General features: G+C 72.8%; 360 protein-coding genes, 1 tRNA gene, 3 rRNA genes, 12 pseudogenes and 1 riboswitch (2 of these 377 cut by a window edge). Of the genes and pseudogenes, 126 read left to right on the top strand and 250 right to left on the bottom strand.

Annotated elements, in window-relative coordinates:
- Positions 1 to 171 carry the 5' portion of a protoporphyrinogen oxidase gene (gene hemG / locus ACSLIC_RS22305; RefSeq protein WP_436739480.1) on the bottom strand. The gene continues 1,302 nt to the left of window position 1, outside the view, so the window shows 171 of its 1,473 coding nt (coding positions 1-171); its start codon is at positions 169 to 171; its stop codon lies off the left edge, out of view.
- A gap of 160 nt (positions 172 to 331) precedes the next feature.
- Here hemG and ACSLIC_RS22300 point away from each other — a divergent pair, with 160 nt between their 5' ends.
- Positions 332 to 1,342, top strand: a complete 1,011-nt coding sequence (locus tag ACSLIC_RS22300) for a DUF4349 domain-containing protein (RefSeq protein WP_436739479.1) — start codon at positions 332 to 334, stop codon at positions 1,340 to 1,342.
- Between the two features lie 65 nt (positions 1,343 to 1,407).
- On the top strand, positions 1,408 to 2,787 hold the full coding sequence (locus ACSLIC_RS22295) for an FAD-dependent oxidoreductase (protein WP_436739478.1): 1,380 nt from the start codon (positions 1,408 to 1,410) through the stop codon (positions 2,785 to 2,787).
- A gap of 51 nt (positions 2,788 to 2,838) precedes the next feature.
- On the opposite strand, the gene hemE is transcribed toward ACSLIC_RS22295, so the two are convergent.
- Positions 2,839 to 3,903: a uroporphyrinogen decarboxylase gene (hemE, locus tag ACSLIC_RS22290; RefSeq protein WP_436739477.1), complete on the bottom strand. Its 1,065-nt coding sequence runs from the start codon at positions 3,901 to 3,903 to the stop codon at positions 2,839 to 2,841.
- 123 nt (positions 3,904 to 4,026) lie between these two features.
- Between hemE and ACSLIC_RS22285 the strand changes: the two genes are divergently transcribed.
- The 5 genes from ACSLIC_RS22285 (at position 4,027) to ACSLIC_RS22265 (ending at position 10,505) form a co-directional block, all read left to right on the top strand.
- Positions 4,027 to 4,704: a DUF3000 domain-containing protein gene (locus ACSLIC_RS22285; protein ID WP_436739476.1), complete on the top strand. Its 678-nt coding sequence runs from the start codon at positions 4,027 to 4,029 to the stop codon at positions 4,702 to 4,704.
- A gap of 230 nt (positions 4,705 to 4,934) precedes the next feature.
- Complete coding sequence (locus ACSLIC_RS22280) at positions 4,935 to 5,597, top strand: response regulator transcription factor (RefSeq protein ID WP_003951582.1); 663 nt, start codon at positions 4,935 to 4,937, stop codon at positions 5,595 to 5,597.
- A gap of 77 nt (positions 5,598 to 5,674) precedes the next feature.
- A complete protein-coding gene (locus tag ACSLIC_RS22275; protein WP_436739475.1) occupies positions 5,675 to 6,973 on the top strand; it encodes an HRDC domain-containing protein in 1,299 nt (432 codons plus the stop codon).
- A gap of 182 nt (positions 6,974 to 7,155) precedes the next feature.
- Positions 7,156 to 8,376, top strand: a complete 1,221-nt coding sequence (locus tag ACSLIC_RS22270; RefSeq protein ID WP_436739474.1) for a thiolase family protein — start codon at positions 7,156 to 7,158, stop codon at positions 8,374 to 8,376.
- Positions 8,373 to 10,505: a 3-hydroxyacyl-CoA dehydrogenase NAD-binding domain-containing protein gene (locus ACSLIC_RS22265; RefSeq protein ID WP_436739473.1), complete on the top strand. Its 2,133-nt coding sequence runs from the start codon at positions 8,373 to 8,375 to the stop codon at positions 10,503 to 10,505. The genes ACSLIC_RS22270 and ACSLIC_RS22265 overlap by 4 nt, the downstream gene beginning before the upstream one ends.
- 100 nt (positions 10,506 to 10,605) lie before the next feature.
- Here the strand turns inward: ACSLIC_RS22265 and ACSLIC_RS22260 are convergent, their stop codons facing one another.
- The 5 genes from ACSLIC_RS22260 to ACSLIC_RS22240 form a co-directional block, all read right to left on the bottom strand.
- Complete coding sequence (locus tag ACSLIC_RS22260; RefSeq protein WP_436739472.1) at positions 10,606 to 11,676, bottom strand: C40 family peptidase; 1,071 nt, start codon at positions 11,674 to 11,676, stop codon at positions 10,606 to 10,608.
- A 25-nt stretch (positions 11,677 to 11,701) separates the two neighbouring features.
- The gene (locus ACSLIC_RS22255; protein ID WP_436739471.1) at positions 11,702 to 12,184 is read right to left on the bottom strand and encodes a poly-gamma-glutamate biosynthesis protein PgsC/CapC; all 483 of its coding nucleotides are present in this window, start codon (positions 12,182 to 12,184) and stop codon (positions 11,702 to 11,704) included.
- Entirely contained in the window at positions 12,181 to 13,902 is a 1,722-nt protein-coding gene (pgsB, locus tag ACSLIC_RS22250) for a poly-gamma-glutamate synthase PgsB (RefSeq protein ID WP_436739470.1), read from the bottom strand. Before pgsB ends, ACSLIC_RS22255 begins: the two co-directional genes overlap by 4 nt.
- 7 nt (positions 13,903 to 13,909) lie before the next feature.
- On the bottom strand, positions 13,910 to 16,144 hold the full coding sequence (locus ACSLIC_RS22245; RefSeq protein WP_436740446.1) for a HAMP domain-containing protein: 2,235 nt from the start codon (positions 16,142 to 16,144) through the stop codon (positions 13,910 to 13,912).
- Between the two features lie 350 nt (positions 16,145 to 16,494).
- Entirely contained in the window at positions 16,495 to 17,649 is a 1,155-nt protein-coding gene (locus ACSLIC_RS22240) for a CapA family protein (protein WP_436739469.1), read from the bottom strand.
- Between the two features lie 110 nt (positions 17,650 to 17,759).
- Here ACSLIC_RS22240 and ACSLIC_RS22235 point away from each other — a divergent pair, with 110 nt between their 5' ends.
- Entirely contained in the window at positions 17,760 to 18,698 is a 939-nt protein-coding gene (locus ACSLIC_RS22235; RefSeq protein WP_436739468.1) for a hypothetical protein, read from the top strand.
- A 65-nt stretch (positions 18,699 to 18,763) separates the two neighbouring features.
- On the top strand, positions 18,764 to 19,171 hold the full coding sequence (locus ACSLIC_RS22230) for an NTP pyrophosphohydrolase (protein ID WP_436739467.1): 408 nt from the start codon (positions 18,764 to 18,766) through the stop codon (positions 19,169 to 19,171).
- Between the two features lie 111 nt (positions 19,172 to 19,282).
- On the opposite strand, the gene ACSLIC_RS22225 is transcribed toward ACSLIC_RS22230, so the two are convergent.
- The 12 genes and pseudogenes from ACSLIC_RS22225 to ACSLIC_RS22170 all read right to left on the bottom strand — a co-directional run bounded on the left by ACSLIC_RS22225 (position 19,283) and on the right by ACSLIC_RS22170 (position 38,121).
- Positions 19,283 to 20,842, bottom strand: coding sequence for a glycosyltransferase family 39 protein (locus ACSLIC_RS22225; protein WP_436739466.1), 1,560 nt, complete (start codon positions 20,840 to 20,842; stop codon positions 19,283 to 19,285).
- A 117-nt stretch (positions 20,843 to 20,959) separates the two neighbouring features.
- Complete coding sequence (locus ACSLIC_RS22220) at positions 20,960 to 22,477, bottom strand: amino acid permease (protein WP_436740445.1); 1,518 nt, start codon at positions 22,475 to 22,477, stop codon at positions 20,960 to 20,962.
- 60 nt (positions 22,478 to 22,537) lie between these two features.
- A pseudogene (gene dxs / locus ACSLIC_RS22215) lies at positions 22,538 to 24,430 on the bottom strand (1-deoxy-D-xylulose-5-phosphate synthase); the annotation flags it as partial.
- A 327-nt stretch (positions 24,431 to 24,757) separates the two neighbouring features.
- Positions 24,758 to 26,122, bottom strand: coding sequence for a sugar ABC transporter permease (locus tag ACSLIC_RS22210; RefSeq protein WP_436739465.1), 1,365 nt, complete (start codon positions 26,120 to 26,122; stop codon positions 24,758 to 24,760).
- Entirely contained in the window at positions 26,119 to 26,898 is a 780-nt protein-coding gene (locus ACSLIC_RS22205) for an ATP-binding cassette domain-containing protein (RefSeq protein WP_436739464.1), read from the bottom strand. Before ACSLIC_RS22205 ends, ACSLIC_RS22210 begins: the two co-directional genes overlap by 4 nt.
- A 367-nt stretch (positions 26,899 to 27,265) precedes the next feature.
- A complete protein-coding gene (locus ACSLIC_RS22200) occupies positions 27,266 to 28,351 on the bottom strand; it encodes a substrate-binding domain-containing protein (RefSeq protein WP_436739463.1) in 1,086 nt (361 codons plus the stop codon).
- A 121-nt stretch (positions 28,352 to 28,472) separates the two neighbouring features.
- Positions 28,473 to 29,672, bottom strand: coding sequence for an ROK family transcriptional regulator (locus tag ACSLIC_RS22195; RefSeq protein ID WP_436739462.1), 1,200 nt, complete (start codon positions 29,670 to 29,672; stop codon positions 28,473 to 28,475).
- 255 nt (positions 29,673 to 29,927) lie between these two features.
- Positions 29,928 to 30,869, bottom strand: a complete 942-nt coding sequence (locus tag ACSLIC_RS22190; RefSeq protein WP_436739461.1) for a carbohydrate ABC transporter permease — start codon at positions 30,867 to 30,869, stop codon at positions 29,928 to 29,930.
- 1 nt (position 30,870) lies between these two features.
- Positions 30,871 to 31,794 carry a carbohydrate ABC transporter permease gene (locus tag ACSLIC_RS22185; RefSeq protein WP_436739460.1) on the bottom strand — a complete coding sequence of 308 codons (924 nt, stop codon included), beginning with the start codon at positions 31,792 to 31,794 and terminating at the stop codon, positions 30,871 to 30,873.
- 84 nt (positions 31,795 to 31,878) lie between these two features.
- Entirely contained in the window at positions 31,879 to 33,306 is a 1,428-nt protein-coding gene (gene ngcE, locus ACSLIC_RS22180; protein ID WP_436739459.1) for an N-acetylglucosamine/diacetylchitobiose ABC transporter substrate-binding protein, read from the bottom strand.
- Between the two features lie 472 nt (positions 33,307 to 33,778).
- Positions 33,779 to 36,508 (bottom strand): aconitate hydratase AcnA, encoded by a 2,730-nt coding sequence (acnA, locus tag ACSLIC_RS22175; protein ID WP_436739458.1) that lies wholly within the window; start codon positions 36,506 to 36,508, stop codon positions 33,779 to 33,781.
- Positions 36,509 to 36,891: 383 nt separating this feature from the next.
- A complete protein-coding gene (locus tag ACSLIC_RS22170; protein ID WP_436739457.1) occupies positions 36,892 to 38,121 on the bottom strand; it encodes an MFS transporter in 1,230 nt (409 codons plus the stop codon).
- A 56-nt stretch (positions 38,122 to 38,177) separates the two neighbouring features.
- Here ACSLIC_RS22170 and ACSLIC_RS22165 point away from each other — a divergent pair, with 56 nt between their 5' ends.
- Together ACSLIC_RS22165 and ACSLIC_RS22160 are read left to right on the top strand one after the other, a co-directional pair.
- Positions 38,178 to 38,741 (top strand): CGNR zinc finger domain-containing protein, encoded by a 564-nt coding sequence (locus ACSLIC_RS22165; RefSeq protein ID WP_436739456.1) that lies wholly within the window; start codon positions 38,178 to 38,180, stop codon positions 38,739 to 38,741.
- A 98-nt stretch (positions 38,742 to 38,839) separates the two neighbouring features.
- The gene (locus tag ACSLIC_RS22160; RefSeq protein WP_436739455.1) at positions 38,840 to 39,535 is read left to right on the top strand and encodes a DUF5701 family protein; all 696 of its coding nucleotides are present in this window, start codon (positions 38,840 to 38,842) and stop codon (positions 39,533 to 39,535) included.
- 27 nt (positions 39,536 to 39,562) lie between these two features.
- Here the strand turns inward: ACSLIC_RS22160 and ACSLIC_RS22155 are convergent, their stop codons facing one another.
- Positions 39,563 to 39,769: a hypothetical protein gene (locus tag ACSLIC_RS22155; RefSeq protein WP_436739454.1), complete on the bottom strand. Its 207-nt coding sequence runs from the start codon at positions 39,767 to 39,769 to the stop codon at positions 39,563 to 39,565.
- Complete coding sequence (locus ACSLIC_RS22150; protein WP_436739453.1) at positions 39,766 to 40,326, bottom strand: HXXEE domain-containing protein; 561 nt, start codon at positions 40,324 to 40,326, stop codon at positions 39,766 to 39,768. The genes ACSLIC_RS22155 and ACSLIC_RS22150 overlap by 4 nt, the downstream gene beginning before the upstream one ends.
- A 141-nt stretch (positions 40,327 to 40,467) precedes the next feature.
- Between ACSLIC_RS22150 and ACSLIC_RS22145 the strand changes: the two genes are divergently transcribed.
- From ACSLIC_RS22145 to ACSLIC_RS22115, 7 genes and pseudogenes are all read left to right on the top strand, one after another.
- On the top strand, positions 40,468 to 41,997 hold the full coding sequence (locus tag ACSLIC_RS22145; protein WP_436739452.1) for a helix-turn-helix domain-containing protein: 1,530 nt from the start codon (positions 40,468 to 40,470) through the stop codon (positions 41,995 to 41,997).
- A pseudogene (locus ACSLIC_RS22140) lies at positions 41,994 to 42,571 on the top strand (LuxR C-terminal-related transcriptional regulator). Before ACSLIC_RS22145 ends, ACSLIC_RS22140 begins: the two are co-directional and overlap by 4 nt.
- Positions 42,572 to 42,702: 131 nt before the next feature.
- Positions 42,703 to 43,247 (top strand): annotated as a pseudogene (locus ACSLIC_RS22135) (ATP-binding cassette domain-containing protein); the annotation flags it as partial.
- A 177-nt stretch (positions 43,248 to 43,424) separates the two neighbouring features.
- Positions 43,425 to 44,822: an MFS transporter gene (locus ACSLIC_RS22130; RefSeq protein ID WP_436739451.1), complete on the top strand. Its 1,398-nt coding sequence runs from the start codon at positions 43,425 to 43,427 to the stop codon at positions 44,820 to 44,822.
- On the top strand, positions 44,819 to 46,036 hold the full coding sequence (locus tag ACSLIC_RS22125; protein ID WP_436739450.1) for an FAD-dependent monooxygenase: 1,218 nt from the start codon (positions 44,819 to 44,821) through the stop codon (positions 46,034 to 46,036). The genes ACSLIC_RS22130 and ACSLIC_RS22125 overlap by 4 nt, the downstream gene beginning before the upstream one ends.
- Positions 46,037 to 47,052: 1,016 nt before the next feature.
- Complete coding sequence (locus ACSLIC_RS22120; RefSeq protein ID WP_436739449.1) at positions 47,053 to 48,435, top strand: SWIM zinc finger family protein; 1,383 nt, start codon at positions 47,053 to 47,055, stop codon at positions 48,433 to 48,435.
- Positions 48,432 to 51,104 (top strand): DUF7824 domain-containing protein, encoded by a 2,673-nt coding sequence (locus ACSLIC_RS22115; RefSeq protein ID WP_436739448.1) that lies wholly within the window; start codon positions 48,432 to 48,434, stop codon positions 51,102 to 51,104. Before ACSLIC_RS22120 ends, ACSLIC_RS22115 begins: the two co-directional genes overlap by 4 nt.
- 300 nt (positions 51,105 to 51,404) lie before the next feature.
- Here the strand turns inward: ACSLIC_RS22115 and ACSLIC_RS22110 are convergent, their stop codons facing one another.
- The 12 genes from ACSLIC_RS22110 to ACSLIC_RS22055 all read right to left on the bottom strand — a co-directional run bounded on the left by ACSLIC_RS22110 (position 51,405) and on the right by ACSLIC_RS22055 (position 65,574).
- Positions 51,405 to 53,669: a glycosyl hydrolase gene (locus ACSLIC_RS22110; protein ID WP_436739447.1), complete on the bottom strand. Its 2,265-nt coding sequence runs from the start codon at positions 53,667 to 53,669 to the stop codon at positions 51,405 to 51,407.
- Between the two features lie 207 nt (positions 53,670 to 53,876).
- Positions 53,877 to 54,521 carry a hypothetical protein gene (locus ACSLIC_RS22105; RefSeq protein WP_436739446.1) on the bottom strand — a complete coding sequence of 215 codons (645 nt, stop codon included), beginning with the start codon at positions 54,519 to 54,521 and terminating at the stop codon, positions 53,877 to 53,879.
- Complete coding sequence (locus ACSLIC_RS22100) at positions 54,521 to 55,174, bottom strand: hypothetical protein (RefSeq protein ID WP_436739445.1); 654 nt, start codon at positions 55,172 to 55,174, stop codon at positions 54,521 to 54,523. Before ACSLIC_RS22100 ends, ACSLIC_RS22105 begins: the two co-directional genes overlap by 1 nt.
- The gene (locus tag ACSLIC_RS22095; RefSeq protein ID WP_436739444.1) at positions 55,171 to 56,004 is read right to left on the bottom strand and encodes an ABC transporter ATP-binding protein; all 834 of its coding nucleotides are present in this window, start codon (positions 56,002 to 56,004) and stop codon (positions 55,171 to 55,173) included. The genes ACSLIC_RS22100 and ACSLIC_RS22095 overlap by 4 nt, the downstream gene beginning before the upstream one ends.
- The gene (locus tag ACSLIC_RS22090) at positions 56,001 to 57,080 is read right to left on the bottom strand and encodes a FecCD family ABC transporter permease (protein ID WP_436739443.1); all 1,080 of its coding nucleotides are present in this window, start codon (positions 57,078 to 57,080) and stop codon (positions 56,001 to 56,003) included. The genes ACSLIC_RS22095 and ACSLIC_RS22090 overlap by 4 nt, the downstream gene beginning before the upstream one ends.
- Positions 57,061 to 58,209 (bottom strand): ABC transporter substrate-binding protein, encoded by a 1,149-nt coding sequence (locus ACSLIC_RS22085; protein WP_436739442.1) that lies wholly within the window; start codon positions 58,207 to 58,209, stop codon positions 57,061 to 57,063. Before ACSLIC_RS22085 ends, ACSLIC_RS22090 begins: the two co-directional genes overlap by 20 nt.
- Before the next feature lie 215 nt (positions 58,210 to 58,424).
- Positions 58,425 to 58,868 (bottom strand): monovalent cation/H(+) antiporter subunit G, encoded by a 444-nt coding sequence (gene mnhG, locus ACSLIC_RS22080; RefSeq protein ID WP_436739441.1) that lies wholly within the window; start codon positions 58,866 to 58,868, stop codon positions 58,425 to 58,427.
- The gene (locus ACSLIC_RS22075; protein ID WP_436739440.1) at positions 58,865 to 59,197 is read right to left on the bottom strand and encodes a monovalent cation/H+ antiporter complex subunit F; all 333 of its coding nucleotides are present in this window, start codon (positions 59,195 to 59,197) and stop codon (positions 58,865 to 58,867) included. The genes mnhG and ACSLIC_RS22075 overlap by 4 nt, the downstream gene beginning before the upstream one ends.
- Positions 59,194 to 59,805: a Na+/H+ antiporter subunit E gene (locus ACSLIC_RS22070; protein ID WP_436739439.1), complete on the bottom strand. Its 612-nt coding sequence runs from the start codon at positions 59,803 to 59,805 to the stop codon at positions 59,194 to 59,196. The genes ACSLIC_RS22075 and ACSLIC_RS22070 overlap by 4 nt, the downstream gene beginning before the upstream one ends.
- The gene (locus ACSLIC_RS22065; protein WP_436739438.1) at positions 59,802 to 61,454 is read right to left on the bottom strand and encodes a Na+/H+ antiporter subunit D; all 1,653 of its coding nucleotides are present in this window, start codon (positions 61,452 to 61,454) and stop codon (positions 59,802 to 59,804) included. Before ACSLIC_RS22065 ends, ACSLIC_RS22070 begins: the two co-directional genes overlap by 4 nt.
- Entirely contained in the window at positions 61,451 to 62,635 is a 1,185-nt protein-coding gene (locus tag ACSLIC_RS22060) for a Na(+)/H(+) antiporter subunit C (protein ID WP_436739437.1), read from the bottom strand. The genes ACSLIC_RS22065 and ACSLIC_RS22060 overlap by 4 nt, the downstream gene beginning before the upstream one ends.
- Positions 62,632 to 65,574, bottom strand: coding sequence for a Na+/H+ antiporter subunit A (locus ACSLIC_RS22055; protein ID WP_436739436.1), 2,943 nt, complete (start codon positions 65,572 to 65,574; stop codon positions 62,632 to 62,634). The genes ACSLIC_RS22060 and ACSLIC_RS22055 overlap by 4 nt, the downstream gene beginning before the upstream one ends.
- A gap of 704 nt (positions 65,575 to 66,278) precedes the next feature.
- Between ACSLIC_RS22055 and ACSLIC_RS22050 the strand changes: the two genes are divergently transcribed.
- Positions 66,279 to 66,728: an ATP-binding protein gene (locus ACSLIC_RS22050; RefSeq protein ID WP_436739435.1), complete on the top strand. Its 450-nt coding sequence runs from the start codon at positions 66,279 to 66,281 to the stop codon at positions 66,726 to 66,728.
- Here the strand turns inward: ACSLIC_RS22050 and ACSLIC_RS22045 are convergent.
- The 4 genes from ACSLIC_RS22045 to ACSLIC_RS22030 form a co-directional block, all read right to left on the bottom strand.
- Entirely contained in the window at positions 66,676 to 68,133 is a 1,458-nt protein-coding gene (locus ACSLIC_RS22045; protein WP_436739434.1) for an amino acid permease, read from the bottom strand. The two genes, ACSLIC_RS22050 and ACSLIC_RS22045, sit on opposite strands and share 53 nt — an antisense overlap.
- Positions 68,134 to 68,298: 165 nt before the next feature.
- The gene (gene argF / locus ACSLIC_RS22040) at positions 68,299 to 69,327 is read right to left on the bottom strand and encodes an ornithine carbamoyltransferase (RefSeq protein WP_436739433.1); all 1,029 of its coding nucleotides are present in this window, start codon (positions 69,325 to 69,327) and stop codon (positions 68,299 to 68,301) included.
- Between the two features lie 115 nt (positions 69,328 to 69,442).
- Positions 69,443 to 70,681, bottom strand: a complete 1,239-nt coding sequence (locus ACSLIC_RS22035; RefSeq protein ID WP_436739432.1) for an arginine deiminase — start codon at positions 70,679 to 70,681, stop codon at positions 69,443 to 69,445.
- A gap of 458 nt (positions 70,682 to 71,139) precedes the next feature.
- Positions 71,140 to 71,649, bottom strand: a complete 510-nt coding sequence (locus ACSLIC_RS22030; protein WP_436739431.1) for an NUDIX domain-containing protein — start codon at positions 71,647 to 71,649, stop codon at positions 71,140 to 71,142.
- A 133-nt stretch (positions 71,650 to 71,782) separates the two neighbouring features.
- Here ACSLIC_RS22030 and ACSLIC_RS22025 point away from each other — a divergent pair, with 133 nt between their 5' ends.
- A complete protein-coding gene (locus ACSLIC_RS22025) occupies positions 71,783 to 72,706 on the top strand; it encodes an LLM class F420-dependent oxidoreductase (protein ID WP_436739430.1) in 924 nt (307 codons plus the stop codon).
- A 74-nt stretch (positions 72,707 to 72,780) separates the two neighbouring features.
- On the opposite strand, the gene ACSLIC_RS22020 is transcribed toward ACSLIC_RS22025, so the two are convergent.
- The 4 genes from ACSLIC_RS22020 to ACSLIC_RS22005 form a co-directional block, all read right to left on the bottom strand.
- Entirely contained in the window at positions 72,781 to 73,260 is a 480-nt protein-coding gene (locus tag ACSLIC_RS22020; RefSeq protein ID WP_436739429.1) for a DUF6099 family protein, read from the bottom strand.
- Between the two features lie 267 nt (positions 73,261 to 73,527).
- The gene (locus tag ACSLIC_RS22015; RefSeq protein ID WP_436739428.1) at positions 73,528 to 73,938 is read right to left on the bottom strand and encodes a nucleotide pyrophosphohydrolase; all 411 of its coding nucleotides are present in this window, start codon (positions 73,936 to 73,938) and stop codon (positions 73,528 to 73,530) included.
- Between the two features lie 17 nt (positions 73,939 to 73,955).
- Entirely contained in the window at positions 73,956 to 75,263 is a 1,308-nt protein-coding gene (locus ACSLIC_RS22010) for an ATP-binding protein (RefSeq protein ID WP_436739427.1), read from the bottom strand.
- A 345-nt stretch (positions 75,264 to 75,608) separates the two neighbouring features.
- Positions 75,609 to 75,995: a cell division protein SepF gene (locus ACSLIC_RS22005; protein ID WP_383173862.1), complete on the bottom strand. Its 387-nt coding sequence runs from the start codon at positions 75,993 to 75,995 to the stop codon at positions 75,609 to 75,611.
- Between the two features lie 185 nt (positions 75,996 to 76,180).
- On the opposite strand from ACSLIC_RS22005, the gene ACSLIC_RS22000 reads away from it, so the two are divergent.
- A complete protein-coding gene (locus tag ACSLIC_RS22000; protein ID WP_436739426.1) occupies positions 76,181 to 76,504 on the top strand; it encodes a plasmid stabilization protein in 324 nt (107 codons plus the stop codon).
- A 51-nt stretch (positions 76,505 to 76,555) separates the two neighbouring features.
- Here ACSLIC_RS22000 and ACSLIC_RS21995 read toward each other — a convergent pair whose 3' ends face one another.
- The 6 genes from ACSLIC_RS21995 to ACSLIC_RS21970 all read right to left on the bottom strand — a co-directional run bounded on the left by ACSLIC_RS21995 (position 76,556) and on the right by ACSLIC_RS21970 (position 83,557).
- Positions 76,556 to 78,937: a phosphoketolase family protein gene (locus tag ACSLIC_RS21995; RefSeq protein WP_436739425.1), complete on the bottom strand. Its 2,382-nt coding sequence runs from the start codon at positions 78,935 to 78,937 to the stop codon at positions 76,556 to 76,558.
- 70 nt (positions 78,938 to 79,007) lie between these two features.
- The gene (locus tag ACSLIC_RS21990; protein WP_436739424.1) at positions 79,008 to 79,772 is read right to left on the bottom strand and encodes an ATP-binding protein; all 765 of its coding nucleotides are present in this window, start codon (positions 79,770 to 79,772) and stop codon (positions 79,008 to 79,010) included.
- Positions 79,773 to 79,912: 140 nt separating this feature from the next.
- Positions 79,913 to 80,386: a DUF6328 family protein gene (locus ACSLIC_RS21985; protein ID WP_436740444.1), complete on the bottom strand. Its 474-nt coding sequence runs from the start codon at positions 80,384 to 80,386 to the stop codon at positions 79,913 to 79,915.
- A 212-nt stretch (positions 80,387 to 80,598) separates the two neighbouring features.
- Positions 80,599 to 81,228, bottom strand: coding sequence for a LutC/YkgG family protein (locus ACSLIC_RS21980; RefSeq protein ID WP_436739423.1), 630 nt, complete (start codon positions 81,226 to 81,228; stop codon positions 80,599 to 80,601).
- Positions 81,225 to 82,793: a LutB/LldF family L-lactate oxidation iron-sulfur protein gene (locus ACSLIC_RS21975; protein WP_436739422.1), complete on the bottom strand. Its 1,569-nt coding sequence runs from the start codon at positions 82,791 to 82,793 to the stop codon at positions 81,225 to 81,227. The genes ACSLIC_RS21980 and ACSLIC_RS21975 overlap by 4 nt, the downstream gene beginning before the upstream one ends.
- Positions 82,790 to 83,557 carry a (Fe-S)-binding protein gene (locus tag ACSLIC_RS21970; protein WP_436739421.1) on the bottom strand — a complete coding sequence of 256 codons (768 nt, stop codon included), beginning with the start codon at positions 83,555 to 83,557 and terminating at the stop codon, positions 82,790 to 82,792. The genes ACSLIC_RS21975 and ACSLIC_RS21970 overlap by 4 nt, the downstream gene beginning before the upstream one ends.
- A gap of 211 nt (positions 83,558 to 83,768) precedes the next feature.
- Between ACSLIC_RS21970 and ACSLIC_RS21965 the strand changes: the two genes are divergently transcribed.
- Entirely contained in the window at positions 83,769 to 85,442 is a 1,674-nt protein-coding gene (locus tag ACSLIC_RS21965) for an L-lactate permease (RefSeq protein ID WP_436739420.1), read from the top strand.
- Positions 85,443 to 85,606: 164 nt separating this feature from the next.
- Here ACSLIC_RS21965 and ACSLIC_RS21960 read toward each other — a convergent pair whose 3' ends face one another.
- Complete coding sequence (locus ACSLIC_RS21960) at positions 85,607 to 86,335, bottom strand: FadR/GntR family transcriptional regulator (RefSeq protein WP_436739419.1); 729 nt, start codon at positions 86,333 to 86,335, stop codon at positions 85,607 to 85,609.
- Between the two features lie 135 nt (positions 86,336 to 86,470).
- Complete coding sequence (locus tag ACSLIC_RS21955) at positions 86,471 to 88,810, bottom strand: transketolase-like TK C-terminal-containing protein (protein ID WP_436739418.1); 2,340 nt, start codon at positions 88,808 to 88,810, stop codon at positions 86,471 to 86,473.
- A gap of 179 nt (positions 88,811 to 88,989) precedes the next feature.
- On the opposite strand from ACSLIC_RS21955, the gene ACSLIC_RS21950 reads away from it, so the two are divergent.
- Positions 88,990 to 89,487 (top strand): Lrp/AsnC family transcriptional regulator, encoded by a 498-nt coding sequence (locus ACSLIC_RS21950; protein ID WP_436740443.1) that lies wholly within the window; start codon positions 88,990 to 88,992, stop codon positions 89,485 to 89,487.
- A complete protein-coding gene (locus tag ACSLIC_RS21945) occupies positions 89,484 to 90,308 on the top strand; it encodes an endo alpha-1,4 polygalactosaminidase (RefSeq protein WP_436739417.1) in 825 nt (274 codons plus the stop codon). Before ACSLIC_RS21950 ends, ACSLIC_RS21945 begins: the two co-directional genes overlap by 4 nt.
- A gap of 384 nt (positions 90,309 to 90,692) precedes the next feature.
- Here ACSLIC_RS21945 and ACSLIC_RS21940 read toward each other — a convergent pair whose 3' ends face one another.
- On the bottom strand, positions 90,693 to 91,145 hold the full coding sequence (locus tag ACSLIC_RS21940) for a pyridoxamine 5'-phosphate oxidase family protein (RefSeq protein WP_436739416.1): 453 nt from the start codon (positions 91,143 to 91,145) through the stop codon (positions 90,693 to 90,695).
- A 276-nt stretch (positions 91,146 to 91,421) separates the two neighbouring features.
- On the opposite strand from ACSLIC_RS21940, the gene ACSLIC_RS21935 reads away from it, so the two are divergent.
- A complete protein-coding gene (locus tag ACSLIC_RS21935) occupies positions 91,422 to 91,943 on the top strand; it encodes a hypothetical protein (protein ID WP_436739415.1) in 522 nt (173 codons plus the stop codon).
- Between the two features lie 184 nt (positions 91,944 to 92,127).
- Positions 92,128 to 92,838: a response regulator gene (locus tag ACSLIC_RS21930; RefSeq protein ID WP_436739414.1), complete on the top strand. Its 711-nt coding sequence runs from the start codon at positions 92,128 to 92,130 to the stop codon at positions 92,836 to 92,838.
- Between the two features lie 66 nt (positions 92,839 to 92,904).
- Here ACSLIC_RS21930 and ACSLIC_RS21925 read toward each other — a convergent pair whose 3' ends face one another.
- Positions 92,905 to 94,806 (bottom strand): GAF domain-containing protein, encoded by a 1,902-nt coding sequence (locus ACSLIC_RS21925; RefSeq protein WP_436740442.1) that lies wholly within the window; start codon positions 94,804 to 94,806, stop codon positions 92,905 to 92,907.
- Positions 94,807 to 95,292: 486 nt separating this feature from the next.
- On the opposite strand from ACSLIC_RS21925, the gene ctaD reads away from it, so the two are divergent.
- The 5 genes from ctaD to ACSLIC_RS21900 all read left to right on the top strand — a co-directional run bounded on the left by ctaD (position 95,293) and on the right by ACSLIC_RS21900 (position 100,492).
- The gene (ctaD, locus tag ACSLIC_RS21920) at positions 95,293 to 96,993 is read left to right on the top strand and encodes an aa3-type cytochrome oxidase subunit I (RefSeq protein ID WP_436739413.1); all 1,701 of its coding nucleotides are present in this window, start codon (positions 95,293 to 95,295) and stop codon (positions 96,991 to 96,993) included.
- 56 nt (positions 96,994 to 97,049) lie between these two features.
- Complete coding sequence (locus ACSLIC_RS21915; RefSeq protein ID WP_436739412.1) at positions 97,050 to 97,604, top strand: hypothetical protein; 555 nt, start codon at positions 97,050 to 97,052, stop codon at positions 97,602 to 97,604.
- 25 nt (positions 97,605 to 97,629) lie between these two features.
- Positions 97,630 to 97,794, top strand: a complete 165-nt coding sequence (gene rpmG, locus ACSLIC_RS21910) for a 50S ribosomal protein L33 (protein ID WP_436739411.1) — start codon at positions 97,630 to 97,632, stop codon at positions 97,792 to 97,794.
- A gap of 139 nt (positions 97,795 to 97,933) precedes the next feature.
- A complete protein-coding gene (locus tag ACSLIC_RS21905) occupies positions 97,934 to 98,590 on the top strand; it encodes a TetR/AcrR family transcriptional regulator (RefSeq protein ID WP_436740441.1) in 657 nt (218 codons plus the stop codon).
- 282 nt (positions 98,591 to 98,872) lie between these two features.
- Complete coding sequence (locus tag ACSLIC_RS21900) at positions 98,873 to 100,492, top strand: MDR family MFS transporter (protein WP_436740440.1); 1,620 nt, start codon at positions 98,873 to 98,875, stop codon at positions 100,490 to 100,492.
- Between the two features lie 262 nt (positions 100,493 to 100,754).
- On the opposite strand, the gene ACSLIC_RS21895 is transcribed toward ACSLIC_RS21900, so the two are convergent.
- The 5 genes from ACSLIC_RS21895 to ACSLIC_RS21875 form a co-directional block, all read right to left on the bottom strand.
- Positions 100,755 to 101,639, bottom strand: a complete 885-nt coding sequence (locus tag ACSLIC_RS21895; RefSeq protein ID WP_436739410.1) for an ABC transporter ATP-binding protein — start codon at positions 101,637 to 101,639, stop codon at positions 100,755 to 100,757.
- Positions 101,636 to 102,718 (bottom strand): FecCD family ABC transporter permease, encoded by a 1,083-nt coding sequence (locus ACSLIC_RS21890; RefSeq protein ID WP_436739409.1) that lies wholly within the window; start codon positions 102,716 to 102,718, stop codon positions 101,636 to 101,638. Before ACSLIC_RS21890 ends, ACSLIC_RS21895 begins: the two co-directional genes overlap by 4 nt.
- Positions 102,715 to 103,755 carry a FecCD family ABC transporter permease gene (locus tag ACSLIC_RS21885; RefSeq protein WP_436739408.1) on the bottom strand — a complete coding sequence of 347 codons (1,041 nt, stop codon included), beginning with the start codon at positions 103,753 to 103,755 and terminating at the stop codon, positions 102,715 to 102,717. Before ACSLIC_RS21885 ends, ACSLIC_RS21890 begins: the two co-directional genes overlap by 4 nt.
- A gap of 16 nt (positions 103,756 to 103,771) precedes the next feature.
- Positions 103,772 to 104,815, bottom strand: a complete 1,044-nt coding sequence (locus tag ACSLIC_RS21880) for an iron-siderophore ABC transporter substrate-binding protein (protein WP_436739407.1) — start codon at positions 104,813 to 104,815, stop codon at positions 103,772 to 103,774.
- A 734-nt stretch (positions 104,816 to 105,549) separates the two neighbouring features.
- Positions 105,550 to 106,332: an ATP-dependent Lon protease gene (locus tag ACSLIC_RS21875; RefSeq protein WP_436739406.1), complete on the bottom strand. Its 783-nt coding sequence runs from the start codon at positions 106,330 to 106,332 to the stop codon at positions 105,550 to 105,552.
- Between the two features lie 462 nt (positions 106,333 to 106,794).
- Here ACSLIC_RS21875 and ACSLIC_RS21870 point away from each other — a divergent pair, with 462 nt between their 5' ends.
- The 5 genes and pseudogenes from ACSLIC_RS21870 to ACSLIC_RS21850 all read left to right on the top strand — a co-directional run bounded on the left by ACSLIC_RS21870 (position 106,795) and on the right by ACSLIC_RS21850 (position 108,967).
- Positions 106,795 to 107,310: a hypothetical protein gene (locus tag ACSLIC_RS21870; RefSeq protein ID WP_436739405.1), complete on the top strand. Its 516-nt coding sequence runs from the start codon at positions 106,795 to 106,797 to the stop codon at positions 107,308 to 107,310.
- A gap of 130 nt (positions 107,311 to 107,440) precedes the next feature.
- Positions 107,441 to 107,533 (top strand): annotated as a pseudogene (locus ACSLIC_RS21865) (MerR family transcriptional regulator); the annotation flags it as partial.
- Between the two features lie 36 nt (positions 107,534 to 107,569).
- Complete coding sequence (locus tag ACSLIC_RS21860) at positions 107,570 to 107,707, top strand: hypothetical protein (RefSeq protein ID WP_436739404.1); 138 nt, start codon at positions 107,570 to 107,572, stop codon at positions 107,705 to 107,707.
- A gap of 89 nt (positions 107,708 to 107,796) precedes the next feature.
- Positions 107,797 to 108,570 (top strand): SDR family NAD(P)-dependent oxidoreductase, encoded by a 774-nt coding sequence (locus ACSLIC_RS21855; RefSeq protein ID WP_436739403.1) that lies wholly within the window; start codon positions 107,797 to 107,799, stop codon positions 108,568 to 108,570.
- Positions 108,571 to 108,595: 25 nt separating this feature from the next.
- A complete protein-coding gene (locus ACSLIC_RS21850; RefSeq protein WP_436739402.1) occupies positions 108,596 to 108,967 on the top strand; it encodes a MerR family transcriptional regulator in 372 nt (123 codons plus the stop codon).
- Positions 108,968 to 108,981: 14 nt separating this feature from the next.
- Here ACSLIC_RS21850 and ACSLIC_RS21845 read toward each other — a convergent pair.
- From ACSLIC_RS21845 to ACSLIC_RS21830, 4 genes and pseudogenes are all read right to left on the bottom strand, one after another.
- Positions 108,982 to 109,708 (bottom strand): annotated as a pseudogene (locus ACSLIC_RS21845) (ArsR/SmtB family transcription factor).
- Between the two features lie 80 nt (positions 109,709 to 109,788).
- Entirely contained in the window at positions 109,789 to 110,343 is a 555-nt protein-coding gene (locus ACSLIC_RS21840; RefSeq protein WP_436739401.1) for a hypothetical protein, read from the bottom strand.
- A gap of 320 nt (positions 110,344 to 110,663) precedes the next feature.
- On the bottom strand, positions 110,664 to 111,644 hold the full coding sequence (locus ACSLIC_RS21835) for a PRC and DUF2382 domain-containing protein (protein ID WP_436739400.1): 981 nt from the start codon (positions 111,642 to 111,644) through the stop codon (positions 110,664 to 110,666).
- Positions 111,645 to 112,097: 453 nt separating this feature from the next.
- Entirely contained in the window at positions 112,098 to 114,353 is a 2,256-nt protein-coding gene (locus ACSLIC_RS21830; RefSeq protein ID WP_436740439.1) for a heavy metal translocating P-type ATPase, read from the bottom strand.
- Between the two features lie 178 nt (positions 114,354 to 114,531).
- On the opposite strand from ACSLIC_RS21830, the gene ACSLIC_RS21825 reads away from it, so the two are divergent.
- Entirely contained in the window at positions 114,532 to 114,705 is a 174-nt protein-coding gene (locus tag ACSLIC_RS21825) for a hypothetical protein (RefSeq protein WP_436739399.1), read from the top strand.
- Positions 114,665 to 115,896: pseudogene (locus tag ACSLIC_RS21820) on the top strand (stealth conserved region 3 domain-containing protein). Before ACSLIC_RS21825 ends, ACSLIC_RS21820 begins: the two are co-directional and overlap by 41 nt.
- On the opposite strand, the gene ACSLIC_RS21815 reads toward ACSLIC_RS21820, so the two are convergent.
- Positions 115,872 to 116,465, bottom strand: coding sequence for a TetR/AcrR family transcriptional regulator (locus tag ACSLIC_RS21815; protein WP_436739398.1), 594 nt, complete (start codon positions 116,463 to 116,465; stop codon positions 115,872 to 115,874). The pseudogene ACSLIC_RS21820 and the gene ACSLIC_RS21815 sit on opposite strands and share 25 nt — an antisense overlap.
- 108 nt (positions 116,466 to 116,573) lie before the next feature.
- On the opposite strand from ACSLIC_RS21815, the gene ACSLIC_RS21810 reads away from it, so the two are divergent.
- Positions 116,574 to 117,827 carry an MFS transporter gene (locus tag ACSLIC_RS21810; RefSeq protein ID WP_436739397.1) on the top strand — a complete coding sequence of 418 codons (1,254 nt, stop codon included), beginning with the start codon at positions 116,574 to 116,576 and terminating at the stop codon, positions 117,825 to 117,827.
- Positions 117,828 to 118,025: 198 nt separating this feature from the next.
- On the top strand, positions 118,026 to 118,265 hold the full coding sequence (locus tag ACSLIC_RS21805) for a hypothetical protein (protein ID WP_436739396.1): 240 nt from the start codon (positions 118,026 to 118,028) through the stop codon (positions 118,263 to 118,265).
- Positions 118,266 to 118,380: 115 nt separating this feature from the next.
- On the opposite strand, the gene ACSLIC_RS21800 is transcribed toward ACSLIC_RS21805, so the two are convergent.
- A complete protein-coding gene (locus ACSLIC_RS21800) occupies positions 118,381 to 119,136 on the bottom strand; it encodes an ATP nucleotide 3'-pyrophosphokinase (RefSeq protein WP_436739395.1) in 756 nt (251 codons plus the stop codon).
- 473 nt (positions 119,137 to 119,609) lie between these two features.
- On the opposite strand from ACSLIC_RS21800, the gene ACSLIC_RS21795 reads away from it, so the two are divergent.
- A complete protein-coding gene (locus tag ACSLIC_RS21795; RefSeq protein WP_436739394.1) occupies positions 119,610 to 119,759 on the top strand; it encodes a hypothetical protein in 150 nt (49 codons plus the stop codon).
- Between the two features lie 415 nt (positions 119,760 to 120,174).
- Entirely contained in the window at positions 120,175 to 120,555 is a 381-nt protein-coding gene (locus tag ACSLIC_RS21790; RefSeq protein ID WP_436739393.1) for a hypothetical protein, read from the top strand.
- A gap of 80 nt (positions 120,556 to 120,635) precedes the next feature.
- On the opposite strand, the gene ACSLIC_RS21785 is transcribed toward ACSLIC_RS21790, so the two are convergent.
- Complete coding sequence (locus tag ACSLIC_RS21785; protein ID WP_436739392.1) at positions 120,636 to 121,205, bottom strand: EF-hand domain-containing protein; 570 nt, start codon at positions 121,203 to 121,205, stop codon at positions 120,636 to 120,638.
- A 222-nt stretch (positions 121,206 to 121,427) separates the two neighbouring features.
- Between ACSLIC_RS21785 and ACSLIC_RS21780 the strand changes: the two genes are divergently transcribed.
- Complete coding sequence (locus ACSLIC_RS21780; RefSeq protein ID WP_436739391.1) at positions 121,428 to 122,645, top strand: MFS transporter; 1,218 nt, start codon at positions 121,428 to 121,430, stop codon at positions 122,643 to 122,645.
- A gap of 205 nt (positions 122,646 to 122,850) precedes the next feature.
- Here ACSLIC_RS21780 and ACSLIC_RS21775 read toward each other — a convergent pair whose 3' ends face one another.
- The 14 genes from ACSLIC_RS21775 to ACSLIC_RS21710 are packed head-to-tail and all read right to left on the bottom strand — an operon-like array spanning position 122,851 to position 136,203.
- Positions 122,851 to 124,080 carry a lytic transglycosylase domain-containing protein gene (locus tag ACSLIC_RS21775; RefSeq protein WP_436739390.1) on the bottom strand — a complete coding sequence of 410 codons (1,230 nt, stop codon included), beginning with the start codon at positions 124,078 to 124,080 and terminating at the stop codon, positions 122,851 to 122,853.
- Positions 124,081 to 124,120: 40 nt separating this feature from the next.
- The gene (locus ACSLIC_RS21770; RefSeq protein WP_436739389.1) at positions 124,121 to 124,912 is read right to left on the bottom strand and encodes a hypothetical protein; all 792 of its coding nucleotides are present in this window, start codon (positions 124,910 to 124,912) and stop codon (positions 124,121 to 124,123) included.
- Positions 124,913 to 124,957: 45 nt separating this feature from the next.
- Positions 124,958 to 125,503, bottom strand: a complete 546-nt coding sequence (locus ACSLIC_RS21765) for a nuclear transport factor 2 family protein (protein ID WP_436739388.1) — start codon at positions 125,501 to 125,503, stop codon at positions 124,958 to 124,960.
- Between the two features lie 26 nt (positions 125,504 to 125,529).
- Positions 125,530 to 126,177, bottom strand: coding sequence for a hypothetical protein (locus ACSLIC_RS21760; RefSeq protein WP_436739387.1), 648 nt, complete (start codon positions 126,175 to 126,177; stop codon positions 125,530 to 125,532).
- On the bottom strand, positions 126,177 to 126,713 hold the full coding sequence (locus ACSLIC_RS21755; RefSeq protein ID WP_436739386.1) for a hypothetical protein: 537 nt from the start codon (positions 126,711 to 126,713) through the stop codon (positions 126,177 to 126,179). The genes ACSLIC_RS21760 and ACSLIC_RS21755 overlap by 1 nt, the downstream gene beginning before the upstream one ends.
- Positions 126,710 to 127,984, bottom strand: coding sequence for an MlaD family protein (locus ACSLIC_RS21750; RefSeq protein ID WP_436739385.1), 1,275 nt, complete (start codon positions 127,982 to 127,984; stop codon positions 126,710 to 126,712). Before ACSLIC_RS21750 ends, ACSLIC_RS21755 begins: the two co-directional genes overlap by 4 nt.
- Entirely contained in the window at positions 127,981 to 129,252 is a 1,272-nt protein-coding gene (locus ACSLIC_RS21745; protein ID WP_436739384.1) for an MCE family protein, read from the bottom strand. The genes ACSLIC_RS21750 and ACSLIC_RS21745 overlap by 4 nt, the downstream gene beginning before the upstream one ends.
- Positions 129,249 to 130,274: an MCE family protein gene (locus ACSLIC_RS21740; protein WP_436739383.1), complete on the bottom strand. Its 1,026-nt coding sequence runs from the start codon at positions 130,272 to 130,274 to the stop codon at positions 129,249 to 129,251. Before ACSLIC_RS21740 ends, ACSLIC_RS21745 begins: the two co-directional genes overlap by 4 nt.
- Positions 130,271 to 131,314 carry an MCE family protein gene (locus tag ACSLIC_RS21735; protein WP_436739382.1) on the bottom strand — a complete coding sequence of 348 codons (1,044 nt, stop codon included), beginning with the start codon at positions 131,312 to 131,314 and terminating at the stop codon, positions 130,271 to 130,273. The genes ACSLIC_RS21740 and ACSLIC_RS21735 overlap by 4 nt, the downstream gene beginning before the upstream one ends.
- Positions 131,311 to 132,366 (bottom strand): MCE family protein, encoded by a 1,056-nt coding sequence (locus ACSLIC_RS21730; RefSeq protein ID WP_436739381.1) that lies wholly within the window; start codon positions 132,364 to 132,366, stop codon positions 131,311 to 131,313. Before ACSLIC_RS21730 ends, ACSLIC_RS21735 begins: the two co-directional genes overlap by 4 nt.
- The gene (locus ACSLIC_RS21725; protein WP_436739380.1) at positions 132,363 to 133,616 is read right to left on the bottom strand and encodes an MCE family protein; all 1,254 of its coding nucleotides are present in this window, start codon (positions 133,614 to 133,616) and stop codon (positions 132,363 to 132,365) included. The genes ACSLIC_RS21730 and ACSLIC_RS21725 overlap by 4 nt, the downstream gene beginning before the upstream one ends.
- A gap of 1 nt (position 133,617) precedes the next feature.
- Complete coding sequence (locus ACSLIC_RS21720; protein ID WP_436739379.1) at positions 133,618 to 134,424, bottom strand: MlaE family ABC transporter permease; 807 nt, start codon at positions 134,422 to 134,424, stop codon at positions 133,618 to 133,620.
- Positions 134,425 to 134,431: 7 nt separating this feature from the next.
- Positions 134,432 to 135,196: an MlaE family ABC transporter permease gene (locus ACSLIC_RS21715; RefSeq protein ID WP_436739378.1), complete on the bottom strand. Its 765-nt coding sequence runs from the start codon at positions 135,194 to 135,196 to the stop codon at positions 134,432 to 134,434.
- Complete coding sequence (locus tag ACSLIC_RS21710) at positions 135,193 to 136,203, bottom strand: ABC transporter ATP-binding protein (RefSeq protein WP_436739377.1); 1,011 nt, start codon at positions 136,201 to 136,203, stop codon at positions 135,193 to 135,195. The genes ACSLIC_RS21715 and ACSLIC_RS21710 overlap by 4 nt, the downstream gene beginning before the upstream one ends.
- A 758-nt stretch (positions 136,204 to 136,961) precedes the next feature.
- Between ACSLIC_RS21710 and ACSLIC_RS21705 the strand changes: the two genes are divergently transcribed.
- From ACSLIC_RS21705 to ACSLIC_RS21690, 4 genes are all read left to right on the top strand, one after another.
- Positions 136,962 to 137,597: a hypothetical protein gene (locus ACSLIC_RS21705; protein WP_436739376.1), complete on the top strand. Its 636-nt coding sequence runs from the start codon at positions 136,962 to 136,964 to the stop codon at positions 137,595 to 137,597.
- Positions 137,598 to 137,691: 94 nt separating this feature from the next.
- Positions 137,692 to 139,242 (top strand): DUF6801 domain-containing protein, encoded by a 1,551-nt coding sequence (locus tag ACSLIC_RS21700; RefSeq protein WP_436739375.1) that lies wholly within the window; start codon positions 137,692 to 137,694, stop codon positions 139,240 to 139,242.
- Between the two features lie 40 nt (positions 139,243 to 139,282).
- Positions 139,283 to 140,230: a hypothetical protein gene (locus tag ACSLIC_RS21695; protein WP_436739374.1), complete on the top strand. Its 948-nt coding sequence runs from the start codon at positions 139,283 to 139,285 to the stop codon at positions 140,228 to 140,230.
- 227 nt (positions 140,231 to 140,457) lie between these two features.
- Positions 140,458 to 141,669: a helix-turn-helix domain-containing protein gene (locus ACSLIC_RS21690; RefSeq protein ID WP_436739373.1), complete on the top strand. Its 1,212-nt coding sequence runs from the start codon at positions 140,458 to 140,460 to the stop codon at positions 141,667 to 141,669.
- A gap of 232 nt (positions 141,670 to 141,901) precedes the next feature.
- Here ACSLIC_RS21690 and ACSLIC_RS21685 read toward each other — a convergent pair whose 3' ends face one another.
- The 3 genes from ACSLIC_RS21685 to ACSLIC_RS21675 form a co-directional block, all read right to left on the bottom strand.
- Positions 141,902 to 142,486, bottom strand: coding sequence for a TerD family protein (locus ACSLIC_RS21685; protein WP_436739372.1), 585 nt, complete (start codon positions 142,484 to 142,486; stop codon positions 141,902 to 141,904).
- Between the two features lie 646 nt (positions 142,487 to 143,132).
- Positions 143,133 to 143,918 (bottom strand): SAM-dependent methyltransferase, encoded by a 786-nt coding sequence (locus ACSLIC_RS21680; RefSeq protein WP_436739371.1) that lies wholly within the window; start codon positions 143,916 to 143,918, stop codon positions 143,133 to 143,135.
- 167 nt (positions 143,919 to 144,085) lie between these two features.
- Positions 144,086 to 145,537, bottom strand: coding sequence for a WGR domain-containing protein (locus ACSLIC_RS21675; RefSeq protein WP_436739370.1), 1,452 nt, complete (start codon positions 145,535 to 145,537; stop codon positions 144,086 to 144,088).
- Positions 145,538 to 145,675: 138 nt separating this feature from the next.
- On the opposite strand from ACSLIC_RS21675, the gene ACSLIC_RS21670 reads away from it, so the two are divergent.
- The 3 genes from ACSLIC_RS21670 (at position 145,676) to ACSLIC_RS21660 (ending at position 149,368) form a co-directional block, all read left to right on the top strand.
- Complete coding sequence (locus ACSLIC_RS21670; RefSeq protein WP_436739369.1) at positions 145,676 to 146,182, top strand: nucleoside deaminase; 507 nt, start codon at positions 145,676 to 145,678, stop codon at positions 146,180 to 146,182.
- Between the two features lie 627 nt (positions 146,183 to 146,809).
- On the top strand, positions 146,810 to 147,784 hold the full coding sequence (locus ACSLIC_RS21665; RefSeq protein ID WP_436739368.1) for a M28 family metallopeptidase: 975 nt from the start codon (positions 146,810 to 146,812) through the stop codon (positions 147,782 to 147,784).
- A gap of 135 nt (positions 147,785 to 147,919) precedes the next feature.
- On the top strand, positions 147,920 to 149,368 hold the full coding sequence (locus ACSLIC_RS21660) for a glyceraldehyde-3-phosphate dehydrogenase (protein ID WP_436739367.1): 1,449 nt from the start codon (positions 147,920 to 147,922) through the stop codon (positions 149,366 to 149,368).
- A 356-nt stretch (positions 149,369 to 149,724) separates the two neighbouring features.
- On the opposite strand, the gene ACSLIC_RS21655 is transcribed toward ACSLIC_RS21660, so the two are convergent.
- Together ACSLIC_RS21655 and ACSLIC_RS21650 are read right to left on the bottom strand one after the other, a co-directional pair.
- The gene (locus ACSLIC_RS21655) at positions 149,725 to 156,042 is read right to left on the bottom strand and encodes a hypothetical protein (protein ID WP_436739366.1); all 6,318 of its coding nucleotides are present in this window, start codon (positions 156,040 to 156,042) and stop codon (positions 149,725 to 149,727) included.
- A 53-nt stretch (positions 156,043 to 156,095) separates the two neighbouring features.
- Positions 156,096 to 158,261 (bottom strand): hypothetical protein, encoded by a 2,166-nt coding sequence (locus tag ACSLIC_RS21650; protein ID WP_436739365.1) that lies wholly within the window; start codon positions 158,259 to 158,261, stop codon positions 156,096 to 156,098.
- Positions 158,262 to 158,986: 725 nt separating this feature from the next.
- On the opposite strand from ACSLIC_RS21650, the gene ACSLIC_RS21645 reads away from it, so the two are divergent.
- From ACSLIC_RS21645 to ACSLIC_RS21625, 5 genes are all read left to right on the top strand, one after another.
- A complete protein-coding gene (locus tag ACSLIC_RS21645) occupies positions 158,987 to 159,748 on the top strand; it encodes a DeoR/GlpR family DNA-binding transcription regulator (protein WP_436739364.1) in 762 nt (253 codons plus the stop codon).
- 110 nt (positions 159,749 to 159,858) lie between these two features.
- Positions 159,859 to 161,223 (top strand): ABC transporter substrate-binding protein, encoded by a 1,365-nt coding sequence (locus ACSLIC_RS21640; RefSeq protein WP_436739363.1) that lies wholly within the window; start codon positions 159,859 to 159,861, stop codon positions 161,221 to 161,223.
- On the top strand, positions 161,220 to 162,188 hold the full coding sequence (locus tag ACSLIC_RS21635; RefSeq protein WP_436739362.1) for a carbohydrate ABC transporter permease: 969 nt from the start codon (positions 161,220 to 161,222) through the stop codon (positions 162,186 to 162,188). The genes ACSLIC_RS21640 and ACSLIC_RS21635 overlap by 4 nt, the downstream gene beginning before the upstream one ends.
- On the top strand, positions 162,185 to 163,039 hold the full coding sequence (locus ACSLIC_RS21630; protein WP_436739361.1) for a carbohydrate ABC transporter permease: 855 nt from the start codon (positions 162,185 to 162,187) through the stop codon (positions 163,037 to 163,039). Before ACSLIC_RS21635 ends, ACSLIC_RS21630 begins: the two co-directional genes overlap by 4 nt.
- Positions 163,036 to 164,031: a zinc-dependent alcohol dehydrogenase family protein gene (locus ACSLIC_RS21625; protein ID WP_436739360.1), complete on the top strand. Its 996-nt coding sequence runs from the start codon at positions 163,036 to 163,038 to the stop codon at positions 164,029 to 164,031. Before ACSLIC_RS21630 ends, ACSLIC_RS21625 begins: the two co-directional genes overlap by 4 nt.
- A gap of 58 nt (positions 164,032 to 164,089) precedes the next feature.
- Here the strand turns inward: ACSLIC_RS21625 and ACSLIC_RS21620 are convergent, their stop codons facing one another.
- Complete coding sequence (locus ACSLIC_RS21620; RefSeq protein ID WP_436739359.1) at positions 164,090 to 164,971, bottom strand: alpha/beta fold hydrolase; 882 nt, start codon at positions 164,969 to 164,971, stop codon at positions 164,090 to 164,092.
- A gap of 81 nt (positions 164,972 to 165,052) precedes the next feature.
- Here ACSLIC_RS21620 and ACSLIC_RS21615 point away from each other — a divergent pair, with 81 nt between their 5' ends.
- Entirely contained in the window at positions 165,053 to 165,559 is a 507-nt protein-coding gene (locus ACSLIC_RS21615) for a CGNR zinc finger domain-containing protein (RefSeq protein WP_436739358.1), read from the top strand.
- Between the two features lie 886 nt (positions 165,560 to 166,445).
- Here ACSLIC_RS21615 and ACSLIC_RS21610 read toward each other — a convergent pair.
- The 7 genes and pseudogenes from ACSLIC_RS21610 to ACSLIC_RS21580 form a co-directional block, all read right to left on the bottom strand.
- Positions 166,446 to 169,022 (bottom strand): FtsX-like permease family protein, encoded by a 2,577-nt coding sequence (locus ACSLIC_RS21610; protein WP_436739357.1) that lies wholly within the window; start codon positions 169,020 to 169,022, stop codon positions 166,446 to 166,448.
- Complete coding sequence (locus tag ACSLIC_RS21605) at positions 169,019 to 169,786, bottom strand: ABC transporter ATP-binding protein (protein ID WP_436739356.1); 768 nt, start codon at positions 169,784 to 169,786, stop codon at positions 169,019 to 169,021. The genes ACSLIC_RS21610 and ACSLIC_RS21605 overlap by 4 nt, the downstream gene beginning before the upstream one ends.
- A gap of 22 nt (positions 169,787 to 169,808) precedes the next feature.
- Positions 169,809 to 170,267 carry a hypothetical protein gene (locus ACSLIC_RS21600; protein WP_436739355.1) on the bottom strand — a complete coding sequence of 153 codons (459 nt, stop codon included), beginning with the start codon at positions 170,265 to 170,267 and terminating at the stop codon, positions 169,809 to 169,811.
- 190 nt (positions 170,268 to 170,457) lie between these two features.
- Positions 170,458 to 171,132: a response regulator gene (locus tag ACSLIC_RS21595; protein WP_436739354.1), complete on the bottom strand. Its 675-nt coding sequence runs from the start codon at positions 171,130 to 171,132 to the stop codon at positions 170,458 to 170,460.
- Entirely contained in the window at positions 171,132 to 172,325 is a 1,194-nt protein-coding gene (locus tag ACSLIC_RS21590; protein ID WP_436739353.1) for a sensor histidine kinase, read from the bottom strand. The genes ACSLIC_RS21595 and ACSLIC_RS21590 overlap by 1 nt, the downstream gene beginning before the upstream one ends.
- A 657-nt stretch (positions 172,326 to 172,982) precedes the next feature.
- Positions 172,983 to 173,309, bottom strand: a complete 327-nt coding sequence (locus ACSLIC_RS21585; protein ID WP_436740438.1) for a DUF7737 domain-containing protein — start codon at positions 173,307 to 173,309, stop codon at positions 172,983 to 172,985.
- A 135-nt stretch (positions 173,310 to 173,444) separates the two neighbouring features.
- Positions 173,445 to 174,252 (bottom strand): annotated as a pseudogene (locus ACSLIC_RS21580) (transposase family protein).
- A gap of 226 nt (positions 174,253 to 174,478) precedes the next feature.
- Between ACSLIC_RS21580 and ACSLIC_RS21575 the strand changes: the two are divergent.
- The 6 genes from ACSLIC_RS21575 (at position 174,479) to ACSLIC_RS21550 (ending at position 180,504) form a co-directional block, all read left to right on the top strand.
- Complete coding sequence (locus tag ACSLIC_RS21575) at positions 174,479 to 174,970, top strand: hypothetical protein (protein WP_436739352.1); 492 nt, start codon at positions 174,479 to 174,481, stop codon at positions 174,968 to 174,970.
- Positions 174,971 to 175,013: 43 nt separating this feature from the next.
- Positions 175,014 to 175,673: a Crp/Fnr family transcriptional regulator gene (locus ACSLIC_RS21570; RefSeq protein WP_436739351.1), complete on the top strand. Its 660-nt coding sequence runs from the start codon at positions 175,014 to 175,016 to the stop codon at positions 175,671 to 175,673.
- 102 nt (positions 175,674 to 175,775) lie between these two features.
- Positions 175,776 to 176,591 (top strand): hypothetical protein, encoded by an 816-nt coding sequence (locus tag ACSLIC_RS21565; RefSeq protein ID WP_385699791.1) that lies wholly within the window; start codon positions 175,776 to 175,778, stop codon positions 176,589 to 176,591.
- A 54-nt stretch (positions 176,592 to 176,645) separates the two neighbouring features.
- A complete protein-coding gene (locus tag ACSLIC_RS21560) occupies positions 176,646 to 178,898 on the top strand; it encodes a hypothetical protein (RefSeq protein ID WP_436739350.1) in 2,253 nt (750 codons plus the stop codon).
- 89 nt (positions 178,899 to 178,987) lie between these two features.
- Positions 178,988 to 179,599: a hypothetical protein gene (locus tag ACSLIC_RS21555; RefSeq protein WP_436739349.1), complete on the top strand. Its 612-nt coding sequence runs from the start codon at positions 178,988 to 178,990 to the stop codon at positions 179,597 to 179,599.
- A gap of 449 nt (positions 179,600 to 180,048) precedes the next feature.
- Positions 180,049 to 180,504, top strand: a complete 456-nt coding sequence (locus ACSLIC_RS21550) for a hypothetical protein (protein ID WP_436739348.1) — start codon at positions 180,049 to 180,051, stop codon at positions 180,502 to 180,504.
- 571 nt (positions 180,505 to 181,075) lie between these two features.
- Here the strand turns inward: ACSLIC_RS21550 and ACSLIC_RS21545 are convergent.
- Together ACSLIC_RS21545 and ACSLIC_RS21540 are read right to left on the bottom strand one after the other, a co-directional pair.
- Positions 181,076 to 182,197, bottom strand: a complete 1,122-nt coding sequence (locus tag ACSLIC_RS21545) for a Gfo/Idh/MocA family protein (protein ID WP_436739347.1) — start codon at positions 182,195 to 182,197, stop codon at positions 181,076 to 181,078.
- Positions 182,198 to 182,505: 308 nt separating this feature from the next.
- A complete protein-coding gene (locus ACSLIC_RS21540; RefSeq protein ID WP_436739346.1) occupies positions 182,506 to 183,537 on the bottom strand; it encodes an aldo/keto reductase in 1,032 nt (343 codons plus the stop codon).
- Positions 183,538 to 183,642: 105 nt separating this feature from the next.
- Here ACSLIC_RS21540 and ACSLIC_RS21535 point away from each other — a divergent pair, with 105 nt between their 5' ends.
- From ACSLIC_RS21535 to ACSLIC_RS21520, 4 genes are all read left to right on the top strand, one after another.
- The gene (locus tag ACSLIC_RS21535) at positions 183,643 to 184,098 is read left to right on the top strand and encodes a MarR family winged helix-turn-helix transcriptional regulator (RefSeq protein WP_436739345.1); all 456 of its coding nucleotides are present in this window, start codon (positions 183,643 to 183,645) and stop codon (positions 184,096 to 184,098) included.
- Positions 184,099 to 184,356: 258 nt separating this feature from the next.
- Positions 184,357 to 184,968, top strand: coding sequence for a hypothetical protein (locus ACSLIC_RS21530; protein WP_436739344.1), 612 nt, complete (start codon positions 184,357 to 184,359; stop codon positions 184,966 to 184,968).
- Positions 184,902 to 185,198, top strand: a complete 297-nt coding sequence (locus tag ACSLIC_RS21525) for a hypothetical protein (protein ID WP_436739343.1) — start codon at positions 184,902 to 184,904, stop codon at positions 185,196 to 185,198. The genes ACSLIC_RS21530 and ACSLIC_RS21525 overlap by 67 nt, the downstream gene beginning before the upstream one ends.
- Entirely contained in the window at positions 185,199 to 185,411 is a 213-nt protein-coding gene (locus ACSLIC_RS21520) for a hypothetical protein (protein ID WP_436739342.1), read from the top strand.
- A 519-nt stretch (positions 185,412 to 185,930) separates the two neighbouring features.
- Here the strand turns inward: ACSLIC_RS21520 and ACSLIC_RS21515 are convergent.
- The gene (locus ACSLIC_RS21515) at positions 185,931 to 187,268 is read right to left on the bottom strand and encodes a class I SAM-dependent RNA methyltransferase (protein WP_436739341.1); all 1,338 of its coding nucleotides are present in this window, start codon (positions 187,266 to 187,268) and stop codon (positions 185,931 to 185,933) included.
- 102 nt (positions 187,269 to 187,370) lie between these two features.
- Positions 187,371 to 189,434, bottom strand: coding sequence for an APC family permease (locus tag ACSLIC_RS21510; RefSeq protein ID WP_436739340.1), 2,064 nt, complete (start codon positions 189,432 to 189,434; stop codon positions 187,371 to 187,373).
- A gap of 475 nt (positions 189,435 to 189,909) precedes the next feature.
- Between ACSLIC_RS21510 and ACSLIC_RS21505 the strand changes: the two genes are divergently transcribed.
- Positions 189,910 to 190,581, top strand: a complete 672-nt coding sequence (locus ACSLIC_RS21505; RefSeq protein ID WP_436739339.1) for an NAD-binding protein — start codon at positions 189,910 to 189,912, stop codon at positions 190,579 to 190,581.
- Positions 190,578 to 191,291 (top strand): potassium channel family protein, encoded by a 714-nt coding sequence (locus ACSLIC_RS21500; RefSeq protein WP_436739338.1) that lies wholly within the window; start codon positions 190,578 to 190,580, stop codon positions 191,289 to 191,291. The genes ACSLIC_RS21505 and ACSLIC_RS21500 overlap by 4 nt, the downstream gene beginning before the upstream one ends.
- A gap of 85 nt (positions 191,292 to 191,376) precedes the next feature.
- Here ACSLIC_RS21500 and ACSLIC_RS21495 read toward each other — a convergent pair whose 3' ends face one another.
- From ACSLIC_RS21495 to ACSLIC_RS21455, 9 genes are all read right to left on the bottom strand, one after another.
- Positions 191,377 to 192,186 carry a DUF3159 domain-containing protein gene (locus ACSLIC_RS21495; RefSeq protein ID WP_436739337.1) on the bottom strand — a complete coding sequence of 270 codons (810 nt, stop codon included), beginning with the start codon at positions 192,184 to 192,186 and terminating at the stop codon, positions 191,377 to 191,379.
- Between the two features lie 3 nt (positions 192,187 to 192,189).
- The gene (locus ACSLIC_RS21490) at positions 192,190 to 192,597 is read right to left on the bottom strand and encodes an OB-fold nucleic acid binding domain-containing protein (protein WP_436739336.1); all 408 of its coding nucleotides are present in this window, start codon (positions 192,595 to 192,597) and stop codon (positions 192,190 to 192,192) included.
- A 48-nt stretch (positions 192,598 to 192,645) separates the two neighbouring features.
- Positions 192,646 to 193,341, bottom strand: coding sequence for a response regulator (locus tag ACSLIC_RS21485; protein WP_003951347.1), 696 nt, complete (start codon positions 193,339 to 193,341; stop codon positions 192,646 to 192,648).
- A gap of 29 nt (positions 193,342 to 193,370) precedes the next feature.
- Entirely contained in the window at positions 193,371 to 195,926 is a 2,556-nt protein-coding gene (locus tag ACSLIC_RS21480) for an ATP-binding protein (RefSeq protein ID WP_436739335.1), read from the bottom strand.
- A gap of 67 nt (positions 195,927 to 195,993) precedes the next feature.
- Positions 195,994 to 196,734, bottom strand: coding sequence for an ABC transporter ATP-binding protein (locus ACSLIC_RS21475; RefSeq protein WP_436739334.1), 741 nt, complete (start codon positions 196,732 to 196,734; stop codon positions 195,994 to 195,996).
- A gap of 315 nt (positions 196,735 to 197,049) precedes the next feature.
- Complete coding sequence (locus ACSLIC_RS21470; RefSeq protein WP_436739333.1) at positions 197,050 to 197,694, bottom strand: TetR/AcrR family transcriptional regulator; 645 nt, start codon at positions 197,692 to 197,694, stop codon at positions 197,050 to 197,052.
- A gap of 193 nt (positions 197,695 to 197,887) precedes the next feature.
- Positions 197,888 to 198,643, bottom strand: coding sequence for a DUF3710 domain-containing protein (locus ACSLIC_RS21465; protein WP_436739332.1), 756 nt, complete (start codon positions 198,641 to 198,643; stop codon positions 197,888 to 197,890).
- Between the two features lies 1 nt (position 198,644).
- Complete coding sequence (dut, locus tag ACSLIC_RS21460) at positions 198,645 to 199,160, bottom strand: dUTP diphosphatase (RefSeq protein ID WP_436739331.1); 516 nt, start codon at positions 199,158 to 199,160, stop codon at positions 198,645 to 198,647.
- A complete protein-coding gene (locus ACSLIC_RS21455) occupies positions 199,157 to 199,741 on the bottom strand; it encodes a PaaI family thioesterase (RefSeq protein ID WP_436739330.1) in 585 nt (194 codons plus the stop codon). The genes dut and ACSLIC_RS21455 overlap by 4 nt, the downstream gene beginning before the upstream one ends.
- Positions 199,742 to 199,799: 58 nt before the next feature.
- Here ACSLIC_RS21455 and ACSLIC_RS21450 point away from each other — a divergent pair, with 58 nt between their 5' ends.
- Positions 199,800 to 200,258, top strand: a complete 459-nt coding sequence (locus ACSLIC_RS21450) for a DUF3093 domain-containing protein (protein WP_436739329.1) — start codon at positions 199,800 to 199,802, stop codon at positions 200,256 to 200,258.
- A gap of 224 nt (positions 200,259 to 200,482) precedes the next feature.
- On the opposite strand, the gene ACSLIC_RS21445 is transcribed toward ACSLIC_RS21450, so the two are convergent.
- From ACSLIC_RS21445 to ACSLIC_RS21430, 4 genes are all read right to left on the bottom strand, one after another.
- Positions 200,483 to 201,424 (bottom strand): hypothetical protein, encoded by a 942-nt coding sequence (locus ACSLIC_RS21445; protein WP_436739328.1) that lies wholly within the window; start codon positions 201,422 to 201,424, stop codon positions 200,483 to 200,485.
- A 12-nt stretch (positions 201,425 to 201,436) separates the two neighbouring features.
- Complete coding sequence (locus tag ACSLIC_RS21440) at positions 201,437 to 201,733, bottom strand: DUF4193 domain-containing protein (protein WP_003951337.1); 297 nt, start codon at positions 201,731 to 201,733, stop codon at positions 201,437 to 201,439.
- Between the two features lie 393 nt (positions 201,734 to 202,126).
- Entirely contained in the window at positions 202,127 to 203,398 is a 1,272-nt protein-coding gene (locus ACSLIC_RS21435; protein WP_436739327.1) for a sensor histidine kinase, read from the bottom strand.
- A 5-nt stretch (positions 203,399 to 203,403) separates the two neighbouring features.
- Positions 203,404 to 204,057: a response regulator transcription factor gene (locus tag ACSLIC_RS21430; protein WP_436739326.1), complete on the bottom strand. Its 654-nt coding sequence runs from the start codon at positions 204,055 to 204,057 to the stop codon at positions 203,404 to 203,406.
- 320 nt (positions 204,058 to 204,377) lie between these two features.
- On the opposite strand from ACSLIC_RS21430, the gene ACSLIC_RS21425 reads away from it, so the two are divergent.
- Positions 204,378 to 204,554: a hypothetical protein gene (locus ACSLIC_RS21425; RefSeq protein WP_436739325.1), complete on the top strand. Its 177-nt coding sequence runs from the start codon at positions 204,378 to 204,380 to the stop codon at positions 204,552 to 204,554.
- Positions 204,555 to 204,721: 167 nt separating this feature from the next.
- Here the strand turns inward: ACSLIC_RS21425 and ACSLIC_RS21420 are convergent, their stop codons facing one another.
- Together ACSLIC_RS21420 and ACSLIC_RS21415 are read right to left on the bottom strand one after the other, a co-directional pair.
- Positions 204,722 to 205,531, bottom strand: a complete 810-nt coding sequence (locus tag ACSLIC_RS21420) for an inositol monophosphatase family protein (protein WP_436739324.1) — start codon at positions 205,529 to 205,531, stop codon at positions 204,722 to 204,724.
- 37 nt (positions 205,532 to 205,568) lie between these two features.
- Positions 205,569 to 206,684, bottom strand: coding sequence for a ferrochelatase (locus ACSLIC_RS21415; RefSeq protein ID WP_436739323.1), 1,116 nt, complete (start codon positions 206,682 to 206,684; stop codon positions 205,569 to 205,571).
- A 119-nt stretch (positions 206,685 to 206,803) separates the two neighbouring features.
- Here ACSLIC_RS21415 and ACSLIC_RS21410 point away from each other — a divergent pair, with 119 nt between their 5' ends.
- Together ACSLIC_RS21410 and ACSLIC_RS21405 are read left to right on the top strand one after the other, a co-directional pair.
- Positions 206,804 to 208,078, top strand: a complete 1,275-nt coding sequence (locus ACSLIC_RS21410; protein WP_436739322.1) for an MFS transporter — start codon at positions 206,804 to 206,806, stop codon at positions 208,076 to 208,078.
- Complete coding sequence (locus ACSLIC_RS21405; RefSeq protein ID WP_436739321.1) at positions 208,005 to 209,354, top strand: D-arabinono-1,4-lactone oxidase; 1,350 nt, start codon at positions 208,005 to 208,007, stop codon at positions 209,352 to 209,354. Before ACSLIC_RS21410 ends, ACSLIC_RS21405 begins: the two co-directional genes overlap by 74 nt.
- A gap of 19 nt (positions 209,355 to 209,373) precedes the next feature.
- Here the strand turns inward: ACSLIC_RS21405 and ACSLIC_RS21400 are convergent, their stop codons facing one another.
- Entirely contained in the window at positions 209,374 to 210,411 is a 1,038-nt protein-coding gene (locus tag ACSLIC_RS21400; protein WP_436739320.1) for a hypothetical protein, read from the bottom strand.
- Positions 210,412 to 210,888: 477 nt separating this feature from the next.
- Here ACSLIC_RS21400 and sepH point away from each other — a divergent pair, with 477 nt between their 5' ends.
- Positions 210,889 to 211,914: a septation protein SepH gene (gene sepH / locus ACSLIC_RS21395; RefSeq protein ID WP_436739319.1), complete on the top strand. Its 1,026-nt coding sequence runs from the start codon at positions 210,889 to 210,891 to the stop codon at positions 211,912 to 211,914.
- A 73-nt stretch (positions 211,915 to 211,987) separates the two neighbouring features.
- On the opposite strand, the gene ACSLIC_RS21390 is transcribed toward sepH, so the two are convergent.
- Positions 211,988 to 212,815 (bottom strand): sulfurtransferase, encoded by an 828-nt coding sequence (locus ACSLIC_RS21390; RefSeq protein WP_436739318.1) that lies wholly within the window; start codon positions 212,813 to 212,815, stop codon positions 211,988 to 211,990.
- 272 nt (positions 212,816 to 213,087) lie between these two features.
- On the opposite strand from ACSLIC_RS21390, the gene ACSLIC_RS21385 reads away from it, so the two are divergent.
- A complete protein-coding gene (locus ACSLIC_RS21385) occupies positions 213,088 to 213,921 on the top strand; it encodes a VOC family protein (protein ID WP_436739317.1) in 834 nt (277 codons plus the stop codon).
- A gap of 42 nt (positions 213,922 to 213,963) precedes the next feature.
- On the opposite strand, the gene ACSLIC_RS21380 is transcribed toward ACSLIC_RS21385, so the two are convergent.
- Genes ACSLIC_RS21380 through ACSLIC_RS21370 form a run of 3 tightly spaced genes read right to left on the bottom strand, consistent with a single transcriptional unit; the run spans position 213,964 to position 218,663 of the window.
- Positions 213,964 to 215,145 (bottom strand): alkaline phosphatase family protein, encoded by a 1,182-nt coding sequence (locus tag ACSLIC_RS21380; RefSeq protein WP_436739316.1) that lies wholly within the window; start codon positions 215,143 to 215,145, stop codon positions 213,964 to 213,966.
- Positions 215,145 to 215,744 carry a DUF5998 family protein gene (locus tag ACSLIC_RS21375; RefSeq protein ID WP_436739315.1) on the bottom strand — a complete coding sequence of 200 codons (600 nt, stop codon included), beginning with the start codon at positions 215,742 to 215,744 and terminating at the stop codon, positions 215,145 to 215,147. Before ACSLIC_RS21375 ends, ACSLIC_RS21380 begins: the two co-directional genes overlap by 1 nt.
- 54 nt (positions 215,745 to 215,798) lie before the next feature.
- Positions 215,799 to 218,663: a bifunctional acetate--CoA ligase family protein/GNAT family N-acetyltransferase gene (locus tag ACSLIC_RS21370; protein ID WP_436739314.1), complete on the bottom strand. Its 2,865-nt coding sequence runs from the start codon at positions 218,661 to 218,663 to the stop codon at positions 215,799 to 215,801.
- 172 nt (positions 218,664 to 218,835) lie between these two features.
- Between ACSLIC_RS21370 and ACSLIC_RS21365 the strand changes: the two genes are divergently transcribed.
- The gene (locus tag ACSLIC_RS21365; RefSeq protein ID WP_436739313.1) at positions 218,836 to 219,117 is read left to right on the top strand and encodes an HPr family phosphocarrier protein; all 282 of its coding nucleotides are present in this window, start codon (positions 218,836 to 218,838) and stop codon (positions 219,115 to 219,117) included.
- A gap of 540 nt (positions 219,118 to 219,657) precedes the next feature.
- On the opposite strand, the gene ACSLIC_RS21360 is transcribed toward ACSLIC_RS21365, so the two are convergent.
- The 4 genes from ACSLIC_RS21360 to ACSLIC_RS21345 all read right to left on the bottom strand — a co-directional run bounded on the left by ACSLIC_RS21360 (position 219,658) and on the right by ACSLIC_RS21345 (position 224,470).
- Complete coding sequence (locus ACSLIC_RS21360; RefSeq protein WP_436739312.1) at positions 219,658 to 220,332, bottom strand: GntR family transcriptional regulator; 675 nt, start codon at positions 220,330 to 220,332, stop codon at positions 219,658 to 219,660.
- A gap of 219 nt (positions 220,333 to 220,551) precedes the next feature.
- Entirely contained in the window at positions 220,552 to 221,310 is a 759-nt protein-coding gene (locus tag ACSLIC_RS21355; RefSeq protein WP_436739311.1) for a M23 family metallopeptidase, read from the bottom strand.
- Between the two features lie 13 nt (positions 221,311 to 221,323).
- Positions 221,324 to 221,478: riboswitch (cyclic di-AMP (ydaO/yuaA leader) on the bottom strand.
- 243 nt (positions 221,479 to 221,721) lie between these two features.
- A complete protein-coding gene (locus tag ACSLIC_RS21350) occupies positions 221,722 to 223,089 on the bottom strand; it encodes a M16 family metallopeptidase (protein ID WP_436740437.1) in 1,368 nt (455 codons plus the stop codon).
- Positions 223,090 to 223,105: 16 nt separating this feature from the next.
- On the bottom strand, positions 223,106 to 224,470 hold the full coding sequence (locus ACSLIC_RS21345; protein ID WP_436739310.1) for a M16 family metallopeptidase: 1,365 nt from the start codon (positions 224,468 to 224,470) through the stop codon (positions 223,106 to 223,108).
- Positions 224,471 to 224,667: 197 nt separating this feature from the next.
- Between ACSLIC_RS21345 and ACSLIC_RS21340 the strand changes: the two genes are divergently transcribed.
- Complete coding sequence (locus ACSLIC_RS21340; protein ID WP_436739309.1) at positions 224,668 to 227,115, top strand: DNA gyrase/topoisomerase IV subunit A; 2,448 nt, start codon at positions 224,668 to 224,670, stop codon at positions 227,113 to 227,115.
- Positions 227,116 to 227,219: 104 nt separating this feature from the next.
- Here the strand turns inward: ACSLIC_RS21340 and ACSLIC_RS21335 are convergent, their stop codons facing one another.
- The gene (locus ACSLIC_RS21335; RefSeq protein WP_436739308.1) at positions 227,220 to 228,350 is read right to left on the bottom strand and encodes a CobW family GTP-binding protein; all 1,131 of its coding nucleotides are present in this window, start codon (positions 228,348 to 228,350) and stop codon (positions 227,220 to 227,222) included.
- Between the two features lie 198 nt (positions 228,351 to 228,548).
- Here ACSLIC_RS21335 and ACSLIC_RS21330 point away from each other — a divergent pair, with 198 nt between their 5' ends.
- Entirely contained in the window at positions 228,549 to 229,478 is a 930-nt protein-coding gene (locus ACSLIC_RS21330; protein ID WP_436739307.1) for a sucrase ferredoxin, read from the top strand.
- 7 nt (positions 229,479 to 229,485) lie between these two features.
- Here ACSLIC_RS21330 and ACSLIC_RS21325 read toward each other — a convergent pair whose 3' ends face one another.
- The 3 genes from ACSLIC_RS21325 to ACSLIC_RS21315 form a co-directional block, all read right to left on the bottom strand.
- Positions 229,486 to 231,078: a solute symporter family protein gene (locus ACSLIC_RS21325; RefSeq protein WP_436739306.1), complete on the bottom strand. Its 1,593-nt coding sequence runs from the start codon at positions 231,076 to 231,078 to the stop codon at positions 229,486 to 229,488.
- Positions 231,075 to 231,545 (bottom strand): DUF485 domain-containing protein, encoded by a 471-nt coding sequence (locus ACSLIC_RS21320; RefSeq protein WP_436739305.1) that lies wholly within the window; start codon positions 231,543 to 231,545, stop codon positions 231,075 to 231,077. The genes ACSLIC_RS21325 and ACSLIC_RS21320 overlap by 4 nt, the downstream gene beginning before the upstream one ends.
- 722 nt (positions 231,546 to 232,267) lie before the next feature.
- A complete protein-coding gene (locus ACSLIC_RS21315; RefSeq protein ID WP_436739304.1) occupies positions 232,268 to 234,391 on the bottom strand; it encodes a DNA gyrase/topoisomerase IV subunit B in 2,124 nt (707 codons plus the stop codon).
- Between the two features lie 432 nt (positions 234,392 to 234,823).
- Between ACSLIC_RS21315 and ACSLIC_RS21310 the strand changes: the two genes are divergently transcribed.
- Positions 234,824 to 235,051, top strand: coding sequence for a DUF7455 domain-containing protein (locus tag ACSLIC_RS21310; RefSeq protein ID WP_003951302.1), 228 nt, complete (start codon positions 234,824 to 234,826; stop codon positions 235,049 to 235,051).
- Between the two features lie 244 nt (positions 235,052 to 235,295).
- Here ACSLIC_RS21310 and ACSLIC_RS21305 read toward each other — a convergent pair whose 3' ends face one another.
- The 5 genes from ACSLIC_RS21305 to ACSLIC_RS21285 form a co-directional block, all read right to left on the bottom strand.
- Positions 235,296 to 236,111, bottom strand: a complete 816-nt coding sequence (locus ACSLIC_RS21305) for a S1 family serine peptidase (RefSeq protein WP_436739303.1) — start codon at positions 236,109 to 236,111, stop codon at positions 235,296 to 235,298.
- 225 nt (positions 236,112 to 236,336) lie between these two features.
- On the bottom strand, positions 236,337 to 237,875 hold the full coding sequence (locus ACSLIC_RS21300) for an RNA polymerase sigma factor (protein ID WP_436739302.1): 1,539 nt from the start codon (positions 237,873 to 237,875) through the stop codon (positions 236,337 to 236,339).
- Positions 237,876 to 238,535: 660 nt separating this feature from the next.
- A complete protein-coding gene (locus ACSLIC_RS21295; protein ID WP_436739301.1) occupies positions 238,536 to 239,480 on the bottom strand; it encodes a FadR/GntR family transcriptional regulator in 945 nt (314 codons plus the stop codon).
- Positions 239,481 to 239,883: 403 nt separating this feature from the next.
- Positions 239,884 to 240,648, bottom strand: coding sequence for an NUDIX hydrolase (locus ACSLIC_RS21290; protein ID WP_436739300.1), 765 nt, complete (start codon positions 240,646 to 240,648; stop codon positions 239,884 to 239,886).
- 307 nt (positions 240,649 to 240,955) lie between these two features.
- Positions 240,956 to 242,467 carry a DUF4192 domain-containing protein gene (locus tag ACSLIC_RS21285; protein ID WP_436739299.1) on the bottom strand — a complete coding sequence of 504 codons (1,512 nt, stop codon included), beginning with the start codon at positions 242,465 to 242,467 and terminating at the stop codon, positions 240,956 to 240,958.
- A gap of 163 nt (positions 242,468 to 242,630) precedes the next feature.
- Here ACSLIC_RS21285 and ACSLIC_RS21280 point away from each other — a divergent pair, with 163 nt between their 5' ends.
- Together ACSLIC_RS21280 and ACSLIC_RS21275 are read left to right on the top strand one after the other, a co-directional pair.
- Positions 242,631 to 244,793, top strand: a complete 2,163-nt coding sequence (locus ACSLIC_RS21280) for a RecQ family ATP-dependent DNA helicase (RefSeq protein WP_436739298.1) — start codon at positions 242,631 to 242,633, stop codon at positions 244,791 to 244,793.
- 220 nt (positions 244,794 to 245,013) lie between these two features.
- The gene (locus tag ACSLIC_RS21275; RefSeq protein WP_436739297.1) at positions 245,014 to 245,619 is read left to right on the top strand and encodes a hypothetical protein; all 606 of its coding nucleotides are present in this window, start codon (positions 245,014 to 245,016) and stop codon (positions 245,617 to 245,619) included.
- 106 nt (positions 245,620 to 245,725) lie between these two features.
- Here the strand turns inward: ACSLIC_RS21275 and ACSLIC_RS21270 are convergent, their stop codons facing one another.
- The 6 genes from ACSLIC_RS21270 to ACSLIC_RS21245 form a co-directional block, all read right to left on the bottom strand.
- Positions 245,726 to 246,346, bottom strand: a complete 621-nt coding sequence (locus ACSLIC_RS21270) for a hypothetical protein (protein WP_436739296.1) — start codon at positions 246,344 to 246,346, stop codon at positions 245,726 to 245,728.
- A gap of 66 nt (positions 246,347 to 246,412) precedes the next feature.
- Positions 246,413 to 247,114 (bottom strand): ribonuclease HII, encoded by a 702-nt coding sequence (locus ACSLIC_RS21265; RefSeq protein WP_436739295.1) that lies wholly within the window; start codon positions 247,112 to 247,114, stop codon positions 246,413 to 246,415.
- Positions 247,115 to 247,505: 391 nt separating this feature from the next.
- Positions 247,506 to 249,287, bottom strand: coding sequence for a DUF4153 domain-containing protein (locus tag ACSLIC_RS21260; RefSeq protein WP_436739294.1), 1,782 nt, complete (start codon positions 249,285 to 249,287; stop codon positions 247,506 to 247,508).
- Between the two features lie 231 nt (positions 249,288 to 249,518).
- Entirely contained in the window at positions 249,519 to 250,475 is a 957-nt protein-coding gene (locus ACSLIC_RS21255) for an ADP-ribosylglycohydrolase family protein (protein WP_436739293.1), read from the bottom strand.
- Between the two features lie 13 nt (positions 250,476 to 250,488).
- Positions 250,489 to 251,148 carry a histidine phosphatase family protein gene (locus tag ACSLIC_RS21250; RefSeq protein ID WP_436739292.1) on the bottom strand — a complete coding sequence of 220 codons (660 nt, stop codon included), beginning with the start codon at positions 251,146 to 251,148 and terminating at the stop codon, positions 250,489 to 250,491.
- Between the two features lie 67 nt (positions 251,149 to 251,215).
- Positions 251,216 to 251,821, bottom strand: coding sequence for a YdbC family protein (locus tag ACSLIC_RS21245; protein WP_436739291.1), 606 nt, complete (start codon positions 251,819 to 251,821; stop codon positions 251,216 to 251,218).
- A gap of 218 nt (positions 251,822 to 252,039) precedes the next feature.
- Between ACSLIC_RS21245 and ACSLIC_RS21240 the strand changes: the two are divergent.
- Positions 252,040 to 252,576 (top strand): annotated as a pseudogene (locus tag ACSLIC_RS21240) (TerD family protein); the annotation flags it as partial.
- Positions 252,577 to 252,890: 314 nt separating this feature from the next.
- On the opposite strand, the gene ACSLIC_RS21235 reads toward ACSLIC_RS21240, so the two are convergent.
- The 3 genes from ACSLIC_RS21235 to nrdR form a co-directional block, all read right to left on the bottom strand.
- Complete coding sequence (locus ACSLIC_RS21235) at positions 252,891 to 253,586, bottom strand: formylglycine-generating enzyme family protein (RefSeq protein WP_436739290.1); 696 nt, start codon at positions 253,584 to 253,586, stop codon at positions 252,891 to 252,893.
- A gap of 176 nt (positions 253,587 to 253,762) precedes the next feature.
- A complete protein-coding gene (locus ACSLIC_RS21230) occupies positions 253,763 to 256,633 on the bottom strand; it encodes a vitamin B12-dependent ribonucleotide reductase (RefSeq protein WP_436739289.1) in 2,871 nt (956 codons plus the stop codon).
- A gap of 137 nt (positions 256,634 to 256,770) precedes the next feature.
- On the bottom strand, positions 256,771 to 257,283 hold the full coding sequence (gene nrdR, locus ACSLIC_RS21225) for a transcriptional regulator NrdR (protein WP_436739288.1): 513 nt from the start codon (positions 257,281 to 257,283) through the stop codon (positions 256,771 to 256,773).
- Between the two features lie 690 nt (positions 257,284 to 257,973).
- Here nrdR and lexA point away from each other — a divergent pair.
- On the top strand, positions 257,974 to 258,759 hold the full coding sequence (lexA, locus tag ACSLIC_RS21220) for a transcriptional repressor LexA (RefSeq protein WP_100457877.1): 786 nt from the start codon (positions 257,974 to 257,976) through the stop codon (positions 258,757 to 258,759).
- Between the two features lie 77 nt (positions 258,760 to 258,836).
- Here the strand turns inward: lexA and ACSLIC_RS21215 are convergent, their stop codons facing one another.
- From ACSLIC_RS21215 to ACSLIC_RS21195, 5 genes are all read right to left on the bottom strand, one after another.
- Complete coding sequence (locus ACSLIC_RS21215; protein WP_436739287.1) at positions 258,837 to 260,825, bottom strand: ATP-dependent DNA helicase; 1,989 nt, start codon at positions 260,823 to 260,825, stop codon at positions 258,837 to 258,839.
- An 86-nt stretch (positions 260,826 to 260,911) separates the two neighbouring features.
- Positions 260,912 to 262,774: an IucA/IucC family protein gene (locus ACSLIC_RS21210; protein WP_436739286.1), complete on the bottom strand. Its 1,863-nt coding sequence runs from the start codon at positions 262,772 to 262,774 to the stop codon at positions 260,912 to 260,914.
- A 978-nt stretch (positions 262,775 to 263,752) separates the two neighbouring features.
- Positions 263,753 to 264,541 (bottom strand): GNAT family N-acetyltransferase, encoded by a 789-nt coding sequence (locus ACSLIC_RS21205; protein ID WP_436739285.1) that lies wholly within the window; start codon positions 264,539 to 264,541, stop codon positions 263,753 to 263,755.
- 28 nt (positions 264,542 to 264,569) lie between these two features.
- Positions 264,570 to 266,465, bottom strand: coding sequence for an IucA/IucC family protein (locus ACSLIC_RS21200; protein WP_436739284.1), 1,896 nt, complete (start codon positions 266,463 to 266,465; stop codon positions 264,570 to 264,572).
- Between the two features lie 70 nt (positions 266,466 to 266,535).
- Positions 266,536 to 267,894 (bottom strand): diaminobutyrate--2-oxoglutarate transaminase family protein, encoded by a 1,359-nt coding sequence (locus tag ACSLIC_RS21195; protein ID WP_436739283.1) that lies wholly within the window; start codon positions 267,892 to 267,894, stop codon positions 266,536 to 266,538.
- Positions 267,895 to 268,153: 259 nt separating this feature from the next.
- Here ACSLIC_RS21195 and ACSLIC_RS21190 point away from each other — a divergent pair, with 259 nt between their 5' ends.
- Together ACSLIC_RS21190 and ACSLIC_RS21185 are read left to right on the top strand one after the other, a co-directional pair.
- On the top strand, positions 268,154 to 269,371 hold the full coding sequence (locus tag ACSLIC_RS21190) for a trypsin-like serine peptidase (protein WP_436739282.1): 1,218 nt from the start codon (positions 268,154 to 268,156) through the stop codon (positions 269,369 to 269,371).
- A 146-nt stretch (positions 269,372 to 269,517) separates the two neighbouring features.
- Positions 269,518 to 270,723 (top strand): trypsin-like serine peptidase, encoded by a 1,206-nt coding sequence (locus ACSLIC_RS21185; protein ID WP_436739281.1) that lies wholly within the window; start codon positions 269,518 to 269,520, stop codon positions 270,721 to 270,723.
- A 79-nt stretch (positions 270,724 to 270,802) separates the two neighbouring features.
- Here ACSLIC_RS21185 and hflX read toward each other — a convergent pair whose 3' ends face one another.
- The 6 genes from hflX to miaA all read right to left on the bottom strand — a co-directional run bounded on the left by hflX (position 270,803) and on the right by miaA (position 279,008).
- Positions 270,803 to 272,332, bottom strand: coding sequence for a GTPase HflX (gene hflX, locus ACSLIC_RS21180; protein WP_436739280.1), 1,530 nt, complete (start codon positions 272,330 to 272,332; stop codon positions 270,803 to 270,805).
- A 205-nt stretch (positions 272,333 to 272,537) separates the two neighbouring features.
- Entirely contained in the window at positions 272,538 to 273,980 is a 1,443-nt protein-coding gene (locus ACSLIC_RS21175; protein ID WP_436739279.1) for a M1 family metallopeptidase, read from the bottom strand.
- An 86-nt stretch (positions 273,981 to 274,066) separates the two neighbouring features.
- Positions 274,067 to 276,238, bottom strand: a complete 2,172-nt coding sequence (locus ACSLIC_RS21170) for a RelA/SpoT family protein (protein WP_436739278.1) — start codon at positions 276,236 to 276,238, stop codon at positions 274,067 to 274,069.
- 344 nt (positions 276,239 to 276,582) lie between these two features.
- Positions 276,583 to 277,473, bottom strand: coding sequence for a diaminopimelate epimerase (gene dapF, locus ACSLIC_RS21165; protein ID WP_436739277.1), 891 nt, complete (start codon positions 277,471 to 277,473; stop codon positions 276,583 to 276,585).
- A gap of 42 nt (positions 277,474 to 277,515) precedes the next feature.
- Positions 277,516 to 277,962 carry a hypothetical protein gene (locus ACSLIC_RS21160; RefSeq protein ID WP_436740436.1) on the bottom strand — a complete coding sequence of 149 codons (447 nt, stop codon included), beginning with the start codon at positions 277,960 to 277,962 and terminating at the stop codon, positions 277,516 to 277,518.
- 107 nt (positions 277,963 to 278,069) lie between these two features.
- On the bottom strand, positions 278,070 to 279,008 hold the full coding sequence (gene miaA / locus ACSLIC_RS21155; RefSeq protein WP_436739276.1) for a tRNA (adenosine(37)-N6)-dimethylallyltransferase MiaA: 939 nt from the start codon (positions 279,006 to 279,008) through the stop codon (positions 278,070 to 278,072).
- Positions 279,009 to 279,131: 123 nt separating this feature from the next.
- Here miaA and ACSLIC_RS21150 point away from each other — a divergent pair, with 123 nt between their 5' ends.
- Complete coding sequence (locus tag ACSLIC_RS21150) at positions 279,132 to 279,464, top strand: antitoxin (RefSeq protein WP_436739275.1); 333 nt, start codon at positions 279,132 to 279,134, stop codon at positions 279,462 to 279,464.
- A 209-nt stretch (positions 279,465 to 279,673) separates the two neighbouring features.
- Here ACSLIC_RS21150 and ACSLIC_RS21145 read toward each other — a convergent pair whose 3' ends face one another.
- Both ACSLIC_RS21145 and miaB read right to left on the bottom strand, forming a co-directional pair.
- The gene (locus ACSLIC_RS21145) at positions 279,674 to 280,387 is read right to left on the bottom strand and encodes a class III extradiol dioxygenase subunit B-like domain-containing protein (protein WP_436739274.1); all 714 of its coding nucleotides are present in this window, start codon (positions 280,385 to 280,387) and stop codon (positions 279,674 to 279,676) included.
- Positions 280,388 to 280,469: 82 nt separating this feature from the next.
- The gene (gene miaB / locus ACSLIC_RS21140; RefSeq protein WP_436739273.1) at positions 280,470 to 282,011 is read right to left on the bottom strand and encodes a tRNA (N6-isopentenyl adenosine(37)-C2)-methylthiotransferase MiaB; all 1,542 of its coding nucleotides are present in this window, start codon (positions 282,009 to 282,011) and stop codon (positions 280,470 to 280,472) included.
- Positions 282,012 to 282,097: 86 nt separating this feature from the next.
- On the opposite strand from miaB, the gene ACSLIC_RS21135 reads away from it, so the two are divergent.
- Positions 282,098 to 283,090 carry a TAXI family TRAP transporter solute-binding subunit gene (locus ACSLIC_RS21135; protein ID WP_436739272.1) on the top strand — a complete coding sequence of 331 codons (993 nt, stop codon included), beginning with the start codon at positions 282,098 to 282,100 and terminating at the stop codon, positions 283,088 to 283,090.
- Here ACSLIC_RS21135 and ACSLIC_RS21130 read toward each other — a convergent pair.
- Together ACSLIC_RS21130 and ACSLIC_RS21125 are read right to left on the bottom strand one after the other, a co-directional pair.
- On the bottom strand, positions 283,066 to 284,529 hold the full coding sequence (locus tag ACSLIC_RS21130) for an ATP-binding protein (RefSeq protein ID WP_436739271.1): 1,464 nt from the start codon (positions 284,527 to 284,529) through the stop codon (positions 283,066 to 283,068). The genes ACSLIC_RS21135 and ACSLIC_RS21130 overlap by 25 nt on opposite strands.
- Positions 284,530 to 284,535: 6 nt before the next feature.
- Positions 284,536 to 285,234 (bottom strand): response regulator transcription factor, encoded by a 699-nt coding sequence (locus ACSLIC_RS21125; RefSeq protein WP_436739270.1) that lies wholly within the window; start codon positions 285,232 to 285,234, stop codon positions 284,536 to 284,538.
- A gap of 276 nt (positions 285,235 to 285,510) precedes the next feature.
- Here ACSLIC_RS21125 and ACSLIC_RS21120 point away from each other — a divergent pair, with 276 nt between their 5' ends.
- The 7 genes and pseudogenes from ACSLIC_RS21120 (at position 285,511) to ACSLIC_RS21090 (ending at position 291,807) form a co-directional block, all read left to right on the top strand.
- Complete coding sequence (locus ACSLIC_RS21120) at positions 285,511 to 286,293, top strand: amino acid ABC transporter ATP-binding protein (RefSeq protein WP_023416661.1); 783 nt, start codon at positions 285,511 to 285,513, stop codon at positions 286,291 to 286,293.
- A 155-nt stretch (positions 286,294 to 286,448) separates the two neighbouring features.
- Positions 286,449 to 287,282: a glutamate ABC transporter substrate-binding protein gene (locus tag ACSLIC_RS21115; protein WP_436739269.1), complete on the top strand. Its 834-nt coding sequence runs from the start codon at positions 286,449 to 286,451 to the stop codon at positions 287,280 to 287,282.
- Between the two features lie 96 nt (positions 287,283 to 287,378).
- Positions 287,379 to 288,044, top strand: coding sequence for an amino acid ABC transporter permease (locus ACSLIC_RS21110; protein WP_436739268.1), 666 nt, complete (start codon positions 287,379 to 287,381; stop codon positions 288,042 to 288,044).
- A complete protein-coding gene (locus ACSLIC_RS21105; protein WP_436739267.1) occupies positions 288,041 to 288,934 on the top strand; it encodes an amino acid ABC transporter permease in 894 nt (297 codons plus the stop codon). The genes ACSLIC_RS21110 and ACSLIC_RS21105 overlap by 4 nt, the downstream gene beginning before the upstream one ends.
- A 249-nt stretch (positions 288,935 to 289,183) precedes the next feature.
- Complete coding sequence (locus ACSLIC_RS21100; RefSeq protein ID WP_436739266.1) at positions 289,184 to 290,803, top strand: FAD-dependent monooxygenase; 1,620 nt, start codon at positions 289,184 to 289,186, stop codon at positions 290,801 to 290,803.
- Between the two features lie 103 nt (positions 290,804 to 290,906).
- Positions 290,907 to 291,531: pseudogene (locus ACSLIC_RS21095) on the top strand (nitroreductase family protein).
- A gap of 138 nt (positions 291,532 to 291,669) precedes the next feature.
- A complete protein-coding gene (locus tag ACSLIC_RS21090; protein ID WP_436739265.1) occupies positions 291,670 to 291,807 on the top strand; it encodes a hypothetical protein in 138 nt (45 codons plus the stop codon).
- Positions 291,808 to 291,839: 32 nt separating this feature from the next.
- Here ACSLIC_RS21090 and recX read toward each other — a convergent pair whose 3' ends face one another.
- From recX to ACSLIC_RS21065, 5 genes are all read right to left on the bottom strand, one after another.
- Positions 291,840 to 292,562, bottom strand: coding sequence for a recombination regulator RecX (gene recX / locus ACSLIC_RS21085; protein ID WP_436739264.1), 723 nt, complete (start codon positions 292,560 to 292,562; stop codon positions 291,840 to 291,842).
- Between the two features lie 6 nt (positions 292,563 to 292,568).
- Positions 292,569 to 293,684: a recombinase RecA gene (gene recA, locus ACSLIC_RS21080; RefSeq protein WP_436739263.1), complete on the bottom strand. Its 1,116-nt coding sequence runs from the start codon at positions 293,682 to 293,684 to the stop codon at positions 292,569 to 292,571.
- Positions 293,685 to 294,039: 355 nt separating this feature from the next.
- Positions 294,040 to 294,297 (bottom strand): hypothetical protein, encoded by a 258-nt coding sequence (locus ACSLIC_RS21075; protein ID WP_436739262.1) that lies wholly within the window; start codon positions 294,295 to 294,297, stop codon positions 294,040 to 294,042.
- 22 nt (positions 294,298 to 294,319) lie between these two features.
- Entirely contained in the window at positions 294,320 to 295,537 is a 1,218-nt protein-coding gene (locus ACSLIC_RS21070) for an AI-2E family transporter (protein ID WP_436740435.1), read from the bottom strand.
- A gap of 181 nt (positions 295,538 to 295,718) precedes the next feature.
- Positions 295,719 to 295,913 carry a DUF3046 domain-containing protein gene (locus tag ACSLIC_RS21065; protein WP_436739261.1) on the bottom strand — a complete coding sequence of 65 codons (195 nt, stop codon included), beginning with the start codon at positions 295,911 to 295,913 and terminating at the stop codon, positions 295,719 to 295,721.
- Positions 295,914 to 296,121: 208 nt separating this feature from the next.
- Here ACSLIC_RS21065 and ACSLIC_RS21060 point away from each other — a divergent pair, with 208 nt between their 5' ends.
- The 4 genes from ACSLIC_RS21060 to ACSLIC_RS21045 all read left to right on the top strand — a co-directional run bounded on the left by ACSLIC_RS21060 (position 296,122) and on the right by ACSLIC_RS21045 (position 304,542).
- Complete coding sequence (locus ACSLIC_RS21060; protein WP_436739260.1) at positions 296,122 to 300,762, top strand: ATP-dependent helicase; 4,641 nt, start codon at positions 296,122 to 296,124, stop codon at positions 300,760 to 300,762.
- 1,036 nt (positions 300,763 to 301,798) lie between these two features.
- Positions 301,799 to 302,371 carry a TetR/AcrR family transcriptional regulator gene (locus ACSLIC_RS21055; RefSeq protein ID WP_436739259.1) on the top strand — a complete coding sequence of 191 codons (573 nt, stop codon included), beginning with the start codon at positions 301,799 to 301,801 and terminating at the stop codon, positions 302,369 to 302,371.
- A 143-nt stretch (positions 302,372 to 302,514) separates the two neighbouring features.
- A complete protein-coding gene (locus tag ACSLIC_RS21050; RefSeq protein WP_436739258.1) occupies positions 302,515 to 303,720 on the top strand; it encodes a GDSL-type esterase/lipase family protein in 1,206 nt (401 codons plus the stop codon).
- 27 nt (positions 303,721 to 303,747) lie between these two features.
- Positions 303,748 to 304,542: an Fpg/Nei family DNA glycosylase gene (locus tag ACSLIC_RS21045; protein ID WP_436739257.1), complete on the top strand. Its 795-nt coding sequence runs from the start codon at positions 303,748 to 303,750 to the stop codon at positions 304,540 to 304,542.
- Positions 304,543 to 304,557: 15 nt separating this feature from the next.
- On the opposite strand, the gene ACSLIC_RS21040 is transcribed toward ACSLIC_RS21045, so the two are convergent.
- The 10 genes from ACSLIC_RS21040 to ACSLIC_RS20995 all read right to left on the bottom strand — a co-directional run bounded on the left by ACSLIC_RS21040 (position 304,558) and on the right by ACSLIC_RS20995 (position 319,622).
- Entirely contained in the window at positions 304,558 to 304,821 is a 264-nt protein-coding gene (locus ACSLIC_RS21040; RefSeq protein WP_436739256.1) for a hypothetical protein, read from the bottom strand.
- 124 nt (positions 304,822 to 304,945) lie between these two features.
- A complete protein-coding gene (locus ACSLIC_RS21035; protein ID WP_436739255.1) occupies positions 304,946 to 305,416 on the bottom strand; it encodes a Dps family protein in 471 nt (156 codons plus the stop codon).
- A gap of 317 nt (positions 305,417 to 305,733) precedes the next feature.
- The gene (locus tag ACSLIC_RS21030) at positions 305,734 to 306,105 is read right to left on the bottom strand and encodes a helix-turn-helix domain-containing protein (protein WP_003951232.1); all 372 of its coding nucleotides are present in this window, start codon (positions 306,103 to 306,105) and stop codon (positions 305,734 to 305,736) included.
- Positions 306,106 to 306,214: 109 nt separating this feature from the next.
- Positions 306,215 to 306,724 carry a CinA family protein gene (locus ACSLIC_RS21025; protein ID WP_436739254.1) on the bottom strand — a complete coding sequence of 170 codons (510 nt, stop codon included), beginning with the start codon at positions 306,722 to 306,724 and terminating at the stop codon, positions 306,215 to 306,217.
- Positions 306,721 to 307,572, bottom strand: a complete 852-nt coding sequence (gene pgsA, locus ACSLIC_RS21020) for a CDP-diacylglycerol--glycerol-3-phosphate 3-phosphatidyltransferase (protein WP_436739253.1) — start codon at positions 307,570 to 307,572, stop codon at positions 306,721 to 306,723. The genes ACSLIC_RS21025 and pgsA overlap by 4 nt, the downstream gene beginning before the upstream one ends.
- Positions 307,569 to 309,035, bottom strand: a complete 1,467-nt coding sequence (gene rimO / locus ACSLIC_RS21015) for a 30S ribosomal protein S12 methylthiotransferase RimO (protein WP_436739252.1) — start codon at positions 309,033 to 309,035, stop codon at positions 307,569 to 307,571. Before rimO ends, pgsA begins: the two co-directional genes overlap by 4 nt.
- Positions 309,036 to 309,103: 68 nt before the next feature.
- Positions 309,104 to 309,973 carry a helix-turn-helix domain-containing protein gene (locus tag ACSLIC_RS21010; RefSeq protein WP_436739251.1) on the bottom strand — a complete coding sequence of 290 codons (870 nt, stop codon included), beginning with the start codon at positions 309,971 to 309,973 and terminating at the stop codon, positions 309,104 to 309,106.
- Between the two features lie 349 nt (positions 309,974 to 310,322).
- Complete coding sequence (locus ACSLIC_RS21005) at positions 310,323 to 313,082, bottom strand: DNA translocase FtsK (protein ID WP_436739250.1); 2,760 nt, start codon at positions 313,080 to 313,082, stop codon at positions 310,323 to 310,325.
- 83 nt (positions 313,083 to 313,165) lie between these two features.
- Entirely contained in the window at positions 313,166 to 313,831 is a 666-nt protein-coding gene (locus tag ACSLIC_RS21000; RefSeq protein WP_436740434.1) for a response regulator, read from the bottom strand.
- A 307-nt stretch (positions 313,832 to 314,138) separates the two neighbouring features.
- Entirely contained in the window at positions 314,139 to 319,622 is a 5,484-nt protein-coding gene (locus tag ACSLIC_RS20995) for a HAMP domain-containing protein (protein ID WP_436739249.1), read from the bottom strand.
- 273 nt (positions 319,623 to 319,895) lie between these two features.
- On the opposite strand from ACSLIC_RS20995, the gene ACSLIC_RS20990 reads away from it, so the two are divergent.
- Positions 319,896 to 322,613 carry a SpoIIE family protein phosphatase gene (locus ACSLIC_RS20990; protein WP_436739248.1) on the top strand — a complete coding sequence of 906 codons (2,718 nt, stop codon included), beginning with the start codon at positions 319,896 to 319,898 and terminating at the stop codon, positions 322,611 to 322,613.
- An 83-nt stretch (positions 322,614 to 322,696) separates the two neighbouring features.
- On the opposite strand, the gene ACSLIC_RS20985 is transcribed toward ACSLIC_RS20990, so the two are convergent.
- From ACSLIC_RS20985 to thyX, 8 genes are all read right to left on the bottom strand, one after another.
- A tRNA-Thr gene (locus tag ACSLIC_RS20985) sits at positions 322,697 to 322,769 on the bottom strand.
- 92 nt (positions 322,770 to 322,861) lie between these two features.
- A complete protein-coding gene (locus ACSLIC_RS20980; protein WP_436740433.1) occupies positions 322,862 to 323,521 on the bottom strand; it encodes a DegT/DnrJ/EryC1/StrS family aminotransferase in 660 nt (219 codons plus the stop codon).
- A gap of 114 nt (positions 323,522 to 323,635) precedes the next feature.
- Positions 323,636 to 323,752: ribosomal RNA gene (gene rrf, locus ACSLIC_RS20975) — 5S ribosomal RNA — on the bottom strand.
- A 96-nt stretch (positions 323,753 to 323,848) separates the two neighbouring features.
- Positions 323,849 to 326,970: ribosomal RNA gene (locus tag ACSLIC_RS20970) — 23S ribosomal RNA — on the bottom strand.
- Between the two features lie 309 nt (positions 326,971 to 327,279).
- Positions 327,280 to 328,804, bottom strand: a 16S ribosomal RNA gene (locus ACSLIC_RS20965).
- Together the 16S, 23S and 5S rRNA genes form the textbook arrangement of a ribosomal RNA operon.
- Before the next feature lie 547 nt (positions 328,805 to 329,351).
- The gene (locus ACSLIC_RS20960; protein ID WP_436739247.1) at positions 329,352 to 331,037 is read right to left on the bottom strand and encodes a ribonuclease J; all 1,686 of its coding nucleotides are present in this window, start codon (positions 331,035 to 331,037) and stop codon (positions 329,352 to 329,354) included.
- Between the two features lie 101 nt (positions 331,038 to 331,138).
- Positions 331,139 to 332,062: a 4-hydroxy-tetrahydrodipicolinate synthase gene (gene dapA, locus ACSLIC_RS20955; RefSeq protein WP_436739246.1), complete on the bottom strand. Its 924-nt coding sequence runs from the start codon at positions 332,060 to 332,062 to the stop codon at positions 331,139 to 331,141.
- Positions 332,063 to 332,292: 230 nt separating this feature from the next.
- Positions 332,293 to 333,033: an FAD-dependent thymidylate synthase gene (gene thyX / locus ACSLIC_RS20950; RefSeq protein ID WP_436739245.1), complete on the bottom strand. Its 741-nt coding sequence runs from the start codon at positions 333,031 to 333,033 to the stop codon at positions 332,293 to 332,295.
- A gap of 216 nt (positions 333,034 to 333,249) precedes the next feature.
- Between thyX and ACSLIC_RS20945 the strand changes: the two genes are divergently transcribed.
- Together ACSLIC_RS20945 and ACSLIC_RS20940 are read left to right on the top strand one after the other, a co-directional pair.
- The gene (locus ACSLIC_RS20945; RefSeq protein ID WP_436739244.1) at positions 333,250 to 333,486 is read left to right on the top strand and encodes a hypothetical protein; all 237 of its coding nucleotides are present in this window, start codon (positions 333,250 to 333,252) and stop codon (positions 333,484 to 333,486) included.
- A 92-nt stretch (positions 333,487 to 333,578) separates the two neighbouring features.
- Entirely contained in the window at positions 333,579 to 334,142 is a 564-nt protein-coding gene (locus tag ACSLIC_RS20940; protein WP_436739243.1) for a hypothetical protein, read from the top strand.
- A gap of 62 nt (positions 334,143 to 334,204) precedes the next feature.
- On the opposite strand, the gene ACSLIC_RS20935 is transcribed toward ACSLIC_RS20940, so the two are convergent.
- From ACSLIC_RS20935 to rpsO, 5 genes are all read right to left on the bottom strand, one after another.
- On the bottom strand, positions 334,205 to 334,663 hold the full coding sequence (locus ACSLIC_RS20935) for a hypothetical protein (RefSeq protein ID WP_436739242.1): 459 nt from the start codon (positions 334,661 to 334,663) through the stop codon (positions 334,205 to 334,207).
- A gap of 13 nt (positions 334,664 to 334,676) precedes the next feature.
- On the bottom strand, positions 334,677 to 335,432 hold the full coding sequence (dapB, locus tag ACSLIC_RS20930) for a 4-hydroxy-tetrahydrodipicolinate reductase (protein WP_436739241.1): 756 nt from the start codon (positions 335,430 to 335,432) through the stop codon (positions 334,677 to 334,679).
- A 23-nt stretch (positions 335,433 to 335,455) separates the two neighbouring features.
- The gene (locus ACSLIC_RS20925; RefSeq protein WP_436739240.1) at positions 335,456 to 336,832 is read right to left on the bottom strand and encodes a M16 family metallopeptidase; all 1,377 of its coding nucleotides are present in this window, start codon (positions 336,830 to 336,832) and stop codon (positions 335,456 to 335,458) included.
- Positions 336,829 to 339,036: a polyribonucleotide nucleotidyltransferase gene (locus ACSLIC_RS20920; protein ID WP_436739239.1), complete on the bottom strand. Its 2,208-nt coding sequence runs from the start codon at positions 339,034 to 339,036 to the stop codon at positions 336,829 to 336,831. Before ACSLIC_RS20920 ends, ACSLIC_RS20925 begins: the two co-directional genes overlap by 4 nt.
- A gap of 372 nt (positions 339,037 to 339,408) precedes the next feature.
- Complete coding sequence (gene rpsO / locus ACSLIC_RS20915) at positions 339,409 to 339,696, bottom strand: 30S ribosomal protein S15 (protein ID WP_003951205.1); 288 nt, start codon at positions 339,694 to 339,696, stop codon at positions 339,409 to 339,411.
- Positions 339,697 to 340,099: 403 nt separating this feature from the next.
- On the opposite strand from rpsO, the gene ACSLIC_RS20910 reads away from it, so the two are divergent.
- The 8 genes from ACSLIC_RS20910 to ACSLIC_RS20875 all read left to right on the top strand — a co-directional run bounded on the left by ACSLIC_RS20910 (position 340,100) and on the right by ACSLIC_RS20875 (position 352,740).
- The gene (locus ACSLIC_RS20910) at positions 340,100 to 340,333 is read left to right on the top strand and encodes a DUF397 domain-containing protein (RefSeq protein ID WP_008410190.1); all 234 of its coding nucleotides are present in this window, start codon (positions 340,100 to 340,102) and stop codon (positions 340,331 to 340,333) included.
- Between the two features lie 436 nt (positions 340,334 to 340,769).
- Positions 340,770 to 345,071, top strand: coding sequence for an SCO5717 family growth-regulating ATPase (locus ACSLIC_RS20905; protein ID WP_436739238.1), 4,302 nt, complete (start codon positions 340,770 to 340,772; stop codon positions 345,069 to 345,071).
- 321 nt (positions 345,072 to 345,392) lie between these two features.
- Positions 345,393 to 347,300, top strand: coding sequence for an ABC transporter substrate-binding protein (locus ACSLIC_RS20900; RefSeq protein ID WP_436739237.1), 1,908 nt, complete (start codon positions 345,393 to 345,395; stop codon positions 347,298 to 347,300).
- A 3-nt stretch (positions 347,301 to 347,303) separates the two neighbouring features.
- The gene (locus tag ACSLIC_RS20895) at positions 347,304 to 348,383 is read left to right on the top strand and encodes an ABC transporter permease (RefSeq protein ID WP_436739236.1); all 1,080 of its coding nucleotides are present in this window, start codon (positions 347,304 to 347,306) and stop codon (positions 348,381 to 348,383) included.
- The gene (locus ACSLIC_RS20890; RefSeq protein ID WP_436739235.1) at positions 348,380 to 349,324 is read left to right on the top strand and encodes an ABC transporter permease; all 945 of its coding nucleotides are present in this window, start codon (positions 348,380 to 348,382) and stop codon (positions 349,322 to 349,324) included. Before ACSLIC_RS20895 ends, ACSLIC_RS20890 begins: the two co-directional genes overlap by 4 nt.
- Positions 349,270 to 350,436, top strand: a complete 1,167-nt coding sequence (locus ACSLIC_RS20885; RefSeq protein ID WP_436739234.1) for an ABC transporter ATP-binding protein — start codon at positions 349,270 to 349,272, stop codon at positions 350,434 to 350,436. The genes ACSLIC_RS20890 and ACSLIC_RS20885 overlap by 55 nt, the downstream gene beginning before the upstream one ends.
- Positions 350,433 to 351,539, top strand: coding sequence for an oligopeptide/dipeptide ABC transporter ATP-binding protein (locus tag ACSLIC_RS20880; protein WP_436739233.1), 1,107 nt, complete (start codon positions 350,433 to 350,435; stop codon positions 351,537 to 351,539). Before ACSLIC_RS20885 ends, ACSLIC_RS20880 begins: the two co-directional genes overlap by 4 nt.
- A gap of 409 nt (positions 351,540 to 351,948) precedes the next feature.
- Complete coding sequence (locus ACSLIC_RS20875) at positions 351,949 to 352,740, top strand: pentapeptide repeat-containing protein (protein WP_436739232.1); 792 nt, start codon at positions 351,949 to 351,951, stop codon at positions 352,738 to 352,740.
- 12 nt (positions 352,741 to 352,752) lie between these two features.
- Here the strand turns inward: ACSLIC_RS20875 and ACSLIC_RS20870 are convergent, their stop codons facing one another.
- The 9 genes from ACSLIC_RS20870 to rimP all read right to left on the bottom strand — a co-directional run bounded on the left by ACSLIC_RS20870 (position 352,753) and on the right by rimP (position 365,912).
- Positions 352,753 to 353,718, bottom strand: a complete 966-nt coding sequence (locus tag ACSLIC_RS20870; RefSeq protein ID WP_436739231.1) for a bifunctional riboflavin kinase/FAD synthetase — start codon at positions 353,716 to 353,718, stop codon at positions 352,753 to 352,755.
- A 51-nt stretch (positions 353,719 to 353,769) separates the two neighbouring features.
- The gene (locus ACSLIC_RS20865; protein ID WP_436739230.1) at positions 353,770 to 358,578 is read right to left on the bottom strand and encodes a trypsin-like peptidase domain-containing protein; all 4,809 of its coding nucleotides are present in this window, start codon (positions 358,576 to 358,578) and stop codon (positions 353,770 to 353,772) included.
- A gap of 224 nt (positions 358,579 to 358,802) precedes the next feature.
- Positions 358,803 to 359,708: a tRNA pseudouridine(55) synthase TruB gene (truB, locus tag ACSLIC_RS20860; protein ID WP_436739229.1), complete on the bottom strand. Its 906-nt coding sequence runs from the start codon at positions 359,706 to 359,708 to the stop codon at positions 358,803 to 358,805.
- A complete protein-coding gene (gene rbfA, locus ACSLIC_RS20855; protein WP_436739228.1) occupies positions 359,705 to 360,166 on the bottom strand; it encodes a 30S ribosome-binding factor RbfA in 462 nt (153 codons plus the stop codon). Before rbfA ends, truB begins: the two co-directional genes overlap by 4 nt.
- A 53-nt stretch (positions 360,167 to 360,219) precedes the next feature.
- Complete coding sequence (locus tag ACSLIC_RS20850; protein ID WP_436739227.1) at positions 360,220 to 360,513, bottom strand: DUF503 domain-containing protein; 294 nt, start codon at positions 360,511 to 360,513, stop codon at positions 360,220 to 360,222.
- Positions 360,514 to 360,694: 181 nt separating this feature from the next.
- Positions 360,695 to 363,709: a translation initiation factor IF-2 gene (gene infB, locus ACSLIC_RS20845; RefSeq protein WP_436739226.1), complete on the bottom strand. Its 3,015-nt coding sequence runs from the start codon at positions 363,707 to 363,709 to the stop codon at positions 360,695 to 360,697.
- 146 nt (positions 363,710 to 363,855) lie between these two features.
- A complete protein-coding gene (locus ACSLIC_RS20840) occupies positions 363,856 to 364,146 on the bottom strand; it encodes a YlxR family protein (RefSeq protein ID WP_436740432.1) in 291 nt (96 codons plus the stop codon).
- 177 nt (positions 364,147 to 364,323) lie between these two features.
- Complete coding sequence (nusA, locus tag ACSLIC_RS20835; RefSeq protein ID WP_436739225.1) at positions 364,324 to 365,385, bottom strand: transcription termination factor NusA; 1,062 nt, start codon at positions 365,383 to 365,385, stop codon at positions 364,324 to 364,326.
- A gap of 2 nt (positions 365,386 to 365,387) precedes the next feature.
- The gene (gene rimP, locus ACSLIC_RS20830) at positions 365,388 to 365,912 is read right to left on the bottom strand and encodes a ribosome maturation factor RimP (protein WP_436739224.1); all 525 of its coding nucleotides are present in this window, start codon (positions 365,910 to 365,912) and stop codon (positions 365,388 to 365,390) included.
- Between the two features lie 279 nt (positions 365,913 to 366,191).
- On the opposite strand from rimP, the gene ACSLIC_RS20825 reads away from it, so the two are divergent.
- The 3 genes from ACSLIC_RS20825 to ACSLIC_RS20815 are packed head-to-tail and all read left to right on the top strand — an operon-like array spanning position 366,192 to position 368,170.
- Positions 366,192 to 366,740 (top strand): hypothetical protein, encoded by a 549-nt coding sequence (locus ACSLIC_RS20825; RefSeq protein ID WP_436739223.1) that lies wholly within the window; start codon positions 366,192 to 366,194, stop codon positions 366,738 to 366,740.
- The gene (locus ACSLIC_RS20820) at positions 366,737 to 367,255 is read left to right on the top strand and encodes a ferritin-like domain-containing protein (RefSeq protein WP_436739222.1); all 519 of its coding nucleotides are present in this window, start codon (positions 366,737 to 366,739) and stop codon (positions 367,253 to 367,255) included. The genes ACSLIC_RS20825 and ACSLIC_RS20820 overlap by 4 nt, the downstream gene beginning before the upstream one ends.
- Before the next feature lie 24 nt (positions 367,256 to 367,279).
- The gene (locus ACSLIC_RS20815; protein WP_436739221.1) at positions 367,280 to 368,170 is read left to right on the top strand and encodes an aminoglycoside phosphotransferase family protein; all 891 of its coding nucleotides are present in this window, start codon (positions 367,280 to 367,282) and stop codon (positions 368,168 to 368,170) included.
- An 815-nt stretch (positions 368,171 to 368,985) separates the two neighbouring features.
- Here ACSLIC_RS20815 and ACSLIC_RS20810 read toward each other — a convergent pair.
- The 10 genes from ACSLIC_RS20810 to ACSLIC_RS20765 form a co-directional block, all read right to left on the bottom strand.
- Positions 368,986 to 370,680 (bottom strand): proline--tRNA ligase, encoded by a 1,695-nt coding sequence (locus ACSLIC_RS20810; protein ID WP_436739220.1) that lies wholly within the window; start codon positions 370,678 to 370,680, stop codon positions 368,986 to 368,988.
- Positions 370,681 to 370,765: 85 nt separating this feature from the next.
- On the bottom strand, positions 370,766 to 371,335 hold the full coding sequence (locus tag ACSLIC_RS20805; protein WP_436739219.1) for a GNAT family N-acetyltransferase: 570 nt from the start codon (positions 371,333 to 371,335) through the stop codon (positions 370,766 to 370,768).
- Between the two features lie 381 nt (positions 371,336 to 371,716).
- The gene (locus ACSLIC_RS20800) at positions 371,717 to 372,562 is read right to left on the bottom strand and encodes a GNAT family N-acetyltransferase (RefSeq protein ID WP_436739218.1); all 846 of its coding nucleotides are present in this window, start codon (positions 372,560 to 372,562) and stop codon (positions 371,717 to 371,719) included.
- Positions 372,563 to 372,842: 280 nt separating this feature from the next.
- On the bottom strand, positions 372,843 to 373,997 hold the full coding sequence (ispG, locus tag ACSLIC_RS20795; RefSeq protein WP_003951175.1) for a flavodoxin-dependent (E)-4-hydroxy-3-methylbut-2-enyl-diphosphate synthase: 1,155 nt from the start codon (positions 373,995 to 373,997) through the stop codon (positions 372,843 to 372,845).
- A 358-nt stretch (positions 373,998 to 374,355) separates the two neighbouring features.
- Complete coding sequence (locus ACSLIC_RS20790) at positions 374,356 to 375,657, bottom strand: M50 family metallopeptidase (RefSeq protein ID WP_436739217.1); 1,302 nt, start codon at positions 375,655 to 375,657, stop codon at positions 374,356 to 374,358.
- Entirely contained in the window at positions 375,654 to 376,913 is a 1,260-nt protein-coding gene (dxr, locus tag ACSLIC_RS20785) for a 1-deoxy-D-xylulose-5-phosphate reductoisomerase (RefSeq protein ID WP_436739216.1), read from the bottom strand. The genes ACSLIC_RS20790 and dxr overlap by 4 nt, the downstream gene beginning before the upstream one ends.
- A gap of 535 nt (positions 376,914 to 377,448) precedes the next feature.
- Positions 377,449 to 378,750 carry an ROK family transcriptional regulator gene (locus tag ACSLIC_RS20780; protein ID WP_436739215.1) on the bottom strand — a complete coding sequence of 434 codons (1,302 nt, stop codon included), beginning with the start codon at positions 378,748 to 378,750 and terminating at the stop codon, positions 377,449 to 377,451.
- 143 nt (positions 378,751 to 378,893) lie between these two features.
- On the bottom strand, positions 378,894 to 380,339 hold the full coding sequence (locus tag ACSLIC_RS20775) for an aldehyde dehydrogenase family protein (RefSeq protein ID WP_436739214.1): 1,446 nt from the start codon (positions 380,337 to 380,339) through the stop codon (positions 378,894 to 378,896).
- Between the two features lie 301 nt (positions 380,340 to 380,640).
- Positions 380,641 to 382,371: a PucR family transcriptional regulator gene (locus tag ACSLIC_RS20770; protein WP_436739213.1), complete on the bottom strand. Its 1,731-nt coding sequence runs from the start codon at positions 382,369 to 382,371 to the stop codon at positions 380,641 to 380,643.
- Between the two features lie 159 nt (positions 382,372 to 382,530).
- A complete protein-coding gene (locus ACSLIC_RS20765) occupies positions 382,531 to 384,786 on the bottom strand; it encodes an ATP-binding protein (RefSeq protein WP_436739212.1) in 2,256 nt (751 codons plus the stop codon).
- Positions 384,787 to 385,171: 385 nt separating this feature from the next.
- Between ACSLIC_RS20765 and gabT the strand changes: the two genes are divergently transcribed.
- Entirely contained in the window at positions 385,172 to 386,503 is a 1,332-nt protein-coding gene (gabT, locus tag ACSLIC_RS20760; RefSeq protein WP_436739211.1) for a 4-aminobutyrate--2-oxoglutarate transaminase, read from the top strand.
- A gap of 440 nt (positions 386,504 to 386,943) precedes the next feature.
- Entirely contained in the window at positions 386,944 to 387,570 is a 627-nt protein-coding gene (locus ACSLIC_RS20755; protein WP_436739210.1) for a phosphatase PAP2 family protein, read from the top strand.
- A 157-nt stretch (positions 387,571 to 387,727) separates the two neighbouring features.
- Here the strand turns inward: ACSLIC_RS20755 and ACSLIC_RS20750 are convergent.
- The 8 genes and pseudogenes from ACSLIC_RS20750 to ACSLIC_RS20715 all read right to left on the bottom strand — a co-directional run.
- Positions 387,728 to 388,157, bottom strand: a pseudogene (locus tag ACSLIC_RS20750) (chitinase); the annotation flags it as partial.
- A 343-nt stretch (positions 388,158 to 388,500) separates the two neighbouring features.
- The gene (locus ACSLIC_RS20745) at positions 388,501 to 388,959 is read right to left on the bottom strand and encodes a hypothetical protein (protein ID WP_436739209.1); all 459 of its coding nucleotides are present in this window, start codon (positions 388,957 to 388,959) and stop codon (positions 388,501 to 388,503) included.
- Between the two features lie 353 nt (positions 388,960 to 389,312).
- On the bottom strand, positions 389,313 to 390,734 hold the full coding sequence (locus tag ACSLIC_RS20740; RefSeq protein WP_436739208.1) for an NAD(P)/FAD-dependent oxidoreductase: 1,422 nt from the start codon (positions 390,732 to 390,734) through the stop codon (positions 389,313 to 389,315).
- Positions 390,735 to 390,833: 99 nt separating this feature from the next.
- Positions 390,834 to 391,625: an ABC transporter permease gene (locus ACSLIC_RS20735; RefSeq protein WP_436739207.1), complete on the bottom strand. Its 792-nt coding sequence runs from the start codon at positions 391,623 to 391,625 to the stop codon at positions 390,834 to 390,836.
- Positions 391,625 to 392,560 carry an ABC transporter permease gene (locus ACSLIC_RS20730; RefSeq protein WP_436739206.1) on the bottom strand — a complete coding sequence of 312 codons (936 nt, stop codon included), beginning with the start codon at positions 392,558 to 392,560 and terminating at the stop codon, positions 391,625 to 391,627. Before ACSLIC_RS20730 ends, ACSLIC_RS20735 begins: the two co-directional genes overlap by 1 nt.
- A complete protein-coding gene (locus tag ACSLIC_RS20725; RefSeq protein WP_436739205.1) occupies positions 392,557 to 393,708 on the bottom strand; it encodes an ABC transporter ATP-binding protein in 1,152 nt (383 codons plus the stop codon). The genes ACSLIC_RS20730 and ACSLIC_RS20725 overlap by 4 nt, the downstream gene beginning before the upstream one ends.
- A gap of 244 nt (positions 393,709 to 393,952) precedes the next feature.
- On the bottom strand, positions 393,953 to 395,209 hold the full coding sequence (locus tag ACSLIC_RS20720) for a polyamine ABC transporter substrate-binding protein (RefSeq protein ID WP_436739204.1): 1,257 nt from the start codon (positions 395,207 to 395,209) through the stop codon (positions 393,953 to 393,955).
- Between the two features lie 220 nt (positions 395,210 to 395,429).
- Entirely contained in the window at positions 395,430 to 396,947 is a 1,518-nt protein-coding gene (locus ACSLIC_RS20715; RefSeq protein WP_436739203.1) for a gamma-aminobutyraldehyde dehydrogenase, read from the bottom strand.
- Positions 396,948 to 397,175: 228 nt separating this feature from the next.
- Between ACSLIC_RS20715 and ACSLIC_RS20710 the strand changes: the two genes are divergently transcribed.
- A complete protein-coding gene (locus ACSLIC_RS20710) occupies positions 397,176 to 397,727 on the top strand; it encodes an NADAR family protein (protein ID WP_436739202.1) in 552 nt (183 codons plus the stop codon).
- A gap of 334 nt (positions 397,728 to 398,061) precedes the next feature.
- On the opposite strand, the gene ACSLIC_RS20705 is transcribed toward ACSLIC_RS20710, so the two are convergent.
- Positions 398,062 to 398,478, bottom strand: coding sequence for a DUF4190 domain-containing protein (locus ACSLIC_RS20705; protein ID WP_436739201.1), 417 nt, complete (start codon positions 398,476 to 398,478; stop codon positions 398,062 to 398,064).
- Between the two features lie 687 nt (positions 398,479 to 399,165).
- Between ACSLIC_RS20705 and ACSLIC_RS20700 the strand changes: the two genes are divergently transcribed.
- The 3 genes and pseudogenes from ACSLIC_RS20700 (at position 399,166) to ACSLIC_RS20690 (ending at position 402,932) form a co-directional block, all read left to right on the top strand.
- Positions 399,166 to 400,260, top strand: coding sequence for an adenosine deaminase (locus ACSLIC_RS20700; RefSeq protein ID WP_436739200.1), 1,095 nt, complete (start codon positions 399,166 to 399,168; stop codon positions 400,258 to 400,260).
- A 43-nt stretch (positions 400,261 to 400,303) separates the two neighbouring features.
- Entirely contained in the window at positions 400,304 to 401,059 is a 756-nt protein-coding gene (locus ACSLIC_RS20695; protein ID WP_436739199.1) for a glycerophosphodiester phosphodiesterase, read from the top strand.
- A 619-nt stretch (positions 401,060 to 401,678) separates the two neighbouring features.
- Positions 401,679 to 402,932: pseudogene (locus ACSLIC_RS20690) on the top strand (serine hydrolase domain-containing protein).
- A 195-nt stretch (positions 402,933 to 403,127) separates the two neighbouring features.
- On the opposite strand, the gene ACSLIC_RS20685 reads toward ACSLIC_RS20690, so the two are convergent.
- Positions 403,128 to 404,573: a gamma-aminobutyraldehyde dehydrogenase gene (locus ACSLIC_RS20685; RefSeq protein ID WP_436739198.1), complete on the bottom strand. Its 1,446-nt coding sequence runs from the start codon at positions 404,571 to 404,573 to the stop codon at positions 403,128 to 403,130.
- A gap of 176 nt (positions 404,574 to 404,749) precedes the next feature.
- Here ACSLIC_RS20685 and ACSLIC_RS20680 point away from each other — a divergent pair, with 176 nt between their 5' ends.
- The 5 genes from ACSLIC_RS20680 (at position 404,750) to ACSLIC_RS20660 (ending at position 409,796) form a co-directional block, all read left to right on the top strand.
- Complete coding sequence (locus ACSLIC_RS20680) at positions 404,750 to 405,238, top strand: Lrp/AsnC family transcriptional regulator (protein WP_436739197.1); 489 nt, start codon at positions 404,750 to 404,752, stop codon at positions 405,236 to 405,238.
- Positions 405,223 to 406,602, top strand: coding sequence for an aspartate aminotransferase family protein (locus tag ACSLIC_RS20675; RefSeq protein ID WP_436739196.1), 1,380 nt, complete (start codon positions 405,223 to 405,225; stop codon positions 406,600 to 406,602). The genes ACSLIC_RS20680 and ACSLIC_RS20675 overlap by 16 nt, the downstream gene beginning before the upstream one ends.
- A gap of 696 nt (positions 406,603 to 407,298) precedes the next feature.
- On the top strand, positions 407,299 to 408,030 hold the full coding sequence (locus tag ACSLIC_RS20670; protein WP_436739195.1) for an ABC transporter ATP-binding protein: 732 nt from the start codon (positions 407,299 to 407,301) through the stop codon (positions 408,028 to 408,030).
- Complete coding sequence (locus tag ACSLIC_RS20665; protein ID WP_436739194.1) at positions 408,012 to 409,187, top strand: hypothetical protein; 1,176 nt, start codon at positions 408,012 to 408,014, stop codon at positions 409,185 to 409,187. The genes ACSLIC_RS20670 and ACSLIC_RS20665 overlap by 19 nt, the downstream gene beginning before the upstream one ends.
- A 198-nt stretch (positions 409,188 to 409,385) precedes the next feature.
- Positions 409,386 to 409,796, top strand: coding sequence for a VOC family protein (locus ACSLIC_RS20660; protein ID WP_436739193.1), 411 nt, complete (start codon positions 409,386 to 409,388; stop codon positions 409,794 to 409,796).
- Between the two features lie 149 nt (positions 409,797 to 409,945).
- On the opposite strand, the gene ACSLIC_RS20655 is transcribed toward ACSLIC_RS20660, so the two are convergent.
- The 10 genes from ACSLIC_RS20655 to rpsB all read right to left on the bottom strand — a co-directional run bounded on the left by ACSLIC_RS20655 (position 409,946) and on the right by rpsB (position 421,365).
- A complete protein-coding gene (locus ACSLIC_RS20655) occupies positions 409,946 to 410,749 on the bottom strand; it encodes a maleylpyruvate isomerase family mycothiol-dependent enzyme (RefSeq protein ID WP_436739192.1) in 804 nt (267 codons plus the stop codon).
- Between the two features lie 132 nt (positions 410,750 to 410,881).
- Positions 410,882 to 411,994, bottom strand: a complete 1,113-nt coding sequence (locus ACSLIC_RS20650; RefSeq protein ID WP_436739191.1) for an ABC transporter ATP-binding protein — start codon at positions 411,992 to 411,994, stop codon at positions 410,882 to 410,884.
- The gene (locus ACSLIC_RS20645; protein ID WP_436739190.1) at positions 411,994 to 413,634 is read right to left on the bottom strand and encodes an ABC transporter permease; all 1,641 of its coding nucleotides are present in this window, start codon (positions 413,632 to 413,634) and stop codon (positions 411,994 to 411,996) included. Before ACSLIC_RS20645 ends, ACSLIC_RS20650 begins: the two co-directional genes overlap by 1 nt.
- Positions 413,635 to 413,810: 176 nt before the next feature.
- Positions 413,811 to 414,890, bottom strand: coding sequence for a thiamine ABC transporter substrate-binding protein (locus ACSLIC_RS20640; RefSeq protein ID WP_436739189.1), 1,080 nt, complete (start codon positions 414,888 to 414,890; stop codon positions 413,811 to 413,813).
- A 308-nt stretch (positions 414,891 to 415,198) separates the two neighbouring features.
- On the bottom strand, positions 415,199 to 416,311 hold the full coding sequence (gene rlmN / locus ACSLIC_RS20635) for a 23S rRNA (adenine(2503)-C(2))-methyltransferase RlmN (RefSeq protein WP_436739188.1): 1,113 nt from the start codon (positions 416,309 to 416,311) through the stop codon (positions 415,199 to 415,201).
- A 433-nt stretch (positions 416,312 to 416,744) separates the two neighbouring features.
- Positions 416,745 to 417,851: a phosphatidate cytidylyltransferase gene (locus ACSLIC_RS20630; RefSeq protein ID WP_436739187.1), complete on the bottom strand. Its 1,107-nt coding sequence runs from the start codon at positions 417,849 to 417,851 to the stop codon at positions 416,745 to 416,747.
- Positions 417,851 to 418,408: a ribosome recycling factor gene (gene frr / locus ACSLIC_RS20625; protein ID WP_436739186.1), complete on the bottom strand. Its 558-nt coding sequence runs from the start codon at positions 418,406 to 418,408 to the stop codon at positions 417,851 to 417,853. Before frr ends, ACSLIC_RS20630 begins: the two co-directional genes overlap by 1 nt.
- A gap of 153 nt (positions 418,409 to 418,561) precedes the next feature.
- Positions 418,562 to 419,326, bottom strand: coding sequence for a UMP kinase (gene pyrH / locus ACSLIC_RS20620; RefSeq protein ID WP_436739185.1), 765 nt, complete (start codon positions 419,324 to 419,326; stop codon positions 418,562 to 418,564).
- A gap of 171 nt (positions 419,327 to 419,497) precedes the next feature.
- On the bottom strand, positions 419,498 to 420,334 hold the full coding sequence (gene tsf / locus ACSLIC_RS20615; protein WP_436739184.1) for a translation elongation factor Ts: 837 nt from the start codon (positions 420,332 to 420,334) through the stop codon (positions 419,498 to 419,500).
- A gap of 92 nt (positions 420,335 to 420,426) precedes the next feature.
- Positions 420,427 to 421,365, bottom strand: a complete 939-nt coding sequence (gene rpsB, locus ACSLIC_RS20610) for a 30S ribosomal protein S2 (RefSeq protein ID WP_436739183.1) — start codon at positions 421,363 to 421,365, stop codon at positions 420,427 to 420,429.
- 272 nt (positions 421,366 to 421,637) lie between these two features.
- Between rpsB and ACSLIC_RS20605 the strand changes: the two genes are divergently transcribed.
- Positions 421,638 to 422,924, top strand: a complete 1,287-nt coding sequence (locus ACSLIC_RS20605; RefSeq protein ID WP_436739182.1) for a murein hydrolase activator EnvC family protein — start codon at positions 421,638 to 421,640, stop codon at positions 422,922 to 422,924.
- On the opposite strand, the gene ACSLIC_RS20600 is transcribed toward ACSLIC_RS20605, so the two are convergent.
- The 5 genes from ACSLIC_RS20600 to ACSLIC_RS20580 form a co-directional block, all read right to left on the bottom strand.
- Complete coding sequence (locus ACSLIC_RS20600) at positions 422,878 to 423,435, bottom strand: TetR/AcrR family transcriptional regulator (protein ID WP_436740431.1); 558 nt, start codon at positions 423,433 to 423,435, stop codon at positions 422,878 to 422,880. The two genes, ACSLIC_RS20605 and ACSLIC_RS20600, sit on opposite strands and share 47 nt — an antisense overlap.
- Before the next feature lie 186 nt (positions 423,436 to 423,621).
- Positions 423,622 to 424,461 carry an RNA polymerase sigma factor WhiG gene (gene whiG / locus ACSLIC_RS20595; protein ID WP_436739181.1) on the bottom strand — a complete coding sequence of 280 codons (840 nt, stop codon included), beginning with the start codon at positions 424,459 to 424,461 and terminating at the stop codon, positions 423,622 to 423,624.
- 220 nt (positions 424,462 to 424,681) lie between these two features.
- Entirely contained in the window at positions 424,682 to 425,935 is a 1,254-nt protein-coding gene (dprA, locus tag ACSLIC_RS20590; protein ID WP_436739180.1) for a DNA-processing protein DprA, read from the bottom strand.
- The gene (locus ACSLIC_RS20585; protein WP_436739179.1) at positions 425,932 to 427,545 is read right to left on the bottom strand and encodes a YifB family Mg chelatase-like AAA ATPase; all 1,614 of its coding nucleotides are present in this window, start codon (positions 427,543 to 427,545) and stop codon (positions 425,932 to 425,934) included. The genes dprA and ACSLIC_RS20585 overlap by 4 nt, the downstream gene beginning before the upstream one ends.
- The gene (locus ACSLIC_RS20580; RefSeq protein ID WP_436739178.1) at positions 427,545 to 427,907 is read right to left on the bottom strand and encodes a YraN family protein; all 363 of its coding nucleotides are present in this window, start codon (positions 427,905 to 427,907) and stop codon (positions 427,545 to 427,547) included. Before ACSLIC_RS20580 ends, ACSLIC_RS20585 begins: the two co-directional genes overlap by 1 nt.
- A gap of 460 nt (positions 427,908 to 428,367) precedes the next feature.
- Between ACSLIC_RS20580 and ACSLIC_RS20575 the strand changes: the two are divergent.
- Positions 428,368 to 428,547 (top strand): annotated as a pseudogene (locus tag ACSLIC_RS20575) (IS110 family transposase); the annotation flags it as partial.
- Positions 428,548 to 428,796: 249 nt separating this feature from the next.
- On the opposite strand, the gene ACSLIC_RS20570 reads toward ACSLIC_RS20575, so the two are convergent.
- The 18 genes from ACSLIC_RS20570 to nsdA form a co-directional block, all read right to left on the bottom strand.
- On the bottom strand, positions 428,797 to 429,105 hold the full coding sequence (locus tag ACSLIC_RS20570; RefSeq protein ID WP_003951129.1) for a DUF2469 domain-containing protein: 309 nt from the start codon (positions 429,103 to 429,105) through the stop codon (positions 428,797 to 428,799).
- 63 nt (positions 429,106 to 429,168) lie between these two features.
- Positions 429,169 to 429,687, bottom strand: a complete 519-nt coding sequence (locus ACSLIC_RS20565) for an NUDIX hydrolase (RefSeq protein WP_436739177.1) — start codon at positions 429,685 to 429,687, stop codon at positions 429,169 to 429,171.
- Positions 429,677 to 430,453, bottom strand: coding sequence for a signal peptidase I (gene lepB / locus ACSLIC_RS20560; RefSeq protein WP_436739176.1), 777 nt, complete (start codon positions 430,451 to 430,453; stop codon positions 429,677 to 429,679). The genes ACSLIC_RS20565 and lepB (ACSLIC_RS20560) overlap by 11 nt, the downstream gene beginning before the upstream one ends.
- Before the next feature lie 86 nt (positions 430,454 to 430,539).
- Positions 430,540 to 431,445 carry a signal peptidase I gene (gene lepB / locus ACSLIC_RS20555; RefSeq protein ID WP_436739175.1) on the bottom strand — a complete coding sequence of 302 codons (906 nt, stop codon included), beginning with the start codon at positions 431,443 to 431,445 and terminating at the stop codon, positions 430,540 to 430,542.
- A complete protein-coding gene (gene lepB, locus ACSLIC_RS20550; RefSeq protein ID WP_436739174.1) occupies positions 431,330 to 432,409 on the bottom strand; it encodes a signal peptidase I in 1,080 nt (359 codons plus the stop codon). The genes lepB (ACSLIC_RS20555) and lepB (ACSLIC_RS20550) overlap by 116 nt, the downstream gene beginning before the upstream one ends.
- Positions 432,402 to 433,097 (bottom strand): signal peptidase I, encoded by a 696-nt coding sequence (lepB, locus tag ACSLIC_RS20545; protein ID WP_436739173.1) that lies wholly within the window; start codon positions 433,095 to 433,097, stop codon positions 432,402 to 432,404. The genes lepB (ACSLIC_RS20550) and lepB (ACSLIC_RS20545) overlap by 8 nt, the downstream gene beginning before the upstream one ends.
- Positions 433,098 to 433,212: 115 nt before the next feature.
- Complete coding sequence (gene rplS, locus ACSLIC_RS20540; protein WP_436740430.1) at positions 433,213 to 433,563, bottom strand: 50S ribosomal protein L19; 351 nt, start codon at positions 433,561 to 433,563, stop codon at positions 433,213 to 433,215.
- A gap of 132 nt (positions 433,564 to 433,695) precedes the next feature.
- Complete coding sequence (gene trmD / locus ACSLIC_RS20535; RefSeq protein ID WP_436739172.1) at positions 433,696 to 434,517, bottom strand: tRNA (guanosine(37)-N1)-methyltransferase TrmD; 822 nt, start codon at positions 434,515 to 434,517, stop codon at positions 433,696 to 433,698.
- On the bottom strand, positions 434,517 to 435,116 hold the full coding sequence (gene rimM, locus ACSLIC_RS20530) for a ribosome maturation factor RimM (RefSeq protein ID WP_436739171.1): 600 nt from the start codon (positions 435,114 to 435,116) through the stop codon (positions 434,517 to 434,519). Before rimM ends, trmD begins: the two co-directional genes overlap by 1 nt.
- A gap of 163 nt (positions 435,117 to 435,279) precedes the next feature.
- Positions 435,280 to 435,516 carry an RNA-binding protein gene (locus ACSLIC_RS20525; RefSeq protein ID WP_436739170.1) on the bottom strand — a complete coding sequence of 79 codons (237 nt, stop codon included), beginning with the start codon at positions 435,514 to 435,516 and terminating at the stop codon, positions 435,280 to 435,282.
- A 2-nt stretch (positions 435,517 to 435,518) separates the two neighbouring features.
- Complete coding sequence (gene rpsP / locus ACSLIC_RS20520; protein WP_436739169.1) at positions 435,519 to 435,953, bottom strand: 30S ribosomal protein S16; 435 nt, start codon at positions 435,951 to 435,953, stop codon at positions 435,519 to 435,521.
- 242 nt (positions 435,954 to 436,195) lie between these two features.
- The gene (locus ACSLIC_RS20515; protein ID WP_436739168.1) at positions 436,196 to 436,837 is read right to left on the bottom strand and encodes a hypothetical protein; all 642 of its coding nucleotides are present in this window, start codon (positions 436,835 to 436,837) and stop codon (positions 436,196 to 436,198) included.
- A gap of 899 nt (positions 436,838 to 437,736) precedes the next feature.
- Positions 437,737 to 439,680, bottom strand: a complete 1,944-nt coding sequence (ftsH, locus tag ACSLIC_RS20510; protein WP_436739167.1) for an ATP-dependent zinc metalloprotease FtsH — start codon at positions 439,678 to 439,680, stop codon at positions 437,737 to 437,739.
- Between the two features lie 488 nt (positions 439,681 to 440,168).
- On the bottom strand, positions 440,169 to 441,719 hold the full coding sequence (ffh, locus tag ACSLIC_RS20505; RefSeq protein WP_436739166.1) for a signal recognition particle protein: 1,551 nt from the start codon (positions 441,717 to 441,719) through the stop codon (positions 440,169 to 440,171).
- A 467-nt stretch (positions 441,720 to 442,186) separates the two neighbouring features.
- Positions 442,187 to 444,706: a [protein-PII] uridylyltransferase gene (locus tag ACSLIC_RS20500; RefSeq protein ID WP_436739165.1), complete on the bottom strand. Its 2,520-nt coding sequence runs from the start codon at positions 444,704 to 444,706 to the stop codon at positions 442,187 to 442,189.
- Between the two features lie 26 nt (positions 444,707 to 444,732).
- Positions 444,733 to 445,071 (bottom strand): P-II family nitrogen regulator, encoded by a 339-nt coding sequence (locus tag ACSLIC_RS20495; RefSeq protein ID WP_436739164.1) that lies wholly within the window; start codon positions 445,069 to 445,071, stop codon positions 444,733 to 444,735.
- Positions 445,068 to 446,345, bottom strand: a complete 1,278-nt coding sequence (locus tag ACSLIC_RS20490; RefSeq protein WP_436739163.1) for an ammonium transporter — start codon at positions 446,343 to 446,345, stop codon at positions 445,068 to 445,070. Before ACSLIC_RS20490 ends, ACSLIC_RS20495 begins: the two co-directional genes overlap by 4 nt.
- 190 nt (positions 446,346 to 446,535) lie before the next feature.
- Positions 446,536 to 448,020, bottom strand: coding sequence for a transcriptional repressor NsdA (gene nsdA / locus ACSLIC_RS20485; protein WP_436739162.1), 1,485 nt, complete (start codon positions 448,018 to 448,020; stop codon positions 446,536 to 446,538).
- A gap of 439 nt (positions 448,021 to 448,459) precedes the next feature.
- Here nsdA and ACSLIC_RS20480 point away from each other — a divergent pair, with 439 nt between their 5' ends.
- Positions 448,460 to 449,125 carry a bifunctional DNA primase/polymerase gene (locus ACSLIC_RS20480; protein WP_436739161.1) on the top strand — a complete coding sequence of 222 codons (666 nt, stop codon included), beginning with the start codon at positions 448,460 to 448,462 and terminating at the stop codon, positions 449,123 to 449,125.
- Positions 449,126 to 449,255: 130 nt separating this feature from the next.
- Here the strand turns inward: ACSLIC_RS20480 and ftsY are convergent, their stop codons facing one another.
- From ftsY to ACSLIC_RS20455, 5 genes are all read right to left on the bottom strand, one after another.
- Positions 449,256 to 450,470 (bottom strand): signal recognition particle-docking protein FtsY, encoded by a 1,215-nt coding sequence (gene ftsY / locus ACSLIC_RS20475; protein WP_436739160.1) that lies wholly within the window; start codon positions 450,468 to 450,470, stop codon positions 449,256 to 449,258.
- Between the two features lie 854 nt (positions 450,471 to 451,324).
- A complete protein-coding gene (locus ACSLIC_RS20470; protein ID WP_436739159.1) occupies positions 451,325 to 452,743 on the bottom strand; it encodes a sugar porter family MFS transporter in 1,419 nt (472 codons plus the stop codon).
- Between the two features lie 154 nt (positions 452,744 to 452,897).
- On the bottom strand, positions 452,898 to 456,797 hold the full coding sequence (locus ACSLIC_RS20465) for an AAA family ATPase (RefSeq protein ID WP_436739158.1): 3,900 nt from the start codon (positions 456,795 to 456,797) through the stop codon (positions 452,898 to 452,900).
- 507 nt (positions 456,798 to 457,304) lie between these two features.
- Positions 457,305 to 457,514: a hypothetical protein gene (locus tag ACSLIC_RS20460; protein WP_003951107.1), complete on the bottom strand. Its 210-nt coding sequence runs from the start codon at positions 457,512 to 457,514 to the stop codon at positions 457,305 to 457,307.
- Between the two features lie 390 nt (positions 457,515 to 457,904).
- Positions 457,905 to 458,186: an acylphosphatase gene (locus ACSLIC_RS20455; protein ID WP_436739157.1), complete on the bottom strand. Its 282-nt coding sequence runs from the start codon at positions 458,184 to 458,186 to the stop codon at positions 457,905 to 457,907.
- Positions 458,187 to 458,328: 142 nt separating this feature from the next.
- On the opposite strand from ACSLIC_RS20455, the gene ACSLIC_RS20450 reads away from it, so the two are divergent.
- Positions 458,329 to 459,288: a CAP domain-containing protein gene (locus ACSLIC_RS20450; protein WP_436739156.1), complete on the top strand. Its 960-nt coding sequence runs from the start codon at positions 458,329 to 458,331 to the stop codon at positions 459,286 to 459,288.
- A 23-nt stretch (positions 459,289 to 459,311) separates the two neighbouring features.
- Here ACSLIC_RS20450 and mutM read toward each other — a convergent pair whose 3' ends face one another.
- The 4 genes from mutM to ACSLIC_RS20430 form a co-directional block, all read right to left on the bottom strand.
- The gene (gene mutM / locus ACSLIC_RS20445) at positions 459,312 to 460,172 is read right to left on the bottom strand and encodes a bifunctional DNA-formamidopyrimidine glycosylase/DNA-(apurinic or apyrimidinic site) lyase (protein WP_436739155.1); all 861 of its coding nucleotides are present in this window, start codon (positions 460,170 to 460,172) and stop codon (positions 459,312 to 459,314) included.
- A gap of 101 nt (positions 460,173 to 460,273) precedes the next feature.
- Entirely contained in the window at positions 460,274 to 461,056 is a 783-nt protein-coding gene (gene rnc / locus ACSLIC_RS20440) for a ribonuclease III (RefSeq protein WP_436739154.1), read from the bottom strand.
- A gap of 19 nt (positions 461,057 to 461,075) precedes the next feature.
- A complete protein-coding gene (gene rpmF, locus ACSLIC_RS20435; RefSeq protein WP_003951102.1) occupies positions 461,076 to 461,249 on the bottom strand; it encodes a 50S ribosomal protein L32 in 174 nt (57 codons plus the stop codon).
- 2 nt (positions 461,250 to 461,251) lie between these two features.
- Positions 461,252 to 461,373: the 3' portion of a YceD family protein gene (locus tag ACSLIC_RS20430; RefSeq protein WP_436739153.1), read on the bottom strand. Its footprint extends 448 nt past the window's final position; the window shows 122 of its 570 coding nt (coding positions 449-570); its start codon lies beyond the right edge, outside the window; its stop codon occupies positions 461,252 to 461,254.

Raw genomic sequence — 461,373 nt, 5'->3', positions numbered from 1 at the left:
GGTGCGGAGCTTGCCACCGAGCCGGTCGGAGCCTTCCAGGAGGGTGACGTCGGCTCCGGCGTCGAGCAGACGCAGCGCGGCCGTGAGGCCCGCGATGCCGCCTCCGACGACCACCACGCGGGGGCTCGCGCCGCCCGCTCCCGTCGGGTTTCCGTCTGTTTCCGCGCGCATGGGGCCACTCTCTCAAACCGGGTGGGGCCCCAGGCCGCCGGGTCGGCGCGGTGGTGTTACCCGTTCGCGACCCGGGAGGCGAAACCCACCAGTGCACGGCGGCGTCGTAGCGGCACAGGCGCCTGCGAAGGGCGGCGCGGGAACGACGAGGGGGCGGCGGATGAGCCGGATGCGGGGAGCGAGTGGCCACCGGGTGGCCGGGCGGCGGGCAGCGGTGCTGCTGGCCGGGGCGGTCCTGGGTCTCGCGGGGTGCTCGGCCGGGTCGGACTCGGCGTCGTCCTCGCCGGATCGGGCAGCCGCGCCCACGGCGGCGGACGGGGCGGGCGGCGGCCAGGCCGAGGAGCAGCGGGACGGCGCGAGGCGGGGCCCGGGGGACGAGGCGACGGGCGGGGCGCCCTCACTGAAGGGCGTCCACCTGATCCGGACGGCCGAACTCCACCTGCGGGTGAAGGACGTGCCCTCCGCCCTGGCCTCGGCCCGGTCGGTGGTCGAGGGCGCGGGCGGCTACGTCGGCGACGAGTCGACCCGGCGCGACTCCCAGGACCATGAGCGGTCCACGGTGGTGGTGCGGGTGCCGCAGGAGAGGTACGACGCGGTGCTGGACTCGCTCGGCGAGGGCGGCGAGGTGGTCTCCCGGCGGACCAGCGCCCAGGACGTCACCGAGGAGGTGGTGGACGTCGAGAGCCGCCTGAAGTCGCAGCGGGCCAGCGTGGCGCGGGTCCGGGAGCTGATGGAGCGGGCGGAGAAGCTGAGCGACGTCGTGTCGCTGGAGGGCGAGCTGAGCAGCCGCCAGACGGAGCTGGAGGCGCTGCTGGCCCGGCAGTCCTCGCTGAAGGACCGCACCTCGATGGCGACGGTCACCCTCCAGCTGACCTCGCACGCGGCGCAGACGGAGTCGGACGAGGACGACGGCCCGACCTTCACCGACGCGCTCTCGGGCGGCTGGTCGGCGTTGGTGGCGACGCTGCGCTGGCTGACCGTGGTGGCCGGGGCGGCGCTGCCCTTCGTCCTGGTGCTCGGCCTGGTCCTGCTCGCCTGGCGGCTGACGCGCCGCCTGCGGCGTACGGCCGCCACGCCGGTGGCGCGGGGAGCCGACGGGGGCGCGGACGGCGGGCCGGAGGGCTCCGGCACGGAAGCGGCCGTAGCGGCGGCGCGGCCCGAGCGGGACTGAGCCGGCGTGCCGTCCCGGCCGGTGGCCACCGGCCGGGACGGCGTCCGCCCGCGTAGCGTGGCGGCATGAGAGAGCGACTGGTGGTCATCGGTGGGGACGCGGCCGGGATGTCCGCCGCGTCACAGGCGCGCAGGCTCAAGGACCCGAAGGCGCTGGAGATCGTCGCCTTCGAACGCGGGCACCACGCCTCGTACTCGGCGTGCGGCATCCCGTACTGGGTGGGCGGCGAGGTGGACGGTCCCGCCCAGCTGGTGGCACGGACGCCGGAGGAGCACCGGGCGCGCCAGATCGATCTGCGGATGCGGACCGAGGTCACCGGGATCGACGTGGCCGGCGGCCGGGTCAGGTCACGGCGGCTGCCGGACGGGCAGGAGGTGTGGACCGGCTTCGACCAGCTGGTCATCGCCACCGGCGCCCGCCCGGTCCGCCCGCCGCTGCCGGGCATCGACGCGCCCGGCGTGCACGGCGTGCAGACCCTCGACGACGGGCAGGCCCTGCTGGACACCCTCCGGGAGGCGAAGGGGCGGCGCGCGGTGGTGGTCGGCGCCGGGTACATCGGCGTGGAGATGGCGGAGGCGCTGCTGCGGCGCGACTACGAGGTGACGCTGCTCAACCGGGCCCCGCAGCCGATGGCGACGCTCGACCCCGACATGGGCGAGCTGGTGCGCGAGGCGGTCACCGGGCTCGGCATCGAGCTGGTCGACGAGGCCGAGGTGACCGGGGTCCGCACCGACGAGGCGGGTCGCGCCTGCGCCGTGGTCACCTCGGACGCCGAGTACCCGGCGGACGTGGTGGTGCTGGGCATCGGCGTGCGCCCGGAGACGGAGCTGGCCGAGGCGGCGGGACTGCCGCTGGGCGACTTCGGGGGCCTTCTCACCGACCAGGGGATGCGGGTACGCGGCCACACCGGCATCTGGGCGGGCGGCGACTGCGTGGAGGTGCTGGACCTGGTGGCCGGCCGCCAGCGGCACCTCCCGCTCGGCACCCACGCCAACAAGCAGGGCCAGGTCATCGGCACCAACGTGGGCGGGGGCTACGCGACCTTCCCCGGTGTCGTCGGCACGGCCGTCAGCAAGGTCTGCGACCTGGAGATCGCCCGGACCGGGCTGCTGGAGGCGGAGGCGCGCGAGGCCGGCTTCCAGTTCGTCACGGCGACCGTGGAGTCGACCAGCCGGGCCGGGTACTTCCCCGGGGCCGCGCCGATGACGGTGAAGATGCTGGCCGAGCGGCGCACCGGGCGGCTGCTGGGCACCCAGATCGTGGGCCGCGAGGGCGCCGGCAAGCGGGTGGACGTGGCGGCGGTGGCGCTGACGGCCCGGATGACGGTCGAGCAGATGACGGCGCTCGACCTGGGTTACGCCCCGCCGTTCTCCCCCGTGTGGGACCCGGTCCTGGTCGCGGCCCGCAAGGCGACGCAGGCGGTACGGGCGGACGGCGCGGGCTGAACTCCCGGTCCCGGCCGGCCCCGTGGCGGGCCGGACGGCACCGGTCGGAGGTCAGCGCGCTGTGCGGGTGTGGACGTCCTCGACCAGGCGGGTCAGGGCGTCGGGGTCGGTGTCGGGCAAGACGCCGTGGCCGAGGTTGAAGATGTGGCCCTCCAGCCCTTCGGCGGCCTGGAGCACCTCGCCGGTCTTGGCGCGGACGGCCTCGGTGGGCGCGAAGAGCACGGCCGGGTCGAGGTTGCCCTGGACGGCCTTGCCCGGACCGATGCGGCGGGACGCCTCGTCCAGCGAGATCCGCCAGTCGGCGCCGACCACGTCGGCCCCGGCCTCGCCCATCAGGCCGAGGAGCTCACCGGTGCCGACGCCGAAGTGGATGCGCGGCACGCCGTACCCGGCGACGGCGTCGAAGACCTTGCGGGAGGCGGGCATGACCGAGCGGCGGTAGTCGGCCGGGGCCAGCGCGCCGACCCAGGAGTCGAAGAGCTGGACGGCGGAGGCGCCGGCCTCTATCTGCACCTTGAGGAACTCCGTGGTGATGTCGGCGAGGCGGTCGAGGAGGTCGGCCCAGAGCTCCGGGTCGCCGTACATGAGCGCCTTGGTGTGCTCGTGGTTGCGGCTGGGGCCGCCCTCGACCAGGTAGCTCGCGAGGGTGAACGGCGCGCCGGCGAAGCCGATGAGAGGGGTGGCGCCCAGCTCGGCGGTGAGCAGCCCCATGGCCTCGGTGACGTACCAGACGTCCTCGGGCGTCAGGTCGCGCAGCCGGGCCAGGTCGGCGCGGGTGCGGATGGGCTGCTCGACGACGGGGCCGATGCCCGGCTTGATGTCGAGGTCGATGCCGATGGCCTTGAGCGGGACCACGATGTCGCTGAAGTAGATGGCGGCGTCGACGCGGTGGCGGCGGACCGGCTGCATCGTGATCTCGGCGACCAGCTCGGGACGCATGCACGAGTCGAGCATCGCGATGCCCTCGCGGACCTTTCGGTACTCGGGCAGTGAGCGTCCCGCCTGGCGCATGAACCACACCGGGGTGTGCGGCACCGGCTCACGCCGGCACGCCTTGAGGAAGGCGGAGTCGTGGGTTGCGGTCGGCTGGCCCGTCGGGCGGTCGTTGGCGCTCACCCCTGAAGTCTCGCACGAGCGGGCGGCGACCTCGCCGGGAGGCTCCGGACGCCGCGGCGCGCGAGCGCACCCGGCCGGGTGTCCTCCCTGCGCACGGGCTCCGTTCCCCTTAACCTTCCCGGCATGGCTGCGGCTCAGGGACACCTATCGGACGGCACGGACGGCACGGACGGCACGGGGGGCGCGCGAGGGCCCGGGGCCGGCGCGGACGAGGCGCCACCGGGCTTCCGCGCGGCGGTACGCGCGCTGGAGGAGGCCCGGCTCCGCCCGGAGATCGAGGTGGAGGCGACGCCCCCGCCCCGGCGGCTGGCGCCGTTCGCGTACGCGCTGGAGGCCGCGGTGGTCCAGGACGGCGAGGACCTCTCCGACGGGCGCCTGGTGCTGCTCCACGACCCGGCCGGGCACGACGCCTGGAAGGGCACATTCCGCCTGGTGACGCTGGTGCGGGCGGAGCTGGAGCCGGAGATGGCGGCCGACCCGCTGCTGCCGGAGGTCTGCTGGTCCTGGCTGACCGGCGCCTTCCAGGCCCGGGGCCTGGTCCACGGGGAGCCGAGCGGCACGGTGACCCGCGCCTCCTCGCACCACTTCGGCGGCCTCTCCGCCCGTCGCCCCGCCTCCCAGATCGAGATCCGCGCCTCCTGGACGCCCCAGGAGGGCCCCGCCGGCGCGCCCGACACCGCCGGTCACCTGGCGGCCTGGTCCGACCTGCTGGCCCGCATCGGGGGGCTGCCGCCGGTGGCGGCGACGGACGCGTCGGTGGTCTCCCTGCCCCAGCGGCGGGGCCCGCGGCCTCAGGGGTGAGAGGGCCGGGCGGAGCCGACGTGACTCGTACGCGTGGCCGAGGACCCGGGCTCGTCCGCCGGAAGGGCGCACGGGCGTTCGCCTGCGGGCACCCGCGGGTCACCAGATCGTGATCATTCCCTAAAGGACGTGTCCAATGCTGCCGAAGACCTCATTGACCTAGTCAGCACGGATCGCCCCGGCTTCTTCCCCGAGCCGGCCCCGTCCCGCCATCCCCTTCAGGAGGCCTGGTGTCCGTTCTTCTCGAGCAGCCCGCAAGCCTGGTCGCCTACCGCCCGAACAAGCCGACGGCCATGGTCGTCGTCGCCGACCAGCGTGTCCGTTCCACGGTCACCCGCCACCTGTGGGCGCTCGGCGTTCGCGATGTCATCGAGGCATCGTCCATTGCGGAGGCCCGCCCCCGCGTCGGCAACCCGCGCGACATCTGCGTCGCCGACGTCCACCTTCCCGACGGTTCGGGACTGACCCTGCTCTCCGAGACCCGCGCGGCGGGCTGGCCCAACGGCCTCGCCCTCTCCGCCGCCGACGACATCGGCGCGGTGCGCAACGCCCTCGCCGGCGGCGTCAAGGGGTACGTCGTCACCGGTACGCGTACCAACATCGGGCTCCCCACCCGCCCCGGCGCCGCCCCGATCGGCTCCGCCGCCGCCCGTATGCACCGCCGCCCCCCGGGTGCCCCGAGCCACCCGGGCGGCTACCGCGAACTGTCCGGCCGCGAGGTCGAAGTGCTGCGGCTGGTGGCGGAGGGCCAGTCCAACAAGGCCATCGGCGTCTCGATGGGCCTGTCCGCGCTCACCGTCAAGAGCCACCTCGCCCGGATCGCCCGCAAGCTGGGCACCGGGGACCGCGCCGGGATGGTCGCGGTGGCCCTGCGTACCGGCATCATCCACTGATCCGCCTCGTACGCACGCGTCCGCCGGGGGGAACGTTCCGTCGGCGGACGCGGCGTGTACACCGATACCCTTGACCGGTGACCGACGCCCAAGAGACCGCAGCCGACCCCTCGCCGCTCGACCCGTCCCAGCCGCCGAGCCCGTCCGACGCGGACAGGCCACCGGTCGCCCTCCCGGCTCCGGTCCCGCTGCTGGCGCCGCGCGAGGGGGTGCCCGAAGTGGTCGCCTCCGAGGAGGCGCTCGCGCAGACGGTGGCACGGTACGCGGCCGGCAGCGGTCCGCTGGCGGTCGACGCCGAGCGTGCCTCGGGCTACCGCTACGGGCAGCGTGCCTATCTCGTGCAGCTGCGCCGCGAGGGCGCGGGGACGGCGCTGATCGACCCGGTGGCCTGTCCCGACCTCTCCGGCCTCGGGCAGGTCGTCGAGGACACCGAGTGGCTGCTGCACGCCGCCACCCAGGACCTGCCGTGTCTGCGCGACATAGGCATGGTCCCGCGGCGCCTCTTCGACACCGAGCTGGCCGGGCGCCTCGCCGGGTTCGCCCGGGTGGGGCTCGGCGCGATGGTGGAGAACGTCCTCGGCTACTCGCTGGAGAAGGGCCACTCCGCGGTCGACTGGTCGACCCGCCCGCTGCCCGAGCCGTGGCTGCGGTACGCGGCACTCGACGTGGAGCTCCTGGCCGACCTGCGCGACGCGCTGGAGGAGGAGCTGGCCGGGCAGGGCAAGCTCGACTGGGCGCACCAGGAGTTCGACGCCATCGCCGCCGCTCCCCCCGCGCCGCCCCGCAAGGACCCGTGGCGGCGGACCTCCGGCATGCACAAGGTGCGCCGCCGCCGGCAGCTCGCGGTGGTGCGGGAGCTGTGGAACACCCGGGACAGGATCGCCCAGCGGCGCGACATCTCCCCGGGCAAGGTGCTGCCCGACGCGGCCATCGTGGAGGCCGCGCTCGCCCTGCCCGTGGACGTGCAGGCGCTCGGGCGGCTGCGCGGCTTCAGCGGGCGGGCCGGCCGGCGCCAGCTCGACCAGTGGCAGAGCGCCGTGGACCGGGCGCGGGCGCTGCCCGAGACGGAGCTGCCGCAGCCCGGCGCCGCCCCGTCGGGGCCGCCGCCGCCGCGCGCCTGGGCCGACCGGGACCCGGCGGCCGCCGCGCGGCTGTCGAAGGCCCGCGCGGACATCTCGGCGCGCGCCGAGGAGCTGCGGCTGCCGCAGGAGAACCTGATCACCCCCGACACGGTGCGGCGGCTGTGCTGGGAGCCTCCGGCGCACCACGGGCCGGAAGCGGTCTCGGCCGCGCTCGCCGGGTACGGGGCCCGGCCCTGGCAGATCGAGCAGGTGACCCCGCTGCTGGTCGAGGCGCTGGACGCGCCCGCCGCGTAGCCCGACGCGACGGCCTGACGGTCCTCTGACGCCCTGCGTCGGGGGACCGTTCGCGTGTGAGCTTCGCCGCTGTGGCCAGGGGGGCTGGGCAGCTTGGTTACCCGCAAGTAGCATGGCGGTATCGCCGCGCGTTCCGGCGCGCCGCGCAGCAGTGCCACCCCGCACCCTGGAGGAGAGCCATCGTGCCTCGTACCATCCGGGACGTCGTCTTCGTCGACGGCGTCCGCACCCCGTTCGGCAAGGCGGGCCCCAAGGGCATCTACCACGAGACCCGTGCCGACGATCTGATCGTGAAGGCGATCCGGGAGCTGCTGCGCCGCAACCCGGACCTGGACCCCAAGAAGATCGACGAGGTGGCCATCGCCGCCACCACGCAGATCGGCGACCAGGGCCTCACGCTGGGCCGCACGGCGGGCATCCTCGCCGGGCTGCCGCAGTCGGTGCCGGGCTACTCGATCGACCGGATGTGCGCCGGTGCCATGACGGCCGTCACCACGACGGCCGGTTCGATCGCCTTCGGCGCCTACGACGTGGTCGTGGCCGGCGGTGTCGAGCACATGGGCCGCCACCCGATGGGGGAGGGCGTCGACCCCAACCCGCGGTTCGTCTCCGAGAAGCTCGTCGACGAGTCGGCCCTGTTCATGGGCATGACCGCGGAGAACCTCCACGACCGCTACCCCACCATCACCAAGCAGCGCGCCGACGCGTACGCGGTCCGCTCGCAGGAGAAGGCCGCGAAGGCGTACGCCAACGGCAAGATCCAGCAGGACCTGGTGCCGGTGTCGGTCCGCCGTACCAACGCCGAGGCCGGCGAGACCGGCTGGGGCCTGGCCACCGCCGACGAGCCGATGCGCCCGGGCACCACCCTGGAGTCGCTGGCCGCGCTGAAGACCCCCTTCCGTACCCACGGCCGGGTCACCGCGGGCAACGCCGCCGGTCTCAACGACGGTGCCACCGCCTCGCTGCTCGCCGCCGAGGACGTGGCGAACGAGCTGGGCCTGCCGGTCAAGATGCGTCTCGTCTCGTACTCCTTCGCGGGTGTCGAGCCGGAGGTCATGGGTTACGGCCCGATCCCGGCCACCGACAAGGCGCTGAAGCAGGCCGGTCTGACCATCGACGACATCGGTCTCTTCGAGATCAACGAGGCGTTCGCCGTGCAGGTGCTCGCCTTCCTGGAGCACTACGGCATCGCCGACGACGACGCCCGCGTCAACCAGTACGGCGGCGCCATCGCGTACGGCCACCCGCTGGCCTCCTCGGGCGTCCGCCTGATGACGCAGCTGGCCCGGCAGTTCGAGGAGCAGCCGGAGGTCCGCTACGGCCTGACCACGATGTGCGTCGGCTTCGGCATGGGCGCCACGGTCATCTGGGAGAACCCGCACTTCACCGGAGGCAACAAGTGAGCACCTCTACCGCCGAACTCCTGAAGGGCGCGGCCGAGCTGTTCCCGGACGAGGTCGTCACCCAGGCGCACGTACGCCACCTGGACCTGCCGGCGGGCGCCGGGCGCTTCGCGCTCATCACGCTCGACAACGGCCTGGACCACACCAAGCCGACCACCTTCGGCCCGCAGTCGCTCGCCAACCTCGACAAGGCGATCGACCAGGTCGAGAAGGAGGCCGCCGAGGGCTCCGTCGTGGGCGTCGGTGTCACCGGCAAGCCGTTCATCTTCGCCGTCGGCGCCGACCTCAAGGGCGTCGAGCTGCTGAAGGAGCACGCGCACGGCGTGGCCATCGCCAAGGGCGGCCACGACGTCTTCAAGCGGCTCGCGGCGCTGGCCGTGCCGACCTTCGCCTACTACAACGGCGCGGCGATGGGCGGTGGCGTCGAGGTCGGTCTGCACTGCTCGTACCGCACCGTCTCCAAGGCGGTCCCGGCGTTCTCGCTGCCCGAGGTCTTCCTCGGCCTGGTGCCCGGCTGGGGCGGCTGCACGCTGCTGCCGAACCTGATCGGCGCCGACCGCGCCGTCTCGGTCATCATCGAGAACTCGCTCAACCAGAACCGCCAGCTCAAGGCCAAGCAGGTCTTCGAACTGGGCATCGCCGACGCCCTGTTCGAGGGTGCCGACTTCCTGGAGCAGTCGCTGGCCTGGACGGCCTCCGTCCTCAACGGCGACACCGAGGTCTCCCGTCCCGAGGTCGACCGGGGTGCCGCCTGGGACGAGGCCGTCGCCCGCGGGCGCGCGATCGCCGACTCCAAGGTGCACGGCGCGGCCCCGGCCGCCTACCGCGCGCTGGACATCATCGCCGCCGCCAAGGACGGTGACCTCCAGGCCGGTTACGACGCCGAGGACGAGGCGCTCGCCGACCTGATCATGAGCGGTGAGCTGCGTTCGGGCCTGTACGCCTTCAACCTGGTGAACAAGCGCGCCAAGCGTCCCGCCGGCGCCCCCGACAAGAGTCTGGCCCGCCCGGTCTCCAAGGTCGGTGTGGTCGGCGCGGGCCTGATGGCCTCGCAGCTGGCGCTGCTCTTCCTGCGCCGCCTGGAGGTGCCGGTGGTCCTCACCGACATCGACCAGGCGCGGATCGACAAGGGTGTGGGCTACGTCCACGCCGAGATCGACAAGCTGCTCGGCAAGGGCCGCATCAGCCAGGACAAGGCCAACCGCCTCAAGGGCCTGGTCTCCGGTGTGCTCGACAAGGCCGAGGGCTTCGCGGACGCGGACTTCGTCATCGAGGCCGTCTTCGAGGAGATGGGCGTCAAGCAGCAGGTGTTCGCCGAGGTCGAGGCGGTCGCCCCGGCCCACGCGATCCTCGCGACCAACACCTCCTCGCTCTCGGTGAGCGAGATGGCCTCGAAGCTGAAGCACCCCGAGCGGGTCGTCGGCTTCCACTTCTTCAACCCGGTCGCCGTGCTGCCGCTGCTGGAGATCGTCCGCGGCGAACAGACCGACGACGCCTCGCTCGCCACCGCCTTCGGTGTGGCGAAGAAGCTGAAGAAGACCGCGGTCCTGGTCAAGGACGCCCCGGCGTTCGTGGTCAACCGCATCCTCACCCGCTTCATGGGCGAGATCCAGAACATCATCGACGAGGGCACCCCGGTGGCCACCGCCGAGAAGGCCGTCGAGCCGCTCGGCCTGCCGATGTCGCCGCTGGTCCTCCTGGAGCTGGTCGGCCCGGCGATCGGCCTGCACGTCTCCGAGACGCTGCACGGCGCCTTCCCGGAGCGCTTCACCGTCTCGCCGAACCTCAAGGCGGTAGTCGAGGCCGGCAAGCGCGGCTTCTACGTCTACGACTCGGGCAAGCCCGAGCTGGACCCGGAGGTCGCCGCGCTGCTGAAGCAGGGCGACACCGTCCTCACCGAGGAGCAGGTCCTGGAGCGGGTCACCGGCGCGATCGCCGAGGAGATCGGCCTCATGCTGGACGAGGGCGTCGTCGCCGAGGCGCAGGACATCGACCTGTGCCTGATCACCGGCGCCGGCTGGCCCTTCCACCTGGGCGGCATCACGCCGTACCTGGACCGGGCCGGCGTCGCCGAGCGCGTCAACGGCAAGCCGTTCCTGGCACCGGGCGTGGCGAGCGTGCCCGCGTAAGGCACGGGAACCGACGCGCGCCCCGGTGACGGGGTGAGCGGAAGGGGCCGTGACCGGGGAGGATTCCCCGGTCACGGCCCCTTCGGTGTGTGCGGCGCGCTCAGAGCCGCTTGGCGCTGCGCAGGGTCTTGGCGTAGTAGCCGTTGCCGTCGAGGCGGGAGGTGCCGCCCTTGTCGCCGATGGTGGGGCCGTTGACCTCCTCGCGGCTGGAGATGAAGATGCGGTGGCCCTCGGAGTCGTTGCCCAGGTACATGCCGACGTGGTCGAGGCGCTCCTTGGTGCGGGCGTCCAGCTTGAAGAAGACGAGGTCGCCGGGTTGGAGCACGTCGATGTTCTGCGGCCGGGCCTCGGCGCCGACGCCGGTCAGCTTGATGACGTCGGCGCCGATGTCCGCGCGGGCCATGCCGTTGGCGGTGCGGGGCAGGCCGTCGCCGGAGCCGTCGGAGGACATCAGGGGGTAGCGGGCGCGGTAACCCCAGAGCAGGCGCATGTAGCCGGAGCAGTCCACGGCGCGGGCCCGCTTGGCCTCGGGCTGGATGGTGGAGTTGTCGCGGAAGGTGTAGGGGATGCCGAGGTAGTCGTAGAAGTCCGACAGTTCCTCGCGCAGGTCGTTGCCCTCGCTGCCGTCGGGGTTGAGGGGGCCGAAGGCGGCGTCGCCCATGTAGGCGATGCCTTCGTCGTCCTTCTTGACCGGTGCGCCCTGGACGTACTGGAAGGCCATCGCGAAGACGTCGTCCTCCTCGCTGCCGAAGTACTGCTTGAACCAGTCCTTGAACCACTTCTCCTTCTCGGCGCCCTGCCGCCACGGTTCGGGCATGAGCCGCACCCAGTCCTCGGTGACCACGCGCGACGTGGTGTTGGCCGGCTCGGTGAAGGTACGGCTGGGGCCCTTGAGGGTGGCGGTGCGCGCGGCGTCGGTGAAGGTGGCGACGACCTCGCCGCCCTCACCGCGCAGCACCGAGCGGGCTGGGTTCTTCAGCCGCTCCCAGCTCTGCCGGCCGGTCTCCTTGCCGGTGCTGGACTGGAGCAGCGGGGTGTCGGTGACGGCCTGCACCGCGGGTGCCTTCGCCTGTTCCTCGGCGCGGAGTTCGTAGGTGAGGTAGGCGCTGCCCGCGATCAGGGAGAGGACGGTCGCGGTGTGCAGGACGGGGCGTTTCTTCTTCTTGGGCACGGTTGGGCTCCTGGGGCGCGGGCGGTCAGGCGGCGGGCATGACGCCGAGGAGAATCCCGGCGGTGAGGACGACGTAGGCCATCAGCGTCACCGAGCCGGTCGCCATGAGGGTGGCGCCCTTGGGCTGGCGCACCAGCTGGTACGCGATGAGGCCGGGGACGATGAACCCGAGGGTCTGGTTGGCGTACATGAGCGGGAACTCGATGGAGAGCACGATCATGACGGTGGCCTGGAGGAAGACACCGGTGAGCACGACGGCGGCGAACAGGCGCTTGCCGTAGAGGATGACGAAGCGCTGCACGAGCAGGGTGCAGGCGTAGGTCAGGGCGGTGACGCCGACGACCATGGCGGCCCGCTGGAGGTCCTCCACCAGGGTCAGGGCCAGCCAGCCGGGGGTGATCATGCCGCCCGGGGAGAGGTTGGTGGTGAGGTAGCAGACCAGGGAGAACAGCAGCCCGATCGCGATGCCGACGGCGGCGATCTCGGGGGTGAGGACGGCGGGGATCAACGGTTCTCTCCTGGGCGGTACCCCGAGGTGTTGTCGTCTCGGGGGGCTGGCGGGGGTGTCTGGGCGGGGCGGTCCTGCCCGCGGTGGCCGGGGGCCGCGGCGCGGCGGCCCTGGCCGAACGGCGTGCTGGGCGGCGGGCCTTGCGGGGAGCCGCCCGGCTCGGGCGGGCGCACCGGCTCGAAGAGTCCCCGGGGGCGGGCGGGCTGCTGGGCCTGGCGCGGTCCGGGGTGCCGGTCCTGGCCGGGCGCCTGCTGGTGGTGCTGGTCCGCGGGCGGGTTGCCGGGGCCGCCTGGGCCGGACTGCCCGCCGGGACCTTCGTGGCCGGGCCACTGCGGGGATGCGCCGAGGCCGGGGGGCGGGGGCTGCTGGGGGCCGTACCGGGCCTCGTAGGACTCCGGGTAGCTCTGGTACGGGTCGATGCGCGGGACGTACAGCTCGCCGGTGCGGCTCGCCGGGGGTTCCTGGTCCTGCTCGGGGGCGTCGGCGGTGTCCCGGCTCGGCGCGCCGGGGCCGGCCTGGTCCTCGTCGGGGTCGGAGTCGTCCGGCGGGAGTTCGGCGAGGTGCTCCAGGAGGTGCTCGCCTTGGCCGTGGATGTTGCCGATGGCGACCAGCGAGGAGTCGGGCCCCAGCCGGCCGAGGAGTTCGGCCATGAACTCCTCGGGGTCGCGGCGGTCGCCGCCGAGGTCGACGGCGCGGGAGCGCCAGGCGGCGGGGATCGCGTCGATGGCGCTCTTGGCCGGGTGGCCGATGACGAAGACCTGCTCGGGTTCGAGTTCGGGGATGATCTCGCCCATCTGGCCGTTGCGCTCGACCCGGTCGGGGCGGCAGTTGATGACCACGCTGAGCGGGCGGTGGACGGCGCCGAGGTCGAGGAGCTGGTTGATGTTCATCAGCGTCGACTCGGGGTCGTTGGCGGCGAAGACGTTGGCGAACCGGAGCTTCTTGCCGTCGTGGGTCGTGTAGCGCTCCACCGAGAGGACGCCGGGGTCCGGCGGGGCCTCGTACATGCCCTGGAGGGCGGTCTCGCGTTCCACGCCGAGGAGTTCGGCGACGGTGAGCGCGATGGCCACGTTCTCCTTGAAGGTGAACCAGCTGAAGCCGCGCAGTTCCTCGTCGGTGACGGTCTCGGGATCGGCGTAGACCAGCTTGCAGTCCCGGGCGTCCGCCTCCTCCTGGAGGATGTGGAAGCGGTCCTGTTCGGCGGTGACGCAGATGCCGCCCTCGGGCATGGAGCGGGAGAGCGAGCGGGCGACGTCGTCGAGAGTCGGGCCCATCTCGGCGAGGTGGTCCTCGCGGACGTTGCACAGGACGCCGATGGTGGAGCGGATCAGCTTGGACTGGTTGATCTCCTGGAGCGCCGGCATGACGGCCATGCACTCGATGACCAGGGCGTCCGGGTGGTAGGTGGCGGCGCGGCGGACGATGCCGATCTGCTCGACGACGTTGGCGATGCCGAATTTGCGGTAGACCGGCTCCTCGGTGGCGTCGGGGTGGATGAAGCGGGCGGCTGTGCCGGTGGTCTTGGCGACGGTGGTGAGGCCGCCGCCGCGCAGCGCTCCGGCGCAGAGCCGGGTGATGGAGCTCTTGCCGCGGATGCCGTTGACCAGCACCCGCGACGGGATGTGTTCGAGGTTGGTGAAGTGGCGGCGCTGCTCGATGACGCCTGCGGTCAGCAGCACGCCCCCGCACACCACGAGCACGCAGTAGAGGAAGAGCACGGTCGGTTCAGTTCCTTCCGGCGAGGGTCTTCTCGCCGTCACGCTTGCGGGGCTGGGCCTGGAGGGACTGCCTCAGCAGTTCCAGGCTGCGGGTGACGGCGCCGACCTCGTCGTGGTGGCGCGGGTAGAGCACGGTCCTGCGGTCGCCGTCGGCGAGGGCCTCCGCCTGTCCGGTGAGGTGGCGCAGCGGGCGGACGACGACGATGTACAGCCAGCCCAGGCACGCCGCCGCGCCGGTCACACCGAGCAGGCCGGCGAGCACCGTGCGGTTCTGCATGGAGTACTCGGGGATGGCGAGCCCGGCGGCCGGCCGCCAGCTGACGACGGACCAGCCGAGTTCGCCCGCCGCGCCGCCGCCGGTGAAGGGCGCGGAGGCGGCGATCTGGATGTCGCCGCCGTCGCGGTAGAGGATGCCGCTGGGACGCGGGCTCATGCCGACCTTCTGGCCGCTGCCGCGCACCAGGGTCTTGAGCCGGTCGGCAGGGAGGTCCTGGAACGCCCGGTAGCCGGTGTTGCCGCCGATGACACGGCCCTCGTCGTCCACGAGCCGGACGTCCCCGAGACCGGGCCGTTTGAGCAGCGAGTTGAGGAAGTCGATGCGGAACTCGCCGACCACGGCCGTACCGTCGCGCCCGGGGATCTCGGCGGTGCCGACGACGACGGGGGTGGTGTCCTCGGTGGACCGCAGCCGGACGGGTTCCCCGGAGGGGCCCGCACCGGCGGTGCGGGGCTTCTCCCCGGTCCGGGCGACGACGCGGCCGTCGGTGCCGAGGACGTAGAGCGAGGAGTAGCGATTGTGCTCGGCCGTGGTGCGCTGGAGGACCTTGGTCATCTCCTCGGGCCGGGTGCGGTCGCCGATCAGGGAGGCGACGGAGACGAGGTCGGCGTGGCCCTCGTTGAGCGCGCGGCGGACCCGGTCGGAGAGGGTGTCGGTGCGCTCGCGCTGGTCGTTGACGATCTGCTGGGGGACGACGACCGATTCCCCGGCCCGGTTCAGGAGCAGCACCAGCGGCGCCGACCAGGCGAGGAGCAGTACGGCGCAGAGGGCGATCAGGGTGCGGCTGCCGATGCGGGTGCGCCGGGAGCGCCTGGCCCCGGCCTGCTCGTCCGCGGGTTCGCCGAGGAGCTGGCGGCGCAGCCGTTCCAGGGCGGTGCCGATGCGGGCCGCCTCACCGTAGCGGGGGACGGTGACGGGGCGGGCGAGGTCGCCGCGGCTGAGCCGGCGGCCCTCCAGGAAGAGGCGGAGCAGCGGACGCTGCACGGTGCCCAGGAGGAGGGCGACGGCGACGCCCCCGACGACCAGGAGGGCGGCGGCCGCCGCCAGGCCGAAGGCGGGGGTTCCGACGATGCTGGGGGTCTCGGCGACCTTGACCAGGGAGACGACGGTCAGTCCCAGTGAGGTGGCGGGGGTGGAGCCGCCCGCCTGCGGGGCGGCGAGGGTGGCGTAGCCGCCGACCGAGCGGTCGCCGCGGTAGCTGTCCCCGACGAGGCTGCCGCTGACTCCGAGGAAGCCGCCGGAGCCGGGCTCCTTGGAGGTGACGGGGTGCTGGCGGGACTTCTCGAGGGCCTGGGCGGCGAACTCCCCCAGCTGCTTCTGCGTCTGCTCGGCCTCCTCCCGCTGGGCGTCCGTGAGGAGCTGCTCCGGTTCGGCGACGCCGTCCTGGCTGAGGATCTCGCCCGACTGGTCGATGACCGCGATGGCGCGGAAGTCGCCGAGGCTGACGCCGGGGAACTTCAGGGCGCTGGAGGCGACGAGGAGTTGCTGCGGGCGTCCGTCCCAGTCCAGGACGGCGAAGGTCAGCAGCCGGGTCTCGCCGCTCTTGAGGCGGACCATGCGCGGGGCGAGCCCGTCCTCCTCGGAGAGCTTGGCCCGGTCGATCACGGTCAGCGGCAGACTCTCGCCGCGGGCGGCGAGCAGCGTGCCGGACTTGATCTCGATGACCGCCGTGCCGAGCCACTTCTGGTAGACGTTGCCCAGCTTGTCCAGGGCGGCGTCGGCGGGAACGGGGTCGGCGGCGTTGAGGAGTCCGGCGGCACGGGTGAGGTCGGTGACCGATTCGTCGAGGGAGGCGCGCATCGCGATGGCGCCGTCCTCCGAGACGTGCTGCTGGGAGGTGAGCACCGCCTTCGGCTGCCCCTCGTCCTGCATCCTTCCGAGGAAGAACGCCGAGAGGGCCGCGAGGGCGAGCAGGAGGACCGACAGCACGGCGATCGGCGGCCGGATGCCGCCCAGCAGGGACATGTCGGCCCGTCGGCGGACTCTGTGCCGCCGCTTCGCGGTCGAAGCGGCCACGAGGGCTCCTCTCCAAGAAGAACTCAGGAGCGCACGGATGTGCGATCCGAAGGTCCATGACCCGCGGGTGCGGAAAAGGGTTGTATGCAGTGAAGGAAATGTGACCTACGTCGATCCACGCAGGTCAGAGCGGGCGCCGAACGCCCGCGAAGATCACTGGCAGGAGTCGCCGGGTGACGGTTGGCCACCGTCGCGCACGGCCCGGAACACACCACGCGAGCGGCTCGTACGGACGTACGGACCGCTCGCGTGGTGCGTTCCGGCCGGCGCGGGCGGGGCTCGGCAGCCCGCCCGCGGGCTCACCCCTCGGGTGCCGGCTCCAGCGGCTCCACGCCGTCCTTGGCGGCGCCGCGGTTCAGGACGGTGCCCTGGGTGCGTTCGTAGGCGAGGCGGTAGCGGGCGCGCTGCTCCTCGGTGAGGTCGTCGCCGTCGCGCAGGGCGGCGGCGACATCGACCAGCCGGTGCGCGGCGACCGCGCCCTTGGCCGGCTTGTCGCCCTCCTCCACGTAGGGCGGGATGTCCACGAGGGTGGGGACGTACTTCGCGGCCACGTCCCAGCCGTCGCCGCTCTCGCGGAACTCGAACCAGCCGATGATGCCCTCCTCGGTCAGTCCGGTGGGGACGTCGTGCCGGGCGAGCTGGTTGCCGAGGCCGTACGCGATCCAGGTGCCGTCGACCTTCTCCATCGGCTGCACCACGTGGGCGTGGTGGCCGATCACCAGGTCGACGCCGGTCTCCCCGGCGATCCGACGGGCGAGGCTCAGCTGCGACTTGCTCGGATTGGGGTGGTGCTCACGGCCCCAGTGGATGCTGAGGACGACCGCTTCCGCCCCCGCGTCGCGCGCCTCGCGTTCGGCGTCACGGATGGCCTTGAAGGAGGTCTTGTTGACGATCCAGGGGGTGTCGGCGGGGACCTCGCGCCCGTTGAAGCCGAAGGCGAAGGAGAGCTGGGCCACCTTGACACCCTGCACCTCGGTGATCAGCGGCTTGCCCGCCTCCTTCGCCGTGCGCGCGGAGCCGGTGTGCCGCACGCCCGCGGCGTCCAGGGCGTCCAGGGTCCGCCGCACCCCGGCCGGCCCGTGGTCGAGGGTGTGGTTGGAGGCGGTCGAGCAGGTGTCGTAGCCCGTCTCCTTCACCGCGGTGGTGATCTGCGGGGGCACCAGGAAGTCGGGATAGGAGGCGAACGGCCCCTCCGGTTCGCCGACGACCGGCTCGAAGTGGCAGATGGCGAGGTCGGCCTTGCTGACGACCGGGCGGATGCCCGCCATGACCGGCCCGAAGTCGATGCCCGCCTCACCCCTGCCGGTCGTGGCGGCGTCCAGCCTGGCCTGGTCGGTCAGCTGGGGGTGGATCAGGATGTCGCCCGCCGCCGCCACCGTGAAGGAACGTCCGCCGCCACGCGCGTCGGCCTGCTCCTCGGAGCCCGGTCCACAGCCGGCGACGGTGGACACCATCGCCAGAAAGGCGGACCCGGCGATCAATATGCGACAAGGGCGTTTCAGCACCCGGATATCTTCATACAGCTATGAGTGGTGAACGTACCTGGAAGATAACGATTGCGCGCATGTTGATCATCGGCACCCTGGTGACCTGTGTGGGCGCTCTCGTGTCCGTCGCCGCCGGGACCCCCTCCGGGCCGCTGGATTCCGGGGTGCGGCGGGGCGCGGCCGGTTCCGTGGCGACGGTCGACCTGGACGCGCGTGTGAAGGAGTTCACGTCGCGGCTGAGCGAACGCGGCGGGTACCGTCCGCCCTCCGCCGAGGACCGGGCGAGCTTCGCCGACGGCCTGGACGCCCTGCTCGACGGTGACCTCACGCGCGCCACGGCGCTGCTGGACGCCACCGGGTACCGGGTGCGCGAACTGCGCGACGCCCCGAGCGGCCGGCGCTTCACCGAACTCGCCGACGCCTCCCCCTCCCGCGAACGGGCCCGGGGCTGGGGCCGGTACTACCTGCCGGCCGACACCCCGCTCCGCTGGTCCGTCCAGGTCCCCCACCCCGTCGCCGACCGGCACACCGAACGGCTCGGGGTCGTCGGCGTACGCGGCTCACAAGGCGGAGCGCTGCTGCTGGCCGGGGCGCACCGGCGCTCCGGCGAGGGGAACACGGCCGATGTCGCCCACCGGACGGACACGCTCTTCCACGCCGCCGCCGAGCGCCTGGTGGCCCGCGAGGTGCCCGCCGTCCAGTTGCACGGCTTCGCCCCCGGCTCGGCGCCGGGCCGCGACGCGGTCGTCTCCACCGGGCGGGGCGACCACGGCCGCGCCGAGGCCCGGGCGCTCGCCACCGCCCTCGAACGCCGCGGCCTGTCGGTCTGCCGGGCCTGGACACACCGGTGCCCGCTGGCCGGGCGTACCAATGTGCAGGGCCGGGCGGCCGACGACGCGGGCCTCCCCTTCCTCCATCTGGAACTCGCGCCGGGGCCACGCGAGCCCGGAAGCGAGGCCGCGCGGCGCACGGCGCGGGTCCTCGCGGAGGTGACGGACCGGTGGGCCCGGGGCTGACCCGGACGGCCCGTGCGCGTCGGACACGGCTGGGCACCGCCGCCCGCGCCCGGCAGGATGACCCCATGGAGACCGACCCCGCCGAAGCAGCCGGCCCCCGCCCCCTCCTCGTCGTGGACGGCGCCAACGTCGTCGGGTCCGTGCCCGACGGGTGGTGGCGGGACCGGCGGGGTGCGGCCGAGCGGCTGCGGGACCGGCTGGTGCGGGTGGCCGAGGAGGGCGTGCCCGGGGTCGCGGGGCCGGTCGAGGTGGTGCTGGTGGTGGAGGGGGCCGCGCGCGGGGTGGAGCCTGTGCCGGGGGTGCGGGTGGAGTCGGCGCCGGGCGGCGGGGACGACCACATCGTGGCGGTGGCCGCCTCGGCCGCCCCCCGCCAGGAGTGCGTGGTGGTGACCGCCGACCGCGAACTGCGCGAGCGGGTCGCGGCGCACGGGGCGCGGTCGGTGGGGCCGAGGGCGGTACGCGGGGCGGGATGAGCGGGGCCGGCTCCTTGGTGGGGGAGGTGCGCGGGGAGCCCCCGCGCCCGTCTCCGCCGTACCCGGGAGGTCTGCCCCCGCCCCCGGGGTCGCGGCACGGGATATACGCCGTCAGCGGTCCCGCAGGACGTACAGCCGGGCACCGTCGACGGTGCCCGCCGGGCGGTAGCGCTCGCTGAGCAGGGTGCGCAGGGTGGGCAGGTGGCGCGGGGACCAGTCGCCGCCGCGCGAGTCGTCGACGAGCAGGTGCGGCGGGTCGGCGGCGGTCTCGGCGCGGAAGACGTGCCAGGCACCCGGGACCGCGTACGGCTCGCCGGTGCGGGCGCCGGAGCGGCCCCCGCTGTGGTTGGTCAGCAGACCGGCCGTCAGGTAGCGGCTGGCGGGCGGGCGGGCGGCGAGCCAGTACGTCTCGGGGTGCATGCTCCACACCAGGACGCGTTCGCCCGGTGCGGTGAGGGCGCGTACGGCGTGGGCCAGCCGCACGGCGTGGTCGGTGTCGGGACGGGGTGCCAGCAGGCCCCAGAGGACGAAGAGGGCCGCGAGTCCCGCGGTGGCCCGCAGCGCGCCTGCCCGCGCGGCGGCGGGGCGCCGGTGCAGGGCGCGGGCGGCCAACAGGGCGAGCGGCGGCACCAGTTGCAGGTAGTAGTGGCCGAAGAAGTGCAGCCCGGTCACGACGGCGAGGGCGGAGCAGCCGAGCCAGAGCCGCAGTTCGGCGGGGGCGCGCCCGGCGCGGGCCAGCGGCAGCAGCAGCGCGGCGGAGGCGGCGGCCAGCAGCGCGGCGTTGACCAGCGCGCGGGCCAGCACGTGCGGCACCGAGCCGGAGAAGGAGGCGTACGCGCCGGAGCCGGTCACCGTCCAGAAGAGGAAGCCGGCCGGGTCGGTGGAGAGGGCCGTGGCGAGCACCGGCAGGGCGGCGCCGAGGGCGAGGCGGAGCAGGTCGCGCCCGCCGCCCGCGCGCCACCAGAGCAGCAGGACGGGCAGCAGGACGACGGCGCCGGTCTGCTTGACGAGGAAGGCGGCTGCGACGGCGGCCCCCGCCAGGCCCCAGTGGCGGCGGTCGGCGCACCAGAGGGCGGCGGCGGTGGCGGGCAGCAGGAAGACGGCGAAGGCGGCGGCCTGGGTGTCCTCGGGGTTGAGGCCGACGGAGAGCAGCAGGTGCAGCAGCCCGGCGGTGCGCCCGGCCGCGCTCCCCCAGCGGCGGCGGGCCAGGGAGGCGACCAGCAGGGCGGTGACGAGCTGGGCGAGGACGGCGGCGACGCGGACCGGGGCGAGGGAGGTGTCGCCCCAAAGGGTGAACGCCCCTTCGTAGAGCCAGGGCATGAGCGGGGGTTTGCGGTCGACGACGTCCAGGTAGAGCGTGCCGCCGTCGGCGAGGAGCCGGGCCTGTGTCGCGAGGAACCCCTCGTCCGGGTTCCACAGCGGCAGCCGGAAGGAGGGCAGCCGGGTGGCGCAGGCGACGAGGGCGAGGCCGGGGAGGAGGTGCAGCCAGGGGGCGAGGGTGCGGGCGCGGGACGCGGGCCTGCCCGGTACGGGCCGTCGGGGGCCGGGTGCGGTGCGCGGCGGGGGCAGCAGGGCCGGGCCGGCGGCGGGCGGGCCGAGGCGGGAAGGGCGTTCGGGGATGAGCGTGGGGGCGGCCGGGGCGTCGGCCGCCGGGGGGTGCTGATCGCGCATGCCTGCCTTCGGGCCCGGGTGTCGCGGGGAGCGTCCGCCCCCCCGTGGCGGCACCCTAGTGGCCCTGTATGTCGGGATGAGGCGGGACATACGGGGCCGGGAGGAAGGGGAAGGCGGTCAGCGCTCCTTGGCCTGGGTACCGCGGCCGAGGCGGCTGTGGGTGCGGCCGTAGAGGAAGTAGACGACGACGCCGACGAGCATCCAGACGGCGAAGCGCAGCCAGGTCTCGGCGGGCAGGTTGAGCATCAGCCAGAACGAGGCCGCCACGGAGAGGACCGGCACCAGCGGGACCAGCGGCGTGCGGAAGGCGCGCGGCAGGTCGGGGCGGCTGCGGCGGAGCAGGATCACCCCGAGGGCGACCACGACGAAGGCGAAGAGCGTGCCGATGTTGACCAGTTCGGCGAGTTCGTCGATGGAGGTGAACCCGGCGAGCAGCGCGACGACGCCGCCCAGGAGCAGCGTGGAGCGGTAGGGGGTGCCGAAGCGCGGGTGGACGCGGGAGAAGGCGCGCGGCAGCAGGCCGTCGCGGCTCATCGCGAAGAAGACCCGCGTCTGGCCGAGCAGCAGGATCATCGAGACCGAGGTGAGGCCGATGGCGGCGCCGAAGCTGATCAGGCCGGCCCAGAACGGGTGGCCGACCGCCTTGAACGCGTCCGCGAGCGGGGCGTCCGTGGACAGCTCGGTGTACTTCTGCATGCCGGTGACGACGATGGAGACGGCGACGTACAGCAGGGTGCAGATGAAGAGCGAGCCGAGGATGCCGCGCGGCACGTCCCGCTGCGGGTTGCGGGTCTCCTCGGCGGCGGTCGCGACGATGTCGAAGCCGATGAAGGCGAAGAAGACCACCGCCGCCGCCGTGAAGATGCCCATCACACCGAAGTCGGCCGGGGTGAAACCGGTCATGAGCTGGATGAGGGGGGCGTGGACGCCGCCGCCGCCCTCGGCCTCCCTGCTGGGCGGCACGAAGGGGTCGTAGTTGCTGCCGGTGATGAAGAAGGCGCCGACGATGACGACGATCAGCACGACGGTCACCTTCACGGCGACGACGATCCCGGTGACGCGGGAGGAGAGCTTCATCCCGGCCACCAGGATCAGGGTGAGCGCCGCCACCAGCAGGGAGGCGAGCAGGTCGAAGCCGAACTCCCCGTTGTGGGTGCCGGAGAGCCACTGCGGCAGGTGGAGCCCCGCGGTGTCCAGCAGGGAGCGCATGTAGCCCGACCAGCCGACGGCGACCACCGCGCAGCCGAGCGCCAGCTCCAGGATGAGGTCCCAGCCGATGATCCACGCCGGGAACTCCCCCAGCGAGGCGTACGAGAAGGTGTAGGCCGAGCCGGCCACCGGCACCGTGGAGGCGAACTCGGCGTAGCAGAGGGCCGCGAGGGCGCAGACCAGGCCGGCCACGACGAAGGCGATGGCGACGCTGGGCCCCGCGGTCTCCTTGGCGATCTTCCCGGTGAGGACGAAGATGCCGGTTCCGATGATGACGCCGACGCCGAAGACGGTGAGGTCGAGGGCGGACAGCGACTTCTTGAGGGCCGTCTCCGGCTCCTCCGTGTCCCGGATCGACTGCTCGACGCTCTTCGTCCTGAAGAGGCTGGTCACGGGTGTACCTCCCACGCTGGTCGTCCCCGCCATGATCGGAGGGGAGCGCACGGCGCATGCCCCGACGCGGCCCGCTTCACGCGAATGGGCCGGGGTGCCGTGCTCGTACCGTCCGTCGAGCTTGGCGACCAGGCCGGTGACCTGCCGGGCGATGTCCGGGGCGGTCAGGCCGATCTCGGCGAGCACCTCCTTGCGGGTGGCGTGGTCGAGGAAGCGCGGCGGGATGCCGAAGTCGCGCAGCGGTACGTCCACACCGGCGTCGCGCAGCGCCTGGGCGACGGCCGAGCCGACGCCGCCGACGCGGCTGTTGTCCTCGACGGTGACGACGACGCGGTGCTGCTCGGCCAGGGGCGCGAGCGCCTCGTCGACCGGCTTGACCCAGCGCGGGTCGACCACGGTGGTGGAGATGCCCTGCTTGTCGAGGAGAGCGGCGATCTCCAGGCACATCGGGGCGAGCGCGCCGACCGAGACGAGCAGCACGTCCGGGCGGGGGGTGCCCGGCTCGCGCAGCACGTCCATGCCACCGACGGTGCCGAGGGCCGGCACGGCGGGGCCGACGGCGCCCTTGGAGTAGCGGACGACGGTCGGGGCATCCTCGACGGCGACGGCCTCGCGCAGTTGGGCGCGGAGCTGGTCGGCGTCGCGCGGCGCGGCGATCCTGAGGCCCGGGACGACCTGGAGGATGGACATGTCCCACATGCCGTTGTGCGAGGCGCCGTCGGTACCGGTGACCCCGGCCCGGTCCAGGACGAAGGTGACACCGCAGCGGTGCAGGGCCACGTCCATCAGGAGCTGGTCGAAGGCGCGGTTGAGGAAGGTGGCGTAGACGGCGAAGACGGGGTGGACGCCGCCGCTGGCCAGGCCCGCCGCGGAGACCGCGCCGTGCTGCTCGGCGATGCCGACGTCGTAGACCCGCTCGGGGAAGGCGTCGGCGAACCTCTGGAGGCCGACGGGCTGGAGCATGGCGGCGGTGATCGCCACGATGTCCTCGCGCTCCTTGCCGAGCCGCACCATCTCCTCGCCGAAGACCGAGGTCCAGTCGGCGCCGGAGGCGGAGACGGGCAGGCCGGTGTCGGGGTGGATGACGCCCACCGCGTGGAAGCGGTCGGCCTCGTCCTGGACGGCCGGCTGGTAGCCGCGGCCCTTCTCGGTGAGGCAGTGCACGATGACCGGGCCGCCGAACCGCTTGGCGCGGGCCAGCGCCGACTCCAGGGCCTCGATGTCGTGGCCGTCGATCGGGCCGACGTACTTCAGGCCGAGGTCCTCGAACATGCCCTGCGGGGCGATGAAGTCCTTGAGGCCCTTCTTGGCGCCGTGCAGCGTCTCGTAGAGCGGGCGGCCGACGACCGGGGTGCGCTCCAGGAAGTCCTTGCCGCGGGCGAGGAAGCGCTCGTAGCCGTCGGTGGTGCGCAGGGTCGCCAGGTGGTTGGCGAGGCCGCCGATGGTGGGCGCGTAGGAGCGCTCGTTGTCGTTGACGACGATGACCAGCGGACGGTCCTTGGCGGCGGCGATGTTGTTGAGCGCCTCCCAGGCCATGCCGCCGGTGAGGGCGCCGTCGCCGATGACGGCGACGACGTGGTCGTCCTTGCCACGCACCTGGTTGGCCTTGGCGAAGCCGTCGGCCCAGCCGAGCACCGTGGAGGCGTGGCTGTTCTCGATGACGTCGTGCTCGGACTCGGCGCGCGAGGGGTAGCCGGAGAGGCCGCCCTTGGTGCGCAGGCCGGAGAAGTCCTGGCGGCCGGTGAGCAGCTTGTGGACGTACGACTGGTGACCGGTGTCGAAGAGGACCTTGTCCTTCGGCGAGTCGAACACCCGGTGCAGGGCGATCGTCAGCTCCACGACGCCGAGGTTCGGGCCGAGGTGGCCGCCGGTCTTGGAGACGGCGTCGACGAGGAAGGTCCGGATCTCTGCGGCCAGCTCGTCAAGCTGCTCCGGGCTGAGACGGTCCAGATCGCGCGGTCCCGTGATGCGGGTCAGCAGCGGCACCCGTGCCTCCTTGCAGTAGAGCGTTTTCGAGCCTTGCCGGGTCTGTCGAGTCTAGTGTTCCGCTTCCCTGGCCCCGCACCGGGCGCCCGGGAGCCGCGTCACACGGACTCGCGGCGATGCTAGTCCTGTCCGGGGCCGGACGGGTATGCCCGGGGGGCCGGACGGGTGTGCGGAGCTCCGTGGGCGCCCCTCGGCCGACCGGGGGCGCACCACGGCGCCCGGCCTCTGCGGGAGAGAGGCCGGGCGCATGGCCGGTACGGTGCGGCGCGGCCGGGACGGGGCCTCTGGGGGTGGCCCCGGTCCGACCCGCGCCGGTGGTGGAGCCGGTCAGGCGCGGCCGGCGGTCTTCTGGGTGCGGCGGGAGACCGAGTCGATGACGACGGCGGCCAGCAGGACCACACCGGTGATCATGGACTGGACGGCGTCGCTGGAGCTGCCGGACATGTAGAGGCCGGTCATGATCGACTGGATGACGAGGATGCCGATCAGCGCCGACCACGGCGTGCCACGGCCGCCGAAGAGGCTGGTGCCGCCGATCACGGCCGCCGCGATGGCCAGCATCAGGGTGTCGCCGCCGCCGAGGTTGGAGTCGGCGACCCCGGCCTGGGAGGCGATGAAGAGGCCGCCGAGGCCGCCGAGGAACCCGGAGACGGTGAAGACCGAGATCCGGACCCGGACGACGTTGACGCCGGCCCGGCGGGCCGCCTCGACGCCGCCGCCGACCGCGAAGACCTGGCGGCCGTAGGTGGTGCGCTTCAGGACGAAGGAGGCCAGCACGACGACGCCGACGAAGACGGTCAGGCCGAGCGGCAGGCCGCTCTCCTGGTTGAGCATCCAGGCGGTGGCGAGGGCGAGGACCGCGACCACGCCGGAGCGCAGCAGCACCTCGCTGAGCGGCCGGTGCGGCAGGCCGACCGCGCGGCGCCGGCGGCGGTCCAGGAGCTGGCTGCCGAGGTGGGCGGCGACCGCGACCAGGGCCAGGCCGTAGGCGGCGGCGATGTCGCTGAAGTAGGTGTTGTTCAGCCCCTGGACGACGCCGCCGGAGATGTTGTTGATGCTGAGCGTGTTGCCCATGACGTAGAGCTGGAGGCCGCTCCAGCCGAGGAATCCGGCGAGGGTGACCACGAAGGCCGGTACGCCGATCCGGGCGAAGAAGAAGCCGTGCAGAGCGCCGATCGCGCCGGCCGCCAGCAGGCCCAGGAGGACGGCGAGGCCCTCGTTCAGGTCCTGCTTGACCGCGAGGACGCTGGTCAGCGCGGCCGTCAGGCCCGCCACCGAGCCGACCGAGAGGTCGATCTCGCCGAGCAGCAGGACGAAGACGATGCCGGTGGCGATGAGGCCGGGGCCGACGATGTACTGCGCGATGTTGGTGAGGTTGGACGGGTCGAGGAACCGGCCGGTGGTGGTCTCGAAGATCGCCCAGATGACGACGAGGCCGACGAGGACCGGGATCGAACCCAGCTCGCCGCCCTTGACGCGCCGCTTGACGTCGGTGAGGTATCCGGCGAAGCCCTGTTCGCGGACGAGCAGGCGCGGGTCGGCGGGGGTCAGTGCAGCGGCGGCGGGCTCGCCCGCGCCGAGGGGCCCGGCGGGGGCGGGCACGGTGGTCTTCGGTGCTCCCCCGGCCCCGGCGGGCGCCGGGGCGGCCTCGGTGCTCTCCTCGGGGCTCTTGCCCGGCTGGGTGTCGCTCACTGTGCTGCCTCCGTGGTGCGGGCCTTGCGCCGGGTCACGGCGTTCTCGGTGGCGCCGGTGATCGCGGAGATGATCTCCTCGTGGCTGGTGTCGGCCACGTCGAAGACGCCGTTGTTGCGGCCGAGCCGCAGGACGGCCACCTGGTCGGCGACGGCGAGGACGTCGGCCATGTTGTGGCTGATGAGGATGACGGCGAGGCCGCGCTCGCGCAGCCGCTCCACCAGGTCGAGGACCTGCGCGGTCTGCTCCACGCCGAGTGCCGCCGTGGGCTCGTCGAGGATGACCAGCTTCGGATCGCCGACCAGGGCGCGGGCGATGGCCACCACCTGGCGCTGGCCGCCGGAGAGCGAGGCGATCGGGATGCGGACGCTGGGGATGCGGATGGAGAGGGAGTCCAGGAGTTCCTGGGCGCGCCGCTCCATCGCGACCTCGTCCAGGACCTTGCCGCGGCTCTCCTCGCGGCCGAGGAAGAGGTTGGCGACGACGTCGAGGTTGTCGCAGAGCGCGAGGTCCTGGTAGACGGTGGCGATGCCGAGGAGCTGGGCGTCCTGGGGGCGGGCCACGGTGGCGGGGCTGCCCTCCCATTCGAGGACGCCGTCGTCGATGGGGTGCACCCCGGCGATCGTCTTGACGAGGGTGGACTTGCCGGCGCCGTTGTCGCCGACGAGGGCGAGGACGGAACCCGCGCGGACTTCAAGGTCGACCTCGGTGAGTGCCTGTACGGCACCGAAGCGCTTGGAGACTCCGCGCAGCGCCAGCACGGGCGCAGCGGACATGAGGACCATCTCCTTCGCCGCCCCGGACCCCTCGGCGCCGGGGCGCGGGCGGGGACGGGCGGGGGGTGGGGGCCGGGCTCGGCGCCCGGTGGGCAGGTCGGGTCGGGGGCCCGGGCCGCTCGGCGGGCGGCGGGCGGCCGGGCGGTGCGGCCCCGGGCGGGGCCGGGCCGTCCGGCGGGGTGGTGCGTACGGCGCCCCGTGCTCCGGGCTGCGGGGCCTGGACATGGGAGCGGCGGGGCGCCGTACGGGTCCGGGGACCGGGGCGGCGGCCCGAGGAGGGTGGGCCGCCGTCCCGGCGTGAGGGGGCGGTGCGCCGTCCGCGCCCCGGCCCGACGGGCGGTCGGGGGCGGGCAGCCGCCGGGGGCCGCTACTCGATTCCGGCGTCCGCGCAGGGCTTCTTGAACTCGCCCTTGCAGATCTCGCTCACCTTGTACAGCTCGTCCTTGACGACCGTGTCCTTGATGTTGTCCTCGGTCACCACGAAGGCCTCGATCAGGGCGGCCGGGATGCCCTTGGTCGAGGGGCTGTCGATCTTGCTGGTGGCGAGGTCGTCGATGGACTTGCCCTGGAGCAGCCGGACGGCGATCTCGGCGGTGGGCTCGGCCTCCGGCTTGTACGGCTTGTAGATGGTGAAGCTCTGGGTGCCCTTCAGGATGCGCTGGACACCCGCGAGTTCGGCGTCCTGGCCACCCACCGGGATGTCCTTGACCTTGGCGGAATCCAGGGCGGCGATGATGCCGCCGGCCATGCTGTCGTTGGCGGAGTAGACCGCGTCGAAGCCGTCCTTGCCGAGCGCGGTGATGGCGGTGCCCATCTTCTGGCCCGCGATCTGGGCGCTCCACTCACCGGTCTGCTCGTAGACGACCTCCTCGACCTGCTTGTCCAGGACGGAGTGGGCGCCCTTCTTGAACAGCGCGGCGTTGGGGTCCGACTCCTTGCCGTTGATCATCACGACCCGGGCGTCGGCGGCCTTGTCGCCCAGGGCCTGGACGATGCCCTCGCCCTGGAGCTTGCCGATCTTCTCGTTGTCGAACGAGACGTAGGCGGCGACGTTGCCCTCGGCGAGGCGGTCGTACGCGACGACCCGCACGCCCTTCTTCTCGGCGGCGTCGACCCAGGACTTGGTGGCCCCGGAGTCGACGGCGTCCAGGATGATCACCTTGACACCGGACGAGACCAGGTCGTCGAACTGCTGCTTCTGCGTCGAGACGTTCTCGGCGGCGTTCTTGTAGTTGATCTCGCAGTCGTCGCAGAGTTCCTTGACCTTCGCCTTGATCAGCGGGTAGTCGAAGGACTCGTAGCGGGTGGTGCGGCTCTCGGGCAGGAGCAGGCCGATGGTCTTCTTGTCGGCCTGCTCCTCCTTTCCGCTGCCCGCCTCGCCGCAAGCGGCGAGGGACAGTGCCATGGTGAGAGCGGTAGCAGCGGTCGCGGCTCTGCGCAGCTGGGTGTTCATCGGTCCAACCTCCCTGACATGGCCGCGCCGATGCGACCGAGGTGGCTGGCAGTCAACTCGGCCCACACAGCAGCGTCAAGGAGTAAATCCTTAACGAGATGACAACGGTGCCATGCGTTCTCTAAATGAAGGCAGGAGCGGGCTGTGCGGTGGCCCCGTCCAGAAGGGTCGAATCACCCATCTCACGCAGCGCCAGGGCGAGCGCGCCCAGCACCTCGGCCCGTCCCCCCAGCGAGCCCGGGACCAGCTCCACCTGGCGGGCGGCGCTCGGGATGGCGTAGCGGCCCACCGAGGTACGGATCGGGCCCAGCACGAGTTCGCCGGCCTCGGCCAGGTCGCCGCCGAGGACCACCCGGCTCGGGTTGAGCAGGTTGCACAGGCTCGCCACCCCGCTGCCGACGTGCCGGCCGACGTCGGCGACGACCCGGCGGCAGCCCGGGTCGCCCTCCTTGGCCAGCCCGACGACCTTCTCCATGGTCAGCCCGGCGCCGTGGGTCGGCTCCAGCAGCGGCAGCACGTACCGGGCGGCGGTGAAGGTCTCCAGGCAGCCGCGGTTGCCGCAGCGGCAGACCGGGCCGGACTCGTCGAGGGTGATGTGGCCGATCTCGCCTGCCGTGCCGCCGGGGCCGCGGTAGATCTGCCCGTCGATGACGAGGCCGGCGCCCACTCCCCCGGCCACCTTGATGTACGCCAGGTCGCGCACACCGCGTCCGCTCCCCCAGACCAGCTCGCCGAGGGCGCCGAGGTTGGCGTCGTTGTCCACGGCGACGGGCACGCCGAGCCGCTCGCCGAGGGCGAGGGCGGGCTGGGTGCCGGACCAGCCGGGCAGTATCGAGGTGGAGCCGAGCATGCCGGAGGCGACGTCGATGGGGCCCGGCACGCCGAGGCCGACCCCGGCGACCTTGGCGCGGTCCACGCCGGTGGCGTCGAGGAGGCGGCCGACCAGCAGTTCGGCGCGGTCGAAGCCCTGCTCGGCGGAGGCGTCGACGTCGAGCGGCTCGGCCTCCTCGGCGAGGATCTGGTGGGCGAGGTTGCCGACGGCGACCCTGAGGTGGGTGTGGCCGAAGTCGACGCCGATGACGATGCCGGCGTCCCCGCTCAGCGAGACGCTGCGGGCACGGCGGCCACCGGCCGAAGTGGGGGTCACTTCGACGGTGCCGCCCTCTTTCAACTCCCGGACGATGTTGGAGACGGTGGCGGCGGAGAGGCCGGTGGTCCGGGCGATCTCCGCCTGCGTGAGCGACCCGGAGAGCCGCACGGCCCGCACCACCCGCTCCAGATTGGCCCTGTGCAGCGACGACTGCGACCCCGGTGTCTCCATCGGCCCATCCACTCCTGCCCGGTCCCGGGCGGCCCCGCGGCCGCCCGCCGGTCGACCAGCCCCGGCGGAGCGGTCCGCACTGTGTACAAGTCCTGAAACTCAAGCACAGCTTGCGACGCGGAATCCGTCAAGGGCTCGACACGGACGGGGAAGCGCCCGCCACAGCCGCGCTCCCGGCCGCCCCCGGCACGGGTACGGGCCCGCCCCGGGAGTTCCGGAGACGGGCCCGTGGGCCGCCTGGGGCCCGCCGTGCCGCTACTTCAGCGCGCCGGCGGTGAGCCCGGCGACCACCTGCCGCTGGAAGATGATGTACGCGCCGAGCACCGGCAGCATCGCCATCACCAGCCCGGCGAAGAGGCCGGACCAGTCGCCCTTGTACCCCTGGCTGACGGCGAGCTGGACCAGGCCCTGGGAGAGCACCTTGCGGTCCGGGTCGGTGTTGAGCACCGTCGGCAGCAGGTACTGGTTCCACTGGCCGAGGAAGTTGAAGATGCCCACGCTGACCAGTCCGGGCTTGGCCATCGGCAGCATGACCTGGAAGAACGTCCGGCTGTGCGAGGCCCCGTCGATGAGCGCGGCCTCCGCCACCGAGGTCGGCAGGGTGCGGAAGAAGGCGGTCAGGAAGAACACCGTGAACGGCAGTGAGTAGGCGATGTAGACCAGGATCAGGCCGTGCGTGGTGTTGAGCAGACCCAGGTTGTTCATCACGAAGAAGAGCGGGACCAGCGCCAGGATCACCGGGAAGCTGAGGCCGCCGATGAACAGGAAGTAGACGAACCGGTTGCCGGGGAAGTCGAACCGCGCCAGCACGTAGGCGGCCATCGACCCCAGCAGCAGGGTGCCGATCAGGGAGCCGGCCACCACGATCACGGTGGTGAGGAAGTACTCGCTCATGTGCGCCTGGGTCCAGGCGCGCGACCAGTTCTCGAAGTGCAGTCTGTCCGGCAGCGACCACGGCGAGTCGAAGATCGACTTGTCGTCCTTGAAGGAGGTCATGACCGCCCACAGCAGCGGCATCGCCACCAGGAACGCCCAGATCACCAGCACGCCGTGGGAGAAGACGTTGAGGGTGCCGCCGGTCCTGGAGGGCCCGCCGGAGGCCGGGGGCGGGGTGCCGGGCGCCGGGCGCCGGGCGGGCAGACCGGGGCCGCCCGGCCCGTCGGCCTTGCGCACGAGGTCGGGATCGGTGGTCTTCATCTCAGAACTCCAGCCGTTCACGCCGGCCGACCCGCGACACCAGGGCCGCGAAGGCCAGGGTGACGATCAGCAGGGCGACGCCGATGGTGGTCGCGTAGGCCGCCTGGCCGCCCACGAACGCCTTCTGGTAGACGAGCAGCGGCAGGACGGTGGTCGAATCGGCCGGTCCGCCGGGGCCCACGGTCATGATGTGGACGATGGCGAAGGACTCCGCGCCGAGGGCGAGGATGCCCATGTAGATCCAGCCGGACTGCACGGTGTCCCAGAGCAGCGGCAGGGTGATGCGGAAGAAGGTGGTGAAGCGCCCGGCCCCGTCGAGCAGGGCGGCCTCGTAGTAGTCCTTGGGGATGGAGGCCATCCCGGCGGAGAAGAGGACCACGAAGAAGCCGGTGGTGGACCAGACGATGACCGCCATGACGCACCAGAGCGCGAATCTCGGATCGCCGAGCCAGTTGCTCTGGAGGCCGTCGAGCCCCAGGATGCCGAGCGCCGAGTTGAGGGCGCCGCTGTTGGGGTTGTAGGCGAAGCGGAAGAGCAGGGCGACGATGGCGATCGACAGCACCTGCGGGAAGAAGTAGACGATCTTGTAGAAGGACGAGCCGCGGACGCCGGCGATGGCCGCGCCCTTCCGGCGCCGCCCGCCGACGTTGATCATGAAGGCGAAGAAGAGCGCGAGCCCGAGCGTCACCAAGGGCAGCAGCAGCACGAAGGTGACGCTGTGCTGGAGCGCCTTCCAGAAGGTGCCGTCGCCGAACATCCGCGCGTAGTTGTCGAACCCGACCAGTGAGAACTCCGGGCTGAGCCCGGTCCAGTCCGTGAACGAGTAGAAGATGGACTGGACGAACGGCCAGATCACGAAGAGTGCGTAGATCGCCAGAGGGACGATCAGAAAGCCCGCGATGAAGCGGTATTTACCGTGCTGCATTGGTGTCGACCCCGAATCCCCGGCGGGTGCCGCCGCGCTGCCGCGGTCGCGGACCCGCACCCGGCGGGCCCGCGACCGCCTGTCTCACTTGTGCCGGTAGTGCTTGATGGACTCGTCCTTGGCCGCCGCGTCGGCGAACTCCTGACACTTCTTCATCGCCTCGGCGGGGGTCATGCGGCCCGCCATCATCTCGCCGATCGCGCCGGCGCCGATCTTCTGCTTCTGCAGCTCGACGTACCAGTCCTGCAGGCGCGGGTTGAGGATGTTCTCGCCGGCCTTCTCCAGGGCGGCGACGGCCGACTTGAGGGCGGAGGTCAGCTTCAGGCCGTCGGTGCCGCCGTCGAGGGCGGTCAGCGACTTCACCTTGCCGGTGAAGTTCTTCGAGGAGCTCTCGCTGAGCATGATGCGCAGCTGCTCCATGCCGCCGTCGGGGTTCTTCGCCTTCTTCGGGACGATGAACGGCTCGCCGCCCGAGGCCCACAGGGCGCCGAACGGCAGCTTGTCGGAGCTGTCCAGGCTGGAGGGGGCGGCGACCGTCATCTGGAAGTCGTCCGGCGTGGTGCCCGCCGTCTCGTTCTCCACCCAGGAGCCGTTGGGCAGGAACAGGGCCTTGCCCTGGGTCCACGCGGTCTGCGACTCGACGTGGTCGATGCCGGGGGTGCCCTTGAGGACGTACCCCTTCTTGTACAGCTCGTAGTACGCCTCGAAGCCGGCCTTGACCGCCGGGTGCTTCCAGGCGTTGGGCTCCAGGTTGTCGATGGCGTCCAGGACCTCGCGGCCGCCGATCTTCCCGATGAAAGGGTAGAGCGAGAAGGGGATGTAGTACGGGTACTTGCCCGCGTACGTCCAGCCGGCGATGCCCTTCTTCTTCGCCTTGGCGCAGAGCGCCAGCATGGCGTCCCAGTCCTCGGGGTACTCCGCGTCGAGCTTGTCGAGCGCGGTCTGCGAGTACCAGACTCCGTAGACCGTGTAGGCGTAGTTGAGGATGTAGCAGGCGTCGCCGTCGTACTGGCCCATCTCGATGATGCCGGGCCGCAGGATGTCGCGGACCTTCTTCGACGGGTCGTCGATCGAGGGGGCGTCGAGCAGCGGGGTGAGGTCGGTCAGCTGGTCCTTGCCGACCAGGACGCCCATGTCCATCTGTTCGGCACCGGAGTTGTCGATGAGGTCCGGCGGGGTGCCGCCGTTGAACCGCGGCTGGAGCTCCGACTGGATCTTCTGGGTGGAGCCGAACTTGACCTTGGCCTTCGGGTACGTCTTCTCGTACGCCTTGACCGCGTCCTCGGCGTACTCGACGCCGAAACCGCCGTCGAACAGGACGAAGTCGAGGGGGGCCGAGGCGTTGACGCCGAGCGGGTTGCCCTCGCTCTTCTCGCCCTTCTCGACCTTGTTGTCGGCCGAGTCGCCGCTGGCGCAGGCCGACAGGAAGCTCATCGTGGGGACGGAGATCAGCCCGATGGCCGCCGACCGCTTGATGAGGGAGCGCCGGTCGATTCCTGAGGTGGAACCCATGCTCAAGTCCTCGCTTTCTCCAGGACTCAGGCGGTGAACCGGAACCTCCCCGGCACCGCTGGTGATGTGAAGCTGGGGTCGTGCTGGATGTGCGACGGTGCTGGGTTCACGGGACGCCAGGGGGAGTTGGGGGAGACGCTGTGCTCCCCGGGTCCCCCGGGGCTCCCCCTGACCCGTCCTGTCCGGGGCCGAAACTCCGGCGGACGCCGACAGGTATAGTCCACTCCTCGCGCGGGCTGCAAGATCGAACACAGTATTGACCGGCACTCTTTCCCGAGTTGAGACCTCCGGCCGGTCATCGGCTCAACGCGCCCCAGGCGTAACGGAATCGGCGATTCTGGACGGCGCGCCGACCGGGCGGCACGTGGCGGCAGCGGTCCGCCCCGGGACGCGAAGAGGGCCGCACCCCCGCCGGAGCGGGGGTGCGGCCCTCTGCCGCCGCGGGACGCGCCCCGGACGGGGCGCGGCGCCGCTACTTGCGGATCAGGTTGCGCAGCACGTACTGCATGATGCCGCCGTTGCGGTAGTAGTCGGCCTCGCCGGGGGTGTCGATGCGGACGACCGCGTCGAACTCCACACCGGTGTCGGTGGTGACCTTGACCGTGGCCGGGGTGGTGCCGTTGTTCAGCTCGCTGACACCGCTGAAGGAGAAGGTCTCCTCACCGGTCAGGCCGAGGGTCTCGGCGGAGTGGCCCTCGGGGTACTGGAGCGGGAGGACTCCCATGCCGATGAGGTTGGAGCGGTGGATGCGCTCGTAGGACTCGGCGATGACGGCCTTGACGCCGAGGAGCGCGGTGCCCTTGGCGGCCCAGTCACGGGACGAGCCGGAGCCGTACTCCTTGCCCGCCAGGACGACCAGCGGGATGCCCTGGTCGATGTAGTTGCGCGAGGCGTCGTAGATGAACGCCACCGGCGCGTCGCCGGCCTTCTCGGCCTGGGTGAAGTCGCGGGTGAAGCCGCCCTCGGTGCCCGGCGCGATCTGGTTGCGCAGGCGGATGTTGGCGAAGGTGCCGCGGATCATGACCTCGTGGTTACCCCGGCGCGAGCCGTAGGAGTTGAAGTCGCGGCGCTCGACGCCGTGCTCCGTGAGGTACTTGCCGGCCGGGGTGTCGGCCTTGATGGCACCGGCCGGGGAGATGTGGTCGGTGGTGACCGAGTCGCCGAGCTTGGCGAGGACGCGGGCGCCGGAGATGTCCTCGACCGGGGCCGGGTCCATCTGCATGCCCTCGAAGTACGGGGGCTTGCGCACGTAGGTGGACTCGGTGTCCCACTCGAAGGTGTTGCCGGTCGGGATCGGCAGCGCCTGCCACTGGGCGTCGCCCGCGAAGACGTCCTGGTAGGACTTGTTGAACATGTCCTCGCCGATGGCGTTGGCGACGACGTCGTTGACCTCGGCCTCGGTCGGCCAGATGTCGGAGAGGTGGACGGCGTTGCCGTCCTGGTCCACGCCGAGCGCGTCCTTGGTGATGTCCACCTTCATGGAGCCCGCGAGGGCGTACGCGACGACCAGCGGCGGGGAGGCCAGGTAGTTCATCTTGACGTCGGGGTTGATCCGGCCCTCGAAGTTGCGGTTGCCGGAGAGCACCGAGGTGACGGCCAGGTCGTTGTCGTTGACGGCCTTGGAGACCTCGTCCGGCAGCGGGCCGGAGTTGCCGATGCAGGTGGTGCAGCCGTAGCCGACGAGGTTGAAGCCGACCTTGTCGAGGTACGGCGTCAGGCCCGCCTTGTCGAAGTAGTCGGTGACGACCTTCGAGCCCGGGGCGAGGGTGGTCTTGACCCACGGCTTGCGGGTCAGGCCCTTCTCCACGGCCTTCTTGGCGACGAGGGCGGCGGCGACCATCACGTACGGGTTGGACGTGTTGGTGCAGGAGGTGATGGCGGCGACGGTGACGGCGCCGTGGTCCAGCTCGTAGGTCGAGCCGTCGGGGGCGGTCACCTGGACCGGGTTGGACGGGCCGCCGTCGGCGGGCACGGCCGGGGAGTCGGAGGCCGGGAAGGACTCCTTGCCCGCCTCCATGTCGTCCGGGACGTAGTTGCGCACGTCCTGGCCGAACTGGGTGGCGGCCTCGGCGAGGACGATGCGGTCCTGCGGGCGCTTGGGGCCGGCGATGGAGGGGACGACCGTGGAGAGGTCGAGCTCCAGCTTCTCGGAGAAGTCCGGCTCGGCGGCCGGGTCCAGCCACATGCCCTGCTCCTTGGCGTACGCCTCGACCAGGGCGACCTGCTGCTCGTCGCGGCCGGTCAGACGCAGGTACTTCAGCGTCTCGCCGTCCACGGGGAAGATCGCGGCCGTCGAGCCGAACTCCGGCGACATGTTGCCGATGGTGGCGCGGTTGGCGAGCGAGGTGGCGGCGACGCCCTCGCCGTAGAACTCGACGAACTTGCCGACGACGCCGTGCTTGCGCAGCATCTCGGTGATCGTGAGGACCAGGTCGGTGGCGGTCGTGCCGGCGTTGAGCTCACCGGTCAGCTTGAAGCCGACGACGCGCGGGATGAGCATGGAGACCGGCTGGCCGAGCATGGCGGCCTCGGCCTCGATGCCGCCGACGCCCCAGCCCAGCACACCGAGGCCGTTGACCATGGTGGTGTGCGAGTCGGTGCCGACCAGCGTGTCGGGGTACGCCTGGCCGCCCCGGACCATGACGGTGCGGGCCAGGTGCTCGATGTTGACCTGGTGGACGATGCCGGTGCCCGGGGGGACCACCTTGAACTCGTCGAACGCGGTCTGGCCCCAGCGCAGGAACTGGTAGCGCTCGCGGTTGCGGCCGTACTCCAGCTCGACGTTCTGCGCGAACGCCTGGTCGGTGCCGAACTTGTCGGCGATGACCGAGTGGTCGATGACCAGCTCGGCGGGGGCCAGCGGGTTGATCTTCGCCGGGTCGCCGCCGAGTTCCTTGACGGCCTCACGCATGGTGGCGAGGTCGACCACACACGGCACACCGGTGAAGTCCTGCATGATCACGCGGGCGGGGGTGAACTGGATCTCCTGGCTGGGCTGGGCCTGCGAGTCCCAGCCGCCGACCGCCCGGATGTGGTCGGCGGTGATGTTCGCGCCGTCCTCCGTGCGGAGCAGGTTCTCCAGCAGCACCTTCAGGCTGTAAGGGAGGCGCGCGGAGCCCTCGACCTTGTCCAGCCGGAAGATCTCGTACGACTCGTCGCCCACGCGCAGCGTGCTGCGGGCGTCGAAGCTGTTCGCCGACACGACAGTCTCCTTCATCAATGTGCGCGTTCTACCGCGATTCTGCCGCCCCGCACTCGCACCAGTCAGCTGAGGTAGGGCTAACTTAGGTAAGCCTTACCGACGGCGGTCACGGTCACGCCCTGGGTAGATATCTCGATGTCGAGATAACTCTAGTACATGACCGCGCACGTGGCATGCCTCGGGGTTGGCGATACGGCACGCCGGGGCGCTGCGCGCCGCCGCCGCAGGGTGCGGGGAGAACTGCGGGCACCGGGGCGCCCCAGCACCCAGCTCCCCGGTCCATGAAACGACGGAGGCCCCCGCGCCGCACCCGCTCGGGCACCGCCTCACCGCGCACAGCCCACCCGGTCCGGACCGGACGGATCGCCACCGCGGGCCCGTCGTCACCCACGGCGCGGCGGATACGTCCGCACCTCCCTCGCGCCCGGCGGACACGTCCGGCGCTCACCCCGCCCCCCGGGGACGGCTCCGGCCAGCAGGTGCAGGGCGGCAGCCGCCAGCAGCGCGACCGGGAGCGCGGCATCGGCCAGCTGGCCCGCGAGGGCGGCCCCGGCGGCGAAGCCGGTCGACTTCAGGCTCGCGCCGGTGGTGAAGAGCTGGGCCCGCAGCCGCGCGGGAGCCTCCCGGTGGCGCACCGCGAACAGGGCGGAGAGCTGCGGGCCTTCCCCGACGCCCGCGAACAGGGCGGCCACGACGACGAGGGCAGGGTGGCAGGTCGCCGCCAGCGGCAGGGTCGCGCCCTGGAGGAGCGCGGTCCACCGCAGGAGCACCTCCGGGCGGCACGGAAGGGGATACCTGGCGAGCGCGGCGTTGGCGGCCAGGGCGGCGAGTGAGACGACGGCCAGCAGGGCGACTCCTCGGGCGGCGCCGCCGAGCGCCCGCTCCCCCAGCGGCGCGGCGCAGGCCGCCAGCATCCCCTGAGCCGTACAGGAGAGCACCGAAGTCACGGTGGCCCCCCGCAGCGCCGGGTTCCGGACCGTCAGGCGCAGCCCTGCCCGGAGCGCGGCCGTGGGCGCGCTCCGGGCAGGCGGCGAGGGGAGCACGCGGGCCCGCCCGACAGGCCCGGGGAGGCGCCAGGCGAGGGGGGCGGCGAGCAGGAGCAGGGCGGCGGCGAGCGCGACGGGGACGGAGGGCAGCGTGAAGGCGGCGAGGAGCGCGACGAGAGCGGGGCCGGCCAGACTCGCGAAGTGGAAGGTGGCCGCGTCGCGAGCGGTCGCCGCCGGCAGGCCGGACGGTGCCACGTACGGGAGTTGGGCGCTCCAGCCGCCGGCCGGCGCGGACGCGAGGAGCCCGGCGGCGGCCACGCAGGCGAGGGTGACCACCGTCGGCGCCCGGCCCGCGCTCGCGGCGGCCAGGGCGAGGCAGGCGGCGTAGAGGACCAGCGCGGCCGCGAGCAGGCGGCCCGGGTACGACGCGCGGTCCAGCAGGACGCCGAGGAGCGGGCCGCCCAGGACAGCCGGGAGGGTGAGCGCGGACAGCAGCAGGGCGGCGGTGGCGAGCGAGCCGGTCAACGCGAACCCGGCGAGGAGCAGCGCGGGGCCCGCCATCTCGTCGCCGGTGCGGGCCACAGCGCCCCCGGTCAGGAACCAGCCCGTCGTGTAACGCTTTGTCATCCACGGGACGTTACCGAGGTAACGGAAAACCACGCAAGTGGCGTTACACTCCCCCGATGGCAGACCTCTCCGGAACTCCCGACGACTGGTCCACTCGGCACTCGGTGCGGGCGGTGGCGGCACGCACCGTGGCCTTCGTCAACGCACTGGCCCCCGAGCGCCCCGACCCGTCCGCCCTCGCCGAGCTGCTGCTCCGCCACGGGGAGCGCGGCCCGCTCACCCTCACCGAGGCCGACGTCGCCGGGATGCGGGCTGCGGCACTCCGGGTCCGCGAGGTCCTCGCCGCCCCGGACACGGACACCGCCGCCCACGCCCTCAATCACCTGCTGGCCTCGGGCGCCGGCCCCCTGCGCCTCACCTCCCACGCCGGGACCACGCCCTGGCACCCGCACCTCGACAGCGACGACGACGCGGCGTGGGGCGAGTGGCTGCTGGCCTCCTCCTGCATGGCGCTGGCGGTGCTGATCTGGGACCGCCAGCTGCCGCCGGGCGCCGTCTGCGCCTCGTCGAGTTGCCAGGACGTGTTCCTCACCCAGGGCGCGGGCCCCGCCCGCCGGTACTGCTCGCGGCGGTGCGCCACGCGGGAGCGGGTGGCCGCACACCGGCGGGCGCACGGCTGACCGCTTCGTACGTCGGGGCGGCGGGGAATTTTCCGGCCGGATGGAGCGCTTGGCCAGGGAATGCACTCAACTAGCTTGACTACGAAGGGAGTTCACCGGTGGTCGAGGCCGAGACGGAAGAGGTGGCGGGGTTCGACGCGGGCGGGGAGTTCGACCGGCAGGTGGCGAGGCTGCTGGAGGCGGGGTACCCGGCTCTGGCAGGGGTGCCGGAGGAGGAGTTCGCGGAGCGGGTGACACCGCTGCGGAAGGTGGTGGCGGACCGGGCCGCGACGCTCCGCGCGCCGGAGCCGGAGAACGGACGGGTTCCGTTCCTGCTCGTCATCTCCCGGGAGCTGGTGCCCGTCGAGGCGGCGGTGGCGCGGACCTCGCTCGCCGGGAAGAGCAGGCCGGGCCTGGTCGACCGGAACTACGGACCGGGCGCGTTGGAGCGGTTCACCACGCTGGAGGAACTGCGCCTGCCCGGCCGGCCTGTCGCCCACCTGCTGTTCGGCGTGGAGCGCGGCGAGGAGTTCTGCGGGACCGTGCCCGCCGAGGCCATGGCGGAGATCGCCGGACGCGGACGGACCACGCTGACGGTGGAGGAGGGCATCGCGCTGGTCACGCAGTACCCGGCGGCGCTCGCCACGAACAAATGCTTCTCCCTCGGCGCCACCCGCTGCGGCGACCGCCGGGTCCCGGCCCTCTGGATCAGTCAGGGCGCGCCGAAGCTCGGCTGGTGCTGGGAGGGCAATCCGCACACCTGGCTCGGCATGGCCTCGGCCGACGGCGGGCAGGGGGCGCGCGTCGGCCTGTAGGGCCGGGCCGCGACCGCCGCCCGGCCCTCAGCCGTCCGCCCCCTTCCGGGCGGTGAGCTGGAAGAGCCGGGCGGTGTGCGGGTACGGGTGGCGGGCGGTCAGGGCCAGTTCGAGGCGTTCGAGGTCGGCGTAGTACGCGGGCTCGTACGTGCGGGCATCGTCGGTGAGGTGGTCGCAGACGGTACGGATGCCGTAGTGGCGCACGTCGCGGGCCCGGCGCCGCACCCCCGTCACCCGGCCAACCGCCGGGCCGCCGGGTGCGCGCCGGCCGTCACCGCTCCGGCGAGGCCGAGGGCGAGCGCGGCGTCGCCGGAGCGGGTGGGGCGCGGAACGCCGGCGTGGCGCAGGCGTGCGCGGGCCGCCAGGGTGTCGGGGATGCCCAGGAGCGGGGTGGTGGCGACGCCGGGCGTGCAGCCGCGGACGAGGGCGGCTTGGGCCAGATGGACCAGTCCGTGCAGGCCGAAGCCGTCCCGTACGGACTGGTAGGCCGCCGGACGCCCGCCGGTACGCCGCCCCTCGGCGGCTGCCGCCGCCACGACCAGGCCGACCCCTGCCACGGCGAGGGCGAACCGGCGCGTGTCCATGCCGGCCATCTCCCGCCACACCCGCTCCGGCACCTGCGGGAACCGCTGGCGCAGCTCCGGCACCCGGGCCGGAATCCAGTACCGCGCCGCCAGCACTTCCTCCGCGTGGTGCAGCGCCCAGGCCCCGAGCAGGCCGAGCGTCACCCAGGCCGGCACCTCCTCGCCCCCGCCGCAGGACCCTTCCGCCACTTCCCCCGGTGTCGTCATGGGGCGGAGTCTGCCGGTGGCGGCCGGTGCGGCGGAAGGCCGACCGCCCGTCAGGCCCCTTTCCCCCAAGCCTCGTACAGCCCACCGCCCGAATGGACCCCCCAACGAGACGACATCTCATATCTGAGATAGCCTGCGGGCATGGCAGACGACTACCTGGTACGCATCGGCAAGCTCATCCGTGACGCGCGTCAGCATCGCGGCTGGACACAGGCACAGCTCGCCGAGGCGCTCGGCACCAGCCAGAGCGCGGTCAACCGCATCGAACGCGGCAACCAAAACATCAGCCTTGAGATGATCGCTCGAATTGGTGAAGCCCTGGACAGTGAGATCGTCTCTCTGGGCTACGCCGGGCCGATGCATCTGCGAGTGGTCGGCGGGCGGCGCCTGTCCGGTGCGATCGACGTCAAGACGAGCAAGAACGCCTGTGTCGCGCTGCTCTGCGCCTCGCTGCTGAACCGGGGGCGCACCACCCTGCGCCGGGTCGCCCGCATCGAGGAGGTCTACCGCCTGCTGGAGGTCCTCAACTCCATCGGCGTGCGCGCCCGCTGGATCAACGACGGGCACGACCTGGAGATCATCCCGCCCGCCGACCTGGACATGGCGGGCATGGACCAGACGGCGGCCCGCCGCACCCGGTCGATCATCATGTTCCTCGGCCCGCTGCTGCACCGCATGGACCGCTTCAAGCTGCCGTACGCCGGCGGCTGCGACCTCGGCACGCGCACCATCGAGCCGCACATGATCGCGCTGCGCCGGTTCGGCCTCGCCATCACCGCCACCGAGGGTCTGTACCACGCCGAGGTGGAGACGCCCGAGCCCTCGGAGAAGCCGATCGTGCTGACCGAGCGCGGCGACACCGTGACCGAGAACGCGCTGCTGGCCGCCGCCCGGAAGGACGGCGTCACCGTCATCCGCAACGCCTCCTCCAACTACATGGTCCAGGACCTCTGCTTCTTCCTGGAGGCGCTGGGCGTACGCGTGGAGGGCATCGGCACCACCACCCTCACCGTGCACGGCGTCCCCGTCATCGACGTCGACGTCGACTACTCCCCCTCGGAGGACCCGGTCGAGGCGATGAGCCTGCTGGCCGCCGCCGTGGTCACCGAGTCGGAACTGACGGTACGACGGGTGCCGATCGAGTTCCTGGAGATCGAGCTGGCGGTCCTGGAGGAGATGGGCCTGGACCACGACCGCACCCCGGAGTACGCCGCCGACAACGGCCGCACCCGGCTGGTCGACCTGACCGTGCGCCCCTCCAAGCTGGAGGCGCCGATCGACAAGATCCACCCCATGCCGTTCCCCGGCCTGAACATCGACAACGTCCCGTTCTTCGCGGCCATCACCGCCGCCGCCTCGGGCCAGACCCTCATCCACGACTGGGTCTACGACAACCGCGCCATCTACCTCACCGACCTCAACCGCCTCGGCGGCCGCCTCCAGCTCCTCGACCCGCACCGCGTTCTGGTGGAGGGCCCGACCCGCTGGCGCGCCGCCGAGATGATGTGCCCGCCCGCCCTGCGCCCCGCCGTCGTCGTCCTCCTCGCCATGATGGCCGCCGAGGGCACCTCGGTCCTGCGCAACGTGTACGTCATCAACCGGGGTTACGAGGACCTGGCCGAACGCCTCAACTCGGTGGGGGCGCAGATCGAGACGTTCCGGGACATTTGATATGCGAGTGCCGCCGCACCCCGTCTGACCTGCTACTTAGCGGGACAGGGAGGGGCGCGGCGGCATCTCTGGGACTTTCCGGCCACTGGACGATCAGCCACCGCAGCGCGGTGACACCGTCCGGGGCGGGTTCCGGGCGGCGGCCGGCGCTGATGCTCACCGCCTTCGACGTCGACGACTACGTGTACGAGGCGCTACGGGCTGGCGTCAGCGGCTTCCTGCCGAAGGACGCGCCGTCGGCCGACCTCATCGCGGCGGTGCGCGTGGTGGCCTCGGGCGACACGCTGCTCGCCCCCTCCGTACGCGCCGCCTCCTCGCCGACTTCGCCCAGCAGCGACCCGCCTGACGGGACAAGCCCGCGCTGCGGCCCAAGAGCCTGAGGGAACGCGAGGCCGAGGTACTCACCCTGGTCGCCCGCGGCCGGTCCAACACGCAGATCGCCCCATTCTGGTGCTGGCCGAGCAGACGGTGAAGACGCACGTGGGCCGCGTCCCTGACCAAACTCGACCTGCGCGACCGCACCCAGGCGGTGGTCTTCGCGTACGGGTCGGGGCTCGTGGCCCCAGGGCAGTAGCCCTTCTCCTCCCGCCCCTACCGCGGTAGGGGGCCCACATTGGCTCCCGGGTATGACGCCAGGCGCCGAGCCGTCGCCGCACTCTTCACCCGTCCCAGAGACACGGACGAGACGGACGAGGGAGACGGCACATGAGGCTATGCATGGGCAAGCGGCGGCACACGGACGACTGGACGAGGGCGGAACACCGCCCCGAGGCCACAGCCGCCCCGCCCAGGCTCCCCGTCGAACTGCGTGAGGTCCGGTGGCAGTGCGGCTGTGGCGCGGGCACCGTGCATGCGCTCGCGGGCGTCGGCCTCGGCCTCCGACACAGCACCTTCACCGCTGCCATGGGTCCGTCCGGGTCCGGCGAATCGACCTTCCTGCAGTGTGCCGCCGGGCTCGACCGGCCGTCGGCGGGGTCCGTACTCCTCGGCGACATGGAGTTCACCGACAGGAAGGAGAACGGGCTGGCCGAGTCGCGCCGCGGCCACCTCGGCTTCGTCTTCCAGGCGTTCGACCTGCTGCCGTCGCTGACCGTGGAACAAAACGTGCTGCCGCCCGTGCGCCTGGCCGGGCAGCCTCAGGACGTAGCCGGGCCGCGGCGATGCTCACGCAGGTCAAACTCGCCGACGAAGCGCGGCGCCGCGCTGCACCGGGTGCACGCGGGTCTCTCGGCGGCGGCCGCAGCGCTCGCCGTGAGTGACCCCGGCCATGCGCCCGCCCACTTCGCCGACCGAGCGCCGGCAGGCCGACCGGCCACATCACTTCCGAAGTGCGGTTCCCCCACGAAGCCGTCAACGGCCGAGGCGGGTGGAAGCGCCACGCGGGCGGCCGGACCCCTACTCGCCCGGCACCAACGGAAGGGACGCTCATGACCACAACTCCGGCCTCACCGGTCCGTATGCGGAAGTCCGCTGTCGCAGCCCTCGGCATGCTGGCGGTTTCCACCGGTGCCCTGGAGTCGGTCGTCGCACCGACGCTCCCCCTCCTGCAACGCGAGCTGCACATGCGGCCGTCCGAAGGGGCCCTCCTCAACATCGTGCTCGCCGTCACCGGCACGCTCATCACCCCGCTCGCGGGCAAACTCGGCGACCGCTACGGCGGAAAGCGAGTCCTCATCCGGCTGATGGCCGTGGTGTCGGTCGGCGGCCTGGTGTCCGCCCTGGCGCCCAACCTACCGGTGCTGCTGGTCGGCCAGATCCTTCAGGGGGCGATGGTGGGGGCGCTGCCCCTGTCGTTCATCGTGGTGCGCAAACACCTCCCCCCGGGAGCGTCGAAGGCCGCCATCGGGCTGGTCAGCGGGATGTTCGTTGGCGGCTCGATGGTGGGTTTGCTGTCTGCCGGGCCCGTGGCGGAAGCGTTCTCCCGGCACTGGATGTTCGCGGTGCCGACCTTCGCGGTCATGGGGGCCAGCCTGCTGGTGTACAGGCTGATGCCATCCGATCCACCCGGCCGGTCGGACGGCGCAGGGATCGACTGGCCCGGCCTGCTTCTCCTGAGCGGGATCCTGGTCACCCTCCTGTTCGTGTTCGCACTGGCCCCCGAGGCAGGCTCGCAGCCACTCGTGTTCGTCACCCTCATCGCGGTGCTGGCCGCCCTCGTGACCGGGTGGACAGCCGTCGAGCGCCGCGCCGCCGCGCCGATGGTCGATCTGCGCATGCTGGCACGGCCGGTGATCTGGAAGTCGTGTGTGGTGACGTTCGTGATATGCCTCGGTACCGCGATGGGGGTCTACCTCGTTCCCCAGCTGCTCGACGTGTCCGGTGGCGGATACGGTTTCGCACTCAGCGCCACCGAGATCGGCTTCGTCCTCCTGCCGGGAGCCGTCGCCGCGACGCTGGCCGGGCCGCTCGGGGCAATCGGGGAGCGGCGCTTCGGCTCGCGTGCCGTGGTCGCCACCGCGACCGTCCTTATGGCCGTCGCCCTGCTCGCGCTGTCGGCCGTCCACTCCGAGGTCTGGCACATCGCCGTCGGCAAGGCGCTGATCGCGCTCGCCAGCGGCCTGTGCGTCACGGCCATGGTGACCAGCATCGCCTCCTCCGTCGATGAAGGCGACACCGGCATCGCCACCAGTCTGGTCCTGGTGACGCGTGTGCTGGGCTCCGCCGTGGGCGGCCTGCTCGGCGGCACGTTCCTCACCTCGGGAACCCCCTCCGGGTCCGGGGTCCCAGCCGAATCGGCCTTCACCACCGGCTTCCTCTCCGCCGGCGTCGTCGCGGTGCTGTCCCTGTTCGTCGTCCGAACCATGAGCAAAGGAGTCAAGGAATGACCTTGAGCAACCATTTGACGGGTACTCGTACCAGGCGGAAGCCCACGGCCCTGATATCCGGGGCCAGCATCGCCGGTCCGGTCCTCGCGTTCTGGCTGAACCGCTGCGGATACGAGGTCACGGTGGTGGAGAAGGCGGGCGCGCTGCGCAGCGGCGGCTACCCCATCGACGTGCGCGGCACCGCGCTGGAAGTCGTCCGAAGGATGGGGATCCTGCCGCGGCTGCGAGAGGCACACATCGACCTTCGCCGTATCACCTTCCTCGAAGGCGACGGCAGCGAGGTGGCCTCACTCCACCCGCACAGTGTCACCGGCGGCGTCGCGGAGCGGGACCTGGAGGTGCGGCGCGGGGACCTCACCGAGGCTCTCTACACAGTGGTCCGTGACGACGTGGAGTTCGTGTTCAATGATCTCGTCGACACCCTCGACCAGTCCGGACACGGTGTGGACGTCACCTTCCGCGGGGGTGGCAGGCGTACCTTCGACCTCGTCTTCGGTGCGGACGGGATGCACTCGCGTACCCGCGAGATGCTGTTCGGCCCCGAAGAGCAGTTCCACCACTACCTCGGCTATTGCTTCGCCGTGTTCACCATGCGCAACACCCTCGGCCTCTCCCACGAGACCGTGATGTGGAACTCTCCGGGCAGAGCCGCGGCCCTCTACGCGGTGGGTGGCGACGAAGTGCACGCCTTCCTGAACTTCGCCCAGCAGCAACCGCCGTTCGACGCGTTCCCAGATCCACGGGCCCAACGTGACCTCGTCGCCACGGTCTTCGCCGACGCTGGGTGGCAGGTCCCGGGCATGTTGGCCGCCCTGCGTGACGCGGACGACGTGTTCTTCGACGCCGTCGGCCAGATCCGTATGCCCCGCTGGTCCCACGGCAGGGTCGCTCTGGTGGGCGACGCCGCATGGGCGCCGTCGTTCCTCACGGGACAGGGCACCAGCCTCGCCCTCGTCGGCGCGTACATGCTCGCCGCTTCCCTGGCCGACGGGGGCCACGCCGCGAGTTTCGCCGCCTACGAACACTCCACCCGTGGCTTCGTGACCATGAACCAGGATCTGGTCGGCAAGGGCGGTGCCACCCTCTTCCCGCTCACGCCCCAGGCCCTGGCAGAACGCAACGACAGGCTGCGCAACCTCGGTGCCATCCCCACCGGGGCAGGACGACCGGCCCATTCAGCCCTCGTCCTGCCCGAGTTCACGCCCATGGCGTGAACTCGGAGCCCTGCTCGGTTCCACAAGCGCCGTCGCCCCAGCGGGGGCGTCCCGGTCATCCCACAGGGGTGGCCGGGGCCAGCAGCCCTCCGTTGTGTTCTCGCGGTCCTGCAAGGGGCCGCTGGCCTCCGGCCCCGGTATGGCTGTGTCCCCCTGTCGAACGGATGACCTGGGGGTGGTGTCGCCGGGCCCGGTAGGTGCCCTCGGAGACGCTGATGAGAGGTCCGGCCACCGTCCGGTCCGGCGCGATGCCGGGCAGATCGCCGGCGGCAGGTCTGCATAACGTGGATGCGCATGGTGCGCCGTGCGGCGCTTTGTTGCATCCCCGACGAACCTGACCCCGCTCCTTCAGTCACTCGGCCTCCAGGAAGTCGCCGCCCGGGCCCCGGCCGACGGACTCCGCACCCGGATCGGTGCCCTGCAGGACCAGCTTCGCGAGGCCGGAGTGCGTCGGGAGCACCTCGCCATCACCCGCACGACCGTCACCGGCAGCGCCGACCGCATCCCGACCCAGACGACGGTCCGAACAGGAAGTCTGGAGCTGCCCGAGCACCCCGACTACCCGCGCATCCTCGCGGTCTTCAGCAACGCCGCCGGGCCGCTGAAGGCCCGGGGCATCTGGGCGACACCGGTGGTGTGCCCCTTGACCGCAAAGGCACACCACCGAGAAACCGCGCCGACTCGCGGGTTCTCCACTCGACCATCCGCCAGTGCGGTCGACGGTTTCGGCTGAGCGTGCGGGGTGGGGCCGCAGACTGTCGGTGCGGGCCGACGTCAGGGGCTGCGCGGGCATCGTGGACGGTACCGGGCGACGCCGGCCAGGCCCGCCGCAGTCACCCGAAGGGAGCTGCGATGACCCGCACGTTCACCCCGTTCTTCTGTGCCTTCCGGAGGGGTACGGGCGGCCCGCGGCAATCGCGCCGATCGGCAGGAGCGCGCCGTCCGGGACCAAAGTCCCCTCCAAGCAGCCCACTTCAGGGAGACGCGAGGTCAGTGCCTGGCCTTAGCCTGCGGGCGTGAGTACAGCACTGACCCAGTCCTACGCCTACGTCCACGCGTCCGCGGTGCGGGAATCCGCCTCCGGTCGCAGCCTCGCCCTGGAAACCTCGGGCGGTGCCACACCCGGCGGTGAGCAGGCCAACCCCCGCTTCTTCGACGGGTTCCTGACCGCCCCGATCGCCGCGGCCACGGCACTGCTCGCGGTCGCGGACGTCGCGGCCACCCGCTACCACCGGCCCAGCTCCGCCGCCTCGCTCGACCCGGTGGTCACCGCCGGCGGTGACCGCCTGCGGATGGAGTCCTTCTCCGGCTGCTGCGGGGTCTACGCGCGTCTGGACGTCCTCGCACCCGGCCTCGACGGCGGCGACATCGGACACGGCACCACGAACGTCGACATCAACGTCCCGCTGCGTCAGGCTCTCGCCAGACTCGGCGGCCTCGACCCGCTTCGCCTGCGGGTGGGCCCGGAAGAGGTGGAGGCCATCACCTTCGACGGCCATTTCGTGGAGAAGAAGGTCCCCCTCCCGCAGCGCTGGCTGCGCGGCTTCGCCGAGGCCCAGGTGCTCGGGGCCGGCTTCGCGCTGCGCGCCGAGGTTCCGCCTGCGCAGGCGGCCTCTGTCCTGCGCTCTCTGCCACGCCTCACTCTCGGCTCCGGAGCCCGCACCACGCGCTGGGTCGTACCTACCGGGCGCACCCTGCGACCCGTCAGCAGACCCGCCCCCGGCGCCGTTTGCCTGCCCGGCGCCGAGCGGCTGACCGGCCTGATACCCGTGCTGCGGCACGCGACCGGTGTGCGGCTCTACGCCCCTGAGTCCGCCAAGGCCGAAGGCACGGCAGTCGCCTGGGAGGTCGGGCTGCCCGGCATGCGGCTGACGCTGCTGCTCTCGCCGAGCGCCTCGCGCGGGTTCTCCGGAGAGGGCGGCGTCCTCGACGACCTCGCCACCGGGCCCGCGGCGCGCGACGCCGAGCAGGTGGCGGAACTCCTCGCCTGGGAGTCGACGTTGGACATCGCCATGCTGGCCTCCCAAGCCGGCCTCGCGCCCGAACGGGTCCGCGCGGCACTGACGGTGCTCGGGACCTCGGGGCAGATCGGCTACGACCTCGCCGAACAGGCGTACTTCCACCGTCACCTGCCCCATTCGGCCGGTGACGCGGAGGCCCGCAACCCCCGGCTGCGAGGTGCGCGGACCCTGGTCGCCCAGGGCGCCGTCAGGCTCGACGGCACGCTCGCCTGGGTCGGGAAGGACGACCACACCCACATGGTCCGCGTGGACGATGCCGGGCGGTCGAGCTGTACCTGCATGTGGTGGGCGAAGTACCAGGGCGGACGCGGACCGTGCAAGCACGTGCTCGCGGCCCGGATGATCCGCTTCGACACGACGAAGGAGTCGGCACGATGAATCTGACCGAACTCGTGGAATCCGGTGACATCCAGAGAGTGCTCGCGGCACTCCGTGAACTCACCGCGGAGCAGCGAGCCGCCCAGGCCGCCCCACTCGACGAGCCGGAACTCGACGCCAAGTGGGACACCTACAGCCCGCAGGGGGAGTCCCTGGCCGCCGCCCGCATGGGGAGCAGACCCAGCCCCCGGGACACAGCGGACTGGTTGGTCAACGCCCACTACGGGAGTTCCGCTTGTGGCTGGATGGTGGATATCACGGACCTCTACTCCACCGAGTGGCGCGTGGAGCTGGTCGCCTGCATCGCCGCGCAGTCGCGGTGGAACTCCTTCCGCAACGGCCAGATGTTCGAGTTGGCCGAGCACCTCGTCCTGGACACCGGCTGTCCGCTGCCGACCTCCGACGAGTTCATCAGGCAGTGGCTGTCGCACCGGGCCGACCGCCGTTGGCGGCCCGCACTCCCCGACCACGTGCGCGGCGCCCCGCGTGACGGCAACCTCCTGACACGGCTGCGCAACGACCCCTTCACCCCGACGCTCCTCCCGCTCGCCGTGGCAAACCCGAAGGTCGAAGTCCGCGTCCATCGCAAGGAACTCCTCGCCTTCGCCGCCAGGGGCGTCATCGACCGGGACATGCTGAGCCGGCGCACCTTCCTGGATCTCACCCACCGCACCCCCGCGGCCCAGGTGGCGGAGAAGCTGCTGGCCAAGGAGCCCCTCAGCCCCGGCGAACAGGACCTCGTGGCACGCACCCGTGCGGAACTCACCGGATCCCTGCTGTCGGACGTGCTCCGGGACAGTCCGCTTCCCCTCCCCGACCTGCAAGCCCTCGCCCTCACCTCGGCCGAGAAGGCGCCCTGGCTCCGCGACCATGTCGCCATGCTCGACCTGTCGTCCGTGGTCGCCGCCTACGGTCAGGAGGTCCTCGTCGATCTCGACGTGGCGGGGTTGCTGGAGGCCGACGTCCTCACCGAGATCTGCGAACGCGTCCTGCTCCGCCCGGAGAAGAAACTGGTGCGCGCCCAGCTCGCCTGGCTGAACCAGGTGGCCAAGCGGGACGCCACCCGCACCAGCGGGGTCCTGACCGACGCGGCGCTCACCTTCCAGCACTCCGACGTGGGTCTCCAGGAACGCGCTCTCCACCTGGTCGCCCGCCACCTGCCCGCGATGGTGGACGACCAGGTACTGTCCGGCCTTCGCGAGGCCGCCGCATCCCTCAACCCGGGTCTCACCGCGCGCGCCGCCGAACTGCTCGTCCCGCCAGGCGCCACCGCACCGTCTGCCGGCCCGTCGGACGAGTTGCCGCCCGGCATCCTGCCGGAGGTGCCCGAGCCGGCACCGGTCCACCCCGTCGACACGGCCGCCGAGGTCGCCCTCGAGGTCTCGGTGCTGCTCGCCGACCGCGAGAACGTGGTGGCCTTCGAGCGTGCTCTGGACGGCCTCGTCCGCCACGCACGTCTCGACCGCAGCACGCTGTCCACAGCGCTCGAACCGCTCATGCGCCGGAAACTGAACCTGCCGCACTGGACCTGGTCGCCACTCGACGCACAACTCGACGTGTACGACGTCGCGGCCGCGGTACGCGGCGACGAGCCGAGGGCATGGCACATCCACCTGCGCCGCGAGGACTCCGCCTCCCGTGGCCACTGGACCCACGGGGTGACCATCCCGGCGCACGAGATGCTCAGGTCACGGCTCACCGAGGCCATCGAACTGATCGAGTCCGACGCGCAGCCCTACCTGCTGGCCCTGCCGACCCACACCAACGGGGCGGTGGACGCCCGAACCCTGATCGAGCGGATCGCCGAGTTCGAAAGCCTGGGCATCACCCCCGCACCCATCGACCTGGCGCAGGCCCTGTTGCGGGTCACCCCCACCGACGACGAACAGGTACGGCACACGGCGGGCGCACTCCGCTCGGACGCGGGCCGCCGCCTGGCACGGTGGCTGGACCACGGCGGCGCACCCCACTGGGACACGACGCCCGAGAAGTGGCCGGCCGACAACCCGACCGGCGCGGAGCCGGGACAGTGGGCTCCCCCGGCCCCCCGCGCCGACCACGATCTGCCGCTCCCACCGGTCGCCGCGGCCCTCCTCGGCCCCTCCAGCCGGATGCTCGGCGGTGTGGGCGCGTTCTGGCTCGCGCAGCTGCCGCACCACCGCGACGAGATGGCCGCACGCCTCGCGAACACACATTCCGAGGTCCCGGATTCCCACCTGCTCCCGCGACTGATGGAGATGCACGGCACCGCGGGCTACGCGACGCACTGGCAGATCGCACGGCGGCTCGACGGGAACCCCAAGCATGCGGACACGGTGGTGGACGCCCTGCTGGTCCTGGCCGCACAGGGGCAGCTGGACGCCCGGTTGTTCGCCGGACAGTTGCAGGCGATGCTGAGAATTCCCGCCCGGGCCACCGCCGTACTGCGCGCGGCGGCCGAGACCGGCGCCTGGGCGGCCGTCTGGTCGATACTGGAGGCCGCCCTGCCCGCCCTGCTGCGCGGCAAGGCGGTCAACGGAGCGGGAGCGATCCTGGCACTGGCCGTCGAGTGCGCCGCCCACTGCGCGGCCAAGGGGTCCATCCCCGAGGTCGACGAGGTGGCCGCGCGCAAGGGATCGAGCCAGACCATGAAGAACGCCAGACTCCTGCGCGACGTGCTGCGGCGCTGAGACGGCGACGCCCGAGCCGGGCGACCTCCAGCGTGAGCGACACCACGGTGCGCGACTGCCCGAGGTCGCCAGGCGGGTGAAGGGCGGGGAACCCGTCGGCTAAGGGGCCACGGGCGCGGCACGTCCGGCTCCGGCCTCAGGAGCGCGCAGGACAACCGCCGGTACTGGTCGCGGCTCGCGGACGACGGAGCCACCCTCGGCTGCTTCCGGGCCCGTTCCTGAGCGGCGCGCGGACGACGCCGCCCGCGGCCCTTCCCTCCCGGGCCGCGGGCGGCGACGCGCCAGGTCGTAGCCGGCCGCTCAGCCGCTCCCGGTCGCCGTCGAGCGGGCCGGGACGGTGAGGGTGCGGCCGTCCGAGAAGGTGACCGTCACCGGTTCGGGCCCGTGGTTGTGGGCGGCGTACGTGCGGACGCCGCCCTTGCTGAACACCGCGGAGGTGGGCAGGTCGCCGGTGACCGAGGGGTCGGGGGCGCCGAGCGCGTCCAGGGTGGCGAGCCAGTGGTAGGTGTGCGCCTTGGACTCGCCGCCCTCCGGGGTGTATCCGGCGTTGCCGTCGTCCCACTTCGCCTTCGCGGCGGCCGGGTCCGCCAGCGACTCGAACTCCCAGAGGATGTCGCGCCATTCCTCGGCGGGCCCGCCGTTCTCGCGCTCCATCTCGGCGAGGTTGCGCCGGATCGCGTCCTGGTGCCCGCCCAGGTGCAGGGAGCCGCCCGCGGTCACGGGCAGGGCGTTGATGCCGTGGATCTCCTCCGGGTTGGCGGTCCACCAGGTGGAGTACGCACCGCCGCTGCCCCACACCATGCCGACCGTGTCGTGGCCGAAGGAGCCGGGGAAGACCTCCTCGTCGGCGTCGAACCAGTACTGGGCGATCGTCTCGCCCTCGGTGGCGAGCAGGTAGCTGCCGAGGTCGCGCAGGTCGGTGTCGCCGGTGGCCGATCCCCAGAGCACCAGCGCCGCGCTGAGGTTGGTGGACTCCGAGGAGGACTCCTGGTTGTTGCCGGCGGCGAAGCCCTGGTGGCCGGAGGCCCAGCTGTGCCCGGCGTAGACGTCGAAGCCGCGCAGGAAGGGGAAGGCGTCGTCGCTGCGGCTCGGGTTGGCGGTGTCCCGGATCAGGGCCTTGACCATGCCGCCCCAGGCGGAGTCGGCGGCCCAGGAGGCGTCGTACTGGGCGACGATCGCGGCGGCGTACACGTAGTAGCCGTAGTGGAAGTGGTGGTCGTTGAGTTCGCTGTCGCTGCCGTAGGAGGCGGGGTAGCCGGTGAGGGTCTTCCAGTCGGCGTCGTAGGAGAACTCGCTCGCCCCGCCCGCGGTGAACCACTCCTCCAGGCGGTCCTGGAGCAGGCCGACGAGCTTGTCGCGGGTGGCGGTCTCACCGATCTGGTCGGCGAGCGGCACCAGTTGGGCGAGCTTGCCGAGCGCCTTGCCGGTCCAGTAGGTGTCCGTGGCCCCGGAGAACGGGTCGGAGGAGTCGGCGACCTCGGAGAGGTACCCGCGGAGCCGGTCCGCGTCGACCGCGTCGCTCTCCGGCAGCCCTGGCAGGACGGGGGCGGCCTTCTGGCTGGTGGTGAACGAGGCGCCCTCCCGGACCTTCATGGTGCCGCGGGGGGAGACGTAGGTGTGCGGCGTGAGCGGGTCGGTGGTGTTCAGCCACTGGTGCCGGTAGAGGGCCTGGAGGGTGCCGCGTTCGGTGCCCTCCTTGGCCTCGGTGGTGAGCGCGTACGTGGCCCCGACCGTGCCGCCGGAGGAGTTCCACTCCACCTGCGATCCGGTGACGAAGCTGAACGCGTACTTCTCGAAGGTCTCGAGCGCGTCGGTGGAGGGCAGTACGGCGAGGGAGAAGTAGTCCTTGTCGCCGAGGCCGGCGGTGATCTCGGTGCCGGAGACTTCCCAGTCGCTGCCGGTGGGCGCGAAGAGGGCGTAGTGGTGTCCGTCGACCGTGATGCCGAGGACGTTGCCCTCGTCGGAGAAGACGGCCGGCGCGGCCTCGGCGGTGATCCTTGCGTCGCCGCCGGACCCCTCGGCGTAGACGAAGGGCATGCCGTGGCCGATGGTGGTCCGCAGGGTGCGGTCGCCGTCGGACCAGTAGGGGGTGACGGTCCAGTCGGACCAGTCGTCGGCCTTGGTGTCGGGCGAGTTGAGCCCGCTCAGGCCGAGGGTCAGGTCGGCCTTGTGCGCGTACTCGTACTGGCGGCCGTCGCCCACGATGGCGGGGCTGGTCGGGTAGCCGACCTCCAGTCCGCCGGAGACGGCCTGGTAGGTGAGGGGGTGGCCGTACATGGGGGTGGAGTACGGGTTGTCGTCGTACCGCTGGAAGGCGAGGGAGGACCACCAGTCGTTGGTGGGCACCGGCCTGTCCTTGGCGGCCTCGGTGACCTTCGGGGTGACCGGTGCGCCGGTGTTGGTCGTGGGGCCGGTCGTGCCGGGCGGCCGGGTGTCGGAGTAACTCCCGGCGCCCACGGGGACGGTGGCGGCCGACGCCGGAGTCGCGGCCGGGCCGAGGCTCACGGCGGCCAGCGCGGCGGCCAGGACCACCGCGGCGGCCGGCCGTGATCGGGGGGTTGGCATGGGGCACCTCGTGTCGTCGTGGGGACGGGCTCGTCGGAGGCAGCCGCGACAGCAGTGGGGGAAAGGGTGGGGGGCGCGCCGCGGAACCGTGACTGAGAGGGTGCAAGAGCCCAGCCTGAGAGCGCTCTCAGGTGACGGAAAAGTAGAACCTCCGAAATCTGTTGTCAATACATCGCGCGCGGAGGCGCGTTCGGCCCCGGCGTCCGTTCAACTCTTGACGCCGGTCCAGTGCAGGAGGCCCAGCAGGAGCTGGGTCGCGCCCGGCATGAAGCGGGAGCCGTGGTGGTGGACCGGGTCCATCGTGGTGACGATCAGCCGGCCGGGGGTGGAGACGCGGTCCTCGTAGAGCAGGACCTGCTCGGTGGCGGGGTGGCCCTCGCTCTCCCGGTCGGTGTACGCGAGGACGGTGGCGCCCGGCGGCGGGGTGAGCAGCCCGTGGTAGTGCCAGCGGACGGCGCGGGGGGTGAGGTGGCGCCACGCCTCGTGGTCCTCGGCCGCCCGGCGGACGCCGTTGTCGCCGTCGGGCAGGCGCCACCACCAGAAGTTCACCTCGGCGGGGGTCAGGCCGCGCAGGCCCGGCAGCCAGGAGCAGTCGCCGTTCTCGCCGAGGACCACGACGGTGCCGCCGCGTTCGGCGACGCCGGTGATCCACGCGGTGGCCCGGGGCAGCAGCCCGAGGTGGAGGCGGTCGGAGACGATCAGGGTGGTGAGGTCGGCGAAGTCCGCCCCGGTGGCGTCGGGGAGGTAGATCTCGCGGGGGCGCCAGAGGCGTACGGCCGGGTCGGCGAGGGTGGTGAGCTGGCTGAAGGAGCCGCCGTGGAGGAAGCCGAGGACGGGCGCGGGGGCGGGCATCAGAGGGTCCCTTCGAGCCAGGCGAGCAGGCGCGGGCCGAGGTGGCGGGTGGAGCGCTCGGGGTCGCAGAAGGAGAGCAGGTCGTTGCCGGCGTGGACCATGACCTGACCCGCGCCGAGCGGGTAGACGAGGTCGACGGGCAGGGCGTGCGGGCCGATGCCGTTGAGGACGGTGGCGCCCTCGGGCAGATGGGTCTGGTAGCCGCGCCCGTAGAAGCCGGCCACGCCGACGCGGGTCAGCTCCTCGCCGGTGGGGGCGCCCGGAACGCCCGTGCGGTACAGGAGTTCGCCCGGGTCGATCCCCTCGAAGACGGGGTGCGGGGTGACGGGGGTGATGACGAGGTCGGCCGGGCCTCGGTGGTCGAGCGCCCGCCACGGGGTGAGGCCGGGGAGGAAGGGGCGGACGATATGGCCGTTGACCAGGACGCGGCCGCCGCCCCGCACGAACTCCTCCAGCAGAGGGGCCTGGCGCTGGAGGTGGATCTGGTCGGCGTTGCCGGTGATCGTCAGGCCCTTGACCGTACCGCCGAGGAGGAGTTCCCCGGTGAGGTCGTAGACGTCGACGGGGGCGGGGTGCGGGTGGGCGCTCATGCGGGGGCGGCCCGGCGGGGCGGCCGGGGCGGGGCCCATGGTGACGGCGCGGACGGCGCTCATGCGGCGGCCTCCTGGAAGGGGGTGGGGCGGATCAGGTCGGTGCGGGTGGGGCCCAGGTCCGGGACGACGGTGGTGCGCGGGCCGCGCGGGCCGGCCACCTCGGCGGTGGTGACCGGCAGGCCGTACAGCTCGCCGAGGGCGTCGGCATCGAGCAGGTCGGCCGCGAGTCCGGTGCGGACGTCGTCGGGGCCGAGGACGAGCACGGCGTCGTCGGCGAGGTGGAGGGCGTGGTCGGGGTGGTGGGTGGTGAGGACGATGCCGAGGCCGTCGGCCGCGAGTTCCTGGAGGAGCGTCAGGACGCGGGCCTGGTTGCGCAGGTCGAGCGCGGAGACCGGCTCGTCCAGGACCATCAGCCGGCATTCGGCCGCCAGGGCGCGGGCGATGAGGGTCATCTGCTGCTCACCGCCGGAGAGTTCGGCGTACGACCGGTGGGCCATGTGCGCGATGCCCACCCGGCTCAGCGCCGCCTCGGCCAGTTCCCGGTCGCGGCGGCCGGGGGTGGCGTACGCCTTGAGGTGGCGCGAGCGGCCCATGAGGACCATGTCGGTGACCGAGTAGGCGAACGGTGAGGCGTGCGACTGCGGTACGTACGCGACGGGGGCGTGTGCCGTGACGCTTCCCTCCACCGGGCGGGTGAGCCCCGCGAGCAGGCGCAGCAGGGTCGACTTGCCGCGCCCGTTGGGGCCCAGCACGCCGAGGACCCGGCCCGGCCCGGCCTCGACGTCCACGCCGCGGAAGATCCAGCGGTCCTTGGTGTAGCGGTGGCCCAGGCCTCGGGCCTCGACGAGGGGGGCGCCGTCCGCCGCCGGGATACGGGAGCCGGGGTTCACGTGGACCACATCCGGTTGCGCGACCTGGCGAGCAGGACGACGAAGAAGGGGGCGCCGATGATCGCGGTGAGGATGCCCAGCGGCATCTCGGAGGCGGTCAGCGTGCGGGAGAGGGTGTCGATGGCGGTGAGGTAGGCACCGCCGATGAGGAAGGAGGCGGGGAGCTGCGTGCGGTGGTCGCTGCCGGTGAGTAGCCGGGCCAGGTGCGGGACGACCAGGCCGACCCAGCCGACCAGGCCGGCGACGGCCACCGACCCGGCGGTCATCAGGGCGACCGCGCAGAGCAGGACGGTCCGGGTCGGCCGGGGCCGGACGCCCAGGGCGGTGGCGTCCTCGTCGCCGAGGGAGAGGATGTTCAGCCGCCAGCGCAGGGCGAGGACGACGGCCGCACCGAGCAGGACGGGCACTGCGGCGGTGACCGCCTTGGCGTAGGTGGCGGTGGCGAGCGAGCCGAGCAACCAGAAGACGATGGACGGGAGTTCGGACTCGGGGTCGGCGACGTACTTGCCGAAGGAGACCAGGGCGGAGAAGAAGGCCGCCGTGACGGTGCCACCCAGCACGATCATCAGGATCGGACTGCCGCTGCCGAGCCGCCCGATGGACATGACGATCACCAGGGCCAGCAGCCCGAAGCCGAAGGCGCCGGTGACCACGCCGAGGGACCCGATGCCCAGCAGCATGGCGAGGACCCCGCCGAAGGAGGCGCCGGAGGCGACCCCGATGACGTCCGGGCTGACCAGCGGGTTGCGGAAGACGCCCTGGAGGGCGGCGCCCGCCAGGGCGAGGCCGCCGCCGACCAGCAGCGAGAGCAGGACGCGGGGGAGGCGGACGTTGAGGACGACGGTCTGTTCGTTGGCGGTCCAGGTGCGGTCGACAGGGAGGAACTGTCCGGCGAGGAGGCGGACGATCTCGTTGGGCGGGACGACGTAGCGGCCCAGCGCGAGCGCGGCGAGGGCGACCAGCAGGGTGAGGAGGGCGAGGAGGGGCAGGCGCAGACGGGCCCGGCCGGGCCCCGCCCGCTCCGGCTCCTCGGCGGGCCCGGCCGGCGCCGGGGCCTCAGGCGCGGAAGCCGTCATAGCCGCTGCTCCCGGCGTTGAGGTCGAGGTGGAGGATGCCGTCGGTCTCGGCCCGGGTGAGGCGGTGGCCGTACAGGTTCTGGAAGGTCTCGGCGAGCTTGGCGCGCAGGCCGACGCGGGAGGCGAGGGCCGGGTGGAGGATCTGGGCGGTCCACCACCACATCAGGGGTGACTCGCAGCAGGGCGGGTCCCAGCGGTAGCCGCCGAGCGGGATCTTGTACACGCGGCGCTCGCGGACGGCTCGGAGTCCGGCCAGGCGCTTGTCGGCGTAGAACGCGGCCGGGGTGGCGGGGTCGAAGCCGGAGAGGAGGACGACCCCGGGGTCCCAGGCGAGCATCTGCTCCACGGAGACCTGCGGGGTGGCGGTGGCCTCGTCGCGGGCGACGTTGACGCCTCCGGCCAGCTCGGTCCAGTGGTTCACGTACTGGGTCTTGTCGGCGCTGGTCCAGCCGTCGGCGGCGGTGCGCAGGTAGAGGACGGGGACGGGGTCCTCGCGGTCCTGGGAGGCGACGAGCCCGCGTACCGCCGCCGCCTCCTCGTGCATCCAGTCGACGAGTCCGCGTCCGCGCTCCTCCTTGCCGAGGAGCGTGCCGAAGACGCCGATCCAGGTCTCCATCTCCTCCTGGGTGCCGTAGGTGAGGCCGATGACCTTGAAGCCGGCGTTCTCCAGGGGCGCGATGACCTCCTCGCCCAGGTCGCCCCACTGGATCACCACGTCCGGGTCGAGGTCGACGACGGTCTCGACGTTGGGGAGGAAGTCGGCGCCGGCGACGGTGGCGGTCTTCTTCGACTCCGGGAAGAGGGTGCCGAAGATGCCCTCCCTGTTGGCCTGGAGGGTGGACTCGTTGATGCCGACGATGCGGGCGTGCGAGCCGTCGACGGCGGCGATCATCGACGGCGAGGGGATGATCGCGGTGGCGATCCGCTCGACCGGCCCGTCGAACCGGATCTTCTTGCCGCGCTGGTCGGTGACGGTGAACCCGGCCCCTCCCGCCTTCGCCTCCTCCTGCGTCTCGCGGGAGGAACAGGCGCCGAGGACGCCGGCCCCGGCCAGGGCGGCGGCGCCGGCGCCGAATCCGCGCAGCACGGTGCGGCGCGGAGTGGGTGCGGTGAGGAAGGCAGGGGACATGACCCGTTCCGGAGGTTGGGCGGTTAGGTATGCCTAACCTAACCCAATCGGATTTGATCATTCCATCGGGTGGTGTTCCACGGGCCGGGGTCCCCCAGGGGGGGGTGCGCGTGTGGCGGCGGACGGCTCCTCCCGGCCCGCGCGGACCGTGCCGGAGGGAGCGGAGCGCTCCCGCGTCCGGCGCGGCGCCTGGGCTCCCCTGCGGCAGGGGCCGCTCAGCCCCCGGGCCGGGGCCCGCCCTCCGGCCCCTTGGGGGCGGAGTCCTCGGGGGCGGCGTTCGGGCGAGGGCGGGAGCCGGGCATCCCGGGTTCCTCGCTGAGCTGGTCGTCGAGGTCGTCGAAGAGGAGGTCGGCGTGGACACCGCCGATGCGGTACGCCGAGCGGGCCACCAGGTGCGAGGCGACGGGCCCGGTCATCAGCTGGAAGAAGATGATCAGGGCGAGGGTGCCGGCGTCGTTCCCGGTCCGCAGCCGCAGCTCCACCCCGACCAGGACCAGCAGGATGCCGAGGGCCTGCGGCTTGGTGGAGGCGTGGCTGCGGGAGAGGACCTCGGGGAGCTTGACCATGCCGATGGAGCCGAGCAGGCAGATGGCTGCGCCGAGGAACACGAGGAGGGCGCCGGCGGTGTCCGCCGCCTGGGCCCAGGGGGTGGGGTTCATGCGCCGCGTTCCTCCTCCGCGGTGACCTCCCGGCCGCTGACGGCGGCGGGCCGGTCGCGTACCGCGATGAACCGCGCGATGGCCACCGAACCGGTGAAACCGAGGAAGGCCAGCACCAGCATGACCGGGAAGTAGAACGGGTCGCGGCTGAAGGCGGCCTGGGCGCCGAGGCCGGCGATGATCAGGGCGGCGGTGACGTCCAGGCAGATGGCGCGGTCGAGCATGGACGGGCCCCGCCACAGGCGGACCAGCAGGAAGGCTCCCGCGAGCAGGACCATCACCACCGCGGCGGTCAGCAGGACGCGGTCGATCCACTCGAAGACGGTCATGTCGCATCCTCCTGCGGCTGTCGGGGGTCGGCTGAGACGCGCGCGATCTCCTCGCGACTGCCGAACGCCCGGACGGTCAGTTCCTCGGTCCGCCAGACGGACCGGCGGGCGGTCTCCAGCGCTTCGGGGCGGTCGGCGTCCAGGACGTGGACGAAGAGGGTGGCGGTGGCGCGGCGCAGTTCGATGACCGAGCCGCCGGGGATGTTGGAGTTGGCCACGGCGGTGGCGGTGAGCATCAGCTCGGACCGGCAGCGCAGCGGGATGGCGAGGACGGCGGCCCGGTGCGGGTGGTCGCCGAAGATCTGCCTGGTGACCCGGACCCCGGAGACCCACATGTCCCAGAGCAGGTACACCACCAGCTTGAGCATGCCCCAGGGGTGCAGCCGGAGCCCGAGGTCGGCCGGGGGCAGCGGGAAGGCCAGGCAGAGCAGGACGGCGACGACCAGGCCGCTGACGGCGTTGGCCCAGGAGAAGGTGCTCCAGAGCAGCAGCCAGATGACGGTGAGCCAGGCGACGAGCGGCAGGTCGAGCACCCTGCGGCGCCTTCCCTGTCCGAACGCCACGCTGTAGGGCGGGAGTTCGGGTGCGCGGGACGACCAGGTGATCACGGCCTGAGCACCTCCTCCAGGTAGGGCGTGCGGGTCAGCAGTTCCTGCGCCGAGCGGTCGGTGTAGGCGGCGAGCGGTCCGGCCAGCACGGTGTAGGAGAGGCCGAGCGCGACGGTGGCGGCGGTCGCGGCGATCATGGTGCGCGGGGGCCGCTTGGTGGTGGTGACGGCCTTGCCGGTGATGCTGGTGGCGACGACCTGGCCGCCGCCGGGACGCACCGGGACGCCCCGGCCGTCCTGCGGGGTGACGACAAGTCCGCCTTCGTCCTCCTCGTCGTCGTCGGTGTCCTCCTCCTCGGACTCCATCACGGTGCCCTCCGCCGCCTGCCCGGGCGGTTCGCTGCGCCAGAAGGCGAGGTTCCAGACCTTGGCGACGACGTAGAGCGTCAGGAGGCTGGTCAGGGTGGAGCCGGCGACCAGGACCCAGGCGAGGGCCGAGCCGTTGTCGACGCCGGCCCGCATGAGGGCGAGTTTGCCGATGAATCCGGAGAACGGCGGGATGCCCGCGATGTTCATGGCGGGGACGAAGAAGAGCAGGGAGAGCAGGGGAGCACTGCGGGCCATGCCGCCGAGCCGGGTCAGTTCGGTGGTGCCGCCCCGGCGTTCGATGAGTCCGGCGACCAGGAACAACGTGGTCTGCACGGTGATGTGGTGGACGACGTAGACGATGGCTCCGCCGATGCCCGCGCGATCGGCGAGGCCGATGCCGAAGACCATGTAGCCGATGTGGCTGATCAGGGTGAAGGAGAGCAGCCGCTTCAGGTCGGTCTGGGCGACGGCGCCGAGGATGCCGATGATCATCGAGGCCAGGGCGACCACCAGCAGGAGGTCGCCGAGCCGGTTGCCGGGGAAGAGGAGGGTCTCGGCGCGGAGCATGCAGTAGACGCCGACCTTGGTCAGCAGGCCGGCGAAGACGGCGGTGACGGGCGCGGGCGCCGTCGGATAGGAGTCGGGCACCCAGGCCGCGACCGGGAAGACGGCGGCCTTGATGCCGAAGACGGTCAGCAGCATCGCCTGGATGAGGGTGGTGACGCCGAGGGGGAGGCCGTCCAGCCGCTCGGCGAGCTGGGCGAAGTTGACGGTGCCGGTGGCCGCGTAGGTGATGGCGATGGCCACCAGGAAGATCATCGAGGAGAGCAGCGAGATGATCACGTAGGTCGAACCGGCCCTCATCCGGGGGCCGGTGCCGCCGAGGGTCAGCAGGACGAAGCTGGAGACCAGCATGATCTCGAAGCCGACGAAGAGGTTCATGAGGTCGCCGGCGAGAAAAGTGCAGGCGATACCGGCGACCAGGATCAGATAGGCCGGGTGGAAGACGGCGAGGGGTGTCTCGTCGTCCTTGTCGGCCATGCCCTGGCCCAGCGAGTAGACCAGCACGCAGAGGGTGACCAGCGAGGAGACGGTGAGCATCAGCCCGCTCAGCCGGTCGGCGACCAGGGTGATGCCGAGCGGCGGGGCGAAGTCGCCGAGGTGGACGGCGAGCGGACCCTCGTCGGCGGCGATCATCAGCACGACCGAGATCACCACCACGGCGGTGAGTACGGCGACACTGATGAACCGCTGGGACCGCTTGAGCCGGATGCCCGCCGCGAGGCTGAGGCCGGTGGCGAAGAGCGGCAGCAGCACCGGCAGGGGGACGAGTGCGTTCACCGGAGGTCTCCTGGAGGCTGCGGGCGGCCGTCCCGGCCCGGACGGGGGTACGGCTTGCGGGCGCTCCCGGGACCGGGCGGGGTCACGGGGTACGGGGCGGGGCCCGGGTGCGGGTCGGGGGCTGGGTGGTCGTCCGGCCGGGGTCGGCGGCGGACCGCCTCCGGGGGGCCGTCGGGGACCGGGTCCTCCGGGGGGTGCTGGGCGTCGGAGGGCGGCACGACGCGGTGCGGCCGGGTCGCGGTGGCCCCGCTGCCGTCGTCGGCTCCGCTCCGGCCGGGGCGGGCCGAGGTCGCGCCGTGCGGCTCGGGAGCCGGTGCGCCGGGACGCGCGTCCTCGGCGTCCGGTCCCTCCGGACGGCGGGTACCGGCAGCCCCGCCACCCTTGCCCTGGTCCGGGCCCCGCCTTCGGGGGGCCTGCCGGCCGGTGGCGCCGGGTTCGTCGGGGGCGGCCACCGGTTCGCCGGAGGGGCCGGGGCCGGACGGACCGGAGGAGCCGGAGGGGCCGGACGGACCGGAGGAGCCGGAGGGGCCGGACGGGCCGGACGGGCCGGAGGGGCCGGAAGGGCCGGTGCCGCCGGAGCCCGGGGTGTCCGGTCCGCGGTCCTCGCCGTTGCCCTGGTCCTGCGGGTAGTCGGCGGGGTCGGCGCCGAGGATGTCGTTCCACCGGTCGCCGGAGGCGTCACGGCCCCGCGCCTGAAGGGCCCGGTCGGCGCGGAGGCGGGCGCTCAGCTGGCGGCGCTCGGCGCGGTAGCGGCGGCGCGCCTCGGGGTCGCGGTCGGCCTCGCGGTACCGGCTGCGCAGCTGGCTCCGCTCGTCGTAGACCTCGGAGCGGAGCGCGACGCGGCGGTCCTCGATGTCGTCGTGGACCTCGTCGGTGCCGGTGAGCTGATAGGAGCGGTAGGCCATGGCGAGGATGAACGCCGTGGTGGCGAGCGTGATGACGATGGCGGTCAGCGTGATGGCCTGCGGCAGCGGGTCGGTGACGGAGGCCGGGTCGACACCCGGGTAGAGCAGGGGCGCCGGCCCGGAGAGGCCGGTGACGGCGAGCAGCAGCAGGTTGATGCCGTTGGAGGTGACGACCGCGCCGAGCAGGATGCGGGTCAGCGGCCGGGTGAGCAGCAGGACACCGCCGACCGCGACCAGCACGGCGGCGGTGGCGAGCAGGGCGAGGCTGATGGTCATCGGCCCTCTCCTCCTGCGGTTGCCGGGTCGGGGGGCTCCCCGCCGCTCCGGGTGACGAGGATGCCCTTGGCGCCGGTGATCCCCTCCGCCGCGGCCCGTTCGATCTGCCGGTCGACCTTGGCGCCGAGGGCGCGGACGATGTCGAGGACGACGCCGAGGACCAGCAGGTAGACGCCGAAGTCGAAGAGGACGGGCGTGGCGAGGTGGTACTCGCCGAAGAACGGCAGGCGGCCGTGGTACTCGAATGCGTGCAGGACCGTTCCGTCGAAGAGGCCGAACAGGGCGGTGGCCGTCATGACGAAGAGACCGAGGCCGGTGAAGAGCCCCGGCTGGCGGGGCGCGGCCTCGGCCAGTTCGAAGCGGCCGCCGGCGAGGTAACGGACGATCAGGGCGACGCCCGCGACCAGGCCGCCGATGAAGCCGCCGCCCGGCAGGTTCTCGGCGCAGAACAGCAGGTAGACGGAGAGCACCAGGATCGGGTGGAAGATCAGCCGGGCCAGGACCTCGAAGACGACCGAGCGGTGCTCGGGGGCGAGCGAGCGCCCGGCCGCCAGCCAGGTCCGCTCGCGGGTGCTGTCCGGACCGGGTCCGGGACGGGCCACACCGCGCGAGGGGAGCGACCAGACGGTCCGGTCGTACGGGATCTCCTGGCCCTCGCTGTCGGTGCGGCGGTGCAGGAAGATGAGGCTGGTGACGCCGACGGCGGCGGCCGCGAGGACAGCCGACTCGCCCATGGTGTCCCAGGAACGCAGGTCGACGAGGATGGTGGCCACCACGTTCTTCAGCCCCTGGCGGGCGACCTCGGTCACGATCGGCTCGCCGTCCGGGCGCGCGGTCCGCGCGGAGGCGGCGACCCAGACGGCGACGGCGACCACCAGCGAGCTGGCGAGGGCGACCGGGATGCGGGCCCAGCGGCGCCAGGGGCTGAAGGACTCCTCGAAGTGGACCGGCATCCGACGCAGCACCAGGATGAAGACGATCATCGAGACGGTCTCGACGCCGAACTGGGTGAGGGCCAGGTCGGGGGCGCCCTGGAGGACGAAGAGCAGCGCGGCCCCGTACCCGGTGAGCCCGGCCAGGACGACGCCCTTCATTCGGCGGCTGACGGTGAGGCACATCAGGGCGGCGGCGCAGGTGAGGACGGCGATCGCGCCCTGGAGCGGGGAGTCCCAGGCGGCGGGGGCGCGCGCTCCGGTCCACGGCCGGTCGGTGACGAGGACCGCGAGCTGTCCGGCGAGCATCACCAGCAGGGTGATGGCGAGGTAGACGGAGAGCGAGCCGCGCTGGACGAAGCCGGTGGCCTGGAGACAGACGCGTTCCAGGCCGAGCAGCACCTGTCCGTAGACGGCGTCGGCGGTCGGCCAGGCGATGCGCCGGGAGAGGGCGCGGACCTCCTTGCGGGCGAGGAAGAGCAGGACACCGGCGGCCCAGGCGACGGCCGACAGGCCGAGCGCGGCGCCGAAGCCGTGCCAGAGCGCGAGGTGGTAGGGCTCGGCCGGGGCGGTGTACTGCGAGGCGTAGGTGGCGAACAGTTCGCCGGCCGAGCCGACGCCGGGCCCCAGGAGCAGTCCGCAGACGGCGAGCACGGCGGCCGGGCCGAGGAAGAGCGGGCCGACCTTCTGCGCGGGGGTGTCGGGAACACCGGTCTTGCGCGCGAAGGCGCCCCACACGAAGCGAAGACTGTACGCGGTGGTGAGCGCGGAGCCGACGACGATGACGCCCAGCGCCCACAGGTCGGGGGTGTCGCCCTCCAGCAGCGCCTCGAAGGCTGCCTCCTTGGCCGCGAAGCCGAGCATCGGGGGCAGGGCGGCCATGGAGAGGGCGGCGACCACGGCGGTGCCGGCCACCCAGGGCAGGGCGCGGCCCACCCCCGAGAGGCGGCGCAGGTCGCGGGTGCCGGTGGCGTGGTCGACGATCCCGGTGACGAGGAAGAGGGGGGCCTTGAAGACGGCGTGGGCCAGGATCATGGTGACGGCGGCGAGCCCGGCGTCGTAGGAGCCGTCGCCGGCGAGGACCGTCAGGAAGCCGAGCTGGCTGACGGTGCCGTAGGCGAGGACCAGTTTCAGGTCGTGCAGACGCAGCGAGCGCCAGCCGCCGAGGAGCATGGTGGCGCAGCCGAGGACCAGGATGGGCGGTCGCCACAGGGAGAGGTCGTCGAAGGCCGGGGTGAGGCGGGCGACGAGGTAGACGCCGGCCTTGACCATGGCGGCGGCGTGCAGGTAGGCGCTGACGGGGGTGGGGGCGGCCATGGCGTTCGGCAGCCACATGCTGAAGGGCCAGATGGCCGACTTGGAGAAGGCACCGCAGAGGATGAGCAGGGCCGCGACCTCCAGCAGGGGGGAGGAGAGCGGCGGGGAGGCGAGGATCTCGGAGATCCGGTAAGTGCCGGCGACCTGGCCGAGGATCAGGAACCCGACCAGCATGACCAGTCCGCCCAGCGTGGTGACGGTGAGTGCCTGGAGGGCGGAGCGCCGGTTCTGCTTGTACTCGCTGCCGTGGCCGATGAGCAGGAACGACAGGACGCTGGTGATCTCCCAGAAGACGTACAGCAGGATCAGGTCGTCGGCGAGGACCAGGCCGAGCATGGCGCCGGCGAAGGCGAGGAGGGTTCCGGCGAAGCGGCCCAGGCCCCGGGTGCCGTCGTGGAAGTAGCGGACGCAGTAGACGAGGACCAGTGTGCCGATGCCCGCGGCGAGCAGGACCATCAGCTCGGAGAGCGCGTCCAGCCGCAGCGCGAGGGAGACCTCGTAGGCGGGGATCCACTCCCAGCTCTCGTCCGTGGCGGCGCCGTCGGCGGTCTCCCCCAGCTGGGCGACGGCCCACACGGTGGCCGCGAGCGGGGGAAGCGCGAGGACCAGGAACGCCCTGGTGCCGAGCCACCGGACCAGCGGCCCGGCGCACAGGGCGAGGACGAAGTGGGCGGCGACGAGCGCGATCATAGGGCGCCGGGTCGCTCGGGTCGCCTACAGGTCACAGAAGGAACGTCATGCACCCAATAGTGATATATCGCGCCCTTCGGGTTCGGCGCCCGGCGCGCCGGGCGCCCCTCCCCTGCCGGCGGCGGGCCGGTTGACGCTCAGGCATCACGGGCGAGCCGGGCGGGGAGGGCGGCAGGCGCGGACAGGGGGGCCACTCCGGCCCGGTTCGGCACCTCTGCGCGCACCTGCGGCAACCTCCTCGGCCTACGGGACCCGACCGGGCCCGCATCACCGCGGCGAGGGGCCTCGAACCCGAGGGCGGCCGGTCCTCGATCGGCCCCGGGGGAGGGCTGCGCCACCCCCGCCCACCGGGCACCGACCGGGGAACGGTATACGCACAGGAGGCAACAGAGAGGGACAGAGGGGAACCATCGGGGCGTATGGTGAGGATTGGGGAACGTGAGGCGCGTCACACGCGCCGGAAGCGCGTGGGGACGGGGAGGTGCCCGCGGAATCCGCAAAACCCCCGGTGGGAGTGGCCGTGAGCCCTCCGCCGCACCCCGGTGGCCCCGGCCGGGCCCCGGCGGGAGACTTTCCAGGGACCGGCCACCTCTTCGTACTGTGGAGCAAGCCCGTGACGGAAGACCGCACAACGCCACCACGGGCGGCGCACCCCCCGAAGAGCCACGGCCTGGGAGCCGTACCCCGCCGAACGGATTACGCCCGTGTCCGAAGCCCCCGCCACCACGTCATGGCGCGTCTCACTGCCACACTCGACGGCGGCCGTACCGATCGCGCGCGCGCTGGTCCGGACGGCGCTCGCGGAGATCCAGCCGTCGGCGGACAGCGACACGGCCGAACTGCTCACCGCCGAACTGGTCGCCAACGCGGTGGAGCACACCGAGGGCGACGACCCCATTCAGCTGGTGGTCGACCTGCTGGAGCAGCGGTGCCAGGTGGAGGTGCACGACCGCAGCCGAGCCACCCCGCCGAGCCTGACGGGCGAGCTGCCCCCCGAGCCGCCCGACCTGTGGGCGGAGGGCGGCCGGGGGCTACTGCTGATCCGCACGCTCAGCCTGTCGTGCGGGCACCGGCCCACCGAGACCGGCAAGGCGATCTGGTTCACCCTGCCGACGGCGGACCGTCCTGACGGGGCCCTGCCGCGGCCGCACTGAGCTGCCGCGCGGCGAGCGTGGAGTGTCGGCGCCCGTAGAGCGCGTAGACGACCATCCCGACGGCGAGGAAGACCGCGAACTGGAGCCAGATCAGCGGGCCGGTGCCGTAGATCAGGTAGGCGCAGAAGACGATGCCCGCGAGCGGGGTCAGCGGGAAGAGCGGGGCCCGGAAGCTGCGGCGCAGGTCGGGACGGTTGCGGCGGAGGACGATCACGGCGACGTTGACGATCGTCATGGCGGCCAGGGTGCCGATGGTCGTCAGGTTGATGACCACGTCGAGCGGGACCACGGCGGCCGGGACCGCGAAGACGGCGGTGACGATCCAGGTGTTGGCGACGGGGGTCGAGGTCTTCGGCGAGATGCGCTCGAAGACGCGCGGGATCAGCCCGTCCCGGGACATCGACATCAGGATGCGGGTCTGGCCGTACATCGTGGCCAGCACCACCGAGGCGATGGCCACCACCGCGCCGAAGGCGATGACGCCGCCGCCGATGGTGGAGTCGGTGACCTGGTTGACGACGAGTGACAGCGCGGCCGACTGGCCGGCCACGTCGTCGGCGGAGAGCGCGCCGATGGCGGCGACCGCGACCAGGCAGTACAGGACGGTGACGACGCCGATGCAGATCAGCACGGCCGCCGGGATGTTCTTGCGGGGGTTCTTGACCTCCTCGCCGGCGGTGGTGATGGCGTCGAACCCGATGTACGAGAAGAAGGCGAGCGAGGCGCCGGACGTGATGCCCGCGGCCCCGGCCGGGGCGAAGTCGGCGAGGTGGTCCTGCTGGAAGGCGCTGAAGGCGATGACGCAGAAGAGCAGCAGGATGCCGATCTTCAGCACCGCCATGACGGCGGTGGCACGGGCGCTCTCCCGCACCCCGCGCACCAGCAGCAGGGCGGCCAGCAGCATCACGACGACGGCCGGGAGGTTGACCACACCGCCCTCGCCGGGCGGGCTGGAGAGCGCCTCGGGCAGCCGCAGGCCGACCAGGCTGTGCAGCAGCTCGTTGAGGTACTGGCCCCAGCCGACCGCCACCGCCGAGATGGAAACGCCGTACTCCAGCAGCAGGCACCAGCCGGTCAGGAAGGCGGCGCGCTCGCCGAGGCTGGCGTAGGCGAAGGAGTACGAGCTGCCGGAGACCGGCATGGCGCCGCCCAGCTCCGCGAAGGAGAAGGCGGTGAAGACGCAGGTGACGGCGGCCAGCACGAAGGAGATCACGACGGCGGGTCCGGCCTCGGCGACGGTGTCGGAGAGGCCGACGAAGATGCCGGTGCCCACGACGGCGCCGATGCCGAAGCAGACCAGCTGGAACAGGCCCATGGTCCGCTTGAGGCCGTGGCCCTCAAGGTCGGCACCGGATTCCGCGACGAGCAGTTCCGGCGGCTTGACGCGCGCTCCGGTGGGACGCATGGGGTGGTGCTCGCTTTCGGTGATGCGTGGGGGCACGGCCCGGCCTCGGAGTGGGGCGGGGGCCCGGAGGCAACGAACGGGGCCCGGACGGTCGGTCCGGGCCCCCCTCAGTCGCATGACCAGCCTAACGGAACGGTATGCGTAAATTTACCGCCAAGCGTATGACTATCCACTCACCGTATCGCCGGCCGCCGGGCCCGCGAGGGTGGCGACGAGGACGGCCTTGATGGTGTGGAGCCGGTTCTCCGCCTGGTCGAAGACGGCGGAGTGCGACGACTCGAAGACCTCGTCGGTGACCTCCAGCGAGGTCAGGCCGTGGCTCTCGTGGACCTGCCGCCCGACCTCGGTGCCGAGGTCGTGGAAGGCGGGCAGGCAGTGCAGGAAGACGACGTCGGGGTTGCCGGTGGCCGCCAGCACCTCACCGGTGACCGCGTACGGCGCGAGGGCGGCGATCCGCTCGTCCCAGACGCTCTTGGGCTCACCCATCGAGACCCAGACGTCGGTGGCGACGAAGTCGGCGCCGCCCACTCCGGCGCACACCTCCTCGGTCAGCGTGATCCGGGCACCGCTGCCCTCGGCGAGGCGGCGGGCCTCGTCGACGACATGCCCGGCGGGCCAGTAGGCGCGCGGAGCGACGATCCTGATGTCCATGCCGAGCAGCGCGCCGGTGATCAGGTAGGAGTTGCCCATGTTGAAACGGGCGTCGCCGAGGTAGGCGAAGGCGACCTGCTCCAGCGGCTTGGCGGTGCGCTCGGTGACGGTGAGGACGTCGGCCAGCATCTGGGTGGGGTGCCAGTCGTCGGTCAGCCCGTTGAAGACCGGCACCCCCGCATGGGCGGCCAGCTCCTCGACGGTGGACTGCCTGTCGCCCCGGTACTCGATGCCGTCGAACATCCGGCCCAGCACGCGCGCGGTGTCCTTGGCGGACTCCTTGTGCCCCATCTGCGAGCCCGACGGGTCGAGGTAGGTGGTGGAGGCGCCCTGGTCGGCGGCGGCGACCTCGAAGGCGCAACGGGTGCGGGTGGAGGTCTTCTCGAAGATCAGCGCGATGTTGCGCCCGCGGAGCCGCTGGACCTCGGCCCCGGCCTTCTTGGCGGCCTTGAGCTCGGCGGCCAGCGCGACGAGTGAGCGGAACTCCTCGGCGGTGAAGTCCAGTTCTCGGAGGAAACTGCGGCCGGTGAGGTCTGTCGCCATGGGGCGCTCCTGAGGTGCGAATACGATGACCATGGAAGTCTATACGACCCCCCACATGAATATACGACCGATCCCGCATCGCCCGCGCCCCGCCGCCGCTTCCCCGGCCGCCCCCTCACCCGCCGACGGCCGCCCGCTCGACCGGACAGCTCATGCAGCGGGGACCACCCCGTCCGCGCCCCAGCTCGCTGCCCCGGATCTCGATGACCTCCAGCCCTTCGTCGCGCAGGTAGGTGTTGGTGGTGGCGTTCCGCTCATAGGCGACGACCACGCCGGGCTCGACCGCGAGGACGTTGCAGCCGTCGTCCCACTGCTCGCGTTCGGCCGCGTGCACGTCCTGGGTGGCGGTGAGCACCCGGATCGCGCCGAGCCCCAGCGCCGCCGCGATCGCCCGGTGCATGTGCTCCGGCGGGTGGTCGGTGACCTTCAGGTCGTGCGCGCCGACGCCCGGCTCGATGGTGTACGAGCGGAGCATGCCGAGCCCCGCGTACTGGGTGAAGACGTCCGGGGCGGCCATCGTCATCACCGTGTCCAGGTGCATGAAGGCCCGGCGCTTGGGCAGGTCCACCGCGACGATGGTGCGCGCCGACCGGGCCGCGAAGAGCCGTCTGGCCAGCATCTCCACCGCCTGCGGGGTGGTCCGCTCGCTCATGCCGACCAGCACCGCGCCATTGCCCAGCACCAGCACGTCGCCGCCCTCGATCGTCGAGGGGTAGCACTCCTGCCCCTCGGACCAGGTGCGGAAGGGGCGGGCCTGCTCCGTGGCGAAGAGCGGATGGTGGCGGTAGACCGCCTCGAAGTGGACTGTCTCGCGCTGCCGCGCGGGCCAGCGCATGGCGTTGACCGCGACGCCGTCGTAGATCCAGGCGGAGGCGTCCCGGGTGAAGAGGTGGTTGGGCAGCGGGTCCAGGAGGAAGTCGTCCTGCTCCATCACGTGGAAGCGGACCGAGAGCGGCTCCGGGTGCAGGGCCAGGTACTCCCGCTTGGTCATCCCGCCGACCAGGACGGAGGCCAGCTCCGCGGAGTCCATGGTCTCGAAGGCGGCCCGCAGACGGCTGGTGGCGAGCGGGCCGAACTCCCGCTCGTCGAAGACCCTCCCGAGGATCAGCTCCCGCGCCTGTGACAGCTCCAGGCTCTCCCGCAGCAGGTCGCCGAAGAGGTGGACGTGCACCCCCCGGTCCCGCAGCACCTCGGCGAACCCGTCGTGCTCCTGCTGGGCCCGGCGCACCCAGAGCACGTCGTCGAAGAGGAGCGCGTCCTTGTTGGTGGGCGTCAGCCGCTTCAGCTCCAGCCCCGGCCGGTGCAGGATGACGCGACGCAGCTGCCCGACCTCGGAGTCGACATGGAATCCCATGCCCCTCATCCTCACCGGTCGGCGGGCGGTTCACTCGGCGAACGGGGAGCGAGTGCGCCCGGGCCCCGCCCCCGCCCCGCTCGTGGACGGGTGACCTGAGGGTCGGGGAACCATGAAGCTGCTCCCCGCCCCCGGCCCGGAGTTGGCCGGACTCACCCGCCGGTGTGGACCGCCTGCACGAACCGCCCGGTGCTCCGCCTGATCGCAACCGCCGCGGGTCCCCCTCAGCACGTGGACGACGACGTTCGCGCGGTACAGGCGGCCGACCGGGACATCCGTCGTCCCCTCACCCCCGCCGCCACACGTGGTGGGCCGTGCTCCGCCGGAGACGGCAGACGCCAGGGTCCGCCGGTCGCGATCACCCGGCACCTCGGCGAACAGGCCGTCGGGCACAGCGCCCGGCAGGGTGCGCGAGGCTCGCTTCGGTTCCTCCCCGTACACCGGCGACCACAGGCCGGTCAGGTCACCGGGTAGCCGTCGCGCAGGCAGAGCGGGCGGCCGGTGCGCAGGGCGTCGCGGACCGGGCGGAGCCGCCGGGCGCGGTGCGGGCCGAGGTGCCGGGTCCACTCCTCCACCGAGAGCAGGAGCCAGTCGTCGTGCTCCTCGGAGAGCCGGATGTCGTCCAGCCGCCCCGGCTCCAGGACGGGGGCTCGGAAGAAGTGCTGGACGGCCGGTTCGCAGTCGTCGAAGGTCACCCAGTCGTACCCCAGCAGCCGGGGCGGCCCCACCAGTTCGTAGCCGATCTCCTCGCGGGCCTCGCGGACGGCGGTGGTCCACGGGTCGTCCTGGGCGTCCCTGACCCCGCCGACGAACTGCCAGCTGTCCTCGTAGGTCGCGTGGACCAGGAGCAGCCGGTACTCCGCGTCGTGCAGGACCAGGGCCGAACAGGCCGTGTTGCGGGGCAGGGAGGCGAGCCAGTCGGCGCGGGAGAGGCGGGCCGGGGATGCGGCCAGGGTGGTGTCGGTCATGGCTCCCAGCCTGGACCGTGTGCCGGGCCGGGCACCGGGGGTTCGCCGCACGACCACCCGAAGGTGCGCATCCGCATCGGGCGGGACGGGCGGGATGTCCGCGTGGCGGAGCGGGCGGGGGCAAGATGGAGCCATGGATCTTCGCGTATTCACCGAACCCCAGCAGGGCGCCACCTACGACACGCTGCTCCGCGTCGCACGGGCGTCCGAGTCGCTGGGCTACTCCGCCTTCTTCCGCTCCGACCACTATCTGCACATGGGCTCCGTCTCCGGCCTGCCCGGGCCGACGGACGCCTGGATCACCCTCGCCGGCCTCGCCCGTGAGACCGAGACGATCCGGCTCGGCACCCTGATGACGGCCGGGACCTTCCGGCTGCCGGGGGTCCTCGCCATCGAGGTGGCCCAGGTCGACGCCATGTCCGGCGGCCGGGTGGAGCTCGGGCTCGGCTCCGGCTGGTACGAGGAGGAGCACAGCGCGTACGGCATCCCCTTCCCCAAGGAGAAGTTCGGGCGGCTGGAGGAGCAGCTGGCGATCGTCACCGGGCTGTGGAAGACGCCGGTCGGCGAGCGGTTCGACTTCGACGGGACCTTCTACCAGCTGAAGGACTCGCCGGCGCTGCCCAAGCCCGCCCAGGAGCGGGTGCCGGTGCTCATCGGCGGCCACGGCGCCAAGCGGACGCCGGCGCTGGCGGCGCGGTACGCCGACGAGTTCAACATCCCGTTCGCCTCGGTGGAGGACACCGCGACGCAGTTCGGCCGGGTACGGGCCGCCGCCGAGGAGCGGGGGCGCCCCGCCGACAGCCTGGTGTACTCCAACGCTCTCGTCGCCTGCGTCGGCCGGACGGACGCCGAGGTGAAGCGGCGCGCCGACGTGATCGGCCGTGACGTGGACGAGCTGAAGGCCAACGGCCTGGCAGGCTCCCCGGCCGAGGTGGTGGAGCGCATCGCGGCCTTCGAGGCGGTCGGCTCGCAGCGCATGTACCTCCAGATGCTCGACCTCGACGACCTGGACCAGCTGGAGCTGATCTCGGCCGAGGTCATGCCGCAGCTCTCCTGACCCCGGGCCCGGGCTCGCGCGCCACCGGGAGCCCGGGGGCCGCGGGGCCGTGCCGGCGCCCCGCGCAGCGCTCCTCATCGCAGCTCGGCGGCGGAGCCGCGCCCGGAGCGGCCCGGGCTCTCACCGAGGGTGCGGAGCATGTCGAGGACGCGGTCCCGGGCCTCGTCCGCCGCGTCGATCGCCTCGACCGAGGCCCAGTACAGCGCCTCCTGGTACACCCCGCAGGCGAGGCCCACCAGGGCGATCCCCACCTCGCCGAGGAGTTCGGCGAGGGCGAGCAGGGTCGCCTCGACGTCCCGGGCGCGGGTGAGCCGGACCGCTCGCGGGTCGCCGCGGCAGGGCACCGGCAGCTCCGTCGCCTCGGCGGTGCGGCCGCCGGGGCTGCTCAAGGCGAGGGCCGTCTCCCGCAGTTCGCGCGGGCCCTGCTCGGCGAGGAGCGCGCCGACGGCCCGGCTCAGGGCCTGCGCCTCCCACACCTCCGCCGTGAGGGTCTCCAGGCTGTGGCCACGCAGCAGGGCCTGCCGGTTCATGGTGATCAGTCGCAACGCGTCCATACCGCTCCCCCGTTCACTCACCGCGCCCCAAAGCCGTCCGCGCCCGGCGCTCGCCGACCTGCGCCGGCGGGCGGGCACGGTCGGTGCACCGGGCGCCCGGTGGACACCCCGGGCGCAACAGTCCACTACCCAGAGTGAGGTACCGCGCGCCGAAACACCAGAGGAAATCGGAAATCTGTGGACACAGGATCGATTGTGGACAACTGGATCACTCCGGAGAGTGAGATGGCGCGCGCGGGGGCGGGGATGCCCCCGTGCGGCGGGGGGTCAGCGGTCGAGCGGATGCGGGCCTGCGGGGAAACGGTGCTCGTTGCGCTCGATCTTCGCGGCCAGCGCCTCCAGCGCGTCGATCCCGAGCACCTCGCAGAGCTGGAGGGTGTAGGCCAGCACGTCCGCGACCTCGTCCCGGACCCGGAAGGCACTGCCCGGATCGTCCATGACCGCTGCCGCCTGCTCGGGCGTCAGCCACTGGAAGACCTCCAGGAGTTCGGACGCCTCGACGCTGAGCGCGGCCGCCAGGTTCTTGGGCGTGTGGTACTGCCCCCACTCCCGCGCGGCGGCGAACCGGGCCAGCCGCTTCTGGAGCACCTCCGCGGTGAGCCCGCCCGCCCCGGCCTCGGGTGCTCCGGTCCCGGGCGCGGCGCCCGGCCCCTGTCCCGCACGCTCCGCTGCGTCCACTGCCCGCTCCTCATCCGTCATCCCTGCCCGGCCCCGTCCGGCGTCAGGTCTACCACCGTCAGCTCCTCGACCGCCGCCCCGGCCGCCGCCGCGGGGTCACGGACCGCGCCGATCAGCCGGATGTGCCCGCGCGAGACCGCCCGCCCGGCCAGGTCGACCAGCCCCCGCAGCTGCCCGGCGTCCAGGTCGCGGTCGAGGGTGTCGGCGAGGACGGTGAGGCACTGATAGGCGTCGGGCACCTCGGTGGCCTGGTCGACCTCCAGCACGCCCGGCCCGGTCAGGAGGACCAGGGCGAGCGCCAGATGGCGCAGTTCGCCGTCGCCGAGCCGGCCCAGCGGGGTGCGGCGCCTGCCCTCGCCCCGGTCGAGGAGACCCTCGACCGTACCGTCGGGCCTCAGTTCGGCGAGGACGTCGCGGACCGGGCGGAGCGCGGCCTCGCGTACGGCGGAGACGAGCATCCCGTGGCGGATCGCGCACTCGGTGCGGGTGCGCAGGAGCACGTCCGCGAGGTTGTCGCAGCCGGACAGCAGCCGCCCGCTGGACACCGGCACGGGCGCGCGCATTGCGGCGGGCCGTGGGTCGCAGGCGAAGACGGAACGGAGGGCGACCACGACCTGTTCGGCGGCGGCGAGCACCCGCTGCTCCCCCACGGTCCGCCCCGAGACGCGCAGCGGCAGCAGGGCGGTGGTGAGCTGGGTGTCGGGCAGGGGTCCCCGGGTGACCGGTGCCGCCCCGGCGGTGTGCCAGGTCGCCTGGACGGTGCGCAGGCCGGGGTCGCGCTGGGCCGTCTCCAGCAGGGTGACGCCCTGCCAGGTGAGGCGTTCGCCGGCGATGCGCAGGCTGGGTTCGGCCTGCACGGCGAGGTCGAGGCGGACCGGGCCCACGGGCCCGTCGACGGTGCAGCCGATGCGGAAGCCGCGCCGCTGCTGGGCGTCGGGCCGAGCGGTCTCGGGGACGCAGGCGACCGGGTCGGGGAACACCTTGTCCAGGCTGGTCCCCGCGCCGAGGGCGGCCAGGGCGGCGTAGGCGTCGAGGACGGTGCTGCGGCCGCTGCCGCTGGGGCCTGCGAGGAGGGTGAGCGGACCGACCGGAATCCGGGTGCGGCGCAGGCCCGCGTAGGCGGACAGGCGCAGTTCGGTGACGGCGGGACGTGGTTTCGCCGGGGCCCCGTCCCCTTGCGGGGCGGGGGCCGGGAGGACGTCCGAGGGATGGCGGCGCGGTTCGGGGACGGTTTCGCCGGAACGGCGCACGGGGACGGGGCGGACGGGCAGGGCGGAGCTCCGGGGGCGGCGGCCGCCAGGGGTGAGCTGCGGGGGGACGGTCATGGAGCGGACCGTAGACAGCGATGTCGGAGCTGAACCGTTTTGCCCCGGAACCGTTCCTACGATCGAGGGACGGAGGCGGCCTCGCGGCCGGGACGCGGGGGTGCTCCGGCCCCTGGCGGAAAGCGTGCTGCCGGCAGGTCCAGGGCCGCCGTGTGACGGCGGCCCTCAAGCCCCCGGTCGCGGTCGTGAGGACCGCCGTCGCCGTACGGGGCGGGTGTCGGTGCCCAGGCCGCGCGAACACCTGGCGGGCCCCGGTCCGCGACGCCACCGGGGGCACCGGGCACCGCGCCCGCCGGTCGGGCAGGCGGGCGCGGTGTCCGGGCCCTGGAGCCGGTCAGCGGCGGGTCAGTTCTGCGGGGTCACGCTCTCCACCAGGCCCTGGACCTCCATGCCGGGTGGGGCGAGCAGGAAGACGTTCCGGTCGACGCGGTGCATGCCGCTGCCGAGCCCGAAGACGACTCCGCTGCTGAAATCCAGGACGCGCTTGGCGACGTCGGTCTCGGCGCCGCTCAGGTCCAGGAGGACGGGTACCCGGGTCATCAGCGTCTCGGCGACGTCGCGGGCGTCGGAAAAGACGTTGACCCGCATGACCACGAACCGGCGCCTGGGCTCGGTCCGGGCTTCGGGGGTGGCGCGGTGGCCCGGCCAGGACGGCCAGGCGTCGCGGCCCCGCAGGGGGACGACCTGGGCGAGGCCCTCCCACTGCTCATCGGTGACGTCGTGGCCGTTCACTGCCCCCACCCCGTCCGGGCTCGCTCGGTTGTCTGCATTCCGCAATTCTGACGCGCTTCACCCGATCGGCCCAACTGCGACACGGTCCGCACGCGGCGGGGGTGGCGCCGGCGCCGTCGTGCGGGTGCGCCTACCCCTTGCCAGACTGGTGAACCAGGGGGTCCGCCCGAAGGGAGAAGCCAGGAATGCCACGCGGATCGAACGCCAAGCGGGAGAGGCAGTACGAGGACATCAAGGAGAGCGAGGAGCGGCGCGGCACGAGTGAGAAGCGCGCCGAGGAGATCGCTGCGCGCACCGTGAACAAGGCGCGGGCCCGCGCCGGTGAGGCGAAGAGCGCGAGCCGCACCTCGACCGAGGACATCTCCTCGTACCGGCGCGGCGGGCTGCGCTCGCACGAGGGCGCGCAGGGCCCGACGCGCGACCAGTTGTACGAGGAGGCGCGGCGGAAGAACCTCAAGGGCCGCTCCACCATGAACAAGGACGAGCTGGCGAAGAAGCTCGGCTACTGACGGAGCGGGCGGGCCGGCGCCACGTCCGCCCGGGCCCGCCCGTCCTCCGCCTCAGCCCTCCCAGCTCCACCCGGCGACCTCCGGCAGGTCGCTGCCGTGCTCGCGGACCCACCGGTGGTGGCGGAAGCGGGCGTCGGCCATCGCCTGCCGCAGCCCGACCGCCCGCACGCCGAGCCCCGGGACCCGGTCGACGACGTCCATGACCAGCCGGTACCGGTCGAGGTCGTTGCGGACCACCATGTCGAAGGGGGTCGTGGTGGTCCCCTCCTCCTTGTAGCCCCGCACGTGCAGGTGGGCGTGGCCGTGCCGCCGGTAGGCCAGCCGGTGGATCAGCCAGGGATAGCCGTGGTACGCGAAGACGACCGGCTTGTCGCGGGTGAACAGCGCGTCGTACTCGGCGTCCGGCATGCCGTGCGGGTGTTCGCCCTGGGGCATCAGCCGCGCCACGTCCACGACGTTGACCACCCGCAGGGCCAGCTCGGGCAGGTGGCGGCGGAGGAGACCGGCGGCGGCCAGCACCTCCTGGGTGGGCACGTCGCCGGCGCAGGCGAGGACCACGTCCGGTTCGCGCGTGCCGTCCTCCGTCCCGGCCCACGCCCAGGTCCCCGCGCCGCGCGCGCAGTGGGCGCGGGCCTGTTCCAGGGTCAGCCAGTCGAAGGTGGGCTGCTTGCCGGCGACGATGACGTTGACGTAGTCGCGGCTGGCCAGGACGTGTTCGGCGGCGGCGAGCAGGGTGTTGGCGTCCGGTGGCAGGTAGACGCGGACGGCCTCGGGGCTCTTGTTGAGGATGTGGTCGACGAAGCCGGGGTCCTGGTGCGAGAAGCCGTTGTGGTCCTGGCGCCAGACGTGCGAGGTCAGCAGGTAGTTGAGGGAGGCGATGGGGCGCCGCCAGTCGAGCCGGCGGGAGGCGCGCAGCCATTTGACGTGCTGGTTGACCATGGAGTCGACGACGTGCGCGAACGCCTCGTAGCAGGAGAAGAGGCCGTGTCCGCCGGTGAGCAGGTAGCCCTCCAGCCAGCCCTGGCAGAGGTGTTCGGAGAGGACTTCCATGACGCGTCCGTCGCGGGCGAGGTGTTCGTCGGTGGGCAGGGTCCTCTCCTCCCAGGTCTTGCCGGTGGCTCCGTAGACGGCGTCGAGCCGGTTGGAGGCGGTCTCGTCGGGGCCGACCAGGCGGAAGTCGCGCCGCTCGGCGGTGGCTGCCAGCAGCGCCTCCAGCCATCCGCCGAGGACGTGGGTCGGCGAGCTGGTGCCCCGTCCCGGGGCCGGCACCTCCACGGCGTGGGCGGCGAGGTCCGGCAGGGGCAGGGCACGGGTGAGCCGGCCGCCGTTGGCGTACGGGGTGGCGCCGAGGCGGGCGTCGCCCCCGGGGACGTACCGCAGGACCTCGGGGCGGGGGCGGCCGTCCTCGTCGAAGAGTTCCCCGGGGCGGTAGGAGCGCATCCACTCCTCCAGCTGGTGCCGGTGGTCCGCGTTCTCGCGGACGCCGGGCAGCGGGACCTGGTGGGCGCGCCAGGTGTTCTCCACGGGAAGCCCGTCGACCTCGCGGGGGCCGGTCCAGCCCTTCGGGGTGCGCAGCACGATCATCGGCCAGGAGGGGCGTTCGGCGGCGCCCTGTGCGCGGGCGCGCTCCTGGATGACGGCGATCCGGTCCAGCGCGGTGTCCAGGGCGAGCGCCAGGTCGCGGTGGACGGCCTGGGGATCCTCGCCCTCGACGTACAGCGGGTCGTGGCCGTAGCCGCGCAGCAGGGCGTCGAGCTCGTCCTCAGGGAGCCGGGCGAGGACCGTCGGGTTGGCGATCTTGTACCCGTTGAGGTGGAGGATCGGCAGGACGGCGCCGTCGTGGACGGGGTCGAGGAACTTGTCGGAGTGCCAGGAGGCGGCGAGCGGGCCCGTCTCGGCCTCGCCGTCGCCGATCACGCAGGCGACGAGGAGGCCGGGGTGGTCGAAGGCGGCGCCGTAGGCGTGGGTGAGGGCGTAGCCCAGCTCGCCGCCCTCGTGGATCGAGCCGGGGACCTCGGGGGCGACGTGGCTGGGGACACCGCCGGGGAAGGAGAACTGTTCGAAGAGGCGGGCCATGCCGTCGGCGTCGCAGGGGACGTCCCGGTAGATCTCGCTCCAGCTGCCCTCCAGCCAGGAGTTGGCGATGACGGCCGGACCGCCGTGGCCGGGGCCCCAGACGGCGAGGGCGGTCAGCTCGCGGTCCTTGATCACCCGGTTGAGGTGGGTGTACACGAGGTTCAGCCCCGGAGAGGTCCCCCAGTGCCCGAGCAGCCGCGGCTTGATGTCGTCCGGGGTGAGCGGGCGGGTGAGCAGGGGGTTGTCCCTCAGGTAGATCTGCCCGACGGTCAGGTAGTTGGCGGCGCGCCAGTGGGCGTCGAGGGCGGCGATCTCCTCGGCGGACGGCCCGGCGGCACGGACGGGGGCCTGGCTCATACGGGGTCTCCTGGGGAACGGGAGCGGTCCCCGCGGGGCACGGGGCCGGGCAGGGGCCGCGCGGAGGCGCTCAGCCCACGCTGACGGCGGGCGGCGGGCCGGGGCGCGCCCCGGTCAGCGGAGGCTGCGGGGTGCCGGGCAGGCCGGCCGCGCCCTGCGGGAGGTCGACGCGCCGGGTGCACCAGACGACCTTTCCGCTCTCGGTGTGGCAACTGCCCCAGCTGTCGCAGAGCACACCGATCCGCGCGAGTCCGCCGCCGCGCGGCAGGCGGCGCGGCATCGCGGTGCAGGTGTCGGCGACGGAGACGGTCAGCCGCCGCCCGCTGAGCCGGAGTTCGACCGTGCAGGGGGCGTCCTCGCCCACGTGCCGGACGACGTTGCCGAGGAGTTCGGCGAGCGCCCTGCCGAGCGGGCCGGTCTGGCTCTCCAGGCCCCAGTGCCCGAGGTGGGCGGCGGCGATGCGGCGGACCCGGCCGATCCGGTCGGTGCCGATCCTCAGGTCCAGGCGGTAGATCCGGTCGGCGCGGGTGGTGTCGAAGGTGAGCGTCCCGCCGGGGGCCGGGGGCTGGGCCGGGCGTTCGGCGCGGACGGCGTGGCCGCCGTCCAGGACCGCCGGGGCCGCACCGGGGAGCGGGACGGTACGGGCCGCCTCCGGCGCGGTACGTCCGGCGGGCGGCGCGGCCCACGGACGCTCGGGCGCCACGGGCGGGGCGAGGGCCTCCGGGGCGGCGAGGGCGCCGGGGCCCGGGGCCGGCACCGGGGGCGCGGCCCCGGCGGCGGTGGTGATCACGGCCTCGGCGTCCGTGGGCTCGGTGCTGTCGAAGGACAGGGACATGGTCGCGGCTCCTGTACGAGGCTCACGCGCCCCCCTTCGCACCGGCACCCCCGACCACGCGGCGTGAGCTGTTGCCTCTTCTGGGTCACCCCCAGGGTCACCCGGCTCACGGGCCGGCGCAACCGGAACGGCGAGGGCCGTCATCCGGCCCTGGTGTCCCGTACCAGGGCGAGCACCGGGAAGACGAACCAGCACAGGACGAACCACACCGCCATCGCGGCGACCAGCCAGAACGCCAGCGCGTCGCCCAGGGTGACCCGCAGCACGAGCAGGAGGGCCGCACACATCGTGCAGAGCAGCAGGATCAGGCCGAGCACGGTCAGCCGGGAGGCCCAGACGACGGTCTGGGGTTTGAGACGGCGGCCGGTGAGGAGCCGGTGGTAGGAGACCGGCCCGATGAGGGCGGCGGCGGTGGCGGCCGCGAGGACCACGGTGACGACGTAGATGGTGCGGTCGGTGGAGGCCAGCTCCTCGAAGCGGGGCTGGAAGGCGACCGCCAGCAGGAAGGCGAAGAGCACCTGGACGCCCGTCTGGGCGACCCTCAGCTCCTGGAGGAGTTCGGACCACTGGCGGTCCGCGCGTTCCTCACGGGTCTCGCTGCGACCCGTCCCCACGGTCACGGGCCCGGGCCGGCCGGCTCCACTGGTCACCGGTCTCCTCTCCACCGCGGTACGGCCTCCGAAGCCCGCACCTTCGGCCCACCGTATGCCCGAGCACCGCCGGACCAGCGGTACGACAGCGCCGGGGGGCGGACGCGGAACAGCCCCCGGGGAGCACCTCCCGGGGGCTGTCGGTCCCGTTGGCCCCGCCGTGCGGCGGGTGCCGCTCAGGCGTCGGTACGGATGACCACGTCGAGGGTGCGGGGGCCGTGGACGCCCTCGACCCGCTCCAGCTCGATGTCGGAGGTGGCCGACGGGCCGCTGATCAGCGTGGTGGGCCGGTGCGGGGTGAGCCGGGCCAGCGCCTCGGGGACGCCGACCGCCACCGAGGAGAGGTCGACCACGCAGACGTGCAGGTCGGGGACGAGGGAGAGGGCGCGGCGGCCCTGGTCCGGCTCGCCGTCGAGGAAGATCGTGCCGGTCTCGGCGCAGCTCACCCGGGAGGCGGTGACCACGCCGTCGAGCTGTTCGAGGCTGGGCGCGGGGATGTCCGCCCGGTCCTCCTGGACACGTCCGTCGAACGCGGCCAGCCAGGTGCGGTCGAGCCCCGCCGGCACACCGATGCGCTGTGCGCCCCGGGCCGCGAGGACCCGGGCCACGGTGGCGGCGGTCTCCTCGGCGGTGCAGGTGTGCACCTCGGCCTTGTAGTCGACGAGGCGGTCGACGAAGAGGTCGAGCCGTTCGGCGTCGGGCAGGGTGCGGCCGGTGCGGTAGGCGCGCGGAACCTGGGCCTCCGGCTTGGGGGCCAGGGTCAGGGCGTCCCGGACACGGCCGAGGACGGTCTCTCGTGCGTTCACCGCTGCTCCTCGCTGTCGTCGGTGGCGGCGGTGGTACCCGCGGCCCGTCCCTCGGCGCCCTCACGGGCGGCGGCGCCCAGGGCGGCACGCCCCTCGTCGGAGGCGAACCAGTCACGGAAGGTCTGCTTCGGCGGGGCGGCGAGGTCGCGGCTCTCGCTCCAGCCGTCGAAGGGCGCGGGCAGCCAGGTGATCTTCTTGTCCCGCCCGGCGACGACCCGGCCGAGCCCGGCCGCCTTCTGCGCGGTGGTGTACAGCCCCGGCCGCGCCATCACGGTGGCCGCCGCCTTCATCGCCGCCTGCTCGACGGTCCGCCCGGACTGCTCGGTGTTCTGGTGGCGCAGCTCCACCAGGAGCGAGGGGATGTCGATCTTCACGGGGCAGGCGTCGAAGCAGGCCCCGCAGAGACTGGAGGCGTACGGCAGCGAGCTGTTCGGGTCGTCCTTGGCGGCGTGCATGCCGGCCAGCTGCGGGGTGAGGACGGCGCCGATCGGTCCGGGGTAGGTCGACCCGTAGGCGTGCCCGCCGGCGCGTTCGTAGACCGGGCAGACGTTGAGGCAGGCGGAGCAGCGGATGCAGTTGAGCGCCTCGCGGCCGACGGAGTCGGCGAGGGCGGCGGTGCGTCCGTTGTCGAGCAGGACGAGGTGGAACTCCTGCGGCCCGTCACCGGGGGTGACCCCGGTCCACAGCGAGGTGTACGGGTTCATCCGCTCGCCGGTCGAGGAGCGCGGCAGCAGCTGGAAGAAGACCTCCAGGTCCTCGTAGCGCGGCAGGACCTTCTCGATGCCCATGACGGTGATCAGGGTCTCGGGCAGGGTCAGGCACATCCGGCCGTTGCCCTCGGACTCCACCACCGAGAGGGTGCCGGTCTCGGCGATGCCGAAGTTGGCACCGGAGATGGCGACCTTGGTGGTCATGAACTTCTCGCGCAGGTACGCGCGGGCGGCGGCGGCGAGTTCGGCCGGGACCGCGTTCAGCTCCGGGTCGACGCCGGGGATCTCCTTGAGGAAGATCTCGCGGATCTCCTCGCGGTTGCGGTGGATCGCCGGGACCAGGATGTGGGACGGCTTGTCGTGGGCGAGCTGCACGATCAGCTCGGCCAGGTCGGTCTCGTGGGCGGTGACGCCCTGGCTCTCCAGGTGCTCGTTGAGGCCGATCTCCTGGGTGGCCATCGACTTGACCTTGATGACCTCCTGGCTGCCGGTGGCGGCGACGAGGCGGGTCACGATGGCGTTGGCCTCGTCGGCGTCCCGGGCCCAGTGGACCGTGCCACCGGCCTCGGTGACCTTCCGCTCCAGCTGCTCCAGCAGTTCGGGGAGGCGGTTCATGGTGTCGGTCTTGATGGCGGAGCCCGCGTCGCGCAGCGCCTCCCAGTCGGGCAGCTCGGCGGTGACGCCCAGCCGCTTGCCCCGGATGGTGTGGGTGGCCTTGCGGAGGTTCCCCCGGAGCTGGTCGTTGCGCAGCTCGTGCCGGGCGGCCTTGGGGAACTTCTCGTCGCCGCGGAGGTTCCCCGAGCCGTACGGGGAGCGGGGCGGGGCGGCGGGCATGCCGAGGAAGGTGCTGCTCATCGGGCGGCCTCCGTCAGGACGTGGGGCGCGGTGCGGGTGCTGGCGAGGATCTGCGCGAGGTGGAGCGTGCGGGTGCCGGCCTTGATGCGGGAGAGGCCGCCGCCGATGTGCATCAGGCAGGAGGAGTCTCCGGCGGTGCAGACGTCGGCGCCGGTGCCGGTGACGTTCGCGAGCTTGTCCTTCAGCATCGCCGAGGAGGTGTCGGCGTTCTTGAGCGCGAAGGTGCCGCCGAAGCCGCAGCAGGCGTCCGCCTCGGGCAGCTCCACCAGGTCGATGGCGTCGACGGCACGCAGCAGCTTGAGCGGCTTGTCGCCGACCCGCAGCATCCGCAGGGAGTGGCAGGTGGGGTGGTAGGTGACCCGGTGCGGGAAGTAGGCACCGACGTCGGTGACGTCCAGGACGTCGACGAGCAGTTCGGAGAGCTCGTACGTCTTCGCCTTCACGGTGGCGACGCCGGAGCGCAGTGCCGCGTCGCCGTAGCGTTCGGCGATGATCTCGTGCTGGTGGCGGACCGAACCGACGCAGGAGCCGGAGGGCATCACCACTGCCTCGATCGAGGCGTCCCCGAACTGCTCGGCGTAGTTGCGGACCAGCGGGACCGGCTCACGCTGGTACCCGGTGTTGACGTGCATCTGGCCGCAGCAGGTCTGACCCGGTGGGAAGACCACCTCGTGACCCAGGCGCGCGAGCAGGACTGCGGTCGACTTCACCGCGTCGGGGTAGAGCGTGTCCCCCAGGCACGTGGCGAAGAGTCCGATACGCATGGGACGACCTCCACGATCGATATTTTCGGTCCGACCATACTAGCGTCTGGCCATACTTAACCGAAGAGACGCATAATAGTTTGGTCCGACCTTATTGACATGGGACATCTCCGGTGCGGTACTGAGTTGGATCGTTAAGCCACACGCGCCCCAGCAGCTCCAGAGGCGGGACCTCGGACCCTGGGCGCGGAACTCGATGAGGAGCACTCTCGTGGCCCCAGCACCATTGGCCGCTCTCGCCGCCACCTTCACCCCGGATTCGACTGCTGTCGGGGGCAGTCTGGCGGGCACGGCTCTCCTGGGGCTCGTCCCCCTCGCCACCTTCTTCCTCCTGCTCATGTGGGCCAAGCGGTCCGCCCTGCAGTCGGCGCTCGGCGCGCTCGTCGTCGCCCTGCTGGTGGGCATCCTGGGCATGGGGATGCCGGTACAGCTCGGCCTCCTGTCCGCGAGCCAGGGGCTGGTCTTCGGACTCTTCCCCGTCATGCTGATCGTGGTCGCCGCGATCTGGTTCTACGAACTGACCGTCGTCAGCAACCGCTTCGAGGACCTGCGGCGCTCCTTCAGCGCGGTCGGTCGGGGAGACCTGCGCGTCCAGGCCATGCTGATCGCGTTCTGCTTCGGCGGTCTCCTGGAGGCGCTCGCCGGGTTCGGCGCGCCGGTCGCCATCACCGCCGCCATGCTGATGGCGCTCGGACTGCCGCCGCTGCGGGCCGCCGTGACCGTGCTGGTCGCCAACACCGCCCCCGTCGCCTTCGGCGCCATGGCGATCCCGATCACCACCGCGGGCAACCTCACCGGCATCCCGCCGGAGGAGATCGCCGCGGTCGTCGGCCGCCAGAGCCCCGTGCTCGCCGTCTTCGTCCCCCTGCTTCTGCTCTTCCTGGTGGACGGTACGCGCGGACTGCGCCAGCTGTGGCCCATCGCGCTGGTCACCGGCGGCGTCTTCGCCGTGGCCCAGTTCTGGTGCTCGGCACACTTCGCCTACGAGCTGACCGACGTGGTCGCCGCCCTGGCCGGCTTCGCCGCCGCCGTGCTGATGCTGCGCTTCTGGAAGCCGAAGACGCCCGAGGACCAGCGCTCCAAGGTCGAGGCCGAGCCGCTGACCGCGCGCCGCGTCAACCTCGCCGTCCTGCCGTACGTCCTGGTCATCGTCATCTTCGCGCTGGCCAAGCTCAACCTCGGCGGCCTGGACATGCCGAAGATCCTCGGCGTCTGGAACATCGAGCTCCAGTGGCCCGGGCTCTACGGCTCGCTGCTCGCCCCCGACGGGTCGCCCGCGGGCAGCGCCGTCTACAAGCTCGACGTGCTCGGCAACCCCGGCACGCTGCTCATCGTCTCCGGCCTCCTGGTCACGCTCGTCTACCGGTTCACCCGCGACGAGCGGTTCCCGATGACCGGGCGGATGGCGCTGGGCGCCGCCGGCCACGTGCTGAACAACATGAAGGTGTCGATCGCGACCGTCGCCACCGTGCTCTCCATCAGCTACGTGATGAACCAGTCCGGCCAGACCGTCGCCATCGGCACCTGGCTCGCCGCCGCCGGCGGGGTCTTCGCGCTGCTGTCGCCGAGCCTGGGCTGGCTGGGGACCGCCGTCACCGGGTCCGACACCTCGGCCAACGCGCTCTTCGCGACGCTTCAGCAGACCGCCGGGCAGAAGGCGGGGATCGACCCGACGCTGCTGGTCGCGGCGAACACCTCCGGTGGAGTGGTGGGGAAGCTGGTCAGTCCGCAGAACCTGACCATCGCCGCCACCGCCGTCGAGCAGCCCGGGAGCGAGCGGGTGCTGCTGCGCAAGGTCGCGGGGTACAGCCTCGCGATGCTGGTGGTGCTGTGCGGGCTGGTGTACCTGCAGTCGCTGCCGGTGCTGTCCTGGATGCTGCCCTAGCAGGGCCTGGCCCCCAGTTCGCCGGAGGTTCGTCCTCGGCGGGCTGGGGGCCTTCGCATGCGCGGGCCCGGCCGGAGGTTTCGGCCACCGGTCGGCGGTGGTGCCTCACGACCGGCCGGGCCGGTTCCGGGCTCACCCTGCGACCATGCCGGGACCGGCCGAGATCAGTCCGTCGTCTCCGGGACCAAGGTGCCGTGGAAGCCGCGGATGTGCTGTTCCACCAGGTCGGCCGCGCCGAGGCCGTCCCCTCGCTGGACGAGGGTGAGGAGGGAGGCGTGTTCGGCGTTGAGGGCGGCGGCGGTGGCGGGCCAGTCCTCGGCGGCCTCGAGGGCCTCAAGGATGAGGGGGCGTACCGACTCGCGGACCGCGGAGGTGAGGGTGGAGGTCAGCTGGTTGCCCGAGCTGCGAGCGATCTGGACATGGAAGCTGGTGTCCAGGTCGTTGAACTCGGGGACCGTGACGTCCGGTTCCTGCATGCGGCGCAGGGTCTCCTCGGCCTCGGCGAGGTCTTCCGGCGAGGCGTGGGTGGCGGCCGCCTCGAAGCTGGAGCGCTCCAGAACGACGCGGGCCTCCAGGACGTCCTGGAGGTTGTAGCTGCCGAGCGCCACGTGGAGGCGGAGGAGGCGGCCGAGCGCGTCGTCGGGGTTGCGGACTATGCGGGCGCCCGCGTCGGGGCCGCGCCCGGCGTGGGCGACGAGGACGCCGATGGTCTCCAGGACCCGCAGGGCCTCACGCAGGGCGGAGCGGCTGACGCCGAGGACAGGGGCGAGTTCACGCTCGGGGGGCAGCCGGTCACCGGCCTTGAGCTCGCCCGCGACCACCTGTTCCTCGACACTCTCCAGCACCAGTTCATGCGTACGTGACTGGCGTACGGGGCGCCATTCGGCGGCCATGGCACCTCCCTGGGGTCGCTGGGTCTGTCCGCATCGAAACTATGTCACATCTCGTTATGGTCCGACCACATGACAACGGCCCGCGCGACGGCCCGCGCGACGGGCTGCGCGCGGGCCGTCGCGCGGGGTGCGGGATCAGGGCCGGTGGGTCAGGTCCAGGGCCGCGCGGACCACGCTCTCGGTGTCGATGCCGTGGTGGCGGTAGACGTCGTCCAGGGCCCCGGACTGGCCGAAGTGGGTGACGCCGAGCGGGGTGACCGGGGTGTTGTGCACCGTGCCGAGGAAGGCCAGCGTGTGCGGGTGGCCGTCGAGGAGGGTGACGAGCGGGGCCGCCCGGTCGGCGGGGAACGCCTGGTCGAGGACCCACTGCGGGGCGTCGTCCAGGCCCCGGCGGGCCTGGGTGGCGCGGAAGAGGAGGCCGGGGCTGGTGACGCAGACGACGTCGGCGGCGACCCCGAGGGTGGCGAGGCGGTCGGCCGCGGCCAGCGCCTCGGGGACCATGGCACCCATCGCGGCGAGGGTGACGTCCGGGGTGCCCGGGGCGCGGCGCAGCCCGTAGGCGCCGGCCACCGCCTGGCGGCGGCGGCGTTCGCGGGCGGCCGGGTCGGCGGGGACGGCGGCCAGCGACTGGTCGACGGGGCGGGTGGAGAGCCTCAGGTAGGCGGAGCCGCCGTCGGGCCGGCCGAGGAGGGAGAGGGCGGCGAGCACGCACCACTCGGCGTCCTGGGCGAAGGCCGGCTCCCAGGTGGTGCAGCCGGGCTGCTCCAGACCGAGGGAGGGCGTGGTGATCGACTGGTGGGCGCCGCCCTCGGGAGCGAGGGTGACGCCGGAGGGGGTACCGACCAGGAGCGACTGGCCGCCGGCGTAGATGCCGAACTGCCAGGGCTCCAAGGCGCGGTTGACGAACGGGTCGTACATGATGCCGATGGGGAGCAGCGGCTGGCCCCAGCGGCTCCAGGTGGCGCCGAGTTCGCCGAGGAGGCCGACCAGGTTGGTCTCGGCGATGCCGAGTTCTACGTGCTGGCCGGTGGGGTTCTCGCGCCAGTGCAGGATCGTCTCGGCGTCGTCGGCGAACCAGTCGACGCGCTCGGTCGGGGACCAGACGCCGGCCTTGTTGAGCCAGCCGCCGAGGTTGGTGGAGGAGGAGACGTCGGGGCTGACGGTGACGACGCGGGCGGCGGCCTCCGGGGCGCTGCGGCTGAGGTCGAGCAGGGTGCGGCCGAACGCCTGCTGGGTGGTGCCGGTGCCGCCGGGGGTGCGGCCGAAGTCGGTGGGGACGGGCGGCGGGCTCACCCGCTCGACGGGCGGTCGGCGCAGTTCCCCGGCGCGCTCGGCGCAGAGCCGGGCGGCGGCGCCGTCGGCGGGCAGCGGGCGCCAGGGGTCGTCCAGGTCGGCGGCGGTACGGGCGGCCAGGTCGGCGAGCTGGTCGCGGGTGAGGAGCGAGGAGTGGTTCTGCGGGTGGCCCTCGCTGTGCAGCCCGCGGCCCTTGACGGTGTAGGCGAGGATCACGGTCGGCCGGGTGTCGTCGATCGCCGCGTAGGCGTCGAGGAGGGCACCGAGGTCATGGCCGCCGAGGTTGCGCACCGCGCTGTGCAGGGCGTCGTCGTCCAGCGTGGCGATGAGCCGTTCCAGGGGCTCGCGGGTGGAGCCGGTACCGGGCAGGCGCTCCCTGAGCTGGGCGGGGGTGCAGCGCAGGAGCCGCTGGTACTCCGGGTTGCCCATGGTGTCCAGGCGGGTGCGCAGGGCCTCGCCTCCGGGACGGGAGAAGAGTTCGGTGAGCTGCTCGCCGTACTTGAGGGTGAGGACCTGCCAGCCGGCCGCCTCGAACATGCCGGCGAGCCGTTCGGCGGCGAGGGCGGGGACGACGCGGTCCAGGGACTGGCGGTTGAGGTCGACGATCCAGACGACCTCGCCGAGCCCGGCGACCATCGGGTCCTGGACCGCCTCCCAGCAGGCGCCCTCGTCGAGTTCGGCGTCGCCGAGGAGGGCGTACTGCCGTCCGGTGCCGGCTCCGGGGAAGCGGCCCTCGACGTAGCGGCGGGCGAGGGCGCCCCAGATCGGGGCGGTGGCCCCGATGCCGACGGAGCCGGTGGAGTAGTCGACGGGGTCCGGGTCCTTGGTGCGGCTCGGGTAGCTCTGGAGGCCGCCGAAGGAGCGGAGGGTCGTCAGGGCCTCGGCGGGGAGTTCACCCAGGAGGTGGTTGACCGCGTGCAGGGCCGGGGAGGCGTGCGGTTTGACCGAGACCCGGTCGTCGGCGGTCAGCTCGTGGAACCAGAGCGTCGTCATGATCGACACCATCGAGGCGCAGGACGCCTGGTGGCCGCCGACCTTGAGTCCGGTGGGGTTCGGGCGGACGCGGTTGGCGTGGTCGATGGCGGCTGCGGAGAGCCACAGCACGCGCTGTTCGATCTCGCCGAGGGCGGCCAGCAGCTCCTGCCGGCCGGCGCGCGCAGACGTCGTCGTGTCCGGGACCATCACAGAACCTCCGGGGCGGGTGGCGCGGTCCGGGGTCCGGCGGCGGGCGGGCTGCGGGCGCCACATTGTCGTTGTGATCCGTCAGTAGACATTCCCCTTTCCGATTGCACAAGATACGACTCTCTGGTTGAGCAATCTGCTCAACCACAGGGTTCGGGGAGGTGAGTCGATTGAGCACCGTGAACCACGGCGGGGCGATCGACGCGACGGACGCGCGCATCCTGCTGGCGCTCAACGAGGAACCGCGGGCCACCGCGGTGGCGCTGACGGAGCGGCTGGGCCTGTCGCGCAACACGGTGCAGGCCCGCTGGAGCCGGCTGGAGCGGGAGGGCGCGCTCGGCCCGTTCGCCCGCCGGGTGGACCCGGCCGCACTGGGGTATCCGCTGACGGCGTTCGTGACGATGCGCGTCGACCAGTTGCGGCTGGCCGAGGTCGGGGAGGCGCTCGGCGGCATCCCCGAGGTGGTGGAGGTGTACGGGCTGAGCGGCGACATCGACCTGCTGGCCCGGGTGGTCGCGGCGGACGCGGACGACCTGTACCGGATCGCGGGTCTGCTGCACGCCGTGCCGGGGGTGGAGCGCAGCAGCACCTCGCTGGCCATGAACCAGCTGGTCCCGCACCGGCTGACCCCGCTCCTGGAGCAGGCCGCCGCGGGCACCGGAAGGCGGCGCGGATGAACCGCCGTACGCGTCTGGCGTGCGGCCTGGCGGCCCTGCCCCTGCTGCTGACCGGATGCGGGACCACGGGTTCCGCCGCGCAGCCGGCGCCGGAGCGGAGCACGCCGGCCCCCGCTCCGGCGCCGCCGCCGCCCGGCGCCGGCCTGGACTACCAGCTCGGCGGGGCGTACCGGCCGGACGACGACGTCGGGGTGGTGGTCCGCGACCACGGGGCGCGGCCGGCCCGGGGGCTCTACAACGTCTGCTACGTCAACGCCTTCCAGGCCCAGCCCGGCGCGCGCGGCTGGCCCGAGGCGCTGCTGCTGCGGGACGCGCGGGGGCGCGAGGTGATCGACGAGGACTGGGACGAGGTACTGCTCGACCTGTCGACCCAGGAGCTGCGGCGCGCCGCAGCCGACCGGGTGGGCCGGTGGATCGACGGCTGCGCGCAGCGGGGTTTCGACGCGGTCGAGCCGGACAACTACGACAGTTTCACGCGTTCGGACGGCCTGCTGGACGCCGACGACGCCCAGGCGTACCTGGCGCTGCTGGTCGAGCGGGCGCACTCCCGGGGCCTGGCGGTGGCGCAGAAGAACACCGCGGAGCTGGCGGGCGACCGCGAGCGGCTGGGGCTGGACTTCGCGGTGGCCGAGGAGTGCGGCCAGTACGAGGAGTGCGGGGTGTACGACGAGGCGTTCGGCGGGCACGTCCTGGTGGTGGAGTACACCGAGGACGGGCTGGAGCGGGCCTGCGAGGCGGCGGACGGGCGGCTGTCGGTGGTGCTGCGGGACCGTGACGTGCTGCCGGAGGGCGAGGAGGGGTACGTCCGGGGGGCCTGCTGAGGCGCCGGGGGCGGGGGCGGAAGCGGCGGTTCCCGCCGACGCGGTCCCAGCCCGGCCGACGGAGCGGACCGGTCGGCCCCGCCGCCGCACCGCCGCGTGCGGGCGGGCCGGCGCCTCGGGCCCGGCCTGCCGGACACCCCCGGCTCGTCGGGGAGGGCCCGGCCGTCGCCCGGCCGACCGCGCTCGGTACGGGAACACCCGGTCCGGCCCGGGCACCCTGACCGGGCGGCACGGCTGCGGGGAGAGCGTCCGCGGCCTCGGGCGGCGCCGGGTGCGACGGCGGCGACCCCGCCCGGGTGGAGCACCCGGTGGAGCTGTGCGGGGAGTCCGCCCGCGGCCCGCACACCCCGCGCGGCGGCGGCCTGACCTGCAGAACCGGGCGCGTCACCCGGCCTCGACCAGCCGCACCCCGCTGATCAGGTGCGGTGTGATGCGTACGGCGCTGTCCATGACCTGGCCGGGCAGGTGGGGCCAGGGCTGGAGCAGCCGCGCGTAGCGGGCCAGGTCGGCGGGGTCGGTGACGGGCCGGCAGTAGCCGGTGACGACGACGCTCCAGCCGAGGTGGGTGACGGGGTCGAGGGCGTCGGCCTGGTAGGCGACGACCGCGCCGTGCGGCCGGGCCTGGCCGAGCAGCGCGGAGCTGTCGTGGGTGCGGACCACGATGTCGTCGCCGTCGAGCAGGTGGTTGACCGGCCGCACGGCCGGCAGCGCCCGCTGGGTGAAGACGACCCGCCCGAGCGAGACCTCACCGAGCAGGGCGAGTGCCTCGGTGCGGGTCAGTTCGACGGTGTGCCTCTCCTGCCGGGTGGGCGGGGTGCGGTGATCGGTGCTGGTCATGGGGTGCCGTCCCTTCGTACACGGCCGGGCCGGCGCCCGCGGCGGGCCGGTCGCCCATGAGTCAAGCCCCGCACAAACGCCCCGCACCAGGGTCGAAAGGCCCTGGTGCGGGGCGGCCGGTCCCGGTTTCACTGCCTTCGCGTCCCCGCCGCCGCCTCCGGGACCACCGGACAGCACGGGTTCCGGCCCGGCGGCGGGGGACGCACCAGAGCGGGGCGGCACGTCGGGCCGCCCCGGTGGCGACGGCCTCTTCGGGCCTCGACGGGAGGACACGCGGTGATCGCGGTCGTGGGGCACACGGATCTGACCGAAGGCGCGCAGGAGGCCGTACGGGAGGCGCTTCGAACGCGGCTGGAGCGGGCGCCGGAGGGCGTGGGCGCCCTGGTGCGGGCGGGCCGGGGGCTGCCGCAGGCCTACGGCCGGGCGGCGCGGGAGGCGGGACGGCCGCTGACCGTGGTGCTGCCCGCCGACGGCGTGGTGCCGGGGCCGCTGCCGGCCGCCGACCGGGCCGCCGCCGGTGAACTGCTGCTCCTCGCCGAACAGGTGCGGCTGCTGCCCTACGATCCGGCCGACCGCGACACGGTGGTCGCCGCCGACGAGCGGCTGGTGGGGGCCGCGCGGACGCTCCTGGCCGTCTGGGACGGCTCCCCCAGCGACGGGACCGACGCCACCGCCCACCTGGTCGCCTACGCCCGCGCCCGCTCGGTCCCGGTCGAGGTGGTGTGGCCCGCCGGGGCGGCCCGTACCGGCCGCGCGCTCCGGCGGGCCCGACGGGGACGGCCGGCCGGCAGCCGCTGACCGGCGAACCGGGACGTGAGGCCCCCTCGGGCGGGACCTTCGGCCCTGCCGGGGGCACGGCGGGGCGGGGTGCACTGCCGGTGCACCCGGTCGGGGGCGTCCGCAGCGGACGTGGCCATACTGGGTGGTCCCGGGTGGCGGGGCGTGGGTTCCGCCACCGCCCTGCCGACCGAGCGAGCCCTTCGTGTCCGACATACCGTCCGCGGCCAGTGAGCCGATCCGCGTCTTCATCCTCGACGACCACGAGGTGGTCCGGCGGGGCGTCCGCGACCTGCTGGAGGCCGAGGGGGGCATCGTCGTCGTCGGCGAGGCGTCCGACGCCCGCCAGGCGCTGGCCCGCGTCCCGGCCACCCGTCCCCAGGTCGCCGTGCTGGACGTACGGCTGGGCGACGACGCGGGCGGCGACCACGCCGGCATCGAGGTCTGTCGCGAACTGCGGGCCCGTATGCCGGAGTTGGTCTGCCTGATGCTGACCTCGTTCGACGACGACGAGGCGCTGTTCGACGCGATCATGGCCGGCGCATCGGGATACGTCCTCAAGCAGATCAACGGCGCCGACCTGGTCTCCGCCGTCCGCACCGTCGCCTCGGGCACCTCGATGCTCGACCCGCGCACCACGGCCCGGGTGATGGCCCGCCTGCGGGGCGGCGGCCCGGACGAGGCCCGCGCCGCCGAGCCGGAGCAGCCCTCGGTCCTCGACCGGCTCTCCCCCCGCGAGCGGGAGATCCTCGAACTCATCGGCGAGGGCCTGACCAACCGCGAGATCGCCGAACGCCTCTACCTGGCCGAGAAGACGGTCAAGAACCGCATCTCGGCGATCCTCTCCAAGCTCGGCGTGGGCCGCCGCATCCAGGCCGCGATGATCGCGGGGCGGCTGCGCGAGCGGTCCTCGTAGAGGCTCGGAGCCGTACGAGCGGTCGCGCCCCGCGTCCCCCGAGGCGCGACCGCCCCGGCCGGGCGGTCAGGCCTTCAGCGGGACGCGCCAGCGGACCAGGGTGCCGCCCGAGGGGGACTCGGTGAGGGTGAAGGTGCCGCGGTGGCGTTCGGCGCGGTGGCGCATGTTGGCGAGGCCGCCGGTGTGGCGGGCGGGGCCGGCCGGGTCGACGCCCTTGCCGTCGTCGGTGACGGTGAGGGTCAGGGCGTCGTCGGTGGCGGTGACCGTGACGTCGATGCGGGTGGCGTCCGCGTGCCGGGCGGCGTTGGAGAGTGCCTCGGCGGCCACCGCGAGGAGCTGCTCGGCGAGGTCGTCGGGGACGGTGGTGTCGACCGGCCCGTCGATCCGCAGGGAGGGGCGGAAGCCGAGGGCGCGGGCGGCGGTCTGGGTGGTCTCGGCGAGGCGGCGGCGCAGCCCCGGGTGACCCGGTTCGTCGGCGGCGCGCAGGTCGAAGATGGTGGAGCGGATGATGCGGATGGTGGTGTCCAGGTCGTCCACGGCGCGGCTGACGCGTTCGGCCGCCGCGGGCCGGTCGGCGATGGCGCGGGTGGTCGACTGGAGGGTCATGCCGGTGGCGAAGAGCCGCTGAATGGCCAGGTCGTGCAGGTCGCGGGCGATGCGGTCGCGGTCGTGGAGAACCACCAGTTCCTCCGACTCGGCGCGCCTGCGGGCCAGTTCGAGGGCGATGGCGGCCTGGTCGGCGAAGCCGGAGACCAGTTCCACGTCGCTGTCGTCGAAGGAGGCGCGGCCCGCGATCCGCCCGAGCCGGAGCGCTCCCTGCCGTCCCGAGCCGACCTGGAGCGGGACGGCGACGACCGGTCCGATGGCCGGGGCCGGGCCGTCGGCCTCGGTGGTGGCCACCGCGTCGAAGGGGTGGGCGCGCGGGTCGGTTCGGATGTCCGAGGTGGAGACGGGGCTGCCGGTGACGGCGGCCAGGCCCGCGAGGGAGCCGCCGGTCGGCACGGTGAGGCCGAGGATGCGGGAGGCGCCGAACCCCTCGGCCACGTCCACCGTCAGGGACCCGGCGGCGGGGGAGGACCCCGGGCGCGGGGGCGCGGGGGCGGGGGCCGGCGTGCCGGCCCCTCCGTGGGCGACCGGGCAGACCCCGGCGGGGGCGGGCGGCGCGGCGACGCCTCCGTCCGGGCCGCCCGCCACGGGTGCGCCAGGAGCGGAGGCGGCACCGTGGGCGACCGGGCAGCCACCGGACGAGGGGGCGGCCGGGAGGGTGCCGTCCGGGCCCGGCACGTCCGCCGTCGGCACCTGGTCGGCACCGACCGGCGTCGTGTCCGCGCCGCCCGTCGGCAGGAGTACGGCGGCACTGTCGGCGCCGGCCACCTCCATGGCGCGCTCGGCGATGAGGTGGAGGACCTCGGTGGCACGGGTGCCCGAGAGAAGGGAGCGGGTGATGTCGCCGAGGGCCTCCAGGCGGCGTTCGCGGCGGCGGCTCTCGTCGTACATGCGGGCGTTGTCGATGGCGACGCCCGCCGCGATGGACAGGGTGGTGAGGACGGCCTCGTCGTCGGCGTCGAAGTCGCCGCCGCCCTGCTTCTCCGTCAGGTAGAGGTTGCCGAAGACCTTGTCGCGGACGCGTACGGGAGCGCCCAGGAAGGTCCGCATCGGCGGGTGGTGGGCGGGGAAGCCGTAGCTGCGCGGGTGCTGGGAGAGGTCGGTGAGGCGCAGCGGCTCCGGGTGCTGGATGAGTTCGCCGAGGATGCCGCGGCCGCACGGGTAGGTGCCGATCCGCGCGACGGTCTCCTCGTCCATGCCCACGGGCAGGAACTCGGAGAGGCTGCGCCCGTCGTCCACGATGCCGAGCGCGCCGTAGCGGGCGCCGGTCAGGGTGACGGCGGCGCGGACGATGCCGTACAGCACCTCGGGGAGTTCCAGTCCCCGGCCGAGTCCCATCACGGCGTCCAGGAGGCTGGTCATCCGGTCGGGGGTGCTGGGCTGCGGCCAGTCGGCCACCGTGCTCGGCGCTGCTTCGGTCACTGTCGTTCCACTACTCCTCGCGTCCCGTCCCGGGGTCCTCGCGCTGCCCGCGCGTGCCCCTGGCGGTGCGCCGTCCACGGCCCCCGCCCGCAGCAGAGCGTACGGCAGCACGGCCCGCGCCGGCGCGCCGGCCGGTGGGGGCCCGGGTGCGGTCCGGCCGGTGCCGGGGGTCCCGGGTGGCGGGCGCGGCCGGGGCCGGGCGGCCCGGGCGGCGGGGGCCGGGCGGCCCTCGGTGCGAGGGGCGCCGGAGCCGCAGCATGGTGCGGCCGGGAAGGCTCGGGGGTGACCACAGGCCCAGGAGTCGGCACGCATCCACCGCGCCCTTCCCGGACCAGAGACCGCGGCAGTGCCGTCCGGCCCCGCCGACGCGCGGGGCGGGCGCGCGGGCGCGGCGCACGTACAGGCACGGCTGGAGGACAGGGTCCGGTGGACACGGTAGGGACGCGGGAGCGCGGGACGGCGGCGGACGGGGCGTCAGCGCGAGGGGCGCTGCCGGGGCGGCGTGTGAGCGCCGGGCGGATCGTCGTCGACTGGCTGACGACCACCGACCACAAGAAGATCGGCACGCTCTACCTGGTGACGTCGTTCGTCTTCTTCCTGCTCGGCGGGGCGCTCGCCCTGGTGATGCGCGCGGAACTGGCGCGTCCTGGAACGCAGTTGATCTCCAACGAGCAGTTCAACCAGGCGTTCACCATGCATGGCTCGATCATGCTGCTGCTCTTCGCGATGCCGCTCTTCACCGGCTTCGCCAACTGGATCATGCCGCTCCAGATCGGCGCGCCCGACGTGGCGTTCCCCCGGCTGAACATGCTCGCCTACTGGCTCTTCCTGTTCGGCTCGCTGATCGCGGCGGCCGGTTTCCTCACCCCGCAGGGCGCGGCGAGCTTCGGCTGGTTCCTCTACGCGCCGCTCTCCGACGCGGTGCACTCGCCGAGCATCGGCTCGGACATGTGGATCATGGGCGTGGCGCTCTCCGGCTTCGGCTCGATCCTCGGCGCCGTCAACTTCATCACCACCATCATCTGCATGCGCGCCCCCGGCCTGACGATGTTCCGGATGCCGATCTTCACCTGGAACGTGCTGCTGACCGGTGTGCTGATCCTGCTCGTCTTCCCGGTGCTGGCGGCGGCACTGCTGGCGCTGGAGTGCGACCGGAAGTTCGGCTCGCACATCTTCGACTCGGCCAACGGCGGGGCGCTGCTGTGGCAGCACCTCTTCTGGTTCTTCGGCCATCCCGAGGTGTACGTACTGGCGTTGCCGTTCTTCGGGATCGTCTCGGAGGTCATCCCGGTCTTCTCCCGCAAGCCGCTCTTCGGCTACATGGGGCTGGTCGGGGCCACCATCGCCATCGCGGGCCTGTCGGTGACGGTCTGGGCGCACCACATGTACGTCACGGGCGGGGTGCTGCTGCCGTTCTTCTCCTTCATGACCTTCCTGATCGCGGTGCCGACGGGGGTGAAGTTCTTCAACTGGATCGGCACCATGTGGCGAGGCTCGCTGTCGTTCGAGACACCGATGCTGTGGACCGCGGGCTTCCTGATGACCTTCCTCTTCGGCGGCCTGACCGGCGTCATCCTGGCCTCGCCGCCGCTGGACTTCCACACCTCCGACTCGTACTTCGTGGTGGCCCACTTCCACTACACGCTCTTCGGCACCGTGGTGTACGCGATGTTCGCCGGGTTCCACTTCTGGTGGCCGAAGTTCACTGGCAAGATGCTCGACGAACGGCTCGGGAAGATCACCTTCTGGACGCTGACCGCCGGGTTCCACCTGACCTTCCTGGTCCAGCACTGGCTGGGCGCGGAGGGCATGCCGCGCCGGTACGCGGACTACCTGGCGGCCGACGGCTTCACCGCGCTCAACACGATCTCCACCATCGGCTCGTTCCTGCTCGGCCTCTCCTTCCTGCCCTTCCTCTACAACGTCTGGCGCACCGCCCACTACGGCGAGAAGGTCACCGACGACGACCCGTGGGGGTACGGGCGCTCGCTGGAGTGGGCCACCTCCTGCCCGCCGCCGCGTCACAACTTCCTCTCCCTGCCGCGCATCCGCAGCGAGTCCCCCGCCTTCGACCTGCACCACCCGGAGGTCGCCGAGCGCGAGAAGGCCGACGCGCTCTCAGCCTGACCGCTCTTCCGCTCCCCTCTTCCCAACTCCGCCCTCCCCCTGCGAGGTGACGTGCGATGTCCCACGGAGTGCTCGCCCTCGGCGGCGCCGCCCTGTGCCTGTCGGGTTCCGTCTGGTACGTACCCGCCTGGGCCGACCTGCGGGCCGGACCCGACCGGCCCGCCTCCCGGCGGCTGGCCGCGACGGCGGTCCTGCTGCTGTGGGCGGGGGCGCTGCTCGCCACCGCGCTGCTGGCCTGGGCGGGGGCCCGCCCGGCCCTGGGCTGCGCCGCCGCGGCCGGGCTCGGGGCGGGCGCCACGGCGCTCGCCTCCCGGGCGAGGGCGGGCCGGGAGCACCGGGAGGCGGCGGCCGACTGGCAGCTGCTGGGCGCCCCGGCCCCGGCGCCCGGTCCCGGCCCGGCCCGGCGCGTCCTGCTGGCCTGGCTGCTGCCGGGACTCTGCGCGGCCGTCGCGGTGGGGGCGGCGGCGCGCGGGGCGGGGGTGTGGCCGGCCGTCTCGGCGGCGGGGGCGGTGGTGCTCGCCGCCCTGGTGACGGGCGGGGTGCGGGTGGGGCTGCTGGTGCGGCGGGCGGAGCCGGGGCAGGCTCGGGACCGAGGTCCCTACCGTTGCTGAAAACGGTTGTCGCACCCTCTGGGGTATGGCACGCAGCGACGCACGCCCCGTGATCAAGCTCCGCCCCACGGCGGGGACCGGCTTCACCTACGCGACCACCAAGAGCCGCCGCAACGATCCCGGCCGGATCACCCCGCGCAAGTTCGACCCGGCCGCCGGCCGCCACGTGGATTTCTGCGAGGAGCGCTGAGCGACCCGGCCCTCCAGGCCCGTACGCCCCACCGGCGTGCGGGCCTTCGTCACGCACGGGCGCCCACACGCCCCGCGCACGGCGCATGCGCGGGGTGAATTTTGCAGGGTGTGCATTTTTGCGTAGAGTGCAGCGGGTGATGGAGTCAGGTGCCGCGCTCGGCCTCCGCGAGCGCAAGAAGAGGGCGACCCGTGCCGCTCTCGGCGAGGCGGCGGTCCGCCTCGCGGTCGAACACGGCGCCGAGAACGTCACCGTCGAGATGATCAGCGAAGCCGCCGGGGTCTCCCCGCGGACGTTCTTCAACTACTTCACCGCGCACGACGACGCTTTCGCGATGATCGACGCCGACCTGGGACCCCGGGTCACCCGCGCCGTTCTCGCCGCCCCCGTCACACTCTCCCCGCTGGAGGCGCTGCGCACCGCGCTCGCCGCCGAACTGGCGGACATCGAGAGCCAGTCGGAGGTGTGGACCCTCCTGCCGGTCGTACTGGACCGCTCCCCTCGGCTCCTGGCCCGGGTGATGGCGGCCCAGGCCGGCCAGGAACAGGAACTGGCACGCGCCATCGCGGTCCGGCAGGGCCGCGAGGTGCCCGACACCACCGACGTGTGCGGCGGGCGCGACACGGGGCTCTACGCCCAGTTGCTCGCGGGCGTGGCGGGCACGGCCGTACGGGTCTCGGTGGGGCACTGGTGCTCCCACCCCGAGAGGCCGTTCGCCGAGGTCTTCCACGAGGTCTTCGACCAGCTCGCGGCCGGCCTCACCGCCCCCCTCGCGCCAGCCGGGGGCGACCGATGAGGCCATCGCGCGCCCAGGCCCCGCCGTCCCGCCACGCCTGACTCCGGCCCCCGCCGCCGTACCCCGGCAGCACGGGGCACCAGCCCGTTCCCCTCGCACCCCGGCCGGCGACGTCGGCCGGAGCCCCAGGGCGGTCCGCCCGTCCCCGTCAGGACGCCGGCCCGCCAGCCGCCGGACGGCCCAGCCCGTCCGGCACCCGCCACTGCCCGTAGCATCCGCTGACCCGAGAAGGACACCGTGCAGAGTGCCAGCGAGACGGAGCCCGGCCACGCGCCGGGCCCGATGAACGACAAACAGATACTCCAGGCGATGTCCGGCCTGATGGCGGGCATGTTCGTCGCCATCCTCGCCGGAACGGTCGTCGCCAACGCCCTGCCGAGGATCATCGCCGACCTCGGCGCTTCGCAGTCCTCCTACACCTGGGTGGTCACCGCCGAGCTGCTCGCCATGACGGCCACGGTGCCGCTGTGGGGCAAGCTCTCCGACCTCTACAACCAGAAGATGCTGCTCCAGCTGTCGCTGAGCCTGTTCGTCGTCGGTTCGCTCGTCGCGGGCTTCTCCCACGACGTGGGGCTGCTCATCTTCAGCCGCGTCGTCCAGGGCATCGGCGCCGGCGGTCTGACCGCGCTGGCGCAGGTCGTGATGGCCGCGATCATCCCGCCGCGCCGCCTCGGCAAGTACGCGGGCATCTTCGGCGCGGTCTTCGCCGTCGGCACCGTGGCGGGCCCGCTCATCGGCGGTGTCCTGGTCGACACCTCCTGGCTCGGCTGGCGCTGGTGCTTCTTCGTCGGCGTGCCGTTCGCGCTGCTCGGCATCATCCTGCTGCAGCGCACCCTGAAGCTGCCGACGGTCCGCCGCGAGGTGACCATCGACTACCTGGGCGCCTTCCTCATCGTCGCCGGTGTCTGCGCCCTGCTGATCTGGACCTCGCTGGCGGGCAACTCCTTCGACTGGGCGTCCTGGCAGACCGCCGCGCTCACCCTGACCGGTGCCGTGCTGCTGCTGGCCGCCGTCTTCGTGGAGGCGCGTGCCAAGGACCCGGTCATCCCGCTGTCGATCTTCCGCAACCGCACCGTCACGCTCACCACGGTGGCGAGCCTGTTCGTCGGTGTGGCGATGTTCGCGGGCACCGTCTTCCTCTCTCAGTACTTCCAGATCGCGCTCGGCAAGTCGCCGACGGTGGCCGGTCTGATGAGCCTGCCGATGATCGGCGGTCTGCTGGTCTCCTCCACCGTCGCCGGGCAGCTGATCAGCCGCACCGGCCGGTGGAAGGGGTACCTGGTCGCGGGCGGCATCACCATGACCGCCGGCCTGGCGATGCTCTCCACCATCGGCGCCGACACCCACTTCGGGCTGCTCAGCCTCTACATGGCGATCCTCGGCATCGGCGTCGGCATGCTGATGCAGAACCTGGTGCTCGCCGCGCAGAACGACGTGCCCGCGCAGGACCTGGGCACCGCCACCTCGGTGCTGTCGTTCTTCCGCAGTCTCGGCGGCACCGTCGGCGTCAGCGTCCTCGGCGCGATCCTCGCCAACCGGGTCGCCGGCGAGATGGCCAAGGGCCTCGGCCAGGCGGGCATCGCCCCGGAGGGCGGCGGCGGCCACGCCGTGCCCGACATGACGCAGCTCCCCGACGCGCTGCGGCCGATCGTGGAGAACGCCTACGGCGTCGCCACGGGTGACCTCTTCCTGATCTCCACGCCGTTCGCGGTGCTCGCGCTGATCGTCGTCCTCTTCATCAAGGAGAAGCCGCTGAAGACCACCAGCGGCATGGAGCGGCGCCTGGCCGAGGCGGAGGCCGGGGACGGTTCCGGCGCCGGTGCGGAGCCGGCCGGGGACGGCTCCGGCGACGAGGGCACCGGCGGCGCCCCGCTCGCCGACAAGGAGTCGGCGGGCCGCTGACCCGGCGGGGCACGCCCCGTAGACGCACGGCACCCGGAGGCGGGGCCGCTCCGAAAAGGGGGCGGCCCCGCCTCCGGGGGTGAAGGGCGGGGCCGCCGAGGAGGGCTCGGCCGGGCCGCCCCTTTCGAGGGGGGTGTGGGGCGGCCGGGCCGGGCTGCTCGGGTCACTGTTCTGGTGCCCGCTGGGCGGCCACGTATGCGGAAGGGCCGGATTCGTGTCGCCGAATCCGGCCCTTCTCCGTGTTGCCGGGGAGGCGGGGCCGCTACGCCTGGGCGGGCTGCGGCTCGGCGGCGGCCGGGGCCTGGTGGCGTTCGTGCGGGACCACCATCGGGGTGCCGGTGCGCGGGTCGGGGGCGATGTCGCAGGCCAGCCCGAAGACCGCCTGGACCAGCTCGGCCGTCATGACCTCCCCGGGGGCGCCCTGGGCGTACACCTCGCCCTGGTCCATGACGACCAGGTGGGAGGCGAAGCGGGCGGCCTGGTTGAGGTCGTGGAGGACGGCGACGATGGTGCGGCCCTCCCGGTTCAGCTCGGCGCACAGCTCCAGCAGGTCGTACTGGTGGGCGATGTCCAGGAAGGTCGTCGGCTCGTCGAGGAGGAGCAGTTCCGTCTCCTGGGCCAGCACCATGGCGATCCAGGCGCGCTGGCGCTGGCCGCCGGAGAGCTGCCCGGCCCGCTCCTCGGCCAGCCCGGCCAGGCCGGTGCGGTCCAGGGCGAAGGCGATGGCCCGGTCGTCGTCGGGCGACCACTGGCGCAGCAGGGTGTGGTGCGGGTAGCGGCCGCGGCGGACCAGGTCGCGGACGGTGATGCCGTCGGGGGCCACCGGGCTCTGCGGCAGCAGGGCGACGTGCCGGGCCGCCTCCTTGCCCCGGTAGGCGTGCAGGTCCCGGCCGTGCAGGTGGAAGGTGCCGCTCTCCGGCTTGAGGATGCGGCCGTACCCCTTGAGCAGGGTGGACTTGCCGCAGCCGTTGGGGCCGATGATGACGGTCAGGCCGCCGTGCGGGAGGTCCAGGGTGACGTCGCGGACGATCGGGTCGCCGCCGTAGGAGAGGGTGACCCCGCGCGCGCCGAGCCCCTTCTCCGGCGGCGCCCCGGCCCCGGCGGGAGCCGGGGTGGGGGTCGCGGAGTTCTTCGCCGCTGTCTTCACAGGTTTCCCTTCCGCCATTCGCGGGTGAGCAGATAGCCGAGGTAGAGGCCGCCGATGGCCATGGTGTAGATCCCGACGGGCAGGTTGTCGAACCACGGCACCTGCTGGGCCGCGAGGTCGGCCAGGACCAGCAGCAGGGCGCCGGTGAGCGCGGAGAGGAACAGGTGCGGCCCGGTCCCCCGGGTCAGCCGCCGGGCGATCTGCGGCGCGGTCAGCGAGATGAAGGCGATCGGCCCGGCGACGCTGACCGCCCCGGCCGACAGGACGATGGAGAGCAGCACCGTCGAGGTCTTGGTGGAGCGGGGTTCGGCACCCAGTCCGGCGGCCAGCTCGTCGCCCATCTCGCCCATCTCCAGGCGCCGGGAGACCAGCGCGGTGAGCGGGGCGGCGACCAGCAGGACGAGCCCGATGGTGGCGGCGTGGTCCCAGGAGCGAGCGGCGAGGCTGCCGTTGATGAAGGCGGTCAGCGCGGTGGCGTTGTCCCGCTCGACGGCGTAGACGACGTACTGGGTGAAGGCGGTGGCCAGGGCGGCGACGCCGATGCCCGCGACGACCAGGCGGCCCGGATCGCGGAAGCCGGTGCCCGTGGAGACGTAGACCAAGGCCATGGCGAGGGCGGCGCCGAGCAGGGCGCCGAGCCAGATGGGGGCACCGGGCAGGAAGAGCGCGAAGAAGGCGGCGCCCGCTCCGGCGCCGGAGGCGAGGCCGATGACGTCGGGGCTGCCGAGCGGGTTGCGGGTGACCGACTGGAAGAGGGCGCCGGACAGGCCCAGTGCGGCTCCGGCGCCGATGCCGGTGACCAGGCGCGGGCCGCGCAGCCGGTTGAGGACGAAACGGTTCTTGCCCTCGGCCCCCCCGAGGAGCGCGCCGGGCAGTTCGTTCAGCGGCACGCCGAGGCGGCCCAGGCTCAGCGTGGCGACGGCGGCGAGGACGGTGAGGACCAGCAGGACCAGGGCGACGACCACGGAGATCCGGCGCACCGGAAGGGCGAGGGCGGAGCCGATCCGCAGGTGGCCGCCGGCGCGTGCGGGCGCGGCGGGGGCCGGGGCGGGGCGGTCCCGGAGCTGGGGGGTGGTCATGAGGTCCCCTTCATCCGGCGGACGGCGTAGAGCAGGGCGGGGGCGCCGAGGAAGGCGGTGACGATGCCGACCATGAGTTCCTGTGGGCGCAGCACCAGCCGTCCGACGACGTCGGCGATCAGGAGCAGGGCCGGGCCGAGCAGCGCGGAGAAGACCAGTTGCAGCCGGAAGTCGACGCCGACGACGGCGCGGACGACGTGCGGGACGGCGAGGCCGACGAAGGCGATCGGGCCGACGGCGGCGGTGGCGGCGGCCGCCAGGACGGTGGCGGAGAGCAGCCCCGCGGCGCGGACCGCGGCCGGGTTGGCCCCGAGCGAGGAGGCGGACTCGTCGCCGAGGGCGAGGGAGTTGAGGCCGGGGGCGAGCGGCAGGGCGACCAGCAGACCGGCGACGGCGAACGGCAGGACGGCCCAGAAGATCTCCATGTCCCGCCCGGCGAGCGCGCCGACCACCCAGTAGCGGTAGCTGTCGAAGACCTTCGGCAGGCTGAGGGTGACCGCCTGGATGTACGCGTTGAGGACGGCGGAGAGCACCGCTCCGGCGAGGACCAGCCGGACCAGGCCGCCGCTGCGGGAGCCGGCCGCACCGATGCCGTAGACCGCGACGCCCGCGAGGATCGCGCCGGGCAGCGCCCACCAGACGGTCTCGGTGCCGGAGGTGGCGCCGAGGAAGGCGGTGGCGGTGACGACGCCGGCGGAGGCTCCGGCGTTGATGCCGAGCATGCCGGGGTCGGCGAGCGGGTTGCGGCTGATGCCCTGCATGAGGGTGCCCGCGACGGCGAGGCAGACGCCGGCGAGCACGCCGAGGGCGGTGCGCGGGTAGCGGCTCTCGACGACGCTGGTGACGTACGGGTCGCCGTGGCCCGCCAGGACGTCGAGGACGTCGCCCAGCGAGGTGGTGCGGCTGCCGAACATGACGCTGGCCGCCATCGCGAGTGCGAGGACGGCGACGCCGGCGAGGAGGGCGGAAACCCGCCGAGCGGTGCCGGCACGGGAGGTGCCGGCGCCGCTCGCACGGGCGACGGTGGTCGTGGCCATGAAGGAGAGCGGTGCCTCAGTCGAGGGTCTTGACGGCGTCGTCGATCATCGGCAGGTAGCGCTCGACGACCCACGGCACGGTCAGCGGGTTGATGATCGAGGAGGCGGTGACGAAGGAGGTGTCCTCGCTGGTGACGAGCGAGCCGCGCTTGACGGCCGGCATGGCGGCGTACAGCGGCTGCTTCTCGATCTCGGCGCGGGTCTTCTTGTCGGTGTAGAAGGTGAAGAGCAGGTCGCTGTCCTTCAGCTTCTCGGCGTTCTCCAGGCCGATGATGGCCGAGTCGGTGCCCTCGACCTCCTTGAAGGTCTTCACCACCGGGTCGACGGTCAGGCCGAGGCCGGTCAGCATATCGACGCGCTGCTCCTCGGGGAGGAAGACGCCGAGCGTGCCGGGGCCGTCGGTGTAGATGTAGGAGAACGTGACGTCCTTGTACTGCGGACGGGTCGCGGCGGCGTCGGCCAGCTGCTTCTTGATGCCCTTGATCAGGCCCTCGCCCTCACCGCTCTTGCCGAGCGCCTTGGCGATGATCTCGATCTGCTCGTCCCAGTTGGTCGACCAGGGCAGCTCGGGGTAGGCGACGGTCGGCGCGATGTCCTTGAGGATGTCGTACTGCTCCTCGGTCACACCCGACCAGGGGGCGAGGATGACGTCGGGCTCCAGTTCGGTGATGGCCTCGAAGTCGATGTCCTCACCGCCGGCGAACTGCTTGGGGAGCTTGTCGCCCTTCTCCTTCACCGCCTCGTTGATCCACGGGAGGTAGCCGGACTCGTCGCTGCCCCACTCGTAGCTCTCGATGCCGACCGGGGTGGTGCCGAGCGCGATGGCCGTCTCGGCGGAGCCCTGGCCGAGGGTGACGACCTTCTTCGGCTCCTCGGGTATCTCGGCGGTGCCGAGCTTGCTCTTGATGGAGACGGGGAAGGCACCGTCGCTCTTGGCGGAGGCGCTCGGCTTGTCCTCGTCCGAGGAGGAGGAGCAGCCGCCGAGGACGACGACGAGCGCGGTGGCCGCGGCCGAGGCGGCGACCGCCTTGCGGCGCGCCCGGGAGAACAACGATGACATGGACGTTTCCTCAGGTCTGAAGAACTACGGAGCCGAGCCCACCGTCCAGGCCGGGAGCGGACCCTCGAACCGGGAAACGGAAAGCTGGTCGCAGCGGGAACCGTGCGACATTAGGCAAGCCTAAGCTTAGCCCCTGGCGGCTTTCAATCGCCCTCGGGTCCGGCACGGTCACGATCCCCACCCACCCCGCACTTCGCCCGGGTGTGCCCGGGGATGCCCCTTTCGACGAGGCCGGCGGCGTGCCACGCCGCGCCGTCAGCCTGCCACACCACCCGCCGGCGGTGCAGCCGTCGAGGACGCCGGGGCGAGGGAGAACCGGCGGTCGGCGCCGGCCTCCCGGAGAGGCACGCCGCCCCCTCGGGACATGCACGTCGGTTACGGCTTCGACGGCGACGGGACTTCGCCGACCACGGCTCACGCACGGTGGGCACCGAACCGGTCGCCACCTCCGTCGCCGCGGCAAGGACGGCACCGGTCGGCCCGCCAGCCGACAGACGTACCACGCGGCCAACCGCACCTGAAGTTCCGCAACGGCCCCCGCGACCACCTCGCGGCGCGCGCCGGCTTCCGCACCGCCTCCACCGTGACCGTGCCCGGCGAGCCGCTCACCACCGCCGGTTCGTACGCCACCGAGCGCCGCTCCCCCGGCCTGCGGCCCGCCCGATCCGCACACGGAGGGGAGCCGCGCCGCCGGTGCGGCACGACTCCCCTCCCGACGCCCAGGTGACCGCCGGTCAGCGCGTCCGGAGTGCGCTCGACGGGGCCCGGCCGACCACGAAGTCGCCGAGCACCGTGGTCCCGTCGGTGTCGTACACCGCGATGCGGCGGTCCTCACCGGCCAGCTCCCTCTGGAGGGCGACGGCCTCGCGCGGCGAGGAGGGGGCCGGCTCGTCCTCCAACTCCGCACGCTTCACGTACCCGACCTCGCCCTCGGTCGTGTACGCCCGGATCAGGTCGGGCCCGCCCTTCGGCGTCGTCGCCTCCAGGCCGGAGCCGTACGTCTCCCCCTTCGCGTTCTTCGGCCAGGCGGGCTTCGCCGTGCCCTGACCCGCTCCGGCCGCGATCGAACGGTGGCCGAGGCTCGGGGACTTGAGCGTGTAGACGGCGTTGTAGCCGTTGCCGTTGTACGCCTTCGTCACTCCGTAGCTGTGGTACGTGCCGGCCCCGCAGCCCTTCCCGAGCGTCGGCACGCTCAGGCTGTTGGCGGGGCCGGAGGTGTAGGAGTAGCCGTTGGAGGCGCACAGGGTGTTGCCCTTGTAGAGGCGGGCCAGCGCGCCGAGGTATCCAGCGGGGACGTTGCCGTTGCCGTCCTTGGCGGCCGTCGTCGACGCGTAGAGACGCGAACTGTTGGCGATGGTCGCGCGGTTCTTGTACTTGATCCCCTTGACCGGCCCGTAGTAGCCCCAGGGGCTGTGCGCGGTCGCGGCGGCGGCCTGCGGCGTGAAGGCGGCCAGCAGACCCACCGCCAGCAGACCCACGAGTCCGGCCCGGGTGTGCGCTCGTCGTGCGGAAGTCAAGATTCCCCCAAGGGTGCGTGATGGTGCCGCTCGGGAGGCCCCGAGGACTTAAGGGTGAATTGGTACGCAACAAGCGTCAACACCACCTTTCGGCCATTGACCCGCAAATCGGTCACACGCTCCAGAGGTGACAGGCCGTTCGGGCACATCAGGCGCGCGGCACGAGCACGGCCTGCGTCCAGGTGGTCCGGCCGAGCCGCCGCCCCTCGCCGTCGCAACAGGTCGGCCCGGCCGGCGCCGAGGCAGCGGCCCGCGTGCGGCGGGTGGCCGAGCGCACCTCCCGGGCGCCGAGTACTGGTGGTCCGGGCCTCGTGCGGGCCCACGTCGCCGATGTCTCCTTCTCGATGGGGGTGGCCATTTTTCGGCCCGCAGGACAGGATGGCGAGGCGAACTCCCGTCCGGCCTTTCGCCCGTAGTAGTGCTACGAACACCCGCTCGTGCCAGCCTCATCAGGGAGAATCCATGAGACGCGCCATCATCGCCCCGCTCGCCCTCGCCGCCGCCCTCCTCTGCGCGGCGCCCGCGTCGGCTCTGCCCGCCGGCACCGAGAACGGCTGGGAACCGGCCCCCTCCGCCCCGTGGGACGTCCCCGCCGGCGCCCGGTGCGACTTCCCCGTCCACGGCGAGCCCGTCGTCGACGAGGTGGTGCGGCGCGTGCTGGACACCCACCCCGACGGCTCCGCGAAGCGGGTCGCGTACCAGGGCGACCTGGTCGTGCGCGTCACCAACACCGGGACCGGCGCCTTCCACGATGCGGACGCGAGCGGCACAGCCGTCGTCGAATACCGCGCGGACGGCTCCCAGTTCTGGTCCGTGCTCGGCCCCGTACTGGTCGGTGTGGGGGAAGGCGGGGGCAATGTGCCACGCGGACTGCACATCGTCGACGGGGTGTACACCCTGGAGATCGACTCCTTGGGACACAAGACCGTGAACATGGCGTACGGGACGCGGGACGACCTCTGCGCGCGCATCGGCTGACCGCTCACTCCGCCGTGTCCGGCCGAACCGTGGAACGGGCCCTCGGCGACCTGGAGCCCGGACCGGCACCCGAGGGCCGCCGCCTGGTCGTCGGCCCTCGGCCCACCGGCTCGGCGTCCGCCCGGCGACCCTGCGCACGTGGGAACGGGCGGGCCCGGTCCACCCCCACCGGGACCCGCTGGCCGGATACCGCGCCGACGACCGGGCCGCCGTACGCGACACCCGCCTCACCCGCCGACTCCGGCGCGATGGCCACTTCTTGCACCAGATCACCCCGCTGATCGCCCAGGTGCGCGCGGCGGGCGGCGGGCGGCGGGCGGCGGGCGGCCTGAAACCCCTGGAGGCCACCCCGCATGCCGGGCACACCCGCCTCGCGGACCGGGGGCGGGCCTGCTGACCGGGGCGGCGGAGCTGGAGGCGTGCCTGCGGCTGCGGGCGGAGGTCGCCTGAGCCGCTTGACCTTGCCACTGGCGGCAGGGTTCCACGATGACCGGCATGAACAGCACCAGTACCGCATCACCCAGCAGCCGGGTCGTCGCCGTCACCGGAGCGGGCACCGGCATCGGCCGGGCCACCGCCCGCGCCTTCGCCGCCGAGGGCGCCCACGTCGTGGCCATCGGACGGCGGCCCGGACCGCTCGGGGAGACCGCCGCCGGGCACGGCCGGATCACCCCACTGGCCGCCGACATCACGGGCGAGGGCGAGCCCGGACGGATCGTCGAGGCCGTGCTCCGCACACACGGCCGGCTGGACGTCCTGGTCAACAACGCCGGCATCGTACGGAGCGGCGCCCTCGGCACGCTGACACCGGAGGCGATCGGGGATCAGCTCGCCACCAACCTGGTAGCCCCCGTCCTGCTCGCCCAGGCCGCGCTGGGGCCGCTGGAGAGGTCGAGCGGAGTGATCGTCAACGTCAGTACGTCGGTGGGGCAGCGGGCCTGGCCCGGCAGCTCGGTCTACGCGGCGACCAAGACCGCCCTGGAGCTGCTGACCCGCAGCTGGGCGGTGGAGCTGGCGCCGCGCGGGATACGGGTGGCGGCGGTCGCCCCCGGCGCCGTCGACACCCCGATCGGCGAGCACCAGGGCCTGACGCCGGAGCGGAGGGCCGCGGTGCGGGAGTGGCAGCTGGCGCACACCCCGCTCGGCCGGATCGGCCGGCCCGGGGAAGTGGCCTGGGCCATCACCCAACTCGCCGCCCCGGGCGCCTCCTTCGTCACCGGGGTGGTCCTTCCCGTCGACGGCGGGGCCGTCGTGGCGTGAGAGGGTGAGCCGGGAGGTGGGGCGGGTGAGGATCGGCGAACTGGCCGAGGCGACCGGAGTGTCCGCGCGTGCGCTGCGCCACTACGAGCAGGCCGGACTGCTCTCCTCGGAGCGGGCCGCCAACGGTTACCGCGTCTACGGCGAACGGGCACTGGTGCGGGTCCGCAACATCCGCCACCTGCTCGACGCCGGGCTCACCCTGGACGACGTACGCGTCTTCCTGCCCTGCCTGGACGGCGACGTGGCTGCCGCACCCCCCTCCGGCGAGGGCCTGCGGGTCGCGCGGGAACGGCTGGCGGTCCTCGACCGGCGGATCGCCGCCCAGACCGCGGCCCGGGACCGGCTGGAGGCCGCCCTTCGGGCGAGGACCGGCGACCGGCACCGCCCGGTGACCTGACACCTCACCCCGGCTCAGCCCGGCAGCCGCCAGGCTTCGGCCCCGGCGCCGAGCAGGGCGCCGAGCCGCCGCGCCCTCGGGGGTGATCTCGACGGCCCGGTCCGTGCCGACGCGACGGCACCAGCCGTGGTCGAGGGTGTGGCGGCACAGGAGGGCTCCGGCGTGGCCGGCGAGGTGCGGACGGCGTTCGGTCCAGTCGAGGCAGGCGCGGGTGACCGGCCGGCGGCCGGGCGGCGTGAGGTCAAGGCCCTGCGCGGCGAACCAGGCGCGGCCCTCGCCGGTGGGGGTCAGGTCGGCGTCGGCGGCGAGCAGGCCGCGCCGCACCATCGCGTCGGTGACGGCGACGCCGATCCGGCCCGCGAGATGGTCGTAGCAGGTACGGCCCCGGGCCAGGCGGCTTGTGGTGCGGACCGCGCTCAGGCCCACGGGCCACTCACCGCCGGGGGCCGCCCGGGCGGCGAGGGCCTCGACCAGGCCGGCCGCGCCCGGGTCGGCGAGCCGGACGTACCGGTGGCGGCCCTGCCGCTCCTCGGCGAGCAGGCCGCCCGCGACCAGCCGGTTCAGGTGCTCGCTCGCGGTGGAGGCGGCGACGCGGGCGCGGCGGGCGAGTTCCCCGGCGGTCCAGGCGCGGCCGTCGAGAAGGGCGAGGCACATGACGGCCCGGGTCTCGTCGGCGAGCAGGGCGGCCAGGGCGGCCACCCGCTCGGCGGCTGAACCGGAGGCCGCCGGTTCGGTTCCCATGGCTCCATGGATGCCGCGCCCGGGGTTCGGCGGCGGCCGAAGGGTCGCCGCCGGACCCGGGCGCGGGTGGCGCGGGGTTCCTACTCCTCGAAGTAGGCGTCCAGGACCGCGTCCAGGGCGGCCAGCCACTCCTTGGCCCGGCCCTTGTCGTCCGCCTCGACCTCGGCGGGGTAGCGCCAGGGGCCGGGGGTGTGGACGGCGACGAGGAGGCGGCGGCCGAAACGGGAGACGGAGGACTCCACGGCGGCCACCTCCTGCCAGGTGAACTCGGCCTCCTGGTCGTCGAGGCGCAGCCGTATGCCGTCCGCGTCGGCCGTCACCGAGGCGCGGCGATCGGCGGCCTCGAAGACGGGGCCGCCGGCGGGGTCGGCGGCCCCGTCCGACGCGCCGGCCTGCGCCGCCGCGTCCTCGGGTTCCGGCTCCCGCTGCCCGGCACCGTCGGCCCCGGGCTCCGCGGCGGCCTGTGCCTCGGGGGCCGCCTCCTCGGCCGGGACCGTGTCGTCGGGGGTGCCACCCGCGGCGTCGCCGTCCTTCCGCGCCGGGCCGGCCGAGGGGGCGGTGATGCCCGGAACGTGCGCCGGTGAGGTGGTGGCGACGTACACGGGCGGGGCCTTGGTCTCTATGCGCTCGTCCACGGTCCGCAGTATGGACGACGAAGCTGTGGACCCACCAGCCGCAGGCCGACCACCGGACACTCCGTCAGCCGCCCGGCCCCGCCCGCTCCCCCGCTCCGGCCGCCGCAGGCTGCCCGCCCGAGGTGAAGCCGCCCGCCCCTGGCTCCGCACACCACGCCCCGCCCCTGCGGAGGCCGGCGCCGCCACGGCGCCGGTACCGGGGCGGCGCACGGGTCGTGACGGCCTGCCGCGGACCGGACACGCGGACGGCCGGCCGGACACCGTCGAGGTGTCCGGCCGGCCGTCCGCCACCGGGTCGGCTCCCGGCGTCGGGGAGGCCGTCAACGGGTCGGGCCGCTGCGGCCGCCCTTCCAGTCGTCCTGCTCACCGGAGGCGCTGCCGGTGCCGTCGTCGTACTGGATCTCCTCCTTGCGGACGGTGTCGCTGACCTCGCGCTGCTCGGTGACCTTCTCCGTCTCCAGGCGCACGCGTTCGACGGGGACGGCCTCCTTGCGGACCACGGGGCGTTCAGCGTGGAGGGTGACCTCCGCCTCGGCCTCGCCGATCTCGGTGCCGCGCGTACGGTCGCCCTCGCCGATGGGCTCCCGCACGAGGTGCACCTCTTCGTGGCTGACGGGGACGGTCGTGGTGACGTTCTCCGTCACGACCACCTTGCGCAGGCGGGCCCGGCCCACCTCCTGTTCCTCGGTGCCGACGCGCAGCTGCTCCTCGGAGCGCACCATCTCGTCGGCGTACTTGGCACGTTCGTCGCCCGTGTCGGCGCCGGAACGGCTCATCGCGGGCGAGCCCGCGCCCGCCCCGGCCAGCGGCCGGTCCTCGGCGGGCCGGTCCGTGCCGGGCCGACCGCGGCCACCGGCACCGGCGGCACCCGCCGCGCCCGCCGCGCCGGCGGTACCCGCCGCCGCGGCCCTGGTTCCGGTGTCCGTGCCGGACGTGTCCGTACGCCCGCTCATCTCGTCACCGGTCTTGCCGCTGCCGCCCCGGGTGACCCCGTAGTGGGCGTACAGCTCCCGCTCCTCGGCGGCGTCGAGGTGCTCGTCGGCGTCGACGCGCGGGGCGTCCTTGATGGTGTCCTTGGCGTAGGCGAGGTGCAGTCCCTCGCCGTCGTGGCCCGCGCCGGCCAACGGCACGAAGGTCTCCTTCATGCCGAACATGCCGGTCTTGACCGTGACCCACTCGGGCTTTCCGGTGGCGTCGTCGAGGAAGACCTGTTCGACACTGCCGACCTTGGCGCCGTCGCGGTCGTAGGCGGTCAGCCCCACCAGCTGGTCGGTGGTGAGGAAGCTGTCACCTGCTGTCATGTCGTGATCACTCCTTGGACGGCGCGTGGCGGAGGATTCCGGGAGCACCCCCATGGGCCCACACACCCACGTCCCCATCGCGCACCCGGAACGCCGTCGCGGCAACCCGGGGCCGCCACCGCTCCGCCCGTGGTGCACCGCGCCACAGGCGGGGCCGGGCGCTCAAGGGGCTCCGGGGAAGGGCCGCGCACCGCCTCCGGGGGCCGCGCGGCGTTAGCCCATTCGAGTGAACGCCGCCCTGTGAGGCCGCTCTCCCCCTGCTCCCCGGGGTCATGAGCCGGCGAGCGCGGCGCGAAGAGTGCGGGCGGCGGCCACGCGGACAACCCGACGACCGTGCGGGACGTCTTCATCCGCATCGGCCGCGGCGTCGGCGTCGGCTGGCCGGGAGACCGACCGGAAGGGGAGCCGGCCCCCGCGACGGGGGCCGGCTCCCGGCGTCGTGCGAAGCGGCGGTCACGCCCCCTTGAACCGGCGCAGCCGCAGCGAGTTGCCGACGACGAAGACCGAGGAGAAGGCCATGGCGGCGCCGGCGATCATCGGGTTGAGGAGGCCGGCGGCGGCCAGCGGCAGGGCGGCGACGTTGTAGGCGAAGGCCCAGAAGAGGTTGGACTTGATGGTGGCGAGGGTGCGCCGGGCGAGGCGTACCGCGTCGGCGGCCACCCGGAGGTCACCGCGGACCAGGGTGAGGTCGCCGGCCTCGATGGCGGCGTCGGTGCCGGTGCCCATGGCGAGGCCGAGGTCGGCCTGGGCGAGGGCGGCGGCGTCGTTGACCCCGTCGCCGACCATGGCGACCGTACGCCCCTCGGCCTGGAGCCCCTTGACCACCTCGGCCTTGTCCTCGGGCATCACCTCGGCGATCACCTGCTCGATGCCGACCTCGCGGGCGACCGACTCGGCGGCGGCGCGGTTGTCGCCGGTGAGCAGGACCGGGGTCAGGCCCAGCGCGCGCAGCCGGCGGATCGCCTCGGGGCTGGTCTCCTTGACGGCGTCGGCCACCTCCAGGACCGCCCGGGCCTCGCCGTCCCAGGCGACGGCGACGGCGGTACGCCCGGCGGCCTCGGCCTCGGCGTGGGCGCGCTCCAGCTCGGCGGGCAGCCCGATGGCCCACTCGGCGAGCAGGCGGGGGCGGCCGACGAGGACGGCGTGTCCCTCGACGACACCCTGGACGCCGAGCCCGGCGACCGCGGCGAAGTCCTCCGGCACGGGGAGCGGGCCGGTGCGGTCGGCGGCGGCGCGGGCGACGGCCTGGGCGATGGGGTGCTCGGAGGCGTGTTCCAGGGCTCCGGCGAGCCTGAGCGCCTCGCCCTCGGTGGTGGAGGCGGCGGTGCGCACGCCGAGCAGGGTCATGCGGCCGGTGGTGACGGTGCCGGTCTTGTCGAGGACGACGGTGTCGACCTTGCGGGTGCTCTCCAGAACCTCCGGGCCCTTGATGAGGATGCCGAGTTGGGCGCCGCGCCCGGTGCCGACCATGAGCGCGGTCGGCGTGGCGAGCCCCAGCGCGCAGGGGCAGGCGATGATCAGTACGGCGACGGCCGCGGTGAAGGCGGCCGTCAGCCCCCAGCCGGTGCCGAGCCAGAAGCCGAAGGTGGCGACGGCCAGGGCGATGACGACCGGCACGAAGACGGCGGAGATGCGGTCGGCGAGCCGCTGGGCGGCGGCCTTGCCGTTCTGCGCCTCCTCGACCAGCCTGGCCATCCGGGCGAGCTGGGTGTCGGCGCCGACCCGGGTGGCTTCGACGACCAGGCGGCCGCCGGCGTTGAGGGTGGCACCGGTGACGGCGTCTCCCACGCCGACCTCGACGGGGACGGACTCGCCGGTGAGCAGGGCGGCGTCGATCGCGGAGGAGCCCTCGACCACGGTGCCGTCGGTGGCGACCTTCTCGCCGGGGCGGACCACGAAGCGGTCACCGGTGCGCAGCTCGCCCGCCGGTATCCGCTCCTCGCGGCCGCCGCGCAGGACGGTGACCTCCTTGGCGCCCAGCTCCAGCAGGGAGCGCAGCGCGGCTGAGGCGCGGCGCTTGGAGCGGGCCTCGAAGTAGCGTCCGGCCAGGATGAAGGCGGTGACGCCGGCGGCGGCCTCCAGGTAGATGTTGCCGGCGCCGTCGGTGCGGGCGACGGTGAACGCGAAGGGGTGGGTCATCCCCGGGGTTCCGGCGGTGCCGAAGAACAGGGCCCACAGGGACCAGAGGAAGGCGGCCGAGGTGCCGACCGAGATCAGGGTGTCCATCGTCGCGGCGCCGTGCTTCAGGTTGGTCCAGGCGGCCCGGTGGAACGGCCAGGCCGCGTAGACCACGACGGGGGCGGCCAGGGTGAGGGAGAGCCACTGCCAGTAGGTGAACTGGAGCGCCGGGATCATCGCCATGGCGATCACCGGGACGGCGAGCACGACGGCGGTGACGAGCCGCTGGCGCAGCGGGCGCAGCTCCTCCTCGGCCCGCGTGTCGGCGTCGTCGGGGACGGGGTCCGTGCGGGGCGGCTCGGGCTCACGGGCGGTGTAGCCGGTGGCCTCGACGGTGGCGATCAGGTCGCCGACCCCGACCGGCCCGGTGTAGGAGACCTTCGCCTTCTCGGTGGCGTAGTTGACGGTGGCCTCGACGCCCTCCATGCGGTTGAGCTTCTTCTCGATGCGCGCGGCGCAGGAGGCGCAGGTCATCCCGCCGATGGCGAGTTCGACCTCCGCGCTGCCCGCTGTCGTCGTCCGGCCGCTCATGCCCACTGCCTCTCCGTCGGTCACCGGTACCTCCAGGGGGTATCCGTTGACGTCAGGTATACCCCCCTCCGGTATCCGCCGCAAGAGGCGGCGGTCACTTGACTTGATACCCCCAGGGGGTACCTTTCAGGAAGGTCGCCGGCACAAGAAGGCGCCGGCGGAGACAAGGGAGCGAGTCATGAACACAGGGGTGCGGATCGGGTTGTACGCGGCCGGACTGGCCATCGCCTTCGGCGCGGCGTACGGAGTCGGGGACCGGTTCGGCCCCGAACCCTCCCGCCCGGTGCCGACCGGCCACGGATCGGACGCGCATGTCGACGCCCAAGCCGCTCCTCTCCCGCCTGCGCCGTGACACGCGGCGCGGCCCCGTGGCCGACGAGGCCGGGCAGGCGGCACGCAGGGCGGCGAAGCGGCGCGAAGCCCTGCTGGCGGGCGATCCCGACCTGGCCGAGGTCGAGGCCGACGGACGCACCTGGATAGGGCCCGGGTGCACAGCCTGGAGGAGGCCGAGGCGGCCGAGCGCAACCTCGACCTGGTCACAAGGCGCTGCGCCACGCCGGTGTCGACTACTTCATGGTGCCCGGCCGCTCCGTCCAGCGGTACGCCGTAGGCGTCCGCCTCTCGGACCCCACCGCCCTCTACGCGGCGGAGCCCGGCCAGACCCCCTGGCCCCGGGAGGCCGCGCTGTACGCCGAGGGCGCGCTGCCCACCGAGCTGAAACGCCGGGCCGTCATCCGGTTCGGGGAGATCCTCCTCGGCCCAGATACTCGCCGGGCTGGTCCGCGGCTGCGACGTGGAGTTCTGGAGGGACGGGCGGCAACTCCTGGACGAGGCGGAACAGGGCGGCGAACGCGCCGCGGACCTGCTGCGGGGCCTGCGGTACCAGGCACCGCCCGCGCTGCCGGCCGGGGCACTGGTGGGCCCCCGGCAGAACGCGGTCTCCGACGTGGTGCCCGCCGAGGCGCAGACGCCCGCCGTCCGCACCGTCGGCGGGACCGGCCATCCGACCTTCGCGGAGTTCACCGAGCCGGTCATCGACACCGTCGCCTTCCCGCTCGACGTCGTCTACACCTGGCCGGAGGAGCCCGCGCCGAACTCGGCGGGCAAGAACGTCCGGCGGCTGCTGCGCGAGGAGCACGGGCGGATGACCGTCAGCAAGTTCGCCCACACCCCGCACCCGCAGATCCGCTCGGTCATGCGGGAGATCGAGGAGCGCTTCGCCGAGGACGTCGAGCGCACCGCCCGCTCCCGGTTCCGCGCCCCGACGGACATCGCCATGGGCGCCTCCTTCCACCACCACCAGGCGTTCCTGACCGGTCGCGCCGTGCCGGGCACGTACAAGACCCGGTACGTCGACGCGGCCCGTCCGGACGCCGACGAGCGGCTGGAGGAGCTGGCGGCCAACCGGCGGTTCGACTTCTTCTGCCTCAACGACGTCAACAGCCCCGCAGAGGAGCAGGACGCCATCAACCGGAAGATCCACACCTTCCTGGAGACGTACTTCCCCTTCCCCAGCCGCTACGAGCGCGGCGGCCCCGTCTGACCGGCGCGCTCGCCGCGGCCTGAGGTCCCCCCGGCCGTGATCCGCTCCACCGCCTCCACCGTCACCGCCCGCTCGTGCGGCCGGGTGTCCAGGGCGCGGTGGAGGGAGAGACCCTCGATGAGGGCGTCGAGCTGGCGGGCCGTGTCGGGGTCGAAGTGCCGTTCGAGGATGCGGCGGCTGCGGGCCATCCAGGCGCGGGTCAGTTCGCGGTAGGCGGGGCGGCGGGCGGCGAGGGTGTAGAGCTCCTGGGTGAGGATCAGGTCGCGCTGGTTGCCGCTGGAGAGGTGGTGGACGAGGCCGACCACGGCGGCGCGGGCCTCCTCGGCGGTGGCGGCGGCGCCGAGGCGCTCCTCGAAGACGGCCACGACGGTCGAGGAGAAGCGGGTGAACGCCTCGCGGAGCAGTTCGTCCATCGAGGCGAAGTGGTAGGTCATCGACCCCAGGGGCACCCCGGCCCGCGCCGCCGCCTTGCGGTGCGAGAGGCCGGCCACGCCGTCCTCGGCGATGAGGTCCAGTACGGCGGCGAGGATGCGCTCCCGCCGGCCGGGGTCGGTCTTTCCGGTCGCCACTGGTCCTCCTGGTCGTACGGACAAGGGTGCGGACGCCGGGCGTACGGTCGTACACTTCGGGGGCGTACGGCCGTACGCTCCCTTCCCGCGTCTGCCGAGGATTCTGCCGTGCTGGATCTGGCCACCCGCCGCTGGCGTGCCGCCCTCTTCGTCTTCATGCTGACGGCCGGGGTCGGCATGGCCTCCTGGGTGGCGCGGACACCGGCGGTGCGTGACGCGCTCGGGGTGAGCACCGGCGGGATGGGTGTGGTGCTGTTCGGCCTGTCCACCGGGTCGATGGCCGGCGTGCTGCTCTCCGGTCCGCTGGTGCGGCGGTACGGCGGGCGGGCCGTGTTGTGGGGTGGCGCGGCCGTGGTGACCACCGGGCTCGCGGTGACCGCGGGCGGTGCCGAGTGGTCGCTGGCGGGCGGGGTGTTCGCGGGGCTCGCGCTGTTCGGCTCGGGGCTGGGCCTCGCCGAGGTGGCGGTGAACATCGAGGGCGCGGCCGTCGAGCGCCGCCTCGGCCGACCGGTGCTGCCGGTGCTGCACGGCTGCTCCAGCCTCGGCACGGTCCTCGGGGCGCTGCTCGGCCTGGCGCTGACGGCGGCGCGGTTCCCGGTGGGGGCGCATCTGCTGGCGGTGGCGGTGCTGACGGCCGCGGCCACGGTGTGGGCCGTGCGGTCGGTGCCCGCCGGGACGGGCCGGGAGGCGGCGCCGGAGGCGGCCGGGCCGAAGGACCGGCTGGCGGCGCTCAGGGTGTGGCGGGACGGGCGGCTGGTGCTGATCGGGATCATCGTGCTGGTGATGGCGTTCACCGAGGGCGCCGCCAACGACTGGCTGCCGCTGCTGATGGTCGACGGGCACGGCGTCAGTGCCACCGCCGGCTCGCTGACGTACACGGTGTTCGCCCTCGCCATGACGGCGGGCCGGTTCACCGGCGGGCCCTTCCTGGAGCGGTTCGGGCGGGCGGCCGTGGTGCGGGCCAGTGCCGTGCTGGCGGCGGCGGGGGTGGCGGTGGTGGTCTTCTCACCGAGTCCGCTGGCGGCGGGTGCGGCGGTGGTGCTGTGGGGGCTCGGCGCCTCGCTCGGCTTCCCGGTGAGCATCTCGGCGGCGGGCGACGACCCGCACGGCGCGGCGGCCCGGGTCAGCGCGGTGGCCACCGCCGGATACCTCGCCTTCCTCGTCGGCCCGCCCTCGCTCGGCTTCCTCGCCGACCACGTCGGGCTGCGGCCGACGATGGGCGTGGTGCTCGGCCTGCTGGTGGTGGCCGCCCTGCTCGCCCCGGCGCTGCGGCCACGCGGACCCCGGGCGGCCCCGGCGGGCGTACCGCCGCAGCCGGGCACGGCTCCACAGCGGGCGGACGACGGCGCCGGCCGTCCCTGAACAGGATGGGCCGCCCGTTCCTGGGGGGACGGACGGCCCATCCATCCGCCTCTCACCTGCGGGAGCCGCCGGGTCCAGGGGCAGGGCCCGCGCAGCTCTCCACCCGGGCGCCGACGAGACCCTGCTGCGGGCCGCCGCCGAGGCGGGGTCGGCGGGCCTGGTGCTGGCGCCCCCGGCACCGGCAACACCGCGCCCCGGGTGGCCCGCGAGGTGGCCCGGCTGACCGGTGCGGGCGTCCCGGTGCTGGTCTGCTCGCGGGTCCCGTGCGGCCCGGCCGTCCCGCTGTACGGCGGCGGGGGCGGCATCGACCTGGTGAGGGCCGGGGCCGTCTTCGCGGGCGACCTCAGCCCGTGGCAGGCGCGGCTGCTGCCCGCGGTGGCGCTGGCCGCCAGCCGGCTCGGGGCGGCCCGCGCCGTCTCCGGCTGGCTGGAGGGCTGAGGCCCGCGTCGCACGTCCGGGTCCGGCTGGAGTACGCCGTCTTCGCGCTCACCGGCGCTCCCCTCCCCGCCCGGGAAGCCCTCCCCTCGCGCGCGCCCCGCGCCCCGGCGGGCCGCTACACCCCGGCCGGTACGGGGCTGTGCCGGGGCTCCGGCGCGGTCAGCGACGCGGCGCCCGCCGGGACGGGGACGGCGGCGAAGATCGCGTCCTGCTCCCGCTGGAGCTGCTGCTTGCGCTCGGGGCTGGTGGAGGGCAGGCGCTGCTCCTCGTACAGCTTGTGGGTGGTCTCCTGGGCGTTCTTGCTGGCCTCGGTGTGGAACTGGACCTCGAACTGCTGGCCCGAACGGGGCGCGCGCCAGCCGGTGTTGAGGCCCTTGTAGCCGGAGGCGCGGCCCCAGGTGTTGGACCACTTGGTGGACTCGTTGCGCCAGCCGTCGAGCTCGTGGGCGACGGTGGAGACGCCGGAGGTGTAGGAGTCGTCGTCCCACAGGAGGGTGTAGCGCACGGCGTCGGTGATGCCGGCCAGCACGGTGTCGACGTTCCGTTCGGGCCGCTCGGCCAGCGCGGTCGCGACCTTCCGCTTGAGGGAGTCGGGGGACTTCAGGCGCTGGTCGAAGCCGGTGAGTTCCGCCTCCGACATGGCGGCGGCGGCCCGGACCTGCACGCTGATCGAGCGCTCCGCCTCGCGTGCCTCCTCCAGGTAGGCGTCGACCGTGCTGTTCTCCCCGCTGGTCAGGGTGAGGCCGCCCTCGCCCTTCCAGCCGCCGGGCTCGTCGGCGGCGGCGACGGCCGTGGGGCCGAGCGCCAGGACGGCGGCGAGGGCCCCGCACAGGGCGGTGCGGATCGGGGTGGGCCGGGTGGTGGTGGTCATGCGGCGCGTACCAGCTCTTTCTCACGCGGAAGCGGGGCCCGGGCGTGCGGATCGACGCCGGGCGCCTTGGAGAACGATCAAGTACCCCGGGGGATACGCCGCCCCGACGAGGATCACCACCGTGCTCGCCGCAGCCCCGGGCGATGCCACCGGCCTCCACGTCACCCACGGCCATGTGCCCGCCGCCGACAACGAGACCGGCACCCGCTTGTCCCCCAACCGACCTGGCCCGCCTGGCCGAAGGAGGTCCCTGACGCCCCGGCTCGACAGCCCGGCCCGCAGGGGGGCCGGCCGGCGGAGCGGGCCCGGGGACGCCGCAGGCGTCCACCCGTCGGCCCCGACAGGCGAGCGGGCCCGAACTGCGTCACGGTGGAGAAGTGGCACCGCCCCGGCCCGGGACGGCCACCGCGACCGCCGCGCCGCACGCCGCGCGGGCCCCGGGCCCAGCCCCGAGACGAAGAAGCGGTGAACCGATGAAGGCACTGGTCTGCCAGGGGCCCCGCGAGGCCACGGTCGAGCAGGTCCCGGACGCGCGGACCGGACGCTCCACGGACGTCCTGGTGCGGGTCCCCTCGGCCGAGGTCTGCGGCCCCGCACCCCACGCACCGAGAAGGCCGGAGTGATCCCCGTCGACGACACCGAGGGCGACCACGCCGGGCAGATCCCGGAGCGGACCGGCGGCGGCGCCGACAAGGGGTGCGAGTGCGTCGGCCGCCGGGCGCACGACTGCGGCGGCCACGAGAAGCCCGAGTCGCCCATGAACGACCTGGTCGCCTCGGTACGCGCGAGGGGCGGGCTCCCCTTCGGCTTCGGCGACTTCTCGTTGCAAGGGCCGGCGGATCGGCACCGGCAAGGCCGACGTCACGGCGCACAACCGGCGCCTGCGGAACCTCGTCCACCACGACAAGGCCAGGCCCTCGCTCATCGTGTCGCACGAACTGCCGCTGGACGGCGCCCCCGAGGGCGTACCGGAACTTCGACGACCGGCTCTCCGGCTGGACCAAGGCCATCCTCAAGCCCTGACCCAGGAGGCAACCGATGCAGGACAAGCCGAGTGACCCCCGCCCGTCCCGCGAGGAACTCCCCCTCCCCGACTACGACCACCTGCCGGTCTCCGGCCTGGAGCACCGCATGCGGACACTCCCGGCGGACGAGCTGCGGACGGTCCGGGCGTACGAGCGGGAGCACGCGGACCGGCCGCGGGTCAAGCAGATGATCGACCACCGGCTCGACCAGCTGGAGCGGGGCGCGCCGCCCTCGGGCGGCGACCCCGCCGCCCCCGCGGCCGAGCAGGCCCGCCCCACGAGGGGCCGCGCCCCCGTCTCCCCGCAGACGGCCGCACTCCCGCCCGACCCGCTGCCGCACGGCACGTACGACCGGTCGAGGCCGACCCAGCCGAACAACCCCCGCACCCGCTGAGAGCGGTGGGACCCAGGCCGGGGCCGCCCTCCGTGGCGGCCCCGGCCTGGCCGTGAAGAACCGGCGGCGACGGGCCCGGGTCAGGAAGTCGGCCGGGGCCCGGGGGCGCGGCCCGAGAAGGCGGCCCAGGCGTCCGCGCCGCCGGCGGGACGGCCGCCCGCCCCGCCCGGCGCGTAGCAGTCCTTGATCCCCCTGGCCCAGGCGGCGGCGTCGATCCGGTCGTCCGGTGTGGGGCCGAAGGCGTCGAAGAGGGCGCCGGTGGCGGCGCGGCCGAAGCCGGTCGCGGTCATCAGGGCGGCGAAGGCGGGGCGGGCCACCCGGCCCTCGCCGCCCGGGTCGCCGAGCGCGGCCAGGGCGCGGGCGAAGGCGTCCACCGCGGCGTCGAACCGCTCGGGGGCGAGCACGCAGGCGGTGTACTCCTCGAAGGTGATCCGGCCGTCGCCGTCGGCGTCCAGTTCGGCGGCGAGGGTGGTCCAGTACCGCAGGAGGGCCTCGCGCACCGCGTCGTGCGCCGCCGTGCCGGAGTCCGGGGCGGCCGAGACGACGCGGTGCGCCAGGAGGTCGAAGTCCTCGGCCTCCAGCACGCCGTCGCCGTCGGCGTCGAGCAGGGAGAAGACGAGCTGGACCCGGTGGGTCGCCTCGGTGCGCATGGCCGTCCCCTTTCGTCGCGGCCGAGGCCGCAGCCGCCCGGGCGGGCGGCCCTGCCACTATCGGTGGCCCAGCGCACCGGTGGGGCGCTGGGCCGGAGTGTTCACCTGATGAGGGGAAGGTCGCCGCGGTCGCGGGCGGCGGCGGGCCCGGAGGAGCGGGCCCGCCCCGCCGCGCCCCCGAAGGTCCCGCCGCGGGGGAACCGGAGTTCCTAGGGTGCGGCTGTGACCAACGATCAGCGGGACCCGGCGGGCCGTCTCCGTTCCTGGCCGTACGCGGCGGCCGCGTACGTCTTCGCCGTCGTCATGGTGGGGACGACGCTGCCCACCCCGCTCTACGGGCTGTACGAGGAGGAGATCGGTTTCTCCTCTCTGATGGTGACGGTGATCTTCGCGGTGTACGCCGCCGGGGTGATCGCGGTACTCGTGGCGGCCGGCGGGGTCTCGGACGTGCTGGGGCGGCGGCCGGTGCTGCTGGCCGGGCTCGGGTGCGCGGCCGCCAGCGCGCTCTGCTTCGTCTTCGAGGGCGGGCTGCCACTGCTGTTCACCGGGCGGGTGCTCTCCGGATTCTCCGCCGGGCTCTTCACCGGCACCGCGACCGTGGCCGTGATGGAGCTGGCGCCCCGGAACCACCGGGGCCGCGCCTCGTTCGCGGCGACCGCCGCCAACATGCTGGGGCTCGGCTGCGGGCCGCTGCTCGCCGGGCTCCTCGCCGAGTACGCGCCCTGGCCGCTGCGGCTGCCGTACCTGGTCCATCTGGGGCTGGTCGCGGTGGCGTTCGCCCTCACCCTGGTGCTGCCGGAGACCGTGCGGCACTCCGGGCCCCGCCCCGCGCCACGGCCACGGCGCCCGTCGGTGCCCGCCGAGGCGCGGTCGGTGTTCGTCCCGGCGGCGCTGGCGGCCTTCGCCGGGTTCGCCATGTTCGGGCTCTTCACCTCGGTCGCGCCCAGCTTCATGGCCCAGACGCTGGGCGTGCACAACCTGGCCGTCTCGGGCCTGGTCGTCTTCCTGACCTTCGCCGCGTCCACCGTGGGGCAGGCGTCCCTCGGCGGCGTCCCGGCCGAACGGGCGCTGCCGCTGGGGTGCTTCGTCCTGATGGCGGGGCTGGGGGCGATCGGCGGCTCGCTCCTCGCGGCCTCGCTGGCGCTGCTGGTGGCAGGCGCGGTGGTCTCCGGAGTGGGCCAGGGGCTGCTGTTCCGCGCGGGGCTGAACGCGGTCGGCGCCCGGGCCCCGGCCGACCGGCGCGGGGAGACGACCTCGGCGTTCTTCGTCGTCGCCTACCTCGGGATCTCGCTGCCCGTGGTCGGCGTGGGCGCGCTCTCGCTCGCCCTCGGACTGCGCGACGCGGGGCTGGTGTTCAGCGCCTCGGTGATGGTGCTGGCCGGGTCCATCGGGGTGTGGCTGCTGCGCGCGGCGCCCCGCCGCCCGCGCCGCGGCGCCTGACCGCGCCCCGGACCTCCGGTGCCGGGGAGATCCCCGCGCTGCGCCACGGGATCGACCTGGGCCTCACGCGACGCCGTCGAGGAGAACGCGGCGGCCCGCTCCGGCCCGCTCTCCGTCGGCGACCTGGCCGCGCACGACCGGGCCTTCCCGCCGCCGGAGCGGAAGGTGCCGCTGGAGGTGGTGCGAGGCGCGGGCCGCGCCCGGCTCACTCCTTCGCCGGGTCCTCGCACTGCGGGCCGGTCGGGGACGGGGACGGGGACGGGGACGGGCTGGGGCCGGCGGTCTCGTCCGGGTCGGGCGTGGGGCTCGGGCTCTCGCACTCCTCGGGGGGCGTGGGTGTGCCCGGGTCGGTCGGGGTGCCCGGGTCCGATGGGCCGGGTGAGGGGTCCGGGGTCTGGGCCGGCGGCTCGGAGGGGCCGGGTGAGGGGTCCGGGTCGGCCGGCGGTTCGGGGGCCGGGGAGGGCTTGTCGGGTTTGGTCGGGCCGGGCTTCGGCGGACCGGGCTTGTCGTCGCCGGGGTCGGGGCCCACGACGATGCCGCCGTCCCCGTCGTCGACGGGGCGGGTGGCGGGGGTCTTGCCGCCTGGGCCGGGACTGGTGGGGAGGGTGCCCCTGCCGTCGGGGACGGTGTGCACGCCACCCCGGTAGAACTCCATCCAGTGGCGGACCAGCCGGAGGTAGTCGCCCGAGTGGTTGTAGCTGAGGATGGCGCGGTCCAGGTCGGCGGAGCGGCCCAGATCGCGGGTACCGGCGCAGAGGTAGTGGCCGGCGGCGAGGGCCGCGTCGTGGACGTTGCCGGGGTCGCTGCGGCCGTCGCCGTTGCCGTCGGCGCCCCAGCGGGCCCAGGTGGAGGGGAGGAACTGCATCGGGCCGACCGCCCGGTCGTAGACGGTGTCGCCGTCGTGGGCGCCGCCGTCGGTGTCCCGGATCAGGGCGAAGCCGTTGCCGTCGAGCGCCGGGCCGGTGATGCGGCCCCGGGTGGTACCGGCGGCGTCGAGGGCACCGCCCCGGGCGTGGCCGGACTCCACCTTGCCGATGGCGGCGAGGAGTTCCCAGCGCAGGCGGCAGCCGGGGTCGCTGCCGGCCACCCGGCGCTCGGCGTTCCGGTAGGCCCGCAGCACGGTCGCGGGGATGCCGGACTGGGCGCGGACCAGCGTGGCGGGCGAGGCCCCGCCCGGGGTGCCCCGGCCGGCCCCTGCGCCCTTCAGCGGCGGGAGTTCGGTGTGGTACGCGTCGTCGCCCGGCGGGTCGGCGGTGAGCGGCGGGGCGCTGTGGGTGGCGCGTTCCTCGTCCGCCGGGGTGTCGCCCAGGGCCACGGGGATCAGGCCGGGGGCCTGGGAGGCGGTGAGCAGGGCCATGGCGGCGACGGCTACGGCGCCGCCGCGCAGCCCTTTGCGGGTGCGTGCGGGCAGGCGTCGCCCACGGGGTACGGGCATCGCGGTCACTCCTGTCGGTGGTGGTCCGGGCCGGGCGGGGTCAGCGGCCGAAGGTGTCGAGGGACGTGACGAGCCAGCGCCCGTCGCGGTGGACGACGTCGACGGCGAACATGGCGCCCGCGTAGACCCCTTCGTCGTCGGCCTCGTCCTTCTTCTTGGCGCCGCCTGCGGTGCTGACGCTGCTCTGGTCGGCGTAGACGAGGACCCGGGCGCGGTCGCCGTCGATCCGCTCGACGGCGCTGTCGGTGACGGTGGTGGTGATGACGGCCTTCTGTTCGTCGGCGCGTGCGGCGACCTCGCCGAGGAGCGCGGCGTGCTGGTCGACGGCCTTGCCGGTGAGCAGGGTCCTGGCCGCGCGGTCGAAGGCGTCCGGGTCGGCGTGGTCGTAGGAGAAGAGGGCGGCGACGGCCCGGCCGGTCTGGCCCTTGATCTCGCTGGTGCGGGCGAGGTCGGTGAGCGCGGTGTTCTGCCGGGCCGGGTCCCCGCTCAGCGCGGCGGCCCGCGCGTGCGCCCAGCCGGCGAAGCCGCCGAGGAGGAGGGTGAGGAGGCAGAGCACGGTGAGGGGGCGCGGGCGGCGGCGCCGGGGCGCGGCGGTGTCCTCGCCGCCCGGGCGGGTCCGGCGTACGGCGCGTGGTCCCGGGCGCCGCGCGGGGGCGGCCGGTTCCGGCCCGGGGTCCTGCGGCTCCGGGTCCGTGGCGGTCACCGGTACCGCCTCCTCGATGGTGTCCGGGGACAGGACGGCCAGGCCGGTGCGGGGTGTCGCGGGGCCCGGCTGCGTGTCACGGGCCTGGCGGCGGCGCCGGCTGTTGATGAGGTGGCGGGTGGTCGGCATGCGGGTCCTCTCCGGTGCGGGCGGCGGGCGCGGGTACGGGCCGGGTCAGCCCGCCGGGGTGCCGCCCACGGGGGCCTGTCCGAGGGCGCTGAGCTTCCACCGGCCCTCGGTGCGGCTGAGTTCGCCGAGCATGCGGCTGTCCTTGTCGGTCTTCTCGGCACCGGGGGCCTTGACGGTGACGCGGAGGGCGACGAGGACCCGGGCGCGTCCGGCACGGTCGTCCAGCTCGGTGACGGCGGCGGACAGCACCTTGGCGGTGGTGACCGTTCTGGCGGACTTCACCTGTTCGATGAAGTCCCCGCGCCCTTCGGTGAGTTGCTCGTGCAGCTCCCCGGTGGTGGAGGACTCCCACAGGTCCAGGCCCTGGTCGACGTCGCGGTGGTCGAGGGTGTTGAGGTTCTGCACGGCCTGCTCCCCCGCGGCGAGGGCGGCGTCGCGCTGCCCGGCGTAGGCGGCGGTGTCGTCGTGGGCGGCGGCGTACCAGGCCCAGCCGCCCCGCACCGCGAAGCCGCCCGCGATCAGGGTGAGGACGAGCGCCGCCACGAGGAGCGGGCGGGCCGTGCGGGGGGCGGCGCGGAGCTTGCTGGTCATGGGTGCTCCCGTTCTGGGGTGCGGGGTCAGCGCGTGGTGAGGTCGGTGATGCGCCAGCGGCCGTCGGTGAGGCGGGCGGTGACGGTCAACTGGGCGGCGGCGGTGGCGGGTTCGCCCTTGGCCCGGTGCGAGGTCTGGTCGAGGAAGACCAGCAGCCGCGCCCTGTCGCCGGTCAGCTCGACGACGCCGGTCCGCACGGCCTGGGTGGTGAGGGTGAGCCGTTGCTCGGCGAGGCTCTCGCGGACCTGGTCGAAGAGGTCCTCGTACTGCCGGGCGGCCTTCCCGGCGAGGAGGGCGCGGGCGGAGCGCTCGGTGGCCGCCGTACCGTCCGGGGTGTACGAGAAGATCCGCGCGAGTCCGCCCGAGACCTCGCCGCCGACCTGGGTGGTGGCCTCGGTGTCGGTGAGGGCGCGGTTCTCGGCCGAGGGAGTGGTCCGCAGCTGGTGGGCGCCGTAGAAGAAGCCGCCACCGGCGAGGACGAGGACGGCGGCGAGGGCGGTGGGGGCCCAGCGGCGCCAACGGGGGCGTACGGGGCCGGTGGTGTCCGCCTCGTCGGGGCCGTCGGAGGTCGCGGCCTGTTCCGCGGTGGTGTCCGGGGTCGCGTCGGGGGCCTGCTCCGGGGTCTCGTCCGGGCCGGCGGTCTGGGCGTCGGCCCTTCTCAGCAGTGGTCCCATCAGCGCTTCCCCTCGTCCTGGGCGTCCTCGGGCTCGTCCGCCTGGTCCGCGACCGGGACGGCGCTGAGGGCCCGGACCTTCCAGGTGCCGTCGTCGGTGCGGGAGAGCACGGCCTCCAGGCGTTTGCGGTCGGCGGTCATCGCCTCGGCACCCTCGGGGGTGACCTCGACGCGGACGGTGGCGATGAGCTTGGCGGTGCCCGCGCGGGTGTCCAGCGCGGTGACGGCGGCCTCGGTGACAGTGCCCCGCGCCGAGGGGCCCGCCTCGGGCTCGGTGCGGGCGAGTTCGGTGCGCAGCGGCCCGGTGGCGGTGTCCCGCCAGGCGCGGATGCTCTTCTCGGCGTGTTCGCGGGTGGAGGCGTCGAGGGTGGACAGGGTGGCGAGCGCGTGCCGTCCGGCGTCGAGGGCGGTGTCCCGTTCCCGGCTGTGGGCGAGCCCGTCGTCGCTCCGGGCGTCGGCGTACGTCCAGGCACCGGCCCCGCAGAACAGCGCGGCCACGGCGAGGGCCGCCCCGGTGAGCACCCGGCCCCGCCTCATCGCCCGCTCCGGTCGGCGGGGGCGAGCAGTGCGGACAGGCCGGTGGGGGCCTCGCCCCGCTGCCCCGGCAGGGCGAGGGCGCCGGGGAGCGCGGCCGGGGTGCCGGAGGCGGCGGCGCTGCCCGAGGGCAGGGAGCCGGGCTTGGCCGGGGTGGGGACGGGGCCGCCCTCGGGGGCGTTGCCGGAGCCGCGCACGTTCTTGCCGGAGGAGGCGGGGGCGGTGCAGGCGGCGCCGGTGTTGAGCGGCGGGGCGGTGCCGAGGTCGAGGCCGTTGCGGTAGCGGGTGCCGCCGTAGCCGGTGGTGCAGGGCAGGGGCTTGAAGAAGGTGACGGCCATGCCGAAGTTGACCTTTCCTCCGTCGACGGCGGTGGCTCCGGCGGCGACGGCGGCCGGGTACTTCACGAGCAGTTCCTCGGTGCCGCGCTGGCGGGTGAGCGCCACCTCGGAGGTGGTCAGCAGGTTGGCGAGGACCACGCCGAGGCTCGGGTCGAGGTCGCGCAGGACGCCGCTGACCTGGGCGGCGGCGGCGGGAGTGACGGTGATGAGGCGGCGCAGGTCGGCGTCGGAGCCCTTGAGTTCGCGGGCCAGTTCCTCGGCTCCGGTGGCGAAGTCGCGGATGGCCTCGCCCTCCTCGGCCTGGGTGCGCAGCACGGTCTCGCCGTCCTGGATGAGGCGGGTGGTGGCGGGCAGTTCGCCGTCGGCGGCCTCGACGAAGGCGCTGCCGTGGTCCAGGAGGGCCTGGAGGTCGTCACCGCGCCCCTCGAACGCCCGGCCGAACTCGTCGACCACGGTGCGCAGGGAGTCCAGCGGCACCGAGTGGGTGAGGTCGTTCATGCTGGTGAGGACGGAGGTGACGGGGGCGGGCACCTGGGTGTCGGCCTGGGCGATGCGGGCGCCGTCGGCGAGGTAGGGGCCGGTGTCGCTCGCCGGGCGCAGGTCGATGTACTGCTCGCCGACGGCGGAGAGCGAGGCGACGACCGCCTCGGTGTCGGCGGGGATGCGCGGCGCCGACTTCTTGATCCGCAGCTCGGCGCTGACCCCGTCCGCGGTGAGGCCGATGGGACCGACCCGGCCGACCGAGACTCCCCGGTAGGTGACGTCGGAGTGGGTGAACAGGCCGCCCGTGCGCTCCAGTTCGACGTGTACCGCGTAGTGGTCGGCGACGCCCACGTAGCGGCCGAGGTCGGCGTAGCGGATGCCGAGGAAGGCGAGGACGAGGACGGCGATGAGGAGGAACGCGAGGTTCTTCAGCCGTACGGCGAGGGTGATCACCGGGACCCACCTCCGGCGGTCGGGGTGCCGCTGCCGGGTGCGGAGCCGGTGGGGGTGGTGACGGAGGGCAGGGGCAGCGGGGTGCCGGAGGCCGGCCCGGTGGAAGGGGCGGACGGTGCGCCGGACTCGGGCGCGGCCTTCTTCCCGGGCGCCGCCTTCCGTGGCTCCACGCCGGGCTCGGGGGCGGACGGGGGCTCGGTGGGCGTGGGGTCACCCGGGATCAGCGGGGGGAGGACGGCGGTGCCGGGGGCGGCGGAGAGGTGCAGGTAGGTGTTGAGGTAGTCGCCCTTGACGCCGTGCAGCACCTCGTCGGTGAACGGGTACGTCAGCAGCACCTGGAGCGAGTCGGGCAGGTCGCTCCCGGCGTCGGCGAGGGCCTGGAGGGTGGGGGCGAGCGCCTTGAGGTCGGCGACCATGTCGTCCTTGCTCGCGTCGATGGTGGCGGTGGCGACGCCGGAGAGGGTGTCCAGCGAGCGGAGCATGGCCAGCAGTGAACCGCGCTGCTTCTCCAGGGTCTTCAGGCCCGGGGAGAGGTCGGTGAGGACGGTGCCCACGTCCTTCTTGCGGGTGGCGAGGGTGCTGGAGAGCCGGTTGACGCCGTCGAGGGCGTCGGTGATGGCGTCGCGGTTCTCGTCCAAGGTGGTGACCAGCGTGTTCACCCGTTTCAGCATCGAGCGGACCTCGGGTTCGCGGCCGCCGAGGGCGGCGTTGAGTTCCTGGGTGATGGTCTTGAGCTGGTTGACGCCGCCGCCGTTGAGGAGCAGTGAGAGGGCCCCGAAGACCTCCTCGACCTCGGTGTTGCGGCCGGTGCGGGCCACCGGGATGAGGCTGCCGTCGCCCAGGCGCCCGGCGGCGCTCTCCTTCGCGGGGGCGACGAGCTGGACGTACTTCTCGCCGAGGAGGCTGGACTGCTCCAGGCGGGCGCTCGCGTCGGCGGGCAGCCGCACCTTGCCGTTGACCTCCATGGTGACCCGGGCCGACCAGTCGTCACCGCCGAGTTCGATGCGGGTGACGCGGCCGACGGCGACGTCGTTGACCTTGACCGCGGACTGCGGGACGAGGCTGAGGACGTCGTCCAGTTCGGCGGTGACCGTGTACGGGTCGGAGCCGAGGTCGGCACCGCCGGGCAGCGGGAGGTTCTCGGTGCCCTCGAAGCCGGGCGCGGCCTCGGCGAAGGCGCCGAGTGCCAGGGCGAAGCCGAGGCCGAGGGCGAGGAGGCCGCCGAGTCCGGCGCCGGCCGCCTTGCCGAGGTGCGGGAGGCGCTTCATCGCTTCGCCTCCCCACGCTCGGCGGAGGAGCCGCCGGCGGCGGGCAGCGGGAGCAGGGGGCCGCCGCCGCTGATCTCGTTGAGGTTGGCGCGGCCGTCGAGGGTGCGGGTGTCGGGGTTGTAGGCGCTGACGACGTTCCCGGCGGCCAGCGGGGCGACGTCGAGGGCTTCGGCGAGGGAGGCGCGCTGGTCGACGAGGGCCTGGGTGAGGGGGGCCAGCCGGTCGACGTTCTTCTTCAGCTCGCCCCGGTTGTCCTTGACGAACTCCTTGACCTGGCCGAGGGCCTTGCCGAGTTCCCTCAGGGCGCCGGACAGGTCGTCCTTGTTGTCGGCGAAGAAGGTGGTGACGTCGTCCAGGCGCTCCTGGGCGGTGCGCACCTCGCCGTCCTTGTCCTTGAGCATGGTGACGAAGACCTGGAGCTGGGCGAGGGTGGTGAAGAGGTCCTCACTGCTCCCGTCGAGGGTCTTGGCGGCCTTGCCGAACTGCTCGATCGACTCGCCGATGGCCTTGCCGTTGCCGTCGAGGTTCCGGGCGCCGGTGTCGAGGAGGCCGGAGAGGGCGCCGGAGGAGTTGGCGCCGTCGGGGCCCAGTGCGGTGGCCAGTTCGGTGAGGGAGTCGTAGAGCTGGTCGATCTCGACGGGGGTGCGGTTGCGGCTCGCCGGGAGTTCGGCACCGTCGGCGAGGGCCGGGCCGGATGTGTAGGCGGGGGCGAGCTGGACGTAGCGGTCGGCGACGACGCTGGGGGCGACGACGACGGCGCGGGCGTCCGCGGGCAGCCGTACGCCCTCGTCCAGGGCGAGCAGGACGCGGACCTTGGTGCCCTGCGGCTCGACCGACTCGACCTCGCCGACGCGGACGCCGAGGACCCGCAGGTCGGAGCCGGCGTAGACGCCGACGGCGCGGTCGAAGTAGGCGGTGACGCGGGTGGTGCCCGCGTCCAGGAGGCGGACGGCGACGAGGCCGCCGGCGGCCAGCACCACCAGGGCGAGGGCCGCGCTGAGGATTCTTCCGCGCTGGGTCATCGGGCACCGCTCCCCTTCGCCGCCGCCTGCCGCGGCGGGAGGCATCCGGTCTTGGGCTGGGACTGCTCGGGCAGGTAGGCGCGGGGGACGACGCCGCACAGGTAGCTGTCGAGCCAGCGGCCGTTGCCGAGGGTGTTGCCGACGAGCCGGTAGTAGGGGCCGACCAGGGCGAGGGTCCTGTCCAACTGCGTCTTGTTCTTCTCCAGGACGCCGGTGACCCGGCTGAGGGCCTTCAGGGCCGGGCCGAGCTGCTTGCCGTTGTCGTCGACCAGGCCGCCGAGTTCGGTGGAGAGGTTCCGGCTGCCCTTGAGCAGGGCGCGGATGGCGTCGCGGCGCTCCTTGAGTTCGCCGAGGAGCGGCCCGCCGTCCTCGATGAGCGTCTCGAAGCTGGACTTCCTGTTCTTCAGCGTCCTGGTGAACGTGGCGCTGCCCTCCAGGAGTTCGGCGAGCTTCGCGTCCCGTTCGGAGATCGAGGCGGAGAGCGCGGAGAGGCCGGTGGCGGCCTTGCGCACGTGCGGCGGGGAGTCCTTGAAGGTGTCGGAGATGGTCTCGAAGCTCTCCGCGAGCTTGCCGGTGTCGATCTCGTCCACGGTGGAGCCGAGGTCCTGGAAGGCGGTGGTCACGTCGTACGGGGAGGTGGTGCGGGTCAGCGGGATACGGGCACCGGGGTCCTGGGCGCGGGAGCCCAGCGGGTCGAGGGCGAGGTACTTCTCGCCGAGCAGGGTCTTGATGGCGATGGCGGCGGTGGACCGGTCGCCGACCCAGGCGTCCTGGACCTCGAAGGTGACCTCGACCTTGGCGCCTTCCAGGGCGACGCCGGTGACCTGTCCGACCTTGACCCCGGCGACCCGCACCTCGTCGCCGTCGCCGAGCCCGGCCGCCTCGGAGAAGTCGGCGGTGTACGTGGTGCCGCCGGCCAGCGGCAGCCGCTCGACGTTGTACGCGAGGGCGGCGAGCAGGGCGAGGGCGAGCAGGCCGACGAGGGCGACGGCGACGGGGTTGCGGTCCTTGACGGGCTTGAGGCGGGGGCGGCGGCTCATCCCTGGCACCTCGCTTCGGTGAGGCCGATGCCGGTGGGCGGCTTCGAACCGTCGTCGGTCTCCACACCGCTCACACGCGCCTCGCAGAGGTAGAGGTTGAACCACGACCCGTACGAGGAGACCCGGGCCAGGGCGGTCATCTTGGCGGGCGTCTTCGCGAGGAACTCCTCTATCTGCGGGGCGTGTTCGCCGAGGGTGGTGGAGAGCCTGCCGAGTTCGGCGATGTCCTTCTTGAGGGGGGCCCGGCCCTCCTGGAGCAGATCGGCGGTGACGGTGGTGAGGTCGCCCATCGCCGCGACGGCCCTGCCCAGCGGCTTGCGGTCGCCGTTGAAGCCGGTGACGAGCTTCTGGAGGGTGGTGACGAGGTCGTCGAAGCCCGCCTCGCGCTCGTTGAGGGTGGCCAGGACGGTGTTGAGGTTGTCGATCACCTCGCCGATCACCTGGTCCTTGGCGGCGACCGTCGTCGTCAGCGAGCCGACATGGCGGATGAGGCCGTCGACGGTGGCGCCCTCGCCCTGGAGGACCTGCACGATGGAGCCGGCCAGCTCGTTGACGTCCCTGGGGGAGAGCCCTTCGAAGAGCGGCTTGAAACCGTTGAAGAGGAGGGTGAGGTCGAGGGCGGGGGTGGTGCGGCCGACGGGGATGGTGGCGCCGCCCTCCAGGGTCCCGGCGAGGTCGCCGCTGCCCCGGTCGAGGGAGACGTACCGCTGGCCGACCATGTTGAGGTACTTGACGGCGGCGGTCGCCGAGCGCGGCAGCGTCCGTTCCTTCCGCACGGTGAAGGTGACCTGGGCGAGCCGCCGGTCGACCACGCGGACGTCGGTGACCTCACCGACCTTCACCCCGGAGATGCGCACGCTGTCGCCGTCGAGGAGTCCGGTGACATCGGTGAACAGGGCCTTGTACGTGGTGGTGCCGGTGCGGACGCCGGTGTTGGCGATGCTGAGGCCGAGGACGGTGGTGGCCAGCACGGTGACCACGAGGAAGGCCAGGGACTTCAGCACCGGTCCGGTCAGGCCGCGGCGGCGGGTGTGCGGGTTCCGGTCGGTCATTCGAGGGTCACCTCCGCGCCCCGGAACGCCGGTCCCGCGAGCAGGCTGCTCCAGTCGGGCAGCTCGCCGGGGCTCTGCCCGGCACCGGGGGCCAGCAATTCGTTGACGAGGTCGTTCTCCTGCGGGGAGTTGGCCGGACCGAGTTCCCCTCCGGCGGTGGCCTCGGGCTGGGCGGCGGGTTTCACCGAGGTGCCGAGGTAGGGCACCGGGTAGCAGCGGGGGCCGCCCGAGGCGTCGTACGAGGGGGTGTCGCGGCCCGGCTGGTAGGCGCCACGGGAGGGGACGGCGGTGACCTCGACGGTCAGTCCCGGCCGGTCGGTGCCCTTGCCGAGCGCCTTGTCCATCGCGGGCACGAACTCGGCGAGGGTGCGCAGGGTGCAGGGGAAGGACGGGGAGTACTCGGCGAGCAGTTCCAGGGTCGGCCGGCTGGTGGCGCCGAGGCGGATGATGTTCGCCTGGTTCTGCCGCAGGAAGGCGGTCAGGTCCTCGGCGGTGCGGGTGGTGGCGCCGTAGGTCGCGGCGAGCCGCCCCTCCTGCTCGGCGAGGGTGGAGCTGGTGGTGGTGAAGTCGGTGAGCGCGGTGAGGATGCCGGGGGCCGCGTCGGCGTAGACGTGGCTGACCTCGACCAGGTGGCGCAGGTCGCGGTTGAGGGCCGGCAGGTGCGGGTTGAACTTCGCCAGGTGCGTGTCGAGCGTGGTGAGGGTCTCCCCCAGCTTCTCGCCGCGCCCCTCCAGGGCCTGGGAGACGGCGGAGAGGGTGGCGGAGAGTTTCTGCGGCTGGACGGCGGTGAGCATCGGCAGGACGTTGTCGAGGACCTGCTGGAGTTCGACGGCGCTGCTGGAGCGGTCCTGCGGGATGACGGCCCCGGCGGCGAGCGCCTGGCCGGTGGCCTGCTTCGGCGGGACGAGCGCCACGAACCGTTCACCGAACAGCGTGGTGGGCAGCATCTGCGCCCGTACGTCGGCGGGGACCCCGGCCAGCGCGCCCGGCTTCATGGCGAGGGTGAGGCGGGCCCCGCTGCCGGTGGCGTCGATGGCGCGGACCTCGCCGACGACGACCCCGCGCAGTTTCACCTCGGCGCCCAGGTGCATCTCGTTGCCGACGCTGCCGGTCTCCACCACCACCGGCTCGGAGCGGGTGAACCGCTTGTCGTAGACGGCGACGGCCAGCCAGATCAGCAGGGCCGGGACGAGCAGGAAGACGATGCCGGCACTTCTGCGGCGCAGCGTCGCGCCCGGGTCGGTACCCATCTCACCCCGCCACCTTCACGGTCGTGGTCGCGCCCCACAGGGCCAGCGACAGGAAGAAGTCGGTGACGCTGATCAGCACGATGGCGTTGCGCACCGAGCGGCCGACGGCCACGCCGACCCCGGCGGGTCCGCCCTGGGCGCGGAAGCCGTAGTAGCAGTGGGCGAGGATCACCAGCACGCTGAAGATCAGCACTTTCAGCACCGACAGCAGGACGTCCGTCGGTGAGAGGAAGAGGTTGAAGTAGTGGTCGTAGGTGCCCCGGGACTGGCCGTTGAAGAAGACGGTGATGTAGCGGGAGGCGACGTAACTGGAGAGCAGCCCGATCGCGTAGAGCGGGATGATGGCGACGACGCCGGCGATGATGCGGGTGGTGACGAGGTACGGCATGGAGCGGATGCCCATGCCTTCGAGGGCGTCGACCTCCTCGTTGATGCGCATCGCGCCGAGCTGGGCGGTGAAGCCGGCGCCGACGGTGGCGGAGAGGGCGAGGCCCGCGACGAGCGGGGCGATCTCGCGGGTGTTGAAGTAGGCGGAGACGAAGCCGGTGAAGGCGGCGGTGCCGATCTGGTCGAGGGCGGCGTAGCCCTGGAGGCCGACGACGGTGCCGGTGAAGAGCGTCATCGCGATCATCACGCCGACGGTGCCGCCGATGACGCCGAGTCCGCCGGAGCCGAAGGCGACCTCGGCGAGCAGCCGCTGCACCTCCTTGAGGTAGCGGCGCAGCGTGCGCGGGACCGCGGCCAGGGCCTTGGCGTAGAAGACGAGCTGGTCGCCGGAGCGGTCGAGCCAGGCGAGCGGGGAGGCCATCGGCGCCTCAGCCTCCCTTCGGCGGGACGATCTGGAGGTAGAGGCCCGTCATCACCATGTTGACGAAGAAGAGGAGCATGAAGGTGATGACGACCGACTGGTTGACGGCGTCGCCGACGCCCTTGGGGCCGCCGCGCGGGTTGAGGCCGCGGTAGGCGGCGACGATGCCGGCGATGAACCCGAAGATGAGCGCCTTGAGTTCGCTGATGTACAGGTCGGGCAGCTGGGCGAGGGCGGAGAAGCTGGAGAGGTAGGCGCCGGGGGTGCCGCCCTGGAGGATGATGTTGAAGAAGTAGCCGCCGAGGGTGCCGACCACCGAGACCATCCCGTTGAGCAGCACCGCGACCGACATGGTGGCGAGTACCCGGGGCACCACCAGGCGCTGTACGGGCGAGACGCCCATGACCTCCATGGCGTCCAGCTCCTCGCGGATCTTGCGGGAGCCGAGGTCGGCGCAGATCGCGGAGCCACCGGCGCCCGCGATGAGCAGGGCGACGATCAGCGGGCTGGCCTGCTGGATGACGGCGAGGACGCTGGCGCCGCCGGTGAAGGACTGGGCGCCGAGCTGCTGGGTGAGCGAGCCGACCTGGAGGGCGATGACGGCGCCGAACGGGATGGAGACCAGGGCGGCGGGCAGGATGGTGACGCCGGCGATGAACCAGAACTGCTCGATGAACTCCCGGAACTGGAAAGGCCGTCGGAAGATCGCCCGGGTCACCTCCGCGGCCAGCGCGAAGAGCCGGCCGGTCTGCCGCAGCGCCCCCGTGATCACGAGCCGCTCCCGGCGCGGGGGACGGTGCGGGTGGGCGCGGAGGCATCCCTCGCGTAGGTGTCGCGGATGGCTTCACGGGCGGCCGGGGGCAGGGTGCCCAGCAGGGAGAGGACGCGCTCGCGGCGGCGGGCGACGGCCTGGCGGGGCGGCAGGCCGTCGGTGGGCTGGAGCTGGGGGGCGATGACGCGCGGGGCGTCGGGGCGGCCTGTGGCGCTGGCCGCCTCGGCGGCGAGGGTGGCGGCGTCCTTCTCCTCGGACATGCCGATGGGGCCCTCGCGGCGGCCGCGGAGGAACTGGGCGACCACCGGTTCCTCGCTGGTGAGCAGGACCTCGCGGGGGCCGAAGGTGACCAGCTCGCGGCGGAAGAGCATGCCCATGTTGTCGGGGACGGTGGCGGCGATGTCGAGGTTGTGGGTGACGATGAGCATCGTCGCGTCGATCTGCGCGTTGAGGTCGATGAGGAGCTGGGAGAGGTAGGCGGTGCGGACCGGGTCGAGGCCGGAGTCGGGCTCGTCGCAGAGGATGATCTGCGGGTCCAGGACGAGGGCGCGGGCGAGGCCGGCGCGTTTGCGCATGCCGCCGCTGATCTCGCCGGGCAGCTTGCCCTCGGAGCCGAGGAGCCCGACGATCTCGATCCGCTCCATGACGGTCCGCCGGATCTCCGACTCCTTCCTGCGGGTGTGCTCGCGCAGCGGGAAGGCGATGTTGTCGAAGAGGGACATGGAGCCGAAGAGGGCGCCGTCCTGGAACATGAGACCGAAGAGCTTCCGGGTCTCGTAGATGTCCCGTTCGGGGCTGTTCACCATGTCGACGCCGTTGATGAGGACCCGGCCGCGCTCGGGTTTGAGCAGTCCGACGAGCGATTTCAGGAATACGGTCTTCCCGGTACCGGAAGGGCCGAGCATGACGCTGACCTCTCCGGCGGGAAGGGTGAGCGTCACGTCCTGCCAGATGTTCTGCTTGCCAAAGGACTTGGTCAGGCCGTCGACCACCACTTCGATTCCCATTTCACCTCCAGCAAGCCTTTTTCGGGTGGGCGCCGCGGACGTTCCTGGTGTGCACCGCGGGGCGCACGGTAAGTCGGCGCGAGGGGCGCGGACAATGGGTGGGGCACGACATTCCCGAGGTTTCCGCGTCTTTGTCACCGGGGTGACAAGACCGTTTCCCTCGTTTGTCTCCGGGCGACAGCCAGGGCCCCGTGCCACCGGGGGGCCGGATGGCCGGGGCCCTGCTGACGGACGCCCGCCCCGGAAGGAGGACCGAGGCCGGAAAGCGTCCCCCGGCACACCGGCCGGCGGACGCCGCCGGACCTGGAGCCGAGCGACGCACCGGAACGCTACGGCCCGGTAACCTCTGTCGGCAATACCAGGTCGCGAGATTGCGGAAAGAGGGACTTCGGCCACCGGGGTTTTGTCATCCCGATGACAGGAAAGGGCTCCCCTTTTGTCACCCGGGAGCACACAAGGAGCCGCCGTCCGGGAATCACCGCGTCCCATCCCTGACGGTGCCGCATGATCGATCAGAATTGTCGACAATGCGCACCGGGCCGCCAAGTGGGCCGCACCCACCACTCACCCCGGAAACAGGAATTCCCCTTCCGTAAAGAATCTTCGACCGCTCCATTGTTCCGGAAAGTTTCCCGCAAGTAACGTCTGGCCACGCGGTCGAGGACCACCGGGCCGCGGTCCGCCCGGCCGCCTCCCGGCTCCGGTGCGGCCCACCCCCACTCTCTGCCGGTCAATCCAACAAGGAGCGTCCCAGAGCCATGCGGAAATCCCTCAGGAAGATCGCCCTCGTCGCCGGTGCCGCCACGGCCGCCATCGGGCTCACCGCCGGTACCGCCTCGGCCGTGCCCTCGACCGTGTGGACGGTCAGCCCGTCCCCGGCCGACTTCACGGCCGCCAACAGCGGGAACATCGTGCTGAGCGTCAACGGCATCGCCATGACGTGTACGACGTCCGGCGCCTCCGGCACCATGCAGAGCGCCACCGGCAACCCCGCCACGGTGGCGAACATCAACGCCATCAACTTCGGCGCCGGCGGCTCGCCGTGCACCAGCGTCCTGGGCAACGTGACCACCGTCGCCACCGTGCCGTGGACGGTCGTGGCCGCGGACTACGACGCCGCGACCCAGGTCACCACGGGCCACGTCGGCAACATCGACGCCGACGTGACGGTCGGCGCCTGCAAGTTCCGCGTGACCGGCAAGGCGAGCAGCACCTACACCAACTCCACCGGCGCCCTGGCGGTCAGCAGCGCCTCCGGCGACCTCACCGTCGTCTCGTCCACCAACTGCGGTGCGGCCGTGCCGGTCGGCGCCAGCCCGACCTTCAAGGGCACCTACCTGGTCAAGCAGACCGGCACCAGCGTGATCCCGACGATCGTGGGGTCCAACCCGTAACAGGTCCCCTCTCCCCGGTCCGTCCGGCTCGGCCGGGCGGACCGGGGGCGTGTCCGCACGAGGTGACCGACCCAGCCAGCCCCGAGGAGCGCCCGTGAAAGGTCCCCGTACTTCCCCCCAGAGCCCCCGCCGTCCCGGTGCCCGGCGTGCGGTGATCGCCGCCTTCGTCGTGCTGGCCGCCATGGTTCCGGCGGCGGGGACGGCCCTGGGGGCGCAGGAGGTGGAGGCCGAACTGCCCTACGTGTGCGCCTTCCCCTCCGGGCCGCAGCCGGTGACGGTGCGGGTGGCCGCGCGCTTCCCCGACTCCGCCGCCCAGGGCGAGGAGATCGTGCCCGCCGATGTGAGGACCACCGTCGAACTGCCCGAGGCGGCCGTCGCGGAGCTGGACGCGGCGCCGGGTGCCGAGGTGCGTGGCTCGACGGAGCTGGCCATCGCGCTCTTTCAGGGCGAGGCGGAGGCACAGGCGTCCTGGCGCGGTACGGCCGAGCCGGTGGCCGTACCGGCCGAGGGGCCGCTCGTGCTGGAGTCGGCGGGGGACGTGCCCTCGGTCACGCCCGGCTCGGCCGGCGAACTCAGCTTGCGCGCGGGCACCTTGGAACTGGCCCTGGAGACCAGGAACGCCTCCGGCCCGGACGGCCCCCCACAGCAGCCTGGCGAACCCGTCTCCGTCTCCTGCGCGCTCGCCGGCGGCGCCCCGGGGGGCGGGCTGCTGGCCACCGTCCCCGTCTCCCCCGCCAAGGCGCCCGGTCCGGGCGAAGGCCCGTCACCCTCGGCCGGACCGGGCGGGTCCGCCGGGAAGGAGGCGGGGGAACCGGAGCGTTCCGCACCGCCCCGGGGGCGCCTCACCGTGGAGGCGGACGCTCCGCAGGACGCACCGCCCTGCCGGGCCGAGGAACCGACACCGGCCACCCTGACCGCCTACATCACCGGCTACTCGAACGTACGCAAGCTGGAGGGCTCCTCCCTCATCCCGCTCTCGTGCATGGTGATCGAGCAGGGGGAATCCGTGCCCCTGGACGAGAACTTCTCCGGCCTGCGCCAGCCGGCCGAGGTGAACCTCTCCTACGAGGGCCGCCGCCAGACGCCGCCGGCCAAGGCCACGTTCCTGACCTACGGCTTCGTTCCGACAACCGCCACGATGGTCCTCGAACAGGTGGGGCGGGTCCACCTGGAGGCGGATCTGCGGTTCGCGCCCTACCTCAACGTGATCTCCAGCATCCGCGCCTCACTGGTGCTCCGCCTCTCCGACGTGAAGGTCAACGGCGTCCCCCTGGACGTGGGCCCCGGCTGCCGCACCGAGACACCGCTCACCTCACCGGACCCGGAGCCGGAGCGGTTCCCCGAAGATCACATGGTGCTGCACGGGTACAGCTACCAGATCCCGCCGGACGACGCCGTCGGCTACATGGTGTCCTCCGGAGGCCCGCTCACCAGCGAGATCACCATCCCCGCCTTCACCGGCTGCGGCACCTCCGACGGCGAGGACCTCAACCGCCTGCTCACCGCGTCGATCTCCGGGCCCGGCAACTACGTGAAGCAGATCCAGGGCCAGACCTGCACGCCGGACCTGGCGGACACCGAGAACATGAAGGAGTACTGCACCCCCGACGGCCAGCCCCGCATCATCCCCACGCCCGAACGCTGACCCCGCGCCCCCTCCCGCCCCTCCGCCGAAAGGACCCGCCATGCGCCCCACCCGCGCCAGACTCACCCTCGCCGCCACCGCCGCCGCCACCGTGCTCGGCACCCTCGCCTCGACCGGCACCGCGACCGCCGCCACACAGCCGGCCGGCGCCTGGGCGCCGTTCACCCGGTGTCCGGTGGACGCCCCGGCGATGCTCGGCGCCGACGGCCTCGACCGCTCTCCGCAGTGCGTGGTGTCGTACGCGACCAGCGGCACCATCAAACTGGGCAACACCACCGTCGTCACCGGGAACAGCAACCTCCAGATCGGTGTCGTCCAGAACACGGACGGCACCAGCACCGTGGTGGCGCCCCCGGCGGGGTCGATCATCGCCGACTCCGCGACCGTCCCCGGGGGACTGCTCGGACTGATGTGCCCGAGCGACGTCCCGTTCGTCACCGACATCTGCAAGAAGCTCACCGACGGCAAGCTCAACAAGATCACCGCGACGCTCGAATCGGCGGGCGCGCCCTCGGAGTTCGACCAGATCGCCGGTGTCGTGACGGACATGCCGATCGTGCGGATACCGGTGCGGATCAAGCTGGAGAACCCCTTCCTCGGCGACGACTGCTACATCGGCACCGCGTCCGAGCCGGTCGTGCTGCGCCCGCACAACGCCGACGCCCCCGAGTTCACCGTCGACCGCTTCAACGGCGCCGGCGGCACCCCGAACGAGGAGGACGGCGACGCCAGCCGCATCAACCTGCTCGGCTCCACCCAGGTCGACGACACCTTCGCCGTTCCGGGCGCCAGCGGGTGCGGCCTCGGCCTGCTCGGCGTCATCGACGGCGCGGTCAACCTCAAGACCGGCCTGCCCTCGGCCGCCGGCAACAACAAGCTGACCCTGAACGACACCCAGACCCACCTCGGCGGCCTGTACGCCCCGGGCACCGTCGCCCCCGACGCCGGCAAGGTCCTCGCCGAGTACTGGCACGGCGCCGCCGGCTGACCGGCCCCGCGAGCCCGTACCGCCGGTTCCCGGCCGCACCGCGAGACGCCCCGCTGCACAGCGTGCCATTCTGTGTACGAACGGTGTACATCACAGGGGAGTTGAACTACCTTCACCTTTCCACGTCGTCATGCACCTGCCGGTTGCCTCCGGGCGCCCCTCCTCCATCCGGCGAGGGGCGCCCTCGGCCTCCCCCACCGGGCGCGCAGGAGAGCAAGGGATCACTCATGCCCTCGATCGCACAGCCAATGGACGTCGGTGAACCACTCGACCCACTGCCCCGCGAGTTCGCGGCCTTCATGCGGCCGGAACTCCCCGGCCTCATCAGGGAGATCCGCCTGGAGGTGACCCGGGCCTACCCGGAGTACGGCCGCCTCCTCAACGGCCCGCACGCCGACGCCGTCCGCCAGGGCGTCGCCCAGGCACTCTCCGCCTTCGTCGACCGGGTCGCCGACCCCGGCGCGGGGTGCGCCCTCCGCGACGAGCTGCTGCGCAAGTTCGGCCGCGTCGAGGCGTACGAGGGCCGGGAACTGGACAGCCTGCACGGCGCGTACCGGCTCGGCGCGCGGATCGCGTTGCGCCGCGCCAAGACCATCGGCCGCCAGTACAGCCTCTCCCCCAACGTGATCCTCACCTTCGCCGACACCGTCTTCGCCTACGTCGACGAGCTGGAGGCCCTCTCCCGCGAGGGGTACGCCGAGGTCCAGGCCCGCGCCGCCTCCGAAGTCTCCGCGGTACGAAGACAGCTGCTCCACCTCATCCTCGCCGCGCCGCCCCTCCCGCACGCCACCATCGCCTCCCTGTGCGAGGCCGCCGCCTGGGAACTGCCCGAGCGGTGCACACTGATCGCGCTGCGCGCCCCGGTCCCCGACCAGCTCCAGGCCCACCTGGACGAGGACGTCCTCGCCGACCCGGGCATCCCCCAGCCGCACCTGCTCGTCCCCGGTCCGCTCACCGCCGCCCGCCGCGCCATGCTCGACCGGGCGCTCGGCGCCACCCACGCGGTGGCCGGGGCGACGGTCCCCCCGGCGCAGGCCGCCGACTCGATCCGCTGGGCCCGCCGCGTCCTGGCGCTCATCGACGACGGGGTCATCCCGGACGCGCCCCTGGTCTTCTGCGAGGACCACCTGACGACCCTGTGGCTGCTGGCCGACCCCGCCCTCGTCGCCCGCCTCGCCGCCCGCGAACTGGCTCCGCTGGACGGCCTCTCCGCCAGCCGCCGCGACCGCCTCGTCGAGACCCTGCGGGTCCACATCTCCACCCGCGCCCCCGCCGAACAGGTCGGCGAGACCCTCGGCGTCCACGCCCAGACCGTCCGCTACCGCCTGCGCAACCTGGAGAGCCACCTCGGCGCCCGCCTCACCGACCCCGACCACCGCTTCGCCCTGGAGGCGGCGTTGCGGTCGCTGCACGTTCAGGGCCGGGGCGGACGGGGCTGACCGGCCCGGCGGCCGTTCCCGCACCCCACCGCGGCAACGGCGAAGGCCCGGCACCCGCACCGCCCCCCGCACCCGTGTCGGTGCGAAGGCCGGACGCGGGGGCCGGGCCCTGTGTCCCGTCCCGCCTCCTGCCGGCCGCCGCGTCAGCAGCCCAATACCCGCGCCCCTGCTCCGGTCTCGGCCGGAGCGGGGGCGCCCACCAGGTACGACGGCGACAGGAGGGGGAGGCGAGTCACTTGCTGACGGCGAAGCGCATCAGGGCACGCTCGTCGCCCTGCTTGATCTTCCCGGTCTCGTTGATCACCTGGAGCTTCCAGCCGGAGCCGACCCGCATCGCCTTCGCCACGGCGCAGCCGTTGTCGTCGGTGAGCAGGCTCGGCCAGATGTCGGCGACCTGCTGGGAGCTGCCGCCGGTGGCGTCGTAGACCTTGAAGCTGATGTTCCGGGCGTTCTGGAACGAGCTGCGCTTCTTGTAGGCGGCGGCGATGAAGACGATGCTGTTGATGTTGGTCGGCACCCGGGCGAGCTCCACGGTCACCGTCTCGTCGTCGCCGTCACCGTGACCGGTCTGGTTGTCCCCGCTGTGCACCAGCGAGCCGTTGCCCAGCGGGTCCAGCGAGTCCAGACCGGCGAGGCGGACGGGTTCGTCGTTCTGCATCGCGATGGCGATCAGGTCGAGGTCCGTACCGGCCTTCTGCCGCATCTTGCCGAGGATGCCGCCGCTGGCACCGACGGTGGGGTCCCAGGAGACTCCGATGGACAGATGGGTCACCCCGTCCAGGTCGGCCGGGCCGTCTTCCTTCTGCAACGTGATCATGCGTGATCCCCTTGGTGGTGAGACTGCTACAGATGCAGTGTGCCTGGTTGGTCCGGCGGCCGGGCGGGGAGGGGCCGCGCGCGGGCGTGGGGGCGCCGGGGATTCGGCTGCGCTCCTGGGCTCGTGCCTCGCCGTCAGGACCGCCCGCCCCGGTCCCCCGCGCGCCTACCGGGTGCGGTGAGGACAGGCGCCGGCCCCGTGGGCACCCGCGGTCGGACCGGCGAGGGGGCCGTGCCGTACAGGTGACGCGAAGCCGCCCCCGCCGTTGCGGCGGGGGCGGCTTCGCGGTGCTGTCCGGTCGGAACACTACTCCCGGACGCCGACGCCCCGGACCGGCGGGGTGCCCGGGAGCCGGCCGACGGGCAGCGCCGTGGCGACCGGAGCGAGGACGACGGGACCACCGACGATGGCGATCCGGCTGACGGCCGGGGCGTACGGCAGGTGCCGGCCGGGGGGTGCACGCCCGAGGTGAGGGTGACGGCGGCGACGACCTCGGCGCCCGCGCCGGGTCCCGCCGCTGCCGGGACAGCGGGGAGGGGGACGCCTCGACCCCAGGGCAGCCCGCCGGCCCGAAGCCCTTCCTCCCGCGCCCCGGCCCGGGTGGCGCGGGCACCACCGACAGCCCGGACCACGGCCCCTCAGCGCCCTACCGCTTGACGCCCACGAACCCCCACTGCTCCACCGGCTCACCGGCCGGCGGCGCGTCGGGACGCCACAGGCTGATCGAGCCGAACCCGGGGGAGAGCAGTTCGAGGCCGTCCGCGAAGGACGCCACGATCTCCTGAGGCCGGGAGACGTAGGGGACGGCGCCCCCGTCGGCGTACTCGTCCGAGCCCGCCCTGGTCAGCGGCGTCTCGATCGTGTCGCACAGGACCAGGTGGCTGCCGGACGGCAGTGCGCCGAGGTACGCGCGGACCAGCGCGCTCGCCTCGGCGTCGTCGGCGACGTGGCCGAGGGTGGACATCAGGAGCACGGCGACCGGCCGGCTGAGGTCCAGGGTGCGGCCCGCCTCACGGAGCACCGCCGGCGCGTCGGTGAGGTCCGCGTGGACGTAGTCCGTGGCGCCCTCGGGGCCGCTGGTCAGCAGGGCCCGGGCGTGCGCCAGGACGATCGGGTCGTGGTCGACGTAGACGACGCGGGAGGCCGGGGCGGCGGCCTGCGCCACCTCGTGGGTGGCCTCGGCGGTGGGCAGGCCGGTGCCGAGGTCGAGGAACTGGCGGACCCCCGCCTCCCCCGCGAGGTGGCGCACCGCGCGTGCCTGGAACTGCCGGGAGGCCCGGGCGATGTCGACGATCTGCGGGAACAGCTCCGCCATCCGCCGCCCCAGCTCGCGGTCGGCCTCGTAGTGGTCCTTGCCGCCCAGCCAGTAGTTCCAGATCCGTGCGGAGTGCGGCACTCCGGTGTTCAGCCCCTGCTCGGCCGGCGGCGTCATCTTCCGTCTCCCCTCACGCGGTTCGGCGGACCGCCCGCCGTGGGACGACCGCCCGGCGTGCCCGGTCGCCCTGGCACGGTCATGGTCGCGCACAGATCCCGCGCGCACCAGCCCCTCGCGCCCCACGGCTGCCCCGCCGTCACGGACCGGGCCGCGCCACGGCACGGTCAGAGCAGGCGGCGGATGTCCCCGCGGACGCGGTAGAAGCCACCGGACGCGGCGTGCACGGCGTCCACCACGTACCGTGCGCCGGGCTCGCGGATCGCGCGCGGGAACTGGACGTTCCACGACGGGTCGTACCCCTCGGTGGTGACCTGGACCCGCAGGCGGCCGGCCTCCTGGACGCACTCGACCACGACGGACCCGGCGGGGACCCGGCCGACCGAGGCCAGCGCGTCGGCCGCCGTGGCCGGGGCGCGGGCGGGCAGCGCGGCGGCGAGCTTCACGTCCCGGGCGAGGGGCACCGAGCCCTTCTGGGCGGCGGTGACCGCCGCCTCGCTCGCGTCGACGCAGACCAGCGAGCCGTCCGTGGTGACCAGGTAGAGCCGCTCGTCGCGGTACTGCATGGACAGGGCCGAGCCGCCGCCCGTGCCGAGCTTCCACAGCCGGGTGCCGTCGCGGTCGAAGCAGTAGACGGAGGAGGCCGAGTCGGCGGCGAAGACGAAGCGGCCCCCGGGAGAGGTCGCGCAGGAGTAGACGGCACCGTCGCAGGCGAAGGTGGCCTCGACCGCTCCGGTCGTCTTCGACAGCCGCTGCACCACGCGGCGGGCCGTGCCCGCGTAGACCGCGTCGTCCTCCTGCCAGCCGAAGAGGACGCCGCCCCTGGTCGGGGTGTGCCAGTACTGGCCGCCGCCGTCGGGGCGGTAGGCGGTGACGCCGCCGCTGTGGCCGTGGTAGACCGCGCGGTCGTCGGCGCGGATCATCCAGGCGTGCTCGCCCTGGCCGCGGCGGGCCCACTGGTGCTCGTCCTCGTGGTCGATGACGGTGAGGCCGCCGGAGCGGTCCGAGACGTTCAGTACGCCCTCGTGGATGTCGAGCCAGAAGATGTCGACGTCGGCGGCGATGTCGTAGGCGGCGAAGGGGAGCTTGGCGGAAAGGTCGTAGACCTTGCCGTCGTCGCACCCCGCGTAGATCCAGAAGTCGTCCGCCACCAGGCACTTGACGCCTTCGGGCAGGCCGAAGCGGGCGAGGACGGTGCCGTCGTGGTCCAGGGTGTAGACGTCGCCCGCCTGGTTGCCCACCCAGCAGCGGTCCTCGTCCACGTGGATGCCGAAGGCGGCGGAGCCGGTGCAGAACCGCCACAGCACGGGGGCGACGGCGCGCGCCGTGGAGGGGGTGGAGGAGACCTGGCGCCGCGTCACCGCACGCGGGGCGCGCTGTCCGGGGACGGCGGGGGCGTACCCCTTGCGGGACTTCTCGGCGACCTTCCTCGCGGCGGCGGCCACCGCCTTCTCCCGGGTGGGGAAGGTGGTGGTCTGGGTCTGCCCCGCCGCGCCGATCCGTCCGTACCGGACCGTCACCACGTGGTCGGCGACGGTCACCTCGTAGAACTTGTGGGCGGATCCGTCGTCCTGCGACAGCTCCAGATACGTCGTGGTCACCGTGGCTCCGGCGGACATGGCGGACCCCTCCCCGAGAACGGGCCCGCCGGCCGCTCCGGCGAGTCCCACTGACGGAACCGTAGGAGAGGGGACTGACAACAGGACGTACCCTGCCGCAAGGACGGATGGGGAGCACGGCGAAGGAGAGGAGCCACGATGAGCGACGTGAGCCGGGTGTCCGAGGCGGACCTGCGGTACCTGCTCCGTTGTGTGGAGCTGGCCGAGGAGGCGCTCGACGCGGGCGACGAGCCGTTCGGGTCGGTCCTGGTGGGCGGGGACGGCACCGTACTCGCCGAGGACCACAACCGGGTGGCCTCCGGGGACCGCACCCGCCACCCGGAGTTCGCGCTCGCCCGCTGGGCGGCGGAGCACCTGACGGTGGCCGAGCGGGCGGCGGCCACCGTCTACACCTCGGGCGAGCACTGCCCGATGTGCGCGGCGGCGCACGCCTGGGTGGGGCTGGGCCGGATCGTGTACGCCGCCTCCTCGGAACAGCTCACCGGCTGGCTGGCGGAGTGGGGCGTGCCGGCGGCCCCGGTCGCCGCCCTGCCCGTGGCGGCGGTCGCCCCCGAAGTCGCGGTGGCGGGTCCGGCGCCGGAGTTGACCGAGCAGGTCAGGGCGCTCCACGCCCGCCTGCACGGCGCCGGACGCGGCGAAGGCTGAGCCCGGAGCGGACCGCGCGCCACCCCGGCCCCGGCACCGCCCGCCGACGGGAACCGGACGCGGGGCGCGGGACGCGGGCGGCGCGATCCGCCCGCCCCTCCCCGCGCGGTGTCCGGTCACCGGACACGAGCGAGAAGGGGGGACGGGCTGCGGAGGGGACAGGGGAGTACCGCCGCGCCGGCGCTCCGGGGCCGGTGACGCCCGTCCGTGCCCGCTCGCCCTCCGGAACCGGCCGAGCGCACGTACATCGCTATCGACGGCCCGCTCCCCCGCCCGGCCGCCGGTCCGCCCCGGACCTCGTCGCGGCGCGCGCCCCGTCCGGGACCACGGCCGGCCCCGGTTCCCCCCTGCCCCCGAGGCCCGCGGAACGACCGGAACCGGTCACCCGGCCCAGCGCTCCCGCTGACCCGATCCCGCCTCTTGACGCCCGTCGCCGTCTTCTCCAGCATTCACCTCGTCCCACCACGGAGGCACTCCCCGCTCCCGGCCGACCCGGCGGGCCACCTCCGCCGGGCACCACGCTCATCGCTCACCGCGCCACCGCTCGCCGGTGTCCGGGCGAGGCCCCATCCGCCCGGCGCCCCGCACCTTCCGTCCTGTCCCCGTACGGAGATCCGGAGCCCCGCGATGATCCTTTCCGCCCGTAGTCGTGCCGCCGCCGTGCTGGCCGTGGCCGCCCTGCTCGGTCCGGCGGCCTCGCAGTCCGCCGCCCAGCCCGCCCCGGCCTCCGCGGAGGCACCGGCCGCGCCCGACATCCCGCTGGGGAACGTGAAGGCGCACCTCGCCCAGCTCCAGTCGATCGCCACCGCCAACGGCGGCAACCGGGCCCACGGCCGGCCCGGCTATCTGGCCTCGGTGGACTACCTCAAGGCCAAGCTGGACGCGGCCGGGTTCACCACCTCGCTCCAGACCTTCACGGCGAGCGGCACCACCGGCTACAACCTGATCGCCGACTGGCCCGGCGGCGACCCGGACCAGGTCCTGATGGCCGGCGCGCACCTGGACTCGACCGCCTCCGGCCCGGGCGTCAACGACAACGGCACCGGCTCGGCCGCCGTCCTGGAGACCGCGCTCGCCGTCTCCCGCGCCCAGCTCACGCCCACGAAGCACCTGCGGTTCGGCTGGTGGGGCGCGGAGGAACTCGGGCTGCTGGGCTCGCGGGCGTACGTCGGCAGCCTCTCGGCGGCCCAGCGCGCCACGTTCGCCGGCTACCTCAACTTCGACATGATCGGCTCGCCGAACCCGGGTTACTTCGTCTACGACGACGACCCGGCCATCGAGAAGACCTTCAAGGACCACTACGCCGGTCTCGGTATCCCCACCGAGCCCGACACCGAGGGCGACGGCCGCTCCGACCACGCCAGTTTCAAGAACGCCGGGATACCCGTCGGCGGCCTGTTCACCGGGGCCGGCAACCGCAAGACGGCCGCCCAGGCGCAGAAGTGGGGCGGCACCTCGGGGCAGCCCTTCGACCGCTGCTACCACTCGTCCTGCGACACCGCGGCCAACATCGACGACACCGCGTTGGACCGCAACAGCGACGCCGTCGCCCACGCCGTGTGGACGCTGGGCACCTCCGGCAGCCTCGGGCTCCCCTCCTGAGTAACCCACCGGAACCTCAAAAGCCCCAAAGCATTACGGAACGGTCACCTTCCCCCCTCTCCGAGGAGACCGGCGCGAGATCGAAAGAGCGGTCGGGTTAGCATATGAGCACCGCCTAGCTCGAAAGATAAACCTGTGACTGTCAACGAGGACTCGTTCACCAACTGGAAGAACCGCGAGGAGATCGCGGAGTCGATGATCCCGATCATCGGGAAGCTGCAGCGTGAGCGGGACGTCACCGTCCTCCTCCACAGCCGCTCCTTGGTGAACAAGTCGGTGGTCAGCATCCTGAAGACGCACCGGTTCGCGCGGCAGATCGCGGGCGCCGAGCTCTCGGTCACCGAGACGATGCCGTTCCTGGAGGCGCTGACCACACTCGACCTGGGGCCGTCGCAGATCGACATCGGCATGCTCGCCGCGACCTACAAGACCGACGACCGCGGCCTGTCCGTCGCCGAGTTCACCGCCGACGCGGTGGCCGGTGCCACCGGCGACCAGAAGATCGAACGCCGCCAGCCGCGCGACGTCGTCCTCTACGGCTTCGGCCGGATCGGCCGCCTCGTCGCCCGCCTGCTCATCGAGAAGGCCGGCTCCGGCAACGGGCTGCGGCTGCGCGCCATCGTGGTGCGCCGGGGCAAGGGGCAGGACATCGTCAAGCGCGCCTCGCTGCTGCGCCGCGACTCCATCCACGGCCAGTTCCAGGGCACCATCACCGTGGACGAGGCGAACGGCAAGATCATCGCCAACGGCCACGAGATCCAGGTGATCTACTCCGACGACCCGGCCAAGGTCGACTACACGGAGTACGGCATCAAGGACGCCATCCTCATCGACAACACCGGCCGCTGGCGCGACCGCGAGGGGCTCTCGAACCACCTGCGCCCCGGCATCGCCAAGGTCGTCCTGACCGCCCCGGGCAAGGGCGACGTCCCCAACATCGTGCACGGCGTCAACCACGAGGACCTCAAGCCCGACGAGCAGATCCTCTCCTGCGCCTCCTGCACCACCAACGCGATCGTCCCGCCGCTGAAGGCGATGGCGGACGAGTACGGCGTGCTGCGGGGCCACGTGGAGACCGTCCACTCGTTCACCAACGACCAGAACCTGCTGGACAACTACCACGCCTCCGACCGCCGGGGCCGCTCCGCGCCGCTCAACATGGTCATCACCGAGACCGGCGCCGCCTCCGCCGTCGCCAAGGCGCTGCCCGAACTGAAGGCGCCGATCACCGGCAGTTCGATCCGCGTCCCCGTGCCGGACGTCTCGATCGCCATCCTCAGCCTGCGGCTGGGTCGCGAGACCACCCGCGCGGAGGTCCTCGACCACCTCCGCGCGGTGTCGCTGACCTCGCCGCTGAAGCGCCAGATCGACTTCACCACCGCCCCCGACGCGGTCTCCAGCGACTTCATCGGCTCGCGCCACGCCTCGATCGTCGACGCCGGCGCCACCAAGGTCGACGGCGACAACGCCATCCTCTACCTCTGGTACGACAACGAGTTCGGCTACTCCTGCCAGGTCATCCGGGTCGTCCAGCACGTCTCCGGGGTCGAGTACCCGACCTTCCCGGCCCCCGAGTCCGCCTGACCCGGGCCTGCCCACACCCCGACGGGCGCCACCCGCTCCCCCTGCCGCACAGCGGGGAGACCGGGCGGCGCCCGTCGGCGGTTCCCGAGGCGTCCCACGCCCCACCCTGAGCCCGAAGGCCTGCCGGCGAACAGCCCTCCGACAGATCGGGCCCGCCGTCGGCGGCTTCGGCGTCTCACAGATGACCGGCAGTCCGGAGATGGGCGGGGTGCCACCCACCAAGCGCACCACCGTGCGGCCCCGCGGAAGTGCCCGGCGCCGTACGCGGAGTTCACCGCGACCGCGACGGAGAGGGCGGACCAAGCAGTCTGCGTGCCCCGCCCCGTTGAAAGGCGAGGCGGGGCACGGGCGGGTCGTCAGCCGCCGAGGGCTACACACTGGCGCAGCAGGGGCTCCAGGCGCCTGTCTTCGCCGTCACGGTCAAAGACCTGCAGAGCGTCCAGGCACCGAAGGACCCAGCGGGCCTCGTCCTCGTCGTCGAGCCGACAGGCGATGGCCGTGAGGGCAGTGGCCTCGTCCGTCCAGTCCCCGCCGAACTCGGCCGCGACCGCCTGGTATCCGGCGGCCAGTAGCCGATGTGCGTACAGGGCCGACGCGTCGACGAACTCGCGTGCCCCCACCGGGTCCTGGACCAGCTTCGCCTGACGTTGCAGCGCCTCCTCCGGGTCCGCGAGTTCCCGGTGCAGCCGGTGTACCCGGTCGACGAGGAAGGGCCACCCCCCGGTCACGGCGTAGAGTCGCTCCACGCGCTCGTCGCTGTCGAACACCTCGGCGTCCTCGACCCGCTGCGCCCACCCTCGCAAGCTGCGCCGATCGTGTCGACGCAGGATCACCGGGCTCGCTGACGTACGCTCCTCGCCCATGAGCAGGAGGCGCCAGAGGTCGAGTTGTCCGGTGTCCGTCACCAGCACCACCGCCCGGGTGACTCCCGGAGTGACGGGGAGCAGCGACTCCGCCAGGTCCACCGAGTCCCGGCAGGTGTCGGGCTTGGCCGGGTAGCGGGCGAAGTCGCTGATGATGACCCGGCGTTCGTGATGCCGGCCGCCCAACAGCTCCTGCTTGAACACGCTGGGCCTGCCGATAGGAGGAAGCGTCCAGTCGGCGATGCGGCCGGCAACGGCACGCAGAGTGTCCCCCACGTCCTTGATGCCGGTGGCGAGCGTTCCGAGGACGACTCTGGTCTGGTTGGCCCGCTCCCCGAGGAGGTCGTCGAGCTGAGTGATGGTGAGCGGAGCAAGACGCCCGTCAGACAGGTCGGGTCGGCCCTCCAGCACCGTGCTCTCGCCGAGCTCGCACTCCTGCTCGGCGCGGAGCAGACGGGCCTCCACTTCGTGAGAGCTTCCGATCATGCGCAGAGCGTTCGGCCCCCGGAGATGCCATCCCTGCCCGTCATGGTTGGGCGCCAGCACTCCGAGCCCGACCATCTCCGAGAGGTACGCACGGAACCCCTCGGTGTCGAGCTGCTCGAAGCCCCGCTTCCACCAGGTCTCGCACTCCTCGCGCAGTTCGGCGTCGCTGAGCCGTACCTCCAGCCCCAGTCGCCGCGCGTGGTAGGCGAGGACGTTGGCGATCACGTCGTAACGGTGGTCGAGACTGAGAGTGTCCTTGAAGGCCGCGGAAATACCTGCGCGCAGCCCCGCATCGGCCTCGACCACCTCGATGTCGCCGGCGTCCACGGTGTACGGCGGGCCCTCGGTCCCACGTCGCGCGCGCTTGCGGTGCATCACCTCGACAAGACGGTGGCCGAACATCTGCAGGAGGAACGGCTGGTACGAGCAGTAGCCGAGCACCCGGTTCACCATGTCCACGTCGGCGAACTCGAAGCCAAGTGCCCGCATGGGTTCGACGAGAAGGTCGGCGGCGAACTGCGGAGCCAGCGGGCCGATCACCTTCGGGGTCTGGGCGAGGTGGCTGAACGGCCCGTTGCTCGCCATCTTGGAGAACCTCTGCACGGAGTGCAGGCCCGCGAAGACGACCTTGACCCGGTCCTTGGTGTCGGAACCAAGCCCCTTGAGTCTCTTCGTCTGGTCGAACCGCGGGGCGTCCGCCTCGAAGAACTGGTCGCACTCGTCCAGCAGGATCAGCAGTCGACGCCGCGAGTCCTCCTGGACCCATTCGCGGATACCGGCCCGGACCCGGTCGGCGACGTCCTTCTTCTGCGCCTTACGCCCCGAGCAGCGCCCCAGCACCTCCGCCTCGGTGAGTTCCCGCTCCAGGACGCTCCAGAGTGCCTCTGGCCCGAACGAGCTGCCCTTGCCGATGTTCTCCTGATCGAGGTTGACGTACACCGACTCGTGATAGCCGGGACGCTGCTCGGTGAAGCGTTCACCGGCGTCGCTGAGCAGCGCCGACTTGCCGAGACCGCGTCCGCCGAAGATGACCTGGGTCCCCCGGGGATCGAGGATGCTCTTGCGTTCCGCGTCCCGCCCGTAGAACATCTCTCCGCCGATCCGGCCGCGCTTCTCGCGAATGTAGGGGTTCACGCCGGAGAACGGGAGCAGGATCTGCGTGGCGGTGCTGACCTGCCGGTTCCCGCGCGCTGCGAGGTACGCCAGGGCGGCGTCATCCACGACCAGCAACGGCTGGAGGCGGTCGGAGCCGGCCGCGAGTTCGGTGCGGGCCTCCTGGCCGAGCGTGCCGAAGTAGGCGATCAGGAGGCTGGTCTCGCTGGGGTCGCGTGAGGCGAGGCTCATGACGACCTCCGCGGGCGGCCTTCCCCAGAGCATCAGCACCCGGAGGTTGCCGCCCTGCTCCTTGATCTGCGAACCGAACGCGGGCACCTTCGCTCGGCCGTTCACCTCCACTCCGGTGACCTCGAAGAAGCGGTACTCACGACGCTGGGGCGACAGCTCCTCCAGGGGCCGTGCGCTCTTGGCGTCGTACCCCAGCAGTTTCAGCGCCGGGAGAAGCTTGAGCCTGGCATTGATGTTCGGCCGGTCCTTCGGCTCGGTCGCTCCCAACTCGCGCCACTCGTCGAGGGCGTCCGCCGCCAGTCCGGCCTCGTCGTCGGAGAGACTGCCGTAGTCGAGAACCGAGACGGTGGAGTGCCGCCCGCCGGAGCGCACCAGCCCGACCAGAGGGGAGTCGATGCCCCTGGGCAGCCGGTCGGGCACGATGGGGAAGAACTCCGTCAGATGGGACTCGCCCGCCTCGATCTCCGGGACGGGCTCCCCGATCTCCAGGAAGTAGACAAGGTCGGCCGCGGTCGCCAGGCCGCCCGTGTCCAGGTGGCGCAGGACCTGCGACCGCTCGTCCTCGGTGATGTCGAGGGCGGCGAGCCGCGCGCGGATTCGGTCGGTGGCCTCACGTCGGAACTTGGGCAGATCGGTACGGACCGCGTCGAGGGCTCGTCGTACATCGACCAGGTCCCGCCGCTCACCGTCGTCCAGAAGCGTGCGCGCGTCCGCCAGGAGCTCCTGAATCCTCAGGTCCTGGTCGTCGGTGGCGGCGCCATCCGCCTGGGCCCGGTGGAGTTCGGCCACAAGTTCGTCATGCTCCTGGCAGAGCTCGGCCCTCCGGGCGTTCTCTCGCTCCGCGATCCCGGCCAGCGTCTCCTCGTCGAACGACGTGGTCCCGATGGCGGGAAGAACGCCCAGGGCGGCGAGTTCCACGATGGTCCGTGCGGCCGTGAACGCGTCGCCCCCGAGCCGCTCCCGCAGTCCGTCCTGCCAGCTCCGGTCCACCGCGATGAGCAGCCGCTCCGGCGAGGGAGGCTCGTCGACCGCGTCGGAGACCTTGAGCAGCTCGGCGTCGAGGATGGTCTCAGGGGCCAGGAACGGTCCGGCGTGGTGGGCCGTGGCACCGCCGGTCAGGAGACCGAAGAGTTCCGCCATCGAGTCGTGAGCGGCGGCGGCCGCCGCCGCTGCCGAACCAGGTCGGCCGGCCAGCGCCTCCAGCTCCGCGAGCACCGTGTCACGTCGCGTCAGCATCAGGCGGCGCAGCGCCGAGATCTCCTTAGCGGCCCGGTTTTTGTCAGTCCGTTCACCTCGGCGGGCCCCTTCGGCGGTGAGACACCACTCCTTGGCCAGTCCCACCGAACGCTCGACGAGGTGTACCAGGTCCTGGCGTCCCGAACCCTGGAGCGGTTTGCCGCTGGACGGCCGGTGGTCGCGGTCCATGCGGTCGATCTCGTTGTTGAGCTCGGACTGCTTGGAAAGGCGTTCCACGGTCTCCCGCACGGCCGGAAGACGCTCGCGGTCGTCCTCGACGACCGCCGTCAGCAAGGTACCGAGCAGCCCGCCCTTGGGGGAGAGCCACCGCTTCGCGATATCCGTCGCCCGGGCGAACCGGAGGCGCTGCGGAGCGGCGAGGACGGCGCACTGCTCGCGCAGCTCACGCAGCCGTGCCTCCGTCTCGGACGCGTCCGCGATGACGACCAGCGGAGAGGCAATCATCAGGGCCCCGCTCAGCGCCCGGTCGGCGACGGTGGTGGCCACCTCCGCCAGCCCGTCCGGGAGTCGGTGCACCATGTTCTTCAACTGCGCACCAGCCACGTGATCACCAGTGACCAGTGCCGCCTTCAGCAGCGCCGGCAACAGGATCAGTTCGCTGCCCTCCGCCTCCTGGCCGGTGAAGCCGCTCTGCTGGCCGAGCAGGTCCGCGACGAGCCGCGCTCCCTGGCTGCTTCCGGACGTCAGCAGCGCCGCCGCACCGGCCAGCCGAAGGGCGACTACCTGGGACTCCGGCCGTCCCGCCACGCGTGCCAGATGATGGGCCAGGCCGAAGCGCCGCTCGGTCACGAGCCGGGCCAGAGCCCGGTCGGTCTCCCCCTGGACGTCTCCCAGGGAGGCGGCCTCCACCGTTGCACCCGGGACGGCACCTCCCTGCCCGCCCGCAGTTTCACGGACCGTGGCGGTGGTGTGTTCCGCAGGGTGGGTCTGCCCGCCGGGAGCCGGTGCCGGCGAGGTCGCAGCCGGCAGCCCCTCACCCGCGGCGGCGGCAGGGACCGACTCGGGTTCACCCTCCTCGGGGACCGCACGACCGGAGGACACCACAGGGGGCTCCGGAGCCGGCCCTCCCCCGTGTGGCCCAGGTGGCACGGAGGTCGTGGTCCCCGCCACCGGGCTGGGGGGCTCCGTGGCGGGCTGCTCGGCCACGGCCGGGTGCTCCACATCCTGTGACTCCCGTGCAGGTGCGGGCTCCTGTTGCTGCTGCGCCGGAATCACGGCGGGGCTCCCCGGCTCCGGCGGGACGCTCCGGGCACCGTCCGTCGGAGGTACCGGCCCGTCCGAAGGCAGGGTGACGGGCTGCTCCGGTCCGGTCGGCGCGGGCTCCTCCCCGGTGGGCACGGTGAGCAGCGGTGCCATCGCCACAGCCGCTGCGCAGGAGGGGACGGCTCGTACCACCTGCTCCTGGAGTGCAAGGATCTCCGCTGCGGCACCGTCGCGGTGCCCCAGGCTGATGAGCTGTGCGAGGCCGACGAGAGCGGCGCCCTCCTCACGGTCCGCCGCCTTCCACACGGGCAGGGCGAGCAGTCGCCGGGCGCACTGGCGCACGGTTTCGGCTGCGGGTTCCGCCGCCGAAACCGAACCGTCTGCCGCGCCGCGGATGGCGAGGAGTGCGTGGAGCCCGCGCCGTACCGCCTCGTCGCGCTCCTGCGCCTGTGCATGGGTCTTCGCGGCACGCGTCAGGTCCGCCAGTCGCGGCGACTCCGCCGCCACCCCGGCCCCGGCGAGGACGGCACGCGTCCGCTCGACCGCAGCGGGGACGCAGTCCAGCGCAGACAGGTGCGCGCACTCCGGTGCCCGCCCGTCGTCCAGGGCGGTGGCCACTTCCTGGACCGCACGAACGGCGTCCTCGAAGAGGAGGGCCAGCGTCCGGCAGGCATCCTCAGGGGTTTCGGTTCCGCCCTCGGTGCCCCCAGCAGCGGGCAGCACCCCGTTCACGGGGCTGGACGCGTCGTCCGAGGCGGTACTGGTCTTCGTCGACGCGTCCGGGAGTTCCTCCTCGCGGTCGTTCGCCTGACCGCGTGGCGGCCGCTCTCGGTAGTGGTCCGTGGGTGATCGGTGTTCACCCACACCGTCATACGGCGGCACGTACTCGGGATACGCCTTCACGACCAGCGAGGCGGCGGCGCGCAGGTCGTCCAGCAGCTTCGCCTCCGGCCCGTCCGAGGCGAGGGCGAAACAGCCGTGGGTCACGGCCCAGTCGATGAGGCGGGCATCGGCGACCGAAGCCTGGCACCACGCGAACACCGCGGCCCCGACCAGGGTTCCACCCCAGCGGGACAGCAAGGCCGAGCCCCCGGTGTCAGGGCCGGACACCGCCCTTTCCAGGTCGCTCAGCACAGTCCTGGTCAGCGTCATGAGTCCCCACCGGCAGGTACGCTGCCGGGCGTCACGACGCAGCCTGGTGAGGATGTCCTGGCACAGGGCGGTTCCGGCCCGACGCGGGGCAGCCATCCTGATGCCGAGGTGGCGAAGGAGTCCTTGACGGTCCTTGGGCCGCAAGGAGTTGAACGCCAGTTCCACCATTTCGACGGTCAGGTCGTCGAGGGCGGACGCGGCGGGGTGGTCGAAGGCGTTGAGCGACGCGGCCAGAACCTCCAGGCTCTCGGCCGCTACGTCACTCGGGGACAACGGCGGCCCCGGGACGACGCGATAGGGCTCCTGCATGAACTGGTTCTCCGTTCTGTGGTGGTCGTCGGTCCGGTCCGCCTCGCGCGCGGTAGACACGGGCGCGAGGCAGGCCGGGTGATGCGGCTCGGGGTGCCCGCGAACCTCTTCGGTCAGCCGCCCCGCGTGTGCTGGGTCACGAAGGTGTAGCCCTCGGGGAGTTCCCAGCCGTCAGCCTTGCCCAGCCGACGGCAGTACTCCGTGAAGGCTGCGCGCTGCGCCTGGCTGGGCGCGTATCCGGGGAGCAGGCGGCGGAGGTGTCCGGGGACGTACTGGACGCCGCGCACCCCCTCCTCCTGCGGGTCCGCTCCTCCCCACGGCTGAGGGACACGTGCCTCCACAGGGCGGTAGCCGATGAGCTCGATCTCCGGCTCGCCGGTCCGGCGAGGGAAGCGCGGCTGTCCCGTGCGGTCCCGGCTGCCTGTGGCTGGTTCGAGGAAGCGCTCTGCGAGAAGTTCCTCCACCGCTGTCTCCAGGACGACGGTCTGGGCCCGGGAGGGGCCGCGCCCATAGGCAGCGAACGGCAGCACCGAGCGGTCGAGCAGGGCATGACCGTCCGGGGTCAGCAGTCCGCAGCGGCGGACGGTCCGCAGCACCAGTTGCCTGGGGGGAAGCCCGACGGCGGTGTCGCTGTCGCGGTCACTGCCCGGCGCGTCCTCACGGGTGAGCACGCGAGGGTCGTAACAGTGTCCGACCGTGCGATCGCCGAACCGTACGGGCCGGTCGAGGCGGGTCGTCACGGCACGGAGCGTGCGGCTTGCCCGGCCCCAGTGGACCTGGAGCACCAACCCCGGCCAGAACTGCCGAGGCCAGGCCACGCCGGTCACCCGGTGCAGGGTGCCGTACCTCTCCGCTTCGGTGCTGTGGACCGAGACCTCGGCCCCCGCCTCGCCGTGGTAGGCCACCTCCAGCCGGACGGAAGCCGTTGAGCCTCGCGTACCCGTCAGCTCCTCGACGACCTGCGGGTCGAGCGGAAGCCAGCCACCGCGCAGGTGCGCGAGTCTCAGCGGCTGACGCCAGACGATCTCCGCGTCGTCGGAACGCAGCAGCTCGCTCAGCCCGAGGTCCGCCTCATCGGCGAGCTCGACGTCGACCGGTTCGGCGTCCCTCTCCGTGGTGGCGGCCCATCCGCGCCCGGCGGGGATGAGGGGATCGCCTGATTCCCCGGTGCCCGGGTAATGGGAGCGCCAGATGCCGCCCCCCTCGAAGGCGTCGTCCAGCCCGACGCTCACTCCGCCCGCGAACAGGCCCTGTCTGCTGTCCCGTCGGACGGCGTCGGCGACAGCGAGGTTCGCCCGGCAGACCGCGGCGGCGTACCCGGCGCCGCTCAGCAGCCGCCGGGCTCCGGGCACCTCTCGCAGCCGGGGCCCGATCGCCGTGTAGGCGGTCGTCGGCGCGTTGCGCCCCGACCGCCGCCGTGACGACGGGGCGGCGGCCCGCTCGACGGCCTTCACCAGCGATCTCATGTCGTCGCCGCCGAGCGGCCCAGGCTCGCGTCCCCACCTCGCCAGGGACTCCTTCGTGACCGCGTACGGCCCCCACATCCGGAGCCGGTCGCTGGTGGCGAGGGCACGTCTCACCGTCTCCAGAAGACGGCGGAGTCCTTCACGAAGTGGAGTCTCTCGGGCACTGCCGACGAGTTCGGCGAGGGAGACCGGGACGAGCGGGCTCAGCAGCTGCTCCCGTGCGGTGGTCAAGAGGTACTCGGCGTACGCCTCCAGGTCTCCCCGCCGGGCCGCCTCCTGCGACGGGTAGCGGGCGTCGACCACGACGTGGCCGTCTTCATTGATCCACCGCTGCTGGCTACGCCACCGGTGCAGCCGGGCGGGCGAGGGGCTCAGTCCGGACCCGAACGCGTCGACGTCGAGCACCAGCAGTTCACGCCTGTGCGGGCAGCGGCTGGTTTCCGGCCTGCCCGGACCTTCTGCCCCCGCGGGAGCGCCGGACACCCACGAGGGAACCTCACCGAAGTCCTGAAGTCCGGCGTGCGCCCCCTCCTTGTGCACCAGCTCGGCGAAGAGCGGCTGCGACTTCGTGGTGACCCCCACCATGGCCCCCACGGGGAGAGCCGGCGCTCCTTCCCCCAATGTGACGACCGGGAAGTCGTCGAGCCGGAGCGGGCTACGCCCGTATCCCTCGCCGTCCAGGGCATAGCCGAAGTAGACCGCGTTGAACGCGACGGACACGTGCACCGGAGACGGGCGAAGTCGTGTGACCGCCTCCAGATAGCACTGGAGCGGACTTCCCACCACCCCGGAGTCGGGGGCTCCCAGAGCCATGGCCGGCGAGAGCAGCCGTTGTTCGCCGTAGGGGTCGGGGGCCGCAGGCTGTTCTCGATCAGCCCGCGGCCCCGACCCGACAGAACCCTGCCACTCTTCCCGAAGCTCCGCCGTCACGTCCCTCAAAGGTCTTCAAACACCCCTCCGGTCAGGGTCCCGCGCCCCTCGTGGCCAGTCCGGCCCGCGTTGTCCCAGCAACAGCAACTTCGCCCAGTCGGCGCCGGTTTCGGGCCGAGCGTTGCCCTGTGAAGGCTATGCCCATCTTCGTCGCCAGGACCTGGTTTTCTTCACGTTCGCGGAAAGGACAGATCATGACGCCATAGGCCAGGCACACGAAATAGGCCAGGCACACGAACACCGGCCACGTGCCTGCGCGAAGCACAGCGGCTGCGAGCACGCGGCCCCTTCGCCACACTGTCCGGAGCAGCCCTGGCCGCAGCTGCCTCAGTGAGCGCCCCTCGATGCAGCGCACGGACGCCTCCTTCAGCAGATCCGGGCGGCTTTCGGGCGCCCTCGACGCCAAATCGGGCGTCCACAAGTCCGCGCCAAAGCCCACCACCCCCCTGACCAGCCCCGCCCACCCCGCCCGAACGGGCAAGAACGGGCAGTGGCCGTCCCGCGCAGGAGGTGGCCGGGACACCGGGTCTGCTTGTACAAACGACACGTGAGCCCGAACGGACTGGCGCGGGCCGCGCAGTGGACCCGAAGCAAACCGGAAGGGCGCCGTGGGCACCGAGGAACGCCGCAGAGGGATTCTCCACACGGCCCGCCGCGACGGCTCGGTGGAGGTGAACGCGCTCGCTGCCCTGTTCCGCGTCGCGAAGGAGACCATCCGCCGTGATCTGCACGTACTGGAGGAGCACGGTCTGGTCCGCCGCACCCACGGCGGGGCCTATCCCGTGGAGTCGGCGGGGTTCGAGACCACGCTCGCCGTCCGCACCACCCGCAACGTGCCGCAGAAGTCGCGGATCGCGGCGGCCGCGGCCGACCTGCTCGGCGACGCCGAGACCGTCTTCGTCGACGAGGGCTTCACCCCGCAGCTCGTCGCCGAGGCGCTGCCGAAGGACCGCGAACTGACCGTCGTCACCGCCTCTCTGGCCGTCGCGACCGCGCTCGCCGGAGCGGAGAGGACCGCCGTGCTGCTGCTCGGCGGGCGGGTGCGCGGCGCCACCCTGGCCACCGTCGGGCACTGGGCGGGGCGGATGCTCGGTGACTTCGTGGTCGACCTGGCGTTCATCGGCGCCAACGGCGTCTCCCGCTCGTACGGGCTGACCACCCCGGACCCGGCGGTCGCCGAGGTGAAGGCGCAGGCGGTGCGCTGCTCGCGACGGCGGGTCTTCGCCGGGCTGCACACCAAGTTCGGCGCGGTGAGCTTCTGCCGGTTCGCCGAGGTCACCGACTTCGAGGCCATCGTCACCGACACCGGCCTCACCTCCGCCGAGGCCCAGCGCTACTCCCTCCTCGGACCCCAGGTCATCCGCGTCTGAGCGGAACCGCCCCCACCCGCCTGCGCACGGCACCGCTCCCCGCGAGTGCCGGGGCGCGATCCGCCGTACCCGCCCCTCCCCCACCGAGCCGCGACCCCTCAGGAGTTCCCATGGCCCACCCGCGACCACGCCACGGCCCGCGCCGTCTCTCGCGCACCTCGGCGGCGGTGGCCGCGCTGGCGCTGCTCTCCGGATGCGCCGGGGCGGGCGGCACCTCGTTCGGCGGCGGCGACGCGCTCAACGTGCTGATGGTGAACAACCCGCAGATGGTCGAGTTGCAGAAGCTCACCGCGAAGCACTTCACGAAGGAGACCGGCATCAAGGTCCACTTCACGGTGCTGCCGGAGAACGACGTGCGCGACAAGGTCAGCCAGGACTTCTCCCACCAGGCCGGCCAGTACGACATCGCCACCATCAGCAACTTCGAGCTGCCCTTCTTCGCCAAGAACGGCTGGCTGCGCGAGCTGGACGGCTACGTCGCCGGCGATCCCGGCTTCGACCAGGACGACATCCTCGCCCCGCTGCGCGAGTCGCTGACCGCCGAGGACGGCAAGCTCTACGCCCAGCCGTTCTACGGCGAGTCCTCCTTCCTCATGTACCGCAAGGACGTCTTCGAGGAGGAGGGGCTGACCATGCCGGAGAAGCCCACCTGGAAGGAGGTGGCCGAGCTGGCCGGGCGCACCGACGGCTCCCGGCCCGGGATGAAGGGCATCTGCCTGCGCGGCCTGCCCGGCTGGGGCGAGGTCATCGCCCCGCTGACCACGGTGGTCAACACGATGGGCGGCACCTGGTTCACCGAGGACTGGGAACCGCAGCTGACCTCACCGGAGTTCAGGAAGGCCACCACGTTCTACGTCGACCTGGTCCGCTCCCACGGCGAGCGCGGTGCCCCGCAGTCCGGGTACGCCGAGTGCCTGAACAACATGACCCAGGGCAAGTCCGCCATGTGGTACGACGCCACCGCGGGCGCGGGCTCCCTGGAGGCGTCCGGCTCCCCGGTGAAGGGCAAGATCGGGTACGTACCGGCGCCCGTCGAGCGGACCAGGAGTTCGGGGTGGCTGTACACCTGGGCCTGGGGCCTGCAGAAGGCGTCCGTCAAGTCGGACGACGCCTGGGAGTTCATCTCCTGGGCCTCCGGCAAGGAGTACGAGGAGCTGGTCGGCGCCACCAGCGGGTGGTCCGACGTGCCCGCCGGCAAGCGCGCCTCGACCTACGCCAACCCGGAGTACCGCGCCGAGGCCGGCGCCTTCGCGGAGGTCACCGAGGAGGCCATCTCCTCCGCCGACCCGAAGAACCCGGGGACGCAGCCCCGTCCGACCGCCGGCATCCAGTTCGTCGGCGTACCGGAGTTCACCGATCTGGGCACCAGGGTCGCGCAGGAGGTCAGCGCCGCCATCGCGGGCCGCCAGTCGGTGGACGCCGCGCTCGCCACCTCCCAGAAGCTGGCCGAGAAGGTCGCGGAGGAGTACCGATGACCCCATCCACCGCCCCGGCGAAGGCACCGAGGCCGCCCGCGACGGCGCCCCCCGCTCCTTCGCGCGGCAGCCGGGCCAAGGCGTGGGCGACCCGGGCGCCGCTGCTGCCCGCGCTCGTCTTCCTCGTCGTCGTCACCCAGCTGCCCTTCGTGGCGACGCTGGTCCTCTCCCTCTTCGACTGGAACGCCCTCAACCCCCGGAAGCGCCACTTCACCGGCTTGTCCAACTACGCCTCGGTCTTCACCGACGCCGCCCTGCGCGACGCGGTGGTCACCACGGTGATCCTGACCGCCTCGGTGGTCCTGGTCAGCGTGGCGCTCGGCCTCGGCTTCGCCCTGCTCCTCAACCGCAGGTTCTTCGGCCGGGGCATGGTGCGCACCCTGCTCATCACGCCGTTCCTGCTGGTGCCGGTCTCCGCCGCGCTGCTGTGGAAGCACGCCCTGTACAACCCGGAGTACGGCCTGTTCAACGGCGCGCTCAACTGGTTCGGCTCGCTCTTCGGCATCGAGGAGGTGGTCCAGCCGGACTGGATGTCGTCGATGCCGCTGGCCGCCGTGGTCGCCGCGCTGGTGTGGCAGTGGACGCCGTTCATGATGCTGATCCTGCTGGCGGGACTCCAGAGCCGCCCGGACGACATGATGGAGGCGGCCCGCATCGACGGCGCCGGGCGCTGGCAGATGTTCGCCTACATGACCCTGCCCCACCTGCGCCGCTACCTCGAACTGGGCATCCTGCTCGGCTCGGTGCACATCGTGCAGAACTTCGACGCGGTCTTCACCCTCACCTCCGGCGGCCTCGGCACCGCCAACCTCCCCTACACCGTCTACGAGACCTTCTACCGGGCCCACGAGTACGGCCTGGCCTCCGCCGTCGGCGTCGTCGCGGTGATCGGTACGGTGCTCATCGCCACCGTGGCCCTGCGGGTGGTCTCGTCCCTCTTCCGCGAGGAGGCGAGCCGCGCATGAGCGCCTCGACCACAGCCCCGGTCACCCCACCGCGCCGCCGCGCCACCGGCGTCGCCGTCACCGCGTGGGTGCTCGCCCTGGTCTTCTGCTTCCCCGCCCTGTGGATGGTGCTGACCTCCTTCCACGCGGAGTCCGATGCGGCCACCAACCCGCCGTCCTTCGCCGCCTCCCTCACCCTGGACGGCTACCGCACCTTCTTCGGCGGCGGTGGCGGCCCGACCCCCTGGCCCCCGCTGGTCAACTCCCTGACCGCCTCCTTCTTCTCCACCGTGCTGGTCCTGCTCCTCGCCCTCCCGGCGGCGTACGCCCTCTCCATCCGGCGCGTGCGCAAGTGGACCGACGTGCTCTTCTTCTTCCTCTCCACCAAGATGCTGCCGGTGGTGGCCGGGCTGCTGCCCATCTACCTCTTCGCCCGCAACACCGGACTGCTCGACAACATCTGGCTGCTCGTCCTGCTCTACACCTCGATGAACCTGCCGATCGCGGTGTGGATGATGCAGTCCTTCCTCTCCGACGTGCCCGTCTCGATCATCGAGGCGGCCCAGGTCGACGGGGCGCGGCTGCCGACCGTGCTGAGCCGGGTGGTGGCACCGGTCGCCGCGCCCGGGATCGCGGCCACCGCGCTGATCTGCTTCATCTTCAGCTGGAACGAGCTGCTCTTCGCCCGGGTGCTGACCGGCGTCGTCGCCTCGACCGCCCCCGTCCACCTGACCACCTTCGTCACCAGCCAGGGCCTCTTCCTGGCCCAGCTCTGCGCCGCCTCGGTGGTCGTGTCCCTGCCGGTGCTCGCCGCCGGCTACGCCGCCCAGGACAAACTCGTCCAGGGCCTCTCTCTGGGAGCAGTCAAATGAAGGCAGCCATCGTCGAGTCCGTCGGCAAGGTGTCCCTCACCACCGTGCCCGACCCGGAGCCCGGGCCCCGCGACGTGGTCGTCAAGGTCGCCTCCTGCGGGCTGTGCGGCACCGATCTCCACATCCTCCAGGGCGAGTTCGCCCCGACGCTGCCGATCGTGCCGGGCCACGAGTTCGCCGGCGAGATCGTCGCCACCGGCGCCCGCGTCAGCGGACTCGCCGTCGGTGACAAGGTCGCCGTCGACCCGTCCCTGCACTGCCACGAGTGCCGGTACTGCCGCTCGGGCCGCGGCAACCTGTGCGACGACTGGGCCGCCATCGGCGTCACCACGGCCGGCGGCGCCGCCGAGTACGCCGTCGCCCCCGCCGCCAACTGCGTCCGCCTGCCCGAGCACGTGGACGTCCGCGACGCCGCCCTCATCGAGCCGCTCTCCTGCGCGGTCCGCGGCTACGACGTGCTGCGCGGCAACCTCGGCTCCGAGGTCCTCGTCTACGGCTCGGGCACCATGGGCCTGATGATGCTGGAACTGGCCAAGCGCACCGGCGCCGCCCGCGTCGACGTCCTCGACGTCAACCCGGACCGCCTGGCCACCGCCGACCTCCTCGGCTGCTCGGCCACCGCCGCCCGCGCCGAGGAGTTCGACCGCCCCGGCGGCTGGGACGTCGTCATCGACGCCACCGGCAACGCCCAGGCCATCCAGGACGGCCTGGGCCGCGTCGCCAAGGGCGGCACCTTCCTCCAGTTCGGCGTATCCGACTACGCCACCACCGCCGTCATCGAGCCGTACCGCATCTACAACCAGGAGATCACCATCACCGGCTCGATGGCCGTCCTGCACAGCTACGAACGCGCCGCCGCCCTCTTCGCCTCCGGCCTCCTCGACCCGTCGGTCTTCATCAGCGACCGGCTGCCGCTGGACCAGTACCCGGAGGCGATCGAGCGGTTCCGGGCGGGAGAGGGGAGGAAGATCGTGGTGGAGCCCTGGGGGTGAGGGGGGCGACCGGCCCCGTCCCGGGTGAGCGGGCGGGGCAGCCCTTGCCGCGCCGGCCTCACCCGCCACTGGTCGCGGCGAGCACGCGGGGCCGGAACCGCAGGACGGCGTCGGCCACGGCGTCGAGGTGACTCTCCAGCAGGAAGTGGCCGCCGTCGAGCAGCACCACCTCCGCGTCGGGGGCGTCGCGCCGGAACGCCTCCGCACCGGCCGGCCCGAAGATCTCGTCGTTCCGCCCCCACACGGCGAGGACGGGGACACGGCTGGACCGCAGCCACTCGTGCACCGCCGGATACCGGTCCCGGTTGCCGGGATAGTCGCCGAACAGGGCGAGCTGGGCCCGGGCGGCCCCCGGGCGGGCGAGCAGCGCCAGATCGTGCTCCCAGGCGTCGGGGTCGATCAGACTGGGGTCGGGGACGCCGTGCGTGTACTGCCACTCGACCGCCTTCCGGCTCAGGGCCGGCCGCAGTCGCTCCAGATTCTCGGCGGTGGGCTCGTCCCCGTAGGCCCAGACGGGCTCCCAGAACTCCGGTACGAAGCCCTCCTCGTAGGCGTTGCCGTTCTGGGAGATCACGGCGGTGACCGCCTGAGGGGCCGCCAGGGCGAGCCGCCAGCCGATCGGGGCACCGTAGTCCTGCACGTAGATCGCGTAACGGTGCACGCCGAGAGCGGTGAGGAAGCCGCGTGTCACCTCGGCCAGCGCGTCGAACGTGTAGGGGAACTCCGTCGCGTCGGGCGCCGACGAGCGGCCGAAGCCGATGTGATCGGGCGCGATCACCCGGTACGGGCCGGCCAGCGCCGGGATCAGGTGCCGGAACATGTGCGAGCTGGACGGGTAGCCGTGCAGCAGCAGGAGGACGGGCGCGTCGGACGGGCCCGCTTCGCGGTAGAAGACGGTCAGGCCCCCCACGTCCACGGTGCGGTGGTGAACAGCGACCACGGTAACCCCTTAACTCAATTTAACTGGTTAGGTTATGCTCATCATGCACAGAGCCGCTTGGGGCGTCAAGGAGAGTGAGCCGTGACCGGGACCGAGGACGAGGACCTGCTGCTCGCCGTGGTCAACAGCGCCCCGGTGATCGGCGGACGCCCGACGGACGGCCTGGACGCACCGAACGCCGCGGACTGGGCACGCTCCCTCGGAGGGTCGGGCACCGACGCGGAACGCGAGCGCCTCCGCGAGGTCCGCGACACCCTGCACCGACTCATCCGGGGCACCTGCGAGGACGTCACCCCCCTCACCTCCGCACTCGCCCGGGCCCGCCTGCGCCCCGCCGTCTCCCCGGCGGGCGTGGACTGGCGGCTGGAGGCACCCCCAGACGCCGCACTCGCGGCCCGGACCGTCCTCGCCTGGTCCCGCGTCACCACCGAACTCCCCCACCGCCTGCGCCCCTGCGCCAACCCCGAGTGCAACCTCTTCCTCATCGACCACAGCCGCCCCGGCACCGCCCGCTGGTGCTCCATGGCGACATGCGGAAACCGGATGAAGGCGCGGGCTCACGCCCGCAAGGGGCGAGGGGAGGGGTGACCGCCCCCCCCTGGCGTCGGCCACCGGCTCGCGGACCCCGGGCCCGCCCCCGGCCTGCCGGTCTCACATGCGGAGGATGAAGTGGGTGTCGCCCCGGCCGATCATCTCGGTGGGCTCAGCGGGCGGGGCGGTACTCCATCTGAGGATCTCCGCCGTGAGGTCACCGTCACCCGCTGGGCGAACTGACCCGGGCGACCGCGCCGAAGACCGCTCACCGGCGTAACTGGATCATGGCGACGAGGCCCAGGCCGGTGCCTGCGCCGGCCTCCCGGTCCGGTTCGCGTGCGCGTGGACGGTGACGTCCGCCCCGAGCAGGTCGAGGGGCCTGGCCGCCGCCGCGCCGCCGGTTCCCGCGTCGCCGATCGCTGTCTTCAGGCCCTACAGGTCCGAGGACCGCATGGGGGAACTCCCCTACTGATGGGCGATCAGGAGGCGGGCGCGGTCGCCGCGAAGACCGCCTGAATGGCGGTCTCGCCGAGGCCGACCGCACGTGGGTTCGGGATCAGGACGTCGAAGAGATGGTTGGCGATGCCGGCCCTTGACTCCGGGCCGGCCCGGCGGGGAGCAGTTGGCGTCCGCCGAGGGGAGGACCTGGCGGGCGGCGGCCGTCGTCGATGAACCGCAGGAAGGGTCCAGGCGCTCCTTGTGGAGGCGGGCCCAGAACGGCGGGCCGGGAAGCTGTGCCTCGTAGCCGAGTGGCCCGCCGCCCGGTCCGTGGACCCGGCGCCGCTTCGGGGCTGGTCTCCCCGTACCGCTGCCCGAGCCTCTTCCGCAGGCGTGCGGGTCTGCGCGCCGCCGGGCGAACCAGGGTGCCGCCCGTACGGAACCCCCGCCGCGGCACGCCCGCCGGGCCCCGGGCTGGTGTGCCCTGGGCCCGGAGCGCCGGCTACTCGGTCTGGGCGACGGCGACCGTGGGTGAGGTCCGGGAGGCGCGGAGGGCGGGCACCATCCCCGCGGCGGCGGTCACCAGGACGAGGGCGGTGAAGACCGCCGCGAGTTGCCCGGTCGGCACGGTGAACGGGGCGCTCGCCTCGGCGACACGGACCACCAGCCAGGAGTACGGCACGCCGAGGGCCAGCCCGAGGATTCCGCCCAGGGCTCCGTAGAGCGCGCATTCCACCGTGACCATGCGGTGCACGGCCGCCCCGCTGAGCCCCAGGGCCCGCAACAGCCCGAACTCCCGCTTGCGTTCGACGACGGTGAGACTCGCCGTGGTCGCGACTCCGGTGACCGCCACCAGGACGGTCAGGCCCAGGACCATGATCACTGTCGTGGCCATCGTCCGCAGGTCGTCCGACGCCCCGGCCTGTTCGGCGGTGTCCTCGGCGAGGACGCGGCCGTCGCCTCGCTCCGGGCCGGTCAGCGTGTCGGTGACGGCCCGCCGGCCGTCAGTCCGCCCCTGCGCACCGTCCTGCGAGGCGTTGGCGGTGACCCTGGTGGGCGCCGCGGCCATTCCCATCCGGGTGAGGTCCGCCGCGGGGACGAAGAAGTTCCCTCCGTAGGGGCCTGCTCCGGGCAGCGTCGCCGCCACGGTCAGGTGGACAGGCCGGCCCTCGAACGTCAGGGTCACACGGTCGCCCGCCCCGACGCCGAGCTCGTGGGCGTGGTCGGCGTCCACGACGACGTGGGCGGGTCCGAGGCCGTCGAGGGAGCCGGTACGGGCGGCCAGCCCCACACCGGAGCGGACGGCGGCGAGGTCGAGGTCGGAGATCGTCGCGCTGCGGGCACCGTTGACGACCTCCGCCGTGCGGAACGCGGTCACATCGGCGAGTTCGCGGCGGGAGGCCAGATCGGCGGCCAGCGACCGGTCCAGCGCACCGTCGTCTCTCGCGTACAGGGAGAAGTCGGCGGGCGCCTCCACCGCCTGCCGGTACCGCTCGTGGGCGTTCAGGGAGGCGAGGCAGGTCAGGGTCGCGCCGACCAGGCAGACGCCGAGGGCTACGACGACCGAGACCGAGGCCGCCCGTCCCGGCGCACCGCCGACTCCCGCCACCGCGAGCCGGCCGGCCGCACCGGTGCGGCGCAGGGGCACGGCGACGGCCGACAGCACCGGCCGGATCAGGCGCGGGCCGAGGGCGATCAGGGCCAGGAAGGCCAGCCCGCCCGAGAGCACCACGACGGTCAGTGCCTCGAACCGGTCGAACCCCGTGTCACCGGGCTCGGGCAGCGCGCCGTACTGCTGCCAGGCGAGGAAGGCGGCGCCCACCGCGCACAGCAGGCCGAGCGCGGTCCGGCCGACGCCGTGCGCCCCGCCCTCCCCGGACGCCGCGCTGCGCAGGGCCTGCAACGGGGAGACCCGCGAGGCGGTCAGCGACGGGGCCAGGACCGCCAGGACCGCCAGCAGGCCGGTGCCGGCGACGGTGAGGAGGGCTTCGCCGAGCGGGAGGCCGGAGGGGGCGAACAGATCGTTCCCGAACCGCCGGGCGGCCGGGGGGACGAGTTGCCCGCAGCCCCAGGCCGCCAGCACGCCGGTCGCGCCGGCCAGCAGGCCGACCGCCGCCCCTTCCGCGACGAGCGCGGCGGCGAGGCGTCGCGGGGACGCCCCGACGGCGCGCAGCAGTGCCAGTTGGCGTACGCGCCGGGCGAAGACGATGCGGAAGGTGGACGTCGCGACGAGAACGGCCGCGCCGACGGCGACGGCGAGGAAGACGGCGACCAGCTCCAGGGAGTCCTTCGCCTCCGCCACCGCCTCACGGGCCTCCTCGTCGCGGACCTCGTCCCCAGGCCGCACCCGTGCTTCGGGCACCGCCCGCCGGACCCGCTCCACCAGCTCCGTCAGCTCCGCCGCCGAACCGGACGCAACGGACGTGGTGCCGGTGCGGATGTCGACGCGGGAGTACCCCGGTACGCCGAGCAGATTCCCGAGGTGGGCGCCCGGGGCGTAGCCGGTGGGTTCCTCGTCGGCCGTGGTGGTGCCGCGGACGATGCCGCTGACCTCGACCGTGACCCGTCGGGTGCCGTCGCCGTCGGGTTCGGGCCGCAGGAGGGTGAGCGACGCTCCCGGAGCGAGCCCGTACTCCCGCGCCGCCCGCGTGTTGACGGCGAGCCGGCCAGGGCCGGACGGGTACGCGCCCTCGACCAGCCGGACGTGCGACAGGGCGCCGGTGCCCGGGTCCGCGGAGAGCGCGAGGTAGCGTTCGACGGCACTGCCGTCCAGCGGGGCGCCGTCCTCGATCCGGCCGACGGCCTCGGTGACTCCGGGGGTCCGGCGGATCTCCCGGAGGCCCGCCTCGCCGATGTCCGGCCCGTCGTCGCCGGGCGTGACCACCACCGACACGGCTTCGGGTGTCCCGCGGAACGTCTCGACGGCGGTCGCGGTGATGATCTGCTGGGCCACGACGGCGCCGAAGACGACGAACGCCGCGATGAACAGCGACAGTCCGGTCGCCGCGAACCGTCCGGGCCGCCTCAGGAGTTCCGCGACCTGGGAGCCCAGGACGGTCGCGCGCCACGGGTTCCTCATCGCCGCCTCCCCATCACGTCGGTGGCGAGTACGGCGGGCCGTGCGGGGGAGGTGGCGTACTCGTCCTTCACCACGCGTCCGTCCGCGAGGGTCAGGGTCCGGTCCGCGAACCGCGCGGCCGCGGGGTCGTGGGTGACCATCACGACCGACTGGCCGAGGTCGTCGACGGACTGCCGCAGCATGGCGAGGACCTCGCCGCCGGCCCGGGAGTCCAGGTTGCCGGTGGGTTCGTCGGCGAAGACCACGGCGGGCCGGGCCACCAGCGCCCGGGCCACGGCGACCCGCTGCTGCTGCCCCCCGGACAGCTCGGCGGGGCGGTGGGACATCCGGTGGGTGATGCCGAGGACCTCGCAGAGATGGTTCGCCAGGTCGCGGTCCGGGCGCCCGCCGGACATGGTGACGGGCAGCACGATGTTCTCGTAGGCCGTCAGCTGCGGCAGCAGGTTGAAGGACTGGAAGACGAACCCGATCCGCTCCCGGCGCACCCGGGTCAGCTGCCGGTCGGAGAGCCCGGTGAGTTCCGTGCCGTCCAGGACGACGCTGCCGGAGGTGACGGTGTCGAGTCCGGCGGCGCAGTGCATCAGCGTCGACTTGCCCGACCCGGAGGGGCCGACGACGGCGGTGAACCGGGCGCGTCCGATGCCGACGGACACGGCGTCGAGGGCCCGCACCTCGGTGGCGCCCTGACGGTAGGTCTTCACCAGGGCGGTGGCGGTGATGACGTCGTCCGATGTGTGGCCGCGGGCGGCGGCGCGGTCAGCCATGAGAGCAGTCCTCCCGACCCGGTCAGGAGCCGAGCGGCGGCATGGTCAAGGTGACGCCGGATTCCGAGCAGTGCCCCCTCGCCTTCTCCTGGAGGTTCTGCACGTCCTTCGCGGACGGTGCTTCCGGGGACTTCTGGGCGGTCGCGAGGGCCCAGCCCTCGTACTGGGCGACCTTGATTCCGAGGTAGCCGTCCTTCATCTGCGCGCGGCGCTCGGTGCCGGTCTCCCGCCACCACTCCTCCGCCTCCGGCGCGGGGCCGGTGGCGATCTCCCCGCCCTCGGTGACGATGCGCTGTGCCAGCCGGCAGTCCTCGGCGGACGCCTGGCTCAGCTCCTGGCGGTCCTGCCACCAGTAACCGGCCCCGACGGCCAGCGCCGCGACGATCACGGCCGTGGCCGCTCCGATGACAAGGCGCTTCCGCTTGCGGTCGGGCGTGGCGGGCACGGCGGGCGTGGCGGGCAGGGTGGGCGTGTTGTTCATCGGGTCCTCCGGTGTGTTCTCGGCCGCGTTCGGCGACAGTGAGAATTCTGGAGTTCGACGGCTTCCGGGACATCGGCCACGGACCCGAGATCACGGGCGGTGGAACTGGCACACCGGGCGGGGTGGTTCCTGCGACTGCGGGGGCAGAACCCGGCGGGACTTCTGCCCCCGCAGGGGGAGGGACGCACTCTCAGGAGGCGGGGCGGACCAGCCCGGACTCGTAGGCGAACGCGACGGCCTGGGCGCGGTCCCGCAGGTGCAGTTTGGCCATGAGGTTGCCCAGGTGCGTCTTCACCGTGGCCTGGGCGACGTACAGGTCCGCGGCGATCTCGGTGTTGGATTTCCCCCGGGCGACCAGGGCGAGGACGTCCCGCTCGCGCGCGGTCAGGGTGTCCAGCCGCTGGGACTGACCGCTCTGCGGTGCCAGCCGGTCCGAGACCCGGTCCAGGAGCAGCCGGGTGATGCGCGGTGCCACCACCGACTCCCCCGCGGCCAGGACCCGGATGGCGTTCACGATCTCCGCGGCGGGGGCGTTCTTCAGCAGGAAGCCGCCGGCCCCGGCGCGCAGCGCCGCGAACGCGTCCTCGTCGTTGTCGAAGGTGGTCAGCACCAGCACGCCGGGGGGATCGCCCCACCCCATCAGCTGCTCCGTGGCCTGGATACCGTCCATGACGGGCATCCGGATGTCCATGATGACGACGTCCGCCTCCACCTTTCGCAGCAGGTCGAGGGCGTCCGCTCCGTTCTCCGCCTCACCGACCACCTCGATGTCGTCCTGACCGGCCAGCACCATGGAGAAGCCGGCCCGGATCAGGGGCTGGTCGTCCACCACGGCCACCCGGATCGGTCTGCCCGTTCGCGTCATCACTTCGTCCTTGTCGGAATCGAGGCACGCACGTGCCATCCGCTGCCGAGCCGGGGGCCGGCCTCGAAACTGCCGCCGGCGAGCTCCGCCCGCTCCCGCATCCCCACGAGTCCGTTCCCTCCGGAACGCCCGCCGACGCCGCTTCCGGCGAGGGTGCCCGCTCCGTCGTCGGCCACGCTGATCCGCAGCGTGCCCTGCTCCTCGTGGAGCCGGATGCCGACCCCGGCTCCGGGTCCGGCGTGGCGGAGCACGTTCGTGAGGCACTCCTGCACGATGCGGAAGGCCGTCATCTCCTCCGCCGGCGACAGCACTCCCTCGCCGACCTCCACCGACACGTCCACGGTCAGCCCGGCGGCCCGCGCGCGTTCGGCGACGACCTCGATCTCGTCGAGGGTGACCAGGCGCCGCGGCGGTCCGCTGTCCGCGGAGTCCGGGGCTCCCTCGCGCAGCACCCGGACGATGCGGTGCATGTCGTCGATGGCGTCCCGGCCTGTGGCGGCGATCGTCTTGAGCGCGGACCGCGCCGTGTCCGGCGACTTCCGCAGCACCGACTCGGCGCCGTCGGCCTGAAGGATCATCACGGCCAGGCTGTGTGCCACCACGTCGTGCAGTTCACGGGCGATCTCGGCCCGTTCCCGGGCCGCTGCCAGCCGGACCCGCTGCTCCTGTTCCCGCTCGACGTGCCAGGCGCGGTCTGCCTGGCTCTCGGCGTACAGGCGCCGCGTGTGCAGGGCGAACGCCGTCAGCCAGACCGTCAGCGTCAGTCCCCAGAAGAGCAGGAGCGATTCGGCGTCGACGAACGGCTCGATGCCCAGCGGCGGCGCCCCCACCATCCCGGCCGCCGTGGCCAGCAGCACCACGGCGCCCGCGAAGTAGGGCATCCAGGTGGTCCGGGAATGGTGGACGACCGACATCATGGCGAACAGCACGGCCACGTCGTAGGCGGCGGGCGCGGACGTCAGTGGCGTGTCGGGCACGTCTTCCAGGATGAACTGGACGACGCCCAGCGCCAGGACGGCCGCCAGCACCCTGCCGGGGAACCGTCTGCGGCCCAGCAGGCACAGCGCCATCAGTACGCCCAGGAGCAGGTCGTACTCCGAGCTGTAGCTCCTGGCCGCCGCCACCACCACCAGTGCGATACCGATGTCGGTGGCCCGGGCGACGACGCGTCCGTACTGGCTGGACCGCGTCATCCAGGCCACCGGGACCGGGACCGGTCTCTCCTCAGCCAACCGTCGTACCCCTCTCCTGCGGCAGTGGCGCAACCGCGTGCCGCCCGGCTCACAAGAGCCGCCCGGCCGCGGGAACTTCACGACGAGGGCGGTACCCTCACGCGCCCCATACTGCCTCAACACCGCAGCTGGTGCGGCGGCGCCGCATGGCCAGACCGCATGCCCGACGCCGCAGGGCCGGGTCGGCCGGCGGGCGCCGCTCGCCGGTGAGACTCGTCGCACCACACCCAGGTGGCGCGGAGTCCGCGCACCGGCAGCGGACGCGGACTCGCCCTTCGGCCCGCCGCGCGCCGGCTGCGGACACGGCGCGCCCCGGTGCCGCAGCACCGGCGAGTAGGCCCGCCTCACCTCGCCGGACGCGGCCCCGCGGCCTTCGAGGCCGGGCGCCTCGGGATCGACGACGCCGAGCCGACGCCAGGCTCCGTCCCAGGACGAAGTCGCCGCAGGTGCCCACGCTCAGGCCCAGGCACCTGCCCAAGTCCCCCCGAGGCCCGCCGCGAGCCCGGGCATGCCGCCTCCGCGCCCGGAACCACCCGGGACCGGAGGCGGGCACGCCCGCGGGGAGGGCCGAGCTGACGGCACCTCGGGCACTGCCCGGCCCTCCCGGCCCCCCGGTCGTCAGAGCTGGCTGAGTACCGTGGGGTCGGTGATCTTCGTGTCGTCGGCGAGCATCATCGCCTTGCTGAGGATCACCGACAGTGTCCGGTCGCCCTCAAAGGGCAGGTACACGGGGGACGACCGCTCGGGTACGGCCTTGGGGACGATGCACAGGTACCGGTCGTCCGGGGCGGTCAGGATGTTCCCGGAGCCCAGGTGGATCTTGTACGTGTGCAGCGTGCCCCGGACGTGCAGGAAGCGGCCGTCGACGTGGCAGCGGTCGCCGACGGCCAGTCTCGGGAGCATCCGGGTCAGCAGGTCCCTGCGAGTCCGTGCGGTCGCGCTCAGCTCACCGGCGCTGTGGCGGGACCAGTACTCCGCATGGCGTCCACCGGGACCGCCGTCCTGCCAGGTCGGGTCATGGGCGACGCTCGCGACCGAGACGAACAGGTCGACGTCGCGCAGGACCTCACTGAGCCTCTTTCATCCTGAATAGTTGCAGGTCAGTAGGGTGTGGACGGCCTGGACGATGGTGCCGATGCGGCGGGTGGAGCATCTGGCCCGGCGGAGCAGTCGCCAGGACTTCAGCAAGGCGAAGGAGCGTTCGCCGGGTGCTCTGAGTCGGGCGTGGTCGCGGTTGAACTGCTGGTAGTGCTCAGGCTGTTCGCGGTGGTGGTAGTACGGGGTGCGGAAGGTGGCGCCGGCGCCCTGGTAGGCGCGGTCGGCGAGGACGAGGATCTGTCGGGTGAGGCATGCCTGGATGATGCCGTGGGCCTGGGCCGCGGTCAGATCATGGGTCCGGCCGGGTGTCGCGCGGGAGAACCACAGGGGTGTTCCGTCGGGGCGGGCGATGACCTGCACGTTCATACCGTGCTTGCGGTGCTTCTGCGAGTAGTACGGCTCGTCCGCGCCGATCCGGTCGATGGGGATGAGGGTGCCGTCAACGATGACGTGGTCGCCCTCACCGAGACCGGTCAGGGCTTCGTGGAGGCCGGGTGCCCAGCTGGCCAGGACGTCCAAGGTCTCGTCGGCATACCGCCAGGCAGTGGCCTGGCGGTATGCCGAAACCGGCTCCGAGCTGCGAGAACGTCTCGTTCTTCCGCAGGTGGACCAGCGCGAGCAGTGCCTGCTTGAAGCAGCCGAGCTTGCGCCAGCGTGTATTGCGGGCCTGGCGGTGCTCGTGCAGCAGCCAGGCGACATGCTCAACCAACTCGTGCGGGACGTCGAGCGTGGCAGGATACGGAACCACCAGGGCCTCTTCGGTCGCCGGTGTGATGGGTGAGATCACCACGCCAACGACAAGGGGCCCTGTCTCGTCACCACACCTGCTGACCAGCCCATTTCACCCTCCAGCACAGGATGAAGGAGGCTCATTGACTAGGGACCCACGGAAGGCCGTGGAGTGAGGAACCTACCGCTCCTCATGCCCTGCGGTAGGCATCACTCCTCGACATCTGAGAGCAGGCTGGCAACTGCCACGACAAGCAGGCGACGGTCACAGAGGGATGCGGGGCGACATGCACGAGCCAGGCAATATGCCGTTGGAGATGGAGCGGCTGCAAGGACACGCTGAACGCGCCTTCGTCGAGGTGCAGCGGGCGGATACGAAAGCAACGGCTTTGTGCGGAATAGCCGGTGGCTTGCTGGCTGCAGGGGTTGCCGTGCTGTCGAGTGCGCACGACCTTGCCCCCATCGCCGTGTTCTCCTTGGTCCTGATGTGTCTTTTGCTGATGACCGCGATAGGGGCTGCGCTGCTCGCGCTGCGACCCGTGGTACCAAGGGCGGGGCTGCATACCGAATTGATGGTCGAAGCGCTCGTACACCACCGGGTCGGTGTGAGTACGGCTGCACATGGGGAGCTTGAACGGCATGTCGAGGGCCGCCGACTACAAGTGCTGGCCTGGCTGGCGGACAGGAAGCTGCGAGCGGCCCGCCTGGCCGTCGACTTTGCCCTAGCAGCACTCCTGATGGCTGGAATGTGCCTATTGAGCAACATTCTGGTTGGTTGAGACGATCACCTAAGTGTGTAGGAGCCGCATAGCAGGGGGACGCGTGTATCAGCCGCATGCCACGGTGATCGGCGACAAGTTGTGGGCACGCCTGAAGGCGCTCGCACCGCAGCGCGTCAGGCCCGCTCGGAGTGTGCTGCTCCGCCAGGGAGATCCAGCAACTCACGTGATCGTGCTGGAGTCCGGGGCAACGTTGATCACCCTGGCCGGGGCCTGCGGAGAAAGGACGCTTCTTGCCGTGCGCGGCGCCGGTGAGTTACTCGGCGAACTGGCCGTGTTGGACTCCCAGCCGCGCACCGCCACGGTCATCGCAGCCGAGACCTGCCAGATCCGCATTATCCCGGCTGCCGCCTTCCTCACGTTCGTTGAGGAGCATGATCTGCTGGCCCCACTCCTGCGCCATGCCATCGCCCGGGTCAGGGAATCGGAGGCCGTTCGGCTCGAACTGGCGACCGCATCTGTGCCGCTGCGTCTGGCATCGGCTCTGTCGCGACTGGTCGAGGCCGCATCCGCTTCGGCTTCGGATCTCGCCGTGCGTCTGACCCAGACGGAGCTGTCTCAGATGATTGGCGCTTCCCGCAACGCGGTGGTCAACGCGCTCAAACCCTGGCGCGAGCAGGACTGGGTCCGCACCACCTCCAGTGGTGGGCTCCTCGTTCGCGACATCCATTCGATTCAATCGCATGCGCGTACGCAGGCGTGACGGGCCGCACTTCAGGCGTGCCCACTACTGGGCAGCGGCGACCGTCCCACCCGATCAGCATGGGCACTTCCCTGACCGCCTGTGCTGAAAGGACGGTGCCCGATGGATGTGCCGCTGCACGCAGAGCCCTTGGATGTGCCCGCCGAACTCGCCCTCGTGGCGATCGACATGGAGAAGTACAGCCAGATCCCCGAGGCGAAGATGGCCGCCGCCCGGTGCGACGTGGACGACATCGTGGCGACCGTGCTCGCCGATTGCCAGCTGCCCGACCCGCAGGAACTTCCCGGCGGCTACAAGGACAGTGGCGACGGGGCGATCCTGCTGTTCCCGCCCTCAGTGCTGGCACGACTCGTGGACCCAGTGCTGGGCCGGCTCAATGCGGCTCTGGTGCGCTACGAGCGGCAGCGGCTGGCCAGTAGTCCCGTCCTGCGGCTGCGGGCCAGTGTGCACATCGGCCCGCTGTCCCTGCCCGACCACCGCGGTAACGCCATCAATGACACCACCCGACTGCTCGACAGTCAGGCAAACCGCGAGGCGCTGTCCGCCGCGAAAGACAATGGCGGCTTCCTTGCTGCCGCGCTCTCCGAGATCGTCTACCAGCGCACCGTGCACTCGGGACGCACGCAGGATCTGGGCTCACATCACTTCCTCGAGGCGGTTGCCCGCGTCAGCGACAAGCCCGGCTTCGAGCAGCCCTGCCGCATTCATGTACCGGGCCTGACCGGTCCGGCCGTACATCCCTATGTCACAGACGCCGCATCGTCGGCTTCTGCTCCCTCCCCTCCCGCGCAGCAGACCGCTGCATCGGCGGCGCCTGCAGCCAGCAGCGGCGGCACGTTCCAGTTCCACGCTCAGGTCAGCGACGCCACGATCGCGAACAGCATCGAAACCGTGCGAATCGATCGCCGCCAGCGGTGAGGCGTCTGGCCTTCCGCCCCACTGCCTTTCGCGCACTCACCCTGGAGTTCCAGTATGACTGACGTACCGTTCGACCCCACTCGCTCCGACGCCACCCCACCGAACAACGAAGGTGATGAGAGCCAGACCAACGGCTCCGGCGGCTGGCTGCATCGATTGCGCACCGGAACCGGCTCCGCCGATCGACCGGGCGCGCACCCTGGCGACCGGTCCCCTTTTCCAGCTCCCCCACAGCCGGGCGCTTTGCCACCCACGCCCCGCGTGCACGAAACGGACAGTGCAGCGACACACGTGTACGGGGACCCCGAAGTTGTCGCCCACCACATCGAGCAGGTGATCCTGGAGACTCGGAAACGGGACCTACTGGAGGGCGTGGAACAAGACCGTGAGCGGCTGCTCGACCAGCCGTTCGTACGGGGCCCGCACTGGGACCTGGTCTGGGAGCAGATCGTCAATCCTGTAACCGGCCGTCCTCGCCAGCCGATCATCGTCATTGTGGCACCGCGTTCGTGTGGCTCCACCACCTTCGCTCTGCGCCTGCTGGCCGAGCACACTGCTGATGAAACCACCCTGGTCCAGCTGGATGCGGACTGGGACACTCCCCGCCAAGGGCGCCTGCCTTTGGAGAAGGCGCATGCGTACCAACTCGATCTCAAGCATCCGGAGAACGACCAGGTATCCACCGACTTCCTGAACGCCCTGTCGAAGCACGCCTCTCACCTGGGCGACTGCCGTTCCTACCTCGCATTGACCGTCGCACAGGACCTGTGGAAGGACCACCGCCTCAGCGATCGTGACGGCATCCAAGTCGTTCATCTGCAGCAGGCGCCCGATGCCCAGCGCGTGGTCGAGGCGCACCTGACCGCCTACGGCTACGACCAACTCGTCACGTCTCTTCGCTCCTTCTCCAAGACCACCACGTCCTTGCGCGGATTGACAGCAGTGGCCGCCGTGCGGGCCGCGCACACCGTGGTTATGGCCTGGAAGGAGCACCGCCGCACCAGCTCCCAGCAGTCGCTCGCGCAGGCCGAAGGCGAGGGTGACACCGGGAACACCCTCGAAGACCGCATCATCGCAGCGTTGACCGACTGGCGCGGTGAACTCGACAGCCGATTCGGCGAGCTGAACAGCCTGCACGAGCACGACAATCCGTCACTCACCGTGGAAGACCGTTGCCTTCTCCTGGCCTTGGCCGTGCAGCAGTCAGCGCCCATGCCCATCGTCGCGCGCAGTGCAGCCGCTCTGCTCACAGCCATCGGAGACGCGCCCGGCGCCGCCGACACAGCACCAGGGTTCTCGCCGCCCCTCAGTGCCCTGGCAGGACGAGGAATGCGCCGGCGTATCCAGGACGTCGGGGGTCGAGTAGACCTGCAAGACACAGTGGTCTTCGACCGGCCCGCCTACGGACGCGCGGTGCTGGAGTACGTCTGGGACAACTACGACGTCATGCGCAAACCCTTGCTGACCTGGCTCGTCGCGACAGCCCAGAGCACCGATCCGGAAGACCACGCCGTGGCGGCGCTGGCCGAACTCACTGTGCGGCATGGAACGGTGAGCTATCTCACCGAGTTGGGTGAACTCGTCAGCAGCAGCAAGCCAGAGGTGCTCGGTGCGGTCCTGGAAAAGGCCGTGCGCAACGAACACGTCGGCCGCCTGGCGTGGGCAGCGCTCTACGGGTGGGCGGAACAAAGGAGTTACGCGCCCGCTGTAATTGCGCTGTGCCAACGGATCCTGGAGGACTCCTCCACCGCCACGTCTCTGGCCAAGCGGGCCATGGTGCGCATGCGTCGCGTCGCGCACAAGAACGCCGATGCAGCGGGCCAAGTCCTGGCTGCCTACGACGATCTTGTCCAACACCCCACCGTGGCAGCGCGACTGGTCGCTGAGGTCCAGGGCTGGCAACAGGGCAAAGTCTCGGCGCGCGGCGGCGCGCTGGCCTTCCTCGCGCTGATGACTGTCCGCCGTGACGACGCACCGTGGCTCGTGTGCGCGCCTCCCCCGGACATCGACGTACAGCGAGCCCTCAACAACCTGCTCTCCTCATCGGACACCGCTGCCCAGGTCATTTCGCGTCTGACGGACTGGATCCGCTCGTGCGCCGGTGATCCCAGCGCGTACACACAGTTGCGCGACCAACTCCTGCCTGCGCTACGCGGCCACAACATGTTCGAGGCTGGCATGAAGCTCATGAACGAGCTGCGTGGCATCTCCACCGTTGAGGGCGTCAGTGTGGCTGACGATTTCTACAACCGCCTCGTCGACAGCCGGCTGCGCACGGTCTTTCCGCTCGAAGAGAGCCTCACGTGAGGTGGCCATGGAGGCGCGCAGTCCGTAGGAGTACGTCTGTCCAGCCACGTCTGCTGCCGAGTGCCACGGACGACATCTCGTTCGAAGCCGTGTACACGATCACCTGGCGACCACTGTGGCGTGTGCCCCCCAATGCGGAGGAGACAGTACGCGCCGCCGTGCATGCCGCTGCCTCCGCTACAGCGGCGCGCCTGACGGCCTCGGACGTACCCACTGCCCAAGACGCCGTCAACGCCGCCCTCGGCTGTCTGCCCCGCCGCGCCTCGAACTTCTGCCTGTTGAACGTCTACGCGGCTCTCGGTCTGCCCAGCACCGCCAAGGATCTACTGGCACAGCGGGCAGCGGACGAGCAACGCGTCCGCCGTCTGCGTTTCTTGAAAGACAACCTCTACGATCACCCGGACCTCGTCGTTCTGGACCAACTTGAGCACCACGCCCCCGGTGCCCTGGCTGACGATCATGTTGCCGAACTCCAGCGCCTCGCTCGCCTGATCTACTCCTGCAACCGCTGGTGGTTCCCACTCCTGCAGCAATGGGAGCAGGTCGGCCAAGGGTTCACGGACGTCGAAAAGCGACAGCAGGCAATGCTCGTACTGTCCGACTCCCTCAAGGCACTCAACGGCGGCAGCCTGCCCAGCAGCAGCATCGCGCCGATGGACATACCCGGGGCCGACACGACAGCTCGAAGGGCACATCCATGAAGCTCGTCTTGTGGCGGGTGCTGGCCCCAATGACCAGCCTCCGAGCCCTCCTCGTTCAATGGCGCAGCGCAACACCCCTGTCCTACGACGCTGCCTGGCGTCGCGCCCGCTTGGACCGTTGTCCGGATGAAATGGTCTATCGACTCCACGGCCACCAAGCCGCCAGCACCTCCGATCAAGCGACCGGGGCCCAGACGCCCTACGATCCGCCCAAGAGCGACGAGCCAACCGACCGGCGCCCGTAAGGCGAGCATCCCGGGAGCGGACAACTCCTTCGCCCTGTCGCGGATACTCGTCCATTGGTTCGGGCTCATGCCTGAGGACGAGGTTCGCCTCGACTACGGCACCTGACGAGGTTCCTGGTTGTTCACTGAGTGAACGCGAGGAGCGTTCACTCAGTAACAACCCCTATGTGAACTGGTGAATGAGGACGAAGACCAAGGAGCTGGGTGGCGGGCCCGGGTGCGGTGCGGTCCGTGCGGAACGACGGCCCGCAGTGCGTCGAGGCTCTCATAGGTGAGGAACACGGCGACGTCTTCGAGGCTGGCCCTCCGGTGCTCGTCGCCCACGGCCCCGACTGCTACGCCCCCGCCCTGCTATGGGCGCCGGGCAACCGGTGGCTGCTGTGGGGCTGGTCGTGGGAAGCCCGCGACGAAGCCTGGGCTGTCGCGGACGGATGGGCCGGCGTCCTCACCCTGCCGCGCGAGATCCATGTCGACGACAACGGGCACACTGCGCCAGCAGCCCGCCGCCGAACTCCCGACGTGGGAAAGAGTGCGGATGCTCCTCGACGACGTGTGGGGATCTCACCGCGACTTCAGCGCTCGGCCCGCTGGCCCCTGGACGACATCACCCTGGCTCTACCGCTGTGGCAGGCCGGACGAGCGCCGGTCGGCGCCCGGTGACGACCTGCCTCACCCTCGTACCGTTTGATGACGCTCAGCTACACGACCCTTCTTCCCACGCACTGCTGGAGCTACCGCACCCACCTGACGCTCCGTCGGAAACAGCGTCAAATGAGCGTCAGGACGGTTTCCCCGGCGCCCCCAGGGGCGAGGAGAACGCGTCCATCACCTCGCGAGACGTCCCACGAAGCCGCAGGTCAAACCCACTCCGCCGACACCAGGAAACGTTCCACGTCGCGTATGTCGGGGAACACGTCGAGCGTGCCCGGGCGCTCCTGAGCAACCTAGGAAAACTGCAGGTCAAAGCCCCTTTGTAGCGGGCTCAAGAATCGCCACGCACTCCATATGCGACGTCATCGGAAGGACGTCAGCCGACGCCATAGCAAGCAAAACGCCTGGTGAGAGGTACGTTTCAGCTCTTCTCGTTGGCCATCCAGGTGCCGGAGCGTCAAACGAGCGTCAGCGAACCAACTGCCCGACAGCCCGTCGCGTGCGGGTAACCCGGGCGCATCGACCTGCGGGAACTGTTCATCACCGGCTCGGCTCATCCGCCCGAGGCCCACACATCCGGTCACGCTCCCGTAATGGCGGATGCGATGCTGCGGTGCCGGGCGACGCCGTGTGCGAAATCGGGTACGCGTGACGCGCCTTCGCGCAGGTCATCCAGGAACTGCCCGTAGGCGTGGGCGACTGCGTAGGCCGACGCGTCGGCTCGGGGTTCCAGTCGCGGGACGCGCACATACGATTCCGGCACCGTCATGGGAGCGAGTGCGGTGGACGTTCCGCGGCCGCCCTCCAGGGTGAGCGGGCTGAGCTGTGGGTGGCCGATCGGGGCGGTGAGGACGAGGTCGCCCTCGGTGCCGTTTATCTCCCAGCGGAAGTTGGTTCCTCGGGACATACCTCCGCGGTAGTGGAAGGTAACTACTGCGCCGCCCGGCAGCCGTCCCGAGGCCACCACCTGGTCCGCAGCGGTCATGGGCATGGGCTGTCCGCTCTCGGTGTCCACGGCCGACGTACGGCGCGACACCAGTTGGATCCGCAGTTCCCGGGGTTCTCCCAGGACCGACGCGAGTCCGTCGAGGGCATGACTGAAGGGAATGGTCAGCAGCGTCGCGCCGTTCGCGGCGTCGAGCACATAGCGATCGCCGGGGCCGACGGTGGCGCCCCAGGCGCCGCCGGAGCCGACCACCGTCGTGGACAGCACCTCCCCCACGTAGCCGTCGGCCACGAGATGCCGTGCGTAGGCGAGCGCCGGGTGCGACCGCGCCTGGAGTCCGACGACGGTCGGCACGGCGTAACCGCGCGCCAGCCGCGCCATGTCCTCGGCCTCCGCGAGCCCGTTGCCCAGCGGCCACTCGCACAGCACGCTCTTGCCGGCGCTCAGCGCCGTCTGCACCAGTTCCCGGTGGTGCGGCACCTTCACCGCCACGACCACCAGGTCCACCTCGTCGCAGGCCACCAGTTCGGCAGCCGTCCCGAAGGTGCTGGCCACACCATGCTTCTGCCCGGAGCGCTCCGCCGACTGTTTCGAACTGGCGCTCAGGGCCCTCAGGTCATAACCGGGGACGGCGCGCAGGGCAGGCAGGTGAGAGCGCTCGGCCCAGCTACCGTGCGCCCCAAGTCCTATGATCCCTACTCCGATCGGCTTCTCGGACCGGGCCAGCTCGGCAAGCAATGACTCAGATGTGTTCATGATTCGTCACCTGTTCTTTCTCTTTGTGTGAATGGCACGGACGTCACTCACAGTGGCCATGGAGCAGATGCGGAAGTGATCCTTCACACGCCCGGCTCATGAGAGGTGGGGGTCACGTGTCGAGCAGGCGCCGGCGTAGGAGATGCACGCCCGGTGGGTGCGGGGTCAGCGGGTGATGCCGTGGACCGACGTGCAGGACACGGCGCCGCTGTGGGTGTCGCGGAACTTCCGGCTCGGCTCACCGACACGCTGACGGAGACCGTGTCGCCGGAAGGAGCGAAGCGTGAAGCCTGCCTGACCGTCGGCGGTCAATTCCACGCGTGTGCAGATGGCTGCGGGCCGCGCTCGCTGTCCAGCAAAGCCATGAGGGTTGCGGCGTAACGGGTTCCGGCCACCGCGCCGGCCGGGACGGCCTCATCGATCCTGCCGAGGTCAGCTTCCGTCAGGGTGACCTCGGCAGCCGACAGGGCCTCCTCGATGCGGTGCGGTCGGCGGGCGCCCAGGACGGCCACGATGGTGCCGCGCTCACGGCCCTGGGCGATGACCCAGGCGGTGGCGAGCTGCGCGACGCTGATGCCGTGTGCGTCGGCGAGCGGTTGCAGCAGGTCGACCAGAGTGAGGTTCGTGGCGAGGTTGTCGGGGTGGAAGCGGGGCAGCCAGTGGGTGCGTGGGTCGCCTCCGGTCGGCTGTCGGTAGGAACCGGTAAGCAGACCGTGTGCGAGGACCCCGTAAGCGGTGACGCCGATCCCCAGCTCGCGGCAGGTGTCCAGGATGCCGTTGGTTTCGGGGCCACGGCTGAACAGGGAGTATTCGATCTGCACGTCGCAGACCGGGTGCACGGCGTGGGCACGGCGGATGGTCTCCGGCCCTACCTCGGAGAGTCCGATGTGTCGTACGTACCCGGACTGGACGAGTTCGGAGACGGCGCCGATCGTGTCCTCGATCGGGGTGTCGGGGGCGAGCCGGGAGGGGCGGTAGATGTCGATGTGGTCGGTGCCGAGGCGGCGCAGCGAGTAGGCGAGTGCGCTCTTCACATGGGCGGGACGGCCCTCGATGCCGACGAAGGTTCCGTCGGGGCCGCGCAGGCCGCCGAACTTGACGCTCAGGAGCGCCTTTTCGCGGTCGCCGTCGCGGAGTGCGCGGCGGATGAGGTCCTCGTTGTGGCCCATGCCGTAGAAGTCGGCGGTGTCGAGGAGGGTGACGCCGGCCGCGAGGGCCGCGTGGATCGTGGCGATGGCGTCGGCCTCGTCAGCGGGGGCGGTGTGGTCGGACATACCGGCGCAGCCCAACGCGAGAGGGGTGACTTGCGGGCCGCCGGTTCCAAGGGTTCGGGTTCGCATGAATCCTTCCGCGGGGTGGAAGTGGTGGGCGCGGCCGTCGGGGACGGATGGAGCGGCACCCACCTGTTAGCGTTGACATCTCAACACTAGAAAGGGTGCGTTGACATGTCAACATCGGGCGGCAGGACTCCCGAGCCGGACGAGGCCATGGACGAGGCCGCACTGGATCCCGTCGGCTTCTGGTCCGCCTTCAAGCGCGCCCACGAGATCATCCGAACCCGTGTGATCGCGGACGCCGCCGACGCGGCGGGCCTGTCCGAGCCGGACCTGACGATCCTCGTCAACCTGAACAAGGCGGGGGGGGCGCTGCGCCAGAGCGAGCTCGCCGCGTCGCTCGGCTGGGACCGCACCCGCATCTCCCACCAGCTCACCCGCATGAGCAAGCGCCAACTCGTCACCCGCGAACGCGCTGGCGGTGTCACCGTCACCCTCACCGACGCCGGACGCCAGGCCATCACCGCCGTGCACCCCGGCCTGGACGCCGCGGTACGCCGCCACTTCACCGACAGGCTCTCCGCGCAGGAGATCGAAACGCTGAGTTCTGTCCTCCGCCGGCTGTAGCCGCCGGAACGGAAGCCGACAAGCCGCAGGGGCACGGTCACCGGCCCCGCCAGTTGGCCCTGCCACCTCTGCTCAACTTGGTACACGTCAGCGAGTACGCGTAGGACGCGGCCACTGCTTCCATGAGCCCAGCACCCTTGACCTCACGTATTCAGCTGAGCTGGTGAACTGACGCCCCGACAGCAGAAGGGCGCCTCTCACCTGTGATGATCTGGATTGTCTAGATCAAGAGCATCATTCGGGAGAGGCACCCAACGGGTGAAGAGTACCGGCTGGGATCACCGGCTCGCCGTGCGGGCCGACGGCAAGAACCTGATCGGCCACGCTGGAGTGGTGCTGCTGCGCAAGGTCGCCGACCGGGTCGGGCTGACCACCGCCCTGAGCGCCGCGTTGCCGCACGGTGTCGGGCCGGGGTGGCGGGATCGGGGAAGGGTTCTGGTCCAGCTGGTAGGCGCGATCGTGCTGCGGGCTACCAATGTCCTGGAGGCCGAGCAACTCCAGCATCACTGGCGAGCGTTGCCCCCTCGGCCGGTCTCCGACAGCACGCTGCGCCGAATGCTGGAGGCGATCGACGAGCCGGTGCGCGTGCGCGCCGAGCGCGTGCGCGCCGCGATACGACGCGTGGTGTGGACGCTCCTCGTACTGCGGCCTGGCGGCTTCCCCTGGATCAGGGTTGCCGGGCGGGAGCTGACCGGCTGGTACGTCCTGGACGTGGACGCCGCTCTCGTTTCCTGCACCAGCAAAAGGAGGGAGCGGCTGGCACGCCCAAGGGCGGCTTCGGCCACCATCCGCTGGGTGCGTGGGTGGCCAACACCCGCGAGTGCGTCGCGATGCTGCTGCGGCCCGGCAATGCCACCTCCAACGATCTGAAGAAGCTGACCGCCTTCGAGCAGCACACCGGCTGGCGCCATCAGATCGTCGCCACCAACATCCCCGCTCACCACGGGCTTTCGGGTGTGCCGGGCTCGGGGCAGGCATGGTTCGTCGACGCCCTCTACCGCGACCACGCCGAGGTCGAGGACCGAGTGAAGGCGATCAAACGGGTCGGGGTCGGACTCGGGCTCTTGCCGTCCAAGTCCTGGCGGCTGAATGTCGCCTGAGTGCTGGCCGCAGCCCTCGCCGCGGACCTCGACGCCTGGACCCGGCTCCTCCTCCTGCACGACGAGCCCGAACTCGCTGCCGCAGAGCCCGAAACGGTCCGCAGGAAGACCTACCACCTGCCCGCCCGCACCGCCCACGCCCGCCAACGCACCCTCCGCCTGGACCACGCCTGGCCCTGGGCCGGGTCTGTACAGCGAGTGGTGAGAGTCTGATGCACGAGGCCGCGAAGCGCGCGGATCACCTCTCCAGACTGACGCGCAGGCTCGATTGCAGGCAGTGGCCCAGGCCGAGGTCACCGTGCGGATCGGTACGGCGTGGAACGATCGCGCTTCCACTCGAACCGACTACCGCAACGCGACGCTGCCCGCAACGTCGACGACCTGGTCAAGGCGCTCGGCTCGCACACCCGCATGTCGAAGAGCGAGGTCTCCCGGATCTGCGGCGATCTCGACGTACGGCTCGAGATGAAGGCCCTGCACCAGAGGTCGAGGCAGGCGCGCGTGGTTTTATGGTCTGGGCCCCCAACCAGAGAGTTCCGGGCGGTCAAGACTTCCTGTTCGAGCGTCATATGAGCGTCAAGAGTCTCCGATCGAGACCTTGAAGGCGTCACCGACGCAAGCGCCTGCCTGATGAACTCGCAGGTCAGGAGGGTACGAGCAGAGATCGTCCCCTCAACCCGCCGCACGGAGGGCAACAGGTCGGGCAACCCACCCGGACCACAAAACCGCAGGTCAGACACCCTTTGTCGCAGGCTCCAAGATGGCAACGCACTCCACATGATGCGTCATCGGAAACAGGTCGAACGCCCGCATCACCCGCACCCGGTACCCGCCCTCACGGAAGTACCCCAGGTCCCGTGCCAGCGCCGCCGGATCGCAGGCCACGTACGCGATGCGCCTGGCTCCCAGGGACGTCAGCCGGGCCACCGTCTGCTTCCCCGCGCCCGCCCTCGGCGGGTCGAGGACGACGAGGTCGGCCTCGGTGATGCCGGTGCGGGGGAGGACCTGTTCGACCTTGCCCTGTTCGATGCGGACGCGGTCGAAGTCCTTGAGGTTGTGGCGGGCGTCCTCGACGGCGCGCTTGGTGACCTCGATGCCGAGGACCGCGCCCTTGTCCCCGACGCGGTCGGCGAGGGCGCCGGCGAAGAGGCCGACGCCGCAGTAGAGGTCGAGGGCGGTGTCGCCCTTGCGCGGGAGGAGGCCCTGCATGACGGCCTCGACCAGGGTGTCGGCGGCCTTGGGGTGGACCTGCCAGAAGCCGCCGTTGCCGACGCGCCAGGTGTGGTCGTCGGCGCGTTCGCGGACGAAGGCGCGGCCGTGGACGCGGTGGACGCCGCCGTCACGCTCGTCGACGCGCAGGACCGAGACCGGGCGGTCCAGCTCGACCAGGGGGAGGCGGGCGCCGGGGCGCGGGGTGAGGACGACCTGGCGGTCGCCGGAGCCGGAGGCGGCGATGGCCTCGACCGACTCCATGCCGCTCCAGTCGCGCTGCTCGATGCCGAGTTCGCTGACGCCCTCGGCGGCGATCATGCAGTGCTCGACGGGCTCGACCTCGTGCGAGCGGTGGCGGCGCAGCCCGGCGTGGCCGTCGGCGTCGATCGCGTACTGGACGCGGGTGCGCCAGGCGGGGACTTCGCCGGCGGGGAGCTTGTCGCCGGGGGCGGGGGCGACGGTGCCGTCCCAGCCGGCCTGCTCGGGGGTGAGGCCGGCGAGGTGCTGGAGCTGCTCGGCGATGACCTCGCCCTTGAGGCGGCGCTGGGCGCCGGGCTTGGCGTGCTGCCAGTCGCAGCCGCCGCAGCGGCCGGGGCCGGCGTACGGGCAGGGGGCGGGGACGCGGTCCTTGGACGCGTCGAGGATCTCGACGGCGTCGGCGCGCAGGAAGCGGGAGGTCTCGTCGCCGTGGGTGACGCGGGCGACGACGCGCTCACCGGGCAGCGTGTGGCGGACGAAGAGGACGCGCCCGGCCTCGGTGCGGGCCACACAGTGGCCGCCGTGGGCGACGGGGCCGACCTCGACCTCGTACTCCTCCCCGACCAGCGACCCCGGTGACGTCTGCGGTTCTTGCGGCATGAGGGGGTGACTCCAAAGGAAGGGGGAGAGCGAGGCGAACGAGGTTGCGGCGGCGAGCCGCAGCCGCAACCTCCCAGTGTACGGGCGCCGGGCACCCGGCCGTCACGGGCGGCGGTCGCCCTCCCGGCGGGCGCCGGGTCCCTTCTTCTCGACGGGGCCGCGGCGGACCGCGCCGGGGGCGGACCAGTTGGCGCGACGGCGGGCCCGCAGCTTCGCGGCCTCGGAGGATTCCAGCTGGTAGGGGACGGAGGTGATGATGACGCCGGGGGTGAAGTGGAGGCGCCCCTTGAGCCGCAGCGCGGACTGGTTGTGCAGCAGGTGCTCGTACCAGTGGCCGACCACGTACTCCGGGATGATCAGGCTGACCACGTCCCGCGGGTTCTCCTCGCGCAGCCGCTTGACGTACTCGATGACCGGGCGGGTGATCTCGCGGTACGGGGAGTTGATGATCTTGAGGGGCACCTCGATGCCGCTGCGCTCCCACTCCTCGCGCAGGGCCCGGGTGTCCTCGGTGTCGACGTTGATGGTCAGCGCCTCCAGGCTGTCGGCGCGCATCAGCCTGGCGTAGGTGAGGGCCCGCAGGGCGGGGCGGTGGAGCTTGGAGACGAGGACGATCGAGTGCATGCGCGAGGGCCTCAGGCTCTCGTCCTCGCGGTTGTCGGCGGGGGCCGCGATCTCCTCGGCGACCTTGTCGTAGTGCCGGCGGATCGAGGTCATGACGGCGTAGAAGAGGACCATGCCGAGGACGGCGACCCAGGCGCCGTGGCTGAACTTGGACACCAGGACGACGATCAGGACCAGGCAGGTGATGACGGCGCCGAAGGCGTTGATCGTGCGGGCCCGGTGGATGTGCAGGCGCCGGCGCGGGTCCTCCTCGGTGGGGAGTTCCTTGTTCCAGTGCCGGACCATGCCGATCTGGCTGAGGGTGAAGGAGACGAAGACGCCCACGATGTAGAGCTGGATGAGCCGGGTGGAGTCGGCACCGTAGACGACGACCAGCAGGGCAGCCGCGCCGGCCAGCAGGATGATGCCGTTGGAGAAGGCGAGGCGGTCGCCGCGGGTGTGGAGCTGGCGCGGCAGGTACGAGTCACGGGCGAGGATCGACCCGAGCAGCGGGAAGCCGTTGAACGCGGTGTTGGCCGCGAGGAAGAGCACCAGCGCGGTGGCGACGGCGAGCACGAGGAACAGGAAGGTCCCGTCGCCGAAGACCGCGGCGGCGACCTGGGTGATCACCGGCTGCTGGACGTAGTCGGGGCCGACCGGCACCCCGTTGTCGTAGAGGTCCTTCGCCGGGTGCTCGGCCATGCGGACGCCGGTCTGCCGGGCCAGGGCGATGATGCCGCAGAACATGGTGGCGGCCAGCAGGCCCATCAGCGCCAGCGTGGTCGCGGCGTTGCGGCTCTTGGGGCGGCGGAAGGCGGGGACGCCGTTGCTGATCGCCTCGACGCCGGTGAGCGCGGCGCAGCCGGAGGAGAAGGCGCGCAGCAGCAGGAAGACCAGGGCGAAGCCGGCGAGACCGGGGTGCTCCGGCCTGATCTCGAAGCCGGCGGTGGGCGCGGACATCGGCTCGCCGAGGACGAGGCCGCGCACGCCGCCCCAGATCAGCATGAGGAAGACGCCGCCGACGAAGACGTAGGTGGGGATGGCGAAGAGCGTGCCCGACTCCCGGACGCCGCGCAGGTTCATCACCGACAGCAGGATGATGGCGGCGAGTGCGCACAGCGCCTTGTGCTCGACGACGAAGGGGATGGCGGAACCGAGGTTCTCGATGCCGGCGGAGACCGACACGGCGACGGTCAGCACGTAGTCGACGAGGAGGGCGCTCGCGACCGTACGTCCGGCGCGCGCGCCCAGGTTGGCCTTGGCCACCTCGTAGGTGCCGCCGCCGTTGGGGTAGGCGTGCACGGTCTGCCGGTAGGAGGTGACCACGGTGGCCATCAGGATCACCACCGCCAGCGCGATCCAGGGGCTGAAGTGGTAGGCCGACGCGCCCGCCAGCGACAGGATCAGCAGCACCTCGCCCGGCGCGTAGGCGACCGAGGAGAGCGGGTCGGAGGCGAAGACGGGGAGGGCGATCCGCTTGGGGAGGAGGGTCTCCCCGAGCTTGTCGCTGGGCAGTGCGCGCCCGATGAGGAGCCGTTTGGGCACGTCGGTCAGTTTGGACACGGTGGGGATCGTAAGCGCTCCCCGAGGCCCCCACCGCACAGCCGGAGCACCGCCCGGCGGGTCGGACGGGCCACCCGCGGGCCGCCGGAAAGGTGACGTTACGCACCTTTCCCTCCGCCCGCCTCCTGGCGCTCCGGGCTTTTTGTCCTCGCCGGGGCCCGGGCGGGGCGTGAGGCCCGACACAGCGCCTCGGGGTGCGCCACGCCGCGCTTTGACGCCTTCTTGACGAGCCGCTCACACGTTCTTGACGGTGTCCCTGACGGCCTCTTGACGCGTCGCCCGCCGGGGCGCCGCGGGGCACGGGCCCGCTGGCCCGGCGGGCGGCCCCGTCCCCTTAAGCTCGTGCCGGGCCCACCGCCGCGGCGGGGCCCGATCCGGGTGCGGCCGCACGGGGCACCCGGCCCGGCCGAGGAGAAGAGTGAGCAGGGTGTTGTCGCAGATCAGCCCGAAGACCAGGAGTGCGGGGTAAGGATCGGTGCACATCGTCATCATGGGCTGCGGCCGGGTGGGTTCCACACTGGCGCAGGCCCTGGAGCAGCAGGGGCACACCGTCGCCGTGGTGGACCAGGACCCCACCGCGTTCCGGCGTCTGGGTGCCGGGTTCGGCGGGCGCCGGGTCACCGGCGTCGGCTTCGACCAGGACACGCTGCGTGAGGCCGGGATCGAGGAGGCGGGCGCGTTCGCCGCGGTGAGCAGCGGCGACAACTCCAACATCATCGCCGCCCGGGTCGCACGCGAGACCTTCGGCATCGAGAACGTCGCCGCCCGCATCTACGACCCGCGCCGCGCCGAGGTCTACCAGCGCCTGGGCATCTCCACCGTGGCGACCGTCCGCTGGACCGCCGACCAGATGCTGCGCCGACTGCTGCCGTCCGGGGCGGAGCCGCTGTGGCGGGACCCGACGGGCGGGGTGCAGCTCGCCGAGGTGTACGCCTCCCCGGTGTGGATCGGCCAGAAGATCAGCCGGCTCCAGGAGGAGACGGGGGTGCGGGTGGCGTTCCTGACCCGGCTGGGCGAGGCGATGCTGCCGACCTCCCAGACGGTGCTCCAGGAGGGCGACCTCGTACACGTGATGATGCGTCCCGAGGACGTCGCCGAGGTCGAGGCGGCGTTCGCCGAGGGGCCCGAGGAGGACGGACGCCGATGAGGGTCGCCATTGCGGGGGCAGGGGCCGTGGGCCGGTCGATCGCCGGTGAGCTGCTGGAGAGCGGCCACGAGATCCTGCTGATCGACAAGACGCCGAGCGCGATCTCGGTGGAGCGGGTGCCGCGCGCCGAGTGGCTCCTCGCCGACGCCTGCGAGATCACCTCGCTGGACGAGGCCGCGCTCCAGCGCTGCCACGTGGTGATCGCGGCCACCGGGGACGACAAGGTCAACCTGGTGGTGTCGCTGCTCGCCAAGACGGAGTACGGGGTCCCGCGCGTCGTCTCCCGGGTCAACAACCCGAAGAACGAGTGGCTCTTCAACGAGTCCTGGGGCGTCGACGTCGCCGTCTCCACGCCCCGCTTGATGTCGGCCCTGGTCGAGGAGGCCGTCAGCGTCGGCGATCTGGTCCGGCTGCTGCGGTTCAGCCAGGGCGACGCCAACCTGGTCGAGCTGACCCTCCCCCCGGAGTCGACCCTCGCCGGAATCCGCGTCGGCGACGTCCGCTGGCCCGAGGACACCTCGCTGGTCACCATCATCCGAGGCTCCAGGGTGATGGCTCCGGCCCCGGACGACGCCCTGGAGCCCGGTGACGAGCTCCTCTTCGTGGCCGCCCAGGCGCAGGAGGAGCGACTGGAGGAACTCCTCTCGGCCCGCCACGGCACGCAGCCCCGTCCGGCCACCGGCCCCCAGGACGGTCCCCGGAACACCTGACCTGCGGGGACGTACGACGGCCGAAGGGGCCGGAACCGTCTGGTTCCGGCCCCTTCGGCCGTCGTACAGGGAGAGGCGCCGAGCCTCAGCTCTCGCCGCGCTCCTTGGCGGCCTTCTCCGCCTTCTCCGCCTTCTCCGCCTCCTCGGCGGCCTCCATCTCGGCGAACACGTCGATGGGGGCAGGCGCCTTGGCGAGGAAGACCCAGGTCAGCCAGACCGCCAGCAGGAACGGCGGAATCTTCAGCGCGACCAGGACCCAGCCGAGCTGCGTGGTGTCGGCCCACCAGTAGAGCGGGAAGAGGACCGCGCACTTGGCCAGCAGGATGAAGCCCCAGGCGTAGCTGGCCCGCGTGTACGCCTTCTTGCGGCCGGGGTTGCGGGTCCGCCAGGAGAGGTTCTCCTTGAAGATCGGGCCGAGGATGAGGCCGATCAGGGGGACCCCCGCGACCGCGGTGAGGATGTACGCCAGGGAGAGGCCCAGCGTGTACACCATGCCCGGCAGGTAGAAGTCCTTGGCGTTGCCCGTCATCATCGCGAAGACCACACCGAAGGCGACGCCGAAGACCCCGCTGAAGGCGTGCTTGACGGTGTCCCGCCGGACCAGCCGGGCGACGCACAGCACCAGCGAGACGACCAGCGCCGCGACGGCGGAGACGCGCAGGTCGGCGTTGATCGTGTAGATGGTCACGAAGAGCAGGCCCGGCAGGACCGTCTCGACCATGCCCCGCACCCCGCCGAACGCCTCGAAGAGGGCTGCCTCGGTGACGGCGCGGGCGTCCGCGTCGGCGGCTCCGCCCCGCTGCCCGGAGGAGCGATCGGGGTCCGTGGGGCTGTGGGCGGCGTCGGCGTCGGACGCCGCACTCCGGTGGTCGGTCGGCTTGTCGATGGACGTCACCGGTCACTCCCGTCCGAGCGGTCTCAGTTCGTACTTCGGGTTGAACAGCGTGCGGCGGCCGTGGCTCATGGCGATCCGGCCCGAGGCGATCAGTCTGCGGCCCGGTTCGATGCCGGTGATGGAGCGCCGTCCCAGCCAGACCACGTCGAGCGAGCCGGTGCCGTCGAACAGTTCGGCCTCCAGCGCGGGCACCCCCGCCCGGGGACGGAGGGTGACCGTCCGCAAGGTACCAGTAACGGTGACCATCTCCCGGTCGCCGCAGGCGTCGATGCGGGTGCAGCCGCTGATCGCGGTCTCCTCGCGGAGCTCGTCGGACTCCAGCCGCTCCGGAGGGGCGGAGATGTCCGACAGCCGGTCCAGCATGCGCCGGAACCGGCCGGCGGGCTTCTCGGGACGCGGGGCTGCACTCATGGATGCAGCCTACCCAAGCACGGGTGACCGGCGGAGGTCACGCCGCCATCACCCCTGCGGGCGACGTTCGAACCGGTATCCCATCCCCGGCTCGGTGATGAAGTGGCGCGGGTGGGCCGGATCGGTCTCCAGCTTGCGGCGCAGCTGCGCCATGTAGACCCGCAGGTAGTTGGACTCGGTGCCGTACGAGGGGCCCCAGACCTCCTGGAGGAGCTGCTTCTGGCTGACCAGGCGGCCGGTGTTGCGGACCAGCACCTCCAGCAGGTGCCACTCGGTGGGGGTGAGCCGTACGTCGCGGCCCTGGCGGTGGACGCGCTTGGCGGCGAGGTCGACGGTGAAGTCGGCGGCGTCCACCACCTCCGCCTCCTCGTCGGGGGCGGCGGGCTCGGTGCGGCGGACGGCGGCGCGCAGCCGGGCCAGCAGTTCGTCCATACCGAACGGCTTGGTGACGTAGTCGTCGGCGCCGGCGTCGAGGGCCTGCACCTTCTCGTCGGAGCTCTGCCGGGCGGAGAGCACCAGCACCGGGACGCGGGACCAGGAGCGGAGCCCGCGCAGGACGTCGACGCCGTCCATGTCGGGCAGGCCGAGGTCGAGGACGATCACGTCGGGGTGGCGCTCGGCGGCGAGCCTGAGCGCGGTGGTGCCGTCGCCGGCGGAGTCGACCTCGTACTGGCGGGCCCGGAGGTTCAGCTCCAGGGCACGGACGATCTGCGGTTCGTCGTCGACCACGAGGACCCGGGTCATCTCGGGGCGCCTTTCTGTCCGGTCGCGGGTCATGACGTGACCTGCGCGGGAAGTACGGTACGGGCCCCGGCGCGGGTGCCGGTGACCGCCCTCAGGGTGAGGACCATGGTGAGCCCGCCGCCCGGGGTGTCCTCGGCGTTGAGGGTGCCTCCCATGGCCTCGGCGAAGCCCCGGGCGACGGCGAGGCCGAGGCCGACGCCGGCGCCGCGCGGAGCGTCACCGTACCGCTGGAAGGGGGCGAAGATCCGGTCCTTGGCGTCATCGGGGACCCCGGGGCCGTGGTCCATGACGCGCAGTTCCACCCGGTCGCCCAGCGCGCTCGCCGCGACCAGCACGGGGGCGCCCTCGGGGGCGTACTTGACGGCGTTCTCGACGATGTTGGCGACGGAGCGCTCCAGCAGGCCGGGGTCGACGGCGACCATCGGCAGGGTCTCGGGTATGTCCAGGAGGGCGCTGCCCTCGGGGACGCCGCCGAGCGCCATCGGGACCACCTCGTCGAGGTCGACCTCGCGGATCAGCGGGGTGACGGTGCCGGTCTGCAGGCGGGACATGTCCAGGAGGTTGCCGACCAGGTGGTCGAGGCGGTCGGCGCCGTGCTCGATGCTCTCCAGCAGTTCGGCCTCGTCCTGCTCGGACCAGGCGACGTCGTCGGAGCGCAGCGAGGTGACCGACGCCTTGATCGCGGCGAGGGGGGTGCGCAGGTCGTGGCTGACGGCTGCGAGCAGGGCGGTGCGGATGCGGTTGCCCTCGGCGAGGCGGCGGGCCCGGTCGGCCTCGTCCTGGAGGCGCTGGCGGTCCAGGACGACGGCGGCCTGGGCGGCGAAGGCGGCCAGCACGCGCCGGTCCTCGGCGGGCAGCACCCGCCCGCAGAGGGCGAGCGCCATGTGGTCGCCGACCGGCATGTCCACGTCGGCGTCCTCGGGGCGCTCCAGCGGGCGGGGGCCGACACTGCCCGCGCGGGTCCACGGGGTGCGGTCGTCCTCGCGCTCCAGCAGGGCGACCGACTCCATGGCGAAGGTCTCCCGGACGCGCTCCAGCAGGGCGTCCAGCGTGGTGGCGCCGCGCAGCACGCTGCCGGCGAGGAAGGAGAGGATCTCCGACTCGGCGCGCAGCCGGGCCGCCTGGTGGGTGCGGCGGGCGGCGAGGTCGACCACGGAGGCGACGGAGACGGCGACCGCGAAGGAGATCACGATGGCGACGATGTTCTCCGGATCGGAGATCGTCAGGGTGCGGGTGGGCGGGGTGAAGTAGAAGTTCAGCAGGGCCGAGCAGAGCGCGGCCGAGGCCAGCGCCGGGAGCAGCCCGCCGACCAGGGCCGCGCCGACGGTCAGCGAGAGGAAGAGCAGCACGTCGTTGGCGAGGCCCGGGCCGTGGTCCAGGGAGGAGAGCACGACGGCGAGCAGGGCGGGGCCGCAGACCGCGATGAACCAGCCCCACAGGATGCGCGAGCGGCCGAGCCGGGCGCCCCGGGCCAGCGGCAGGCCACGGCCCTGCCCGACCTCCTCGTGGGTGACGATGTGCACGTCGAGGTCGGGCGTGGACTCGCGGGCCACCGTGGCGCCGACGCCGGGCCCGAAGACGTACTGCCAGCTCTTGCGGCGGGAGGAGCCGAGGACGATCTGGGTGGCGTTGACGCCGCGGGCGAACTCCAGCAGGGCGGAGGGGATGTCGTCGCCGATGACGTGGTGGAAGGTGCCGCCGAGGTCCTCGACCAGGGTGCGCTGGAGGGCCAGCTCCTTGGGGGAGGCGGAGGTCAGGCCGCCGTCGTGGCGGGCGATGTAGACGGCGAGGATCTCGCTGCCGGAGCCCTTGGCGGCCATCCGGGCGGCGCGCCGGATCAGGGTGCGGCCCTCGGGTCCGCCGGTGAGGCCGACGACGATGCGTTCGCGGGCCTGCCAGGTGGAGCGGATGTTGTGCTCGCCCCGGTACTTCTGGAGGTACTCGTCGGCCCGGTCGGCGGTCCACAGCAGGGCCAGTTCGCGCAGGGCGGTGAGGTTGCCGGGGCGGAAGTAGTTGGAGAGGGCGGCGTCGACCTTGTCGGACTGGTAGACGTTTCCGTGGGCGAGGCGGCGGCGGAGCGCCTGGGGCGACATGTCGACCAGCTCGATCTGGTCGGCGCGCCGGACCACCTCGTCGGGGACGGTCTCCTGCTGCCGTACACCGGTGATCGCCTCGACCACGTCGCCGAGGGACTCCAGGTGCTGGATGTTGACGGTGGAGATCACCGAGATCCCCGCGGCCAGCAGCTCCTCGACGTCCTGCCAGCGCTTGGCGTTGCGGGCGCCGGGGGCGTTGGTGTGGGCCAGCTCGTCCACCAGGGCGACGGTGGGACGCCTGGCGAGGACCGCCTCGACGTCCATCTCGGGCGCGTGGGTGCCCCCGTCGCCGTCGGGCCCGCCCAGCGGCTCGATCAGCTCCACTCCTTCGAGGAGGGCGAGGGTGCGGGGCCGGTCGTGGTGGGCGACGAAGCCGATGACGCAGTCGGTACCGCGGCCGACCCGCCGGTGCGCCTCGGAGAGCATGGCGTACGTCTTGCCGACGCCCGGTGCGGCGCCCAGGTATATGCGCAGTGTGCCTCGTCCCATGGCCCCATTGTCCGCGAGCGGCGGGACGACCGGGACCGGGTCTCCTCCGGTGGCCGACCGGCCCCCGCTACTGCTCGGTCAGCTCGCCGTCGGAGAGCTCCAGGACGCGGTCGGCGAGGCCGAGGAGGGTGGTGTCGTGGGTGGCGACCAGGACGGCGACCCGCTCGCTGCGGACCACGGCGCGCAGCAGTTCCATGACGGCGCGGCCGGTCTCCGCGTCGAGCTGGCCGGTCGGCTCGTCGGCGATGAGCAGGGCCGGGCGGTTGGCGAGGGCGCGGGCGACCGCGACGCGCTGCTGCTGGCCGCCGGAGAGCTCGCCGGGGCGCTGGCGGGCGTGGTCGGCAAGGCCCACCAGGGAGAGCAGCAGGGCGACGCGCTCCTCGCGCTCGGCGGCCTCGGCGCGGCGCAGCCGCAGCGGGACGCCGACGTTCTCCGCGGCGCTCAGCACCGGGATCAGCCCGAAGGACTGGAAGATGAAGCCGATCCGGTCGCGGCGCAGCTCCAGCAGTTCCCTCTCGCCGAGGCCGCTCAGCTCGCGCCCGTCCACGACGACGGAGCCGCCGTCGGGCTCGTCGAGACCGCCGACCAGGTTGAGCAGGGTGGTCTTGCCGGAGCCGGAGCGGCCCTTGAGGGCGACCAGCTCGCCACGGGGGATGTCGAAGGAGACCCCGCGCAGCGCGTGCACGGCGCCCTCCCCGGTGCCGTACGAGCGGCGCAGCCCGCGGACCTTGACCATCGGTTCCTCGCCGGTGCCCCCCGCCGCGTCCGCGTCCGCGGTGAGCGTGCCGCCCCCTGCTGTGCCCGCCATGTCCCACTCCCCCGTCGTGCCGTACCGGGCGCCAGTATCGGTCGGCGGCGCCCGGCCGGGCAAGAGGCGGCGGGAGCCGGGCGGCGGGCGGACGTGTGGAGGAAGGCGGATGCCCTCGGCGACTTCGCCCGGAGCGCCGAGCCGGCCCGCCGGGCGGAGCTGTACGAGGCCGTCCTACGCCCGCTTCGCCAGGCCCGGCAGGTGCGGGGGCGGGAGGGAGCCGGGGCCCACGTGGTCGACCGGGCGCCCCGGGCGGCGTGCTTGCCGGCGGCGGACTTGGTCAGGCCGGCCACGCCGTGCGTGGCGGTGACGTCCTCACGCTGCGTGCGGGGCCGCCAGGGCGACCTCCCCGAGGAGCACGTCGAAGCTCTGCTCGACCAGGCCGGGCAGGTGGTCGGCGCTCTCGGGGCCGCCGCGCCACCACTGGCGCAGGGCGGCCGTCAGCACGCCTGCGGCGGCGCCGACCACGACGCCGGGACCGGGGTCCTTGGCCGGGTCGGTGCCGAGCCGCTCGGCGATGATGCGGACCGACTCCTCCTGGGCGTCGGCGCGAATGCGTTCGAAGGCGGCGAAGAGCGTGGGTTCGTCGTCGACGAGGGCCAGCAAGGCCCGTGCCCGGGGCAACTGGTGCCGGCCGGAGGTGCGGGTGTCGGCCAGCCAGTCGCGTACGGCGCGCCGGTAGGCGACGAGCGGGGGCTCGCAGGCCGGGCGGGCGCGGAGGGCGGCGTTGATGGCGGCCCCGTCTTGGCGGGTGAAGTCGAGCGCGGCGTCCTCCTTGCCGCCGAAGTGGCGGCTGAAGGTACGGCGCGTGACGTCCGCGCGGGAGGCGACGGCCTCGGCGGTCACGGCGCCGAGACCGCGTTCGAGGATGAGATCGAGGGCGGCAGCGGCGAGCGCGGTCCGGGTCTGCCGGGCCTTGAGCCGCCTGCGGTCCTCCCCCGAAGTCTCCGTCGCCTTCATGTTTCCGACGGTACTCCGGAGGCGTCCACGAGGGACGTGTGTCTTGGTGGGAGGTACCTCTCAGGCCCTTGTGCCCATGATCGGGAACTCACCGGGGCGGTGCTGTTCCGCCGGGGAGCGGGGCCGCGCGACGCGAAGGGCCGCACCCCTGACGAGGGTGCGGCCCGTGCGGCGGCCTGGGTGGTGCGGTGTGTCAGCGGATCTCGGTGATCTCCGGGCCACGCGCCAGCTGACCCATACCGCCGGAGAAGCGGGAGGTCTGCTGGTTCTCCTGCTGGACGCCCTCGGGGACCATCTGGGCGTCGTCGGGAAGCTTCAGGACGATCGGGTCGCGGGGCGCCATGGGGCCCTCGCCCCGCACCACGACGGTGTCCTGGAAGATCTGCTCCAGGAGCCCGGCCGCCTGCGGCTGCACCGCGCCCTGGCCGGAGATGACCCCGCGCAGGAACCAGCGGGGGCCGTCCACGCCGACGAAGCGGACGACCTGGTAGCCGCTCTTGCCGTCGGGCAGCTGGACGGGGACCTGCGCGCGCAGCTCCCAGCCGAGCGGGCCCTCGACCTCCTCGATGATGCCGCCCTGCTGGGTGATGCCCGAACCGATCTCCTCGCGGACCTCGCCCCAGATGCCCTCCTTCTTGGGCGCGGCGAAGCCCTGGAGCTGGATGGCGCTGTCCCGCAGGACGACGGTGGCGGCGACGATCGCGTCCCCGGCCACCTCCACGCGCAGTTCCATGCCCTCCACCCCGGGCACGAACAGACCGCCGAGGTCGACGCGGCCCTCACCGGGCTCGCGGACCTCCGAGGCGTCCCAGGGGCCGTCGGGGCGCGGGGCCGGCGGCAGCGCCGTCCGGCGCGTCGCCGGGTCCCCGGCGTCCGCGGTCTCCTCGGCCTGCCCCGTCACGCCCGCCGTGTCCTCGGCGGAGTCGGTCTTCTTGCGACGTCCGAACACGTCACTGTCCTTCCCGGTCGGATACGACCGAAGCGTAGTGGTTCCCACCCTCGCCGCCGCCCACGGCGGAATGTCCGCCGGTGGACCCGAAGCCCCCTTCGGCCCGTACCGAGCCGGGAAGCTCCGACACTTCGTGAAAGCGCACCGTCTCGACCTGCTGGACGACCAGTTGGGCGATCCGGTCGAAGCGCTCGAACCGCACGGACTCGCGCGGGTCGAGGTTGACCACGATCACCTTGATCTCCCCACGGTACCCGGCATCAATCGTCCCGGGGGCATTCACCAGTGCCAGACCGCAACGGGCGGCCAGTCCCGAGCGCGGGTGGACGAAGGCGGCGTACCCCTCGGGCAGCGCGATCGCGATACCGGTGGGCAGCACCGCCCGCTCCCCCGGGGCCAGCACGGCCGCCTCGGTGGTGCACAGGTCCGCGCCGGCGTCGCCGGGGTTGCCGTAGGCGGGCAGCGGCACCTCGGGGTGCAGCCGCCGTACGCGCAGGTCGAGCGGGAGGCGGGTCACGGGGTCACCTCGAAGGCGCGGACGCGGCTGAGCTGGTCGGGGTCGTCCATGGCGGCCCGGATCTCCTCGGGGCGGCCGTTCTCGGTGAAGTGCTCGACCTTGACCTCGACGAAGAGCGCGGCGGCGCGGACCGCGACCGGCCCGTCCGGGGCGTTCAGGCGGCCCTCGGCGGTGGCGTAGATCTTGCGGCCGTCGACGGCGGTCACCTCGGCGGACAGGTGCAGCACGGTGCCGACCGGTACGGGCCGCAGGTAGTCGGTCTCCAGGCGGCCGGTGACCGAGATGACCCGCAGCAGCCAGTTGAGGGCGCCCAGGGTGTCGTCGAGGGCGGTGGCGAGCAGGCCGCCGTGGGCGAGGCCGGGGGCGCCCTGGTGCTCGGGGCGCACCCGGAACTCGGCGGTCACCGAGACACCCTCGCCGGCCCTGGCCGCGAGGCGCAGTCCGTGCGGCTGCTCGTCGCCGCAGCCGAAACAGTGCTCGTAGTGCGTACCGATGGGCTCGCCGGGGGCCGGGGCATCGGGGTGCCGCACCGGCGCCAGGGCGCTGTCCGGGGGCGTCAACGCAGGTGTTCGTCCACTCACAGGCGCAGACCTTACCCGTGCGTCGGCTTCCGGCAGGCACCGTGCCAAGCTTGATCCCATGCTTCCCAACACTCCGCAGTACGCCGAGCGGCTCACCGCGCCCCGCACCTGGTGGGCCCTGGCGGCGACCGTCGGCATCACCTCGGCCCTCCTCGTGCTGCCGCTCGGCGTGCTGGCGATGCTCGGCGGCCTGGTCGTCGGCTCGGCGATCGGCGCGGCGGGGCTGAGCGCGTACGGCTCGGCGCAGATCCGGGTGGTGGGGGACGCGCTGGTCGCGGGCGACGCGCGCATCCCGCTGTCGGCGCTGGGCGCGGCCCAGCCGCTGGACGCCGAGGAGACCGTGGCCTGGCGCAGCCACAAGGCCGACCCGCGCGCCTTCATGCTCCTGCGCAGCTACATCCCGACGGCGCTGCGGGTCGAGGTCACCGACCCGGCCGACCCCACCCCGTACCTGTACCTCTCCACCCGCGACCCGGAGGGCCTGGCGGCGGCGCTGTCACCCGTACGCGAAGGGTGACGCGCCCGGGGCGCACCGATTCGACGGGGTCGGGGCCCGGCTGGGCCCCGACCCTCCGTTCGCCCACCGGCACCGCCGGCGTGCGACAGCCGACACGGAAGCCGGCAGAACCGAGCCCGGCCGGCGATCGAGGCCACCCCACCGGCACGCGGACGCGTGGCAGCCGACGCGGAAGCCCGGCCGAACCAAGCCGGGCCGGTGGTGGAGGCCGGCGCCGGCGGGTGTCAGGTGGGCCGGTCGTCGCGCGGGGCCGGCGGGAGTGCGTCCGGGGTGGCACCGGAGGCCGTGGAGGGCGGCCCGGGCTCGTCCAGGGGCGGGAGGGCCGGGAGCTGGTCCCAGGGGACCTGGGCGGCGCGCAGGTCCTTGCGGACGCGCTCGGCGAGCTTGCGGGTGTCGCGGCGGTTCATGACCGCGCCGACGGCCGCGCCCACCAGGAAGGGGACGAGGTTCGGCAGGTTGCGGACCATGCGCTTGGCGATCTGCTGGCGCAGGTCGCGCTTGAGCGGTCCGCTGAGCGCCGTGGAGATGGTGAGGGGGCGGACGACGTCGATGCCCCGCTCGTTGGTCCAGGAGGTCAGGTAGGCGGCCGCCCGGCGCGTTGGGCCGCCCTCGGGACGCTGCCCGTAGACCTCGTGGAGTTCGGCGATGAGCTTCAGCTCTATCGCGGCCACGGCGGTGATCTCCGCGGCCAGTTCGGCCGGCATGGCCGGCGGGACCGGGAGCATGGCGGCAGCGCCCACCGAGGCCCCCACCGTGGAGGTGCCGTGGGCGGCGCCGCTGACGAGCCGGTCCGCGAGTTGTTCGGGGCCCAGGCCCGGGAACTGCGCGCGGAGGGTCTGCAGATCGCGCACCGGCACGCGCGGGGCGATCTCGATGACACGGTCGGCGAGGATGCCCAGCCCGGCCTTGGCGTTGCGCCCCTGCCGGAGCAGCCCGTCCCGTACGGCCGCCACGCGGCCAGGAGCGGGCGTGGCGGGCTCGACGGCCGTCGGGCCTTCCCCCGTGCCCGTGCCGTCACCGTGGGGCCCTGGAGCCCCGTCCGTGGCGCCCTCTGCCTCGAGCGAGGCCCCAAGGCCCCGCTCGCCGTCAGATTCCGCCGGGGACGGCGCACCGTCCCCCCGCCGCTTCAGAAAGGGAAACTTCCGCGGCGGTGTCGTGCCTGTCACGGCCGGCCTGCCTCAGTCGCAGTCGCGGCAGATGGGCTGACCGTTCTTCTCGCGCGCGAGCTGGCTCCGGTGGTGCACCAGGAAGCAGCTCATGCAGGTGAACTCGTCCTGCTGCTTGGGCAGCACCCGGACGGCCAGTTCCTCGTTGGAGAGGTCCGCCCCGGGAAGCTCCAGGCCCTCTGCGGCCTCGAACTCGTCGACGTCGACCGTGGAGGTGGACTTGTCGTTCCTCCGGGCCTTCAGCTCCTCAATACTGTCCTCGTTGAGATCGTCATCGGTCTTACGTGGGGTGTCGTAGTCCGTTGCCATGTCAGCTCTCCCCCTCTGGGTGTCTGTGATATCTCCAGCGCGGTAACGCCTGGGAGGCCGGACTTGTGCCCGACCTGAGGCGGAGATTTTGCCTCACATCAAGGTCTGTTACTCAATCGACACCCAAACGCACCTCGGAAGAGGTGATCGTCTTGGATGGCGAAGGGGACCGTACACGGTCCCGGCGGCCAGTCGCGCACGGGCCACCTTGCGCACTTCCCGTGATCGAGACCCTGGAAAACCCGCATTTTGCAGGGTTTTCAAGGGCCTTTACGGTCACGGAGAGTAGAAGGACGATCATTCGATCCTGTGATCGATCACACAGCGGGGACCCGCTTTCAGGTCGGGAGAATTCCGCTCAAAGCGAACACGGAAACGAATGCCCGCAGGGCTTCACAACGGAAGTGTGACACGCATCACGAGCCCTCCGCCTTCCCGCGGCTCCGCGGTGATCCTTCCGCCGTGCGCCCGGGTCACCGACCGGACGATCGACAGGCCGAGCCCCACCCCCTTGTCACTGCCGGTCCGCTCGGTCCGCAGCCGCCGGAACGGCTCGAAGAGCTGATCGATCTCGTACGCGGGGACGACCGGCCCGGTGTTGGTCACGACCAGCACCGCCTGCCCGTGCTGGAGCTCGGTGGAGACCTCCACCCAGCCGCCCTCGCCCGGGGGCAGGTTGTAGCGCACGGCGTTCTGCGTGAGGTTCAGGGCGATCCGCTCCAGCAGGACGCCGTTGCCCTGGACGACCGCCTCGGCGATGCGCGGACGCAGTTCCACCGCCCGCTGCTCGGCCTCGCCGCGCACCTGCTCGACGGCGCGGGTGGCGACCTCGCCGAGGTCCACCGGCTTGCGCTCGACGATCTGGTTGTCGCTCCGGGCCAGCAGCAGCAGGCCCTCGACCAGCTGCTCGCTCCGCTCGTTGGTCGCGAGCAGGGTCTTGCCGAGCTGTTGGAGTTCGGGGGGCGCGCCGGGGTCGGAGAGCTGCACCTCCAGCAGGGTGCGGTTGATCGCCAGCGGGGTGCGCAGCTCGTGCGAGGCGTTGGCGACGAACCGCTGCTGGGCGGTGAAGGCCCGCTCCAGGCGGTCCAGCATGTCGTCGAAGGTGTCGGCCAGTTCCTTCAGCTCGTCGTCCGGACCGTCCAGCTCGATCCGCCGGGAGAGGTCGGAGCCGGCCACGCTGCGCGCGGTACGGGTGATCCGGCCCAGCGGCGCGAGGACCCGCCCGGCCATGGCGTAGCCGAAGGCGAAGGCGATCACGCTGAGGCCCACCAGGGCCAGCAGCGAGCGGCTCAGCAGGTCGTCCAGAGCCTGCTGGCGCTGGTGGTCGATGCAGAGCTTCATCGCGTCGTTGAACGCGCCGGAGCTGGTGAAACGGCGGCCGGAGAGCGCCGGGCAGACGTCGCTGTAGATCGTGAACGTGCCGTTGGTGACCTGGAAGGGCAGCTCGTTGCCGACGTGCACCGCCTGGGCGGCGAGCAGGTAGATGATCGACAGCAGCAGGATGCCGGCGATGAGGAACATCCCGCCGTAGAGCAGGGTGAGCCGTATCCGGATGGTGGGCCGCAGCCACGCCTGCTGCGGCGGGCGGCGGGGGTCCCAGGTGGGCCTGGGCGGCGTCGAGGCCGGTCTGGGGGGCGCGGGGGGCGGCGCCGGGCTCGCGGCCACGCCGGTCAGATCCGGTAGCCCGAGCCGGGCACGGTGACGATGACCGCGGGCTCGCCCAGCTTGCGGCGGAGCGTCATCACGGTGACCCGGACGACGTTGGTGAACGGGTCGGTGTTCTCGTCCCAGGCCTTCTCCAGCAGCTGCTCGGCGGAGACCACGGCGCCCTCGCTGCGCAGCAGCACCTCCAGGACGGCGAACTCCTTCGGGGCGAGCTGGATCTCGCGGCCGTCGCGGAAGACCTCGCGGCGGTTGGGGTCGAGCCTGATCCCGGCGCGCTCCAGGACCGGCGGCAGCGGAAGGCTGGTACGCCGGCCCAGCGCGCGGACCCGGGCGATCAGCTCGGTGAAGGCGAAGGGCTTGGGGAGGTAGTCGTCGGCGCCGATCTCCAGCCCCTCGACCCGGTCGCTGACGTCGCCGGAGGCGGTGAGCATCAGGACCCGGGTGGGCATGTGGAGCTCGACCACCTTGCGGCAGACGTCGTCGCCGTGGACCAGGGGGAGGTCACGGTCCAGGACGATCACGTCGTAGTCGTTGACGCCGACCCGTTCCAGCGCGGCGGCCCCGTCGTACACGACGTCGACGGCCATGGCCTCCCGGCGCAGTCCGGTGGCCACCGCATCGGCGAGCAGCTGCTCGTCCTCGACGACGAGTACACGCACGTCGCTGATCCTTTCGCAAGGCACCCCTGCGGGCGCCGGTCCGTCTGACGAGGCTCCATCCTGCCCCTTTCGGCAATAAACCGGCGGTAAGGCGGGAGCCACCCGGACGGGAAGGAAGGATTCCGCAAGTCGGCGGAACCCCGAGGTTTCCGGCGTACAGGGCGCGGGGAGGACGACTGCACACCCACGATCACCCTCGGCATGTGGCTCATGCCACGTCCGGCGTTCCCCGGCGGAGCCGCCCCGGGGAGTGATCACCCCTTTTTCGAGGCACACCCCCGTGCCGCCGACCCACCCACACCTTGACGAGGGGGCGCATCATGGACGCTTTCACCGCAGGACTGCTTCAGCGCATAGAGGCCACCGAGTCGGATCTGACCCGGGCCCAGGAGACCGGGGACGAGTTCCTGGCCGAGGTCGAGCAGGGCGAGCTGGAGGACCTCCAGCGGCTGGCCGCCGAGCACGGCGTCCAGGTCCATTCGGCATCCACCGCCTGACCCGTACCGCCCGCCGACGCGCGCACACGACCGGGCCCCGGCCCCTTCCGCCGAGAACCCGGGTTCCGGCGGTCCTCTCAACACCCGCGAAACCGTGGGGTTGCGAGGACCTCCGGAACCCGGGGAGGGGGGCCGGGGCCCGGTCGTGCGCCCGCTCCGGGTGCCGGTCAGGCCAGGGTGCCGTCGTGCCAGGCCCCGTACGCCTCCAGTCGCTCCTGGAGGGGCTCGAAGAGGCCGGGCGGAGCCGCCACCGTCAGCTCGGTGGAGGCGGGCGCTCCGGGGCGTCCCCCGGTGAGGGCGCCGGCCTCGCGGGCGATCAGCTCCCCGGCCGCGTAGTCCCAGGGGTTGAGCCCGCGCTCGTAGTACGCGTCGAGGCGGCCGGTGGCGACGTCGCACAGGTCGATCGCGGCGGAGCCGCCCCGGCGGATGTCACGGACCTCCGGGATGATCCGGGCGGCGACGGCGGCCTGGTGGGCCTTGCGGTCGGCGAGGTAGCCGAAGCCGGTGCCGACCAGGGCGCGGTCCAGGGCCGGGGCCTCGTTCACCCGGATCGGGGTGTCGTCCAGGTGGGCGCCGCCGCCGAGCACGGCCCGGCAGGTCTCGCCGCGCATCGGGGCGTGGACGACGCCGACGACGGTGGCCCCGTCGCGTTGGGCGGCGATGGAGACGGCCCAGGCGGGGCGGCCGTAGAGGTAGTTCACCGTGCCGTCGAGCGGGTCGATGATCCACTTCACGCCGCTGGTGCCCTCGGTGCTGGCGCCCTCCTCGCCGAGGAAGCCGTCCTCGGGACGGCGGTCGGCGAGGAAGCCGGTGATCATCTTCTCGGAGGCGATGTCCATCTCGGTGACCACGTCGATGGCGCTGGTCTTGGTGGCGGCCACCGCGAGGTCGGCGGGGCGGCCGTCGCGCAGGAAGTCCCCGGCGCGGCGGGCCGCCTCCAGGGCGAGGGCGAGCAGTCCGGTGTTGGGGTCGGTCACGGGCTGGTTGCTCCTAGGTAGGGCCGGTCGGAACAGGTCAGTCCATACCCGCGGCGGCGGGGCGCGGCGAGCGGGCGGGGCAGCAGCCGACCGGGCAGACGTCGTGGCTGGGGCCGAGGGCCCCCAGGGCGCAGCGGGCGGGATGCTCGCCGCGTTCGGTGGCGGCCCGCTCCAGCAGCAGGTCGCGGACGGCGGCGGCGAAGCGCGGGTCGGCTCCGACGGTGGCCGAGCGACGGACCGGCAGGCCCAGTTCGGCGGCCTTGGCGGCGGCCTCGGTGTCGAGGTCGTAGCGGACCTCCATGTGGTCCGAGACGAAGCCGATCGGCGCCATCACGACCGCCGGGGCGCCGGCCGCGTGCCGCTCCTCCAGGTGGTCGCAGATGTCCGGCTCCAGCCACGGGATGTGCGGGGCGCCGCTGCGCGACTGGTAGACGAGGGACCAGGGGTGGTCGACGCCGGTGCGTTCGCGGACCGCGTCGGCGATCACCCGGGCGGTGTCGAGGTGCTGCGCCACGTAGGCGCCGCCCTCGCCGTGGTCCTCGCGGGGGCCCGAGGTGTCGGCGGCGGCGTCCGGGATGGAGTGCGTGGCGAAGGCGATCTCGGCGCCGTCGCGCACCTCCTCGGGCAGGTCGGCGAGGGAGGCGAGCACCCCGTCGATCATCGGCTCCAGGAAGCCCGGGTGGTTGAAGTAGTGCCGGAGCTTGTCGACCCGGGGCACGGCCAACCCTTCGGACTCCAGCACGGCCAGCGCGTCGGCGAGGTTCTCGCGGTACTGGCGGCACCCGGAGTACGAGGCGTACGCGCTGGTGGCGAGGACGGCGATGCGGCGGTGCCCGTCCTTGGCCATTTCCCGCAGGGTGTCGGGCAGGTACGGGCTCCAGTTGCGGTTGCCCCAGTACACGGGCACCTCGACGCCGTGCTCCGCGAAGTCGGCGCGCAGGGCGGCGAGGAGGTCGCGGTTCTGGGCGTTGATGGGGCTGATCCCGTCGAACAGGTAGTAGTGCTGCCCCACCTCCTTCAGCCGCTCCTCGGGGATCCCGCGGCCGTGCGTCACGTTCCGCAGGAAGGGGACGACGTCGTCGGGGCCCTCGGGACCGCCGAAGGAGAGCAGCAGGAGGGCGTCGTACGGGGTGGCATCGCGCACATCGGACATGCCTCGATCCTGCCATCCGGCCACCCGCACGAGGAATCGGGGCTGCGGTCGCGCCGCACCGCGCCGTAAGCTGTACGAACCCCGCTCGCACCTTACGTTCAGCCGTCCCGGAGCCCTCCTTGCCCAGCCCGTACCGCGCCATCTTCTCCGCCCCGGGCAGCAGGGGTTTCTCCGCCGCCGGCTTCGTGGGGCGCCTGCCGCTGTCCATGATGGGCATCGGCATCGTCACGATGATCTCGCAGCTCACCGGCAGGTACGGGCTGGCCGGCGCGCTCTCGGCGATGGTGGCGCTGTCGGCCGCGCTGATCGGCCCGCAGATCTCCCGCCTGGTCGACCTGCACGGCCAGCGGCGGGTGCTGCGGCCGGCGACCCTGGTGGCGCTGGCGGCGGTGGCGGGGCTGCTGCTCTCGGCGCAGTTCTCGCTGCCGGACTGGGCGCTGTTCGTCTTCGCCGCCGGGATCGGCGCGGTGCCCTCGATCGGCTCGATGGTCCGCGCCCGCTGGGCGGCGCTCTACCGGGACCAGCCGCGCCAGCTGCACACCGCCTACTCCTTCGAGTCGGTGGTCGACGAGGCGTGCTTCATCTTCGGCCCGATCGTCTCCATCGGCCTGTCGACCACCTGGTTCCCCGAGGCCGGGCCGCTGCTGGCAGCGGTCTTCCTGGCGGCGGGGGTCTTCTCGCTCACCGCGCAGCGCGCCAGCGAGCCGGTCCCCCACCCGCGCGAGCACCACGCCAAGGGTTCCGCGCTGCGCTCCGCCGGGCTCCAGGTCCTGGTCGGCACCTTCGTGGCGACCGGCGCGATCTTCGGCGCGGTCGACGTGGTCACGGTGGCCTTCGCCGAGGAACAGGGCCACAAGGGCGCGGCCAGCCTGGTGCTGGCCACGTACGCCGCCGGGTCGTGCCTGGCGGGCGTCGTCTTCGGGCTGATGCACTTCGGCGGGTCGCCGGCCCGCAGGTGGCTGCTGGGGGTCGTCGCGATGGGCGTGAGTATGATCCCCCTCCAACTGGCCGGGAACCTGCCGTTTCTGGCCGCGGCACTGTTCGTTGCGGGCCTGTGCATCGCGCCGACGATGATCACGACGATGGCCCTCGTCGAGCAGCACGTGCCCCGCGCGAAGCTGACCGAAGGCATGACCTGGGTGAGTACGGGTCTGGCGGTCGGCGTCGCTCTCGGCTCATCGGTCTCCGGCTGGGTGATCGACGCGGCGGGGGCGAAGGCGGGGTACTGGGTTCCGGCGGCCGCCGGGGCCGCCGCGGTCCTCGTCGGGTTCCTGGGGTACCGCCGGCTGAGCAGCCCGGCGCCGCAGCGGGAGGGGCCTGATGGACGAGCAGCAGACACGGAGCGGCACCAGGACGGCGAGCCCGGTACGCACCCGGAGCGGGACCTGGCGTAACTGGGCGGGGACGGTCGCGGCCCGCCCGGCCCGCGAGACCGCCCCCGCCTCGGCCGCCGAACTGGTCGGCGCGGTGCGCGAGGCGGCGGCGCACGGAATGCGGGTGAAGGCGGTCGGTACCGGCCACTCCTTCACCGCGGCCGCCGCCACCGACGGCCTGCTCATACGCCCCGACCTGCTGACCGGCATCCAGATCGACCGCGAGGCCGGCACCGTCACGGTGGCCGCCGGCACCCCGCTGAAGCGGCTCAACGTGGCCCTGGCCCGCGAGGGCCTGTCGCTGACCAACATGGGCGACATCATGGAGCAGACGGTGGCCGGGGCGACCAGTACCGGCACCCACGGCACCGGGCGGGACTCGGCCTCCCTCGCCGCGCAGGTCACCGCTCTGGAGCTGGTCACCGCCGACGGCTCGGTCCTCGCCTGCTCGCGCGAGCGGAACCCGGAGGTCTTCGCCGCCGCCCGGATCGGGCTCGGCGCGCTCGGCGTGATCACCTCGCTGACCTTCGCGGTGGAGCCGGTCTTCCTGCTGCGGGCCCGCGAGGAGCCCATGGGTTTCGACCAGGTCACCGCGGAGTTCGACCAGCTCGTCGCGGAGAACGAGCACTTCGAGTTCTACTGGTTCCCGCACACCGGCAACTGCTCCACCAAGCGGAACAACCGCGCCGCCGGACCCGCCGACCCCGTCGGCCGCCTCAGCGGCTGGTTCGAGGACGAGTTCCTCTCCAACGGCGTCTTCCAGGCGGCCAACACCCTGGGCCGAGCGGTCCCCGCGGCCATCCCCTCACTGGCCCGCCTCGCCAGCCGCGCACTGTCCGCGCGCACCTACACGGACGTCCCCTACAAGGTCTTCACCTCCCCACGCCGCGTCCGCTTCGTCGAGATGGAGTACGCCGTCCCGCGCGAGGCCCTCGTCCCGGCGCTGCGCGCGCTGCGGTCGATGGTGGACCGCTCCCCGCTGCGGGTGAGCTTCCCGGTGGAGGTGCGGACCGCGCCCGCCGACGACGTCGCCCTCTCCACCGCCTCCGGCCGGGAGAGCGCCTACATCGCGGTCCACCTCTACAAGGGCACGCCGTACCAGGCGTACTTCACCGCCGCCGAGCGGATCTTCACCGCCCACGAGGGCCGGCCCCACTGGGGCAAGATCCACACCAGGGACGCGGAGTACTTCGCCGAGGTGTACCCGCGCTTCGCCGAGTTCACCGCGGTGCGCGACCGCCTCGACCCCGACCGGGTCTTCGGCAACGACTACCTGCGGCGCGTTCTCGGCGACTGACCCGCCGCCCCCGCGCCCGTCACCCGCCGGGGGCGTCCTCCTCGGGCGCGTCGCCGGAGGGCACGCCCCCGGACGGCTGCTCCGGCTCACCGGTCGAGGGGGTCGGGGTGGGCGCCGGGGACCGGTCGCCGCCGGTGGAGCCGTCCGGGGTGCCGGGCTGCGGCCCGGAGTGACTGGGCGCCGGGCTCGTACCGCCCTCGGGCGTGCCGGAGGAGTCGGTGCCCTCCTCGGGGTCCTGGCCGGCCGGGATGTCGGAGGAGCCGTCCGACGGCGCCTCACCGGAGGGAGTCTCCCGCGGCACGGGCGCCTTGTCCTCGTCACGGTCATCGGAGGGCTGGGAGTCGTTGCCGGTGAGATGGCTGAGGGTGGGACCCGAGTCGCCGCTCAAGGCGTGGCCGGAGACCAGCTCCCAGCCGGTGATGCCGCCCATCGCGAGCGCGAAGACGGCGGCTGCGCTGATCAGGGGCCGCTTCCAGCGGCTGGGCCGGGCCTGGTGCGTGGTGGCCGCGCCGAACTCCCCGAAGGCCGGGGCGGCGGCCGGACCGGACGGCTGGTGCGCGGCGCGCAGGAGGCGGGTGGCCTGGTCCGCTTCGGCCGGAGTCCCGAGCAGGCGGGTCGCCTCGGGCTCGGCCCGGCCGAGGAACTGGGTGGCCTCGGCCGGGGCCGGGGGCTCGCCCGGGGCGGTGTGAGCGGGGCCGGCGGCGACCCGGCCGGGGGCGGGGTCGGTGAGCGGTTCCGGGTCGGCGCGGAAGGTGTCGGGGGCGCCGGGGCCCGGCTCGTCCTTGGGGCGGACGTGCGCGACGTCACGGATCTGTTCGCCGGTGCGGCGGAAGAGGTGCTGGAAGACGCTGCCTCCGGTGGTGGCGACCACACTCATCACGCCGGCGCCGATGACGGTGCCGTAGACACCGAGCTGGGAGGCGGCGACGGCGCCCGCGACCGCGGCCACGGCGGAGCCCGCGACCTGGGGGACGCTCAGATCGATGCGCCTCTCGTCCTGTTGCGGCGCCTCGCCGCTCCGGGAACCGGTCTCCTTCACCTGCGTGATCTCGCGCATCTCCCGCCTCGTTTTCGCCCTTCTCGTTCACCCTGCACCACAAAACGACAATTGGGCGAATCGAATGGTTCCGCTTCTGGGGGTTTTGTGAAGCAGGCCACCTCGGGGAGGCGCCGGACGACAAAGGCGTCGACCAACTGCCGCTCCCTGTGAGAAGTTCAGCGGCGTGCCGGTCCACCCCGGTGGCCCGAATGGAGTACTGTTGCGAGCCCTGGGTCCGGTCTCCCACCTGGTTTTCCTTCAGGCCCCGAGGGGTCGGCCGGAGCCTCGGGAGAGGACTTCACGGCACCGGGTGAGCAGTGCGGGCACGCCGCGCGGCTTCAGTCAGGAACGGTGACATCGCGGTGGTGCGGGACCCACATCCGGCCCACCGGGCAACTCGGCAAGGTTGTGGTCGGCTGCACCCGGGCAGACCACACACGACTAGCGGAAGCAGCGACGCACGTGACGTCGGCAGGCACCACCCGGGAGGTCCCCATGCCCGAACTGCGTGTCGTGGCCGTCAGCAACGACGGCACACGGCTGGTGCTCAAAGCTGCGGACAGTACGGAGTACACGCTTCCGATCGATGAGCGGCTCCGGGCCGCCGTCCGCGGTGACCGGCCCCGTCTCGGCCAGATCGAGATCGAGGTCGAGAGTCACCTGCGCCCGCGCGACATCCAGGCGCGGATAAGGGCCGGTGCCTCCGCCGAGGAGGTCGCCTCGCTCGCCGGCATCCCCGTGGACCGCGTCCGCCGCTTCGAGGGCCCCGTCCTCGCCGAGCGCGCCTTCATGGCCGAGCGCGCCCGCAAGACCCCCGTCCGCCGTCCCGGGGAGAACACCGGCCCCCAGCTCGGCGACGCCGTCCGCGAGCGCCTGCTGCTGCGCGGCGCCGACCGCGACACCGCGCAGTGGGACTCCTGGCGCCGCGACGACGGCACCTGGGAGGTCCTGCTGGTCTACGGCGTCGCCGGTGAGCGGCACTCGGCGAGCTGGAGCTACGACCCGCCGCGCCGCCTCGTGCAGGCGGTGGACGACGAGGCCCGTTCGCTGATCGGCGAGTCCGACGACGCCTCGGCGCCCGAGCCCAGCTTCCCCTTCGTGCCGCGGATCGCCCGGCTGCCGAGGGAGCGCCCCGAGCGCGGACCGCACACCGTGGAGCCGGACACCGAAGAGCTGCCGGCCACCGCCGAGCAGGGCGGCCGGGACTCCCTGACCAGCCTGCTGGAGGCGGTACCGAGCTTCCGCGGTGACATGGTCGTGCCGGAGCGTCCGGCCGCCGAGCGCCCGTCGGAGGAGCCCGAGCAGGAGCAGGAGGCCGAGGAGCCGCCTGCGCCCGCCGCCTCGGCCGGTTCGGCCTACGCGGACGTGCTGATGCCGCGGGCGGTGGCGGCCCACCGCGACCGGCTGATCGGTTCCACCGACCGGCAGGCGGAGGCGGACGGCGTCCGGCCGGGCCGCCGGGCGGCCGTACCGAGCTGGGACGAGATCGTCTTCGGCACCCGCCGCAAGAACAAGGAGTAGCGCTCCCCCGAGCCCGTACCCGCAGGTCGGCCCGTACACCTCACCGGTGTACGGGCCGACCTGCGGGTACGGGTCAGCCCGGCTGCGGACCGGTGGCGACGGGGCGGTCCGGGTCGGCGGACCAGTCGGACCAGGAGCCGACGTAGAGGGCGGCGTCCACCCCGGCCACCGCCAGGGCCAGCACCTCGTGGGCGCCGGAGACGCCGGAGCCGCAGTAGACGCCGACCTCCTCGCCGGGGCCCGCGCCCAGGGCGGCGAAGCGGTCGGCGAGTTCGGCGGCGGGGCGCAGCCGGCCGTCCTCGCCGGCGTTCTCGGTGGTCGGGGCGGAAAGGGCCCCCGGGATGTGGCCGCCGACCCGGTCGATCGGCTCGACGTCGCCCCGGTACCGCTCGGCGGCCCGTGCGTCGAGGAGCACCCCGGTGGCGGCCAGCGCGGCGGCACCGTCCGCGTCCAGCAGCGGCAACCCGCCCGGCACGGGGATGAAGTCGCCCGGTTCCGGAGCGGGTTCGCCCGTCTCCAGCGGCCCGTCCCAGGTGGCGAGCCCGCCGTCGAGGACGCGTACCCCGGGGTGTCCGGCCCAGCGCAGCAGCCACCAGGCGCGGGCCGCCGCCCAGCCCAGGCCGCCGTCGTAGGTGACGACGGGGCGGGCGGTGCCCACCCCGGCCGCACGCATCGCGGCGCCGAACCCCTCGACGTCGGGCAGCGGGTGCCGTCCGCCCTGCCCGGGACCGCCGGCCAGCTCGCGGTCCAGGTCCACGTGGACGGCCCCGGGCAGGTGCCCGGCGAGGTAGGCGGGGCGCTGGTCCGGGCCGTTGAGCTGCCAGCGGACGTCGAGCAGCACGGGCGGGCGGGGGCCCGCGAGTTCCCGGGCGAGTGCGGCGGCGGAGATGATCGCGTTCATGGGGCCATCCTCGCGCACCGGCGCGGCCAGGCCCGCCTCCCCGGAGAAGTCGGCCCGATCACCCGCGAGGAGTACCGCTTGTACGGACTCACGTACACCGGGTGATCCCGGACTGTGACCTCAAGGCCATGGCGTGGCAACGGGTGAGGAACGACGGATCGGGCAGGCTGCGCTTACGCGTGGCGCGGTCCCGGGCGCGCGGGACGCCGACGGCGGCGGCCCGGCGCCGGACGGCGCACGCCCAACGACGGACGGTCCGAGGAGAGTGGCAGATGAGCATGGTGCGGGGGCAGGAAGTGGACCAGAGAGCCGAGTGGGGGCACCGCCTGGAGCGGCCGGTGCCCGGCACACCCTGCTGGGTGAGCCTGATGGCCGACGACCTGGCGGCGAGTCAGGAGTTCTACCAGCGGCTGTTCGGCTGGGAGTTCCGGCCGGGTCCGGACCAACTCGGTCCCTACGCGCGGGCGTTGCTGGACGGCCGGGTGGTGGCGGGTATCGGGCGGATGCCCTCGGGACGGCCGTTGCCGGTGGCGTGGACGCCGTATCTGGCGGCGGACGACGTGGACGAGGCGGCCGGCACGGTCCGGCACCGCGGGGGCACCGTCGGGGTGGGTCCGCTGGACGCGCAGGACGCCGGGCGGATGGCGCTCGCCACCGACCCGGCCGGCGCGGTCTTCGGGATCTGGCAGAGCCGCGAGCACCTGGGGGCCGCCGTGGAGGGCGTACCCGGGTCGGTGCTGTGGAACGAGCTGGTCACCCGGGAGACCAACGGTGTCCTGCCGTTCTACCAGGCCGTGTTCGGCTTCGGGGCGCAGCCGGAGGCCACGGCGCCCGACGCCGCGACGCTGTTGCTGGAGAAGCGCCCGGTCGCCTCCGTGCAGGGGGTGGGGTCTGCGCTCGGGGTCCTCGGGACGCCGCACTGGGAGACGCACTTCGCGGTCGAGGACCCGGACGAGACCGTCAACCGGGTCATCGAGCTGGGCGGGCGGGTGCAGCGGCCGCCCCGCGACGGAACGCACGGGCGGACCGCCACGGTGGCCGACCCCTCGGGCGCGGTCTTCACGGTGGCGCACCCCCGGCCCCGGGCCGCGGACCTCGCGGCCTGACGGCGCGACGGGCCCGGGCGGTGCGCCGCCCGGGCCGGGGCGTCAGGTACGGACCTCCAGCAGCGGTACCAGCTGCTCGGCCGGGGTCATCGAGCCGTGCATGCCGGTCAGGGCGGACTCGTTGGGCTCGCGGCGGGTGGCGATGACGGCGACGTCGTCACGGGCGGCGACGATGACGTCGCCGAGCCGGTCGCGGACCCGCTTCTCGACGCGCGGGCCGAACCAGCCGGCCTCGATCGCCTCGTCCCTGCTCGCGACCCAGCACTGCTCGCCCAGCACCTCGCGCCAGACAGTGCGCACGTCACGGGCGGCGCCCGGGACCGCGTACAGGTGGCGGGCGCGGCCCTCGCCGCCGAGAAGGCGGATGCCGGCGTTCAGCTCCCAGTCCTCGTCGACGTCGAAGCGGTGGTGGTCGTCGAAGGGGATGTCGACCATGCCGTGGTCGGCGGTGATGTACAGGGCGCTGCGCGGGGGCAGTTGCTCGGCGAGGCGCCGGGCGAGACCGTCGACGTACATCAGCTGGCCGCGCCAGGCGTCGGAGTCGACACCGAAGCGGTGACCCTTGCCGTCGACCTCGCTGTAGTACGTGTAGACCAGCGCGCGGTCCCCGGCGGCGAGCTGGGCGGCTGCCAGGTCCATCCGCTCCTCGCCCGAGAGGCGGCCGTGGAAGGTGCCGCCGCTGAGTGCGACCTGGGTGAGCGGGGTGTGGTGGAAGCCGGGGGCGGAGACCTGCGCGGTGTGCACCCCGGCCGCGTCGGCGAGGGAGAAGACCGTGGGGTGCGGCTGCCAGGCGTGCGGGTCGGTCCAGGGCTTCCAGCGGAGCTGGTTCATCAGCTCGCCGCTGTCCGGGTTGAGCGCGGCGTACCCGGGCAGGCCGTGCTCGCCGGGGGTGCGACCGGTGCCGACGGAGGCGAGCGAGGTGGCGGTGGTGGCGGGGAAGCCCGCGGTGAGCGGCTGCCCGGTGCCGCCGCGCGAGGAGGCGATCAGCGAGGAGAGGAACGGCGCCTCGGCCGGGTGGGCGAGGAGCTGGTGCCAGCCGAGCCCGTCGATGAGGAAGACGCAGTTCCGGTCGGCGGGGGCCAGCTCGGTGAGGGCCGTCGTCATGCCCGGAACGCCGGAACCGGCGGCCAGCGTCGGCAGCAGGTCGGCGAGCGACCCGCTGCCGTAGGCCGGGACCGGGGCGGAGGCGACGGAGAGGGGCTCGGGCCAGGCGGGGTGGCCCATCAGCGGCCGGCCGGCGTGGCGGTGGCGGCCGTCGCCTCCGAGAGCGCCTGGGCGAAGACGAGCGCCTGCCGCACGGTGTCGGGGCCGTCGCCGGCCTCGCTGACGCGCAGGCTCAGGTCGTCGGCGGTGGAGCTGCCGGTGTAGCCGTGGTCGGCCTCGCAGTCGGGGTCGCCGCAGGCGGCGGGCTCCAGGTCGATACGGGAGACGGCGCCCCAGCCGATGGTCAGGACGACCTCGCGGGGCAGGGTGCCGGGGGTGTACGACTCCGGGTTCGCCACGACGCGGCTGAGGACCACCGAGGAGATCCGGCCGGTCTTCACCGACTCGGTGGAGGTGGTGGCGAGCGGCTCCGGCGAGCCGGCGTCGGCCGCCTGCTCGTCGGTGTGGCTGACGACGAACCGGGTGGGGGTGAGGACCAGGACCGTGACGTGGCGGCGGACCTCGTTCGCGTCGAAGGTGGTCTCCTGATGGACCAGGTACGACGCGACGGGCTCGCCTCCCACGGCGGCCTCCACCGCCTCGGCCACGAGGGCCGGGTAGTAGCCGCTGCGCTCGATCGCCGCGCGCAGCCCCTGGGTCGTCGTACCGGTCTTTGCCATGCGCACCATCCTACGGGGGCGCGCCGACCGCTGGGGACGGCCCGTGCGGGGCGTTCAGTAGGCGGGCAGGGTGCGCGGGCCGAGGTCGTCGCGGGCGGGGGGCGGGGCCAGACGGACCGAGGCGCCGAGGACGCTGACGCCGCGCGGGGCGACCACCACCGGCTCCAGCTGCACGTCGACCACCTCGGGGTGGTCGTCGACCAGCCGCGAGACGCGTTGCAGCAGCTCTTCGAGGGCCGGGGTGTCCACCGGGGCGGAGCCGCGCCAGCCGAAGAGCAGCGGGGCGCTGCGGATGGAGCGGACCATCGCGGTGGCGTCCCGGTCGGTGACGGGGATGAGGCGGTGGGCGGTGTCGCCGAGGAGTTCGGAGGGGGCGCCTGCCAGGCCGAAGGTGAGGACGGCGCCCGCGGCCGGGTCGATGACGGTGCGCACCACGGTGTCGACGCCGCGCGGCGCCATCGGCTGGACCACCGGCCGCAGCTCGGCCGGGCTGCCGAAGAGGCCGGTCAGCTCGGCGTACGCCTGGCGCAGCTGGGCCTCGTCGGCGAGGTCGAGGCGGACGCCGCCGAGGTCGGCGCGGTGGCGCAGGTGGGGTGCGGTGGTCTTGAGGGCGACCGGGTAGCCGAGGTCGGCGGCGGCGCGCACGGCCGCGTCCGGGTCCGGCGCCGGGAGGGTGGGGCGGACGTCGATGCCGTAGCGGGCGAGCAGGGCGCGGGTGTCGTCGGCCCCGAGGCCGTGGGCGCGCGGTACGACACCCTCCTCCCGGGGGGCGTCGGCGGCCAGCAGCCGGGTGATGTCGGCAGCCGCGCCCCGCTCGTCGATGTCCTCGTACTCCGGTACGCCGCCGGGGCGCTGGGCCTCGCGGCGCCACTGGGCGTACCGGACGGCCTCGCCGAGGGCGCGGACGGCGCGTTCGGCGGCCGGATAGGCGGGGATGCGGCGGGCGCGCGGGGCGGGGGGTGCCTCGCCGGGGGCGGGGGCGGCCGGGGAGGGGGCGGGGCCGCGCTGGGTGGCGGGGCTGCCGGGGCCGGTGCCGGCGGCGGCGGAGAGGGCTTCGGCGAGGCCGCCGAGTTCCACGTGGACCACGACCACCGGTTTGCCGGGAGCGGTGGCGTGGGCCGTGCGCAGGGCGGCGCCGAGCGCCTCGCCGTGGGGGCGTTCGGGGACGCCGTCGGCGTCCACCCAGGGGATGGCGGTGACCACCACGGCGTCGCAGCCGTCGTCGGCGAGAGTGGCGGCGAGCGCGGTCCGGAAGTCCTCGGGGGTGGCGTCGGTGGTGAGGTCGCGGGGCGGCAGCGGGCGCAGTCCCTCGGAGAGGCAGGCGTCGTAGCTGAGCAGGCCGAGCGACTCGGAGTTGCCGAGGATGGCGACGCGGGGGCCGGCGGGGAGCGGCTGCCCGGCCAGGAGCAGGCCGACGTCGACCAGTTCGGTGACGGTGTCCACCCGGATGACGCCTGCCTGGCGCAGCAGGGCGGAGACGGTGGCGTACGGCAGCCGCGTGACGGGGGCCGGGTGGCCGGTGGGGGTGATGCCGCTGTGCCGGGCGCCCTGGACGACGACCAGCGGCTTGGCGACGGCGGTGCGGCGGGCGAGGCGGGTGAACTTGCGGGGATTGCCGATGGTCTCCAGGTACATGAGGGCGACGTCGGTGTGCGGGTCGTCGTACCAGTACTGCATGACGTCGTTGCCGGAGACGTCGGCCCGGTTGCCCGCCGAGACGAAGGTGGAGACGCCGGCCGGGTTGTGGACGCCGTCGGCGCCGCCGCCGTCGCGGTGGAGCGCGGAGAGCAGGGCGATGCCGATGGCGCCGGACTGGGTGAACAGGCCGACCCGGCCGGGCACGGGGAGTTCGGGGGCGAGCGAGGCGTTGAGCCGTTTCCCGGGGGTGGTGTTGATGACGCCGAAGGCGTTGGGGCCGATGACCCGCATGCCGTACGAGCGGGCCTGGCGGATCAGGGCACGCTGGCGTTCGCGGCCCTCGGCGCCCTGTTCGGCGTAGCCCGCGGAGATCACCACGAGGCCCTGGACGCCGTGCTCGCCGCACTCCGCGACCGCTTCGGGCACGCGTTCGGCGGGGACGGCGACGACGGCGAGGTCGACGGGTTCGGCGATGTCGCGGACGGAGCGGTGCGCGCGGACGCCCTCGACGGTGCCGCCGACGGCGGGGAAGCCCTGGTTGACGGCGTACACCGGGCCGGTGAATCCGGCCGCCAGGATGTTCCGCAGGATGCTGCGGCCGACCCCGCCGAGAGCGCGCCCCACACCGACCACGGCGACCGAGCCGGGGGCCAGCAGCCGCTGGACCGAGCGGGCCTCGGCGCGCTGTTCGCGGGCGTGCTGCACGGCGAGCGAGCGGTCGGTGGGCTCCAGGCCGAACTCCAGGTGGACCACGCCGTCCTCGAAGCTGCGCTTCTGCTGGTACCCGGCGTCGGTGAAGACCTTGATCATCTTGGTGTTGGCGGGGAGCACGTCGGCGGTGAAGCGCCGGATGCCGCGCTCGCGGGCGACCGCCGCGAGGTGCTCCAGCAGGGCGGAGGCGACGCCGCGGCCCTGGTGGGCGTCCTGGACGAGGAAGGCGACCTCGGCCTCGTCGGCGGGGGCGGAGGCGGGCATGCCCCGGTCGTCGACGCGGTCGTAGCGGACGGTGGCGATGAACTCGCCGCCGACCGTGGCGGCCAGCCCCACGCGGTCGACGTGGTCGTGCCGGGTGAAGCGGCGGACGTCCTTGGCCGACAGGCGCGGGTACGGCGCGAAGAACCGGTAGTACTTCGACTCGTCCGAGACCTGCTCGTAGAAGCTCACCAGGCGGTCGGCGTCGTCGGCGGTGATGGGCCGGATGCGCGCGGTGCCGCCGTCGCGGAGCACCACGTCGGCCTCCCAGTGGTCGGGGTAGGCGTGCTGGTCCGACGGGGTGTCCATGGGAGCAGCGTACGGGTCGCCGGGTCCTCGGGCACGGGGCGGGCCGGGCCTTGTTCCGCGGGCCGCCGCGAGGTATTGGGGCGGCCCGTGTATGTCCCTGGCGGGGGCGTCCGGGGCGGTGTGCGAGTCTGGTCTAGACAATGTCGTCCGACTCGTGAAGGGCAGCTTCAACATGGCTGAGCGCCGCGTCCACGTCGGCTGGGCCGAGGGCCTGCACGCCCGTCCCGCCGCCATCTTCGTCCGGGCCGCCACCGCCTCCGGCATCCCGGTGACCATCGCCAAGCCGGACACCGCCCCGGTCAACGCCGCCTCGGTGCTGGCCGTCCTCGGCCTCGGCGTGCAGGGCGGCGAGGAGATCGTCCTCTCCGCCGACGCGGACGGCGCCGAGGCCGCCCTGGAGCGCCTGGCCAAGCTGGTGGCGGCGGGTCTGGACGAGCTTCCGGAGACCGTCTGATCCGGGGGTGCTCCCCGCCGCCCGGGGCGTGGACGGGCCCCGGTCCGTCCTTGCGCCGCCGGCGCTCGGCGACCTGCCCCCGGCTGCCCCTCCGCCCCGCCGGAACCGGAGACGCCCGTCCCGGACAGGGCCTTCCGTCGCGGCCGGGCCACCGCCCGCGCGAAGGAGCTGGAGGTACGGCTGCCGGCGAAGCTGACGCGGCGTCCGGCGGGGTCGGCTCCGCAGCGCCGCCGGACGGCCAGGTCGGCTCGTGCGGTCCGGGTGACCCGGCCCGGGCCGGGTCCTCGGGACGCTGGTCCCGCGTCGCCGCCGGCCGCCCTCGTCCGTCAGCGCGGGGCGTGCCGCCTTTCACGGACCAGCGCGGGCGGGGATTCACCAAGGCCCTGAGGGAATTCACGCACGTCGAATTCGCCCGCCGCCCCGTGCGCCGATATCGCGCACCACGGGCGAGGAAATTCCCCCGACCTTCCCTCCGGCCGGAACGCCTGGCACGGCGCGGCCAGGAATTCACTGCTCTTGCTCTTGTATACGGTGTTCTTGTTAATTCTGATCGCCCCGATTGTTGACGGCATGTTGCGAAGTCCTCACCCCGGTGGCGCGGAGGCGGTGGGCCGCCGCCGCGCGCTCGGCGTGCCGGGCGGTCAGGGCGCGCGCCCGCTCCGCGTCGCCGCGGGCCACCGCGTCGACGATGGCGCCGCGTTCGGCCCAGGACTCGACCGGGGCTGCGGGCGGGTCGATCGCGTACATCCAGGTGACCTTCTGGCGCAGCTGGGTCAGCAGGGCGGTGAGGCCGGGGCTGCCGGACGCCTGGGCGAGCGTCTCGTGGAACCAGGCACCCAGGGGCCGCAGCTCCTCACCCTCACCGAGCCTGGCGCGCTCCTGCCCCAACCTGACCAGGCCGCGCAGCACCTTCAGGTGGGCATCGGTGCGGCGCCGGGCGGCGCGGGCGGCGCCCAGCGGCTCCAGCAGCGTCCGGATCTCCAGCAGGTCGGCCGCCTCCCGCTCGGTCGGCTCGGCGACGCACGCCCCGGCGTGCCGGCGGGTGACGACGAATCCCTCGGCCTCCAGGGTGCGCAGCGCCTCGCGGACCGGGACGCGGGAGACGCCGTAACGGCGGGCGAGCCGCCCCTCGGTGAGGCGGGAGCCGCGCTCGTGCACACCGGAGACGATGTCCTCCCTGATCGCGGTGCATACCGATTGCGCGGGAATACCCATACCCATCCTCCGCCTGTGACCCGCGTGAGCGCGGTCGTCCTGTTCTCTTTCCTGACCCTACGGCAGAACGGATTCCTTTCCGACGGCACCAGGTGATCCGTGGATATCTTCTGGCCGGAAAGCAACAGCGGGGCGCAGACGTCCGGGTATACCGAAGGCCCCGGTCCGGGTAATCCGGAACCGGGGCCTTCGGGAAGAACAGGGCGCGCGAGGGGTGGGTCAGACGTCGACGCCGTGGCCGCGGAGGTAGGCCACGGGGTCCATGTCGGTGCCGTAGTCGGCGCCGGAGCGGGCCTCGAAGTGCAGGTGCGGCCCGGTGGAGTTGCCGGTGGAGCCGGAGACGGCGATCTGCTGGCCCGGGACGACGCTCTGGCCGACCGCGACGGTGGCCGACGCCAGGTGGCCGTACTGGGTGTAGGTGCCGTCGTGCATCTTGATGACGACCTCGTTGCCGTAGGCGCCGCCCCAGCCGGTCTCGACCACGGTACCCCCGCCGACGGCGCGGACCGCGCTGCCGGCGGGGGCGTGGAAGTCGACACCGGAGTGGCTGCCGGAGGACCAGAGGCTGCCGCCGGTCTGGTAGCCGGTGGAGACGTAGGAGCCCTCGACGGGGAGGACGTAGCGGTGGAGGCGCTCGCGTTCGGCGGCGCGGGCGGCCCGGACCTTCTCGGCCTTCCGCTTCGCCTCGGCGGCCTCCACCCGGGCGGCCTCGACGGCGGCCTGTTCGGCGGCGGCGGCCTCGGCGGCGAGACGCTGGGCGGCGGCCTGGTCGCCGATCCGGTCGGCGAGCCCGTGGCCGATCACGATGGCCTCGGTGAAGCCGGTGTGCGCGGGGGCCTCGGCGGCCGCGGCCGGGGAGGCGAGGGTGGTCGCCACGCCGGTGGTGGTGAGGGCGGCGACGCCGGCCAGGCCGGCCCCGGTGCGGGTGGCCCGGCGGCTGGGACGCCGGTGCTTCCCGGTGGGACGGGTGAACGCCATGGAGCGGCTGGTCCTTTCCTTCCTTCTCGCCTACCGGGTTAGCTGACGGGTTCGGAGCAGGAAGGTCTCCTACGAGCCCCTCGCGGGAGGCGCCCGATTCACCCCGTGGGACGGTGGGTCCCCGGTTCCCCGGGCTCGCGCCCTGCGGGGATTCGGCGATGACTGCCCGTTCGCCACGGATGCGGCGGGTGCTTCGGCCGGACAGCCGCAGAGACGTTAATCGGCAGTTCTGTCGCGCTACAAACCGAACGCCGCTTTTGTAGCACACACCACAGGGCAGAGGGGGTGTCACTCCCGCGAAACGGACATCAGGGTGGAGGCGTGGACATGACGGGAACCCCGGAATCCACTCGGGCTTCCGGGGTTCCCGCGCCGGGTCGGGCCTGTCGGCCCGGACCTGCTGAGCGGGCGTCAGCCCGTGACCACGCTGACCTCGCCGATACCGAGGGCGCGCACCGGCTCGGCGATCCGGGAGGCGTCGCCGACCAGGACGGTGACCAGCCGGTCGGCCGGGAAGGCGCTGACCACGGCGGCGGTCGCCTCGGTGGCGCCGGTCTCGGACATCATGCGGTACAGCCGCGCCTGGAAGTCGTCCGGCAGGTGCTGCTCGACCTGGTCGGCGAGGGTGGAGGCGACGGCGGCGGCCGTCTCGTACTTGAGCGGTGCCACGCCGACGAGGTTCTGGACGGCGGTGTCCAGCTCGGCGTCGGTCAGCCCTTCGGCGGCGAGGGTGCGCAGCACCTTCCAGAGGTCGTCCAGCGCCGGTCCGGTGGACTCGGTGTCGACGGAGCCGCTGATGGCGAGCATCGCCGCGCCCGTCCCCTCCGGGGTGGAGCGCAGCACCTGGCCGAAGGCCCGCACGCCGTAGGTGTAGCCCTTCTCCTCGCGCAGGACACGGTCCAGACGGGAGGTCAGGGTGCCGCCGAGGCTGTACGTGCCGAGCACCTGGGCGGGCCATACCCGGTCGTGCCGGTCGGGTCCGACGCGGCCGATGAGCAGCTGCGTCTGGACGGCGCCGGGACGGTCGACGATGACGACGCGGCCGGTGTCGTCGGCGGTGACCGGCGGGACCGGGTTGGGCTTGCCCGCGTCACCCTGCCAGGCGCCGAGGCTGCCGGCGAGCAGGGCGTCGAGGTCGGTGCCCTCCAGGTCGCCGACGACGACGGCGGTGGCGGTGGCCGGACGGACGTGCCGCTCGTAGAAGGCGCGGACGGCCGCCGCGTCGATCCGCTCGACGGTCTCCTCGGCGCCCTGGCGGGGCCGCGAGACGCGCGAGTCGACCGGGAAGAGCTGCCGGGACAGCTCCTTGGCGGCGCGGCGGGCCGGGTTGGCCTGCTCGTGCGGGATCTCGTCGAGGCGGTTGCGGACCAGCCGCTCGACCTCGGCCTCCTCGAAGGCCGGGGCGCGCAGCGCGTCGGCGAGCAGCCCGAGCGCCTTCTCCAGCCGGGAGACCGGGACCTCCAGGGAGAGCCGGACGCCGGGGTGGTCGGCGAAGGCGTCGAGGGTGGCGCCGCACCGCTCCAGCTCGGCGGCGAACTCCTCGGCGCTGTGCCGGTCGGTGCCTTCGCTGAAGGCGCGGGCCATGATGGTGGCGAGGCCGTCGAGCCCCTCCGGCTCGGTGTCGAGCGGGCTGTCGAGCAGCACCTCGACGGCGACCACCTGCTGGCCGGGCCGGTGGCAGCGCAGCACCGTCAGGCCGTTGTCCAGCGTGGTGCGCTCGGGGGCCGGGAAGGCCCACGGGCGGGGCGCTCCCCCGGCCGGCTGCGGGTGGAGATCCATGGCGGGGGTGATGACGTCACTCACTGGCTGCGGCCTCCTCGCCGGTCGCGGCGTCGGTGTTGTCGGCGTGCTCGGCTTCCTCGGGGGTCAGCGGCTCGTAGACGAGGACCGCGCGGTTGTCCGGGCGCAGGCGCTCGGCGGCGGCCTCGCGGACCTCGTCGGCGGTGACGTCCAGCACGCGGCCGACGGCGCTGAGGGCGAGCTGCGGGTCGCCGAAGAGGACGGCGTACCGGCAGAGTTCGTCGGCGCGGCCGGCCACCGTGCCGAGCCGGTCGAGCCATTCGCGCTCCAGCTGGGCCTGGGCGCGCTCCATCTCCTCGGCGGTCGGGCCCTCGGCGGCGAAGCGGGCCAGCTCGTCGTCGACGGCGGACTCGATGGCGGGGATCTCGACGTCCCCCGACGCCTTGACGTCCAGCCAGCCGAGCGAGGGCGCGCCGGCCAGCCGCAGCAGGCCGAAGCCGGCGGCGACGGCCGAACGGTCGCGCCGGACCAGGCGGTTGTAGAGCCGGGAGGACTCGCCGCCGCCGAGGACGGTGAGCGCCACGTCGGCGGCGTCGGCGGCGCGGGTGCCGTCCTCCGGGAGGCGGTAGGCGGCCATCAGGGCGCGCGCGGGCACCTCCTCGCGGACCACCTCGCGCAGCTCGGAGCCGATGGTGTCGGGCAGCGAGCCGTCGCGCGGGGGGCGCTTGCCGTCGTGGCCGGGGATGGAGCCGAAGTACTTCTCGATCCAGGCGAGCGTCTGCTCGGGGTCGATGTCGCCGACGACGGAGAGCACGGCGTTGTTCGGCGCGTAGTACGTGCGGAAGAACTCCCGGGCGTCCTCCAGCGTCGCCGCGTCGAGGTCGGCCATCGAGCCGATCGGCGTGTGGTGGTAGGGGTGGCCCTCGGGGTAGGCGAGGGCGGTGAGCTTCTCGAATGCGGTGCCGTAGGGCACGTTGTCGTAACGCTGGCGGCGCTCGTTCTTGACGACGTCGCGCTGGTTCTCCATCGACTCGTCGTCCAGGGCCGTCAGGAGGGTGCCCATGCGGTCCGCCTCCAGCCAGAGGGCCAGCTCCAGTTGGTGGGCGGGCATGGTCTCGAAGTAGTTGGTCCGCTCGAAGCTGGTGGTGCCGTTGAGCGAGCCGCCGGCGCCCTGGACCAGTTCGAAGTGGCCGTTGCCCTTCACCTGGGCGGAACCCTGGAACATCAGGTGCTCGAAGAGGTGGGCGAGGCCGGTGCGGCCCTTCACCTCGTGGCGCGAGCCGACGTCGTACCAGAGGCAGACCGCGGCGACCGGGGTCAGGTGGTCCTCGGAGAGCACCACGCGCAAGCCGTTGGCCAGGCGGTGCTCGGTCGCTGTCAGGCCGCCGGAGGCGGCCCGCGCTGTGGCCGTGTCACCCATGGGCAGGTACGTCCCTTCGCTCGCGAATTCCGGAGAAGTCCTCTCCGCCCTGTCACTCTATGCAACCGCGCCGACAGGGGGCGAAGTTCCCGCCGGATGGCACCCGAAGGACGGGGTGCGGTCGGGGTTGTCGTCGGCGCGGTCCACAATGGTCGGCGTCATGTCCAGACCTTGTTGGTGAAGGAGCCGCAGCAGCGATGGCCCGCCGCAGCACGAAGACCCCGCCACCGGACGACTTCGAGGAGCGCATCCTCGACATCGACGTTGTCGACGAGATGCAGGGCTCCTTCCTGGAGTACGCCTACTCGGTGATCTACTCGCGTGCCCTCCCCGACGCGCGGGACGGCATGAAGCCGGTGCACCGGCGGATCGTCTACCAGATGAACGAGATGGGGCTGCGCCGCGACCGCGGTTATGTGAAGTGCGCCCGGGTGGTCGGCGAGGTGATGGGCAAGCTCCACCCGCACGGTGACGCCTCGATCTACGACGCCCTGGTGCGCATGGCGCAGCCGTTCTCCATGCGGCTGCCGCTGGTCGACGGCCACGGCAACTTCGGTTCGCTGGGGAACGACGACCCGCCGGCCGCGATGCGGTACACCGAGTGCCGGATGGCCGACGCCACCTCCCTGATGACCGAGTCGATCGACGAGAACACGGTCGACTTCTCGCCCAACTACGACGGCCAGGAGCAGGAGCCGGTGGCGCTCCCCGCCGCCTTCCCGAACCTGCTGGTCAACGGCGCGTCCGGGATCGCGGTCGGCATGGCCACCAACATGCCGCCGCACAACCTCGGCGAGGTCGTCGCCGCCGCGCGCCACCTCATCAAGCACCCGGGCGCCGACCTGGAGACCCTGATGCGGTTCGTGCCGGGTCCCGACCTGCCGACCGGCGGGCGGATCGTGGGGCTCGGCGGAGTGCGCGACGCGTACGCCACCGGGCGCGGCACGTTCAAGATCCGCGCCACGGTCGCGGTGGAGAACGTCACACCGCGCCGCAAGGGGCTGGTCGTCACCGAGCTGCCGTTCAGCGTCGGCCCGGAGAAGGTCATCTCCAAGATCAAGGACCTGGTCGGCGCGAAGAAGCTCCAGGGCATCGCCGACGTGAAGGACCTCACCGACCGCGAGCACGGCCTGCGGCTGGTCATCGAGATCAAGAACGGCTTCGTGCCCGAGGCGGTCCTGGCGCAGCTCTACAAGCTGACGCCGATGGAGGAGTCCTTCGGCATCAACAACGTCGCCCTGGTCGACGGCCAGCCGCTCACCCTCGGCCTCAAGGAGCTGCTGGAGGTCTACCTGGACCACCGGTTCACCGTGGTCCGCCGCCGCAGCGAGTTCCGCCGGGGCAAGAGGCGCGACCGGCTGCACCTGGTCGAGGGACTGCTGGTGGCGCTCGTCGACATCGACGAGGTCATCCGGATCATCCGGGACAGTGAGAACAGCGCGGAGGCCCGCGAGCGCCTCATGGAGCGCTTCTCGCTCAGCGACGTCCAGACGCAGTACATCCTGGACACGCCGCTGCGCCGCCTCACCCGCTTCGACCGGATCGAGCTGGAGTCCGAGCGCGACCGGCTCACCTCCGAGATCGAGGAGCTGACGCGCATCCTGGACTCCGACGCGGAGCTGCGCAAGCTGGTCTCCTCGGAGCTGGCCGCGGTCTCGAAGAAGTACGGCACGGACCGGCGTACGGTGCTGCTGGAGTCCTCCGGCGCGGCTGCCGCCGTGCCGCTCCAGGTGGAGGACACGCCCTGCCGGGTGCTGCTCTCCTCGACGGGGCTGCTGGCCCGGACCGCTGACGCGACCCCGCTGGCCGAGGCGCCGAAGCGGGTCAAGCACGACCTGATCGTCTCGGCGGTCGCGGCGACGGCCCGCGGCGAGGTCGGCGCGGTGACCTCGGCCGGGCGGCTGCTGCGGCTCCAGGTGATCGACCTGCCGCAACTGCCGGGGACGGACACGTCGCCGAGCCTGTCGGGCGGGGCGCCGGTCGCGGAGTTCCTCACCCTGGAGGCGGACGAGCAGCTGGTCTGCCTGACCACGCTGGACGAGTCCTCGCCGGGGCTCGCGCTCGGCACGGCGCACGGCGTGGTGAAGCGTGTGGTGCCCGACTACCCCTCGCACAAGGAGGAGTTGGAGGTCATCACGCTCAAGGACGGCGACCGGATCGTCGGTGCCACGGAGTTGCGCACCGGCGAGGAGGACCTGGTCTTCATCACCGACGAGGCGCATCTGCTGCGCTTCCCGGCCTCGGTGGTCCGCCCGCAGGGCCGCCCGGCCGGCGGCATGGCGGGGGTGAAGCTGGGCGAGGGGGCCCGAGTGGTGTCGTTCACGGCGGTCGACCCGTCGGTGGACGCGGTGGTGTTCACAGTGGCCGGTTCGCGCGGCACGCTGGACGAATCGGTGCAGACCACGGCGAAGGCGACCCCCTTCGACCAGTACCCGCGCAAGGGCCGGGCCACCGGCGGGGTGCGCTGCCAGCGGTTCCTGAAGGGCGAGGACTGCCTGAGCTTCGCCTGGGCGGGCCCGGCCCCGGCCCGCGCGGCCCAGCGCGACGGTTCCCCGGCCCAGCTGCCCGACCTGGACCCGCGCCGTGACGGCTCGGGCCTGTCCCTGTCCAAGCCGGTGGCGGTGGTGGCCGGTCCGGTCGGCTGACGCCGGCCGGGAGCCACGCCCCGGACGAAGCCGCCCCGGCGCACGACGCGCCGGGGCGGCCGGCTGTCCGGACGCGCTCGGACCGTACGGCGGGCGTACGGGCTTCAGGCGACGGGCGGTTCCGCGTCGGACGGGTTGGTGCGCAGTGCGCCCGGGTCGTCCGGGTCGGCGGTGTCCTCCTCGGCGCGGACGAAGCGCAGGATGCTCCAGAGGTGACGTTCCTCGGCCTCCCGGGCCTCGTCGCGGCAGCCCTCCAGACTCGCGGTGAGGGCCTCGGGGTCGATGCCGGAGCCGATCAGGACGAGCTGGGTGCGGCGTTCCTCGCCGGTCTCCCAGGGGCGAGGGGCGAAGCGCAGGAAGCGGCCGACGGCATGCAGGGTGTAGGCGTGGTCCGGGTCGAGCGGGCCGAAGTCGACGCATCCCTTGATGCGGTAGAGCCCTGCGGGCCGGGTGTCGAGGAGGTCCATGAGCCGACGCGGGTGGAGCGCGGTGGCGGTGGTGAAGGAGACGCTGTCGTAGGCGGCGTGCAGGTGTCCGGTGTGCTCCCCGTGGCCGTCCTGGTGACCGTCGCAGCCGCTCTCGGCCTCGGCCTCCTCTCGGGCGTCGTCGAAGGAGAGCTGGCCGTGGCGTTCGGTCCGCGGACGCCGGTCGATGAGGAGTCCGGGATCGACGCGGCCGTGGGCGGCGGGGGTGACGGCGCCCTCCCCGGCGCGTTCGCGGACGGCGGTGAGCAGGCCGGCCAGTTCGTCCGGGGTGACGCGGTCGCTCTTGTTGAGGACGACGAGGTCGGCGGCGGCGAGGTGCCGGTCGATCTCGGGGTGGCGCGCGCGGGTCGCCTCGTACTCGGCGGCGTCGACCACCTCGACGAGGCCGCCGTAGAGGATGTGCGGGTTCTCGCTGGCCAGGATCATGCGGACCAGTTCGACCGGTTCGGCCAGGCCGCTGGCCTCGATGACGATGACGTCGAGCCCGGCCTCGGGGCGGGTCAGCCGCTCCAGGTAGGTGTCGAGTTCGGCGACGTCGACGGCACAGCACAGGCAGCCGTTGCCCAGCGAGACGGTGGAGCCGACCTGTCCGGCGACGGTCATGGCGTCGATCTCGATGGCGCCGAAGTCGTTGACGAGGGCGCCGATCCGGGTGCCCCGGCTGCGCCGGAGCAGCTGGTTGAGGAGAGTGGTCTTGCCCGAGCCGAGGAAGCCGGCGAGGACGACGACCGGGATCTGCTGCCTGCCCACCGAGGGGTCCTTCCGCCGTGCCGCCGCCGGGACCGGCGCGGTGCCCGGCGCCCGCCCTGGCCGGGCGGGCGTCCCAGGATACGGCCGGCACGGTCCGGGCCCGGCTTGCGGAGAACGACCGCCGGTGCGCGGCCGCGGACCGCCCGGTCGCCGCCCATCTGCCCGCTCGCGCGGTCCGCCCCGGGTTAGGGTCCCGTTGTGAGTACGTGTGCACGAGACGCCCTCGACCTGCGCGAACCGCTCGCCGGAACCGCCGCCACCGCCCGCACCTGGCTCCTGATCGAGCAGCCCGGCCCGTGGGGCGCCCGCGCCCTGACCGCCAGCCGCCTCGACCCGGGGCTCGGCGCCGCCCTGGAGGGGGCCGCCGAGTCCACCGGCGTCCGGATCGCCCTGATCCGCCGCCCCGGCGGACGGCGCGCGGAACCGGGCGGCGCCCGCGTCCTCGCCGCCCACACCCTCCCCGGCCGCGCCTGGACACGTACCGTCCGCCTCTCCTCCCCCGAGGCGTTGCGCGCCCTCGACCTGTCCGCGCTCGGCGCCGGGGACCCGGCCTCCTTCGAGGCGCTGGGCGGTGTGGCGTACGACGGGCCGCCGCTGGCCCTGGTGTGCACCAACGGCAAGCGGGACAGGTGCTGCGCCCTGCTGGGCCGCCCGCTCGCCGAGGAACTGGCGCTCACCGCACCCGAGGCCGTCTGGGAGATCACCCACCTCGGCGGCCACCGCTTCGCCCCCACGCTGCTGGTCCTGCCGCACGGCTACGCCTACGGCCGCTCCTCGGCGCCCGAGGTCGAGGAGATCCTGCGGGCCAGTGCCTCGGGCGAGGTCGTGGCGGCCGGCTGCCGGGGCCGCTCCTGCTGGGACCGGCCGGGCCAGGCAGCCGAACTGGCCCTGCGGGAGCGGCTGCCCGGCGTCGGCCCGGACGACCTCGCGGTCACCGGAACCAGGGGCGCGGCGCCCCGCTGGGAGGTGACGCTGACCCACCGCGACGGGCGGCGCTGGCGCGTCACCGTCGCTGAGGGCGCCTCGCTCCCGCCGCGCCCCGAGTCGTGCGGCGGGGCTCCGGCGGCACCGCGGCGGATGGACGTCCTGGCGGTACGGGCGCACCGAGCCGCCCCGACACCCCGGTGACCCGGGGTCAGACCGCGCCCGCGCCGGTCAGGGAGCGGACCTCGGTCTCGGCGTGCCGGTCCTCGTCGCGCTCCTCGGGCGAGGTGACCGTGCCGAGCCAGCCGAGGGCGAAGCCGAGCGGTACGGAGACGAGGCCCGGGTTCTCCAGCGGGAAGAGCTGGAAGTCGAGGCCGGGCAGGAGGGAGTCGGGGCTGCCGGAGACCACCGGGGAGAGCAGTACCAGCAGCACGGCCGGAACCAGCCCGCCGTAGACCGACCAGACGGCGCCCCGGGTCGTGAAGGAGCGCCAGAAGAGCGTGTAGAGCAGCACCGGCAGGTTGGCGGAGGCGGCCACCGCGAAGGCGAGGCCGACCAGGAAGGCCACGTTCAGGTCGCGGGCGAGCAGGCTCAGGCCGATCGCCAGCACCCCGACCCCGGCGGCCGCGAGCCGCGCCACCGCGACCTCGCCGAAGCGGCGGGCGCCCTCGCGGCGCAGCGAGGCGTGGAGGTCGTGGGCGACCGAGGCCGAGGAGGCGAGGGTGATCCCGGCGACGACGGCGAGGATGGTGGCGAAGGCGACGGCGGCGACCACCGCGAACAGCACGGTCCCGCCGGTGGAGCCCGTGCCGCCGCCGAGGTCGAGGGCGAGCAGCGGTACGGCGGTGTTGCCCGCGGCGTTGGAGGAGCGGACCGTCTCGGAGCCGAGCAGGGCCGCCGCGCCGAAGCCGAGCACGATCGTCATCAGGTAGAAGCCGCCGATGAGGCCGATCGCCCAGACCGTGGAGCGGCGCGCGGCACGGGCGGTCGGCACGGTGGAGAAGCGGGAGAGGATGTGCGGCAGCCCGGCGGTGCCGAGGACCAGGGCGAGGCCGAGGCTGATGAAGTCGAGCCGGGCCGTCCAGTCGCCGCCGTACCTGAGGCCGGGGGCGAGGAAGTCCAGGCCGTGGCCGCTGCGTGCGGCGGCGGCGGTGAGCAGCTGCCCGAAGTCGCCGGAGAAGCGGAGCAGCACCAGCACGGTGAGGGTGAGGGTGCCGCCCATCAGCAGCACCGACTTGACGATCTGGACCCAGGTGGTGGCCCGCATCCCGCCCAGCGACACGTAGACCACCATCAGCACACCGACGCCGACGACCGTCCAGGTCTGCGCGGCGCGGCTCTCCCCGCCGAGCAGCAGGGAGACCAGAGTGCCCGCGCCGACCATCTGGGCGACCAGGTAGAGGACGGAGACGGTGATGGACGAGGTGCCCGCCGCGATCCGCACCGGGCGTTCGCGCACCCGGGCGGCGAGCACGTCGGCGAGGGTGAACCGGCCGCAGTTGCGGACCAGTTCGGCGACGAGGAGGAGCACCACGAGCCAGGCCACCAGGAAGCCGACCGCGTACAGCACGCCGTCGTAGCCGTGGAGCGCGATGAGGCCGGAGATGCCGAGGAAGGAGGCCGCGGACATGTAGTCCCCGGCGATGGCGAAACCGTTCTCCATCGGGGAGAAGAGGCGCCCGCCCGCGTAGAACTCCTCGGCGGTGCCACGCCGGCGCCGTCCCGCCCAGGCGGTGATGGCCAGCGTCAGCGCCACGAAGAGGCTGAACAGCACCAGGGCGAGGGACTGGTGGTCGCCGCTCATCCCCGCGCTCCTTGGGTCAGCTGCTGGGTCTCCCAGCGCAGTTCTAGCGCGAGCCGGTCCCGCCGCAACCGCGCGTGGCGTACGTACGCCCAGGTCAGCGCGAAGGTACTGGCGAACTGGCCGAGCCCCGCCAGCAGCGCGACGTTGACCGGCCCGAACACCGGGCGGGCCATCAGGGCCGGGGCGGTGGTGGCGGCGACCACGTAGGCGAGGTACCAGGTGAGGAAGAGCGCGCAGGCCGGGACGACGAAGCGGCGGTAGCTCCCGCGCACCTCCTGGAAGGCGGCACCGGCCCGCACCTGGCGGTAGATCTCGGCTGCCCGGTCGTCCCCGCCCCCTTCTGCGAGTGCCTGCGGAGGCACCGCCCCGGGCTCCGCTCCGGTGGTCGCCCCCCATCCGCTCGCCGAGGCTTCGTACCAGGGATCGTCGGGCCGGGCAGCCCCGCCGCGCCCGTCGTGCTTCTCCACCGCGCTCTCCTTCTCTGCGGCCGAGGCGACCGCGTGCCAAGGATGGGACGGGCGGGAAGATCGATGCGCGGACCGGGCAGACTTTCATTCGATCAGGTGATGGACAGTCGGGGGAGGGACGCTGGGGAGGGGTGTGGGGGGCGGGATGCGTATGCGCCAGGCGCCGATGGAACGGCGTGGCGGGGGCGGTTCTGGGGCGTGGTGGCGGTCGTGCCGGTGCGGTGGGCCCGAGTCCGCCGGGCACCGGCCAGCCGGCGTGCCCCCGTCGGCCGGGGCGGCATCGGGCGCGGCACGGCCGGGTCGTGAAGTGCGGCGAGGCCACCGGAGTTCCGGCGCCGGGACCTTGGAGTGCACGTCGCACCGAGCCGTCCGTCCCCCGGCATCCCCGACCGGGCCCGGTCGGCCGACCACGTCGGCCGACCACGAAGCCGCCGAGCGCACGTTCCCGCTTGAGGTCCGCGACATGACCGGAGTTCGCGAAGGCATTCCGGGCGCCAGTCCCGCCGAGCGCCCGGGTACGTCACGGCCGGCTCCTCCCCGAGCGCCCCAGGCAGCCGCGCACCGGCGGCGACAGCAGCACGGCAGCGGCCTCGACCGCCTTGACCCGGTTGAAGTCCAGGCCCGTTACCGGCCGCTCACGTCCCGCGCGAAAGCGCCAGAACGCCGCACCGCGTGCGAGCGGTACGGCGTCCCTCCGGGAGCCTGTGAAGGGCGCCGGTGACTCAGGCGTCGATGCGCGACCGGTCCAGGGTCGCGGCGGAGCTGGTGATGAACTCCTTGCGCGGCGCGACCTCGTTGCCCATCAGGAGGTCGAAGACATGCTCGGAGGAGTCCAGGTCCGCGATGTTGATCCGGCGCAGGGTGCGGTGGCGCGGGTCCATGGTGGTCTCGGCCAGCTGGTCGGCGTCCATCTCGCCGAGGCCCTTGTAGCGCTGGATGGAGTCCTTGTAGCGGACGTTCTTCCGCTGGAACGCCAGGAGGGTCTCGCGCAGCTCGCGGTCCGAGTACGTGTACACGTACTTGTCCTGGCCACGCTTCGGCTGGACCAACTCGATGCGGTGGAGCGGCGGGACGGCGGCGAAGACCCGGCCCGCCTCGACCATGGGCCGCATGTACCGCTGGAACAGGGTCAGCAGCAGGCAGCGGATGTGGGCGCCGTCCACATCGGCGTCCACAAGCAGGATGATCTTGCCGTAGCGGGCCGCGTCGAGGTCGAAGGTGCGGCCCGACCCGGCTCCTATCACCTGGATGATCGCGCCGCACTCGGCGTTCTTCAGCATGTCGGTGACGGAGGACTTCTGGACGTTGAGGATCTTGCCGCGGATGGGCAGGAGGGCCTGGAACTCGCTGTTCCGGGCGAGTTTGGCGGTGCCGAGGGCGGAGTCCCCCTCGACGATGAAGAGCTCGCTGCGCTCCACGTCGTCACTGCGGCAGTCGGCCAGCTTGGCCGGCAGCGAGGAGGACTCCAGGGCGGTCTTGCGGCGCTGGGCGTCCTTGTGCTGGCGAGCGGCGATCCGCGTCCTGGCGGCGGCGACCGCCTTCTCCATCACCGCCCTGGCCTGCGCCTTCGCGTCCCGCTTGGTGGAGGTCAGGAACGCCTTGAGCTCCCTGGCGACCACCTGGGAGACGATCCGGTTGGCTGCCGAGGTGCCCAGCACCTCCTTGGTCTGGCCCTCGAACTGCGGCTCCGCCAGCCGGACCGTGACGACGGCGGTGAGGCCCTCCAGGGCGTCGTCCTTGACGATGTCGTCCTCGGCGACGCGCAGCAGCTTGGCCGAGCGCAGCACCTCGTTCATGGTGCGGGTGAGGGAGCGCTCGAAGCCTGTGACATGGGTGCCGCCCTTGGGGGTGGCGATGATGTTGACGAACGAGCGGATCTTGGTGTCGTAGCCGGTGCCCCAGCGCAGCGCGATGTCGACCCCCAGCTCGCGGGTGACCTCGGTCGGCGTCATCTGGCCGAAGTCGTCCAGGACGGGGACGGTCTCCTTGAAGGTGCCCTTGCCGCTCAGGCGCAGCACGTCGCACAGGGCGCGGTCGTCGGCCAGGTACTCGCAGAACTCGCTGATGCCGCCGTCGAAGCGGAAGGATTCCTCACCCTTCGAGCCGCCGTCGCCGAGGCCGTACTCGTCCCGGACGACCAGGGTCAGCCCCGGCACCAGGAAGGCGGTCTGGCGGGCCCGCTGGTGGAGGGTGGCGAGGTCCAGCTTGGCGTCCTTGAGGAAGATCTGGCGGTCCGCCCAGTACCGCACGCGGGTACCCGTACGGGCCTTCGCCACCTTCTTGACCTTGCGCAAGCCGCTGGCTGCCTCGAAGGGGGCGTCCGCGCCGGGCTTGGCGAAGGCGCCCGGGACCCCGCGGCGGAAGCTGATGGCATGGGTGGCGCCGCCGCGGTCGACCTCGATGTCCAGACGGGCCGAGAGGGCGTTCACCACGGAGGCGCCGACGCCGTGCAGGCCGCCGGAGGCCGCGTACGAGCCGCCGCCGAACTTGCCGCCCGCGTGCAGCTTGGTCAGCACCACCTCGACGCCGGAGAGGCCGGTCTTGGGCTCGACGTCCACGGGGATGCCGCGACCGTTGTCGCGGACCTCGACCGAGCCGTCGTCGTGGAGGATGACCTCGATGTGGTCGCAGTAGCCGCCGAGGGCCTCGTCGACGGAGTTGTCGATGATCTCCCAGAGGCAGTGCATGAGGCCGCGGCTGTCGGTGGACCCGATGTACATGCCCGGTCGCTTGCGGACCGCTTCGAGCCCTTCCAGGACGAGCAGGTGCCGAGCGGTGTAATTGGAACCGTCCTGGTCTGCTCCTGCCAGCAAAGCGGTGGTCGGCACGGACGTCTCGGCGGTCACGCGGGTTCGCTCCTCGCTGAATTCTGATGGTGGTCCACGGGATCGGGGACCTGGGCAACGGTCGCCGCTCAGAGGGTACCGAGGCCAGGTAGAGCCGGTGTAACGCCACCCTCGGCTCAAACCCACCCTAGTCCAGAGCCGCACACGCGTTCGAACTCTCGATGGGGTGAAACAGATGTCACGTTCCCTTCCGAGCATGAACCATTTAGGCTCCGGGCACGTCCTCTTCAACACCCCGGCAAGCCAGCCGGTGAGGACCGGACCCGATGACGTGACAGCGTCAACCACCCACACGGCACATTCGCCGCCAAACCGGCAGCACCCGGCCTCCCCGGAAGATCTTTTCGAGGAAATGCCGCGAGCGGGAACGTTTTCGGCCTGGTTGGATGTTGACCCTGGTACGACAGCTCGTCGAGCTAGAGAAGAGGCGACGTGACTACTGTTCTGACCCCCGCGACCCCCCTGACGGCCGCTGACCGCTGTGACCGCTGCGGCGCCCAGGCCTACCTGCGCGTCGTGCTGATGAGCGGTGGTGAACTGCTCTTCTGCGCCCACCACGGCCGCAAGTTCGAGCCGGAACTCAAGAAGATCGCCGCTGAGATACAGGATGAGTCCGAGCGGCTGACGGCGACCCCGGCCACGGCCGAGGACGAGCGCTGACGCTTCGCACCCACCCCGACGAGCCGGCACCGGTCCCATAACCGGAGTACGGGCCTCCTTCCCGCCCCAGCGGCGGGAAGGAGGCCCGTTTCGGTTTCCAGGGCCCTGGAGCCCCCTGGGTGGCACGGGGCGGCTCGGCCGCAAGGGTTTGGCCGAAGACGGCCTTGCGGGCGGCCACACCCCCACACAGCGCTCTGAGGTCCCCCTCAGGCGCACCTGCCCACCCGACGGGGGCAGGCAGCACCTAGGGGGCGACCTCGGACACCCGGGTGTAGACGCCCGGGCTGTCGGCCCGCCCGCAGCCGCTGCCCCAGGAGACCAGGCCGATCAGCTTGCCGTCGGCCACCAGCGGGCCGCCGCTGTCCCCCTGGCAGGCGTCCCGCCCGCCGCGCGGGTCACCGGCGCAGAGCATGGTGCCCGCCTCGTAGCGGCCGACGGAGCTGCCCGGGTAGGCCCGGCGGCAGGTGGCGTCCTCCAGCACCTTCACCCCGACGGACCTGAGCCTGGAGGAGTACGTTCCGTTACCGGTCGTGTCGCCCCAGCCGAAAACGGCGGCCTTGCCGCCCGGCTTCTCCTCGGCACTCCCCGGCCGGGCGACGGGCAGTACGGACGAGGCGGGCAGCGGCTCGGCGAGGGTGAGCGTGGCGAGGTCGCCCGCGTTGGTGGACGCGTCGTACCCCGGGTTGACCCGGACGTCGCTGACGGCGGTCTCCCGGCCCTTCGCCGTGGAGCGCAGGTCGTCACGGCCGGAGATCACCCGCAGGTCGGGGACGCGCGAGAGGGCCACCCCCAGCACCTCCTCGTCCACGCAGTGCGCGGCGGTCAGCACCGTCCGCTCGCCGACGACCACCCCGCCGCAGAACTGGCCGGAGCGCTCGCCGCCGAACCGGTCGCGGCTGCCGAGGGCGACGACCCACGGATGGTCGTCGACGCTGGCCAGGCTGCCGCCCACCACGACACTGTCGGCCGCCGCCGGGGCGGGGGCGCACAGAGGGGCGGCCAGCACGGCCAGAGCCGCGAACAGCCCGGCCCGGCCGCTTCGGTTCCATCGACGCCGCATCACTTCTCCTCACTCAAGGCATTCCGTTACGCACCCAGAGTGATCCACGGTGGGTCGCCCCGCACGGGCTGCGCCGCAGGTGCCCTCTGACGGAGTGCCCGAATCCGCACGGAGGTCCGCCGGGCCGCCGCCCGTACGAGGCGACAGGGCCCCGCACGGCGAAAGGGCCTCCGGTGCCACCTGTACGGGTGGCACCGGAGGCCCTTCCTCCACGCGGAGCCGGTCCTAGTCGAGGTAGTCGCGCAGGACCTGCGAGCGGGACGGGTGGCGCAGCTTCGACATGGTCTTCGACTCGATCTGGCGGATGCGCTCACGCGTCACCCCGTAGACCTTGCCGATCTCGTCGAGGGTCTTCGGCTGGCCGTCGGTGAGACCGAACCGCATCGAGACCACGCCCGCCTCACGCTCGGAGAGCGTGTCGAGGACGGAGTGCAGCTGCTCCTGGAGGAGCGTGAAGGAGACCGCGTCGGCCGGGACGACCGCCTCGGAGTCCTCGATGAGGTCACCGAACTCGCTGTCGCCGTCCTCGCCGAGCGGGGTGTGCAGGGAGATGGGCTCGCGGCCGTACTTCTGGACCTCGATGACCTTCTCGGGGGTCATGTCGAGTTCCTTGGCCAGCTCCTCCGGGGTGGGCTCGCGGCCCAGGTCCTGGAGCATCTGGCGCTGGACGCGGGCCAGCTTGTTGATGACCTCGACCATGTGCACCGGGATACGGATGGTGCGGGCCTGGTCGGCCATGGCGCGGGTGATCGCCTGCCGAATCCACCAGGTGGCGTACGTGGAGAACTTGTAGCCCTTGGTGTAGTCGAACTTCTCGACCGCGCGGATCAGACCGAGGTTGCCCTCCTGGATCAGGTCCAGGAAGAGCATCCCGCGGCCGGTGTAGCGCTTGGCCAGCGAGACCACGAGGCGGAGGTTGGCCTCCAGCAGGTGGTTCTTGGCCCGGCGGCCGTCCTCGGCGATGATCTCCAGCTCGCGCTTGAGCTTGGGGGCGATCTTGTCGGCGTTGGCGAGCTTGTCCTCGGCAAAGAGGCCGGCCTCGATGCGCTTGGCGAGTTCGACCTCCTGCTCGGCGTTGAGGAGCGGGACCTTGCCGATCTGCTTGAGGTAGTCCTTGACCGGGTCGGCGGTGGCGCCGGCCGCCGCGACCTGCTGGGCGGGCGCGTCGTCCTCATCGTCGTCGGACAGGACGAAGCCCTGGCTCTCGCCGCCGGTGCCCTCGGCCGCGCCCTCCTCGCCCGGCTTGCCGGTGGTGGGCTTCTCCTCGGCCTCGTCGTCGAGCAGTTCGTCGACGACGTTCTTGGCGGCGGTCTTCTTGGCGGCGGTCTTCTTCGCCGTCGCCTTCCTCGCCGTCTTCTTGGCGGCGGTCTTCTTGGCCGCCGCCTTCTTCACGGGCGCCTCGGACTCGTCGTCCGACGGCGCGGCCGCGGAGGCGCTCTTCTTCACCGGGGACGCCTTGGCGGCCACGGTCCTGGTGGTGGCGGTGCGCTTCGCCGGGCTCTTCGCTGCGACGCTCTTCCGGGTGCGCTTGGGCTCCGCCGCACTGACCATCAGCGTCACACCCTCTTCCTCGAGGATCTGATTGAGGCTGCGCAGAACGTTCTTCCACTGAGTGGCCGGGATCTGGTCAGCTTCGAAGGCCCGACGCACGTCGTCGCCGGCGATCTGCCCATCAGCCTTTCCCCGCTCGATCAGCGCCATCACAGACTGGGACTCGGCGATCTCCGGCGGGAGCGTACGGGATGTGCTGGCCGACACGAACAACCTCTCGGAACGTTGAATAACGGCTTCCGGCCCCTGCCCTGGGTGAAGGACGGGAGCCGACGACCCACGGCTGGGATTGGACCGGGGGCGCTGCGGGACCGGTGAGGGGGTACAGCGCCGCGAACGACGACCGCATTCCCTCCTCGGGTATCACCTCTTAGGTCATCGTGCTGCCCGGTCGAGCGTTACGCCCAATCCACGTGGCCCGAGTCACACCCCTATATCGGTCAAAATTCTCCGAATAGCGACAGAGGGTGACATAAAGATGCCGTGAGGCCGCAGGAGGCCGCCCGGTGTCCACGCGGCGCCCGGAGCACGCCGCGGCCGGCACGGAAGAAGCGGAACCAGCGGCCCGGGCGACCGCACCCCGGCCCTCCCCGGCCTCCCCGCGCCGGTACGCGGCAACGCCCCGGCCCCGGGCAGCGGGCTTGCGCGGGCTGCCCGGGGCCGGGGCGGGGAGGGGGACGGGAAGGCGGCGGGAACGCTCCTCGGCATCCGCCCCCGGTACGTACCGTCCGAGGCTCGCGGGGGCGGGCGGGGGCGGGGCGCCTGGGCGGGGATCGCCACCGGCCTCCCCCGCCCGCGGGGTGGTCTGCGGGTCGGGCGTCGGCTGCGGCGGATCGGGGGAGACCGCGAGGTGCGTGCCGCCGGCGCGGGGGTTCAGTGCTGCTCGCGCGGCCCGGGGACGACCCGCTCCATCTCGGGGTGGGCGGTCAGGAGCTGGCGCATGGCGTGCTCGGCGGCGGCGCCGTCGCCCTCGGCGAGGGTGTCGATGATGCGGGCGTGGTGCGTGAGGGAGGTCTCGTTGGGCCGGTCGCATCCGGTGGCGGGGCCGCCGGAGACCTGGAGGGCGGCGGAGACGATGCCGGAGAGGTGCTCCAGCATGCGGTTGCCGGCGAGCTGGATCAGCAGCCCGTGGAACTCGGCGTCGGCGCGGGAGAAGGTCATCAGGTCGCCCTGGCCCAGGGCGTGGCCCATGATCTCCACCATGTCCGCGAGCCGCTGTTGGGCGTCCTCGCGGCCGTGCCCCGCGGCGAGTCGGGCGGCGAGCGGCTCGATCGTCCAGCGCAGCTCACCGAGTTCGCGGCGCTGGTCCTCGCGCTGCGGGCCGAAGGCGCGCCATTCGATGATGTCGGGGTCGAGGAGGTTCCAGTCGCTGACCGGGCGGACCCTCGTCCCGACGTTGGGCCTGGCGCTCACCAGGCCCTTCGCCTCCAGCACGCGCAGGGATTCCCGGACGACGGTGCGGGAGACCTCGAAACGCTGCCCGATCTCCTCGGGCACCAGGGGCCGGTCGGCCCCGAGGTCGCCGGAGACGATCATCTGGCCGAGCTGCTGGACGAGTTGGCCGTGAAGCCCCCGGCCTCGATTGCTGGTCGGTCGCCGCACGGCCCTGCCCAGATCGGAGTCGCCGCCGCCCTCCCAGGACACGGCGCTCCGCTCCGGCCCGGGCACCTCCGCGTAGGGGTAGCGGTCGAGTTCGCCCGGTCCCGTGAGGCCGGAGTCAGCGGAACGGGCGGCGGTCATCATGGAGTGCGCAAGGGTAGTCACGGAACCTTTGTCGGCGTCGGCCCCAAGTGCCTTGAGGTCTTTGGTGAAAAGCACACGAAAGGGTGATCGCTCACCCCGTGGCCGTTGACGCCCCGCCGAAGGCACCCGAGCCTCCCGACCGGGTACGCGGACTTGCCCTTCCGCGCGATCGGAAGCCGTCGGCCAGAAGCCTTCACGCGAACAGATCCGTGCGGATACGTGCAGGACATGACCCTGAACGACAACATGACCGCGGTATCCGCAGGTTGCCCCCCCACTCCCCCGACCCGTGCGGCCGTTCCGTCGGACCACTCCGAAGGCGTCACAACCACCCTGCGGCGCACCGCGGATCACGCCCGGCGCACGCGACGGCGCTCGTACGCAAGGCCGTTGGGCGCACTCGCGTACGAGGGGAGCGAGAGCCCGGGACGGACAGCCTCGCCGGGGCGGTGAGCACGCGGAACCGGGCAGGCGAGGTTCAGACCTCGGGCCGCAGCATGGGCGGGTTGAGCAGAGTGGCGCCGCCCGCGCGGAAGAGCTGGGCCGGGCGACCGCCCTGGCGGGTCGTGGTCCCGCCGGCGGGGACGAGGAAGCCGGGCGTGCCGGTCACCTTCCGGTGGAAGTTGCGCGGGTCGAGCACGACGCCCCAGACCGCCTCGTACACCCTGCGCAGCTCACCGACGGTGAACTCGGGCGGACAGAAGGCGGTGGCGAGGGAGGAGTACTCGATCTTCGAGCGTGCCCGCTCCACCCCGTCCCCGAGGATGGTTCCGTGGTCGAAGGCGAGCGGCTCGGCCGGAAGCCCCGTCCGGCGGCCGCCCGCCGTCGTGCCGAGCAGTTCCTCGACGGGGGACCACCGCGCGTACCGGGCGTCTCCCCCGGCCCGCGGCGCCGGAAGATCGGGCGCGAGTGCGAGGTGGGCGACGCTGACCACCCGCATCCTCGGATCGCGGTCCGGGGCACCGTAGGTCGCGAGCTGTTCGAGGTGCGCGCCGTTGTCGGCGGCCGGAGCCTCGGAGGTGTGGGCGCACAGGCCCGTCTCCTCCGTGAGTTCCCGGGCCGCGGCCACCGACAGGTCCTCGTCGGGCCGGACGAACCCGCCGGGCAGGGCCCACCTCTCCTGGAACGGCGCCTCACCCCGGCGCACCATGAGGGCGCACAAGGCGTGCTTGCGCACGGTGAGGACGACCAGATCAACAGTGACGGCGAACGGCGGGAAGGCCGACGGGTCGTAGGGGGGCATGGGGGTGATCATAGTCGTCTGCCTGACGATAAGCGGCCTGTTCGCCGAGGCCGCACCCGGTGCGCGTGCGGCTGCTTCCCGGGCGTTCCCGCCTGACCGGGCCCATCGCACGGCCGCCGGCGCCGGTACACCTGTACAGGTCCGATCCGCCAGGCCCGACGGCCATCCAGCGGCCCTGCCTCACAGCCCGACCGTCCCGCCGACCGCCCCAACTGCACTCCCCCCTCTCCTCACCCCGGTCACCCTCATCGCCCCCGCCCCGCCGCCCAGCCACCTCGATCGGCTCACGCCTCCTCGCCGCTGCTCCTCACCGCCGCTCCTTCGGCGGCCGACCGCCCTGCGGCCGCCGGCCGTGCCGCGAGCTCCGCAGCGGCAGTCGCCCACTCGGCCCGCGACCGGGTCCCGCCCCGTACGGCGTCCGCGGCCCGCCCGGTCCGGCGCCCGGCCGCCCACCTCGCGGGCGAACCGGGAGGGGCGACTGCCCGGCACCGGCGGCACTCACCGTTCGGCGGCCTCCGCCCGCACTCGAGGGCAGCGGTGCGGCCTTGCCGTCCCGCCGTCCCCGCCACCTCAGCGCCGACGGCAGCGGAACCGGCCGCCGCCGGGACGAAGACGTTCCCCCGCTCTCCGCTCGCGCTGCTCCCGCCGCCCCCGCCGATCCGGCTTCCCCGACCGCGACCGCGCGCCCCCGGTCCTTGCCGGCCCTGCGCAGGACGCGGCGGATCGACTCGGCGGCCAGCCCCTCCTGGCACGCGTGGTGAAGGAGAAGGGCGAAGGTGTAGTCCGGCTCGGCTCGCAGGGCGAGGGCGAGGGCGACGCGGGCCTCGGTGCGGTCGCCGGTCGACCAGGCCACCCAGCCGGCGAGGGCCAGCGGGGCTGCCGCGTACTCGTCGTAGACGCCGGTGCACCGGCGGGCGAGGGCCCGCCACAGGCGCAGGGCCGGTGGGGCGAGCGGCCCCTCCATCCACTCGGCGGCCCGGTCCCTGGTCTCCCGGTCCTGGAGGCCGACGATGACGGCGGCTGCCTCCTCGGTGCCGATCGCCCGGTCGTCGCAGGCGTCGGCCGCCTTCGGGTCCCGCACCTGGGGCAGTCGGTGCAGCCTGGTGAGGAGTTCGGCGGTGGTCGTCAGGGTCTGTTCGGCGACCTCCGGTGCTTCGTGGTCGTCCAGCAGCCGGGGCAGCAGGCTCCCGCAGGCCGTGTCGAGGGCAGTGGTCCACCTCGGGTCGCCGCCGTCGTCCGGCGGGAGCAGGCGGCGTTCCATGGCGCGCAGGCTGCCGCGGACGGTCATGCCCGCGTAGGCCGCCGCCGCGGCGACGGCGGAGGTGCCCGGGGGTTTCTGCGCGGTCCCCTCCGGCGGACAGCAGGCGGGGGCGGGGCAGCAGTACGACCAGCAGCGGTGGTCGGAGAGGCAGAGTGCCTCCACCACCGGTACGTCGCGTGCTCCCGCGGCCAGCCGCACGTGCTGGGCGAGGGGGCGGAGGTGCTCCATGACGGTGGCACCGGTCTCGCCGGGGCCGGGTTCGCGGCACAGGAAGGCGACGATGCCGTCCGGTGTGCCGAGGCGGCGGGTGCTGCCCGTCACGAGGGCGTCGGTCACGGCCTTCGCCACCACCTGCCAGTCGGCGGGGTCGGTGGGGATGCCGACCGTGACCCGGCCGCCGAAGCGGCCCCGGGAGCCGTGGACGGCGACGAGGACGAGGTTCTCGTCGGGCTGGAAGCCGAGGAGGTACGGCAGGGCGTCGGCCAGTTCGGCGTGGGTGCGGACGGTGACGCCGGGCTCGCCGGAATCGGTGGGCGTGATGTTCGTGTGGTCGCTCATGTCGCCGACTCTCCCCGGCTCCCGGCGACGTCGCTGGGGCCTGTGGACAGAGCCGGGTGACGCAGTTGTCCACAAGTGCCGGGTTGTCCACATCGGCGTGGTCGTCCACAGCCCGGACGGGCCCGTTCGCGGTTTGTCCGACCCATCGGGTTGCATGGAGGCCATGAGCAACGAAGAGCTGCGGACCACGGCCGACTCCGTCCTCGCCCGGCTGGTGGGCGACCCGACGGGCTCCGCACGGCTGCGGGAGGACCAGTGGCGCGCCATCGAGGCGCTGGTGGCCCAGGGCCGCCGGGCGCTGGTCGTGCAGCGGACCGGCTGGGGCAAGTCGGCGGTGTACTTCGTGGCGACGGCGCTGCTGCGCGCCCGGGGTGCCGGTCCGACGGTGATCGTCTCGCCGCTCCTGGCCCTCATGCGCAACCAGGTCGAGGCGGCCGCCCGCGCGGGGATCTCCGCCCGCACCATCAACTCGGCCAATCCGGAGGAGTGGGACGAGGTCCAGGCCCAGGTCGCGGCGGGCGAGGTGGACGTCCTGCTGGTCAGCCCGGAAAGACTGAACAATCCCGACTTCCGGGACAACGTCCTGCCGAAGCTGTCGGCCGCCACCGGACTGCTGGTGGTGGACGAGGCGCACTGCATCTCGGACTGGGGGCACGATTTCCGGCCTGACTACCGGCGGCTGCGTTCCATACTGGCGGAGCTGCCGGAGGGCGTCCCGGTCCTCGCCACCACCGCGACGGCCAACGCCCGGGTGACGGCCGACGTCGCCGAGCAGCTCGGCACCGGCACGGGCTCCGACGCGCTGGTGCTGCGGGGGCCGCTGGACCGGGAGAGCCTGAGTCTCGGTGTGCTGCGGCTGCCCGATCCGGCGCACCGGCTGGGCTGGCTGGCCGAGCGCCTCGACGACCTGCCGGGGTCGGGGATCATCTACACCCTGACGGTCGCCACCGCCGAGGAGGTCACCGCCTTCCTCCGCCAGCGGGGCCACACCGTCGCCTCGTACACGGGCCGCACCGAGAACGCCGACCGCCAGCAGGCCGAGGACGACCTTCTGGGGAACCGGGTGAAGGCACTGGTCGCCACCTCCGCGCTGGGCATGGGGTTCGACAAACCGGACCTCGGCTTCGTCGTCCACCTCGGCTCCCCGTCCTCCCCCATCGCCTACTACCAGCAGGTCGGCCGCGCCGGCCGCGGGGTGGACCACGCCGAGGTGCTGCTGCTGCCCGGCCGGGAGGACGAGGCGATCTGGAAGTACTTCGCCTCGCTGGCCTTCCCGCCGGAGGAGCAGGTGCGGCGCACGCTCGACGTGCTGGCCGGGTCCGAGGGGCCGCTCTCCCTGCCGGCGCTGGAGCCGATGGTGGAGCTGCGCCGGTCCCGGCTGGAGACCATGCTGAAGGTCCTGGACGTGGACGGGGCGGTGCGCCGGGTGCGCGGCGGCTGGGTGTCGACCGGCGAGCCGTGGTCGTACGACTCCGAGCGGTACGCCTGGGTGGCCCGCCAGCGGGCGGATGAGCAGCAGGCGATGCGCGCGTACGCGGCGACCGACGGGTGCCGGATGGAGTTCCTGCGGCGGCTGCTGGACGACGAGGAGGCGGCGCCCTGCGGTCGCTGCGACAACTGCGCGGGGCCCCGTTTCGGCGGGGACGTCTCCACCACCGCGCTGGAGGCCGCCACAGGTGAGCTGCGCAGGGCCGGTGTGGAGGTGGAACCCCGCAGGATGTGGCCGACCGGCCTCGCCTCGGTCGGCCTGGACCTGAAGGGCCGCATCCCGCCGGGCGAGCAGGCCGCGCCGGGCCGGGCGCTGGGCCGCCTCTCCGACATCGGCTGGGGGAACAGGCTGCGTCCCCTGCTGGCCCCCGACGCCCCCGACGAGCCGGTCTCCGAGGAGGTGACCCGGGCCGTGGTGGGGGTGCTGGCGGACTGGGCGAAGGGGCCCGGGGGCTGGGCGTCGGGCGATGCGGACGCCGTGGCGCGCCCGGTGGGCGTGGTGACGGTGCCTTCGCGCCGCCGGCCCCGGCTGGTCGGCGCTCTCGGTGCGCGGATCGCCGAGATCGGGCGGATGCCGCTGCTCGGTTCGCTGGAACTCACCCCGCAGGCCGCCGAGTGGATGCCGTCGCGGAGCAACAGTGCCCAGCGGCTGCGGGCGTTGGAGGGGGCGCTGACCGTGCCCGCGGAGCTGGCCGCCGCGCTGGCGGCGACGCCCGGGCCGGTGCTGCTGGTGGACGATTCCACGGAGAGCGGGTGGACGCTGGCGGTCTCGGCGCGGCTGCTGCGGCGGGCCGGGGCGGGGGCGGTGTTGCCGCTGGTCCTCGCTGTCGAGGGCTGAGCGGGCGTCGGACGGCCGTGCGCTGGGCAGACTTGGAGGACGGAGTGTCGGCGGGTACCGGTCGGCCGGGCCGATTGCTCGTTGCCACGGGCCGGTGCGAGGGCAAGAATGGGCAATCGCTCCCCGCGGCCTCGCATGGTCCGGCAGAGCTCTGCCGCGGTGCGCTCCCTCGTCGTCACCTCCTCGCCCGCAGTGCGGGCGTGTACCCGAAGGGAGGACCGTGGCCTTCGGATCCGCTCCGTCCGCGACGGCTTCGACGTCCCGACCGCCGATACCCGCCGAGGTGTCCGACCGACTGGCCCGGACACTGGTGCCCGCGCAGTGGGCCGGGGCGGGCGTCCTCCTGCCGCGCGATCCGCGGGAGGTGGTGAGCGCGCTGCACGCGTTGCACCGGCCGACCGCGTCGACGGTTGTCGTGGCGGTGCTGGACGGGGACGAGCGGGTGTGCGCCAGTGCCTCGTTCGCCCGGGGAACGGCCTCGGCCGACGGATGGGTCCACCGGAACGCGCTGCTGGCCCAGTTGCGCCGGGTGGTGCCGCACGACCTGCGGCGGCGCTCCCCCGCGCGGACGGCGGTGCTGCTGCACTGCCGTGACGGGGAGACGCGCTGGACCGAGGAGGACGGCGCGTGGATGTGGGGGCTGCGGGACGCGTGCACGTTGCACGGTCTGCGCTGTGGGGCCTACATCACGCTGACGGGGTCCGGCTGGCTGGTCCTGGGAGAGGACGGCGGCGGGCGCCGTCCCCATGCCGGTCCGGTCTCCGGGCAGTTGGAGGAGGGCGGATGGGAGCCGCCCTCGACCCGAGGGGTGATACGGGCGGACTGAAGCCGCCCACGCCGGCCCCCGCGACCGCCGGGCGCGAGCTCCGGTCGGTGCCGCGTGGGCGCGACCGCGCCGCCCCGGCGCCGGGGGTCCGGCGCCGGGCACGGCGTCAGACGCCCGCGCCCAGCACGGAGTTGATCTGCTGCGGGTCACCGCAGACGACCAGCAGGGCCTGGGCCCGGGCGAGCGCGGTGGGGAGGACGGCCTTGACGGCGTCGTCGCCGCCGTTGGCCGCGACCACCACCACCGGACGGGGCTTGGCCTGGCCGGCCGAGGCGCCGTCGGCGTAGAAGACGTCGTCGGCCGCGTCCTGCTGCCGCCAGTAGGCGTCCTCACCGAAGGACCGCTCGTGCGCGGTCCACGGGTGGGGGTCGCCGGTGGTCAGCACCAGCACCTCGGCCGGGGCGCGACCCGAGTCGAGGAGCAGGTCGACCGCCTCGTCAGCGGCGTCCAGAGCACCGTCGGCCGGGGCCGGGATGAGCTGGATCTGCGGGGCGCCCTGGTCGCCGGGGGAACCGGCGGAGGGCTTGGGCGCGGGGGTCGGGCCGGACTTCGCTCCGGCGGCCCGCGGGGCGGGCGGCGCGGGGCGGGGCGGACCGGGGCGGGGCGGTACCGCGGAACGGGGTCCGGGTACGGGGCGAGGGGTCGGCGTCACGCGGCTGCTGGCCTGCGTGGCGCGGGGACCCTGGGCACTCTCGGGAATCTGAGGCTCCTCGGGAAAGGGAGGCATATGGACGACATTTATCAAATGCCGACACGGGACATAAAGGGGGGTGGCACACAAGTGCGGAAAAGATCAGAAATCGAAACCGAGCTGGCCCTCGATCTCCGTGACGTTTCCGCGTACCGGCACACGGACCTTCTTGAGGTGCTGCCACTGGGGCAGTGCGTCAAGATACGACCAGGAGAGCCGGTGGTAAGGGGTGGGTCCCCGCTCGGCGAGCGCCGCCTGGTGCGCGGGCGAGGGGTATCCGGCGTTGTCCGCGAAGCAGAAGTCCTCGTGGTCGACGCCCAGTTCCGCCATCATCGCGTCCCTGCGCACCTTGGCGAGCACCGAGGCGGCGGCGACGCAGACACAGGACTGGTCTCCCTTGATGACCGTACGGACCTTCCAGGGCGCACCGAGATAGTCGTGCTTCCCGTCGAGGATCACGGCGTCCGGGCGGACCGGCAGCCCCTCCAGGGCACGCACGGCGGCGAGGCGGAGGGCGGCGGTCATACCCAGTTCGTCGATCTCCTGCGGCGAGGAGTGGCCGAAGGCGTAGGCGGTGACCCAGCCCTCCAGCTCGCCTGCGAGCGCGGTGCGCCGCTTGGGAGCGATGAGCTTGGAGTCCGTGAGACCTTCGGGTGCCCGGCGCAGTCCGGTAACGGCGGCGCAGACGGAGACCGGGCCGGCCCAGGCCCCGCGTCCCACTTCGTCGACACCGGCAACGATCTTGGCGCCGGTCGTGGCGCGCAAGGACCGCTCGACGGTGTGCGTGGGTGATTCGTACGGCATGGCGCCAGACAGCGTACGCGGCCCGCTTCGGAGAGGACACCCCGGCTCCTCCCCTTGTCCGGATCGCGGACGTCCGGGGCCCTCGCGCCGCCGCCCGCGCACCCCGGCGCGGGCGGCGGGCGCATCCTTCGGGCGGTGGGGTCCTGCCTGCGTCATGGTCTTCGCTTCCGCACAGAAAGGGTACTGCGATCGGAGTGCGCCAGGACAGGGCGGCGACGGGGCGGCACCCTGGCGGCCGCACCCCGGAAGGCGCGCCGCTGGCCGAGGAACGACCTGGGCGGCGGCCGATACCCCTTGCCGCGCGTACGGCGACTTCGCGGGACGCCTTCCGGGACCGGGGGCCGGTTCGCGAGCGGCGCGTTGGTTGCGTATGCGAAGTGGGTGACGTGGGTCAGCGGACGGAGGGGGAGATGTCTCCGGTGAGGACCTCGCCGCAGGGGTGGTCCTGGACGGGGCGGGCCGTCAGGATCTCGCGGGCGCGGGCCTGGCTGAGACTGGTGGCGTACCAGGGGGAGTCGGGCACGGCGATCGAGCGCAGGGCGCAGGAGCGCAGCGGTTCGTCCAGGCGGTCGAGGGCGGGGACGGCGTCGGCGGAGAGACCCGAGAGGTAGGCGAGGTCGAGGGTACGGCCGTCGTGGTGGGCGGCGAGGTTGCTCTCGGCGATCAGCTTGTCCGGCGAGGCCACGCCGAAGGCGAGGACCGCCACCGCGCCCGAGGCGAGCACGGCGCGGGGCAGCAGCCGGGCGCCGAACACCCCGGCGGCGAGGATCAGCAGGACCACGACACCGAGCCACAGCTCCATGACGACGACGGAGAGGCGGAGGCGGGTCAGCCCGTACTCGCCCATGTACAGGTCCATGCGGCGGACAGCGGAGGCGACCACGACCAGGGTGAGCAGGCCGAGCGTGCCGAGGACGGTCCGGACCAGGACCTGGTCGCGCCGGCCCGAGCGGGGCGCGAGGCGGACGGCCACCGAGATGACGGCGAGGATCAGCACGGTGGCGAAGAGGAGCTGCCAGAAGCCTTCGCGGGCGTGCTCGGCGTAGGTCAGGCCGTTGCCGGCGCGCACCGCGTCCTCGCCGCGCAGCAGGACGGCGGCCTGGACGGCCGCGAAGGCGGCGAAGAGCAGGTCGAGGAGGACGAGCGGCAGGGCCCATTCGGCGCGTCCCCGCGCGCGGCCGGGCCCGGGGCCCAGGCCGTCCCAGCGGGTCGGGGCTGCCGCCGTGTGCGCGACGGCCAGCGCGGCCACCCCCACCAGGACCGCGAGCAGGACGCGCCATGGCACGCCGGAGGCCCCGATGTCCGGGACGAGACTGCCGAGGAGGTCGGCGAAAGCCTGGTCGGCGGCGGCGAAGAGGCCGCCGAAGACCACCAGCAGGACGGCCGCGACCAGCACCGACCGCAGCAGCGGTGCGAGGTCCTTGCCGCCGCCGGTGGCTCGCGCGCGCACCCCTCGCCAGCCCCAGCCGAACGCCCGCCTCGCCGAGAGGACCAGCCCGAGGGGCGCCAGCAGCACCCCGGACCACTTCCGGCTCCCGTGCAGCGCGAGCGCACCCAGCCCGGCCGCGGCCAGCACCGCGAGCAGCGTGGGCCATTCCGCGTCGCTCCACACCGGTACGGCCAGCAGCGCAAGCCCGCCGGCGCCCCAGGCCACGGACGACCGGCGCGGGCGGCGTCCCGCCTGCCGGGCGGCGAACCAGGCCGCGGCGGTGAGCGGGAGGGCGATGATCAGGGCGTTGACGGCCAGGCCGTCGCCGAGCAGCAACCCGCTCAGCATGCCGGTGACGGCGGCGGCGACCAGCGTGGCGGTGCCGATGGGGGCGGGCGGCTCGGCGCGGACCTTGTCCAGGACCGGCGGGGGCGCGTCGGGGAGGCGCTCGTAGCGGACGCCGTCGGTGCCGGAATCCGGGGTGTCGGCGTCCGGCACGGAGTCGGCCGGTGCGGCGGGGCCGTCGGCGTCGGGCTGGTCCGTGCCCTGCTCGTCGGCCCGGACGGCGCCCTCCGAGTCGTCTCCGGTCGACCCGGCGTGGTCGGCGGCTCCCGTCTTCGCGGGTGCGGCCGGCTCCCCGTCCGCGGCGGGTCGTGCCTCGCGGGCTCGCGGCTCGGGCACCCCCCGCCCCTCCGGCTCGGCCGCGTCCCCGGTGCGGCGCCGCTCCTCGTTCCCCTCCGACACGGGACCCCCTCCCGGCCGGCCGGGCAGGCCGCGTTCGGTCCGGCGCGGACGCGGGGAGGACGGGGCGTGCCGGAACCGGCGATCGTTCGTCGCTCCCGGCGTGATCGTCCGGGCGCGTGGGGGCAGGTTAGCCAGGGCCGGGGCGTGCGCCCCGGCCAGGGGCACGTTGTGGCATGACCGTGACGCTCTCCGGTCGGGCTCCGGGCGCGGGTGTGCCCCGGGCGCGGCGCGTCAGCCCGCGTCCGGACGGGCGTTCCGGGCGCCCGGGTTCGACGGGCTCACGCCGGTGAGGGCCTCGTCCAGCCAGGCCGGGAGCGGCTCGGTCCGCTCGGTCCACTCGGCGGGCGGCGGCGTGCCGGCCGCGGCGAGGACGCCGCCGACGATGGCACAGGTGGTGTCGATGTCGCCGCCCGCCTGCGCGGTCCGCCAGAACGCGGCCTCGTAGTCGTCGAGGCCGCGCGCCGCCGACCAGAGGGCGAAGGGCACCGTGTCGTGCGCGGTGGCGCGGCGCCCGCAGCCGAGGACGGCGGCGACGGTGCCGGCGTCGCGGTAGTCGAGCATGTCGCGGGCGCGCCGCAGTCCCGCCTCGACGGCGCTGCGCGGCACCAGCTCCAGCACCCCGTCCATCAGGGCGCTGCCGGTGGGCGGCCCGGCCGGGCCGGCGGCGAGTGCGGCAGCCGCGGCCACCGCCATGGCGCCGACCACCGCCTCCCGGTGCTGGTGGGTGGGGTAGGCGGAGATCTCCGCCTGGTGGGTGGCCTGCTCGGCGTCGCCGGCGTACCAGGCGCCGAGCGGGGCGACCCGCATGGCCGCGCCGTTGCCCCAGGAACCCTGGCCCTTGAACATGCCCAGCGACAGGTCCCGCCAGTCGCCGCCGTCCCTGACCTGTCCCAGCAGCCAGTCGGTCCCCCGGCCGTAGCCGCGCGTGGGGTCGTGGCGGCGGGCGAAGGAGGCGATCAGGCGGTCCTGGTCGACGCGGTGGTCGATGGCGAGGGCGGCCACCACGGAGGCGGCCATCTGGGTGTCGTCCGTCCACCGCCAGGGCCCGTCGGGCAGGTGGCGGCGGCGCAGGAGGGGATGGCTGCCGGGGTGGGAGAACTGGGCACCGAGGGCGTCGCCGACGGCCAGTCCGCGAAGGGAGGCCAGGGCGCGGGCGACGCGCGGGTCGAGGTTCGTTTCAGCGGTCATCGCGCTGTTCACTCTAGCCGGTGCGGCCGTACGGCTCGGGTTCCCGCCAGCGGTGGAAGGGCCGGTCGAGGTGGTAGCGGCCGTCGCCCCCCAGCTCCAGGACGCGCAGTTCGCCGTTGTCCGGGTTGGAGAGCGACTCGAACTCGGCGACGGTCCAGTGGAACCAGCGCATGCAGAACAGCCTCATGGTGAGGCCGTGGGTCACCAGCAGCACGTTCGGCGGGTGGTCGGGCGACTCGAAGCTGCGGTAGAGGCTCTCCAGGAACGCCCCCACCCGGTCGTACACGTCGGCTCCGGACTCGCCCTGCGCGAACCGGTAGAAGAAGTGCCCGTACGCGTCGCGGTACGCCTTCTGCCGGCGGACGTCCGCGCGGTCCTGCCAGTTCCCCCAGTCCTGCTCGCGCAGCCTCGGCTCCTCGCGGATGCGGACGACCTGCGGGTCGAGGCCCAGGTGGGCGAGGGTCTGGTGGGTGCGGCGGTAGGGCGAGACGTAGACGCTGACGCCTTCGCGGCCGAACAGCTCGCGCAGTCGCCCGCCCGCCTGGACGGCCTGGGCCCGACCCGCCGCGGTGAGCGGAAGCGCGTGGTCGGGCTGGCGCTCGTACACGCTGTCGTCGGCGTTGCCCACCGATTCGCCGTGCCTCACGAGGACGATGCGTCGCGGTCGGACCATGGGCAAACCCTAGTTCGGCCGTGCCGGGCGGCGGCGGCCGGGGCGTGCGGGCGCGTCGCGCCGGGGCTCAGACCGTCCAGGACGGTTCGAGGTCGACGACGGCGCCGGTCAGGGCGGCGACGTCGGCGGCCGTGCGGGCCCGCAGGGAGAGCCGCTCGATGCGCTCGATGCGGTACTTGCCGTGCTCGGCGGCCGCCCGCCACATGGAGAGGACCAGGAACTCGTCACCCGGCGCCTCGCCGAAGAGCCCGCGGACCATGCCGGGTGAGCCGGCCATGGCCGGATTCCAGACCTTCTCCTGCATCAGCGCGAAGTTCTCGACCCGGTCGGGCCGCACCCGGCAGTGCGCCACCCGCACCACGTCCGCGTCGGTGAACCGCGGCTCGAACCCGGTCTTCACGTCGAACCGGTACGAGAAGAGGCGCACCCGCGCCCCCGTGTACGTCCCGGCCTGCGCGGCGGCGAGGCGGTCGTGGGAGCGGGCCATGAAGGAGTCGTAGAAGGCGCGGCTCTCCCAGAGGCTGAAGAGGTGGGCCACGTCGGGCCGCGCCCTGCTCCACCCGCCCCCCTGTCCCAGGAACCCCGGCTCCCCGGGGAGCCCCGCCCACTTGCGCTGTCCCCGTTCGAACCCCCGGCGGTCCTTCACGGTGCAACGCGTCCACTTGACCAGCACCGCGCCATCGTACGGGCCGGGACGTCGGCGCAGGGCCCCCGCGCACGAAGCACGGGTGGCCGAACTTCCGTGCCTCGTGCACCCGTTCCCCGGCCTGAACGCTTCCGGGCGAGGGAAGCGGGGCATGGGGATCTCCGACGCCGTGTCAGGACGGCGTGGCAGGATGGAGTCTCCGGTCCTGACAAGGGCCGTCGGGGTACGTCACAGGGGGAAGGACCGCGATGAGCACGCCCAACAAGAATCTGGGGACGATCGAGATCCGGCTGAAGTGGGACCCGAGCCCGCTCGGCGAGGCCGCCCACGACCTCGACCTGATCGCGGCCGCCTTCTCCGCCGACGACCCGCACGGCACCCCGGACCACCTCGTCCACTTCGACTCCCGCTCCCCCGACGGCACCATCCACCTGGAGCGGGAGAGCCGCACCGGTCAGGGGTTCGGCTTCGACGAGGTGATGAGCCTGGAGTTCGAGCGGATGTCCGAGCGGCTGGACCGCATCGTCATCGGCGTCGCCATCCAGCAGCGCGCAGGCACCAAGACCTTCTCCGAGATCCCCGGCACGGAGGCGGAGATCGTCGAGGAGTACGACACCCTCGCCAGCTACGACTTCGCGGAGACCGGCGCCGCCACGGCGGCGACCATCGCGATCTTCCGGCGCACGGAGTCCGGGGCGTGGCAGCTCGAACGCGCCGTGCGGGGCTTCGCCGACGCCGACCCGGACGCCTTCGCGCAGCTCATGGGCGGCGTCTCCGTCTGAAGTCCGGCGCAGCCCGTGGCCGGGCCCGTCACGATCAGCTCGCAGGCCTCACGGCATCGGGCGGCACGGCCCTGTCCGGGTCCCGGACGGTGAACCCGCTCCCGGCCGCCGGACACGGCGGCGAGGCCGCACCGTGGCAGGCCGCGGCCAGACGGCGCTGAGGCGGCCGGGCCGCAGGCGGGGCCGGGGGGCGCACGGGGTCGGACATGGCTCCTCCGGCGGCGGACCGGGCCGCCCACAGCCCGGTCGGCGATGGAGGCCGTCTTGGACCGGCGCGGTCAGGACGGCCGGCACGGTCGCCGCCGGGCCGGTGCTCAGAGCGACCGGGCGAGCCGGAAACCCAGGTCGTCGATGCGCAGCGTCGGATGGCTCTTGCGGCGGCAGGCGGCGCGGACGCCCCGCGGCTCGTCCTGCCAGCCGCCGCCCCGGAACACCCGGTAGGGCCCGTAGACCTCCGGGTCGTACAGGTCCCAGCACCACTCCCAGACGTTGCCGAGCATGTCGTACAGGCCGAAGGCGTTCGGCTGTCTGGTCGCCACCGGGGGGAGGCGGCCGCCGGAGTTGCCCCGGTGACGGGCGACGGCGTCCAGCGGCCCGTACCGGACGCCGGGCGAACCGGCGCGGCAGGCGTACTCCCACTCGGCCTCGGTGGGCAGGCGGAACCCGTCGGCCTCCCGGTCCCAGCGGGTGCCGCGGGCGTCCGGGTCGTCGCCGATCAGGTAGCAGGGGCGCAGGCCCAGCGCCTGCGAGAGGAGGTTGCAGTGGCGGAGGGCGTCGGTCCAGGAGACCTCGGTGACCGGGGCGTCCGGGCCGCCGGGGCCGGTCGGGGCGGTGCCGGTGGCCGCGTACCGCCGACTGGTGACCGGGCAGGAGCCGAGCGCGAAGGCGGCCACGGCGACGGTCCGCTCGGTCTTCGCTGCCTCGTCGCGCAGGGTCACCTCGCCGGCCGGCAGGGGCAGCAGGTGGTCCGGCGCCGCCAGGGACCTGGTCACTTCCCGGGTGCTCGTCATCCGCCCTTCCTACCGGCTCCGCCGCCCCGCCGTGGCCGGAACGCGGACATCCGGCGGCTTCCCGCCCCGGGTCCGGCCGGAAGCGCCAAGAGGGCGCCGGCCTCCAGGCCGGCGCCCTCTCACCAGGCGCTCAGCACCGCACGCCGCTCAGCGCGCCCGGTGCCGCGGGCCGTCCGTCAGCTGCACCCGCTGGTGGAGCCGCAGCCCTCGCAGATGTAGCAGGAGCCGGCGCGCTGCATCTTGGTGCCGCAGGAGAAGCAGAGCGGGGCGTCGGCGCTGATGCCGAGCTGCATCTCGACCAGCTCGGCCGAGGTGCGGGCCTGCTGCTCGGGCTTGGCCTGCGGGATCTCCGTGCCGGTCGCCGGGACGGAGATCTCCGGGGCGGGCGCGGCCGGTTCGGGCTGCTCCTCCTCGGCGGGCTCGTAGGAACCGGTCTCCAGGTGGCGGCGGCGCTCGTCGGCGGAGTGGATGCCGAGGGCGGAGCGGGTCTCGAAGGGCAGGAAGTCCAGCGCCAGGCGGCGGAAGATGTAGTCGACGATCGACTGCGCCATCCGCACGTCCGGGTCGTCGGTCATACCGGCCGGCTCGAAGCGCATGTTGGTGAACTTCGAGACGTACGTCTCCAGCGGCACGCCGTACTGGAGGCCGACCGAGACGGCGATGGAGAAGGCGTCCATCATGCCCGCGAGGGTGGAGCCCTGCTTGGACATCTTCAGGAAGACCTCGCCGAGACCGTCGTCCGGATAGGAGTTGGCCGTCATGTAGCCCTCGGCGCCGCCGACCGTGAAGGAGGTGGTGATGCCGGGGCGGCCCTTGGGGAGGCGCCTGCGGACCGGGCGGTACTCGACGACCTTCTCCACGGCGGCGCGGATGGTCTCCTCGGCCTGCTCGGTGATCTCGGCCTTCTCCTGCTCCTTCTTCTTGGCGGAGAGGGGCTGCCCGACCTTGCAGTTGTCGCGGTAGATCGCGAGCGCCTTGACGCCCAGCTTCCACGCCTCGAAGTAGACCTCCTCGACGTCCTCGACGGTGGCGGTCTCGGGGAGGTTGACCGTCTTGGAGAGGGCGCCGGAGATCCAGGGCTGGATCGCGGCCATCATCCGGACGTGGCCCATCGCGGAGATGGAGCGCTCGCCCATGGCGCAGTCGAAGACCTCGTAGTGCTCGGGCTTGAGGGCGGGGGCGTCGATCACGTTGCCGTACTCGGCGATGTGGGCGACGATCGCCTCGATCTGCTCCTCGGAGTAGTCCATGCGGCGCAGCGCCTGCGGCACGGTGCCGTTGACGATCTGCATGGAGCCGCCGCCGACCAGCTTCTTGAACTTGACCAGCGCGAGGTCGGGCTCCAGGCCGGTGGTGTCGCAGGACATCGCGAGGCCGATGGTGCCGGTCGGGGCGATGACGGAAGCCTGGGCGTTGCGGAAGCCGTTCTTGGCGCCGAGGCGCACGACGTCCTGCCACGCCTCGGTGGCGGCGGCCCAGATCGGGTTGTCCAGGTCGTCGGTGCGCACGGCCTTGGCGTTGGCGTCGGCGTGCTGCTTCATGACCCGCTGGTGGGGCTCGGCGTTGCGGGCGTACCCGTCGTACGGGCCCACCACGGCCGCCAGCTCCGCCGAGCGGCGGTAGGAGGTGCCGGTCATCAGCGAGGTGATGGCTCCGGCGAGGGCGCGGCCGCCGTCGGAGTCGTAGGCGTGGCCGGTCGCCATGAGCAGGGCGCCCAGGTTGGCGTAGCCGATACCCAGCTGGCGGAAGGCGCGGGTGTTCTCACCGATCTTCTGGGTGGGGAAGTCGGCGAAGCAGATGGAGATGTCCATCGCGGTGATGACCAGCTCGACGACCTTCGCGAACCGCTCGGACTCGAAGGACTGGTTGCCCTTGCCGTCGTCCTTGAGGAACTTCATGAGGTTGAGCGAGGCGAGGTTGCACGAGGTGTTGTCCAGGTGCATGTACTCGCTGCACGGGTTCGAGCCGTTGATGCGGCCGGACTCCGGGCAGGTGTGCCAGGCGTTGATGGTGTCGTCGTACTGGATGCCGGGGTCGGCGCAGGCCCAGGCGGCCTCGGCCATCTTGCGGAAGAGCGACTTGGCGTCGACCTCCTCGATGACCTCGCCGGTCATGCGGGCACGCAGACCGAAGGTGCCGCCGGACTCGACGGCCTTCATGAACTCGTCGTTCACGCGGACCGAGTTGTTGGCGTTCTGGTACTGGACGGACGTGATGTCGTCGCCGCCCAGGTCCATGTCGAAGCCCGCGTCGCGCAGGGCGCGGATCTTCTCCTCCTCGCTGACCTTGGTCTGGATGAAGTCCTCGATGTCGGGGTGGTCGACGTCGAGGATGACCATCTTGGCCGCGCGGCGGGTGGCGCCGCCCGACTTGATCGTTCCCGCGGAGGCGTCGGCGCCGCGCATGAAGGAGACCGGGCCGGAGGCGTTGCCGCCGGAGGAGAGCAGCTCCTTGGAGGAGCGGATGCGGGAGAGGTTCAGGCCGGCGCCGGAGCCGCCCTTGAAGATCATCCCCTCTTCCTTGTACCAGTCGAGGATCGACTCCATGGAGTCGTCGACGGAGAGGATGAAGCAGGCCGAGACCTGCTGGGGCTGGGGCGTGCCGACGTTGAACCACACCGGGGAGTTGAAGCTGAAGATCTGGTGCAGCAGCGCGTAGGCCAGCTCGTGCTCGAAGATCTCCGCGTCGGCGGGGGAGGCGAAGTAGTTGTTCTCCTCACCGGACTTGCGGTACGTCTTCACGATGCGGTCGATGAGCTGCTTGAGCCCCGTCTCACGCTGCGGGGTGCCGACGGCCCCGCGGAAGTACTTGCTGGTGACGATGTTGACCGCGTTCACCGACCAGAAGTCGGGGAACTCGACGCCACGCTGCTCGAAGTTGACCGAGCCGTCGCGCCAGTTGGTCATGACGACGTCACGAAGCTCCCACTGGACCTCGTCGTACGGGTGCACGCCGGGCGTCGTGTGGATGCGCTCGATACGCAGACCCTTGGCCTTGGAACCCTTCGTACGGGAACCTCGTGCCGGGCCGCTCGCCGTCTCTGTCATGCCGCCTCCCATATGTGGGTAAAACACCCAAAAGTGCGCAGAGCTTCCCTGCAGCACGGTCTGTCCTGTCTTCCGGGCACCGCCGCAGCGCCCGGTCACATCGTTCCTCCGCCGCCGAAGCCGGCGGTCCGGCCCACTCAGCCCGTGGACGTGGCGGGGGCCGGGACTCCCGGCTCCCGCTCCTCGCCGTCCCGCGCCCCGCCGCGCTCCCGCGCCCGCAGCTCGGTGATGGCGGCCTCGAAGTCGTCCAGCGAGTCGAACGCCCGGTAGACCGAGGCGAACCGCAGGTAGGCGACGAGGTCCAGCTCCTGGAGCGGACCCAGTATGGCGAGGCCCACGTCGTGCGTGGCCAGCTCGGCGCTGCCGGTGGCGCGCAGCGCCTCCTCGACCCGCTGGCCGAGCTGGGCGAGCGCGTCCTCCGTGACCGGCCGGCCCTGGCACGCCTTGCGGACGCCGCTGATGACCTTGGCCCGGCTGAAGGGCTCGGTCACGCCGCTGCGCTTGACCACCATCAGGGAGCAGGACTCCACGGTGGTGAACCGTCGGGAGCAGTCGGGGCACTGACGGCGACGCCTGATCGACGTCCCGTCGTCGGTGGTGCGACTGTCCACGACACGACTGTCGGGGTGCCTGCAGAAGGGGCAGTGCATGAGACTCCGAACCCTCCTCCACAGCACGACTCACTGGCTCGCCGGGGCTACACAGCCCCTCGAAGCAGGCTCCAGCATAGGCGATGAACCACCGCCCGAATCACCGGCACCACAACTTGTGGGCATTCCCCTCCGCCCCACCACTAGATCTGGTGTCTGGAGGGGAAGTTGCCCCCATTGCGTGCCGCCGGGGCAATCCTCACCAAGCGCCACCCGCGGGTACCGCCGAGCGGGCGCGCAGGGGCGCGCCGAGGCTGCGGACCGGAGCGGCCGCACGGTCGACGGGGGCGGTTCCGCAGCATACGGAGGGCCCGTGCGCCCGCTCGCGAAGGGGGTCGGTGCGAGCTCCGCCCGACCCCGGATGGCAGACTATGGCCTCGCCGGGAGTGGTTCGCGCCGCATCCGGCACCCGCCCACGGCGGTGGAGGTTACCGCACGGCCCATCGACACGGGCCCGGCCCGGGACGAGGCCGGGAGGAGGTGCCCGCCGGACCGCCGGTCAGCTCCGGCCTCGCCGGAAGCGGACATCCCATCGGGAAACACCCCCACAACGACCGCCTCGCCTCATACACCCGAACGCCCACCAACGGCAGATGAACTGCGGTTTTTCACTCGAACGTGTGTTTGGCGCAACCTTTCGAAAGCAACTACCGTTGGCTATCCAGGGAGTACACACCGAGAGGGGCCGACGTGACCACGACCGCAGACAGCGCCACCATCACCGCCCAGGGCCGGTCCCAGGGACGACGGGAGTCGGTGCACGCCATGAATGAGCCCGCCTCGCACCAGGAGGGGGCGAAGCCCGCCCGCTCTCTTCCCGGACGCCCTCCGGGTATCCGCGCGGACAGCTCAGGACTGACCGACCGGCAGCGCCGCGTGATCGAGGTCATCCGCGACTCGGTGCAGCGACGCGGCTACCCGCCGTCGATGCGGGAGATCGGGCAGGCCGTCGGCCTCTCCAGCACCTCCTCGGTCGCCCATCAGCTGATGGCCCTGGAGCGCAAGGGCTTCCTCCGCCGCGACCCGCACCGCCCCCGGGCGTACGAGGTGCGCGGTTCCGACCAGCCGAGCACGCAGCCCGCAGACACCACGGGCAAGCCCGCCGCCTCCTACGTGCCGCTGGTCGGCCGGATCGCGGCCGGCGGGCCGATCCTGGCCGAGGAGTCGGTCGAGGACGTCTTCCCCCTCCCCCGCCAGCTGGTCGGCGACGGCGAGCTGTTCGTCCTCAAGGTCGTCGGTGACTCCATGGTCGAGGCGGCCATCTGCGACGGCGACTGGGTCACCGTCCGCCGCCAGCCCGTCGCGGAGAACGGCGACATCGTCGCCGCCATGCTGGACGGCGAGGCGACCGTGAAGCGGTTCAAGCGCGAGGACAACCACATCTGGCTCCTGCCGCACAACGCCGCCTACCAGCCGATCCCCGGCGACGAGGCCACCATCCTCGGCAAGGTCGTCGCGGTCCTGCGGCGGGTCTGACCCCGCCGGTACCCCCTGGCGAGTCCCGGAACCTCTGCGCCGGTTCCGGGACTCTTCTCTGTCCGCTTCCCCTTCGTCTACTTCCCCTCCCCGCGGGCCACCTCGTCGATGGCGGCCAGGGAGCGGCGGACCTGGTTACGGTCCGTGGTGTACCAGAAGTCGGGCAGGGAGGCACGGAGGTAGCTGCCGTAGCGGGCCGTGGCGAGACGCGGGTCGAGGACCGCCACGACGCCCCGGTCCCCCGTGGCACGCACCAGGCGCCCGGCGCCCTGCGCCATGAGCAGCGCGGAATGGGTGGCGGCCACCGCCATGAAGCCGTTGCCCCCGGCCTCCTCCACCGCCTTCTGGCGGGCCGACATCAGCGGGTCGTCGGGGCGCGGGAACGGGATGCGGTCCATCACCACCAGCTGGCAGCTCGGCCCGGGCACGTCCACGCCCTGCCAGAGGGAGAGCGTGCCGAAGAGACAGGTACGGGGGTCGGCCGCGAAGTTCTTGATCAGCTCACCGAGGGTCTCCTCGCCCTGGAGCAGGATCGGCACGTCGAGCCGGCCGCGCAGTTCCTCGGCAGCGGCCCGGGCCGCGCGCATCGAGGAGAAGAGCCCCAGGGTACGGCCGCCCGCCGCCTCCACCAGCTCGGCCAGCTCGTCGGTCATGTCGGCGCGGGTGCCCTCGCGGCCGGGGTTGTTCAGATGGCGGGCGACGTAGAGGATGCCCTGCTTCGGGTAGTCGAAGGGGGAACCGACGTCGACGCCCTTCCAGACCGGGAGATCGGCACCGGGCGTGCCGTCGACCCCGGCGGTGCCCTCGGGGGCCAGGCCGAGGGATGCGCCTACGCCGTTGAAGTCGCCGCCGAGCTTGAGGGTGGCGGAGGTCAGGGTGACCGAGCGGTCGGCGAAGAGCTTCTCGCGCAGCAGCCCCGAGACGGAGAGCGGCGCGACCCGCAGGGAGGCGCCGAAGCGGTCGTGCCGCTCGTACCAGACCACGTCGTACTCGGAGCGCTGGGCGATGCGCTCGGCGACCGTGTGGATCGACTCGACGGCGGCGAGGGCCTGCTTGCGGACGGCGTCCTCGTCCTGCACCGACTTGTCGCGGGTGGAGCCGAGCGCCGAGATCACCGCACGGGCGGCGTCACGCAGGGCGGCCAGCGCGTACTCCAGGTCCTCCGGGACGGTCTCCAGGCGGCCGGGGAGGGCCAGCTCCATCAGCCCCTCGAAGGTCTCGGCGGCGGTCTGGAGGGAGTCGGCCGCCTTCTCGTCGACCAGTTTGGCGGCGCGGCGCACGGCGCGGTTGACCTGGCCCGGGGTGAGTTCGCCGGTGGCGGCGCCGGTGACCCGGGAGACCAGCTCGTGGGCCTCGTCGACGATCAGCACCTCGTGCGAGGGGAGGATCGGGGCACCCTCGATGGCGTCGATGGCGAGCAGGGCGTGGTTGGTGACGACCACGTCGGCGAGGCGGGCGCGCTCCTTGGCCAGCTCGGCGAAGCACTCCTGGCCGTAGGCGCAGCGGCTGGCGCCGAGGCACTCGCGGGAGGAGACGGAGACCTGCGACCAGGCGCGGTCGGAGACACCCGGGGTCAGGTCGTCCCGGTCGCCGGTCTCCGTCTCGTCGGACCAGTCGCGCAGCCGCAGCAGGTCGGTGCCGAGCTTGCTGGTGGGGGTGGCGGCCTCGAAGGGGTCGAAGAGGCCCTCTTCCTCCTCCTGCGGGACGCCCTCGTGCAGCCGGTGCAGGCACAGGTAGTTCGACCGGCCCTTGAGCATGGCGAACTCGGGGCGGCGGCGCAGCACCGGATGGAGCGCCTCCACCGTGCGGGGCAGGTCCCGCTCGACCAGCTGGCGCTGGAGGGCCAGCGTCGCCGTGGCGACGACCACCCGCTCTCCGTGGGCCAGGGCGGGCACGAGGTAGCCCAGCGACTTTCCGGTGCCGGTGCCCGCCTGGACGAGCAGATGGGAGGAGTCGTCGATGGCCGAGGCGACCGCTTCGGCCATGGCCACCTGACCGGGCCGCTCGGTGCCGCCCACGGCGGCGACGGCGGCGTGCAGGAGCTCGGTGAGTGAGGGCTTCGTCATAGCCGCTCCAGCCTACGGTGCGCGACCGACAGCCTCTGTCCCGATCCCGTCGCCGACGGGGCGCGCGCCCCCGGCGCGCGCCCCGCTCATTCCGGTGGGAGGAGGTGGGGCGGCTCCGCGTGCAGGGGGTTCGGCACGGTGCCGTGCACGGCGGCGTGCGGGCGGGCGGCGCGGTCGCGGTAGCCGTCGACGTGGAGCCGGTTGCGGTTGAGGCACAGGCGCTCGATCTCGGGGGCGAAGAGGTCGAAGAGTTCGTACCGCTCCTTGAGGTGGGGGAAGCGGGTCTGGTGGCGGATGATCTCGGCGCGGACCAGCTGCCAGAAGTCGGCCTCGGGGACGCCGAGCTGGGTGGCGCAGAGCGGCGCGAGGTAGCGGAAGACGCCGACGAACAGCCCGGAGTGGATGAACTGCGGCAGGAAGCCGGGGCTCTCGGTGAGCAGGACGGCGCGGACCTCGTCGGGCATGGCCGCGTGTTCCGGCAGCGGTACGGAGCTGATGTTGACGTCGTCGACGAAGTCCTTGACGGCGAGCCGGGTGGGAACGTCGTCCTCGTCGAAGACGACGATGGCGTTCTCCCCGTGCGGCGAGAAGACGGTGCCGTACTGGTGGAGGAAGTGCAGCAGCGGCGGCAGCAGGGCGGCGAAGAGGCGGCGCAGCCAGTCGCGCGGGGCGAGCCCCGAGCGGGCGACGAGTTCGGCGGTGAAGGCGCGGCCGTCCCGGTCGGTGTGGATCAGGGAGGCGAGGGTGCGGGCGCGCTCCCCGGGATCGAGGTGGCCGGTGAGCGGCTCGCGCCAGATGGCGCCCAGCAACTCCTTGAACTGGTAGGGAACTTCCGGCAGCCGGTCGTAGACGGGGTGGGCAACGGTGACGGAGGCCACCTCGCCCAGGAGGATGACGCGGCACTCGTCGCGCAGGTACGGGTCCTGGTCGCGCAGGCCCCGCATCCATTGGGTGACGGCCGGCGCGGCGAGGGTGCGTTCGGTCGGCAGGCCCCGCCAGACGAGGGTGTTGAGGATGGAGAGCGGGAGTTTGACGGTGCGGCGGCGGGGGTCGCTGCGGTTGAGGAAGGTGCGGATGGACTGCTGGGGCAGCCGCTCGTCGGGGTCGGCGGACAGCGGCACGATGCGCCGGTCGGCGACGGCCGGGGCGAAGAGCGGGACCACCGTGTCGTCCCACTGCCAGGGGTGGACGGGCAGGTAGAGGTAGGCGCCGGGGTCCAGGCCCCGCTCGCGCAGGGTGGCGGCGAACAGCTCGCGGGTGGCCTCGTCCAACTCGCCCCGGTAGAGCGTCTCGGCGTCGAGGCCGGGGACGCCCCGGTAGGCGGCGAGGGAGGTGTGGACGGCGATCCACGGCAGCCGTGCCGGACGGCGGGCCTCGGGGGCCCATCGTGCGCAGTCCTCGGCGGAGAAGCCGATGCGCCCCTTGTTGAGGACCAGCCACGGGTGTCCGGTCTGGTGGCCTTCGAGGGCGGCGTAGTCGAGGTCGGCCAGTTCGGCGGCGGTCAGCGCGGTCGCGTCGAGGCGGGTGTCGGCGGCGAGGGTGCGGGTGAGTTCGCGCAGGACGTGGCCGAGGGTGTCGCCTTCGAGCCTCAGCAGCGGCCTGGCCCGCACCAGGAAGTCCAGCGGATCACCGTACGGGCGTGGGGCCCCGCCGCCCTCGCTGAGCGTGACGCTGCCCGCCTCGACCTGCCAGTGCCCGTACGCCCAGCGGCGCGCCCGGAACCGGAGTTCGGCCTCGCCGGTGCCGCCGAGCACCAGGACGTGGTCGGCGCCGCCGGGTCCGGGAGGCGTCAGCGGGTGGGGCTCGATGATCTCCTCGTAGGCGAACTCGCCGAGCATCTTGGCCAGCAGCCGGCGCTCGGCCCGCCGCCAGGCGTCGGCGGTCAGCTCGGGCGGGGCGTGCGGGGCGGGGGCGTCGGGACGGGACTGGTCTGCGGTCGGACGCGGCACGGGGACTCCTCGGACGGGAACCGGATCGGGGCGGCCGGGCGTCGCTCGCCGACGCCCGGAGCGGAACGGTCGCAGTGATCGGGCCACTAGGGAACAGGGCCCGGCGCGCGGCAGACCACCACACGCGGGGGCGCACGCCCCGTGTTGGGAGGGGAGTTCGGAGGGCGTGACCGGTGAGGGGGGCGCCGATGCGGCGCCCCGCCCCGCGCCCGCCGGGACGCGGGGCGGGGCGGCAAGTGCCCGGTGGCGTGGCCCTCGCGGCAGGGCTGCCCCGCGCGGCCCCGGCAGCGCTGGTGCGGACCGGCGCTGCCGGAGCCGCGGCTCCCCGGTCCCCGCAGGCCCACCGGTACGCCGGTGGCGCCCGCGCGACGTCGCCGCGCACCGCTCCGGTGCCGGGACGGAGGCGTACGGGTGGCTCGCGCTCGGCGAGCCGGCCCGGTCGGCAGCCGTGGTCCGGGGGCTCCACGACGGGTGCGACGCGCGAGGCAGGCCGCGGCCTCTGCGGCTCCGGAGCCGGGGCGGGGAGATCCCGCGCACCAGGACCGAGCGCGCTTCCCAGGTTGTGTGCGGCGGTCCGCACGAGGCTCCGCCGGTGCACCGGTGAGCCCCTCGGAGGACGGGCGGACACACCGGCCGGGCGGCGTACCGAACCCCGGTATCCGTCGCACCTGGGCCGGCTCCGTCGGGCGCCGGCCGCGTCCCGGCTCCCGGTGTCCCGGCCGGGATGCGCGCCCCGGCCGGTCCCGTGGCCGGAGGATGTACGTCCGCTTCTCCGCGCGAAGGCCGGGTGCGGCCCTGCCCGGGGCGCGTGGTGAGGGCCTGCGCGTTCCGCACGGCCCGGCGGAGGCACGCGCCCGCCGGCCCACGGGGGCGCCGCCACGCCGGACGGCGGCGGGGGCCGGAGGCTCGGCCTCCCGGGGCGGGCGCGTAGGGGTGCGTCCCGAGCGGGGGCCGTCGGCGGCGCCCCCCTCTCCACGGTCACCGGCGTGGCGGTGCCGGTTCCGTGGGGGTGGTTCTCCTGCGGACCATCAGGGCCGCGCGCTTGTCGGGGAGGTCGATCTCGGTGTCGAGGTGGAAGCCGGCGCGGCGGAAGGCGGCGACCGAGGGGGCGTTGCGGACGTCGGGTTCGGCGACGACGCGGTGGCAGCGGGGGCGGTGGGCGAGGACCAGGCAGGTGACGGCGCGCAGCAGGGCGGTGCCCAGGCCCCGGCCCCGGTCGGCGGCGGCGCCGAGCAGCAGGTGGACGCCGGTGTCGTGGGGCCGGGCCGGATAGTGGCGGGCGAGGGGGTCGAGGTCGGCGCGGTAGAGCTCCCAGTAGCTCATCGGGCGCCCGTCGAGGAGGCCGAGGCAGGGGACGCTGCGGCCGTCGCCGGAGAGCTGGGCGTGGACGTGGTGCGCGGTGGCCCCGGCGGGCCCGGCCAGTTCCCAGAAGGCGGCGACCGCCGGGTCGTTCATCCAGGTGGTGAGCAGGGTGAGGTCGTCGGCGGGAGTGAGGGGGACGAGCCGGAATATGCCGAACGGGGTGGCGGCGGGGGCCCACCGGCCGACCCGGTCGAGCAGGGCTCCGCCACTCCCGCCGGGCCCGGCGGGAGTGAGGGCTCCGCCGGGCGCGGCGGCGTCGGGCACGGCGCCCCGGGCCCGCCCCGCCCCGGTGGAGCCCGGCGGCTCCGCCGGACCGTCCCCCCGCCGTGCGGGCGCGGGCACGTGGGAGCGGGCCCCGGTCGTGGGGGCGGCGGGTCCGTGGGGCGGGGTGGCGGCTGGGGGCACGCGGGGCTCCTTCCGGGCGGGGCGGTGCTCAGGCCCCGGTGGTGTGCAGCGGGTTGGCGATCGTGACGTAGACGGACTGGGTGTCGACCGGTCCCACCAGTTCGTCCAGGCCGTGCAGGCGGGTGAGGAGGTTGGCCTTGCAGCGCAGGACCGGGGAGTGGAGGAGCAGGCCGGGCAGGGGCGAGACGGGGCCGGGGGCTGCGGCCTCGTCGGCGAGGAAGCGGCGCAGCGCGGTCAGCAGCAGCCGTTCGTCTGCGAGGCGCTGGGAGCCGAACGCGCCGATCAGGCCGAGGATGTTGTTGATGCCGAGGTAGTAGGCGAACCGCTCGTCCGTGACCGCGTCGGTGACGAAGGTGTCGCTGGCCTCGCCCGCCCCGGGCAGCCGGGCCGTCAGGGCGTCGCGGTGCGAGGTGCGGAAGTAGTAGCCCTGGTTGTCGCGGTAGCGGCCGCCGACGGGCCAGCCGTCGGCGTCGAGGAGGACCAGGGTGTTCTGCTGGTGGGCCTCCAGGGCGATGCCGGCGTGGGCGTCGAGCCAGAGCACGGGCGCGACGACCCGCTGGAGGTAGCGGGTGAACCACTCGGCGGAGACGGCGCCGCGCGTGCGCCCCTCGCGTCCGGAGATCCGGGTGACGAGGTCGCCGAGGCGCGAGCGCATCCCGAGGCGGTCGCCGGACCCGGCGTCGCCCGCGGGGCGTGGTGAGACCAGTCCGGCGACGCAGGCGACGTCGTCGTCCGGAGTGAAGGGGTTCTGGCGGATCATCACGTCGAGGCCGGTGACGGGTGTGCCGTCGGGCCCGTCGACGGCGAGCCACGCCGGGTCGCGGACGATGTCGAAGCCCGGGTGGGCGGCCTGCCAGCGTGCGCCGAGCCCGGTCCGCAGCAGCCGGTGCACCTCGGCGCCCCGGGCCAGTTCCTTGCGGAGGTTCTCGCGCCGGGAGTTGGTGATGCGCAGGCCGAGCGAGAGCTTGAGCATGGCCGGGGCGCCCGCGCGGTAGACGGTGCGCACCGAGGAGGTGGGGTGCCAGGGTTCGCCGCACGGGCCGAGGTCGCGCAGGGCCCCGGCGTCGAGGAGGGCGGCGGCGTCGGGGCGGCGGCGCAGTTCGCGGATCTGCCAGGGGTGGACGGGCAGGGCGGCGGTGTTCTCGGGCAGCCGCAGGCCGGGCCCGGCGAGGCGCGCGGTGAGCTGTTCGGCCGGGACGGCGGTGCCGTCCTCGTACCAGGCGGAGTCCTGGGCGAGCACGGAGCGGTCGACGGCGAGCCAGTGCAGCGGGAACGATCCGCCCAGCTCCGGGGAGTAGGCGCGGGCCTCGGCCTCGGTCAGTCCCTCGCGGCTCTTGGGGGTGGGGTGCAGCGGGTGGCCGAGGACGAGGGACTGTTCGGCGGCGAGGAAGCGGTCCCGCTCCTCCCCGCCGCCGGCGCGGCGCTCCGCGAGGAAGACGGCGGTACGCCGGGCGGAGTCGCCGACCCGCTCCAGCAGGTCCCCGTCGCGCGCCTCGGTGGCCGACTCCCGCTCCAGCAGTCCGGCGACGGCGGCCACGTCGAGCAGCGGCGAGGCCCCGGCGGGGGCGTCCTCGCGCATCGGCGGCCCGAACCGGTGCCAGCCCGCGAGCGACCAGTGCTGGACCGGGACGAGCAGCGCGGTGCCGCTGGCCGGCAGCGGGATGCGGAGCACCCCGTGGGCGGGGGCGGGCGGGGAGGTCTCGCGGACCCAGCAGCGCAGCAGGCTCTCCAGCGCGGCGGCCTCGGCGGCGATCCGGGCGTCGGGGTGTTCGAGCAGGTCGGTGCCGCCGCCGGGGAACCGGAGGGTCCCGATGCCGCCGGGCTGGCGGGGTACGGTCGCCCCGTCGGCCGGGATCTCGCGCGTGGCGGAGGTGCCGCGCGGGGAGGGGTGGCGGCCGCCGTCGGGTGCGGGGGTGACGTTCAAGAGTGCTTCCTTGTGGCGTGGGGCGGATTCCGTGCGCCGGCCGGCTCAGCGGGGGCGGCACCGGGTGGAGTCATCCGGAGAGTTCCTGGGCCGCACCCGTGAGGGCGTCGGTCAGGCGGTCGAGCACCGCGTCGGCCTGCTCGTCGGTGAGGGTCAGCGGAGGCAGCAGGCGGACGACGGCGCTGCGGCGCCCGCCCAACTCGACGATGAGGCCCCGGTCCAGGCACGCGCGCTGCACGGCGGCGGCGATCCGGGGAGCGGGCGGCGACGGCGCACCGGCGGGTGTGTCGGCGGCCGGGTCGACCAGCTCGACGCCGATCATCAGCCCGCGACCGCGCACGTCGCCGACGAACGGGTGCCCGGCGGCGTACTCCCGCAGCCGGCCGAGCATGCGGGCGCCGAGGACGGCGGCACGGTCGGCGAGGCCGTTCTCCCGGACGTACGCCAGGGTGGCGGTGCCGGCGGCCATGGCGAGCTGGTTGCCGCGGAAGGTGCCGGCGTGGGCGCCGGGTTCCCAGACGTCGAGGTCGTCGCGGTAGACGAGGACGGCGAGCGGGAGGCTGCCGCCGATGGCCTTGGAGAGGACCATCACGTCGGGGACGACCCCGCTGTGGTCCACGCCCCAGAACCGGCCGGTGCGTCCGACGCCGGTCTGCACCTCGTCGGCGATCAGCGGGATGGAGCGGTCCTCGGTGATCCGCCGGATGCGGCGCAGCCAGGCGTCGGGGGCCGGGTTGACGCCGCCTTCGCCCTGCACCGGCTCGACCAGCAGGCAGGAGGCGTCGGGGACACCGGACTTGGTGTCGTCGAGCAGCGACTCGGTCCAGCGGGCGGCGAGTTCGGCGCCCTGCTCGCCGCCGACCCCGAAGGGGCAGCGGTAGTCCTGCGGGAACGGGAGCCGGGTGACGCGCTGCTCGCGGGCGCCGCCGGAGGCGGCGAGGGCGCCGGCGGTCATGCCGTGGTAGGCGCCGGTGAAGGCGAGGACCCCGGAGCGGCCGGTGGCGGTGCGGGTCAGAGTGAGCGCGGCCTCGACGGCGTCGGTGCCGGCCGGGCCGCAGAACTGGATGCGGGCGCGGGAGGCGAGGGCCGGCGGCAGGGTCGCGAACAGCTCGGTGGTGAAGGCGTCCTTGACCGGGGTGGCGAGGTCGAGGACGTGGAGCGGAGCGCCGGAGTCGAGGACCTTGCGGATGGCTTCGAGGACCACCGGGTGGTTGTGGCCGAGCGCGAGGGTGCCGGCGCCGGAGAGGCAGTCGAGGTAGCGGCGGCCGTCGGCGCCCTCGATCGTCACGCCGCGGGCGCGGACGGGGACGATCGGCAGGGAGCGCGCGTAGGTGCGCGCGGCGGACTCGCGGGAGGCCTGGCGGCGCAGGATGCCCAGGTGCGCGGTGGTCGCGGTGGTGGGCGCCTCGGCTTGCTCGGTCACGGCCACAGGTGTGGTTCCTCCCGTGGTAGCAGGTGCGTCGTGCGGTGGTTCCGCGCACGGCGCGGGCCCACCGCCCCTACCAACGACCGCGCGGCGAAAGGAACACGGGCGCCGACGAGATCCTTCGGACGCCCGGCCGGCGCGGCCTCGTGACGGAACCGTTTCCGCCCCGTGGACCGTCCCCCAGGGCACCCGCTTACTCTGGGGGGCCACGATCCGCCGCCCACGAGGGCGGATTCACGTCCGAATCCAGGGGGAGTCCGACATGCGATCCATACGCCCACTTCGCTCCGGAGGCCGGGGGAGGGCGCGCGGACGGGCCGGTGCGGCTTCCGCGGTGGCCCTGTGCGCGGCGCTGGCACTGACCGCCACCGCCTGCGGTCCCGAGGAGGACAGCGCCGGAGGCGGCCCGTCGGCCTCGGCCTCCGCGGAGTCCGACGGCAAGGTCCGCGTCCCGGACAGCATCAAGGACCGGCTCAAGGAGTACGGCCTGGATCTGGACCAGTGGAGGGACGGCGCCTGGAAGGACTGGTCGCGCGAGGACTGGCTGCGGGAGGCCGAGGACTTCGTCAACCCGGTCATCGAGGACCTGTGGGACCCGGACCGGATGCGCGAGGCGGACGACCCGACCGAGCGGGAGGTCGACGAGGAGGACATCTCCGGCGACCAGGGCGTGACCGACCCGACGCCGCGGCCGGTGGACGCGACGGCGGTCGGCGCCGCGTACCACGACCGGGCGCCGGAGGCGGGCAAGCTCCTCTTCGACGGCCCCAAAGGCTCGATGGTCTGCTCGGCCACCGTGATCGCCGACCCTGCCAACCCGGGCAGGTCCAACCTCGTGTGGACCGCCGGACACTGCGTCCACGCGGGCAAGGAGGGCGGCTGGTACCGGAACATCGTCTTCGTCCCCTCCTACAACGACGGCGCCCTGCCGGCCGAGCGGCTCCAGAACGCCACGCAGGAGCAGGTCGCCCCGTACGGCGTGTGGTGGAGCGACTGGGCGCAGACCTCGGACCAGTGGATCGAGCAGGGCGGCCAGACCGGGGGTGACGGTGCGCCGTACGACTTCGCGGTGCTGCACGTGACCCAGCAGGACGGGCAGGGCAAGTCGCTGGAGGAGACGGTCGGTTCGGCGCTCCCGGTGAACTTCGACGCGCCCGCCGCGGACAGGATCGGCTCGCTGACGGCGACCGGGTACCCGGCGGCGCCGCCGTTCGAGGGCCAGAAGATGTTCCAGTGCGCGGACCGGCCGGGCCGGCTCTCGGTCACCGAGGACGACCCGACGATGCACCGGATCGGCTGCACCATGACGGGCGGCTCGTCCGGCGGCGGCTGGGTCGCCGAGGGGGCCGACGGCAAGCCGGCGCTGGTCTCCAACACCTCCATCGGCCCGGTGAACGCAGGGTGGCTGGCCGGCCCCCGGCTGGGCAAGGAGGCCGAGGGCATCTACACGGCGGTCAGCGAGAAGTTCGCCGGCAGGTGACGTCCGGGCGCCCGGGGCCGGCCCGGGCGCCCGCCTGCTCCGGCCCCGTACGCGTGACGGCACTCCGGAGCCCTGCATGACAAGTACCTGACATCTACCGTCGCCGGGGAGCCGCTCCCCGCCGCACCCGGGGGTACCACCACACCATGCGTTCCCTGCACGGGCCGTCGCGCCCGCTACTCGCCGCCGCCTCACTCACCGCCGCACTCGCCCTGGCCCTGACCGCCTGCGGCGGCGAGACGCCCGCCGCCGGCCCGAAGCCCGCCGCCGAGGGGCGGGAGTCCGGACCGGGCGAGGAGAGCGGCAAGGAGGCCGGCGACCGCGCCCAGGCCGCCGAGGATCTCGCCGACCGGCTCAAGAAGCACGGCATCGACGCCGAGCAGTGGAAGGACGGCGCCTGGAAGGACTGGGACAGGGACGACTGGCTGCGCGAGGCCAAGGACTTCGTCAACCCGGTGATCAAGGGGCTGTGGAAGCCCGGCCGGATGCGCGGCGCCGAGGACCCCGGCAGGACCGTCGCCACCAAGGACACCGCCGCCGACCAGGAGCAGAGCGACCCCGCCCCGCGCGCGGTCCCCGCAGAGCGGGAGAAGACGCCGTACCACGACCACGCGGCCCCCGTCGGCAAGGTCTTCTTCGACTCCCCCGCCGGCTCGATGGTCTGCTCGGCCACCGTCGTCAAGGACCCCCGCAACCCGGGGAGGTCCAACCTCGTCTGGACCGCCGGGCACTGCGTCCACGCCGGCGCCGAGGGCGGCTGGTACCGCAACATCGCCTTCGTCCCCTCCTACAACGACCTCGGTGAGGACGCGGCCGGCCTCGCCGCCGCCGCACCCCGCGAGGCCGCCCCGTACGGCACCTGGTGGGCCGACTGGGCCGCCACCTCCAACGAGTGGATCGGCCAGGGTGCCGAGAAGGGCGGCGCGGGCGCCCCGTACGACTACGCGGTGCTGCACGTGAAGCCGGAGAGCGGGACCACGTCGCTGGAGGAGACCGTCGGCGACGCCCTGGAAGTCGACTTCCGCGCTCCCGGCACGGAGCGCCTCGGCACGCTGGGCGCCTGGGGGTACCCGGCGGGGCCGCCCTACGACGGCCTGCTGATGCACCGGTGCGCCGACCGGCCCGGCCGCCTGTCGCTCGCGGCGGGGCAGCCGAGCATGTACCGCATCGGCTGCACCATGACCGGCGGCTCCTCCGGCGGCGGCTGGTTCCGGGAGGAGGGCGGCAAGACCCTGCTGGTCTCCAACACCTCCATCGGCCCGGCCGACAACACCTGGCTGGCCGGCCCCCAGCTGGGCCGCCAGGCCGAGCGGCTCTTCGACCTGATGAGCCGCACGCACGGCACCGGCTGACCCCGGTCCTCTCCACGCACGGCGAAGGCCCGCCCCGGCACCGCGACTTGGCGGTACGGAGGCGGGCCTTCGCCTGCGGTCAGCTGGTGGCGAGCGCGAACGTCGAGAGTTCCGTCGCCAGTTCGCGGTGGACGCGCACCTTCAGCAAGGTGCCCTCCGCGGTGTGCTCCTCGGAGAGGACCTCGCCCTCGGCGTGCGCCCGGGCGACGAGCTGGCCCTGGGTGTACGGGACCAGCGCCTCCAGCTCCACCCCGGGGCGGGGCAGGATGTCGTCGATCAGCTCAAGGAGTTCGCCGATGCCCGCGCCGGTCCGCGCCGACACCGCGATGGCGTGCTTCTCGACCCGCAGCAGCCGCTGGAGGACCAGCGGATCGGCCGCGTCGGCCTTGTTGACCACGACGATTTCCGGGACGTTCACCGCGCCGACGTCACGGATGACCTCGCGGACGGCGGCCAACTGCTCCTCGGGGGCCGGGTGCGCGCCGTCGACCACGTGGAGGATCAGATCGGAGTCGCCGACCTCCTCCATGGTGGAGCGGAACGCCTCGACCAGGTGGTGCGGCAGGTGCCGGACGAAGCCGACGGTGTCCGCGAGGGTGTAGAGCCGCCCGCTGGGCGTCTGAGCGCGGCGGACCGTCGGGTCCAGGGTGGCGAACAGGGCGTTCTCCACCAGGACCCCGGCGCCGGTGAGGCGGTTGAGGAGGGAGGACTTGCCGGCGTTGGTGTAGCCGGCGATGGCCACCGAGGGGACCTGGTTGCGCCGGCGTTCCTGGCGCTTGAGGTCCCGGCCGGTCTTCATCGCCGCGATCTCCCGGCGCATCTTCGCCATCTTCTCGCGGATGCGCCGCCGGTCCGTCTCGATCTTGGTCTCACCGGGACCGCGGGTCGCCATACCGCCGCCGCCGCTGGTTCCGCCGCCGCCCATCTGCCGCGAGAGCGACTGACCCCAGCCGCGCAGCCTCGGCAGCATGTACTGCATCTGGGCCAGCGAGACCTGGGCCTTGCCCTCCCGGGACTTGGCGTGCTGGGCGAAGATGTCGAGGATCAGGGCGGTCCGGTCGACCACCTTGACCTTGACGACGTCCTCCAGGTGGATGAGCTGGCCGGGGCTCAGCTCACCGTCGCAGACCACGGTGTCGGCACCGGTCTCGCGGACGATGTCGTACAGCTCCTGGGCCTTGCCGGAGCCGATGTACGTCGCCGGGTCCGGCTTGTCGCGGCGCTGCACGACCCCGTCGAGGACGAGGGCGCCGGCGGTCTCCGCGAGGGCGGCCAGCTCGGCCAGGGAGCGGTCGGCGTCCTCGGCCGTGCCGGAGGTCCAGACACCGACCAGGACGACCCGCTCCAGCCGCAGCTGGCGGTACTCGACCTCGGTGACGTCCTCCAGCTCGGTGGAGAGACCCGCGACGCGGCGCAGGGCCGCCCGGTCGGAACGGTCGTACTGGTCACCGTCGCGCTCACCGTCGACGGTGTGGCTCCAGGCGACGTCCTCTTCCATCAGGGCATCGGCCCGAAGGCTGTCGGCGTGCGGCCCGGCGGCGGGGCCGGTCGCGTCGTGCGGGTGCTGCATGTCGTGCACGTCCTGGGAAGGGGAGGAAGAGGAGGTCATTGGGTCCTTACGTCGATCCGGTGGGGGCGCTCCCGGCCGTTCGGCACGGAGGTCGCCGTATGTGTCCCAACGCACGAGGGGCCCGGGAGATTCCCGGTGTCCGCTCCGTCGCGACAGGAAGATGTTCCCACCCCGCCGGGTACCCCGTCATCCGACTTTCCCGTACGCATCCGGGTGGTCTCCCCGCCGCGCGGCTCCCGGCGGGTCAGGGGGTGCCGGAGCGCCAGTCCGGGCGGCCGGGCATCGCCGGGGTGCGCTCGCCGTACAACCACCCCTGGAAGAAGGCGGAGAGGTCGCGTCCGGCGGTGCGGGAGGCGAGGGTGACGAAGTCGGCGGTGGAGGCGCTGGCGTCGCGGTGCTCGCGTACCCAGGCCCGCTGGAGCCGGCCGAAGGCGGTCTCGCCGATCTCCTGGCGGAGCGCGTAGAGCACCAGGGCGGAGCCGTCGTAGACGACCGGGCGGAAGAGGCTGATCTTCTCACCGGGCTCGGGGGCCTTCGGCCGGGCCGGCGGGCCGCCGGCGGAGCGCCAGCCGTCGGAGTCGCGGTACGCCCGGCGCATCCGCTCCCGGAGCGCGGGCCCGCCGTGCTCCTCGGCCCAGAGCGCCTCGTACCAGGTGGCGTGGGCCTCGCTGATCCACAGGTCTGACCAGGCGGCGGGCGAGACGCTGTCGCCGAACCACTGGTGGGCCAGTTCGTGGACCATGACCGGCTCGACGAGGCCGCGGTCGGCCGCGCTGTCGGTGAAGAGGTTCCGCTCGAAGAGCGAGAGGGTCTGCGTCTCCAGCTCGAACCCGGTCTCGGCGTCGGCCACCAGCAGCCCGTACGTCTCGAAGGGGTACGGGCCCAGCCGGTCCTGGAGCCAGCCGAGGTGGGCGGGGGTGCGGTTCAGCCAGGGCTCCAGCCTCTCGCGGTCGGCGGCGGGGACGACGTCGCGCAGGGGCAGCCCGCCCGGGCCCTCGCGGCGCACCACGGCCAGGTCGCCGATGCCGACCTGGGCCAGTTCGGTGGCCATGGGGTGGGCGGTGCGGTAGGTCCAGGTGGTGGTGGCGCCCTTGGTGACCGGCTCACCCGCCGGCAGCCCCGCGGCGACCGCGGTGAGCCGCTTCGGGGCGGTGACGCGGAAGGTGAAGCGGGCCTTGTCGGCGGGGTGGTCGTTGCAGGGGAAGACCCGGTGGGCGGCGTCGGCCTGGTTGGCCATGGCCAGCCCGTCGCGGGTCCGCACCCAGCCGCCCTGCCCGTCGGCGGGGTCGGCCGGGTCGGAGGTGTGGCGGACGGTGATCCGCAGCGGCGACCCGGCGGGCACCGGCGCGGCCGGGGTGACGACCAGGTCCTCCCCGGCCGGGGCGAAGCGGGCCGGCGCGCCGTCGACGGTGACCGAGGACGCCTCGCCGTGCGCGAAGTCGAGGTTGATCCGCTCCAGCCGCGCCGTGGAACGGGCGTCGATGACGGTGACGGCGTCCAGCGGCGCCGTGTTGTCGCCCGAGTAGGCCAGCGAGATGTCGTACGCCGTGACGTCGTAGCCGGGGTTGCCGAGGTGCGGGAAGAGCGGGTCGCCGATGCCGAGCGGCTGCGGGGGCGGGGCGGCGCCCAGCAGGGTCAGCGAGGCGGTGGCGAGCAGGGCGGCCTTGAGGCGGGCGGAGAGCAGCATGCCCCACCGCTACCAGCGGGCACGGCCGCCCGGTCGGCGGCGCGCGTCCGGACCACCCGTACGAGGGGCGGGGTGACGGGGGGGGGTCAGCGGCGGGCGGTGGCGGAGCGCTGGGCGCGGCTGACGTCGTAGACGCCGGGGACGTCGCGCATGGCGCGCATCAGGTCGGGCAGGCCGGCGGCGTCGGGGAGCTGGAGGGTGTAGGTGTGGCGGACCCGTTGCTCGGCGGGGGGTTCGACGGTGGCGGAGATGACGGCGACGCCCTCGGCGGCGATGGCCTCGGTGAGGTCGGCGAGCAGGTGCGGGCGGCCGAAGGACTCGGCGAAGAGGGTGACCCGGAACTCGGTGTTCTCACCCCAGCGGACCCCGACGGGCTCACGTCCGGAGGCGGTCATCCGGGCCACCGAGGGACACGCCGAGCGGTGCACGGTGACGACGCCGCCGCGTACCGCGAAGCCGGTGATCTCGTCCGGCGGGACCGGCGTGCAGCAGCGGGCGAGCCGTACGGTGGCGCCCGGCAGGTCGGTGACGGCGGCCTCCGGCGCCTCGTCGGCGGGGGTGGGGGCGGCGCCGGTCAGCGGGGGTTTGCGGGTGCCGGGGCCGGGCGCGGGCCGGTCGGGGTGGGCGTGCAGCCAGCGGCGGATGGCGATGCGGGCGGCGGGGGTGCGGGCGTGCTCCAGCCAGTCCGGGGAAGGGCTGGCGTCGTCCCCGGCGGCGGCGAGCAGCGGGTGGACGGTGTCAGCGTCCTTCAGGACGGTGCTGAGGGTGGCGAGGCGGCCGTTGACCCGGGCGCCGATGCAGGCGTGGGCGCCCTCGCCGTACTGGGCGTAGGCGGCGTCGACGCAGGTGGCGCCGGAGGGCAGGGAGAGGGTGCCGCCGTCGGTGCGGAAGACGGTGATCTCGCCGTCCTGGGCGAGGTCCTCGCGCAAAGTGGACCAGAAGGTGTCGGCGTCGGGGGCGGCGCGCTGCCAGTCGAGGAGGCGGGAGAGCCAGCCGGGGCGGGTCGGGTCGGCCCGCTCCCCGTCGCGGGGGTCCTCGCCGCCGGAGGCGCCGGGAGCGTACGGGTTGCCGAGGGCGACCACACCGGCCTCGGCGACCTGGTGCATCTGGCGGGTGCGGATGAGGACCTCGACGACCTCGCCGTCCTCGCGGGCCACCGCGGTGTGCAGCGACTGGTAGAGGTTGAACTTCGGGACGGCGATGAAGTCCTTGAACTCGGAGACGACCGGGGTGAAGCAGGTGTGCAGCTCGCCGAGGACGGCGTAGCAGTCGGCGTCCTCCTGGACCTGGACGAGGAGCCGGCCGAGGTCGACGCCGCGCAGCTCGCCGCGCTTCCCGCGCACCCGGTGCAGGGAGACCATGTGGCGGGGGCGGATCTCCACGTCGGCGGTGATGCCGGCCTCGCGCAGCACCGCGCGGAAACGTTCCTCGGTCTCGGCGAGCGGGCCGGGGCCGGCCGTGGCGGCGTGGGTGGCGGCGACCTCGCGGGCGGCGGCGTACTCCTCGGGGTGGAGGATCGCGAAGACCAGGTCCTCCAGCTCGGTCTTGAGGGCCTGCACGCCGAGCCGCTCGGCGAGCGGGATCAGCACGTCGTGGGTGACCTTGGCGATGCGGACCTGTTTCTCGGGGCGCATCACGCCGAGGGTGCGCATGTTGTGCAGGCGGTCGGCGAGTTTGATCGACATGACGCGGACGTCGTTGCCGGTGGCGACGAGCATCTTGCGGAAGGTCTCGGGCTCGGCGGCGGCGCCGTAGTCGACCTTCTCCAGCTTGGTGACGCCGTCGACGAGATAGGCGACCTCGGGTCCGAACTCGTCGAGGACCTGGGTGAGGGTGACGTCGGTGTCCTCGACGGTGTCGTGGAGGAGGGCGGCGACCAGCGTGGTGGTCTCGGCGCCCAGTTCGGCGAGGATCAGCGTGACGGCGAGCGGGTGGGTGATGTACGGCTCACCGCTCTTGCGCATCTGGCCGCGGTGGGACGCCTCGGCGAGGATGTAGGCGCGGCGCAGTGCTTCGAGGTCGGCTTCCGGATGGTGGGCGCGGTGCGCCTCGGCGACGTGGGCGATGGCGTCGGGGAGCCGGTCACGGGAGGTGGGCCCGAGCAGGGCGGCGCGGCCCAGGCGGCGCAGGTCGATGCGGTGGCGGGGCCGTTTGCGGGCGACGGGCCCGGTGGGACGCGCGCCCTGGGAGGCCGCCCCGGGCAGCAGCTCCGGGGGGATGGCGGGCGTCGTCGCAGGGTTCGTGGCCTCTGCACTCATGGGCACCTCCGGCTGCGTCGACCGGCGGGCTGGGGTTCCCTCCAGGTTGCGGTGGGCTGGAGGGGCTGTCGGTCTCCCCGTGTGGGCCGGTGCTTGATGCTACCGAGCCGACCACGGCCCGAAGTCCCGCTCCCGCCGAGCGTGAAACGGATCACCCATTCGAGCGACCGTACCCGGGACCTCGGCGTGGCGTGCACCGCGCGGTGCGTACCGGCCGTAAGGGGGTGCTGCGCGCGGCCGCGCCCCGCCGGAGAGCACCGCCGTGTGGAGGTGTCAACACGCTCGGCGGTCCGCGTATGCCCGGCCGGGCGGGTGACCGACGTCACCCTCCCCGGACCGGTCGGTCAGCTGACCCCGGCGAGCCGGCCGGCGTCGATCTCGCCCTCGGCGACGATCACGGCGGGCCCGGTCATGTCCACGGACCCGTCCGGGTACTCGGTGATCACCAGGCGCCCGCCGGGCACGTCCACGGTGTACGAGACGGGGCGGCCGGTGGCCGCGGGGTCGGCCCCGTCGCGGCGGGCGGCGGCGACGGCCACGGCGCAGGCGCCGGTGCCGCAGGAGCGGGTCTCGCCGGAGCCCCGCTCGTGGACGCGCATGGCGACGTGGCCCGGGCCGCGGTCCACGACGTACTCGACGTTGACCCCGTCGGGGTAGGCGGCGGCCGGGGTGACGGCGGGCGCGGTCAGCAGGTCGCCGGCGTCGGCGAGGTCGGCGACGAAGGCGACGGCGTGCGGGTTGCCCATGCTGACGTTGAGGGCGGGGGCGCTGCCGTGGGCGGTGGCCACGGTGACGTCGCCGCCGGGCAGCACGGCGCGGCCCATCGCGACGGTCACGGGGCCGGTGCCGGGCTCGGCGCCGGGCTCGTCCTTGGCGAGGTGGGCGTGTTTGACGCCGCCCCGGGTGGCGATGGCGAGGTCGCCCTCGCCGGCGTGGCCGGCGCGCTGGAGGTAGCGGGCGAAGACGCGGACGCCGTTGCCGCACATCTCGGCGACGGAGCCGTCGGCGTTGCGGTAGTCCATGAACCACTCGGCCTCGTCCGCGAGGTGCCGGGCCTCGGGGTGGGCCGCGGAGCGCACCACGTGCAGCACGCCGTCGGCGCCGATCCCGGCGCGCCGGTCGCAGAGGGCCGCGACGGTGTGCGGCGCGAGGTCCAGGGCGTTGTCCGGGTCGGGGACGATGACGAAGTCGTTCTCGGTCCCGTGGCCCTTGAGGAAGGCGATCCGCGTGCTCATGGCTCCGATCGTACGGCGCCGGACCTGGGGTGTCCTGGCCGGTCAGCGCAGGCGGTCGACGCGCCAGACCGCGAGGACGACCAGGGCGGCGACCACCACCGCGTAGGCGAGGACCACCCGCCAGTCGGGGCGGCCGCCGGAGCCGCGGGCGGGCAGGCCCGGCCAGGTGTGGCCGACGCGGCGGGCGGCCATCATGCCCCAGCCGGCCGCGCAGAAACTGATGAGCAGGCCCAGCATGGCAATGACGGCGCCGCCGTCCCCGGTGCCGAAGGCGAGGGGGAAGGCGAACATCAGCGAGCCCATCGCGGCGAGGCCGACGATCGGCGCGAGCTGCCACAGCCTCAGGCGGCGCTGCGGGCGCAGCTCGACCTCGACCTCCTGGGGCGGCTCGGCGGGCTGCTCCAGGCCGTCGCGGGGGTCCTGCGCCGGACCGTCCGCGGTGAGCGGTTCCGGTCTGCTGTGTGTGGTGTCACGAGGGCCGGCCTCCATCGCCACGTGCCCTCCCAACTCGGACTTCACTGGTCGATCGAAGGTCGATGATGGCACGCCGTCAGGTGCCCCGATGACGGGTGGGGCGTCCCGATGCCATCACGTGATCAGGCTGTGACCGCTCGTTCGAGCAACGCCAGTGCCCGGCCGGGGAGTTCCCCACGGTCGGCGGCGGCGCCGCTGAGCCAGTGGACGCGCGGGTCGCGGCGGAACCACGAGTCCTGCCGACGGGCGAACCGCTTGGTGGCGCGGACCGTCTCGGCGCGCGCCGCGTTCTCGGTGCACTCCCCCGCGAGGGCGGCGAGCACCTGCTGGTAGCCGAGGGCGCGGGAGGCGGTGCGCCCTTCGCGCAGGCCCCCGGCCTCCAGCGCGCGGACCTCGTCGACCAGCCCGGCCTCCCACATCCGGTCGACCCGGTCGGCGATGCGGGCGTCGAGTTCGGGGCGGGCCACGTCGACGCCGATCTGGACGGTGTCGTAGACGGAGTCGTGGCGCGGCAGGTTGGCGGTGAAGGGGCGGCCGGTGATCTCGATGACTTCCAGGGCGCGCACGATGCGCCGGCCGTTGCCCGGCAGGATCGCGGCGGCGGCCTCGGGGTCGGCGGCGGCGAGCCGGGTGTGCAGCGCGCCGGGGCCGTGCGCGGCGAGTTCCTCCTCCAGGCGGGCGCGGACCTCGGGGTCGGTGCCGGGGAAGTCGAGGTGGTCGACGGCACCGCGCACGTAGAGGCCGGAACCGCCGACCAGGACCGGGGTGCGGCCCTCGGCGAGGAGCCGGTCGATCTCGGCGCGGGCCAGGCGCTGGTACTCGGCGACGCTGGCGGTCTCGGTGACCGGCCAGATGTCGAGCAGCCGGTGCGGGACGCCGCCGCGCTCGGCCTCGGCGAGTTTGGCGGTGCCGATGTCCATGCCCTGGTACAGCTGCATGGAGTCGGCGTTGACGACCTCGCCGCCGAGGTGCTGGGCGAGGAAGACGCCCAGATCCGACTTTCCGGCGGCGGTCGGTCCGACGACGGCGATGACCCGGGGTGCGGGGACTGAGCTGCTCACCCTCCCAGTCTCGCAAACCCCCACCGGAGGCGTGCACCCGCGGCCCCGCCGCCGGGCACCCGGGAGGGCGCGGCGCGCGCCGCCGACGGGTGGAGAACCGCCGGATGGGGAAAACTGGAGGTCATGAGCTTCCTGGACAACCTCAAGGCAAAGATCGCCCCCGCCAAGGAGAAGGTCGCCGACCTGACCCGGCAGCACGGCGACAAGATCGACCAGGGTCTGGACAGGGCCGCGCAGGCCGTGGACAGCCGCACCAAGGGCAAGTACAGCGACAAGATCCGCAGCGGTACCGACAAGGCGAAGAGCGCCCTGGACCAGCTGAACCAGGACGGCACCGGGAAGGGCGGCCCCGAGCGGGGCGGGCAGGCCCCCGGCGCCGGGAACGACGCCACGCGCCCGCAGCACCCCGAGACGGGAACCGGCAAGCCCGGGGGCGAGGGCCCGGCCGGCCCCTGACCCGGCGGGAGGGCGGCGGCGCGGGCCAGGCCCGCCCGCCGCCCTCCCCCGCTTCCCGCTCCTTCGCGGCCATGTCCCGGCTGTCGCGACGACCACGACGTGCAGCGGGCGTGCCGGATGACGTGGCGGCTCACCGAGCCGCGTACGGGCGGGCGGGTGCGGCCCGCCGGGGCGCGTGCCCCGGGCGGGTCGGGCATGCGGGCGGCGGCTCAGCTCCAGACGGCGACGGAGTAGCCGACCCCGTAGGGGGCCTCGTCGTAGAGCAGCTTCCCGGCCAGGCCCGCGTCGGCCGCGGCTCCGGCCAGCACCTGCCACGGGGCGCGGCCGGCGGCGCCGAGCTCCTCGGCGAGGACCGGGTCGAGGCCGGCCAGGGCGGCGGTGTCGGCTCCGCCGAGGGCCTCGGCGGCCAGGGCGTCGAAGGGGGCGGCCCGCTCGTCGAGGTAGCCCGGCGCCTTCACGGTGCGGCAGGCGCTGCCGTCGCCGAGGACCAGCAGCGCGGTACGGGCCCGCCCGGCGGCCAGCTCGCCGCCGAGTTCCGCGCACCGCCGAGGCGGGCATCCGGTGCCGACGGAGAGCCCTTCGACAGGGCAGGTGTCCCAGCCGTGGTCGGCCAGCAGCCAGGCGCCGACGGTGAGGGAGGCGGGCAGCGGGGCGGCGCCCGGGCCGGGGGTGCCGGAGCCGAGGGTCACGTCGACGGCGGCGCCGAAGCCCCGGAAGGAGCCCGGTGTTCCGGGCGGGTACGGCGTGTGGTCGTCGCCCGTGCCGGGGCCGACGACGACCAGGCGGTCGGGCCGGGCCTCGGCGAGGGTGTCGAGGGCGGCGGCGCAGCTCTCGCGCAGGGCGGCCAGTTCGGCGGCGGCCCCGGCCGCGACCTGCGGCTGGAGCAGGGGCGGGCAGGGGCAGACGGCGGCGGCGGCAAGCATGCCCGGAGCCTAACCCCCGGCCCCCGGCCCCGGGGCGCGGCCGGGGGCCGGGCCGGGCGGCGCGTGGCCGGGGACTACCCGGTCAGCAGGCGGAGCAGCCGCCGGCCGGGGCCGGCTGGGGGGCGGGGGCGCCGACGGTGGGCAGCCCCAGCAGGACGCCGGGGGTCTGCGCCGGGGCGGAGGTGCGGCGCTCCCAGGCGTCGCCGGCGCGGGTGCGGCGGACGGCGCGGGCGGCGCCCTCGGCGAGCAGGTGGTGCGGGGCGGCGTAGGTGATCTCCACGGTCACCACGTCGCCGGGGCGGACCTCCTCGTCCGGCTTGGTGAAGTGGACGAGGCGGTTGTCGGGGGCGCGGCCGGAGAGGCGGTGGGTGGCACCGTCCTTGCGGCCCTCGCCCTCGGCGGCCATGACCTCCAGGACGCGGCCGACCTGCTTCTTGTTCTCCTCCCAGGAGATCTCCTCCTGGAGGGCGACCAGGCGCATGTACCGCTCCTGGACGACCTCCTTGGGGATCTGCCCGTCCATCTCGGCCGCGGGGGTGCCGGGGCGCTTGGAGTACTGGAAGGTGAACGCCTGGGCGAAGCGGGCCTCGCGGACGGTGTGGAGGGTCTGCTGGAAGTCCTCCTCGGTCTCGCCGGGGAAGCCCACGATGATGTCGGTGGTGATCGCGGCGTCCGGGATGGCCGCGCGGACCTTCTCGATGATGCCGAGGAACCGCTCCTGGCGGTACGAGCGGCGCATCGCCCGCAGCACGGTGTCGGAGCCGGACTGGAGCGGCATGTGCAGCTGCGGCATGACGTTGGGCGTCTCGGCCATGGCGGCGATCACGTCGTCGGTGAAGTCGCGCGGGTGCGGCGAGGTGAAGCGGACCCGCTCCAGGCCCTCGATCCTTCCGCAGGCGCGCAGCAGCTTGGAGAACGCCTCGCGGTCGCCGATGTCGCTGCCGTAGGCGTTGACGTTCTGGCCGAGCAGGGTGATCTCGCTGACGCCCTCGGCGACCAGCGCCTCCACCTCGGCGAGGATGTCGCCGGTGCGGCGGTCCTTCTCCTTGCCGCGCAGGGCCGGGACGATGCAGAAGGTGCAGGTGTTGTTGCAGCCGACGGAGACCGAGACCCACGCGGCGTAGGCGCTCTCGCGGCGGGTGGGCAGCGTGGAGGGGAACGCCTCCAGCGACTCGGCGATCTCGACCTGGGCCTCCTCCAGCACGCGGGCGCGCTCCAGCAGGACGGGCAGCTTGCCGATGTTGTGCGTGCCGAAGACCACGTCGACCCAGGGGGCGCGCTCGGTGATGGTGTCGCGGTCCTTCTGGGCGAGGCAGCCGCCGACGGCGATCTGCATGCCGGGCCGCTTCGTCTTCATCGGCGCGAGCCGGCCGAGGTTGCCGTAGAGGCGGTTGTCGGCGTTCTCCCGGACGGCGCAGGTGTTGAAGACGACGACGTCCGCGTCGCCCTCCTCGGTGCCCTCGGGGGACCGGACGTACCCGGCGCCCTCCAGCAGCCCGGCGAGCCGCTCGGAGTCGTGGACGTTCATCTGGCACCCGTAGGTGCGCACCTCGTACGTCTTCGCGCCGCCCGCGTGCGCCTGCTCGCCGTCCACCACTTCGCCCGCCACGTTGTTCCCGCTCATCCGTCCAGAGTAAGGGCTGCGGAGCAGGGCTCCGTCCGGTGGGCCGCCCCTGTTCAGCGGCGGCCCCGGCTGGCAGGATCACCCACATGGTCCCGGTTCTCCTCCGTACGCGCGGGCGCGCCCTGACCGCCGCGGGTGCGGCGGCTCTGGCCCTGGCCCTGCTGGTGTGGTGGCTGTCGCCCATCGGCGAGCCGCCGCCGCGCACCCCGCTCACCATGAGCACCGGGGTGGGCACGGGGGTCTACGCCAAGTACGGCACGCTGCTGCGCAAGGCCCTGGGCAGGGACGTGCCGGAGATCGACCTGGCACTCGAGCCGAGCGAGGGCTCGCAGGAGAACGTGCGGCGGGTGGCGACGGGCGAGGCGGACTTCACCATCGCCACCGCCGACGCCGTGGAGCAGTACCGCGCCGAGGGCGGCCGGGGCGCGGACCGGCTGCGCAGCAGCGCCCGGCTCTACGACGACTACATCCAGGTGGTCGTGGACGGGGAGTCCGACATCGAGGAGGTCGCCGACCTGCGCGGCAAGCGGGTCGCGATCGGCCAGGTCGCCTCGGGGGTGCGGCTGGTGGCCGAGCGGGTGCTGCGGGCCGCGGGCCTGGACGCGGAGAAGGACGTCGCGGCCTCCCCGGAGGGCATCGGGGAGACCCCTCAGGCGCTGCGCGAGGGCAGGATCGACGCCTTCTTCTGGTCCGGCGGGCTGACCACGCAGGCGGTGCGGGACCTGTCGAAGGAGCACGAGATCCGGCTGCTGCCGCTCAGCTCGCTCATCGACCGGCTCCACCACGGCGGCGGCTCGGCGAGTCACTACCGCACGGCCGTGATGCCCGCCGACGCCTACCCGCTGGCGCAGCGCGGCTCGGAGGTGCCCACCCTGGCGGTGGCCAACATCCTGGTCACCACCGACCGGATGGACGACGACCTGGCCGAGAAGATCACCCGCACCGTGATCGGCAGCCGCGACCACATCGGCGCCCAGGTGCACGCCGCGCAGCTGGTCGACGTGCGTACCGCGATCTACACCGACCCGCTGGAGCTGCACGACGGCGCGCGCCGCTACTTCCGCTCGGTCAAGCCCTGACCCCCGGCTCGCCCCGCCAGGTCCGCCGCCGGTTCCTCGGGCGCGTACCGGGGCACCGTCAGCGTGACCTTCAGCCCGCCGGACGGGGCGTGGGCGTACGACAGGCTGCCGCCGCCGGCGCCGAGCAGGGCGCGGGAGATGGACAGGCCGAGTCCCGAGCCGCGCACGTTCTGGTGCCGGCCGCTGCGCCAGAACCGGTCGCCGACCCGCTCCAGTTCCTCGTCGGTGAGGCCGGGCCCCGCGTCAGCCACCTCGACGGTGGTGTGCGCCCCCGAGGAGGCGGCGCGCACGGTGACGCGCTCCTGGCCGGGGGTGAACTTCAGGGCGTTGTCGAGGACGGCGTCCAGCGCGCTGGAGAAGGCGACCGGGTCGGCCCAGCCGGTGACGGCCGGGCAGTGCGCCGCCAGGCTGATGCCGCGCTCCTCGGCGAGCGGGCGCCAGGCGGCGGCGCGTTCCTCGGCGAGCTGGCCGAGGTCGGTGAGGTGCAGGTCGGGGGCGGCGTGCTCGGCGAGGGCCAGGTCCAGCAGGTCGTCCAGCACCCGGGCCAGGCGCTTGCCCTCGGCGCGTACGGAGGCGATCTCCTCGTTGCCCTCGGGGAGTTCCAGCGCGAGCAGCTCGATGCGCAGCAGCAGCGCGGAGAGCGGGTTGCGCAACTGGTGGGAGGCGTCGGCGACGAAGGCCCGCTGCTGTTCGAGGACCTCCTGGACGTGGTCGGCCATCTCGTTGAAGGAGCGGGCCAGGCGGCGCAGTTCGGGTGGCCCGCCGGATGGTGCGACGCGGGACTTGAGGCGTCCGGTGGCGATGTCGTGGGTGGTGGCGTCGAGCACCCGGACGGGGGTGAGGACCCAGCCGGTCAGGCGCAGCGCGAAGGCGACGGCGACGAGCATGGCCAGGGCCTCGCCGGCGGCGATCACCAGCAGGCCGTGCAGGATGCGGGAACGCATCTCGCCGGTCGGGGAGTCGGTGACGACGACCGCGATCACGTCGCCGTCGCGGATCACCGGCGAGGCGACGACGATCCGGCCGTCCTGCCAGGGCCACACCTGGCCGGGGTCGTGGCTGCGGCGGGACATCAGCGAGGTGGTGAACGCCTCCCGGATGTCGCCGGTCCCGGGTATCTCCAGGTCGTCCCGGGCGCGGGCCATGGGGTCGCCGTTGCGGTAGAAGACCCCGGCCTCGATGCCGTACACGTCGTAGTAGCGGGAGAGTTCCTGCTGGAGGGTCTCGCGGCGCTCGTCCTTGCCGATGAGCCCGGCGGAGCCGGTGGTGCGCTTGGTGACGTACTGGGCGAGGGAGGCGAAGCGGGCGGTGTCGTCGATACGGTCGACGACGACCTTCTGCTGCTCGGCGGCGGCCACGTTCTGCGCGAGGGGCACGCCCAGCATGACCAGTACCACGGCGAGCAGGGTGATGAGGAGCTGGAGCAGGCGGGTACGCACGGGCCGCTACGCGCCGGGGTCGACGAGGCGGTAGCCGACGCCGCGGACCGTCTCGATCAGCGCGGGGCGGCGCAGCTTGGAGCGGAGCGAGGCGACGTGCACCTCCAGGGTCCGGCCGGTCCCCTCCCAACTGGTGCGCCACACCTCGCTGATGATCTGCTCGCGACGGAAGACCACCCCGGGCCGCTGCACCAGCAGGGCGAGCAGGTCGAACTCCTTGCGGGTCAGCGCGACGGCCTCCCCGTCGACGGTGACGCGCCGGGTGGGCAGTTCGACCCGTACGGCGCCGAGGGCCAGCGTGCCGGGGGCGGGGGCGGCGGCGCCGTCGGTGTCCCCGGGCTGGTTGCGGCGGGCCACGGCGTGGATGCGGGCGAGGAGTTCGCCGGTGTCGTAGGGCTTGACCACGTAGTCGTCGGCGCCGAGGTTGAGCCCGTGTATGCGGGAGCGGACGTCGGCGCGGGCGGTCACCATGATGACCGGGACGGCGCTGCGGGCGCGGATCTTGCCGCACACCTCGTAACCGTCCTGGTCGGGCAGGCCGAGGTCGAGCAGGACGACGCCGAAGGGCGGTCCCCCGGCGGGCAGCAGGGCGGTGAGGGCCTCCTCGCCGCTGCGCGCGTGCGTCACCCGGAAGCCGTGGCGGGCCAGGATCGCGGAGAGGGCCCCCGCGACATGGTTGTCGTCCTCGACGAGCAGCAGTCTCACGGCCGGCCTCCTCGGTAGCTCTGGGTCGTGTCCACGGCGGCCGGCGCCGCACCTGGGGGTACTCAGCATCCACGCGGATCGCGGGAGCCGCGTCAAGAGCCTGCGGGTCACAGGCTTGTTCCGTTATCCACCCGGTACGCCAGGAGACCACCCCGTTCACGGCGTGTGTCCGGTTGAAGCCGGATCGTTATCCTCAATTTCCGCTCAGATGTAATGACGGTGATCGCACTGCGTGACTACTGTCCTCCCAACCGAGGAGGATGGAGCAAGACCCCGATGAGTGACGTATCGGTGACCAAGGACACCATTCCCGCGGCAGAGGCAGACGCACTGGTCGCGCTCAGCAATGTCAACAAGCACTTCGGTGCGCTGCACGTGCTCCAGGACATCGATCTGACCATCGCCCGGGGCGAGGTCGTGGTCGTCATCGGCCCTTCGGGTTCGGGCAAGTCCACGCTGTGCCGCACGATCAACCGCCTGGAGTCGGTCGACTCCGGCAGCATCACCCTGGACGGGAAGCCGCTTCCGGCGGAGGGCAGGGAACTGGCCCGGCTCCGCGCCGACGTGGGCATGGTCTTCCAGTCCTTCAACCTCTTCGCGCACAAGACGGTGCTCGAGAACGTGATGCTGGGCCAGATCAAGGTCCGCAAGAAGGACAAGGCCGAGGCCGAGCGTTCGGCCCGGGCCCTGCTCGACCGGGTGGGCGTGGCCAACCAGGCCGACAAGTACCCGGCCCAGCTCTCGGGCGGGCAGCAGCAGCGGGTGGCCATCGCCCGCGCGCTGGCGATGGAGCCGAAGGTGATGCTCTTCGACGAGCCGACCTCCGCGCTCGACCCGGAGATGATCAACGAGGTGCTGGAGGTCATGCAGCAGCTCGCCCGGGACGGCATGACGATGGTCGTCGTGACGCACGAGATGGGCTTCGCCCGCTCCGCTGCCAACCGCGTGGTCTTCATGGCGGACGGCCAGATCGTCGAGCAGGCGACCCCCGAGCAGTTCTTCACCAACCCGCGCAGTGACCGGGCGAAGGACTTCCTCTCGAAGATCCTGCACCACTGACCTCCCCCGAGGAGACCGGCTTTCCGGCCCCCAGGACCCGTCCCGGGGGCCCGAGGCCGCCCTTCCCCACGGGCCGACACCCCACTCCCCTCCGGGAGGGCCCCGCACGGCCGCGTACACGCTGTCGAACCCCCTGACTACAAAGGATGTCCACGATGAACCTCCGCAAGGTCTCGGCCGCCTCGGCCGCCGTCCTCGCCCTCGCCCTGACCGCCACCGCCTGCGGGTCGGGCGAGTCCGAGGACGGCGGCAAGAACGGCGGCAAGACGATCAAGGTCGGCATCAAGTTCGACCAGCCCGGCATCGGCCAGAAGACCCCGCAGGGCACCTTCACCGGTTTCGACGTGGACGTCGCGACCTACGTGGCCAAGGAGCTGGGCTACTCCGAGAAGCAGATCGACTTCAAGGAGACCCCGAGCGCCGACCGCGAGAACGCCCTCTCGCGCGGCGACGTCGAGTTCATCGCCGCCTCGTACTCGATCACCGACGAGCGCGAGGCCAAGGTCGACTTCGCCGGCCCGTACCTCCTGGCCCACCAGGACGTACTGATCCGCGCCGACGACAAGATCGGCAAGGCCGAGGACCTCAACGGCAAGATCCTCTGCTCGGTCTCCGGCTCGACCTCGGCGCAGAACGTCAAGGAGAAGTTCGCCAAGGGCGCCGAGCTCAAGGAGTACGGCGGCTACTCCGAGTGCCTCGAAGGACTCCAGACCGGTGCCGTCGACGCGCTGACCACCGACGACTCGATCCTCGCCGGCTACGCCGCGCAGGAGCAGTACAAGGGCAAGTTCAAGCTGGCGGGCCTGAGCCTGTCCAACGAGAACTACGGCATCGGCGTCAAGAAGGGCTCCGACCTCAAGGGCAAGATCAACAAGGCCCTCGAGAAGATGGTCGAGGACGGCAGCTGGGACAAGGCCGTCGAGGCCAACTTCGGCCCGGCCGACTACAAGAACGAGCCCGCCCCGAAGAACGGCAAGGTCGTCAAGTAGCGGCCCTCGGGTCGCTACGACCGAAGTCCTGCCGGCACGCCGCCCCGACGCGGGCGGCGTGCCGCGCCGCCCATCCATGCGAGAGCGCGGGAGATCGTGTTCGACTTTCTTCAAGACTATGACTTGCTCGGGGCCTTCTGGGTGACGGTGAAGCTCACCCTCCTCTCGGGCGCCGGTTCCCTCGTCCTGGGCACCGTGCTGGCCGCGATGCGGGTCAGTCCCGTGCCCCTCATGCGTGGCTTCGCCACGGCGTACGTGAACATCGTCCGGAACATTCCGCTGACGGTCATCATCGTGTTCACCTCGCTGGGCCTGGCCGACACCTTCCGGCTCACCCTCGGCGGCGAGGGCGTCAAGGACATCGCCTTCCGGATGGCGGTCCTCGGACTCAGCGCCTACACGGCCGCGTTCGTCTGCGAGTCGGTGCGCTCGGGCATCAACACCGTCCCGGTGGGGCAGGCCGAGGCGGCTCGCGCCCTCGGGCTGAACTTCACCCAGGTGCTCACCCTCATCGTGCTGCCGCAGGCGTTCCGCACGGTGATCGGGCCGCTGGCCAACGTCCTGATCGCGCTGACCAAGAACACCACGGTCGCGGCGGCGATCGGCGTCGGCGAGGCATCCCTCCTGATGAAGGAGATGGTCGAGAACGAGGCGCAACTGGTGCTGATCACCGCCGTCTTCGCCCTCGGCTTCGTGATCCTGACACTTCCCACCGGCCTCCTGATGGGATGGCTGGGCAAGCGGCTGGCGGTGAAGCGATGAGCTCCGTTCTGTACGACACCCCGGGTCCGCGCGCCAAGGTGCGCAACCTGATCGTCTCCGCCGTCTTCGCCGTCGTGCTGGCGGCGGGCGTCTGGTGGCTGGTCTCCGCGCTCGGCGACAAGGGCCACCTCGAATGGGCGAAGTGGAAGCCCTTCACCGAGTCCTCGTCCTGGACCGTCTACCTGCTGCCGGGCCTCGGCAACACCCTGAAGGCCGCCGCCCTGTCGATGGTCATCGCCCTGCCCCTGGGCGCGGTCTTCGGCATAGCCCGGCTCTCCGACCACGCGTGGGTGCGGGTTCCCGCCGCCACGGTCGTGGAGTTCTTCCGCGCCATCCCGGTCCTCATCCTGATGGTCTTCGCCAACGAGCTGTACTCGGGCTCCGTCGAGCCGGACATCCGCCCGCTGTACGCCGTGGTCACCGGCCTCGTCCTGTACAACGCCTCGGTACTCGCGGAGATCGTCCGGGCCGGCATCCTGTCGCTGCCGCGCGGCCAGGCCGAGGCGGGCCGGGCGATCGGCCTGCGCAAGAGCCAGACGATGCGGTTCATCCTGCTGCCGCAGGCGGTCACCGCGATGCTGCCGGCGATCGTCAGCCAGCTGGTCGTCATCGTGAAGGACACCGCGCTCGGCGGCGCCATGATCGGCTTCACCGAACTGCTCCGCTCGCGGGGCACCATGAGCGCCTTCTACGGCAACACCATCCCGAGCTTCATCGTGGTGGCGGTCATCTTCGTCGTGCTCAACCTGATCCTCACCACCTTCGCCTCGTGGCTGGAGAAGTGGCTGCGCCGGCGGAAGAAGTCCAGCGGTGCCGTGCTCGGCGCGGCGGCCGTCGAGGACGCCAAGACGGTGGGCGCCAAGGCGGACACCGACGGCGGCCCCCGGTAGCGGCCCGCCTGGGGCCTTCCCACCCCAGGAACAACCCCCTCTTCCCGGCCGGCCGGGCCGCCGCACGGCACGGTGGCCGGGAAGACCCGCGAAAGGCGGCGACGATCATGTCGCCGCCTTTCGTCGCTTGACGCGGACAGCGGCAATAGGTTGCATACGTTCTGTGATCGCGCACCGGGCTCCAGCTGCCAGTTCCCGCCCTGCCCCACCCCTCTCACCTGCCCCTGAGGCACCCCGGGAGGCGGCCCCGTGGACCCGGTGATCATCGTCGGGGCGGGACCCGCCGGGCTCGCCCTGTCGCTGGCGCTCGCCCGCCACGAGGTCCCCACCGTCGTCCTCGACCAGAGCACCGGCGACGACGAGGAGCGCTGCGCGAGGACCGTCGTCCTGCGCGAGGACACGGCAGCGCTCGCGGCCCGCCTCGCCGGCACCGGGTTCACCCGCGGCGGCACCCGGCTGACCGGCGTACGCTCCCTGCGCCGCCGCCAGGAACTGGCCGCCCACACCTTCGACGAGGCGCTGCCAGCCCCGCTCCACCTGCCGCAGCACACCCTCACCCGGGCCCTGCGCGAGGCCCTCGGCCGCGAACCCCTCGCCCGTCTGGTCCGCGGCACCCGCCTCGACCGGCTCGACCAGGACGGCGGCGGGGTCACCGCGCACACCGCCGCGGCGGGCGCGGACGGCGCCGCGGACGGGTCCGACGGAACGACGTGGCGCGGCAGCCACCTGGTCGGCTGCGACGGCCCCCGCTCGACCGTCCGCAAACTCCTCGACATCCGCTTCCCCGGCCGCACCGCCGTGGAACGGCACGCCGTCGCCGCGGTCCGCTGCGCCCTGCCGTTCGCCGGCGAGGAGGTCCTGCACCGCAACCCGCCGTGGCGCGGCTGTGGCACCGAGGTCACCGCCCGGCCGCTCCCCGGCGACCACTGGCGCATCGACTGGCTGCTGCCGCCCGGCGGCGAACTCGTCACCCCCGAGGCGCTGGTGGCGCGGGTGAGGGCCACCCTGGCCGGCTGGACCGACGGCACGACCCCGCCGTACGACCTCCTCGACACCGGCGTGTACACCGTCCACCACCGCCTCGCCCGGCGCTGGCGCTCGGGCCGGGTCCTGCTCGCCGGGGACGCCGCGCACCTGCTGGGTGCCCTCGGCACCCCGGCGGTCGACGAGGGGCTGCGCGACGCCGACAACCTCGCCTGGAAGCTCGCCCTGGTCCGCCACGGACACGCCGGGCAGGCCCTCCTCGACAGCTACCAGGAGGAGCGCCGCGCCGTGATCGCCTCCCGGCTGCGCGCAGCCGACCAGTCGTTGCCGATACTGCGCGGCGGCTCCCCGCTGCGCCCCCTGCTGCCCGGTTCGCCCCGCGGCCACGAGGCGCTGTACAGCGACGGCCGCCTCGGCCGGGGGCCCCTCGGCGCGCCCCCGGCACACCTCCGCTCGCCACTCACCCCGGCTCCGGACCACCCGCGCACCAGCGTCGACACCGGCGTCGGCGGCCTGGTCACCGACGTGCCCGTCACCGCCGAGGACGGCTCGACGGTCCGGCTCCGCGACCGGCTGGGCCGCACCGCCCTGCTGGTGGTCCTGGTCGCGCCCGGCACGGGGGTCTGGGACCGGCGGCACTGGATGACGGCCGGTCTCATGCCGCGCCTGGCCGAGGCCGTCGCCGGCCTTCCCCAGCCCGCCGAACTCCTCGTCGCCGAGACCTACCCCGGCGCCGCCGCCCACACCGTCCTCCTCGTCCGCCCCGACGGCCACCTCGCCCTCCCCCTCAGCGGCGTCGACGAGTCCCGACTGCGCGCGGCGGCACGCACGGTGTGCGGCCCGGACACCGTCGACCGCGAGGAGGCGGCACGAGCGGTGCGGTGAGCGGGGTGCGGTGAGCGGCGTGCAGTGCGGTGGGAACGGGCGGTGTGCCCGCGGCCGGGCGGTGGAACGGGCGGTGCGGTGAAACCCCCCTTTCCCTCCCCCGATCGCCCTCGCGGGCGCTCCAGCCATATGCAAGGAGACACTCGACCGTGTGCTGGCGGCAGCGACGCGGGCTCGTCCAGTGGGAACTCCAGCCGTGGCATGTGTACGTCGTGACCGGTGAGCCCCTGGCCGACCTGAAGAGTCGCGCGACGGCCAGAGCACTGGCGGGCGACCCGGGTGACGAGCGGGAGTATCCGATGTACCCGGCCGAGCTGACTCGCCGTATCTGGACCGGTTCTCCGCCGCAGCCGCCCAGCGGTACGGAGCACTGGGAATCGAGCGTGACGGCCTCGACAGGCCCAAGAAGATCGCCGCCTTGAACTCGGAGGCGTTCGGAGCGCCAGTCGTACCGTTCTGCTACCTCGACCGCGCGACGGGGCCCGGACAGTGGGGGACGCGGGGATGTGCTTGCAGCCGGTCCTGCTGTTGTTGAGGGCGGAAGGCTCGCGCAGCTGCCCCAGGTGATGTGGACGATGTATCGCAAGACCGTCAGCCAGATGGTCGGAGCCGACGACGCGCCCGTACTGTTCTGCGGAGTCGTGGTGGGGTTCGAGAAGGAAGGCGCGCAACGGCTGCGTACGGGGCGGGCGGAGATGACGGAAACCGTGAGCTTCATCGGGGTGTGACCGCCGACCGGTCGAGGTCCACTGCGGAGACCCCGTCGCATGAGCCGAACAGCGCTGCGCTGTTGGGTGTGGCAGGGAACCTGCGGAAGTTGGTGACCTTCGCCGACTGCTGCCGCAGGCGCTGGATCTCGTCGTGCCGTGTGGCCGGGAGACGGCCAACTCCTTGAAGGCGGTCAGCTCGGTGACGGCCTCGTCGGCGGCTTCCAGGCGTGGCGCGCCACCGGCCTGACCGTCACCGTGCCGGCTACCCCCTACCGCCGGGCGGCCGGGGACTGACCGGCGAAGCGCGGTCCCGTGGTCCTCACCGGTCAGTCGCCCCAGATGTGCTCCTCCACGTCCTCCCCCTCCTCCTCCAGCACCTGGCGCACGACCCGCAGCGCCAGTCCCTCCCCGTACCCCTTGCGGGCGAGCATCCCCGCGAGCCGTCGCAGCCGCTTGTCCCGGTCGAGGCCACGGGTCGAGCGGAGTTTGCGGTCGACCAGTTCGCGGGCGGTGCGCTCCTCCTGCTCAGGGTCGAGCTTGGAGACCGCCTCGTCGACCACGGCGGCGTCGACCCCCTTGGTCCGCAGCTCCCGGGCGAGTGCCCGCCGGGCCAGGCCCCGCCCGTGGTGGCGGGACTCGACCCAGGCGTCCGCGAACTTCTCGTCGTCGATCAGGCCGACCTCCTCGAACCGGGTCAGCACCTCGTCGGCCACCTCGTCGGGGATCTCCCGCTTACGCAGGGCCTCGGCGAGCTGGCTGCGGGTGCGGGCCGTCCCTGTCAGCAGGCGCAGGCAGATGGCGCGTGCGCGCTCCGCCGGGTCCTGAGGTGGTTCCTCCCTCCCGGCCCTCGACGCGAAGGAGGAACCACCGGTCATACCGCCGTCCGGGCGGCGTCCGCGCCCACGCCGCCGGCCGGCCCCCGCACCGGCCGGGTCGTCCTCCGGTCCGGTGCCCCTGTCGCCCGGATCGGGCCACGGGGGGCCGGGCAGGGGCGCGCCCTGCTCCCGGGGGTGATCGTCGGCGTCCGGACGCCTGGCCCACTGCGCCACGGCGGATCAGCCCTTGGCCGCCGCGGCCTTGGTCGCCCGGGTCGCCTTGGCCGCCGGAGCAGGCACGGTCTTGGCCTCCTCGGTGGCCGCGGTGTCGGCCCCTGCCTCCGAGCCGGCCGGGTCGGGCCGCATACCGACGCCGAGCTTCTCCTTGATCTTGCGCTCGATCTCGTCGGCCAGGTCGGGGTTGTCCTTGAGGAAATTGCGGGCGTTCTCCTTGCCCTGCCCCAGCTGATCGCCCTCATAGGTGTACCAGGCGCCTGCCTTGCGGACGAAGCCGTGCTCCACGCCCATGTCGATCAGGCCGCCCTCACGGCTGATGCCGTGGCCGTAGAGGATGTCGAACTCGGCCTGCTTGAAGGGCGGGGCGACCTTGTTCTTGACCACCTTGCAGCGGGTGCGGTTGCCCACCGCGTCCGTGCCGTCCTTGAGCGTCTCGATGCGGCGGATGTCGATCCGGACCGAGGCGTAGAACTTCAGGGCGCGGCCACCGGTCGTCGTCTCCGGGGAGCCGAACATCACACCGATCTTCTCGCGCAGCTGGTTGATGAAGATCGCCGTGGTCTTGGACTGGTTGAGCGCGCTGGTGATCTTCCGCAGGGCCTGGCTCATCAGGCGGGCCTGGAGACCCACGTGGGAGTCGCCCATCTCGCCCTCGATCTCGGCCCGCGGCACCAGGGCGGCGACGGAGTCGATGACGATCAGGTCGAGCGCGCCGGAGCGGACCAGCATGTCGACGATCTCCAACGCCTGCTCGCCGTTGTCCGGCTGGGACAGGATGAGGTTGTCGATGTCGACGCCGAGCTTCTTGGCGTACTCCGGGTCGAGCGCGTGCTCCGCGTCGACGAAGGCCACCTGGCCGCCGGCCTTCTGGGCGTTGGCCACGGCGTGCAGGGTCAGGGTCGTCTTGCCGGAGGACTCCGGACCGTAGACCTCGACGACGCGGCCGCGGGGCAGGCCGCCGACGCCGAGGGCGATGTCCAGGGCGGTCGAGCCGGTGGGGATCACCTCGATGGGCTCGTTCGGCCGCTCGCCCATGCGCATGACGGCGCCCTTGCCGAACTGCCGTTCAATCTGTGCGAGCGCGGCGTCGAGCGCCTTCTCGCGGTCGGTTCCTGCCATGGGTTCCACCCGATTTGCTTGAGTCGTTCGCTTCACGTCGAAAACGCTAACGCCTGGCACTGACAATGCGCCTCGACGCCCTCGCGGCTGTGGATAACTCCGCCCCCGAACCGCTGGAACCGGGGCGCCGCATCGCCAGGTTCTTCATAAGAATAGATGTTCGATTTCCGTGTCAAGCGTGCCACACGGCGCGGGCCGGGCCGTCGTCCCGCCCGGCCGGACCTCGGTGATCACGGGATTCGCGCATCGCGGGCCGGGCGGGTCCGACGGCGCGCCCGGCCGGTGCCACCCACCCCCGCGCCGCCCCGTGTGACTCGGTCGCCCCACCGTTCGCGCGCGAACGCGGCCGCTCCGGTCACCAGGGTGCGGTCAGGGAGTCCTTGATCACGACAGCTCCGGCGCCGACCACGGCACCGTCACCACCGGCGTGGCCGACGCGGTCGCCGCCGCCCGTGAGCATGCCGAGGCGGCGTCGGCCGGAAGCGGCACCGACCTGGACACCGTCCTGATGGGCGCCACCACCATCCGGTCGGCGTTCGACGCGGAGCTGGTCGGCGTGCTCTCCCCGCACCTGGCACCGGTCGTCCTGGGCGCCGGGGACTCCCCTGTTCACCGGGGCGGGCGACCGGGGCCGGCTAGCCGCGGCCTTCCGGCGTGTCCCCGGGCTCCGCCCGGGTCGCCCCGCCCTCCTCACCGGGGAGCGACTCGGACGGGGTGATGACGTCCGGGCCCGCGGTCTCCTCGTTGGGCATCCGCAGCGCCTTGCGGACCCTGAGCAGGACGGGGCCCGGCGCCCGGCGCCGGTGGCCGCTGACGCGGGCCTCGTCGTGGACGTCGTAGCGGCGGACGTACGCGCCGAGGAACGCCTGGAGGGTGGCGACGGCGGGGATGGCGATCAGGGCGCCGACCGCGCCGAGGAGGGCGGTGCCCGCGATGACCGAGCCGAAGGCGACGGCGGGGTGGATGTCGACGGTCTTCGCGGTCAGCTTGGGCTGGAGCATGTAGTTCTCGAACTGCTGGTACACGACGACGAAGCCGAGCACCCACAGCGCGTACCAGGGGGCGACGGTGAAGGCGATGAGCATCGGCAGGGCGCCGGCCAGGTAGGTGCCGATGGTGGGGATGAACTGGGAGACCAGGCCGACCCAGACGGCGAGGGCCGGGGCGTAGGGCACGCCGAGCCACTGGAGCAGGACGTAGTGGGCGATGCCGGAGATCAGCGCCATGAGGCCGCGTGAGTAGAGGTAGCCGCCGGTCTTGTCGACGGCGATCTCCCAGGCGCGCAGGACCTCGGCCTGGCGGGCGGGCGGCAGGACCGAGCACAGGGCGCGGCGCAGGCGGGGCCCGTCGGCGGCGAAGTAGAAGGCGAAGAGGGCGAGGGTCAGCAGCTGGAAGAGGCCGCCGAGGACCTGCGCGGAGATGTCCAGGACACCGGTGGCGCTGTTCTGCACGTACCGCTGCAGCCAGTCCGAGTGGACCAGGCTGTCCTGGACCTCCAGGCGGGACAGGTCGGTGTGGAAGGTCTGGTTGATCCAGCTGATCACCGAGTCCAGGTACTCGGGGAAGTCCTCGACCATGTTGACGATCTGCCCGGCCAGCATCGAGCCGAGCAGGGTCACGAAACCTGCGCTCGCGACGAGCAGGCTGAGGAAGACGGTGGCGGTGGCGAGGCCGCGGCGCATGCCCCGGGCGGCCATCCAGCTGACCGCCGGTTCGATGGCGAGGGCGAGGAAGAAGGCGATCAGGATGTTGATCAGCAGCGAGGTGAGCTGGTGGAACGCCCAGGTGCCCAGCTGGAAGGCGGCGACGAGGGCCAGCGCCATCACCATGGCGCGCGGCAGCCACCGGGGCATGGCCGGCGCCTGGGGCGGCCGGTCGGGTTCCGTTACGGCGCCGGGGGCGGGGCGGTCGGCAGGGCTCGCGCTCTCGTCTGTCGATGACACGGGGTCAGTCTCGCCCACCGGGGGGACGGTGCGGGACCACCCGGGAGATCGACCGGGTCACATCGGCACGCGGTGGACGTCCGGCGCCCGGTCAGCGGCGCTCGGCGGGGATGTCCACGGCGGTGCAGACCGCACGCCAGACGTCCTTCGCCTCCCAGCCCGCGTCGAGCGCCTCGTGCACGGTGCGCCCGCCGAGTTCGGCCATGACGTGGTCGCGGGCGAAGGTCTCGGCGTAGCCCGCGCCGAAGTGGTCCGCCATGAGTTCCCAGAAAACCGTCAGCCGCATGGGACCAGTATCGCGCCCGGCGCGGGTCGGCCGGCGAGGGCCCGCACTCCGGCCGTGACGGCGACGGAGGTGTCCCGGGTGGGCGGGCGCCCGGGGTGGGCGCTCTGCCGTTCCATGGGTCCGCGGTGCGCCGGGCCGCCCCGCGCGTGACCTGCGTGTCCACGGCGTGGACCGGTGGTTGTCGGTGGTGGGGTGCACGATGGGAGCCATGGCACGTTCAGCGCTCGACACGTTCTCGCCGGCGACCCGGAAGTGGTTCACCGGGGCCTTCTCGGCGCCCACCGCCGCGCAGGAGGGGGCGTGGAGTGCCATCGCCGAGGGTTCGGACGTGCTGGTGGTGGCGCCGACCGGTTCCGGCAAGACGCTGGCGGCTTTCCTCTCCGCGCTGGACACGCTGGCGTCGTCGCCGCCGCCCGCCGAGTCCCGTAAGCGTTGCCGGGTGCTGTACGTCTCTCCGCTGAAGGCCCTCGCCGTGGACGTGGAGCGCAATCTGCGCAGTCCGCTGACGGGTATCCGGCAGGAGTCGGTGCGGCTGGGGCTGGCCGAGCCGGAGGTGCGGGTCGGCATCCGTTCGGGCGACACCCCGGCGGCGGAGCGGCGCTCGATGGCGACGCGGCCGCCGGACATCCTCATCACCACCCCCGAGTCGCTCTTCCTGATGCTGACGTCCGCGGCACGGGAGGCGCTGACGGGCGTGGAGACGGTCATCCTCGACGAGGTGCACGCGGTGGCGGGCACCAAACGCGGTGCGCACCTGGCACTCTCCCTGGAGCGGCTGGACGAGCTGCTGCCGAAGCCGGCCCGCCGGATCGGGCTGTCGGCGACGGTCCGGCCGGTGGACGAGGTGGCGCGCTTCCTCTCGCCGCAGCGCCGGGTGGAGATCGTCCAGCCGGCGTCGGGCAAGGAGTTCGACCTGTCGGTGGTGGTGCCGGTGGAGGACCTGGGCGAGCTGGGGGGCTCGCCGGTGAGCGACGAGGGGCCGGGCGACCGCCCCTCGATCTGGCCGCACGTCGAGGAGCGCATCACCGACCTGATCCAGTCGCACCGCTCGACCATCGTCTTCGCCAACTCCCGCCGCCTCGCCGAGCGCCTGTGCAACCGGCTGAACGAGATCGCCTACGAGCGCGCCACCGGCGAGGCCCCGCCCGAGGACCACTCCCCGGCCGAGCTGATGGGCGCCGCGTCCTCGGCCTCCGGGGCGCCCGCGCTGATCGCCCGCGCCCACCACGGTTCGGTCTCCAAGGAGCAGCGGGCCCAGGTGGAGGAGGACCTGAAGGCGGGCCGGCTGCCCGCCGTGGTGGCCACCTCCAGCCTGGAGCTGGGCATCGACATGGGCGCGGTGGACCTGGTGGTGCAGGTCGAGTCGCCGCCGTCGGTGGCGTCGGGGCTCCAGCGGGTGGGGCGCGCGGGGCACCAGGTCGGCGCGGTCTCCACCGGCGTGGTCTTCCCGAAGTACCGGGGCGATCTCGTGCAGTCGGCGGTGGTGACGGAGCGGATGCGGGAGGGCCGGATCGAGGCGCTACGGGTCCCGTCGAACCCGCTGGACGTGCTGGCCCAGCAGATCGTGGCGATGACCGCGATGGACACCTGGCAGTTCGACGACCTGCTCGTGCTGGCGCGGCGGGCCGCCCCGTTCGCCTCACTGCCGGAGTCGGCGTTCACCGCGGTGCTGGACATGCTGGCGGGCCGCTACCCCTCGGACGCCTTCGCCGAGCTGCGCCCGCGCGTGGTCTGGGACCGCGTCGCGGGCACCGTCACGGGCCGTCCCGGGGCGCAGCGGCTCGCCGTGACCTCCGGCGGCACCATCCCCGACCGCGGCCTGTTCGGCGTGTTCCTGGCGGGCGCGGACCCGAAGAAGGGCGGCGGCCGGGTCGGCGAGCTGGACGAGGAGATGGTCTACGAGTCGCGGACCGGCGACGTCTTCACCCTCGGGACGACCTCGTGGCGGATCGAGGACATCACCCGCGACCGGGTCCTGGTCTCCCCCGCGCCGGGCGTGCCGGGGCGGCTGCCGTTCTGGAAGGGCGACCAGCTGGGGCGTCCGCTGGAGCTGGGCCGGGCGCTGGGCGCGTTCGTCCGGGAGGTCGGGGCGCTGCCCGAGGAGGACGCCCGGCTGCGGCTGCTCGCCGCGGGTCTGGACGCCTGGGCGGCGGAGAACGTCCTGACGTACCTCAAGGAGCAGCGTGAGGCGTGCGGGCACGTCCCGGACGACCGGACGGTGGTCGTGGAGCGGTTCCGGGACGAGCTGGGCGACTGGCGGGTGGTGATCCACTCGCCGTTCGGCGCGCAGGTGCACGCCCCGTGGGCGCTGGCGCTGGGCGCGCGGCTGAGCGAGCGGTACGGCATGGACGCCCAGGTGATGCACGCCGACGACGGCATCGTGCTGCGGCTGCCCGACGCCGACCTCCTCGGCCTGGACCTGCTGGACGACGAGCCGTCTGGCCCGGGTACGGCGTTCGACGCGGAGCAGTCCCCGGTCGGCGCCCAGGACGTCACCTTCGACAAGGGCGAGATCGAGCAGGTCGTCACCGACCAGGTGGGCAGCTCGGCGCTGTTCGCCTCGCGGTTCCGGGAGTGCGCGGCCCGCGCACTGCTGCTGCCGCGCCGCAGCCCCGGCAAGCGCACCCCGCTGTGGCAGCAGCGGCAGCGTGCCTCGCAACTGCTCCAGGTGGCGAGCGAGTTCGGTTCGTTCCCGATCGTGCTGGAGGCGGTCCGCGAGTGTCTCCAGGACGTCTTCGACGTGCCCGGCCTGACCGAGCTGATGGGCGACCTGGAGGCCCGCCGCGTCCGCCTGGTCGAGGTGACGACCCCGGAGGCCTCCCCCTTCGCCCGTTCCCTGCTCTTCGGGTACGTCGCGCAGTTCCTCTACGAGGGCGACTCGCCGCTGGCCGAGCGGCGGGCGGCGGCGCTCTCGCTCGACTCGCGGCTGCTCTCCGAGCTGCTGGGCCAGGCCGAGCTGCGGGAGTTGCTGGACCCGGAGGTGCTGGCCGAGCTGGAGCGGGAGCTGCAGTGGCGCACCGAGGACCGCCGGATCAAGGACGCCGAGGGGGTCGCCGACGCGCTGCGGGTGCTGGGTCCGCTGACCTCGGCGGAGCTGGCGGAGCGTGGCGCCGACCCGGCGTGGGCGCGGGAGCTGACGGCGGCGCGCCGTGTCATCGAGGTGCGGATCGCGGCGGTGGAGCACTGGGCGGCGATCGAGGACGCGGGGCGGCTGCGCGACGCCCTCGGCGCGGCCCTGCCGGTGGGCGTCCCCGAGGCGTTCACGGAGCCGGTCAAGGACCCGCTCGGTGACCTCCTCGCCCGGTACGCCCGCACCCGCGGCCCGTTCACGGCCAACGCGGCGGCCGAGCGGTTCGGCCTCGGGCGGGCGGTCACCGAGGGGGCACTGGAGCGGCTCGGCGTGAGCGGGCGCGTCGTCCAGGGCGAGTTCCATCCCTCGGGCGTCGGCCAGGAGTGGTGCGACGCGACGGTGCTGCGCCGACTGCGCCGCCGCTCCCTTGCGGCGCTGCGCCAGGAGCTGGAGCCGGTGGAGCCGACGGCGCTCGCCCGGTTCCTGCCGCCGTGGCAGCATCTGGGCGGGCAGGAGCTGCGTGGACTGGACGGGCTGGTCCGCGCGGTGGAGCAGCTCCAGGGCGCGGCCGTACCGGCCTCCGCGCTGGAGAAGCTGGTACTGCCCTCCCGGGTGGCGCGGTACCAGCCGGCGATGCTCGACGAGCTGACGGCCACCGGGGAACTGCTGTGGGCGGGCAGCGGTTCGCTCCCCGGCAAGGACGGCTGGGTCTGCCTCTACCTCGCGGACAACGCGCCGCTCCTGCTGCCGCCCCCGCACCCGCTGGAGCTGACACCGCTGCACCAGGCGGTGCTGGACGCGCTCGCCGGAGGGTACGGCCTGTTCTTCCGTCAGGTCGCCGACCAGGTCCGCGCCGTCCACCCGACCGCGTCCGACCAGGCGCTGGCGGATGCCGTCTGGGACCTGGCCTGGTCGGGCCGGCTCACCAACGACACGGTCGCGCCGCTGCGCGCCCTCCTGGGTTCCGGCCGCACCGCGGGGTCCACCGCGCACCGGGCGCGCCGCGGCGTCCCCCGGGGCAGGTTCGGCGGGCTCTCCGCCGCGCCGCGCCCCGCCTCGCGGACGGGCCCGCCGACGGTCGCGGGCCGCTGGTCGCTGCTGCCCCCGCTCGAACCCGACCCGACCCTGCGGGCCCACGCGCTGGCCCGCACCCTCCTGGACCGGCACGGCGTCGTCACGCGGGGCGCGGTGGCGGCGGAGGGCGTCGAGGGCGGCTTCTCCGCGGTGTACCGCGTCCTGTCCGCCTTCGAGGACAGCGGGCAGGCCCGCAGGGGTTACGTGGTGGAAGGGCTGGGCGCGGCGCAGTTCGCGATGGACGGTGCGGTGGACCGGCTCCGCGCCTCCGCGACGGCCGCCGAGCGGGAGACCGGCGGGCAGCCCCGGCAGGCCCTGGTCCTGGCGGCCGCCGACCCGGCCAACGCGTACGGCGCGGCCCTCCCCTGGCCCGAGCCGCCGACCGGCGCCGGGCACAAACCGGGCCGCAAGGCAGGGGCGATGGTCGTCCTGGTCGACGGCGAGCTGGCCATGTACATGGAACGCGGCGGGAAGACCCTCCTGGCCTGGCCCTCCACCACCGCGGACGACCCCTCCGCCCCGGACCCCCGCCTGGAGGGCGCCGCCCACGCCCTCGCCGGCTCGGCCGCCGGGGGCTCCCTCGGCACGGTCACGGTCGCACGCATCAACGGCGAGCCCGCGCTGACCTCTCCGGTCGGCACCTACTTGGAGAACGCGGGCTTCCACGCGACGCCTCGGGGCCTGCGGCTGCGTGGGGGGCGATGAGAGGAGCGCGGTCGGTCGCCGGGGCGGCCTCGACGAGGTGCAGGGGAACGGCCGGACCGGCTGCCCGGCATGGTCCGCGGGGGACGTGCGCCCCGGTCTCCGGGTCGGCCCTGCCCGCCGCGCCCCGCGCGCGACAGGGCCGGCGCCGTCCATCGGCTGACGGCACCGAGCCCCGCGCAGCGCACAGGTAGCGTCCTCGGCCGGGTCGGCCGAACCGGACAAGGCGCCCCGCTGCCGCCGAGGGTGACGGCAGCGGCCGGGCTTGACCGGCGGACCGCTACGTCACGGTGACCCGACCGGAACCTTCGGCTCGGGCAAGCCCCCTCCCGCTCGTTCGGCCCGGCAGACAGCGCGCCACGTCGCTCCACCCAGGTCTGCGACGACGGTGCGCCACACGACGTCGCTGGCCGAGCCAGGAACCACAGCGCCTCCGACGCCGCGCTTGGCGGCACCCCGCACGCCCGCAGGGCAACCGCGCAACGCGGCGAACCCTTCACCGCCACTCCAGTCGGCCGCCGCCTCGCGAGGAGCGGCGAACGGCCCGCCGGGGCGCGAATCCCGTACCGTGCGGCTCTCCAGTCGGCCGTGCACCCGCGTCGGCGGTGGTCCCCCGCACCGCCGACGGCCGCCCTTACGCCTGCCCCGCAGGCAGGCAGCGTGCCCCGCGTCCACCGCCGCCGAGGCCCGCCCGCCCCGGCCCCGTACGCCGCGTACGACCTGCGCAGACGCGGCCCGCGTCTGCAGGCCCGGCCCACCCGCTGACGGTGCCCGGCAGTACCGACACCGCCCAGCGGGGAGAACAGTCCCCGCTCCGGTCGGTGGACGGAAGCCGCACATGCGGCGACCCCGGCTGCCGGCCCCCGCCCGTCGCTCCACGCGCCAGTGCCCCACCACACCAGAGCACCGCCAGTCAGCGCCCCCGACAAGCCGCCTAAACCTCGCCCACACCAACAGGATCTCCACCAGATTTGCCTACAACCCTTAGGCAGATGCACGATGGCCCTCCAGCCTTACGCCCCCTGCGAGAGGACCACCCATGCCACGTGTCGGACTGACTCCGGAGCGTCTCGCTCAGGCCGGAGCGGAGCTGGCCGACGAGATCGGCTTCGAGCAGGTGACCGTGTCGGCGTTGGCGAGGCGGTTCGACGTGAAGGTCGCGAGCCTCTACTCGCACATCAAGAACTCCCAGGACCTCAAGACGCGGATCGCCCTGCTGGCCCTGGCGGAAATGGCCGACCGCGCCGCCGACGCGGTGGCCGGGCGGGCGGGGAAGGACGCCCTGACGGCCTTCGCCGAGGTGTACCGGGACTACGCGCGCGAGCACCCGGGGCGGTACGCGGCGGCCCGGCTGCCCCTGGACCCGCAGACAGCGGCGGCCAGCGCCGGCGTGCGCCACGCACAGATGACGCGGGCGATCCTGCGCGGCTACGACCTCTCGGAGCCGGACCAGACGCACGCGGTCCGGCTCCTGGGCAGCGTCTTCCACGGCTACGTCAGCCTGGAGGCGAGCGGCGGCTTCAGCCACAGCGCCCCCGACTCCTCGCAGACCTGGGCGCGAGTCCTGGACTCCCTCGACTCCCTCCTCCGCAACTGGCCCGAGCCGCCCTGACCGGCGGTACCACGACCAGCCGACGATCCCGTAACGGCAAGAAGCCGGGCCCCTCCCGCTGAGCGGCGGCCCCGCTCGCCCCAGCGCCGTGCCCCGCGTCGGCGCGGCACACCCACCCCACCCTGCGACCCTCAGGCGGAACCATGCCCACCGACCACGACCTGGCGCCCACCACGACGCCCACCCCGCTCACCACGCCCCTCACCCCCGACCTCGTACGCGGCGCCCTGGAACTGGAGCCCACCGCACGCGGCGTCCTTCCGCACCGGCTGCCCGCCTGGGCCCGCGCCCAGAACACCGACGGCCAGCTGGCCATGGCCGAGGCCCAGCCCTCAGGCGTCCGGCTGGTCTTCCGCACCCGGTCCACCGCCGTCGCCCTGGAGACCCTGCCCACCAAGCGGGTCTACGTGGGGGCGCCGCCCCGGCCCGACGGTCTGTACGACCTGGTGGTCGACGGGCGCCTCGTCGGCCAGGCGAGCGCGCCCGGCGGCAACACCCTCACCATCGACATGGCGGCCGGCACCGCCGAGACCGTCCCCGGTCCGCCGGGGACGGTGCGTTTCGCGGACCTGCCCGCCGGGGTCAAGGACATCGAGATCTGGCTGCCGCACAACGAGGCGGCCGAACTGATCGCCCTGCGCACGGACGCGCCCGTCGAGCCCGTCCCGCAGAGCGGCCGGCGGGTCTGGCTGCACCACGGCAGCTCGATCAGCCACGGCTCGGACGCCGCGAGCCCCTCCACCACGTGGCCCGCGCTGGCCGCGGCGCGAGGCGGCGTGGAACTGGTCAACCTCGGGCTGGGCGGCGCCGCACTCCTCGATCCGTTCACCGCCCGCACCCTGCGCGACACCCCCGCCGACCTGATCAGCGTCAAGGTGGGCATCAACCTGGTCAACGCCGATCTGATGCGGCTGCGCGCCTTCACCCCGGCGGTCCACGGCTTCCTCGACACCGTCCGCGAGGGCCACCCCACCACCCCGCTCCTGGTCGTCACCCCCGTGCTGTGCCCGATCCACGAGGACACTCCCGGCCCCTGCGCCCCGGACTTCAGCGAGATCGCCGAGGGACGCGTCAAGTTCAAGGCGACGGGCGATCCGGCGGAGGTGGCGGCCGGCAAGCTCACCTTGAACGTCATCCGCGGCGAGCTGGCCCGCATCGTGCGGCAGCGGTCCGCGGACGACCCGCACCTGCATCTTCTCGACGGCCGCACGCTGTACGGCGAGGCGGACCACGCCGAGCTGCCGCTCCCCGACGAGCTGCACCCGGACGCGGCCGCCCACCGCCGCATGGGCGAGCGCTTCGCCGCCCTCGCCTTCGCCGCGGGAGGGCCGTTCGCCGCCGGGGCCTGAGCCCCGTCGCCCGGGCATCATGGAGGTATGCCCGAGGGAGACACCGTCCACCAGGCGGCGGGGCGCCTGCACCAGGCGCTCGCCGGTGCGGAGCTGACCGCCTTCGACCTCCGCGTGCCCCGCCTCGCGACGGTCGACCTCACCGGCCGCACCGTCATGGAAGTGGTCGCCCGGGGCAAGCATCTGCTGGTCCGTCTGGAGGGCGGCCTCACCCTCCACTCCCATCTGCGGATGGACGGCTCGTGGCGGATCTTCGCCCCGGGCGAGCGCTGGCGGGGCGGGCCCGACCATCAGATCCGCGCGGTCCTCGGCACCGCGTCGCACACCGCGGTCGGGTACCGCCTGCCGGTGCTGGAGCTGCTGCGTACCGGGGCCGAGGACGAGGCGGTCGGTCACCTCGGCCCCGATCCGCTGGGCCCCGACTGGTCCCCCGGCGAGGCCCTGGCCAGGCTGGCGGCGGCACCGGAGCGGGAGGTCGGCGAGGCCGTGCTGGACCAGCGCAATCTGGCGGGCATCGGCAACGTCTTCAAAAGCGAACTGTGCTTCCTGCTACGAGTGACGCCATGGCTGCCCGTCGGCGACCTGCCCGACCCCGAACGCCTCACCGCCCTCGCGGCCCGCCTCCTGGAGGCCAACCGCCACCGCCCGCGCCGCACCACCACCGGCCGCCCCGACCGCCCCCTGTACGTCTACGGCCGTGCGGGCCGCCCCTGCCTGCGCTGCGCCACCCCCGTCAGAACCGCCCAGCAGGGCGAACCCACCCGCGAGCGCCCCACGTACTGGTGCCCGGGCTGCCAGAACGGTCCGGCACCCGGCGCGTGACACCGAGGCCGCCTCTCAACCGGCCCCCGGCTCCCCCCGCCCGCCACGCACCCGCGCCGCCATCCGCCGCACCGCCCGCCGGGCCCGCGCCGCCTGCTCGTCGGCGCGGGACTTCGGTACGCAGTGCACCGGCAGGACGCTCAGCCCCCAGCCGCCCGCCACCACCGCGGCGGCGCCGGCGGCGGCACCGCCGATCTCCAGGGCCGCCCTCGCCAGGGCCACGCACCACAGCACCGCCACCGCGCAGACGGGTATCCACCGCAGCCCACGAACCCCCATGACGCACCACCTCCGTACCGGGCCGACCGCGCCGGGCGGGGCCGTGGAAGCCCCGGGGGCGGGCCGCGCTCAGGCGGCCCGCCCCCGGGCTCGTCGTCCGCCGCCGTCGGCGGCCGTTGTCGTCTCAGCCGTTCTCCGCCTGGAACATCCAGTGGTGCTTCTCCAGGTCGGCGGTGATGGTGATGAAGATGTCCTGGCTGACCGGGTCCGCCTCGCCGGTCGCGGCGATGCGCTCACGCATCCGGCCGATCACCGCGCCCAACGCCTCGACCAGGGTGTTGACCGCGTCCACGTCCTTGGTCCAGCCCTCGTTGACCACGCCGATGCCGCTGGTCCCTGCGACGGTCGCGGCGCGGCCGTCCGGCGAGACCCCGAGGGCCGAGGCGCGCTCGGCCACCGTGTCGGAGTGCCCGCGGGCGGTGTCGACCACCTCGTCGAGCTGGAGGTGGACGGAGCGGAAGCGCGGGCCGGTGACGTTCCAGTGCACCTGCTTGGCCACCAGCGAGAGGTCGATCAGGTCCACCAGGGCGCCCTGCAGGGCCCCCGCGACCACCTTGAGATCGGTCTCCGGAAGCGGGCTCTTGACCACGTTCATCGCATTCCTCCAAGTCGTCACGACCGGTCACCCGCCACCGACGGCGGGCCGTCGCCAGCCACGCACCACAATGACACAGGTGCCCGATTTGGGTAACTTCGACCGGTCATTCAGTGGACCGGTTCCGCTACCCGATGGGGCGGAGGACCCGGACTCCCGCCGGCCGCCGCGACCGCCCGAGGGGCGGGTCCCGGCCGGGCGGCGCGGTCCTCGCCCAACGAGAAGCCCCGGTGGCGGCGGGAGCGGATCTTGTCGATCCGCGTGCCCGCCCCCACCGGGGCTACACGTGTGACGTGCCGTTCTTCTCGCCGCGCCGGTCAGGCGGCGGCGACGCCCACGGCCTCGGGCGCCTTGATCGTCACCCGCTCCGGCGGCACGCCGGAGACGGAGACGGCGTTCAGCATGGGCCTGACCGGTGCCGGTACCGGGTCGGTGGCAGCGGCGGACTCGGCCAGCTCGGCGAGTGCCAGCTCGTCGCTGACCTCACGCATCAGCTCGGACATCCGTACGTCCAACGCGTCGCAAATGGCGGAGAGCAGTTCGGAGGACGCCTCCTTCTGCCCCCGCTCCACCTCGGAGAGATAGCCGAGTGAGACTCGGGCGGACGAGGAGACTTCGCGCAGAGTACGGCCCTGGCGCTGGCGCTGCCGACGCAGCACGTCACCCAGCAGGCGACGGAGCAGAATCATCGGTGGCTCCCTCCTCGGACCGCGTAACCGCATCCTTCACGCCCCACCGTACCGCCTACCGCTGCGGCCGTGCGGGGAGCGATGTCGTGTTCACTCAGGGCTGCAAACATCAGGTCTCCCCGTTCTGTTCCGAATTTCGCGTCCGCCCGTGCCCGCCCAGTTCCCCGATGAGCAGGCCGAGAACCCTCCGGACACTCTCCATACGGATGTCCGTACGGTCCCCGTCCAACCGCAGTGCGGCCGATTTCCCTCCCCGGGGTCCGGCCACGGCGATGTACACGGTGCCCACGGGACGGCCGTCCTGCGGCTCGGGCCCGGCGACGCCGGTGGTGGCCACCCCCCACTCGGCCCCCAGTTCCCGGCGCACCCCTTCGGCCATCTGGCGCGCGACCTCGGGGTCCACGGCGCCCCTGGCCCGCAGCAGCGCCGCGTCGACGCCGAGCAGCCGGTCCTTGAGCTCCGTGGCGTACGCCGTGACCGAGCCGCGGAAGGCTGCCGAGGCGCCCGGCGCCGCGGTGACGGCGGCGGCCACCAGGCCCCCGGTGAGCGACTCGGCGACGGCCAGCGTCTCACCGCGCTCGGCCAGCAGCCGCAGGGCGTGCTCCGCCTCGGCGCTCACCGCCGGGTCTCCCTGCCGCCCTGCCGGGCGCCGGCGGCGTCCTGGCCCTCCTCCCGCCCGGGGGCGGGAGGAGGCACTTCGCCCGTCCGCCCGGCCCGGCCGGCGGCCGAGGCCGCCGTGGCGACCAGGGCCTCGGAGGCGGTGGCGGCGGGGCCGACCTCGCCCACGGTGCCCTCCGCGCCCGCGGCCTCGCGGCGTGCGGCGCGCTCGGCGGCGAGACCCGCACGGCGCAGCACGACGGCCTGCCGCACGTAGTCGAGGCCGGTGGCCACGGTCAGCACCACGGCGACGGCCATCACCCAGAAACGCAGGGTGGCGAGCGGCCCGGTGAGCGCGAGGACGTACATGCCGGCCGCCGTGCCCTGGGCGAGGGTCTTCAGCTTGCCGCCCCGGCTGGCGGGGATCACCCCGAACCTGATCACCCAGAAACGCAGCACCGTGATGCCCAGCTCACGCCCGAGGATCACCGCCGTCACCCACCAGGGCAGCTCCCCCAGCCAGGAGAGGCAGATCAGCGCGGCACCCATGATCGCCTTGTCGGCGATCGGGTCGGCGATCTTCCCGAAGTCCGTCACCAGGTCGTACGTCCGGGCGAGGTGCCCGTCGAAGACGTCGGTGATCATGGCGACGGCGAAGGCCGCCCAGGCCAGGGCGCGCCAGGCCGGGTCGTAGCCGCCCTCGGCCAGCAGCAGGGCCACGAATCCGGGGACCAGCAGGAGCCGGATCATGGTCAGGATGTTGGCGATGTTCCAGACGCCGGCCTGCCGCACGGCCGGGGTCCTGCGGCTGGCGCCGCGTACGCCGCCCGCGTGGGCTCCACCGGCCGTGGACGCCGACACTCCGGTCATCTGCCCGCCTCCTCGATCAGGTGCAGAGGTTCGGCGACGAGGTCCACTCCCTCGGTGCCGACCACCTTGGCCACGACCATACGGCCCGGGGTGAGGTCCGCGCCGCCTGTGAAGAGGATCTGCCCGTCGGTCTCGGGGGCCTGGTGGGCGGCCCGGCCGACGGCGCCCTCTTCCTCGTCGACGGATTCGACGAGTACCTCCACGGTCTCACCGACCCGCTCGTCCGCGCGCTGCGAGACGAGTTCCTCGGCGAGCCGGGAGACGCGCGCGAGGCGCTCGGCGACCTCCTCCTCGGGGAGCTTGCCGTCGTATCCGGCGGCCTCGGTGCCGTCCTCGTCGGAGTAGCCGAAGACACCGATGGCGTCCAGGCGGGCGCCGGTGAGGAACCGCTCCAGTTCGGCGACGTCCGCCTCGCTCTCGCCGGGGAAGCCGACGATGAAGTTGGAGCGGACACCGGCCTCGGGAGCCTTGGCCCGGATCTGTTCCAGCAGGCCGAGGAAGCGGTCGGTGTCGCCGAAGCGGCGCATCGCCCGCAGCACGCCGGGCGCGGAGTGCTGGAAGGAGAGGTCGAAGTAGGGGGCGACCTTCGGGGTCGAGGTGAGGACGTCGATCAGGCCGGGCCGCATCTCGGCGGGCTGGAGGTAGCTGACGCGCACCCGCTCGATGCCGTCCACCTCCGCCAGCTCCGGCAGCAGCGTCTCCAGCAGCCGGATGTCGCCGAGGTCCTTGCCGTACGAGGTGTTGTTCTCGGAGACCAGCATGATCTCCTTCACGCCCTGCTCGGCGAGCCAGCGCGTCTCCTGGAGCACGTCGGAGGGGCGCCGGGAGATGAAGGAGCCGCGGAACGAGGGGATGGCGCAGAAGGAGCAGCGCCGGTCGCAGCCGGAGGCCAGCTTGACCGAGGCGACCGGGCTGGTGCCCAGTCGGCGGCGGAGCGGGGCGCGCGGCCCGGAGGCGGGCGCGAGGCCGTCCGGCAGGTCGGCGGGGGCGGGCTCCTGGGCGTGGCCGGGGAGGGCCACGGTGCTGTCCTGGCGCTCGGCGGGGCTGATCGGGAGCAGCTTGCGCCGGTCGCGGGGGGTGTGGGAGGCGTGGATGCCGCCGCCCAGGATGGTCCGCAACCGGTCGGAGATGTCGGCGTAGTCGTCGAAGCCCAGCACCCCGTCGGCCTCGGGGAGGGCTTCGGCCAGCTCCTTGCCGTACCGCTCGGCCATGCAGCCGACGGCGACCACGGCCTGGGTTCTGCCCTGGCTCTTGAGGTCGTTGGCCTCCAGCAGGGCGTCGACGGAGTCCTTCTTGGCGGCTTCGACGAAGCCGCAGGTGTTGACGACGGCGACATCGGCGGCTTCGGCGTCCTCGACGAGCTGCCAGCCGTCCGCCTCCAGGCGGCCTGCGAGCTCCTCCGAATCCACCTCGTTACGGGCGCATCCGAGAGTGACGAGAGCGACGGTACGGCGTTCAGGCATGGGCTCAAGACTACTTTGTCCCGGCCGGGACCCCCGCCCCGGCCGGGACAGGGTCCCTTGGGCCCGGTTCAGCCCGCGTTCGGGTCGCCCTTGGTGTAGGAGAGGCGCTGGACCTGGCCGGGCTGGAAGCGGTCCTCGATCTCCTTGCCGTTGACGAGCAGCTCGACCGCGCCGGCGTCGCCGATGACCAGGTCGACCCGCTCCTTGTCGGTGAAGGTCTTGGTCTGGCCCTGTGCGAGCGTCCCGTCGAAGAGGAGCTGGCCGTTGTGGTCCTTGGCCGAGAGCCAGCTGCGCCCCTCGGGCACGGTGATCTTGACGGTCACCCGGTCGGCCGGGGCCGCCGCGATGGCGCTCTCGGAGGGCTTCGGGTCGGGCTTCGCGGACCGGGAGGGCTTGGCCGGGGGCGCCGTGCTGCCGTTCTCGCCCGCGACGTTCTTGGCGCCGCCATCGCCGTCGCCGTTGAAGAGGGTGAAGCCGACGAACCCGACGACCGCGACGATGGCGGCGACCATGGCCGCCGTCCAGTTGGCGCGGCGCGGCTCGGAGCGGATGCGCTCGGCCTCGAAGAGCGGCGCGGGCACGGTGGGCGCGGGGCGTCCGCCGTGGTCGGCGTCGTAGGCGGCGATGAGCGGGGCGGGGTCGACGCCGACGGCGCGCGCCAGCGTGCGGATGTGGCCGCGGGCGTAGACGTCGCCGCCGCAGCGGGAGAAGTCGTCCTGTTCGATCGCCTGGATGATCGGGACGCGGACCCGGGTGGCGGCGCTGACCTCGTCGACGCCGAGTCCGGCCTCGGTGCGGGCGCGGGCCAGGGTGCGGCCGATCTCGGGCTTCGGCTGGGCGGACTCGGGAGCCGGGGCCCGCTCGGTCGCAGGACGCTCGTCCTCGACCTCGGCCGCGGGGGAGGAACCGTTGTCTTCAGGGGATTTGCCGAGGGACACGGGGGTGCCTTTCGAGCCTGTGGCCACCTGCTGGAGGTCCAGTCTAGGGGGGGTGCGCATGCGGGGGGCAACCGGACGGACGGACTTGTACGCCATCGGAATGGCGTCCTCCCGCCCCGGCGCGGGGCACCGGGTGCCCCTTCTCTCCACTTGACGTACGCCGAGGGGAAACGGTTGCCCCGGGCCGTGCCGTCGGGCCGGTCATCAGTGCGCCGGGGCCTGGCACCGGCGTGCGCCCGGAGCTACGTGCCCGGCGCGGCCCGGCGTACGCCGGGTGGGGCCGTCCCTCTCCCTTCGCCGCGCGCCGTCCCGCCCCCGCTCCGGCCCGGTGGCCGCGGTTGAGGAGCTGTCATGGTTGCTCCTCCCCCCGGATCACGGCGAGCACTCCTGGCAGGTCCTCAGGTTTCACGAGAACGTCACGGGCCTTGGAGCCCTCGGTGGGGCCGACGATGTCCCGGGACTCCATGAGGTCCATCAGCCGGCCGGCCTTGGCGAAGCCGACGCGCAGTTTGCGCTGGAGCATCGAGGTGGAGCCGAACTGGGTGGAGACGACCAGTTCGGTGGCCTGGCAGAGCAGGTCGAGGTCGTCGCCGATCTCCTCGTCGATCTCCTTCTTCTTCTGGCCGCCGACCACCACGTCGTCCCGGAAGACCGGCGTCATCTGCTCCTTGCAGTGCCGGACGACCTCGGCGACCTCCTCCTCGGTGACGAAGGCTCCCTGCATCCGGGTGGGCTTGTTGGCTCCCATCGGCAGGAACAGCCCGTCGCCCTTGCCGATGAGCTTCTCGGCGCCGGGCTGGTCGAGGATGACCCGGCTGTCGGCGAGCGAGGAGGTGGCGAAGGCGAGCCGGGAGGGCACGTTGGCCTTGATGAGGCCGGTCACGACGTCGACGCTGGGCCGCTGGGTGGCAAGGACCAGGTGGATGCCTGCGGCCCGGGCGAGCTGCGTGATGCGGACGATCGCGTCCTCCACGTCCCGGGGCGCCACCATCATCAGGTCCGCCAGCTCGTCCACGATGACCAGCAGGTACGGGTAGGGATGGAGCTCGCGCTCGCTGCCCTGGGGCGTCTTGGCCTTGCCGCTGCGCACGGCGGCGTTGAAGTCGTCGATGTGCCGGTAGCCGAAGGCGGCCAGGTCGTCGTAGCGCAGGTCCATCTCGCGGACCACCCACTGGAGTGCCTCGGCGGCCCGTTTGGGGTTGGTGATGATCGGCGTGATGAGGTGCGGGATGCCCTCGTAGGCGGTCAGCTCGACGCGCTTGGGGTCGACGAGGACCATCCGCACGTCCTCCGGCGAGGCCCGCATCATGATCGAGGTGATCAGGCAGTTGATGCAGGAGGACTTGCCGGAGCCGGTGGCTCCGGCGACCAGGATGTGCGGCATCTTGGCGAGGTTGGCCATCACGTAGCCGCCCTCGACGTCCTTCCCGAGGCCGACGAGCATCGGGTGGTGGTCCTCGGCGGCGTCGGCGAGGCGCAGCACGTCGCCGAGGTTGACCATCTCGCGGTCGGTGTTGGGGATCTCGATGCCGACGGCGGACTTGCCCGGGATGGGGCTGATGATCCGCACGTCGGGGCTGGCGACGGCGTAGGCGATGTTCTTGGTGAGCGCGGTGATCCGCTCGACCTTCACGGCCGGTCCGAGTTCGACCTCGTAGCGGGTGACCGTGGGGCCGCGGGTGAAGCCGGTGACGGCCGCGTCGACCTTGAACTCGGTGAAGACGGTGGTGAGCGAGGCCACGACGGCGTCGTTGGCGGCGCTGCGGGACTTGCCCGGCCCGCCGCGCTCCAGCAGGTCTATCGACGGCAGCGCGTAGGTGATGTCCCCGGAGAGCTGGAGCTGCTCGACCCGCGCCGGAAGCGGCTTGCTCCCGTCGGCGGGCGGCGCCTTGGTGAGGTCGGGTACGGAGCCGGAGTCCTGGACCTGGGTCCTGCGGCGGCTGGGCGTGGGCCTGAGTGCTTCCTCGGTCCCGGTGGTACGCGCCGAGGGCACCGGGGTGGCGGCGGGCTCGCGCTCCGTGCTCACCCCCTGGGTGAGGTCGGCGACCAGCGGGGAGGGCGGCATGCCGTGCAGGACGGCTCCGTCGAGGGCGGCGGCGGCCTCGGCGGCGATGTCGACCGCGTCGCGCCCGGCCCGCTCGGCGGCGGGTTTGCGCGGGGCGCGGCGCCGGACGGGCCGGGTCGGCGCCTCGTCGGTGTCGCCGTCCGGCCCGGGGTGGCGGCGCGCTTCGGGCAGCGCCTCGCGCCATTGCTCGTCGTACCGCGCGTCGTCCTCGCTCGGGACGGTGGGCGCGGCGACCAGGCCGAGGCGGCGGCCGAGAGCGCGCAGGCGCTGCGGGATGGCGGCGACCGGGGTGGCGGTGACCACCAGGAGCCCGAAGACGGTGAGGAGCAGCAGCAGCGGGACGGCCAGCACCTCGGTGACGGTGAAGATCAGGGGCGTGGCCGACGCCCAGCCGATGAGGCCGCCGGCGTCCTGGAGGGCGGCGGTGCCGTCGCCGCGCGCGGGTGAGCCGCAGGCGATGTGGACCTGGCCGAGGACACCGAGGACCAGCGCGGAGAGGCCGATGACGATGCGCCCGTTGGCCTCGGGCTTCTCCGGGTGGCGGATCAGCCGCACCGCGACGGCGCCGAGCAGCAGCGGCACCATCAGGTCGAGCCGGCCGAAGGCGCCGGTGACGAGCATCGCCACCAGGTCACCGACGGGGCCCTGGAGGTTGGACCAGGTGCCGGCGGCGACGATCAGGGCGAGGCCGAGGAGGAGCAGGGCGAGGCCGTCCTTGCGGTGGGCGGGGTCGAGCCCCTTGGCGCCGCGCCCTATACCGCGGAAGACGGCGCCGACGCCGTGGGCGGCACCGAGCCAGACCGTGCGAACGAAGCGGTAGAGGCCGGGGGCGGGTGCGGGCTTGGGCGGCGGTTTGCGTACCGCGGCCTTCTTGGCGGGCGCCTTCTTCCTCACGGGCGGCTTGGCCGCGCTCTTCTTCGCAGGTCCCCCGGGACGCCCCGCGCCGCGCGCCGAGGACGGTGATCCCTTGCCGGAGGTACGTGAGGCCATGGTGGTGAGGTTACCGGTGCGAGGTGGGCGGGACACGTGCGCCCGGACCTTCACCCGTCCGTGTCGCTCCTGACGCGGCGTCGCCTTGACGGCTGGTCAGCGGGCGGGCAGGGGCCGGTCCCTGCCCCCGGTCCCGCTCAGCCCTGCGGCGGCAGGACGGGTGCCGTACCGCCCGAGTTCGGGTCGATGGCGTCCAGGGCTCTGCGCAGGCCGGTGAGTTTGCGTTCGAGGTGGGCCGCGGTGGCGACGGCGGCGGCGTCCGCCGACTCGTCGTCCAGCTGTTTGGAGAGCGCCTCGGCCTGCTCCTCGACGGCCGCGAGCCGCGCGGAGAGCTCGGCGATGACACCGGTCGGCTCCGTCTGGCCGTCGCGTCCCTCGACCTGGATACGCAGCAGTTCCGCCTGCTCGCGGAGCTTGCAGTTCTTCATGTACAGGTCGACGAAGACCGAGACCTTGGCCCGCAGCACCCACGGGTCGAAGGGCTTGGAGATGTAGTCCACCGCGCCGGCCGCGTAGCCGCGGAAGGTGTGGTGCGGGCCGTGGTTGATCGCGGTGAGGAAGATGATGGGGATGTCCCGGGTCCGCTCCCGGCGCTTGATGTGGGCGGCGGTCTCGAAACCGTCCATGCCCGGCATCTGCACATCCAGCAGGATGACCGCGAAGTCATCCGTCAGCAGCGCCTTGAGCGCTTCCTCCCCGGACGACGCCCGCACCAGTGTCTGATCGAGCGCGGAGAGAATGGCCTCCAGCGCCAGCAGATTCTCCGGCCGGTCGTCGACCAGGAGGATCTTGGCCTTCTGCATCCTGGCCCGCCCTCCTCGCCCCGGCATGGGGCTTCCTTGGTCCTGCGGACGTGGGGAAGCACCGGGGCCTGCCCCGGGGGACGACTCCCTTGCGTCGTCCGTCCTTGTGCCGGTCATGGTAGCCGCACCCCGCTCGTCGCCACACCCTGTCACCGCGATGTCACTTGTACGTAAGCGCAAACGCGGCCGGGCCCCGGAAGGTTCCCCGTCCGGCGGGACCCGGCAGCGCCACGTCCCGCCACGGTACGCCCCGCCGGCTCCAACTCCGCGCCCAGGGGCGGCCGGCCGGGGCGCGGCGCGGCCCCGGTCATCCGTCCTCGCTCATCCACCCCTCCATGACGGCCAGCAGGTGGTCGGGGTCGACGGGCTTGGTGACGTAGTCGGAGGCGCCCGACTCGATGGCCTTCTCCCGGTCGCCCTTCATCGCCTTGGCGGTCAGGGCGACGATCGGCAGCCCCGCGAACTGGGGCATGCGGCGGATCGCGGAGGTGGTCGCGTACCCGTCCATCTCCGGCATCATGATGTCCATCAGCACCACGGCCACGTCGTCGTGCTGCTCCAGCACCTCGATGCCCTCGCGGCCGTTCTCGGCGTAGAGGACCGCCAGGCCGTGCTGTTCGAGGACGCTGGTGAGGGCGAAGACGTTGCGGATGTCGTCGTCGACGATGAGCACCTTCTGGCCGTCGAAGCTCACCGGCCCGCGCTCCGGACGCTCCTGGGGCGGCGCGTCCAGCGGCCTGCCCAGCGAGGTGGTGCGGGGCTGCCCCTGCCCGGCGGTGCCGTCGGTGCCGGCCGCCGCCTCCTCGGCGGCCCTGCGGCGCCGGCGGAAGAGGGAGACGGGTCCGTTGCGGGTGTCCTTCAGGGGCTCCGTGGGCACCGGTTCGGTACTTCGGGGCGCCTGGCCGGCGGGGAGTTCGCCCTTGGGCTCGACCGCGGGGGCGAGCTGCGCGTACTCCTGCACCGGGAGCCCTGCGGGATGCAGCGGCAGGTAGAGCGTGAAGGTCGAGCCGCGGCCCGGCTCGCTCGCCGCGTGGATCTCGCCGCCGAGCAGGCGGGCGATCTCCCGGCTGATGGAGAGGCCGAGGCCGGTGCCGCCGTACTTGCGGCTGGTGGTGCCGTCGGCCTGTTTGAACGCCTCGAAGATGACCCGCATCTTGCCCGAGGCGATGCCGATTCCGGTGTCGGTGACGGAGAACGCGATGAGGTCGGCGTCCGCGTCCGCCAGCGAACCGGCTTCCAGCAACTGCTCCCTGATCGCGTCGGGGACGTCGGCGGCGGCCGGCCGGATGACCAGCTCCACGGCGCCGCTGTCGGTGAACTTCACCGCGTTGGACAGGAGGTTGCGCAGGACCTGCAGGAGCCGCTGCTCGTCGGTGTGGAGGGTGGCGGGCAGCTCCGGGGAGACCCGGACGGAGAAGTCCAGGCCCTTCTCGGCGGTGAGCGGCCGGAAGGTGGCCTCCACGTAGTCGACCAGCTGGACCAGAGCGATCCGGGTCGGGCTGACGTCCATCTTGCCCGCCTCGACCTTGGAGAGGTCGAGGATGTCGTTGATCAACTGGAGCAGGTCGGAACCGGCGCCGTGGATGGTCTCGGCGAACTCCACCTGCTTCGGGGAGAGGTTCCCCTCGGCGTTGTCGGCGAGCAGCTTGGCGAGGATCAGCAGCGAGTTGAGCGGGGTGCGCAGCTCGTGCGACATGTTGGCGAGGAACTCCGACTTGTACCGCATGGAGACGGCGAGCTGCTCGGCCCGCTCCTCCAGCACCTGCCGGGCGTCCTCGATCTCGGTGTTCTTGACCTCGATGTCGCGGTTCTGCCGGGCCAGCAGCTCGGCCTTCTCCTCCAGCTCGGCGTTGGAGTCCTGGAGCGCCTTCTGGCGGACCTCCAGCTCCTCGGAGCGGTCCCGCAGCTGCTCGGTCAGCTCCTGCGACTGCTTCAGCAGCTCCTCGGTCTTGGTGTTGACGCTGATGGTGTTGACGCTGGTCGCGATCATCTCGGCGAGCTGGCTGAGGAAGTCCCGCTGGATGTGGGTGAACTGCTGGAAGGCGGCCAGCTCGATCACGCCGAGCACGGTGCCCTCGAAGAGCAGCGGCAGCACGATCACATGGGCGGGCGGCGCCTCCCCGAGTCCCGAGGCGATCTTCAGGTACCCGGAGGGCACATGGTCGACGAGGACGGTCCGCTTCTCCTGCGCGGCGGCCCCGATCAGCGACTCACCGGGCTTGAACGCGGTCGGCATCGACCCCATCGAGTAGCCGTAACTCCCGATCATCCGCAGCTCGTACGCGTCCTCGCGGGCCTCCGCGGACAGGTCCGGGTCCTCCTCGGTGGGCGCGGCGATGAAGAACGCGCCGTGCTGCGCGGAGACCACCGGGGTCAGCTCGCTCATGATCAGCGAGGCGACGTCGGTGAGGTCGCGGCGGCCCTGCATGAGTCCGGAGATCCGCGCGAGATTGCCCTTGAGCCAGTCCTGCTCCTTGTTGGCGAGGGTGGTGTCGCGCAGGTTGGTGATCATCGTGTTGATGTTGTCCTGGAGCGCCCGGATCTCGCCGGCGGCGTCCACGTCGATCTTGAGCTGGAGGTCGCCGCGGGTGACGGCGGTGGCGACCGCGGCGATGGCGCGCACCTGGCGGGTGAGGTTCTGCGCCATCTCGTTCACCGACTCGGTGAGGTCGCGCCAGGTGCCGTCGACGTCGCGGACCCGTGCCTCGCCGCCGAGCTGGCCCTCCGTACCCACCTCGCGGGCGACCCGGGTGACCTGCTCGGCGAAGGAGGAGAGCTGGTCGACCATCGTGTTGATGGTCGTCTTCAGCTCCAGGATCTCCCCGCGGGCGTCGATGTCGATCTTCTTGGTGAGATCGCCCTTGGCGATGGCGGTGGTGACCATCGCGATGTTGCGGACCTGGCCCGTGAGGTTGGAGGCCATCGAGTTCACCGACTCGGTGAGGTCCTTCCACGTCCCCGAGCTGCCGGGCACACGGGCCTGGCCGCCGAGGATGCCGTCGGTGCCCACCTCGCGGGCGACGCGGGTCACCTCGTCGGCGAACGACGACAGGGTCGTCACCATGGTGTTGACGGTGTCGGCGAGCTGGGCGACCTCGCCGCTCGCCTCGACGGTGACCTTCTTGGTCAGGTCGCCGTTGGCCACGGCGGTGGCGACGTGGGCGATGTTCCGCACCTGGCCGGTGAGGTTGTTCGCCATGGTGTTGACGTTGTCGCTCAGGTCCTTCCAGATGCCGGTGACGCCCGGCACCCGCGCCTGGCCGCCGAGGTTGCCCTCGGTGCCGACCTCGCGGGCGACCAGGGTCACCTGCTCGGCGAAGTTGGAGAGCTGGTCGACCATCGTGTTGACGGTGGTGACCAGTTCGAGGATCTCGCCCTTGGCGTCGACGGTGATCTTCTTGGAGAGGTCGCCGCGGGCCACGGCGGTGGTGACCTCGGCGATGTTGCGGACCTGCATGGTCAGGTTGTTGGCCATGCTGTTCACCGACTGGGTGAGGTCCTTCCAGGTGCCGGAGACCCCGTCGACCTGCGCCTGGCCGCCGAGGATGCCCTCGGTGCCGACCTCGCGGGAGACGCGGGTGACCTGCTCGGCGAAGGCCGAGAGCTGGTCCACCAGCGTGTTCAGGGTGTTCTTCAGCTCCAGGATCTCGCCCCGGGCGTCCACGTCGATCTTCTGCGACAGGTCGCCCCGGGCGATGGCGGTGGCCACCTGGGCGATCTGGCGGACCTGGGCGGTGAGATTGCCGGCCATGCCGTTCACCGAGTCGGTCAGGTCGCGCCAGACGCCGGCGACGCCGGGCACCTGCGCCTGGCCGCCGAGCCGCCCCTCGGTGCCCACCTCGCGGGCGACCCGGGTCACCTCGTCGGCGAAGGCCGAGAGCTGGTCGACCATCGTGTTGATGGTGTTCTTCAGCTCCAGGATCTCGCCCCGGGCGTCCATGCCGATCTTCTGGGAGAGGTCTCCCTGCGCCACCGCCGTGGTGACCTGGGCGATCTGCCGTACCTGGGCGGTGAGGTTGCCGGCCATGAGGTTGACGGAGTCGGTCAGCTCCTTCCAGGTGCCGCTGACCCCGTCCACCTGAGCCTGGCCGCCGAGCCGGCCCTCCGTACCCACGTCCCGGGCCATCCGCGTGACCTGGTCGGCGAAGGAGGAGAGCTGGTCCACCATCCGGTTCACGGTCATCTTCAGCTGGAGCATCTCGCCGGAGACGTCCACGGTGACCTTCTGCGAGAGGTCGCCGTTGGCCACCGCCGTCGTCACCTGTGCGATGTTGCGCACCTGGCCGGTGAGGTTACGGAACGCGGTGTTGACGGAGTCGGTCAGGTCCTTCCAGGTCCCGGCCGCCCCCTGCACGGTGGCCTGGCCGCCCAGTTCACCCTCGACACCGACCTCGCGCGCCACCCGGGTCACCTCGGCGCCGAACGCCGAGAGCTGGCCGACCATGGTGTTGACGGTGTTCTTCAGCTCCAGCATCTCGCCGAAGACGTCCACGGTGACCTTCTGCGAGAGGTCGCCGTTGGCCACCGCCCTCGTCACCTGCGCGATGTCGCGCACCTGCGTGGTCAGGTTCCGGAAGACCGTGTTGACGGAGTCGGTCAGGTCCTTCCAGGTCCCGGCGGCACCCGGCACGTTGGCCTGCCCGCCGAGCTGCCCCTCGACGCCGACCTCGCGGGCGACGCGGGTCACCTCGTCGGCGAAGGTCCGCAGCGTCTCGGTCATCTGGTTGATGGTCTCGGCGAGCTGGGCGACCTCGCCGCGCGCGCTGACCGTCACCTTGCGGGACAGGTCGCCGTTGGCGACGGCGGTGGTGACCTCGGCGATCCCGCGGACCTGCGCGGTCAGGTTGGAGGCCATGAGGTTCACCGAGTCGGTGAGGTCCTTCCACACCCCGTCCACACCGGGGACCTGCGCCTGCCCGCCCAGCTCCCCCTCGGTGCCCACCTCGCGGGCGACGCGCGTCACCTCGGAGGAGAACGAGGACAGCTGGTCCACCATCGTGTTGACGGTGTTCTTGAGTTCGAGCATCTCGCCGGCGACGTGCACCGTCACCTTGCGCGACAGGTCACCGCGGGCCACCGCCGTGGTCACCAGCGCGATGTCCCGCACCTGCGCGGTCAGCCGGTACGCCATGGTGTTGACGGAGTCCGTGAGGTCCTTCCACGAACCGGACATGCCCCGCAGCTGGGCCTGGCCGCCGAGCTTGCCCTCGGTGCCGACCTCGCTGGCCACCCGGGTCACCTCGTCGGTGAACCGCGACAACTGGTCGACCAGGTTGTTCACCGTCCGGCCGACCTTCAGGAACTCCCCGCGCAGCGGATGGCCCGAGCCGTCCGGCGGCTGCGTCCGCAGCTCCATCCGCTGCTCCAGGTCACCGTCGGCGACCGCGGAGAGCACCCGGCCGACCTCGGAGACGGGATGGACCAGATCGTCGACGAGGGCGTTGGACGCCTCGATCGCCGAGGCCCAGGACCCCTCGCAGACCCCCGTCTCCAGCCGCTCCGTGAGTTTTCCCTCACGTCCGACCGTGCGCCGCACCCGCGACAGTTCCCCGGTCAGATGCAGATTGCGGTCCGCGACCTCGTTGAACAACGCGGCGACCTCGGCCATCACGCCGTCGCCGGTCACCGTCAGGCGGCGCCGGAAGTTCCCGTCGCGCATCGCGGCCAGGGCGGACTTCAGGCGCTGGAGCTGGGCCGCGTCCACCTCGACCGTCCCGCTCCTGGAGGCATTTCGGGACCGTCCGCCCTGTCCGCGCGTGGTCGTGCTCCGCGCCGCTGCGCCAGACTCCACCGTGTCCCTCCCGCAAGGGTCGACGTAGTACTACAGGTTCGCTCGGGGCCGTTGCACAGAGCGTGCCCAGTGTTTCACCCCTGCCGAACCCGGCGATAACAGTTCGGCAGCTTCGCACACCGTCCGCACACCCTCCGGACCGAAACCGCGCGACCGGCATCCGCCGGAACCGTGAAGGTAAGTAACCTGGCACCAGGCTGTCCAACCACCCCGGTATGCCCGGCCTGGGCGGTGGCACACGTACGTACGGGCATCGGAGGGGCGGCCGGAGGAATGGGACTGACGTTGCCCGGGGAACAGCCCCCGGCATCCGGGGCCGAGCACCCCGACCACGGGAGCCTGGACCCCGCCGACAACCGCACGAGGAGTTCTGTGATCACGGCGCGGGCCGCCCACACCTTCGAACCGGTCGGGCGCTCGGTGGCTGCCGCCCGCGCCTTCGTCCGCGACACCCTGCAGGGCTGGGGCTTCGGTGACGTCGTGGACGACGCCGTGGTCCTCACCAGCGAGCTGGTCACCAACGCCGTCGTGCACGCGGGCACCGCCGCCGAGGTGGTCTGCCTGCGCTCCGGCGACGGGGTGCGCGTCGAGGTTTCCGACCGCTATCCCGAGCGCGAGATCCCGCTCCAGTCCGGCGGCGTCCAGATGGGCAGCCCGGACCGCGAGGGAGGCCGCGGCCTCCAGCTCTGCGCGGCGCTCGCCTCCCGCTGGGGCGTCGAGTACTCCCCGGCCCACAAGCACGTCTGGTTCCGACTCGACCTGCCCGAGCGCCAGGTCGGCACCCGCACCGCCGGCCCCTCGGTCTCCACCGAGCTGCTGCCGCTCGCCGACGAGCGGGTCCGCGTCGCGGTGATCCAGATCGACGGCGAGGGCGCCGTCTCCGCCTGGAACGACGACGCACTGGAACTCTTCGGCCACCCGTCGAAGCAGATCATCGGCAAGCCGCTGACCGACTACGCGGCGTGGCCGCACACCCCCGGCACCAGCACCGGCATCGCCGAGGCCCTGCGCCTGTCCCGCTGGGAGGGCAGCTACGGCGTCCGCGCCGCCGACGGCCGCGTCGTCCCGGTCTACGCCTCCCACCTGCGCGTCCGCGACCCGCGGGGCAAGCCGTCCACGGTCTGCCTGCTGGTCCGCGACGACGAGCGCGCGGTCCTCGCCACGCCGCAGCGCGGCCCCGCCCCGGAGTCCGGGCACCGCGCCGACGGCCAGAGCACCGACCCGTTCGAGACCTTCATCGGCTCCCCGGCACCGGACGACCTCGACGGGCTCCTCCAGCGCACCGTGGAACGCTCCCGCGACATGCTCGACGGCGACGCCGCGTTCCTGCTGCTCGCCACCGATGACGAGACGGAGCTGGAGGTCCGCGCCACCACCGGGCTGCCCTCCGCCCGCCAGCGGTTCGCCCGCGTCCCGGTCGACCCCGGCTCCGGCCGGCGGGGCACGGCCCGGATGCCCGCCGTCCACGAGGACCTGGCCGCCGTCCCCGGCGCCGTCTCGCTGCTGGACGGCACCGGGATGCGCTCGGTGGTGACGGTCCCGCTCAAGGTCGAGGGCCGCCTCACCGGTTCGCTCGGCGTCGCCGCGGAGGGCGCGGGCCGCTACTCCAACGAGGAGGCGCTGCGCCTGCAGTTCGCCGCCGACCGGATCGCGCTGGCCGTCGAGTCGGCCCGCCTCGGGGAGCTGGAGCGGCTGCGCCGCGGCTCGCTCTCCTTCCTCGTCGAGGCGTCCGACCTGCTCGCCGGCACCCTCGACCGGGACCAGACACTGGCGCTGATGGCGCAGATGACGGTCCCGACACTGGCCACCTGGTGCGCCGTCTACACGATCGCCGACACCGCATCCGACCCGTACCTCTCCTACGTGCTCCACGAGGACGAGGAGCGCATCGACGGTCTCAAGGAGCTACTGGGCCGCATCGACCCGCCCGAGCCGGTACCCACCCCGGGCGCACGGATCTGGCCCGCTCCGGCGCGCGCGGCGCACGAGGCGGCGCTCGAAGCATCCGTACGGAGCCTGGACGACGAGCCGCACCACCTCGGCTCCGGCCTCGGCTCGACCCTCACCACGGCGGCCTCGGTCGGCGGTGAGGCGGTCGTGCTGCCGCTGGTGGCCCGCAACCGCGTCATCGGCATGCTGGTCCTCGGCAAGCCCTCCGAGGACCACTTCCGCCAGGAGAACCTGGAGCTGGCCGAGGACCTCTCCCGCCGGGCCGCGCTCGCCCTGGACAACTCCCGCCTGTACTCGGAGCGGATGGCGATCAGCCAGTCCCTCCAGCGCAGCCTGCTCCCGCCGGACAAGCCCGAAGTCCCGGGCGTCGAGGTCGAGGTCATCTACCGCGCGGCCGGCGAGGGGAACGAGGTCGGCGGCGACTTCTACGACCTCTTCACGATCCCGGACGGCGCGTACGGCTTCGCCATCGGCGACGTCTGCGGCACGGGCCCGGAGGCGGCTGCCGTCACCGGCCTGGCCCGCCACGCCCTGCGCTTGCTGGCCCGCGAGGGATACAGCGGCCCAGCCGTCCTGGAACGCCTCAACAACGCCATCCTCGACGAGGGCGAACGCAGCCGCTTCCTCACCCTGCTCTACGGCGAGCTGCGCCCCCAGGAGGACGGCAGCGCCCTGCTGAAGGTGGTCTGTGCCGGCCACCCGCTCCCCCTGCGCCTGCGCCAGGACGGCTCCGTCGAGGCCGCCGCCGAACCGCAGCCGCTCCTCGGCGTCATGGACGACCTGGAGCTCTACGAGCAGACGGTGCGGCTGGAGCCGGGCGATGTCCTGCTCTGCGTCACCGACGGCATCACGGAACGCCGGGAGGGCAGCCGCATGCTGGGCGACGACGGCCTGGCGGAGGTCCTGAAGGGCTGCACGGGGCTGACCGCCGGGGCGGTCGCCGCCCGCGTGATGCGCGCCGTCGAGCGCTTCGCCGCCGACTCCCCTTCGGACGACATGGCGATCCTGACGATGCGCGTCCCGGAGCCGCAGCGGAACTGACCCTGAGAGACCGGTCCTTACCGGCCCTGCATTCCGCGCATGCGAAAGGCCCCCGCCCATCGGGCGGGGGCCTTTCTTTCTTGAGCCCCAAAACGGAATCGAACCGTTGACCTTCTCCTTACCATGGAGACGCTCTGCCGACTGAGCTATTGGGGCCGACTGTTGCTTCTCGCGGTGTTCCGCGTTGGCAACGAGAAGAAGCATACCTGAATTCGAGCATCCCTCGCACCACCCCCGGCTGCCGGAAATCAGGCCGACTGGAGCAGCCCGCCCAGCGCGTTGCACGCCGCCACCAGCCGGTGCGGCCCGCGCCGTTCCCCCGCCGGTACGAGCGGCAGTGCCAGGGTGTCGTCGGCGGCCCGCTCGGTTTCGATGAGTCGAACAGGGCGCCAGTACTCGGCGGTGCGGTGCAGAGGCGTCTTGACCGGCACGGAGCAGGCGAAGCCCTTGGCCCGCAGCGCCCGTGCGAAGGCGTCCCGGTCGGGCCGCCCGTTGCCCGGCACCCGCACCACGTACTGCGTATAGGTGTGCTCCCGACCCCGCTCGGGGGTACCGACTCCACGAAGCCGCTGGTCGAGGTGGTCGGCAGCCCGCCTGCGCGCCGCCACATCCGCGCGCTCGGCCACGGCGTCGCGCTCCTCCAGCACGAGCAGCCCGCGCCGTCCCCCGAGCCCGCGCAGCTGCCGCATCGGCGCGGAACGTCCGAAGCGGTGTACGGCGATGATCGCGGCGGTACGGGGTCCGGTGACAGCGGCCACGGCCTCGGCGTCCAGACAGTAGGAGTGCGGGTCGATGTCGGCGAACACCGGCAGCGCACCGGCGGCGAGCACAGCCCCCGCGACGTCCGCACGCCCGAAGGCCGGCACCACGACCTCGTCGCCCCGCCCGATTCCCGCGGCCCTCAGCATCTTCTCTGTCCCCATGCTGGAAATGCTGACGTCGGAGGGTGAATACAGGATGACCGAAAACAAAAAAGTGGTGGTCCCCGGATCGAAATCCGGGGACCACCACTCTCAAAAATAGTTCGGCGGCGTCCTACTCTCCCACAGGGTCCCCCCTGCAGTACCATCGGCGCTGTGAGGCTTAGCTTCCGGGTTCGGAATGTAACCGGGCGTTTCCCTCACGCTATGACCACCGAAACACTACGAAACACACCAGCAACCACACCCACCCAAACAGGGGGCCTATGGTTGGTGTTCGTGGTTTCAGAACCAACACAGTGGACGCGAGCAACTGAGGACAAGCCCTCGGCCTATTAGTACCGGTCAACTCCACCCCTTACAGGGCTTCCATATCCGGCCTATCAACCCAGTCGTCTACTGGGAGCCTTACCCTCTCAAGGAGGTGGGAATACTCATCTCGAAGCAGGCTTCCCGCTTAGATGCTTTCAGCGGTTATCCCTCCCGAACGTAGCCAACCAGCCATGCCCTTGGCAGAACAACTGGCACACCAGAGGTTCGTCCGTCCCGGTCCTCTCGTACTAGGGACAGCCCTTCTCAATATTCCTACGCGCACAGCGGATAGGGACCGAACTGTCTCACGACGTTCTAAACCCAGCTCGCGTACCGCTTTAATGGGCGAACAGCCCAACCCTTGGGACCGACTCCAGCCCCAGGATGCGACGAGCCGACATCGAGGTGCCAAACCATCCCGTCGATATGGACTCTTGGGGAAGATCAGCCTGTTATCCCCGGGGTACCTTTTATCCGTTGAGCGACGGCGCTTCCACAAGCCACCGCCGGATCACTAGTCCCGACTTTCGTCCCTGCTCGACCCGTCGGTCTCACAGTCAAGCTCCCTTGTGCACTTACACTCAACACCTGATTACCAACCAGGCTGAGGGAACCTTTGGGCGCCTCCGTTACTCTTTAGGAGGCAACCGCCCCAGTTAAACTACCCATCAGACACTGTCCCTGATCCGGATCACGGACCCAGGTTAGACATCCAGCACGACCAGAGTGGTATTTCAACGACGACTCCACACACACTGGCGTGCATGCTTCACAGTCTCCCACCTATCCTACACAAGCCGAACCGAACACCAATATCAAACTGTAGTAAAGGTCCCGGGGTCTTTCCGTCCTGCTGCGCGAAACGAGCATCTTTACTCGTAATGCAATTTCACCGGGCCTATGGTTGAGACAGTCGAGAAGTCGTTACGCCATTCGTGCAGGTCGGAACTTACCCGACAAGGAATTTCGCTACCTTAGGATGGTTATAGTTACCACCGCCGTTTACTGGCGCTTAAGTTCTCAGCTTCGCCACACCGAAATGTGACTAACCGGTCCCCTTAACGTTCCAGCACCGGGCAGGCGTCAGTCCGTATACATCGCCTTACGGCTTCGCACGGACCTGTGTTTTTAGTAAACAGTCGCTTCTCGCTGGTCTCTGCGGCCACACCCAGCTCACCGAGAAAATCGGATCACCAGACATGGCCCCCCTTCTCCCGAAGTTACGGGGGCATTTTGCCGAGTTCCTTAACCATAGTTCACCCGAACGCCTCGGTATTCTCTACCTGACCACCTGAGTCGGTTTAGGGTACGGGCCGCCATGAAACTCGCTAGAGGCTTTTCTCGACAGCATAGGATCATCCACTTCACCACAATCGGCTCGGCATCAGGTCTCAGACACAAGCCAGGCGGATTTACCTACCTGACGTCCTACACCCTTACCCCGGGACAACCACCGCCCGGGATGGACTACCTTCCTGCGTCACCCCATCACTCACCTACTACCAGCTCGGGTCACCGGCTCCACCACTTTCCATCCCCCGAAGGGTCCGGAACGGCTTCACGGGCTTAGCATCACTGGATTCAATGTTTGACGCTTCACAGCGGGTACCGGAATATCAACCGGTTATCCATCGACTACGCCTGTCGGCCTCGCCTTAGGTCCCGACTTACCCTGGGCAGATCAGCTTGACCCAGGAACCCTTAGTCAATCGGCGCACACGTTTCTCACGTGTGAATCGCTACTCATGCCTGCATTCTCACTCGTGAACCGTCCACAACTCGCTTCCACGGCTGCTTCACCCGGCACACGACGCTCCCCTACCCATCACAGCCTCCGTTGGGAGTATTGCTGCAATGACACGACTTCGGCGGTACGCTTGAGCCCCGCTACATTGTCGGCGCGGAATCACTAGACCAGTGAGCTATTACGCACTCTTTCAAGGGTGGCTGCTTCTAAGCCAACCTCCTGGTTGTCTCTGCGACTCCACATCCTTTCCCACTTAGCGTACGCTTAGGGGCCTTAGTCGATGCTCTGGGCTGTTTCCCTCTCGACCATGGAGCTTATCCCCCACAGTCTCACTGCCGCGCTCTCACTTACCGGCATTCGGAGTTTGGCTAAGGTCAGTAACCCGGTAGGGCCCATCGCCTATCCAGTGCTCTACCTCCGGCAAGAAACACACGACGCTGCACCTAAATGCATTTCGGGGAGAACCAGCTATCACGGAGTTTGATTGGCCTTTCACCCCTAACCACAGGTCATCCCCCAGGTTTTCAACCCTGGTGGGTTCGGTCCTCCACGACCTCTTACAGCCGCTTCAACCTGCCCATGGCTAGATCACTCCGCTTCGGGTCTAGAGCGTGCAACTCAAACGCCCTATTCGGACTCGCTTTCGCTACGGCTTCCCCACACGGGTTAACCTCGCTACACACCGCTAACTCGCAGGCTCATTCTTCAAAAGGCACGCAGTCACGACGCACCGAGAAAACTCGATGCGCGACGCTCCCACGGCTTGTAGGCACACGGTTTCAGGTACTATTTCACTCCGCTCCCGCGGTACTTTTCACCATTCCCTCACGGTACTATCCGCTATCGGTCACCAGGGAATATTTAGGCTTAGCGGGTGGTCCCGCCAGATTCACACGGGATTTCTCGGGCCCCGTGCTACTTGGGTGTCTCTCAAACGAGCCGCTGATGTTTCGACTACGGGGGTCTTACCCTCTACGCCGGACCTTTCGCATGTCCTTCGCCTACATCAACGGTTTCTGACTCGTCCCACGGCCGGCAGACCGTAGAAGAGAGATCCCACAACCCCGCATGCGCAACCCCTGCCGGGTATCACACACATACGGTTTGGCCTCATCCAGTTTCGCTCGCCACTACTCCCGGAATCACGGTTGTTTTCTCTTCCTGCGGGTACTGAGATGTTTCACTTCCCCGCGTTCCCTCCACACTGCCTATGAGTTCAGCAGCGGGTGACAGCCCATGACGACTGCCGGGTTTCCCCATTCGGAAACCCCCGGATCAAAGCCTGGTTGACGACTCCCCGGGGACTATCGTGGCCTCCCACGTCCTTCATCGGTTCCTGGTGCCAAGGCATCCACCGTGCGCCCTTAAAAACTTGGCCACAGATGCTCGCGTCCACTGTGCAGTTCTCAAACAACGACCAACCACCCACCACCCCGAGACATACATCCCGAGTTCACTGGGGCCGGCACCGAAGAAACAGCCACAACATGGCCGCTCCCTCAGACACCCAACAGCGTGCCCGACACCCCCAACCCCAAGATCCGTTTTCCACGCCGAAGCAGTACTCACATCTCAAGCAGATTGACAGTGCCGAATAGTCAACGTTCCACCCATGAGCAACCAGCACCAGACATTCGCTGATGAACTGGCCTCTGACCAGGCAAACCTGGTAAGAAGTGCTCCTTAGAAAGGAGGTGATCCAGCCGCACCTTCCGGTACGGCTACCTTGTTACGACTTCGTCCCAATCGCCAGTCCCACCTTCGACAGCTCCCTCCCACAAGGGGTTGGGCCACCGGCTTCGGGTGTTACCGACTTTCGTGACGTGACGGGCGGTGTGTACAAGGCCCGGGAACGTATTCACCGCAGCAATGCTGATCTGCGATTACTAGCGACTCCGACTTCATGGGGTCGAGTTGCAGACCCCAATCCGAACTGAGACCGGCTTTTTGAGATTCGCTCCACCTCACGGTATCGCAGCTCATTGTACCGGCCATTGTAGCACGTGTGCAGCCCAAGACATAAGGGGCATGATGACTTGACGTCGTCCCCACCTTCCTCCGAGTTGACCCCGGCGGTCTCCCGTGAGTCCCCAGCACCACAAGGGCCTGCTGGCAACACGGGACAAGGGTTGCGCTCGTTGCGGGACTTAACCCAACATCTCACGACACGAGCTGACGACAGCCATGCACCACCTGTACACCGACCACAAGGGGGCGCCCATCTCTGGACGTTTCCGGTGTATGTCAAGCCTTGGTAAGGTTCTTCGCGTTGCGTCGAATTAAGCCACATGCTCCGCCGCTTGTGCGGGCCCCCGTCAATTCCTTTGAGTTTTAGCCTTGCGGCCGTACTCCCCAGGCGGGGCACTTAATGCGTTAGCTGCGGCACGGACAACGTGGAATGTTGCCCACACCTAGTGCCCACCGTTTACGGCGTGGACTACCAGGGTATCTAATCCTGTTCGCTCCCCACGCTTTCGCTCCTCAGCGTCAGTATCGGCCCAGAGATCCGCCTTCGCCACCGGTGTTCCTCCTGATATCTGCGCATTTCACCGCTACACCAGGAATTCCGATCTCCCCTACCGAACTCTAGCCTGCCCGTATCGACTGCAGACCCGGGGTTAAGCCCCGGGCTTTCACAACCGACGTGACAAGCCGCCTACGAGCTCTTTACGCCCAATAATTCCGGACAACGCTTGCGCCCTACGTATTACCGCGGCTGCTGGCACGTAGTTAGCCGGCGCTTCTTCTGCAGGTACCGTCACTTTCGCTTCTTCCCTGCTGAAAGAGGTTTACAACCCGAAGGCCGTCATCCCTCACGCGGCGTCGCTGCATCAGGCTTTCGCCCATTGTGCAATATTCCCCACTGCTGCCTCCCGTAGGAGTCTGGGCCGTGTCTCAGTCCCAGTGTGGCCGGTCGCCCTCTCAGGCCGGCTACCCGTCGTCGCCTTGGTGAGCCACTACCTCACCAACAAGCTGATAGGCCGCGGGCTCATCCTGCACCGCCGGAGCTTTACACCATCCAACATGCGTTGGACGGTCATATCCGGTATTAGACCCCGTTTCCAGGGCTTGTCCCAGAGTGCAGGGCAGATTGCCCACGTGTTACTCACCCGTTCGCCACTAATCCACCCCGAAGGGCTTCATCGTTCGACTTGCATGTGTTAAGCACGCCGCCAGCGTTCGTCCTGAGCCAGGATCAAACTCTCCGTGAATGTGTACCCGACTGCGTCCGGTTAAAGACTGCGGGTGCAACAGACACAAGAGCGGTACGACAAGGAGGAATAGTCCCTGTCGTACACAGCGTCCTCGCTGTTGTATTTCAAAGGAACCTCAACCTGCCAGAAACCTGGCCGGTCGGGGTATCAACATATCTGGCGTTGACTTTTAGCACGCTGTTGAGTTCTCAAGGAACGGAGACTTCCTTTGTACTCACCCTCTCGGGCTTTCCTCCGGGCGCTTCCCTTCGGTATTTCGTGTTCCGACTCTATCAGACTCTTTCGTGTCCGACTTCCTCGGTGCCTTTCCGGTTCCAGCTCCGCGTTTCCGCTTCGCTTTTCCCTTTCCGGCGGTTCCGACTTTATCAGAGACTCTGAGTCGGAATTTCCACCCTCCCCGGTTGCGCTTGGGCACGCAGAGGTGCGCCGCGCTTCCCGCTGGGGTGGAGACGTAAACGTACTGGAGCGGGGCTCCCCGATGCAAATCGGGGAGCCCCGCTCCTTGGTGCGCTGGTCAGCGCGCTCCTGACCAGGGTCGGCTCGCTCAGACCTCGACGACGACCGGCAGGATCATCGGGCGCCGGCGGTAGTGGTCGGAGACCCACTTGCCGAGCGTGCGGCGCACCAGCTGCTGGAGCTGGTGCGGCTCGACCACACCGTCCTGCGCCGACTTCTCCAGGACCTCCTGGATGCGGGGGACGACGTCGCCGAAGCGCGCGTCGTCGATGCCCGAACCGCGGGCCTGGATGTGGGGACCCCCGGTGATCTTGCCGGAGCTGGAGTCCACCACCACGAAGACCGAGATGATGCCCTCGTCACCGAGGATGCGGCGGTCCTTGAGCGAGGTCTCGGTGACGTCGCCGACGGAGAGGCCGTCCACGTACACGTAGCCGGCCTGGACCTTGCCGACGATCTTGGCCCGGCCGTCGACCAGGTCGACGACGACACCGTCCTCGGCGATGACGATGTTCTGCGGCGGGACGCCGGTGAGGACGCCCAGCTCGGCGTTGGCCCGCAGGTGGCGCCATTCGCCGTGCACCGGCATCAGGTTCTTCGGCTTGCAGATGTTGTAGAAGTACAGCAGCTCGCCGGCCGAGGCGTGTCCGGAGACGTGGACCTTGGCGTTGCCCTTGTGGATGACGTTGGCGCCCCAGCGGGTCAGGCCGTTGATCACGCGGTAGACCGCGTTCTCGTTGCCCGGGATCAGCGAGGAGGCCAGGATCACCGTGTCGCCCTGGACGATGCGGATCTGGTGGTCGCGGTTGGCCATCCGGGACAGCGCGGCCATCGGCTCGCCCTGCGAACCGGTGCAGACGAGCACGACCTCGTCGTCCGGCAGGTCGTCGAGAACCTTCACGTCGACGACGAGGCCCGGCGGCACCTTCAGGTAGCCGAGGTCGCGGGCGATGCCCATGTTGCGGACCATCGAGCGGCCGACGAAGGCGACGCGGCGGCCGTACTCGTGGGCGGCGTCCAGGATCTGCTGGATGCGGTGGACGTGGCTGGCGAAGCTCGCCACGATGATCCGCTTGTTGGCATTGGCGAAGACCGTGCGCAGGACGTTGGAGATGTCGCGCTCGGGCGGCACGAAGCCGGGGACCTCGGCGTTGGTGGAGTCCGTCAGCAGGAGGTCGATGCCCTCCTCGCCGAGCTTCGCGAAGGTCGGCAGGTCCGTCAGCCGCCGGTCCATCGGGAGCTGGTCCATCTTGAAGTCGCCGGTGTGCACCGCCATGCCGGCGGGGGTGCGGATGGCGACGGCGAGGGCGTCCGGGATGGAGTGGTTGACCGCGATGAACTGGCAGTCGAAGGGGCCGATGCGCTCGCGGTGGTCCTCCGCGACCTCCAGCGTGTAAGGCCGGATGCGGTGCTCCTGGAGCTTCGCCTCGATCAGCGCGAGCGTGAGCTTCGAGCCGATCAGCGGGATGTCCGGCTTCTCGCGGAGCAGGTACGGGACGCCGCCGATGTGGTCCTCGTGGCCGTGGGTGAGGACGATGCCCTCGATGTCGTCGAGGCGGTTCCTGATCGACGTGAAGTCGGGCAGGATCAGGTCGACGCCGGGCTGCTCCTCCTCGGGGAAGAGGACGCCGCAGTCGACGATCAGCAGCCGGCCGTCGTACTCGAAGACCGTCATGTTGCGGCCGATCTCGCCGAGGCCGCCGAGCGGTGTGACGCGCAGGCCGCCCTTGGGCAGCTTCGGCGGGGGGCCGAGTTCAGGGTGCGGATGACTCAAAAGATTCTCCCTACCACCCGCGCCACGTACCGGACGGCACGTGGCGCGGGTGTCGTTCGTGCTGGTGAAGTTGGAGTGGTGCTCCGGCGTACCGGTCGCGCTTATGCAGTTGTGAAGTCTGTGGACCGGAGCTGCACCCCGCCCGCGGCCAGGTCGATCGTCAGCTGGGCGGTTTCCTCGGCCGACAGCTCGACCAGCGGCAGGCGCAGCGGGCCGCCGGGCAGTCCGAGCCGGTCCAGGGCGGCCTTGGTGGTGATGACGCCCTGGGTGCGGAACATCCCGGTGAAGACCGGAAGCAGCCGCTGGTGGATCTCGGTGGCCTTCTGGACGTCGCCGCTCAGGTGTGCGTCGAGGAGGGCGCGAAGCTCGGGGGCGACCAGGTGGCCGACGACCGAGACGAAACCGACCGCGCCCACCGAGAGCAGCGGGAGGTTCAGCATGTCGTCGCCGGAGTACCAGGCGAGGTCCGAGCGGGCGATGGCCCAGCTGGCGCGGCCGAGGTCGCCCTTGGCGTCCTTGTTGGCCACGATGCGGGGGTGCTCCCCGAGGCGGACCAGGGTCTCCGTGCTGATCGGGACACCGCTGCGGCCGGGGATGTCGTAGACCATGACCGGCAGGTCCGTGGCGTCCGCGATGGCCGTGAAGTGGCGGTACAGGCCCTCCTGCGGGGGCTTGTTGTAGTACGGCGTGACCGTGAGCAGGCCGTGGGCTCCGGCCGCCTCGGCGGCGCGGGCCAGATCGACGCTGTGGCGGGTGTCGTTGGTGCCGACTCCGGCGACGATGTGGGCCCGGTCGCCGACCGCGTCGAGCACCGCCCGGATCAGCTCGGTCTTCTCCGCGTCACTGGTGGTGGGGGACTCGCCGGTGGTGCCGTTGAGGACCAGTCCGTCGTTGCCGGCGTCCACCAGGTGGGTGGCGAGGCGCTGGGCGCCGTCGAGGTCGAGCGCGCCGTCCGCCGTCAGGGGCGTGACCATGGCGGTGAGGACCCTCCCGAAGGGGGTCTGCGGAGTGGAGGTCGGAGCCATGGGTAACACGCTACTCGCTACAGGGCGTGCGGTCCCCCTCAGGGCGATGTGACGAGCGTCGTCGGCGCGCCCCGGAGCGGACGAACGGGGCAAGGGGGACAGAAAGGGTCCGGCACTGCCTGCTCGGGGGTTCAAGCAGTGCCGGACCCGTTTCATCAGGCTAGATGAACATTCCGAAAGGCCGCAATACGGGCACTTCGGATGGCTGGCCCACCGGCTGCGCCCGGGCCTCAGGGTCCGACGCGGCCGTTCTTGTTGAAGGCGGCGTGCGTCAGCGGCATCAGCTCGGCCCAGCGGGCCTCCATCTGCTGGCCGACCATCTCGATCTCGCGCTGCGGGAAGGAGGGAACCGTCGCCAGCTCGTGCTGGGTACGCAGGCTGAGGAAGTTCATCAGGGACCGGGCGTTGCACGTCGCGTACATCGAGGAGTACAGGCCGACCGGCAGCGCCGCCCGGGCCACTTCGCGGGCCACCCCGCCCGCCAGCATCTCCCGGTACGCCTCGTACGCCTGGGTGTAGCTGTTCTCCAGGGTGCGGGCGGTCAGCTCGCGCTGCTCCTCGCTGCCCTTGACGAACTCGTACTTTCCGGGCCGGCCCCGCTGGACGAGTTTGCGGTCGGCGTCGGGGACGTAGAAGACAGGCTGGAGCTCGCGGTAGCGACCGGACTCCTCGTTGTACGACCAGCCCACGCGGTGCCGCATGAACTCGCGGAAGACGAAGATGGGAGCACTGATGAAGAACGTCATCGAGTTGTGCTCGAACGGGCTGCCGTGGCGGTCCCGCATCAGGTAGTTGATGAGACCCCGGGAACGCTCCGGGTCCTTGCTCAGCTCGTCCAGGGACTGCTCACCGGCGGTGGAGACGCGGGCGGCCCACAGCACGTCCGTGTCGCTCGCGCTGTGCTTGACCAGTTCCACCGTGACGTCGCTGCGAAAACTGGGCTTGAGGTCTGGAGCAGGGGTGTCGCTCACCTGCGGGTCCTTCCATGGGGCTGTCGCTCGGGCGGCGCCCACTCTACGACCCGGCACCGACAATCGACCGTTCGGAGTCCCGCGCCGACAATCTTCGGCGAATTCGGCGATAAGGGGCACCGATCCGGGTCGCCGATCGTCTTACCTTGTAGAGACGTACCTCACGTCCCCGCAACGTCACGACCGTCCACGATCCCCGAAGGAGAAGCGCCCTCCATGTTCCGTCGGCGAGAGCCCGTTCCGTTCGCCTTCATCGCCGAGGCTGAGAAGTTCCGCAGCAACGTCACCCCGCCGCCCAGGGAGCGTGTCTCCAAGGGCCAGCGGGTCGGCAGCACCCTGATGGGGCTGACCGTGGTGGCCGGGCTGGTGGGTGCCCTGCTGGTCGGCACGCCCGCCCTGTCCCCCGAGCAGTCGGTCCAGCACCAGAAGTCCGAGGCGTCCGAGGGACGCTGAGCCGACCTGGGGACCCTGAAGTGGTCGGGGTGCGGCACTCTCGGTAGCCTCACCGGGCACCACCCCCGAGCGTGCTTGAGTGAGGACCAGCCGTGCCCCTTGCCTTTCTGACGGCCGACCGTGCATTCGACGAGGCCGCGGACGACGCCCCGCTCCCCTTCGACGACCGGGACCAGTGGCGACGGCCGTACCGCCTCGGCCCCTGGCGGGTCGGGGCGGCGGCGATACTGCTGTTGCTGGCGTCATTCGTCCTGGTCAGCGCCGTGATCATCGCAGCGGCCGGCGGCATGTCCGGGGCGGCGGTGACCGGCGTGCTGGGGCTCGCCGTGGTCGCCTCCGCGCTGCGCCTGCTGCGCATGGGCGTCTGGGTCAACGCCACCGGCCTGCGCCACGTCCGCTTCTTCCTCACTCGGACGACGCCCTGGAGCCGCGTACGGGCGGTACGCACCGCGCAGCGTCCCGTGAAGTGGCTGTCGCTGCCCCGTACGGTGCAGGGGCAGGCACTGGAGCTGGTCGTCCGGCAGGGCGCCGCCGAGCCGGCCGTCCTGCTCACCGACCGCAACGCGGACTTCCTCTCCCGGACGGAGGCGTTCGACCGCGCGGCCGACTCCGTCGAGGTCTGGGCGTACGAGTACGCACCTGCCGCGCGCACCTGAGGGGCGGATGCGCGAAGGGCCCCGGAGGACATCGAACGGTCCTCCGGGGCCCTTCTGGTGCCTCAGCCCTGGTCCTGGAGCGGGCGGCCGGCGTGCAGGGCGATGGCGCGCTGCATCGCCTTGCGGGCCCGGGGCGTGTCCCGGGCGTCGTGGTAGGCGACGGCCAGCCGGAACCAGCAGCGCCAGTCGTCCGGGTGGTCCTCGGTCTCGGCCCGCCGGCGGGCGAACACCGCGTCGGCGGAGGTCCGGTCGATCCGGCCGCTCGGGGTACGGACCAGCTCGTCCTCGGGGAGGCCGCCCTCGGCCTCCAGCTCGGCGGCGAGCCGGTTGGCCCGCTGGACGAACTGGGTGTTCTTCCAGAGGAACCAGCCGCCGATCACCGGCAGCACCAGCACGGCCACGCCGAAGACGACGGTCAGCGGGGTGCCGTGCCGGATGAGCAGCACGCCACGGCTGCCGGCCAGGACGAAGTAGACGACCAGGACGAGGGCCGTGACGAGATAGGTGATCTTTGCGCGCATGGGGACAGCCCGGTCAGTTCAGGTCGAGGAAGTGTTCCAGGCCGAAGGTGAGCCCCGGAGCGCTCCCCACCCGCCTGGCGCCGAGCAGGATGCCCGGCATGAAGCTGCTGTGGTGCAGCGAGTCGTGGCGGATGGTGAGGGTCTCGCCCTCGCCGCCGAACAGGACCTCCTGGTGGGCGAGGAGGCCCCGCAACCGCACCGCGTGCACCGGGACGCCGTCCACGTCGGCGCCGCGCGCCCCGTCCAGCGCCGTCGCCGTGGCGTCGGGCTGGGCGGGGAGCTGGGCCTCGGCGCGGGCGGCGGCGATCAGCTGGGCGGTGCGGGTGGCGGTGCCCGAGGGGGCGTCGGCCTTGTTCGGGTGGTGGAGCTCGACGACCTCCACCGACTCGAAGTAGCGGGCGGCCTGCTGGGCGAAGGCCATCGTGAGGACGGCGCCGATGGAGAAGTTGGGCGCGATGAGGACGCCGGTGCCCGGGGAGGCGTCGAGCCGGCCACGCAGGGTGGCGAGGCGCTCATCGGTCCAGCCGGTGGTGCCGACCACGGCGTGGACGCCGTGGTCTACGAGGAACCCGAGGTTCTCCATGACGGAGCCGGGGGTGGTGAGCTCCACCGCGACCTGGGCCCCGGCGTCGGTCACGGCCGCCAGGTCGTCGCCGCGGCCGAGCGCCGCCACCAGCTCCATGTCCTCGGCCGCCTCGACGGCGCGTACGGCCTCGGAGCCGATGCGGCCCCTGGCGCCCAGCACGGCCACCCGCAGCTTGTCGCTCATTGGTTCGTCCTCTTCTCGGTGGTTCAGGCGACCACGTCGTGCAGGCGCGCGGCCTGCTTGTCCTTGAGCGGCCCGATGACGGAGAGCGAGGGCCGCTGCCCCAGGATGTCGCGGGCGACCTCGCGGACCTCGTCCGGGGTGACCGCGGCGATCTTGGCCAGCATGTCGTCGACCGACATCTGCTCGCCCCAGCACAGCTCGCTCTTGCCGATGCGGTTCATCAGGGCGCCGGTGTCCTCCAGGCCGAGGACGGTCGACCCGGCGAGCTGGCCGATGGCGCGGCTCACCTCGTCGTCGCCGAGGCCGCCGTCGGCGACCGCGTCGAGTTCGTCGCGGCAGATCCGCAGCACGTCGTCGACCTGGCTGGGCCGGCAGCCCGCGTACACGCCGAAGAGGCCGCAGTCGGCGAAGCCCGAGGTGTACGAGTACACGCTGTAGGCCAGACCGCGCTTCTCGCGGACCTCCTGGAAGAGGCGGGAGGACATGCCGCCGCCGAGGGCCGCGTTGAGCACGCTCATCGCCCAGCGACGGTCGTCGTTGCGGGCCAGGCCCGGCATGCCGAGGACGACGTGGGCCTGCTCGGTGCGGCGGTTGAGCACCTCGACCTTGCCGTTGGCGCGCAGGGCGCGGTTCCCGGCGCGCGGGGCGGTCGGGGTGGCGTCGGTGCGCTCCAGGGCTCCGGCGCGGTCGAAGGCGGCGCGGACCTGGCGGACGACGCGGGCGTGGTCGACGTTGCCGGCGGCGGCGACGACCAGGTGGGTCGGGTCGTAGTGCCGCTTGTAGAAGCGGGCGATCTGGTCGCGGCCGAGGGCGTTGACGGTGTCGACGGTGCCGAGGACGGGGCGGCCCAGCGGGGTGTCGCCCAGCATCGTGTGGGCGAACAGGTCGTGGACGCAGTCGCCCGGGTCGTCCTCGGTCATCGCGATCTCCTCGAGGATGACGCCGCGCTCGGCGTCGACGTCCTCAGGGGCGATCAGGGAGCCGGTGAGCATGTCGCAGACCACGTCGATGGCGAGCGGCAGGTCGGTGTCGAGCACCCGTGCGTAGTAGCAGGTGTACTCCTTCGCCGTGAAGGCGTTCATCTCGCCGCCGACCGCGTCGACGGCGGCGGAGATGTCGAGGGCGCTGCGCTTGGCGGTGCCCTTGAAGAGGAGGTGTTCGAGGTAATGGGTGGCGCCGTTGAGCGTCGGGGTCTCGTCGCGGGAGCCGACGTTGACCCAGATGCCGAAGGTGGCGGAGCGGACGGAGGGCAGGGTCTCGGTGACCACGCGCAGCCCGCCCGGGAGGGTGGTGCGGCGGACGGTGCCGATGCCGTCCTTGCCCTTGAGCAGTGTTTGGGTACGGGCGACGGCCCGCGCCGGGGTGGCGCGGGCCGTCGTCCGGGAGGTGCGGGAGGTCACGAGGAGGCGTCGTCCTTCTCGTCCTCGCCCTCGATGACCGGGATCAGCGAGAGCTTGCCGCGGGAGTCGATCTCGGCGATCTCGACCTGGACCTTCTGGCCGACGCCGAGCACGTCCTCGACGTTCTCCACGCGCTTGCCGCCGGCGAGCTTGCGGATCTGCGAGATGTGCAGCAGACCGTCCTTGCCGGGGAGCAGGGAGACGAAGGCACCGAAGGTGGTGGTCTTGACGACCGTACCCAGGTAGCGCTCGCCGACCTCGGGCATCGTCGGGTTGGCGATGCTGTTGATCGTGGCGCGGGCGGCCTCGGCGGCCGGGCCGTCGGCGGCACCGATGTAGATCGTGCCGTCGTCCTCGATCGTGATGTCGGCGCCGGTGTCCTCCTGGATCTGGTTGATCATCTTGCCCTTGGGGCCGATGACCTCACCGATCTTGTCCACGGGGATCTTGACGGTGATGATCCGCGGGGCGTTGGGGGACATCTCGTCCGGGACGTCGATGGCCTCGTTCATCACGTCGAGGATGTGGAGGCGGGCGTCGCGGGCCTGCTTCAGCGCGGCGGCCAGGACCGAGGCGGGGATGCCGTCGAGCTTGGTGTCGAGCTGGAGCGCGGTGACGAAGGTCTTGGTGCCGGCGACCTTGAAGTCCATGTCACCGAAGGCGTCCTCCGCACCGAGGATGTCGGTGAGGGTGACGTAGTGCGTCTCGCCGTCGATCTCCTGGGAGATCAGGCCCATGGCGATGCCGGCGACGGGGGCCTTGAGGGGCACACCGGCGTTCAGCAGCGACATGGTGGAGGCGCAGACGGAGCCCATCGACGTGGAGCCGTTGGAGCCGAGGGCCTCGGAGACCTGGCGGATCGCGTAGGGGAACTCCTCGCGGGTCGGCAGGACCGGGACCAGGGCGCGCTCGGCGAGGGCGCCGTGGCCGATCTCGCGGCGCTTCGGGGAGCCCACGCGGCCGGTCTCGCCGGTGGAGTACGGCGGGAAGTTGTAGTTGTGCATGTAGCGCTTGCGCGTCACCGGGGAGAGGGTGTCGAGCTGCTGCTCCATGCGGAGCATGTTGAGGGTGGTGACGCCCAGGATCTGGGTTTCGCCACGCTCGAACAGCGCCGAGCCGTGCACGCGCGGGATGGCCTCGACCTCGGCGGCGAGCGTACGGATGTCCGTGACGCCACGGCCGTCGATGCGGACCTTGTCCTTGATGACCCGGCGGCGGACCAGTTCCTTGGTCAGCGCGCGGTAGGCCGCGGAGATCTCCTTCTCGCGGCCTTCGAACTGCGGCAGCAGCTTCTCGGCGGCGACGGCCTTGACGCGGTCCAGCTCGGCCTCGCGCTCCTGCTTGCCGCCGATGGTCAGCGCCTGGGCGAGCTCGCTCTCGACGGCGTCCTTGAGGGCCGCGAACACGTCGTCCTGGTAGTCCAGGAAGATCGGGAACTCGCCGGTGGGCTTGGCGGCCTTGGCGGCCAGCTCGGACTGGGCCTTGCAGAGCGCCTTGATGAAGGGCTTGGCGGCTTCCAGACCGGCGGCGACGACCTCTTCGGTCGGGGCGGCGGCGCCGTCCTTGACCAGCTGGATGGTCTTCTCGGTGGCCTCGGCCTCGACCATCATGATCGCGACGTCGCCGTCGTCGAGCACGCGGCCGGCGACGACCATGTCGAAGACGGCGTCCTCCAGCTCGGTGTGGGTCGGGAAGCCGACCCACTGGCCGTTGATCAGGGCGACACGGGTGCCGCCGATCGGGCCGGAGAAGGGCAGGCCGGCCAGCTGCGTGGAGCAGGAGGCGGCGTTGATGGCGACCACGTCGTAGAGGTGGTCGGGGTTGAGCGCCATGATCGTCTCGACGATCTGGATCTCGTTGCGCAGGCCCTTACGGAAGGAGGGGCGCAGGGGCCGGTCGATCAGGCGGCAGGTGAGGATCGCGTCCTCGGAGGGCCGGCCCTCACGGCGGAAGAAGGAACCGGGGATCTTCCCGGCCGCGTACATCCGCTCCTCGACGTCCACGGTCAGCGGGAAGAAGTCCAGCTGGTCCTTGGGCTTCTTGGAAGCGGTGGTGGCCGACAGCACCATGGTGTCGTCGTCCAGATACGCCACGGCGGAGCCGGCGGCCTGCCTGGCCAGGCGGCCCGTCTCGAAGCGGATGGTGCGGGTGCCGAAGGTTCCGTTGTCGATGACGGCCTCGGCGTAGTGGGTCTCGTTCTCCACTCGTTGCTCTCCTCGTCTTCGTCCCTGGCCCGTGTGGCGTGGGGACGGGGGCGGGGAGCGCTCCAGTTGCGGGCCGGTCTTCGATCGAAGCCCTCGGTGCCCCGCTCACGCGGTGCTTCCGGGAGCCACTACCGAGGACCGGCGGCGGCGCGGAGCGCGTCCCCTCGTCTCGCCCGGGGCGTGCCCCGGGACTTCCCGGCACGTGTCTTACGTGCCCGGTGACCACCGTACGCATACGTACGGTACGCGTAGCCGTGGTCAGGTTGTCCTGCTGTCACGCACGCCACCAGCCTACAAAGAGAGCGGGCCGGGGCGCACGTACGGCAAAGGGAGCGGCCCCCTCAGGCGGGGAACCGCTCCCTCCATGACGTCTTACTTGGCGCCCGCCGCACCGCGGCGGATGCCGAGGCGCTCGACCAGGGCGCGGAAGCGCTGGATGTCCTTCTTCGCCAGGTACTGGAGAAGGCGGCGGCGCTGACCGACCAGGATCAGCAGACCACGACGGGAGTGGTGGTCGTGCTTGTGGGTCTTGAGGTGCTCGGTCAGGTCCGAGATCCGGCGCGACAGCAGGGCGACCTGGACCTCGGGGGAGCCGGTGTCACCCTCCTTGGTGGCGAACTCGGTCATGATCTGCTTCTTCGTAGCGGCGTCGAGCGACACGCGTACTCCTCTGTGATGTCTTCGCTTGCCTCCGAGCGCCCCTGGTCTTCGTCTCAGGGGAGGCTTCGGTGACTCGGGAGGCGGATGATTCCGTCCGGTCGTCCGGGACCGCGTGTCGAACGCGGGGCTCGGGACGTGGGCACAGACGGCCTCGGACAGAGTAGCAGGGGCGGGGAGCGGGTCGCGCCGCGGCCGGGGACGGACCGGGTGAGATGCGGTCATGAGGTTGACGCGGGGGTGCGCGGGCGGGGGTTGTACGGGGTCGCGGGCGCTCCCGGCGGGAAGTCGGAGGCGGGTCCGCTCCATCGGGGGGCGTCCGCCGGAGGAGGTGGTGGGAAGGGGCGCGGCACGGCAGACTGGGCGGCCGGTTTCGCCGTCGGGACGTCACAAGAGGGAGCGGGCAATGGGGACTCAGCAGGAGAAGGACGAGCTGTACGCGCTGGACATCTCGGGTGTCGAGTGGATCAGCGCGCCCGGGGCCGAGGAGCACGAGGAGCGGGTCGAGATCGCCTACCTGCCGGGCGGCGGCGTCGCCATGCGCTCCTCGCTCGACCCGGACACGGTCCTGCGCTACACCGAGGCCGAGTGGCGGGCCTTCGTCCTGGGGGCGCGGGACGGGGAGTTCGACCTCAAGTAGGGCGCGTGAGGCGCCGGGTGGCGGGATGTCCGGCACCGCGCCCCCAAAGAAGGGGCACGCGCCGCCTGCGGGCGGGGCGTGCCCCTTTCCGTTTGCGGGAGCCGGGTGCCGGGGGCGGCTTCGCGGGCCGTGCGGATGCGGGGAGTTGTGGTGATGGTGTGCGGACGGGCCCGGATTTGACCCGAGTTGCCCGTGGCACGGTTCGACTCCTTGCGTGCATATACCGTGCGGGGGAGGAAATCGCCCCGCTTGGAGGCGAGTTGCGACTGGCGGGAGCTGCCGGGGCGCTCGGCCCGGTGACTAGGCTGGGCAGGGGGCGCTGTGTGTGAAGGGCCTGCCGGAGAGCGGCCGGGCGGCAGTCGCGGTGCGCGCCGGGAGCCCGCGGACACCACCCCGCCGCACGACATGAGGGTGCACGACCACACCAGGAGGCATTGTGAGCAGCGATCGGGACGGGTTCCGCGGGGGCGGCAACACACCCGTCGGTGATCAGGCCGACGTGGAGTCCGCCGCGGAGACGACCGGCGAGTACACCATCAGCGCCGATGCCTGGTACACGGCCCATGCCTCCTCCAGCGGCGGGGTGGCCCCGTTCTCGGGCGGGCGCTCCGGGGGCCGCGGGGCGGACGGTGCCGGAGACGGTGCCTCGGGCCCGGTGGACGAGGCCGGGGACGGGGACGGGGACGAGGACGGGACCGACGGGGCCCGCGGCGCGGAGCCCGACGGGGCGGCTCACGGGGCGGGCGACCTGGGGGTCTCCTCTTCCGACGGGGCCGGTGACGAGGGGGTGCGGGCGCCGCTCCCCGAGCGCGACGGCGAGGCCGGGGCGGGCTCCGGTGCCGGCGCCTCGGACGAGGAGGACGACGCGGGCGCGCTCGGCGCGGACTCCTTCGGGTCGGAATCGCTGGGCGAGGACACTTTCGGGCCCGGCGCCGGTACCCGTGAGGACGACGGGGAAGAGGCGGGAGACGGGGCGCGCGCGAGCGCGGCACCGGGGAGTGCTCCCCCGGCCGCTGCGCCGGTGTCGCCGACCGACTTCGCCTTCTCGTTCGCGGCGGGCGGGCCGGGCGCACGCGGCGCCGCCGTGGTGGTGGCCGACGAGGCGAAGGGCCACGCGGCGCAAGCAGCCCCGGACGCGGGTGCGGACCGCGACGCGTCCGAGGCGAAGAGCCGCGCGCGGGGCGTGCTGGAGGAGTTGATGGCGGAGGCCCGGGCGGAGCAGGAGGAGGCTCAGGGGGACGAGGCTGACGAGGCCGCGAGGACGGGCCGGAACACGGAGACGGCCGGGGACGCGGGTGGCACTGCCGACGCGGGCTCGGACTCGGCCTCCCCCGTGGCGTCCGCCTCGGGCGCGGAGCCGACGGCGGACGGCGAGGACGGTCCGGCGGCGGCCGCCTCGTCCGCCGAGGCGGAGTGGTCGGTGTCGTCGGGCTCGGCGGCCGACTTCGGGGCGGTCGGCGGGGGGCGCCCGGTGTCGTTCGCGCGGCCGTCCTCCTCGCCGTTGGCCGGCCCCGCCGCCGGTACGGACGGCGGTGACCGCGCGGCGGGTTCCGCTTCCGGTGCGGGCGGTGGCCTGGGCGCGGCGGCCGAGTCCAGTCCGCAGAAGCCGGCCGAGGAGCGGGCGCGTGGCGCGGCGGAGGGCGACGGCTCCGGTGCGCCGATGTCGTCCGGTGCCGGGGGGAACGCTCCGGGAACCGGTGCGGACGAGGGTGTCGGTGCGGATTCCGCTACGGGGTCCGGAACCGGTGCGGGCGGCTCGGGCCGGCCGGCGGCCGACGGCGCCGCGCCGTCCGGGGTGCGGGACGATGACGGGGCCCGGGAGCCCCGGCGGCCCGCCTTCAACGGCGGCTTCGCCCCCAACTGGGCGGACACCCCCGCCCCCGGCCTCGTCCCGCCGTCCCACGCGCGGATCGGTCCCGCCGGGCAGGGCGGCGGCGTGCCCGGGGTCCCGCCCCGTGCGGAGCAGGCCCCCGCCGCGCCGGAGAAGGAGTCCCGTACGTCCGCGCCGCAGGGCGCGGCGGGTGCGGCCGATCTGGAGAGCGGCGACACGATGCGCTTCTCCGCCGCCGCGCTCAAGCAGGAGATCGCCCGGCGTGACGCCGAGGCCGAGGCCCGGCGCGCAGCGGCGGCGGAGCCCGCGGCACCCGCCCCGCAGGCCGCGCCGAAGAGCGCCCCGCAGGACGGAGCCACCGGGGAAACGCCCTGGTCAGCCGCCCCGTCAGCCGCCCCGTCGACCGCCCCGTCGACCGCCCCGTCCGAGGCTCCGCACGACGCCGCCCCGACGACGCCGCCCGTCCCGCAGGACGCCCCGTCGCCGTGGGCGCAGCCGGGGGGCGCCCCGCAGCAGAGCGGCCTGCCTCCGCTGCCCGCCGCCTTCCCGCCGGCGGCGGGTGTCCCGTCGGCGCCGCCCGGTGCGCCGCAGTGGCCCGGGGCGGCCACTCCCCCGGAGCCTTCCGCCCCGCCCACGGCGCCGCCCGGCCACCAGGCGCCGCAGCAGCCTGCGCAGGGGCCCGGCCCCGTCCCGCAGCAGGCACCCGGTACGGCGAGCGGCTACGGCTTCCCGCTGCAGAGCCCCGGGGCGCCGCAGGGCGGCCCCGGAGGCTACGGCTTCCCGCAGGGGGTCCAGCCGCCCGCCGCGGCCACACCGGCCGCCGCGCAGGACGCGCAGCCGCCGCAGGGGACCGGCCCGGGGGCGTACGGCTTCCCGCCGCAAGGGCCGGGACAGCAGAGCGCGCCAGGCGGCTACGGCTTCCCGCAAGGGGCCCAGCCGCCCGCCGCGCCCGTGTCGCCCGACGGCCCGCAGGCTCCGCCCGCCTCGCAGGGCCCGCAGCACGTCGGCGCCCAGCCGACCGCGCAGCCCGCCCCGGCGCAGGGTGCGGCCCCGGCGCAGGGTGCCTACGGTTTCCCGCAGCCCTCCCCCGCGCCCCAGAGCACCGCCCAGCCGCCGCAGGGCCCCGCCCAGCCGCAGGCTCCGCAGGCCGCGCCGGGGGCGCCGTTCGGCGCGGCCGGTGCCGCACCCGAGGGCCCCGTGCCCGCTCCGCGGGACGCCGCGCAGGCGCCGGGGCAGCAGCCCCGGGCCGGAGCGCCACGGACGCCGGACGGCTACGGCTACCCGGCCGCCCCGCAGGCGCCCGGCGCCCAGGCGGCTCCGGGCGCGCCCGGGGTGCCGCGGCAGGGTGCGCCAGAGCCGGCGTACGGCTACCCGGCGCCGCCGCGGCAGCCGCACCCGGCGCCGGGCGCGCTGCCGCCGCAGGCGCCGGTGGACCCGCGGACCGGGGCCGCGTGGCCGCAGGCCGTCCAGCACGACCAGCGGGAGCGGACCAATCCAGGGGCGCAGCTCGGTTACACGGCGGCGGTCGAGCTCTCCTCCGACCGGCTGCTGCGCAACAACAAGCAGAAGGCGCGCAGCGGGCGGCCGGGCGCGGGCGGGCGGTTCAAGTTCGGCGGCAAGAAGGAGGAGGCGGAGCGGCTGCGGAAGCTGGAGCTGATCCGCACCCCCGTCCTGTCCTGCTACCGCATCGCGGTGATCAGCCTCAAGGGCGGCGTGGGCAAGACGACCACGACCACCGCGCTCGGCGCGACGCTGGCCACCGAGCGGCAGGACAAGATCCTCGCCATCGACGCCAACCCGGACGCGGGCACGCTGGGCCGCCGGGTGCGGCGGGAGACCGGGGCGACCATCCGCGACCTGGTACAGGCGATCCCCCACCTGAACTCGTACATGGACATCCGGCGGTTCACCTCGCAGGCGCCCTCCGGTCTGGAGATCATCGCCAACGACGTGGACCCGGCGGTCTCGACGACCTTCAACGACGAGGACTACCGGCGGGCGATCGGCGTCCTCGGCAAGCAGTACCCGATCATCCTCACCGACTCGGGAACGGGTCTGCTGTACAGCGCGATGCGCGGGGTGCTGGACCTCGCCGACCAGCTGATCATCATCTCGACCCCGTCGGTCGACGGGGCGTCCAGTGCCTCGACGACGCTGGACTGGCTGTCGGCGCACGGGTACGCGGAGCTGGTGTCGCGGTCGCTGACGGTCATCTCCGGGGTGCGCGAGACCGGAAAGATGATCAAGGTGGACGACATCGTCCAGCACTTCGAGACGCGCTGCCGCGGCGTGGTCGTCATCCCGTTCGACGAGCATCTGTCGGCCGGCGCCGAGGTGGACCTCGACATGATGCGGCCCAAGACCCGGGAGGCGTACTTCAACCTCTCGGCGCTGGTCGCGGAGGACTTCGCGCGGGCCCAGCAGCAGCAGGGCCTGTGGACCTCCGACGGCAATCCGCCGCCGGTGGCCGCGCCGCCGCTGCCGGGGCAGGCCCAGCCGCAGCCGGGCGCCGCGCCGCAGCCGCCGCAGGCCCCGTACCCGGCGCAGGGCGGGGTGCCGCAGCAGCCGGGCGGCCCGGGGTACGGCTATCCGGCGCCGCAGCCGCCGGCGGGGCCGCAGCCGCCGGCGTACGGTGCGGGTGCGCCGCCGCAAGGCGCCCCGTACCCGCCGCAGGGGCAGCCGCCCCAGGCACCGCAGCACCCGCAGCCGCAGCCGCAGCCGGACGGTTACGGCTACCCGGCGCAGCCGCCGGGGCCATGGGGGCAGCAGCCGGGGGCGCCGGGCGGGATGCCGTACATGCAGCCGGGGCAGTACCCGCCGCCGGGTGCGCCTGACCCGATGCCCCGGCAGGCGCCGGGGCAGGGGCAGCCGCCTGCGGCGGAGGGCGAACAGCCGCCGCAGCAGTAGCAGTTGACGTCAGATCCGTGTCCGGCCGTCGCCCTGTGGGAGTCAACCTCCGCAGGGCGGCGGCCGGTTGGCGTGTACCGGAGGTGCGAGACCTCCTGCGAAGCGGGCGCACCACCTCGCGTCAGGAGTTTCCCAGGACTGGACCAACGAGTGGCGACCTCCTCAACACCACTAGGTTTCCCGCGCGTTACCGCAGGCCACACCTTGTTCATCGACCGTTGACATGTTTAGACCAGCGCTGGTAGACACTCACATCACCCAACGGCGCTTCATGATCAAGCGGCCTTCCCTGTGCGAGCGACGACGCGAGGTCCCCGACCTATGGACAGACCAGAACAGCACGGCAGCTCAACGATTCCCGGCACCCGGCGCGGTCGCGTGGAGGCCCCCGGGCGGCGCGGCAGGCTCCGGCTGCTCGCGGCCTCGGGCGTGGCCGCCATGTCCCTGACGGCGGGGCTCGCCACGCCGCTCAACCCGGCGCCGCACGAGGCCCAGGCCGCCGACGGCGGCGGCAAGAAGACACTCACGGTCGCCGTCGCGCAGAGCGTCGACTCGCTGAGCCCGTTCCTCGCGCAGTCGCTGGTGTCGACGTCCATCAGCCGGCTGATGTACGACTTCCTCACCAACTACAGCGCCAAGGACAACTCCACGGTGCCCGCGATGGCCACCGGGTGGGAGCCGTCCGACTCCAAGCTGACGTGGACGTTCACCATCCGTGACGACGCCACGTGGTCGGACGGCGAGAAGGTCACCGCCGAGGACGCCGCCTGGACCTTCAACACGATGATGGAGGACGAGGCGGCGGCGACCGCCAACGGCTCGTTCACCAACAACTTCAAGAAGGTCACCACCTCCGGCCCCGACAAGCTCGTGGTGGAGCTGAAGAAGCCGCAGGCGACGATGACCGCGCTGGACGTGCCGATCGTCCCGAAGCACGTGTGGGAGAAGGTCGACGACTTCGCGAAGTTCAACAACGACCAGGACTTCCCCATCGTCGGCAACGGGCCGTTCATCCTGACCGAGTACAAGCGCGACAGCTACGTCAAGCTCACCGCCAACAAGGACTACTGGCGCGGCGCCCCCAAGTTCGACGAGCTGGTCTTCCGCTACTACAAGGACCAGGACGCCGCCGTCGCCGCCCTCCGCAAGGGCGAGGTCTCCTTCGCCGCGGGCAGCCCGAGCCTCACCCCGGCGCAGGCCGACTCGCTGGCCGAGGCCGACAACATCAAGGTCAACGAGGGCCCGGGGCGCCGCTTCTTCGCCCTCGCGGTCAACCCGGGCGCGCGCACCAAGGACGGCGAGGAGTTCGGCGACGGGCACCCGGCGCTGAAGGACGCCAAGGTCCGTGAGGCCCTGTTCACCGCCGTCGACCGCGAGACCATCGTCGACCGGGTCTTCCAGGGCAACGCCGTCGAGGGCGAGGGGTACATACCGCCCCGGTTCGGCGACTACTTCTGGAAGCCGTCCGCCGGGCAGAAGCGCGCGTACGACCCGGCGAAGGCGGCGAAGCTGCTGGACGACGCGGGGTACGAGAAGAACGCCGACGGCAAGCGGACCGGCAAGGACGGCGAGCCGCTGGACTTCCGCATCCTGTGCCACGCCACCGACCCCAACGACAAGGCGGTCGGCAAGTACCTCCAGGAGTGGTGGGGCGAGCTGGGCATCGGCCTGAAGGTCGACTGCCTCGACAACGTCTCCGACCCGTGGGCGGCCGGCGAGTACGACCTGGCCTTCGACGGCTGGTCGGTCAACCCCGACCCGGACTTCGTCCTCGGCATCCACACCTGCGCGGCGCTGCCCGACAAGCCGAAGGAGTCGTCGTCCACCGACAACTTCATCTGCGACAAGGAGTTCGACAAGCTCTACGGACAGCAGCTCGCCGAGTACGACCCGGCCAAGCGCGCCGACCTGGTCAAGCAGATGCAGTCGCGGCTGTACGACTCCGGGTACATGAACGTCCTGGCGTACCCGAACGCGGTCGAGGCGTACCGCACCGACCAGATCAAGTCGCTCACCACGATGCCCGAGGCCTCGGGCAACATCTACGGCCAGGACGGCTACTGGAGCTGGTGGTCGGCGGTGCCCGCCGACGACGGCGCGGGGTCCGAGGGCTCCGGCGGGCTCTCCACCGGCGCGATGGCCGGCATCGGTGTGGCGGTGGTCCTGGTGATCGGGGCGGGAGTCCTGTTCGGGCTGCGGCGCCGGGCCACGGCGGAGGACCGTGAATAGGCCATGAGTACCGACAGCACCGCGGCTGACGTGAAGAGCCCGGTTGCCGCCCCCGACGGTCCGGCCGAGGCCGGACCGTCGGGGCGCGGACCCCGCTCCCGTTCCACCGCCGCCTATCTGCGCCACACCGCGGGCAAGCTGGCCGGTGCGGCGGTCTCCCTCTTCGCCGTCCTGGTCACCAGCTTCTTCCTGTTCCGCATGATCCCGGGCGACCCCGTCAAGCACATGACGCAGGGCCGCCCCGTCTCCACCGAACAACTGGCAGCAATGCGCCGGGAGTTCGGGCTAGACCTGCCACTGTGGCAGCAGTTCACGGACTACTGCGCGAAGGCTCTCACCGGTGACTTCGGCATGTCGTACCAGTTCCGCGCCCCCGTCATCGACAAGATCACCGAGGCGCTCCCCGCGACGCTGCTGCTGACCGGCACCGCGTTCGTCATCTACACGGTGCTGGGCATCTGGCTGGGTGCGCGCTCCGCCTGGCGCGGGGGGAAGTTCGGGGACAGGTTCGGCACCGCGTTCGCGCTGACGCTCTACTCGGTGCCGTCGTTCTGGCTGGGGCTGCTGCTGATCGTCACGCTGTCGGTGGGCGTCGGGCCGATCCCCGGCATCTTCCCGACCGGCGGCATGGAGTCGGGCGGCCAGTCCGGCCTCGCCCACGTCCTGGACGTCGCCCACCACATGGTGCTGCCCGTCCTCACCCTGGTCGCGGTGGAGTACGCGCGGACGCTGCTGGTGATGCGTTCCTCGCTGCTGGACGAGATGGGCAGCGACTACCTGACGACGGCGCGCGCCAAGGGCCTGCGCGACGACGCGGTGCGCCGCCGCCACGCGGTGCCCAACGCGCTGCTGCCCACGGTGACGCTGCTCTTCGTCAACCTCGGCAACACCGTCGCCGGCGCCATCCTGGTCGAGACCGTCTTCTCCTGGCCGGGCCTGGGCGGCCTCTTCTACCAGGCGCTGAGCGTGCCCGACCTGCCGCTGGTGCAGGGCCTGTTCTTCCTCTTCGCCGCCGCGGTGATCCTGATGAACACCCTCGCCGACGTGATCTATCCGCTGCTCGATCCCCGGGTGGGCCGATGACTGTGCACGAGACGACGGACGGCGCGACGGAGCGGGGCGGGGCGGCGCCACGCGGCGCCCGGGCGCTGGCCCGGGCGCGCCGGCGGCACGCGGCGGCGCGGTTCTGGCGGCAGTACCGGTCGCACCGGGGCGGGGTCTTCGGGCTCGCCGTGCTGGTGGTGATCGCGCTGCTGGCGCTGGCCGCGCCGCTGCTCGCCGGCGAGGAGTCGCGGAGCGTCACCGACGCCACCGGCGGGGCGCTGGAGGAACCGAGCGGTGAGTTCCTGCTCGGCACCGACCAGTTCGGCCGGGACGTGCTGGCGCTGCTGCTGTGGGGCACCCGGGTCTCCCTCATGGTGGGACTGCTCGCGGCGTTCCTCTCGGTGGCGATCGGGGCCCTGGTCGGCATCACCGCCGGGCACTTCAAGGGCTGGTACGGGACGGTCGTCATGCGGATCACCGACTGGTTCCTGGTGATGCCGACCCTGGTGCTGGCCATCGCCCTCTCCACGGTGCTGGCCCGCTCGCTGTGGACGACGATCCTGGCGATCGGCGTCACCACCTGGCCCACCACGGCGCGGCTGGTCCGCGCGCAGACCCTGGCCGTGGAGTCGCGGCCGTACATCGAGCGGGCGCGGGCGCTCGGCGGCGGGCACGGCCACATCATGAGCCGGCACGTGCTGCCCAACGTGATGCCGCTGGTCCTCGCCCAGACCACCCTGGTCATCTCGCTGGCGATCCTCACCGAGGCGACGCTGGCCTTCCTCGGCCTCGGCGACCCGACGGTCGTCTCCTGGGGCGGACTGCTCCAGGACGCCCGGGAGGCGGGCGCGGTCAGCTCCGGCAACTGGTGGTACATCACCCCGCCCGGCCTGGCCATCGCGCTGGTCGCCCTCGCCTTCACCCTGTGCGGGCGCGCCATCGAGTCCGTACTCAACCCCAAGCTGGGGGTGTCCCGTTGACACCGCACAACACGCACAAGGAACCCGCCGCCCCCGAGGCCGCGCCGCCCGGCGGCCCACCGCTGCTGGAGGTACGGAACCTGGAGGTGACGTACGCCCGCAGCCCGGGCTCCCCCGCCGTACCGGCGGTGCGGGGTGTGGACCTGCGGCTGGAGGCGGGGCAGAAGCTGGGCATCGCCGGGGAGTCGGGGTGCGGCAAGTCGACGCTGGCCCTGGCCCTGCTGCGGCTGCTGCCGGCCACGGCGAAGCTCTCCGGGGAGATCCTCCTGGACGGTGAGGACATCCGCACCATGTCGTGGGGACGGCTGCGCGCGGTGCGCTGGGCAGGCGCCTCCGTGGTGTTCCAGGGCGCGATGCACTCCCTCAACGCAGTGCACCGGATCGGCGACCAGATCGCCGAGCCGATCCTGCTGCACCGCCGGGCGACTCCGGCCGCCGCGCGGCGGCGCGCGGGTGAACTGCTGGAACAGGTGGGGCTGCCCGCGGCGCGCGTCCAGGCGTACCCGCACGAGCTGTCCGGCGGGCAGCGCCAGCGCGTCATGATCGCGATGGCACTGGCCTGCGATCCGCGGCTGGTCATCGCGGACGAGCCGACGACCGCGCTCGACGTGATGATCCAGGCGCAGATCCTGCGGCTGATCGAGGGGCTCGTCGCCGACCAGGACCTGGGGCTGATCATGATCAGCCACGACCTGGCGGTGCTCTCCGACACCTGCGACCGGCTCGCGGTGATGTACGCGGGCCGCGTCGTCGAGGAAGGGCCGGCCAAGGCGGTGTACGCGCGGGCCGCGCATCCCTACGGCCGGGCGCTCTCCTCGGCCTTCCCGCGCATCGGCGACCTCGCGTCGCGGCGCGCGCCGCGCGGCCTGCCGGGCGATCCGCCGGACCCGGCGGCGGTACCGGGCGGCTGCGCCTTCCATCCCCGGTGCCCGGTGGCGCTGGACGTCTGCGCGACCGAGGACCAGGTGCTGCGCGTGGCGGGGCCCGGACGGCGGGCGGCGTGCGTACGCGCGGGGGACGACGAGGGGGACGGCGCGGGGGCGGGGGCCGGCGACGCCGCCGGCGACGCCGCGCCCAAGGGTGTTTCGGAGACGACCGGGAGCGGGACATGAGCGGCGCGGAGACGGATGCGGTGCAAAACGGCGGGGCGGTCGACGGGGCGCCGGGCGAGGCCGCTCACGGGGCGCGCGACCTGGGCGTTCTCCCCTCGGACGGGGCGGGCGGCGCGGCGGCGCCGCTGCTCAGCGCGGAGCGGGTGCAGGTCGTCTTCCCCGGGCGGCGCGGCGACCGTGAGGCGCACGCGGTGGACGGGGTGGACCTGGACGTCCGCCCCGGTGAGATCGTGGCGCTGGTCGGCGAGTCGGGGTGCGGCAAGACGACACTGGCCCGGTCGCTGCTGGGTCTGGTGACACCCACCTCCGGGCGGGTCACCTTCGACGGGAAGCCGCTGGAGTACGCCTCGCGCGCCCTGAAGGCGTACCGCCGGCGCGCCCAGCTCGTCCTCCAGGACCCGAGCGGCTCCCTCAACCCCCGCCACACCGTGTACGAGGCGGTCGCGGAGGGCCTGCGCATCCACGGTTACACCGGCGACGAGCAGGCGGCGGTGGGGGACGCCCTGTCGCGGGCGGGGCTGCGGCCACCGGAGCGGTTCTTCCTGCGCCACCCGCACGAGTTGTCGGGCGGTCAGCGCCAGCGCGTCGTCATCGCGGGCGCCCTGGTTCTGGAACCGGAGCTGATCGTCGCCGACGAGCCCGTCGCCTCGCTGGACGCCTCGGTACGCGGGGAGATCCTCGCCCTGCTGCTGCGGCTCCGCGACGAGCTCGGCCTCTCGGCGCTGATCGTCACCCACGACCTGGGGCTGGCCTGGAACATCGCCGACCGGGTGGCAGTGATGTACCTCGGCCGCATCGTGGAGACCGGCGACGTCGAGCAGGTCCTGACCGCGCCCAGGCACCCGTACACGCGGGCGCTGCTGTCGGTGCTCCCGGAGTCGGAGACGGAGCCGGTGATCCTCACCGGCGAGCCTCCGGACCCGTCCCGGGTGCCGGCGGGCTGCCGTTTCCACGCCCGCTGCCCGGTAATCGCCTCCGGCGAGGCGGAACGGGCCGGCGTGGCCGACGCCTGCCGGACGCGGGACCTCCCGGTGCTGGCCGGGAGCGGACCCGCGGCGGTGGCCTGCCACTGGGCCGAGGCCGTGGGGCCCGCGGGCAGCTGAGACGGGGCGGGAACCGTCCAGGGCATCAGCCTCCCTCGCGACGTGCGCTCCCGATCGGATGACATCCTGGCGCGAGTGCGACGTCGGCCGTTGACACGGCGGCGAGCGTTTCCGGGGAGGACGGGGCTGTGGGGCGACGGGGCCGGACGAGGGCGCCGGGAAGCGGCGGGCAGAGCGGGGCCGGGCGGCCGGGCGCGGGACGCGGTGGACCGCCCGGACAGCGGGGCGGGGCGGGGCCGGGCGGGGCGCGCGGGACGGAGCGGCCGACGGACGGCGGGGCGCGCGGCGCGGGGCCCCCGACGGGGCGGCCGACCAGGCACGGAGCCGCGCCGCCGACGGGGCGGAGGCGCCCCGTGCGGGGCGCACGGAGCCGCGCGGTGACTGCGCGCGGTGCTTCGGGCTGTGCTGCGTGGCGCTGTCGTTCTCGCGGTCGGCCGACTTCCCCGTCGACAAGCCCGGCGGCAGCCCCTGCGGCAACCTCCGGGCCGACTTCGGCTGCCGCATCCACGCGGAGCTGCGGCCGCGCGGCTGGACCGGCTGCACCGTCTTCGACTGCCAGGGGGCGGGCCAGCAGGTCTCCCAGGTGACCTTCGCCGGTGAGGACTGGCGCGGCACACCGGAGGCGGCCCGGCGGATGTTCGCCGTCTTCGCCGTCATGCGGCCCGTGCACGAACTCCTCGCCTACGTCGCCGACGCCCTGGACCGCCCCGAGACCCGCCCCGTCCACGCCGACCTGCGCCGCGCCCGTACCGGCCTGAGGGAGTTGGCAGAGGCGGACGCGGACACGGTGCTCGCCGCCGACGTCGGGGCGCTGCGCGCGGCGGTCAACCCGGCGCTGCTGCGCGCGGGCGACCTGGTGCGGGCACGGTCGCCGCGGCGCGGCCCCGTGCACCGGGGCGCGGACCTGGCGGGCGCCCGGCTCGGCGGCGCGGACCTGCGGGGCGCGAGTCTGCGCGGGGCGGTGCTGATCGGAGCGGACCTGCGCGGCGCCGATCTCCGCTGGACCGACCTGATCGGCGCGGACCTGCGCGGCGCCGATCTCCGCGGAGCCGACCTGCGCGGCAGCGTCTACGCGACGGGCACCCAGCTCGCCGCCGCCCGGGGCGACGCCGCGACCCGGCTGCCCGAGGCGGTCCGGCGCCCCGCGCACTGGGCGGCGCAGGACCCGGCTCCCGGGGAGGCGGCGCCTACCGCCTCGTAGGCGGACGCGGCGTCAGACCGCGGAGTCCTGGGACTCGGCTCCCGCGAGAAGTTCGCGGCAGCGCGCGACGTCGCGGGACATGGCTTCCAGCAGCTCGCCGAGTGAGTCGAACTTGGCCTGGCCCCGTACGAAGGCGAGGAAGTCCACGCAGACGTGCTGGCCGTAGAGGTCGAGGCCGACGCGGTCGATGGCGTACGCCTCGACGGTGCGTTCGGTGCCGTCGAACTGCGGGTTGGTGCCGACCGAGATGGCGGCGGGCATCGCCTCGCCCTCGGCGTACAGCCAGCCCGCGTACACGCCGTCGGCGGGGATCGCCGTGTAGGGGAGGGTCTCGACGTTGGCCGTGGGGTAGCCCAGTTCGCGGCCTCGTTGCGCGCCGCGCACGACGACACCCTCGACGCGGTGGGGGCGGCCGAGGATCTCGGCAGCGCCCGCCACGTCCCCCTCGGCGACGAGGCGCCGGGTCAGCGTGGAGGAGAACGGCACGCCGCCGCCCGCGGTGCCACGGACGACCAGGTCGACCACCTCGACCTCGTAGTCGTAGGTGGCCCCCAGCTCGGCCAGCACGGCCACGTCGCCGGCGGCGCGGTGGCCGAAGCGGAAGTTGGGGCCCTCGACGACGAGGCGGGCGTGCAGCCGGTCGACGAGCACCTTGGCGACGAACTCGGCCGGGGACAGCTGCGAGAACTCGCGGGTGAACGGCAGGACGAGCAGGGCGTCGACACCCAGTTCGGCGCAGAGTTCCGCGCGGCGGTGGTGCGGGGCGAGCAGCGGCGGATGCGTGCCGGGGCGGACCACTTCGCTCGGGTGCGGGGCGAAGGTGACGACCACCGTCGGCAGTCCCGCCTCGCGGGCCCGTTCCACGGCCCGCCCGATGATCAGCTGATGGCCGCGGTGCACCCCGTCGTAGGAGCCGATGGTGACGACGCTGCGCCCCCAGTCCTGGGGGATGTCCTCCAAGCCACGCCAGCGCTGCACTGTGACCGCTCCTCGTCGAACCTGTGTGTGGTAGTGGGCGTCTCCGCAGGTCTAAGAGTGCCATGCCGACGGTACGCGCTCCGCATCGGGCGTCCCGGCCCGAGGCGTACGGGCACCGGCCCCCGCCACGTCCTCGATCGTGCGGAGCCCTCCCGAGCCGACCAGGGCACGCCACACCGCCGGGTCCTCGTCGTACCAGGCCAAGGCGTACGCGGCGAATCCTGGCACCGTCCGGGCCAGCTCCGCGAGGCGCCGGTCGAGCCGACGGCCGCCCTCCGGGCTGCGGGCCAGCACCGTGCCGACGCGCAGGACGGCACCCCGCAACCAGGCGGCGTGTCCGGCCCGCTCCCCCGCCGGCCCGCCGGGACGCGTGTCAGGGCGCACGACCAACGCGACGAGGACCGCTTCGAGGACGTCGGGGTGGGTCTCGTCCCGGAGCAGCTCGTCCAGCAGCTCACCGCGGAGCGCGGCGGCGGGGGCGTCCCACGGCGCCGCCGCCACGGGCGCCAACGCGGCGCGGACGGAGGGGGGCCCGGTACGGAGCGCTGCGCGGAGCAGCCTGCCGGTCTCCGCGTCGGCCTCGCCCCGCGCGAGGCGGCGTTCCGCGTACGCGGCGACGTCGCCCGCCGTGTCGGGACGCATCCGCAGCAACTCGCCCACGAACACCGTCGCCGAGGCGGCCACAGCGGGCGTCGCCTCCTCGGCCAGCACCCGGAGCACGTCGCCCACGTGGCTTCCGGGGGCGGCGAGGCGGCGTCGGAAAGCCTCCAGGACGGGGCCGGGATGGGTGGCCAGGGCGACGCCCAGCGCGGCGGCGGACAGCTGCGGGTCCTGGGCGGACGCGAACCGCACGGCCGCCTGCTCGACGTACCGGCCGCGGCTCACCGGGTCGCGGACGAGCAGGGCCAGCGCCCCGCCGTGCAGGGCGGCGTCCGCGGTGCGGGAGAGCAGCGTCGCGGCGGCGGCCCGGAGCAGTTCGCGGTCCGCCTCGGCCGTGGCGTACGGGGCGGCTCGCAGGCCGTAGGCGACGGCGGCGACGCGGCGTGCGGGGCGCGGATCGGCGGCCCAGCGGGCCACGCCGCGGCAGACGGCGCCGGCGTCCTCCTCGGCGAGGGTGGCGAGCAGTTCGTCGGCCCGCTCGTGTCCGTCGGCGACCAGGGCGTCGACGAGGGAGTCGGTGCGGCCCTCACGGTGTGTGTAGAGCAGGGCCTGGGCGGCGGTGGCGACGGTTGCCGCGGGCAGGGCGGGCAGCCGCCGGCCGTCGCCGAACCAGGCACACAGCAGCGGCTGCGCGGTCCGGGGTTCGGCCACCAGGAACTCCCCGGCGGCGGCCAGGAACCGGTCGTCGCCCCCCGCGCCGTCCGCCACCACGAGCCGCCGCAGGAGATCGGCCCGCTCCTCGGCGGGGAGCGCGAGCGCCGACCAGAACCACGGCCCGAAGTCCTGCGGCACCCCCCGTTCCCCGGCCCACTCGACCACCCGTCCGGCGAGCGCCCGGAGCACTCCGAGGTACGGCGTGCAGTCGGGCAGCCGGAGGAGCGCCTCCCCGAGCAGCCGCGCCGCCCACCACGGGGCGAGCGCGGGACGCGGGTCCGGTACTCCGCCCGCCTCGTCGGGGCGGCGCGGGGCGGCGTCGCGGGCGCGCGGCGCCACCGCGTCTTCCCAGGTCGCGCGCCCCGTACGGGGCGACGCGGCGGACGGGGCGGAGTCCTGTGCGCAGTGCGCGGCGGCGCGGCGCGGCGTGACCGTCCCGCCCCGTGTCCCAGGGCCCGGGGCGACGGCACCGCCCGCCGCGCCCGCACCGTCCGCCGCGCCCCGCTCACCGCCCGGTACGGGGCGACCAGCACGGCCGCCGACACCGGACGCACCACCCGCACCGGACGCACCACCGGCCCCGCCGCGCGCACCCGGCCCCGCACCGACCCGGCCAGCGGCGTCGTGCACCAGGAACCCTTCGGGCCCTGCCACGCCGCTCTCCGGCGAAGCGTCAACCAGACGCGTCGCGCGCTCCCGATCAGGAGACCCCTCCTGGCGCAGAACCCGCGCCTCCGGCCCGGTCGGCGCCTCCCCCGCCGTCAGGAACTCGTCCGCGGCCTCGATCAGGCCCACCAGCCGGCGGGACAGTTCGTCCGCGCCCCGGTTCCGGCCAAGGTGCAGCAGCGCCTCGACCACAGGGCCGATGCGGTGCCGGGGAACGGGCAGCGTCCGGGGGGCGGCGTGCGCCGTCGGGGCACCCTCGCACGGGGCAGACGGCGCACCGGGAATCCGCTGGTCCGCCGCCCCGTGCGCCGCCACCCGACCGCACTCCTCCGGCTCGTGCGCGGCGCTCAGCCGGGGCTCCGCCCGGGCCGTGTCCGCCTCGTCGCGCCCCGCGCCTCCGGCGGACCTCTCCGCACCGGCGCCCGGCCCCGGCACACCGCCGCGCGGCTGCGGCACCCCGCCGGGCGAGGACAGCCCGGCGCCCCGTACCGTGCCGGGCCCCGTCTCCTCCCTGTCCACGGCGCGGCCCGGCCCCGTAGCCCCGTTCCCCTCCCCGTCCGCAGCACCCCCGCCCCGCATCCGCCCGCGACCACGCCCCGCCTCGGCGGCCGCCCGCTCAGCCATCCGCCGACGCCGGCGCACCGTGGCTCGCGGGAGCACCTGCTCCTCGGCCCCGTCCCCCACACCGCAGTCGCCGCCGGCCTCCGTCCCGCCGCACCGCGCACCTGCTCCACGGGCCTCGGCACCCTCACCGTCACCGACGGCGCCCCCCGCCGCGTCCGCGGCCCCCTCCTGCCACGGCGTCTGCCTCTCCCACACCGCACCACGCCCGCGCCCGTACTCCGCGCCGTCGACACCTCCCGCCCGCCACCGGTGCACCAACGCCGACAGCGCGGCGTCCACGTCGAGATGCGCCCCCTGGAGCCAGTCCCCCAACTCCTCATGGGCGAACCGGTACCCGGCGCCCGCCGGAATGATCAGCCCCTCGGTGAGGACCGCCGAGGCCCACCCGGGAAGTTCCCCCAGCCGGCCGCCACCGGTCCCCCACGGGAACAGGGACTCGAAGCTCTCCCGGTCCAGCTCGCCCTGCCCCGGCCCCAGGCAGCGCCGGGCCGCCTCGTGGAGCTGCCCGGCGACCCGCGCCGCGACCCTGCGCAGCGCCGTGCCGCGCAGCCCGTGCGGAGCGGCGAGCCGGACCGCCGTGCGCAGGCACATCAGGTCGAGGTAGGCGGAGAAGACCGCTTCGCGGTCGAGCGGGAGCGCCGAGCCCCCCGCACCGGCGCCCCGGCACTGCGCCGGGTCGGGCGCCCCGGGCGGCAGAGCGCGCTGGACGTCGGCCAGTAGCCGCAGCGTGAGGGGGTGGCGGGCGTGCCGTTCGGCGAGGAGGCCGTCGGCGAGGCCGTACCGGGCGCGGGCCTTCGCGGCGGCTTCCTCGGAAAGGTCGCCGAGCGGCACGCAGTCGGTGACGGGACGCCCCGGCTGGGGCCCCGCAGGACGGTGGCGGAGCGCACCCGGGAAGAGGCCGCACACCTGCTCCCAGTACTCGGGGCGGCATCCCACGACGAGCTTGGCCCCGGTGCGGGCCAGCCACGCGGCGGTGCCGGTCGTCCAGGCGGAGAGGCGGTGGGCGAGGGCGGGCGGCATCTCCTCCGGCCCGTCGAGCAGCAGCACCAGGGGGCGCCCCGCCCGCCGCGCAAGCCGCGCGACCTCCTCGGGCGACGCGTCGGCGTGCGGGACCGCCGGGGCCGGCGCCGTACCACCCGCCGCCTCCACGATGCGGGCCGCGCGGGCCAGCGCGCGCCGTGCCGCGTCACCCACGTCGAGGTCGTCCGGGAGCAGGTCCGCGCCGCGCAGCCAGACCGTCGGCGCCGGGCACGCCCCGGCGGCGCGGCGCGCGGCGAGCGCCGCCAGCTCCGTGGTGCGCCCCGTCCCGGGCGCCCCGACCAGCCCGAGGACCAGGCAGGGCCCCTCCTCGAAGGCGGCGAGTTCCGCGGCGGTACCGGTCCGTTCCACCGGCGGAGCCATGGGGCTCTGCGGGCCCTCCGAGCCGACCGTGGTCGCGGTCAGCTGGAGCGCCCCCGCGAGGTTGAGCCCGGCGCCGAGCGCGGGAACGGTCGCCTCGTTGCGGGCCAGCAGTGCGGCGAGGGCACCGTCCGGCACGTCCCGCACGGCGGCCCGCAGCGGCACCGCGAAGCATCCTTGCCGCCCGACTTCCAGCGAGGGAGTGAGGACCGCGACGACCTGCCCGGTGGCGGCGTCGAGCACCGGCCCGCCGGCCGCTCCGCCGCCGGGCCTGGCGGCGTTGCGGCCGTCGGTGCCGATGGCCAGTTCGAGGCCGGCCACGAGCGCCCCGTCGGTCCCGTCCCCGGCGAACGGCGCGGGCCCCAGTACCCGGGCCTGGCGCCAGCCCCCCGCCGCCACGAGGACGTAGGCGCCGCGTGGCGCCTCCTCGGCCGCGACGGGCAGCGGCACCGCCGCGAGCCCGGGCGCGCGCAGCAGCGCGAGCCCGCTCCCGGGAAGAAGGGTGATCCGGTCGGCGCCGACGCGCACCGCTCCGGCCGCGCGGTCGGCGCCGGCCCGGCTCAGCAGCAGTTCCGGGGCGTCGTGCGCCACCTCGTACGCCGTGACGACGGTGCCCTGGTCGTCGGCGAGGAAGCCGCTGCCCCGCTGGCGCCCCGTACCGTCCTCGACGCGGACCAGCGCACCGGCGGGCCCCTCGACGCGGCCGGGCGGCGCAGCCGTCGGCGGGTGGTCGTCCGCCGCTTGCCTGCCGGGCGGAACCTCATGCTCCGGCGTCGTCCCGGGGGCGCCCGCGTAAGCGTCGCCGCGCCGTCCCGCCCGCCCCTCCCGGTGCCCCGCCTCCGCGCCCCCTACCGGCATCGTCGTCCCTTTCCGCAGCCGCTCACCCCGACCGTAGGACGGTGGTGATCGACCGGGCGCGGGCTGGGCCGAACGCGCCCCCCGCGCTCCGCCCCTTCACCCCGGGCGCCTACCCGGGAGGGTGAATCGCCGGACACGTACGGGAAAAACCCCCTCGGGGAGGGCGGGGCGCTGTGGGGCGGTGGGTCAGGGACACACCGCCCCACAGCGGAGGCCGGGCGGGGTCAGGCGAAGACGGCGACGCTCTTGGCGCGCCCCTTCTGCTCCTCGACCAGGGCCAGGCAGCGCCCGGCCGGGTCGAAGACGCCCACGGGCCCCCGGCCCGCGTACTCCTCGGGCATGTCGATGCGCACACCGTTGAGGACGAGCTGCGCGCGCCGCTGGTCGAGATCCCAGCGGGGGAAGGCCGCGGCGGCCGCCTCGCCGACGGGCATCACGGTCAGCTCCTCCTGGAGCTGCTCCAGGGTCTTCGCCGCGTCCAGCCCGTACGGGCCCACCCGGGTACGCCGCAGCGCCGTGAGGTGGCCGCCGACGCCGAGAAAGGCGCCGAGGTCGCGGGCGAGCGCGCGGATGTACGTACCCGAGGAGCAGACGACGGAGACGACCAGGTCGAGGACGGGGGTGCCGTCGGCGGCCTTGTCCTCGCGGACGTCGTAGACGGTGAAGGACGAGACGGTGACCGGCCGGGCCGGGATCTCGAACTCCTCGCCCTCCCGGACCCGCGTGTACGACCGCTTGCCGTCGATCTTGATGGCGCTGACCTTGGACGGCACCTGCATGATGGCGCCGGTCAGCGTGGCGACACCGGCGTCCACGGCCGCCCGGCCGATGCCGGAGGCGTCCGCCGAGGCGGTGATCTCGCCCTCGGCGTCGTCGGTGACGGTGTTCTGGCCGAGGCGGATGGTGCCCAGGTACTCCTTCTCCGTCAACGCGAGGTGGCCGAGGAGTTTGGTGGCGCGTTCCACGCCCAGGACGAGGACCCCGGTCGCCATGGGGTCCAGGGTGCCGGCGTGTCCCACGCGGCGGGTCCGGGCGATGCCGCGCATCTTGGCGACGACGTCATGAGAGGTGAAGCCGGACGGCTTGTCGACGATGACCAGGCCGTCCGGCACCGAGCTGGACTGCTTCATTCTGCGGTGTCGTCCTCGTCCCGCTCGTCCGCCTCGTCCTCACCGGGCTTGCGGTACGGGTCCGCCTCACCGGCGAACTTCGCGCCCGCGGACGCCTGGCGCACCTCGGCGTCCTTGTTCCGCGCCTTGTCGAGCAGGTCGTCGATGGTGCGGGCGTTGTCCGGCAGGGCGTCGGGGACGAAGGCGAGGGTCGGCGTGTACCGCACCCCGGTCTGCCGCCCCACCTCGGAGCGGAGTACGCCCTTGGCGCTCTCCAGAGCGGCCGCGGAGGCGGCACGCTCCTCGTCGTCACCGTAGACCGTGTAGAAGACCGTGGCCTCCCGCAGGTCGCCGGTGACGCGGGCGTCCGTGATCGTGACGAAACCCAGCCGTGGGTCCTTGATACGTCGGTCCAGGGTCTCCGCCACGACGACCTGGATGCGATCGGCCAGTTTGCGGGCCCGCGCGTTGTCGGCCACCGGTCCGTTCCCTTCTTGGTGTGCGACGGGACACCGTACGGTGTCCCGGTTGTTCAGTCATCCTCGCCGTGGAACCGCCGTCGTACGGACAGCAGCTCCACCTCGGGCCGGGCGGCCACCAGCCGCTCGCACCGGTCCAGCACGTCCGTGAGGTGCCCGGGGTCCCCCGACACCATGGCGACCCCGATCTCGCACCTGCGGTACAGATCCTGGTCGCCGACCTCCGCCGCGCTCACCGAGAACTTCCGCTGGAGCTCGGCGACGATCGGCCGGACGGCTGAGCGTTTCTCCTTCAGCGACCGTACGTCGCCCAGGAGCAGGTCGAAGGAGAGCGTCCCCACATACATGTGTGCCCGGATGTCCCGCCGGTACGGGATCGTGGGTGCCCGGCCGCCGGACGTGGTCCGGCGGGCGGCACGGTCAGGGCCCCGCCGCGGCGGGCGGAGCCAGCTGAACCGTACACGCAACGGCCGGGGCCGATCGACGGGATTTCCCCCCGCCGACCGGCCCCGATCACGCAGCCTCGCGTCAGGCGCGCGGCTTCTCGCGCATCTCGTACGTCGCGATGACGTCGTCGATCTTGATGTCGTTGAAGTTTCCGAGGTTGATACCGCCCTCGTAGCCTTCGCGGATCTCGGTGACGTCGTCCTTGAAGCGGCGCAGACCCTCGATGTTGAGGTTCTCCGCCACGACCTTGCCGTCGCGGACCAGGCGCGCCTTGGTGTTGCGCCGGACCTCGCCGGAGCGGACGAGGACACCCGCGATGTTGCCCAGCTTGGACGAGCGGAAGACCTCGCGGATCTCCGCCGTACCGAGCTCGACCTCTTCGTACTCGGGCTTGAGCATGCCCTTGAGGGCCGCCTCGATCTCCTCGATGGCCTGGTAGATCACCGAGTAGTACCGGACGTCGACGCCCTCGCGCTCCGCCATCTGCGCGGCACGGCCGGCCGCGCGGACGTTGAAGCCGATGACGATGGCGTCGGAGCCCATCGCCAGGTCGATGTCCGACTCGGTGACCGCACCCACACCGCGGTGCAGCACCCGGATGTCGACCTCTTCGCCGACGTCGAGCTGGAGCAGCGAGGACTCCAGGGCTTCGACGGAACCGGAGGCGTCACCCTTGATGATGAGGTTGAGCTGCTTGATCTCGCTGTTCTTGAGGACCTCGTCGAGGTTCTCGAAGGAGATCCGGCGGGTGCGCTTGGCGAACGCCGCGTTCCGCTCGCGGGCGGCACGCTTCTCGGCGATCTGACGGGCCGTACGGTCCTCGTCGACCACCAGGAAGTTGTCGCCGGCGCCCGGGACGTTGGTGAGACCCAGCACGAGGACCGGGGTCGAAGGAGTGGCCTCCTCGACGTTCTCGCCCTTGTCGTCGAGCATCGCGCGGACCCGGCCGTACGCGTCACCGGCGACCATCGTGTCGCCGACGCGGAGGGTACCGCGCTGGACGAGCACGGTGGCGACGGCGCCGCGGCCCTTGTCGAGGTGGGCCTCGATGGCGATGCCCTGCGCGTCCTGCTCCGGGTTGGCCCGCAGGTCGAGCGAGGCGTCGGCGGTGAGGACGACGGCCTCCAGCAGGGACTCGATGTTCTCGCCCTGCTTGGCGGAGATGTCGACGAACATCGTGTCGCCGCCGTACTCCTCGGCCACCAGACCGAACTCGGTGAGCTGACCGCGCACCTTGGTCGGGTCGGCACCCTCGACGTCGATCTTGTTGACCGCGACGACGATCGGGACCTCGGCCGCCTTGGCGTGGTTGAGCGCCTCGACGGTCTGCGGCATGACACCGTCGTTGGCCGCCACCACGAGGATCGCGATGTCGGTCGACTTGGCACCACGGGCACGCATGGCGGTGAACGCCTCGTGACCGGGGGTGTCGATGAAGGTGATGCGGCGGTCTTCGCCGTTCACCTGGGTCGCCACCTGGTAGGCACCGATGTGCTGGGTGATGCCGCCGGCCTCGCCGGACGCCACGTTGGTCTTGCGGATGGCGTCGAGCAGGCGGGTCTTGCCGTGGTCGACGTGACCCATGACGGTGACCACCGGCGGACGGGCCACGAGAGCCTCGTCGCCACCCTCGTCCTCGCCGAACTCGATGTCGAAGGACTCGAGCAGCTCACGGTCCTCCTCCTCGGGGCTGACGATCTGAACGGTGTAGTTCATCTCGTCGCCGAGGAGCTGCAGCGTCTCGTCGGAGACCGACTGCGTGGCCGTGACCATCTCGCCGAGGTTCATCATCACCGCGACGAGCGACGCCGGGTTGGCGTTGATCTTCTCGGCGAAGTCGGTGAGGGAGGCACCACGCGACAGGCGAACGGCTTCGCCGTTGCCGCGCGGCAGCATCACGCCGCCGACCGACGGGGCCTGCATGGCCTCGTACTCCTGGCGCCTCTGCCGCTTCGACTTGCGACCGCGACGCGCGGGACCGCCGGGACGGCCGAAGGCGCCCTGCGTGCCACCACGGCCACCGGGACCGCCGGGACGACCGCCGAAGCCGGGACGGCCACCGAAGCCGCCGCCGCCACCGGGACGGCCGGCGAAGCCGCCGCCACCGCCACCGGGACGACCGCCGCCGCCACCGCCACCGGGACGGCCGGCGAAGCCGCCGCCACCCGGACGTCCGGCACCGGCACCGCCCGGACGGCCGCCGCCGCCGGGACCGCGGCCACCGGGACCCGGACGCGGGCCCGCAGCGGGACGCTGCGGCATCATGCCCGGGTTCGGGCGGTTGCCGCCCGCACCGGGACGCGGGGCCTGCGGCCGGGGCATGTTGCCCGGGCTCGGACGGCCCGCGCCGCCCTGGCCGCCCTGCGGACGCGGAGCGCCGGCCGGACCGCCCTGCGGACGGGGAGCACCGGGACCACCCTGGCCGCCGCCGGGGCGCGGGGCGCCACCGGGACGGGGGGCCTGCGGACGGCCCATGCCGGTGGAGCCACCGGAGGTGAAGGGGTTGTTGCCGGGACGCGGTCCGGCGGGACGACCGCCGGGACGCGGGGCCTGGCCGCCGGGACGCGGAGCGCCCTGGCGCTCACCGCCGCGGCCGCCCTGCTCGCCGCGCTGGCCCTGGCCGCCGGAAGCGGGGCGGTTGCCCGGCTTCGGGGCCGGACGCGCGCCGGGCTTCGGGGTGTTGGCGGCCGGAGCCGCCGGGGGTGCCGTGAACTCCGGCGCCGCGGGCGCGGGCTTCGCGGGCGCCGCCGGGCCGGGCTTGGGACCCGCCGGGCGCGGGCCCGGAGCGGGCGCGGGCTTCTCGGCGGCGGGCTTGGGGGCCGGCTTCGGGGCGGCCGGACGGGCCGCCTGAGCCGGGGAGGGGGCCGACGCGGGGGCCGGCTTGGGCGCGGCCTTGCGCGGCGCGCCGGGCTTCGGGGCGGACTTGCCGCCGCCGTTGCCCTGCTGGAATGCGTCGGTCAGTTTGCGTACAACAGGCGCCTCGATGGTCGAGGACGCCGATCGGACGAATTCACCGAGTTCTTGGAGCTTGGCCATGACGGCCTTGCTCTCGACGCCGAACTCCTTGGCGAGTTCGTATACCCGGACCTTAGCCACTTCGCTCCTTTTAGGTCCGGGGTGCGCCGGACCGTCGCTACTTCATGGGCGTACTCATCGCGTACTCATCGAGTGCTCATCGCAATCTCGACCTACTTCCAACTCGCGAGGTACCTGGGCCGCGCGGGAAGGACCGCGCGGCGCTCTTACGGTGTTGCCCGGCCGGCAACGGTCTCGACGGCCCGGCTCACGTCCGTCGTGTCGAGCGGTCCCTGGACGCGGAAGGCCCTGGGGAACGCGCGGCGGCGGACCGCCTGGTCGATGCAGACCGGCACGGGGTGGACGTACGCACCCCGGCCCGGCAGCGTACCGCGCCGATCGGGGACGCAGGCGTCCCCGTCCGCGACGATGCGCAGCAGTTCATTCTTGGCCGCCCGCTCCCGGCATCCCACGCACGTGCGTTCAGGGCGTGAGCGAGCAAGCGTCCGGCCAGACACGTTCAAGTCTACCTCCCCGCGCCGGCCCCACCCCTCCGGGGCAGGGCGCGGCCGACTCTCTTCCTGATCTCCAGCGCGCCCCGGGGCGACCCCGTACGCCCCCTGTGCGCCTGGGGGGCGGGCGACGTGAGCGACATCACATCCGCGCGGCGCCGCGCGCGGGGTCGCCGGGGCGCGTCAGCGACGCTCCCGGCTCCACTCCTGGCGGCGCTCACGGCCCTCGCCGCGCTCGTCCGCGGGGCCCTCGCCGTTCTCGCCGCCGGGCTGCTCGGTGTCGGGACGGATGTCGATGCGCCAGCCGGTCAGGCGGGCGGCGAGACGGGCGTTCTGGCCCTCCTTGCCGATGGCGAGCGACAACTGGTAGTCGGGAACGGTGACGCGGGCGGAGCGAGCCGCGAAGTCCACCACCTCGACCTTGCTCACCCGGGCGGGCGAGAGGGCGTTGGCCACCATGTCGGCGGGGTCGTCGGACCAGTCGACGATGTCGATCTTCTCGCCGTTGAGCTCGGCCATGACGTTGCGGACCCGGCCGCCCATCGGGCCGATGCAGGCGCCCTTGGCGTTCAGCCCGGAACGGGTCGAGCGGACCGCGATCTTCGTGCGGTGGCCGGCCTCGCGGGCGATGGCCGAGATCTCCACCGACCCGTCGGCGATCTCGGGGACCTCCAGCGCGAAGAGCTTCTTCACCAGCCCCGGGTGGGTACGCGAGAGCGTGACCGAGGGGCCTCGTACGCCCTTCGCCACCCGCACCACGTAGCTGCGCAGCCGGGCGCCGTGCGGGTACTCCTCGCCGGGGACCTGCTCCTGCACCGGCAGGATGGCCTCCAGCTTGCCGATGTCGACCAGCACGTTCTTCGGGTCGCGGCCCTGCTGGACGACACCGGTGACGATGTCGCCCTCGCGGCCCGCGTACTCGCCGAGCGTGGCGTCGTCCTGCGCGTCGCGCAGCCGCTGGAGGATCACCTGCTTGGCGGTGGTGGCGGCGATCCGCCCGAAGTCCGACGGGGTGTCGTCGAACTCGCGGGGCTCGACGCCCTCCTCCAGGTCCTCGCGGTCCTCCTTGGCCCAGACCGTCACGTGCCCGGTCTCCCGGTCCAGGCGCACGCGCGCGTGGCGGCGGCTGCCCTCGGTCCGGTGGTAGGCGATGAGGAGCGCCGACTCGATCGCCTCGACCAGCAGGTCGAAGGAGATCTCCTTCTCCCGCACCAAGCCCCGCAGGGCACTCATGTCGATGTCCACGGCTACGCCTCCTCTTCGTTCTGTGTCCGGTCGGCGGACGCGTTCTTGCGGTTGAACTCGATCTCGACGCGCGCCCGCGCGACGTCCTTCAGCGGCAGGCGCCGCTGCTTGGGCTTACGGCCCTTGACCCCGGGAACCTCCAGGTCCAGCCCGTCCTCGTCGACGGCCTCGATCCGGGCCACCAGTTCCTCCGCGCCCGCGTCGGGCGTCAGGTGGAACTTGACCAGCCGGCCGGTGGCCCGCACGAAGTGGCGGTGCTCGGACAGGGGGCGGTCGGCGCCGGGGGAGGTGACCTCCAGGACGTACTCGCCCTCGCCCATCGCGTCGGTCTCGTCGAGACGCGCGGAGACCGAGCGGCTGAGGTCGGCGCAGGTGTCGAGCTGGACCCCGTCGTCGGAGTCCACCACGACGCGCAGCACGCGCCGCTTGCCCGCGGGGGTGACCGTCACCTCTTCCAGGTCGAGTTCCTGGGAGCTGACGAGCGGCTCGATCAGCTCGCGCAGCCTGTCGCTCAACGTGGTACTCATCCGGGTGACTCCTCGGCCGCGTGTGCTGTTGTGGGTTGGGCGCGTGTCAGGTCAAAGGGTATCCGGTCCGCAGGGGTGTCGCGGCCGGGCAGGGGGCCCGGCGGGCGCGCCGCCGGACGGGCGGCTCCGCCCGAGCGGGGCGGCGGGGGCGCGGGTACCTTGATCATGGCGAGGCCGCGCGGGCGCTCGTACGGTGCCTCCGCGCGCCGCACCGCCGGCCCGCCGTGTGCCGCTGTCCCCCGTTCCCCCGTCGGTCCGCTGCCTCCGAGGACGTCCGCCGTGCCGCTCACTCCCCCCCGCCCCCGGCCCGCGCCGGGACCGCGCCGCAGGACCGTGCTGACCGGCGCGGTCACCGGCACCGTCTCCGCCGCGCTGCTCACCGGCTGCTCCAGCGGCGCCACTTCGGGCGGCGGGGCGGCCGAGCAGGCCCGGAAGGCCGCGGCGCCGCGACTGCTGGCGGCGGCGCGGTCCGGCAGCGAGCGGCTGCTCGCCCGGTACGACGCGGTGATCGCCGCCCACCCGCAGCTCGCGGAGCGCCTGACGCCGCTGCGTGAGCAGGTCGCGATGCACCGGGACGCGTTCACCTCCGGCCCCGCCGAGGAGGTGCCGCCGAACGCCGCACCGCCCGCCCCGGCGCCGCAGGCCACGCCGCACGCCGCGGCGGACCCGGACGCCGCGCTGCGCGGCCTCGCCGACGCGGAGCGCGAACTGGCGGACCGGCACGGCAAGGACCTGCTCGAGGCGCCGGGCGAACTGGCCCGGCTGCTGGCCTCGGCGGCGGCGGCCGGCGCGGCCCACACCTATCTGCTGACGGAGGGGAAGAAATGACGACGCGTACGCCCGGGGGCGCTCCTCGCGCGGTACGGGACGACGGGGCGGAGCAGGGCGCCGAGAGCGCCGAACTGCGCGCGGTGCAGGCGGCGCTGCGCGCCGAGCACGCGGCGGTCTACGGGTACGGCGTGGTGGGCGGCCGGATCGCCGGGGAGCGCCGCGCGGAGGCCCGTACGGCCCATGACACGCACCGGGCCCGCCGCGACGCGTGGCAGCGCATGGCGCGCGACCTGGGAGGCGCCCCGCAGGCCGCCGCAGCTGGGTACGCGCTGCCGTTCCCCGTCGCCGACAGCGCCGCGGCGGTGCGGCTTGCGGCGGAGCTGGAGGAGCGCGCGGCGGCCGTCTACGGCGACCTGGTGCGGGCCACCGAAGGCGCGCGGCGCGCGGCCGCCGCCGAGGCGCTCAGGGAGGCGGCGGTCCGCGCCGTGCGCTGGCGGGGCGGCAGCGTAGCCTTCCCTGGGCTCACGGAGCGCTCGGCCGAACCGGGTGCCCCCGTGGCACCGCAGACCTGACTGCTGGAAGGAGCCGTACCCGCGATGGCGTTCGAACCTCCGGAGCGCCTTGCCCGGGCCCTCGCCGAGAACTCCGACGACGGCGACGCCATGTGGCGGGAGCGACTGCCGGGCCTCGTCGACGAGGCACTGGACGCCTGCGGGGCCGTACCCGAACGCGTCCACGCCCCGGGCGGGCGCAGCAGCGTGGTGGTGCTGGTCCGGCTCGCGGACGGTGCTCCGGCGGTGCTGAAGCTGGCCCCGCCGTCGGCCGCCCCGCAGGGGGAGGCGCTCGCCCTGGGGCGGTGGGACGGATGGGGCGCCTGTCGGCTGCTGGCCCGCCCGGCACCGGGGGCCCTGCTGCTGGAGCGCCTGCGGCCCGATGTCTCCCTGCGGTCGCTGGCGCAGGCCAAGGCGCTCCTGGAGGCAGCCGACACCGTGCGCAAGCTCTGGGTGGAGGTGCCCGTCGGGAGTGGGCTTCCCACGGTGGCGGAGCGCACCGCCACGCAGGCCGCGACGCTGGACGGGGCACCCGAGATGTACCGCCCGCTCGTCGAGGCCGCCCGCGCCGCCCGCGCCGAGTCGCTCGCGGACCCGCCCGAGGAGCTGCTCCTGCACGGCGCGTACGGGCAGGGCAAGGTCCTGGCCGGCGACCGCGCCCCGTGGCTGGCGGTCGGCCCGTCCCCCGTCACCGGCGAACGCGCCTACGACCTGGCCCGCCTGGGCCTGGACCGCGTCGAGGACCTGGTCGGCGCCGACACGGGCAGCTCGACGTCCCGCCGCCGCCTGTCCCGCCTAGCCGACTCCCTCGACGTGGACCGGGACCGCCTGCGCGCCTGGACCCTCTTCCGCGCCGTGTACGGCGGCATGTCGGCGCTACGCCGGGGCCGCCGACCGATGGGCGAGGCGCTGCTGGAGTACGCGGGGTGGCTTTAGCCGGGAGCGGGCGGGGCTACGGGGCTACGGGGCTACGGGGCTACGGGGCTACGGGGCTACGGGGCTACGGGGCTACGGGGCTACGGGGCTACGGGGCTACGGGGCTACGGGGCTACGGGGCTACGGGGCTACGGGGCTACGGGGCTACGGGGCTACGGGGCTACGGGGCTACGGGGGATGGTAGATCGGGGCCTGGTGCCGTTCGTGCCGTTCGCGGGGCCAGTAAGGGGCTACTCCGCCCCGTGGGGTCGTACAGCGGCGTTGTCGGAGCGGCGCCGCGCCAACGGGGGCGTGCGACGCGCCGGGAACGGCCGCGGGGCGACCGCGCCTTCAGGTTGACCGAAGCTGAGGCGGCATGCCCTGCCCGACATCGGGCCGGTGCGGGGCTGCTCGATGAAGGGCGCCTCCGCCCCGCAGACCAGTTCCAGCCGCCTGCGCCCCGCAGGAGGGCTCGGGCCAGCGGGCGGCACACGCAGACCTACAGGGCCGGTAGGGGGCTGCTCCGCCCCCGTGGACCCGTACAAGACGGGGCCGTGCAACCGATCGCGCACGTTCCACGGGGCGGACGACGGGCCAGACCCGGCACTGGGCGGCCACGCCCCGCCACCGGCCGGGCTTGGCTACCGGCGCGGATAGGCGGGGGGGGGACGGACGGGCGGGATGGTAAGGGTCTCCTCCGCCCCGGTGCACCCTACAGACGGCGCGGCGCGGCGCGTGCCTGCGCTGCCGTTCGCCGGCCCTGCGGCGCAGACAGCGGCCCCCGTCGTCCGGCGGCGGTGCACCGGAGACGACGGGGGCCGTGTTGGGCGAGTGGGTCAGGCGGTGAGGCGGGCGATGGCCTCGGCGACGGGGAGTTCCTCGCGCTCGCCGGTGCGGCGGTCCTTCAGTTCCACGATGCCGTCGGCGCTGCGGCGGCCGGCGACGAGGATCTTCGGGACGCCGATGAGTTCGGCGTCGGTGAACTTCACGCCGGGCGAGACTCCGGCGCGGTCGTCGACGAGGACGCGGGCCCCGGCCGCGTTCAGCTTCTCAGCGACCTCCAGGGCCAGCTCGGTCTGGAGCGCCTTGCCCGCGGCGACCACGTGCACGTCGGCAGGGGCGACCTCGGCGGGCCAGCACAGGCCCTGGCCGTCGGCGGTCTGCTCGGCGAGGGCGGCCACGGCGCGCGAGACGCCGATGCCGTAGGAGCCCATCGTGACGCGGACCGGCTTGCCCTGCTGGCCGAGGACGTCCAGCTGGAAAGTGTCGGCGTACTTGCGGCCCAGCTGGAAGATGTGGCCGATCTCGATGGCGCGGTCCAGCTTCAGGCCGGTACCGCAGGCGGGGCAGGGGTCGCCCTCCTCGACGACGGCCACGTCGAGGTAGTCGTCGACCTCGAAGTCGCGGCCGGCGACGACATTGCGGGCGTGCTTGCCGTCCTCGTTGGCGCCGGTGACCCAGGCAGTGCCGGGGGCGACGCGCGGGTCGGCGATGTAGCGCACCTTGTCGAGGCCCTGCGGTCCGACGTAGCCGCGGACCAGGTCGGGGCGGCCCTCGAAGTCCTCGGCGGTGACGAGTTCGACCTCGGCGGGCGCCAGGTGCTCGCCGAGCTTGCCCAGGTCGACCTCGCGGTGGCCCGGCACGCCGACGGCCACGATCTCGCCGTCGACCTTGACCAGCAGGTTCTTCAGCGTCGCGGAGGCGGGCACGCCGAGGTGGGCGGCGAGGGTCTCGATGGTCGGGGTGTCGGGGGTGTCGAGGACCTCGACGGGGCCGTGCCCGGCGCCCTCGACGGGAGCGAGGGCGAAGGTGACGGCCTCGGTGTTGGCGGCGTACGAGCAGTTCGGGCAGTCCGCGAAGGTGTCCTCACCGGCCGGGGCGGGGGCGAGGAACTCCTCGGAGGCGGAGCCGCCCATGGCGCCGGAGACGGCGGAGACGATGCGGTAGTCGAGCCCGAGGCGCGCGAAGATCCGCTGGTACGCGGCGCGGTGCAGCTGGTACGACTCCTCCAGACCCTCGTCGGTGGTGTCGAACGAGTACGAGTCCTTCATCTGGAACTCGCGGCCGCGCAGCACGCCGGAGCGGGGGCGGGCCTCGTCGCGGTACTTGGTCTGGATCTGGTAGAGCATCACCGGCAGGTCCTTGTAGGACGCGCACTGGTCCTTGACGACCTGGGTGAAGATCTCCTCGTGGGTGGGGCCGAGCAGGTAGTCGGCGCCCTTGCGGTCCTTGAGGCGGAACAGCAGGTCGCCGTACTCCTCCCAGCGGTCGGACGCCTCGTAGGGCTCCTTGGGCAGCAGGGCCGGCAGCAGGACCTCCTGGGCGCCGATGGCGTCCATCTCCTCGCGGACGACGCGGGAGATGTTGTCGAGGACCTTCTTGCCGAGCGGCAGCCACGACCAGATACCCGCGGCGGTGCGGCGCACGTAGCCGGCGCGGACCAGCAGCTTGTGGCTGATCGTCTCGGCGTCGGCCGGGTCGTCGCGCAGTGTCTTGACCATCAACCGGGACATGCGCTGGACCTGGGCCATGATGAACTCCTGGAGGGAAAGGGTGACTCGTCCAGGAGGTTAGCCCCGGGCGTGGGGCTGGCGGAAATCGGTTGTCCGCGGCGAGTCAGCTCCGGAGCAGGGGGAGCGGGGCCCCCATGACCGCGTACGGGCGCGGTGCGCTGGGGAAAAGGACCTGGCGGGCGAGGTCGGTGTAGCCCAGTGAGCGGTACAGGTGACGGGCAGGGCTGTCGGTGTCGATGGCGGAGAGGATGGACCGGGGCAGTCCGCAGGTGCCGGTGAGCGCGGTGATGAGGCCCTTGCCCGCGCCCCGGCCCTGGTACGTGGGGTGAACGTGCAGTTCGGTGATGACGAACGAGCCGTCGAGCCAGTCGTCGCTGCCCAGGGCGCGCAGATAGGGCTCGACGACGGTGGACCACCAGTGACCGCGGTTGTTGGGCATGCCGTAGACGAACCCGGCCAGCCGCCCCGTGGGGGTGGTGGCGCCCAGCGCGCGGGCGCCTGGGCAGTCGAGGTGGCGGAGGACGATGTGGCGGCGGACCGCGACCTCCTCGGCGCCGAGGCCGAAGGCGACGGCCTGCACCTCCAGTGCCTCGTCCACCCGGGCCGCGAGGTCGAGGGGGCCGATCGTGAGGTGTTCCGGATTCCGGGTCCGGTCCCCGGGGAGGCGCGCCATGGCGGCGACCCTACCTGTCCCGGGCGCGGCCCGGGCCGCGCGCGGCGGCCTGGGGTCCCGTGCGCGCGGGGCAGCCTGGGCACGCTGGTCAGGAGCTTGCGGGTGTAAGGGGCACGGGGCGCACCCAGGACTTGCGCGGTGTCGCCTGTCCCACGACGCGATCGAGGACCGAGGTGCGTTGGCGCGGGTCGCGACGAGGGACAGGGCGTGGGAGACCATCACGATGGCCCGGCCCTGCTCCTGCTTGAGCCGCGCCGGCAGGTCGACGGAGGCCGATCACCAGGATGGCCGAGCCGGGCGTCGCGTCCCGCGCGGCGACGACGAGCGTCGCCAGGGGCAGCGTGGGGAAGGCGAGCGCGCCCCGCACCTTGCCGGAACGATTCAGAAGAGGACGCTCATGAACTCGCCGACCTCTTCGAAACCGACATGCCGGTACGAGGCGCGGGCCGGCGTGTTGAAGTCGTTGACGTAGAGGCTGGCCACGGGGGCGACATCGGCCAGGGCGTAGCGCAGCACGGCGGCCATGCCGGAGACGGAGAGGCCGCGCCCCCGGTGCTCCGGGGCGACCCAGACGCCCTGGATCTGGCAGACCTGCGGCGTGGTCGCGCCGATCTCCGCCTTGAAGACGACCTTGCCGTTCTCGATGCGGGCGAATGCCCGGCCCGATCCAACCAGCTCGGCGACCCGGGCCTGGTAGAGCAGCCCGCCGTCCCCCGCGAGCGGGGAGACGCCGACCTCCTCGGTGAACATGGCGACGCACGCGGGCATGATCGTCTCCATCTCGTTCTTGCGGACGCGACGGACGTACGGGTCGGGCTCGATGCCCTCGGGCATGCGGTCGGCGACCATGAGCGGCTGGTGGGCGCGGACTTCGCGGGCGGGGCCCCAGCTCGGTTCCAGCAGGCGCCACAGCTGCGCTGTGGGGCCCGCGGGGCCGACGATGGAGGAGCAGCGCCGCCCGGAACGGCGGGCACGGTCGGCGAATCCCCGCACGGCGGCGGGGGTTGCGGAGATGGGCACCAGATTGGCCCCGGCGTAGCAGAGCGAGCGGAGCATGCCGTCCTCGTACCAGCCCCACATCTCGCCGCCCAGGCGCCACGGGTCGAGGCCGGCGATCTGCACGCGGGCACTGACGAAGGCGTTGGCGACGGGTTCGCGGTCGAGTATCGCGAGCGCGGCGTCCAGGTCGCTCGGTTCGAGGACCCTGGTGGTGGTCTGCGTCAGCACGGGAAGGGACCTCATCATGCGGGGGTACTGATTCTTCGCACTGTACCCGGCGGTTCCTCCGCCCGCTCCGCGCCCCGGTCGGGGCCCGTACGGGGCGCGCCGGACGGGGCTCGTGGAGGCCGACGGGCCGCCGTCACGGGGCGGCGCGGGGCGCCCACGTACGGCGGCGTAACCGCAGGTCGCCCGCCCCGTACGGGGCGGGCGACGGAGCGCTTGCGGGGCGGCGGGCGCGGGCCTCCGGGGGCTTCTCAGGCGGCCGTGCCGAGGAGCCCGCCCGGGATCAGCTGACGGACACCGACGGCTCGCCCGAGGCGATGCCGTCCTTCTCCATCTGCTCGGCGATCTTCATCGCCTCGTCGATGAGGGTCTCCACGATCTTCGACTCCGGCACGGTCTTGATGACCTCGCCCTTGACGAAGATCTGACCCTTGCCGTTGCCGGAGGCGACACCGAGGTCCGCCTCGCGCGCCTCACCGGGACCGTTGACGACGCAGCCCATGACGGCGACGCGGAGGGGCACCTCCATACCCTCAAGGCCCGCGGTGACCTCCTCGGCGAGCTTGTAGACGTCGACCTGGGCGCGCCCGCAGGAGGGGCAGGAGACGATCTCCAGGCGGCGGGGCTTGAGATTGAGCGACTCCAGGATCTGGAGGCCGACCTTGACCTCCTCGGCCGGGGGCGCCGAGAGCGAGACCCGGATGGTGTCGCCGATGCCCTCGCTGAGCAGCGCGCCGAAGGCGACCGCCGACTTGATGGTGCCCTGGAACGCCGGGCCGGCCTCGGTGACGCCGAGGTGGAGCGGGTAGTCGCTGGCGGCGGCGAGCTGCCGGTAGGCGTTGACCATGACGACGGGGTCGTTGTGCTTCACCGAGATCTTGATGTCGTGGAAGCCGTGCTCCTCGAAGAGCGACGCCTCCCACAGGGCCGACTCGACCAGCGCCTCAGGCGTGGCCTTGCCGTACTTCTGGAGCAGGCGCTTGTCGAGGGAGCCCGCGTTGACACCGATCCGGATGGGCGTGCGGGTCTCGTTGGCCGCCTTGGCGATCTCGCGGACCTTGTCGTCGAACTGCTTGATGTTGCCCGGGTTGACCCGGACCGCGGCGCAGCCGGCGTCGATCGCCGCGAAGACGTACTTCGGCTGGAAGTGGATGTCGGCGATCACCGGGATCTGCGACTTCTTCGCGATGACGGCGAGCGCGTCGGCGTCGTCCTGGGTCGGGCAGGCGACCCGGACGATCTGGCATCCGGAGGCGGTCAGCTCGGCGATCTGCTGGAGCGTCGCCCCGATGTCGGAGGTACGGGTGGTCGTCATGGACTGGACCGAGACCGGCGCGTCCCCCCCGACCGCCACCGACCCGACCTGGATCTGCCGACTCTTCCTGCGCTCGGCGAGCAGGGTCGGAACGGACGGCATTCCCAGTGAAATCGCAGTCATCTGCAGTGCAACCCCAAGATGTGGATCGTGGTCCCGAGATCGGCGGGCTCCGACGACCGAGATTACGGCACGGGCCCGTCCCCCGGCACATCCGTCCCCGCGCGCGCCATCGGCGCGCCGGGGCCTCCGTGGCCCCCGGGACCCCTGTCACCGCACGGTACGGAGGGGATGAGCCGGTCCGACCGCGCCACCCGGTCGGCCGCTCGACAGTTCGGTCACAGATTCGGGACGCGAGGGTGAACGACCCGTGGGAAGCCAGGCGCGGACCGGCCTCGGCGGGCTCCCGCGCGACGGCGAACCCCCGGCCGGACGCGTACGCGAGGCACACGTCCGCCCGGGGGGAAAGACCGGCCTCCGGTCAGGAGATGCGTACCGGGTTCACCAGGTCGGCCACGAGGACGAGCAGGGTGAAGCAGATGAACAGCCCCGCCACCACGTAGGCGACGGGCATCAGTTTGGCCACGTCGAACGGGCCCGGGTCCGGACGGCGCAGGATGCGGGCGCCTCGGCGGCGTACGGATTCCCAGAGGGCTCCGGCGATGTGGCCGCCGTCCAGCGGGAGCAGCGGCAGCATGTTGAACAGGAAGAGCGACAGGTTGAAACCGGCCAGCAGGAACAGCATCATCGCGATCTGGTTCTGCGCCGGCACGTCGAGGTTCATCACCTCGCCGCCGATCCGGGCGGCGCCGACGACGCCGACCGGGGAGTCGTCCGCGCGCTCCCCTCCGTCGAACGCGGCGTCCCAGAGCGCCGGGACCTTGGAGGGCAGGGCGATGATCGACTCCACGCCGTTCTCGAGCATGTCGCCCATGCGGCCGACGGAGTCGACGAAGCCCAGTGGCTGGATCTCGGTCTGCGCGGCGAAGCCGAGATAACCGGCGCGGACCCACTGGTCCTTGATCACCTCGCCGTCGGCGTCCTTCTTGGCCACGCGGTTTTCGATCAGGGTGGTCTGGAGTTGCGTCCGCTCGCCGTCGCGCTCGACGGTGAGGGTGGCGGGCCCGATGGTCCGGCGGATGCGCTCCGAGAGCGTCGCCCAGTCGTCCACGGGGGTGCCGTCGAAGGCGACGATCTTGTCGCCCTCCTGGAGCCCGGCCGCCTTGGCCGGTGAGACCGGGTCGCTCTGGCGGCAGGTGTCGCGCTTCTCGCTCTGCGCGATGACGCACTGCTGGACGCCGCCGACCTCGGTGGTCTGGGTGGCGAAACCGAAGCTCATCGCCACGCCGAGGAAGATCGCCACGGCCAGGATCAGGTTCATGAACGGCCCGGCGAACATCACGATCACGCGCTTCCACGGCTTGCGCGTGTAGAAGAGCCGCGTCTCGTCGCCGGGCTGGAGCTCCTCGAACGCCGCCGATCGCGCGTCCTCGATCATGCCGCGGAACGGCGAGGTCGAACGGGCCTCGATCCGGCCGTCGGGGCCCGGCGGGAACATGCCGATCATCCGGATGTAGCCGCCCAGCGGGATGGCCTTGACGCCGTACTCCGTCTCGCCCTTGCGGCGGGAGAAGACCGTCGGGCCGAACCCGACCATGTACTGCGGCACCCGGATGCCGAAGAGCTTCGCCGTCGACAGGTGCCCCAGCTCGTGCCACGCGATGGAGAACAGCAGGCCGAACGCGAAGACCACGATGCCGAGGACCGTCAACAAGATCGTCATGCGCGCGCCTCCGCTGCGAGTTCCCGGGCCCGGGCGCGTGCCCAGGTCTCCGCTTCCAGGACGTCCGGGACCGTCAGGGAAGTTCCCGTCGCGGGTACGCCGTGCTCGGTCACCACCCGGGTGACGGTATCCATGATCGCGTTGAACGGCAGCCGGTCCGCGAGGAACGCCTCTACACACTCCTCGTTGGCGGCGTTGAAGACGGCGGGGGCGGTACCGCCGAGCCCCCCGACGTGGCGGGCGAGGCCCACCGACGGGAACGCCTCGGTATCGAGCGGGAAGAACTCCCAGGACGACGCCTTCGTCCAGTCGAAGGCCGGCGCGGCGTCCGGCACCCGCTCCGGCCAGCCGAGACCGATGGCGATCGGGCCCCGCATGTCGGGCGGCGTGGCCTGCGCGAGGGTGGAACCGTCGCTGAACTCCACCATCGAGTGAACGTACGACTGCGGGTGGACGACGACCTCGATCTGCTCGAACGGGATGTCGTACAGCAGGTGGGCCTCGATGACCTCCAGGCCCTTGTTGACGAGGGTCGCGGAGTTGACCGAGATGACCGGCCCCATCGCCCAGGTCGGATGCGCCAGGGCGTCTTCGCGGGTGACCCGCTCCAGCTCGGCCCGGGTACGGCCGCGGAACGGTCCGCCCGAGGCGGTGACGACGAGGCGGCGCACGTCCGCGCGGTCGCCCGCGGCGAGCGCCTGGAAGAGTGCGGCGTGCTCCGAGTCGACGGGGATGATCTGGCCCGGCTTGGCCACCGCCTTCACCAGGGGTCCGCCGACGATCAGCGACTCCTTGTTGGCGAGGGCGAGAGTGCGGCCCGCCTCCAGAGCGGCGAGTGTCGGGGCGAGGCCGATGGAGCCCGTGATGCCGTTGAGCACCGTGTGGCAGGGCGACTGGGCCAGCTGGGTGGCCGCGTCGGGGCCCGCGAGGACCTCGGGCAGCGGCTCCGCCGGGCCGTACCGGGCCCGCAGCGCCTCGCGCAGTCGCGGGGCCGCCTCCTCGCGGGCCACGGCCACCACGGCGGGCCGCAGCCGGTGCGCCTGGTCGGCGAGCAGGTCCACCCGGCCGCCGGCGGCGGAGAGCCCGGTCACGCGGAAGCGCTCTGGATGACGGAGCACCAGGTCGATGGCCTGCGTACCGATGGAACCGGTGGAGCCGAGGATCACGATGTCGCGCCGCCCGGCCGCGTCGTCGAAGACGAGGTGCGGATCGGCGAGCGGGGAGGGGCGTGCTGCGGTGGCAGGACTGTCGGTCATCCCCCCATTCTTGCGCCCCGGGCACGATGGGCGTGCAGGGCGGTCCCGGTGCGGCGCGGGCGTGGGGCTGAGGGGTGCGCGGCGGGGATGTCGCGGTGGTGAGCACGTGGTTGCGGTGTGGGGCTGACCACGGGGCGGGCGGGGCGCGCCGTTCGCTGGGGGTACGTCGCGGGCGACCTGCGGTTTCTTGTCGGGCGGGGCGCGCTCGGCGGGGCTGTCGTGGGGCCGGATCGGGACGAGGGCACGGCGGGAGCAGACCGGAGGCAGGCCGGGTCGGGCTCGGTGCCGGGCCGCGGTCGGAGCCCCGGCGGAGGCTGGAAGGTGTCCGGAAGTGTGCCGGCGGCGCCCGGCGCACGGCGCGGCCTTGCCGCCCAAGGGCATACTCGGCGCAACGTTCAGCGCGGGCCCGCCCCGTACGACGCACCCGGAGATGGCCCGTCGAGGTGGCCCCTCCTTGCCCCGTACGGGGCGTACACCGCGCGCTTCGTACGCTCCGTCCCCGCCCCGTACGTCGCGGGCGACCTGCGGTTTTCCGCTATGAGGCGGAGGGCGCCCCGCTGTACGCCAGCGGGTCCGCGAGGACGCGGCGCAGGACCTGGCCGGCCGCGCCACGGGCGGCGTCGCCGGCGGGTGAGGCCGTGCGGAGGCGGCCGCTGCCGACCCCCCAGAGGCCGGAGACGACGCGGCGTTCCAGCTCTCGTTCGGCGGCGGGGGCGAGTCGGCCGACGAGTTCCCGGTAGAAGCCGCCGAGGATCACCGTCTCGGGGTCGAGGAGGTTGACCGCGCCGGACAGGGCGACTCCGAGCATGGTGCCTGCCTGCTCGACGGCCTCCCGGGCGCGTCGTGCCTCCGGCGCCCCGGACCCGTCGGCGGCGCGGCGGGCCAGCGCGGCGAGGCCCTCTCGCGGGTCCACTCCCGCCGCGCAAAGCAGGGCGTCCTGGCCGGCGTAGCGCTCAAGGCAGCCCCGTGAACCGCAGCGGCAGTCGGGGCCGTTCGGGTCGACGACCAGGTGGCCGATCTCGCCGGCGAAGCCGTGCGCGCCACGCAGCAGTTCCCCGTCCAGGACGACGGCGCCACCCACACCGATGTCGCCGCTGAGGTAGACGAAGGTGCGAGCGCCGCCCGGGGCTCCCGCCCAGAGCTGGGCGAGCGCGGCGGAGTTGGCCTCGTTGTCGGAGCCGACCGGCAGCTGCGCCCCGTCGTCGCGCAGGGCCTGGGCGAACAGTTCCGCGGCGGGCACCGCGTTCCAGCCCAGGTTGGGTGCCTGGCGGACCACGCCCTCGGCGACGAGGCCGGGGAGGGCGAGGTCGACCCCGGCGGGCGCCAGGTCCTCCCGGGCCGCCACGCGCAGGGCGCGCCCCGTGAGCTGCGCGGCGTCGCGCAGCACGGCGCGGGGGTCCGCCCCGGCGTGCCGCCCCACCGAGGTGAGGCGCAGCCGCTCCGTACCGGCCAGGTCGACGAGGCAGACCGTGAGCGCGTCCACCTCGACGCTGACGCCCAGTCCGGCGTGCCCGGTGCGGGCCATGGTCAGGGCCGTGCCCGGTCGCCCCGCCTGGCCGCTGAACGTCTTGCCCGACTCGGCGACGAACCCCGCCATCATCAACTGCTCCACCAGGGACGAGACGGCCGCCCTGGTCAGCCCGAGCCGCTCGGCCACGGCGGCCCGGGTGATCTCCGCCTCGTCGTGCACGGCCTGTGCCACCCGGCTCAGGTTGAGCCGGCGCACGCCGGGGGCGTCGGTGCGGCCCGGCCGCCGCCCCGCGCTCTCGGCGTGGGCGGCGCCCGGAACGGGGCGGCGGGGCACCGCGCGGCGGGCCGGGGGCGGATTCTGCGTCATGGTGTCCGGCAGCCTACGGGGACCGCCTCCGGCGGGGCGGGGCGCCTGCGCGGGGGACGGCGGGGCACGGCCACCGCCGCCACGAATGCCTGCGGGGCCGGGCGCCGAGGTGCGCCCGGCCCCGCAGGGGGTGGTCGATCCGCTCAGAGGTCGAGCCCGGTGAGGACCATGACCCGCTCGTAGGTGTAGTCGTCCATGGCGTACGCGACGCCTTCCCGGCCGACGCCGGACTCCTTCACCCCGCCGTACGGCATCTGGTCCGCGCGGTAGGACGGCACGTCGCCGATGATGACGCCGCCGACTTCGAGGGACCGGTGGGCCCGGAAGGCGGCCTGGAGGTCGTGGGTGAAGACGCCTGCCTGGAGGCCGTACTTGGAGTCGTTGACCGCGGCGAAGGCGGCTTCCTCGCTGTCGGCGCGCTGTACCGAGAGCACCGGGCCGAACGCCTCCTCGCAGGAGAGCGTGGCGTCCTCCGGCAGGTCGGCGAGGACCGTCGGGGCGTAGGTGGCCCCGTCGCGCGTACCGCCGGTGAGCAGCGTCGCGCCGCCCTTCACCGCCTCGTCGACCCAGGATTCGAGGCGCTGCGCCGCGGCCTCGCTCACCAGCGGGCCGACGTCGGTGGCCGGGTCGGACGGGTCGCCCGTGACCTGGCTCTCCACCGCGGCGACGATCTTCGGCACGAGGCGCTCGTACAGGGAGGCGTCGGCGATGACGCGCTGCACCGAGATGCAGGACTGGCCGGCCTGGTAGTTGCCGAAGGTGGCGATCCGGGACGCGGCCCAGTCGAGGTCGGCCTCGGAGGCGTAGTCGCCGAGGACGACCGCCGCGCCGTTGCCGCCCAGTTCGAGGGTGCAGTGCTTGCGCGGTACCGACTCCAGGATCGAGAAGCCGACGGGGCCGGAGCCGGTGAACGAGATCACCGGCAGCCGCTCGTCCTGGACGAGGGCGGGCATCCGGTCGTTGGGCACGGTCAGCACCGACCAGGAGCCGACGGGCAGGTCGGTCTCGGCCAGCAGCTCACCGAGGATCAGTGAGGAGAGGGGCGTGGCCGGTGCGGGCTTGAGGATGATCGGCGCACCCACGGCGATGGCGGGGGCGACCTTGTGCGCGCTCAGGTTCAGCGGGAAGTTGAACGGCGCGATGCCCAGTACGGCGCCGCGAGGGAAGCGGCGGGTCAGGGCGAGCCGCCCGGTGCCCCCCGCGTCCGTGTCGAGGCGCTGCGCGTCGCCGCCGTTGAACCGGCGGGCCTCCTCTGTGGCGAAGCGGAAGACGGACACGGCGCGGCCGACCTCGCCCCGCGCCCACTTGACGGGCTTGCCGTTCTCGGCGGAGATCAGCTGCGCGATCTCCTCGGTGCGCTCGGCGAGCCGGCGCGCGACGTGGTCCAGCGCGGCGGCGCGTACGTGCGCCGGGGTGGCGGCGAACTCCTCGCGGACGGCGTGGGCGGCGGCGACCGCCTCCTCCACCTGGTCCTCGGTCGGGACGGCGACCGTGCCGACGAGCCGGCCGTCCCAGGGGTTGGTCACGTCGAAGGTGGTCTCGCCGGCGGCCTGGCGGCCGGCGAGCCAGAAGGCGTGAGGGGAAGTCATCAGATTTCCGGCCCTTCCGCAGTCGGTGGGTGGTCCAGGGCCGTCCCGGTGGCCGGCCTGCGCGATACTCCGCGGCGTGCCCGCCGCACACCGGGAACGGTGTCTGAGCCCACCGTAGGGGCGCCGGTGCGCAGCATCGTTTGTCCGGGCCGGATGAGTCGCGGGTGATGCCACTCCGGATTGGCAGCCCCGCCCCGTACGACGGGGGGGCACGAGGCGCCGGGGCCGCCCCGCCGCGGAGTACGCGCCGTCCGCGGCGCCGCACCGCTCCCTCACCGTACGGGGCCGGACGGCCGCCCCGTCACTCCGTACCGGTGGTGGCCTTCAGCGCGAGCCACAGCTCCATGCGGACGTCCGGGTCGTCCAGCGAACGGCCGAGGATCTCCTCCACCCGGCGCATGCGGTACCGCAACGTGTGCCGGTGCACGCCCAGCTCGGCCGCGGCGGCGTCCCACTGGCCGTGGCGCGAGAGCCAGGCGCGCAGGGAGGCGACGAGGTCGCCGCGGCCCGTCGCGTCGTGTTCGCGCAAGGCCCTGAGCAGGCCGTCGGCGAAGGCGCGGACCGCGTCGTCGGCGAGCAGCTGCACCACCGAACCGGTGGCCACCTCCTCGTGCTCCACCAAGGCGCGGCCCCGGCGGCGGGCCACGGAGAGCGCCTGCTCGGCCTGCCGGTAGGCGGTGGCGGCCGCGACGGGGCCGGCCGGCGCGGAGAGCCCCATGACCGGTTCGTCCGTCCCTCCCGCGGGGGCCTGCCCGGTGGCGCGGGCCTGGTCGAGGGCTGCGGCGTACCCGACGCAGGCTCGCGCCGCGGCGCCGTCGTCGGCGGTCAGCAGGACGAGCCGCTCGCCGTCCGGGACGATCAGGAGCGCCTCCCCGGCACGGGCGGCCGCGGCCTCCACGTGTCCGGCGAGCGCGGCGAGAGGACCGGCCGGAGGCTCGTCCGCCCGCGCCGGCGCCGCGACGGCGCGCTCCCCCGCGACGGCGCGCCGCGTGTCGGCGGGGCGCACCGCGCCGTGCGGGGCGGGGGCGGTACGGGCCGGGAGCGCGCCGCGTGGCGCGGCGCGGCCGTCGACGTGGACGCGGGCGGCGGTGGCCGAGGCCGCCTCGGCGATGATCAGCCGGTACGGAGCGTCGAGGAGGTCCCCGTACAGGCTGCCCGACACGGTGCGGGCGTGCTCGGGCTCGCCCGCGAGGAGCATGCGGAGCACGGCCGCGCCGACGCGCTGCTCCGCCTCGTGGAGGGAGCGCGACCGTTCGGTGGTGAGGGTCAGCAGGGCGATGGCGGAGTGCACCGCGTACCGCTCCGCCGTGCCCAGCGGTGCCCCGGTGCCGACGGCCAGCGCGGCACGGGGGCGCCGGGACGTGCCCAGGGTGTGCAGCTCGACCCGGTCGGACTCACCGCCGACGACGAGGCTCGCGGGAGGCGTCCGCGCGTGGAGCCGCTCCACCTCGGGGGTGAGCCGCGCGGCGCGGCGGGCGGCCCAGTCCGGAGCGGAGGCGGCGACGGCGCCGGTGGCGTCGTAGAGCGCCGCCCAGCCGTCGACCTGTCCGGCCAGGGCGGCGAGCAGCCCCGCGGGGCCGTCGCTGAGGGCCTGCTTGGTCAGGTCGCGCTGGGCGGCGAATCCGGCGGTGACCGCCTGGTACTGCTCCGCCGAGATCGCCGCGGACACCGCCTTGCTGATCGCGAGGAACGGAGTGCGGCGCGGCACCTCAAGGAGCGGCAGGCCCTCTTCGGCGGCGGCGTCCACCAGGGCGTCAGGGATCGTCTCGTAATGGACGCCGACGGCGAACCCGAGCCCCACGACGCCGGCCTGCCCGAGCCGCCGTACGTAGCGGCGCATCGTCTCCGGGTCCTCGGCGTCCAGCTTGAGCGCCGTGATGAGCAGCAGTTCGCCGCCCTCCATGTACGGCACCGGGTCCGCCAGCTCGCTCGCGTGCGCCCAGCGCACCGGGGTGTCCAGGCGTTCCTCGCCCGCGCGCACCGTGAGTTTGAGCGCGGAGTGCTGGACGAGGGAGGCGAGCGTGGGAGGCATATGTCCTTCTGGTGACGGCGTGGCCGACGAGGGACCGGGAAGGTCCTGTACGCGGCGTATGAAGCGCCACCAGCGATTCTGCCTCACCGTAGAAGGGAGCCCGCGCCCCGCCGCCTCCTGCCGTGCCGCCCCGTACGGAGCGGCACGGCGCCCGTCCGGTCACTTCCGCAGGTCGACCAGGAGCGGTGGGGCGTACTCCCCTCGTACGTTCGTCAGGGACAGGACAGCGTGGCCGGGCGGTACGGCGTGGGCCAGCTCGGAGGCGGACCAGCGTTCGCGCTCGACCTGGCGCACGGTCACGGACTGGGCGGTGGGCGCCTTGCCGGTGATGACGCGCCGGATGAAGTGGGCGGCCTTGGTCAGGGGTTCGTCGGCGACGATCTGGCGGTCGGTGACGTCGCGGGCCTCCGTCCACTCCTTGCCCCAGACCTCGGCGAAGTCCTGCCCGTCCCAGGGGGTGAGCCCGGAGAGGGCCACGCGGCAGCCGACGGCGCCCAGCAGCGGACCGCGCAGCGTTCGGGGCACCTCCTCCAGGGTGCGGAGCGTCAGCACGGCGCCGGCGTTGGCGGAGCGCAGGCGCTGCAGGCTGCGCACCGTCTGCGGGGTCACGGCGCCGGTGGCGTCGTCCAGGACCAGGCAGGCGAAGAGCGAGCGGTCCTCGCGGGCCGCCACGCTTTCGGTGAACTGGGCGAGGACGAGGCGGGCCAGGATGCGCGACGCGTCGGCGTGGCCGCGCTCGGGGAGGTCGAGGCGGACCCGCACGGGGTGGTCCACGGCGCGGAGCGAGAACGGCCGGGTGCGGCCACTGGTGTCGAAGAACTTCGCGAACGCGGGGCGGTCCAGCAGGGCGATGCGGTCGGCGAGCGCCGGCCCGGGGTCGTGCGGGCCGCCGGCCTGGCGCGCCCGGGCGTCCAGTTCGCGGACCATGGCGGAGTCACCGAGGTCTTCCAGGTCCTTGCGGAGGGCGGTCAGCGAGGCCGGCCCCCCGTCGAGGAGTTCCCGCAGCTCCCGGACGGACGGGAAGCGGCCGTGCACCGCGGAGAACGGACCGATCAGCTGGGCGAGCACCGTGGTCGAGCGCCGTGTGTCGCCGCCCGTGTGCGGGTCGGCGAGGTCGCCCACGAGTGCCTCGGCGAGGACGGCGGCCGCCTCGTCCGGGTCGGAGGTGCCGCCGTAGAGATCAAGGTCGTAGACGGAGTCGGGGCGACCGGGGCTGACCACCACGTCGTACTGCTCGGCGGACCCCGCACCGGGCGAACCGGCGGCGGAAACGACCACGACGGCGGCACGGCCGGCCAGCGCCAGCAGGCAGAGGTTCTCGACGACGGGGCGGACCAGCCGTACCGACTTGCCCGCCCCGACGGGGCCCACGGCCAGCAGCGACGTACCGAGCAGCTCGGGTCCGAGTGCCAGTCCGGCGCCGCGGAAGGCGTACGGGTTGCGCGGCGTGTCCCCGACCTCACCCACACGGACCTGACCGGTGACGAGATCATGCTCGGCCGAGCGCCCCGGGAGGTCCCGGGCACCGGACGGGTGGGGGCAGGCCCCCGCCCCGTCGGCCAGGACGGCGCGGGTGAACTCCTCGGGGGAGCGCCGTCCCGCACGGACTGCCTGCCACGCACGGGTGATGCGGGCGTGATCGACGTCCCGCATGCCGCCCGCCCCCGTCTCGGCGGCGAGGCGCTCCGCCGCCTCGGGGGCCCCGCCGACACGGAGCTGGGGCCACTGCGCGGGGTCCTCCTCGGTGGCTGGAGGCCCGGTCGGCGCGGCGGGGACGGCGCGACGCCAGGCGGGGAGGCCGTATCGTCGCCAGACCTCCGGCCATCGGCCCAGACGGGCGACGACGGTGAGGATGCCGAAGATGATGAGGCCGTAGTACGGGTAGTACACGAACACGCTCGTGATGCGGTCCCCGAACCGCCAGGAGTCCGGTGTGAGCAGTTCCAGCGGCAGAAGCCACCAACTGCCCAGGTAGCCGTTCCACAGCAGGGACCAGACGAGCCAGCCGACCAGGAAGGCGATCAGCGCCCCTCCGATGAGCTGGCGCCCGGGAGTGGGCTCCGGTTCCTCGTCAGGGCGGGGGGTGTGCCCGTACCGCCAGATACCCGGGCCCGCGGCGGGCCGCTCGGCCCGCAGCCAGGCGACGAAGGAGGCACCGTCGGGCGGCGCCGCACCGGGCGGGGCCCCTACGGGGCGCGGCGGTACGGCACCGGGGCCGGCGGGCCGCCTGGATGGAGAACCGGGCCGGCGAGTGGGCCACGTGGCGGCTCCCCCGTCGCGCGGAGGCGGTGGCGCGGGGGGGAGCGGCGGGGTTGGCGGCATGGCCGGCGGTGGCACGGAGGGAGGCTGCTGCGGAACGTCAGGGGGAGGCGGCCCCTGGGTGCCGCGCGTCTCGTGCCCGCCGTCGTTGTCCATCCGTCCTGCCCCCTGGCCTGCCGGTCCGTCAGTCCCGGCCGCCAATCTACTGCCCCGCCGCCCCGTCGCCCCGTACTGCGCGGGCGACCTGCGGAAACGTGGACGGCGCGCGCGGCGTACGGGGCGCGTGCGGGACACCTCGGAGCGGAGTGGCCGGGGCGGCGGGACGCGCGGCGGAACATCACGGAGCGCGCCCTGCACCCACCGCGCGCGGGGTGCGCCAGGCCATCCCTGTCCTCGGCGGACAACGACACGCACGCACTTCTCCCGATCGGAGCATGCCCGCGCCCGGTGCGCACCCCTAGCCTGCGAACAAAGCCATCGAAAGCTTCGGAATCCAGACCCCGCGCTGACTTCGGAAGCGTCCGACCTTCCAGGAGCCCTTATGAGCACCCTCCCGCAGGAGCGCCGCGTCGTCACTGCCATCCCCGGTCCGAAGTCGCAGGAGCTCCAGTCGCGGCGTTCGGCCTCCGTCGCCGCGGGTGTGGGGTCGGTTCTGCCCGTCTTCGCGGCCCGTGCCGACGGTGGCATCGTCGAGGACGTCGACGGCAACCGGTTCATCGACTTCGGCTCGGGCATCGCCGTGACCACGGTGGGCGCCTCGGCCGAGGCCGTGGTCCGCCGGGCCTCTGCGCAGCTCGCCGACTTCACCCACACGTGTTTCATGGTGACCCCGTACGAGGGGTACGTGGAGGTGGCCGAGCAGCTCGCCGAGCTGACGCCCGGGGACCACGCGAAGAAGTCGGCGCTGTTCAACTCCGGAGCCGAGGCGGTGGAGAACGCGGTGAAGATCGCCCGTGCGTACACCAAGCGCACCGCGGTCGTCGTCTTCGATCACGGTTACCACGGCCGCACCAACCTCACGATGGCGCTGACCTCGAAGAACATGCCGTACAAGCAGGGCTTCGGGCCGTTCGCGCCGGAGGTGTACCGGGTGCCGGTCGCCTACGGCTACCGCTGGCCGACCGGCGCCGAGAACGCCGGCACCGAGGCTTCCGCGCAGGCCATCGAGCAGATCACCAAGCAGATCGGCGCGGAGAACGTCGCGGCGATCATCATCGAGCCGGTGCTCGGCGAGGGCGGCTTCATCGAACCGGCCAAGGGCTTCCTGCCGGCCATCCGGCAGTTCGCCTCCGACAACGGCATCGTCTTCGTCGCCGACGAGATCCAGTCCGGCTTCTGCCGCACCGGCCAGTGGTTCGCCTGCGAGGACGAGGGCATCGTCCCCGACCTGATCACCACCGCCAAGGGCATCGCCGGGGGCCTGCCGCTGTCCGCCGTGACGGGGCGCGCAGAGATCATGGACGCGGCCCACTCGGGCGGCCTGGGCGGCACCTACGGGGGCAACCCGGTGGCCTGCGCCGGAGCGCTCGGCGCCATCGAGACGATGCGCGAGCTGGACCTCAACGCCAGGGCGAAGCGCATCGAGGCGATCATGAAGCCCCGGCTCAGCGCGATGCAGGAGAAGTTCGACATCATCGGCGACGTCCGTGGCCGCGGCGCGATGATCGCCATCGAGCTGGTGAAGTCCGGCACGAAGGAGCCGAACCCCGAGGCCACGGCCCAGATCGCGAAGGCCTGCCACGCGGAGGGCGTCCTCATCCTCACCACGGGAACCTACGGCAACGTGGTGCGGTTCCTCCCTCCGCTGGTGATCGGTGAGGAACTGCTCACGGACGGCCTGGACGTCCTCGAGGCGGCGTTCGCGGCCCTCTGAGGACAGGGCGAGGGTGTGAGGTGGACGTTGCCCCGCACCCTCGCCGCCAGGGGCCGGACGTGCCGCGTCGTGGCCCGGACCGGCCCCTGCGCGTCGGAGCCTGTGAAGAAGGTGTGCGGGGCCGATGTCGGCCTCCGATTGCCCCTGTCGGCCGCCGGGCCGCTGCCGTAGGTTGAGCCCAGATGAGAGAAACACCCCGCCCGCAGGGTTCTGCGGGCGACTTCGGGACGGAGCACGTTCAGCACCGTTCCGGCCGCGCCTTCGCGCACACCGGAGTCTCGCGCTCCGGAACTCCTCATGGATCGGACCGCCGCCCGCCCCACACCCCCCGGGGCGCGCGGCCCGCCGGTCCGGTCGGCCGCCGCGGAACCTCCCCCCTTGTTCCGGGACGGCCGACTCCTCCTCTTCCTCCCACTCCGCGTTCATGGCGCACCGCTTGGGTGACCCCGGTCGCCTGCGCGCTGCTCTTCGCCCTCTGCACCTGGCAGGTGGTCACTCGCGGCCCCATACTCGCGGCCGACGAACGCCTGGGACACCTCATCCGCGGCAACGCGTTCCCCGAGGCGCTGGCCGAGTTCCTCGCCGACGCCGGCGGCGTGCTCGTCGGGCCGGTACTGCTGGCGGCCCTCGTCGCGTGGCAATGGTTCGGCGCGAGACGGCGCGGCGGCGCCCCGTACGGGTGGACCCTGCCCCTGACGACGGGGATCGCGCTGGCCCTCGTCGCGCCGCTGGTGAGCCTCGCCAAGGTGCTGACCGGCCGCCCGGGGCCGTCCGCGACGGGCGGTTCCGGCTTCTTCCCCTCCGGGCACGCGGCCACCGCCTGCGTCGCCTTCGGGGCGTGCGTGCTGCTGCTGCGGGGCGCCGCCCCTTCCTCTCGCCGGTGGCGGTACCTCGTCGGCGCATGCGTGGTGGTCAACGCCGCCGTGGGGTACGGCCTGGTGCGCCGCGGATACCACTGGCCGCTGGACGTCGCGGCGAGCTGGGCGCTCGGGGGTTTCCTGCTGTGGGGCGCAGTGGCGGCGGCACGGGCGCTGCTCCGGTGGCGAAGCGAATCGGACACCGAGTGACGAGGCGGCGCCCTGTGACGGGGCACGCCCCGTGGGATACGAGAAACCGCAGGTCGCTCGCCCCGTACGGCGCCGCGCGCCGCGCCGTTCCCCAGCATGCGCCGGCCCCGTACGGGGCGGTGGCCTGGGACCGATCCGCGCACGTGGCGGCTTTGGGTCAGCCGGAGTACCGGCCGAAGGTGCCCGCGAACTCGTCGCCTGCGTAGCGGTCCCAGTTGATGGACCACGCCCGTCAGGCCGCGCAACGCGGGCCACGTGCCGTGCGGCGCGTACGAACCGCAGGCCGATCCCTTGGTGAGGCAGTCGAGGGCCGTCTCCGCTTCGCCGGACAGTACGTGGCCGCTGCCCGCCTGCGGCGTCGCCGGCATACCGATCGCCACCTGTTCCGGGTGCAACGCAGGGAAGACCTGGACGGGGTCACCGGCGACCGGGAAGCCGGTGAGCAGCATGTCCGTCATCGCCACGCGGAAGTCCGCCCTGCCCATGGCATGGTGCTCACCGTCCAGCCCGAGGATCAGCCCGGAGTCGTAGTCCTGGACGTGCAGCAGGGTGGGGTCGCTCCGGAGCGCGTGGATGACGGGCAGGTAGCCGACGAGGGCGTGTGCGGGCAGTTCCGCCGCGCGCGCCGCGACGGGCGGCGCGGCGGGCGGCGCGGCGGCGGCGGTGGTGGCGGCGGTGGTGGCCAGTGCGCAGACCGCGACGGCAGCGGCTGCCGCGGAGCGGACGCGTCGCGAGAAGCGGGATGTCCTGGACGAGAGGGAGCGATGGTGACAACTTGCCGTACGCCTGATCCGGACCAATCGAGTTGTCAATGTGTGCCGCCCACACGAAGCGCGGGCCCGCGCCTCGCGCCTCGCACGACACCGAACCCGCCACCCGCCTGGCCGCCAGGCCCGGTGCGCCGGATCGCCCAGCGCACGGATCCCCACTTCACCACCCACCGGGCCGCTCCTCCCCCGCCACGGCCTCGTGCATGGCGAGCTCCAGCAACCCCGGGTCGTTGAGCGTGCCGGAACCGTCCGGGCGGACGAGCCAGCTCACCACCCCGACGGCCCGGCCCGGGTGCGGCACCACGATCCACGCACCCCGCCCCACCGCGCGGACCCCTGTGCCCAGCCACCGCGACGCGGTGCCCGGCGGCACGAAGAAGCCGAGCCGCGCCCCTCCTGCCCCCGAGAGCACCGGGCCAGGCCGGTCGGTGCAGCGACTCAGCACGTCGAGGGTGGGGTGGCCCAGCCCTCCCGGAAGGATCAACACGTCCCACAGAACCCCCGCGGGCAGCAGGACCATGCCGTGCGGGCCGCGGCCCCACTGCCGACGGCACGCGACCGCGTCGGGCGCTGCCGACAGCAGCCACTCGGCAGCCGCCCTCGTCTGGAACCCCGTCATGACGCTTCCTCTCCACTGTTGGACGTCCTGTCATCAGTGGAGAGCTGTTCACACCGCGGGCATTACGCGGATTCGGCGGCAATTCCTCGTGAGGCGGCTCACACCGACGGGTCGGCGGGAGCGCCCCGCGAACGACGGACGGGACGGAGTCGTGCGGCACCCCCGCGATCGGGGCGGATAAGGGCCACGCCGGAGCGCCACCCCTTACCCGCCGCGCATCGCGTAAGACCTACGCCGCGACGTGACCACTTACGCGCCGCGAGGGTCGAGTAAGGCTCGCGCCACCGGCACCGCCGATCGCCGGCAGTGCGCCGGGCACCTCTCCTCGCCGGGCACCTCTCCCCGCCCTCACTTCAGCTGTCGAACCCCATCCCCATCCGGTCCATCGTCCGCAGCCAGAGGTTCCGTCGCCCGCCTCTTTCGTCGGCGCGGGCCAGGGACCACTTCGTCAGGGCAACCCCCGTCCAGGCGAAGGGTTCCGGGGGGAAGGGCAGCGGCTTGGTGCGGACCATACTCAAGGCGGTCCGTTCGGTCCCCTCGCCGCTCAGCAGGTCCAGCATCACGTCGGCGCCGAAGCGGGTCGCCCCGACGCCGAGCCCGGTGTAACCCGCGGCATACGCGACGCGGCCGCCGTGCGCGGTACCAAAGAAGGCGGAGAAGCGGGAGCAGGTGTCGATCGCCCCGCCCCAGGCGTGAGTGAAGCGAACGCCCTCCAGTTGGGGGAAGCACGCGAGGAAGTGGCCGGCCAGCCGGTCGAAGGTCTCGGGCCGCTGGTCCAGGGAGGCGCTGACCTTCCCGCCGTACGGGTAGACCGCGTCGTAGCCACCCCAGAGGATGCGGTTGTCCGAGGAGAGCCGGAAGTAATGGAACTGGTTGGCGCTGTCGCCGAGGCCCTGCCGGTTGCGCCAGCCGATGGCGGCGAGCTGTTCGGGGCTGAGCGGCTCGGTCATCAACGCGTAGTCGTAGACCGGCACGGTGAGGGGGCGTGTGCGGCGGGCCAGGGAGGGGAAGACGTTGGTGCCGAGGGCGACCTGTGCGCAGCGCACCGTGCCGCCGCGCAGCGTGCGCACCGCCATCCCCGCGCCGCTCCGCGAGAGTGACGTGGCGGGCGTGTTCTCGTGGATGCGTACGCCGAGCGAGAGGCAGGCGGCCTTCAGGCCCCAGGCGAGCTTCGCCGGGTCGACGAGGGCCACTCCGTCGCGGTCCCAGAGCCCGCCGAGGAAGGTCGGCGAGTCGACCTGGGCGCGCAGCGCGTCCTCGTCGAGCAGTTCGGAGCCGGCGGCGAGGCCCGCGGCAACCATCTCCTCGTGCAGCTCGCGCAGCTCCGCGACGTGGTGGGGCCGGGTGGCGACCGAGATCTCCCCGGTACGTTCGAAGGCGCAGTCGATGCCGTAGCGGTCGACGGCGGACTCGATGGCGTCGAGGTTGCGGGCGCCCAGTTCTTCCAGGAGCGGCATCTCGCCGGGCCACCGGGAGAGGCCGTTGGCGGTGCCGTGGGTGAGGGATGCCGCGCAGAATCCGCCGTTGCGGCCCGACGCCGCCCAGCCGACCTCGCGGCCCTCCAGGAGGAGGACGTCGCGGCCGGGGTCGCGCTCCTTGGCGAGGAGCGCCGTCCACAGTCCGCTGTAGCCGCCGCCCACGACCACAAGGTCGCAGCCCGCGTCGCCGGAGAGGGCCGACTCGGGGGCGGGGCGCCCCGGGTCGTCGAGCCAGTACGGGACGGGCGAAGCGTCCGACAGGGCGGCGGACGTACGGGTCATGGCGCGTGCGGCCATGATGTCAACTCCCTTGCGATGCATGCGGTACGAGGTGACGCCGCGGAGCGCCCATTACCGCGCGGCGTGCGCCGCACCGTACGGGGCGCTCCGCTCCGTTCACCGGGCCCGCTTCTTGCGCCGGTTGCCGATGAGCATCCCGGCGAGGACGAGGACGATGGCGACCGCGAACATGGCGGTGCCGATCACGTTGATCTGGACGGGCGTTCCACGCTGCGCCGAGCCCCACACGTACATGGGGAAGGTGACCGTGGAACCGGCGTTGAAGTTGGTGATGATGAAGTCGTCGAACGAGAGCGCGAAGGCCAGCAGGGCGCCGGCCGCGATACCGGGTGCGGCGATGGGCAGCGTGACGCGCAGGAAGGTCTGCACCGGTCCGGCGTAGAGATCCTGGGCGGCCTGCTCCAGGCGCGGGTCCATCGACATGACACGGGCCTTCACGGCGGTGACGACGAAACTGAGGCAGAACATGATGTGGGCGATGAGGACCGTCCAGAAGCCGAGCTGCACCCCCATGTTGAGGAAGAGGGTGAGCAGCGAGGCGGCCATGACGACCTCCGGCATCGCCATCGGCAGGAAGATCAGCGCGCTGACCGTGGAGCGCGCCCGGAACCGGTAGCGGACCAGCGCGAACGCCACCATGACGCCCAGCACCGTGGCGCCCAGCGTCGCCCAGGCGGCGATCTGGAGGCTGAGCGCGAGGGAGCCGCACAAATCGGCGACGCCGCACGGGTCGCGCCATGCGTCGAGGGAGAACTCCTGCCACGTGTAGTTGAAGCGGCCCTTGGGCTTGTTGAACGAGAAGACGAGCACGACGAGGTTGGGCAGGACCAGGAAGGCGAGCGTGATGAGGCCCGCGATGACGACGAAGTTGCGGCGCAGCCAGCTCATCAGACCAGATCCTCCGTCCCGGACTTGCGGATGTAGAAGGTGACCGTGAAGAGGATCGCCGCCATGAGGATGAAGGAGAGCGCCGCGGCCGTCGGGTAGTCGAGGATGCGCAGGAACTGTGTCTGGATGACGTTGCCGATCATGCGCGTGTCGGTGGAACCGAGCAGGTCCGCGTTGACGTAGTCACCGCTCGCCGGAATGAACGTCAGCAGCGTTCCGGAGACCACGCCGGGCATCGACAGGGGGAAGGTCACCTTCCGGAAGGTCGTGAAGGGGTTCGCGTACAGGTCCCCCGCCGCCTCGTGCAGTCGGCCGTCGATCCGCTCCAGCGAGGTGTACAGCGGAAGGATCATGAACGGCAGGAAGTTGTACGTGAGGCCGCAGATGACCGCGAACGGGGTGGCGAGCAGGCGGTCGCCCTGAGTGAGGCCCAGCCAGCTGGTGACGTCGAGAACGTGGAGGCTGTTGAGCACCGACACGACGGGGCCGACGTCGGAGAGGATCGTCTTCCAAGCCAGCGTGCGGATCAGGAAGCTGGTGAAGAACGGCGCGATCACCAGGATCAGCACCACCCCGCGCCAGCGCCCCGCGCGGAACGCGATGAGGTACGCCAGCGGGTACCCCAGTACCAGGCAGAGCACCGTGGCCGCACCCGCGTACAGCACGGAGCGCAGGAACTGGGGCCAGTATTCGGCCAGGGCCTCCCAGTACGTGGCGACGTGCCAGGTCACCTGGAAGCCGTCCTCCAGGGAACCGGTCTGCACCGAGGTCGACGCCTGGTAGGCCATCGGCAGGGCGAAGAAGACGAGCAGCCAGAGGATGCCCGGGAGCAGCAGCCAGTACGGGGTGAGGCGGCCGCGCCGCTTGCGTGGGCGGGGCGGCCGCGGGGCGGCGGGCGGCCCGGCGCCGGGCGGCTTGGCCAGGGTCGTGGTCATGCGGCGGCGTCCTTCTCCACCGAGGCGCTGCCCGCGGCGACGTCCTGGGCGGCGTCGAGGCCGAAGGAGTGCGCCGGGTTCCAGTGCAGGGCCACTTCGGCGCCGGGGACGAGGCGGGGGTCGCGTTCGACGTTCTGGACGTAGACCTCGAAGCCCGCGCAGACGGGACTGTCGATCACGTAATGGGTGGAGACGCCGATGAAGCGGGTGGTGCGGATGATGCCGGTGAGGCGGTTGCGGCCGTCGTGGATGTGCGCGGCGTCCGCGACGGGGACGAGGGAGACCTTCTCGGGGCGTATGCCGAGCAGGAGGGGGCCCGTCGTGGCGGCGGCACCGTTGCGCGCGGCGGGCAGGGCGAGGGGCGCGTCGCCGGCACGGAGGAGGAGGTCGTCGCCGCTGCGGCCGCCGAAGCGGGCGGGGACGAGGTTGGAGGTGCCGAGGAAGTTGGCGACGAAGGTGGTCCGCGGGGTCTCGTAGAGGTCGGTGGGGGCGCCCAGTTGTTCGACGCGGCCGCCGTTCATGACCGCGACCTGGTCGGCCATGGTCATGGCCTCCTCCTGATCATGGGTGACGTGGACGAAGGTGATGCCGACCTCGGTCTGGATGCGCTTGAGTTCGAGTTGCATCTGGCGGCGGAGCTTGAGGTCGAGCGCGCCGAGGGGCTCGTCGAGGAGGAGTACCTGAGGGTGGTTGATGAGGGCCCGGGCGACCGCGACACGCTGCTGCTGCCCGCCGGAGAGCTGGTGGGGCTTGCGCCGGGCGAAGTCGCCGAGCTCGACCAGGTCGAGCATGTCGCCGACCTGCCCGCGCACGGATTTGACGCCGCGCCGGCGCAGGCCGAACGCGACATTGTCGAAGACGTCGAGATGCGGGAAGAGGGCATAGCTCTGGAAGACCGTGTTGACGGGGCGCTTGTACGGGGGGAGCCCCGTCACGTCGCGGTCCCCGAGCAGGACGGAGCCTGTGGTGGGCTCCTCCAGGCCGGCGATCATGCGAAGCGTGGTGGTCTTGCCGCAGCCGGAGGCACCGAGCAGGGCGAAGAACGATCCGGCGGGCACGGTCAGGTCGAGCGGATGGACGGCGATGAACGCGCCGTAGGTCTTGCTGAGCCCGGAGAGACGGACGTCGCCGCCGCGGTCGGTGGTCATGGAGTGGTCCCGGGGGCTGGAGGGGCGGAAGCGGAAGGAGCGCCGTCCGCGCGGTGCGGGCGCGAGAGGGCGTGGCCGGTGAGGTGCGGCGGGCGTTGCCGGGGTGCGGTGTACGGGCGGCGGGACCGCTTCGTACGGAGCGCGGCTGATGCCCTGTACGGGGCGCGCGACCTGCGGGAACGGTGCGCGCGGCCTGCGACGCGGGGCGCCCGGCGTACGGGGCGCGGGCGCGGCGGGGCACGGCTCAGGTGGTGAGCTTGGCGAAGGCCGCCTCGTACCGTGCCTCTTCCTTGGAGGTCAAGGAGCGGAAGGAGCGCGACTTCGCCGCCATGGCCTCGTCAGGGACGATCAGCGGGTTCTCGGCGGCTTCCTTGTCGATCTTGGCCAGCTCGGCCTTGACTCCGTCGACGGGGCAGACGAAGTTGATCCACGCCGCGAGTTCGGCGGCGACCCGGGGCTCGTAGTAGTAGTCGATGAGCTTCTCGGCGTTGGCCTTGTGCCGGGCCTTGTTGGGTACCAGGAGGATGTCGCTGGAGATGATGTAGCCGCTGTCGGGGATGTGGAAACGGACGTCCGGGGTGCCCGCGGCCAGCTGGACGACATCGCCCGCCCAGGCGAGACAAGCCGCGAGGTCGCCCGATTCGAGGTCAGAGGTGTAGTCGTTGCCCGTGAAGCGGCGTATCTGGCCGCTGTCGACGCCCTTCTGGAGCCGGGCGACGGCGCCCTCGAAGTCGTCGTCGGTGAAGTCGCCGGGGTCCTTGCCGGAGTCGAGCAGGGTCATGCCGACGGTGTCGCGCATCTCGGAGAGGAAGCCCACCCGGCCCTTGAGCGCGGGGTCCTCCAGGAGTTGCTGGACCGAGGTGACCTCTTTGCCCTTGGTGGCCTTGGCGTTGTAGGCGATGACGGTGGAGATGCCCTGCCAGGGGTAGCTGTAGGCCCGGCCGGGGTCCCAGTCGGGGTTCCTGAACTGGGACGACAGGTTGGTGTAGGCGTGCGGGAGGTTGGCGGGGTCGAGCTTCTGCACCCAGCCGAAGCGGATGAGGCGGGCGGCGAGCCAGTCGGTGACGCAGATCAGGTCGCGCCCGGTGTCCTGCCCAGCGGCGAGCTGCGGCTTGATCTTGCCGAAGAACTCGACGTTGTCGTTGATGTCCTCGGTGTACTTGACTTCGATGCCGCTCCGCTGCTGGAAGGCGTCGAGGGTGGGTCGGCTCTTCTTGTCCTTCGAGAGGTCCATGTACTCGGTCCAGTTGGAGAAGTTCAGCCGCTTCTCCTTCGCCGAGTGGTCCTCCGAGGAGCCCGACGGGGCGTTCCCGGCCGCCGGTGGGATGCCGCAGGCGGCCAGCGCGCTCAGTCCGCCGGCGGCCAGCGCCCCGCCCCCCGCAGCGTGCAGCAGCGAGCGGCGGCTGACGGCCCCGCTGCCACGGGGCGCCCTGCCGCGCACGCCGCGCCGCATCGCTGCCAACTGGGCCGGGGTGAGGCGGTCGGGCTCGTACTGCTCCATGCGCGGGAGGCCCTTTCGAAAGGGGCGGCCACCGGGAGCGGCGGGGACCGGCTCCGGTGACCGCGGCGGTGCGGATACGGGGAGATACGGCGGTGCGGGGCGGGTGTGCGGGGCGCCTCGTACGGTGCACCGCTGACGCTCCGTACGGGGCGCGCGACCTGCGGAAACAGTGCGCGCGGCGTACGAGGCGGCGCGGGCGGCGTACGGGGCGGCGCGGCGGTCAGCGCCGGCCGAAGACGGTGCGGTGCCAGTCCTTGCGCGCGACGGCGGTGTTGTCGTACATGACGTGCTTGATCCGGGTGTACTCGTCGAAGGAGTAGGCGGACATGTCCTTGCCGTAACCGGACGCCTTGTATCCGCCGTGCGGCATCTCGCTGAGGATCGGGATGTGGTCGTTGGCCCAGACGCACCCGGCCTGGATCTCGCGCGTGGCCCGCCCGGCGCGGAAGACGTCACGGGTCCAGGCGGAGGCGGCGAGCCCGTACGGGGTGTCGTTGGCGAGGCGCAGCCCTTCGTCGTCGCTGTCGAAGGGCAGGACGACGAGGACGGGACCGAAGATCTCGGCCTGAACGGCCTCGCTGTCCTGCGGGGCGTCGGCGATGAGCGTCGGACGGTAGTAGGCGCCCCGGGCGAGGTCCCCGCCGGGCGCTTCACCGCCGGTGACGACGCGGGCGTAGGCGCGGGCTCGCTCGACGAAGCCGGCGACGCGGTCGCGGTGCGTGTGGCTGATGAGGGGGCCGATGTCGGTGGCCGGGTCGAACGGGTCGCCGGCCTGGACGGTGGCCATCAGGTCGGCGACGCCGGCCACGAACGCGTCGTACAGGGGCCGCTGTACGTAGGCGCGGGTCGCGGCGGTGCAGTCCTGGCCCGTGTTGATGAGGGCGCCCGCGACGGCACCGTGGACCGCGGCGTCGAGGTCGGCGTCGTCGAAGACGACGAAGGGGGCCTTGCCTCCGAGTTCGAGGTGGAGCCGCTTGACGCCCGCGGTGGCGATCTCGGCCACGCGGCGGCCGACGGCGGTGGAACCGGTGAACGAGGTCATCGCGACATCGCCGTGGGCCACCAGGTGCTCGCCGCTGCCGGGACCCGCGCCGCTCACGATGTTGACGACGCCGTCCGGGATACCCGCGGCCGTGGCGGCATCGGCGAAGAGCAGCGACGTGAACGGGGTGAGTTCGGAGGGCTTGAGGACGATGGTGTTGCCCGCGGCGACGGCCGGGAGGACCTTCCAGGCGGCCATCTGGAGCGGATAGTTCCACGGGGCGATGGAGCCGACCACACCGACGGGCTCGCGGCGTACGTACGACGTGTGGTCGCCGCTGTACTCGCCCGCGGAGGACCCTTGCAGGTGGCGCGCGGCACCCGCGAAGAAGGCGGCGTTGTCGACCGTGCCCGGGACGTCGAACTCCCGGCTCAGTTTCAGCGGCTTGCCACACTGGAGCGACTCCGCCTGAGCCAGCTCCTCGGCACGCTCGCCCAGCACGGCGGCGAAGGCGTGCAGCGCGTCGGAACGCTCGCCGGGCGTCGCGCGGGACCACGAGGGGTAGGCGTCGCGGGCCGCTGCGACGGCCGCGTCCACGTCCTCCGTGCCCGCTAGTTCGTACGTGTGGACGGCGCGGCCGGTGGCCGGGTCGACGACCGTGTGGCTGGTTCCCGATGTCCCGGGTCGCAGTTCCCCGGCGATGAACTGGGCGCCGGCCGCGAGACGGTCGTGCGCCTGGAAGCGGTTCTCGTGCATGTCGCTCTCCTCCGCCGCGCGCCCCGTCCCCCGGGTCACGGCGTAGCTCCGGCTCGGTGTGGCTGCCGATCCTGGCAGAAAGCTCACACCCCAACAAGTGATTCCGTTGTTGCCTTTTGGTTACGCGACGGAATCTGTCGATACCTGGCCGCGGGGACCGACCAGGGTGCCGAGGCGCGGCGGAAAACCCCGGACGCAGCGCCGGGGACGCGTGCGACGCTCCCGTGCATGGACACCATCACCTCACGCGGCGACCTGATCCGTTACACCGGCGCGGGCGAGACGGTGAAGTATCTGCCCTTCTGGGGCCATACGCCCCGCCGTGACGGACAGCTCGGGGCGAGCTGCCTCAGCCAGTGGTGGCCCTCCCCGTTCACGGTGGCCGGAATCCGCTACGCGACGGCCGAGCACTGGATGATGGCCGGCAAGGCCCGCCTCTTCGGCGACGCACACGCCGAACGCCGCGCCCTCGACGCCGCCACCCCCGCCGAGGCGAAGATCGCAGGGCGCCTGGTGCGCGGCTTCGAGGAGCGGACCTGGAACGAGGCCCGCTTCGCCCTGGTGACGGAGGGCAGCATCCACAAGTTCCGCTCCGATCCCGCGCTGCGGGCCTTCCTCGTCGGAACAGGCGAGCGGGTCCTGGTCGAGGCCAGCCCGGTGGATCGGATCTGGGGAGTCGGCCTGGCCCGGGACGACGAGCGGGTCCGCGATCCGGCACGGTGGCGGGGGCTGAATCTGCTGGGGTTCGCGTTGATGGGGGCGCGTGGCCGGTTGCGGTGAAGAGCAGGGTGCGGACGAGGCGCGAGCCTGCCGCGGGGGCCGGAGAATCCGACGGGACGCCGCGGGGCGACGGTGCCTGGGAGTCCGCCACGCGGGGCGGGGCCGGACTGCACCGTAGGCGCACCGTACGTCGCGGACGACCTGCGGTTTCACTGTTTCGACGCGGGGCCGCCGCTGCGGCGCACTCGGGGCGGCGGGACGGGGCATCGCTACGGGGCCGGACGGCGCCCCGTGCGGGGCGGCACGGGGACGCAGCGCTGGGCGGACGCTCCGCGCAACTGGCGCCCGGGCGCTCGCCGTCGCGACCGGGGCGAGCGCCGGGCCGACCACCGGCTCAGCGAAGCGACGTCGCCGAGTACCTGCCCTCCGCCGCGCGCCCACCCCCGTCCTCGCCCGACGTACTGACCATCAGGACGAGAACCAGCGCCGCCAGCACCAGAGCCGCACCCCCGCAGATCATCCCGGCGAGGGCCTGACCACGGTTGCCGGCCTCGCCGCGGCGCGCGCGGGCACGGCCGACGCCGCCGAAGATCAGGGCGAGCACTCCCAGGACCATCGCCAACGGAAAGGCCAGGAAGAGGACGAGGCCGATGACGCCGAGCGCGAGGCTCGCGTCGCCCATGCCGTTCCGCTGGCCGGTCGGCCACCCCCAGCCGTGGTAGGCGTACGGCGCGCCGGCCCAGCCGCCAGCCCCGTAGCCCGCCCCGTACGGGGCGGGTGGCTGGGCCGGCGCGCCGTACGGAGGGGACACGGGGCCCGCGTGGTACGCCCCGTACGGGGCAGGTCCGGCAGCGTGCGCATGCGGCAACAGGGGGGCGACGGGGGCGGGGCCGGGGCCCTCCGGGCCGATCGGAGGAGGCGGCACGGGGCTGCCAAGGCCCGGCAATGTAAGGGGCGCCGCCGCACCGTAGGGGCTACCGGGGCCGTGCCCCGCTGGTGGGGCCGCGTGGTCGGCGGGAACTGCGGCTACCGGCTGCGCCCCGTACGGGGCGGGCCCAGGCGAGCGCTCGGCAGAGTTCGGCGGAGCCCACACCCCACGGGACCCACTCGGCGCTGCCACGACGCCCCCCGCCGTCCCCATGTCGGGCTCCGTCGCGCGGGGCTCCGGCGCGTCAGGTGTCACCGCTGCCACGTCCGTGCTCTTGGCCAGCGACAGCCCGGCCTGCGACGCGACGTCGGGCCCCGCCCCGTCGGATCGCACGGGCGCCCCGTCAGGCCCGTCAGCCGCGCCGGCATCCGCCCCGCGCTCCCCCGCAGCAGGCCCCGCACCTCCCTCGCCCGGTGCCTTCAGCTCAATCACCGTGGCGGCAGGGGCCTGATCAGTCTCTTCTCGGCGCCGGTCAACCTGCTGTTCGTTCTCGGGCATCGCGCCCACCCCCTCGTACCGGTGTCCGATCATGCTACGGGCCACCCGGTGGGGGCCCGGGCTGCGTCTAGGATGGCTCCGGCCCGCCCGGAGGCAGACTCCGCACGGCGGAGCCTGGATCAGATACCGGAGGACACCGTGACCGAGCTGCACGCCTTCATCGCGGGCCTGCCGAAGGCCGAACTGCACGTGCACCACGTGGGCTCCGCCTCCCCGCGAATCGTGGCCGAGCTGGCGGCCCGCCATCCCGACTCGGCGGTACCCAGCGACCCGGAGGCCGTGGCGGACTACTTCACGTTCACGGATTTCGCCCACTTCATCCAGGTGTACCTCTCGGTGGTGGACCTGATCCGGACGCCGGAGGACATCCGTCTCCTGACCTTCGAGGTCGCCCGCGACATGGCACGGCAGAACGTCCGTTACGCGGAGCTGACGGTGACTCCGTACAGTTCCACGCGCCGGGGTATCGACGAGCGCGCCTTCATGGAGGCCATAGAGGACGCCCGGAAGGCGGCGGAGGCGGAGTTCGGCGTCGTTCTGCGGTGGTGCTTCGACATCCCCGGCGAGGCGGGGCTCGAGTCGGCCGAGGAGACACTGCGGCTCGCTCTGGACCTGCGCCCCGAGGGGCTGGTCTCCTTCGGGCTGGGCGGACCGGAGATCGGCGTTCCGCGGGCGCAGTTCAAACCGTACTTCGACCGGGCGATCGCGGCGGGGCTGCACAGCGTGCCCCACGCCGGCGAGACGACGGGCCCCGAGACCGTCTGGGAGGCGCTGCGCGCCCTGCGCGCCGAGCGCATCGGACACGGCATCAGCTCCGCCCAGGACCCGGAGTTGCTCCGGTACCTGGCAGAGCACCGCATTCCGCTGGAGGTCTGCCCCACCTCCAACGTCGCGACCCGCGCCGTGAGCGAGATCGGGCTGCACCCGTTGAAGACGCTGGTGGACGCCGGCGTACTGGTCACGATCAACAGCGACGACCCGCCGATGTTCGGCACGGACCTCAACAACGAGTACGACGTCGCCGCCCGCCTCCTCGGCCTCGACGAACGCGGTGTCGCGGAGCTGGCCAGGAACGCCGTCGAGGCGTCGTTCCTCGACCAGGCCGGCAAGGACCGGATCGCGGCGGAGATCGACGCCTGGACGGAGAGCTGGCTAGCCCAGAGGTGAGCCACGACGGCGCCACCGCGCCCCGTCGGGCAGCGTGGGGGCCATGCCCACCGCGTACCGCACGAATGCTTCCCGCGGTACGGCGCCCGCGCCGCCCCGCGCCGTCGCCGTTGCCCACCGGGGCGACCCCTACCAGCTCCGGGAGAACACGCTCCCCTCGCTTCGTTCCGCACTCGAACGCGGCGCGGACGCGGTCGAGGTGGACGTACGAGTCTCCCGCGACGGCGTTCCGATGCTGCTGCACGATGCCACCCTGGAACGGCTGTGGGGGAACGACCGGTACCTCGCCTCGTTGTCCGCCGACGCGGTGGCCGAGCTGACGGCGGGAAGGCTTCCGCGCCTCGACGAGGCGTTGCGGGTGACGCGGGACAGCAGGCTCATGATCGATCTGCCGGGCGATCCGTCGCACCGCGACGTCGCCGCCGTGATCGGCACGGTGCGGCACTGCGGGGCGCCCGACCAGGTGTACTGGACGGGTGGCGCCTCGGCCATGCTCCAGGTGCGGGCGCTCGACGCGGACGCGGAGATCGCCCTGACCTGGACGACGCTGGCGCCGCCGCGTCCCGTGCTGCTCTCCGCCGTGCGGCCCCGTTGGCTCAACTACCGGTTCGGCCTGGTCAGCCGCGAACTGGTGGACCGCGTCCACCGGGACGGCCTGCGGGTGTCCGTCTGGACCCCCGACACCTGGCGCACGATGCGCCGCCTACTGGCCCTCGGCGCCGACTCCGTCACCACCAACCGGATCGACGTCCTGCGGGAGCTCCTCGGCCCGGGGGTGCGTTCGACGGCAACTACGTAAGGGTCCACGTCGCGGCGTTCCCCTTACCTCTGCGTCGCGCCGGCGCGCTGTGCCTGCCCCGTGCCCGCTCAGTCACTGCCACACAGGGCCCGCGCCGCGCGTCCCCCCGAGAGCAGCGCGGCGTGCGCAACGGACGTTGTGTCCATCGCCGGGCCCCGAAGGCGCATTCGCTCACGGCACGGACCGCCCGCCTTGCGCCTCGCACTCCGCGTCGATCCCACGCCGCGCGGCACGAGCGCCGCGACGGGGCGGGCGGCCCCGTGGGCAACTCGGCGAGCAGAGAACTACCTGGTCGCACGCTCCGTACACGCTCCGTACGGAGCCCCCAGCCCCCGAAAGGGCACCTCCGGAACACATCCGGAGACGCCAGCACCGCGACTCCCTCGGGCACTCCCTTAGGGGTGAACCCTCCCGGCACTTGGCTCCTTGTATGCCTGCTGGGACGCGAAACTCCGGGTACGACCCGACCCTCAGTGATGATCCCCCGCACACCGGTGCTCAGCAGGATGGGCATGTCCACGCACCACCTACGCAGTTGCCACCCGAGCCATCCTTATGGGTCGGCGCCGTGCAGGACAGGACAGTCGTACCCCGTCCCGGCCACCGAGGAGACTCCACCGTGCACCGTCGCGCCATCGAGACCGCCACGCCCCGTACCGCCACGCCGCACCGTGCCGCACCGCGACGCCCCCCGCGCCCCTCCGCTCCGGTCTGGGCGGTGCTCTGCACCCTCACCACACTCACGCTCCTCGGCCCGGCGGCACTCCCCGCCGCAGCCGTCGGCACCCCCACGCCGCCGCGTCCCGAGTCCGGCGCCGCGTACTCCCCCGCCGCCACGCCCGCCGTCACACGGGACGACCACCCGCGCTCCGAGGCACTCCGCGCCGCGCTCGCCGGGCTGCCGGACAACGAGGCGACCGCGGCAGCGGTGCTCGCCGGGGGGACGGATGGCCGGTTCGAGGGTTCCGCCGGCGTCCGCGACATCCGCAGCGGGCGCGCCGCACTGGCCGACGGGCGGCTCCGGGCCGGTTCGGTGACCAAGGTCGTGACGGCTTCCGTCGTACTGCAACTCGCCGCCGAGAACCGGCTGAGCCTCGACAGCACCGTCCAGCAACTCCTCCCCGACCTGTTGACCGACGACTTCGACTCCCCGGTCACGGTGCGGAACCTCCTGAACCACACGAGCGGCATCCAGCCCGGTGACGGCCACGACGGGCCGTGGGAGGAGCAGTACGCGCACCGCTTCGACCGGCTCCCCGTGGCAGAGGTGGTGCGCACCTCTGTCGCGAAGGCCCCGCCTTCACTCCGGGCGAACGACAGCAATATCTGAACATCAACTACACACTGCTCGCCCTGATCGTCGAGAAGGTGACGGGCCGTCCCTTCGAGGCCGAGGCCACGGGGAGGGTGCTGCGGCCTCTGGGGATGCGGGCCAGCTACTTCCCCGGCGACGAGGCGGGCATCCGGAGCGCGCACAACCGCGGCTACCAACTGGTGGACGGCACACGCGTGGACGTGACCCGGTGGCGGGTGACCGACCGCTGGGGCGGGCGACCTCATCTCGTCACCGGCGGACCTCGAACGCCTCCTGGTCGGCGTGTTCGCCGGAAAGGTGGTCCCCCAGCCCCAGTTGGAGGAGATGTTCACCGTGCCGGACATCGAGGGGGCCACCATGAGCGCCGGCCTGGAGCGGCTCGACCTCGGCGAAGGCCTGGTCGCGTGGGGCAAGACCGGAGCCCGCCCCGGCTACAACGTGGCCATCGCGGCCACCCGGGACCTGTCGCGCACCGTCGTGTACGGGGTCACGGGCACCACCGCCAAGGAGTCGGGCGGCGCCGTCGCGGCACGGTTCGGCATTCCGGCGTTCGGCTGACCGAGGCGCCCCGCCGGCACCCGCCCCGTACGCCCCGTCACGGTGCGCCGCCACACTCCGTACACCGCGCCATAGGCCGCCCCGTACCTGCGCGAACGCCGCCCGTGGCGCCCCGTGAACGCCGCCGGCGCCGCCCCTCTGCCGGGGCGGCGCCGGCGGCGTTCACCGACCACGGTTCCCGGACCGCGCCGGGGCTCAGCCCTCCAGCGAGGTCATCACGTGCTTGACGCGGGTGTAGTCGTCGAAGCCGTAGGCGGAAAGGTCCTTGCCGTAACCGGACTTCTTGAATCCGCCGTGCGGCATCTCGGCGACCAGCGGGATGTGGGTGTTGATCCACACGCAGCCGAAGTCGAGGTGGCGCGAGAGGCGCATGGCCCGGCCGTGGTCCTTGGTCCACACGGACGAGGCCAGGGCGTACTCGACGCCGTTGGCGTACGCGAGGGCCTGGTCCTCGTCGCGGAAGGACTGGACGGTGATGACGGGGCCGAAGACCTCGTTCTGGATGATCTCGTCGTCCTGCTTCAGGCCGCTGACCACGGTCGGGGCGTAGAAGTAGCCCTTGTCGCCGACCCGGTGACCGCCGGCCTCGACCTTGGCGTGGGCCGGGAGGCGGTCGATGAAGCCGGAGACCTTGGCGAGTTGGTCGGCGTTGTTGAGCGGACCGTACAGGACGTCCTCGTCGTCGGGCTGGCCCGTCTTGGTGTCCGCAGCGGCCTTGGCGAGGGCGGCGACGAAGTCGTCGTGGACCGATTCGTGGACCAGGACGCGGGTGGCGGCGGTGCAGTCCTGTCCCGCGTTGAAGAACCCGGCCTCGCTGATGCCCGCGGCGGCGGCGGCGATGTCGGCGTCCTGGAAGACGAGGACCGGCGCCTTGCCGCCCAGCTCCAGGTGGACCCGCTTGAGGTCCTTGGCCGCGGACTCGGCCACCTGCATGCCGGCGCGGACGGAGCCGGTGATGGAGGCCATCGCGGGGGTGGGGTGTTCGACCATGGCGCGGCCGGTGTCGCGGTCGCCGCAGATGACGTTGAAGACGCCCTTGGGCACGATCGACCCGATGATCTCGGCCATCAGCACGGTCGACGCCGGGGTGGTGTCGGAGGGCTTGAGGACGACGGTGTTGCCCGCGGCCAGTGCCGGGGCGAACTTCCAGACGCCCATCATCATCGGGTAGTTCCACGGGGCGACCTGCGCGCAGACGCCGATCGGCTCGCGGCGTACGAAGGAGGTGAGGCCCTCCATGTACTCCCCGGCAGAGCGGCCCTCGAGCATCCGGGCGGCGCCCGCGAAGAACCGGATCTGGTCGACCATCGGAGGGATTTCCTCGCTCCGGGTCAGGCCCAGCGGCTTGCCGGTGTTCTCCGACTCCGCGGCGATCAGCTCCTCGGCGCGCTCCTCGAAGGCGTCGGCGATCTTCAGCAGGGCGCGTTGCCGTTCGGCCGGGGTGGTGTCGCGCCAGCCGGGGAAGGCGGCTGCGGCGGCCTCCATCGCGGCATCGACGTCGGCCTGGCCGGAGAGCGGCGCGGTCGCGTAGACCTCGCCCGTGGCGGGGTTGATGATCTCGGTCGTACGCCCGTCGGCGGCGTCCTTGAACTCCCCGGCAATGTAGTTGCGCAGCTTGCGTGCCTGTCCCAGCTCGGTCACTGCCGGCCTCCTGTCGGATGTCCAGTGGATGAGACACCCACCCTAATCCGTGAGCCGACGTTTTCGATATGGGCAACCCTCAGCATCTGCGAAATCGGTACCTCAGACGCTCCACGACAACGAATTACATCGGTGCAGCCTTGCGAAACCGACGAGACCTCGTGCACAGTGAGGCTGTGGCCAGTCGAAGCGCAGATTCCAGGAACGGGAGCGGTTCGTCGTCCGTCGACGCCGTCTCCCTGGCAATCATCGAGCAGCTCCAGGAGGACGGACGCCGCCCGTACGCCGCGATCGGCAAGGCCGTCGGGCTCTCCGAGGCGGCGGTGCGCCAGCGGGTCCAGAAGTTGCTCGACCAGGGCGTGATGCAGATCGTCGCGGTGACCGACCCGCTCACCGTGGGACTGCGCCGCCAGGCGATGGTCGGCATCAACGTCGAGGGCGACCTCGACCCGGTGGCCGAGGCACTGTCGGCCATGGCCGAGTGCGAGTACGTGGTGATGACCGCGGGCTCCTTCGATCTGATGGTGGAGATCGTCTGCGAGGACGACGACCACCTCCTGGAGACGATCAGCAAACGCATCCGGGCCCTGCCCGGCGTGCGCTCCACCGAGAGCTTCGTCTACCTGAAGCTCAAGAAGCAGACCTACATGTGGGGAACCCGATAGCCGTGAGCAAGGACCTCAGCCGAACCGCGTACGACCACCTGTGGATGCACTTCACGCGCATGTCGTCGTACGAGAGCGCGCCCGTTCCCACCATCGTGCGGGGCGAGGGCACCTACATCTACGACGACCAGGGGCGGCGCTACCTGGACGGACTGGCGGGACTCTTCGTCGTGCAGGCCGGACACGGCCGCACCGAACTGGCTGAGGCCGCCTCCAGGCAGGCGCAGGACCTGGCATTCTTCCCCATCTGGTCGTACGCCCACCCGAAGGCGGTCGAACTCGCCGAGCGGCTGGCCCACGAGGCGCCGGGCGACCTCAACAAGGTCTTCTTCACCACCGGCGGCGGCGAGGCGGTCGAGACCGCGTGGAAGCTGGCGAAACAGTACTTCAAGCTGACCGGCAAGCCGGCCAAGCACAAGGTCATCTCCCGCGCCGTCGCCTACCACGGCACGCCGCAGGGGGCACTCTCCATCACCGGACTGCCCGCCCTGAAAGCCCCGTTCGAACCGTTGGTGCCGGGCGCCCACAAAGTGCCGAACACCAACATCTACCGCGCCCCGCTCTTCGGCGACGACCCCGAGGCGTTCGGCCGCTGGGCCGCCGACCAGATCGAGCAGCAGATCCTCTTCGAGGGCCCGGAGACCGTCGCCGCCGTCTTCCTGGAGCCGGTGCAGAACGCCGGCGGCTGCTTCCCGCCGCCGCCCGGGTACTTCCAGCGCGTCCGCGAAATCTGCGACCAGTACGACGTGCTGCTCGTCTCCGACGAGGTCATCTGTGCCTTCGGTCGGCTCGGAACCACCTTCGCCTGCGACAAGTTCGGCTACGTCCCGGACATGATCACCTGCGCCAAGGGCATGACCTCGGGCTACTCCCCGATCGGCGCCTGCATCATCTCCGACCGCCTCGCGGAGCCCTTCTACCAGGGCGACACCACCTTCCTGCACGGCTACACGTTCGGCGGCCACCCCGTCTCGTCCGCGGTCGCCCTGGCCAACCTCGACATCTTCGACCGCGAGGGCCTCAACCAGCACGTCCTCGACAACGAGGGCAACTTCTTCTCCACCCTCCAGAAGCTCCACGACCTGCCCATCGTCGGCGACGTCCGCGGCAACGGCTTCTTCTACGGCATCGAACTCGTCAAGGACAAGGCCACCAAGGAGACGTTCACCGAGGAGGAGACCGAACGCGTCCTCTACGGCTTCCTCTCCAAGGCCCTCTTCGACAACGGCCTGTACTGCCGCGCCGACGACCGCGGCGACCCGGTCATCCAGCTGGCCCCGCCACTGATCTCCGACCAGTCGACCTTCGACGAGATCGAGTCCATCCTCCGCAACGTGCTGACGGAGGCTTGGACGAAGCTCTGACGGGGGAGGCGGCAGCTCGGGTCGGGGGGCTCCCTCGTACGCGGCGCCCGTCAGGCTTGGGGCGCCGCGCGGTACCTCGTGAGGTATGGGGCGCTGGGCGGCGCCGTCCATGACCGCACGGCGCGTCGCCCAGTACGAGGCATCACGCCGGACTGGACGGCGCCGCCGGTACGGGGCCGCCGGTACGGGGCCGCCGGTACGGGGCACCGCGCGACCCAAGGTATGGAGCGCTACGCGACGTCACCCCTTACCGCACCGCGCTGGGCCCGCCCCGTCGGGCGGCGCCTTCGGACTGGGCGCGCGCCGTGAGGCGCTTCGCGAAGGATCACTGAAGTACGGGGCCGCCGCGGCCCCGTCGCCCTCTACCACTCCGTGCAGTGCTGGTAAGAGGCGCTGGGCGCAGCGTTCCCTTACGGCACGGTGCGGGGCGGCGCCCCGTCCGTCTTGCTTCGCCGCACGGAGCGCGCCCCGCACCGAAGCCGACACGGCCCACCCCCGCCCCCGCACCATCGGCGGCCCGGCGCCACCCGTTCGAGTGAGAACGTGCGGCATCGGGCCGTGTGGGTGCGACGGGCCCCGCACCCGTCCCTAGGTTCCCTTCCGTAGGGCGACCGCCCCGTGCACCGCGCCTGCCCCGCCCCGTGGGCCCGCGGAGCCGAGCCGGCCGCACCGTGCTCACGGAACCGAGGTGTCACCATGGCGGCCCCACCCGACAACGACCTGCTGCGGGCCGTCGGCCTGCACCACGCGCATCACGGCTCCCCTGTCCTCGCGGACGTCACCGTCGGGGTCCGCGCGGGCGAGATCCTCGCGGTCACGGGGCCCCGAGCCGCCGGGAAGACCACACTGCTGCGCTGCCTCTCGGGCCAGCTCGTCCCCGACGGGGGAGAGATCTGGTTCGACGACATGCCGGTCCACAGCCTCACCCCGTCACAGCGGGAGCGGTTCCGCCGCGAGCACCTGGGGTGGATCGATTCGGAGCCCCACCTGGTTCCCGAACTCAGCGTCTGGGAGAACGCCGCCCTCCCTCTGCTGCTACGCGGTACGCCGCGGCGCGCCGCGAAGGCCACCGCGCTGGAGTGGCTCGACCGGTTCGACCTGGGCGCGTTGGCGCGCAAACGCCCCCACGCCCTGGCCTACGCGCAGCGCCAGCAGGTCTGCGTCGCGCGGGCCATCGCCATGGAGCCCGCCGCGATCCTCGCGGACGAACCCACCATCGCCCTACGCCGCCCCGAGGGGGACCACGCGCTGCGCACCCTCACCTCCGCGGCGCGTTCCCACGACATCACGGTCGTCATCGCCACCTCAGACGCGGACACCGCGTCCGTCGCCGACCGCGCCGTGCGGCTGTGCGACGGCCGGGCCGACCGCGACGGCTCCGACGCCCCCGAGCAGGAAGGCCGGGCAGCGTGCTCGCTCTCCGTCTGACCCGCGGCGCCCATCCGTTCGTCCTCTGCGGCCGGCTCCTGGTCGCCGCGGCGTCAGCGGGTACGGGCTTCCTCATGCTGAGCGCCCTGAGCCACGCCTTGTCGCACCCCGGAGCGGGCGGCGCCCTGCTCCGGCTCGCCTGGTGTGTCGTACCGCTGACCGCCACCGTGTACTTCGCGGTCGCCATGGCCCGCAACGACCCCGCCACGCGACCCCGCGAGGGCCTCTCCTCCGTCGGCTTGGGCCCCACGGCCCTGGCCGGCCTCGCCGCGGCGTCCACCGCGCTGTCCAGCCTGCTCGGTTCGGTGGTGGCGTTGCTGGTCTTCCTGCATCTGCGGGGCGACCTGACCGGCCTGCCGTTCGACGGGGCGGCCGACGAGATGCTCGCAGCGGACCAGCCGCTACCGCTGGCGGCCACGCTGACCCTGCTCGCGGTCGTCCCCGCCGTGGCGTCCCTCGCCACGGGCCTGGCGCTGCGGCCCCGCACGGGGCGGCCGACCGCCACGGGGCCGCGGACGGAGCCCGCCGCCCCGCTCCCCGTACCGTCGGGGCTCCCCTGGGGCGTCGCGCTGCTCGCGACCGGGCTGGCTGTGGAGAGCTGGGCGGCGAGCGGTACGTCGCGCGGCGACGGGGCGGGTGTCCCCCTGCCGGGCGGTGGCGAATCGGGCGCGCTCGGCGGCGTACTCGGCTGGCTGCTCACCGCTCTGGGCCTGGCGCTCGCCGGCCCCGGCCTCACCCACCTCTGCGGCCGGGCACTGCAGTCGGCGAAGCCGGGCGCGGTCCGGCTGCTCGCCGGGCGCGGTCTTCAGGAGGAGGCTGCCCGGATCGGCCGCCCCATCGGCGTGGTCTGCGCCGTCGCGTCGGGTGCGCTCGCCTCCGCCACCGTCTACGCGACGGGTACGGGAGCCTCTGCCGCAGGCCCGCTGACGGCTCTCGGCGGCACGCTCGTGGCCGGGTGCGCGCTCGCGACCCTGCTCAGTGCAGGGGTGGAGGCCAGGAGGTCGCGGGCGTCGGCCAACGCGGCGCTACTGCGGCTGGGCGCCCCGGCCTCGGCGCTCCGCGGCGCGGCGGCGCTCCGCGCCCTGACCCTGATCGTGGTCTTCGCCCCGCTCACCTGGTCGGTGGCAACCCTGGCGGCGGCGCCGCTGCGCGGCTGAGCCCCCGGAGACCTCCGTCAGCTCCGTACGCCTCGTCTCGTCTCGTCTCGTCGCACGGAACGCAGGGAACCGGCCCGTCCGTACCGATGAGTCCATCCCCCGGCCCCGGTCTACCGCCACGAACGCAGGCACCCTCCGGGCCGCCTGCACCGCAGGAGGGATGGCAACGCTCCCCTCCGTCAACCAGTAGGGACAGCCATGTACCAGCAGATGATCTTCGTCAACCTCGCGGTGAACGACCTGGAAGCGTCGAAGAGGTTCTTCACCGGGCTGGGTTTCTCCCTGAACGAACAGTTCTCCGACGACAGCACCGCGTCCGTCGTGATCAGCGACACCATCGTGCTGATGATCATGAACAAGGAACGGTTCGGCGACTTCACCAAGAAGCAGATCGCGGACTCCTCCAGGACCGTTGAGACCCTCCTGGCACTGAGCGCCGAGAGCAGAGTGAAGGTCGACGAGCTGGTCGACAAGGCGATCGCCGCCGGAGGCGCCCCGGCCGGCGAGACGCAGGAACAGGGCGACTTCATGTACGGCAGGGCCTTCTTCGACCCGGACGGCCACCACTTCGAGGTGGTCTGGATGGACCCCTCGGTCATCGAGGGCTGAGCAGGCGTCCGCGCCGTACGCCCGGATCGCGCCGCCCCGTCGCGCCGTGGGCGGGGCGACGGGGCGGCCGTCGGCGCTCGACAGCCCGCTCCGCGCGACGAAGTACCACACCCGTGGCAGCGGCTTCGCGCCGTGTCCGGTGCGTCGCCTCATCCGAAAGTGGCACGCTCCAGCCAGAAGTCCAGAAGTGAGCGGTCGCCGCGCACCTCGACCTCGTCACCGGTCAGGGGCAGGCGCCGGTAGAAGGCGAGCATCAGTTCGCTCATGGGCCCGCGCAGTTCCACCGTGGCCCCGTCGGCGTGCTCCGGCCGCACCGCGAACCCGTCGTCCGTGAGTTCGATGAGCCATTCCCCGTGTACGCCGGGCGCCGCGTCCGTCGCATGAAGATGCAGGGTGCGGTGGGCGCCCCGCAACTCGCCCGCAGGGTCGGTCGGCCTGACACGCTGCACGTACGCGACGATCTCCAGCCACTCGTCGACGGCGTCCGCGGCCAGCCCGGCGTCGGCGGCGAACGGCACACCGGCCGCGAGGCAGGCGTCCGCGCGGTGGACCAGCAGTTCCAGAGTGAGCCGCCGCGCCCAGAAGCTGGAGCTCCGGTCCCACGACCAGGTCCACATCCCGCGGCCCGGCCCCGCTTCCCGCAATGCCTCCGCCGCCGCCTCGGCGCCTTCGACCAGCCACGCGTCCAGGGCCTCGGGCCCGTCCACGCCGGGCGGCCCCGCGAACTGGGGAACCGCTTCCTCAGGCACTTCCGCCGACGCGCGGCTCCGCACGATCTCGTTCATCCACCGGGTGGCACCGCCCACGTGTACGGCGAGGTCACGCAGCGTCCACTCCGGGCACGTAGGGACACGTGCTCGGAGATCGGCTCCGGCCAGCGCCCGCCGCAGCAGCCCCATCTGCGCGGTCACCTCGTCGCAGTACCGGTCGTACGAGAGATCTCGATGAGTCATGGGGCGGAGCGTAGCCCCGACTTCCGCTGGCGAGCACGGCATTTGCGCCCCGCACCGCGGCGCCCGGGGCGGAGAGAGCGGCCCCGCCCCGTCGCGGCAGTCCTCCACGGGCCGGCCTCGCCCGGTCTCACTTCATCCGAGAACGACAACGTCGTCCGGATCGAAGGTCACCCCTACCTCGGCCCCGGGCGCCGGGGCCTCCCGCAACCTGCACGCCGCCTCAAGTCTGGGCCCCGTCGCCGGGTCCAGCCGCAGCGAGACGTGCGTGCCCCGGAAGGCCCGCGCGGCCACGGTGCAGGCGATCCCCTGGCCCGGTTCCACGAGGCGCACACCGGTGGGCCTGACCAGTACGTCGCACTCGCCCCGCGGCGTCGCGGACGGTACGGGCAACTTGCCCCAGGGCGTGTCCGCGACGCCGTCCGCCACGGCGGCCCCGACGATGTTGTCGAAGCCGAGGAAGCGGGCCACGAACGCGTCGACGGGCCGTTGCCACACCTGCAGCGGCGTCCCGGACTGGGCGATGCGCCCCTCCCGCATCACCACCACGCGGTCGGCCAGCGCGAACGCCTCCCCCTGGTCGTGCGTCACCGCCAGCACCGTCGTCCCCAGCGTGCCGAAGAGTTCACGCAGTTCGACCACGAGGCGCTCGCGAAGGCTCCGGTCGAGCTGGCCGAGCGGCTCGTCCAGCATGAGCAGACGGGGGCTCGGCGCCAGGGCGCGGGCCAGGGCGACCCGTTGCTGTTCGCCGCCGGACAGCGTGCTGACGGCGCGTCCCGCCGCACCGGGGAGCCCCACCAGCCGCAGCAGCTCCGCCACACGGGTGGCCTGCTCCTCGCGCGTCGCCCCGTGCATACGGGGCCCGAAGGCGATGTTGCCGCCCACATCACGCTGCGGGAAAAGCTGATGGTCCTGGAACATGAGCCCCACGCCTCGTCGGTGCGCGGGGACCCCAGCCTGGTCCCGCCCCTCCAGCAGCACCCGCCCCGAGTCGAGCCCCTGGAGTCCCGCCACGGTACGCAGCAGGGTGGATTTGCCGCTTCCGCTCGGTCCGAGGACGCAGACGATCTCGCCCACCGCCACCCGGAGACCGACAGCGCCGAGGGCCGGGCGCGGCGCCCCGGCGAACCGCACGGAGGCCGCATCGAGCTCGAGCATCGGCGCGGCGGAGGGAGCGGCGCCCCGCTCCGTCTGCGCGGCGTGGGCTCCCGTACGGAGCCTCTCCGCGCGCCTGGGTGTTGCAGCCATCAGAATGCTCCGGTTCGGTCGAGCGCCCCGGCCGTACCCGATCCGCGAGACAGCGGACGGACCCGCTCCAGAAGCAGCAGGGAGACGATGCAGACGATCATGAGGATCGTGGACAGGGCCATGGCCTGTCCGTAGTTGAGGTCACCGGCGCGGCCCAGCAGCCTTGCCACGGCCACCGGAAGCGTCGGGTTGTCGGGGCGCGCGATGAACACGGTCGCCCCGAACTCGCCGAGCGACACGGCGAAGGCGAACCCCGCGGCGACCAGTAGTGCCCGGCGCACCAGCGGCAGGTCCACCTCCCGCCAGGCCCGCCAGGGCGAGGCACCGAGCACCGCCGCCGCCTCCCGCAGCCGGCTGTCCACGGCGCGCAGCACGGGCAGCATGGTCCGCACCACGAACGGCACTCCGACCAGCGCCTGGGCGAGAGGCACCAGGAGCCAGCTGGCCCGCAGGTCCAGCGGCGGTTCGTCGAGGGCGATGAGGAAACCGAACCCGACCGTCACCGCGGACACCCCCAGCGGAAGCATCAGCAGCGCATCGAAACCCCTGGTGAACCGCCCCGCACGCCGCGTCAGCGCGGCGGCCGCGAGTCCCCCGACGAGCAGCGCGATGAGCGTCGCCACGGCGGCGTACTGGAGCGAGTTGGCGACGGCGTCGATCGGCGGTACGAGGAACGCGCCGCCGTCGGCTGACATAAGGGCGTGGAAGTAGCCCAGCCCGTACCCGCCCGGGGCGTCGAGGGCCCGCTCCACCAGGACGCCGAGTGGCAACAGGATCAGGACGGCCACGGTGCCGAACACGAAGCCGAGCAGAAGGCGGTGCCCCGCCCCCCGTACGCGGCGCACCGCATACGCCGCATCGACCAGCCTGAGGGCGGTTTCACGGCGCCGCACGGTCCAGGCGTGGACGGCGAGGATGCCTCCGACGGCGGCGATCTGCACCAGGGTGAGAACGGCGGCGGTGGGCAGGTCGAGCAGCTGCGCGGTCTGCCGGTAGATCTCCACCTCGAGCGTGGCGAAGCCGGGCCCGCCCAGGATCTGTACGACCCCGAACGAGGTGAACGTGAACAGGAAGACCATCAGCGCGGCCGCGGCGACGGCGGGACCGAGGGCGGGCAGCGTGACGGTGCGCCAGGCCCGGACCCGGGAGGCGCCGAGCATCCTGGCGGCTTCCTCCTGGCGCGGGTCGAGCTGCGCCCACAGCCCCCCGACGGTGCGGACCACGACGGCGTAGTTGAAGAAGACATGGGCCAGGAGGATGGCCCACACCGTGGTGTCGAGACGCAGGCCCCACACGTCGTCCAGCAGGCCGCCCCGTCCCAGGAGCGCCAGGAAGGCCGTTCCGACGACGACGGTGGGCAGGACGAACGGAACCGTCACCACAGCCCGCAGCAGGCTCTTGCCCGGGAACTCCAGCCGCGCGAACACGTAGGCCGCCGGCATGGCGACGACCAGGGTCAGCCCCGTCGACACCAGCGCCTGCCAGAGGGTGAACCAGAGCACCTGTCCGATGTCCGGGTCGCCCAGTACGTCGCCCAGCGCACCGAACTGCCACGCCCCGCCCTGCCGCAGTCCCCTGCCGACGATGGCGGCGACGGGGTACGCGAAGAAGATCCCGAAGAAGGCCACGGGAACCGTCATCAAAGCGGGCCGCGCCCAGCGTCCACTGCGCGCGCCACCTGCGACGACGCGACGACGGGGCGGCCGCGTCGCGCCCCGTCGCGGTACGCGCGGAGCCTCCGCGTCGTCTGCCGCCCCGCGCGCCCCGTCCGCCGCGCCCACGCCGCGGACGGAACTGAGGGCGGCACGCCGGGCGGTCACTTCACCACGAGCGAGGTCCACGACTTGACCCACGCCTCACGGTTCTCGGCGATCTTCTCCGGTGCGAGTGACCGGGCACGGTCCGCCTCGGCGCCGAACTCCGTGAAGAGCTCCGGCAGCTTCGCGTCGTCGGCCACGGGCCGGACGAACATCTGCAGCGGCAGGTCCTCCTGGAAGGTCTTGCCGATCAGGAAGTCCAGCAGCCTCTTCCCGCCTTCGGGGTTCTTGGCCCCGTCCAGGAGCCCGGCGAACTCGATCTGCCGGAAGCAGGTGTCCGTCAGGACCCCGGTAGGCGCCTCATCGGGCTGCGGGTCGGCGTACAGCACCTCGACGGGCGGGCTGGACGCGTACGAGACGACGAGGGGCCGGTCGCCGCCCGCCTTCCTGCCGCCTGCCGAGCCCGAGAACTCCTCGTTGTACGCCTGCTCCCAGCCCTCGACGACCTTCACGCCGTTGTCCTTGAGCTTCTTCCAGTAGTCCTGCCAGCCCTCGTCGCCGAACTCGGCAGCCGTCCCGAGCAGGAAGCCGAGCCCCGGCGAGGACGTGGCGACGTTCTCGGTGACCAGGAGGTTCTTGTACTTCGGGTCGGCGAGGTCCTCGAAGGTGCGCGGTGGGTCGAGCTTCTTCTCGGCGAAGTAGCCCTTGTCGTAGTTGACACAGATGTCACCGGTGTCGATCGGCGTCGCCCGGTGCTTCTCCGCGTCGAGCTGGTACTCCGCCGGGACGCGGTCGAGCCCGTTCGCCCGGTACGGGGCGAAGACGCCGTTGTCGACGGCGCGGGAGATCAGCGTGTTGTCGACACCGAAAAGGACGTCGCCCTGCGGGTTGCCCTGAGAGAGGACTGCTTGGTTGACCGCCTGGCCGGCGTCGCCGCTCTTCAGCACCTTGACGGTGTAGCCGGTCTTCTTCTTGAAGTCGGCGAGGACGTCCTCGGAGACGTTGAACGAGTCGTGCGTGACCAGGGTGACCTGCTTCGACTGCGCCTTGTCGGCGCCGCCGGAACCGCAGGCCGTCACGACGAACAAACCGGCGCAGGCCGCCAGCGCGGTCCTGGTGGCGTTGCGTGCGATGGGCACTGGTTTTCCTCCTGGGTATGCCAGGAAGAGACGCGGCCTTGCCCTGGCGCCGGCGGACCGGCGCCAGGGCAAGGCGCAACAGCTTGAGTGGTCCGAACTTCCTACCCGGAATGACCCGGGCGAGGTTCAGAGGGTCTGCGGCCTTTACGTGGATCACGTGGTGCCGCACTCTCAGCGCTGTGGCGCTCCCCTGTCGGAATATGTATGCGTTCGAGGCCAGGATACTCGTGCACACGCTCCGCACTCGAGCGGCTCCCCCGCCCCGTACTGGGCGCACCAGCCTGGACGGGGCGCACCGGACGGGGCGCTCAGCGTTCCGTGGCGGCGAGCTGCCCGCAGGCCCCGTCGATCTCCTGGCCGCGGGTGTCCCGCACGGTGACCGGCACCCCGTGGGCGGCGATGGCTTCCACGAACGCCTTCTCGTCCTCGGGTCGCGACGCCGTCCATTTGGAGCCCGGAGTCGGGTTGAGCGGGATCAGATTGACGTGTACACGCTTGTTCTTCAGCAAGCGTCCCAGCAGGTCACCGCGCCACGCCTGGTCGTTGATGTCGCGGATCAGGGCGTACTCGATGGAAACCCGTCGGCCCGACTTCTCCGCGTACTCCCACGCGGAGTCGAGGACCTCACGGACCTTCCAGCGGGTGTTGACGGGAACGAGCGTGTCGCGCAACTCGTCGTCGGGGGCGTGCAGCGAGACCGCCAGACGGCACTTGAAGCCTTCGTCGGCGAACCGGTGGATGGCGGGGACCAGGCCGACCGTGGAGACCGTGATGCCGCGCTGCGACAGCCCTACGCCGTCGGGCTCCGGGTCGGTGAGGCGCCTGATCGCGCCGGTGACGCGGTTGTAGTTGGCGAGCGGCTCGCCCATGCCCATGAAGACGATGTTGGACAGACGGGCGGGGCCGCCCGGAACCTCGCCGTCCCGCAACGCCCTCATCCCGTCGACGATCTGGTGCACGATCTCGGCGGTGGACAGGTTGCGGTCCAGCCCGGCCTGCCCCGTGGCGCAGAACGGGCAGTTCATGCCACAGCCGGCCTGCGACGAGATGCACATGGTGACCCGGTCCGGGTAGCGCATGAGCACGGACTCGACCAGAGTGCCGTCGTGGAGCCGCCACAGGGTCTTGCGGGTGGTGTCGTCGTCGCAGGAGATGTGGCGGACGACGGACATGAGGTCCGGCAGGAGCTCGCTGCGCAGCTTCTCGCGGGAACCCGCGGGGATATCGGTCCACTCCGCGGGGTCGTGTGCGTACCGGGCGAAGTAGTGCTGCGACAGTTGTTTGGCGCGGAACGGCTTCTCGCCGATCGCGGCCACGGCTTCCTTGCGCTCGGCGGGCGTGAGATCGGCGAGGTGCCGCGGAGGCTTCTTGGCTCCGCGGGGCGCGACAAAGGTGAGCACTCCGGGTGCGGGCGGTGCCATGGGTGGAAGACTCCTCAGGACGGCGAAGGCCGGGACACCCGCGGAGACGCGGCGCGGCATCGTCCGACGGTGCGGGGCAGGAAAAGGCCCGCTGCTGGACGGCGCGGGCTCTTCCAGGGTAACGGAGTGCCGAGCGGCCCGTTCCCGCCGCCGTCAAGCCCCCGGGGTGCACTGCGCACGGGGCGCGCGACCTGCGGAAACGCCGCCTGTCGGTGCAGGTTACGGGCGCCCGCAGCGCCCCGCAGCCCCGCGCCCCACCGCTGAACCCGCGCCCAGTGACCAGACCACCAATACGAAGCGCACGGCTCTACGACGACACCGTCGTGCCGCTCAGGACAGCCCCACGCCAGGCCCCTGTGCCCACCACACCCCCGCAACACCAGGGCGGGGCGGCGCCACCCGGCACCGCCCCGCCCTCAGCTTGACCGCCCGATCAGCCGGACCCCACGAAGAGCACCAGCAGGGCCCAGACCACCGGCGCCGTCGGGAGCAGTGAGTCCAGCCGGTCCATGATGCCGCCGTGCCCCGGAAGCAGTGTGCCCATGTCCTTGATGCCCAGGTCCCGCTTGATCATCGACTCGCCGAGGTCACCCAGGGTCGCGCTGACGGCGACCGCCAGGCCCAGGAGCAGCCCTTGCCACCAGGCCCCTCCGTCGACCAGGAACTGCATGCACAGGGCACCGGCGAACATGGCCGCCCCGACCGCCCCGAACAGCCCTTCCCTGGTCTTCCCGGGGCTGATGCGCGGAGCGAGCTTGTGCTTGCCGAAGCGCCACCCGACGGCGTAGGCACCGGTGTCGGCGACCACGGTCAGGATGAGGAAGGTGATGACCCGCTGCGCACCGTCGTCGGCAGTCAGCATGAGGGCCACGAACGTCGCGAGGAACGGGACGTAGAACGTCGCGAAGACGCCCGCCGTCACGTCCTTCAGATATCCCTCGGGGGACGCAGTCATCCGCCAGACGAGCACGGCTAGCGCGGTGAGCGCCATGGCGACCCAGGCGCCTTCGGGGCCCCACACGTAGCCGGCGACGACCATGCCCGCCCCGCCCACCGCCAGTGGCACGAGCGGAGCGTGGATGTCCTTGCTCTCGGCCAGCCGCGTGGTGAGTTCCCACAGTCCGACGACGACGGCGACCGCTACGACGCCGACGAAAACGGCCTTCACGACGAACAGTGACGCGACGACCACCGCCCCGAGGCCGACGCCGACTCCTATTGCGGCACCGAGGTCCCGCCCCGCGCTCTTCTTCTGCGGTGCGGGGGGCGGCGTGGCGGCGGGCATGGGCTCCTGCGGCGTCTCGTCACGGAACAACGGTGTACCCGACCCGGCACCGCCCGAAATGCCGACCCAGCCCCCGCCGTCGGCGGGAAGGTCCGGCATTTCGGGCACGATGGGCATGGGCCGAGTCTGCTGGGCTTCATGGGCATCGTACGCGGGACCCGCCGTAGCGGCTCCCTGGACGGGCCCCTGGCCTGAGGTCGGCCACGGACCCGCGTACCCGGCATGCGACGGTGCGCCCCAGGAGGAGTCGTTCATCAGACTTCGAGCAGCTCGGCTTCCTTGTGCTTGAGCAGCTCGTCCACCTGAGCCACGTACTTGGCGGTGGTGTCGTCGAGTTCCTTCTCGCCGCGGCGGCCCTCGTCCTCACCGACCTCGCCGTCCTTGACCAGCTTGTCGATGGTCTCCTTGGCCTTGCGGCGCACGGCGCGGATCGAGATCTTCGAGTCCTCGGCCTTGCCCCTGGCGACCTTGATGAACTCGCGGCGCCGCTCCTCGGTGAGCTCGGGGAACGACACGCGGATGATACGGCCGTCGTTGCTCGGGTTGACGCCGAGGTCCGAGTCGCGGATGGCCTGCTCGATGTTGCGCAGCGCGCTCGAGTCGAACGGCGTGACGACGGCCATGCGCGGCTCCGGTACGGAGAACGACGCCAGCTGATTGATCGGCGTGAGGGCACCGTAGTAGTCGGCCACGATCTTGTTGAACATCGCCGGGTGCGCACGACCGGTGCGGATCGCGGCGAAGTCCTCCTTGGCGACCACGACGGCCTTTTCCATCTTCTCCTCGGCCTCGAGGAGGGTCTCTTCGATCACCACTTGCTCCTGCGTGTCTTGAGTGGACCTGAGGACCCCCCGCACGGTGAGGCTGTCCGGGGGACGAAACAGGACCGGCTGCGTCGTGTGTCCCCTGCACGGTGTCCGACCGGCAGGGCTTTGTCCATCCCCGCGACGGGGGACGCTGACAGGTCAGTCCCGGGTGTGCGGCTCGCCCACGAGCGTGCCGATCTTCTCACCCTTGACGGCCCGGGCGATATTCCCGGTCGCGAGGAGTTCGAAGACCAGGATGGGCAGCTTGTTGTCCCGGCACAGCGTGATCGCGGTCATGTCGGCGACCTTGAGGTCCCGGGTGATGACCTCGCCGTAGCCCAGTGCGTCGAACTTGACCGCATCCGGGTTGGCCTTCGGATCGGAATCGTAGACCCCGTCGACACCGTTCTTGCCCATCAGCAGCGCTTCGGCGTCGATCTCGAGCGCGCGCTGGGCGGCGGTGGTGTCGGTGGAGAAGTACGGCATGCCCATGCCCGCGCCGAAGATGACGACGCGGCCCTTCTCCAGGTGCCGCACCGCACGGAGCGGGATGTACGGCTCGGCCACCTGTCCCATGGTGATGGCCGTCTGCACTCGCGAGTCGATGCCCTCCTTCTCCAGGAAGTCCTGGAGCGCGAGGCAGTTCATGACGGTGCCGAGCATGCCCATGTAGTCGGAGCGCGCGCGGTCCATGCCGCGCTGCTGGAGTTCGGCGCCGCGGAAGAAGTTGCCGCCGCCGATCACCACGGCGATCTGCGCGCCGCCCCGGACCACGGCGGCGATCTCACGGGCGATGGCGTGCACCACGTCGGGGTCGACGCCGAGCCCCCCGCCGCCGGCGAAAGCCTCGCCGGAAAGCTTCAGCAGGAATCGGCCGGCTCCTTTGCCGTCCTCGCTCCTGGCAGCACTGTCAACATTGCCCATGGGGTCTTCTCCTCGTGCACATACGAAGGAGGCCATTGCCGGTGGATACGGTGTCCCGATCGCGGCAATGGCCTCCTCGTCAGATCTGCGGTCGTCCGGTGCGTCCGACGCGGCGCACCCTGGCGTCCGCTACCGGCCCCGTGAGGGCCGTATGTCGATCGCGGTCCGGACTCAGATGCCGACCTTGATGCGCGCGAAGCGCTTCAGGCTGACACCGGCCTCGTCCAGGATCTTCTGGACGGACTTCTTGTTGTCCTTCGCGAAGGGCTGGTCCAGGAGGGTGACCTCCTTGAAGAAGCCGTTCACCCGGCCCTCGACGATCTTCGGGAGCGCGGCCTCCGGCTTGCCCTCGTTGCGCGAGGTCTCCTCGGCGACGCGACGCTCGTTCTCGACGATCTCGGCCGGCACCTCGTCACGCGAGAGGTACTTCGGCGAGAAGGCGGCGATGTGCTGCGCGACGTCCTTGGCGACCACGGCGTTCTCCTTGTCGAGCTCGACAAGGACACCGATCTGCGGCGGGAGGTCGGGCATGGTGCGGTGCATGTACGCCGCGACGTAGCCGCCCGTGAACTGCGCGAAGCGGTCCAGGACGATCTTCTCGCCGAGGTTGGCGTTGGCCTCGTCCACGTACGCCTGGACCGTCTTGCCGGACTCGATCTCGGAGGCGAGCAGCGCCTCCAGGTCGGACGGGGAGGTCGCGGCGATGTGCTGCGCAAGGGTATTGGCGACGTTCTGGAACTTCTCGCCCTTGGCGACGAAGTCCGTCTCGCACTTCAGCTCGACGAGGACGCCGGAGGTGTGGTCGTCGGAGATGAGGGAGACGACGGCGCCGTTCTCGGCGGAGCGGCCCTCGCGCTTGGCGACGCCCTTCTGGCCCTTGACGCGGAGGAGCTCGACAGCCTTGTCGACGCTGCCCTCGGCCTCGTCGAGCGCCTTCTTGCAGTCCATCATGCCGGCGCCGGTGAGCTCGCGAAGCTTCTTGACGTCGGCGGCGGTGTAGTTCGCCATGGTGATGTGAATCTCTCTCGAAGTCTGGAAGATCTACGGGTGGACGGCGGGGGCTGGTCCAGCCCCCGCCGTCAGCAACCGATGAGGATCGGTCAGGCCTGCTCGGGCTCGACGGCCGCGGCGCCCGTGGCCTCCTCGGCGGCGGCCGGGGCCACAGCCTGCTCGGCGTCGGCGACCTTCTCCGTCTCGGCGGAGGTCTGCACCTCGGCCTCGGCGGCAGGGGTCTCGGCCACGGCGGCCTCGGCGGGCTTCTTGTCGCCCTCGAGCAGGTCGCGCTCCCACTCGGCCAGCGGCTCGCCGGCGGCCTTGTCGCCCGGCTTCGAGTCACCGGTGGCGACGCCGGAGCGGGCGATGAGGCCCTCGGCGACGGCGTCGGCGATCACGCGGGTGAGCAGGGTGACGGAGCGGATCGCGTCGTCGTTGCCCGGGATCTTGTAGTCGACCTCGTCCGGGTCGCAGTTGGTGTCGAGGATGGCGACGACCGGGATGTGGAGCTTGCGCGCCTCACCGACGGCGATGTGCTCCTTCTTGGTGTCCACGATCCAGACGGCGCTGGGCACCTTCTGCATCTCGCGAATACCGCCGAGGGTCTTCTCCAGCTTGGCCTTCTCACGCGAGAGGACCAGGAGCTCCTTCTTGGTGAGGCCGGAGGCGGCCACGTCCTCGAAGTCGATCTGCTCCAGCTCCTTGAGGCGCTGGAGGCGCTTGTAGACGGTGGAGAAGTTGGTGAGCATGCCGCCCAGCCAGCGCTGGTTGACGTAGGGCATGCCGACGCGGGTGGCCTGCTCCGCGATGGCCTCCTGCGCCTGCTTCTTCGTACCGACGAACATCACCGTGCCGCCGTGGGCGACGGTCTCCTTGACGAACTCGTAGGCGCGGTCGATGTACGACAGCGACTGGAGCAGGTCGATGATGTAGATGCCGTTGCGCTCCGTGAAGATGAAGCGCTTCATCTTCGGGTTCCAACGGCGGGTCTGGTGACCGAAGTGGACGCCGCTTTCCAGCAGCTCCCGCATCGTGACGACGGCCATGGCCGTATCTCCTTGAGTTCTCGGTTGCCGCGACCACCGGACGGCGGCCGCGCCTGACGCCCCGCGCGCTGTGCCCGAAGGACCGAGGAGCGCGGACGTCGACCAGAGGGTTGACGTCGGGGCGTGCGAAGTCGACCCGGTGACCCGGATCGCCTTCAGAAGTGTACGGGACCGCCGACCCACCAGGTGACGCCGCTGTCCACAACCGGCCGGTAGTCCACAGATTCGGACCATGATCCCCAAAATCGGCCGCGAGGAGCGACTGTGGACCCATGAACACGGAGAGTTACGCACCGGCCGGCTTCGTCCGCCGCATCGCCCGCTTCACCCTCAACCCTCACGCTCGCCGGAAGCCCACCGGGCCGGCATCACGAGGGCTCACCCCTGCGCCCCCAAGGGCACACAGGTCTTCACCCACCGTCCGAAGGGGAGTTCTCGGCGCGCAGATCTACTGGGCGACCGCACCCGGGACACCCGCCAGGCCGGTCTCCGGACGATCAACTGCCCCGCGAAGCCCACTCGTCCGCGCCGGAGCCGTGCTGCTCTGCACGGTCGCCGCTCTCGCCCTGGCATCGGCGGTGAGGGCGGCGAGCCCGCCGACCTCCGCACCCCCTCCGCACGCCCCCGCAGGCGACAAGACCGCTGCCTCCCCGGACACGCACCCCACGACGACCACCGTTCAAGGCCGCAGGCAGGCCACCGCCCCGCCCCGCACCCACGCATCTGGGCCGACCGCGGTCTCGCGCCGCCCGTCCCCGCCACGTTCCGTCTCACGTCCGCACCGGCCCGACACGCCCCCGCCCAGTGCCGTTCCCTCTGCGCGGTCCTGGCCGGTGGGCACCCGGCCGCACGTCGCACGCGGTTGGGAACCCCCGGCGACCGACTTCGGCCCGGGACACCGGGGCGTGGATCTGAGCGCGCCGGTGGGCACGACCGTCCGGGCGGCCGCCGCCGGGCGGGTCTCCTTCGCGGGCCCGGTGGCAGGACGCGGCGTCATCGCCATCGAACTGTCCGACAGTGGCGAAACACCGCTGCGCATCACGTACGAACCGGTGAGGCCCTTGGTCGCCGTCGGCGACGAGGTGGTGGCGGGCCAGCCGGTGGCCGTGCTGGAGACCGGCACCCATTGCCCGCATTCCTGCCTCCACTGGGGTCTGCTGCGCGGCAAGGAGTACCTGGACCCCCTCTCCCTGCTCCCTGAGTGGATGCTGCGGCGCGGGCCCTCACGCCTGCTGCCCGTGAGCGGCGTCCCGGAGCCGTCAGCCGGCCTTCCGCAGCTCGCTGCGCCCGCACCCGCACCCGCACCCGCACCCGCACCCGCACCCGCAGCGTTCACACGGACGGCTCACCACGCGCACGTACCTGCGAGGAGGCGAAGCCGGGAACACCAAGCCAACGGTCACGTCGCCCCACGACGCCCCGCAGGGCGGACCGGGCCCGCCGACCGGGCCCGCCGACGCCCTGCCACAAGCCACCCACGTCCCGAGCACGGGCGGGCGTCCCGCGGGAAGGTCAGCCGCGGACGCCGCCGAGGGCCATCGCCACGGTCGCGTCGATGATGGCGTGCGGGTCCTCCGCCGCCCCTAGTTCGATACGCCGCACCGCCGCGTCGACGACGCCCTGGAGCAGCATGGCGGCCAGTCGGGGGCGCTCGTGCCCCATCCCTTCCAGGGCGTCCACCACCACGGTCACGAGTCCTCCGTGGGCCGCACGGATCTTCTCGCGCGCGCCGGCGTCCAGCTCACTCGCCGAGATGGCCACGACAGCACGGTGCCTGCGGTCCCCGACCAGGGCCAACTGTGTACGGACGTACGCCTCGACCTTCGCCTCGGGCGTGGTTTCGCGCTCCATGGCCGCCTGCACCTCGGCGGCCCATACGGGGATGTCGACCTCGCAGAGTTCCTCCACGACGGCCCCACGCGAACGGAAGTACTCGTACACGGAGGACCGCGCCAGCCCCGTACGTTCGGCGAGCGCGGGAAAGGTGAGGGCGTCCGTACCGCCTTCCGACAGCAGGGACCTGGCGGCGTCCAGGAGGGCGCCGCGTTGCATCGACCGGTGCTCGGCCACGGAGGCCGCTCGAATCCTTGGCACGCTCCCACTGTACGGATGCGGCGTCCGCGACGGCAGCCGGTACACCCCTTCTTCGCGTGGGGCACGCTGCCGGGGCTTGCGCCGCATCCGCCTCGCCGGCCGGGCGCCGGGGCCTTGAATGCGATCGGGTCGGCGGCCGGCCCAGGATCGGGGAAGGATCGGTCAGCGGCCGAAACTGGACAGTTTCGCGCGGAGCTGCAGAACCGATTTCGTATGGATCTGACTCACTCTACTTTCGGTGACCCCCAGGACGTGGCCGATTTCGGCGAGGGTCAGGCCCTCGTAGTAGTAGAGCGTGACCACGGTCTTCTCGCGCTCGGGGAGGAGATTGATCGCCCGGGCGAGCAGTCGGCGCAGTTCCCGGTCCTCGGCGAGTTCGACGGGGTTGTCGGCGGAGGTGTCCTCCAGGGTGTCCATGATGCTGAGGCGGTCTCCCCCGCCCTCTCCGCCCCCGTGGAGGAGTTCCTCCAGTGCCACCACGTTCGCCAGAGACAGCTGGCTGAAAACCGCGTGCAGATCCTCCACCGCGATCCCCATCTCCGCGGCTACTTCCGCCTCGGTGGGCGTGCGGTGCAGATCTGCCTCGAGCGAGGCGTACGCACGCTCGACATTGCGCGCCTTCTGCCGGACGGATCGGGGAATCCAGTCCAGCGCACGCAGTTCGTCGATCATCGCGCCCCGGATGCGCGTGATGGCGTACGTCTCGAACTTGATGGACCGTTCCGGGTCGAACTTCTCGATGGCGTCGATGAGTCCGAAGATTCCGGACGAGACGAAATCGGCCTGCTCCACATTGGGAGGCAGGCCGACGCTGACCCGGCCCGCGACGTACTTGACCAGCGGGGAGTAGTGCAGGATCAGCTGCTCGCGCAGCCGCGCGTCACCCGTGGCCTTGTAGGAGCTCCACAGCTCCTCAAGCGTGGTGGGAGCCTTGGGCCGCACGCTGCCGTGGACGGCGGGAGGTCCTGCCGCCCGGTCAGACCCGGAGGTGTGCTGGGGCATTCGTCGCCTTGAGCCGTTCTGCCGTGAACTGGGGGAGATTGATGGTCCGATGGCGTGTCTGAGTCGAAATCCTTGCGAGCGTAACGTGACGAAGGGGTCGCGTTGAGCGAAGGGTACGGGGTCGGGGCGTGACATTTGCGCCCCGCCGGGCGCTTCGCACGCCCCGCCCGGCCCCGGTGCGACCAGCACACCGGGGCGGTAAACCTCGCAACAGCCAAGGTCATGGGGCATGATCCGGACAGCCAGGCACTTTAGCTAACGGATCATCACAGGTCGGAAATCCGCCCGAAAGCGCCTGGCGTGTCAACTTCCAGATTTCCCCTTCGCGTTCGACGTAGCCGAGAGCGAGCAGCTCGTACAGGTCGCCGACCGTCTCGTCGAGACCGGTGGCAGCCGCGCGGGCGATCCGCTCCAGAAGGGCACCGGGCCCGGCCGGTACGGCCTCGAGGGCCCGGCTCAGCCGGTCCGGCAGGAGGTCCCTGGGCAGCACCGGACCGGACTTGGCCGGCGCCAGTTCACCAATGCCGCCGACGAGTTCGACGATGTCACCCGTGTCCGTGACCAGGTGGCCCTCGCCGCGCAGCAGTTCGTGCACACCGGCGGAGAGACTGCTGGTCACCGGGCCGGGAACTCCCATGACGGCGCGCCCCAGGCGCAAGGCGGCGCGCGCCGTCGACAGCGCTCCGCTCCGGTGGGCCGCTTCCACCACCACGGTTCCCCGTGTCAGCGCGGCGATGACGCGGTTGCGCAGCACGAACCTGCTGGGGGTCGGATGGTCGCCGGGTGGCAACTCACTCACCAGCAGGCCCTGTTCGGCGATCCGGGCGATGAGCTGGGCGTGCCCTCGTGGATAGTGGCTGTCCACGCCGCAGGCCAGAACCGCGACCGTGGCGCCGCCCGCCCCGAGGGCCGCACGGTGGGCCGCGCCGTCGATGCCGTAGGCACCGCCCGAGACGACGACCCAGCCACGCTCCGCGAGCCCCGCCCCGAGCAGGCCGGCGGCGTGCGCACCGTAGTCCGTGCACGCCCTGGCCCCGACCAGCGCCACGGAGCGAAGGGCCCAGAAGCGGAGCGAGGGGGTGCCCCTCACCCAGAGCCCCAGGGGCCGGGCGTCGCCGAGATCGTCCAGCTGGGCGGGCCACTCGGCATCACCGGGACAGACGAACCGGGCCCCAGCCTCCCGCGCCGTCGCCAGGTCGAGTTCCGGGTGTGCGTCCCTGGCCCGCAGCCTCAGCCCGGCCATCCGCCCCGCCGAGGCGCCGGGAAGCGGCGGCCCCTCCCCCCGCAACCGGTCGAGCAGTGCCACCGGCCCCAGCCCGCGAAGCCACTGACCTCCGCGCGGGTCCCCCGGCTCCAGAACCCGGGTCAGGCCGGCTCTGGCGAGGCGCCCGGACGAAACGTCCTCCATCTTTCCTGCGGTGCGGGGCGGCTGCTCCTGCGCGGGCAGAAGCCGGCCCTCGTCCGGCGACGTCATCGCACACCTCCCGCGGTGCTGGGCACGCCCCGGGAGATCCCGGTGCGCAGTTGCAGGGCCGCCTCCACGTCGCCCGCGTCGGGCTGGTCGTGACCTCTCAGGTCGGCGACGGTCCAGGCCACGCGGAGTACGCGGTCGAGGCCACGTGCGCTGAGCATGCCGCGTTCCAGTTCACGCTCGGCGGCCTGCATGGCGCCGGCCGCCGCATGCCAGCGGGTGCGCAGCGCGTGTCCTGACACCTCGCTGTTGGTCCGCCACGGCGTGCCGGCCAGGCGCTGTTCGGCGCGCTGCCGGGCCTCCAGCACCCGGGCGGCGACCGTCTCGGTGGACTCGCCCCGCTCTCCCGTACCGATCAGTTCGGCCCGGCACACCCGGTCGACGTCGACCCTGAGGTCGACCCGGTCCAGGAGTGGGCCGGAGAGCCTGGCCTGGTAACGCCGCACGACGGAGGGCATGCAGTCGCACGGGTCCCCCTGCGTGCCGTGGCGGCCGCACGGACAAGGATTGGCCGCCAGCACCATGAGGAACTGCGCGGGCAGCCGGACCACGCCGGCTGTACGGGCGATCACCACGTGCCCGGATTCGAGCGGCTGGCGCAGCGCGTCGAGTGCCTTGGCCCCGAACTCCGGGGCCTCGTCCAGGAAGAGCACACCACGATGAGCGAGGGAGACGGCGCCCGGGCGCGGCAGCCCGTTTCCTCCGCCGACGAGTGACTGCATAGTCGCCGAGTGGTGCGGGGCACAGTACGGCGGCCTGCTGAGCAGGGGGCCGCCCGCCTGTAGGACTCCGGCCACGGAGTGGACGGCGGTGACCTCCAGGGCTGCGGTGCGGTCCAGCGCGGGCATGATGCCGGGGAGCCGCTCGGCCAGCATGGTCTTGCCCGCTCCGGGCGGTCCCTTCAGGTAGACGTGGTGACCGCCCGCCGCCGCCACCTCCAGGGCGCCGCGGGCAAGGTGCTGACCTGCGACGTCGGCGAAGTCCAAGCGCCGCCCGTCCGCAGCCTGGCTCGGCGCGCCGATCCCCGCCCCCGGGAAGCTGAAGCTGGACAGCAGCGGGTCCGGCCGACCCGGAGCGTCGGGTTCCTCATCAGGGACGGGGGTGTCGGTGAGCACCGCCACCAGCTGGCGCAGGGTCCGGACGCCCAGCACCGAGATGCCGGGGACCAGGGCGGCCTCGGCGGCCGAGCACTCCGGGACCACGACCTGTTCGTATCCCGCCTCGGCGGCCGCCAGTACGGCTGGCAGCACCCCGCGTACGGGCCTCACACGGCCGTCGAGTCCGAGTTCGCCGATCATCACCAGGTCGGTGAGGCTGCGCGGGTCGATGAGTTCCGCCGCGCCGAGCACGGCGGTGGCCACGGCGAGGTCGAATCCGCTACCGCTCTTGGGGACGGAGGCCGGGCTGAGGCCGATGGTCAGCTTGCGCTGCGGCCACTCGATGCCGGCGTTGGCCACCGCGGCGCGCACTCTGTCGCGGCTCTCCACCAGCGTCTTGTCCGGCAGCCCCACCAGGGCGAAGGACGCGACGCCGGGCTCCAGGTCGGCCTGGACCTCGACGATGATCCCTTCGACACCCACCAGGGTGACCGCGTAGGTCCGTGCGAACGCCATCAGCTCAGCCCCCGCACGTGCTCGACGCGGGCGGCCCCGCGCGGCGGCAGCACCACACCCACCAGATCGATCCGTACGCCTCCGGGCGGTGGCCCCCCGTACTTCGCGAGCCAGAGCTCAGCGAGTTGGCGGAGGCGTTTCGCCTTCTGCGGCGTGATCGCCGCAGAAGGGTGCCCGAACGGGCCGGGCCGCCGGGTCTTGACCTCACACATGACCAGGACGTCGCCGTCGCGGGCCACCACATCGATCTCCCCGACGCGTCCCGCACGCCAGTTCCTCGCCAGAATCCGCATCCCGGCAGCGGTCAACGTCCTGACCGCCACATCTTCCCCGTACCGGCCCAGAGCGCCTCGTGCGTTCATGCGGCATCACCTCCGGCACCGACAGTGCGGGGCGGAGGTGATGCCGAGAGAGCGCGGTGGACAACACGGCCGTTGTGGATAATTCCGTCACCCTCGCGGGGGCAACGGGGTTCGTCAAAGTTCTGGGGAAGGGATGCCGGATCGGTTCGCGGGTCACCCGGAACGAAGCCGCGTCGGTGTGCGCCGGGCAGGAGTCGCCTGGATCAGGGCGATGCCGCCGCGGAAGAACGGCGCCCCGAGCGCCGTCCACGACGCGCCGTCCGCCGCCGTGCCACCGCGCGGGCGAGCGCTGCGGGGCACCTAGCCGCGGCGCACCCCGTACGCACCGCTCGGCACGCCGCGCAGAGACCGCAAAACCCCAGCTCACGCGCCCCGTAACCGCACCGTGCGCCGCGTCTTCGGGCGCGCCCCGTCCCACCGTCGCTCCCGTTACCGTTCGAGGCTTCGACAAGCGCCCGCCCCCAACACCGAGCCCAAGCTCCGCGAGCTGTTCGCCATGCTGCAAGCCGTGCACAGAGCAGTACCGAGCGTGGTCGATCAGCCGGCCTCGATCGGGGCCCTGCCGCTGATGGCCGCGCGGAACATGGGCTGCCCGGTCGCCCAACTGCCCGGCCTGACAATGCGGCGGATCGCCGATCTCTGCCGGCGATCGGACGGCTCAGTGTCCACACCGCCGGGTCGGTCGACACCACAGCCGAGGTCCGTCATGGGGAGCCCCCAGACCGTGCGACAGCACCAGTGCCTCGCCTCTCGCGAGCTCGGTCGTGAACCGGCCGGCCATCACTCACGCACACCCATCCGGCTCCCCCGCCATCGACCCCACGGACCTGCTGCCGTCGGACCTCGGCCGAAGACATTGGAGCACCCCGCCGGAGTGGGCCCGCCGGGCTCACCCTCCGGGCAGTTCGAGGTCGCTCTTGTTGAGCTCCTCGATGTTCACGTCCTTGAAGGTCAGTACCCGCACCTGCTTCACGAACCGCGCCGGCCGGTACATGTCCCACACCCAGGCGTCCGCCATGGAGACCTCGAAGAAGACCTCGCCCTGCACGGAGTGGACCTGCATGTCGTAGTCGTTGGTGAGGTAGAAGCGCCGCTCGGTCTCGATCACGAATTTGAACAGACCGACGACATCGCGGTACTCCCGGTAGAGCTTCAGCTCCATCTCGGTCTCGTACTTCTCGAGGTCCTCGGCGCTCATGGCATGTTCCCCTTCAGCCGTGCGTGGCCCCATTGTGCGCCAGCCCCGCGAGGCGCTGGACGGTTAACTGTCGAGCGTCATGGGCCTGGCCGGGGCTCCTTCGTCCAGCAGTGCGCGCAGCAGTTCGGCGAGCCTGGTCGGATACACCGTCTCATGTGTCCTGATCAGTTCATCGCACGACCACCACCGCGCACCTGCGACGGTACGTCGCTCCAACTCGGTGAGCGCGGTGGGCCCCGTCACACTGCTCCGGGTGCGCGCCAGGTAGTACCGCTCGTCCTGGTCCCAGCGGCGTCCGGCGAAGGTGAAGGAGCAGACGCGCCGCCACAGCTCGGGGCCGAGGGACACATCGGTGATCCCGGTCTCCTCGGCGACTTCGCGGCGGGCCGCCTGCTCATGGGTCTCGGTGCCTTCCAGACCGCCGCCCGGGGTGAACCACCAGTCCGTCGCGGGATCGTCCGGCTCATGACCGTGCAGCAGCAGTACGCGCTCGGCCGGATCGAACAGGACGACCCTGGCGACCTGGCGCAGCGGCCCCGCACCCGGCTCCGGCGCCCCGTAAACCTCCTGGTCACGCGCCACGTAGCCGCCCCGTACGGCGCTGCCGAGCCGCCCGGCCGAACCGCGCCGCCACCGGCCCGTAGGCCGCGCCGCCCAGGATCAGTACGGCGCCCCCGACGACCGCCGCGACCACGGCCCTGAGCGGACCTGGCTCGGAGATGCCGCCGGGCAGCGCCGCGAAGCCGTCGGGGCGGGCCAGCATGCCGTCCATCGGCCAGGCGACTGCGTCGACCCGCGCCACGACCGCGTCCCTCGGCACGGAGCCCCGGCCGACCTCCTGGAGGTGGGCGGTGGAGTCGAGGGAACTCGCGCGCTCGTCGCCCAGCAGGAACAGGCGTCCTTCCGGGACGGTGGTGCGGGGAATGCCGGCGACCGAGGCGGGCGAGCCGGCCGGGAGATAGGGCTCGTCGACGGGCTTGCCGTTCACCGTGAGTCGCCCCCCGGTGCAGCAGGCGACTTCGTCGCCGCCGACGGCGACGACGCGCTTGACCATGGGCAGGTCGCCCCACTCCGCCTCGTTGAAGACCACCACGTCGCCGCGGCGTACTGCGGCGCCGTCGATGCGCTGGGCGAGCACCCTTTCCCCTGCATTGATCGTGGGTGCCATGGAGCCGGTCGGGACGGCGTAGGGCTGGTAGAGCAACGCTCCCCAGGCGAAGCCACCGAGGAAGAGCACACAGCCGAGGGCCACGGCCACGCCCGACAGGATTCTGCCGGGCCGGCCGTGGCCCTCGCGCGTACCGTCCGTCTGGTCGGTACGGTCTTCCGCACTTCGTGTCGTGCTCATCCCAGCGCGCCCCCGCCTCGGAGAATTGGACTTCCCGCCGTCCCGGCAGGTGCCGGGGGCGGGAAGCGGCGATCTGGGACGGCACCCTACCCGTCGGTCAGGCGGGCGGTAACCCGTCGCCGCCACAGGACCAGCGGCACCGCTCCGGCCAGCCCCAGGACTCCCGGGGCCGCCCCGAGCGCGGCGTTCAGGCCGGGCTGGTCGAAGGTGTCCGGCACCGGCAACGTCGACCAGCGCGTGGGCGGCCAGGCGACCACGATGGCGCGGCCGACGACCTTGTCGACGGGGACCATACCGGCGTTCTTGTCGTTCTGGTGGTACCGGGAGTCCAGCGAGGACTGGCGGTGGTCACCCATGACCCAGAGTTTGCCGTCGGGGACCGTCACCTTGAACGTGCCGCCGTCGCCGGGGCTGCACGGGGTGTTGCCCGGGAAGACGTACGGCTCGTCGAGGGCCTTGCCGTTGACCTTGAGCGGCCCGGTGCCGTTGCACTCGACGGTGTCGCCCGGGACGCCGATGACCCGCTTGATCAGGTCCTTCTCCTCCGAGGAGGGCATCAGACCGATGAAGCTGAGGAAGCGCTGGACCGAGTTGGGCTCGGCGACGGGCTCGTTGGCCAGCCAGCCGTCAGGGTCGTGGAAGACGATCACCTCGCCGCGCTCCGGCTCACCGCCGAACCAGGGGGTGAGCTTGTCCACCAGAACCCGGTCGCCCTTCTGGAGGGCGTTCTGCATCGACTCCGAAGGGATCGAGAACGCCTGCACCAGGAAGGTCTTGATCAAGAGCGCCAGCACCAAAGCGACGACGATCAGGAGCGGGATCTCCAGCCAGAAGGGGATGCGCTTCTTCCCCTCGCCCCGCCCGCTGTCTGCGCCGTCATCCGGGCCTTCGCCCCCGGCCCCGTCGGCATACTCGGCAGGTTCTTCCTCGGGGCGTCCGGAACCGCCCTCGGGCTCGCGTCCGGATCGTGCGCCCACCGCCACATCCCCCACATCGACTCCTTACTGTGTGCCGCTGTCCGCGCCACGTCCGGCGCAGGACCACCACTCCCATAACGAGCGGGAGTTCCGCAGGGGTCGGGAGGGGGATCGTTCTGTTCAGATCCTGGGACGCCACCTTATGCGACACTCCGTCGGCCGCCACCGATCCACCGGGCGCGTCGGGCACCGCCGCGTACGTCTCGCGGGCTCCCAGGCTCCGCCAGTGCCCCGCCGGCCACGCTATGGCCACGGCGCGGCCCACCACGTGATCGCCGGGGACCGTACCGCCGTAGCCCTCGGCGCGGTGGTAACGGGAGTCGGCGGAGTTCTCCCGGTGGTCGCCGAGCACGAAGTACCGGTCGTCGGGGACGCGCACGGTGAAGCGGAGCGACGAGGGCTTGTTGCCCGGGTGGAGGTAGGGCTCCGTGAGGGCCGTGCCGTTCACGGTGATCCGGTCGTCGCGGTCGCAGCAGACCACGGTGTCGCCGCCGACGGCGACGACCCGCTTGATGAGGTTGCGCTGGTCGTCGGCGGGCAGCAGCCCGATCGCGGACAGCGCCCGCTTCGCCTGCACGGTAACGGCGGAGTCGGCGGCGGCCGGAGCCTGCTCGCCGTGGAGCCAGTCGGCCGGGTCCTCGAAGACGATGACGTCGCCCCGCTGGGGGCGGGAGCCGAAGTAAGGCGTGAGCTTGTCGACGACGACGCGGTCGCCGATCCGGATGGTCTGCTCCATCGATCCGGACGGGATCACGAACGCCTGGACCAGAAAGGTCTTCAGGAAGAGCGCGATCCCGACGGCCACGACGATCATCAGGGGAATCTCGCGGAGCGCGGAGCGGCGCCTGCGGCGGCTCACCTTGCGGGCGAGCCTGCGCCGTTCGGCACGGCCGGTAGGGGGCGGCGCCGCGGCGTGCTCGTTACCGCGCCGCGCGTCGTCCGCGGCGGCGCGGCCACGGGGCCTTCCCCGCCTACCCATGGCGGCCCCGGTCCGGCAGCCGGGCGAGCGCGCCGGCGTGGCCGACGGAGGACCAGCGGGAGAGGGGCCAGCCGACCCACTCCGCCCGTCCGATCACCTGCTCGACGGGGAGCATGCCTCCCCCGGGGGAGCCCAGCCGGTCGCGGGAGTCGCTGGAGCCGCTCCGGTGGTCCCCCAGAAGAAAGAGCCGGCCCGCGGGCACGACGACGTCGAAGGGGACCGAGGAGGCACCGTCGCCGGGGTGGAGGTATGGCTCGTCGACCACGGTGCCGTTGACGGCGAGGCGGCCCCGCGCGTCGCAGCAGACGACGCGGTCGCCGCCGGTCCCCACCACCCGTTTGACGAAGTCGCCGGTGCCGAAGTACTCGGTGCCGTCGAAGACGACGACGTCCCCGCGGCGCGGCTCGCTGCCGAAGCGGTAGGCCAGCTTGTTGACCAGAATCCGGTCGCCGACGCGCAGCTCCGGCTCCATGGACCTGCTCGGGATCTGGAACGGCTGGAGGACGAAGGTGCTGAAGAGCAGCACGAGGGCCACGCAGGCGCCGAGCCCCAGGGTGAACCACCCGCCCGGGAGGCGGGACAGACGCGAGGAGCGCGACCCCTCCTCCGTCCCGGGCGCAGCAGGGTCGTCCCCTGGTCCGGTGGCGGAGGAGCGGTCGCGCTCCTGGTGCTGTGCTTCGGTGTCCATCGGTGCCAGATGTTATCCGGCTGCGCGGCGGACACGAACAGGCAAGCGATACTTGACCTGTTCCTGGGCTGGGTCCCGGCGCGGCTCAGCGCACCCGGGCCGTCGCCCGGCGGGTTCAGCTGTCGCGCTTCTCCTTGATCTTCGCGGCCTTGCCGCGCAGCTCACGGAGGTAGTACAGCTTCGCGCGGCGGACGTCGCCACGGGTGACCAGCTCGATCTTCTCCACGATGGGGGTGTGCACCGGGAAGGTGCGCTCCACGCCCACGGAGAAGGAGACCTTGCGGACCGTGAAGGTCTCGCGCACGCCGGCGCCCTGGCGGCGGATGACGACGCCCTTGAACTGCTGCACACGGGAGCGGTTGCCCTCGATGACGCGGACGTGCACGTTGACCGTGTCGCCCGGGCGGAAGTCGGGGATGTCGGTGCGCAGCGACGCGGCGTCGACGGAGTCGAGCAGGTGGGACATGGTGTCTGCTTCCTCGTTGATGCCACAGGTCATCAACGGAACATGAGAGGGATGTGCGAGTGCTGCCGCGTCCCGGAGCATCGTCGGTCCCCCTGTGGCAGGGGCGAACGCTCGTGGACGTACAACAGCTGGCTATTCTTCCACGGCTTCGGGTCCACGCCCAAATCGGCCGTCCGGCCTCTGCTGCCAGCCCAGGGAGGCGAGGAGCGAGCGGTCCTTCTTGTCGAGCGTGGCGGGGTCGCAGCGCTCGACGAGGTCGGGGCGGTTGCGGGCGGTGCGGCGGAACGCCTCGTCGCGGCGCCACCGGGCGATCTTCCCGTGGTGGCCGCTGAGCAGCACCTCCGGGATGCCGCGGCCGCGCCAGGACGGCGGCTTGGTGTAGACCGGGCCTTCGAGCAGGTCCGCCATAGCGCCGGGTGCGAAGGAGTCGTCACGGTACGACTCCGCGTTGCCGAGGACGCCCGGCAGCAGCCGGGCGACCGCCTCGGTGATGACCAGCACCGCGGCCTCGCCGCCGGCCAGCACGTAGTCGCCGATGGAGACCTCGTGGACGGGCATCCGCGAGGCGTACTCGTCCATCACGCGCCGGTCGATGCCCTCGTAGCGGGCGGGGGTGAAGATCAGCCAGGGGCTGGCGGAGAGTTCCACCGCGAGTTCCTGGGTGAAGGGCCGGCCACTGGGCGTCGGGACGACCAGGACGGGGCTGTGCGCCCCGGCCTCGTACCCGTCGGCGAGGACCTGGTCGAGCGCCTCGCCCCACGGCTCGGTCTTCATGACCATGCCGGGGCCCCCGCCGTAGGGGGTGTCGTCGACCGTGTTGTGCCGGTCGTACGTCCAGTCGCGCAGGTCGTGGACGCGTACGTCGAGGACGCCGCGGGTGCGGGCCTTGCCGACCAGGGAGACGTTGAGCGGGTCGAGGTACTCGGGGAAGATCGTGACGGCGTCGAGGCGCATCAGCGCGCCCCTCCGGCCTCGTCGGACGCGTCGTCCGGCGCCCCGTCGTCCGCCTCGTCCCGCTCCGCGTCGCGAGCGGAGGCGACGGCACGGTCGTCGATGAGGCCCGGCGGCGGGGTGATGACGGCGCGCTGCTCCTCCAGGTCGATCTCGGCGACGATCTCGGCGACGAACGGGATCATGACCTCGCTGCCGTCGGGCCGTTCGACGATGAAGAGGTCCTGGGAGGGCAGGTGGGAGATCTCGGTGATGCGCCCCACCTCCACACCGCCCTCGGTGACCACGTCCAGGTCCATGAGCTGGTGGTCGTAAAACTCCTCGGGGTCCTCCGGGAGTTCCTCGGGGTCGACCTCGGCGATGAGGAGCGTGTTACGGAGCGCCTCGGCTCCGGTCCGGTCGCTCACCCCCGCGAAGCGCAGCAGCAGCCGTCCGCTGTGCACGCGCCCTGTCTCGATGGTCAGTGGGCCGGTTCCCGGAGGGTCGGTGGCGAGTACGGCGCCGGGCCCGAGGCGGACCTCCGGCTCATCGGTGCGCACCTCGACGGTGACCTCGCCCCTGATTCCGTGGGCACGGCCGATCCGTGCGACTACCAACTGCACCTGTGCTGCTCCTGGTCGTTCGTCGTTCGATGAGGAGGATCGGGAACGGGCCCGAGCTCCCCGCACCGCGGGGACTGGCTCGGGCCCGGAACGGACCGGGGGCCGGAAGCGTACCTACCGCTTCCGGCCCCCGGCCCTGAGTCCTGCGAGAGCCCCGGAGGGCTCAGACCTGATCCACGTCGACGAGGTCGACGCGGATACCACGGCCGCCGATGGCTCCCACGACGGTCCGCAGGGAGCGAGCGGTGCGGCCGTTACGGCCGATCACCTTGCCGAGGTCTTCGGGGTGGACCCGGACCTCCAGCACGCGCCCGCGGCGCAGGTCGCGCTCGGCGACCTGCACATCGTCAGGGTTGTCGACGATGCCCTTCACGAGGTGCTCGAGAGCCTCCTCGAGCATGCTCAGGCCTCGGTCGACTCGGCGGCCGGGGCCTCAGCCTCGTCCGCCTTCTTGTCGGCCTTCTTCTTCTGGGTGATGGCCTCGCCCTTGGGGCCGCCCTCGATGTCCTTGGTGAGCTGGTCGAACAGCGCACGCTTGTCGGCCTTCGGCTCCGGCTGGAGCAGCGGCGCCGGGGCGGGAAGGCCCTTGTGCGCCTGCCAGTCACCGGTGAGCTTCAGGATCGCGAGAACCGGCTCGGTCGGCTGGGCGCCGACGGAGAGCCAGTAGCGGGCGCGCTCAGAGTTGACCTCGATGCGGGAGGGGTTCTGCACCGGGTGGTACAGGCCGATCTCCTCGATCGCACGGCCGTCACGGCGGGTGCGGGAGTCGGCGACGATGATGCGGTAGTGAGGCGAACGGATCTTGCCCAGACGCTTCAGCTTGATCTTGACTGCCACGGGAGTGGTCTCTCCTGGTCTTGACGAGGTGGGCACAACGGGATGCCACGTGGGGTTGCGGTACTCGGGGTGCCCGATGGACGCGTCAGCCGGAGGAGAGAGGGGTCCTGTGCGACTGTCGAGTACAGCTTGCCATTCTGCCATACGGGGCGGGCCCGTCCTCCCGCACCCTTGGCCGCCGCCGACCGACCCCGCCCCGGGACTCCATGGCCATGGCCGGGGCGCGGGGCCGCGCTCGGCGGTCACCCGGCGACGGCGACCGCCTCGGGAATACGGAAGGGCTTGCCGCAGCCGCCGCACATGATGGGGGCCTGGGCGAGGACGGAGGGGACCACGCGGACGTTGCGCCCGCAGTCGCAGACCGCCTTGACGCGGACGCCGCCGCCGGAGGACCCGTGGCGCGCGGCCGGGCCGCGGAAGCTGCGCGCGGTGTCACCCGCGGTGGCCACGGAGTGCGCCTTGAGGGCGCGGTGGAGGCGGTCGGCGGTCTGACGGTACCGCCGCTTGGCCTCCGGGTTGAGCCCGACCAGGGAGAATCCGCTGCTGGGGTGCGGCTCCTCCGGGTGGTCCAGACCCAGCTCCTCGGCGACGGCGAGGAATCTGCGGTTGTGATACCTGCCGGCCCGTGAGGTGTCGCGAATGCCACGGGCTGCGGCGATGCCATGGACTGCTTCGTGGAGCAGTCGCTCGAAGGAGAGCTCGGCGCCGCAGGCGGACGAGGACTCTCCGATCAGGGACTCGGGCGCGGCAAGATCTGGCAGCTCGGGGTGGTACCGCTGAATGTCGGCCCACGCCTGTGCCAGCTCTGCGGCGAGAACAGGTGGTGTCGTGCTCACGTCGTACCCAACGAGCAGGAGCCGCCCCGTGTTCCTATTCCGGGCCATCCCAAATATTTTGCACGTACCCGTCAGTTGCCGCTGATGCGTCGTGAGGACAGCGAGTGCGCCGAACTGCACAGAAGTCGCTCAGCCGGTCACAAGCCCGTACGTATCCCCGGGTGCGCTGCCTCCGGTAGCCCGGCCCGGCGGATCGGCTCCCCCGGCCGCCGCGACGTGCGGGGCGGCCACGCGGGGCGGCTACGGGGCGCGCGGAGCAGAGGTCGCGCGGCTCGCGATCGACGGTACCGGGCGGTCCGCCGCCGCCCCGCACCGGGCCCCGCCCCGCCGGGCCCGCGGCGGGGCGGACCGCGCACGCCGGGGCCTCCCGCGGCGCGCAGGCATAAGCCACGGACGGATGTACGGCGCTTCGGCGGCGCCCACGCACCCGCGCGGGAAGGCCCGGCGTCCACCTCCCAGGCCGGAAGAGACGCTGCGGACGAAGGGGCGGCCAGGTGGTACGGGGGCGCGCGATGGGGAGCGTGCAAGCACGGGGCGGCGTCCACTGACGCGGGGGCGCGGGCGTTCCCTGGCATACGGGGGGCACGAGCACGGCACCGGGGGCGAAACACGGACAGGCCACAACCTGCTGCCGAACGTCTTCCGGTATCTGGTGGCGTGGTCGGTGTGAGCGGGGCGGAGGTTTCGCGGGGCGCGGCGCCCTGCGGGCGGGGCTGACGGGGCGTGCTCCGCCCGTGCCCGCGGCGTGCCGGCGGGGCCGTTTCACGCGGCCCGCGGCGCGCCCTCCATGGGACGACGAATACCCAGGTCGCGCGCCCCGTAGCGGCTCCGAGACGCGCGGCGCCGACGGGGCGCCGCGCACGCGCCGTCGCGCGGTTCGGCGAGGCGTCGCCGCCGGCAGGTGAGGCGCGCCCCTTCCTCACACTCTTCGCGGCTCCGCCCCGGCACTAAGCCTTGTGCAGCCGGGGGATGCCCGCCGCGCGGTAGGCGTCGGCCTCCTCCAGGGTCTCGTTCTCCAGGAGGGCCCCGGCCAGGGCGTCGAGCTGGTCACGGTGGTCGGTGAGCTGGCGGCAGGCGCTTTCGTAGCACTCCTCGACGATGCGGCGCATCTCCTCGTCGATGGTGTCGAGGGTGGCCGGGGCGGCGGAGAGGCCGTACGCCTGCTGGGCGTCCTGCGGGAGGGCGGAGAGCCGGCCGACCTTGGAACTCATGCCCCAGCGGCCGACCATGCCGCGCACCATGCCGGTGACCTGCTCCAGGTCGTTCTCGGCACCGGTGGTGACCATGCCGAAGACCACCTGCTCCGCCGCCATACCGCCGAGCGCGCCGATGATGCGGCCGCGCAGGTACTCCTCGGTGTAGGCGTACTTATCCACCTCGGGCGTGGAGAGGGTGACGCCGAGGGCCCGGCCGCGCGGGACGATGGTGATCTTGCGGACAGGGTCGGCACCGGGCTGGAGCATGCCGAGAAGGGCGTGGCCGCTCTCGTGGTAGGCGGTGCGGCGGCGTTCGTCCTGGGGCATGACGAGGGGGCGTTCGGCGCCCAGCTGGACTTTCTCCAAGGCGTCGGAGAGGTCGCTCTGGTCGACGCGCTTCTGGCGGCGCTTCACCGCCAGAAGGGCCGCTTCGTTGGCGAGGTTGGCAAGGTCGGCGCCGGTCATACCCGGGGTGGAACGGGCGATCTGGGCCAGGTCGACGTCGGGGGCGAGCGGGATGTCCCGGGCGTGGATCTTCAGGATGGCCTCGCGGCCGCCACGGTCGGGCGGGCTGACGGCGACGACGCGGTCGAAGCGGCCGGGCCGGGTCAGGGCGGGGTCCAGGATGTCGGCGCGGTTGGTCGCGGCTATCACGATGACGCCCTCGGAGCCGGAGAAGCCGTCCATCTCGGTGAGGATCTGGTTGAGGGTCTGCTCGCGTTCGTCGTGGCCGCCCATTCCCGAGCCTCCGCCTCGTGCGCGCCCGATGGTGTCGATCTCGTCGATGAAGATGATCGACGGTGCCACCTTGCGGGCCTCGGCGAAGAGTTCCCGGACCCGCCCGGCGCCGACTCCGACGATCATCTCGATGAACTCGGAGGCCGAGGCGGAGAAGAACGGCACATCGGCCTCCCCGGCGACGGCCCGGGCCAGCAGCGTCTTGCCCGTACCGGGCGGACCGGTGAGCAGGACGCCGCGGGGCATCTTGGCGCCCATGGCGCGGTAGGCGTCGGGGTGCTTGAGGAAGTCGACGATGTCGTTGAGCTCACCCTCGACCTCGTCGATCCCGGCGACGTCGGCGAAGGTGGTCCGCCTGCCCTCCTCCAGTTCCACGGGTTTGGGCGGCGGCTTGCGGCCGAGCATCCCCCCTCCGCCGCCGAGGCCGCCACTCATGCGGCGGGCGATGAACACCCAGAGCGCGACGAGGAGCAGTATCGGCGCCAGCGAGATCAGGAGGTTGGAGAGAAGACTGCGTTCGGCGACCACGGGTTCCGCCGTGACCGTGACCTTGTGCCGTTCGAGCTCGGCCCAGAGGTCGTCGTCGGCGAACTCGGGACGTTGCGTGGTGAAGGTCTTGTAGTCGCCGTCGCCATCGCCGTTCGAGCCGTCGTCCCCGGGACGGGGCCGGGCCTTCCTTAGCTCGCCCTGGATGGCGTCGCCCTTGGTGTAGATCTTGGCGACGTTGTTGTCGCCGACCTGCCGGCTGAACTCGGTGTACGAGATCGCCGTGTCGTCGCTCTGGTCGAAGAAGGAGAGCGCCAGGTTGGCGACGACGAAGACCACCAGGGCGGTGATCAGGAGCCGCCACCAGCCACCGGGCATGCGGCCTCGCTTCTTGGGCTGGTCCGGCTCCGGTGCCCCTTCCGAGCGCCAGGGTTTGTCGGTGCGGTCGCGTGGCGGGACGGGGCTGGTCACTCGCATCTCCTTCACGCCGACGCCGGATGCGGCCGACATTAGTGCGCATATCACTCCATTGCGCGAGGGGCCCGTCAGGCGGGTGACCTCGGCGGCGACCTCCTGGAGCCTCGCCGTGGGGCGGGCGGGGCTGGGGCGGAGGGGGCGCGCCGGGCGGGGCGCAGCGAGGAGCAGAGGCCGCCTGGCAGGTACGGGGCGCTCGCTCGTGGCGCGCACGCCCCGTGCGGGGCGCCACTTCGGCCGCACCGCCGGGGAGCGTTGCGCCGCCCGCTCCGCAACGCCCCGCACGGGGCGGCCCGCAGACCACATCACCGCAGGTCGCTCGCCCCGTAGCGCGCCTCGTACGGAGCCTCCCCCGCCCGCACCGCGCACCGCCCCGCAACCGCCCGGCCCGCCGCTCCGCGCACCGCCCCGTACACGCATAAGGGGCGCACGCCCGAAGACGTACGCCCCTCCTTGCCTCGCCCTAAGATCAGGCGGGCACGGCCTCAGCCCATGAACTTCTTGAACTCGTCCGGCAGCTCGAAGTCCTTGCCGGGCTGGCCGCCGGGAAGACCGAACGGGCTGCCTTCCTGGGCGCCCTGCTCGCGGCGAGCGACCGCGGCCTGCTCCTCGGCCTTGCGCTTCATCGGGTTGCCGCTCTTGCGCTTGCCCTTGGCCTGCTTCTGCTTCTTCTTCTGACGGCCAGGGCCCCCGCCCGAGCCGGGCAGGCCCGGCATCCCGGGCATGCCGCCGCCCTGCGCCATGCGGGACATCATCTTCCGCGCCTCGAAGAACCGCTCCACCAGGCTCTTGACGGCGCTGACGTCGACACCGGAACCCTTGGCGATGCGGGCACGGCGGGAACCGTTGATGATCGTGGGCTCGGCGCGCTCGGTCGGCGTCATCGACTTGATGATGGCGGCGGTGCGGTCGACGTCCCGCTCGTCGAGGTTGCTGATCTGGTCCTTGATCTGCCCCATGCCCGGGAGCATGCCGAGCAGCTTCGAGAGCGAACCCATCTTCCTGACCTGCTCCATCTGGGCCAGGAAGTCGTCGAGCGTGAACTCCTTGGGTCCCTTCTGGAGCTTGCGGGCCATGTCTTCGGCCTCTTGCTGGCTGAAGGTCTTCTCGGCCTGCTCGATCAGGGTGAGCATGTCGCCCATGTCGAGAATGCGGGACGCCATGCGGTCCGGGTGGAACGCGTCGAAGTCCTCGAGCTTCTCGCCGTTGGAGGCGAACATGATCTGCTTGCCGGTGACGTGCGCGATGGAGAGCGCGGCGCCACCGCGGGCGTCGCCGTCGAGCTTGGAGAGGACCACGCCGTCGAAGCCGACACCGTCACGGAACGCCTCGGCGGTGTTGACCGCGTCCTGGCCGATCATGGCGTCGACGACGAAGAGGACCTCGTCGGGCTGGACGGCGTCGCGGATGTCCGCGGCCTGCTGCATCAGCTCCTGGTCGATACCGAGGCGGCCCGCGGTGTCGACCACGACCACGTCGTACTGCTTGGTGCGCGCGTGGGCGATGGAGTCCTTGGCGACCTGGACCGGGTCGCCCACGCCGTTGCCCGGCTCCGGGGCGAAGATTCCGACGCCGGCGCGTTCGGCGACGACCGAGAGCTGGTTGACGGCGTTGGGGCGCTGCAGGTCGGCGGCGACGAGGAGGGGGGTGTGCCCCTGCCCCTGGAGCCACTTGCCGAGCTTTCCGGCGAGCGTCGTCTTACCGGCACCCTGGAGGCCCGCGAGCATGATCACGGTGGGCGGCTGCTTGGCGAAACGCAGACGGCGCGTCTCGCCGCCGAGGATGCCGACCAGCTCCTCGTTGACGATCTTGATGATCTGCTGCGCCGGGTTCAGCGCCTTGGAGACCTCTTCACCGAGGGCCCGCTCCTTGACCTGCTTGATGAAGGCGCGCACCACGGGCAGCGCGACATCCGCCTCCAGGAGTGCGATGCGGATCTCGCGTGCGGTGGCGTCGATGTCCGCCTCGGACAGGCGCCCCTTGCCGCGGAGGCTCTTGAATGTCGCTGCAAGGCGATCGGAGAGGGTGTCGAACACGGCGCTCGTCGGTCCTCAGGAGTCGGGGGCAGGGTGGGTCGTTGTACAGGGTATCCGCCCCGGCAAGTGCGCTGCCCCACCGCCCGAGGCGGTACGGGGCAGGGCCACCCCTGGCACGGCGCGGGGGACGGCCCGCTCAGAGCCACGAGGCGCGACGGAGTAAGCGGTGACGCCGCGCAGCGCCCCGTACTCGCGCAGTGCGGGGCGGGAGCGGGGCGAGGTACGACGGCGCGGACCAAAACGAGCAAGGTGGGGAGCGGAGCGGCACTGTAAGGCTCAGCGTCGCGCGGCGTGCCTTACTCCCCGCCGTACGGGGCGCGCCCCGTACGGCGGGCCCGCGCGCTCACCCGCCCCGGGGGCCGCCGCCCCCCGCCCCGTCCCGTAACAGTCGCCATCGGCCGCACTACGCCTTACCCACCGCACGGAGCACACCCCGAAGCCCCCAGTCGCGGAACTCGCCCCGCTCTTCACCCCCGCAACGCCTCTTCCACCTCCTTGGCCACCCGCGCCCCCTCGGCCTCCCCCAGTGGCCTCCCGGCGGCGTCGGTGACGTAGAAGGCGTCCACGGCGTTGGCGCCGAGCGTGCTGACGTGGGCGCTCCTCACGTGGACCGTGCCGCCCTCCAGTGCCTGGCCGATGCGGTGGAGGAGGCCCGGGGCGTCCTGGGCGCGTACCTCGATGACCGTGGCGTGACGAGAGGCGGCGGGAGCGACGCGGACTCGGGGCGGCGGGGCCGTGATGCCCCGGCGGCGCGGGTAGGCCGCGTCGCGTTCGGCGAGGCGGGCCCGGATGTCGAGCGAGCCGTCGAGGATGCGGACCAGGTCGGCGCGGAGCCGGGCCGGCTGCGGGAGGGAGCCGTACTCGGCGGCGACGCGCCAGTTGAGCAGCAGGACCCCGGCTCGATCGTCGGCGGCCACGGCGGGGGCGGGGCGGGGCTCTCCGTCGAGGCCGCACGGCAGTCTGACGCCGCTCAGTTCGGCGGTGCGGACCGTGAGGCGGTGCAGGGCGAGTACTCCGGCGACGGCGGGCAGCACACCCACCGCGTAGCTCTCCCGTGCGCCCTGCGCGGGGCGCACGGGGAGGGCGATGCCGAGTTCGACGCCGAGCGGTTCCTGCCCGGTGTCCGCCCCGTCCCGGGTCGGGGCCTCGGCGCGGGCGCGGAGCGCGAGGACGGGGCCTCCGGTGCGGTACGCCTCGACGGCGAGCCGTTCCTGCTCGGCGGTGGGCACCGGGGCGGCCGGCTCCGTCGGTTCCTCCCCCGCGAGGACCGCGCCGACGCGGCCGACGAGGTCGGTGACGAGCGAGTCGCGCCAGGCGGACCAGGCGGCGGGGCCGGTGGCGAGGGCATCGGCCTCGGTGAGGGCGTGCAGGAGTTCCAGGGTGGCCTGGCTGCCGACGGCGTCGGCGACCGAGCGCACCGTGGCGGGGTCGTCGAGGTCGCGCCGGGTGGCGGTCTCCACCAGCAGCAGGTGGTGCCGGACGAGGGTGGCGAGGGTGGCGGTGTCGTGCCGGTCGAAGCCGAGCCGCCCCGCGACGTCGCGGGTGATGGTCTCCCCGGCCACCGAGTGGTCGCCGGGCCAGCCCTTGCCGATGTCGTGCAGCAGGGCGGCGACCAGGAGCAGGTCGGGGCGGCTGACGCGGCGGGTCAGGGAGGCGGCGCGGGCGGCGGTCTCGACCAGGTGCCGGTCGACGGTCCAGGTGTGGACGGCGTTGCGCTGCGGCCGGCAGCGGACGCGTTCCCAGTCGGGCAGGAGCCGGCTGATGAGCCCCTCGGCCTCCAGCGCCTCCCAGACGGGCACGGCGGACCGGCCGGCGCCGAGCAGGGTGACGAACTGGTCGCGGGCCTCGGCGGGCCAGGGCGTGGCCAGCGGCCGGGTGGTGGCGGCGAGGCGGCGCACCGCGTGCAGGGAGAGCGGCAGTCCGGCCTGGGCGGCCGCTGCGGCGGCGCGCAGCGGCAGGACGGGGTCGCGTTCGGGGCGGGCGGCGCGGGCGAGGCCGACCTCGCCGTCCTGCTCAACGACGCCCTCGGCCAGCGGGCTGCGGTCGACGGGGGGCCTGCCGGGGAGCATGGCGCGCAGCCGGGGCCGTACCGCGCGGGAGCGCAGGACGCGGGCCACCTCGCGCCAGGTGACGTCGGCGGCGTAGGAGAGGGTGCGGGCGGCCTCGTAGACCTGGCGTAGGAGGGTGTCGGCGTCGAGGAGGCCGAGGGCGGCGGCGACCTGGTCCTGTTCCTGGAGGGCGAGGCGGTCGGTGGAGCGCCCGGTGGTGAGGTGGAGGGCGTCGCGGACGTCGAGGAGGCGGCGACGGGCGTCGTCGAGGCCCTTTCGGGGCGCGTCGGCGAGCCAGGAGGCGGCGACGGCGCGCAGTGCGGTGGCGTCGCGGAGCCCGCCGCGGGCCTCCTTGAGGTCCGGTTCGAGCAGGTACTGGAGCTCGCCCGCGCGCTCGGCGCGTTCCTCGCAGAGTTCGCGCAGGTGCGGGAGGCGTTCGGGGGCCTGGTTGCGCCAGTCGGCGAGGACCGTGGTGCGCAGGGCGGCGGTGGTGCCGAGGTCGCCGGCGAGGTGGCGGGCGTCGAGGAGGCCGAGCTGGACCTTGAGGTCGTCGGCTGCGGCCCGGCGTGCCTCGGTGAGGGTGCGGACGGAGTGGTCGAGGTCGAGGCCGAGGTCCCAGACCGGGTACCAGACGCGGTCGGCGAGCCGGGCGATGTCGGCGGCCGGGGCGCTGCCGTCGTGCAGCAGGAGGAGGTCGAGGTCGCTGCGGGGGGAGAGTTCGCCGCGGCCGTAGCCGCCGACGGCGACCAGGGCGACGCCGCGCGGGGGGCCCGCAGCGGCGGTGAACAGGCCGTTCAGCCAGTCGTCGGTCAGGTCGGAGAGGGCCTTGCGGCGCGGCGGCCCGGGCCGGGTCTCCTGCTGGAGGAAGCTCAGCCGGGCCGCCGCGTAACCGACGGGTCCCGAGTCTTCCGCTGCCGTACTCACGTCGGTGCTCGTCACCCGGCGGCTCCGTTCCTCGTGTGCGGTCAGAGCGCGTCGGGTCCGCGCTCGCCGGTGCGGACCCGGACCGCGGTGTCCACGGGCAGGCTCCAGACCTTGCCGTCCCCGATCTTGCCGGTGCGGGCGGCCTTGACGACGACCTCGATGAGCTGTTCGGCGTCGTCGTCCTCGACCAGGACCTCGATGCGGATCTTGGGGACGAGGTCGACGGTGTACTCGGCGCCGCGGTAGACCTCGGTGTGGCCGCGCTGCCGGCCGTAGCCGCTGGCCTCGGTGACCGTCAGCCCGTGGACGCCGAATGCCTGGAGGGCGTCCTTGACCTCGTCGAGCCGGTGCGGCTTGACGACCGCGGTGATGAGCTTCATGCGTCCACCTTCGAGTTCGGGGCGGCCGGAGCAGCGTCGGCCTTGGGGAGGTTACCGCTGGTCAGGGAGGCCCCGACGGCGGAGAAGTCGTACGCGCTCTCCGCGTGGTAGGCCTGGTCGACGCCGCCTGCCTCGTCCTCCTCGGAGGCCCGGAAGCCGATCGTCGCGTCGACGAACTTGGCCAGCAGCCAGGAGGCGACGAAGGAGAAGGCCATGGTGGCGAAGGCTCCGACGGCCTGCTTGCCGAGCTGGCCGAGACCGCCGACGCCGTCGACCGCGAGGACGCCGACGAGCAGGGTGCCGATGACGCCGCCGACCAGGTGGACGCCGACGACGTCGAGTGAGTCGTCGTAGCCGAGCTTGTACTTGAGGCTGACGGCCCAGGAGCAGAGGGCGCCGGCGACGAGGCCGATGAGGATGGCGCCGAAGGCGTTGACGTGGGCGCCGGAGGGGGTGATGGCGACGAGGCCGGCGACGGCGCCGGAGGCGGCGCCGAGCGTGGTGAACGCGCCGTGCCGGATGCGCTCGTAAGCCAGCCAGCCGAGCATCGCGGCGCCGGTGGCGACCTGGGTGTTGAAGGCCATGGTGGCGGCGGTGCCGTCGGCGGCGAGGGCGGAGCCGGCGTTGAAGCCGAACCAGCCGAACCACAGCAGGGCGGCGCCGAGGACGACCAGCGGCAGGTTGTGCGGCCGCATCGGGTCCTTCTTGAAGCCGATGCGCTTGCCGACGACGAGGACCGCGGCGAGGGCGCCGACACCGGCGTTGATGTGGACCGCCGTACCGCCCGCGAAGTCGATCACGTCGAGCTGGTAGAGCCAGCCGTCCTCCTGCCAGACCCAGTGGGCGACCGGGAAGTACACCACGGTGACCCACAGGGCGACGAACAGGGCCCAGGCGCTGAACTTCACGCGGTCCGCCAGGGCGCCGCTCATCAGGGCGGGCGTGAGGGTGGCGAACATCAGCTGGAAGAGGGCGAAGGCGATGACCGGGATGCCCTCGTCGCCGCCGGTGAGGGTGGTGGGGTCGATGCCCTTGAGGCCGATGTGGTCGAAGTTGCCGAGGAGGCCGCCGCCGATGTCGCCGCCGAAGGTCAGCGAGTACCCGTAGAGCACCCACAGGACGGCGACGATGCCCATCGAGATCAGCGACATCATGAGCATGTTGAGGGCGCTCTTGACCCGCACCATGCCGCCGTAGAAGAACGCCAGGCCGGGCGTCATCAACATGACGAGCGCGGCGCTGATCAGTACGAACGCGGTATCTGCACCGTTCAAGGCCAGTGTCTCCTTGCAGATCGGAGCGGCCCTCGCGGATGCCTGGAAGGTCGGGCCGGCTGTGCTGAGGAGACTGACGCAGCGCGGTTTCGGCCGATGCGCCTCGTTGTTTCGCGGCAGTGACGAAGCCACCCGCCGTGTTACGCGTGCATGAACGTCCCGCCCCGGCCGAGGACCGGGGCGGGGCGGGTCAGACGGCCTGGGCGGCTTCGGGCAGGTGGCTCGCGAGGAGCTCGGCGAGGCCGTCGGACTCGCTGCGCCCGGGGTACTGGCGCAGGGCCCTGTCCACGGTCTTGCGGAGCCTGGTGTTGACCCGCTCGGAGCGGACCTTCGCCGCTAGGTGCGCGGCCTCCTCGGCGCAGACGGCGGAGTCGGCCAGCTCGTCGCGCAGCAGGTGCACGGAGGCCATGCCGATGAGGTTGAGAGCGTAGGAACGCTGGTAGAGGCTGTCCGCGCGGAAGAGGTCGACTGCCTGGCGCATCCCCTGCGCGGAAAGGTTGGCGTAGAGGGTGCTCCCGCCCGCGGCGTAGGCGAGGTCGCGGTAGGAGTGGGCGCTCTCGCTGCTGAGCTCGGCCTCGGTGAAGAACCTGATCCAGCTGGGCTCGGGCTCGGTGGCGTCCTCCAGCTCGGCGAAGGTCGCCTCGGCCATCCGTACGGCGCGCTTGCACTTGCCCGGATTGCCGAGCGAGGCGTGGGCGCGGGCCTCCATCGCATACAGCATGGCCTGGGTCCGGGGGCCGGCGCAGTCGCGGCTGCCGTACTGGGCGAGGTGGACCAGTTCCAGCGCGTCGTCGGGCCGCCCGAGGTGGATCATCTGCCGGCTCATGTGCGACAGGATGTACGAGCCGAGGGGCTTGTCCTCGGCCTCCTTGGCGGCGTGCAGGGCCAGCACGAAGTACTTCTGGGCGGTGGGCTGGAGCCCTACGTCGTAGCTCATCCAGCCGGCCAGTTCGGCGAGCTCGGCGGCGACGCGGTAGAGGCGGCGGGTGGTCTGGGCGGGGTGGGGTTCCTGGAGCAGCTCGGTGACCTCGTGGAGCTGGCCGACCACCGCCTTGCGCCTCAGCCCGCCGCCGCACTGGGCGTCCCAGCGGCGGAACATCTCGATGGTGGACTCCAGCAGCTTCAGTTCGGGGGCGGAGAGGCGGGGGCCGCTGCGGCGGTCAGCGACGCGCTGGGGGCCGTCGGTGGTGAGCGAGGTCTGCGGAGTGGGGACCAGCCAGCGCTGCATCGGCTCGATGAGGGAGGCGCCGGCGGCGAGGCTGAGGGAGGTTCCGAGGAATCCCCGGCGGGCGAGCATCAGGTCGCTGCGGGAGAACTCGCTGAGGTGCGCGATCGTCTGCGGTCCGGTCCACGGGAGGTCGACCCCGGCGGCGGAGGGCGTCTGGTACTGGGGGCGCAGCCCCAGGCCCTCGACGGCGACGACGCAGCCGAAACGCTCGGAGAAGAGGTCGGAGAGGATGCGCGGGATGGGTTCGCGTGGCTGCTCGCCGTCGAGCCAGCGGCGCACCCGGGAGGTGTCGGTGGAGACGTGGGCGGCGCCGAGCTGGCGGGCCCGGCGGTTGACCTGGCGGGCCAGCTCGCCCTTCGACCAGCCGCTGCGCAGGAACCAGGAGCTGAGCAGCTCGTTCGGACGCTTCTCCGCGTGTGCCGCGTTGATGTCGTCGTCGCCGTTCACCGGAACGCCCCCGTCTCCTCGCACCGCCCGGCGGCTGGGAGCGCCGGACACCAGCTGAGTGCCGCGCTCGGTGAGGCCCCTGGAGCGGCTTCACCCTTCGAATGTGCGGTCGAAGCGGCTGCGGCACACCCACGCCTACACGAACGCGTGAGCTTACGTACCGAAAGTAACGCCCCGCTCACCACCGCAGGGGCCGGACTCGGGGAAGCGCCACCATTCGCCACCCCTCTTTCCGAACTCCCGCCCCGTCACGCGCGCTTGACTGGACTCCAGCGGATGAAACAGGAGTGGAGACGCATCAGGGGGCGCGCGACACGCCGCGCACACCCCCCGGCGCCATGGAACGTCCACCCCGCGCACCACCCCCGATCGGGGGTGCTCCAGGTGACCGTGCGACTCCGCCACGTAACCGGCATGGCGCGGACCCGTTGGAGGGGGCATGGGTTTCACGATCGGCGGTATCCGGGACTTCCGGTCCGGCATCCGGCGACGCGGACGCACCGCGGACCGCCTGGCGCTGGCAGAACTGAGCGGCCGCTGGGGCTGGGAGGTGGTACCTGGCGCCCGCGCCACGGCGGACGGCTGCTCATGCGGTACGCGACGGTGCGAGGCGCCCGGTGCGCACCCCCTCGACCAGGGCGGGCGCGTCGCGGCGGGCACCGGGGCGGAGCACGCGGCACGGCTCTGGGCCCCGTACGGCGGGGCGGCGATGATGCTCCCGGTCGGCATCGCCTTCGACATCCTCGACGTTGCGGAACGCGCGGGCCGGCGCGCCCTGGTCCGCCTGGAGCGCATGGGACTGCCGCTCGGCCCCGTCGCGGTCACCCCGGAGGGACGCGCCCAGTTCTTCGTCGCCCCCGGCTCCGCCCGCGCCCTGCCGGGGCTGCTGTACCGGATGGGCTGGGACGACGCCGACCTCGACCTGCGCTCCCTGGGCCCCGGTACGTACATCACCGCGCCGCCCTCCGACCGGTCCGGCCTCGGCCCGGTGCGCTGGCTCCGCTCCCCCGGCGCGGCCTCCGTGGGACAGCCCCCCGAGGCCCGGCTGCTGCTGGGCACCCTGGCGTACGTGACGCACCGGACCCGGACCCCGGCCTACGCGTAGCGGACGTACCCGCGCAGTGAGGAGCCCCGTACCGGGCGCGATGCCGGTACGGGGCTCCTCACTGCGCGGGCGCGCCCGGTCGGTGCCGCCGCCGTGGTCACGGGGCGGCCGGGCGGGCCGTGCGGGGCGGTCAGTCGCCGATCAGGGCGTCGACGAACGCCTCCGGGTCGAACGGGGCGAGGTCGTCGGGCCCCTCGCCGAGACCGATCAGCTTGACCGGGACGCCCAGCTCGCGCTGGACCGCGACGACGATGCCGCCCTTGGCGGTGCCGTCGAGCTTGGTGAGCACGATGCCGGTGATGTCCACGACCTCGGCGAAGACCCGGGCCTGCACCAGGCCGTTCTGGCCGGTGGTGGCGTCGAGGACCAGGAGCACCTCGTCGAGCGGGGCCTGCTTCTCGACGACGCGCTTGACCTTGCCGAGCTCGTCCATGAGCCCGGCCTTGGTGTGCAGCCGGCCGGCCGTGTCGATGAGGACGACGTCGGCCTGCTCGGCGATGCCCTCCTTGACCGCGTCGAACGCGATGGAGGCGGGGTCGCCGCCCTCGGGGCCGCGCACGGTGCGCGCCCCGACCCGCTCGCCCCAGGTCTGGAGCTGGTCGGCGGCGGCGGCGCGGAAGGTGTCCGCGGCGCCCAGGACGACCGACTTGCCGTCGGCGACCAGGACCCGGGCCAGCTTGCCTGTGGTGGTGGTCTTACCGGTGCCGTTGACGCCGACGACCATGACGACGGCGGGCGTCTCCAGGCCGTTCTCCGTCTTCACGGCGCGCGGAGCGTCGGTGGCGATGAGCTTCAGGAGCTCCTCGCGGAGCAGGGTGCGCAGCTCCTGCGGGGTACGGGTGCCGAGGACCCGGACGCGCTCACGGAGCCGCTCGACCAGTTCCTGGGTGGGGGCGACGCCCACGTCGGCGGTGAGGAGGGTGTCCTCGATCTCCTCCCAGGTGTCCTCGTCGAGGTGCTCACGGGAGAGCAGAGTGAGCAGTCCCTTGCCCAGCGCGTTCTGCGAACGGGCCAGGCGGGCCCGCAGCCGGACCAGGCGCCCCTCGGTGGGCTCGGGCACCTCCACCTCGGGGGCGGCCGGTGCGGGCTCGGCTTCGGCCGGCGGGGCCTCGGGGGCCTCGGCGGTCGGAAGATCCACCTCCTCGATGGTGCGGCGCGACTCGTCGCGCGGCGTCTCGGCCTCGTCGCCGACACGCGGCTCGGCCGGGGGGGTGGTGATGGTCGGGGTGGCGCTCGGGCGCTCGGCCGGCGGCAGCTGCTTCTTCCTGCGGCCGCCGATCACGAGCCCGCTGACCGCACCGACCAGAACCACGGCGATGACTACAGCAAGGATGACGATTTCCATAACCCGTCCAGTATCAGCCATGGGGGTGGCGGGGGGAGGGAGCGGCGATGGCCGGGGTGGGGGACACGGCGGGGCGGCTCCGGGTGCGAGGCGGGGGCGCGCCGGGGCGGGGATCGCGTTTGCGCAGGTCGCGCGCGACGTGCGCCGCGGTACGGGGCCGTGCCGGACGGGCGGGGCGGGGCGCCTGGCCCTGCCGCACCGGCGCCGCACCGCGCCGGGTGCGCCACCGGTCCTCGCCGCGCGCCCCTCACCGCCGGTGCCGGTCTCCGCCGTGCGCCCTGCAGGCCGCGTGAGCCTGTACGCCGCGCCCTCCGAGGCGCACCGTGCCCGCCCCGTACGTCGCGCGCGACCTGCGTGAACGGGGCCGACGTCGCCTCAGTCACGCACAGCTGCGGGGCGCCTCCCCCAGCGTCGCGCCGTCCAGCGACGTCCGCTCTCCCCACGCTCCGCATCGGGTGAACAAGCTCTCAACACGTTGACCACGGCCCTCCACGGGCGGCGCGCCTCCGGAGCGTGGCGCTGCCTGCCCCGCACGCCGCGCCGCCGCCCCGCACCGTGCCCGCCCCGTACGTCGCGCGCGACCTGCACAAACGCGTCCCACGCCCCGTACGCTGCTCCGCCCCGCAGAGCGTTCCCCGCCCCACCCTGGACTCCTTGCCCCGCCGCCTCGCGCACTCCCCATCGAGCGACCCCAGCCCCAACCTGGTTGACGCTGCCGCCACCCGGGCCCACATCCCAGCCAACCCCACGCAACGGAACAGGGCGTCCCCGCCCACAAGCGACGACGCCCCGCGCGCCTCCCTCCTTCACCCCCGCGCCCCGCCCCCCGCCTCCCGCCGGCCCAGGGCCGGACGTCAGCCCATCTCCTCCAGGGCCTTGCCCTTCGTCTCCTTGACGAACTTCAGGACGAACGGGATCGACAGCACCGCGAAGCAGGCGTAGATCACGTAGGTCGCCGAGAGGTTCCAGTCGGCGAGGCTCGGGAAGCTGGCGGTGATGGCCCAGTTGGCGATCCACTGGGCGGAGGCGGCCACGCCGAGTGCGGCGGCGCGGATGCGGTTCGGGAACATCTCGCCCAGGAAGACCCAGACGACGACGCCCCACGACAGTGCGAAGAAGAGCACGAAGACGTGGGCGGCGATCAGCGCGGTGGTGCCCTCGGTGCTGGGGAGCTTTCCGTCGACCAGCGGCGCGGAGAACGCCCACGCCTCCACGGCCAGGGCGGCGGCCATGCCGCAGGAACCGATGAGGGCCAGCGGGCGGCGGCCGACCCGGTCGACGAAGATCATCGCGATGACCGTGCCGATGATGTTGATGATCGACGTCGTGAAGGAGTAGAAGAACGAGCCCTCCGGGTCGATACCGACGGACTGCCACAGGGTCGAGGAGTAGTAGAACGCCACGTTGATGCCGACGAGCTGCTGGAACATGGACAGGCCGATGCCCACCCAGACGATCGGCAGGAACCAGAACCGTCCGCCCAGCAGGTCCTTGAACGACGGCTTGTGCTCGCGCCGCATCTTCTCGTCGATCTCCGCGACCCGGGCGTCCAGGTCGATGCCGGTGCCCTCGACCTCGGACAGCACCTTGCGCGCTTTGTCCTTGCGGCCCACCGAGATCAGGTAGCGGGGCGACTCGGGGATCACGAAGGAGAGCAGCCCGTAGAGAGCCGCGGGGATGACCATGACACCGAGCATCAGCTGCCAGGCTTCCAGGCCCATGAGCTTGCCGCGCTGGTCGCCGTCGGCGGCGGTGAGGATGCCGTAGTTGACGAGCTGGGAGACGGCGATGCCGATGACGATGGCGGCCTGCTGGAAGGAGCCGAGCCGGCCGCGGTAGGCGGGCGGGGCGACCTCGGCGATGTAGGCGGGGCCGATGACGGAGGCCATGCCGATGGCGAAGCCTCCGACGCAGCGCCACATCGCCAGGTCCCACAGGGCGAAGGGCAGGGCGGAGCCGATGGCGCTGGCGGTGAAGAGGACGGCCGCGATCCGCATGCAGTTGATGCGGCCGATGCGGTCGGCGATGCGTCCCGCCGTGGCGGCGCCGATGGCACAGCCGATGAGGGCGATGGCGATGACCTGGGCGAGCGTCGCCGATCCGACCTCGTACCGGTGCCTGATCGCTTCGACGGCGCCGTTGATGACCGAGCTGTCGTAGCCGAACAGGAAGCCGCCCATCGCCGCGGACGCCGCGATGAAGATGACGTGCCCGAGGTGCTCGGGGTGCGCCTCCCTCGCTCCTGAGCGGGGCGGCGTGGCGTCTTTCGTCACAGGTCCTCCTCGGCCCCGTCGTCCTGCCGGGCCTAGGGGAACCGGACGTTGGGGCGGACGGCGGTCTGTTCCAGTGGCGCACACCCGGCCCGGCACCGCCTTCCCGGAAGCCGTCGCCTCACCCGTTCGAGTCCGCGCCGGTCCCTCGCGGACTTCAGCGCAGCCGCTGGCCGATCACCTTGGAGACCCCGTCGCCCTGCATGGAGACGCCGTAGAGCGCGTCGGCCACCTCCATGGTGCGTTTCTGATGGGTGATGACGATCAGCTGGGAGGACTCCTGGAGCTCCTGCATGATGCGGATGAGGCGCTGGAGGTTGGTGTCGTCGAGCGCGGCCTCCACCTCGTCCATCACGTAGAACGGGCTGGGCCGGGCCTTGAAGATGGAGACGAGCAGGGCGACGGCGGTCAGGGAGCGTTCGCCGCCGGAGAGCAGCGAGAGCCGCTTGACCTTCTTGCCGGGCGGGCGGGCCTCGACGTCGACGCCGGTGGTCAGCATGTGGTCCGGGTCGGTGAGGACCAGGCGCCCCTCGCCGCCCGGAAAGAGCCGCGAGAAGACGCCCTCGAACTCGCGGGCGGTGTCGTGGTACGCCTCGGTGAAGACCTGTTCGACCCGGTCGTCCACCTCCTTGACGACCTGAAGGAGGTCGGCGCGGGTACGGCGGAGGTCGTCGAGCTGCTCGGAGAGGAACTGGTGGCGCTCCTCCAGCGCGGCGAACTCCTCCAGCGCCAGCGGGTTCACCTTCCCGAGCTGCTGGTACGCCCGTTCGGCGGCCCGCAGCCGCTTCTCCTGCTCGTCCCGGTGGAAGGGGCGGGGCCGGTTGCGCGCGTGCTCCGGGTCCTCGGGCAGCTCCTCGCCCTCGGCGGGCGGCGACGGCGGTACGGGCTGCTCGGGCCCGTACTCGGCGGTCAGCGCGGTCGGCTCGACGCCCAGCTCCTCCAGGGCGCGGGTCTCCAGTTGCTCGATGCGCAGGCGCTTCTCGGCGCCGAGGACCTCGCCCCGGTGGACGGAGTCGGTGAGTTTGTCGAGTTCGGCCTTCAGGTCGCGGCCACGCCCCCGCTCGGCGTCCAGCTCGGTCTCCCGCGCCGCTTTGGCGCGATCCGCCTCCGCGCGCTCGGCGGCGGCCCGCTCCACGGAGATCTCGATGTGGGCCAGCAACTGGCGCGCCCCCGTCGCGACGGCCGCCGCGACGCGCGCCTCGTGGCGCAGCCGGGCGCGGCGCCGCTCGGCGCGCGCCCGGGTCTCACGCTCGGCGCGCGCGGAGCGGTCGAGCCCGTCGGCACGTCCGGCGAGCGCCTTGACCCGCTCCTCGTGGGTACGCAGTTGGAGCCGGGCCTCCATCTCGGTCTGGCGGGCGTTGGCCCCGTCGGCGGAAAGCCGGTCGCGTACGGCGGTGTCGGGCTCCTCCTCGGCGGGCGCCTCCTCGGCCACGGCGAACCGCTCGGCCAGTTCCGCGGCATCGGCGGCGGCCCGGTCGAGGGCTTCCTGGGCCCGGGCGGCGGCGGCCGTGGACCGTTCGGCCTCCCCCGCCGCGGCGCGGGCCTGCCCGGCGAGGCGACCGAGCTGCTGGGCGACGGCGGACTTCTCGTGGTCGGCGCGGCGGCGCCGTTCGGCCAGGTCCTCGGCGCGGGCGGCCTGTTCGGCGCGGAGCCGGGCGGCGCCCTGCTGGACGGCGGCGAGTTCCTCGCACCGCCCGTCGAGGGCGGCGAGTCCGGCGGCGGCCTCGTCCACCTGCGCCTGGACCTCCAGCAGGCTGGGCGCACCGGCCGAACCGCCGTGGGCGAAGTGCGGCCCGAGGACGTCGCCGTCCCGGGTGACCGCGACGACCGTCCCGCCACCCGCGCCGACGACCGCCTCCGCCTCCGCCAGTCCGTCGACGACCACCATGCCGTCGAGCAGCACCCGCAGCGCGGGAGCCAGGTCGGCAGGGGCCCGGACGAGCTCCACCAGGCGGGGCGGGTGCGGGGCGGCCTGCGCGGCCCCCTCCCCCGCGCCCGGGACGGGCTCGGCGCCGGGCGCCGGGGTGGCGTCGGTATGGCGTGCGGCGCCGAGCGCGACGCGTTCCTGCACCGCACCGGGGCCATCTGACACCGCGTCGTACGGGGCAAGCTCCCCCGCGCTCCGGGGCTCGTCCTCCTCGACCCCGCCGCAGAGCGCCCCGTGGCGCTCCGTCCCGTCCCGCGGCGCCGGCGGGTGCGCCCCGTGGAGTGCCGCGCCGCCGCGCCCCGTGGCCCCGCCACGTCCCGGCTCAGCCGCCCCGTAGTCCCCCGCCCGGGCCGGCCCGGGCACCGACGGGCCCTCCCCCGCGCCCCCGTCCGCACCTGCCCCGTTCCGCCCTGCCCGCCCCAGCACCAGCGCCGCCCGCCCCGCGTCGCGGGCGCGGAGCAGCCGCAGCGCCTCGGCCGCGGCGTGCGGCCCGGCGGCGGTCAGGGCGTCAGCGGCGGAACCCAGCGCGGCGGCCACGGGCACCTCGTAGCCGGGTGCGACGTCCAGGAGGGCTGCGAGGGGCCCCGCCACTCCGTCGAGCAGTTCGCGGGCAGCGAGCAGTTCGCCGGTGCCGTCCTTGCGCCGCAGTCCCTGGGCGAGGGCCTCGTGGCGGGCGGCGAGCGCGGCGCGGCGGCGCTCGGCTGCGGTGGTCTCGTCGCGGGCTGCGGTCAGCGCGGCCTCGGCGTCGGCGAGCGCGGCGCGGGCCGCGTCATGCCGGGTGCCGAGCCCGGTGTCGGCGGCGTCGAGACCGTCGACCTCGGTGCGGAGCTGCTCGTACTCCTCCTGGGCGGCGACGGCGCGGCCCGCCGCCTCGTCGCGGGCGGCTGCGAGCCGGTCGGTCTCCTCCTGGGCGGAGGCGGCGCGGCTGCGGGCGGCGTTGACCTGTCCGTGCAGTCGGGCGAGTCCCTCGCGCCGGTCGGCCAGGGCGCGGGCGACGTCCTTCAGGCGGCGTTCCTCGGCGGCGAGGGCGCGCTCCAGTTCGGCGCGGTGCTCGACGGTGTCCTCCAGCGCGTGCTGTGCCGCTTCGAGGGAGGCGGCGAGTTCGGCCTCCTGTTCGCGGACGCGGGCGGCCTCGCGCTCCAGTTCCTCGGGGTCGCGGCCGCGCCGTTCCTCGACGGGTTCGGCGCTCGCGCTGCGGACCCGGGCGTCGGCGAGGCCGATGGTGCCGCGCACGCGTTCGGCGAGCTGGGAGAGGGCGTACCAGGTCTCCTGGGTGCGTTGGAGGCGCGGTGCGAGGCGACGTACCTCGCCTTCGAGGGCGGCCTCGCGCCGCTGGGCGGCCTTGAGTTCGGCCTCGGCTCCGTCCCGGCGCCGCTTGAGTTCGGCCTCGTCGGCGATCTCGGCGCTGAGTGCCCGGGTGAGGGTGACGAGGTCGTCGGCGAGGAGGCGGAGCCGGGCGTCGCGCAGGTCGGCCTGGATGACAGCGGCGCGCCGGGCGACGGCGGCCTGGCGTCCGAGCGGTTTGAGCTGGCGGCGCAGTTCCTCGGTCAGGTCCTGGACGCGGGCGAGGTTTGCCCGCATCGCGTCGAGTTTCCGCAGCGCCTTCTCCTTGCGCTTGCGGTGTTTGAGGACACCGGCGGCCTCCTCGATGAAGGCGCGCCGACCCATGGGGTCCGCGTGCAGCACGGAGTCGAGCTGTCCCTGGCCGACGATGACGTGCATCTCCCGGCCGATTCCGGAATCCGAGAGGAGTTCCTGGATGTCGAGGAGCCGGCAGGTGTCGCCGTTGATCTGGTATTCGCTGCCGCCGTTGCGGAACATGATCCGCGTGATGGTGACCTCGGCGTATTCGATCGGCAGAGCGCCGTCGGAGTTGTCGATGGTGAGGGAGACCTCGGCCCGGCCCAGCGGAGGCCGCCCGGTGGTCCCGGCGAAGATGACGTCTTCCATCTTGCCGCCGCGCAGGGATTTGGCGCCTTGTTCGCCCATGACCCAGGAGAGCGCGTCGACGACATTGGATTTACCGGAGCCGTTCGGGCCTACGACACAGGTGATCCCGGGTTCGAAACGCAGGGTCGTGGCGGAGGCGAAGGACTTGAATCCGCGCAGGGTCATGGCCTTGAGGTGCACGCCGTGGGACTTTACCGCCCGCCGGCGTGGCCGGGCTGGCGCGGAGGGGCGTCTGCCGGTTGTGGTCCGGCGGTTTCACGGTGCGGAGCGCAGGGCAGATCAGTCGGTAATGACGTGTCGGCACACGGCGATCTTGAGGGGGAAAGGAAAAAGGGACGCCGAAGCGTCCCTTGCACTGCGGTCGACCAGCCACCGGCGCTCCGTGCGCCTTTCGGCGGACGGACGGCGGCGGAAGTGACGACCGGTGCCGTTCCTGAATTTCGATCTTTCCCGGACTGAACCGAAACCGGACCCGCGCGGAAGCGCACAGGCGGCGGAGGCTGATCGCGTGGCGGTGATCGACAGGGATCAGCCCTCGCGACGGGGTCGGTCTCCTGGAATTTCCGACAGGATTCCGGAAGGGAAGATCGTGCTCGCTGACGGATGGGCGACTGCGTACCTGGATACGTCCGGCTGCTACCTGGCTGCGGACTCGGCCGTTCCCGCACAGCCGTGCGGGGGCGTCAGTCAGGTGAGCGCAGGCTCCGCCTTGGATACGTCGAGGCTGTCGAGAAGCGCGTCGCTGTGGTGAGAAGCGGCAGCCGCGAGCGCGTCGTTCTCGGCCTGAATCCGAACGATCTCGGATTCGAGGTCCTGGACGCGCTGCTGGAGCCGTCGCATCTCGGCGAGGAGCCGCGGGTCGGAACCACCGACGTAACCGAGAAGCGCCTTTGCCATGATGGATGGTCCTCCACACTGAGTAACCGAACGAATCGGTGTGGGTCGTGAGGGAATCGCACCCGCGATGCCTGGCAATGCTGGATTTTTGTTGGCTCTCACATGCCAAACAGCTGTGGTGCGCGGGTATTCCAGAGTCTCACCAAAAAGTTTGACGGTCAACACGATCACAGCCAGTATCGGCAGAGCTCCGGCGGCCCAGGCGCGGCCATGCGGCGGCGCGGCCGATTCTGCGGAGCCCGGCGGGCGTGGTGATCAACCTCGTCAGGGCAGCCTCGCACGGCCGCACGTTCTTGGCAACCACCAGGTCATAGCCGCCCCGGGGCCCGGACACGCCGCCGCCGACGCCCGCGGCGGAGCGCCCCGAAGGGGGCCGCGTGCGTACCTCCGTCAGCGGATCGCGAAGGTGTCGTAACCACCGCGTGGCGTGTCCCAGATCTCAGTGACTCCGTCGACGCGGCCGGGTGTGTCGCCCTCGGCGAGCCAGTCGAGGAGCGTACGGCAGCCGGCGCGGGGGCCCTCGGCGACGACCTGGACGCGCCCGTCGTCGAGATTGAGAGCAAAGCCACTCAGTCCCCCGATCTCCAGCGCCTTGGCCCGCGTGAACCAGCGGAAACCCACCCCTTGCACCTGTCCCCGGACCCAGACCACCAGCCGCGCTTCTTCGTTCATGGCTGCACGCTAACCGGCCATATGGCTCAGGAGCATCTCGCCCTCACTCGTCTTGGGCTACAGTCCCGACGCGGCGATCTCACCCGATCGGGTGAGATCGCGCGGGGAACGCTTCACCGTCCGGCCAAGGAAGGCTCAGTACATGGGACGCCACAGCCGAGCAGCCCACGGCGCTACCAACGGCAACGCCGCGCGTGCGGAACGGCCGGAGCAGGCCGCCCGGCCACACGCCCCCGGGTACGTACGACAGGAAGCGGCTCCGCTCCAGGAAGGCCGCTCGCACCGCCGCCCCAAGCGCGGCGCGGTGCCGGTGCGCACCGGGCTGCTCGGTGTGTCGGCGGCCGTCGCCATGGGCGCCGTGGCCGTCGCGACCGGCCTGCTGCCGGGCGGCGGCGACCACTACGCCGTGACCGGTGAAGGGCCCTCGGGCCGTGTCGAGGCGGCGGACGGACCCAGCGACCTGGAGACCAACGGCCGCTCCGACGGGGGATCGAGCCGCGGCGCGGACCGCTCGGCCGGGCCGAGCGCGGAGCCGTCGTCCGCGACCGACGGGAAGAAGGACAAGGCGGAGGGGAAGTCCGCCGAGCCGGACGCCGCCGAGGGCAAGCCGTCCAAGGCGCCGGAAGCCTCGCGCACGCCGGAGAGCGCCCCGGCGCCGACCCCCTCGCGTACGACGCGGGCGCCCGCCCCCTCGCAGCCCACCGCCGCGCCCTCCACCCCCGCCGACACCTCCGCGGCCGCCGCCGTGCTGTCCCTGGTCAACCAGGAGCGGGCCAAGGCGGGGTGCTCCCCGCTCACCGCCGACACCGAGTTGCAGGCGCTGGCGACCGCGTTCAGCAAGGACATGGCGGCGCGCGGCTTCTTCGACCACACCGACCCCGACGGGGACTCCCCCTGGGACCGCGCGGAACAGGCGGGGGTGGCCGGCCTCGGCGGCGAGAACATCGCCCGCGGCCAGGCCAACGCCCAGTCCGTCATGGATTCCTGGATGAACAGCCCCGGCCACCGCGCGAACATACTCAACTGCGACTACAAGACTCTGGGCGTCGGCGTGCACTTCGCCGAGGGCGGCCCGTGGTGGACGCAGAACTTCGGCTTCTGACGGCGCTCGGCCGCCGTCGCACGTCAGCCCGCCGCCCGCGGCGGGCGCTGGCAGCGCGGGCAGAAATAGCTGGAGCGGTTCATCCAGGGCCGACGGCGGATCGGGGTTCCGCAGCGGCCGCAGGGCTCGCCCTCGCGGCCGTAGGCGTCCAGGGAGCGGTCGAAGTAGCCGGATTCGCCGTTCACGTTGACGTAGAGGCTGTCGAAGCTGGTGCCGCCGACGTCGAGGGCGGCGGTCATGACCGCGCGGATGTGGGTGAGCAGTTCCGCCGAGCGGGGGCGGGTGAGGGAGGCGGTGGGCCGGTCGTAGTGGAGGCGGCTGCGCCAGAGGGCCTCGTCGGCGTAGATGTTGCCGACGCCGCTGATCAGGGACTGGTCGAGCAGGGCGCGCTTGACGGTGGTGCGGCGGCGGCGCAGTGCCTGGTGGAAGGCGTCCTCGTCGAAGAGCGGGTCGAGGGGGTCGCGCGCGATGTGGGCGATGGCGTCGGGCAGCCCGTCGGGGCCGGTGTCGTGGAGGGAGAGTCCGCCGAAGGTCCGCTGGTCGACGAAGCGGAGTTCGGTGCCGAGCTCGTCGGCGAAGCGCAGCCGCACTCGCAGGTGCTTCTCGTCGGGCGCCTCGCCCGGCTGGACCAGGAGCTGGCCGCTCATCCCGAGGTGGGCGAGGACGGCGAAGGGCGCGTCGTCCACGGGGAGCCAGAGGTACTTGCCGCGCCGCAGCGGGGCGGCGAAGCGCAGGCCGGTGAGGCGGCGGGCGAAGTCCTCGCCGCCGGCCAGGTGGCGGCGGACCGCGCGGGGATGCAGGACGTCGGCGGAGGCGACGGAGCGCCCGGTGATCCAGCGTTCCAGTCCGCGCCGGACGACTTCGACCTCGGGCAGCTCGGGCACGTGCGCTCTTCCCCTCACGTAGGTGCGCGCCGGGCGGGGCGCACCGGGACAGCAGTACGCCGGCCGCCCCGGTTGCGGGACGGCCGGCGGGTGCGGGCGGGTCAGGCCGAAGCCTCGTCGGAGGACGGAGCCGGAGCTTGTGCCTCCTCCTTGGCTCGCTCGTCCGCCGCGGCGCGGATGGCGCGCCAGGCGGACTCGGCGGCCTGCTGCTCCGCCTCTTTCTTGCTGCGGCCGGTGCCGGTGCCGTACGAGACGCCTCCGACGCGGGCGGCAGCAGTGAAGGTCTTCTCGTGGTCGGGGCCGGTCTCCGAGACCAGGTACTCGGGCACGCCGAGCCCCTCGGTCGCGGTCAGCTCCTGGAGGCTCGTCTTCCAGTCGAGGCCCGCGCCCAGACTGGAGGACTTCTCGATGAGCGGGTCGAAGAGCCGGTGGACCAGCTCACCCGCCGCTTCGAGGCCCTGATCGAGATAGACCGCGCCGATCACCGCTTCCAGGGTGTCGGCGAGGATGGAAGCCTTGTCCCGGCCTCCGGTGCCCTCTTCGCCTCTGCCGAGGCGGATGAAGGAACCGAGTTCGAGGCCGCGGCTGACCTCGGCCAGCGCACGCGAGTTGACCACCGCCGCCCGGAGTTTGGCCAGCTGGCCCTCCGGCAGGTCGGGGTGGGTTCGGTAGAGCGTGTCGGTGACCACCAGGCCGAGCACGGAGTCCCCGAGGAACTCCAGTCGCTCGTTGGTGGGCAGGCCGCCGTTCTCGTACGCGTACGACCGGTGAGTCAGCGCACGCACCAGAAGGGCGGACTCGAGGTGGTACCCGAGCCGCCCTTCCAGAAGCGTGTGGGACGAGGCCGTGGTGTCCGCCTTCTTGGCGTTGGACAGTTCAGACATCGGGCCTCTCACCAGCCGCTCAGACCTCGAGGACCTGGCGCTTGTTGTAGGTGCCGCAGCTCGGGCACGCGATGTGCTGCTGCTTCGGCTCGTGGCAGCGCTCGCACGCAACCAGGGTGGGGACCGCAGCCTTCCACTGCGACCGGCGGTGGCGCGTGTTGCTGCGCGACATCTTCCGCTTCGGAACAGCCACGGCTACTTCTCCTGCTTCTCGTCGACACCGGGGTCGGCGCCGCTCAGATCGTCCTTCTCGCCTGCCTGGTTGGTCCCGGCGAGTCCTTGCAATGCCGCCCACCGAATGTCGGTGGCGTCATGGT

The organism is Streptomyces sp. BBFR102, assembly GCF_051397025.1.
Taxonomy (GTDB): Bacteria; Actinomycetota; Actinomycetes; order Streptomycetales; family Streptomycetaceae; genus Streptomyces.
This window is presented reverse-complemented; position numbering and strand designations above follow the sequence as displayed.

What these genes read in the sequence shown, in the direction of transcription:
- hflX (WP_436739280.1), bottom strand. Translation starts at nt 272,332, where the DNA reads ATGACCTCCTCTTCCTCCCCTTCCCAGGACGTGCACGACATGCAGCAC.
- ACSLIC_RS22075 (WP_436739440.1), bottom strand. Translation starts at nt 59,197, where the DNA reads ATGACCGTCTTCGAGTGGATCGACCGCGTCCTGCTGACCGCCGCGGTG.
- ACSLIC_RS20650 (WP_436739191.1), bottom strand. Translation starts at nt 411,994, where the DNA reads ATGGCTGCAACACCCAGGCGCGCGGAGAGGCTCCGTACGGGAGCCCAC.
- ACSLIC_RS22225 (WP_436739466.1), bottom strand. Translation starts at nt 20,842, where the DNA reads ATGCGCGATCAGCACCCCCCGGCGGCCGACGCCCCGGCCGCCCCCACG.
- dapA (WP_436739246.1), bottom strand. Translation starts at nt 332,062, where the DNA reads ATGGCTCCGACCTCCACTCCGCAGACCCCCTTCGGGAGGGTCCTCACC.
- ACSLIC_RS21285 (WP_436739299.1), bottom strand. Translation starts at nt 242,467, where the DNA reads ATGAGCGACCACACGAACATCACGCCCACCGATTCCGGCGAGCCCGGC.
- dxr (WP_436739216.1), bottom strand. Translation starts at nt 376,913, where the DNA reads ATGACCGACAGTCCTGCCACCGCAGCACGCCCCTCCCCGCTCGCCGAT.
- ACSLIC_RS22115 (WP_436739448.1), top strand. Translation starts at nt 48,432, where the DNA reads ATGAATCTGACCGAACTCGTGGAATCCGGTGACATCCAGAGAGTGCTC.
- ACSLIC_RS22105 (WP_436739446.1), bottom strand. Translation starts at nt 54,521, where the DNA reads ATGCCCGCCCCCGCGCCCGTCCTCGGCTTCCTCCACGGCGGCTCCTTC.
- ACSLIC_RS22235 (WP_436739468.1), top strand. Translation starts at nt 17,760, where the DNA reads ATGTTGATCATCGGCACCCTGGTGACCTGTGTGGGCGCTCTCGTGTCC.
- ACSLIC_RS21785 (WP_436739392.1), bottom strand. Translation starts at nt 121,205, where the DNA reads ATGCGCACCGAGGCGACCCACCGGGTCCAGCTCGTCTTCTCCCTGCTC.
- ACSLIC_RS21745 (WP_436739384.1), bottom strand. Translation starts at nt 129,252, where the DNA reads ATGAAGCGCCTCCCGCACCTCGGCAAGGCGGCCGGCGCCGGACTCGGC.
- ACSLIC_RS21070 (WP_436740435.1), bottom strand. Translation starts at nt 295,537, where the DNA reads ATGCCCCGGTGGCTGCCGCGCGCCATGGTGATGGCGCTGGCCCTCGTC.
- ACSLIC_RS21665 (WP_436739368.1), top strand. Translation starts at nt 146,810, where the DNA reads ATGATCCTTTCCGCCCGTAGTCGTGCCGCCGCCGTGCTGGCCGTGGCC.
- ACSLIC_RS20790 (WP_436739217.1), bottom strand. Translation starts at nt 375,657, where the DNA reads ATGACGATCTTGTTGACGGTCCTCGGCATCGTGGTCTTCGCGTTCGGC.
- nrdR (WP_436739288.1), bottom strand. Translation starts at nt 257,283, where the DNA reads ATGCACTGCCCCTTCTGCAGGCACCCCGACAGTCGTGTCGTGGACAGT.
- ACSLIC_RS22045 (WP_436739434.1), bottom strand. Translation starts at nt 68,133, where the DNA reads ATGCGTCCCACCGGAGCGCGCGTCAAGCCGCCGGAACTGCTCGTCGCG.
- ACSLIC_RS22170 (WP_436739457.1), bottom strand. Translation starts at nt 38,121, where the DNA reads ATGACAAAGCGTTACACGACGGGCTGGTTCCTGACCGGGGGCGCTGTG.
- rimP (WP_436739224.1), bottom strand. Translation starts at nt 365,912, where the DNA reads ATGAGTACCACGTTGAGCGACAGGCTGCGCGAGCTGATCGAGCCGCTC.
- ACSLIC_RS20670 (WP_436739195.1), top strand. Translation starts at nt 407,299, where the DNA reads ATGGCGGCCCCACCCGACAACGACCTGCTGCGGGCCGTCGGCCTGCAC.
- ACSLIC_RS20725 (WP_436739205.1), bottom strand. Translation starts at nt 393,708, where the DNA reads ATGACCACCGACCGCGGCGGCGACGTCCGTCTCTCCGGGCTCAGCAAG.
- ACSLIC_RS21355 (WP_436739311.1), bottom strand. Translation starts at nt 221,310, where the DNA reads ATGGCGTTCACCCGTCCCACCGGGAAGCACCGGCGTCCCAGCCGCCGG.
- ACSLIC_RS20495 (WP_436739164.1), bottom strand. Translation starts at nt 445,071, where the DNA reads ATGAAGCTCATCACCGCGGTCGTCAAGCCGCACCGGCTCGACGAGGTC.
- ACSLIC_RS21800 (WP_436739395.1), bottom strand. Translation starts at nt 119,136, where the DNA reads ATGACCACCACCACCCGGCCCACCCCGATCCGCACCGCCCTGTGCGGG.
- ACSLIC_RS21325 (WP_436739306.1), bottom strand. Translation starts at nt 231,078, where the DNA reads ATGAGCGGCGACCACCAGTCCCTCGCCCTGGTGCTGTTCAGCCTCTTC.
- ACSLIC_RS21795 (WP_436739394.1), top strand. Translation starts at nt 119,610, where the DNA reads ATGAAGGCACTGGTCTGCCAGGGGCCCCGCGAGGCCACGGTCGAGCAG.
- ACSLIC_RS22195 (WP_436739462.1), bottom strand. Translation starts at nt 29,672, where the DNA reads ATGGAGACACCGGGGTCGCAGTCGTCGCTGCACAGGGCCAATCTGGAG.
- ACSLIC_RS20805 (WP_436739219.1), bottom strand. Translation starts at nt 371,335, where the DNA reads ATGGCGCGCCTCCCCGGGGACCGGACCCGGAATCCGGAACACCTCACG.
- ACSLIC_RS21350 (WP_436740437.1), bottom strand. Translation starts at nt 223,089, where the DNA reads ATGGATCTCCACCCGCAGCCGGCCGGGGGAGCGCCCCGCCCGTGGGCC.
- ACSLIC_RS21040 (WP_436739256.1), bottom strand. Translation starts at nt 304,821, where the DNA reads ATGGGGGTTCGTGGGCTGCGGTGGATACCCGTCTGCGCGGTGGCGGTG.
- ACSLIC_RS21485 (WP_003951347.1), bottom strand. Translation starts at nt 193,341, where the DNA reads ATGACCCGGGTCCTCGTGGTCGACGACGAACCGCAGATCGTCCGTGCC.
- ACSLIC_RS20900 (WP_436739237.1), top strand. Translation starts at nt 345,393, where the DNA reads ATGGACAGACCAGAACAGCACGGCAGCTCAACGATTCCCGGCACCCGG.
- ACSLIC_RS22000 (WP_436739426.1), top strand. Translation starts at nt 76,181, where the DNA reads ATGCCACGCGGATCGAACGCCAAGCGGGAGAGGCAGTACGAGGACATC.
- ACSLIC_RS21305 (WP_436739303.1), bottom strand. Translation starts at nt 236,111, where the DNA reads ATGCGGCGTCGATGGAACCGAAGCGGCCGGGCCGGGCTGTTCGCGGCT.
- ACSLIC_RS22130 (WP_436739451.1), top strand. Translation starts at nt 43,425, where the DNA reads ATGACCACAACTCCGGCCTCACCGGTCCGTATGCGGAAGTCCGCTGTC.
- ACSLIC_RS21375 (WP_436739315.1), bottom strand. Translation starts at nt 215,744, where the DNA reads ATGGCAAAGACCGGTACGACGACCCAGGGGCTGCGCGCGGCGATCGAG.
- ACSLIC_RS21710 (WP_436739377.1), bottom strand. Translation starts at nt 136,203, where the DNA reads ATGGGAATCGAAGTGGTGGTCGACGGCCTGACCAAGTCCTTTGGCAAG.
- ACSLIC_RS21575 (WP_436739352.1), top strand. Translation starts at nt 174,479, where the DNA reads ATGCACGAGCCAGGCAATATGCCGTTGGAGATGGAGCGGCTGCAAGGA.
- ACSLIC_RS20945 (WP_436739244.1), top strand. Translation starts at nt 333,250, where the DNA reads ATGTTCCGTCGGCGAGAGCCCGTTCCGTTCGCCTTCATCGCCGAGGCT.
- ACSLIC_RS20730 (WP_436739206.1), bottom strand. Translation starts at nt 392,560, where the DNA reads ATGACCACGACCCTGGCCAAGCCGCCCGGCGCCGGGCCGCCCGCCGCC.
- ACSLIC_RS21975 (WP_436739422.1), bottom strand. Translation starts at nt 82,793, where the DNA reads ATGAGCAGCACCTTCCTCGGCATGCCCGCCGCCCCGCCCCGCTCCCCG.
- ACSLIC_RS21925 (WP_436740442.1), bottom strand. Translation starts at nt 94,806, where the DNA reads ATGACCAGCCTCCTGGACGCCGTGATGGGACTCGGCCGGGGACTGGAA.
- ACSLIC_RS21185 (WP_436739281.1), top strand. Translation starts at nt 269,518, where the DNA reads ATGCGTTCCCTGCACGGGCCGTCGCGCCCGCTACTCGCCGCCGCCTCA.
- ACSLIC_RS21890 (WP_436739409.1), bottom strand. Translation starts at nt 102,718, where the DNA reads ATGACCACCCCCCAGCTCCGGGACCGCCCCGCCCCGGCCCCCGCCGCG.
- ACSLIC_RS20605 (WP_436739182.1), top strand. Translation starts at nt 421,638, where the DNA reads ATGAACACGGAGAGTTACGCACCGGCCGGCTTCGTCCGCCGCATCGCC.
- ACSLIC_RS20695 (WP_436739199.1), top strand. Translation starts at nt 400,304, where the DNA reads ATGCCCACCGCGTACCGCACGAATGCTTCCCGCGGTACGGCGCCCGCG.
- ACSLIC_RS22055 (WP_436739436.1), bottom strand. Translation starts at nt 65,574, where the DNA reads ATGATCGCGCTCGTCGCCGCCCACTTCGTCCTCGCCCTGTGCGCCGGG.
- argF (WP_436739433.1), bottom strand. Translation starts at nt 69,327, where the DNA reads ATGGCGACAGACCTCACCGGCCGCAGTTTCCTCCGAGAACTGGACTTC.
- ACSLIC_RS21145 (WP_436739274.1), bottom strand. Translation starts at nt 280,387, where the DNA reads ATGCTTGCCGCCGCCGCCGTCTGCCCCTGCCCGCCCCTGCTCCAGCCG.
- ACSLIC_RS20775 (WP_436739214.1), bottom strand. Translation starts at nt 380,339, where the DNA reads ATGACTTCCCCTCACGCCTTCTGGCTCGCCGGCCGCCAGGCCGCCGGC.
- ACSLIC_RS22240 (WP_436739469.1), bottom strand. Translation starts at nt 17,649, where the DNA reads ATGGTGTCCACCGTCGCCGGCTGTGGACCGGGCTCCGAGGAGCAGGCC.
- ACSLIC_RS21035 (WP_436739255.1), bottom strand. Translation starts at nt 305,416, where the DNA reads ATGAACGTGGTCAAGAGCCCGCTTCCGGAGACCGATCTCAAGGTGGTC.
- dapF (WP_436739277.1), bottom strand. Translation starts at nt 277,473, where the DNA reads ATGAGCACGCGGATCGCCTTCCTCAAGGGCCACGGGACCGAGAACGAC.
- ACSLIC_RS21760 (WP_436739387.1), bottom strand. Translation starts at nt 126,177, where the DNA reads ATGGGACCACTGCTGAGAAGGGCCGACGCCCAGACCGCCGGCCCGGAC.
- ACSLIC_RS22185 (WP_436739460.1), bottom strand. Translation starts at nt 31,794, where the DNA reads ATGCAGCACGGTAAATACCGCTTCATCGCGGGCTTTCTGATCGTCCCT.
- ACSLIC_RS20890 (WP_436739235.1), top strand. Translation starts at nt 348,380, where the DNA reads ATGACTGTGCACGAGACGACGGACGGCGCGACGGAGCGGGGCGGGGCG.
- ACSLIC_RS20480 (WP_436739161.1), top strand. Translation starts at nt 448,460, where the DNA reads ATGGGTTTCACGATCGGCGGTATCCGGGACTTCCGGTCCGGCATCCGG.
- ACSLIC_RS20455 (WP_436739157.1), bottom strand. Translation starts at nt 458,186, where the DNA reads ATGAACGAAGAAGCGCGGCTGGTGGTCTGGGTCCGGGGACAGGTGCAA.
- ACSLIC_RS20850 (WP_436739227.1), bottom strand. Translation starts at nt 360,513, where the DNA reads ATGTATGTGGGGACGCTCTCCTTCGACCTGCTCCTGGGCGACGTACGG.
- ACSLIC_RS21270 (WP_436739296.1), bottom strand. Translation starts at nt 246,346, where the DNA reads ATGCCTCCCTTTCCCGAGGAGCCTCAGATTCCCGAGAGTGCCCAGGGT.
- ACSLIC_RS21885 (WP_436739408.1), bottom strand. Translation starts at nt 103,755, where the DNA reads ATGGCCACGACCACCGTCGCCCGTGCGAGCGGCGCCGGCACCTCCCGT.
- ACSLIC_RS22085 (WP_436739442.1), bottom strand. Translation starts at nt 58,209, where the DNA reads ATGTCCCCTGCCTTCCTCACCGCACCCACTCCGCGCCGCACCGTGCTG.
- trmD (WP_436739172.1), bottom strand. Translation starts at nt 434,517, where the DNA reads ATGCGCCTCGACGCCGTCACGATCTTCCCCGAGTACCTCGACCCGCTC.
- ACSLIC_RS21500 (WP_436739338.1), top strand. Translation starts at nt 190,578, where the DNA reads ATGAGGGTCGCCATTGCGGGGGCAGGGGCCGTGGGCCGGTCGATCGCC.
- ACSLIC_RS22295 (WP_436739478.1), top strand. Translation starts at nt 1,408, where the DNA reads ATGAGAGAGCGACTGGTGGTCATCGGTGGGGACGCGGCCGGGATGTCC.
- ACSLIC_RS21630 (WP_436739361.1), top strand. Translation starts at nt 162,185, where the DNA reads ATGAGCGCCTCGACCACAGCCCCGGTCACCCCACCGCGCCGCCGCGCC.
- ACSLIC_RS20810 (WP_436739220.1), bottom strand. Translation starts at nt 370,680, where the DNA reads ATGGCCCAGGTCCAGCGCATGTCCCGGTTGATGGTCAAGACACTGCGC.
- ACSLIC_RS21235 (WP_436739290.1), bottom strand. Translation starts at nt 253,586, where the DNA reads ATGACGAGCACCCGGGAAGTGACCAGGTCCCTGGCGGCGCCGGACCAC.
- ACSLIC_RS21230 (WP_436739289.1), bottom strand. Translation starts at nt 256,633, where the DNA reads ATGACAGAGACGGCGAGCGGCCCGGCACGAGGTTCCCGTACGAAGGGT.
- tsf (WP_436739184.1), bottom strand. Translation starts at nt 420,334, where the DNA reads ATGGCGAACTACACCGCCGCCGACGTCAAGAAGCTTCGCGAGCTCACC.
- recA (WP_436739263.1), bottom strand. Translation starts at nt 293,684, where the DNA reads ATGGCAGGAACCGACCGCGAGAAGGCGCTCGACGCCGCGCTCGCACAG.
- ACSLIC_RS21065 (WP_436739261.1), bottom strand. Translation starts at nt 295,913, where the DNA reads ATGCGGCTGACGGTTTTCTGGGAACTCATGGCGGACCACTTCGGCGCG.
- ACSLIC_RS21280 (WP_436739298.1), top strand. Translation starts at nt 242,631, where the DNA reads ATGAGCAACGAAGAGCTGCGGACCACGGCCGACTCCGTCCTCGCCCGG.
- ACSLIC_RS21515 (WP_436739341.1), bottom strand. Translation starts at nt 187,268, where the DNA reads ATGCCGCAAGAACCGCAGACGTCACCGGGGTCGCTGGTCGGGGAGGAG.
- ACSLIC_RS22125 (WP_436739450.1), top strand. Translation starts at nt 44,819, where the DNA reads ATGACCTTGAGCAACCATTTGACGGGTACTCGTACCAGGCGGAAGCCC.
- ACSLIC_RS21490 (WP_436739336.1), bottom strand. Translation starts at nt 192,597, where the DNA reads ATGAGTGCAGCCCCGCGTCCCGAGAAGCCCGCCGGCCGGTTCCGGCGC.
- ACSLIC_RS22100 (WP_436739445.1), bottom strand. Translation starts at nt 55,174, where the DNA reads ATGAGCGCCGTCCGCGCCGTCACCATGGGCCCCGCCCCGGCCGCCCCG.
- ACSLIC_RS20865 (WP_436739230.1), bottom strand. Translation starts at nt 358,578, where the DNA reads ATGCCGGTAGGGGGCGCGGAGGCGGGGCACCGGGAGGGGCGGGCGGGA.
- ACSLIC_RS21775 (WP_436739390.1), bottom strand. Translation starts at nt 124,080, where the DNA reads ATGCCCGTACCCCGTGGGCGACGCCTGCCCGCACGCACCCGCAAAGGG.
- ACSLIC_RS21870 (WP_436739405.1), top strand. Translation starts at nt 106,795, where the DNA reads ATGAGACGCGCCATCATCGCCCCGCTCGCCCTCGCCGCCGCCCTCCTC.
- ACSLIC_RS22090 (WP_436739443.1), bottom strand. Translation starts at nt 57,080, where the DNA reads ATGACGGCTTCCGCGCCTGAGGCCCCGGCGCCGGCCGGGCCCGCCGAG.
- ACSLIC_RS21940 (WP_436739416.1), bottom strand. Translation starts at nt 91,145, where the DNA reads ATGACCAGCACCGATCACCGCACCCCGCCCACCCGGCAGGAGAGGCAC.
- ACSLIC_RS20660 (WP_436739193.1), top strand. Translation starts at nt 409,386, where the DNA reads ATGTACCAGCAGATGATCTTCGTCAACCTCGCGGTGAACGACCTGGAA.
- ACSLIC_RS21590 (WP_436739353.1), bottom strand. Translation starts at nt 172,325, where the DNA reads ATGACGCGGTCCAGCCAGTACGGACGCGTCGTCGCCCGGGCCACCGAC.
- ACSLIC_RS21900 (WP_436740440.1), top strand. Translation starts at nt 98,873, where the DNA reads ATGAACGACAAACAGATACTCCAGGCGATGTCCGGCCTGATGGCGGGC.
- ACSLIC_RS20780 (WP_436739215.1), bottom strand. Translation starts at nt 378,750, where the DNA reads ATGACGCAGAATCCGCCCCCGGCCCGCCGCGCGGTGCCCCGCCGCCCC.
- ACSLIC_RS21250 (WP_436739292.1), bottom strand. Translation starts at nt 251,148, where the DNA reads ATGGTCCGACCGCGACGCATCGTCCTCGTGAGGCACGGCGAATCGGTG.
- rnc (WP_436739154.1), bottom strand. Translation starts at nt 461,056, where the DNA reads ATGTCTGAACTGTCCAACGCCAAGAAGGCGGACACCACGGCCTCGTCC.
- dprA (WP_436739180.1), bottom strand. Translation starts at nt 425,935, where the DNA reads ATGACGTCGCCGGACGAGGGCCGGCTTCTGCCCGCGCAGGAGCAGCCG.
- ACSLIC_RS20655 (WP_436739192.1), bottom strand. Translation starts at nt 410,749, where the DNA reads ATGACTCATCGAGATCTCTCGTACGACCGGTACTGCGACGAGGTGACC.
- ACSLIC_RS21970 (WP_436739421.1), bottom strand. Translation starts at nt 83,557, where the DNA reads ATGCGTATCGGACTCTTCGCCACGTGCCTGGGGGACACGCTCTACCCC.
- ACSLIC_RS20895 (WP_436739236.1), top strand. Translation starts at nt 347,304, where the DNA reads ATGAGTACCGACAGCACCGCGGCTGACGTGAAGAGCCCGGTTGCCGCC.
- ACSLIC_RS21990 (WP_436739424.1), bottom strand. Translation starts at nt 79,772, where the DNA reads ATGTCCCTGTCCTTCGACAGCACCGAGCCCACGGACGCCGAGGCCGTG.
- ACSLIC_RS22165 (WP_436739456.1), top strand. Translation starts at nt 38,178, where the DNA reads ATGGCAGACCTCTCCGGAACTCCCGACGACTGGTCCACTCGGCACTCG.
- ACSLIC_RS21600 (WP_436739355.1), bottom strand. Translation starts at nt 170,267, where the DNA reads ATGAACAACACGCCCACCCTGCCCGCCACGCCCGCCGTGCCCGCCACG.
- ACSLIC_RS22220 (WP_436740445.1), bottom strand. Translation starts at nt 22,477, where the DNA reads ATGGCGGGGACGACCAGCGTGGGAGGTACACCCGTGACCAGCCTCTTC.
- ACSLIC_RS21830 (WP_436740439.1), bottom strand. Translation starts at nt 114,353, where the DNA reads ATGAGCGGCCGGACGACGACAGCGGGCAGCGCGGAGGTCGAACTCGCC.
- ACSLIC_RS21680 (WP_436739371.1), bottom strand. Translation starts at nt 143,918, where the DNA reads ATGACGCCGCCGGCCGAGCAGGGGCTGAACACCGGAGTGCCGCACTCC.
- ACSLIC_RS21175 (WP_436739279.1), bottom strand. Translation starts at nt 273,980, where the DNA reads ATGCTGCTCTCCGCCCGCCTCAAGGCCGCCCTGCTCGCCACCGCCTCG.
- ACSLIC_RS21365 (WP_436739313.1), top strand. Translation starts at nt 218,836, where the DNA reads ATGGCTGAGCGCCGCGTCCACGTCGGCTGGGCCGAGGGCCTGCACGCC.
- ACSLIC_RS21475 (WP_436739334.1), bottom strand. Translation starts at nt 196,734, where the DNA reads ATGGCGGGCACAGCAGGGGGCGGCACGCTCACCGCGGACGCGGACGCG.
- ACSLIC_RS20585 (WP_436739179.1), bottom strand. Translation starts at nt 427,545, where the DNA reads ATGGCGTTCGCACGGACCTACGCGGTCACCCTGGTGGGTGTCGAAGGG.
- ACSLIC_RS20515 (WP_436739168.1), bottom strand. Translation starts at nt 436,837, where the DNA reads ATGGCCCGGAATAGGAACACGGGGCGGCTCCTGCTCGTTGGGTACGAC.
- ACSLIC_RS22030 (WP_436739431.1), bottom strand. Translation starts at nt 71,649, where the DNA reads ATGACCGACACCACCCTGGCCGCATCCCCGGCCCGCCTCTCCCGCGCC.
- ACSLIC_RS20710 (WP_436739202.1), top strand. Translation starts at nt 397,176, where the DNA reads ATGGACACCATCACCTCACGCGGCGACCTGATCCGTTACACCGGCGCG.
- ACSLIC_RS21595 (WP_436739354.1), bottom strand. Translation starts at nt 171,132, where the DNA reads ATGACGCGAACGGGCAGACCGATCCGGGTGGCCGTGGTGGACGACCAG.
- lepB (WP_436739173.1), bottom strand. Translation starts at nt 433,097, where the DNA reads ATGGACACCGAAGCACAGCACCAGGAGCGCGACCGCTCCTCCGCCACC.
- miaB (WP_436739273.1), bottom strand. Translation starts at nt 282,011, where the DNA reads ATGAGCGGGAACAACGTGGCGGGCGAAGTGGTGGACGGCGAGCAGGCG.
- ACSLIC_RS22145 (WP_436739452.1), top strand. Translation starts at nt 40,468, where the DNA reads ATGGCAGACGACTACCTGGTACGCATCGGCAAGCTCATCCGTGACGCG.
- ACSLIC_RS21905 (WP_436740441.1), top strand. Translation starts at nt 97,934, where the DNA reads ATGGAGTCAGGTGCCGCGCTCGGCCTCCGCGAGCGCAAGAAGAGGGCG.
- ACSLIC_RS21345 (WP_436739310.1), bottom strand. Translation starts at nt 224,470, where the DNA reads ATGGGTGACACGGCCACAGCGCGGGCCGCCTCCGGCGGCCTGACAGCG.
- ACSLIC_RS21880 (WP_436739407.1), bottom strand. Translation starts at nt 104,815, where the DNA reads ATGTCATCGTTGTTCTCCCGGGCGCGCCGCAAGGCGGTCGCCGCCTCG.
- ACSLIC_RS20580 (WP_436739178.1), bottom strand. Translation starts at nt 427,907, where the DNA reads ATGAACGCACGAGGCGCTCTGGGCCGGTACGGGGAAGATGTGGCGGTC.
- lepB (WP_436739176.1), bottom strand. Translation starts at nt 430,453, where the DNA reads ATGAGCACGACACGAAGTGCGGAAGACCGTACCGACCAGACGGACGGT.
- ACSLIC_RS20630 (WP_436739187.1), bottom strand. Translation starts at nt 417,851, where the DNA reads ATGAACGACTCCTCCTGGGGCGCACCGTCGCATGCCGGGTACGCGGGT.
- pgsA (WP_436739253.1), bottom strand. Translation starts at nt 307,572, where the DNA reads ATGACCGGAGTGTCGGCGTCCACGGCCGGTGGAGCCCACGCGGGCGGC.
- ACSLIC_RS21425 (WP_436739325.1), top strand. Translation starts at nt 204,378, where the DNA reads ATGGACGCTTTCACCGCAGGACTGCTTCAGCGCATAGAGGCCACCGAG.
- ACSLIC_RS21290 (WP_436739300.1), bottom strand. Translation starts at nt 240,648, where the DNA reads ATGCCCCCCTACGACCCGTCGGCCTTCCCGCCGTTCGCCGTCACTGTT.
- ACSLIC_RS21695 (WP_436739374.1), top strand. Translation starts at nt 139,283, where the DNA reads ATGCGCCCCACCCGCGCCAGACTCACCCTCGCCGCCACCGCCGCCGCC.
- ACSLIC_RS22020 (WP_436739429.1), bottom strand. Translation starts at nt 73,260, where the DNA reads ATGGACGCGTTGCGACTGATCACCATGAACCGGCAGGCCCTGCTGCGT.
- ACSLIC_RS21215 (WP_436739287.1), bottom strand. Translation starts at nt 260,825, where the DNA reads ATGACGAAGCCCTCACTCACCGAGCTCCTGCACGCCGCCGTCGCCGCC.
- ACSLIC_RS22060 (WP_436739437.1), bottom strand. Translation starts at nt 62,635, where the DNA reads ATGACCATCAGCCTCGCCCTGCTCGCCACCGCCGCCGTGCTGGTCGCG.
- ACSLIC_RS21545 (WP_436739347.1), bottom strand. Translation starts at nt 182,197, where the DNA reads ATGAACACATCTGAGTCATTGCTTGCCGAGCTGGCCCGGTCCGAGAAG.
- ACSLIC_RS21755 (WP_436739386.1), bottom strand. Translation starts at nt 126,713, where the DNA reads ATGAGGCGGGGCCGGGTGCTCACCGGGGCGGCCCTCGCCGTGGCCGCG.
- ngcE (WP_436739459.1), bottom strand. Translation starts at nt 33,306, where the DNA reads ATGGGTTCCACCTCAGGAATCGACCGGCGCTCCCTCATCAAGCGGTCG.
- ACSLIC_RS21340 (WP_436739309.1), top strand. Translation starts at nt 224,668, where the DNA reads ATGGCCCGCCGCAGCACGAAGACCCCGCCACCGGACGACTTCGAGGAG.
- ACSLIC_RS20815 (WP_436739221.1), top strand. Translation starts at nt 367,280, where the DNA reads ATGGCGTTCGAACCTCCGGAGCGCCTTGCCCGGGCCCTCGCCGAGAAC.
- ACSLIC_RS20735 (WP_436739207.1), bottom strand. Translation starts at nt 391,625, where the DNA reads ATGAGCTGGCTGCGCCGCAACTTCGTCGTCATCGCGGGCCTCATCACG.
- ACSLIC_RS20460 (WP_003951107.1), bottom strand. Translation starts at nt 457,514, where the DNA reads ATGGCAAAGGCGCTTCTCGGTTACGTCGGTGGTTCCGACCCGCGGCTC.
- whiG (WP_436739181.1), bottom strand. Translation starts at nt 424,461, where the DNA reads ATGCCCCAGCACACCTCCGGGTCTGACCGGGCGGCAGGACCTCCCGCC.
- ACSLIC_RS20880 (WP_436739233.1), top strand. Translation starts at nt 350,433, where the DNA reads ATGAGCGGCGCGGAGACGGATGCGGTGCAAAACGGCGGGGCGGTCGAC.
- ACSLIC_RS22035 (WP_436739432.1), bottom strand. Translation starts at nt 70,681, where the DNA reads ATGGGATTCCATGTCGACTCCGAGGTCGGGCAGCTGCGTCGCGTCATC.
- ACSLIC_RS21380 (WP_436739316.1), bottom strand. Translation starts at nt 215,145, where the DNA reads ATGGGCCACCCCGCCTGGCCCGAGCCCCTCTCCGTCGCCTCCGCCCCG.
- ACSLIC_RS21825 (WP_436739399.1), top strand. Translation starts at nt 114,532, where the DNA reads ATGAACACAGGGGTGCGGATCGGGTTGTACGCGGCCGGACTGGCCATC.
- ACSLIC_RS21105 (WP_436739267.1), top strand. Translation starts at nt 288,041, where the DNA reads ATGAGCTCCGTTCTGTACGACACCCCGGGTCCGCGCGCCAAGGTGCGC.
- ACSLIC_RS20645 (WP_436739190.1), bottom strand. Translation starts at nt 413,634, where the DNA reads ATGACGGTTCCCGTGGCCTTCTTCGGGATCTTCTTCGCGTACCCCGTC.
- ACSLIC_RS21730 (WP_436739381.1), bottom strand. Translation starts at nt 132,366, where the DNA reads ATGACCGACCGGAACCCGCACACCCGCCGCCGCGGCCTGACCGGACCG.
- ACSLIC_RS21735 (WP_436739382.1), bottom strand. Translation starts at nt 131,314, where the DNA reads ATGAGCCGCCGCCCCCGCCTCAAGCCCGTCAAGGACCGCAACCCCGTC.
- ACSLIC_RS22110 (WP_436739447.1), bottom strand. Translation starts at nt 53,669, where the DNA reads ATGCCAACCCCCCGATCACGGCCGGCCGCCGCGGTGGTCCTGGCCGCC.
- ACSLIC_RS21945 (WP_436739417.1), top strand. Translation starts at nt 89,484, where the DNA reads ATGAACCGCCGTACGCGTCTGGCGTGCGGCCTGGCGGCCCTGCCCCTG.
- ACSLIC_RS21480 (WP_436739335.1), bottom strand. Translation starts at nt 195,926, where the DNA reads ATGGGACGAGGCACACTGCGCATATACCTGGGCGCCGCACCGGGCGTC.
- ACSLIC_RS21540 (WP_436739346.1), bottom strand. Translation starts at nt 183,537, where the DNA reads ATGCGAACCCGAACCCTTGGAACCGGCGGCCCGCAAGTCACCCCTCTC.
- ACSLIC_RS22190 (WP_436739461.1), bottom strand. Translation starts at nt 30,869, where the DNA reads ATGAAGACCACCGATCCCGACCTCGTGCGCAAGGCCGACGGGCCGGGC.
- ACSLIC_RS20570 (WP_003951129.1), bottom strand. Translation starts at nt 429,105, where the DNA reads ATGAGCGCCGAGGACCTCGAGAAGTACGAGACCGAGATGGAGCTGAAG.
- ACSLIC_RS21150 (WP_436739275.1), top strand. Translation starts at nt 279,132, where the DNA reads ATGAGCTTCCTGGACAACCTCAAGGCAAAGATCGCCCCCGCCAAGGAG.
- ACSLIC_RS21400 (WP_436739320.1), bottom strand. Translation starts at nt 210,411, where the DNA reads ATGCGCGAGATCACGCAGGTGAAGGAGACCGGTTCCCGGAGCGGCGAG.
- ACSLIC_RS21565 (WP_385699791.1), top strand. Translation starts at nt 175,776, where the DNA reads ATGGATGTGCCGCTGCACGCAGAGCCCTTGGATGTGCCCGCCGAACTC.
- ACSLIC_RS21955 (WP_436739418.1), bottom strand. Translation starts at nt 88,810, where the DNA reads ATGGTCCCGGACACGACGACGTCTGCGCGCGCCGGCCGGCAGGAGCTG.
- ACSLIC_RS21470 (WP_436739333.1), bottom strand. Translation starts at nt 197,694, where the DNA reads ATGAAGGCGACGGAGACTTCGGGGGAGGACCGCAGGCGGCTCAAGGCC.
- ACSLIC_RS20740 (WP_436739208.1), bottom strand. Translation starts at nt 390,734, where the DNA reads ATGGCCGCACGCGCCATGACCCGTACGTCCGCCGCCCTGTCGGACGCT.
- ACSLIC_RS21560 (WP_436739350.1), top strand. Translation starts at nt 176,646, where the DNA reads ATGACTGACGTACCGTTCGACCCCACTCGCTCCGACGCCACCCCACCG.
- mnhG (WP_436739441.1), bottom strand. Translation starts at nt 58,868, where the DNA reads ATGAACCCCACCCCCTGGGCCCAGGCGGCGGACACCGCCGGCGCCCTC.
- ACSLIC_RS21790 (WP_436739393.1), top strand. Translation starts at nt 120,175, where the DNA reads ATGCAGGACAAGCCGAGTGACCCCCGCCCGTCCCGCGAGGAACTCCCC.
- ACSLIC_RS21045 (WP_436739257.1), top strand. Translation starts at nt 303,748, where the DNA reads ATGCCCGAGGGAGACACCGTCCACCAGGCGGCGGGGCGCCTGCACCAG.
- ACSLIC_RS21670 (WP_436739369.1), top strand. Translation starts at nt 145,676, where the DNA reads ATGAGCGACGTGAGCCGGGTGTCCGAGGCGGACCTGCGGTACCTGCTC.
- ACSLIC_RS20770 (WP_436739213.1), bottom strand. Translation starts at nt 382,371, where the DNA reads ATGCCTCCCACGCTCGCCTCCCTCGTCCAGCACTCCGCGCTCAAACTC.
- ACSLIC_RS21960 (WP_436739419.1), bottom strand. Translation starts at nt 86,335, where the DNA reads ATGGCCGCCGAATGGCGCCCCGTACGCCAGTCACGTACGCATGAACTG.
- ispG (WP_003951175.1), bottom strand. Translation starts at nt 373,997, where the DNA reads ATGACTGCGATTTCACTGGGAATGCCGTCCGTTCCGACCCTGCTCGCC.
- rplS (WP_436740430.1), bottom strand. Translation starts at nt 433,563, where the DNA reads ATGTCCCACCTGCTCGACTCCGTCGACGCCGCGTCGCTGCGCACCGAC.
- ACSLIC_RS22230 (WP_436739467.1), top strand. Translation starts at nt 18,764, where the DNA reads ATGGAGACCGACCCCGCCGAAGCAGCCGGCCCCCGCCCCCTCCTCGTC.
- ACSLIC_RS21675 (WP_436739370.1), bottom strand. Translation starts at nt 145,537, where the DNA reads ATGTCCGCCGGAGCCACGGTGACCACGACGTATCTGGAGCTGTCGCAG.
- ACSLIC_RS20765 (WP_436739212.1), bottom strand. Translation starts at nt 384,786, where the DNA reads ATGGACAACGACGGCGGGCACGAGACGCGCGGCACCCAGGGGCCGCCT.
- ACSLIC_RS21050 (WP_436739258.1), top strand. Translation starts at nt 302,515, where the DNA reads ATGCCCACCGACCACGACCTGGCGCCCACCACGACGCCCACCCCGCTC.
- ACSLIC_RS21060 (WP_436739260.1), top strand. Translation starts at nt 296,122, where the DNA reads ATGGCACGTTCAGCGCTCGACACGTTCTCGCCGGCGACCCGGAAGTGG.
- ACSLIC_RS21625 (WP_436739360.1), top strand. Translation starts at nt 163,036, where the DNA reads ATGAAGGCAGCCATCGTCGAGTCCGTCGGCAAGGTGTCCCTCACCACC.
- ACSLIC_RS21855 (WP_436739403.1), top strand. Translation starts at nt 107,797, where the DNA reads ATGACCGGCATGAACAGCACCAGTACCGCATCACCCAGCAGCCGGGTC.
- ACSLIC_RS21170 (WP_436739278.1), bottom strand. Translation starts at nt 276,238, where the DNA reads ATGAGTGCAGAGGCCACGAACCCTGCGACGACGCCCGCCATCCCCCCG.
- ACSLIC_RS21685 (WP_436739372.1), bottom strand. Translation starts at nt 142,486, where the DNA reads ATGATCACGTTGCAGAAGGAAGACGGCCCGGCCGACCTGGACGGGGTG.
- ACSLIC_RS22205 (WP_436739464.1), bottom strand. Translation starts at nt 26,898, where the DNA reads ATGTCCGCTGCGCCCGTGCTGGCGCTGCGCGGAGTCTCCAAGCGCTTC.
- ACSLIC_RS21765 (WP_436739388.1), bottom strand. Translation starts at nt 125,503, where the DNA reads ATGACCAGCAAGCTCCGCGCCGCCCCCCGCACGGCCCGCCCGCTCCTC.
- ACSLIC_RS21450 (WP_436739329.1), top strand. Translation starts at nt 199,800, where the DNA reads ATGCTTCCCAACACTCCGCAGTACGCCGAGCGGCTCACCGCGCCCCGC.
- ACSLIC_RS20910 (WP_008410190.1), top strand. Translation starts at nt 340,100, where the DNA reads ATGGGGACTCAGCAGGAGAAGGACGAGCTGTACGCGCTGGACATCTCG.
- ACSLIC_RS21605 (WP_436739356.1), bottom strand. Translation starts at nt 169,786, where the DNA reads ATGGCTGACCGCGCCGCCGCCCGCGGCCACACATCGGACGACGTCATC.
- ACSLIC_RS20715 (WP_436739203.1), bottom strand. Translation starts at nt 396,947, where the DNA reads ATGCACGAGAACCGCTTCCAGGCGCACGACCGTCTCGCGGCCGGCGCC.
- ACSLIC_RS21190 (WP_436739282.1), top strand. Translation starts at nt 268,154, where the DNA reads ATGCGATCCATACGCCCACTTCGCTCCGGAGGCCGGGGGAGGGCGCGC.
- ACSLIC_RS22285 (WP_436739476.1), top strand. Translation starts at nt 4,027, where the DNA reads ATGGCTGCGGCTCAGGGACACCTATCGGACGGCACGGACGGCACGGAC.
- ACSLIC_RS20990 (WP_436739248.1), top strand. Translation starts at nt 319,896, where the DNA reads ATGGGACTGACGTTGCCCGGGGAACAGCCCCCGGCATCCGGGGCCGAG.
- sepH (WP_436739319.1), top strand. Translation starts at nt 210,889, where the DNA reads ATGCCCGAACTGCGTGTCGTGGCCGTCAGCAACGACGGCACACGGCTG.
- ACSLIC_RS21360 (WP_436739312.1), bottom strand. Translation starts at nt 220,332, where the DNA reads ATGGGTATTCCCGCGCAATCGGTATGCACCGCGATCAGGGAGGACATC.
- ACSLIC_RS22200 (WP_436739463.1), bottom strand. Translation starts at nt 28,351, where the DNA reads ATGAACACCCAGCTGCGCAGAGCCGCGACCGCTGCTACCGCTCTCACC.
- gabT (WP_436739211.1), top strand. Translation starts at nt 385,172, where the DNA reads ATGAGCACCCTCCCGCAGGAGCGCCGCGTCGTCACTGCCATCCCCGGT.
- ACSLIC_RS21265 (WP_436739295.1), bottom strand. Translation starts at nt 247,114, where the DNA reads ATGCCGTACGAATCACCCACGCACACCGTCGAGCGGTCCTTGCGCGCC.
- ACSLIC_RS21995 (WP_436739425.1), bottom strand. Translation starts at nt 78,937, where the DNA reads ATGAGCCAGGCCCCCGTCCGTGCCGCCGGGCCGTCCGCCGAGGAGATC.
- ACSLIC_RS20720 (WP_436739204.1), bottom strand. Translation starts at nt 395,209, where the DNA reads ATGGAGCAGTACGAGCCCGACCGCCTCACCCCGGCCCAGTTGGCAGCG.
- ftsY (WP_436739160.1), bottom strand. Translation starts at nt 450,470, where the DNA reads ATGGAAATCGTCATCCTTGCTGTAGTCATCGCCGTGGTTCTGGTCGGT.
- ACSLIC_RS21650 (WP_436739365.1), bottom strand. Translation starts at nt 158,261, where the DNA reads ATGGCTCTGGGAGCCCCCGACTCCGGGGTGGTGGGAAGTCCGCTCCAG.
- rimO (WP_436739252.1), bottom strand. Translation starts at nt 309,035, where the DNA reads ATGCCTGAACGCCGTACCGTCGCTCTCGTCACTCTCGGATGCGCCCGT.
- ACSLIC_RS21770 (WP_436739389.1), bottom strand. Translation starts at nt 124,912, where the DNA reads ATGCCGACCACCCGCCACCTCATCAACAGCCGGCGCCGCCGCCAGGCC.
- ACSLIC_RS21705 (WP_436739376.1), top strand. Translation starts at nt 136,962, where the DNA reads ATGCGGAAATCCCTCAGGAAGATCGCCCTCGTCGCCGGTGCCGCCACG.
- ACSLIC_RS21000 (WP_436740434.1), bottom strand. Translation starts at nt 313,831, where the DNA reads ATGCAGAAGGCCAAGATCCTCCTGGTCGACGACCGGCCGGAGAATCTG.
- ACSLIC_RS21725 (WP_436739380.1), bottom strand. Translation starts at nt 133,616, where the DNA reads ATGGGTACCGACCCGGGCGCGACGCTGCGCCGCAGAAGTGCCGGCATC.
- ACSLIC_RS20935 (WP_436739242.1), bottom strand. Translation starts at nt 334,663, where the DNA reads ATGCGCGCAAAGATCACCTATCTCGTCACGGCCCTCGTCCTGGTCGTC.
- ACSLIC_RS21370 (WP_436739314.1), bottom strand. Translation starts at nt 218,663, where the DNA reads ATGGACACCCCGTCGGACCAGCACGCCTACCCCGACCACTGGGAGGCC.
- ACSLIC_RS21390 (WP_436739318.1), bottom strand. Translation starts at nt 212,815, where the DNA reads ATGAACGCGATCATCTCCGCCGCCGCACTCGCCCGGGAACTCGCGGGC.
- ACSLIC_RS21740 (WP_436739383.1), bottom strand. Translation starts at nt 130,274, where the DNA reads ATGACCCAGCGCGGAAGAATCCTCAGCGCGGCCCTCGCCCTGGTGGTG.
- ACSLIC_RS21915 (WP_436739412.1), top strand. Translation starts at nt 97,050, where the DNA reads ATGTCCCACGGAGTGCTCGCCCTCGGCGGCGCCGCCCTGTGCCTGTCG.
- ACSLIC_RS20525 (WP_436739170.1), bottom strand. Translation starts at nt 435,516, where the DNA reads ATGCTCGAGGAGGCTCTCGAGCACCTCGTGAAGGGCATCGTCGACAAC.
- ACSLIC_RS21415 (WP_436739323.1), bottom strand. Translation starts at nt 206,684, where the DNA reads ATGTCCGATGTGCGCGATGCCACCCCGTACGACGCCCTCCTGCTGCTC.
- rlmN (WP_436739188.1), bottom strand. Translation starts at nt 416,311, where the DNA reads ATGGCACCGCCCGCACCCGGAGTGCTCACCTTTGTCGCGCCCCGCGGA.
- ACSLIC_RS21640 (WP_436739363.1), top strand. Translation starts at nt 159,859, where the DNA reads ATGGCCCACCCGCGACCACGCCACGGCCCGCGCCGTCTCTCGCGCACC.
- ACSLIC_RS20980 (WP_436740433.1), bottom strand. Translation starts at nt 323,521, where the DNA reads ATGCTGAGGGCCGCGGGAATCGGGCGGGGCGACGAGGTCGTGGTGCCG.
- dapB (WP_436739241.1), bottom strand. Translation starts at nt 335,432, where the DNA reads ATGAGCGACAAGCTGCGGGTGGCCGTGCTGGGCGCCAGGGGCCGCATC.
- ACSLIC_RS22010 (WP_436739427.1), bottom strand. Translation starts at nt 75,263, where the DNA reads ATGACCGTCCCCCCGCAGCTCACCCCTGGCGGCCGCCGCCCCCGGAGC.
- ACSLIC_RS21055 (WP_436739259.1), top strand. Translation starts at nt 301,799, where the DNA reads ATGCCACGTGTCGGACTGACTCCGGAGCGTCTCGCTCAGGCCGGAGCG.
- truB (WP_436739229.1), bottom strand. Translation starts at nt 359,708, where the DNA reads ATGAAGCAGTCCAGCTCGGTGCCGGACGGCCTGGTCATCGTCGACAAG.
- ACSLIC_RS21160 (WP_436740436.1), bottom strand. Translation starts at nt 277,962, where the DNA reads ATGGAGGCCGGCCCTCGTGACACCACACACAGCAGACCGGAACCGCTC.
- ACSLIC_RS21440 (WP_003951337.1), bottom strand. Translation starts at nt 201,733, where the DNA reads ATGGCAACGGACTACGACACCCCACGTAAGACCGATGACGATCTCAAC.
- ACSLIC_RS21720 (WP_436739379.1), bottom strand. Translation starts at nt 134,424, where the DNA reads ATGGCCTCCCCGCTCGCCTGGCTCGACCGCTCCGGCGACCAGCTCGTC.
- ACSLIC_RS22245 (WP_436740446.1), bottom strand. Translation starts at nt 16,144, where the DNA reads ATGTCCCTGCTGGGCGGCATCCGGCCGCCGATCGCCGTGCTGTCGGTC.
- ACSLIC_RS21030 (WP_003951232.1), bottom strand. Translation starts at nt 306,105, where the DNA reads ATGATTCTGCTCCGTCGCCTGCTGGGTGACGTGCTGCGTCGGCAGCGC.
- ACSLIC_RS21535 (WP_436739345.1), top strand. Translation starts at nt 183,643, where the DNA reads ATGTCAACATCGGGCGGCAGGACTCCCGAGCCGGACGAGGCCATGGAC.
- ACSLIC_RS22025 (WP_436739430.1), top strand. Translation starts at nt 71,783, where the DNA reads ATGGATCTTCGCGTATTCACCGAACCCCAGCAGGGCGCCACCTACGAC.
- ACSLIC_RS20450 (WP_436739156.1), top strand. Translation starts at nt 458,329, where the DNA reads ATGGGACGCCACAGCCGAGCAGCCCACGGCGCTACCAACGGCAACGCC.
- ACSLIC_RS20745 (WP_436739209.1), bottom strand. Translation starts at nt 388,959, where the DNA reads ATGACGGGGTTCCAGACGAGGGCGGCTGCCGAGTGGCTGCTGTCGGCA.
- ACSLIC_RS20820 (WP_436739222.1), top strand. Translation starts at nt 366,737, where the DNA reads ATGACGACGCGTACGCCCGGGGGCGCTCCTCGCGCGGTACGGGACGAC.
- ACSLIC_RS21635 (WP_436739362.1), top strand. Translation starts at nt 161,220, where the DNA reads ATGACCCCATCCACCGCCCCGGCGAAGGCACCGAGGCCGCCCGCGACG.
- ACSLIC_RS22150 (WP_436739453.1), bottom strand. Translation starts at nt 40,326, where the DNA reads ATGACGACACCGGGGGAAGTGGCGGAAGGGTCCTGCGGCGGGGGCGAG.
- lepB (WP_436739174.1), bottom strand. Translation starts at nt 432,409, where the DNA reads ATGGGTAGGCGGGGAAGGCCCCGTGGCCGCGCCGCCGCGGACGACGCG.
- ACSLIC_RS21115 (WP_436739269.1), top strand. Translation starts at nt 286,449, where the DNA reads ATGAACCTCCGCAAGGTCTCGGCCGCCTCGGCCGCCGTCCTCGCCCTC.
- ACSLIC_RS22300 (WP_436739479.1), top strand. Translation starts at nt 332, where the DNA reads ATGAGCCGGATGCGGGGAGCGAGTGGCCACCGGGTGGCCGGGCGGCGG.
- ACSLIC_RS21610 (WP_436739357.1), bottom strand. Translation starts at nt 169,022, where the DNA reads ATGAGGAACCCGTGGCGCGCGACCGTCCTGGGCTCCCAGGTCGCGGAA.
- pyrH (WP_436739185.1), bottom strand. Translation starts at nt 419,326, where the DNA reads ATGGGCAATGTTGACAGTGCTGCCAGGAGCGAGGACGGCAAAGGAGCC.
- ACSLIC_RS21120 (WP_023416661.1), top strand. Translation starts at nt 285,511, where the DNA reads ATGAGTGACGTATCGGTGACCAAGGACACCATTCCCGCGGCAGAGGCA.
- rpsB (WP_436739183.1), bottom strand. Translation starts at nt 421,365, where the DNA reads ATGGCCGTCGTCACGATGCGGGAGCTGCTGGAAAGCGGCGTCCACTTC.
- ACSLIC_RS21135 (WP_436739272.1), top strand. Translation starts at nt 282,098, where the DNA reads ATGGTCCCGGTTCTCCTCCGTACGCGCGGGCGCGCCCTGACCGCCGCG.
- ACSLIC_RS21835 (WP_436739400.1), bottom strand. Translation starts at nt 111,644, where the DNA reads ATGACAGCAGGTGACAGCTTCCTCACCACCGACCAGCTGGTGGGGCTG.
- rpmG (WP_436739411.1), top strand. Translation starts at nt 97,630, where the DNA reads ATGGCACGCAGCGACGCACGCCCCGTGATCAAGCTCCGCCCCACGGCG.
- ACSLIC_RS21385 (WP_436739317.1), top strand. Translation starts at nt 213,088, where the DNA reads ATGAGCATGGTGCGGGGGCAGGAAGTGGACCAGAGAGCCGAGTGGGGG.
- ACSLIC_RS21255 (WP_436739293.1), bottom strand. Translation starts at nt 250,475, where the DNA reads ATGACCGCTGAAACGAACCTCGACCCGCGCGTCGCCCGCGCCCTGGCC.
- ACSLIC_RS21405 (WP_436739321.1), top strand. Translation starts at nt 208,005, where the DNA reads ATGGACGAGCAGCAGACACGGAGCGGCACCAGGACGGCGAGCCCGGTA.
- ACSLIC_RS21690 (WP_436739373.1), top strand. Translation starts at nt 140,458, where the DNA reads ATGCCCTCGATCGCACAGCCAATGGACGTCGGTGAACCACTCGACCCA.
- ACSLIC_RS20700 (WP_436739200.1), top strand. Translation starts at nt 399,166, where the DNA reads ATGGCTCCGGCCCGCCCGGAGGCAGACTCCGCACGGCGGAGCCTGGAT.